This window comes from Spirosoma aureum (assembly GCF_011604685.1).
GTDB classification, from domain to species: domain Bacteria; phylum Bacteroidota; class Bacteroidia; order Cytophagales; family Spirosomataceae; genus Spirosoma; species Spirosoma aureum.
The window spans coordinates 5,717,589-6,050,000 of the sequence record NZ_CP050063.1 but is presented as its reverse complement, the minus strand read 5'-3'; the positions used below and the strand labels follow the sequence as shown (position 1 = coordinate 6,050,000).

Below are 332,412 nucleotides of genomic sequence, written 5' to 3'. Positions count from 1 at the left end.
GATCGGTTGTTTGGCCGCAGGCACGGCCGAGTAGCTACGTTGGGAACAGATAAGCGCTGAAGGCATCTAAGTGCGAAACTGGCCCCGAGATGAGTCATCCGGTATAAAGGGCCGTGGGAGACGACCACGTTGATAGGCGACAGGTGTAGGTGCAGAGATGTATAGAGCTGAGTCGTACTAATGTGCCCGGACGCGTAAGTAGAAGTGCTACTGACTAGTAAATCAAGTGTGTAGATATCGCGGTTTCTCTCTGTGGGAAAAAAGACAAACGATCTTTGGGTGGTGCGTCGTTCAGGCGGGCACTAGTCATAACGAGTCAACAGGTTGGTGCTGGTAAGGCGGGTGGACACCTCTTCCATTTCGAACAGAGCCGTTAAGCCCCGTACTGCCGATGGTACTGCTGTCACAAGTGGGAGAGTAGGAAGGTGCCACCTGATGAAATTGGAGTCTCTGATCGCAAGGTCAGAGACTTTTTTTTGGTAGTTCCCCCTCAACCCAAGGGCTAGCTGCTAAAGCCACTGACCAAACCTTGCTCTACTTGGGTGCGTTCACAGCCAAAGGGGCCTACGAACGGGATTATTAAGATATTCTAATAGCTTCAGGGAACTCCTTAAATAAAGAGTTCCCTTTTTAACTGCTTTTACCCTATCAGAGAGGAGTAGTTTTTGCTTTTTCGTATCTTAGCTTCTCTGAGTCAACCCTGCAAATCAATGGCTATCTTCAAACTACAAGTCAATGGACGGAGTTATCAGGCCGATGTTGATCCCGATACTCCTTTATTATGGGTATTACGCGATTCTCTTGGGCTGGTCGGCACTAAATATGGATGCGGAATTGCCCAATGTGGTGCCTGTACTGTTCATGTGGACGGTGAAGCAACTCGTTCCTGTGTACTCCCTGTTTCTTCTATAGGAAAAGCAAAGGTTACGACGATTGAAGGCTTATCCGCCAATGGTGACCATCCGGTTCAAAAGGCGTGGAATGAAGTAGATGTCGCGCAGTGTGGTTATTGTCAGGCTGGTCAGATTATGACGGCGGCAGCCCTACTCAAGCGTAATCCAAAACCAACGCAAGCCCAGATTGATGATACAATGACCGGTAATCTTTGCCGGTGTGGAACCTATCACCGCATACGCGAAGCGGTGAAATTAGCGGCAGCCTCTACTCCCTCCACTAAACCTGCAAAAACCAAATAGCTATGCAGACTGTATCACAATCAAGCCGTAGAAGCTTTCTGAAAATAGCAACGGCAGCCGGAGGAGGTCTGTTGTTGGGCTTTAATTGGGCCGAGTCTGAAGCTGTAGCATCGGCAGTAGTTGACGCGACGGCTTCAGTACCCACAGCATTCGCTGGGGGAGCTGACTTTAACAGTTACCTGTCTATTAATCCACAAGGTATTATTACCATATTTTCCCCTAATCCTGAAGTCGGACAGGGTATCAAGACGGCTTTCCCAATAATTGTTGCCGAAGAGTTAGATGCTGACTGGAAGAAAGTTGTAGTTGAACAAGCTCCGCTGGATACTAAAAAGTTTGAACGCCAGGTAGCTGGCGGTAGCGGTTCTATTCCGCATTCTTGGCAGCGATTACGGAAAGCTGGTGCTACTGCACGACAAATGCTCGTGCTGGCAGCTTCGAAACGTTGGAATGTTCCGGCCTCAGAATGCTCAACCGAGAATGGATTTGTTTTGCATACGGGTAGTAATCGTAGGCTTAGTTATGGCGATTTGGCCAGCGAAGCCTCCCAAATAACTGTTCCTACTGATGTTAAGCTAAAAGAGATTAAGGATTTTAAACTGATTGGCAGCACCGTAAAGAATGTCGACAATCCAAAAATTATTACAGGAAAGCCCCTTTTTGGATTAGATTTCTATCGCGAAGGAATGTTGTTTGCCATGCTGCAACGTCCGGCGTTTGGCTATAAATTGAAATCCGTAGATTCGAAGGCTGCCAAGTCGATGTCTGGTATTGTGGATGTCGTGACTTTCGATAATAATGTAGCAGTAGTTGGTAAATCGACCTGGCAGGTTAAGAAGGCGAAAGATGCGCTCAAGATCGAGTGGGAAAAAGCGGATGTGCTGGAAAGCACGGCCGACCATAATCGCCTTTTTAAAGAAATGCTGGATAGTTCGAACGCTACCGTTCGGCGTAAAGACGGTGATGTAGAAACAGCGTTTAAGAATGCGGCTAAGGTTGTAAAGGCAGAATACCAATGCCCGTTCTTACCACATAATCCGCTGGAACCGATGAATTTCTTTGCCCATGTTCGTGAAGATGGTGCAGAATTGGTTGGCCCAACACAAACTCCCGAATTAGCCCGTAACGAAACCGCCAAATTACTTGGCATTTCACCCGACAAAGTGAGTGTTGAATTGACGCGCATGGGCGGAGGGTTTGGCCGTCGGTTGAAAGCCGATTATGTAATCGAAGCTGTGCAGGTTTCGAAACTTGTTAAGGCACCCGTTAAAGTTATCTGGACGCGTGAGGACGATATGACGGGTGGAAGTTATCGGCCCGCTGTTCGTTACCGTTTCGAAGCGGCTCTCGATGCGCAGGGAAACATGGTTGGTTACAAACTTCGGGGGGCCAGTATAAATGCAGGAAACGCAACCCGCGAAGATAATTTTCCCTCTGGTGCTGTCGATAACCTGCTGATTGATAGTGTAGACCACAAATCCCCGATTACAACTGGACCGTGGCGGGCACCCATTACGAACTTCCTGGCGTTCGCCGAACAGTCGTTTATTGACGAAGTAGCGCAGGCTGCGGGTAAAGATCCTGTACAGTTCAGGCTGGAATTGCTCGATAAAGCCAAGCAGAAACCAGTTGGTGCTATAAAATACGACATTGACCGAATGAAAGGGGTTATTGAGTTAGCCGCTGAAAAATCGGGCTGGGGCAAGAAGAAGGGAGCTGATGGGAAACCAGTCGCCCAGGGATTCAGCGTTTATTTTTCGCACCGCTCTTATGTGGCTCAAGTCGGTGAAGTCGTGATGCAGAAGGGTAAACCCGTTTTGCAGAAAGTATATTCGGCTGCTGACTGTGGTGTCGTTGTTAACCAGAGCGGTGCACAACAGCAGGTGCGCGGCTGCGTCGTTGATGGTATTGGCCACGCGATGTATGGAAATATTACGTTCAAGGACGGTGTTCCTGAACAGAAAAATTTCAATGAATTTCGGCTTATTCGGCTTAATGAAATTCCAGAGGTAGAAGTGCATTTTGTCCAGAATGAGATTGAGCCGACTGGTCTGGGTGAACCTTCATTGCCGCCAGCGGGGGGCGCTATTGCCAATGCCCTTTATAAAGCTACTGGCAAACGATTGCGGAGCCAGCCGTTTGCGCAGCAGGAAGAATTTAAAGGCGTTTCTTAATTGCAAGTCTTCGTTATAAATCATGCCACGGTTAATATCATACACAAACTGTGGCCTGGTTTGAAGCGAATGGCCTGAACAGCTATAATTTTCCTAAACCTGTATTAGCTTACTCCATAAAACTATGTACGCCCGCGTTATCCAATTCCCATTGAAGGCTGAAAGTATTAGTGAAGCAGTAGATTATTTCCGGGACTCAGTAGGGCCCGCCTTAAAAAATCTTGAGGGCTTTAAAAATAGCCGAATGCTAACGAATTCGGAGACGAATAGAGGACTTATGGTCACGTTATGGGAGTCGGAAGCGCATCGGCAGGCCGCCGAAACAAGTGGATTTCTTCAGGATGTTCTAAAACACATGGGTAGCTATTTTGATGGTAAACCCACGGTCGATTATTATGAAGTAAGTGTGCAGGTCTAGAATGAAACGTATTACAAGCAATAAAGCCCGGTGATTGCCGGGCTTTATTGCTTAGTCAATCGCATTTGTTGTTACTGCATAGCAATAACGCGGGGCGTTTGTTTGACAGGCGCAGTTGAAAGATTCAATTGTTTTAGAATGCTTCCTTCGGCTGATTTAACTTCCAGCTCATATTTGCCGTCGGCCAGCTCATCGACATTCAATTTAACCGCATACTTGGCTTCCTTCTTGCTGATGCTTTGACGGAAAAGCACTTGATTCTCTGAATTACGCAGTAGAACCACAACGGGTACATCGGCGGTCTTGCTTACGGCTACACGGATCTGATTGCTAGCGGTTACAAAGGCACTGGCATCGAATGACAATGCTTTCGGTGTTGTTGGATTGGTCAGTGTTGCAGTACCCATTAAAATAGAAACTGCCAGATTGCTCATTAGTGAATACATGGTAGTAATGTTGTTTAGTGTTTATTAGATTATTTGTTGTGTTCTGTTCTTAACCGTTCAATAGTAGTAAGCCAAAGGTTGTGCCAATAAACAATAGGCACTGATAGTCAATTAGTTATGACTTGAGCCAGTTCTTGATAATGTCCGCAACTGGACAACCTCTGTTCACTTGCGGACAAAATTACAGGGTAGTTGTCCAGTGAGCGAAATAACAAATTATGAGGTGTAGAAAATAGGCTATAAACCGTATAATATTCTGGATAAAGCGGCTTGTTTCCCAGGATTGATATATTAGTGGCATTAGATTTACAAAAATTGAAACTTTAAGAGAAGATTATTCGGACACCTTTATTCGACCAGAACTATGCTTTTCAGATTCGTTATTTTGGGATTGACGCTGACCATATTGGTCGGGTCGATCAGATCAACTGTACGGGCGCAATCTGCATCCCGTAAACCCACCATGGTTATTGTGCATGGGGCCTGGGGTGGCAGTTGGGCGTTTAAAAAAGTTGACTCAATTCTTACTAAGCGTGGCTATACAGTATATCGTCCGTCGCTCACCGGCCAGGGAGAACGAGTGAATCTGGCTTCACCTGACATAGGTCTGACGACGCACATAAACGATGTTGTGAACACGATTTTGTACGAAGATTTGCATGATATTATCCTCGTGGGCCATAGTTATGGGGGTATGGTCATTACGGGCGTTGCCGATCGGGTTGCCGACCGAATCCGAAGTTTGGTTTATCTGGATGCAATTCTGCCCAATGATGGTGAAAGTGTGATGAGTATTCAGGGAGATCGGGGTGATTTTATTAAACCGATGTTGAAAGATGGCTTTATTGTGCCGATGTGGGTGAAAGCCGATCAGAAACCCCCTAAAGATGTTCCGCAATCACTGAAAACTTTTACCGAAACGATTTCCCTGAAAAATCCTGCTGCCCGAAATCTTCCTGCCCGATATATTCTAACCGTAGAAGCAGGTAAAGATCCTAAGACTGATGATTTTGCGTTACACGCCGACCGGGCAAAGCAACGTGGATGGCCCGTTTCGCAGTTAACATCTGATCATAATCCGCAATGGTCGGCAATTCTTCCACTTGTTAATGCGCTGGATCAGTAACAGCACGAATAAAGTCTGGCAATCAATAATCAGCCAATTGATTAAGTGAGATGCAAAACCTCGACTCTACTTTTGAGGTTATGCATCTCAACTGCCATTTATTACTTTCTATGCAAACAGTTGATTATGTACTGCTCACGTACTCCATTGTTGTTACAATCGCTTCCTTTTTAAATCTCATCCGTCTTGATTATTGGTGGATTCGAATTTGGGATTTTCCCCATCTACAGCTCACCTTAATGGCCGCCATTGGTCTATTATGCTGGTTTTTAGTAGGCCATCATCTAGATGGCTATCTGGTCATTGTGCCTGTGGGTTTAATGGCCACGTTACTCTATCAGGGATGGCTGGTTTATCCATTCACACCCCTTCACAAAAAACAGGTGGCCCGGTTCTCTCATAAGATAAGCAGTAATCAATTTGAGGAAAATACGATTCGAATTCTGGTAGCGAACGTGCTTATGGAGAATACGCAGACGCCTGAAGTTCGGGCATTGGCCGATAAACATAAACCGGATGTAGTGCTGGTGCTGGAAGCAAACAGGAAATGGCAACAGGATTTAAGCCCGATAGAAGCTGACTATCCGTATCGGATATTGCATCCGCTTGAAAATACATACGGAATGTTGTTATACTCTCGCTTCCCGATCCGCCATCAGGAACTGCGCTTTTTGATTCAGGATGATATTCCGTCAATATATGCCAGGATTGAGTTGCCATCCCGACAGTTGGTTCATTTCTATGGTGTTCATCCAATGCCACCCAGCCCGACGGAGCATTATCGGTCTACAGAGCGCGACGCCGAATTATTATTGGTTGGCAAGGAAGCCAGAAAAAAGAAAGGACCAATCATTGTAGCCGGTGATCTGAACGATGTAGCCTGGTCGCATACGACCCGTCTGTTCCAGCGGGTAAGCGGTCTGCTTGATCCACGAATTGGCCGGGGTTTATACAATACGTTTCATGCCCACTATTTCTTTCTGCGCTGGCCGTTAGACCACATCTTTGTCACCCCACACTTTCAGCTGCGAAAAATACTACGTTTACCCAATTGCGGATCAGATCATTTTCCCATGTTCATAGCGTTAACCTATGCGCCAGACCCTAAGCAGATGGCTGAAGAGGTTCCGCAGCCGGAGCGTAGTGATCTGGAAGAGGCCAGGGAAAAAATAGAAGAAGCAAAAGGGTAGAAGCCCGAAATAAACAAAGACTATTAATAGCTGTTAGGTGGAGATAATAGACCAGAGCTATGAGTAGAGCTTTTTTGAAAAACGAAAGTGCGGAAGATCCTGTCGTTATACCAGCACGGGCACCTCTTCCGCCAGGGGCTACCAATTATGTTACGTTACGTGGTTTAGCGTTGTTACAGACTGAATTAACCGAGCTGGAAAACGAACGGATGCAGGTACAGCTGATTGAGCGTGAAGATACCGAACGTGCCCGACAACTGGCTTTAATAAACGGGCGTATTGCCAACCTGAATCAACGAATTGCTACTGCTAGGGTAGTCGACGTCCGTGATCACCCGCGTGATGAGGTACGCTTTGGTGCTACAGTCAGTCTACATAACCAGGCAATAGAAGCAAAACAAGCCAACCAGAAATTAACGATTGTAGGCGTTGATGAAGCAGATGCATCCCAGGGTCGAATTGCCTTCACCGCTCCAATTGCGCGAGCCCTGTTGGGAAAGCGGGTTGGTGAAACCATTGAGTTGCCAGCGAAGCATGGAACGAATGTCCTGGAAATTACCGAGATAAACTACGAAGAATAAAGTCGGATTTGGATGTGCCAACGTCTGTTGACGTGCACCCTGGAAGCTTTATAGGTAAACGTTGGGTACAGACAGATGCTTCTCATTTCCAAACAATGTAACCCACATGCGATTGAATTCAGTCTGGTAGGGCGCTGTAATCGTAATTTCTTCTAACGTTTGCGGGTGCTTAAACTGAATACGGCTGGCATGTAACAGCATGGTATTCATGCCAAAAAACTCCAGAAATAGTTTATTCTGTTTATTACAACCATGTGGCCGGTCGCCGATAATCGGATGGAGGATATGGGCCATATGCTTGCGCAGTTGATGCATTCGGCCCGTTGTTGGTGTAAGCTCTACCAACGAATAGCGCGACGTAGCATGTTTGCCGAACGGCAACGGAATCTCCGCACGTTGGCGGGTTTTTAGAAACGTAACCGCATCCTGAAGTACACCATCGTCCCGGCGAAGTGGATAATCGATAACTTGTTCGTCAGCGGTGTAGCCGCGCACGATGGCCAGATACGTTTTACTGATTTCGCCCTCGGCAAACTGTCGCTGCATAACTGAATTCATCGTATCGGATAGGGCAAAAAGGAGTACACCTCCCGTTTTCCGATCTAAACGATGAACCGGATATACCCGTTGGCCCAACTGGTCGCGGAGCATCTGAACCGCAAACTCGCTGGCATCGCTGGCGATGGGTGATCGATGGACCAGCAGACCGTGCGGTTTATTAATCGCGACTAAATCGGCGGATTGATACAACAACGTCAATGGCTGGGGTGCACTGAGCACTGAATTGCTTCCTTGCATACATTACAAAAGTACGACCCAAATGATTAGGTCCGTTGAGAAGAGATCTGACTGTCTATTTCCAGAAATGCTATCTTTGCGGCTCAGCTGATAACTTTGTCGTTTAATAGGTAGTCTGGTAGTCGTCTCGTTCAGGATGCTACTGATTCAATGGGCCTAACACTAACATCCCAGTCAACGTCACTTTCATGTCACTTTCAACTAAATTATTGCGGGTTCTTGTGGTCGGTTGCGGCAACATGGGATCATCGCACGCTATTGCTTATAAAACGCTGGACGGTTTCGAAATCTGCGGGATCGTATCGACTGGAAACAGTAAGGTTGTCCTTAACGAACGACTGGGTGGTGGGTATGCTTTGTTTGACGATTATACCACAGCACTGGCGGAAACCAAACCCGATGCCGTTTGTATCTCGACCTACCCCGATACCCATGAATCATTTGCAATTCAGGCCTTTGAACAGGGTTGCCACGTATTTATCGAAAAACCAATTGCCGATACGGTTGAGGGGGCTAAACGAGTGGTAGCTGCTGCCGAAAAAGCGGGCAAAAAATTGGTTGTGGGTTATATTCTGAGGCATCATCCATCGTGGGAGAAGTTTGTCGAAGTGGCCCGTGAAATGGGTAAACCGCTGGTTATGCGCATGAACCTTAACCAGCAGAGCCACGGTATGATGTGGACCGTTCACCGGAATCTGATGAAAAGCCTAAGCCCGATTGTCGATTGTGGTGTTCATTACATTGATGTGATGTGCCAGATGACGCGTTCGAAACCCATTCAGGTGAACGCGATTGGAGCCCGGCTAACCAATGATATTCCGGCTGGTAATTACAATTATGGGCAGTTGCAGATTCGCTTTGACGATGGCTCCGTAGGCTGGTATGAAGCCGGTTGGGGGCCCATGATGAGCGAAACCGCATTTTTCGTTAAAGACGTAATCGGGCCGAATGGCTGCGTGTCGATTGTTGCTAAAAATGCAGGCGCTTCCGGGAAATCAGATAATGTCGATTCGCATACAAAAACGGAATCGTTGCGGGTGCATCGGGCTGCATTAGATGCCAATGACCAGTTTGTGGAAGCCGATACCTGGATTGATATGCAGGATGAACCCGATCACCAGGAGTTGTGTAACCGGGAGCAACGTTATTTTTTGAAAGCTATTCAGGAGAATCTTGATCTGACTGACCACATGCAGGATGCCGTAAGCAGTCTGCAAATCGCCTTCGCCTGCGATGAATCCGTGCGGACGGGTCAGCCGGTTCTGTTATAATTTGCTTCAGATTATTTCCAAAGGGCTGTGATATCGCACAGCCCTTTTTTGCGTTACAAAAACTGCATCTTATTTTCTGTTCTCAGCAATTATGGAAATATTTCCCACCCAATACTCAACTTTACTGGCATCGGCCTTAATCGATAGCCTTCAAAAAAGCTATGGATTCAGTGGTCTAACCTGTAAGCTATTGTTGCATGGCGTTAGCGATACCTACGTACTGGAAGGTCCGACTGATAAATACATTCTTAAAATCTACCGGAATTCACACCGAAGTCTGGATGAAATAAAAGGCGAAGTAGAGCTACTCAACATCCTGAACGAACAGGGCGCAAAGGTATCTTACCCAGTTCGCGCTATCGATGGTGAACAGATTCAGGCGTTCAATGCTGCGGAAGGAATACGCCACGGTGTGGTTTTTAACTTCGCACCTGGAAAGAACATCTATGATTTTACTGATGAGCAGTTGCGGGTAATCGGTAATGAAATGGCTTTCAATCATAACCTTACCTCTCAGATTAACCTGTCGCATGAACGAAAGAACTATGATATTGAAACGACACTGACACGGCCGCTCAGGCTCACTGAACCCTGGTTTGCTGATGAAAAGGAAAGCTATTCGGAATTAGAAGCTATTGCTGAACGGGTTATCCGAAAAATGGAAACATTTCATACGGCATCCTTTAGTTACGGCTACTGCCATTACGATTATCTGCCAAAAAACTTTCATTTTGATGGCGATACGTTTACGCTTTTCGATTTCGATTTTGCCGGGAAAGGCTTTCTCGCCAATGACCATGCTTCTTTTCTGGTCCATTTTTTCTTCCATACGGCTACGGGTAAACTGACAAAGGAAGAAGGCGATCGTCAATTTAAACGCTTTCTCGATGCGTACAGAGAAGTTAGAGACCTGTCGGATGAGGAAATAGAAGCGATTCCGTGCCTGGGGATTATGTTCTGGATCTTTTATTTGGGTTTTGCGTGCGAAAACTTCGATGACTGGTCCAATAACTTTTTAAGCCCCAGATACCTGAAAGAGCGTGTGTCAGTTATAAAGCGATTTGCCGATATGTATTGCCGATTTTAACAAAACCCGAAACTCCAGACCTTATGCGGTTCGATCAAAAAGTTGTGAGCGCGTTGCTGGCGCTGTTCCTGTACACTTCATTACCAACTTTTGGGCAAAAAGCGAACGAAATACGACGTTTTCAATTGACAGAAGTTCGGCAGGGTGTTGCGGTCGATGAGGGGCATTTTTATGTGATTAACAACCATTCGCTGACGAAACATACGAAATCGGATGGGAAACAGACGGCAGCATGGAATGATACAACGGGCCAGCTTAAACACATGAACAGCGGTGTGGTAATTGGCCGGAAACTGTACTGTACGCATTCGAATTATCCGGATGTGCCAATGGCCAGTTCGATCGAAATCTTCGATGCCGTAACACTTCGGCACATCGGTAGCCATAGTTTTGGCCTGTTTCCTGGCTCAGTAACCTGGGCCGATTTTTACCAGGGGCATTGGTGGGTTGCGTTCGCCAATTACTCCGATAAGGCCTCCGCCGAGGGCCGGGACAACCGCTGGACTACGCTGGTGAAATTCACCGAAAGCTGGCAACAGGTAGAAGCGTGGGCGTTTCCGGCCAATGTATTACAGGCTTTTGCGCCGAAGAGTACGTCGGGTGGAACCTGGGGAAGCAATGGATTAATTTACTGCACTGGCCATGACAAACCCGAATTATACGTCCTGAAATTGCCCGAACGCGGGCATACACTGCAATACCTAAAAACAATTCCGACCCTTAGCGAAGGGCAGGCTTTTTCTATTGACCGAAGTGTAAAAAATAAGCTGGTATTTTATGGCATTACCCGAAATGACAACTATGTAATTGTCTCAGAGATAAACTAATTCGGGTCAGGAGCTATGAAACCGTTGCGAACTACACCGGGCTACATCAGGATTCCAAAAAATAACATCTTCTTGCTGCTCTGAACGATTAGGAATAAAAAGTAAGGTATAGCTGTTGTTGGAGCAAACAGACGTCTTTTTACGATAAAAGCCATTCTCATGAAGACGGAGCAATTTCTTCCTATTGATCGATTAAAGCCATTCATTAAGACGTTTCTGATTATTGAAAGCGAAAATGGCATGGTCAACCGGATATTGCCCGGAACATCAATCGTAATGGCTTTCAAGATTAAGGGCAGCGTGAGCTATGCAGAGAAAGGCATTGAAACGTCTTTGTCTGTGTCAACGATCACAGGATTAAGGAAGTCCCACCGTTTGTTAGACTATTCAAAAGAAACGGCTACGCTACTTGTTATTTTCCAGGAGGGTGGTGCCGCTGTCTTATTTAAGGAACCGCTCCATGAGTTGTTTGGCCTGAGTGTAGCCCTTGACGATCTCATTCCTCGTAGCACTGTCGATGAACTGGAAGAGCGCCTGGCCGAAGCAGTAAGCAATCGACACCGGATTACCATTATTGAACAATTCCTGCTTGCAAGAGTCCAAGAACCAGTAGCCGATAAGCTTGTCGATACGGCCATTAACGAAATTAAACGGGCCCATGGAGTCATACGAATAAAAGACCTCATCACTAACCTGCCCATTAGCCGCGACCCTTTTGAAAAAAGGTTTCGGCGGGTTATAGGTACTTCGCCCAAGCAGTTTTCGTCAATCATTCGGTTGAGGAGCTTAATTGCTGACCATTCAGAGCAGGAAAACCTGACAGAAGCCGCCTATCTGGCCGGTTATTTCGATCAGGCGCATTTTATAAAAGATTTCAAATCCTTTACCGGACAAACTCCACACCATTTCTTTGCCGCTGGCCCGTATTGGTAAATCAATGATTTTTTACAATTCCCCGCTTTTTCAACAACCTAGTTTTGTATCAGTCAAGTGACTAACAAGTTGACAGAGACAAAACTAGAACAACGATGAACGAGTATGTTTTTTTAGTAAGATTTGGTGCAAACGCCACCCTAGCCCCTGAACAGCGACGAATAAATACCGAAAAGTGGGGAAAACTGATTCAGCTCTGGACTGAACAAGGGTATTTTGTAGGGAGCAGCCTTATCACACAGGCAGGATTTGTGCTTTCGGGGTCAGACCGAAAAGTTGATCAGGGATTCATTGCTGATACAGATTTCAGGGTAGTTAGTATTATTCGTATTGCTGTTTCATCCATCGATGAAGCTGTCGAGCTAGCCAGGGCTTGTCCGGTATTGGATTATGGCGGAACGGTTGAGGTAAGAGAAGTTCAGCCCAGGCCTGTTTTGGCAACGACCTAATTGCATCGAGTAATTTTTGGATTTCGCCAACCAAATCAGGCTGTTTAACTAGTCTGGATTGGTTGGCGAAATTGTATAGCTGTATCCCCAATCTAGTTAGAAGTCAATGAGTAACGCTGTGTTGCCCGCAAATAGTAGTAAGCATTATTCAGTATAGATAAGAAGGGAGACAGCAATCTGCCCGGAAAGCCATAAAAATAGAATTTGCTGATGATGAGATAGAATAGTACGCATCTAAGTTGACGTAATTAATTGCTTAAACTTTAATAATTGTTAAGCGTCTGTTTATTAGGTAATTATCTCTGTATTTGGCCCATTTGTTAAAGCAGACTTAAAAATTTATTAAAAATTTTTAATAAGAGATGAGTAGTTAAAATAAAATAAGTATTTCTATCCGCAGAGTCTGCATACCCTGTATTCCTTCTATTGTTTAAACCTAGACAGTCGTTACGGCGGCTAAAACTTTATGCAAAAACTTTTACGCCCGCAAGCCTGGCTTGTGAGGATGTTGAGGCTGTCCTCTACACAATGTTTCCTTTTTCTTTTCTGCTCTACGCTCACTTACGCTGCAACGGTTCCCGCTTCGGGGAAATCAACAAAAAATCATTTAGCAACCAAATTTGTCGACAGAACGATATCGGGTAGAGTAACCGACGAGAATAATGCGTCACTGCCTGGTGTTAGTATTGTCGTGAAAGGAAGTCAGCGGGGTACCGTTACCGATTCTGATGGTCGTTATAAACTCGACGTACCCAATAGCGATGCTACGATCGTATTTTCGTTTGTTGGATACCTGCCTCAGGAAGTTCGCGTGGGGGCTCAGGCGACAATCGATATTTCGCTTAAAGCCGACAGTAAAGTACTCGACGAAATCGTCGTTATTGGTTATGGTACAACCAAAAAATCAGATTTAACAGGGGCTGTCGCTGGTGTCAAAGAAGCCCAGCTGGCTGAGCGTCCTGCGCCTTCGTTAAACCAGGCATTGTCGGGTCGTATGCCCGGTGTGCAGGTTAATACCAACTCGGGACGGCCTGGCGGACGGACTACCATCCGGATTCGGGGTTTCAGTTCGATCAACTCGTCGAACAACCCTTTATATGTGGTAGACGGAGTTATGCTGCCACAGAGTACGGGCGATCAGTTCAGTAACCCAATTGATTACATTAACCCCAGCGACATCGTCTCGGTTGAAGTGTTGAAAGATGCTTCGTCTACCGCGATCTATGGAGCCAGAGGTGCCAATGGTGTTATTCTGGTGCAGACCCGGAAGGGGAAAGCCGGTGAAGGACGTGTTACGTATGATGGCCAGTTCAGCGTGAATACCATTGGTCCGAACAGACCTCAGGTACTGAATGCCAAAGAATATCTGGCAACGGAAGATCTAGCCTATGCCAACATGGCTAAATATGATCCCGTCGGCTGGGCAGCTGGTAAATGGACGTTCCTGGATCCGAAAGTTAGACGGACTGCCTTTAGTGCAGCACATCCGGGCGTTTTTGATGCTAACCTCAATCCATTGTATGATACCGACTGGTTCAAAGAGTCTTCGCAGAACAAGCTTTCACAAAATCACCAGTTAGGGTTTAGTGGCGGTAATGAGCGTACACAGTATGCCGTGTCAGTAGGCTATCGGGATGATGAAGGTCTGATCAAAACCTCTTATTTGAAGCGCTATTCGGGACGGTTTACGATTGACGATCAGGTGAAAACATGGTTGAAAATCGGTGGTACGCTGAGCTATAACAATCAGACAGAGAATCTGGTCGATATCAATGATGCCGTAGCCCGGCAAATCGTGGAAGATTTTCCTTTTCTTCCTGTGAAGTATGCCGATGGTAAGTACGCTGAAAACCGGGATTATCCGTCTGCGGAAGGTACGATGAGTTCAGTTCACCGTCTCATGGATCGTAAATACATCCAGAATACACAAACGAGCATCGGAAGCTTATACACCAATATTACATTGGCGAAAGGGCTGGAAATGAAGACGGTTGTAGGAGCAAATATTCAGACGCAGGAAATTGATCAGTCGCAGACCCGCACCTTGGATATTGGCGCGAATGGTACTGCACAGACCAACAATAACCGTACTACGTTCTGGTCGTTAGAAAACTACCTGACCTATAACAAGCAAATCAATGAGAAGAACGCCATTACTGCCCTGGTGGGTATTTCATGGCAGGCAACAAATCGATTTGGCATGGGGGCCAGTGTTCGGAACTTTGCAACGGATTACTTTACCTTCAATAACTTAGGGGCCGGTAGTACGCAGCCTACTGTAAGCTCGTTTGCTGACCGAAGTGCGTTTAACTCCTACTTCGGACGTATCAACTACAACCTGATGGATAAGTATCTGGTGACTTTTACCGGTCGGGCAGATGGTTCATCTAAGTTTGGGGAAAACCACAAATTCGCGTTCTTCCCATCAGCGGCTGTAGCCTGGCGTGTTTCGGAAGAGAGCTTCCTGAAGGGCAATCCAATAATTTCTAACCTGAAAGTACGTACCAGCTACGGCTTGACGGGTAACTCTGAAATTCCGCCTTACTCGTCTCTCTCGCTGCTCAGTTCTAACTATTCGACTATTTATAACGAGGCTCGAACGGGTGGTACGGGCATCAATCGCCTGGCGAACCCGGATTTGCGCTGGGAAAAAACAGCTCAGACGGATGCTGGGCTTGAAATAGGCTTGTTTAAAGGTCGCCTTAACATTGAAGCCGATTATTACTACCGGCTGACAACCGATATGCTGCTGGATGCACCTGTGCCACGTACAAGCGGCTATGCAACGATCCGTCGGAATGTAGGTTCGATGGAGAACCGGGGTTTCGAGTTTGGTATCAACTCGGTTAATATTGACCGGGGCGGATTCACCTGGAATAGCACGTTCAATATTTCGTTCAACCGAAACAAAGTGCTCTCGCTGGCAACACCATCCGATATTTTCGGTGTAGGTGGCCCCAACTTTATTAACCAGACCAACATCATTCGCATCGGTGAGCCGGTTGGTTCATTCTGGGGACTTACCCGTTTGGGTACCTGGAGCGAAGCCGAACGGGAGGAAGCGGCTAAATTCACGAGCTATCGGAATGGTTTGACGATTCTCCCAGGTGATCTGAAATATCTGGATGTAAATGGTGATAAAGCCATTACCGACGCTGACCGGAGTATCATTGGCAATGGTAGCCCAAAATTCTGGGGCGCCTTTACCAATACCTGGAAATATCGGAATCTTGACCTGACACTCGAACTTCAATTCTCGGGCGGTAACGACGTAATGATGATGAATTTCCACCCCAGCGAAGACCGTGTTTCGATTGCCAACAGCTACAAAAGTGTCCTGAATGCCTGGACACCAACGAATCAGAACACGCCTATTGCTGAAATCCGGGAGACACGGGCAGGATACGTAACCAACGTTGATAGTCACTGGATTTATGATGGTTCGTTTCTGCGAGGTAAAAACCTGTTGTTAGGGTATACATTCCCGGCAGAATTAACCAATCGGATCAAATTAAACCGGCTCAGAATCTATGCGTCGGCACAGAATTTCTTCCTGAAGGTATCGGATAAAATCATCGGTGATCCTGAAGTAACACCTACCAACCAGAATAATGATAATAGCGCCTTCTCACAGGGTGAGATCTGGCACAATTATCCCAAGCCAACTACGTATATGGTAGGCCTGCAGATTGGCCTATAACCCATTTAACCGTATTAAAAGAAATTCGCAATGAAGCATATAGTAGCAAAACAAATAGGCAAAGTGTTACTCGGCGGAGCAATACTACTTGGCCCTGTTGGTTGTAAAGATTTTCTGGTCGAGCAGGCTCCATCGAACCTGACACCAGATAATTTCTATACCATTCCTGACCACGCCGAAGCAGCCCTGGCCGCTGTGTATGATAACCTGCGGTTTATGGGTGACGGTTCCGGTATTTTTTCATCGAACTGGCAAATGCTGGAAGCACCTACGGGGACATCCACAACGGAAACGGCGCAGAACTCCGACTTGAATAATCTGTATGGGTTAGTCTATGATGGCAACACTCAGCACATCGTTAACTATTGGAATGGCTGGTATCGTGTCGTTGCGCAGGCCAATCAGGCGCTTGATAAAGTGCCGGGCATCACGCCAATGGATGCCGCTCTGAAAACCAAAATCCTGGGCGAAGCACGATTCCTGCGGGCAACGGCTTATTTCAACATCGTTCGTCTTTGGGGCGATGCTCCACTGATTGTTAAACCACAATCGGCAACTTCCGAAGACTTTTATCCGAAGCGGTCCCCTCAGGAAGATATCTATAAATTGATTGTAGAGGATCTGACAGCAGCCGAATCGGCAGGTTTAGCCTGGATGGATGTAAGTGGTCGTGCCAACCTGGCCGCGGTAAAGGCTCAACTGGCTCGGGTATACCTGACTATGGCCGGTCAACCCCTGAACAAAGGAGCAGCGTACTACAAACTGGCGGCTGATAAGGCGTTTGAAATCATTACGTATTCGAATGCTAATCCGACGACCATCAACCTGTTTACGAACTACGAGGATGTTCATAAGGAAAGCACCAAAAACCGCGTTGAGCATTTGTTTATGCTTCAATACAACACGCTGGTAGCCGGTAATCCAATGGATAATATGTTTCCGAACTTTAAGCCGGTTACGTATAACGGTCCGTCCGGTACGGGCAGCACAGTTCCTACTTTATCCTTTTATAAATCCTACGAAACGGGCGATTTGAGGGCTAAAGATCAGGGGTATTTCTATACCACTTATTTTACCAATGGTAATGGTGCTCCGTTCGATCTGGGTGGTCCTTACATTTTCAAACACTTCAACCGGACATCTGCCGGTACAGCAGGAGTCGCTGGATCGCGTCTTAACAACCTGAACGTACCGCAGATTCGTTATGCCGAAGTGTTGCTGATGTATGCCGAAGCGCAGAATGAATTGGGCGCACCAACGCAGGCCGCTTACGATGCTTTCAAACGCATTCGGGATCGTGCCGGATTGACAACGCCTGCACTGGGTACCTATTCGCAGGCTACCTTCCGGGATGCCGTTTTGCGGGAACGCTGGCATGAACTGTGCTACGAGCAGATTACCTGGTTCGATATGGTTCGTCTACGGAAAGTGTACAACGAAACCACCAACGGATTCGACGCTTTCGTAGGTCACATTAACCAGAGTTCGAAACAGGCGTTGCAGGAAAAACACCTCCTGTTCCCAATTGGCAAACAGGAGCTGTTGAACAACCCTAACCTCCGGCCACAGAATCCAGGCTACCCAGGAGCATAGGAAAACACACAATCGAAATTCCAGTCAGATCTGGTAGGGAAACAGGGATTTTATACCTGCCAGATCTGACTGGAATCCTTAAACAACCCGAATGAAACTATAAATTCGGGTTATCCAACTAAACAACAGCAGGGCAGACTCTAAATTCCCAACAGTTGTTAGTAGTACAAAGCTCTCTCAGTATTGGGGGAGCTTTTGTATTTTTGGCACTAGTCAAGCGATCGAACTTCACGTCTATAATCGCAATATTTATTCATTTTGTGCTCAAAATCTTATACATTATCTTTGTTCAATACAGGAAATCTGTGCCTCTCTCATGACTAACCCTGTCCGTTCGTCGACAACTTTTGTTTCATCTTTTCTGAGGGGGTACATGTCTTTACTTACAAGACTTTGTGTCATTGCCCTGCTGGGGCAATTAACGGGAGCCTGCACTTCAACCACCAAAGACAAGACTTATCGAATTGGTTTTTCGCAACGAACCGGAGCCGACACCTGGCGTAAAACCATGCTGGAAAGCATGAATCAGGAATTAGCGTTTGATCCCCAGATTTATTTTATCGTGAAAGATGCTGGTGGACAAAGTGCCCGGCAAGTTGAGCAGATTCAGGAACTGATCAATCAACAGGTCGACCTGCTCATCGTTTCGCCGAATGCAGCTTTGCCCATTACGCCGATTGTCGAAAAAGCGTATCAACAGGGAATTCCTGTCATCGTGCTTGACCGTCGAACAGCCTCTGATCAGTACACCGCTTATGTAGGAGCCGACAACGTAGAGGTGGGCCGAACGGCCGGAATACACGCCAATTCGCTCTTGAAAGGGGCGGGGGATGTAGTCGAAATTGGCGAATCACCGGGTTCATCGGCCGATATTGACCGACATCGCGGCTTTATGGAAGCAATCAGTAAGTATTCGGGCATTCGATTGGTCGCCAAGCTGGAAGGCGATTGGGATAAACAGTCGTTCGCCGAAAAATTAACCCATTTACTAAAGTCTCAGCCGTCGATACAACTCATTTTTGCGCAGAATGACCGAACAGCATTGAAAGCCCATCGGGTCTGCCAGCAACTCGGGCTGGCGCAACGCGTTAACGTCATTGGTGTTGATGGGCTACCCGGTAAAAATGAAGGAATTGACCTTGTGGACCGGGGTATTTTGAGTGCTACTGTTCTTTACCCGACCGGCGGCAAGGAGGCCATCCGAACGGCTATGGCTATTCTACAGAAACAACCCTTCAAACGCGAAAACAGATTGCCGATTACACTGATCGATTCGTCGAACGTCAGGATTATGAAACTCCAGAACGAGAAGGTGATTGAACAGCAGCATGATATTGAAAAGCAAAGCCAGCGTATCGATGAACTGACCCAAACCTACTCATCCCAGAAGAACACGCTGTATTTTACCCTGGCCAGCCTGATGGTCGTTATTGTGCTGGGTAGCTGGGCACTCTATTTATTCCGGTCTAAACAGACGGCCTATCAAACGCTTGAAAAGCAGAATCAGGAGATTCTTGACCAGAAAGACAAAATTGAAGCCGTATCGCAGCAGGCTCGGCTGGCTACCGAAGAAAAACTCCGGTTCTACTCGTACATCTCCCACGAATTTAATACGCCACTCAGCCTCATACTGACACCCACAGAGGATTTGTTAGGCAAGAAAAACGTCAGTACGCACGATCTGAAAAGTAATTTATCACTCGTACAGAAAAACGCGTACCGACTTTTGCGGCTGGTTGATCAAATGCTCGATCTGCGCAAAACTGACGCGGGCAAGCAACGACTCCACGCGTCAGAGCAGAATATTATCGCCTTCATTCAGGACATTGTTCAGGATTTTAAACAAAAGGCTGAAAAACAGCGGATCGACCTTCAGTTTATACCATCAAAATCCAGTTTGCCGGTTTGGTTTGATGGCGAAAAACTGGACAAAGTGATTGTTAACTTACTGTCGAATGCGTTCAAATACACACCTAGAGGTGGCTTGATTCACCTGCGTCTGGATGTAGTTGACAATCAGGTAAGAATTCAGGTGGAGGACAACGGTGAAGGAATGACGCCCGATGAGCAGGCCCATGCCTTTGATCTGTTTTTTAGTGGAACCCGACCGTTCAATCTGTCGAAGGGACTTGGCCTGGCTTTATCGATGGAGTTTATTCAACTGCATCAGGGCGATATTGGTGTGCAGTCTGAGCCGGGTAAAGGAACCATATTTACAATTCTTCTGCCATTGGGTAATCAGCATCTGGCCCCCGAAGAAATGGATGGTCCGGTAAGTCGTGGTGTGGAAGTGTCTGGTTCATCGGCCCGGCAACGGACACTGGCCGACATGGAAGACGGAGAAGAAGTTTCAGAACCGATAACCCTTTCGGGGAAACAGGGGGGCACACTGCTGGTTGTTGAGGATAACGATGATCTGCGTACTTTTCTGGCCACCCGCCTGGATAGTGAATTCGACATTATTGCCGAGAGCACAGGTGAAAAAGGGTGGGAGCGTACTCTCGAAACAATTCCAGACCTGATCATCAGCGATATTATGCTTCCCGGAATGGATGGTTTACAACTAACCCAGCGGGTTAAAGCCGACCTGCGCACATCGCATATTCCCGTTATTCTGCTAACAGCGAAAGGACAAATGGAACAACGGATAGAAGGTACCCGGGCCGGAGCCGACGCGTATATCACGAAACCATTCAACACAACCTATCTGCTCGAAACGCTGCGCACCATACTCGCCAACCGCGAAAAATGGCAACGGCGTTATGCCTCTGATTTCCTCTCTAATTCGGGCTCTGGCAATCGTCAGGATAAGAAGTTTCTGAATGAGCTAACGGCCTTAATTGAACAGAATCTAACGGATCCGGCTTTTGGTGTTGAAAAATTAAGCCGTGATATGGGTCTTTCCCGCGTGCAGTTGTACCGGAAAGTGCAGGCTTTGCTCGACATGAACGTTATTGATTACCTGGCTGAAATCCGCCTGCGGAAAGCCAGGTATCTGCTGAAAGAAACAACTAAGCCAATGGCCGAAATTGCCTATGAAACAGGGTTCAGTTCGCCTGCCTATTTTACGACCTTCTTTAAGCAGCATACGCAAAAGACGCCCTCTGAGTACAGAAAAACGTCAGTAAATGCCTGATTAAACGTAAAACGCCGGATATGAAACCCGGCGTTTTACGTTTTACTGAAGCGTTCTTCTCCTTTTATTATTGGAATAAAAGCACCCGATCAATAACGTGCACAACGCCGTTCGAAGCTACCTGATCGGCCTGGGTGATATTGGCGGCCGTTGAGCCGTTGCCCTTGCCTAACAGCGTTACCTTGCCACCGCTGACGTTTACGCGCACACTACTACCCTGAGCCGTTACAATGTCAGCCCCATTCTGGAAGGTTTGTGAAAAAGCGCGATAATTCAGCACATGGTAAAGTAGCAGATCCGCTAGCTTCTTCTGATCGGCAGCCTTAATGGCGGCCTCGTCGGCATAGCCAGCCGCTTTAAACGCATCGTTCGTTGGAGCGAAGAGCGTATATCCATTCTGCGTACTCTTATTAAGTGCATCCTGTACACTCGCACCCGCCCGATCGATTGCCGCGGACAGGAATGACAGATTCGCGTTATTCTTAGCCAGCGCAACAAGATTGACTGAGGCCGGTTTCAACACCTGGTTAATTATATGGACAACACTACCCGTTGTTGGGTTATCACCCTGGATAATTTTAGCCTGGTTAACACTAATATCGCTGGCACTGGATTTATAGACAGAAATCTGATTATCAGCTAATGCTGTCTGATAGGACGTATTGACGGCCGTTGGGATGGCAGACTGGTCAATCCGGGAATTAACAACGTGATAACGCAAAATTCGTTGTAGATCGGCCGCTGGTGCAGCTGTAACAGCCGCTTCATTTGCATAGCCGGCTGCCTTAAAGGCATCGTCTGATGGGGCAAAAATGGTGATATTTTCTTTATTTAATTCGGCAGCAATCCCCGCACGGGCAATGGCTGCTTCCAGGAAGTTCAACTTATCGTTCTGAGCGATAAACGTTACTGAAGAGACAACACTAACGCCCGGAGTAGCGGTTGTACTGGTGCCCGGCGTTGTGGTTGTTCCCGTGCCCGGTGTTGTCGTTGTGCCTGTACCTGGCGTCGTTACCGTACCTGAACCCGGTGGCGTTGTGCTGGTGCCCGGATCAGGAGTTTCGGTTGAGCAACTAAAGAAGAACGGACTTGCTGCTAAGAGTAGCAGGAGCGTACTCTGTCGAAAGTACGCGCAAATTGACTGGTTCATACGTTGAGTAAGTTATAATGAACAGATAGAATAAATTCGTCTCTTACCTATCCCGGCAAGACGGGATACGCACAAGACTTCATATAAAAAAACTCTCTTTTAGGCGCGATGTTGTATGAACGGTAGTTCACGTTTACTGGGACTAGGCAACATGTAACTGCTTAACTACTTGATTTTGTTTAATTTATCTTGGAATTATCTCATTTTTTATGCAGTGTATTTACTGATCAAGCGGTATGTAGGTTGTGAGGTAATCAGTACGGGTGTGATTCCTTTCATGATCGTTTAGAACCAGATTCCCATTGTCACCCCGACTGCGTTTGCCAGGTGAATATATTTTAGATCTGTAATTACCTGTTGAGGCTAATTTGAAGCGATGAAGGCTGAATCAAATCCGAAAATAAGCGTTACAAATTTGAAAGTGGATTCCAGAGAAATTTGGTTAATTGTTTGAAAGACAGGGGTGTAAATAATTTAGAGATTTCGAAAATATTTGATCGAATTCCGAAAGTCTACCCCATACCCATTCGCTAAGTTTGACTCATGAACTGCCAGTAAACCCGGTTCATTCCAGTCAGACATGAGTCAAAAACAACGTATCTTCTTCTGGTCGATTACAGCGGCACTGGGAGGTTTTTTATTCGGATTCGACACGGCAGTCATATCCGGTGTTGAACAATCACTCCAGTTATTGTGGGGACTTAGCGTGTGGGAGCACGGACTTACAGTTTCTATAGCACTTATAGGAACCGTGCTGGGATCAATGTTAGGCGGAATTCCCACGCAGCAGTTAGGTCGTAAAAAAACACTGTTCTGGATCGCAGTTTTATACCTGGCCGCATCTGTCGGTACGGCCTTAGCCGTCGACTGGTCCGTTTTTCTGATCTTCCGATTTCTGGGTGGGCTTGGTGTAGGAGCCTCGTCGGTGGCGGCACCGATGTATATCACCGAAATTTCACCCGCTAAATCGCGTGGTCGGCTAGTGGCTTTGTTTCAGTTTAATGTCGTACTGGGTATCCTGATTGCTTACCTGTCAAATTTTCTCTTGCAGGGAGTCGCTGGGGATTCGTGGCGCTGGATGCTGGGCGTTCAGGCTATTCCCTCGCTGATTTTTCTGATTGCTGTTCTCAATATCCCCGAAAGTCCGCGCTGGTTGCTGCTTCAAAAAGGAAAAGTAGCAGAAGCCCGCGAGGTGCTGAACATGATCGATCCTGCCACCGCAGAGAGCACCTTGTGGGCCTTGCAGCAGCACGCTGTCGATCATCCAAAAACGGCTCGTCTGTTCACTAAACAATATAGCACACCGGTAATGCTGGCCGTATTGTTTGCTGTCTTCAACCAGGTATCGGGCATCAATGCCATTATTTATTACGCCCCCCGGATTTTCGAAATGACGGGCTTGGGAAAAAGTTCAGCCTTACTATCGTCGGCGGGCATTGGTTTAGTGAACCTGATCTTTACCATGATTTCAATGAATCTCATTGACCGCTTTGGTCGCCGAACGCTGATGAAAATTGGTTCGGTAGGACTGATTCTAACGCTTGCACTTGTAGCGCGTGCCTTTTATGTGCACGATTTTAGCGGAATGACGGTACCACTGCTGCTGTTTGGCTACATCGCCTTTTTTGGCTTTTCACAGGGAGCAGTTATCTGGGTATTTATTTCCGAGATTTTTCCGAACGAAGTACGCGCCAGTGGTCAGGCGCTGGGCAGCTTTACGCACTGGCTGATGGCTGCCATCATTACCTTCTCATTTCCGTATCTGTCTGAGCGTTTCGGTGGAGGAAATACTTTCCTCTTCTTCACCATCATGATGGTGTTGCAACTGCTGTTTGTGCTACGGATCATGCCTGAAACCAAAGGCACCAGTCTGGAGCAAATCGAAAAAACATTCGTCGTTCATTAATCCTGCCTAATCATGACACCAACCATCACCTGTTTCGGCGAAATTCTCTGGGACGTACTGCCCACGAGTAAGCAACCCGGCGGAGCACCCATGAATGTAGCCGCTGATCTACGCAATTTCGGATTGAATGCCCAACTCATCAGTCGTGTCGGTAGCGACGAACTTGGGCGAGAACTACTTGACTTTCTGGCGCAGAAGGCTATTCCGCTCGATCTGGTTCAGGTAGGGCAAACACACCTGACGGGTGTTGCCAAAGCCAACATTTCTGATTGCAATGAGGTGACCTATAAGATTGTACAGCCTGTTGCCTGGGACTACATTCAGTTGGTACCTGGGCTCCTCAAAACGGTGCAGCAAAGCGACCTGTTCGTATACGGGAGCCTGGCTGCCCGTAGCCCACAAACCCGCGAAACCCTGCTGGCGCTGCTGGCAGTGGCACCCCGAAAAGTATTCGATGTAAATCTGCGGGCTCCGCATTATGATCGGGTGTCGGTAGAAGAGCTGCTTCATCTGGCACACATCGCCAAACTGAATGAGCATGAGCTAATAGAACTATCGGGCTGGTATGGGGAGGAAAACGATCTGCATGGGGCCATGCATCAACTGCGTGATCGGTATCAGCTCGAAACATTGTGTGTAACGCTGGGCAAGAATGGAGCTGTGTTACTGAACGAAACGGGCCTATATAGTCAGACCGGTTTTTCGATCGATGTTGCTGATACGATCGGGAGTGGCGATGCGTTTCTGGCTGCTTTCCTCTACAAAACACTACAAGGTGAATCGCCCAAGAAAACACTGGAGTTTGCCTGTGCAACGGGTGCTTATGTGGCTACGCAACAGGGCGCTACGCCCGTTTTTTCAGAAGAAACGATTGTCAATGCAATCCTGTGCTCTGCTGAAGCCTAGGCGCTCTGCTGATAATCAGGAGGGTAAATGCTTTGATAATCAATTAATTGGCCTCCTGATTGTCTTTTATTCTACTGTAATTACCCTTCCATTTTCCAATCCTTTTAATTCCTTGATCATGAACAAGAAAAACTACCTGTTTACACTGGTGGCTATGCTGATGACCGTGCAGTTTGCACTGGCGCAGCGCACGATTACGGGGAGTGTGTTTGATGCTAAAACGAAGGAGCCGCTGATCGGAGCCAATATCGTTATTCCCGGAACATCAACCGGCACCGTTGCAGATACGAAAGGAACATTTTCTATTTCAGTACCGGGCAGTGCCAGCTCGGTGCAGGTTTCGTTCATTGGCTATGATGCGCAGGAAGTGTCCGTTAAAGGCATGAGCGTTATCAATGTTGCCCTGGTTGCAGGTGGGCAATTGGCCGAAGTGGTCGTATTGGGTTATACCACGGCCCGCAAAGAAGACTTGACCGGTGCAGTGGCTGTCGTTGAAGTTGCCGCGACCAAAAACACCAGCTCCGGAAATCCCATGCAGGCGCTTCAGGGCCGGGTGCCGGGTCTGTATATCGAAAAGTCAGGGACGCCCTCTGGTGAGGCCAGCCGCATCCTGATTCGTGGCGCCAACACGCTGGGCAACAACGATCCGCTTTATATTATCGACGGTGTACCAACCAAGCGATCGCAGGTTTTCCAGAGCCTGAACCCAACGGCAATCCAGTCCATTCAGGTGCTGAAAGATGCATCGTCAGCCTCTATCTATGGAGCACGGGCCTCAAATGGGGTGATTATCGTGACGACAAAAAACGGCTTCAATACCGATGGCAAGCTGAATGTTCAGTTCAATACCAGCATCTCGGCCCAGACCGAAAAGCCGGAGCGTTTCAAGATGCTGAACGCTGTTGACCGGGGGCGTGCCTTATGGCAGGCATCCGTCAATGATGGTGTTGAACCGGCATCGGGGTACGGCGATATATATGCATTCGACTGGAATAAGGATTTTAAAAATCCAATGCTGAACAGCGTTTCGGTGAAACCATTTGTGGGTGGTGACCAGAATGTACCGGTTGGTGATACCGACTGGCAGAAAGAAATGTATAAAACCGGCTATGTTACCAATAATGACCTGACTATTTCGGGTGGTACAAAAAGCTCGTCGATACTGGTCAATCTGAGCTACCTCAACAATTCCGGTATGCTGCGTTACACAGGATACAACCGGTTGACGGGTCGGATCAATGGCATGACCAGCAAATTTGACGGACGGTTCAAATTTGGCATAAATCTGCAAATGACCTCATCCCGCGAAACACCGGTCGCTACGGACCTGGGTGGTGCGCCAACGCCGGGACTGGCCGTTACGCTGGCTCCAACTATTCCGGTGTATACCAAAACGGGCGATTTCGCCGGGCCAATCGGGTCGGGTTATTCGGACCGGAACAACCCGTTGTTTATGCAGTACATCAACCGTTGGGATAAAATCAACCGGACTTTTCTATTTGGGAATGTCTTCACGGAAATCGAGCCAATTCAGGGGCTGATTTTCCGGTCGTCATTGGGGATGGACAATGCCGGGTATTCCAACAAAAACATTGAACAGTCGTTCCAGAACGGCTTTATCGCCCGCTCCCTGAATAGCCTGACGCTCAATACGAACAAGTTCTTAAGCCTGACCTGGACCAATACGCTGCGCTACAATTTTGGCATTGGCGATCACAATTTCAAACTGCTTGCCGGTATTGAAGCCATCCGCGACAATCTGGATGATGTAACGTCGTATCGGGAGAATTTTGCGGTACAGACCGAAGATTTCTTCGTACTAAGTGCCGCTTCGGGAAATGCCAGTAGCAATGGCACATCGACTGGAAGTCGCTTGATGTCGCAGTTTGCCCGGATCGACTACGGTTTTTCGGACCGGTATCTGGCCGCACTGACGTTGCGCCGGGATGGGTCCTCGCGCTTTGGCGAACAGAACCGATACGGCTTTTTTCCGGCGGCCTCGGTTGGCTGGCGGATTGACAAGGAAGCCTTTATGAGCAATATGAAACTGATCAGTAGCCTGAAATTGCGGGCTGGTGTTGGTCGTATCGGTAATCAAGATATTGGCGACCTGGCCCGGTTCGGTTTGTTTGAACCGCGTTATGGAACCCTGGCATCACAGGTGCCCAATGGCCATAATTCATTCTTCGATCAATACTGGAACGTCGGTACAGCCTATGACCTGAATGGCTCAAATACCGGAACACTGCCTTCTGGATTCGTGCAAACCCAGGGCGAGAATACAGCCCTGAAATGGGAGACAACCGATGAACTGAACGTAGGACTGGATTTCTCTTTCCTGAACGGCAGTTTGGCGGGTTCGTTCGATTACTTCACACGGGAAACCAAAGACATTCTGATTAAGCCGCCCGTAGCGTCGGCAGTGGGTGAAGGCCAGCTGAAATTCGTGAATGGGGCCACCAAAACCAACAAAGGGTTTGAACTCTCGCTGGCATATTTCGGTAAACCCATCGGTGATTTTACGTACAGTATCTCGACCAATTTTGCCCGATTCCGGGATAAAATAACGGTGCTGCCAGAAGAAGTGCGGTCGGCTTTTGCTGGCAATGCGATCACGACAATCATTGGCCATTCGCAACTGGATCTGTTCGGTTACCGGACCGACGGAATTTTCCAGAATCAGGAAGAGGTTACCAAACACGCCCAGCAGGTTGGTGCCGCTCCGGGCCGAATCCGGTATCGCGATCTTAATGGCGACGGTAAAATTGATGCACTGGATCAGGAATTTTTCGGAACGACACTGCCCACTCTTGAATACGGTACCCGCATTGAGTTAGGCTACAAAAACTTTGATTTTTCCATCTTTGGCTCGGGTATTGCGGGCCGGACAGGTTTCGATCCCTACACGTTTTACAACAATTTCATCCGCGGACGTGAAAATGTCGGACCGGGCGTATTCAATGCCTGGACTCCCCAGAACACTGCTTCGCGGATTCCGGCGCTGACCCTGTCGGATGGTAATAATGAAACCCGCACATCGGATTATTTCAACGTAAACACGTCGTATTTCAAGATTCGGAACGTACAACTGGGCTACACATTTCATAAGGATGTGATTGGTAAACTAGGCTTAACGAGCCTTCGTCTCTATGGCATGGTAGAGAATGTGTTCTGGATAAAGAGTAAAAGCTTCCTGGGGCCAGATCCTGAGCGGATTGACGTCAATACGATTCCGGTGCCTCGCACATTCACGTTCGGTTTAAATGTTTCTTTCTAACCCTGAGCTCTTCAAGATCATGAAAAATAAAATTCTTCTATCGTTTATCCTGATTACGGCAGGGAGCTTGTTTACTTCGTGTACCGATTTTCTGGAATACCAGCCTCAGGGAACCCTGTCGTCCGATAACGTAAAAAGTGCTGAAAACGCCGATGCGCTCGTAACGGCAGCTTATGCATCGATTGGAAATGGGGAAATGATCGGTCCTATTGCCAGCATGTGGGCCTATGGTAGCGTCCGGTCAGACGATGCCTACAAAGGGGGCGGTGGGGTGTCTGATGTTCAGGATGTTAACTTTTATGAGCAATATAACCTGACACAGCCGCAACAGGGCGATGGGTTCATGCATCCCTACACCTGGGAGAACTATTACAAAGCCATTTCACGGGCCAACGTAGCCATCCGCTCGATCAGCAACCTGAGTGAAACCAGTTTTCCGCTGAAGAAAACCCGACTGGGTGAACTTCGTTTTCTGCGGGGACATGCTCATTTCATGTTGAAAATGTTGTTTAAATATGTTCCATACGTTGACGAAACACTGACGAACGATCAGATTCTGGCCACCTCGAACCGGGCCATGACCAATGATCAGCTGTGGGATAAAATTGGAACAGATTTTCAGTTCGCGGTCGATAATTTACCCAATACGCAGACCCAGGTGGGCCGGGCCAGCAAGCTATCGGCGGCTGCGTATCTTGCCAAACTACGCCTGTATCAGGCATATGAGCAGGATGATAACAACAAAGTTGTTTCGATCAATAAAACCAAATTACAGGAGGTCGTTAAACTGACCGAACTGGTGATCAGTTCGGGAAAATATAACCTGCAACCCGATTTTGCCGAAAACTTCCTGCCCGAATACGACAATGGTGTGGAGTCTGTCTTTGCCGTACAGTATTCGATCAATGATGGAACGACGGTGGGGCGGCTCAACTTCGAAACGGGGCTCAACTACCCACACGGGGCTCCGCAATATGGCTGCTGCGGTTTCCATCAGCCCAGCCAGAACCTGGCCAATGCTTTCGGAACGGACGCAAACGGACTACCTAAATTCGATACGTTCAATGACGGGATCATTGACTTCAAAACGGCAACGGTCGATCCACGCGTCGATCACACGATTGGCATCGACGGGCACCCTTACAAATACAATGCAGCTCTGCCCTTCAGCAACAGCTGGGTGCGTGATCCGGGCGTGTATGGGTTCTTCCAGAGCATGAAAGAACAGCAGCTGGCCACCAGCTCGTCGTATAAGAAACAAGGGCCATTTATGGGTACATCGAAGAATATCGACATCATTCGGTATGCCGATGTACTGCTATGGCAGGCAGAAGCATACATCGAACTCGGGCAGCAGGCATCGGCGCTACCGCTGATCAATAAAATTCGGGTCAGAGCAGCCGCCAGTACCGGCCGCACGAAAAAAGCAGATGGCACCGATCCCTCGAAGTACCTGATCAAACCTTACGATGCCACAAACTGGACGCAGGCTTATGCCCGTAAAGCATTGCAATGGGAACGGCGGCTGGAGTTTGCAGCCGAAAGTCCTCGCTTCTTCGATCTCGTTCGCTGGGGAATTGCCGCTGAAACGCTGAACGCCTATCTCGATAAAGAGAAAACGAGAAGGGGTTTCCTGAGCGGGGCGAAGTTTACGGCTGGCCGGGATGAATATTTGCCGATACCACAGCGGGAGATCAATTTTACGAAGGGACTCTACAAACAAAACATCGGATTTTAATGGTCGGCCTTTCGCTTTGGGCATAGAGCTGTGCCACGGTTAACAGGAGAAACATCAATAACCGTGGCACAGCTCTATGCCCGAAGTGGAAGGCCTAAATAGGCAGCATTTTAATTAACCCACCTACTAAAATCTATTAGGTTGGTACTATAGTTTAGTGTGGGGAGCGTCAAATTATTGTATATCTCCCCATTTTATCTTTTCTCTACCGGAATTAACGAACACGTGTTCTTATGCGAAAACTACTAATAGCCGTTGCCGTTCTGGCCACTATAGGACATTACTCCTTCGGCCAGGCGGATACGAAATCGGAACGCTATCGGCCACAATACCATTTTTCGCCCAAAGCCCACTGGATGAATGACCCAAATGGAATGGTTTATTTTAATGGGACATACCATCTTTTTTTTCAATATTACCCCGACGGTACTGTCTGGGGGCCGATGCATTGGGGACACACAACCAGCAAGGATATGGTGCATTGGCAGGAACAACCCATTGCGCTTTTCCCGGATAGCCTGGGCTATATTTTTTCGGGAAGTGCGGTTGTCGATGTCAATAACACCAGCGGTTTTGGCAAGAACGGTCAGCCGCCAATGGTTGCTATTTTTACGCATCATAATCCCAAATTAGAGAAACAGAAGCCGGATCAGGTCGAATCACAGAGCCTGGCATACAGCCTCGACGAAGGTAAAACTTGGACTAAATATGCTGGAAATCCTGTGTTGCCCAACCCCGGAATTACTGATTTTCGTGATCCGAAAGTGCGGTGGTATGAGGCTCAGAAAAAATGGATCATGACCCTGGCAACCAAAGACCGAATTACGTTCTTCTCATCGCCTGATCTCAAGTCCTGGAAAAAGGAAAGTGATTTCGGTAGCGATGCGGGCGCCCACGGCGGTGTTTGGGAGTGCCCGGATCTGGTGCCGCTGAACCATAACGGAAAGACCGTCTGGGTGCTGATCGTGAATATCAATCCCGGTGGGCCAAATGGCGGTTCGGCGGGGCAGTATTTCGTAGGTGATTTTGATGGCACGACGTTCAAACCCTATTCCAAAGAAACCAAATGGATGGATTTCGGGGCCGATAACTATGCCGGTGTAACGTTTGCCAACACAGGTGAGCGGACTATCCTGATGGGATGGATGAGTAACTGGCAATATGCCGACAAAGTGCCCACCATCAACTGGCGTAGCGCGACTACCGTGCCACGGGAGCTTGGGTTGAAGGAAGTCAATAAAGGACTCTTCCTTACGTCAAAACCGGTAAAAGAACTGGATGCGCTGAATGCTCAGGGCTTTACGTTGAAGAACCTGACGGTGAACGATCAGTATGATTTAACGACAAAGACTAAAAACGATACGGGCCTATTCAGGCTAGAACTGGCTACTCAGGCCACGAATGACTTTTCTATTGTGCTGGCTAACGAACAGGGGAATGAATTGGTAATTGGCTTCGATAAAGGGGCCAACACGTATTACATTGACCGGACGCATTCGGGTAAAACAGACTTTGAAAAAGGGTTTGGAAAACGGCATACCGCGCCCCGTTTGTCGACGGCGAACAAAATCGCGCTAACACTCCTGGCCGATGCCGCTTCGGTAGAACTGTTTGCCGATGATGGCCTTACCGTTATGACGGACATATTTTTTCCGAATGGGGCGATGACCAAACTATTTATTAAGTCAGCGAAAGGGATCTCAATCAGTAATTTGACCTATTCGAAGCTGAACCCGTCTATACAGGCGGGCCTCTAAGTGAAAGGTTAGCCAATCGAATTGCATAAGTAATGTGGATAGGAACCCCTGAAGTTTCAGGCTAAATTGTAACTATACGTTTTAGCCTAAGACGTCAAGGGTTCCTGTTCCCACTACTTAAATGGTCTCCCAGAACGTACACATTGCTTGCCGGAGCGAAAAAGCTACACCATAAATCGCGATTTGCTTTCTGTATAACTTGTAGGCAGCCGCAAAATGAGGAATTGTCCGCAAGCCTGCCGAAGCCAGTGGCGACGTATCTAAAAAAGCCAACTCATCCGTGTCTCTGATTTTCAGCCAGTCAACTTCCGATAGGAACGGTTCATCGACTGTGTAGGATGTTCCTTTGTCATCAGCTTTGGCCCGTAAATAATGCCCGTAAGCGGCAATCAGAAATGCTATACAGTAAGTCGGCTTATTCTGTGCGGCCAGATCTTTCAGGGTAGGCAACAGGAATGTAGGCAGTTTAGAGGCTCCATCAAAACACAATCGTGCTAACTGATCGCTTACCGCAGCGTTCGACAGCCGACTCACCAATTTGTTTTTATAGTCGGTCAGATCAACGGGGTCTGGGGGCGTAACCAGTGGCGTGACTATATGATTGATGAAGACGCTGATGTAGTTACTGAACACGCTGTCGTTCATAGCCTCATGAACCGTTCGATAGCCTGCCAGAAAAGCCGGATAGGCCAGCATACTGTGTGACGCGTTCAGAAAACGCAGTTTGAGTGCTTCATAGGGAGCAACATCATCGACAAACGTAACGCCTGCCAGTTCCCAGTCTGGCCGACCTGCGCAGAAATTATCTTCGATCACCCACTCCGTAAAATCCTCACAATAGACCGGCATGGCATCATTGATACCACTTTCGGCATTGAGCCGAAGCCGGTCTAGATCGTCTACTGTTGGGGTTATACGATCGACCATCGAATTCGGGAAGGTTACCTGATCTGCGATCCAGTTTGCGAGTTCAGGATCTCTGGCATATGCAAATGAAAGAAATGCTTTTTTCGCTACATGACCGTTGTGTTGCAGGTTGTCGCACGATAAAACCGTGAATGGGCCTGAGCCGCGTTCCCGTCTGCGGGCTAATGCTTCGGTTACATAACCAAACGCGGTTTCGGGCTTGCCAGGGTTCGCTAAATCATGGCAAATGGCTGGTGTATCGAGCCTGAAATTACCATTCTCGTCCATATTATAACCACCTTCAGTTATCGTAAGCGATACAATTTTGATGGCGGGATTGGCTAAATACTCAATCGCTTTTTCCGAATCGTCGCTGGCAGCTACGTAATCCATAATGGCTCCAACCACCGATACGTTGGATGATCCATTGGGCAAATATTCGGTGAGTGTATAGAGGCTATCCTGATTGGCGAATTTCGTTGCCATCGACTTACCCGAAGCCGTTATACCAATACCACGAATCCCCCAGTTTGTCTGTTTGGTTAGGTTTAGGTAGTTATTGGTATAGTAGGCTTGGTGTGCCCGGTGAAAATTCCCGACACCAATATGGGCAATACCAGCGGTTAATTCGGTCGGGTTATATTTTGGCAGATGGATAGCGGATGAATCTTTTGCCAGCGTGTTCTGAATAAGGGTCAACATAGTCAATGCGTTTATAGCGTTATTGATGGACGTGACAACCGGGCATCCCGGTGTTTTTTATCATCTAGACCTTGTTTATACTGAGAAGCTGAGAAATGGAATTACTCTGGGAGCGCCATTCATCACCACGTTGGCGCAGTCGCTGTGCAATCCCGATAATCTGGTCGCCCAGCTTTCCCTGTTCTTCAATACCTGCTTCATTGTAGCGGCTTTGCCGGGTAGGCTCCCAATAAAAAAGTTCGGTTTTAGCATCGTAGATACCAATAGGCGTGCGTCCTTTCTGAGTTGACAACTGTCGTAAAACAGCTTCAGCTTCGATATAAGTGGCACTGTAAATATGGTGATACTGCTTTCTGAGCAGGTAAATAACTGAAAAACGATTCATGACAATGGGGTTAATTCAAGACGGAGACCACTACATAGCAGACATACGAATGACAGGTAGATTCATGATCACTTTGTCAATGAGTTGCTTGTCGGGTGTTCTTTGTCTCGTTGTTAGCGTGATAGCAAAGGCCATCCTCTGGCAGAGAATGTTCCCTAAGCTGCTCTGACAATGGCCATTACTATAGCCAGGTCAGGCGGAGCCATGCGCAGCTGTTAGCCTGGTTGATTTTGTGAGCTGGGTCATTAACCCGTTTACAAACCAGGAATTAAGCATTCCCCGACGGAACTGGGTCGAGTGCGCAGAAAAGTCTGAGAAGTATCCGGACAGCTTGCCCGGTATAGAAGCAAAAAGCGTTTATCGGGTTCTGGATAGCAAGTTGCCGCCGAACGGTGTCATGATGCGGGTTAGTCCCTCAAAAACGACTGCGTTCCGATGAATAAAGCCAACTATGAATAAACGTGAAAAAGTACAAATCGATATCCATATAGCCTTCGCTTTATTTCCTTGCTTTAGTGTGTATGATGAATTCATAATTTAGATAATTTCTTAATAATCAATAGAAGAGAAAAAGGACGTTGCACCTTCTTCACTCACATACTTAACTAGTTGCGATGTAAGAATAGTTTGCTATTCTTGATAAAGTACAATAAGTGCCTTTGATTTTTCATTGAAAAGACAAATTGTACAACCGAATCTTTATCAAGTAATATGGTCAACGCAGGTGAAAATTGGTGAATTCGACCAATTTTCGTCGACTAAGTGGCGGGAACATATACTACTGATCCTTTTATTAGGCAATTCCAATCAAGCTCTATCGTGACTGCCGGGCGAAATTAAATTGCTAAAAAGGCTGATTTTTTAACAAAGACTACCTATAATAAATTGACAATGAATGATGTATGTCAATAATGGCTGAAAAAAGATAAGCTGTTCAGGATTGTAATAATCCTAAACAGCTTACATAAAATGGCTTCGTATGGCTAGTTGAGCAAATAGAATGGAGCAGACCAATTATACCCAGAACTGCTTAAGAATAAGCCTTCAATTGACCAGATTGGCTACTTCCCGGTCTCGCGCATACTTTTCCCGAATAGCTGCTTCGACATAGGCCGTGCTGTTGAGTTGCTGACTAACAATTTCAGCTACGTCAAGGGCAACGCCATGAATCGGTAAGGTGATCTTTTCATCGGTTTGTTCGTCTACCGCATGGTTCGGTACCAGCGATCGAATAGGATGGCCAATTAATCGTCCCGTTTCGTCATACTCACCCCAAAATTCCCAGTACTTGGAGTGGAACAGATTGCCACCCACTGATTTGACCAGAATCTGTTTGTTATCAACTAAAAGACGAATTCCGTATTTTTTAGCAGTTAACATGGTATTAATTTTTTTGTTTTACACAAGGATGCCAATTGAGATGGAATCGTTGCTTAAACCATTAAGCTTTTTTTGAAAAACGTTTTCTACGTACAGTGCCAGGCCCGGCATGTAAGATTTACTAACTAATCGTTGTATAACGCTGAATGTATATCCGGTTCAAAATTGACGATCATATTTCGTATGATGAAACGAATATGTACCAATGCCCGATTTAGCTGGTTAAATCGGGCATTTCGGCGGTTGAACACAGATCGTGCCTAACCCGTTTATGGGCTTATCAGAGTGGATGCGAGCTAACGATTTTACAGTCGCAGCGTTTCGTTTCGGCAGGTAGCGTAACGGGTTTGTCGAAACTACTGTTCGGAGAAAGGTTTCGTGAAAATGTAGTGTATTTCTCTTTGAGCAATTTGCCTGATTCGTCAAATGCCGTAATTTTTACGGAAATATCGTTGTGAGATCGGGACGATAAATTCTCAACGACAACGTTGACTGTTGATGTAACCAGCACATTATCAACCTCCGAACAATCAACTGTCAGGTCAATTGTCTGTGGTGTAAATGACGTATGGTTATACTGCGACATAAAATAGAGCGCAATACCACCAATGACTACCACAATCAGGAGAAGTCTTATCAACGCTTTCATTATGAATCGCTTTATGGATTATTATTTTCTAACTCCTTTTGAGCTTCCTTCTCCCTACGTTTGCGTTCGCGTCGTTCCTGGCGAAGTTGCTTGCGGGTCTTTACGGTGTCAGTCGCAACGGGTTCGTTGGGAAGAACATCAGGACGATCAGCAGGCCGACGGTCGGGTTGAACCGAAGGCACCTCATCGGTCGTGTTCTTCTCGTCACTTTTCTTGCCTTTAAACAACCGCCGGAAGAAGTTTCCAATGCCGGTTCCTTCGTCATTGTCCTCATCTATTCCGTCAACCGGTTCAGTCATCAGGCTGTCGCTCTGGAACAGGGAGTCGACCGGTGCAATCTGGCGCCGAAGTCCTTCGCGCAATCGAACATCATAGAACCCAAAAGCACCTGAATCGGGCGCGGTTAATCCGCGCCGAGCCATGATCTTTCCAATGAGCCGGAAATAACCGCGTACATTCCGGGCCTGTAGCGAACCGTCGGGTAAAAACCAGTCGAGGGCGCGTTTAGGGCGTGGAACGACAAACGCCAGGAAAATACTTTCGCCTAAATTGAGATCGGCGGGTCTTTTCCCGAAATAATACCGGGCTGCTTCGCCGATACCATAAATATTGCGCCCCCACTCGATGATATTTAGATAGACCTCATACATCCTGCTTTTCGGAACGATGTGTTCGTTTTCGATCAACCAGACAATCAGAATTTCTTCGACTTTACGGGAGAGCGTTTTATTGCGATTCAGAAAGGCGTTTTTAACCAGCTGCATCGAAATGGTACTTGCCCCGCGTTTAAAGGATTTCTCCTTGAAATTGGTGGCAATAGATACCCGAAACGCTTTTTCATTGAACCCTTTGTGGGTGAAAAAATTATAATCTTCTGAGGTTAATAACGCATTGCGCAGATCGGGTGAAATCTGATTTAGTGGCGTATAGTCCGGATTTTCGGGGCCAATCATGATATCCCGAACGGGTTTTCCTTTCTCGTATGGGGTATAAATGAATGGGTGATTGATGGCGGCAAAATCGGTGCGGCCCATTTTCAAAACCCGAAACCCCTCGGGGGTCAGCCCCGAATTAAACTGTACGGAGTCGGGTAGGGAGGTATCCAGATGGAATGAAGCGTCGTATTTTAGCTTTCCAGCTACCTGCATACCTTCCAGCGATTCAAACAGACCCTGTGGAAATGAGTTGAAAAGTGCCTGTGCATCTAGTAGATCGGTATGCAACTGCACATCATAAATCTTGATTGGCTTTAGCTGGTATTTTATAAACGGTCGTGCACTGACTTCACCTAAACGAACCACTGATGAGCTATCTACACCCACATAATCTTCGCCTACAAACAGATTCGCATTCATCGACGCTTGTGGCACAAGCACATCCGTCCGGGCAATGGCTGGGTGGTTAATGCGCAGATTTCGCACGGAGCCTACCCCTTCGAGTCGAAACTCATCACCCGCCCGATCTACATCGCGAAGCTGGGCCCGAACCGTATCCGCCTGTAATTTCAGGTTGAATCGCTTCTGAATATACGATAATTCGAGTGGTTTAGGCCGTCCACCCCGACCCTCGGCATAGAGCGCCAGATCATATTCGCGGTCAGCAGGATCGGCCGTACCGGTAACGTGCCAGATGGCCTGATTGCCATTCAGTTTGAGCGTCGAAAGGACTGCTTCATCCTTGATGGTAGCTGTTTGCGTAAGCAGACTGATCGTATCCTTATTGTCCATGCCCCGAAACTCCAGATTACTAATGTTCAGGTCTTCGGGGATTTTAGAAAGAATATTGTCGATCAGATTCTCGGCCACATTCGATAAATCGGTATGCCTGCGGCTTTCATTAGGACTATCTGTTTCGGTCGAATCGCGCTTTCGGCGGAGCAGAAAATCAATATTAGTGAGCGAATCACGTTTAATGACCTGAATAAGCCCATTTTCGAGGGTCATACCCGATAAGCCAACTTTACCAGCCAGCAATGGCCAGAACCGAACGGCTAATTCTACCCGCTTGATACGAGCCAGACTGTCGCGTTTTTCGGGAACGACCGAAATATCAGTAAAGGCCAGGGAGCTTAGACCTGTAAATTTGGCAGAGCCGATCCGAACGTCAAGATTATAGTCTCGCTTTGCTTTTCGGATGGCTCGCTCAAGGGCAGTTTGGAGCAGGCTTTCGCGCTTGGAATAAGCAATACCGGCGCCTACACAGCCCAATAAAAATATACTTAGAAATACCCAGCCAGCGATTCGGATGGCTTTACGTTGACGATACGTCATGCTTTGTCACTATTCTCGAACCGCAAAGATAGGGTTTTTGCGCATGGGGCAGGGTGCACAAAGCAGGGAGATTTTAGGAAACGGGTCTTTCTCCCTGCTCCGGGCATCCTGTCCCCTGTTCAAAAATCCAGATGACAGTTCGTCCAGCCGTCGTCGAAACGGGTACCAAATTGCTGATAGAAGCCAATAGCAGGCTTATTCCAGTCAAGTACCTGCCACATCATGCCCGTGCAATGGGTCTCATGAGCCATCTCAATCGTGGCGTCTAAAAGTAATTTTCCGATACCATAACCGCGAAAATCTTCGGTAACGATAATATCTTCCAGGTAAAGACGCTTGCCTTTCCAGGTCGAATACCGGAAATAATACAAGGCCATGCCAACAATTTTCTGACTTTCAGAATCTTCAGCGACAAGCATCCCGAAAAGCGGATTGGCTCCGAAACCATCATCGGCCATCTGCTCGGCGGAGTTGGAAACCTGATCAGCTGCTAATTCGTAAACGGCAAGTTCAGTTACAAGAGCAAAAGCTTGTGGAATGTCGGTACGGGTGCCAGGACGAATTGAAATCATGGGTATAATGTAGTAGAGGATCTATAAAATGAAGGATGGGCTTATAGGAACGATGAGCAGACTGATTGCAACGTGTTCATTGTGCATTGGCAATTAAATTCTTCCATTTACTCAGGGTAGCCTGAAAATCGTCGGGGAGGTCAGAGTCGAACTGGAGCCACTGGCGACTGCGTGGATGGATAAAACCTAATGATTTTGCGTGTAATGCCTGCCGGGGTAATAGCTTAAAGGCGTTTTCGACAAAGGCTTTATAGCTTCCGACCGGATTACCCCGCAGAATGCGATCACCGCCATACATGGCATCGTTGAATAAGGGATGTCCAATATGCTTCATGTGTGCCCGGATCTGATGCGTACGGCCAGTTTCCAGATTACACTGAACCAGTGTGACGTAACGCAGGGCTTCCAGCGTTTTATAATGCGTAACAGACCATTTGCCTTTGGCCTCGTCATCATAGATCACCTGCACTTTTCGATCCCTCACGCTTCGACCGATATAACCCGTGATGGTACCGTCGGCTGGCTCCGGCTGTCCCCAGACAAGCGCATTGTAGGTTCGCTCGATACTGTGGTCAAAAAACTGCCTTGCCAGGTGCGTCATGGCGTATTCCGTCTTGGCAATAACCATCAAACCCGATGTATCTTTATCGATCCGGTGTACCAGGCCAGGCCTGATATCACCATTTCGGGAGGTGGGCAGATTCTGGAAGTGATAAACCAGTGCGTTGACCAGCGTACCATCCCAGTTGCCGTGGGCGGGATGCACGACCATACCGGCTGGTTTGTTAAGCACCAGCAGATCGTCATCTTCAAATACGATGGTCAGCGGAATGTTTTCCGGCTTGATATCGGTGTCGCGGGGCGGGTGAGGCAGCGAAACGGTTATAACATCTGCCGGTTTGATTTTGTAGCTGGCTTTGGTGATTTTACCGTTTACCTGTACGGACTCCACATCAATAGCAGCCTGAATTTTGGTGCGCGTGGCATTCTGGAGCCGGTCCATCAGGAACCGGTCGATGCGTAGCAGGCTCTGGCCTTTATCGACCACAATGCGGTGATGTTCGTATAATTCGTCGTCTTCGGGTAATTCGTCTTCCGTTTCCGCTACCATTTTCTCAGATTTGCAGATGTAGCATAGCCGAGGGTGTTGCGCAGCTTCAGGCTAGTTTCGATGCCTGTATGCTGATAGCCTCCCGGCGAGCTATTAAAATCGTATAAACAGCAAAAATAAGGATTATGGACGAACTTGCCCGGCAACTGTCTGAATTAGCTGGTAACTCGCCGGTCCAACTGCTCAATGATCCATTTCCTGAACCAGTCGGTATTCGGCTTTTCCTGAAACGGGACGACTTGCTGCATCCCCTGGTATCTGGCAACAAATGGCGAAAGTTGACTTATAACCTGCTGGAAGCTCAGAGGCAGCACCTGAACACATTGCTGACTTTTGGTGGAGCCTATTCTAACCATCTATATGCGACGGCTGCAGCGGGGCAGGTATTTGGTTTTAAAACCATCGGCATCGTACGAGGAGAGGAACTGGCCAATTCGTCGCGTAATCCGACGCTGGCCTTTTGCGAATCGTGCGGAATGACCCTGTATTTTATAAGCCGGGCCGAGTATCGACAGAAAGATGATCCGGACTTCCAGGCCGACCTGATAAACCGATTCGGACCCTGTTACCTGATTCCCGAAGGGGGGACCAACGAACTGGCGATACACGGTACGGCCGAAATCATTCCCGAATTAATTTCCCAGTTGGGCCGTATTCCCGACTATGTGTGTTGCCCGGTCGGAACGGGTGGTACGGTTGCCGGTCTGGCGCGATCGGCCCCGAAAGAAACAGTGGTGTTGGGGTTTGTGGTGTTAAAAGGGCTTGACCTGACTACATTATATTCTGAACCGATAGAAGCAGGTCTGGCTCTTGCCCGGCCCAGACAAGTTGACTATCCTTTTGGCGGATATGCTAAAACTACGCCCGAACTGATTGATTTTATTAGGGCATTCGAGCGGAAAACAGAAGTTAAGCTTGAACAGATCTATACCGGAAAAATGCTCTACGGTATTTATGATCTGGCCCGTCAGGGCTACTTTCCCAACGAGGCTACGGTCGTAGCTGTTCATACCGGTGGCTTGCAGGGGCGCAGTAAAGAACTGGAAGCTGACTAATTTTTTCAGGGTTTCAGTCTTGTGCCGATGCCCGTTTCAAACGGTCGTTGATTGCCCAGCCCAGCCCCTGATTGGGAAGCTGTTCTGCGTAGATAACCTTAACGGGAAGCGCATCAAGCGTTCTTAAGTGTGCAAACAGATTTTTAGCCGCTTCGTTCAGGTCACCGGTAGGGGATAGTACCCGCTGATTATCAGGTGATATGCCTCCAAAAAGCTCTCGGAAAGCCAGTGCTCCGGCATGTTTGTCGGGCTGAGGACTTTCGCCCGGTTTAAGCAAAACAAGTGGTTTACGCGGAGCATAATGGCTGCTTAGCATGCCAGGAGCATTGGGGTTCGAGGTCGAATGAGTTCGTACATCAACTGGCCCGATGATCCGTTCGATTTGCTCAAGGGCCATGCCACCCAGCCGGAAAACAGTAGCCTTTCTGTTCTCAAATCCAATAATTGTCGATTCCAGACCAATGCTGGCCGGGCCGCCGTCCAGAATGTATGGAATCTGATCGCCCAACTGATCGGCCACGTGTTGGGCCGTAGTTGGGCTAATGTAGCCAAATGGATTTGCACTAGGAGCCGCTAATGGGAAATCAATCGAGCGCAACAGGTCTAGCGTGAGCGGATGGTTGGGGATGCGTACGGCAACGGTAGGCAAACCCGATGTAACGAGATCCGAAATATGGTCGTGCTTCGGTAAAAGCAGTGTCAATGGCCCAGGCCAGAACAGCTGGGCTAGTTTTTGGGCCGGTTCGGGAACTGAAGTGACAAACTGTTCGACCTTGGTCAATGAATCGGTATGAATAATCAGCGGGTCGAATGCCGGGCGGTTTTTGACCCGAAAAATAGTCAGCACTGCATCCGGATTAAAGGCATTGCCAGCCAGTCCATATACCGTTTCGGTCGGAATTCCGACAACATTACCTGCTTGTAAAAACTCGGCTGCTACACGAACATCCGTGCCAATCTGCGTCATGGGCGCAAAGGTACGAAGTTTTCCGGTGGTCTACGTGGGAGCGTGCTTTCAGGTAGTGTATCAGTTTGAATTTAGTCAGATATATCCAGTCAGGTAAGCTTGTGTCGAATCGTTTGGTTGCGGCACAATAGGGCAGGCTAATAATTAGTAATAAAACCACAATCAGAGGTTTTAGGCTATACCTTTGCATTATGACTTTCGTACAGAAACGTGCCACGGTTTCTGATAATGTTCTAAATAACCACCGTCCGCGGTTGCGGTGGCATGCTTCTAAGCGAAAGTCCTACTGCTTTTTTCTCGAACAAAAGGCCCAAATCATTACGATTCGGGCTTTGGCTTTATATCCGGAAACAGGTCGGGTTGATTTGATTAGTCAGTCTTCAACACCCGCACCACTTCCGTTTGGCCTGGGATACTCACCTGAAGCAGATGCACTCCTGGTGAATGGCCAAGCCTTACATCAAGTCGCTCAGTAGCAGCCGCCTGCATAATATGTCCCTCGCTCACGGGGTGTCCCTGTTGGTTGAGTAAGGCTACGAACAGGGGCTGGCCTTCAGCCCCACTCACCTCTATGTGTACCATCTCGCCTAAGACTGGGTTGCCCAGTACCTTCACAATCAATCTATGGTCTGGATCAGTCGCACTAAGTCGAGCCCGACCACAGGCTGTTTTCAGGTTCCACAAATAGGTCACGGTCGTGCCGTTCTGCGTGGCCTGGAGCAGAATCGGTTGGGTATCGTTGGCCGTGCGCAGTTCTGTATCTACGAACTGATCCGGATTAGTCGTTGATCCCGTAATGCCAATAGCGAAGAAGGTGACGGGGCTGCCATCCCCTCCGCTGCTGTTGAACCGAAATGCCCCTGTTGCACAGTTGTAAGTTGGCGCTAACAGCGTCAAAGTGCTGCTTGGGGGAGTGGACGTGACCGGGCACTGAGCGCGGATGTCCCACAGGTAGGTCACGGTTATCCCGTTCTGGGTAGCGTGGAGCAGAATTGGCGGTGCATCGCTGGCAGTGCGCTGATCCGTATCGACAAACTGGTCAGGTGAAGTGGTTGGCCCAGTGATACCAATGGCGAAGAAGGTGATGGGGCTGCCATCTCCCCCGTTGGTATTGAATTGAAACGAGCCTGTTACACAGTTATAAGTTGGCGCTAGTAATGTCAGTCCTCCTCCTGGTTTGTTGACCGGGCACTGAGCGCGGATGTCCCACAGGTAGGTTACGGTTATCCCGTTCTGGGTAGCGTGGAGCAGAATTAGCGGTGCATCGCTGGCAGTGCGCTGATCCGTATCGACAAACTGGTCAGGATTAGTCGTTGATCCTGTTATGCCAATGGCGAAGAAAGTGATGGGGCTGCCATCTCCTCCGCTGGTGTTGAACCGAAAAGCTCCCGTTGCACAGTTATAAGTGGGTGGCATTAGCATCAGTGCCCCTCCAGTTACGGTGAGTGTGATGGCTTTCCAGGCGGATAGGCCGCTGGGTGTTTGGGAATTGACCAGGGTTAGATTCATCACTCCTGAAGTGAGGGGCGTCCCCTTAATGGCTGACCCAAAGCCAGAACCTTGTTGAACGCTCAGTCCATTGGCAGGCAGCCCCGTCACATTGACAGTGGTCGTAACATTAAGGGGGATCAGAAAGGGCAGATCGAAGCTGAAAGGCACCCCTACGGTGGCCGTCGCGCTGAGGGGAGGGAGCGGAGGGTCAATCGTCAGTGTGATGGCTTTCCAGGCGGATAGGCCACTGGGTGTTTGGGAGTTGACCAGGGTTAGATTCATCACTCCTGCGATGAGGGGCGTCCCTTTAATGGCTGATCCAAAAACGGAGCCTTGTTGAACGCTCAGTCCATTAGCAGGCAGCCCCGTCACATTGACAGTGGTCGTACCGTTGAGGGGGATCAGAAAGGGCAGATCGAAGCTGAAAGGCACCCCTACGGTAGCTGTCACGCTGAGGGGAGGGAGCGGAGGGTCAATCGTCAGTGTGATGGCTTTCCAGGCGGATAGGCCACTGGGTGTTTGGGAGTTGACCAGGGTTAGATTCATCACTCCTGCGATGAGGGGCGTCCCTTTAATGGCTGATCCAAAAACGGAGCCTTGTTGAACGCTCAGTCCATTGGCAGGCAGCCCCGTCACATTGACAGTGGTCGTACCGTTGAGGGGGATCAGAAAGGGCAGATCAAAGCTGAAAGGCACCCCTACGGTGGCCGTCGCGCTGAGGGGAGGGAGCGGAGGGTTGACGGTGAGTGTGATGGCTTGCCAGGCAGATAGACCGCTGGGTGTTTGGGAGTTGACCAGGGTTAGATTCATCACCCCTGCGGTGAGGGGCGTCCCCTTAATAACTGACCCAAAGCCAGAACCTTGTTGAACGCTTAGTCCGTTGGCGGGTAGGCCCGTCACATTTACAGTGGTCGTACCATTAAGGGGGATCAGAAAGGGCAGGTCGAAGCTGAAAGGCACCCCTACGGTAGCTGTTGCGCTGAGGGGAGGGAGATCAGCGGCCGGAGTTAGTAGCCTGAAGATCTCACTGGAATGAACCAGATGGCCAGGCTCGATTCGGCCTGGGTTGTCTTCCGCCCGTAAGTTCCAGGAAAAGAACAGGATCAACCCAATTAACCAACTAATTGACCGAGTTGTAGACGTATTATTCATAACCGGTGTATTTAGTATTAGGATGTCTATAAGAGAAGTGAGTAATTCTACTTAATTCTGGGTAATAACAAGCTTACTTGTGTACCAACGGTAAATAACTTATTGAATCATCGGAAATTATACCTACCTGTATACCAATAAGTTATATAGGTGCTTTAAGGGAAGGTGCATCTTATCGTTACATTATAGACTGATGCTGCTTCCTGCTATTACTTACAGAGGCTTTATCATCTGGTTAGCTTTATGTCAAACTGAAGCATTACCGACTGTTAAGTCAGTCTCCTCATCGGTGGTTAATAGTTGGATTAGTCGAGTCAGGAAGCCGGATTAAAAAAATTTCAAAAAAATAATTCAGTTGTCCGGATTTAGAACATCCGTTCGTCTTAGAGGTGAAAAACAAATTCAATATCTTTCAATCCTTAAACAGACAAATAGAATGGACAAATTCATGCTTATCTTCCACTCGCCATTTTCTCAGGAGCAGAACTTTATGGATCAGTCGCCGGAAGCGATGCAGGCCGAAATGGAAAAATGGAATAAATGGATTGGTGGTATTGCGGCTCAGGGCAAACTACTTGGAACGGAGGCCCTTATGCCTACAGGTAAGCTTATGACCAAAGGCGGTCAGCTGGTTACGGATGGCCCTTACACAGAAGGAAAAGAAATCATTGGGGGATACATGCTCCTCAATGTAGCCAGCATTGAAGAGGCTACTGAGTTAGCCCACGGCTGTCCTCTTTTCGAAAGTGAAGGATCGTCGGTAGAAGTACGCCCTATTGTTAACTTTGGCTAAGTCAGTATAAGCCCCTCCTCCAAAAGGGGAGGGGCCATTTTAGTATCAATGCCAGATTCTGCTACCGTGTCGCCCTCGACGACGCCAAATCAGTTGGTTGACCATCTGTTTCGCCATGAGGCTGGACGGATGGCCTCGGTATTGACGTGTATGCTCGGTTTCGATCGACTTGATCTGGCCCAGGATATTGTGCAGGAAGCGATGATGCAGGCTTTGCAAAGCTGGCCCTTTCAAGGTATTCCTGACAATCCAAGAGCATGGCTATACCGGGTAGCTAAACATAAAGCTCTGGATGTGGTCCGTCGGGAGAAGCGATTTCATCAGATCAGTTTGGAGGTTGATTACCTGAGCAATCAGGAAACGGCCGAAGCTATGGTCAATCACTATTTTTTTGATGACGAAATTACCGATAGCCAGCTCCGAATGCTGTTTGCTATCTGCCATCCAGCTATTGCCGTAGAATCACAGATGGCCATGTGTCTGAAGATTTTATGCGGACTGAGCGTTCATGAAATTGCCGTTGCCTTTCTAACCAACGATGAAACCATTACGAAGCGACTCTACCGGGCGAAAGAAAAAATTCGTCAGGATGGAATCCGACTGGAGGTGCCAACGGGCACGCAGCTTACTTCTCGGCTGGATACGGTGCTGAAGAGCATTTACCTGCTTTTTAATGAAGGGTATAACTCATCACATCCAGATTTACTTATTCGCAGGGATTTGTGTGAAGAGGCTATGCGGTTGTGTCTGTTACTGGCCCAGACGCCAAAAACACAGTTTCCTGCCGTCCACGCGCTGCTTTCGCTAATGTGTTTTCAGGCGGCCCGGTTCGATGCCCGGACAGACGAAACCGGCGCAATTGTGCTACTTCCCGATCAGGATCGCAGCCGCTGGAGTCAGCCTTTAATTCAGAAGGGGCACGAGTATCTCGACCGGTCGGCTGAAGGCGATGGGCCGGGCGAATATCATCTGGAGGCTGGTATTGCCATGATTCATTGCGTGGCTCCAACCTATGAAGCGACGGACTGGTCGACTATTCTGCTGTATTATGACCTGTTATTGGCTCGAAAGCCGTCGCCAGTTGTTGCGTTGCATCGGGCAGTTGCGCTGGCAAAGGTCGACGGGCCGATGACGGCCATTCTGGAAGTTTTGGCGTTAAATGGATTGGAGAAGAGCCATCACTACCACGCTATTCTGGGTGATCTTTATGAACAAAGTGGTCAATTAGAATCAGCCCGGCAGGCTTATTGTCGAGCCCGCTCGTTGACGACTTCCGTTAATGAACAAGCGTTACTGGACCGCAAACTGGCTCGTCTCTAACAATCCGCAACAACGGTGTTTCCTGCACCGCATTCGTGGTTATCTTTGCCCGAAAAACGACAGCCATGAACGAGCGGTTCAAAATATGGCTCAAGCGCGTAGGTTGGCTGGGCTTCTTATTTTTTTTGATCAAAGGCCTGCTCTGGCTATTGATTCCATACCTGATTGCCAAAGGAGTCTTTTCGAAATAGTCGCCTGATTTAATCCTGATAACGAGGTAGTTCGAAATTGTATACCTTTCGGGCGGACGTTTTCAACGAATCATTTTGACAATTCTGCCAACTCCTGCCACGAAATCAAGCTAATCGCCAATACGGCCAGTGCCAGCCCGATTTTGTTGGCGATAGACAATTGCTCCCGGAAAAAGACGGCGGCCATGAGGGCAGCTATCAGAATGACGCCAATGTTATAGAGAGGATACACGAACGCACCGTTACCGCCAAACTGCGACAAGGCCAGCAACAGGGTATAGAAACTCAGAAAATTCGGCACGCCAAGCGTAACAGCACCAATCAGATTACGGCCCTGAATAACCTCTTTCCCCTGCATTACCCGAACGATCAGCATGACCAAACCCGCTACTACTGCACCCAGAACCATTGTCAGCATGACAACAATGGTTTTATCGGCCGAAGAAATGTAGCGAATGTTCATGTAATTGATCATCGTATTTGTGGCCCCGTAAAATAAAAACACCGCTACTGGCAACAGCACGTTTGCACCTAACCGACGTGGTGTAATGGGCGAAGGAATTGGTTGGCCTTCCAGCACGGGTGTCTCTACAGATAATTCGTTGGATTCTTTTTTGTACGTACTCAGGCCAACGGCTACCAGGGCCAGTACTAGCCCAAGGTAATTCAGGGCGTCAAAAACTTTACCCCCCACCTGAAAGACAAAAAGGCTAAAACAGACCGGAATGACCAATGACAGGTTATTCGCTAATGACGTTACTGTGATTCCCATACGCTGGGTAGATGCACCCGATAGCATAAACGTCAGGATAAAGCCGACGCCTAAACCCAGGGCAAGCCATGTCCAGGTTTGCGGAAAATCAATCGTGAACGATTGTCCGGCGGGCAACAGCAGATAGCCGGTCAGAAAACAGATGGGATAATTAAAAACAATGGCCTGAAATGTATTGACGTCGTACTTTGGAAACAACCGGAAGTTTAGCAGTAGCACTACTGAAAGCAGAACACTTAAAAACAAAAAAAGCATACGAAAGGACTGGTTATCAGGTAGGAGAATGCGGCCAAGTGGCCCATAAAATAACTCACTGCACACAGTCTAAACAATACGGCTCAGGGGAAGTTTTATTTAAAGTTCTGTATATCAACGTTATAAAAACAACAAGACCATGAAAAAGACTATTCTTCTGGCCATGCTCATTGCCAGCGGGCTTACACTGCAATCATGCGGTACTAGCGAAAAGAAAGACAGTGAAGAGCGCGCTGAACAGGCGAACGAAGATAAAAATACATCTGACGATGATGATTCGGAGTTTGCCGTAAAAGCCGCAAGTGGTGGAATGCTTGAAGTTGAACTAGGCCGTATGGCACAGGAAAAGGCACAAAGTCAGCAGGTTAAAGACTTTGGTGCTATGATGGTGAAGGACCATTCGCAGGCCAACGACGAACTGAAAGCGCTTGCTGCCAGTAAGAACATTACTTTGCCAACAACGCTGGGCGAAGAGCACCAGAAACATGTTGATGAGCTGGCCAAACTGTCGGGCAAGGATTTCGATAAGAAATATGTGAGCATGATGGTAGATGATCACAAAGAAGATGTCGACGAATTTGAGGAAGCCAGTAAGGATGGTAAAGATCCTGATATTAAGGCTTTTGCTTCGAAAACAATACCAACCCTAAAAGAGCATCTGGATAAGATCAAAGCCATCAATGATGCCATGAAGTAAGAGACCTGAACCTCAAAAAAGGGCACTGCCAGTTGGTCGGTGCCCTTTTTTGTTTTATTTCACCCCCAAATGATCGTGTACTACGCTTATGACCAAACTGTTCTGTTCATTTCTATGCCTGCTACTACTACAGGCTGTACCTTCGTTTGGTCAGGAAAAATTATCCATTTCGGCGACAGTAACTCCTTTATACGTTCATACTGCCTATAATCGGCTTTATCTATTCCCCGACAGTGATGGGCAGGTTGTTGAACCTGTTTATCTGCCTGGCCCAATTGGTACAGTGGGTTATTCAGCTGGTCTGACGGGTTATTATACATATGCTCCCGGCTGGTCGGTGTCCGCCGGAATCTGGTATCGATACCTGCCGACACGTGTCGCCCGGCTGCCCATTGCGGGTGAGGGCAACACGGTCATTCGGAACCGGGGCATTCGGATTCCGCTCATGATCAATTGTCGATCATCTACAAAACAGTTATCACCTTATTATACGCTGGCCCTGCTTGTAGATATTCCGTTCTCGTCGCGGGTAATTGCCGAGCGTGAAGATCTGCCAACGCAAAAGCTCCGGCTCAACCCAGATCCCGGCCCGATCTTCAATGCGATGATTGGCGCTGGTGCCGTTTATCAGATCGACGCAAATCTGGCACTGACAGCACAGCCTACCTTGACTTATCGATTAGGGCGATTTGGCGGTTCACACACCGATAAGCGCACGTATGAACTAGGTTTGCAGACACAATTGATCTATACATTCTGAAGCAAACAGTTGACTGTTGCCAGAAAAACGCTCTACTGCATCAGATCAACATCATACATTCCTCGGGGAACGCTCCAGTAAAACTGGTAGTTTTTTCCCGCCACCAAGGAATACGTTAAAGGTAGTTTCCCCGTATTGGCCATATACAGATTCAGGTATGACCCTCTTACGGGAACAGCTTTCCGCTCACCGGCCGATAGCTGATAGGTAGCCCATTGTGCTCCCGGCGTATCATACCGCAGTTGAAATTTCAGTAGATCTTTTGTGTTGTTCAGCAACGTAACGACCGATTGCTGACTATAAATTTTTGGTGGCACTGCTCGTTGTGGTCGCTGTACTACCTGTGGATAAACCGCCGTAACCATCATAACCATATTTACCAGCATCATAATCGTTTTCATTTTGTATTCAGCGTTTGACTTCGTCCGTTGGCCCACCTTTTGTTAAGCCACTTCGAGCGAGCATGTACCCGGCTATGGTACCCAGCAAGCCAGTGGCAGCCGCCGTTCTTGTATTATCATTGGTCCCCATTGACACAAAAAGAGCCCCGACAATAATGAGTGTAACGGTCAATAGCCGGAGCGCATCGAAGGCATCCATCTTTAACGCATCGCCCATACTCTGAATAAAAAAGATCTCGCCAATAATGGCCAGTAGACCAAAGCCAAGAATACACAGCGCCAGAATACTCTGCTCGCTCATGTGGTCTGGGGCATCCGTCTTGTGCTCTGGCGAATTCACCTGGTTCAGGGGAATAAAAGCGGGCACATCCGCAGCGACAGAAGCGGGATTCTGCACCGAATCGACCGTTGGCTGCCCACACGTAAACGAACTGATCAACAACAGACAAATTCCCAGTAGGTAGGTTTTCATGGTAGGACGCAGTTAGCTATTATGGTGTATCTTTAGTCGAAAATCAACTCATAAAAGGAAACAACAGAAACTTATCCAGGAACCTTAAACTAAATGGCTACTGAATAGCAATGCAACGAAGGCCCGCTATTCACTATCTTTCCGAAAATCGTTGCCAATGAACTCATCTACACTACGTTTGGGCAATTTATGCTACTGGGTTTTCCTCTTTCTGGTCGTGATTCAACAGGCTTTTGGCCAATCGGCACCAACCAATACAGAGTTTTCCCGGTTGGATCAGCGCATAACCCAATTAATGGATAGCGCCCACGTACCCGGTCTCTCCATTGTGCTGATTCGAGCGAATAAACGTGTTTATAGTAAAGGATATGGCTTAACGAAAGCTGATTCGACCCAGTTGATTACCCCTACTACCGTGTTCGAAGCTGCGTCGCTCAGCAAACCAGTATTTGCCTATGTGGTATTGCAACTGATTGAAGAAGGCAAGCTGGATTTAGATAAGCCTTTGTATGAATACATGCCTTATCCAGATGCTGCGGCCGACGAACGCTACCAAAAAATAACGGCTCGTTTAGTATTGAGCCACCGATCAGGTTTCCCGAACTGGCGCAAAAAAAGAGAATCGAACCAGCTTTCGATGGTTTTTTCACCGGGTGATCGATTTGGCTACTCTGGCGAAGGCTTCGTTTTTTTACAAAAAGTGGTCGAGAAAATTACGGGCAAACCCATCAATGAACTAATGGAAGAGCGGGTGCTGAAACCACTGGGCATGACCAACAGTGGGTTTGTCTGGAAGTCGACCTTCAACAGCAATTATGCGCTGCCGCACAACGAATCGAGCGAAACGGAGACCAAATACAAACCTTCGCAGGCAAACATGGCCTATTCCCTTCACACTACCGCTGTTGATTACTCCCAATTCATTCTGGCTCTTCTAAAGCCTTCGGGTTTAAAAAAGACGACCATAGAAGAAATGTTTCGTCCACAGAGTCAATTACCGAAGCGGTTTTCTGGCTCAGATACACTGGCTCCGGGCTTATTCTGGGGATTAGGTATTGGCCTTGAACAAACACCAACCGGAAGCTATTTCTGGCATTGGGGCGATAATGGTGCATTTAAATGCTATGTCATGGCAGAGCATAACCGCAATGATGCGGTGGTTTATTTTGCCAATGGATCGAACGGTTTAGATTTTGCTGACGAAATTCTAAAACAAACGATTGGTGGTCAGCACCCGGCGTTCGGGTTTTTAGGCATTAACTGGCGGGAAGAAGTGCGCAAACAGGCCAATAAACGGGCGGAAAAGTAGGTTAGGTCAACAGGGATTCGTTTTCTGCCGCCCACCGCATTCGATACGCATTCATAGCCGTACGCCCAAGCTGGCTAACAAGCTGATAGTTGGCCACAATGCCCACCGCAGCGCCAATGCCCGGAACCAGTTGTGCCATTTTAACCAGATCGATATAATCGCGGTATTCCTGCTGAAAGGTTAGCCAGTCGAACTGATTGATATCATCGGGAAGCTGGCGGCTATGTTCGGGCCAGTCAGCAAGGTAACGGTAAACGACCTGCCTGCGCTCCTGACTCGAAAAAGCCAGTTGAAAAATGTAGAGTATATAAACCCGTTCGCGGTAATCGCTAACCGAATGGCCGTAAAGAGCAGCAATTTCAAACAGCAATTTCATTTTTAGCCCCAGCAACAACGGAAAGTCGGCTAGTCCCAGCAATAATCCTCCTGCCCCGGTAACTCCTCCTTCGGCGGCTCCGGCCTTTCGGTAAAAGTTGATTCGGTCAACGACAGCTGCTTCACGCTGGGGTAAAGTCAGACCTGTTTCGGGTAGCCGATTCAGAAATTCAGCTCCGAACAGTACCGCCCGCGTCATTTGCTTAATGGTTGCTGTAATCAACTGATGAATACGCCTGGGAATGATGCGATTGATCCGTCGTTGAACCGCAGTAGAAAGCCGCCCAAAGGTCGATGGGGGCTTTTGCATGGCCCGTTGCCAGCGGGTCAGTTCTGTTTGAACAGCTTCTTCGTAGGGAGTCATAAGAAGAATTTCTGGTAAAAAGATAGTAGTTTAGCGAATTAAAATGATCCGAACCGGGTTTTATTAGTACATTTCCTATCACAAATCCCAACAACGCCCGCTAGTGCTTATGAAGAAAGTCGTTTGGCTTCTGGCAGTTCTTGCGTTAGCTTATTTTGCAAGCACCGGACTCAAATCTACTCGTAGTGTTGTAGCCGCGTCTACCACAATCAAAGCTGCTCCCAAAGTCAGGAGTTTTGCAAAGCTTGACGTATATGATCAACTCAATCTGGCCCAATCTGGTTTACAGAAGAGCGTTTTTGAGTATGCAATACGGGGGTGGCAGAAAATTGACACGACAAAATCTGTTATTTCAATTGTCGATCTGAGTCAGCCATCCAACAAAAAACGGCTCTATGTGGTTGATTTGGCAAACAAAAAACTCCTCTTCAATACATATGTGTCGCATGGTCGTAATTCCGGTGATTTGATTCCCAATCAGTTCTCGAATACGAATTCTTCCTTTCAAAGTAGTCTGGGCTTTTATCAGACACTCAATACCTATATGGGAAAACATGGTCTGTCACTTCAGTTGAAAGGATTGGAAAAAGGCTTTAACGACAATGTCTATAATCGTAACATTGTGCTGCACGGAGCCGACTATGTTTGTGAAGATTTTATTCGTAAAAACGGCCGTCTGGGCCGCAGTCAGGGTTGTCCCGCAGTACCTTATTCTCTGTCAAAGCCGATCATTGAAGCCGTAAAGGGAGGAACCTGTCTGTTCGTTTATTCGCCTGATCCGAATTATTTGCAGCAGTCCACGTTTCTGACCGACGCGTTTGCTACCCTGTAAACTTTCGTTATCATGCCCCATATCCCGCTTGAAGCCCACTTGCCGGGTATAACCGGCTTGCTAGAATACCGCCAGGATTCTGCTCAACCTATCCGCGAACTGACTCAACTGTTGTTACGTGGCGAATCGACGCTGACCGAGGGCGAACGGGAACTGATTGCTACCCTGGTATCGTCCCGCAACGAATGTCGATTTTGTACCACAGCCCATACGGCCGCTGCCGACCGCCTGCTGGGCGAATCAGAGACGTGTGAATTAGTAAAGCAGGATTACGAAACCGCACCGGTTTCAGATAAAATGAAGGCTTTACTACACGTGGCCGCTCTGGTGCAGAAAAATGGCAAGGAAGTAACACCAGAAGCCGTTGAACGGGCAAAAACCGCGGGTGCTACCGACCGTGAACTCCATGATACGGTTTTGATTGCTGCGTTGTTTTGCCTCTACAATAAATATGTAGACGGACTCTCTACAGTAACGCCAACCGAACCGGCATTCTATGCGCAACTTGGTGAACGAATCACAACGCATGGCTATAACCGTTTAAAGCACGGCTACGATCATCTGAAGGAAAAAGCCTGAATTGTTAGAAGTCAAAGGAGCGAACCTGGAATACTGCGCCAATTCATTATAGGATCTTCGGCAGTAGAGAGTGGGTCAGCCTATCATTTCTGCAAATCCTTCTACCACTCCTGGCTCGATTTTACTGTTAAAATGGGCCCTCTGAGGATATACGGTCACGCTGGCTCCTAAACGATCGACCCATAACTTCTGGTTTTCTGCATAATTTGACGTATAGGGATCGTTATCTGACAAGACTACCTTTGTAAACTTCACCCGCTCGGCAAGTGCACGATAATTAAAACCTTTATTGGCCATCCACGGTTCAATGGTTTCCCAAGGTTTGTCAACCATAAACCAGGCTGCAACCAACAGAATACCTCCAATTTCAAACGATTTATCCTGCTCCAGTCTCGCCATAAGATACTGTATTACAGCCTGACAGCCTACACTGTGGCCAATAAAATAGGTCAATTTATCTACGTAAGAAATCTGATTTAGCAAATGCTGAATTGTTGCATCCACATCGGGCTGATTCCAGTTCGGCATGTCCAGTACGATGACCGAGAAGCCATATCGTTCCATGATTTCGGCACCAAACCAATCATACCAATCTGAATGAATTTTGCCACCCCAGCGTGGAATCAAATAAATGGTTGGTTGCATGGATGTTTCTATTTCGAAATGGTTTAGATAAACCCATCGTTATATAGGACAAAGATCACATAGATCAGCCAAACCCAGGACCTATTATCCCCTGGTTCGGCTGCTGATTTTCAGTTGAAGCTAACCAATAACTATGGATACTTTTGCCTTTTGGTGAGCGCTACTAAGTACTACTTGTGAGCGTATTGGCAGTTAAAGAAAAATATGTCCCCACCCGCAGAGCAGGCGGGGAATACGGTTAACTTAACCTATGAGTTATTGATTGTTTGTATCGTTGCGATCAACTAGTTAGCGGGTGGCTGTGTTGCTGGCAAGACGTAACCATGTTGGGCTAGCCGCTCTCCCATGGGTTCGTAGACCGCCGAGTCAGTGGGCGACAGAGTGGCAAGGCCATCAACATAGCGATTGAACATACAGAACGTGGCCGCAATCAGTACGGTATCATGGATGTCACGGTCACTCGCTCCTTGCTGACGGGCGATCGCTATGTCCGTATCACTGACGGTTCGGGCATCGGCCTGAACGTGCCCGGCAATGGTAAGCAGGGCTTTTAGTTTATCTGAAATCGGAGCAGTTTTGTATTCGTCCAGAACAAAATCCACTACCTCCCGGTCTGGTCCAAATAGAGCCCGGGCCGCTGCGGCATGACTCTGTGTACAGAAATTACAGTTGTTACGAGCCGATACATAGGTCGCAATCAGCTCGCGTTCAGCCTGACTCAGGGGCGAATCGCCCCGTAATAAAGTTTGAGCAAGCTCATAAAGTGATTTTCCCGTGTCGGGTCTATACATAACCAGACTACGAATACCGGGAATACCTTCTGGAAGTTGAATATGAGGCATTTGATTTATTTTTTTGCGTAGAAATCAAACAGATGTTGCTCGGCGGCTAAACCAGGTCACGGTAAATGCCAGTGCAAACGTTAATGAGAAGAAAAGCAAGGCGTTCCCCAGGCCGCCAAAAACGGCAACCAGCGAACCAACAAAAAATACACCAGTTGCTGTCAGTACCCGACCAACGTTAAAACTGAAGCCTGAGGCAGTTGCCCGAATGGCAATTGGAAACAGGAGAGGCACAAAGCTTGATAATGTACCCTGGCTCACGCCAAAACAGAGCGAGAGGAGCGCCGTTTCTGCATAAATTAGGGGCGAAAACGTCTGATTCGTGCCAAATAACAACCAGCAGGCAAACAGGCAACAGGCAAATGTACCCAGCAATGTAGTTCGCATCCCTAGTTTATTGACTAAGAGCCCGGAGACAGCACCTCCCAGAATTCCCCCTATACCAAACAGCATCATGGTTATGCCACGAGCCTGTCGCGCATCGGCATCAGTCACAAAAAGGGTTTGTATCCAGGATGGAGTCCACGAAAAAACCGCCCATAAACCAATCAGTACAGCGCTGAAAATAAGCGAACCCTGTACTAAATTAAGGCGATATTGAGGTTGCCAGAGCGATTGCGTACTCGATTTTCCGGTACTTCTGGTTGCTTGCCAATGACGGGATTCTGGCAAAAGTTGTGCCACTAGCAGAGCTAACACGAGTGGAATCACACCCAGCCAGAAGGCCGTTCGCCACTGGGCAAACAGCAAATTCATACTGCCCGCCAGAACGATACCAACCGGAAACGACATCGCCAATAACCCAAGTATTACTGCACGACCACGTTCTGGCCAGATTTCTGACAGATAGATTGTCGTTATTACCAATACGCCACCCACACCCATACCAGCCATAAACCGGAAGGCAGCCATCATTGGCCAGCTACTTGCCCATACACACAGTAGCGTAAAAAAACCGACTAAAGCAGTGGCTATCGTTAAGGACCGAACCCGCCCTATACGGTCGGCAACCAGGCCAAAACCCAATCCACCACCTACCCATCCATATAGAAAAGCAGCATTAAGCACTGCACCCGACGAGGCATTAGCCCCAAATTCGGGCAGAATAACTGGCAGAAACACCGATAACAGTGTTGAAACGGTACCACCCATCACGTAACATCCGAAGCAAAGCCCAAACGCAAACCAGTTGGTCTGGTCGGTAATAGTTTGGCGGGAAGATGTAAGTACTTCATCCATGAGGTTTCTAATTTTCGGTATATGGTATTTTGTTATGGCTTGCCAATCCGGATTGGCAAGCCATAATTTATTTTATATCAATGCATTAATTCATCGAAAGAGAGCGTCAGGTAGTAGAGTCCGCCCACGGCTGATGAACCATACGCCTGTACAACGTAATTGTTTGCCAGATTACTGGCCCCAAGTTTCAGGGTTGTTTTTAAAGACGGTAGTCGATAGCTAACCTGTGCGTCGAGCAATGAATAGGATGGAATTCGACCCGGTCGATTTTCAGTAAATGTGCCATACCAGTCGAAAGCTTCCTGCCAGTGCCAGGCCACACTGAAACCTACACGATCGGTCAAACGATCATTGCTCAAAACCGCATTGGCTTTGAAACGGGGCGTATTAAAAGCCGGAATATTGTTTGGATTGGCATCCAGAATATTGAATTGCGCCCAGGTCGCATTGATATTCAGAAGATAACCGCGATTTAGCGTGGCTGTCAATCCGGCACTGGCTCCTTCTGTCGAAACGCGGTCGGCCGCATTGGTATAAAGTTGATAAGCCTGCCGGTTCGCTGTGGTCAGTACATCGGAGGCTGCGGCCGGATTGATACTGCCATCGGCCAGAAGTACCGGACTTTTGGGGCTGATAACCACCTGATTTATAAGGAAATTTCGGTATTGACCATGGTAATAACTCAGATCGATCAATAAACGGGGCGTTAGCAATCCTTTATACCCTATTTCAAAAGCCTGCGACTGTTCAGGGCGAATGTAAGGTACGTTCGACTTCACCAGCTTATCTTTATTTTTGGCAACGGCTTGTGGGAAAGGGGTACCTGCGGCCAGATCCTGCCCGAACGCAGCGCCAAAATCACCCACAGATGACGATGTAAATGAGTTTTCATAGGCACCCAGACCTGCCGAGTTTGCCGGGGCCCCGCCCAGAATAATGATCGGACCGACGTTCAATTTAATAAACTGATCAGGTACAGTAGGGTTCCGGAATCCGGTCTGGTAACTGGCCCGAAAATGATGCGCATCGTTCGGTGAGAACACCGCCGACGCTCTTGGGGTAAAGTTTCCGGCGAAATTCTGATTTTTGTCGTAGCGCCCCGATAGCGTAAGTTTCAGTTTATCGTTCAGGATCGTTTTAGCCACCTGTAGAAACGCACCATACTCCGACACCCGCACCTTATTGACTATGTCATCGAAGAGTGTCCCGTTGGTTTCCATTGCGTAATAGCGCAGATTACCACCGCCCTGTAAATTCACAACCCTGACATGTGGGGTGAAGTCATATAGGCCTTCGACATGGTATAATTTGCTCTGACTGAGAACTCCTGCTCCTTGTAATCCGGCAATGTGAATGTATTTGTCTTTTTCCCGGTCAAAATCGGCGGAACCGGGGGTGAATCGTCCCTGATCGGCAAATGTGCGGGCGGCATCGTTACTCTGAGCGGTAACGCCTTCCACTTTTCCACCATAAGCTGCGCCATAACGCTCAAACCAGGTGGCGTCGGCTTTGTCGGGCGAAACCACGTTGCCGCTCAGATCACGCACCCATGCGCGGTTGATGAGTTGGCCCAGTGAACGCGTATTATAGGAGTTATTCGAGTTCTCGGCAGTTGAGTACGCCCGAATGAAAAAGTTTTTGCCACGTAGTTCCAAGCGATGCTGCGTTAACCGGAAATCATTAAGCATAAACCGGCTACTACCCGTATAATTGGCCGTTCCCTGATTCACATTTAGTGCATAAATGGCTTCGACAGTAGGCGTAATCCGGCAATGAAGAGCGCCATTCAATTTCAGACTATAAACATCGTACGTAGTTAAATTGCGCTCTTCATAACCTGTTCGCGAAACGCGACCGATGCCCGGTAGCGTTTGCGCTACTTCATCCCCATAAATATTCAGCGCATTTCGGCCTGGGTTTGTTGGGCCGCGCTTATCGGGACTGGTATTTGGATCGATGTCGGTGTAGTCGGCTGCATACCAGTCGCGACCTTTGAGGTAGGATGCATTCAGTTTAAACGCAAACCTGTTGCCAAATGCTTTGGCATAACGTACCGATGTTTCTGAGAAGAGTTTTGCGCCATCGCCAGTTGGATCGGCTACATGATTGATCCCTGTTTTCTGCTGTACGCTTAGCCCTTGATAATCAAAAGGATTTTTGGTTTTCGTATACAACAGACCATTGAACGCTACCGGGCCATACAGGGCAGAGGCTGCCCCTGGAATCAATTCGGCCGATTCCACATCTAGATCTGACACGCCAAACAGGTTGCCTACCGAGAAGCCCAGCCCCGGTGACTGGTTATCGACTCCATCTACCAGTTGGAGAAACCGGCTATTGCCCGTCGAGTTGAAGCCCCGTGTGTTGATCTGGCGATACGTCAGTCCGCTGGTAACCATATCCACACCCTTCACATTGTTAAGCGCTTCAAAGTAGTTGGCCGAAGGCGACTGCCGGATAGCACGGGAATCGAGTTTTTCGATACTTACCGGCGAGCGCAGGCTACTTTCTTCAACCCGCGATGCTGCTACAACGACCTGGTCGAGCAATTCAGACGAAGAGCGTAGCCGAACCGTCAGCGATTGGTTTGCCGGGATCAAAACTTCCTGCCTTTCGTAACCAATCATCGATACGATAAGAAGCCGCCCGTTCACATCGGAACTGGGCAAACTGAATCGGCCCAGGTCATCCGTAACGGCCCCACGCTTACTGCCTTTAAGGATAATGCTTGCTCCCGCCAGCGGTTTTCCAGTTTCGGCATCGGTAATAGAGCCATGAAGTGCTGCTGTCTGGGCCAGGGCAGATGGTGTCAGCCCACTGAGAAACAGCAAAAACAATAGGTTTATATAAAGAGATTTCATGAAGTATGGGAGTAAGTATTTATGGGCTACAGTGCAACGAACCAATTAGGTATGTCTTTACCAGACCCAGCATACAATCACTGACTAATGCATATGCGTAGCCAATGCGGATTTGATCGGACATTGAGCCCTAATCCGGAGTAGATGTGAAAACGAAAGAGAAGGAAATGACGAACAACCCCGATTGTCCGATTTATCAGAACACGATAAACTGGCAATGGATAGCTGAGTTGTTAACGAACCGGCATGATAGGTACAGCCCATAGCTGGCAAAGAGTCTGTTTGACCAGAAGCCATACAAGCAATAAAGCAAAGTCAGAAAAAGCAGGCATTCGTTGTCGATTTAGATACGTACATGAACATGACTCATCCGCCTAGACAGATTAGCCTACTTATTCATACCTGTAACCGGCCGTCAGGCGGTCAGTTCGGGTGGGGGAGAGTAAATCGGCTCAGAGCGAGTCGAGAAAACTAAAGGCGTATCAGGAATCCGGATTGATTCACGCCAGGATAAAAACAGAAAATGAAGGACCGTACGTGGGCTGGGTGAGTATTCTTTAAGTAAAAGCTTTAAGAGTTGGCTGGCTTTCCCACCGGTAGCGGGCACCGAGGTCAGATGATGATTTACAAACGTCAGCAGATCATCCTGCCAGAACGAACGGCTGGTCGATTCCAAACCAGCAATGTGCAGGGTGTCTCCCTGCACTTCCAGACTCACGACATTGTAATAATGACCACGGTAATTAAAACCATCTTCGGTCGTACGGACAATTACGGTACCGTCGGTTTTGTTAACCAGAGGAATCTGAAATTCGACGATGCTATCCACCGATCGATAAACCTGCAAACGAGTCGATAGGTCATGTTCTTCCTGCCACCATGCGCTCAGGCCCGCAATAACGTGCGCCAGCGTATGACAGAGTAGCAGGAAGAACAACCCAAACGAAACTAATTTTTTCACGTTCAGCGATGCGAAGCAGATTGTAATGCTAAAGTACTATCGAATCCTGAACAAAATCAATGCCTTCCGATAACTCAATGCATAAATTCAGCCAATTCACTTACCAAGCCCATACACATCGTTATAAAAGTGTAATTGCCCCGCTGCATCGACATCCGCAATGTTGTAGGTGATGAAAACCGGAAACCGTTTAGGAATGGCCAGCGTCTGCGGCTTTTGATCGATCAGGCAGCGGTTCATGAAACCGGCATCGAATGTTTGTTTGCCGAGCACGAAGTTGGCTAGCTCGACGGGCTTTTGCACACGTACGCAGCCATGACTCCGCCAGCGATCGGCAGTGAGGGTGAACATGTCGCGGCCATTGGTATCGTGGAGGTAAATGGCCAGCGGATTTTCCAGATCGAATTTAATCAGCCCCAACGAATTCTCGCAACCCGATGCCTGCCGGATCCGGTACGGAAAATTTGTCTCAGACAGGCTTTCCCAGTCAATTTCTTCGGGATCTACTTCACGGTTACGACTGTCGAGTACCTGTAAATTCTGATTGTTCAGGAAGGCCAGGTTTTTCCTGATTTTGGGAAGCATTTCGTTGATCGCAATACTTTTCGGAACATTCCAGTAGGGATAGGCAACGATGTCTTTAATGTACGTTGTCATACAGGGCGTTCGCTTATCTTTTTTGCCCGTAATGACTTTCATGGGTAAAAACCGTTTCCCACTTCGATCAAACACGTTCAGTTCGCCTGCCGGAATATTAACTACCACAAATTTTTCGGGGTCGAACCGATTAATATAGCGGTAAAAATTGAGCGTTTGCCGGATCAACCGAAGCGAATCGGCAACGCCAGGACTTGCTTTTGTCCGATTTCGTAATCGGTTATAATGCTTCACTAACTGATTATACGGAGAAAAGGAAGCTACATCGGTAATGGCTGCGGGCGAGAAGGTCGTACTGATCTTCTCGGACCACGATGAATCAACGGCTTCCGGAAGGCCACTAAATTCTATCCGGGATGGCTTCTTGCCATACCGTGTTTCCATGACTAACTGGGCGATTTTTTCAGTAATATCATCTTTAGAAGTGGTGGTACTGATCGTGAAGCGGCTCGTATCGATGCCCACTGAGTCGGCATATTGGCAAACCTGGTGCAAAGTTTGCTTTGCCTGCTTAAGCTGACGCAAAGCCTGCTCCCGGTTTTGTTTCTCTTCCTGTTTTGTCTTCTGCCAGTTAATCACCTGGCGACCGACAAAGAATACGATCACTAATCCGGCCAGAATGGCCACCCCAATCCATATTTTACGTTTATCCATTTTTCGTTGAGTGTATATTCACAATAAACACCGAAATGCCCGCTTAGGTTGTGTGTATTCGGTCTAAAGCAAAAAACGCTTTTATCGGATGGACCTGATAAAAGCGTTTTTTGAGCGAATTTTGTTGATCCCTCAACCACTAACTATAGGCTGGCTTATCAATGTCAGGCTTAGGATTTGGATTCCGGTTTGGATGCCGAATTCGCAGATTAGATCCCGGTTCGTCACCATCCATATAGTCATCTTCCAACTGATCGGCAGGCAGCTCTTCTGCGTCTATCTGACTGCCGGGTCCACTGGTTCCCTCTGCCGACTGGTTAGCCAGTCCTGCGGGCGAAATAGCTTGTTTTGCACGAATCAGATCTTCTTTTTCTTCACTTTCCATTACGTCCTCCTTTCGTGGTTTGGGGCTCCTATCAACAGCCGTTTTTCAATTAGATAACCGACGATTCTCGATATTGTTCGGTTGGTATAGATAGACAAAATCCGCCAATTCGGTAATCGAACTGGCGGATTTTGTGTGCTACTAAAGATTTTTTGTCTATTTGCCTCCTTCTGCGGGCATCAGCACTGTATCAATTGAATGAACGATTCCGTTTGTGGTTTCAACATCGGCCGCGTTAACGGTCGCGGTGTTACCTGCCCCATCGGTAATGGTAACTGTATCGCCCTGTTTACCAACGGTTAGTGTGCCACCCGTTACTGTTTTGAGCTTCTGACCATCCTGCAACTGATCGGAGGTTAACTTGCCTTTTACAACGTGATACGCTAATAGTTTGACTAGTTTTCCTTTAGCCGCTGGTTGCAGAAGTCCATCTACAGTGCCTTCCGGCAATTTATTGAAAGCCTCATTGGTTGGGGCAAACACCGTGAATGGGCCTTTACTACTAGCCTGTTCGGTCAGGCCCGATACGCGCAATGCCCGAAATAAAATGGTATGGTCGGCCGATTTTGCGGCACTGATCGCCAGATCTTTACCGGTCGAAACCCCCGATTTTAAGTTTGCTCCGGGCATCCCCATCGTACTGGTTGCCGCAGCAGTAGGCTGAGCCGCCGTATTCTGATCCTGAGCTGTAATTGTTGTATTAACCCCAATAAGTAGGGCGAATCCCATCGCCCAGCCGAAACACGATTTCGTTGTCATAGTCGAGTATAAATGGTGAATACAAATCGACTTATTCGATTGAATAAGCCCCGATGCCACACACATCGGTTTCAGGTGAACGACCTTTTCGAAAAAATGTTTCGTAAACGGTATTTAATGGGATAAAAATTGAGGGAAAGCACAGCCCGGCTTTCTGATAAAGAGTTAAAAAGTTGGATGCTGTTGTTCTGATAAGTAAAACAGTTGCCTGTCTAAGTCAAAATCTTTACTGATGAGAAGTACCACTCTGCAGCGCCTATGTCCGTGTAAGGAGAATGGGTATATGTGGATAGACAAATGCATTGATTGACAATTCTTTCCCGATTGTTAATTTATTTTCGATGGGAAAGGCCAACTTTGTGTTTCGATTGTTTCTTACCAAAAACCAATCGAACGCTAATTATTATGCAGATCTCGAAACATAAAGTAGCCGCCATCCACTATACCCTCCGTGATGATGCAGGCAACATCCTGGATTCGAGCCAGGAACGTGACCCGCTCTATTACCTTCATGGCAAGGGTAACCTGATTCCAGGAATGGAAGAAGGGCTGGAAGGAAAAGCCAAAGGCGACAAAGCAAAAATAGATGTAGCTCCTGAAAAGGGCTATGGCAAACGAAATCCCCAACTTATTCAGGAGGTTCCAATCAAAGCGTTTGGTGGCCAGAAAATAGAAGTTGGGATGCAGTTTGAGACCAATCAGGGCGAATTGATCACCGTAACACAGGTAGGACCTGAAACGGTGACCGTTGATGGCAACCACCCATTGGCCGACCAGAATCTGCATTTCGACGTTGAAGTCGTAGAGGTACGCGACGCTACCCCTGACGAACTGGCGCATGGACACGTTCATGGTCCCGGTGGGCATCATTAATCGGTAGAAAGCTGATTGTCTGTGGTTTGTGGTTCGCCTTATTCGTAGGAGTAGGCGACCCACAAACCACTTTTTTTGTAGGAATGTACCTGCTGGTAATCCAGAGAATTCACCCTACTCAAAGCGCTTCATACCGTATTCTGATTATTCGTTTCCCATCTTCGGTAGGCCGATCTATCGAAATCGTTTCAACAGAAATACTTTTATTTTTGAGTACTTCTTTAACGTATTTGACATCGGTTGTTGGCTGATCATTCAGGTAATACGTTACCGTTCCGTCGGGATAATCAAATAAATTCAGGGGAAACCGAGCCGAACTGGTATTGATAATCCGGCTATATATTGTTGACGGACTCGGCGGAGATACCTGATCGATAATCTCCGAATCTTTAGGCTTGATCTGTTGGTAGGTAGGAAAAGAATTTTCCTGTTTTTTTGCCTGCGCATACGAGGTATATCTGCTTGCAAGCGTAAGCATGGCCAGACAAAGTGCAGTCCAATGATAGCCCAACATTGTATAGAGAGTTGTCGTAAGTATACAAAAAGACGCTACCCTTACTGAAAGTTGCCGTTCTATAAAGTCCGTAACAGTCAGCAAGGGTAGATAGTCCGTGCATTTTAGTAACGCACAACTTCGTTATCTAGTACATCTTTAGGGCGTATTCTGTGACATGAAAGCCGGATAGACTGGCCGGACTACGGTTTTGTGGCTGTACTATCTGCTTTACGCTTGGCATCTTCTTTGGCTTGCTTCTTGAAAAAACCACGCAACAGGAAATTATTCTGAGCGGCTTTCAAATCTTCATTGAGCAAAGCGCTACCTCTGTTTAAATTCCGGAGCGTAATCCGAAGGTTATTCGCTGTTTCCTGATCGGTTAGTAACACACCTAGCGGACTGTTGTTGTTATTGAGTTTTTCGGATGCCCGGTTAAAGTTCTCCGTGGATTTTCGCAGGCTGCCAACGGCGACATCGGCCGACGTTGCCGCGCTTTCCAGCCGCCCCGCCGAGCGGCTTAATTGGCGGAAAACCGTTGTGTCAGTCACCAGCTCATTGGCTAACGTTCCTTTTGCATTTAATTTAGCCGCAAATTGCGATACCGCGCCTGTGACCTTTACGGTGTTATCAGACGCCTTTTCCAGGTTTAGCATGGCCCGCTTAAAGTTGTTGGCAACGATCGAATCAGTCAGCACAGCGCCAACTGTGCCTTTGCCCTTTCTAAGGTTCCCGACCAGTTCTTTGAAGTCGTTGGTTACGCGCAGCAGATTGTTATTATTTTCCTGTAGGGTCGCCATAATCTGGTCTGAGCTTAGGGCCGCCTGGGTTTGCAGCCGGTCGCCGTCTTCAACCTCAGGATGATTATTGGTTCCGCCCACAATGACAACAATTTTATTGCCAATCAGCCCATCTGAGCTAATGCTTGCACTGGCGTCTTTCCGGATGAACTGCTTCGAACTCTGTTCGACGTCCATGTCTACTTCTACCTGCGCATTGCTATAGATACTGACTCGCTTAACCGTTCCGACTTTTACGCCTGAAAACCAGACGTTATTGCCTGCTTTGAGGCCTGATACATCTTTGAAAACGGCAATGAGACGGATGCTTTTCGTGAAGCGTTTTTGTTGCCCGCCCAGCACAAACACCCCTGCAACAAAGATGATAATGCCCAGCAGAACAAATATGCCAACAACAACAGAGCGTTTGTTCGATTCTGTACTCATAGTGAATTAGTGAATTGAGTAATTTAGGTAACTCGGTAATGGAGGTAATTGTGTAAAATCGTGTCAGTTCAGCAGCTGAGCCGATATTCGTTTACCGGATTACCTTACATTGGCTAATCGACAAATTTGTAATTGTAAAACTGCTGTATTCGCTCATCGGGGTCGGCAAAAACCTCCTCGAACGGGCCAACTCGCTCGAAGCGCCCATCCAGAAGCATGGCCACACGATCGCCGGTGGTTTTCGCACAGGTCAAATCGTGAGTAATGATAATGGAAGTCGCTTTAAAGCGTTCTTTAACTTCATTAATCAGGTTGTTGATCTCGATACTTGTGATCGGATCGAGCCCGGCCGTTGGTTCGTCGTAGAGCATGATTTCAGGCTTCAGCATTAAGGTTCGGGCAATACCAATTCGTTTGCGCTGACCACCCGAAAGCTCCGAGGGCATCTGGTTGATCGTCTGCGACAAACCAACATCGTCCAGAGCTTCTTCAACGGCGCGGTCAATTTCTCCCTGCGTCAGATCCCGCACATTGCGTATGAGCGGGAATTCCAGATTTTCCCGAATACTCATACTATCATACAATGCACTGCTCTGAAACGAGAAGCCAACTTTCTGACGGAACATATCGAGTTCTTGGTCGCGAAGTTTTTCAACATCCTGTCCCAGCACAACAACACTTCCGGCGTCGGGCTTCAATAAACCAACAATAATTTTAATCAACACTGACTTTCCTGTACCAGAACGACCCAACACGACTACATTTTCGCCCCGGCTAACATCCAGATCGATACCGCGCAGTACGTGTAAGTCGCCAAACGACTTTTTCAGGCCGTGAATACTGATAACTGGATCGGTTGGTTGTGTCATTTATAGTACAGGAATTTGGGTAAAAGAGTCATTAACTAAAATCTTGTTCATTCGTCGGCGTTCATCGCTAGTTGCCTCGAATAGCGGTTATGATCTGAAGCGACAGCAATTCTTCGATGAAGACCAGAAACATGGCTGTTACAACGGATGCATTGGCCGCCTTACCAACGCCCTCAGTCCCTTTTGAGGAATGATAGCCTTTGTAGCAACCGACCATGCCGATCGTAAAACCAAATACAATCGATTTTGTGATGGAAGCGAAAATATCGGTGTACGTAATGGCGCCAAAGACCTCCTGAAAATAGGACACAAAGCTGGTTTGCTCGTTCTGATTCACATTAATGAATGCCCCCAGGAGCCCGACAAAAATGGTATACATTGTCAGAACGGGAATCGTGATCGATGTGGCCAGTACACGACTCACTACCAGGAACTTGAACGGGTTTGTACCCGAAACTTCCATAGCATCGATTTGCTCCGTTACGTTCATGGAACCCAGTTCGGCGCCAATACTCGACCCTACTTTGCCAGATGCAATCAGTGCTGTTACGAGTGGCCCTAACGCCCGCACAATGGCAATGGCAATAAGGGAGGGCAGCCACGAAGTAGCCCCAAACTCAGACAACGACGGTCGCGACTGATTGGTAAACACGATACCGGTAATAAAGCCCGTTGTTGAGATCAGCAACAACGATCGATACCCTACTTCATAACACTGCCGGATAATCTCCTTAAATTCATAGGGAGGAATAAACGCTTCCCGAAAGAAGCGTCCGACAAAGGCCGAAACATCGGCCAGATTTAAGAAGAACTTATCCAGCCGCCGGTTAACGACGGGCTTACTGGATGATTTATTGGCGGAGTTGGTGGTGTCTGACTGCATTAAAGCGCTGACAGTGGTTCTGATCGGATTATTCTAATAACTGATTTGACGGGTTTGGGTTTTAATTTATCCAATACCTTCACAAAGTGTGCAACATTACTATAAACAAAACATGGAGTCAAGTCGCCCATTTGGCCGCCGAATAATCAATTAAGGACCTTGATGTAACCAGCAATCCATAAATTTGCTACCATTCAATTGCACCATGAAGAAAATTTTACCGGCGTTTTTATTGATTCGTTTAGTAAGTTGTTTTGCGTTATGCTGGGTAGTTGGTGGCTGTAAATGGAATCTGGATACCCGATCATTCCCTAAATGCGAAAGCCCCACAGCAAAAATTAATTATCAGGCTAATTTACTGAGTGTTACTTTTTCTCTCTCTGCTTTAACGGGAACTACCGACGACGTGAAGTGGGATTTTGGTGATGGCCAATCAGGAAGTTCGGCCGTGGCGGTTTCAATGCCACATTCATACACGGCTTCGGGAACATATGCCGTTAAAGCCAATCTGACCAATAAATGCGGGGATGCTTACACGGCCAGTACAAGCATAACAATCAGTAATGTTGTTCCGCCAACGGTTACCATTCAGGACCTCGATCCGACTACCATAACCATGAACTCAGCGGCCCTTCGCATGACCGTAACCAGTAATGGCAACGGAGTAATTAGCCGGTACGGTTTATGTTATTCCACAACCAATAATCCGCCTACAATTGCTGATCAGAAGACCGAAAATACATTTAATCCAACGGTAGGAACTGCAAACTCATTTACGATGACTCAATTGCAGCCCGGTACGACTTATTACGTTCGTGCTTTTGCGATCAATAGTGCCGCTCCCAGCTATAGTCAGGAGGTAAGAACGTTTACAACGCCACCTCTGCTCCCCGTTGTAACGACTATTGGAACGAGTTCGCTCGATCGGAGTACGGCTTTGGTGTTATTCAGGCTGGATAATGCCGGCATTCCAGCTGCTATTCGTTATGGTATCTGCTATTCCAGTACGTCAAATGATCCCAAACTACCTGGTGCATCGGCAGTAGATGTTACCGGCCCAGTTGTTGGAGCCAATACGTCCGTAACACTCACTAACCTGTCTATCAACACAAGGTATTACTATCGGTCGTTCGCGGTGTATGGAGATAATCTGGTCGTCTATGGAGACGTTCTGCCCTTTACTACACTCGATTTTGACCTGACAACTGGTTTAGTGGCCAGCTTTCCATTCGATGGAAATGCCAGTGATGTTAGCGGAAACGGCAATCATGCGACATTAAGAAACGGGCCTACGTTTACGGCTAACCGTAAGGGCGGTGATCAGACGGCACTATATTTCGATGGTGTGGACGATTACATTGAAATTGCTGATAATGCCAGCCTACGCCCGGCCAGTATTTCAATTAGTGTCTGGATTAAACCAAGCGCAGCGGCCCGAACATCCAGGATGCAGATTTTTATGAAAAACAACTTCGCCGATGGCGAAAAGGAGCAGTATAGCGCTATTGTCAAAGAGATACCAGTTGGGTCGTCGGCAACGAAACCATACATCAATTTCGACATTAAGCAACAGAGCAACTGTGTTCAGAGTAAAGGTTGGCAGGATCTGGAACTGTCTGATCTGGTTTTGGTGGATACTTGGCAGCATCTGGTTTTTGTTTACTCGGGTAGAACCATGACTGTGTATCAAAATGGGAAAGCGATCCGCTCAAAGACGGATTTGACCCAAACCTTTATCGACGACTGTATTGGTGGTACCTTAAAGTTTGGGGCGCAGTCGAAAAACTTTCCGAATTATTTCCAGGGTGCTATGGACGATATTCGAGTCTATAACATACCCCTAAATCAGGATCAGGTCGATGCGCTTTATAGTCGCCAATAACAATGGAGAGAAATTTAGTTAACTGGCTTATCATCTGGTGCTTCGGCATTGGTTTGAACTATGGCCAATCGCCGGAGAAACCGCCAATGGTATCGAACATTCGGGTTGAGTCGTCTACACAGCAGGTTATTATTCGTTATGACGTAGAAAATCTGACACTGAAAGACTCCGTTTTTATTCAGATTGAAGGACGACTGCGGGGGCTATTGAAAGTGAGAACACTATCGGGCGATGCCGGACTGGGCGTTACGTCGGGTACGAACAAAATCGTTGTCTGGGATTACCTCCGAGACGGCGAAACGCTGGATGAGGAAATCCAGGCAAAAGTAAATATCAAGCCTTTTACTAAGCCTGGTCCAACTGTTAGGAAAGGCAGTGCAGAAAAAGATTCGCCCACAACCACGGAGCAGCAGGTTATTGGCGGTGGTCCGACGAATGCATTGCTATCAGCGCTATTGCCGGGTCTGGGCAACATTATGGTTCAGCCTAAACACAGTATTGGGCTGCGGCCATTGATTTCGGTCGCGTATGTAGGTGCACTAGCCTATGGTTTATTACAGAAAGGCAAGTCAAACGACCAGTATGCGCTGTACCTTCAGCAACCCTATGACCGGCTTGCAGTTCCATATTATAATGAGGCTAACAGCCTGAATCATCGATACGTGCTGGCAGTCAGTGCAGCTGCCGTTATCTGGGTTGCCGATGTTACATACACGCTATTGAAAGGAATAAAGAACGAACAGCGTCGCAAAAATCAAACGATAGGAATGCGACCTACGATGAACGTTGTCGGGAAAACGCCGACATTTGGACTTCGCTATCAGTTCTAGCGGGTAACATGAACCGCTTACTATAAAAAGGATAGCGCTTACAACGGTTTTACGACTTTTGTTGTCTATCTATCCGTAAGGATTACCGGCCCATAACACTAAATGAAAAGAATTGTAATCGTTTTTTGGGGAATCTTACTCTTCGCCAAAACCTTGCTGGCGCAGCAGACGGGCATTATAACCAGCGCCAGTGGTTGGGTAAAAACAGTCAGGCAGGTAGCGCCCGTTATTACCTGGCAAAGTCCGCAACTGACACGGTCGGAGCAAAAAGTGCCAACCGTGCGGATAACCGCGTGCATACAATCGGTGGAGCCACTTACCTACCATTTTTTTCAGAACGGCAAAGAAATCCCAAACAAACGAACGGGTTTTAAGCATATCGAATGTGGGCAGGAACTCACTGAAGAAATTACGCTTGAGCCAGGGGCCAACGAAATACACCTGACTGCAACGAACCCTGCCGGAACGACCACTTCCGACTCGCGTTATGTTACGTATAAAATGGGGCCACAGACTCCGCCATCACCGAATGCCCCCAAGCGTTTAGCTTTGGTGGTTGCCAATGCAAGTTACCCAAAAGCAGCGCTTCGTAATCCAATCAACGACGGACGAACCATTCGGGATTACCTGCAAAAAGTAGGTTTTGAGGTCGTGTTGCGGGAAAATCTGCCACTCCGCGAATTGAAGCGGACAGTAGACACGTTTCTGGTCGATTTAGGGCGTCAGAAACAAAATGTCGGGCTGGTTTTTTACGCTGGTCATGGGCTGATGGTCAATGGGGACAACTACCTGCAACCCGTTGATGCAGACCCGTCAACCGAGCCTGATGTAGAGTTTGAGTGCTATCCATTACGGCGATTGGTTGCTAAAATGGAGCAGGCAAACCCATCGGGGGCTAATCTGGTATTCTGGGATGCCTGCCGCAATAATCCGTACCGATCCTGGAATCGGAGTATGGGCGGCCCTATACACACCACCATTGCGCCACCGGTTGGCACCATGATCGTCTATGCCACGGAACCAGGTAAAGTAGCCTCCGATGGTCTGGAAAAAAATGGCTTGTTTACCAGTGAATTAATTCGGCACATCGAAGAACCCGGTGTTGATATTTACGGGCTCATTGAGCGTATTGATGCTGGTCTGGAAGAACGGGGTATCAAGCAACCACCCTATAGCGAAGGGCGACTGCGCGGTAAATTCTACTTTGTTAAACCAGAATAAGGGTCAGATTTTGGGAGAATGCGCCAGGGCGTGCCACGGTTTTAAACCGTGGCACGCCCTGGCGCATTCTCCCAAAAATTGCCTGCGAACTACAGAATTACTCGTTCAATGAATTAATTTTTTCCCGGACCTGCTCTAGCTGAGGCCTTACTGAGTCGGCTTTGTCGGGCTGGAGCAGCAGAGCCATTTCGTAGTAACGCTGGGCTGCCTGTAAAGCTGTGCCCGCTTTTGCCTTTTGGTCAGCCAGCAGGTAGAGCACAGCCTGATCGTAAGTAGTTCGGGCGATCTGGGTCTGTTCATTAAAACGATACGCCCGTTCACGGTCGATTTCACTCCGCAACGCCTGCTGACGATCTGCATCTGTAATATTGGCAACCTGCTCAGCAGCATGGATCAGATACATCAGCGAATCAGGCTGATTACGGTATTGCTGAAGTAACTGCTCAGCTTCACTAGGCGGGGGGGATTCATTGAGTGGTTGCGCTGACTCTTCGGGGTTTTCAAGAATCGCGGTGCTGTCTTCCGACTCTTCAAAATCTGATCCATTTTCGGAGGTTATAACATACGTTGCGCTATCCTTCGGTTGTTGCGCATGATGTACGGCTCGTTGTTTTGGTCGAATTTTCCACCAATAATAACCACCGCCAATACTCCCTACAACGATCAGCGTTAGCAAAAAAAGCGTTATGGCTTTCCACGGAAATACTGAAACCGGCTCAGGGGTCGGTTCCACAGGAACCGGCGTTTTGGCTGGCGGACGAGGAGTTTGAACACCCATTGGAGCTGGCGTGGGCAGTACTTCGACTGGCACAGGCTCGGGTACGAATTCCTGAATCGGGGGAGCAGCCGGCTTTGTTTCAACCGGCAAAGTGGCTGACGGTTCTGTAGCTACTTCAACGGTGACGAGCATGAAAGGGTCAGCCAGTGAGCCGGTAGCCTGCGTCAGTGAATCCAGACTGGTTACCTTCGCCAGATTTTGTGCAACGGTAGTAGTAATACCAGCTCCTTCGGCATCGCCTATGATGTACTGCCCCGGATTCAGTACAGCCGGTAGATCGGTTCGTCCGGAGCCATTCTGCACTGACGAAAACTGGAAACGTCCCCAGGCAAATGCGTTTACAGTACCGGAAGGCGAAATGATCAACTGCCCGAAGCTCCGCAGAATATCATCGTCACTACCGCTAAAAGGCTGGTGTTTCTGCTGGGCAAATCGCTCGCGGAATGATGCTAATGCCTGCTGTCGTATCGGTTCGAATTGACTGGAATTGAGTAAATTACTGTGCGTGCGGGCCGCTTCGTCGGCAAAGGATCTAAACTTGCCTGCCATACCAACCAGAACGGTCGTTCCATCAGACATAACGTGTCGGGCAAAGTAAGCGGGCCGGAGTTCGTTGGTCGAAAACGTTGAAAGGATAGTAAGCGGCTTCATTCGGCTAATGATTCGGTGCTGCGGAGTAAACTACTGATGATGTCGGTCGGAACCTGTATATAGGTAATGCCCTGTCGTTGCTGAATGGGTAATGAGAAACCATCTCCAGCCGATTCGAGCCGTACCGGGCTATTGGCTGCCTGCGTAAATCGGGTCAGCGCCAGGCCATTGAGCAAATACCGCTCAAGTTGTTTTCGATTGCTGGCCTGAATGTACAGCCGTTCGGTTCCGGAACGAAACGATAAACCATTATCGCCCGTCAACAGATCAAGCCGGTTCTGCAACGAATCGAGCCGGACCCAAACCAGATGCCGATCTGTGTCCATTCGATTCGACTGGAGCGTTTGTGCAGGCATAGGGACCTCGTCGGAAGGTCCATTCAGCCAGACAATAGCTATTATGAGTACCAGAAACGTTGTGATACTGAACACTAAACCGACTGGCTTCGGGCGCGCCGGGGTAGCCAGAGGGGGCGAAGCCAGTGGAGTTACGGCTGGTTGCTCGTTGGGTACGGATCGGCGAAGTTTCATAGGCTGCTGGCAGAGGATTGTGGGCTATCGATTACTTCTTTTATGAGCTTGCGGATTAGCTCTGCGGTGGCCGGATCCCAGGCACCACCCGGCGAATGACTGTAAAAGGACACATAAATGACCCGGAAACGATTGTTTCGTAAATCGGCGGGGCGCAATTGTCGATCGTGCAAAGGTTCCTGGCTGACAACCAGCAGCAGGTGTTTATCGCGTGCGCTCCCGGCTGCCCGATTCCCGCTGATCGTGCCGGTTTTGGCATAAAACGAATATTGGCCATCATAAGCATCACGCAGCGGTCGTAGCCATTGAGCTGTACCTTCCTGAATAGCTTCGTGCATGCCTGCAAAGAGATTCTGGGCGTAAAATGTACTGAGCTGATCCGGCGCTATCCACGACGCATCGACACTAAATCCCGTCTGAGTGGCAGCTGGTTGATCAGCCAGAATATGCGCTTTGTAGGCGTTGTTAAATGAAAAGAGCTTACCCGCCATTTCAGCCATTTTCAGGGGCGTTGTTGTAATAGGATAAGCCCCTGATGCGCACTGGGCAATGGCATTTTGCAGACTTGTTCGACGGTCGATCAAATACAGATGAGAGGGTTCGGGGAAACTCCATAGTTTGAACGAACTACGCGATGCATCAATCAGGGCATCATTGAGCCCAGGGGCAAGGTTGCGGCTATGCTGACCATTTTCGCTGACAACCTGTGCTGAATTAACGGGCAAATCGAAATTCTCCCAAAGTCCGCGCCCCAGCAGTGAGTTTGGATTATCCCAGGCTGGAAACTGACGAATGCGATAGGTTTGTCCATCATAGCTTACTAGCGGGAAGTTTCGCTTTGCATCGTCCGATTCGCCTTTCGCGAAAAAAGGAGTATCTGACGAATTATTGACAAACGCCTGTTTGGTTCGCCTTGCCTGAGCCGCATCCAGTGAGCCAAGAAGTAGTACCAGCGAATTGTAAGTATTTGTCGAATGGCTCAGGTAGTAATGATTGTTATGGCCAATCAGGTTGTTTCGCCCAACTGTGAACCGGAGCCCTTTGCCGCCAAAATAGCGCAGGGTATAATCATCGCCGTTTGGGCGGGCAATCGCTTCCATTGTTTGACTATCTACCCCGCCAAGCTGTAGATTTTCCCAGCCCAGATTAAACTGCGACGTTGTAGCCGCGTATAAAACCGGCTTGAAGGTTGAGGCAGGGCCATTGTCCATCCGCATGAGGCACTTGTTGCCGAACAGCATCCGCTCATCATAGCGTTGCGGATCAAGATATAGGGCGTCGAGAAGTGGTTGAAAATCGGCCATTCGATTAGGGTCGATAGCTGTTGTATTACCGCGTTTATGATCAGCCATCAGGCGAATCTGACCGCGTTCGTCAAGCACCACCATGCTGAAGGCTTTAGCACGTTCGGCTGGGGTTCTGGGTGGGCGTGAACCGTAAAAATCGCGTACTAATTCAGTCACCTTCTCGGTTAACGGACGATCAAGCGTAGTTCGAACAGGCTGATGTTGCCGATCTGCATCCCGGTCGTAGGCTGACTTAACCAGGCTCGTAAAGTGGTATGACCATAAAAAACGGTCACGCATGGGATACACGTACTGCGGGCGACCATTTAGCCAGATATTGCGCGCCAGAAAATGCTTGTCATTTTGACGGACTTCATAGTTAATCAGTCTGCCATTTCCTTCGGGCATAAACTGGAGCAGATCGCCGGGTTTTAGTCTCAGTGCAAAGTCTGACCGCGACGATTCCAGTACACGCCCCCCCTGTTTAACCAGATACCGCGACCGGGTTGTGTGTTCGTCACCCTGGGTAGTGGTCAGTACCAGTAAGGGTAGTGAGTCGGTTGTCCAGCTGGCGGGTATAGTGCTTAACCGCAGGTTCAGATTACTGCTACTAAACGGACTGCCGGGGGCACTGAACCAGTCGGCGACTGGGCTGTTACGTGAAATTCGCAACGACTGGTCGCTGTTGGATCGATTGACCAGTTGAACGCTGGGCAATTCCGATCTCGCCAGTAGATGACCCTGATAGCCATCCTGATCGGCATCAGGACTGCTCACGTTATAATAAAATGGATTGACCGCGAACTCCCACATGCCCTCATTGGAGCGACGGAGGTGAATCAGATTCTGTGATCGATTCCTGGCCGGTTGGGCAAGAAAGGCTGTATACGCACTCCGAAGTAGTGGCTGTCGGGCAAAGAGCGAATCGGCTGCTGCATGGCCAGGCCCTTTCAGATAGGTGTCGAACTGGCGTAGTAGCTGTCGAGTCGAACCTCCTGGGTTATTTTGTTCCTGCTGAAACGTCTGGAAAGGGCCATTAAGCTCACCAAAAGCCGTTTGCAGATCGCTGATGGTTTGCGATAGGTCGAACTGGCGTGTATTTCGGTCGAATGGAAACAGGTAATACGATAAGGTAGCAATCAATACTAATCCGGCCATCAGAACCCCAAACGAGTGCCGGCCAAACCGGCTGAATTCATAGCGTGCCGGTAAGGGCTGCGTTGAGGAAAGTGGTGTGCCCAGTACAATAACGGCCACAAAAATAGACAGTGACAGAAGCAATGTCAGGCGACTATTCAGGCTCAACAACGGAAAGTCCTGCCCCACAAATACCATCCGGTTCGTAGCAGTCATCCAGACGGCAAACGCGATACTGAATAGCAGACATACCAGTTGGGCCCGCATTTTTGAGTCAGGACTGAGTTTTCCGCCACTAACGGTACTGATCAACCAACCCAGAAGCAGTGCCAGAAGCATCCAGATGACCCATTCGCTGTGTTCAGCAATCACATACCGAACGGTGACCAGATCGGCGAGTTGTGTCTGATAGGTAGAACCCGTATTAATGTGCGGAACAAGTCGAGCGTAGTGGGTCAGGCTGAAGTTGCCTTTGTCGTAGAAGTAATTGACCAGCCATTGATTCTGGGCGGCTTCAAGGAGTTTTTGATTGGCTCCGGTGTTGAAACGAGTCTGATCCTGACGTACCAGCTCGTCGGCTGAATGAATCAAGATGCCTGCCCGATAGCGGATACGGGCTTCTTTTTCCAGCATACGGTCGACGGTATTCGGGAAGAGAAACAAGCTCCCAATTAACACGGCCATTAGACCAACTACCAGCGGGAGACCCCACGTGGGACGCTTCTCCTGAGGCCACAGAAACCGAAGAACGATTACACCAAAAGCAAGGATGACAATCGTTAGCAGTGGCCCCGGCGCACGAAAGGTAAGTTCGATAAGCCACGGTAGGGCATATAAGTACAATAAAATGGCGGTTGGCGGTCCAAACCAACTGAACAGATAACGGTATTGCCCAAAGCGTGAAGTGCCGGGTAGCTGATGGTCTTCAAAGGTGAACAACCGCAGCCACATGTAGAGTAAACTGAATAGTCCGAAAATAATGGCAAATCCGGCATCGAGCATCCCTAGGAGGCCAAAGCAGCATAACCAGTTGATGGCGGAAAGTCGCTGGTAGACAGACGAATGTACCGAACTATACCCCGTGCGGTAAATCTGCCGGAGCCAGATGTAATCCACCACCATGTAGACGAGCAACGGCAGGAATACACTGGCAATCCGCTCGAGGAACGCAATCGGCCCGGCGGCCACATTGACGAGTATCGGAAGAAGGTACGCCAATAGTGGTTTTTCGGATAAGGCATCAGGCCATTGGGCCAGTTTCCGATTGATCCATTGGCTGACCACATGGCCCCGGAGTTTCCATCCGAAGATGACCGCGAAAAAGAGCAAAACAGCAAGTATAGTGTCAGTGTAGTAGTGCCAGCTCAAGTTGGCAAAATTGGCAGAGGTATCCGTGGGTGGAAATGTACCCACACGCCAAAGCAAAATACCTCGAACCGTCATGAAAGCCAGCAGGAGTATATACGCAATGAGTTCAGTGTTGATGAAGCGCAGAGGCTGACGGGTTGGCCCATAAAGCGAATACGGCGTTAGCCATACAGAAACTAAACTACCGATTACCAGTAGGGCAACCAGCAGAGCCAGATGCCAGAATTGAAGTGGATTGACTGCTTTTAGATCCGTTACACGGAGGAGCCACCGGTTAGCTGGTGTGTCGGAACGGGTAACTGTTTTTAGAGACAGGGTGTCGCCTGCGCGTTTTTCGTTGATCAGCCCGTTCGTTTGTTCCTGACTGACAACCCGAAATCGCATTGGTTGCCTTGTGGGTCCGGTTACGTAAAACAAACTGGCCGAAAATTGATGCCGATTCTGGCTGTTTCGTAGTTTGCCTAGCTGATAGCCAGCTGGTAGGGCGTTGTTAATGACATCGTCGATAGAGGAGGTCAGAAAAAGAGATTCGCCATTCGGCCCCGTTGGTTTCAGGTACATTCGCTCTGGAGTTTCCAGCCACAGTGCCATTTGACGACCAATGGCACCAACGCGATAGAGTGGCGTCCGGCTGACCTTAAGCCCGGTGAAAAACAGTTGCTTCGGACCGAGGAAGGTCGAAAATTCGGGATGCCGACTTAGTGTAATCGTAACGCCATCGATTTGAAGTGACGTTGCTGACCGCAGCATAGCCGCCGATGGAAACAGAAACAGTGGACTATCCTCGTTCGCTTTTGTACCAAGTTGTGCCCGAATCAGGTAGGCACTATCCAGCATGGCCTGAGCCTGTGCCAAACCCGGTCGGTCGATGGGTGCTTTGCTCAGGAGCGTTCCGAGCAATAGACCTGTTTTGATGCGCCGATTGAACAGCAACGTGTCCCAGGGGCTTGTTGACGTACCATTACTGAGTTGCAGGAGGTAGCGAGTCTGATCATCGTCGATGGAATCAATTTTCAGGGATAAGGATCGATTTTGGCCATAACCAATGGTAAATTGCCTGGATACCTGCTTCTCGAAAACCGGATTTGCCAGGGTATACAAGTCGTTGGTACCGATAAATATCGGCTCGCAAAACCCCCGGCCCACTAGTTTGGTCGTGCCCGATGTATTGGACTGGAGTGTCAGATTTCCGGGTTTAGTATCCCAGAACGCCCGGTTTGGATGCTGTCCATCGGCCAGTGTCAACTGTGTTTGAAACTGAATGCCAATGTGTTCGAGAACATGGTGGCTGGCATTTGTATAAATTTGCTCGGGGGCCGACACATAGCTTCGTATGGTAAGGACCGACACAACGCCCAGTGCTGCCAGAAGTATGTAGGTGGGTGTTTTCTGGAATGGACCGCGCCATAGAATCCCGAGGACAGCCACCACACACAAAAGCAGAAAGGTATTCAGATTGAACAGGAAAGCCAGCACAGTATCCATGAATGGTGGTCAAGAAGACGTTTAAAGCAGACTTTTGGGTACGTGTAAATCCTGAAGCAATACGTTTTCAAGCTCTCCAAGTTGCATTTCCTGCAAAACTGATAGCAGTACCCGATAGCGTTTGGCCGTTTTGTAGGGGTCAGTGGTCAGGTCTGGCGCATCAGGTCGATTAGTCGGTTGGACCAATAAGCGGACATTGGGAACCTCCGTCAGACGTGTTAACGGTAAGTGCTGATACCCCTCCACAAATGCATGGGCGTGCAGCGCCATTTCAACTAACCGGCGACGAATTTGCTGCTTTTCAGCCTCCGATAACTCTGTTGAGAGCGTTTGTAGATCGTCGTAAAATTGTCCGTAGCGTTGGTAGAAAGCCAGCATGTATTGCTTCAGCGCGGTCTGGTCGGCTTGCCAATCAGAAGGGATGGGTGAGTCTGCCGGAGACGGCACTGGTAAACCAGGAGAGACATTAGCTGGAGTTTCAGGTTGTGTGGGCGCTATAATTGCCCTGGTCTGTTCCTGAACAACGGGTGTTTCCTGGCGGGGCACCTGTGCGGGTTCAGTAACCTTATCTCGTTTCATAAATGCCGCAATGCCCCATAATAGTCCGCCCAAAGCCAGCAAACCGATACCTGGCAGCTCGCTCGAAGATGCGCTGGCTGGTATGTCGGTAACTTTTGAAGGAGATAGTTGCAGGGATTGATCGGGCGATAGATTCTGCGTGGTCAGCCTATCCAGAATGAGGTTGTTGTAGAGAATCAGCGTTGTTTGCTGGGTTTTTTGTCGATCAGTGATAAACGTAATAAACCGTTCAAATAAAGCCTGATCAGCCTTATCGCTGGCTGGACCAGGTGTAAGCCCAGCAGAGCAAAATGTTGCCAGCTTTTGCCGGGTTACTTCCCAGCGAGCCGCGTCGGTAGTTGCGCCGACGCCTAGCCTATATCTGAACTGACTCCGCCACAGAGCGAGATCACGGGGCGTTTTCACCGAACGTCCTTTTACGGAGTCGGCCCGAAATAGCAACGGTTCTTTGTTGAGTAGAAGAGCGCTATCGGTTACCGTTAGTCGGGTTATTTGTTCTGGGCCCCGAATCAACAAGGTTGAGCCCGTTGAGTCGGTCAGCAGGTAATTCGTGGTCTTGCTTAGCGTATCGCTGCTGCTTTGTCCTGATTTAGAAATAGCGGCTGGCTGGCGCAGGCATAGCCACAGACCCGCGAGCCACAACAGGGCGGCTACCCAGCGAATCCAGTTGGTGCGTGTTGTCATAGAGTCAGATCGTGTCATCGAGCGTACCGACCGACTGATCAACCACTACCTGGCTGAAATGCGGCTCATCGAGATACGGGAATAAGGTTTCAAAGACGAATTGGTCGTGCTGAAAAAATTCGGGCCGGATGGTCAGACGGGCCGCTTCGGTTGGGGTACGTAACAGAAATTCAGTACCCGTAAAAAACACATTGACCGTTGGCTGCTTGGGCGACAACAGAGCCGGGTGGGCATAGCGTAATCCACTAATGGAAATCCACTGGCTTGACGACTGGTAGTTTCTGAACGTAACGCCCTCATACAACGACGGCAGCGGTCGTCTCGATTGCAAAGTCGTTGGAGCGGTTTGAGTTGTAACGGGCGATGATGCATCGGGCTCGTAGCGAATCTTTTGCAGAAAGCCGTCAACTTTGGACATCATTCCTTTGAGCCGGTGGGCTGCCTCCGTTAGTTTCTCATAAGGGCGGGGCGGCAACACCGCCACCGCACCGGTTTCGTGGCCTGCATCGACCAGCCGAATGCCCGCATCGCCATCGACCTGCCGGGTTGGTTGCCCGACAAGGTTCGCATCGTAGTTGATGGTTTCACTGCTGAACGCACCGGCCAGACAAATTTTCTTCAGCGCTGTTGTATCTCGCCCGTCAGATGCTAAACGAACATTGCCAAACCGATTGCTGACTTCTTCGGCAAAGAGCCGGAACAAAAAAGCCCGGCCAGTCAGAATAACCTGCGGTGGTGAGTCTGGATCATAAAAGCCGGAATAGACGACTTCCTGCGCCAGTTTATCGGTCAGGCGTTTGACTACGTTATTGATGAACCCAAATTCATCCTGCAATGACTCCTGCTGCCCAGCGAGTGTTTCCAGTGCGTCCGTTACCTCTTTCAGCAAACCAGCCGTACCAACACTATTCTGATAGCGGGCGCGAATGTCCTGAATCTGCTGGCCAATCAGGTCACGAATGGGGCGGTAAGCAGTTTGATTCCGGCCTTTATCGAACCCTCGCTTCAGGGTTTCGATGACCTCCCCAAACCGAATTTTGTCGACCAGATCAGTAGTTGGACCGAGGGCAATTCGCCAGATGGCCTGCTGCCTGACTGTAGAGTCGGGACCAAAAATAGCCGCGAAAACCGTTTCCACGAAAGCGTAGGAAATTGCATTGCCTGCCCCGATGAAACCCGATCGAAATACAGATTTGGTTTCATCGTCGCGCTCGATCAGCGAAAAATCAGTGGTACCTTTCCCCGAATCAACGATCAGATATCGACCTTTTAACGGTAAAGGTTGCCGCTGAACAGACCGGCTTTCGCGGTAGCCAAGAAAAGCCGCGTCGCTCTCCGATAACGTTCCTACTTCGGCCCCGCGAAGGGTATAGGGCGAGTCAGGCTGCATGAGGTCATGCAGATTTCGGTACGTACCCTGAACAAGTGTGCTGACTCGCTGTTGCTCAAAAACGTTCGGCACAAGTAATTTGACGGATAAGAAAAACGGCTGATTGGCCGGATGGCTATGATGAAGATGTTCCAGCACCGTTCGGAGCAGGTAATTGACAATGGCCTGCTGCAAACCGCTGATGGTATCGCTGAACCGGCGGATCGAAACACCAAACTCATTGGTGGCTGGCGAGGCAAACGAAACATCGAATCGATAGGCACCCAGGTGAGCGAGCTTGAGATTCGATACCAGAAAATGACTTTGGGCCAGTGAATCTATCCGATCGCGTTCGGTCAGCAGGTTCAGGTATTCAGCGTCGCCGTGTTGGTTGGGCGCATCTGTTGACTGAAATACGGCTCCTGACCGGCGCAGAAAAAATACCGAACGCAGTAAGTCCGGGTCCGGATCACGCTGATGAAGGGCTTTTGCCGTTAGTTTGCCGCTATCGCTAGTGAGCAGGTTCGGATAGAAATACCGCAACAGGTCATCGACAATATTGAGCCGTTCCAGCACGCGCTGCCCGCTTCCCCGATTGGTCAGCACAATCTGACTGGCTTCTGAGCCGAAGTCCATCACAACATCATAAATAGCATGTGGTTCTGCCAGATAGAGCCTGATTTCGCCCAGGTACGGTTGACCATCCAACTGGGTTTGCACGTTTATAGTGAGTGCGTTAGTCCGTGGGATCTGACGATCTTTCGTTCGGGCCAGCAGCGCCAGTCCCGATTCAGTTTCATCGGCCGGTTCGAGCAAAAAGTGAGCGCTCTGGTCCGACAAATCTTCTGCTGGTGCCTGCGTATCTGACACCGTCAGGTGAAGGGTAAGCGAATCCGGACGGTTTTCATGGAGTGTAATGCCATCAATTACCCGGTCGAGGTTTGTTCCACCATGCGCTACGAGTCGCACGTCGCCGTCGAGCGTCAGCAATCGTGTCAGGGCTGTTTGTGGATCGTAGGGAATAATAAATGACGGAACAACATCGTCGGCTGGTTCGTGCGATGAACGCAGGGGCACAATATGAACTTTTTCACCACGCAGGCGAATGGGCAGGTAGTACATGTGGTTTGGGTTAAAACCGCACTGGGCGTGTCGTAATCTGCACCTTATCGGCCACAATAATCCCATTTGCCCGTAAACCCCGTACCGTACGGAGAACAGTATTGGTCAGTTCACCCGTCAAGACATTAAAGCTGTTCTGCTTCTTTGTCTCGAGGGGAGCAAACGTATCAGTTGTGGCGAAGGCTAGTAGAAATTCCTGTCCAAATGGGCTAGAGCATTCAAAGTCACCCGGTACGTCAATGAACTGCCCCACGGCCTGCCCATCAATCCGGTAATTGTCGAATAGTAACGTTTGCGTACCGTCTTCCAGTACATAAATCAGGCGAACGGTAGCGGGTTTACTCACTTTCAGCTTAATAGCCATCCGTTCGCCCTCATGATAGGTAACGCCCTGACGCCCCCGGTTCGTTTGTAATTCAATGGAAAAATCACCGACCGACTGCGGGGCCATAACTGTTTTGACGGCTGCTTCCATGCGTATGCTATTGGGATCCTTCGGGGACTCGTACGCCAATTGGTTTTGCCGCACCCAGCGGACAGGCAGGTCACTGGATACCAGATCGCGCTCGAAAGCCGCTTGTTTGTTAAACAATTTTGCCCGAATCTCCACCTGATCGCCCGACGTTGCGAAACTTCCCCGCACGGTATAATCGGCGGTCTGATTGTCGCGTTTGAGTAGCTCGACAACCGCACCCGTCCGTTGCTGGAGCTGTTGCCGGAGCGTTTGAGTCAGCGCTTCCCCGAATTCAGTGGAGATTCCCCGATTTTCAAACGTAAAATTGTCGATCAGAATATGCTTCGTCTCGGCGGGCAATTGTCGTCGAATTCCTTCGGTCAAACAGTCGACCACGGTATTGAGATCCTGCTCCTGCGCCCGCATTTGAGCCAGGTCTTCGCGGCCGGTCAACAGCCGGGAGGCAGATGGAATAGCGGCAAAACGCCGTATACCACCGATTTTTAGATTATCGAATACACGCTGGCAATTGCTGTTGTCGAATGTAAATTCCAGCCTGAATTCTTTTATCTGTCGTAATTCATGCCGTTTTTTGGGTGCCCGGTTATTGTCGTAAGTACCGGTCAAGGTTTCTGAAACATACAAAGGCATGAAAAGTTTTCCGGCTGCGTTTGCCTGAATCCGGCCATAATGTAGCCCATCGGTCAGGTCATTACCGATGGCAAGATCTCCGGCACGATAAAAGGTCAACACATTAACCAGATACTGTTTGATCGGTAATTCGGAACTCTCCCGCTGATAGGGATCCAGATCATTGACAACCAGCGGGTTACCATTGCCAAAACAACGATCAAGAAGACCAGCCATAATCTGCCGCTTTTCGGCCGCCGATAGATCGCTGGCCGGGCGGCCTAATTCATTCAGCCGGAAGTAGTAGGCGGTTTCCAGAAAACGTCGTGCCTGACGAGCAATGTATACCTCATCCGAAGGTCGAAATGTCGGTGCTTCGATTTTGGGCTGCGCCGGTTGAGGCTGTCCTGAGGTCAGCTCTGTGAGCAATAAAAAATATAATAAAAACCAATATCTGGCCATGAATGATAAAGCTATTAGGTGCTTTCGGGCGAACATTCTACGTATACTGGCTGATCAATGAACCGGATTTAACCGTTTGATTAGGGGCGAATCCGTACAAGGGTTGCCAACTCGGGTGGAAGCCGCGACGGCGACCGATTGCCAAATAAATCGCTGATGAGCCACCCCGCGTTCTCGTTGTCGCGGGGGAATTCGTCAACCCGAACAATCCAGCCAGATTGTGTCAGGATGAACAGAGATACCCGTTCGGTTTCAATTAGACGGAGTTCGCGCTGGCGGACAGCCTCAATAAAGGCCTGCCCAACGCCTGTCTGACCTAGCGAGTCACTCAGGAGTAACCGTAAATCATGACCTTGTTTGATAACCTGGTGGAATTCCAGAAAGCTGGTTTCGTGCGTGTTTGGCGACAGCGTAAGCGGACGGCTTGCCCGTTGCGTTGTGTCGCCGGATAGTGGCGCTTTTGATGTGTCGGTACTAGCAGTTAGAAACGGAGCTGCCAAACCTACCATGCGCCAACCCTGCGCGCGACCTATGTGCGTCATTTGCCAAAAAACGGTCAGTGTTTCAGTTTTACCACGATAGCTGGCTCGAAAGGGTGTTTCAACCAATACGTTTGCATACAGGTCGTCAGGCTTTTCCTCTGCTTCCGAAAGCTCGGTAACGAACGTATCGATAGCCTGTTTGTAGCTGGGCTGCGTTGTTCGACGACTATCTTTGGCATCAAAAAGGCTAAGCAGATACGCCCGTCGCGGATACAGGGCTCTTAACGAGTCGGTTGTGAGTGGGCGCTGGTCGGGAGTCTGATCATAATAAAACCGTTTCAGAAACTCCTCGATCTGTTTCACCGGCTGGGTAGTCTGGATCGGCACGGATTGCGACCAGCTTTTCTGGCCGAAAATTCCAACCCATAGCGCGATAAAGAGAAGTAAACGAGAGCGACGCATAGAGAAGAAGAATAGATTTCGCTGTTGGCCGTTACTGGCTGATTATTAGTTAGCGGGTATAACTTCCAGGCTTCTGGCCTTCACGTTGCCAAGCAACAGCGTCCATTTTTTCTCATTGTATTCATTCAGCCGGGCATCGGCTCGGATACTGACATCTTTCTTGGTACGGTCATGATAAACGGCCTGATCGCCACGGAATCCTTTAAAATCCTGATAATACGTGCCGGTGCTATGGTAGTTACCATCGGTGCCAAGCCGAAAATCGCTCACATAGGCCACATCGTACTGCGTAATGTCGATATGGGTATAATAGCCTGTGCTGATGTCGAGCAGGTTCCGAAAATAGCGTTTAACGGGCATCGTCCGCTTCCCTTTTCGGTCTATTATTTCCATGTTCGCTTCGTTCGTAAATAACAGGAGCGCCTGTTCAACGGCATCTTCGCGTTCGGCCGTCGAACGCTTGGAGTCGGGTATGATGTTGAGGTAATTCTGAAGTTCAGCAATGCGTTGTTTAGTCCGGTTTTTCAAATCGGCTGCTTCTTTTTCCGACAGGTCATCGTCAACATACGATTGTTTGAGCCGATCCTGTGACCAGCTCAGCGATGTGGCGACAATTAATAGCAATAGTGTGGCTATGAATGGTTTCATGGTGGGTTACGGTTTATGGTCGAGGCTAATGAGGACGGGAACTACTTTGCCAATGGGGTCAGTAGCAGTACTGAATGTAATTTGTACCGGATCGTAGTTCATCGTGTGCCAGTCCATCAACTGATCGCCAAGCGTTTGCGTAATTTTATGCGATAAACTGCCACCTATAGCGCTCATTCTGGTCATGAGCGCACTCATATCGAGCGGTTTATCGGCAAACAGAACCAGATAATATTCTTGCCCCGGATTGTTGTCGAGCCGGATGTGTTTGGTTGGGCCTGGTAACACCGCCGACTCCTTCGCATCGATCATGGCACTCAGGCTATCGGCATAAGGGAATAACCGCGTAAGTTTCATGCTCTGATCGGTTCCGATCACGTAGACATAAGCCGCTTTGTCGTTATTGACCGTTAGTTTGAATCGCGTTCCGGACGCGTAGCCATTAACCAGTTTGTAGGCACCAATTTCGTCGTTCGTATCGTCGCCAACGGTCGAACCCCGGCTCATCAACCGCCGGGCAGGCATTTCAGAGCCGTCTACCAGCCGCATTTCCACGCTGGCCTGCATCGTTACCGATTTGTCGGGTTGTGTCGTTGGAACAGGTGATCGTTTTGGAGCAGAAGTAGGTTGTGGCCGGGTATTATTTTTAGCAATGGTTGGTATCACTTTGGTTGGTTTTACCGTGGGTGGTTCCATCGGATACACCCGGAACGCATAGCGCGTAAACAAAACAAAGTCGCGGTACTTTATCCAGCACAAACCATTGTCGGCCCAGCGTGTCCCCCAGCTATTGACAACCCGAAAAGCCTGACGATTATCGTCATAGCCAACAACTGTGAGGGCATGGCCATACAATTTACGGCGTTTAAAGCCGGATCTTATTTCCTGGTATAAATCGTCGACATCAGACGGTGCGGGCGTCCAGGTATCTGTCGAAACAGCCTGAAATGACAAAGGGATCATCATGCCGATAGGGACGGGATAACCACCCGCCAGTGCCCGTTTGATGTTCTGAATGTTCGCATTGACAACCGACTCCAGATTATTGTTCTGTCGAACCACGCGGAACATAGTGGCAAAGTCAAAAACCCGTTCAAAATGACGAATCCGAAACTGTGAGGCTTCAGAATCATAGGGTTTAACATTCTTTATGCATTGCGGATAGGGGAGACTGGACCAGAATGGAGCTCCGTAATTTTTGAGCGCCAATAAGCCTTCATCCATTGTTCCGCCCTGCTGGCAGGTCACGTCGTTCGGTAACTTGAGTCGGGAGTAAAGGTAGGTTGGTGAAAATCGGGTCTGATTGATCTGCGGTTTAGTCGTCAGGTTTCGCTGAATGGCTTCTATTGCCGTTCGGGTATAATAAGCACAGGTAAACGCCACGCAAGTACCATAGTCGCCCTGCCGTTCAATGTCTGGCAAGTATTTTTCGTAGGAAATGGCTCTGGGAAGCGGTGCCTTATAGATCACATTGTCGGGCTTTTGTTCGACACGCAGGTAGGCTTCATCATCGAAACGTAAGCCCGAATTCACCAGGTCGGCTGGAGCCTGTGCCCAAACCCATTGTGCCGAAAGCAAGATCGTAAACCAGAGGAGAGTTTTCATTACGAGGTGCGTTGATGGCTACTGACGGTTTGAGCCAACTTTAGGAATGGTGAGGTATAGAGTAAAAATCTGCCAATAATTCGTCGTAAGCGGTGCCTTTCCCACGGGTGTCATGACGGTAGCAATGTCGGAAGCCTGTGGTTTGTTGCCCGTAAAGGTTGTCGCATTCCGATAGGTGGTTACCATCGTTTGCCAGTCGCCCGCTGCGGTTTTTATTGACTGGCCATAATACACGACTTCGGCACCCTTAAACTGAACCGCTGCCGACCGATTGCCAAACTGTGCAAGGTAATCATTTACCGATAGACGGGCGTCTGGCTGCCCATCCTGATGAACTGAAATATAGCCAGATGGAGCAAAATAAGCGGTTAGTTCGCGGGCGTATCGTTCCTGCTGGTTTGCCGGGATCTGCGAATACGTTCGTATGTGATGCAGAATGCTATCGATTTTTTGAGTCAGCGGTAATTTCAGGAGTCGGACAGCGGGCATGGCTGTCGTCTGGGGTCGACCGGAATTCGTCAGCCGTACCTGGGCCTGGCACGGCTCTGGCAAACCACCCGACAGCCAGAGCCACAGGCAAACAAACAATGTGAGGATATGAACGGAAAGCAACTTCATTACGGCAAGAGGAGCTTACAGACTGGTATATAGTAGGTAATGGAGCTTTGTGAATGAATACAGTACGATTTAATTCGACCATACTTCCTGAATGGCAATCGTTTGGTATAGTTTTCCGTTTGGCGTTCGCTTCGATCGTTTTTCAATAAAATTAACCTGCCCGATTTTTACGGCATTAAGGGTCAGGCGTTTAAGCATGTCATTCAGGGCGTATTCACCGACCGACGTATCGTTTTGGTAGATCGTTACGCGCGCATCTGCGTTGAAATACTGCGTGGCTTTCTGGCGTTGCAGGGCTCGTTCAGCGTAGGTCAGACGCTCGTCTGTCAGCGCATTGAGGTATTGGCTAATCGCCGTAAAATGCGCGTCGGGTGGTAACTGTTGCTTTATAGGCTTCAGATTAATCTCATAAATCGATGTCTGGTGCGAACTATCAGGTCGGGCAAGCCTGTCTACCCGAGCCTGAGCATCAAGTAATAAATCAGTCCAGCTTAGTCGGGAACGAGTTGTTGTCAGCACCGACAGGGCCTGTTCCCATGACCGTGTGTAATGACTTCCCTGATCGCTAAGCATACAGGCTGACTGATGGGGCTGACAGGCCGCAATAAGTACGTCGCCGGTCTGATCCAGAAATAAATTTGCCAGAACCCGGTTGATATCATCTTCTACCGTTCCGCCTTTCAACATAGGGTTTACCATCAGACCGCGTGTTCCGGCGGGTAGTACAATGTTGCAGGCATCGGCCATGGTGATCGTGAGCCGGGCATGTTTTGCCCGTAATGAATCATGAAGCGATCGCAGAGATGGGTCGTTGCCGGGTTCAATACTGAGCAACGGAAATGGATCGGTGCGTCCGGCAAGATTGTGCCCGTGACCTGTGTAATAAAGAAAGGCAACATCCTTTGGGCCAATGGGCAGGTTGTGAAGCCGTTGCTCAATAGTGGGCCGCCTGAAACCGGAATCGCTCAATACAACCAGATTTAACGGATAACCAATTCCGGAGGCAATGGCCTTGAAAGTGGCTGTCATGGCCGCAACATCCTTCTGGCAACCGGAACCAACGTCAGCTGCCTGCGTATCCGCCACGATCAACGCATGGAACGTTTGCGTATAAGCCACCTGGCTAACTAAAGTTATGAGCAGACTAGTGAGAAGTTTGATCATACGATCTGTCGGATTTATCAAGCCGAATGATTAGGGTTGACTCGCTGATAGTTCATGGAGTAACTGCTCAGCCTGTTTGCCAAAATAGGTTGTTTTACGGACTGTGCCGAGCTCTGCTTTTGCCAGATTTACCTGACCCGTTTGCAGATAGCCCAGTGCCAATAAATAACGGGCATTGGCCTGCCAGTCGGGTAGCGGACAGTTGCGGGCTGGTTTCAATAACGCGATGGCCTGAGCAGCTTCGTTTTTCTGCAATAAGGTAAATCCGACTCTGATAGACAACGTATCGCGGGCGATAGCCTGTAAACGACTTACCTGATCTGGACCGGGTGCCGTGAGTAAAGGCTCACCATCGCGGGTGGTCGGGTCAAGGCGCAAGTCTGGCTCCATATACCGTGCTGCCATGTCGGCGGGTGATGGACCAAGGAATCGATCCTGAATGAAAAACCAGCCAAATCCGAGTATCAACAGGACGCTGGCTGCAATGGCCAGATAGTGCCACAGTGGACGTGTGGAGCCAAAAGGCACCACCTTGCCCAGTTCGGTATGAGTAGGTTTGATGTCTCCCCGTAGTATTAATTCAGCATGGCGGGCCGCTATTTCGTCACGATAGTTCATACGAAGAAGGCCACTCTGCATCGCTTTCAAACTGGAAACTTCTCTGGATAATTCGCCGTTGCTGGATAGCTCACGTTCGAACTGTGCCTTCTCACCAGCCGATAGCCGACCTGCGATATAATCTTCAGCCCGTTCGAAATCAGATTGAGAAATTGACATTATAAATACGAGTTTTTTAGTTGGTTAAAGGACTGTCGAAGCCCCATGACGCAATTGCGACGTTGCTGGCGTAGATTAGCTTCGTTGATATTGAGTTGAATGGCGGCTTCGCGGTCGGGAACTTCGTCAATATAAAACAGGCGCAAAATGGTCTGACAGCGATCTTTCAGGCCCGACATGGCGAGTTTGAGTGGCTCCAGTGCCCAGCTATGATCTTCAATATCTGTCTGAAGGAGCCAGTCGACCGCTTCGTCACGAACTGCCGACGAACTTTCTTCTGACTCATCCGCCGATTGCTCCTGAAACGGCGATACTTCCTGCCGACGTTTGTCTTTGTCATACAGATTAAGCAGTGTAAACCGGCAAACGCTATGCGCATAGGTTGTGACTTTGGCCTTTTCGTGCGTAAAGCGACCACTCAAAATATTGTCTTTAACAACAGCCAGCCCTTCGGTATAGGCTGAAATTAACGTATCATAGTCATAATTCTGGCGGGATTGCGGAACAACAAACTGATTGTGCACCTGAATCATAAGATAGTCCCAGGCTTGTTGATCGTTGGCCCGGAGTGCTTCATAAAATGCCTGTTCGTCCTGTTGAAACTGGCTGAATGATGGCTGCACGGCGACCTTATTGACTGAACTACGAAAAAATGCGGCCATAATCTGTGGATTCGGTTAAACGCTTTTGTGTGGTGTGCTAAAAAAGTTAACTAAGTAAACTTAATAAGTCGATTTTCTAACGCGAATACCCATGTAGGCTATCCTGGAGAAAGGCCTGATCTAATTTGCTGGTAAAATCTATTCCTTTCTAATCTGTTAATGGGGAAGACTGAATAATGTGAATAAAAAAAATAAAGTCTACCATCAGCAGACTTTATTAACAAGCAGAACGGTCGTAGAATCTGATTCTACGACCGTTCTGCTTGTATGAATCGTATTTTCAACCTATTTGTATGGCTGACGTCAGAGGCTGAAATCGATAGGCTGTTTGTGGAACAGGCGACAAAAAGGACGAATAATCATTCGGACGAGACATTACTTCTTTGTAGAGCAACACGCGGTAGAGGTAATATTTGGTTTCGCGTGGAAGGCTCATCTGGTAGTAATCGCGGTGTTCGTGGCGTTTTAGTTGATTTTTCATCAGGCCCGGTCCGGCGTTGTACGCTGCGGCTACCAACGACCATGAACCCAACTGATCATATAATTTTCGCAGGTATCGACAGGCGGCATCTGTTGCTTTAAGCACATTGAAACGCTCATCAATTCGTCCCCCAACCCGTAACCCCAACGAACGGGCAGTGCCAGGCATTAATTGCCAGTAACCTGCTGCACCTGCTCGTGAAACCGCTTTTGGACGTAACGCACTTTCGGCAAGGGGAACGTAGCGGAAATCATCTGGAATGTCATATTTCTCCAGAATCGGATCGATGATCGGGAAAAATGCATCAGCCCGTTCACGGAGGTTGCCCAGATCGCTGGCGTGACTACGAAACAGCGTAAATACGTGTTTCCAGCGGTCAACAACATCGATCTTGTCGAGTGGCAGGCACTCTCCGCAGAAATCGACATCGAGCAAAGGAAGCTCAGGGGCGTTAAGTGCCACTGTCAGCAAGGCTGCTTTGGCACTAGCACGGGTCATGTCAGATCGCGTTGCGTCTGATGGCATCAGTCCAGATCGGGTTGCGTCAGACCGGGCTGCGTCTGGCTGCTTTGCCGTACTAATCGTAGATGCGTTGAGATTGGGGACTGTAGGGGCGGTAAACTTCGCAGCAACCGTGACAGCCGGACGAATTACGGCCATCAATAAAGAAAATCCAACTCGCTTTAACAAAACATAATTTCGATGGTACTGAGTCTATAACGCCAGTAGATAAAGTATTAGTTTGTTGATTGTCAATATTTTAGATTAAAACTAATTGGGTTACGGACTACGAGTTGCCAAGTTTCCCGGTAAACCGACTGAAAATCACGACCTTAAAATAACACATGAAAAATGTGGTGAAAGCAATAAATGTATTGAAGCAGATAGGTTGAAGCCAGTTGAACTGAAGGCACAAGTGAGCCAGAGATATGGAGAATGAAAAATTAGTCTGACGAGTAAAAAAACTATAGTTTCGCTGGCGATCTGGTTAGCTTTGTGGGCGAAAAACGTGCATTAAGCGAAAGCCAACGCGAAAATTCGAGGCTATTTTGGCAAATGCCGCACGGTACATCTGCCAAAAGTATAATCGACAATAAGACGACTTTATTGATCACTACATACTGATCATTGACAATGCCCCTACGTTCCCGAGATTGGTTTGGCCGCACCGGAAAAGACGGCTTTATTTATCGTGCCTGGATGAAAAACCAGGGTTTCCCACACCATGAGTTTGAGGGAAAACCCGTTATTGGTATTTGCAATACCTGGTCGGAACTAACGCCCTGCAACGCCCATTTTCGCGAGTTGGCCGAAGCCATCAAACGAGGGGTTTGGGAAGCGGGCGGTTTCCCGCTGGAATTTCCTGTGATGTCGCTGGGCGAATGCCAGATCAAGCCGACAGCCATGTTGTTCCGCAATCTCGCCAGTATGGATGTGGAAGAAAGTATTCGTGGCAACTCGATCGATGCGGTCATTCTGATGTGTGGTTGCGATAAAACCACGCCCTCGCTTGTGATGGGAGCCTGTAGCGTCGACATTCCTACGCTTGTCGTATCGGGCGGACCGATGTTGGCAGGGCGTTTCCAGGGCCGAAAGATTGGAACGAGTGATCTCTGGCGGTTTGCCGAAGCCTTTAAAATGGGCGAGATGAGCCAGGCTGAGTTTGTGGCTGCTGAAGCCAGTATGGCCCGGTCGCAGGGGCACTGTGCCGTAATGGGAACAGCCTCCACAATGGCGGCCATGGTCGAATCGCTGGGGTTAGCACTGCCCGACAATGCAACCATTCCGGCAGCCGATTCGCGTCGGAAAGTACTCGCTCATCTGACCGGTATGCGGGCCGTTGAACTCGCGCGTGAAGGCATAACCCCATCGAAGATTCTGACCCGACAGGCATTTGAAAATGCCATTATGATCAATGCCGCGTTGGGTGGCTCAACCAATTTTATCCTTCACCTGACGGCCATTGCCGGGCGGGTGGGTGTCGATTTGTCGCTCGATGATTTCGATACGCTTTCGGCCAAAATCCCCCTGTTGACCAATCTTCAACCCTCTGGCGAACATTTCGTGGAAGATCTGTTCTATGCCGGAGGACTGCCGGCTGTTATCCGCGAGCTTCGTGACTACCTCAATAACGACGCCCTAACCGTTAACGGTCGAACGATTGGCGAAAACTGCGCTGATGCGCAATGTTATGACCCCGCCGTAATTGCAACGGTCGGGCAACCTTTTAAGCCTGAGTCGGGCGTTGCGGTTTTGCGGGGTAATCTCTGCCTGAACGGGGCAGTCATAAAACCCTCGGCGGCATCGCCTGCACTGATGCAGCATACGGGTCGGGCAGTAGTTTTTGAAAATATCGATGACTACAAAGCGCGCATTGACGATCCCGATCTGGATGTTGATCCGAGTTGTGTTCTGGTTCTGAAGAATGTTGGCCCGAAAGGGTATCCGGGTATGCCTGAGGTAGGGAACATGCAGCTCCCTGCCAAGATACTGGCACTGGGTGTTCATGATATGGTTCGCATTTCTGATGGGCGGATGAGTGGTACCGGTTTCGGAACGGTTATTCTGCACGTTTCGCCCGAAGCAGCCGTTGGGGGTAATCTGGCACTTGTGCAGAATGGTGATCTGATTACGCTCGATGTTGAAAACCGGAGCCTTCATCTGCATGTGTCGGATGAGGAACTGGCTGGCCGGCTCGTTCATTTCAAACCACTTGACCTGGGTTATGATCGCGGCTATGTAAATCTGTATATTCGCCACGTTACGCAGGCTCATGAAGGAGCCGACTTCGATTTTCTGCGGGGCGGTTCGGGAAGTGAAGTAAAGCGTGATTCACACTAACAATAAAGAACATGAAACGAGTAACTGGAATTGGAGGGCTATTTTTTAAAGCTGAAAAACCCGATGAACTACGGAATTGGTACGGTACTCATCTGGGATTTCAGACTGATCAGTATGGGGCTACATTTGAATGGAGACATGCTGACGACGCTGAGCAAAAAGGCTATACACAATGGTCAACGTTTGCTAAAGACTCGACGTATTTTGCGCCGTCCAGCAAGGATTTCATGGTTAACTTCCAGGTTGAAAATTTGACCGAGCTGCTTGCTGTATTGAAAGCTGAAGGAGTAACGGTTATCGGTGAAATTGAAGAATATGATTACGGTAAATTTGGCTGGATCATGGACCCGGAAGGCAATAAAATCGAACTTTGGGAGCCCAAAGCCGAATAGAAAAAGCTGGTTTCAGGGAAAACGACTTTTTAATGACAGATTTTGTTAACCAAACCGCTATCATTACTGGTGCGGGACAGGGAATTGGCTTTGCTATTGCCCGCGCCCTTGCTAAGCAGGGTGCCAATGTTGTACTCAACGACTATGATGAAGCACTGGCTCATAAAGCTGCTGATACCATACAACAGGATGGCTATCGTTGTGAAGCATACCCTGGCGACGTCTCCGAGGTTTCGTTTATTGAACAGATGGTCGATGCGGCCGTTACCAGATTCGGTTCGGTTGACATCGCTATCGCCAATGCGGGCATCACTATTTTTGGCGATATCTTCACCACAACACCCGATGCGTTTCAGAAAATTGTCAACGTAAACTTACGCGGGAGCTTTTTTCTGGCGCAGGCCGCTGCCCGTCAGATGCGTGAGCAGGGAAAAGGAGGAAGCATGTTGTTTATGTCGTCGGTGGTAGGTCATCAGGCGCACCCCGGCCTGCCCGTCTACAGTATGACCAAAGCAGGGCTGGAAATGCTGGCCAAGCAACTGGTTATCGATTTTTCACCCCTTGGCATTACTGTTAATGCCATTGCGCCGGGCGCTACGCTAACGGAACGTACCTTAGATGATCCAACGTATATCCCGATCTGGTCGCGCATTACACCGATGGGCCGCCCGGCTACCGTCGAGGATATTGCCAATGCGGCTCTGTTTTTGGTTTCGCCATCCTCCCGCCATATAACGGGTCAGAGCCTGGTCGTTGATGGCGGATGGACCAGCGTAAGTCCACCGCCGGTTGAATGAGTGAAAGCTTAAATGAGTGAAAGAGTGAATTATTATGGCTCACTCTTTCACTCATTTAAGCTTTCACTCATTTCCAATAGTCATACTGCATGTATTCGGCTGTTTCGTCGGCAATGTCTTTACCGAGGAGCCTGCCAACAACATACAGTGACATATCGATTCCGGCCGAAATGCCCGCAGAAGTAATGATCTGGCCATTATCGACGTAGCGTTCAGCCGGAAGGACGGTAGTGTTGGGCGCTAGTTGAGAAAGACTGTCGATAGCCATGTAATGCGTAGTCGCGGAGAGGGCTTCAAGCAAACCCGCTTTCGCCAGTATTAAGGCTCCGGTACAAACCGACAGGACCAACTCCGCTGTTTCGGCCGATCGACGAACCCAATTTAGAATGGCAGGATTATCCATTTCGCGCCGTGAGCCAAAAGGTGTTCCGTCGGTATGGTAGCCGCCACCCCCCGGTACAATAATGATGTCGGCTTTTGGGTGATCATTCAACAGATACGTTGGCGTTATACACAGACCATTGCGGGCATAAACGGGACCTCGCTCGGCAACGGTAAAAACCTGAAAATGGGATTTGCCAGCTACTTTACCCGCAATGCCGAAGACCTCAAATGGCCCGCTGAAGTCCAGAACTTCAATTTCGTTGAAAAGCAGAATAGCTACAGTGCGCATGTTTGACGGTAATGTTCAGACGTTAGTTGGCAATTTGCAAATTTTAACTGACGGCTATTTTCTGCCCAATGTGATCAGTACTACCCCGGCCAGGGCAATCATTGCTCCGATGAGTGACTGACTTGAGAACACTTCACCGGCAAAAAACGTACCCAGTAACATGGCTACTACCGGATTCACAAATGCATAGGTCGACAGGAGTTGTGGTGGTGCATTGCGAGCCAGCCAGGCGTAGGATGAAAATCCGACGATACTGCCAAAGATGACCAGATAGAACATGGACCAGATGGCTTTGGGTGGAGCCACAAGGATGCTCCAGGGAGTAACCGGTTCCATCACTAAACTGATGACCAGCAGAACGAATCCACCAATAATCATCTGAATTCCGCTGGAAATCGTACCGGATGGGAGCGATACACGGGGCGCCAGTAACGTACCGATTGCCCAAGCAAAATTGCCGAATATGACCAGACTGGAACCAAGGACATTCGCATGTAGCCCCCCGGTTCCCTGTAGCTTGTCCGGTTTAATGAGGAAAAAAATACCGATTAAACCAACCAGTAAACCGGCCAGTGCCAGATTGGTCGGCCGTTGGCGTCCAAACGATACCCAGTTAAGTGTCAGCAGAAAAACAGGTAGCATTCCGCCCAGCAGAGCGGCCATGCCCGTTGGAATGTATTGAATACCAAGGGTTAGACAGCCATTGGAAACAGTCAGCAGTAAAACACCTACAATCCCTGCCGATTGCCATTCAATCCGTGTAGCGCGGGGCGTACCAGTCAGTCGGGCGTACGTATACAGAATCGCTCCCGCTACAATATACCGCATGGCAGCCATGTAGAGGGGGGGCATCTGCTCCGTCATGAAGTGTATGAACAGATACGTCGAACCCCACAGAATATAGACAGAGACTAAAGCTGACCAGAGAGTGACACGATTGGGAGTTGGAGAAACTGAGGAAGAAATGGCTTGCATAACTCGATTACTACTTGCTGCTGATGTAACACACACCCACTGGCTTTTTCTCCTTCACGAACTCTTTTTTTTGTGTTATCTATGATTGATTATGAAGATTCTAAGCAAAATTTTATTTGGTATTGACAAATCGCTGATCATATAGGCTTACCACATCGGAAAAACAGACAGACTGCAAGAAGTGTAATCGATATCTATTCTGATTTTCAATGAGAGCTACTGGTTTATCTCGTCCGATAGAGCGCTGATCAATAGAGAGTTGATTTTGGGCGTAGCGCATTACCATTGGATTCTTTCTAAATTAGACCTGCCTGATCAGGTGTTGAAACTTTCAGTCGATCCATGCGTTTAGGAAGTGAAGCCGCGAAGCTATGAGGTCAGTTGTTGCCATCCTATTGTCTTGTTTACTACTGGGGAGCAGTTTGCTGCCAGGCTTCAGTATTGACCAGTCGGCGAAGTGGAATGAATTGATGCAGCATTATCAGCAGCACAAAAAAGAAGTCAGTAATCTGAGTTTTCTGGATTTTCTGGCCATGCATTATGGCGCTAATTCCGAACACCAGAAGCATCCTACGCACAGTCATCATAATTTGCCTTCTGCCGGTCACTCGGGCCCGGTTTTTACGCCGAATGCAATTCGCCTTGTCGTTTCGTCAAGTGTACAGGTGATCATGCACTATAAGGCCGACTTTATTCGGAAAGCAGATCTGTACTCATTTTTGGCGGTTTTCTCGCTGATCAATCCTCCCCGAGCTTAATTTTTGCATTTTATGGGTGAGGTGTGTCTTATTGGCAAGCCATACACTTGTTGGATGAATGCAACTGGTACGTTTAGCATTTGCTGAACAGCCGCCATCGATGTGCTTTATCCCGAGGGTATAGCCGAAAGACCGAGTCGGTTTATCCCAATCATCAAAACTATTCTGTCGTGAACCAGAGTATCAACGCTTGTATTTGCGTTGCCCATCTGGCGTACTGATTCCCTTCGTAATAAAGAATTGCATAGTTCTATGCTGAACGCTATCATTAATTTCTCGATCCATAATAAACTCATTATTGGGCTATTAACGCTTGCGTTAGTAATCTGGGGCGGCTGGTCGGTAACGCAATTACCCATTGATGCCGTGCCCGATATTACCAATAATCAGGTACAGGTAATTACCAGCAGCCCCTCATTGGCTGCCGAAGACATCGAACGACTCGTTACGTTTCCGATTGAAGTCAGTTTGTCAAATATTCCCGATCTAACCGAAATTCGTTCGTTTTCGCGATTTGGACTTTCCATTGTTACCGTCGTGTTTACGGATGCTACGGATGTATACTGGGCCAGGCAGCAAATAGCCGAACGGCTTCAAAATATAGCCGGACAGATTCCACCTGGCGTGGGTACACCTGGTATGAGCCCTGTCACAACCGGACTGGGCGAGATTTTCCAGTACACGGTTGTTCCGAAAAAAGGGTACGAAGGGCGGTATTCACTAACCGACCTCCGCACGATTCAGGATTGGACCATTCGGCGGGGGTTGTTGGGAACGCCCGGCGTCGCTGATGTAAGTGGTTTCGGCGGTTTGCTTAAACAGTATGAAATTTCGGTTGATCCAGACCGGCTCCGTAGCGTAGGAATCACCATCAATGACGTCTTTACTGCCCTCCAGCTAAACAACCAGAATACAGGCGGTGCTTACATCGACAAAAAGCCAAATGCCTACTTCATTCGGTCGGATGGGTTAATTGGATCAACTGATGACATTGCCAATATCTCCGTACGTCTCAATAATCAGGGTTTTCCTGTTCGTATTCGTGATGTGGCTCAGGTACGCATTGGCGCGGCAGTGCGCTACGGGGCCGTTACCCGAAATGGCCAGGGTGAAACAGTTGGCGCTGTTGTGATGATGATTAAAGGAGAAAACTCCTCCGCAGTAATCAAACGGGTAAAGGAAAAGATCACTGAGATCCAGAAAACACTGCCTGAAGGTGTAACCATTGTACCGTTTCTGGATCGGACCAAAATGGTGAATAGTGCCATTGGTACCGTAGAGCGCAACCTGCTGGAAGGAGCCATCATCGTCATTTTTGTGCTGGTATTGCTGCTCGGGAATTTTCGGGCTGGTTTTGTGGTGGCATCGATCATTCCACTGGCCTTGCTTTTTGCCATTGCCATGATGAATCTGTTCGGTGTTTCGGGAAATCTGATGAGTCTGGGTGCCATTGATTTCGGCTTGATTGTGGATGGGGCTGTGATTATCGTCGAAGCGACTCTTCACCACATCATGCTGCGCAACAAAGACCAGACACTTACCCAGGAGCAAATGGACGATGAAGTGTTTGGGGCGGCCAGCCGGATTCGTTCGTCGGCAGCTTTTGGCGAGATTATTATCCTGATTGTTTACCTGCCGATACTGGCTTTATCGGGTATTGAAGGAAAAATGTTCAGACCGATGGCCTTAACAGTGGCTTTTGCGATTCTGGGCGCTTTTATTCTCTCGCTGACCTATGTTCCCATGATTTCGGCCCTGATCCTGAACAAAACGGTCGTGCATAAAGAAACCTTTTCTGATAAGCTTATGAAGCGGATTCAGCGCGTCTATGAGCCAGTTCTGCTAGGGTCCCTGCGGCATCGGTTCATTATTTTAACCTGCGCTCTGGCGTTATTGGCTGTTGCCGGATTTCTCTTCAGCCGAATGGGGGGAGAATTTATTCCGCAACTCGATGAGGGCGATTTTGCCGTCGATACACGAACCCTGACCGGAAGTTCATTATCAGAAACAGTTGATGCTACATTAAAAGCAGAGCGTATACTGCTGAAGAAATTTCCGGAAGTAGAACAGGTGGTGGCTAAAGTTGGCTCCGGCGAAATTCCGACTGATCCCATGCCAATCGAAGCCTCCGATCTGATGGTCATCCTAAAACCCCGCGAGCAGTGGACAAGTGCCTCCACTCGCGATGAACTGGCTAATAAAATGGCCGAAGCGCTTTCGGTGGTTCCGGGTGTAACGTTTGGCTTTCAGCAACCCGTGCAAATGCGATTTAATGAACTTATGACCGGCGCCCGGCAGGATGTTGTTTTGAAAATATACGGCGACGATCTGGAGCAACTCGAGAAACTGGCTAATCAGGTAGGAAGTAGTATTCGTACTATTAGCGGGGCTAAAGACCTCTATATTGAACAAGTGGCTGGTTTGTCGCAGATTCTGATCAAACTGGACCGGGCCCAGATTGCTAAATTCGGCCTGAATGTCAGTGACGTGAATCGTACGATCAATACGGCTTTTGCAGGCCAGTCGGCGGGTCTGGTATTCGAAGGCGAAAAACGCTTCGATCTGGTTGTCAGGCTGGCTTCCGACAAGCGCCAGAACATCGACGATGTTCGAAATCTATACGTGGCCACACCTGCCGGACAGCAGCTACCGCTGGCGCAGATTGCTCAGGTTAGTATACGGCAGGTACCAAACCAGATTCAGCGCGACAACACACATCGACGCATTACGCTGGGGTTCAACGTTCGGGGCCGCGATGTAGAAAGTATCGTGGCCGAAGTACAGCAAAAAGTGAACCGGCAAATTAAGTTTCCAAGCGGCTATTACGTTACCTATGGAGGACAGTTTCAGAACCTTATCGATGCCAAAAAACGCCTGTCTATTGCTGTTCCGATCGCGCTGGGGCTAATTTTCTCATTATTGTTCTTCACATTCGGGTCCATTCGGCAGAGCCTGCTCATCTTTATGGCCATTCCCTTATCTGCCATTGGGGGTGTATTTGCCTTGATCCTTCGTGATATGCCGTTTAGTATTTCGGCAGGCGTTGGATTCATTGCCCTGTTTGGCGTGTCGGTGCTCAACGGTATTGTCCTGATCGCCGAATTTAACCGACTACGACACGAAGAGGGTCTGACCGATATGATTGAGATTATTCGAAAAGGGGCAGAGGTACGTCTTCGGCCCGTTGTCATGACAGCATTGGTCGCTTCATTCGGATTTATTCCGATGGCCATTTCGAACTCGGCAGGGGCAGAGGTTCAGAAACCACTGGCAACGGTCGTTATTGGTGGACTGCTAACGGCTACCTTGCTGACGCTGATCGTCCTGCCGATTCTGTATTCGCTGGTAGAAAAGAAAAATCTGGACAAAGAGGCAAAAGCCCGCCAGAAAACAGCCGCACCAGCTAAAACAGTGGCTTCGATTGTTGCTTTGCTGCTGCTGAGTTCGGGAAGTGGCTGGGCGCAGGCCATTAGTCCTGCCGTCCAAACCATTACGCTCGATCAGGCCCTGCAAGTAGCATCTGCCCGCAATGCCCAGGTACAGATTGCCGGGCTGGGCGTTAGCCAGCAGCAGGCTCTGCGCCGGACTGCCTATGATGCTGGACGTCTGTCGGTTACGGCCATGTTGGGGCAATACAACAGCCGCCGGTTCGACAACAACCTGACCGTTACGCAGACCATTCCGAATCCGACACTGATGCGCCGAATGGCGGAGCTGAACGATCTGACCGTTGCCAATCGGGAAGCCGGTGTGCTGGTAACGCGCAATGATGTGCAGTATCAGGTGAAATCGGCCTATTATGATCTGAATTATCTGTACCAGAAACGGCACTTGTTTCAGCAACAGGATACGCTGTTGACTGAATTCGTTAAGGCTGCGGCAGTGCGGCTTCGGGTGGGCGAAACAAGTATGCTGGAAAAGGCAACTGCCGAAAGCCAGCTGGCCGATCAGCGCGTCCGACTGGCGCAGAATGAAGCCAACGCTACGGCTGCCCGAACGCGTTTACAGGAGCTTCTGTATAGTCGCGAACCGATCGATGTACCTATGCTGGGATTGCCTAAATTAACCCTAACACTCTCCGCTGATACGGCGGCTCTGGTTCGGAATCCTTTACTTCGGCAGCTACAACAGCAAATTCAGGTAGCTCAGCAAACCCGGCTCGTTGAACAGGCCCGGCTGAAACCTGACTTCCTGGTTGGCCTGTTCAGTCAGACGCTTGTGGGAAATCAGCTTATTAATGGTCAGGAGTTGTATTTTGGACCCGGTTATCGGTTCAATGGGGGACAGGTAGGTATTACATTTCCGTTGCTGGGACAGGCCCAGAAAGCACGCATCAATGCAGCCCGTATTGGCGAACAGATCGCACAGACCGATTTACAGAATCAGCAGTTTTCGCTCAATAAACAGCTTGAGCAGGCCGTCAGACAGTATACGCAGTACCGGGATGCGCTGGCTTATTACGAAGAAACGGGACTTGTTCAGGCCGATGTGATTCAGAATCACGCCCGACGGGCTTTTGGTGGTGGCGATATTGGCTACGTGGAGTTTTCGCTAGCTTTACAGCAATCCCTTACCATCCGGTCAAACTATCTCGACTTGTTGAATCAATACAATCAATCGGTACTTTACATCAATTACCTGCTTGGTAATCCATAACGACATCCATCACTGTTCAATGATCGACTTTATGAAATCAATTGGTTCACATGTATATTTTTTTTTGAGTGCTGCGCTTATCGGTAGTGTTTTGGCTGGCTTATGGTCCTGCCAGTCGAGTGATACGACTACGGCGGAATCCCAAACTTCAGTTCAGGATTCAACCCAGCAGGCCGATTCTGGTAAATCAGCCGGACCCGTTCGTATTTCGCTGACGCAGGCACAATATAACGTGGCTGAGATTCAGTTGGGGCAACCTACTTTCCAGACGCTGAGTACAACCCTCAAAGTAAATGGCGTGATCGACGTGCCTGCTCAAAATCAGGTGTCGGTATCAGTGCCAGTAGGTGGGTATATCCGGAAGATTAACCTCGAACCGGGTATGCGGGTAAAGAAAGGAGAAACGCTGGTGGTTCTCGAAAATCCAGATTATGTTCAACTTCAACAGGATTACCTGGACACAAAAGCTAAACTCGACTATGCCGATCTGGAGTTTGCCCGACAGCAGGAATTAAGCCGCGAAAATGTCAATGCCCTAAAAGTCTTTCAGCAGACCCGTTCGACTCGCCAGAGCTTGCAGGCACAACTGGCCGGGCTAACTCAGCGACTGACCATGCTACGGATTAATCCGCAGCAAATAACACCCGCTAACCTGAAGCGTACGATCGCTGTGCCATCGCCGGTGTCAGGATTCATTACCGAGGTTCCGGTCAACAATGGCCGCTTTGTGAATCCCGCCGATATACTAGTACAAATCACGAATGTCGATCACTTACATGTTCAGGTGAATATTTTCGAGAAAGACATCAGCCTTATTCACGCTGGGCAGGTGGTGCGCTTCAGGATGGGGGGCGATGTGGCCGGAGCGGAGACGCAACTGAACCACCGGGCTACCATTTTTCTGATCGGCAAATCGATTGCCGCTGACCGAACGATTCAGGTGCTGGCCCATGCCGATGGTAAAGACAGTGATTATACCCCCGGTGGCTATGTGACCGGGCAAGTGGACATTAAAACCCAGCCCTTGTTGTCGTTACCGGAAACTGCGGTACTAAGTTATGGCGGTAAATCACTGATTTACATTCTGGAAGACAGACAGCGAAAACCCACTACGTATCAATTCCGGCAGGTAGAGATTAAAACGGGTATTCGCGAAAATGGTTATATCGCAATTACATTGCCAACTGATATCGACCCGAAACAAACACCAATCGTCGTGAACGGGGCTTATAGTTTACTGTCAAAACTGAACAATAGCGAAGAGGAATAAAATGACGGACATTGGCTATATCCACCACGAAGAACACATGCGAAGTTCGGATCTTATTTCCGACATCGTTATTGGTATGTCCGATGGTTTGACCGTTCCCTTTGCGTTGGCGGCTGGCCTGAGCGGAGCTGTTGCCAGTTCATCGCTTGTCGTGACAGCGGGCATTGCCGAAATCGTAGCTGGTTCAATTGCTATGGGGTTAGGTGGGTATCTGGCCGGACGCACCGAGGCTGACCATTACGAATCAGAACGACGCCGGGAAATTGCCGAAGTGGAATCGGTGCCCGAACGCGAAAAGGCGGAAGTACGTGAGGTGTTTGCCGGGATGGGCATCAGTCCGGCTTTGCAGACGGCCATTGCCGACGAACTGGCTAAAGACAAAGTAAAATGGGTAGACTTTATGATGAAGTATGAACTTGGCCTGGATGAACCCGATCCGAATAGGGCAACAAAGAGTGCATTGACAATCGGTTTGTCTTATGTTTTCGGTGGCCTGATTCCGCTTTCACCCTATCTACTCGTTTCTCATCCACATGAAGCACTTCTGTACTCATGCATTGTGACACTGATCTGCCTGTTCGTTTTTGGGTATTTTAAAAGTCAGGTTACGGGCCAGCCGCCTGTCAGCGGTGCGTTTAAGGTAATGTTCATTGGAGCACTGGCGGCTTCGGCTGCCTTTGGTGTAGCCAGATTGTTTGGGTAAATGACTTTTAGGTTTCGTCAAGTGCTTCTCGTGGTTCGAACCTGAAAATCCGAACCACGAGAATGGAGACTGTAAGCCAGGACGGAATGTTTTACAGCATAAGCTTTAGTAGAATACTTCGGTTTTATTGGCTTCCAATTGCTGAATGATCGGTGCATACGGACCCGATTTAGCATTAGTACCAGAAAGCGGATTTGATCGTAAATACAATTTCTTCAATCGTTTCGACTCGCCCAATGAGCGAGGTAATTCCTGTAAATTATTATTGCTCAGGTCAAGTTCTTCCAGAGAAGGTAGTGCGGCCAGCACCTCAGGAGCCACCGAAAACCAATTGTAGCCGAGATCAAGGATCGTTAAATAAGTCATTTTCTGATACGAATCAGGTAATTGGCTAATCCGGTTGTGGTGTGCGTATAAAACCTGTAATCGGCGAAGTTTGGTCAGCGATGGGGGTAATTCCTTCAGATCATTATGAGCAACGGCCAACTGCTCGAGCCGTTTCATTCGGCCGATCTGACGGGGGAGTTCGGTTAATTTGTTGTAATACAAATCCATAACCCGAACATGCTTGAGCTTTCCGATGGTTTTGGGAAGTTGAGTCAGCCCAGCGTTATATAGATTCAGGTCGTTGAGCTGGTGAAGCCTACGTAGCGTTTTGCCATCCAGTTCCTTCAGTTTATTATTTCCCAGCCATAAACTTTCCAGACGGCGGTTCTTTCGGATAGACGTTGGCACCTGGGTCAATCGATTGCCCTGCAAGTTTAGCGCCTGGAGATGCTTGTTGCGGGTAATGAATACACTATCGTCGGGAATGACGTTGTATAGCAGACTCAACCGTTTAAGGGTTGGAATGTCGGCAGTTAGCCGGGCGGGTAATTCATGTAGTGCGTTTTTCGATAAATCCAGTTCTTCCAGCTTTGGAAACCGATAGACGATTTCGGGTACGGCTCCCAAATCCAGTTGATTGAACGCGAGCATTTTTACGGTATCGGGCCGGGTTGTTTTTTCGGCCGCTTCCAGCGTACTGATAATACCTGCTCCCCGCCGAACGGTGCGGGGAGCAATAAATGACTTCCCATATAGCATAACCGACATCGTCCGGAACGGTACGTTTCCGCTAGCTGGATAGGATGTTGTCGAGTAAAATTCTTCCAGGGCCTTTATGGCCTTTGCCATTATTGAATCGGGTTGAGGTCGATCTGTATTAACCAATACCCATTGAGCTTTACCATCAGATTGGTAATATTCGTGAAGATGTAGATAGAAACCTTTCTGGGGTATGTCATTCCGTTTTTTTACAAACTCATCCAATTGTTTGGCTTGTTTCTGCATCACCGTGAAAGCGCCCTGAGGCTTTGCTTTAAGTAACTCAGACAGGGCTGGATATTTTTTAGCAAGAGTAGCCTGACTTACCTGATAAGTAGTGGTATCGCGTAATAAAATTACTTTAACCTGCGCCCGGCCCGATAGCGCAAACCCGCTAAACAGCAGAAAGAGAAGTAGATTTTTCATGAGAAAACGATAGGTTTAGGAGTATGACTATATTTATAGTTAAATTCCATAAAAAGAACCGGGATTTTTTTAGATTTATGGATTTTCAGGATTTTGCTTTCGTTGAGAAACAGAATAACAAAATCAGAATAATCCTAAAATCGGCTAAATCCCGGTTCAGAAACCAGTTAATTTTTCGATCCACCGCTCACTGATGAAGCGGGCTGCTTTTCAGAAAGTTTCTTGGCGGCTTTGGCAAAATCGCCAGCCTGGATGATCGAAATCTTGGCGGGGTCGATATGTTTTTTCATGGCCGCATTTATCTGCTCAGCAGTCAGTGAATTGATTTTCTTTTCAAAATCGGCATCCCACGTCATCGTACGATTCAGATACAGGTAGTTGTTGAGCGTACCGGCCAGCCCTGGGTCCTGGGCCCGTCCAACCATCCTCGATTGCAGATAACCCGACTTGGCAGAAGCCAGTTCTTCGGCCGTAAAGCCATCTTTTACCACTTTATCCAATTCCTCCCGGAATGCTTTGGTCAGACGCTCGGCATTTTCGGGATTGTAGATAGCATAGGTCATAAACATTCCCGTTTTATCGAGTGGGTTGGCCTGAAGCTGTGAGCCAACGCCATAGCTAATACCTTCTTTCTGACGGATACGAACGGCCAGTCGGGAGTTGAGAAAGCCACCACCCAGAATATAATTACCCATCACCAGTGCCGGATAGTCGGGATCATCGTCGCGCAGGGGAATGTTGACGCCTGCTACGAGAAACGCGTTCGCTTTGTCTGGTGCTTCGATGGATTGCGGAGTCGGCTTGATATCGTTGAACGGTGTCACCAGCCGGCTAAACGGCTTTTTCGCTTTCCAGGAGCCTAATTCATCCATAACAACTTTGCGGATCGGCGTTTCATCAAAATCGCCAACTATAGCTACTGTCGAGTTCTGAGCGCCGTAAAAATCCTTGTGAAACTGCTTCAGATCATCGAGTTTCATGGCTTTTACGTCGGCTACATCTTCATCGGGCGTTGAGGTGTACCGGATATCTTCTTTGGGATAGGGATTCATCTGGCGCTGAAAGGCGGTAAACGCCAGTGCCTGAGGCTCTGAACGTTGCGCTTCAATTTGTGCCAGTTGTTCCTGTTTCAGCTTTTCGAACTCGTTGGGATCGAAGGCAGGGTGTTTCAGCATATCGCTAACGAGTCGCAACACGGCCGGTAGGTTTTCCTTCGTGGTTTTTATGGTTGCATTGACCTGGTTACCACCACCAAACAGAGAAACCTGAGCCTTCAGTTTATCGAGTTCATCCTTGATTTGCTGACGCGTGCGGGTCGTGGTACCTTTATCGAGCATAGATGCTGTGAAAACCGAAATAGCACTTTTGTTCATCAGGCTTTTCTGATCGCCATACCGAAGGGTTAACCGGGCGTTAACTTCATTGCCACGCGTTGATTTGGGCAATAGGGCTAGTTCAATGGTATTGGGTTGCTCTACGCGACGGGTCCGACCGTCGATGTTAGCCGGTGACGGGTCGAACGCTTCACCGCTGGCAATAGCCGCCCGGCCTTTGTAATTTTTGACTAAAGCATCGACATCCGGCGCATCTGGTACATCTACGCGATCAGGTTTGGGCTCCGGAGTAAACTCGCCTACCGTACGGTTCGATGGTTTGAAGTAGAAGCCAGCAACACGCTGAACATCGGCAGGCGTTACTTTTTCGAGGGCATCGCGGTAGAGGAAGCCTAACCGCCAATCGCCAGTTGCAATGTATTCACTCAACGTACGACCTAACCGTTCAACGTCTTTAAAGCTTACTTCAAGGTCTTTCAGAAGCTTGGCTTTAGCGCGATCGACTTCATCTTTCGTTGGGGCCTTGATCGATACCGAATCGAGGGTACCGAGAAGCGCTTTCCGGGCGTCGCCAAGCGAGCTTTCCTTGAGTAGCTCAGCCGCGAAATACACGTACCCCGGATCTTTGGTCATGAACGAATAGCCGTATTCCTGCGACGCTTTTTTGGTCTCAATCAGGGCTTTGTAGAGCCGTCCGCTGGGTTCATTGGTCAGCACTTCGGTCAGAACATCCATAGTTGGATAATCTGGATGCGAGCTTGGCATGATGTGATATAGTGCCGATACAACTTTCGTATCACCTACGCGCCGAAGCGTTACTTCCCGCTCGCCATCCTGCGTTGGTTCAACGCTATAGGTTGGCTGAAGAATACGCGTGGGTTTGGGAATGGCACTGAAATACTCATTGACGAGTTGCAGGGTTTTGCCTTCATCGATCTTCCCGGCTACAACCAGTACGGCATTATCGGGCTGGTAATATTTCTTGTAGAAAGCCTGAAGGTTCTCAATGGGTACTTTCTCCAGATCTGAGCGGTTACCAATGGTCGATTTTCCGTAGTTATGCCACAAAAACGCGGATGATACAACGCGCTCATTCAGCACATTCTGGGGGGAGTTTTCGCGCATTTCGAACTCATTACGCACTACTGAAAACTCAGTTTCGAGATCGCTTTTTTTGATAAACGAGTTCACCATCCGGTCGGCCTCGAGGTCGAGGGCCCACTTCAGGTTTTCGTCGGTTGCTGCAAACGTCTCGAAGTAATTCGTGCGATCGAGCCAGGTCGTACCATTTGGTCTCGCACCGTGCGAAGTCAGTTCCTGAGGAATATTGGTGTGTTTGGTGGAACCTTTAAATACCATGTGCTCCAGCAAGTGGGCCATGCCGGTTTCGCCCAATCCTTCGTGACGTGACCCCACCAGATAGGTGATATTGACCGTTACGGTTGGCTTCGATGCGTCGGGGAATAACAGTACTTTCAGGCCATTTTTGAACTGATATTCCGTGATGCCTTCAACAGAAGCACCTTTTGTTACACCTTCGGGAAGGGTAATCGCTGCCGGTTTATCCTGCGCGGAAGATAAGGTCAGGCTACCGACCAGCAAGGCCGTCGCCAGAGTTCCCTTTCTCGTCCATACAGACAGTTTTCCTCCAGATGGTGTCTGTCCGGAGCGTAAAGTGTTGTTTTGCATAAAAATACAGTTAGTTGGGTAATGCTAAACTTAGTGTGTAGGTAAGATTAAATAGATAAACTATCAATAATTTTTACAGCTACTTGCCAAAAAAAAGGATGAACGGTAGGTATTTTTCCTAGTACAGGCAGGGGAGAGTCTCTATTACCTGCCTGTACCACGCTAGCTCAGTAAACCACAATTAATCGTTCTTACCGCCACCTACCACCGAAGCGGGTTGCGTTTTTGCTTTTTCGGTTGCCTTTTTAGCCGCTTTTTCAAAATCGCCGGCTTTTATAATGGTCAATTTGTTATAGTCGATGTATTTTTTGACAACCGAATTGACCTGTTCGGGCGTCAATAACTGAATACGTTTTTCCAGTTCGGTATCATAGGCAAATGTGCGGCCTTCTGCTTTCGTGAGGTATTGCGCCAATTTACGGGTCAACGATCCATCCTGCGAACGTTCGACCTGATTGTTCTGTAAAACGGCAGTTTTGGCCGCTTTCAGTTCTTCGGCTGTAATCCCATCCTTAACAAGTTTCTCGACTTCTTCTTTGTAGGCTTTTTCGAGCCGTTCCGAATTTTCAGGATTATAGATGGCGTATGATCCGAAATTGGCTACTTTATCATTATCATCGGCGTAGACATAGGAGCCGACTCCATAACTAACCCCTTCTTTTTGCCGAATCCGGGTTGCCAGCCGGGAATTCAGAAAGCCATCGCCCAGAATGTAGTTGGCCATGTAAAGAGCCGGGTAGTCGGGGTCGTCGTCGCGCATCGGGAACTTCATCCCGGTCACCAGCATGGCGTTGGCCTTGTCATTCGTCTGAATCGACTCGGTTTTGTTTTTCAGATCCGCAAAGAGCTGTAATGGAACTCGGGTAAAGGGTTTCGCTGCTTTCCATTTACCCAGATCATTTTTCAGGATAGTTCGTATCGTCGCTTCGTCGAACGCACCAACAGCAGATACAACGGCGTTCTGGGTGCCATAATAATCCTTGTAAAATTGACGTATATCGTTGATGGTCAGTTTTTTGATATCGTCAATTTCTTCGTCGAAAGTCTTTGTATACCAGACATGACCTTTAGGATATGGGTTCATTGTCCGCTCTGCCACGTTGAACGCAATAGACTGTGGCTCTTGTTTCTGCGACTCAATCTGAGCAAGCCGTTCTTCTTTCAGCTTATTGAATTCGGCTTCCGGGAAAGTCGGATTACGCAGATAGTCGGTCACGATCTTCATCACAGCGGGCAAGTTTTCTTTCGACGTTTCGATGCTGACAATGGCGCTTTGACCGGATGAATAAACATACGCCCTTGTTTTTAACTTATCCAGTTCATCTTTAATCTGCTGATAGCTTCTGGTTTTTGTACCTCGTTCAAGCATGGACGCGGTAAATCCAGCCGCGGTCATTTTATTGGCCAAACTCGTTTCGTCGCCCATTCGGAGTTGAATCTGCATGTTTACCGAATTGCCGCGTGTGCTTTTAGGGAGTAATGCATACTTCAACCCGTTCGCTTCCTGCCCACGTTTCGTGCGGGTATCGATGTTGGCGGGCGAGGCATCGAAGGCTTCTCCAGCGGCTACCATCTGCTCCCCTTTGTAGTCTTTGACCAGCGCCATAATGTCGGGGGCCGCCGTAATTTCAGCTCTGTCGGGTTTCTGATCGGGTAAAAACAGACCAACCGTTCGATTTGAGGGTTTCAGATAGGCCTGCGCCACGCGTTGAACATCGGCCGGTGTGACTTTGCGAATGGCATCCCGGTATAGAAACACCAGCCGCCAGTCGCCTGCTGCCATGTATTCGCTGAGTTGAAGTCCTACGCGGTCTACCTGCTTGAACATTAGTTCAATACCACTCAGAATCTTGGTTTTGGCACGTTCTACTTCTTCGGGCGTGGGCGCCTGGCGAGTCACTTCATCGAGCGTACTCATCATGACATTGCGGGCAGAATCCAGCGAGTTCTCCTTTCGTACTTCGGCGTAGAAGTAAGCAAAGCCGGGATCATGCAGGGCTGGTGTCCAGCCATACTGGAAGGCTGCTTTCTTGTTTTCAATCAGCGCTTTATAGAGTCGGCCGGAGGGTTCATTCGTCAGAACATCCATCAGCACATCCAGGACCGGATAGTCGGGATGCGTACCGGCTGGCGTATGATAGGCAGCCGCTACGCCCTGCGTGTCGCCTACGCGTTTGAGGGTAACGATCCGTTCGCCATCCTGAGTTGGCTCAACCGTATAGGGCTGATTGAGTAAACGAGTCGGTTTGGGAATCGGGCTGAAATATTGATCAATCAATGCCATGGTTTTCGGCTCGTCGAATTTCCCGGCTACCAGCAGAATGGCGTTGTCGGGCTGGTAATATTTCTGGTAAAATGCTTTCAGGTTCTCAATGGGTACCCGTTCGATATCTTCTTTAGAACCGATGGTCGATTTGCCATAATTGTGCCATAGATAAGCCGACGACAGAACGCGTTCCATAAGCACGTACTGGGGCGAATTTTCGCCCATTTCGAATTCGTTACGCACGACTGTAAATTCGGTTTCCAGGTCCTCTTTTTTGATGAAACTGTTAACCATTCGATCCGATTCAAGATCCAGTGCCCACTTCAGGTTTTCGTCGGTTGCTGAAAATGTCTCGAAATAATTCGTGCGGTCATACCAGGTCGTACCATTGGGCCATGAGCCGTGTTCGGTCAACTCCTGCGGAACATTCTTGTGCCTCGTTGAGCCTTTAAAGACCATATGTTCGAGCAGGTGAGCCATGCCGGTTTCGCCCAGACCCTCATGCCGTGACCCCACCAGATAGGTAATATTGACCGTGATGGTTGCTTTGGATGGGTCGGGGAAGAGTAGAACCCGCAGGCCATTTTTTAGCTGATACTCCGTAATGCCCTCAACGGTTGCTACTTTCGTGATGCCTTCCGGCAAGGTTGTCGAGTTGTTCTGCGCAAGGGTTGTTGATCCGTTACCAAGGAGTAAAGCGATTGTCAATAAGCCTGTTAGCAAACAGACGGACAGACGCTGTCCAGAAGGGAGAAGGGAGGTTTGCATAAGAATACGATTCGTTTGGGGTGGAAACTACTCGTATAGTTACACAGTATTAATCACTAAGTCACAGCTAAGGCTGAACTTTTAACAAAATTTAGTGTAAACGGTATCGTCTCTAATTGCCTAGCCTTCAAACCATTGCCGGAACAGGGCGGATTTCTCTTTGCTGACCATTAAGTCCAGTGTATCATTCGGTGTATTGAGATGCAACTGAAGCTTGCCACTGTAATGGGAACGATAGCCCGAAACGGCATTCAGACTGAGGAGACACTGCCGACTGGCCCGAAAAAAACAGCCTGGATCGACGAGTTCTTCCAGCTCATCAAGCGTTTTATAATCTGTAATCAATTTCTGACCGGCCATATTGACCAGATAAATTACCTCGTCGCGGAGAAAATAGGCTACCTGCTCCTGCGGAACGGATACGATCTGGCGGAGGTAATGTCCTGTAAAGCGACGTTTATAAAGCGGAGATGATTGTTTTTCGGTAATGTGAGCCAGAAATTGCCTGAACTGATCGCCCAACTCGGCACTGCTCGCTACCCATCGATGATACTTTGCCAATGCAGCTTTCAGCTCATCGGGGTCGATGGGTTTGAGCAGATAATCGATACTGTTTAGTTTGAAAGCGCGAATGGCATATTCATCGTAGGCCGTTGTGAAAATAACCGGTGCGTTTAAATCGGCTTGCCGGAATGCCTCGAAACTCACACCATCGGAGAGCTGTATATCGGCAATGACCAGGTCTGGTGATTTATGGTTGCTCAGAAAATCACAAATGCTTTGCACGCTGGCCAGTGGCCCTTCAATGGTTGCGCCAGGTTCCAACTGACGAACCAGCTTCTGAAGCTGCCTGGCAATGAGGGGTTCGTCTTCAATCAGCAGGATCGTCATTTGCGTTTTTGGTTTTCCAGGTTTGGATTTATGGCGGATGCTCTCGAAGTGCCCTGGCGTCAGCCTGAACGTCTATTCTACTGACAGCAGCGGCACACGTACGCAAAAAAATGTGCTGTCGCTGTTTATTTCAACCGGGCGGGGGCTCAGGTAACTGTACAGCAATTTCAGGTTTTCGAGCCCCTGTCCATTGGACGTTTCGACCTGCCGTTTGCGCTGAATTGGGTTTGAAATAGCAAGGTAACCATCCTTTGTTGTGATTGTAATAACAAGCGGATGGGATTCACTTATACTGTTGTGTTTGATTGCATTTTCGATTAGAATCTGAAGCGTAACGGGTACAATCTGTTGATCCAGCGAATCTTTGTTTATCTGACTATGAACGATAAAGGCACCGTCAAATCGGGTCTGCAATAAAGACGTGTAGTTTTTGATGAACGTCAACTCGGTTTCCAGCGGCACCAGAGCTTTATCTTTATGCTGGATAACATACCGGAACACTTTTGATAGTTGTTGCAGAAATTGCCGGGCCAGTACCGGGTTATCGTCAATCAGGCTGTCCAGCGATGAGAGGCTGTTGAATAGAAAATGGGGACTGATCTGGTTTTTCAGACTGTCTAACTGAACCTGCACTTTTTCCTTCTCCAATTGAGCCGTTCGCACCGTGTTTTCCTGCCAGCGTTTTAGCAAATGACTGGCCATAAACCCTAAACAGATAACCGTATTGACCAGAAAGATCATGAGACCAATGATAATGAACGTGAACTTGTTCATCATGGACAGTACGGGGGTGAGCAATTGTGTCGTTACCACATACCCGACGATAATAACAATCGTCTTTACAATGCTCCAGCCGCCCAATACCTGGACTATTATTCGCCAGCGAATGTTTTTCTCAAAAGGTAAGCGCCTGTTCAGCCACTCATTAAAGACGTAGTGGAAAATCCAGATCGAATTGAAAAGAAGGTAGGAGGCTAGAAAAAGTATGAGCTGAAGCTGCCAGGTAATGTTGGGAATCATCCATTGCCGAGCTATAACTCCCCCCAGAGAAGTCCACAGCAATAGGAGCTCCACATATAGATTAAACTTTATTTTCATGGCTTGCGATGATCATTCCGTCTGACATTTCGATGACGCGATCGGTTCCAGCAGCAAAGTCGGGGTCATGCGTAACCGCAATAATAGTCTGGCCTTTCCCGGCAAGGTCACGAAAAATCTCAAAGACATTATCGGTATTGGCCTTATCTAAATTACCCGTTGGTTCGTCGCCCATAATAATAGTTGGGTCGTTGATCAGGGCACGGGCAATGGCCACTCGCTGTTGTTGTCCACCGGAGAGTTTACTAGCGGGTTTGCGGGCGAAATCGGCCATGCCAATCAGTCTCAGCTTTTCCATAGCAAGCTCTTCCACTTGTTTTTCCGGATAACGGCCGAGCTTCAATCCGGGCAACATCACATTCTGCAAGGCCGAGAATTCGGGCAGCAGAAAATGAAACTGGAACACGAACCCCAGGTGTTCATTGCGAAAATGGGCTAAATAATCCTGACTGCGACCTTTTAGCGACGTTCCTGCCATTTCGATGTTGCCTTCATAGTCCGTATCCATCGTTGAGAGCAAATAGAGTAGTGTCGATTTGCCGCAACCCGATTTGCCGACTATTGACAGAAATTCACCTTTCTGTACCTCAAACGTAACATCGTTCAGCACCTGAAATTTCTCAGGATCGTAGAAGTATTTGTTGAGATGCTGGGCAGAAAGAACCGTATTCATGTAGGATGGATGCTCTAGGATGGATGATACTGGTGTGTTGTTATCATCCCTGAAAATTTAACCTCTCAAAATAGCAACGGGGTCTACCTGTGCGGCCTTGCGCGAGGGGAAAAATCCCGCCAGCACGGTAGTTATGACGCCGAACAACATACCCATGATGTAATATTTAGCCGCAAAAATGACGGGAAACGTTTTCAGACTTAAAAAGTCGCCCGCATCGAAAGGCGTAATGGACAACAGATAACTTAAACCAAACCCAATGCCGAGCCCCAGTAAACCACCCGAAAGACCAATAAAAGCGGCCTGCAGCAGAAAAATGGCAATAATGTCGCGCCCATCGAAACCCGTGGCTTTCAGGATGGCGATGTCCTTGATTTTGTTGATTACCGTCATGTTCATAATGTTGTAAATGCCAAACCCGGCCACAACAAGCAGGGTAATCGAAACGACATACGTTAACATATTACGGATTTTTTCGCCCGCCAGAATTGCGGTGTTAGCTGTCGCCCAATCTTCGGTGTAGTAGCCGTAAACAACCCGGAGCCGCTTGCCGAACGGAATAGCCTGCAATGGATCGATCATTTTGATGTGAATGTCGGTGATGTAGCTGGGGTCTCTTTGGAGAATTTCCTGCACCGTCGACAGGTTTCCATAGCTCTTGGTATTGTCGACTGTACCGACCCCAAATCCAAACGTGCCGACTACGCGCAGGATACGCGTACCGCCTTTGGGTGTCGTTACCGTTACTTTGTCGCCCACGCGAACGTTGAGTTTTCTGGCCAGAACCGTTCCCATAATCAGGCCATCGGGGTTCGTTTTTAACGTGCTCAGGCTTCCTGATTTGAGCCGTGTTTTTAAATTGTAGAGCCTGTTCTCACGCTCAATATCGACACCGGCAATCGTGCCCGAGAGCTGAATGGGGCCATTGTTATAAAACACCTGCGTGGCTACCTGTGGCGAAACGCCAAGTACGCCGGGCTCGCGTTCGATGCGTTCGGCAATGGTGAGACCATTCTTGATTCGGGCCTGTTCATCTTTGGGTTTCTGGTGGTAAATAACATTGAACTGGCCCGGCCAAAGTTGCTCGATCAGGCCCGGCCGCTGGGTGTTCACTTCGTTATAGAGCCGAATATGGGGGCTGGCATCCAGCGCGGAATCTTCCAGAAACTGATTTACCCCCTGCATAAACGAAATCATGGTGATGAACATTGCAATGCCGAACGTTACGCCAAGCATGGCAACGAGCGTCTGGCGTTTTTTTGCCATCAGGTGCGTCCGGGCAATCTGCGATGCGATGTGAAGATCCATGATGCTAAATGAGTGAAATTTCGAATGAGCGATAGAGCGATATACAACCCGGCGAACACGTTCGCTCAGTTACTCATTCGAAATTAGTTTCGAGGTCGCAGTCAGGCCGCTTTTTACTTCGACGAGGTCAAAGTTTTCGGCTCCTTTCTGGAATTTTACTTTCTGTTTTTTGCCGTCCTGCTCAATCCAGACACTATCATTGCCAATGACATAGGATTTTGGGATCGTCAGAACGTGCGGATTCTGGCTGATAATGATGTTAGCTTCTACGGTCAGTCCATAATAGGACGCGGGTCGTTCGCCAACAAATTCGGCATCAGCCCGGAACGATTGGTCGGTGCGGTTGAGTTTCGGAAAAATCTTGCTAATACGAGCCTTGAAAACCTTATTGGGATAAACGTCAGCTTTCAGTACAACCTCCTGACCGATCCGGAGCCGACCGAAATCGCTTTCGTCGACCGCCAACTGCGCGTATATCTGATTGCCGCTACCCACTAGGGCAAGCTGCTCGCCGGGCCGGACAACCTCACCCGGATCTTTGTACACTTCGTAGACTTTCCCATTCACGAAACTGCGAATGCGCGTGTTGCGTCCGGCTACTTCAGAACTAACCAATTGACTGCGGTTATTGGCAACATCGAGTGCAATCTGATCGCGGCTGCGTTGTAAGGTGTTGACCTGAGCCCGCAGGTTGTTGCGTGACAGCGTATAGTTCAGTTCGGCTCGTTCCAGTTCGGCCCTTGACGTTGCGTTCTTGCCATACAGATCGCGGAAGCGGTTGTAATTGATCGAGTCGTTATTGAGCCGTATTCGGGCATTACGAACCTGCGCTTCGAGTTCAGCCAGAATGGGGGAGTTGTTCCCCAAATTCGCACGTGCCTGCCGATAGGCGTTGGCCGCTGCCTGCTGACGGGCATCTTCGGTGTCGCTTTCCAGCACAAATAGAAGTTGATTCCGGCGAATGGAGTCACCTTCATTCACCAATCGCTGCTGTAAAACGCCTGTAGCATCGGCCGTAACGATATACTCATTGCGTGGATATATGTTGCCCGAGGCATAAACGGCTTCGGTGAGTTCGCGATAAGTAGGCGAAAGGCCATCGCTACCCTGATGACAGGCGGCAACGAGCAACACAATCGCGGATAGGTAAAATGCGGTTTTCATTAGGTTATGCAATGGGTCGATTCTAAATGATCAATCAGTTTTCTTGATGATTACCTCAACGTGTTCGGTTACTGACCACTTCGGATTTGCAAAATCGTCTGATTGATAAATACGTTCGACAGATTATTCAGGTACCGATTTTGCGCCGTCAGGGCTTCATTGAAAACGTTCAGATACTGATCGTAAGCAAACAGGCCGGATCGATATTTGATCAACGCAATCTCGACATTCTGATTACTGAGTTCATAATTCTGGCGGTTTAAGTCCAGCGATCGAATAGCCTGATTATACGTATTCCGAACATCTTCATGATCGGTTTGCTGCCGTTTTCGCTCATAGTCCAGTTCAGACTCGGCTACTTTTAGTTGCAGCCGGGCGCGGATAATGTTGCTGGTACGCAGCCCGCCCGTAAAAATCGGCCAGTTGAATTGCAGACCTGCTACGCCAATTGTATACCACGGCTGGTTTGTATTCAGGAAATTGATCTGGCTGCGCTGGGCCTGTTCGGTAAACCGACCATAGGCCGAAAGAGTGGGCCATCGTTGTAGCCGTTCGCGGTTGAATTGCAATCGGGAAAGTTCGATACGAGCCTGCTGGAGCGATATCTGTGGGCGTTCAACGGGGCTAAGTAACGAGGCCGTTACGGCTGTCGTTGCGCTTTGTATGGTAAGATCCTGCGACAAGAGCAGACTATCGGTTGGGGCCAGCCCCAGAATCAGTTTGAGCTGATTCAGATTACGGACATAGGTTAGCTCATTTTGGTAGAGTACATCGGCCGTGGTCAGTTGTACCGACCGAATCCGGTTATATTCCAGTGGTTCAATGAGCCCTTTGTCAAGCCGATCGCGGGCAATTTGAGTGAGCGTGTCGGCGGCCAGTAGATTCCGACGGGTAAGCGCAATGGCCGAACGGGTCAGAAGCGTGGCATGATAAACGCGGGCGGTTTGGGTCGAAATCTCGTCCTGCAAAACCAATGTTTGCATATCGGCGATGCGGAGGTTTTGTTCCACAATGCCAAGATCGGCCCGAGCTGGTCGATTTATAACCGGAACCGTAACTTCGGCACCAGCAGCCAGCACATAAGGCAATCCAAATTGCAGTGAACGAAATTCACCCGGTTTTCCCCCTAAAAATTCAGCCGGAACCAGCTGAACGGGTAGGGCAAAATTGTAGTCGAAGTTCGTGAAAAAGCGAGCCTGTGGGAGCAGATTCGCCTGCGAAGCTGATCGTTGCTGAGCCTGAGCCAGCCGATTTTGCCGGGCATTTATCAGTTCCGGATTATTGCGTCGGGCCAGTGCCAGGGCTTCCTGCACCGTCGTAACCACCGTTTGGGCGTTTACGGTAAGCGAAAAAAACAACAGGCCACAAAGAGCAAACCGATTCATAGGAATAACGAATGGATGCTCAAAGGAAAATCGTTTCTGAACGAAGATTCTATTGATTTTAAACGAAACAGAGAAAACGGCCTACGAAGTTGCCGTTTTTGATCATGAAGGTAAGCATACGGAACCGTCAGCGAGCCTACTTCCTGTCATCGTTATTGATCTTTTTCTTTTCCCGATCTGTCGATGTTTTCATTTTCCCAAAACGCCAGTTCAACGATAGCCGGATGTTCCGGACCACATTATAATTGATGCCATCCGACAGGAAGGTCGTTGTACGCAGGTAATTCTCAACGATATTGTATTCCCGGAACGGGTTTTCGAAATTAGCGGTGACTGAGAAATTTTGCTTTTTGAATTCCTTCCGGGCTGAAAATCCGTAATAATAGAACCCGGATGATTGCCCCTGCAACTGAATACGACGGGACGTATAGGACCCATTGACCTGAATACTGATGTCCTTGGGTAATTGCACCGATGTATTCAGATTGAACTGATAACTCCAGTTTTTATTCGTAATCTGAAGAGACGGGCTGTTTAGTAAGTTGTAGTTCATACCTACCGAACCGCTCAGATTCCACTGTTTCACCGGTTTTACGGCACCGAACCAGTTGAAGCCGTAGGTGGCATTACGGGAAATGTTTCGATAGGTACTGTTTGACACGCCAGTGGAATCGACCGTTGTTATCCGTTCGATTGCGTTGTTGGTCTGGCGACCAAAAATCATCAGATTGATGGTTGTGCCGCCTTTGGTGAACGTACTGTACGACAGTTCGACGGAGTGGGTTAATTCGGGGTCGAGGTACGGATTGCCGGTCTGAATGTTTTTAGGATCGGCATAATTGACGTATGGATTCAAAAAATTAATAGAAGGTCGCTGGATTCGCTGGCTATAATTGACTCGTATCCGCTGCTCGTTGCCCAGGCGTTTCGAGATGCTCAGATTGGGCAGGAAATTCTGATACCGGTCACTGAAACGGGTAGCTGTCGAAATGAAATCGGCGTTGATCGTGGTCATTTCAAATCGCCCACCCACATTAAAATTCCAGCGATTTTCTGTTCGCAAACGAAACGATGCATACGAAGCCCAGACCGATTGTTTATAATTAAACTCATTCGACCGACGTGGGTCTTCCCGAAAGTTCAGTGATCCATCAGGGGCATTTTCCAGTCGATAATCACTCCCCACATTCCGGGCGATCAATTTCGAGCCTACTTCCAGAATACGTCGTTTGGTGGTCGAAAAGGGGTGAGCGTAATCCGTCTGCAGGGTCAGTTCACTTTGCTGGTTTTGATTTTCATTGCGTTCACGATAGGTAACAATGTCTTCAACGGGCAGTGGGAATTGATTCAGTTTATAGCCGCTCTGATTGTCATTTTGGTTATACTGAGCCAGAAAGGTATATTCCTGATCGGGACTTCGCTTGAATGTTTTGGTGTAGTTGAAATTGACATCCATGCTGTTGTTGCGATTCTGACTGTCGTTGTATCGACGAAAAGCCAACACCGTATCGATACTCTGGCGCGTATCCCGAGTGGAGAATGTATTGCGAGAATCCTTCCCGAAATTGGCATCTATGCCAATGCGATTCGTTGAATCCAGATCATAGTCGATGCTGAAGGAGCCGAATTGCGAGTTCCCGCGATTTTTGAACGTATTACTTTGCGTGATGATACTAAATACATTTCCATCCCGTAAGTTTTGCCGAACCGTCGCTGAATTGCCATAATAATTGCTCCAGTTCGTGCCCCCATAGGCCGTAATGCTGAGCTTGTTTCGCTTCAGGTTAAAATTGCCACCAAGATTATTTCTCCGGCTACCAACCGAGCTGGTAAGACCACCAGTAAGTCCCTGTAGCTGATTCTTGGTGATGATATTGATAATGCCTGCTGTGCCTTCAGAGTCGTATTTGGCTGATGGAGCCGTAATGACTTCAACGGATTTGATCAGTTCCGCCGGAATCATTTGCAGGGCCTCGCTAATGCTACGGGCCATTATGCTCGAGGGTTTGTTGTTGATCAGGACTTTTATGCTACTACTGCCTTTTAGCTGAACTGTTCCATCTGGGTCGACGGTCAGGAGCGGGACTTTTTTTAAGACATCGATGGCTGTACCGCCGGTATTGGTCAGATCCTTGTCGGCATTATACACCAGTCGGTCATCTTTGTCTTCAATTAACGCTTTTTCGCCGGTGACGACTACTTCATTGAGCGTCTGACTGTTAGCGCGGAGCGACACAACACCCAGTGCAGTTGCTACCCCAGTTCTGCTAACGGTGACAGTTGGGATCGTTTTATTATCGTAACCCAGAAAACTGATGACTATGCGATAGATGCCTGTCTGCACATTGTTGATCGTGAACTTACCCTGTTCATCGGTAGTCGTGCCGGTTATGGGTTTTTCCGTTTGTGGATTAATAAGTGCAACTGTAGCAAACTCAACGGGTTTATTCTGTGCTTCATCCATCACAGTTCCGCTAATTTTACCAAAGTTAGCCGCACTATTGACCGACTGAGTCAGCGACGATGAACCTGGTGGCGATAGGGGCGTTTGTTGTGCTTTAGTCAGAATAGTTACCCACGTGAACGAGAGAAGTAATAGTGTTTTCATCCGTTGAAATAAGTGTTCAATAATGACCAATAACATAATCAGTAGATTAGGCAATTGGCTTTTCAAATACAGGTTGTGAGGTTGATTCTAGAATTAATGACCGTGTCAGTTCATGCCAATGTAAACCTTAATCTGGCCCAGATTTAGCTGGTTACAGATTAGTCAACCGTAAGGCATTATACGACCGGTAAGTAATTGCATAGTCAGTAAAGACATTTCAAAAAGAATGCTACTGATGATGAATGCCGCAGAATAAGGCCCGGAAGCTGTTTTATACTTGATACTGGCGGAAATATAGCCTGTGGTAGGATGCCCGGATGAGTTCAGCATTGCGCATAAAAAAGCCGAACTCGTTCGAGTTCGGCTTTTTATCAATCGATTGTGGTCTAATTACAGATCGGCAATCGCTTTATTGATTTCGTCTTTTGTTTTCCCTGTTTTTTGCTGGATTTTCCCCCACATTTCGTCTTCCTGACCTTCCTGATAGGTTAGGTCGTCGTCGGTCAGGTCGCCGTAGGCTTGTTTGATTTTACCTTTCAATTCGTTCCAGCCTCCTTTTACGGTTGTCTCGTTCATGATCGTAGTGTTTATAACGTTGAATGATCTTGTAATCATCTTGACTACGTTAATAGAACTATGCCGGGACCGAATTGTTTTCAACGATGTGCTTCACAATCCGATCCGAGTCGATATTCAGGTTGTAAATGACACCTGTCAGGGGCGTTGTATAACCCAGGAAATAGAGACCCTGTAAATCCTTATCATTGAACCACAGCTGTTTAGGGTAGCCACGATCATTAAGGATTTGCGCGGTTATCGTCGTGTCAAGAAAAGCCGTAACGCCCGGCCGATAACCGGTTGCCAGAATAATAGCGTCGAAAGGCAATTCGCGATTATCAGAAAAAGTTACGGTTTTGGCATTTATCCGCTCGATACCCGGAACAACGGTAATGTTGCCGGCTTTAATCTGGTCGAGAGTGCCGATGTCTATCACTGGAATGATACCCCGCCGGGTGTCATAGGAAGGCGGGTGCGCTGGCTTGCCAAGGCCATAGGCCGAAACATCGCCCACATTTATTTTCTGCGCGAGACCCGCCAGAAAATCAGCGAACCAGCGTGGAAATTTGCTCAGGAAAATGGCGATCGGTTGTGCTGGCCGCCCGAATACGTCACGCCGAATGATATTGATTGGTCTTCGTACCGAAATAAACGGTTTGGCTCCATGCTCCAGCAAATCAAGAGCAAGTTCGGCACCCGTATTCCCCATACCGACAATCAGCACATGTTCATCGCGGAAAGGAGCGCCATTCCGATATTCGTAGCTATGCCAGATAATACCCCGAAAATCGCGCTGACCGGGCAGCTCTGGCACATTAGGTATTTGATTATAGCCAGTAGCCACCACAACACGTTCCGCAGTAAATTTATCCGTTTCGGTTTTTACCTGCCACATTCCGTCCTGATCACGATGGATTTTCGTAACTTTTTGGTTGAAAAGCGGCCGTATTTTGAACCGTTCGGCATAACGTTCGAGGTATTCAACAACCTGCAAACGCGAAACGTAGGTTGGGTAATTGGCTGGATAAGGCAGGTGAGGAAGTGCAGAGTGTTCCTTAACCGTATGCAGGTGCAGACGGTCATAATGATTGCGCCAAGAGAAACCGATGTACTCACTGGCTTCCAGCACGGTAAATGGCTGATTTAAATGGGCTAGTTGCCCCGCCATTGCCAGACCTGCCGGTCCGGCACCAATGATGATCGTGTGCATGAGTTTTCGGTTTTCAACTGAATCGGCAAGCAAATCGAAGCGGACTACTGCCAGCCGAACCCTTTATTTAATTCGTGTCCAGGTCTGAGTTTTGCCCAAAAGCGAGATGCCTACATAACCACGCACGTCGAGGGTATTGGGATCTTTGAGGGTCATCTTGCAATTGTATTCTTTGCCATCTTCAGGATTATAGATCTTGCCGTCGCTCCAGACGTTGCCGCCATCAAATTTGAAATTATACATCAATAGCAGATTCTGCAGGGGGCGGTTCCGTTTTGAAGCATCGGTATTGCGGATATCCGTTTTGGGTTTACCCGTAGCCGGATCGTTCGGTTCGCTAATCCAGATAAGTTTACCGAAATAAGTACCGCCCTGCTTATAAATCTGAATGTGCCCTTTTTTTGTGCCATTAAGCCAGGTGCCGACCACCGCATCGGCGTTGTCTTTAGGGGCGAAAGCGGTTTGAATAAGAAGCAGAAAAAAGATTGGCAACAGGTTACGCATGGTTTTCATAAATGCTCAATTAGGAGAATAAAAAAGCCGGATTTGTTGTACTAACGTAAATATCGAAGAAAATTGTCAGAACCTGAATTGGACTGATTTTTCGGATTTCGCAGATTTTCTGTATTTAGCGCAAATTGTCAACCGATCGATAGCGCTGGAAAAAATTGACGAGCCAGCGTAGCTCGAAAAACCTTCGTTCTGCCATGTTTCATCGCGACCCGAACCGCACATACCCCACAGAAACCGAAACACGGGTAATTATCCGTTTTCAGGACTGTGACCCACTTCAACACCTCAATAACTCGAAATATTTCGACTATTATTTCAACGCTCGCGAAGATCAGGTCGCCACACTTTATGACTTCAATCCAGGTCAGATGTTTCGGGAGTTGAAAACGAGTTGGGTTGTCTATCAACATCAGATCGCTTACATCCGCCCCGCCATGGTAAGTGAGTGGATTCGGATTACCTCCCGACTGATTTATTACAACGAGGATACCCTGGTAACGGAGTTCGTAATGACCGACGATGCCAAGACGCACCTCAAAAATGTGCTCTGGATGACCTCAAAATACATCAGCGTATTAACGGGGAAACGAATTCCGCATGATTCAGTTGTGATGGACTACCTGCAGGCAACCTTACTGCCGAATGTTGATTATCCGAACGTCGATTTCAACGACCGTATTAAGGAAATCAAGCAGCAGCTTTTTCCAATGAAGGCCGTTTAAAAAAAAGTTTGTAGTTTGTGGTTTGTTCTTCCCGAATCAAAACTACAAACTACCCCCATCTCTCTGTGCGTCTCCTCAACAACCTCACTGTTCGCGTCCTGATTGCTATTACCCTGGGTATTCTGACGGGGTATCTCTTTCCCGAAACTGCTGCTAAGCTCAAGCCCATTGGCGACCTCTTTATCAACCTGATCAAGATGGTTATTGCGCCAATTATATTCCTGACCATTGTGCTGGGTATCAGTAATATGGGCGATCTGAAAAAAGTAGGACGGGTAGGCGGGAAAGCGCTACTCTATTTCGAGATTGTTACAACGGGCGCGCTGGCTATCGGTCTTTTACTGGCAAATCTTATTCGCCCTGGCGATGGCGTTCAGACCGCTGCTGTTAAAGGCGGAGACATCAGTAAATATACGGAACAGGGGGCCGGAATGGACTGGACAGAGTTCTTTCTCCACATTGTACCAAGCAATGCCATTAAGGCTTTTGCGGAAGGAGATATTTTGCAGGTGCTGGTCTTTTCTATTCTGTTTGGCGTTGGCCTTACTCGCATGGGCGAACTGGGCAAGCCACTCATCCTGACCTTTGAACGGTTATCGAAAGTGTTTTTCAATATTCTGAGTGTCGTCATGATTCTGGCCCCGCTGGGTGCTTTCGGAGGAATGGCCTTCACGATCGGGAAATACGGCTTAAGCACATTACTACCGCTGGCAAAGCTGATGGGCACGGTTTACGCAACCATGTTTTTGTTTGTTTTTGTGGTTCTGAACCTGATTCTACGATACTACAAAATAAGCCTGTGGGCTGTGCTTAAGTTTATAAAAGAGGAACTGTTAATTGTACTGGGAACATCGTCGTCGGAGTCAGCTTTGCCCCAGATTATGGAAAAGCTCGAAACGCTTGGCTGTTCGCGTTCTGTAGTCGGATTAGTGGTTCCAGCGGGTTATTCGTTTAATCTGGATGGGACTACGATCTATCTTGTAATGGCAACCGTTTTTCTGGCCCAGGTTTTTGGGGTCGATCTCACACTGGGTCAGGAGCTGACGATAATAGGGATTCTGATGGTTACTTCCAAAGGGGCTGCGGGTGTAACGGGGAGTGGCTTCATTGTGCTGGCCAGTACCTTGACTGCCATTAAAGTAATTCCGGTAGAAGGGCTGGCATTGCTGCTTGGTGTTGATCGATTCATGTCTGAAGCACGCTCCATAACAAACATTATAGGTAATACTGTGGCTACTATTTTCATCGCTAATAACGAAGGCGAATTTGATCGGATAAAGTATAATCGAGTATTGAATCAGGAGGCCAAAAACGAACTGGCCGACTACAAATACTAGAATTTAGTCGACTGAGTAGTTATGGTAACTGGTTTACTGTTAATAAGTTATCATAATTTTTTACTCCGTGAATATACTTTTTTGGAGAATAAATTAAACCATTTCATGGCCTGTTGTTCAAAGGGACAAATACAACCTGAAAACAACAACCACCATGAAAAAAGTACTGATGACGGCCGCTACGCTGGTCGTTCTGCTCTCGACCAGCGCACTGGCACAACGGTATGGTTACCCTTCATACCCTTCTCCCCAGCCGAACGGCAACTATCCGCAGCAACCGGGCTACAACCAGCCGGGTTACGGGCAGCCCAATTATAATTACGACTATGATGACTACCGTTTCGATCGCCATCTGGAGTGGTGGGACCGTGAACTGAATCTGTCGCGCAGGCAGGAGCGCGAGATTCGCCGGATTCGCAATCGATTCGAACAGCAAACCAATGGTATCGACGCACGTGATCCACGTCAGCGGGATTTTTTCAGGCAGGCTCGGCAACGGCAGTTCTTCGATATGATGGCCGTACTGAATCCTGATCAGCGGAATAGGGTCATTGATCGGATGCGGCCCTATGAGCGTTCGGCCAGCCGGGGGCGTGGTTACGGGAATGATCGGGATTATTACCCAAGAGGTTACTGATTTTTGAGAGGAGAAGTGTGAACAACAGTCGGTCAGTTTGATCGGCTGTTTTTTTCTGCGAGTTTTCAGTGCAATTGGCACAGGTATTGAGAAGATGTACCGTTCAGCCCACTGATATGACCGTATATGCAACGCTGGATTTTGGGAACTGTCTTTATTTCGTATTTTTCCAGGAAACTCATACCCCAAAACTGTATGTTAAGACATCAACAGCTCATAAAAACGAGTGCATTGCTAGCCGTTGTCGCTACGACGACATTCGCCCAGCCATCACCCCAACAACCTAAAATGACCCAGAATCCATTCTTAACGCCCTATTCGACACCTCACCAGGCGGCCCCGTTCGACAAGATAAGAAACGAAGATTATTTGCCTGCCCTTAAAGAAGGACTCACCCAAGGGCGTAAAGATGTTGACGATATCGTCAATAATCCTGCCCAGCCAACATTTGAGAATACCATCGTTGCCCTCGAACGCTCAGGCGATCTGCTGGGAAAGGTATCATCTGTATTGTTTAATCTGAATAGTGCTGAAACCACGCCCGAACTCCAAAAGATCGTCAAGGAAGCATCACCCCTGCTGAGTGAGTATGGCAACGACATCACGCTGAACGAGAAACTCTTTGCCCGGATTAAATCCGTTTATGATCAGCGAGCCAGCCTGAAACTAGATCCAGAAAGTGCAATGCTGCTCGAAAAAGCCTATAAGCGATTCTCCCGCAATGGTGCAAATCTGGATGCAAAGGGGAAAGAGCGTTTACGCACTATCGACAAAGAACTTTCCCAGCTTTCAATTCAATTTGGCGAGAATGTGCTGAACGAAACCAACGAATACTCGATGGTTGTGACGGATGAAAAAGACCTTGCTGGTTTACCCGACTTTACGCGTGAAGCGGCTAAAGCCATAGCGAAGCAGAAAGGGAAAGAAGGTTGGGTATTTACCTTACAGGCGCCAAGTTATGGTCCGTTCATGCAATATGCTGAGAACCGCGAGCTGCGCAAAAAAATGTTTCTGGCCTATAACGGACGCGGCTTCCACGGCGATAAAAACGATAATACGTCGATCATCAACAAAATCGTGAATCTTCGGTACGAACGTGCCAATCTGCTTGGCTATAAAACGCACGCTGATTTTGTACTGGAAGAAAGCATGGCAGGATCAAAAAATAAAGTGCAGAGCTTTCTGAATGAGCTTGTTACCTATGCCCGTCCGGCTGCTGAGCGACAGCTGGCTGAACTGACAACCTATGCTAAAGCCCATGGTTTTACGGACGACAAGTTGCAGAGTTGGGACAATAGTTATTATGCCGAGAAGCTTAAGAAAGAGAAGTATGATCTCGACGACGAGATGCTGAAGCCGTACTTCAAGCTTGAGAATGTACTGAACGGTGTATTCACAGTAGCCAATAAACTATACGGGATCACCTTTAAGGAGCGGACGGATATTCCGGTCTATAACCCTGAAGTGAAAACCTTCGACGTGTATGATAAAGAAGGGAAGTTCGTTGCCGTATTCTATGGCGATTACTTCCCTAGGGCGGGTAAACGCAGTGGTGCATGGATGAATGATATCCAGGGACAGAAAATAGAGAACGGTGAAAACATTCGTCCGCACATCATTAACGTGTGCAACTTTACGCGCCCCACTGATACAAAGCCTTCCTTATTGACCTTCTATGAGGTCACTACGCTCTTCCACGAATTTGGCCATGGGCTACACGGTATGCTGGCGAATGGGAAATACGAAAGTCTGAGTGGAACAAACGTTCCCCGCGATTTTGTGGAACTACCCTCGCAGGTGATGGAGAACTGGTGCTATGATCCGGAAGCGCTCAAACTTTTTGCGAAACATTACCAGACCGGCGAAGTGATTCCAAACGAGCTTATCGAAAAGATTCGGGCGAGCCAGAATTTCCTGGCTGGGCTGGCAAACCTGCGCCAGTTGCGGCTCGGTCTGGTCGATATGTATTATCATGGTCAGAAACCGACTGGAGAAACCATTACCCAGGTTGAGAATAAAGTTGATTCTGTCGCGAACCTGTTTCCACGTGTAGAGGGAGTCGCTTTTAGCCCAGCTTTCTCGCACATATTTTCGGGTGGTTATTCGGCAGGTTATTATAGTTATAAATGGAGTGAAGTGCTGGATGCCGATGCGTTCGAGTTCTTTAAAGAGAACGGCGGTCTGGAAAATAAGGCCGCAGCCGATGGTTTCCGAAAAAACGTACTGGAAAAAGGAGGGAGTGAGAAACCTATGGAACTGTACAAAAAATTTCGAGGTCGCGAGCCTTCCCCCAAAGCCATGTTACGGCGCAGTGGCCTGATTTTGTAGGCTAGTTTAATACTTCAGAAATGCAGAAGGGGGATCGATTCATATCGATCCCCCTTCTGCATTTCTGAAGTAACAATAACGATATATGACGTATGTAGGTTACGGTTATTTAGAGAGATAATAAATAAAAGAGGTATTTATGTGATAAATATATACTAAAACGTTGTTTTTAATAAATTTATAAAAAAAAATTACCATATTCAATCCAAACGGATCAACTTTACGTATGTAGCCAAGTTAGTAAGAGGGTAGAAAACTATTTGTATTATTTTATTTATATGTTGTTTTTTGATATTAGTATGTGGTTGAAAATGGTATAACTTTTGCTGAGTAATGTTAAAAATTAATTGATAACGATAATAAGTGGAATGTAATGGGTTACCCTTATATAAAGAGGTGATCAACCTAGAGCAGTGTAAATTATATATGACTTATGGCAGTGAAGAATTTGCTTAATGATAATTTGACATTAATTGGCAATAATATGTTGATTTTGAGTTAGTTAATGAATATTAGTTTGGTCACTTAACAGATTTGCATACCGAATAATATATTTTTGGTTGGCAGACTGAAATAAGATAATACTTTTAAGCGCTAATAATGTATAAAAAATAGTAAATGCTTTTTTGGGATCTATGTATATAGACAAAAGAGTACTATTTTTACCATTGTTTAGTATGGCATATAATTTGTTGTATTATGGCCGAGAATCTATACACACAGTTTAATCTTATTTGACGTCATGAAAACTTGTTTTTCGTCAGCCCCTCGTGACCTATTCAATATAGGTCTCATTCAAAATCCCCCCTTACAAAGTTCCCTTTTTAGTTCATTTAATCTACTTACCCTTTAATTCAGCTTTTATGAAAAAATTATCTACCTACATGTGTGGGAGATCTAATCTGAATCTCTTAACATGGGTCTTCCTCTGTTTATCGCTGTTAGTATCGACCAAGACACTGGCACAGCTAAGTAGCGCACCATGTAATACGGTCGCGTCGCTAACGAACCCTACGTTTGCCAATCTTACAGCAACTTCGAGCCAGCTTGCTATTGTTGATGAGTTTGCCAATAAAGGAAACCTGATCGATAATGATCCTTCTTTTTCAACGGCAGCTACCTTTTTAGCTGCGCTGGGTACTTCTGCCTGGCTAGAGGTAAGAGACCATAATGCTACGGGAGCGAATGTATATCCCGCAGGTAGCTTTGCTGGCTTTATTATTAGCAGCACCGTTAAAATTGGAGCAACTACAACAATCAGTACTTATTTAAGTACCAGCCCTACTCCTAATACACCTGTAACAACTAAGACATTTACGAACCTGGCGGAAGTTGGGCTTCTAAATGGCAAAACAAGAGTTGGTTTAATTTCAACAGGTAGTTTCGATAGAGTTCGCATTGATTTTGGAGGACTTGCGGCAACCATAAGTGTCTACGCACCCGTCATAGAAAAATTCTGTAATACATCACCTGCTCTGGCGTGCAATACGCCGACTTCATTGACCGCACCTGGCCATTCGGTTTATCTTAATCCAGATCACACTGGAATTACAACTGACGTTGCCTGCCTTGCCTGTACCATTACAGACCCAGATAATATAATTGATGGGGATGCTACCAATTCGTCCAGCATTGTTTTGACTGCTGGAGTCGCAACGACTGCATCAGTTGGTGTGAAAAATGCATTTGTTACGTACCCTGCGAGTACGTCGAGTACATTTGTCGGCTTTGATATCTCCAGTACAGCTTTAGTCGATTTAGGCGTTCTCGATCGGCTAACTATTTCTACCTATAAGACAGGCACCACCGCGGCTATACAATCCTTTACAGGGGCTAATCTTATTTCGACTAACAGTTCTCTATTATCTGGTACAGGCAGAAGAACCATTGGATTCTTAGCTACACAGGATTTTGATGAGGTTCGATTAACGGTTACTAAAGCAGCGGGCGTATCGTTGGCAACGCTTAATATATTTGGTGTTGTTGTTCAGAAATTCTGCGATGGCCCCAGCCTAGACTGTGCCGATAATGTAATTCCGAAAAATACACTAACTCCGCTTACCAGCCCAACTCACCCGGTGTATGTCGATGGCGCTAACACGGGAATTATAGGATTAGCCTGTGTGGGTTGTAGTATTAATAATTCGGAAAATGTAGTCGATGTCTCAACAACAAACTCGGCTACGATCGTACTGACTGCAGGGGTATCGACCAGTGCAACGTTTGCAGTGGCCAATGCCCTCCAAACCTATCCGGTCAATAGCTTTGCCGGATTTGATATTGAAACGAATTCGTTGTTGTCGGCTAACGTCTTAAGTACCGCCATCATTACATTATTCAACAATGGAACTGCGGTTCAAACCAGCACGACTAATGGACTAATAGTAGGTGCCGGCAGTAGCCCACTGTTGAATGGCAGAAGCCGTCAGTACATTGGTGTCGTAGCCAAAGTGCCTTATGATGAAGTGAAGATTACATTCGCCAATCTGGTCGCTGCCGACCTCGGATCGATTGTTATTTATAATGCTGTATTCGAGAAAACGTGTGCCAATATACTGGCATGTAATACAATCTATAGTTTAAGTAATCCATTGTTCCCTGTTGTCATTGATAACGCGAACACGGGAGTTACGGGCGTCGTTTCGGCGGCAACGACTGTTGAGAATCCATGGAATGTAGTTTCGGCAAGTACATCGGACTTTGCCAAAATCAACACGACTGCTTCTGTAGGTACGGTAGCGTCGATCGCTGTACTCGATGCGGTTAACACGTATCCTGCTGGTACGACTGCCGGTTTCATCGTCAAGAAAGTTTCCGGTATTCTGGCCCTCGATTTGTTTGCTCAGTTAACGGTTAGTACCTATAAGAGTGGAACCCTCGTAGAATCTCGGAGCGCAGGAAGCTTACTTGATGTATCGATAACATTATTTGGTGCAACCAGCGACTATTTCAATGTAGGCTTTGTTACGACCCAGCCTTTCGATGAAATTAAATTAAGTGTTTCGCCCCTGGTAGGTGTAGCTGCATTGTCGGCCCTGGGTGGTAGCCTGGATGTATATGGGGCCTTTGCCGATACACGCACATCGTCGGGTGGTGGTTTGGTTTGTGCTTTAAATACAAATCCTGATTTCGCGGTTACCAATAAGAATGTACCGGCCACGGGCAGCGTCAAGACCAACGACGTTGTGCCAGCCGGAACCACTTATGGCCCCGCACCGTCTCCAGCCAGCCAACCTGGCGGATCAACGCCAAGTCTGACGGTTAACTCCGATGGCACCTATACATTTACCAGCACAACACCTGGCGTCTATGTTTACAATGTTCCTGTTTGTGGCGCTGGTTTATCAGGAACCTCTTGTGCAACGCAAACGCTGACGATTACAGTTCTGGACCCAACGGTAACAACCAATCCACCTGTAGCCAATCCTGACTTTGCCTCTACTACAGGAGCGCCAACTAACCCAACTGCCGTTACCGTAAATATTAAAGCCAACGATGGCGCAGGTAATCCAGGGGGTACATTAGGGCTACCAACTATACCAACCCAACCAGCAAATGGAACTGCAACCATAGATGGAACTGGAAAACTGGTCTATACACCAACTGCAGGTTTCTATGGTACAGATGTGGTAACCTATCAGGTTTGCGAAACTCCTGGAAACTTGTGTGCAACTGCCACCGTGACCATTACCGTTAACGTACCGGGCAGCCCTGCTACTGTATCGATCAATGATGACTACATCTCTACGCCGACTGGTACTACGGCTACAGGCAATGTGCTCACCAATGACCTGGGAAATACGCTGACCGTATCGAGCCCTGGAACAACAGTAACTTCATCCGGTACACTGATTGTGACATCAAGTGGTAGTTATACCTTCACGCCAGCTCCAGGCGTTTCAGGACCTGTTACTTACACATACACGGCCTGTGACAATGCTTCGACTTGCGGAAGTGCTACACTGCACATACTTGTTGGCCCAGGGTTACCTGATTTAACGCCAATCATTAACTTACCCTCGAACAACTTTACGACATCTGGTGCCGATCAAGTTAAAAACTTTACGGTGGGAATCTATGAGTTAGTGGGACAACAGACATCCAGTGGCAATGTAGTCTTTACGATTACAGCTCCATTTGGCTATACCCTGGCCTTTAACAGCAGTATAACGTCTATCGATGTATCTGGAGGTGGCACCGTTGCCGTTAATAATACTAATTGGGCAGTCACTTCTGATAATGGTTTGCAACTGACGCTAACGATTAAGCCTGGGCAATTTATTGCTGCCAGCCCGGGAAATTCGATCATTGGGTTTACTATCACTCGAACCGTAGCTAACTCGAACGGTACAGCTAATATTACGGCGAATGTGACCGATGATGCGTCGAAAACCTACGATAGTAACCCGGTAAATAATATTTACGCCAGAAATATCAACGCTTTATAAACATTTAGGTAGTGCCAAGTACTTTTGTTTAAGTATTTGGCACTATCTTAACCCCCAAATACAGATAAAGTCATTACGTTTGTTGAATTGTTAAACTAAAAGCTCTAAATCATGACCAGAAAACTTTTACTGGCGTTTCTATTGGGTGCAGCAAGTTGGTCTGCCAGTTATGCGCAGGATCCTTCTGTAGGAGGAATCGCTTCAGTGCCAAACTCCATTTCGACAAGTGGCACCGGTACTGTACAGGCAAACTTTGGTAATGGAAGTTCCACTGCTATCCCCCAGGCTAACAATGCTACTTACACCATCAATCTACCCCCGAACATTGGGGTAACCGGTTCAAGCTTCTCGCCATCGGCTCCCGCCAACCTGAGTGTTACGATCGGTACGTATAGCCCGGCAACAGGAACAACGGTTACCATTGTTAGTAGCTTAGGCCCCGTTCCAGGAAATGCCAATTATCTATTTACCTTGAATGTTGTAGGCTTAACTGTAACGGCTGGTGCGCCCATAAGCATCAATGCAGCTAGCTTTCCTCCTGTAGGTACCAACGTTCCTGGTAATGATAATGCCAGTGGCTCTATTATTGTCACTGCTGGCCCATTACCTGTTTCGCTGGTTTCTTTCACTGCAAAAGCACAGGAAAACCGTACGGTGGCTGTATCTTGGATCACCTCGCTTGAAACCAATAATAAAGGGTTTTTAGTAGAGCGCAGTAAGGATCTCAAGCAGTTTGAGCGCGTAGGAGAGGTGAGTGAAGTCGCTGCAAACAGCAGTGCCCAGAAACATTATCAACTCATTGATCAGACGCCTTATTCGGGTACAAGCTACTATCGGCTGACGCAAATTGATCTGAGCGGGAAAAGCACAAGCTTCCCGGCTGTCTCAGTTGTGTTGCGTGAAGGAGAATATGGCGTATCACCCAATCCTATCAGTAGAGATCAAGTCTTTAAGTTGAGTTTAGATGAACCTGAAACAGCGACTATTAAATTCCTGGGTATCGATGGTCGGGTACGATCGTTGCAGAAATCAGGGATCGAGTCGGGTAATCTGCTGCTGAAATCACCGAGCAATCTGTCAGCAGGGATTTACATTATAACGGTCGAAGAGCGTGGTCAAACCCGCCAACACCGGATCGTTGTGGAGTAGTTTCAGTTTCCTTGAGGCTAATCAATCCACAAGTAGCGACCCGAGAGTGGTTATGACTCTTAGAAAAAACTCATTCAAGACTTTAGATCTCATTATAATGAATAAGAACATCAAAAACTCGATAAGTCCTTCCGGCAAAAAAGCCTATAAAACCCCCAAGCTAAAAGTGCTGGGCAATGTTAAGAAACTAACCTTAAAGACAGGTTCTAACACGGATGGTTTTGGAGGCCATTTCTAAGCGAGCCTAGGTCTAGGCCCTCGTTTTAGTTCATGAGTAGCTTGGTTTGTCTCTTATTTGACGAACCAAGCTATTTTTATTAATTTCCAGTCTAGTATATATACTTTATGGCCTTGACACCCAATACACGACTTCAGCGAGTACCAAGTCAATCTTCTTCAGTGCTAGGTAATGAAACCATTGTTTTAAATTATGAAATTGGTAATTACTATGAACTGAATGAATTAGGAGGATTTATCTGGTCACTTTTAGACGCTCAAAACGTAATTTCTGTTGAAGAAATTAAAGAGAAAGTGCTTGACGAATTTGAGGTAGAAGAGTCGGTTTGTGAGCAGGAATTAACTTCGTTTCTAGAATCACTTTTAGATGAAAAACTTATCGAAACAACTAACTAGTTTCACTAGGTTTATCGAGCTAAGTTGGTATAAAAAATTCCTTTTAGGTAAGGCTTTTATTGTACTGGCTGTTTATAAGTGCCTTTTGTTCATTTTTCCGTTCAATTTCTTTTTCAAGAAGTCGATCAATGCAATTCCCTCAAATTCTGCCCCAGTTGAGGAGAATCTTGTAGCCACAGTCTGGGCCATCGGCGTTGTGAGTAATCGAATTCCATTGGGGTTTACGTGTCTGGTGCAGGCACTTAGCGCAAAATGGCTCTTGAAAAAATACCCCGATGTCCACATTTGCATCGGCGTGCATAAAAGTACTAGCCAGGCGTTTTCAGCGCATGCCTGGGTAGTCTATAAAAATAAAGTCATTCTTGGTGAACAGGAGACTCAAGTATTTCAGCCCATTTTAGAATGGAATTAAGTACCTATTATTACACGGCGTACGGGCTATCGATTGGTTCTGAAATTGCGCTTTCTCAGCTTAAAGAAATACAACCAACAGCGGTCGATCTGGTTATTAAACGAGGCAGAATCCCTCAAAGCCCACCGTTGGAACCTACAAAAGTTTATCGTAGTGGCTTAAATGCACAGTTTGCCCAGGCGGGTTTAGGTTGTCTGTGGCTAGATTGGTCTCCTCTTCTGTCGTTTATGGCGATAAACGGAAATGAGTTGATTCTGGATACTGATCAAACTGATGAAGACCTGCTTTCACTGTTTACATTGAGTGAGGCAATTGGGCTAATACTGTTTCAAAAGGGTTATTTTTTGCTTCATGGAAGCGCCATTCAGTTAACTAATAAAGGAGTCGTATTTTTAGGGCAGCCTGGCGCAGGTAAATCGACAACAGTAGCGGCCTTTGCCCAAAAAGGCGTGCCGGTGCTCAGTGATGATATGGTTTGCATTCGGCTCCAGGAAGGGAAAACCCCCATGCTTATTCCTGCTTTTTCTCAGATTAAAATTTGGGAGAATACAGTCAATGGACTCAATCTGAATAGAACAGACTTAACGCCAGTTCGTGAAGGATTAACTAAATTCTCCTGGCATGAATCCGTTTCGTTTGCTCAGGAAGAAGTCCCATTAGCGCAGATTTTTGTATTGGAGAGCCCCAGCGAATCGGAGAATACACTAAAGCCCATATCAAAAAGCCAATTGCCAATTGAATTGCTCAATCATTTTCCTTTACCAGACTCGCTGCTAACCGGCAATAGCCTGAAAGATTATTTTGAAAAAAGCATCCTGATCGCCAACACTACCCCGCTTTACAAAATGAGTCGCCCTTCTGATTTTGTAAAGCTACATCAGTTTGTCGAGTACATTAAATCGACATTGTAAATGATGCCCGGTCGTACTCCTGAAATAGTGCTTCTGCAAATGGCCTGTACGATTGAGCCGTCAATTGAAAAGAAAGACCAAATCAATACGTTTCTGGCTCAAACGAAAATTAACTGGAATCGATTGTATACACTGGCTGAGCGGCATCGGCTCACGCCATTTTTGTACAATACGATCCAATCGCTACCGGAAATTCCTGCTAAATTTCTAGCAGCACTGCGAGCCAGTTATCAGGCTTCGACAACGGATGGCATGCTGAAGATCCATCATTATCGACTTCTGGATAAATTACTGACTGATCATGCGATTGCTCACATTGCCTATAAGGGCATTTATCTGGCCGAACATTGTTATCCAAATGGAAATTTTCGGATTAGTGGGGATCTTGATGTATTGGTCAGCGTAGCAGATGCTTTTAAAACTACGCAACTATTAGAGAAGCATCAATACCGGTTAAATAAAAAACACAAATTGTATTACGAGGATGGAGAGCAGCGCCTGCTCACCGAATTATCAGAAATTAGTCTTTTTAAACTATTCTATAATGATAGCTATTTTGATGTAGATCTTCATTGGAAAATACTGTGTTTCAATAAAGATTTTGCCTCGTTTGATTTAAATTACATTCTGTCTCACAAGGAGTTTCAGAATGAGATTCAGGTTGTTTTGTTAGTGACGCATCATGGCGTAACGAATATCTGGCAACAACTTTACTATATCAATGATCTTTACTTCTTACTAAACAACAGAGCAATTGACTGGGCGTGGCTAATGCAGGAGATGCACCGGTATGGTATGGAGCGGATATTTCTGGTAGGCCTGTACTGGTGTCAGAAAATATGGAATTTGACACTACAGACATCGATTCAACAGTTAGTCGATACGCCTGGTGTTCATAAATTAGCTGATAGTTATGAGAAAAACTGGGAATCCAACGAACCCGTTGCCTTGAGCAGACAAGTGCTTGATCAGTTCATTTTTTTTCTAAAAGCTCAAACTCGATTGAAGGTTCAGGCGAAAATCTGCATAACGTTTCTTACCAGTCGGGTATTTAGAGCAAGCACATTTAAAATAGGTAAAAAACTAATTTACATTCCGAAGGAACTGGGGTTTTTAACCGTATTCATCCGGGCATTACGATCTATGTATAAGTTTCTACCTGCTTCTCATTAAGCTATACAGGCAAGCGAAAAGCGAACTACAATTCGAATTCATTGGACAAATCAACTTTTTCTGAATTCAATTTGGCGTCTTGGAGCGATCCCAGCCAGAGTGACAGGTAAATAATACGACTTAATAGCCAATTGTAGCGGGTCTTTTTAACGACCGGCATTTTTGGGTTGAAAACAAAATCAACAATTTGCGTAAAAATGCCGCGATCGATTACTCCCCAGATCGGATGGTTGGGAGACGAAAACTGATCGTAAGTAGACTGGTAGAGTTGCTTCGCCGAAAGATTGCCATATTCGACAAAATTGGCTTTGGACAGTCGCGATACAATGGCTGGTGGCAGCACATCGTTTAACCCGTTCCGGATCAACCCGCGGCCACGACCATTGTCGAAACCTACACCCAATGGCGTTGCCAGGCCTATTTCCATGACATTCTTATCGAAAAAAGGGAATGAGTATAGATGGCCGTAATAAGCACCAATGTGATTCAACTGTTCATTACAGATAACATTGGTCGTATTTAGAATCTGACGGATCGGTTGATTCAATTCAGCTTCTAAAGTTGTTGTTAGTTCTTTCGTCGATAGTTGTGACCGAAGAGGAACGCGTTGCTTGAATTCGTTGCTAAGGGCATTGTTGATGAGTGATTGATGAGCCAGTTTGTCCTTGATACGTTTGAAACAATAAGCAAGGATAGCGGTAGAAGATATGCCAAAGAATTTTTTTTGAGAGCGAAGCGTGTTGAAAAACGTACTCAGAGACTGAGCTTTAGCTTGTTTTTTTAGTTTGGTGCCGATGAAGTACAGAATAAACTTCTCAAATTTTGTCTGATCGTTGAGTCGGGGCCAGTCGTCACTAACATAGCGCAGATTTCTGTCGCCGGGAGCGATAAATTGTTCGCAGGCTAAAAGCAGATTCTCCCAATCCTGAGCATCAAACAACTCATCGAGAAAATCAAAACAGGTTGTGATGATGCTATCGCCGTCGTGACCGGTTAAGAGAATAGCACACCCCACTTGCTGCGCTTCCAGCGAAACACTCAGGTGAAAACTGGACGGAATAATAAAATGCTCAGGCCGGTCAAAAATTGTATTAATTTTCAGTACGGATTCCAGCACATCCGCAACGGGATGAACGGTATGATGCTGAACTGGATACTGATCAATCACGGCCTGCACGTATTCGCTTTCGTCGGCCGATGGTAACTCGGTATCGATATTGAATGTATGCAGTGGAGAGCGATGTTGCTGAGTCAGTATTGCCTGCGCCATGCAACTTACCGACGAAGAATCCAGGCCACCGCTCAAATGAGATCCGATACTGGATTCGCCCTCGACTCGGCTATCAATAGCAGTTATGAAGTAGTCCCTGAACAGGGTTGAATAATCTTCCGGTCGGCTAAGTCCTTTATACTTCGACAGATTAATTGTCCAGTAGGCGTGTGTTTGTTTGCGCTGGGCAGTTACCTCCAGATAATGGCCGGGCAATACACTATAGATGTTTTCGTAGAATGTCTCTTCTGAATAAGGAACGTAATCGGCAATCCAGGTGAGGTACTCTCTGAATTTATGTTCATTCGGCTTGATAATAACCTCACGAAGGGCTAATAACGCCTTAATTTCTGATGCGAAAGCGATGAAACAAGACGGTTGATACACATAATACAGTGGCTTTACACCTAATGCATCACGCCCACAGAAAAGGGTCTGCTTTTGAACATCCCATAAGGCTACAGCAAAATCGGCATTGGGTTCGTCAAATCCAGCCGGACCACTCTTGCTGTAATTCGTCGTGAAAGGATGACTCGTTGTAACATTGGAAAATAAGTCGGCATCGGCAGTTGCGTAGATTGGTGCTGTTGGATTGACCTCAATTGAGTTGCCGAAATTTAAGAATACCCCATGATCAATCGATTGACTAGTGACTTTGCCCCGATGCCCCAATAATTTTATTACATTGGTTGTGTCAGCAAGTTCTATGGCCTGCTTATCAAATCGGATTATTCCAGCGATTCCGCCCATAATTGAAACTCTGCAGAGAACTCTGATAAACTACTATCTTTCGTATCTTCGCTTCGGCTTAAACACCGTTTATCAAGCCGCCAAAGGTACAATAAGTGATAATGCCATTCTATTTCAATAACTAGTAAGCCGCCTGAGCATGCTTAAAAAATGCAGTCTGTATGTATTTGTTTTACTGATTTTTTGCCTAGGCGAAAGCTGTCAGCGAGAATCATTAGGGCCAGCCAGCGACGATTCTGCCTATTTTCCCCTCCAGATCGGTGATTACTGGATTTATCAGGTGACACAGGATACCTATTCATCCATCAATCCCGTCACAGAACACATTTATCAGGTTCAGGAAAAAATTAGTAGTTCATATAATCAGAACGGCCAGTTATTTTTCCTGATGGAAGAATCCATTAAGCGAACAGCACAGTCAGATTGGCAACTTACGACTATTCGGACGGTCTATAAAAATCTTACGCAAGCCGTCAGTCTGGATAATAATGTGCCGGTAGTAAAGCTGGTTTTCCCGATTGCCCCAACCACTTCCTGGAACACAAATCTGTACAACTCCAACCCGGATACGTTGCTTCGGTATGAAGATCAGTATCGTTCATTTTCGCTCGGAAAACTCAACTTTGAAAACACAGTTTCGGTACTAGGGGCCAACGATTCGACCCTTGTGAATCTGGAAAAATATCGTCGGGTATATGCCCGGAATATTGGCCTGGTTTATCGGGAAAACGTTTCGCTGGTCTATTGTCAAGCCTCAGCCGATTGTGTCGGAAAAGGGATTATCGAATCGGGGACCAAACAGAAATGGGAACTAGTTGCCAGCAATCGACTGCCTTAATGCTGCCACAAAACTTTTCCCGAAAACGTCTGCGTTCGACCATCTTTCCAGATCAGTTGCAAAGAGTAGGGGTAGACCCCAGGTGTGGTCCCCTGCCACAAAATAGAATTTTTACCCGTTTCGACGGGAAACGTATGATCGTATATTAGTGCTCCCAAGAGGTTATAAATCATCAGGCGCGACTCGGTAGGTAACTCCTGCACATTTAACGTCAGGTCAAATTTGGCGTATGATGTAGCCGGGTTTGGATAGGTCTGCAAGGTAATTGGCTCATCGCTGGCCAGCACCTTCATGTCCAGAATGTAAGGTGGCTGTGTACGATTACCACTGGCATCTTTTCCAATCACAATGAGTTGATACGCTCCCCCGGCTTTGAGCGACAGGTTTGTTCGAACCTGTAATTGATTGGCCGAGACCGAAGCAATCGTAAAGGCCGTAGTGGAAAGCTTTTGCTGAGCACAGGTAGCACATTCTTTCAGGTAAAGCTCAACCGCACTCGTGTCTTTGGCAGAAAGTGGATTTTCATCAATTAAATAGACATCGATCTTAGGGTTCGGGTCGACAACAGCCCCATTTTCTTTGACGGCTCCATTAATGAAGACGTTGAGTGTTGGGCTAACTACATCTGGCAGCGCATCGACAGGATAGCTACTGCTCACTTCCGCCTGTGCCCAGTCAATAGTCAGTGTGGCTTTGTTGTTGGCTTTATCTAATTCGGTGATTTGATTCGTGGGGTCAATCAATATGTCAATTGACTTCAATGTTTCATCTTTGGCAATCGTGTACGACAGCGTATCCTGATAGCGAAATGAATTGAAATAAACCGTACTACTGGTGGCATTGTTACCGGTCGTTTTTTTGAGAGACAAACCTATGGACTGACCGGCGACAAATTTGCCTAAGTTGACCAGGGGAATGACTACCCGAATCGAATCGCTGCTTTTGATCGAACTACCGGCCACCGAAGACTGAATATAAATTCCTTTCTGAGCAACCGCGAAGTCAGGATTTGGCAACGGATACAGACTAAGGGCCGGATCGCCCTGTAAAACCATCTCCAGCAAAACAGACTCATCATAAAGATCAATACCTTCTTTCTCAAGGGCAACATTTAATTGCTGCTGGAATTTCCCGAAAGGCATTCCCAGCGAAGAAGGGTCCGTAAATAAGCTGCTATACAGTTTAGTTAGATACTTGGTTGTTGGCTGTTCAAAACTTAAATAGGAGTGGGCTAACACTAAGGCTGATCCTTTTTCGGGAGCCAGCACCCAGTCGGTTGATAGGGTGGTGAAACGGGAAAAAATTTCGCCTACTCCGCAACCATTAAAAATCATGAGCGGATAATTTTTATTCCGGTATCCATTTTCCAAGGGTGAGGCAAATCCGAAGTTCATATCGGTTATAGCTGGACCGGCATGGCCAAAAAACGTGATCAGACTAACGCCATCATTTACCAATGGAGCTATGTTGATCGGCTCAACTTCTTCGTAAGTATTGCTTTTACTGAATGAGCTAACCTGGCCTCCCAATTGCCCATTTTTGAAAACATCGCCCAGTTGACTCATCGTTGAGCGCAGGCTTTGCGCTTCGCCTTTACTTTTCCCCCCACTGATATGAATGATGTGTTTACGCCAGAGCCCGTTCGGCGTAGCATTCTCCAATTGCTTAACTTTCTCCAGATAAGTCAGTACCTGGTCGTTTGTCGTAACATTGAGTCGGCCAGTCGAAATGGCGGGAGAATTTAACGGAAAGCCGTTTAATCCCGCAGTGAGCAGAATATCGGAGCCAGGGTAGCCAATCGTAGGCACCAGATCATCGGTCGCCGTTTTTACATAATACGGATAACTGCACGCTTTACCAACCAGCAGAAGATTTTTTACGGGCGCATTCGCCAGCATAAACGCAGCGAAACGACGGAGTGCCAGCGGCCCTTTTTCGCCATAATTAAACTGATCGAACAGGGAATCTGCCGCTACGATAAATGGTTTGTAGTTGCCGCCCTGAGCTGAAGACCGGTAATTGGCATAGGCCGTGGCAGATTGTCGAAGCGATGAGTGGGTAACGATCAGGTAATCGGCAGTTTGGGAGAATGTACTTTGAAAACGAACTGCACGTATAGCCAGTGGTTTCGCTACCTGGTTGGTAACCAACACAGAACGCTTTCGGGAAGCATCACTGACAACAATGAGTTGTTGGCCACCACTTGCCTGGATTGCGACGTAACGGCAGTTCGCCTTATCGGTAATGTCATAGGCAAACGAGGCCGAAGGAATATCGGTTAAGGCTAACAGTGCAGTCTGGCGCTGATTGGCGGGTATGTTAAACACTTTCGATAACTGACCTCCCATGGCAATGGACTGCGGGTACGTGAGTTTTACATAGGTTATCGAAAAATGATCGATAAAGCCATACACTTCAGCTTTGAAACGCAGTGTAAGCTGGTCGTTCAGAATCGTATTCGGGTTGATCGTTTGCTGGAAGGTCTGGCTAGCGAACCCTGGGAGAAGTAATGACGCTAATGGCGTTGGGGTAGGCCCATCCAGTTGAACATTTACTTTGTGCGTCGAATAGTCTCGCCCGTTTACCATTCCTTCGAGCGTAACTGGCCAATTAGCGGATACTCTACCCGTTAATTTCATGGTAACCAAACCAACGGAATCAATAGTCAGCAGCGGCCCTGACCAGCCTTCTCCTGGCTCGAAATAACTGTGTTGTAAAACGGGTTCGAGACCTTTCAGATTGTTAAATGTATACTCACTGGTGAACGCCTGAACGGTTTCTTCGATATGAAATGGTTCCGGTGTTATTCCCTGCGCTGAATTGCTGAGTTCGGGTACGCGTTTGCCTGCCTGTGTAGGGCTGCTGGTCAGGAAATAAGCGGCCTCATCAGAATATAACGTTTGGTAGGGGTGTAAACGCTTTTGGGGCCTGTATAATAAGGAGTCCTGGCTGCCGTCGTTTCCTTCGCCGTAGAACTCAACATAATCCTGTTCGTTGAAAACACCATCCTGTTGACCCACAATGCGAATAGACATTTCCTGGCCTCTGAAAAACAACTGCCAGTTGGCTGGGTTCGTTTGCAGCAAGGAAGCATCTGCCGTTTTGATGTCCTGATAGCTGATGCGGTAAACAGCCGCTTTATTGATCGTGAACTTGAGGTACTTCTGGCCCGGTCTGATCCATTCATTGCCAAACGGATTCTGAGCGAACAAAGCCAGCGCATTTACGAAGAAATAAGCTAGAAGTACCCCTTTTTTCATACACAATTGAGCTTAGTTGACGCTTCAGATCGGGTTGCTATGGATTTCCTCACAATACATTTCCGTGAAAAGGAAACATCTTGCAGGAAATTGCCGCAGGACTAGCTAGCTACACGTAGAATTCAGGTCAAATTTGTTTTCATCAAAGATAATGAGATCACCTGAATTTAATGATTGCTGTTAGTCGCCAAACAGTACTTGATCAAAATCATTGCCAAATTAAGTTCGTACGGTATAAAAAAAGAGCCCTACAATGATCCAATTCGACAAGAATCGGTCCTTGTAGGGCAATTATGGCATTCAATACGTCAGGAGGGCGAAGAAATAGGGTAAATTAATCCATTATTTGAGCCTTCAGCCGATCAAATAACGTATGGTCTGATTACGCTTGTTTGGTAACCTGAATGTTTAAGACAAGCCGTACATCATCGCTGACAACGACGCCACCAGCTTCTGTAACACCGTCCCAGGTTAAGCCAAATTCTTTACGCTTAATGGTTCCCGTGACTTCAAAACCTGCTTTGGTCTGGCCGTAGAAATCCTGCATCTGACCACCATATTCGGCTTTCAGTTTTACAGTTTTAGTAACACCATGTAAGGTTAGGTCGCCAATGAGATCGTATGTGTCGTCGCCCGTTTGCTTGAACTGAGTTGACGTAAAGGTCAGTTTTGGGAATTGTTCTGCATCGAAAAAGTCAGCTGATTTCAGGTGGCCGTCCCGTTGTTCGTTACCAGTGCTAATGCTATTAATATCGGCTGAGAAGGTAATTTTTGAATCGTCAAAGTCATCGCCAACCATATCTAATTGACCATCAAACTGACTGAACAGGCCAGTTACGGTCGATACCATCAGGTGTTTTACTTTGAATTGTACTTCCGAGTGCATCGGGTCAATAACCCAGGTGGTGGCGGTGGTTGTTTGAGCTTCCATGATTCTTTGAGTTTTTAAATGTTTGATAATGCTTGTAAGTGCATTTAATGTATATACATTTAATTGAGAAAAAATGTTTCATAGCTTTAGATTAATTTTTTGTGAAGCTGCTGAAGTTGTCAGATTGGCGTAGCAGGTAAAGCCTGAGAGAGCTTCGATGCGGGCGCTGAGAAAGCCAGATCAGAATCGAAAAATCTTAGCTTATATCCGTTGTTTTCTATGGTAATTGGGCATTTTTTAGGCACTTTTGCCTCTTGATTTTTGTTTTATTTATGTATTAAATTATTAAAAAATGCCCAACTGGTTCCTCGGAAAAATCCGTTATCAGCAACCCATTGACGACTCGAATGTGGGATCGCGGAACGAAGAATTTATCAAGCAAAAAACGGTTACGGAAGCTTATCTGGTCGATGCCGTCAGCTATACGGATGCCGAAGGTCGGCTCTATCAGGAGATTGCGGCCAACACACCCGACTTTGAGATTACCAATATCTCCCGCATGAAACTCGCTGATGTTTTTCATCACGAAGATGGGGGCGAAACCTGGTACAAAGTGAAGGCGATGTATATCACCGACGACGAAAAAACGGGGAAGCAGAAAAAGACGCCAAGTATCATGCTGGTGAACGCCGAGACGCCGAAGCAGGCCTACGAACGTGTAGAGCTTAGCCTGAAAACCGCTCTTGATCCGTTCGAAATTACGGACGTCAATACAACGAAGATTCTTGAGGTTTTCCCGTATAACGAGGAAGAAAAGCGTAATCTACGACCGCTGAGCGAAGTTATTGAAGCAGCTGAATAATGGCTGAAATCGTAAAAAAGGGAGCTAACCGTTGACGGCTAGCTCCCTTTTTTATTAACGCCCCACCAGGTTGACCTGATTGAGTTCCTGTCGTTTGTGTCCCTGTGAGTCTGTTATTTCAACGACTTTTACCTGAGGGTCGAGCAGGAGTGACCGGGATGACTGGGACAAAAAGGAGTTTCCATAGCTAAATTCAATCTTCTGTTTTTTGCCGTCAGTAAATGTCAGTAAGGCAGAGACATCTGTTGGTCGCAGACGAACGGATGGGACAGATTTCGAATTTCGGAAAACACATAATCTGCCCCGGTTTTGCGTACTCACCAGAAGCTCATGGCCGTCGGCGCCGGCCAGTTGGGCAAGACCTTTAGCGTTTCCGGGAACATAAAATCCGCTTGCTGCTATAGATTGAGCGGTAAACTCACCTTTCCCATCACCTCGAAGCCATAAGCCGTTCAGAGCATCGTAACGACCCATCATGACTTCACCGCTAAAGTCGTTGCCAACAAGCATCACATCCAGATTTCCGTCGCGGTCAACATCATCAGCCACCATGCCAAAAATAGGTGCTAACTGGGCTGGCGTAGGCAGTGCATGTAAGGTGAACGTTCCATCGCCCTTATTTTCAACATAGGCAGATTGTAGGTAATTTGCTTCAAGAACCAGTGCTTTCTCTCGTTCTTCGGGCGTCAAAAGCTTATCGATACTGGCCTGAGTAAAGTCTTTGTAGAGCGGAAAACGCTTCCGCATGGCAATCATCTGTTTAATCAGATCATCGCGTCCGTGGAAGGTGAACTCCCTGCTTTTTCCGTTTTCATCCGGTATAAAAATGGTCGGAATGGCATCATAAAAGCCGTTGTTGTCAAAATCACCGGCATACATACGAACCGGTTCCTGATCACTGGCCCGCATACGAGCGTTCTGACCGAGGTTACCCGCTATGTAATCCATATCGCCATCCTGGTCAAAATCACCCGCTACTAGTGAATTCCACCAGCCTTTTTGATTCTGTAGCTTACAGTCAACAGGTTGCAGTTTCCCCTGTTGGTTTTTAAGCAGCGTGAGCGGCATGAATTCTCCGGCCAGCATCAGGTCGGGCCAGCCGTCGTTGTTGTAATCGGTCCAGAGCGCATCGCAAACCAGGCCCAGATCCTGCAAAGCGGGCGCAACAGTTTTGGTCACGTCAGTAAATTTCGCCTGACCCGGTTTGGAGTCATTGCGGAAGACAAAACTTGAAACCGGTTTGGGGTAGTGATCCGGTTCAACGCGTCCTCCAACAAATAAATCAAGATCGCCATCACGGTCAAAATCAACTGCCTTGACACAGGATTTGCTTACCATACAGCTTGGCAGCGCGTTTCGGTCGAGCGTAAAGGATCCTTTCCCGTCGTTTATGTAGAGCCTATCCTGGAAAGTTGGTGAATTCGCGTTTCCTTCAATGCTGCCACTGGCCACATAAAGATCGAGGTCGCCATCATGGTCGGCATCAAAGAGCAACGTTCCCATGTCTTCTTCCGGTTTGTCTTTGGCATTGGCCATGCCACCAACCGTCTCTACAGCAACGGCTACTTCGGGCAATAGGTCTTTTTCAATGAATGAGCCGGTGGCGGTTTGGAGGAGAAAATGACCTTTGTTCATGCGCGAACCACCAATGAACAGATCGTCTAACCCGTCGCCATTAACATCGCCGACCGATACGGCAGGGGCAAACTGAGAGAGTTTATGAGGCAGTAACTTCTGGACGTTGAAATCGATGTATTCGGGTTCGTAATGCTGATAGGTTATCTTCATTGAATCGGTCACCTCCGTAAACAGACTAGCTGGCTGAGGTTTCGGTTGAACCGGTTCGTGGGCATTGCGCACATCGACGGTCAGAACCTGATTCGTCGCTACATTACGTAAGACCTGCTGCTTTTGCGGAGTACCGTTGAGACCGGGCCAGATGATGTGCACCTCGTCTATCGAGGAAACATCGCCAAGACCAAAATGAGCGACGGCTTCTACAGTAGACAGGTAGCCGCGGTAAGGACTGTGCTCATAAACCTGCTGTTTGAAGCCGATAGACGGTTTTTTGTCATAGTAAATCTCGACAATGGCACCTAATCCATTCCGGTTCTGCGCTTCACCAATGAATTTTATGCGCAGATAATTCGATTTGTCGGCCTTGTTCTCGACGAGGTTATTCCGATACACAAAGGCCGAATCGTTGATGTTGTTAACCACGTAGTCAACATCACCGTCGTTATCCAGGTCGCCATAAGCGGCCCCGTTTGAGAAGGACGGAAGTTTGAGTCCCCACTTTTCCGTTACATCCTCAAAAGTCAGATCGCCTTTATTCCGAAAGGCATAATTGCTGATTTTAATAACCGGAATCTGGGCAAGCATGAACGACTTTGTGGCAACTCGCTCGCTTTGCTCGCGGAATGAGCCGAAATCCCGGTCAGTTACATCTTTAGGGAAACCGTTCGTAATCAAAAGATCCCGATAGCCATCGTGGTCAAAGTCAATCAGGTTGGGCGCCCAGCTCCAGTCCGTTTCAGCGACGTCGCTGAAAAGGCCAATATCACTAAATACGGGATGCTTGCCCGATGCGGTGGGCGCAGTCCCCTGATTCAACTGGAGCGTATTCCGGGTGAATTGATACGTATGTTTAAATTGCTCATTGTTGAGGTAGGTCTGGTAATTATTGGCCCCCATGAGCATTTTCTTGCGGTTGTTATCGCGCGGAAGCATGTCAACCGCTACGATGTCTGCCAGGCCATCATTGTTGATATCGGCCACATCGTTACCCATGGCAGCACCACTGGTATGCTTAAAATACTGTGCCGCCTGATCGGTAAACCCTGTATGGCGGTTGCTGCCATCGTGGTTATTGATATACAGCAGATCGTCGGTCAGGTAATCATTCGTTACGTAAACGTCTTTCCAGCCGTCCCGATTTATATCGGTTATGTTAAGTCCAAGCCCATAGCCTTCGCTTAGAATGCCTTCCTGTTTGGAGACATTCGTGAAAACCGGATGACCCAGCGTCGGGTTAGGGTCATTTCGGTAAAGCCGGTCGGTGGTAGGAGAGGAGCCATCCACGATTCGATCGCGGTAAGCGTTGGGATTGTTTTCGATGGTATTCGTCAGCACGTAAAGGTCGAGGTCGCCGTCGTTATCGTAGTCGAAAAAAGCTGCGTTCGTGGTATGGCCATCGTCGGCAATACCGTATTCTTTTGCCATTTCGCGAAATACGGGAGATTGCCCCGGCTTGGCCCCCTGATTGACGAACAGCATATTTTCGCGTTTGGCGGCTATTTTGCTGACTGTTGCCCCAACGTAGATATCCAGCCAGCCATCATTGTTGATATCGACCAGGGCTGTTCCCGAACACCACTTTCCATTGCCGGTTACACCCGCTTTCTGAGTAATATCCTCAAATTTGAAATCTCCCTTGTTGATGTATAAACGATTTGCTACCTGATTGCCCGTAAAAAACAGATCGGCTAACCCATCATTGTTGAAGTCGCCAATGGCCGTACCTCCTCCGTTATAGACATATTCGAAGTCAATAATATTCATCGTATCGTTTTCGATGATACGATTAGCGAATGTAATACCCGTTTCGCTGGCGGGCAGTAACGAAAAGAGAGGCTTATCACAGGCCGTTAACAAAAACGTAAGGCCAATTACTAGAAAAAGAGAAAGAGTTCTCACTAGGCGGTAAAGACAGTTACTTAATTAGATTCAGGTGGAAACAAAAATACGATTACAGGAAGATATTTCATAAATTATTGGAGGGCCATTGACCGTTAACTAACTCATGGCTTACACAATTCTAAAACGGACTTATATAATTATGAAGTTTTACAAGGCGTGTTTGCTTTTGTAAGTAACCGTTTTTACTTTTGACCCACTTATGAAACGCACTCTGTTCCAGCTACTAAACCTATTTATGGCCTGTGTCATACTGCTCAGCAGTACTGGCTTTGGTTTGGTGGAACATACGTGCCAGATGCGAGGCAAGAAAAAGACAATGGTTGTTGTCTTTAGCGATGCCAAATCGACATCAGGTTGTGCCATCCATAAACAGTCGGGCACGTCGGACAAAACGATTATTAAAAAATCGGAATGCTGCCAGGATGATCAGCGTTACGAGAATGTAGACGTTACTTCATCACTAAGCCAACTCGTCGCCAAATTCGTCAAGAATATAACCGAGTCTATTCTGGCGGGTGTTACAGTGATGCTTGCATGGATTGCCGATTGGGTTTTCGACAGAAGTGCATCTGTTGCGGTTAACGTTACCAATGACCCTCCTTCACCGTCCGGTCGCGACATTCTGACTCGCGCTCATAGTCTCCTTATTTGATTCGTTGATGAATGCACATTTCCGGTGTCTTTCCGACACGGGCGTATCGTGTTTATTCATTAATCAACGAACTCATGAAACTCCTTTTTTTATGGATGGTTATGCTGGCTGCGTCGCCAGTACTGGCGCAATCTGATTCCATTGCAACCAAATTACCTACTGTTCCAGGCCAGGAAGTGGCTGTTCGGGGAATTATCAACGAAACCGTCAATAACAGGCGCATACCACTTGCCGGAGCAACCGTACGTTGGGCAGGCACAACAAATGGTACGGTGACCGACTCGACTGGTCGGTTTCGGCTGACTCAACATCCGACTGTCAGGCAGTTGATTGCCAGTTATGTAGGCTATCAATCCGATACGCTTACAGTGACGAATGTAGCTTCAGAAGTAATTATTACACTACGTTCTGAACGGACGTTGCAGGAGGTGACCGTTTCGGGAGCTCCTGGTCAGATCGATCGAATAAATCCAATTCAGACAGAACTAATTACCCAACGGACACTGGCGAAAGCCGCCTGTTGCAACTTGTCTGAAAGCTTTGAGACCAATGCATCGGTAAGTGTCTCGTATAGTGATGCCGTTACCGGCGCCAAACAGATTCAGTTTCTGGGATTGGGTGGGCAATACGTGCAAACGAATGTTGAGAACATTCCGACTGTGCGTGGACTGTCTACAACTTTCGGGCTTAATTACATCCCAGGCACCTGGATAACAAGCATTGATGTTGGGAAAGGAGCTGGTTCGGTAGTCAATGGTTACGAGTCGATGAGTGGCCAGATGAATGTCGAGTTGCAGAAACCGGATGACAAGCAAACCTTGTTTCTGAATGGCTATGTCAACAGTTTTGGGCGATATGAAGGCAACATCAACTGGTCGAAGCCAATCGGGGCCAATCGAAATAGCCCGAATCAGTTATGGCCGGGTCATAAACAGTCACAACCCACAGAGCCAAAGTGGAGTGTAGGCGTTTTAGGGCATGCCAGCACGCTCCGGACAGAAATTGATCAGAATAACGATGGCTTTCGTGATCTACCCCTCTATACGCAGGTTAATCTCATTAATCGTTATAAGTACAACGGCGACCGGTATATGGCCCAATTTGGGGTTAAAGCACTCTACGAAGACCGCGATGGCGGGCAATTGTCGCGGTTTGAAAGCCAGAGCAGCCCACGTTATAGCTTTTTGAATACAACAAAACGGCTGGAGTTTTTCTCGAAAACGGCTAAACTCTATCCCGACAAACCCTATAAAGGTCTTGGATTGATTCTGAATGGTGTCCATCATGAGCAGACGGCCCGGTTTGGATTTGCACCTTATGACGGTCGGCAGCAGACAATATATGCCAACCTGATTTACCAGACGATCATCGACAATACCAACCATAGTATCAAAACCGGACTCAGCTATCTGCTCGATGATTACCTAGAAAATTACAAAACGATCAAAACGGCCCGAACTGAATCGGTACCTGGGGTATTTGCTGAATACACCTACATCTATCCTGAAAAACTAACCCTGGTGGCTGGTGGTCGGGTCGATTTTCACAATCTCTACGGCACGCAGTTTACGCCCCGGCTTCATCTGAAATATAACCTGACCGACAATCTCAGTCTGCGGGCATCGGCTGGGCGAGGATTCCGGGTGCCAAATCCATTTGCCGAAAACTTCGGCTATCTGGTGAGTTCAAGAGCAGTTTTTTTGAAGGAGCAACTCCGTCCCGAAGTGTCGTGGAATTACGGGCTTAGTCTGACCAACGATTTTTTGATATTTAGCAAAAAAGCCTCCTTGACGGTCGATTATCATCGAACAAATTTCCTAAATCAGTTGATTGTGGACATTGAGCATCCTCGCGAATTGTATTTCTACAACCTTCAGGGAGCTTCTTTTGCCAACAGCTTTCAGGCAGAACTAAATGTACAGCCAGCCAAACGCTTTGAGCTAAAAGCGGCTTACCGGCTGTTCGACGTCAAGCAAAGTATGGGCGGGCCATTTGGCGAAGAGCGGCTGCTCCCCAAAATGATGGTTAGCCGCGATCGGGTTTTGCTGAATGCAGGGTATGCATTGCCGTTCGATAAATGGAAATTTGATGCAACGCTCCAATGGAATGGACCCCGGCGGATTCCTTACCTACGCGAGGGCTATGTTCACACCACCTATCAAAACATGCCGGTTGAATTTGCACCGGGTTTCTACAACCTTAACGCACAGGTAAGTCGGGCATTTCGGAGCGGGTGGGAAATCTATCTGGGTGGCGAAAACCTGACTGGTTTTAGGCAACAGAACCCGATCGTTGCCCCAAATGATCCATTCGGCCCCAGCTTCGATGCTGGAGCTCAGGTGTGGGGGCCAATCACGGGTCAAATGGTATACGCAGGCTTTCGTTTCAAACCTCAGCACTAAAAAGATTATGACACTGACCATCCGAAATATGGTGTGCGATCGCTGTAAACGGGTCGTGCGCGAAGAGCTTGAAAAGCTCGGCCTGACTGTTGGGCGGGTTGAACTTGGCGAAGTAGATGTCACGACTTTCCCGCCAGCTGTTACGCTTGATACCGTTCGACAGGCGCTACAGGCCAACGGGTTTGATCTGGTCGACGACCGGAAGCAACTGCTCGTTGAACACATGAAAGTGCTTCTGATCAATGAAATCCAGCACCTGAAAGGCGATCGACTACCTACAGAAAACTATTCGACTTTTCTGGAACGCAAACTCGGTTACGAATACTCCTACCTCAGCGGCTTGTTCTCAGCGAGTGAAGCTCATACGGTCGAGAAATACATTATTGCGCTGAAAATTGAGAAAGTAAAAGAGTGGCTGCGATACGACGAGTTGACATTGAGCGAAATTGCCTGGCGCTTGGGATACAGTAGTGTACAGCACCTGTCGAATCAGTTTCGGCAGGTAACCGGGCAAACTCCGGGACAGTTTCGGAAGGGAGCACTAGTTGAACGACGAGGCCTGGATACAGTGCTTAAAAGTGAATGAGTGAAAAAGATTTGTACTTAGTGCCAGTTGTAAAACTCGTCCGTAATTATATAAAAACCGAATCCGCTTAAGGTTGTTATTTTGTCAGACCAATGGTGGTCAGAATTAGCCAAACTTAACTACTATCATGGAAAACATGACAATGACCTCTCACGTGGATACCTGTTTCGATTGCGCAAAAGCCTGCGAAGAATGTGCCACTGCCTGCATCGAAGCGGGTGATACCGACAGTAAAGGCCACGATATGACGGCCTGCATTAAACTTTGCCGGGATTGCGCCGATATCTGTACGTTATGTGGTCGTTTAACTGCCCGTGGATCGCAATTTATGAAATCATTCATGGCGGTTTGTGCAGAAGCCTGTGAAGCCTGTGCAGCTGAGTGCGAAAAACATGCCAGCCACTTTGCGCATTGTAAAGCCTGCGCTGAGGCTTGCCGCAAGTGCGCCGAAGAATGTCGACAGATGGCTGCCTAATACTAATTAGGGATGGTACTTTATAAAAATACCATCCCTGATTTTCTCTCAACAACCTGATGAAAAAGTTAATTTTACTTGCCCTGTTTTTTATCAATGGCTTTGCATTTGGCCAACATCAACATCACGAAGGGATGTCCATGCCGGGCATAAAAAAGCAAACTGAAAAGAATCCGAAGGCTGATACAACTAAACCGATGGATCATTCCGGGCATCCGGGGATGAAGATGGATGATTCCATGAAAAGTATGCAGTCGCTGAATCATGGCCTGACAATGGATACGACAATGGGTATGACTCATTCGCTTTCGCGCTACTTGTCGATGAACCGGAACGGATCAGGCACGTCCTGGCATCCCGACAATACGCCCATGTATGCCTACATGAGTCACCCGACATCAAAAGGGTGGAGTTATATGCTGCACTACGCTATTTATTTGCGTTATACGAGTCAAAATGTCAATAATGCCGATAGACGTGGGCATGGGCAACAATTGGGTGCGCCGAACTGGTTTATGGGCATGGCACAACGTAAAGTTGGGCAACGTGGACTGTTTCAGGTGCGGGCCATGCTGTCACTCGATCCGCTCACGGTTGGTAATGGTGGGTATCCATTGCTATTTCAAACGGGTGAGACGTATAAAGGCCAGCCACTAATCGATAAACAGCATCCGCATGACCTCGTTTCGGAACTGTCGGTTAGTTACAGTCATGCGTTTAGCAAAGACATTGATCTGTATGGATACGTTGGTTACCCTGGCGAACCGGCACTCGGTCCACCCGCATTTATGCATCGAATTTCGTCATTCAACAACCCGGATGCACCGTTGAGCCACCATTGGCAGGATGCTTCTCACATTCTGTTTGGTGTTGCCACGGTTGGGTTTCGATACAAGTGGGTAAAAATTGAAGGGTCAACGTTTAAAGGTCGGGAGCCTGACGAAAACCGTTATAATTTCGATAAACCAACCTTTAATAGCTATTCTTATCGATTGTCAATAAATCCATCACCAGCATTGGCATTACAGTTTTCGCAAGGATTTTTGACTGACCCTGAAGAAGCCCATCCCGGAGAAAATGTTACCCGTACTACGGCATCAGTTTTGCATAGTAAAGGACTAGGACCTGGACGTTATGTGTCTTCGGCATTTGTCTGGGGGCGGAATGGTCATGATGGTGTGGGCGAAAATTCGTACCTGGCCGAAAGTAGTTTGCAGATCGACCGGATTGCTTTTTATGGGCGCTACGAAAACGTTCGAAAATCGGCCGAAGAGTTAGGTATTCATAGTGAGGAGGTTAGCCAGGGCGTGAATGCTGGCTCAATCTATACGATAAATAACCTGACGCTTGGCCTAAACTATCGCATTGCCCAGCACTTTAATACGGATCTGGTACTGGGTGCACAAGTAACGGGTAGTATACCCGATCAATATCTGGAAAGCAACATTTACGGCAAAACACCGATTTCCGGACAGATTTATCTACGTCTGACGCCCAGCCTGATGACAATGAATAAAATGCACCGAATGAACGGGCACCATTCTAATTAAATTTTCGTTTTTAAATCACTATAAACCAGCTACTAATATGTTGCGTAACCTGTTTCTGACCGCCCTGACTTTGCTAATGATCGTGGGCAGCCTTTTCGCTGGCGCACCGAACCGCGATGACAAAGAAAAAGAAGTAAAAATCAAAACGTCGGCGATATGCGGTATGTGTAAAGCACGCATCGAGCGCAATCTGGCGTTTGAAAAAGGGGTTAAAGAAGCCGACCTGGACGTTAAAACAAAAGTTGTAACAATCAGATACAATTCGGCTAAAACGGATGTGACTAAATTAAAGGCAAACATAAGTAAAACGGGTTACGATGCCGAAGAAGTACCCGCTGACGAAGTCGGTTATAACAAACTGCCAAGCTGCTGTAAAAAGGGTGGCGGCACAAATCATCAATAAGGTGTTTTTATATTGAAAAAGCCCAACATGACTGCATGTTGGGCTTTTTTATGAATCAATTGTGAAGAATATAGTTGATTTAACTGGTTAAATTCGGTATGGTTTCGACAGCTAATTCGATAGAAACTTGAGTTCCCTGATTTTTGGCCGATTTGTATATACACTGGCCACCAATAAGCTCAACACGCCGAAAAATATTTCGTAGCCCGGCTCCAGATTTTGATAATTCCTGACTCATTATTTCTTCGTAGTCAAACCCTTCGCCGTCGTCATTAAAGGCTAACGTAAATTTTTCAGGAGCGAATAACAAATCAATATGTATCATGTTTGCTCTGGAATGCTTGATGGCATTATTTAAAATCTCTTGGAAAATACGGAATAAGACAATTTCCCGGTCATACCCTAAGCTGTACATCTCACCGTCTAAATGCGTACTAGTTTTAAATCGTTTCGTTTTCTCTATTCGGTGAAGCTCATGGTTTATACTTTCCAGCAATCCAAAATCCTGGACGAAATCACCATCGAGGCTTTTAGTTAATGAGCGTAAATCTTTGATAGACTGACTAATAACATCGGTAGTTTGTTTTATATAATCCAGGCTTTCAACTTCTTGCGGCAGGCTTTCCAATATGCTTAAGTTTATTTTAGCTACGGATAATAATTGCCCTATATTATCGTGCAATTCCTGTCCAACCTCCTGTAAGGTGGAATTTTGTACTTCTAATTGAGATTTTAATATTTCCCGATCGTATCTGGCTTTTAAATCGGCCTTTTCCTGCCTGTATTGAGCTTGTTTTTTATTGAAAAAAAATAGAAAGGAAACTACGAAAGCGGAGAGTCCAAGAAAAATTAACGTGCCAAGAATAATAACCGTTATAATTGGATCAATTTTCGTTTGCATAATATGGCTTTTATAAACATACTATAGGAGAAGATGTTTAAAATCGGATTTATTGAAAACAGAAGTGTGCCTATTTTGGGGTCAATTTTATTAAGTGACGTAACAAGACCCATGATAAAAAAAGTACCTGACCAGAAGAAAAGATTACCAATACTGATCCAGAATATTGGCTCATTTTTTAAATCGATAATTTCATTTCGCTTATATAATTCATTAAAATAAATAAGCAATAAGCTAATTATGAGCGCTCCGCGAAGATTAAATATATAATAATGTGTCTCATATTTTAAGATAAGGCCATAAATTAAACTGCTAATAGCATAGATAAGTATTGATATTGGTATAACTCGCCGAATAAATTTATTTTTTAAATGATAATAGTAAATCGAAGCAACAAGAAAATATTCAATAGGCCCATAAATAATGTATAAATATTGAAATTTCATTCCGATTTGGTACAAATATTCAGAATAGGCATCCATTGCAAAAGTCAGTCCTAAATAGATCCATATACTATTGATCGGAAATTCATGCCGCCGTCTGAAAAAGAAACAGACGGCGGTAGAAAATCCTAGTGAAAAGAAATAAATGGCTAATAAAGCCTTCTCCATTCTTGTTTTATTAACATTAGCAGTAAACTAAATGCCGGTTATCCAAAAAGTGCAGACTTTCCATTGCGTGGACAGCAAGCTATCATACTTTCATTAGCTGCATTAAGCTCTACTGCCGCCAGAAGTGCTACATTATCACCAGCGCCTAACTCCCCTTTGCTGGCTTCCGTTTTCAATATTTCTTCTGAAGCATCATTAATACCAACCAAGGCGGCAGTAATTTTTCCGTTATCGTCAAAACCAGGAAATATCCGTAAAGCTACGCACCTATCCTGATCCAAAATGGACTGGATCAATGCTTTATCAAAATCAAAAAACTTAGTATATGCTTTTTCTGAAAGTAATGGAGAATCAGGCGAATAAAAGGCTTCCTGCCAACTGTTTATTATTCTGGAAAGATGCTCAAAGGCGCTGTCTGCATTGCTTGGATCAGAAAGTATTCCTCCACGCTCTCTTTTTTGACTTGAATTGTCTTCACAAAATGAATTAGTCATAATTGTATTAGGGTTAATTGGCTATATAGTTTTTCTTTTACTCTACGGGTAGATTAGCGATATTTTGAAAATCAATTACGATCCTGTGATTGCTGGTTACTGATTGACTTATTTTTCAAAGTCTTTGAATAGTGCTCGGATCAGGCAAACAAGGATCGATAAAAAAGAAAAGGGGCTATTGTTTTAGGTACTGACAAAATACACACATTCCTCACTAATAATTGCTGAGGTTTTTCCCGTATTTACTGGAGATAATTACCCTTTTTTGTTTAGTGCTTTGCTATAAATGATAAATTTTGTAAGCAGATGCAAAGTTTTGTAGATCTATTATACTTCTTCTACATAATCCAGATCTTTCGTAAACGTTTCGGCGAGGTAGGTGAGAGCGATAAGAGCAACGGCTAGTGTTAGAAGGCCAACGGTTAGTGCGCTGTAAACCGTTCCTAAAGCAGGTTTAAGCTGAATGAAAAGTGCACTTAATGGAATTGTTGCCCCTCGTACAAAATTTGGAACGGTGGTTGCCACAGTAGCTCGAAGGTTGGTTCCAAACAGTTCTGCCGCAATGGTTACAAATAATGTCCAGTAACCATTGGCGAAACCAAGACATACGCACACGGCATAAAACAGTGTTGTATCCCGCACGGGAGCCAGTAAATAAACCAGCATAAACACCAGCGAAAGCAGCATAAACAGACGGATCACTTTTTTTCGACTCTGGGAGTACTGACTCAGGAATCCGCTCACCAAATCGCCGAGTACCTGCCCCGAAAAACTCAGCATAACGGCTTTCCCGGCTACTACGGGCTCGCTGAGACCGAGTGCTTTTCCAAACTCCGGTGAGAACGTGATCAGGATACCCACTACAAACCAAATAGGTAATCCAACCAGAATACACTGAAAATACTTGGCCAATCGCGTAGGAGACGAGAAAAGCATAACGACGTTTCCTCTGGGTAAGACCCGCTGTTTTGTTTTAATGAAAATACCCGATTCAAGCACGTTGACCCGCAAAATAAGGAGCAGTAAACCCATTCCGCCCCCAATGAAGTAAGAAATGCGCCAATCGAACAGGTCAGCAACGAAATAAGCAAGGATTGCCCCCAAAACACCCATTGTGGCAACAAGCGTGGTGCCATAACCACGAATTTCTTTGGGCAGAATTTCGGTCACCAACGTAATTCCGGCTCCTAATTCACCAGCGAGGCCAATGCCGGCCACGAACCGTAATAGAGCATACTGATCCAGCGATGTGACGAAGCCATTGGCAATATTCGCCAGGGAATATAGGAGGATAGAGCCAAAAAGAACTGACAGTCGCCCACGTTTATCACCCAAAATACCCCAGAAAATTCCACCAATCAATAAACCCGCCATTTGAGAGTTCAGCAGTAAAATTCCGTCGCTTAACAATCGGTCACCGTCAACTCCCAATGCTTTCAGGCTGGGAACACGTACAACACTGAACAGAAACAGGTCGTACATATCTACCAGATAGCCCAGAGCAGCCACCAGCACAGGAAGTTGGAGAAGTTGGCTGATCACTGTGCGATTCGTCGTCATGGATTCAGGAGTAGTTATTGGCTTCATTGGTAGGAGTCTTTTCAGGTTTTGCGGTTACCCACAAAGGCAAAGACAGATGTTCGCAGAATTAAACGAATACGTCTGCGAACATCTGGAAAACTAGTAACTCTCAGTTGGTTAAACCTTTTCGGGAACTACAAATGGAGCGCGGTATTTTCGGGTCAGCATCTGATTGGCTTCCTTGTCGTTTACGAACACTTCATTTTTTGGGTCGAAATGCAGGGTACGGCCCAAACGGTAGGCGATATTCCCCAGGTGCGCAATGCCAGACGACAGGTGGGCCGTTTCAACAGGGCCGTTCTGTTTCGATTTATCCCGCGACCGAACAGCTTCGATGAAGTTGGCATAATGATCACCCCCTTCGTTACGGGCTGGGCCAGGGGTTCGCTCTTTACCCAAAAACGTTTTATAGTCCGAATAGCCGTTAATGACCATATAACCTTTGTCGCCATAAAATATATTGCCAATTTCGACGCCATCTTCTTTGTTCGTCATCCAGGGGCGAACCTCAAACTGAATCACTTTCCCTGACGAGGGGTATTTGTAAACCGAGGTAAGCGTTTCGGGGGTTTCTTTGCAATCTTTCCAGAGAAACTTACCACCTGCCGACGTGATTTCTTCGGGTAGTCCTACATCTAATCCCCACATGCAGAGATCCGTTTCGTGGATTCCCTGATTGCCAATGTCGCCATTGCCGTAATCCCAGAACCAATGCCAGTTGTAATGAACATAGTTTTTGCTGAAATCACGCGCCTGAGCCGGGCCTTGCCAGAGATTCCAGTTTAGTTCGGAAGGAACGGGTGACGTTCCTTTATCACCAATGTCGGGACGCCATTTGTAGACAAGTCCCCGCGCCATGTAAACCTTGCCGATCAGTCCGTCGCGCAGGTGTTTGATCGCTTCCTGAATCGCGACCGAGCTCCTTAACTGTACACCATGCTGAACAATACGATTGTAGCGATGAGCCGCTTCGACCAGCTTACGGCCTTCATACAGATTATGGGCACCCGGTTTTTCGACGTAAACGTCCTTGCCTGCCTGACACGCCCAGATAGCCGCCAGTGCGTGCCAGTGGTTGGGCATGGCGATGGTTACGGCGTCGATGTTTTTATCATCGTAGACCTGCCGTAAGTCGCCCATTGTCTGTACTTTTTTATTGTACTTTTTCTCGAATTCAGCAGCGCCGTTTTGTAGCACTGTACTGTCGACATCACATAGGGTAGCTACTTCGACATCTTTCTGTTTCTGAATGCCCTGAATGTGATCTTTACCGCGTCCATTGATGCCAATAACGGCAACACGTATACGGTCGTTGGCCCCAAACGCACTGGCTGGAATAAAAGTGGGCATGCCGATAGCCGCGAGTGAACTGACGGCCCCTGCTTTAAGGACATCTCGTCGGGAAACTTGATTGGTGTTCATGTGCTTCAATTGGTTTAGGAAGTATTATTTGAGTTCTATAGAATTCCTGATAAGCACTATAGCTTTAAATCGGTTGGCCTCAATCCATGATAAGAATAATCTTCTGATAATTAATTGTTTACAGTCTCGGTATGGTTAGCCCGCCATCAACCATGATGACCTGACCAGTCGAGTACGGAAAATCGCCCCTGGCCAATGAGGCAACAGCACGGCCCACGTCGTCGGCAAAGCCCCAGCGTTTCTGGACGCATAGGCCCGATTCGATCAGGGCATCGTATTTGGCGGTAACGCCCGCAGTCATATCCGTTTTGATGACGCCCGGTCGAACTTCATAAACTGGTATGTCAAACTCTCCAAGCCGGACGGCAAATAGTTGCGTTGCCATACTTAACCCCGCTTTCGCCACACAATATTCTCCCCGATTAACCGAAGCAACCGTTGCCGAAATCGAGGACACGTTAATGATACAGGCCCAGAAGGCAGCTTCCTCAGCGCGTTGTGCTATCATCCAGTTGGCGGCTGCCTGTGTCAGAAAGTAAGCGCCCTGTAAGTTCGTTGACAGCACATACTGGAAGCTTTCTTCGGTTGCTTCGAGAATATCGCGCCGTTCTTTTGGAGCTACGCCCGCATTATTGACCAGTATATTAAGCTGCCCGAAATGCGATTGGATCGACTGCATCATGGCTTGTCGTGCCTCCGATGAGGCAATGTCGCCCTGACAATACAAGACGTCGCTCCCCCGGTTGCGTAAGGCATCCAGCGCATCGCGAACGGCGTCTTCGGGCCGAACGCCATTGATGGCCAGATCGAAACCCGCCTTCGCCAGATGTTCAGCAATGCCGTAACCGATTCCCCGGCTTCCACCCGTAATAAAGGCTACGGGGCGTTTCTCCGCGTTTATCATAACTCCGGAACATCAACCCAACAACGCTTAGCCCAACTTTCCAGCCCTTTTTCGGCGAGCTGAACGCCTTTAGCTCCCTCCCGTAAATCCCACGGAAACGGCTCATCATTAACAACGTGTTTTAGGAACAATTCCCATTGGGCCTTGAAGGCATTGTCGTAAATTTCCTGTTCAGGTACTTTTGACCAGCCATCGAAAAATGGAATCGTTTGAGGTATATCAGGATTCCAGACCGGCTTGGGCGTGTTGCCGTAGTGCTGCGTATAGCACTCACGTAATCCGGCTACAGCCGATCCTTTTGTACCATCAACTTGCAGTGTGAGCAGATCGTCACGCCGGACGCGAACTGTCCAGGATGAATTGAAATGAGCAATAACACCGTTTTCGAGCTCAAAAGTGGCATAGGCGGCATCGTCGGCTGTGCAGCTATAGGGGCGTCCCTGCTCGTCGATGCGTTCGGGAATATGCGTAGCGCCGAGGCACGAAACAGATTTTACCTTTCCAAAAATATTGTCGAGCACATAACGCCAGTGGCACAACATATCCACGATAATACCACCGTCATCTTCTTTGCGATAGTTCCAGGACGGACGCTGAGCCGGGATGCTATGGCCTTCGAATACCCAATAGCCAAACTCACCCCGAACGGACAGGATTTTGCCGAAAAAGTCATTCTGGATCAGGCGTTTGAGTTTTAGCAAACCAGGTAACCACAACTTATCCTGTACGACACCGTTTTTTAAGCCAGCTTCCTGACACAACGTATACAGTTCCAGGGCAACCTCGGCACTGACCGCGGTCGGTTTTTCGCAGTAAATGTGTTTACCCGCTTTTACGGCCTTCCGAACGCCCTCGGCGCGTCGGCCGGTGGTTTGGGCATCGAAATAAATACTGTTATTGGGGTCGGCCAGGGCTTCGTCAACATCCGTCGTCATTCGCTGGATACCCGAAAGCTGACACAATTTTTCTAATTTATTCCGGTCGCGGCCAACGAGAATGGGGTCAGGTATGATGGTTTCGCCGGGACCAAGTTTTACACCACCTTGTTTAATGATTTCGACGATTGACCGCATCAGGTGCTGATTTGTACCCATTCGGCCCGTCACGCCGTTCATGATAATACCAATTTTGTGTTCCTTCATACTGAACGAGTGCAAGTGGGAAAGAGTGAATGAGCGAACGATTTACCGGCGCTCCTTATGAATGATGCAGATAACCCTGCTTTATTTTGTCAAGGAAAACCGACTGATCTTCGGACCAGTAGCGGTTTGAAAAGATTTCGACTTCGTTGAAGCCATTAAATCCCGCAGCCTCAACCCAGCCGCGAATTTGCCGGACATTAATACACCCTTCGCCCATTAGTCCCCGATCGTTCAGGAAGTCGGTCGTTGGTGTTTTCCAGTCGCAGATATGAAAAGCGTACAGGTTCTCATTTTTACCGCATCGGGCAATTTCACTTTCCAGCATCGGGTCCCACCAGAGATGATAGACATCGACCGCAACGCCTACCCAGGGTGAATTAATGGCCTCTGCCATATCGTTTGCCTGACTTAATGTGTTGATTGCCGAGCGATTATCAGCATACATTGGGTGCAAAGGCTCGATCGCCAGTTTGACTCCGGCGGCCTCTGCATCGGGGAGAATAGCCATTATCCCATCCTGAATCTGCTTTCGGGATTCGGTTAGTGACTGGCCCGGAACGGCCCCGCACACGAGCACGATTAAGGGTGCGCCCAGCGCATAAGCCTCCTCGATGGCTCGTTTGTTGTCGTCGATCGCTACCTGTCGACCAATGGCTTCAGTATGAGGGAAAAAACCACCCCGACACAGCGAAACGACCGTGAGGTTGAGGTCGCGAAGTAACTGCCCTGTTTGCTTAATGTCTAGTCCTGTCAGTGCATTGCGCCATACCGTAATGCCGCCGATGCCTGCTTCAGAAAAGTTTTTGGCGGCTACCTCGATTGGCCAGGGTTTGGTCGTGATGGTATGGACGCAGAGCTGCGACAAATCGCTTAAGGGTTTCGCACTCATGACAGGCAGTTGAAAAAGGTATAATAAGGTTCGTTACGGATGATTCGCTGGAGATAAAGGGCCACCTCGCGGGCGTGATAGTCACCCCACATGCTCGACTCCCCGTTAGCGATCTTACTGCCCGCTGGTACATAATCCCAACCGTTGGGCTGGTGATAAATCGAATGCAAAATCAACCCCTGATGCGTTGGGTTTGTGCTCAGATAGGATTCGGAAAACAGTGTATCGAGTACAGTTAGCCCTGCTTGCCAATACCGTTGTCCGGCCTCCGTAGATCCAGTCGACAGGAGGTATTTTCCCAGTCGCAACAATCCCTGTGCACCAATGGCCGCTGCCGAACTATCGACGGGCTCCACATCATTATAGGGATCTGCCGGTCGGTTAAGGTAGTCGCCCAGTCGATGGAGGTTGGGGGCTCCAGTATCCCAGTAAGGAATTCCATCCGTGGGAGTATGCTCAATAAAAAAATCACAGGTTGCCGATGCAGCTTTTAGCATAAAAGTCTCAATACTGGCCCTGCCACCGTAAGGTTCCAGTTCGGCACCATCACGGGTGGCGAGCCATTCCAATTCTTCGGCAAAGCCACACATTGCCCAGGCCAGGCCGCGTGTCCAGGTTGTGAAGCCCGAATAACCCTGTTGCGAATTGGGGCACCGGAAATTGCCATCTTTCACGTTGAAAACGCTTTCGTGCGCAGTTCGCCCCCACAAATCATACGAATCACGCCCTTCACCGTAGAATACCGAATAGTCGGCGGTGGCTTTTATATGCTGGAGAGCTCGCTCGAGAAGATTAATTTTAACGTCACCTTCGCCCTGAAAAACATGTCCTAATGCATGACTTAGCACCAGAGCCCGGCACGAACGGATGGTATCGACAAACAGCGAGTGCGGCCCGTTGAAGGAACTGATGAAGCCACCATTTTTTATAGTTGTCCAGCGACTTGCCTGAACCGCTCCGGAAATTTTCAGCGCCAGTTCGTAAAAATTTTGCTCCCAGTCGTTTTGTGGAATACGGCCCTCACGCATTAATCGAAGTAGATTTCCGTAGGTGCTGACATTGTTGAAGCCGTGGTCATGAACGCCGATGTGACTAACATGAGGAGCCATCAGATCGAGTGTTTTCTGGCGACCTATTTCTAGAAACTCAATGTCATCGGTTGCGTCATATTGCAAAATAGCTGAGCCAAACTGAAAACCCTGCGTCCATTCGGTCCAGCCACGGGTGGTATACTGCCCCTGGACAGTGAAAACCGGGGAGCCTTTCGATACGTCGTAGTGCTGCTCGATGAGCTGAATTTTCTGGCCGGAGAGTTCCCAGAACTGGGTAAGCTTGGTTGAGAGGTCAACGGGTTGTAAAGAATTGTTAATCTGCATACTGTGGAGAAAAGCCGCGGGTTTGATTCAGGCGGATATGCCTGTTATTTTTTCTAAAGTGCGGTCTCCTATGCTACTACTATATCAGATCGTAAATTAGTACGTTACGACAGGATGAATCAGGGTTTTTTCTATAATTTGGAAATGATATCCGACTCACAACCCGACTGCCGAGATAATATCCGCCGGTAGTAAGTTAGCGAACAGGAAAGGAGTTTCTTGCCAAGGTGTTAGTTGTGAACATGGGCACCGGGAAACTGATCTTGACTATCTTTGTTTCGCTGACCGAATAGGAGCGAACTGGCGTTCAGAAACGCTTTTGGGCAAGACCTGTGTTAAACAGATTTGGGGAAAGTTAAAGACAAGCCCATTGGGGGTTAAAAGGGAGAAGCTACAACTAGCCCCGAGTCAGGAATGTCTTGACGAAAGAGTACTAATCAACCAATATCTTTTCATGAAAATCCTGGTAGTAGAAGACGAAGAACGGTTGGCTTCTTTTATTCGCAAGGGTATATCGGCCGAAGGTTACGAAGTCGAAGTCGCTTACGATGGACGTACTGGCCTGGCACTGTTTCGCAGGGATGAATATGATATTATTATATTGGATGTCAATTTGCCACACATCAACGGCTTTGATCTGTGCCGGTTGATCCGGTCGGAAAATGAGACCGTACCAGTATTGATGCTAACCGCGCTGGATAGCCTGGCCGATAAGTCGAATGGCTTTAACGCCGGCGCTGACGATTACCTGGCCAAACCGTTTGAGTTTCACGAATTGATATTGCGACTTAGAGCTTTGTCGCGCCGGAACGGCTCCAAACTAAAGCAAGTACTCCGGCTGGCTGATCTGGAACTGAACCTTGATACTAAAGCCGTGACACGCGCTGGCAAACGCATTGACCTGACTACCCGTGAATACTCTTTAATTGAGTATATGATGCTCAACAAAGGAAGGATCATTTCGCGGGTAGACATCAGCGAGCGGGTTTGGAGCCTGAATTTTGACAACAACAGCAATGTTATTGATGTGTATATCAGTTATATACGTAAGAAGATCGACAAAGGCTTTTCACCGAAGCTGTTACACACCATTGTTGGAATGGGGTATGTGCTCCGGGAAGAGTAAGGGACGATAAGACCCATTTGATTAGATCTACAAGGTTTTCAAAACCATATAGATCTAGGCGATCTAGGCCAAACGGGCCTTTCTATTAAATACATTCATGCTCATTCGGAATCGCCTGACGATCATTTTCACATTGCTGGCTACGGCCATCCAAGTCACACTGTCGCTGCTGGTGTGGTATTTTTATTCGCTGTACCGACAGGAGGAATTTTATAGTCGGTTGGAGTCAAAAGCCCGCGTTGCCGGACGGGTACTAATTTCCAGGCGGCATCTGCACGATGACTTTTTTAAAAACATGGTGCGGACCGATCTGCTCACCATTGTCGAGGAGCAAATCAGCATTTATGATCACCAGCACAACCTGGTATTTACCAATCGAACTCTAAAAGAATCTGAATATTATAAAGAAAAAATACCGCTGCTGGCTGCCGAATCAATGTTTGAATTCAAAAGCGGGCATCTTGAGTCGATCGTAGTACGATACAAGGATCGAGGGCAACTCTTTTATATTTTTGCCTCCGGCTATGACCGGATCGGCTTTGCCAAATTGGGTACGTTACAACAAATTCTGTTGCTGGCTAATCTGCTGGGTTTTGCGTTGATTGTGCTGGCAGGCTGGTATTTTTCCGGTGGGGTACTGAAACCCATTGCCGATATTGTGGATGAGGTGGAGCAGATAACCGCCATGGATCTGCACAAACGGGTTAATGAAGGGAATCGCCGGGATGAAATCGCCCAACTCGCCATGACCTTCAATCAGATGCTTTTTCGACTGGAGGACGCGTTTGTCTCTCAGCGTAGTTTTGTTTCCCATGCTTCTCATGAACTACGCACACCGCTCACCAACATTCTGGGCACGCTGGAAACTTCCCTACGTTACGACAAAAATCCAGCCGACTGGTGCGACAGTATGGAAGTATCCGTAGAAGAACTGAAAAAAGTGATTACTCTGACCAATGGTTTGCTTGGTTTAGCCAAAGTCACCGATGGAACCGTTGCCCTGACTTCGGTTCAGGTAGACGATTGCCTGCTTACGGCCATTGGGCTAGTGCAGACCAAGTATCCGGGTCGGAACCTGCCGCTTCGATTTATGACCAATGAGGACGAATCATTCACAGTGAAAGGGAACGCAACGCTGCTGACGACAGCTTTTTTAAACGTACTCGATAATGCCTGTAAATATTCAAACGAAGCGATTTCTGTAGAATTAATCGCCAAAAAAGAACAAATAACGGTAACGGTAGCTGACCAGGGACGAGGTATTACGGAAGCGGATGCAGCTCACATACTTGATCCACTTTACCGGGGGAAAAATGTTGAGGACGTACCAGGCTATGGCATTGGTCTGGCTGTAACGCAGAAAGTCATAGACTTGCATCAGGGGATCATTCAAATCACTTCCAACGTCAACAAAGGGACCTCTGTAACCATTACTTTGCCCAGCCAGGCATAAAATTTTCAATCTAATTTTAATGTCAGGCTGTTAGAGCCATATTTGACTATAATAAATCAAAAGTTGACACACTACACTATTAAATAGTATTATTCGAAGAATGATAGTCCTCTCCAGGAATAGCTCTGTGAGGACGAGAGCCGTAAAAGCCCCATAATAGGTATTTTTAGTATAGAAGTAAGTAGGTAATCCTCCCTAGATCGAAACGGAGATTTAAACTTTTCCAATATCTTTTAATTTCCTTCTCATACCGTTTTAATGTCTTGGTGCTTGATTTGTGTCAAAGCAACACAGACACAAGCAATGCAACGCCGGCATTTTCCCTCGATTTTGCTCTACTGCTTTGGACTGGCCCTGGCTTTTTCACTAGTGTTCAATGGATTTCTTCTGTACGAGCAAACCCGTCTGCGAAGCATTTACGAATACGAATTAGGCAACGCAGTCCACCCGGTGGATCTCGTGGTTTGGCAACAGCAGCTTTCAGACTGCAAACGAGCTAACCAACAGAAAGACAGCCTGATTCTTCAACTGGAGCAGCTACCCAACGCCACTCCAGGTCAGACAGTCAAAGTTGAGCGGAACTCGAATGGGGTAATGAAGAACTAGAAAATGAATTAATCCAGCAGCAAATCAACGTGGCCAATGCCTACTAAAAATTGTCAAACTAGTCCCGTGCAAAACAATATAATTATTATGAATAGAATGCTCATACTCACGAGCTTGTGCGCCTTGTTGGGCTTGGCAAGTTGTGGACATAAAGAAGAAGAAAAGGAAGAGGAAATTAAGTATCAGGTTACCAGTCCATTAAAAAGAGACACAACAATCACCAACGACTACGTCTCTCAAATTCACTCTATCCAGCACATCGAATTAAGAGCACTGGAAAAGGGGTATTTGCAGAAAATTTTCGTGGACGAAGGGCAGTACGTTAGAAAAGGGCAGCTCATGTTTCAAATTCTGCCTATACAGTATCAGGCCGAACTATTGAAAGCCCAGGCCGAAGCCAATTTTGTGGACGTCGAATACAAAAACACAAAGCTACTGGCGGATAGTAATATCGTGTCGAAAAATGAATTAGCCCTGGCCAAAGCCAAACTAGATAAGGCAAAAGCTGAAGTATCCGTAGCGCAGATCCACCTTGGATTTACGGAAGTCAGAGCGCCTTTCGATGGTATTATGGACCACTTCCAGGTACGGTTGGGCAGCCTTGTTAATGAGGGCGATTTGTTGACCACCCTCTCCGACAATAGCAAGATGTGGGTGTATTTCAATGTGCCGGAAGCCGAGTATCTGAACTATAAAACGCACGCTCAGGAGGAAAATCTGAATAGTGTCAATTTGCTGATGGCCAATCAGCGGGTATATGATCATCCGGGTGTGGTTCAAACCATTGAGGCTGACTTCAATAACGAAACGGGGAACATTGCGTTCCGCGCTACGTTCCCCAATCCTAAAGGGCTGTTACGGCATGGCGAAACCGGTAATATACAAATGACTTTACCGATGAAAAACGCCCTGATCATTCCGCAGAAAGCCACCTTCGAAGTTCTGGAAAAGAAGTACGTATATATAGTCGATAAAGACAACAAAATTCGATCGAGGGAAATCACCATTGCCGCCGAAATGCCGCACATTTTTGTTGTTCGAAGCGGTCTGAACAAAGATGATAAGATCCTTCTGGAGGGCTTACGTCAGGTAAAAGAAAACGAAAAGATACAATACACATTCGTGAAACCAGAGTCTGTTATCTCTAACCTAAGTTTATATGCCGAGTAATCAGACATTCTAAAAACCAGACGTTATGTTCAGTAAATTCATTCGCAGACCTGTATTCGCTATCGTGATCTCGATCATGATAGTCTTTATTGGCATACTGGCTATCCAGAAATTGCCTATTTCTCAATTCCCTGATATTGCCCCCACAACCGTAAATATTTTCATTGCTTATCCCGGATCCAGTGCCGATGTATTGGTAAAATCAACGCTGATTACCTTGGAACAGGCCATCAATGGCGTCCAGGATATGCGGTATATTGCGACCGACGCAACCAGCGCTGGTGAGGCTACCCTTCGGATTATTTTTGAACCAGGTACTGACCCCAACGTGGCCGTTATTCGGGTGAAAACAAGGGTGGATCAGGTTATGCCGCTCTTGCCCGAACTGGTTCAGCGTGAAGGGGTTATTATCTCGCCGGTCCAGCCTAGTATGTTGATGTACGTCAATCTCTATTCCAAGGAAAAGAGTATTGACGAAAAATTCTTGTTCAACTACGCTACTGTTAAAATGATCCCCGAAATCCAGCGGACTAAAGGGATCGCCAGGGCACAAATATTGGGTAGCCGGCGGTATGCGATGCGCCTATGGTTAAACCCTGAGCGCATGCGTGCCTATAATATCTCCACCGAAGAAGTCATGAAGGCCGTAGGGGAGCAGAGTATTATCGGTCGGCCCGGCCGGATCGGTCAAAGCTCCGGTATAGCTGCCCAGTCGCTGGAATATGTACTCACCTACAAAGGACGGTATAACAAGCCGGAAGAGTATGAGGGTATCATTATCCGGGCCAATTCAGCCGGAGAAAGCATACACTTACGGGATATAGCCCGGGTTGAACTGGGAAGTGAATTCTTTGACATCTATTCTAACCTGGATGGCCATGCGTCGGCAGCCATAGTATTGCGCCAAAACTATGGTAGTAATGCCAGTGACGTTATTGAAGAAGTAAAAAAGAAGCTTGAAGTAATGAAAGAATCCTTCCCTCCGGGTGTGGATTACAAAATCAGCTATGACGTGTCCAACTTCCTGGATGCTTCTATCGAGCAGGTAATTGATACGTTGCGGGATGCATTTTTACTGGTTGCCTTGGTCGTTTTCATATTCCTGGGCGATTGGCGTTCAACCCTGATACCGATCCTCGCGGTTCCGGTATCGTTGATCGGGGCGTTTTTCGTTATTCAGGCTTTTGGGCTTTCCATCAATTTAATTACGCTCTTTGCCCTGGTGCTGGCCATTGGTATTGTGGTGGATGATGCCATTGTGGTGGTAGAGGCCGTGCATGCCAAGATGGAAGAAGAGCCGAATCTATCCCCCTTTGGTGCGGTTAGAAAAGTACTTGGTGAGATCAGCGGAGCTATTATCGCCATTACCCTGGTGATGGTATCGGTATTCCTGCCCATTTCGTTCATGTCGGGTCCGGTCGGTACATTCTATCGCCAATTCTCGATCACTATGGCCAGTTCCATTGTGATTTCGGCCTTGATCGCCCTGACGCTTACGCCAGTGTTATGTGCCATGTTGTTGAAAAATCACCATGGCCATCCCGAAAAGAAGAAAAACTTCCTGACCAAAGGGATTGATAGTTTTAACCGGGTGTTTGATAGACTTACCGGACGATACGTTGGCTTGTTAAAATTAATCGTCAGCCGTCGAGTCGTTACGTTCATCATATTATTGGGTTTCTGCGCAGGAATATTCTACGAGAATACCGTTCTGCCAGCCGGATTTATTCCGAACGAGGATCAGAGTACGATTTATGCGATTATCCAGACCCCACCGGGTTCTACCCTGGAAAAAACCAACCAGGTTTCCCGAAACCTTCAGAAAATTTGTGAAGAAGTTCCGGGTATAGAATCGGTATCGTCGCTGGCCGGTTACGAGATTATGACCGAAGGACGGGGCTCCAATGCCGGTACGTGTCTGATCAACCTGAAACCCTGGTCGGAGCGCGAGCATAACGTGAAGGAAATCATGGAAGAACTGGAAGGTAAGACGAGAAATCTTGGCGCTGTGGTTGAATTCTTCGAACCACCGGCAATTCCTGGATTTGGTACTTCAGGCGGTTTTTCCATGCGCTTACTGGATAAAACGACCGATACCGACTATCGTGAGTTTGATAAGATCAACAAAGAGTTCATGGCCAATTTGGGCAAGCGTAAAGAGCTAACGGGCCTGTTTACCTTTTTTGCCGCGAACTATCCGCAATACGAACTGGAGATCGACAACAATCTGGCCATGCAGAAAGGCGTGTCTATCGGAAAAGCGATGGATAACCTCAATATCATGATTGGCAGTACCTACGAACAAGGGTTTACCAAGTTTAACCAGTTCTTCAAAGTGTACGTGCAGTCCGATCCTAAGTACAGAAGGCTTCCATCCGATCTTCTCAAGCTTTTTGTCAAAAACGATGCGGGTGATATGGTGCCCTACTCGGCATTCATGCGGCTTAAAAAAGGGCAGGGACCCAATGAAATTACCCGGTTCAATTTGTACAATTCTGCCGCTATTCAGGGCCTTCCGGCGAAGGGATATACTACGGCAGATGCCATACAGGCCATTCGGGAAGTTGCCAAAAAGACCTTGCCAAGAGGATACGATATCGCTTTTGAAGGCCTTTCCTACGACGAATCGATCCGGGGGAATGAGTCTCTGTACGTATTCCTGATTGTATTGGCTTTCGTTTACTTTGTATTGGCAGCCCAATATGAAAGCTTTATCATTCCGTTGGCTGTCGTGTTCTCGCTACCAGTTGGGATATTCGGTTCGTTTTTGCTGCTCAAGTTAATGGGGCTGGAAAACAACATCTATGCCCAGATCGGACTCATCATGCTGGTTGGTCTGTTGGGTAAAAATGCTGTACTGATCGTGGAGTTTGCCGTTCAGAAGCGCCATCAGGGAGAAACAATTCTGAACGCAGCCATTGAAGGGGCCAGGGTCCGTTTCCGCCCGATCTTAATGACCTCATTCGCTTTCGTGGCCGGATTGATACCGCTGATTAGTGCAACCGGTGCCGGTGCTATTGGTAACCGAACCATTGGCGCTTCTGCCATGGGTGGTATGTTATTCGGCACCATTTTCGGGGTCATCATCATTCCTGGATTGTACTACATATTTGGCAGTTTGGCTGATGGCAGAAAGATGATTAAAGATGAAGAAGATGATTCTTTAACCGAAAATCTGGTTCATTCAGTTGACATTTTCCCACAAACAGAAGAAGTTTAATTACATGAGCAATAAAAGACTATTGGCTTGCTTAGGGATAGCTTTCATTGCCCTACTCAATGCCGCCTGTAGTGTTCCGCGCCTGGTTGGAAAAACAGAAAATAAACTGGTACCTGCGAGTTATAACAACTCGCAGGACTCTACCAATTCGGCAAAGAGTACCTGGAAAGAGTATTTTACCGATCCAAACCTGGCCGCCCTGATTGATACGGCATTGTTTAACAATCAGGAACTAAATATCACGCTGCAGGAAATCCAGATGGCTAATAACGAAATATTAGCCAGAAAAGGGGCATATCTACCCTTCGTTACGGTAGGTGGCGGTAGCGGTGTTGACAAAGTGTCGCGCTATACGAGTCAGGGAGCTGCCGACGCCTATTCAGAAATAAAACCGGGTAAAGAAACGCCGGAGGTTTTACCGAATTCGTATATAGGTGCTTTTGCCAGTTGGGAAGTGGATATCTGGCATAAGCTGCGTAACGCCAAAAAAGTGGCCGTAATGAATTACCTGGCTTCTATTGAAGGGAAGAATTTCCAGGTTACGAATCTGGTCTCTGAAATTGCCAATTCGTATTACGAGCTTATGGCGCTCGACAATCAGCTGGAGATCGTACAGAGAAACATTACGGTTCTTACAAATGCGTTGAGTATTATCAAGCAGGAGAAAGAAGCAGCCAAAGTAACCGAACTGGCCGTACGCAGGTTTGAGGCCGAGGTATTTAAAACCCAAAGCCTTCAGTACGAAATTCAGCAAAAGATTGTCATAGCAGAAAACCGGATTAACTTTCTGGTGGGTAGATTTCCGCAACATGTTCAACGGAATTCCCAGAATTTTGGCACTTTAATACCGACCAAAATTTCGGCAGGTATCCCCCCGCAATTGTTAGCCAATCGGCCTGATATCCGACAGGCTGAACTGCAACTGGCGGCAGCCAAGCTGGACGTAACGGTGGCTAAAGCAAATTTTTATCCTTCGTTAAACATTACAGCATCAGTGGGCGTCATGGCCTTTAATCCGATCTATCTTGGAAATCTGCCTCAATCATTAATCGCTTCGCTGGTTGGTGATCTAGCCGGTCCCTGGATCAATAAGAATGCCATTACGGCTACCTATCAAAGTGCCAATGCCAAGCAAATTCAGACCGTTTATAATTACGAGCGCACAATTCTGAATGCCTACATCGAAGTGGTCAACCAGTTGTCGAATATTGATAACCTGGAGAAAAAGTACAACATGAAAAACAACCAGGTGGACGCACTTACCCAGTCGACCGGCATATCGATCAAGTTGTTTACCTCAGCCAGAGCCGATTATATGGAAGTGCTGTTGACTCAACGCGATGTACTGGAAGCTCGAATGGAGCTTATTGAAACCAGAATGCAACAAATGAATGCACTGGTCAATACGTACCGGGCGCTTGGTGGTGGATGGAAATAAATTTCTGATACTAATCAATCTAGGCCTTTAACAAAAACCCGTGCCACGGTTTCGAACCGTGGCACGGGTTTTTGTTAAAGGCCTACTACTTTTTTCTGAATCTCTGCTGGAAAACCTGATCAACAGTCAAAATAATTGAACAAAAACGGCTTAAAATCGTAGCTTGTAGCAGACTTGGTAATACCTCCAGATGACCTACGAAAATTCACGCACTTTTGCTCAACAACTAGATCAGGCTGACCCTCTTCGGCCGTTTCGCGACCGTTTTCATATTCCTCAGCGCGATGGTAAACCCTTAAATTACCTGTGCGGTAATTCGCTTGGCCTGCAACCTAAAACTGCGCGTGAAGCCCTTGGCCGCGAGCTTGAAACCTGGCAGAATCTGGGTGTTGAGGGCTGGTTTGATCATTCTGCCGTTGCAGAGTCGGAAAGTGACAGACAAACCTGGTTAGGTTATCATGCTACCTGTAAAGACTCACTGGCGCAAATCGTAGGGGCCGAAACCTCGGAAGTTTGCCCGATGAACGCGCTGACCGTGAATCTGCATCTATTACTTGCTTCATTTTATCGGCCCGGAACAATTGATTCATTAGGGAAAAAGAAGTACAAAATTCTTACGATTGCTGGTGATTTTTCATCGGATCAATATGCCCTTGAAACGCACGTAAAGCATCATGGGTTAAATCCCTCAGAAGCAATTATCGAAATAGCGCCACGATCCGACGATAGCCTGATCCACACGACGGATATCCAGCATGCCATTGCCGAACATGCCGACTCGCTGGCCTTAATCTGGATGAGTGGCCTGAATTATTACACAGGGCAGGTTTATAACATGGATGCCATCACCCAGACGGCTAAACAGCATTGTGTACTCATTGGTTTTGATCTGGCCCATGCGATCGGAAACGTACCCCTGCGGCTCCACGAATGGGGCGCTGACTTTGCCACCTGGTGCTCGTATAAATACCTCAATGGCGGGCCGGGAGCCGTTTCTGGCGTGTTTGTTCATCAGAAACACCATGATCAGAACGTACCAAGGCTGGCTGGTTGGTGGGGTTATCGCGAAGACCGGCGTTTTGCTATGCAGCCAGGTTTTCTACCAGCTCCCGGAGCCGATGGCTGGCAGGTTAGTACCCCTAACATACTATCACTGGCCTTGCATCGCGCAGCTTTGGCCATTACAGCCGAAGCTGGAATTATTCCCCTCCGACAAAAAAGTGAACTATTGACTGGTTACCTGGAATATGTGTTGGCACCGTTTGATGACGTGCAGCTACTAACGCCCGACGATCCGAACCAGCGCGGTTGCCAGCTATCGTTGCTGGTGCGCAAAAAAGGCCGTGAGTTGTTTGCCTATCTGACCGAACAGGGTATTATCGGCGACTGGCGCGAACCCGACTGCATTCGGCTGGCTCCCACGCCTTTATATAACACTTTTGAGGAAGTATGGCGGGTAGGGGAGGCCATGAGCAGGTATTTTAGCCTACAGGCAGATTAAGCACACCGCTGTACTCAAAACTGCCTGAAATGCTTTCATTAGTCTATTTCGTCTCAGCTTTCAGAAACGGAACCTGGCTTATTGAATGCAATATTACGCTTCAGACCTTCCAGTTTGGTTCGTTTCACGGCCGATCGGCGAAAAACCTCACGAAAAACATCTTCCGTAATTTCCTCCCAGTCGGTCTTTGTAAAAGCGGCTAATTCGGGATTTAGGTTGAATTCAACCGTTTTGTGTGGTTTGGCAAAACGATTCCAGGGGCAGACATCCTGACAGATGTCACAACCGAAGACCCAATTGTCAAATTTTCCCCGAACATCGTCAGGAATTGCCTCTTTTAACTCAATCGTAAAGTAAGAAATACACTTGCTGCCATCAACCACGTATGGCCCAACAATTGCGTCGGTAGGGCAGGCGTCGATGCAACGTGTACAGGTACCGCAATAGTCAGTAATTGGACCATCAGGCTCCAACTCAAGATCGAGGATTAATTCGCCGATAAAGAAAAACGAACCGATCTCGCGATTGATCAGATTGGTGTGTTTGCCCACCCAACCTAATCCCCCTCGATTAGCCCAGGCTTTATCCATGACTGGTGCTGAATCGACAAAAGCCCGCCCGCCAACTTCACCGATTTCTTCCTGAATATAAGCCAGTAAATTTTTTAGTTTGTCTTTTATAACATAGTGATAGTCTGCACCATAAGCATATTTTGAGAGCTTATAATCTGCATCGGATTCGGGAAGTTTCTGCTCTGGATAATAATTGAGCAAGACCGTTATGACCGATTTGGCATCATCGACCAGCAGGCGGGGATCAAGCCGTTTGTCGAAGTGGTTAGCCATGTAATTCATCTGGCCATGCATCCCATTCTTAAGCCAGGTTTCCAGGCGGGGCGCTTCTTCTTCCAGAAAATCAGCTTTCGCCACACCACAAAAATCAAAACCTAAGGCGAGGGCTCTGGCTTTGATCAATTGGGTGTACTGACTTGTTGACGAATGCATAAAAGACGAAGGCGACTGTTTCTGGAAAACAGATTTGCCGGAAAGATAAATCCTGTAAATCAATAAATCAGCCTGACCATTACTGAGAAATCGTGTCAACTTGGCAGTAAATGCGGTTTTGGCCGAGCTTTTGCCCATCTTTGCATATGAATTTCTGGAAGCGAAATAGAAGCTCATCAATGGAAAATAAAGACATTTTGGACGAAGAAGCGTCTACGAATACGCAACAACCTGACAACCTGACAACTGCAACCGCAGCCGGTGAAGAGGCTGTACCCGTCAATGGCGGAGAGTCGGAAGAAACAACTGAAAGCAATTCGGCAGAAGGCTTTGTGGCCGAAACGGAACGGATCGGCAGTGAATTAGCTGAACTTAAAGATAAATACCTCCGTTTGTACGCTGACTTTGAGAACTTTCGTCGGCGAACGGCCAGGGAAAAACTAGACCTGATCAGTAATGCCAATGAAGGCTTATTACAGGCGTTGATACCCGTTGTTGACGATTTTGAGCGCGCTATGCAATCCATCGAAACAACGGATGATATTGCCGCCGTAAAGGAAGGTATATCCCTGATTTACAATAAGTTGTTTAAGACTTTAGAAAATAAAGGCTTAAAACCAATGAGTTCGAAAGGTGAAACCTTTAATGCTGACCTGCACGAGTCTGTAACTCAGTTTCCGGCTCCAAGCGATGATCTCAAAGGAAAAGTCATCGACGAAATTGAAAAAGGGTATTATCTGAATGACAAGGTCATTCGGTTTGCGAAAGTAATTGTAGGAGCATAATTTTTAGGTGTGATGTGGGATATATGATGTTTGGTCCAATGTGCCAGACTAGACATCATATATCCCACATTATATATCCCGACCATGGCAACGAAGCGCGATTATTACGAAATACTGGGCGTTGATAAGAACGTCTCGCCGGAGGAGTTGAAAAAGGCATATCGGAAGATGGCCATCAAGTACCATCCCGATAAAAACCCCGATGACCCCACCGCCGAAGAAAAATTTAAGGAAGCGGCTGAGGCTTACGATGTTCTGAACGACCCTCAGAAGAAGGCTCGCTATGACCAGTTTGGTCATGCCGGTATGGGTGGAGCCGCTGGTGGCTATGGTGCCGGTGGACCAACCATGGAGGATATATTCAGTCAGTTTGGTGACGTTTTTGGCGACGATTCGCCCTTTGGGAGCTTCTTTCGGGGAGCACAGGGGGGAGGAGGACGTCAGCGCGTTCGTCGTGGCTCCGATCTGCGCATTAAACTGAAATTGAATTTACAGGAAGTTGCCAACGGTGTTGAGAAGAAAATTAAAGTTAAGCGCCACGTTACCTGTAACACCTGTGGTGGTAACGGGTCTAAAAATGGTACGGCTGTACAAACCTGTACGACCTGTAGTGGAACTGGGCAAACCCGTAAAGTAGTCAACACCATGCTTGGGCAAATGGTCTCGACCAGCACTTGCCCAACCTGTAATGGTGAAGGTAAACTGGTAACCGACCGGTGCGACGTATGCTTTGGTGAAGGCCGTGTATTGCAGGAAGACGTTATTCCAATTAAGATTCCGGCGGGTGTTGCTGAAGGCATTCAATTATCGGTAGGAGGAAAAGGTAACGTACCCCCGCGTGGTGGTGTTGCTGGTGATTTACTCATTGTCATTGAAGAAGAAGAGGATGCTGACCTCAAGCGTGATGGCAACAACGTCGTGTTTGATCTGTACGTCAACTTTGTGGACGCTGCTGTCGGCACAAACGTAGAGGTGCCAACTATTGACGGAAAGGCCCGTATCACGCTTGATCCGGGTACGCAGAGTGGCAAAATTCTTCGTCTCAAAGGCAAAGGAATCAAAGAATTGAACGGCTATGGCCGTGGTGACCAACTCGTTCATGTAAACGTCTGGACGCCCAAAGCGTTATCGTCGGAAGAGCGGTCGATGCTGGAAAAGCTACGTAACTCACCGAACTTTCAGCCAAAGCCTAATAAAAATGAAAAAGGATTCTTCGATAAAATGAAGGATTTCTTTCATGGATAAGTATTGACGATAAATGGTCAATAAACAAACATATAGAAAAATGCCAGGGAGCCCCATTTAGGGGCTTTTTTGGTTTATAGCTGTTGTATTTTGTATGAGTTCCTTATTGAAATGTGTTTGGGGCCCATAAACTTTGCTTATTTCAAATTCCCCTGCCATGTTAAAAAAATGCCTTTAAAGGTATGCTCCACTTCAATCAATAGTTAACATACTCTTCAATATTCATGACTTGGCCCCCGGTTACTCAATTCGTCGTATTAGAAACATCTATTTATATTATAAAGATTAAAAGGAAAGCTTTCACTTTTTACCTTGAAGACCTATTCATTATTCTATACCAGTTCTACTCTTGATACCATCATGGATTTTAAAGACCAAATCAAACAGCACTGCGACCGTGTTGCTAAGTTAAAAGACTCTATCCAGACCGAAGAAGCGGCAAAAACGGCTCTAATCATGCCATTTCTGAATATGCTAGGATATGATGTATTTAATCCGTTTGAAGTTGTGCCCGAGTTTATTTCTGACATTGGTACCAAGAAGGGTGAAAAGGTCGATTACGCGATTATGCGAGAAGTCAATGGGCAGCCTGAACCCTGTATGCTCATTGAGTGCAAACATTGGAAACAAGCTCTTACCTTGCACGATAATCAGTTACTACGTTATTTCCACGTAACCAAAGCCCGCTTTGGTATCCTGACTAATGGCGTTGTATACCGCTTTTATACGGATCTGGTTGCTCCTAATCGGATGGACGAACAGCCTTTTCTTGAAATTGACTTACTTGATTTACGAGAGAATCAAATTGAAGAGGTTAAGAAATTTAGTAAGCCTTACTTCGATGTTGACCAGATTCTCAATACAGCCAGTGAACTAAAATATACTGGTGCACTGAAGTCTATCATGCACCAAGAGTTTACAAATCCATCGGAGCACTTTGTCAAATACTTTGCCAGAGGTGTGTATGAAGGCCAATTAAACGCCAGGATGGTTGATTACTTCACTGGGTTAGTCAAGAAGTCAATTGCCCAAACGATTTCCGAGCAAGTATCCGGGCGGTTGAAAACCGCCCTAGGGCAAGAAGAATTAGCTATTCCACAAATCACTACCGAACCAATTGCTACTCCAACCAGCGAAGAAAAAACAGGTCCCATTGTGGTTACAACAGCGGAGGAATTAGAGGGCTTTTATATTATTCGTTCCATTCTGCGTCCGCATATCGATTCAAACCGCATTGTTCATCGGGATGCACAAAGCTATTTTGCGATTCTTTTGGATGACAACAACCGTAAGACAATTTGCCGATTGCACCTAAACGGGCAAAAGAAATATATCGGCTTACTTGATGCAGAAAAACGGGAAACGAAATATGAAATCCAATCCCTAGACGACATCTATAACCATGCAGAGGCCTTGAAGCAGTCAGTGGGCAATTTCACAAAATTATCTGTAGCTGCCGAATAGGTATTGCTTCAATCTACACGTTTATGAAGCGATTTATACTTCGAGGATTTACACTGCTACAAATTGGCTGAACTTCTAAAAAAGACGTATTACCAAGCCGGGTATTTTTCGTAAGAGGAAGTACTCTATTTCATATGCAGACAATCAAAATAGCTGGTGGGAATTTACCCCATCCTTGACTGTTATCAATTACAAATATGGTCTATTGGGCCAAATTATTTTTGCCAGAATAGACCATATTTAATCGTTACATAAGCAGGTGTCGCTAATGTATATTCCAGCTTGTTATAGATTAAAGCAGTGATAGGAACAACTGCATTTATATCTAAATACTTATTCGTTTTTATTTTAAACTGAGATCCAACTTGAACGTATGCATATTGGAATAAATTAAATGCCTCATTATACTTCGATACGTTTGTTCTATAGTTCACAAATTGACCTCTATAATACTTTTCAGTAAATGGATTATCATTGTAAAGCAGGTTTGAAAAAAGAGAGTTCTCAGCTCGAATAGCCACATAGTGCCTGAAGAAACCATGTGGATCGACCCGTTTCTTCATTTTTCTTCCTATTGAAAAATAATAACGTACACTAATCGGCAAATCGACGCTATATAACCAAGCTCGATTTCCAAATCCGTAATTCATTTCTAATGCACCCAGCAAGGAAATGTCTGGCTTGATTTTATGTTCAATAGCCGCTTCGACTCCTACGCTTTTCCAGGGTGCAGAAACAGATGATTGCCGAAAGAAAGGCAAGTTCAACCCGGTTTTGATTAGTTGTTTGCTATCGGGAACAGGTTTATAAGCTTGACTAGTTGAATCGTAGGTAATCGTATAATTTTTTTTATCAACAACCTGAGCAGGCGCCAAGTGGGCCATTAGAAAAAAGAAAGTGAATAATCGAATCATAACTAGTTTATTTTCTGCCCCATTTATAGACTAGCCCTACTTGTGCACTCTGATTGTATAAATCAAAAGGGCCTGCTCCGGCAATTTGGGTAACTGCTTGAGCAAACCTTGTAAATCCCTTGAAATAACTTATTTCAGCGCCAACGCGACCAAACATATAATTGAGTCGGAATGTTAGCCCAACCTCAAGCGGGTCAGTATCAGCCCAGGCATTCTGAGTTCGGATTAAGGGGTTGAATTCAATTCCCGTCAGTAGAGTAATATTCCTGGTAAGATGCAGCCCAATTTGTGGGTTGATCCCTAGATAATAATAACCTGCTATTAGATTTATTTGACCGTTGATGTATCTGGATTTTAAGCCTTTTTGCTGAAATGTAGCATCAATTCTCAGCGACAACTGATCTTTGATGATTGGCCTGGTGTAAAAGCCCCCGATATAAAAACCATAACGGGGCAATAGACCTGCCAAAGAAATTGCTATGAGACGAGGTTCTGCACTGGCTATTGGATATGAATAATTCACCCCTGCTCGAAATCCATATCTTCGTTCTGATTCCGAATGGTTTTGATAAAAATCAGTTACTCCCTGACCTAAGGCAGCCCAGGGAGTAAGCATGAGTAGATGGATAAGTATCCTTCTGAAAACAGCCATTGTTATTGAAAATAGTAACCGGGTTCTTATGCTCTTTAGAGGGTGTCAATACACAAAAGGATGGCTTCTCTAACTAAGAAGAAAGCAATCGCAAATAAAGGTGTTATCCTGAACTGACACGTACTAATCATTAGCAAAAGTTGACCGACGAGCCCTTTTTACTTAGGTCAGTAGTAGTAATCAGTGGCCGTCCAGAAGTAAGGCTTGCCCTGATTGTACCACGATTCCTGGTGGTATTCGATTTGCCGTGTCATTCGCCCCTGGGCATCATATTCATTCGTATAGGTGTAGTCATAGATATGGACGCCATCCGTATAGCCGTAATCAAGAATCTTTTTATGAACTAGCGCATTTCGGCTGGTTTCTCCCAGAAAGGTTAACTGGGCCGGCGGAGCAAGATGCGTGTTATCATAGGTCATCTGAGTTACCTGTTCTAGCTTGCCGCTCGCGATTCCATATTGCTCAATACGAACCACGTTACCATTATCAATAGTGAATACCTGCCGGTTATTCAGAAATTGTACTGTTTTTAGAATGCCTTCGGCCGAATACTGTCTCAACGTATCGACATCGATGTAGGAGTAACGCTTTTTAGTCCGGCTCAGCACCCTACGCTGCGAGTCGTCGAGTCGATACTGGAACCGAATGCCGGTACTGCCTTCCAGTTCCTGAAATTGCCCGTTCTGATAAGTGTATTCACTTTTTAGTGTTCCGCTGGTGTAAGGGCCACTAATATTGGCCGAATATTGGGTTCGGTCATAGTTGGTTAGCCTACCCTGTGAGTCGTAGCGAAAGCTCATACTATCTTTAGACGCAATTGCCTTAACTGCCCCATCAATCAGCACGGTATCGAGCATGGGTTCCTGATCCAGAAAGCGGTAATAGCGGATCGTCAGATGGGCTACCCTTTGTCCAGATGAAGGAGATGGAGTCAGCTCTAATGGCGCATCTTTACAGCCAATAACGAGAATACACAGTACCGCGAGAGCAAGCGTTATCCTTTTCATAAAGACTGAAGTATGATGTTGTTGAGTATAAACCAGCGAGTGAACCTATTTGTGCAAACTGGCCCGCTCTAAAGTAGATAATTCAGTTGATTTTTCCGCAGCTTAACCGCTGCACCAGTAAACTGCAAACCACCACCGAACTTTTTTGCTGAGCGGTTCCCAGAGGTAGAGCCTTCACCACTACTGATTTATGGAAATTAATGGGTAAAGCAAATTGCCCGATTCCTTTTGATTAAAAACATTATCTGCTTTATGAAACATTGGACAAAGTACCTCCTGGGCGGGGCAATGGCAGCGTTAAGTATCGTCTCGGCAATAGCTCAGAAAAATCCTGAAGATAAGGCAGGTTGGAAACTGGGAGCCCAGGCATATTCATTTCGGTTATTCCCTTTTGCCGAAGCCCTGCGGAAAATTGATAGCTGTGGCCTCAAATATGTCGAAGCATTTCCGGGGCAGCCAATTGGTGGAGGCATGGAAGGAAAAATGGACTTTAAAATGGATGCTGCAACCCGGCAGGCCGTTAAGAAATTAATTAAAGACAAAGGGCTGACAGTAGTGGCTTATGGTGTGATCAATCCTAAAACGGATGAAGAATGGAGTGCGTTGTTTGAGTTTGCAAAGGATATGGGTATCCTGAATATCAACTCTGAACCTACTCCTGAGCAAATGCCTTTAGTCCGCAAACTAGCTGAGCAGTATAAAATCAACGTAGCCTTACATAACCATCCCAAACCGTCGCGCTACTGGCATCCTGATACGGTTCTGGCTGCTATCGGTGGGAGCAAGTACATCGGCTCCTGCTCCGATATTGGACACTGGGTTCGTTCAGGGCTCGATCCGATTGAGTGCCTGAAAAAGCTGAATGGCCATGTAATCGGTATGCATTTTAAAGATGTGAAGAAAGATACGCCCGATGGTAAATACCACGATGTTGTCTGGAGTACGGGCGATTGCAAAGTAGAAGCCGTCATTGCTGAGTTGAAACGCCAGCACTTTAAAGGCCCGATCTCGGCTGAATACGAATACCACTGGGAAAATAACGGCCCTGAGATAGCGGAAAGCGTGAAAAATTTCCGGGAGATTTTTAACCGGGTGAAGGTGCAGTAGAGGCAAGGGGTGGGGAGACGAGCAAATGCGTAACTGCATTCACTGTCCCTTGCTCCCTGCCCACTCCCTCCTTAACTTCGTAGCCTGTAATTGACTGTATCATGGCTCTCACAACACTTGTTAAAATCTCCAACGTTACGAATCTTAGTGATGCCCGGTATTGTGCTGGTATGGGTGTCGACATGCTTGGCTTTTCAATGGATGCTGAATCAGCAGATTATGTTGATCCTAAAAAGTTTGAAGAAATAAAATCGTGGGTTGCCGGGGTACAGATTGTGGGCGAAACAACGTCGACTGATCCGGAAGTTATTGAGCAACTACTTGAGACCTATCAGCCTGATCTGCTCCAGATTGATGAATCGGCTTTACTGCCGTACCTGGGTTCGTTAGGAAAACCACTCATTCTACGGGTCGATTTGTCGCAGTTGACCCTCAATCAACTTGATACCTTTCTGCAAACAGGGGCGACAGGTGCCGAATACGTTCTGCTCGAAAGCAATGGGCCGCTTCACCTTGATGATGACCTGAAACTGGCGCTCCAACGATTGGCAGGGCGATACCCCGTATTATTAGGCACCGGTGTTTCGGCCGTCAATGTACATGAGCTATTGGCACAGCTTCCTGTTCGGGGAATTGCGCTTAGCGGGGGCGATGAAGAACATCCCGGCAATAAAGAATTCGGTGAATTGATGGATATTCTGGAAGCCATCGAGGAAGAGTAAAAGCGGTTTTCCTTCTTCAGCGGGCAGAAAGGCACACCAACTGCCCGTTGAAGAGGGAAACTGATAAACTCCTGTCTGTCGCCTGCTACTATGTATTACCTACTATCATTGAAAACATACTTCCATCAAACCGCGCGTCCATTCTTCCTATTCTCTTTTCGCAGGTCCTGCTCCGTTACTAGGTTTACATCGGTTTTAGACACAAAAAGCCATGAACAGACGATTAGAACGTATTTCCGACCAGGCCCAAATAGGGGGAGTATGCGCAGGTTTAGCCGATTATTTTGGCATAGATCGTGCCGTAGTCCGGCTCATTTTTGTGATAGGAATTTTTATTCCCCACTTTCCGGCTCTTATCATTTACTGTATCTTGTGGATCGCACTGCCAGAACGTAGGTTCGGTGGATCAACAGCTCAGACAACCGTTTATGCAAACCCCGTTTTTTCTATGAATCCCTACAATCCCAATCAACCCGCATCGCCCGACCGTAGCCTTATCGGCGGGGCAGTTCTGATTCTTCTCGGCGTTCTGTTTCTGCTGGATCGCTATCTCGATATTGACTTTGGCGATCTGTGGCCATTCGTCCTGATTGCGATTGGATTGTGGCTGATTTTCCGGGATCGTATCAAAACGCCATACGATCCTGATAAAAATAACACCAACAACCCTTTATAAAAGATGGCTGATCCCGGATGAATTTTGCAAACGACAACAATCCATCCGGGATCAGCCATAAATAAACTTTGTCATGCAACGAAGAAATGGATTATTCTGGGGCATTTTTCTGCTCACATTTGGTGTGCTGTTCCTGGCTCGGAGAGTCGGATGGCTAGATGTCAATTGGCATTCATTGGTAAATCTATGGCCGGTTCTTCTGATTCTGGCCGGTATTAACCTAATTCTGGAGCGTCGTGGCAATCCGGCGGCCTTTATCACAACCGTGATGCTGGCGGTGGCTGTACCGACAACTTTATTCGGTTTCTTTACGCACGATCGGGATCGAGACGGTTTTGGCATCCATTGGAATAATCATGATGATGATGACGACGATGATGATAATAATAATCGTAATGACGATGATAACGACGATAACGAGGACGACTATCGCTCTGAACGGGATAATCGGGATGCGGGGAAAATTCAGACGAATACGTTTACCGAAGCGATGGATACCGATACCCGTGAAGCTGTACTGAAACTGGCAGGAGGAGCTGGACGCTTTATTATCAGCGATCCAACGACTGAACTCATAAAAGCCGACACCAAACAAAATATCGGTAGCTATTCGATGTCGGTAGACCGGGATGAAACAACACACATTCCGACCATTGAGTTAAAGCCAACGGATGAGAATCAACACATTGACCTTAAAGACGGTAAGTTCGAAAATCGGGTAGACGTTCATCTGAACGATAAGCCAGTCTGGTCAATGGATATTGCACTGGGTGCCGGGCAGGGTGACCTTGATTTAAGTGCTTATACCGTGAAGGATTTAAAACTAGCGGTGGGGGCAGCTGATCTGGATCTTAAATTAGGAGCCAAAGCTGATGTGTCCGATGTGAAACTCGATGTGGGTGCGGCTTCGGTGACAGTGCATGTTCCGAAAGAAGTAGGTTGCCGCATTAAAAAAGATGGCGCTCTGAATTTAGAACGCCTTGATGATTTTACCGATGTAGGTGGTGGCGAATTTGAGAGCCCTGGCTACAGTACTTCCAAAAAGAAAATGACGATTCGCTTCGATGGCGGTATCTCCAGCTTTAAGGTAGTTCGGTATTAATTAAGCGAAAATCATAAGGGCGATCTGATCAGATCGCCCTTATGATTTTCGCTTAATTCTGATTGTTCAACCGATTAAGCAGCATCTTATTAAACGTCTGCTCAGTTTTATACAACTCAGTCAATTGGGCCGGACTGATTACCTTCAGAAACCGGCTCATATACTCTTCATCAAGATCGGCAAGTTTTTGCTTGGTTGAGTTTATCTCGCGCAGGCCATTGACCAACTGATTGTCGTTGAGGCTCGTACGGGAAGGCTCGTTGCTAAGCTGCCGAATCCGGCGGTTCAATTCCTGCTTTTTACCGTTATATTCGTTATAAACCGCCCAGAACTGTGGTGCCTGATCTGTTGTCAGATTGAGCCGATTGGTAATCATGCCAATCTTTGCAGCCTCAATTTTCTGGCGTCCGTTCGGGTCGTTTTGCGCCATTGTGATGTGTGTTGTCATCACTAAAGCTACTATCCAACCAATCCATGCGTGTCTCATCGTGGTATAATTAACCATTCTATAAAGTCAGGAGCCGAGGCCCAGTGATTCTGATACGTTTTGCTCGTCAATGTGCTGCTGAATATCGGCGGGTTTCACATTTAAATATTGAATGGCCGTTGTATCGCTACCCAATGACGAATGAACTTGCTGACCATCGGCTAACTCATACGGATCGATTCCCTGATCATCAAGATAAGCTGCAATTACATCATTACTTACACCCGTCAGTGCTTCTCTGCCAATAGACTCCTGCCGTTGGGGTAAGGTTTTCCAGATCAGCACGGCAATCAGACTGGCACCGGCCAGCGAAGTTACCGTACGTTGCCACGACCAGCTAATGCTAAACGCTGGTTTAGGTTTACGGGTCACGCGAGCCTGCACTCGTGATGGCAGCTGGTCGAAATAGCCATCCGGAGCCCGAAACGGTTGTTGTCGAAGCGGGTGCTCGGGAGGAAGTTCGTCAATCCTGAAGTTGCTCATTTCGTTCATTGTCGTTCAGTGTACAAGTTACACAATTCGTTCTTTATATGCGATTTGACAAGTTACACTGATCGGGGTTTAATCAGACGTATCAGATTTATCCAGATAATCTTCGATTTTTTTTACGGCAAGGTGATAGGATGCTTTCAAGGCTCCAACTGACGTACCGGTAATCTCGGCAATTTCTTCGTACTTCATGTCATCGAAGTATTTCATGTTGAACACCAGCCGTTGTTTATCCGGTAATTTTAGCAGGGCCTTCTGCAACTTCAATTGAATTTCTTCGCCACTTAACTCGTTGCCCGACGTGACAAAATCCGAATTGCTTTCCAGCTTTTCCATCAATTCACCCTCGACGTCGCCAATAGGCAGGAAAAAACGCCTTCGCTTCTTGTTCAGAAAATTGAGACACTCGTTGGTGGCAATCCGGTAAATCCAGGTATATAACTGACTGTCACCCCGAAACTGTTCCAGGCTATTCCAGACTTTAATAAATGTTTCCTGAACCAAATCATCAGCGTCGTCGTGGTCAATGACCATCTTACGGATATGCCAATAAATTTTCTGCTGATACTGACGTACCAGCAGATTAAAGGCATAATTCCGGCTCGACGGGTCGCGGTATTTGGCGAGGAGTTCTGCGTCAGTCATTCTTTTTAGGAGTTGGGAGTGAGGAGCGAGGAATGATAATAGCCGACACGCTATTGTTTTTCGCGGAGCATTCTCACTTCTCGCTCCTCATTCCTAACTACTCTATTTTCTTCCCATTACTTTCTTCACCTGCTCAACAATTTTGTCGGCAGTGAGGCCATATTTTTGCATCAACTGGTCGGGTGTACCACTTTCACCGAAGGTATCGTGAACGCCAACATATTCAAGTGGAGCCGGAAAGTTTTGTGCCAGAACGTGCGCAACGCTATCGCCCAGGCCTCCGCTGATCATGTGCTCTTCTGCCGATACGGCACAGCCCGTTTTCTTCACCGAAGCCAGAATCGCTTCTTCGTCTAACGGTTTAATCGTGTGAATATTGATAATATCGGCTTCAATTCCTTCTGCTGCCAGTATTTCGCCTGCTTTGATGGATTCCCAAACCAGGTGGCCGGTGCAGAAAATCGACACATCGGAGCCTTCATTGACGGTCCATGCCTTCCCGATTTCGAATTTTTGATCGGCAGGCGTAAAGACCGGAATAACGGGCCGTCCGAAGCGTAGGTAAACGGGCCCAACATGGTCGGCGATGGCGATGGTAGCGGCTTTGGTCTGGTTATAATCGCAGGGGTTGATGACGGTCATGTTGGGTAACATTTTCATCATACCCAGATCTTCCAGAATCTGGTGAGTAGCCCCATCTTCGCCAAGCGTAACACCTGCGTGTGATGCGCAGATTTTAACGTTTTTGTTGGAATACGCAACCGACTGGCGAATCTGATCGTAGACCCGACCCGTAGCGAAGTTAGCGAATGTGGTTGCGAAAGGAATATGACCGCCAATGGTCAGGCCAGCCGACACGCCAATCATATTGGCTTCGGCAATACCGCACTGAACAAACCGTTCGGGGTTATCTTTAATGAATGCTTCGAGTTTCAGCGAACCAGCCAGATCGGCGGTCAGCGCTACTACGTTGGGATGGGTTTTGCCAAGTTCAGCTATACCGGCGCCAAAGCCGGAGCGAGTGTCTTTTTTTTCGGTGTACTCGTATTTTTTCATGATTTTTTTCAGGACAGCAATGGGCTTGTGTTTTTAATAATCCGAATAGCCTACAGATAGGGGCAATTGATTCAGGGCCTGGGTAAGTTGCTCAGCATTTGGAGCAACACCGTGCCACTTGTAGCTGCCAACCATGTAATCTACACCGAAGCCCATTTCTGTATGCATCAGAATCAGCGTTGGCACATCCGGATCTTCCTGAGCTTTCTTCAGGGTCTTGATAACATCAGCCATATCGTTCCCCTGCATTTCGTCAACATGCCAGCCAAACGCTCTGTATTTGGCACCAAGATCGCGGTTGTTGTTAACGTAATCAGTTTTACCATCAATCTGAGCGTGGTTGAAGTCGATGACAGCAGTCAGATTGCCTAATTTTTTGTTGGGGGCAAACTGAGCCGCTTCCCAGACCTGGCCTTCCTGCTGCTCGCCATCGCCCATCAACACATAAACATGGTTTGTGTCGCCATTGAGTTTTTTAGAGTAAGCCGCACCAGATGCTACCGACAAACCCTGTCCTAATGAGCCCGAAGCAATGCGAATACCTGGCAGGTGCTCGGCAGTGGTAGGATGCCCCTGTAAGCGACTGTTCAGTTTTCGGAACGTTGACAGTTCGTCCAGAGAAAAATAACCGGCGCGCGCTAGGACCGAGTAAAAAACCGGCGAAATATGCCCATTTGAGAGGAAGAATAGGTCTTCATCGCGACCATCCATGTCGAAAATAGGTGTACCGTCGGCATCTTTTTTCAACTTCATGATATCAAAATAGAGCGCAACCAAAAAGTCAGTACAGCCCAGAGATCCACCGGGGTGACCAGAGTTAACGGCCGCAACCATGCGGACGATGTCGCGCCGAACGGCGGTTGCGATGTGTTCGAGTTGTTCGAGTTCCATGTAGTAATGGCGCGGACGCCCACGTCCGCATCAGGATTTATGGCAAAAGTACAGACGTGGGCATCTGCACCAGGTTATTCTAAAATTTGTTCGGCGTGGTTTTTCGTATCCACTTTGCCAATAATATCGGTAATAATACCATTTTCGTCAATCAGAAACGTAGTCCGGACAGTACCCATATAGGTGCGGCCATACATGGATTTTTCCTGCCATACACCATACGCTTCAACAATGTGTTGGTCGGTATCGGCCACGAGCGTAAAAGGCAGATCATATTTGCTGGCAAATTTCTGGTGCGATTTGACATCATCTACACTGATGCCCAAAACTTCGTAGCCAGCCGCTTTCAGTCGATCGTAATTGTCCCGGAGGCTACACGCCTGAGCAGTACAGCCAGGCGTATCGTCTTTGGGGTAAAAATAAATAACGACTTTTTTGCCCCGATAATCAGACAGTTTAATTGGCTGACCAGTTTGATCAGTGCTTGTAAAGTCGGGGGCCGGATCACCAATATTCAGGCTCATTCAGATGTATGGTTTATGGTTCTCGGTATAAGCTATTCGGGAGTTGTTACTTGCTGAGACTTCTGTTCGGTAAACCAAAACCCATCTATCGAAAATCGTTTTATCGTCTTCGACGTCGTTTGGGCGTGGCTTTTCGTTTGGGTCGGGGCACTTCAATGGTCGTAGTGTCTGAACCGATGTTGCCAGAGCGATCCTTCACTTGTATAAGTACTTCATCACCGGCCTCAAACGGTTCGTCCGGATTAAGCTTGTCCGACCACAACAATGCACGTTTATAGTCGTATTGCATCAACACCCATTCACCGTTAACTAAGGCCCTAAAATCAGCAATACCCGACAGGTCATCCCGAATCCGGGCTGTGATTCCTTTTGGCGTAGCCGACAAAATTTCGACCGTTGGCGGATTGGAATCGGTCATCAGTTGAAACCGACCCAGCGAACGAGTTTTAAATTCAATCCGGCCCTTATTCCACGTTCCGCCCAGAAAACTTTCACGACCACCACTCGTCCAATAGGCTTTCGTACGCATCGTGTCGACTGCAATCGGGTAATTCGGGGTATACTGAATCGTCAGATAATCGTTGAGTGGTATCGTAGGCTGGTTGATTTCCAGACCACCTCCTGGTATTGGTCGCATTGCCAGGTGCAACGTGTCAAATAGCGTTTTGGCCTCAAATTTCAGCCGGGTACTACCATCGACAATTACTTCGTTGCGTCCGGGGATAATGCGTTTTTTGAAATTTGTTCGCACTACGCCCCGGCCAAATTGTATGGAGTCTGGCAATGACTGGCGCAAATCTATAAGATAAACTGCTTGGTTGTTGCGCACATAACTAACTGGCTGCTCAGTTACCGTACGACCACTGTGTAATTTGGCTAACGGGGGATTATTCGCGGCTATGTTCCTGACGGTTATTTTCAGTACATTCTCGTCGGTTGTAATGGTTGCAGCAGACTCTCCACTGGCCTGATCGGGCGTATAGGTAGCGGGCGAAACGGTCAACGAATCTGTGCGGGGTGGGTTAGTTGTCGGTGATTCCGGCAGTATCGTAAAGGTTAGTTGAGCAGCATGGTCGAAAGCATCATAAAGCGTTAGTGTAACTTCATGGGGTTGTCCGTCCAATATGGGTAAGCGTCCCCGATAAGCTGCATTGCTTTGTAACTTATATAAATTCAGAATATTGCCATCAGCAATGTAGCCCCGATGGTATCGCTGGCCGCTCATCTGTTCCACTTCGTAGTTCTCATGGATATTCATGAACCGCGTGTATTCATTCGGAAAACTGTTCATGTTGTAGGCAAATACCTCGCGCCCATCGAGCCGGATTTCGAGGCAACTGATTCCGTTCCGGTAAGGCGACCCGTTAGATTTGTCATAACCCAATACTTCCAGGCCAAGAAGCCCCGATGCCGTGATAGGCTGCGAAAGCGTATAGGTGCCGTCAGCACGACGAACGGGCGCAAAGCTAACGCGCTGGTATTCGCCGTTAATGCGCGAAGTCGCCGTCATTGTTTTCAACGCTATCCGCTCGAAATAAGGAGGTACATCGTCCTTAAGTTCCGGGAAACCGTAGAGCAGCGGGTTGATGAGATTATCCTTGGCGTCACGAACTTCGAAGTGTAGATGAGGTCCGCCAGACCCGCCAGTATTACCTGATGCCGCAATAATGTCTCCTTGCTTGACCGGGAATTGTCCCGGTGCGGGCCGTAAATCAATCTCGAACGTTTTCTTTTCGTATTGCTGTTCGCGAAGGTAAGTGCCAAGGGTATCCTTGAGGGCTTTGAGGTGGCCATAAACCGTTGTCAGACCATTCGGATGTTTGATGAATACCACGTTGCCATAACCACCTGTAAAGACGGCAATGCGCGCAATGTAGCCATCAGCGGCAGCATGAACGTCTAGCCCTTCGCGGCCACCCGTTCGTATGTCAAGCCCGGCATGGAAGTGATTCGCCCGCAAATCACCTAAACCACCCGACAGCGAATTAGCGGCTCCCGGCATAATCGGAAACATAAAATAACCTGCCGGCGCACCGGGCGGCTCGCCCAGCCGATTGGCTGTGGCAGTCGTCTGCTGTGGCGTCTTTGATGAATCCGGACCAGTCTGACCAAAGGCCATTCCAGCCGTAATCAGCGCTGCCAGAAAACTATAAGTTTGTACTCGTTTCAAATCAAAAATATCGAAGACTTTTACCTTTCTTTCGCTCAACCGAAACCGTATTGTCGTCGTTTTGAAGGACACCGGTTCGGTTGTGGCGGATGGCAAAAAGTCGCTTATTTTACATCAATCTCCAGCATTTTCTGATCTTCGATGTAGGCCGTTAGTCGATCACCGATCTGTACCGGGCCAACGCCCTTGGGCGTTCCTGTGAAGATTACATCGCCTTGCTGCAGTAAAAAATACTGCGATACAAACGAGATCAGGTAATCGATCTTGAAGAGCATCAGACTAGTGTTACCCAACTGCCGGGTTTCTCCGTTTATGTCTAGTCTGAAGTTCAGGTTTTGTAAATCCGGGAAATTGGTCTTCGGAACGAACGGAGAAATAGGAGCCGAGCCATTGAATCCTTTGGCTAACTCCCAGGGTAGTCCTTTCGCCTTTAATCGGCTCTGTACGTCACGGGCGGTGAAGTCAATGCCAATACCGATTTCGTCGTAATACTTGTGTGCGAACTTCTCTTCGATATTTTTGCCAACCCGATTGATTTTTACCAGAATCTCAACCTCGTAATGAACGTCCTGCGAGAAGCTGGGATAAAAGAACGGTTCATTTTTGAGGGGAATAGCCGTTTCAGGTTTCAAAAAGATGACCGGATCGTCGGGCTGTTCGTTGTTTAATTCTTTAATATGTTCGGCGTAATTGCGGCCAACGGCAATAATTTTCATAGTAGAACACGGATATCAGCCCGAGTTTGTGTGGATATGACACAAAAGTGTCTATCCGGGTTTTATTAAACTATTCTGAAAGCTACAAATCTAAGGACTAAACAGGGGTAGACCGCACCCATCGGTAAATATTTGAACAAATCTGATCCGTTCCGGGTCATATAACGTCAGAAGACCATTCAGAACAAAAACGCAAAAAGATGAAAAAAGTCATAATAATGATGTTCGCACTAGCTTTCGCTGTTACGGCTTGCGAGAAAGTGCCTTTAACCGGACGAAAGCAACTCATATTGGTGCCAAACAATGACATGCTTACCATGAGCTTTACACAATATAAGCAGTTTTTGGATACAAGTAAAGTGGTTAGCAGTAGTGGCGATGCCGCCATGGTGAGTCGGGTCGGTGATCGAATTCGGGGAGCTGTAGAAAAGTATATGAACGAAAATGGCTACGCCAAACGGCTTGAAGGGTTCAAATGGGAATATCATCTGGTGCAAAGCAATCAGGTCAATGCCTGGTGTATGCCCGGCGGGAAGATTGTGGTTTATTCCGGTATTTTGCCCTATACGCAGAACGAAGCCGGTTTAGCAACGGTACTTGGCCATGAAGTATCGCACGCCATTGCCGAGCATGGTAATGAGCGGATGAGCGAGGGCCTCGTTGCAAACGGATTGTTACAGGCTGGTCAGGCCGCAACGGGCATTGCAACATCGGCCCGAAGTGCTCAGACTCAGGCCATATTTCAACAGGCTTTCGGGGTGGTAGGACCGCTTGCTTATCAATATGGAGTAGGATTACCCCACAGTCGCAAACAGGAATCGGAGGCTGATCACCTTGGCCTGATTTTTATGGCTATGGCCGGTTATGATCCTGCCGAAGCGATTACGTTCTGGCAACGGATGGCTAAAGCGAGTGGCGGAAAAGCTCCCGCTGAGTTTATGTCAGATCACCCATCGGATCAACGCCGGATTGCCGATCTGCAAAAACTACTGCCCGATGCCCAGAAATATTATAACGGGTCCCGTCGGAATAGCTAATGCTTTTAACGAAATGGAAAAAGCCGGAATCTTCGTTCCGGCTTTTTCCATTGTTCTAAATTCGACAGCAGCTTATTGTCGAGGCTATCAAAGCGCTTCGACGACCTGACGAACCTTTTCAGCCGCTTCTTTCAGTAATACGGCCGATTGAACTTTCAGCCCTGATTCGTCAATGATCTTGGCTCCTTCTTCAGCGTTGGTTCCCTGAAGCCGCACGATGATTGGTACCGGAATATCGCCGATAGCTTTGTACGCTTCAACAACACCTGTTGCCACGCGATCGCAACGAACAATCCCACCAAAAATGTTGATCAGAATGGCTTTGACATTCGGGTCTTTCAGAATGATCCGGAAACCTGCTTCAACTGTTTTGGCATTCGCTCCACCCCCAACATCAAGGAAGTTGGCAGGCTCGCCACCCGATAGTTTAATGATATCCATAGTAGCCATAGCCAGACCAGCGCCATTGACCATACAACCGACATTACCGTCGAGTTTAACATAGTTGAGGTCGCTGGCAGACGCTTCTACTTCGAGCGGATCTTCTTCGGCCAGATCGCGCATCGATTTCAGATCAGGATGCCGATAGAGGGCATTGTCGTCCAGATTTACTTTCGCATCAACGGCCAGAATCTTGTTATCCGATGTTTTAAGAACCGGATTGATCTCGAACATGGATGCATCCGTATCAACGTACGCTTTGTAAAGTGCCGTTACGAATTTCACCATTTCCTTGAAGGCTTCGCCTTCCAGCCCTAATCCAAATGCAACTTTACGAGCCTGGAATGGCTGCAAGCCTACAGATGGGTCGATCCACTCTTTTACGATTTTTTCGGGCGTTTTTTCCGCAACTTCTTCAATGTCCATACCGCCTTCTGTGCTGGCCATAATGACATTGCAGGCTTTCGTACGGTCGAGCAGGATGCTGATATACATCTCTTTCGGTTCCGTTGCGCCGGGGTAGAAAACGTCCTGAGCTACAAGTACTTTGTTGACTTTTTTGCCTTCTGGTCCGGTCTGGTGCGTTACAAGCACATTACCGATGAGGTTTTTGGCAATGTCGCGAACCTCGTCAGCCGATTTAGCCAGGGCTACACCACGCTGTTCAGTACCGACAATTTTGCCCTTGCCGCGGCCACCAGCGTGAATCTGCGATTTTACGACAACGAATTTTGATCCGGACTGCGCCATAATCTGTTTGGCGGCTTCAACGGCTTTCTCGGGCGACTCAGCCACGATGCCTTCCTGAATCCGGACACCGTACTTTTTCAGAATTTCTTTACCCTGATACTCGTGTATATTCATGGCAACTGCAACAAGGAGAATTGGAAATCGTATTTTTGTGCGGCAAGTTAGCAGGAAATGAAGAATGAAGAATGATGAGCGATGAATAATTACTCCTGATTCTTCGTTCTTCGTTCTTTACTCTACTTTTTTTCTCTTCATGCAGTCTCTTCTTAAGACCTCTAATATTCGTCGGAACTATGGCAATCTGCCGGTTCTGAAAGGAATCGACGTAAGTATTGAACCCGGCGAAATCGTCTCGATCGTGGGTGCATCCGGTGCTGGTAAAACAACATTGCTCCAGATTCTTGGCACCCTGGATCGGCCGGATGCCGGTGAGCTACATATCGCTGGGCAAAACGTGTTTTCATTAAGCGATCGCCAATTGGCTCAGTTTCGGAATGAGCGAATTGGTTTTGTATTTCAGTTCAATAACCTGTTGCCTGAGTTTACAGCACTTGAAAATGTATGCTTACCGGGCTTTATTTCTGGAAAGGAGGAGGGGGCTGTTCGACAGCGGGCTACTGAATTATTAGAGAAGCTTGGCTTGCGTGACCGGGCTACTCATTTCCCTTCTCAGATGTCGGGAGGTGAACAACAGCGGGTCGCTGTTGCGCGGGCACTGATAAATCAACCGGCCATTGTATTCGCCGACGAACCTAGCGGCAATCTCGATTCGCGCAATGCCGAAGACCTGCACCAGCTATTCTTTCAGCTTCGTGATGATTTCGGGCAGACGTTTGTTATTGTTACTCATAATGAACATCTGGCAGATCTTGCCGACCGAAAACTGGTAATTCGGGATGGGGTTGTGTTTGTCTAATTTTCATAGGGCTAATTCGACTTAGCTAAGTAAGCTAACGACAATCAACGATGGTATTTTTTGCTATTAATGTCGCCAGATGATAAATAACTATTTATTAATGGTGTTGATTCTGGCATCAATAATAGTCCATTTGCTGTTCCATAGGTTATCCGTTAAGCTTAGGCCAACTAGTTTGAAACGGGCATTATAGATGGAATAGGAACTCACTGAACTACTGAAAAAACAATCCTGACTTACCTTATAAAGCACCAAATAAAGCCAGTGATGATGGCGTATTGAAAGCTATTCTGCTGCGAAATTAGTAGAAATAACGAAGTATTTATACCTAAAAAAAGACCGACTGTCCGGGGTAAATCATTGACTACTAAGTACTTAAAATTTGTCTAAAAAATTATTTTATAAAAAAGAATGAATCTTTTTTATTTTTGTTTTATTATTGTGTCGAAAAGAAAAGTTTTTCATAACGTTGAGTAAATCAGAAAGCCAAGAGAGTGTCTCGCTTGGCTTTTTTGTTTATATACCAGTAACATACCTATCGATTAGATTTGAGGATACATAAACCGGTTAGATTTCAGGTTTTTATCTCGTAGCGGCCAGTTTTTATCGGATCGGACTCCCATTAGAAAACTAGATAGATTAACAAAAAAGAAGCGACTCTGATCAATCGATCAGAGTCGCTTCTATATTTAAGGGAATCAGCTGATTCCTTTGGAAGCAAGCAATATTACATCATGCCGCCCATGCCGCCACCGCCGTGCATACCTGCACCGCCACCGGCTGGAGCTTCTTCTGGCTCGTCAGCAATAACGCATTCCGTTGTCAGCAACAGACCTGCAATTGACGCTGCGTTTTCCAGAGCAAGACGGGTTACTTTTTTCGGATCGATGATACCCGCTGCGAACAGATCTTCGAACGTATCGTTCTTCGCGTTGTAGCCGAAGCCACCCTGACCATCTTTCACTTTGTTTACGATCACTGATCCTTCGCCACCGGCATTGGCAACAATCGTACGCAAAGGTGATTCGAGGGCTACACGGATGATATTGATACCCGTTTTTTCGTCTTCGTTGATTGGTTTGATAGCGTCCAGTGACGAGATCGCACGGATCAGGGCAATACCGCCACCCGTTACGATACCTTCTTCAACGGCTGCGCGGGTTGCGTGCAACGCATCGTCAACGCGATCTTTCTTTTCTTTCATTTCTACTTCGGTAGCAGCACCGATGTAGAGGATAGCCACACCACCCGACAGTTTGGCCAGACGCTCCTGCAATTTCTCGCGGTCGTAATCTGATGTCGTGTTTTCAATTTGGGCTTTGATCTGATTGACACGACCGGCGATATCTTCTTTCTGACCGACACCGTTCACGATGGTCGTATTGTCTTTGTCAATCAGAATTTTTTCAGCCTGACCTAAGTAATCGATCGTTGCGTTTTCGAGTTTGAAACCGCGCTCTTCGCTGATAACCTGGCCACCCGTCAGGATAGCAATGTCTTCCAGCATAGCCTTCCGGCGATCGCCAAAGCCTGGAGCTTTCACGGCGGCAACTTTCAGGGCACCCCGAATTTTGTTGACAACCAGTGTCGCCAGAGCTTCACCATCAACATCTTCAGCGATGATCAGCAACGGACGGCCGGTTTGAGCAACCTGCTCCAGAACTGGCAGCAGTTCTTTCATCGACGATACTTTCTTTTCAGAGATCAGGATGAATGGACGATCCAGTTCAGCTTCCATTTTCTCCGTATTCGTCACGAAGTAGGGCGACAGGTAACCACGGTCGAACTGCATACCTTCTACGGTTTTTACTTCCGTTTCTGTTCCGCGAGCTTCTTCAACCGTAATAACGCCTTCTTTGCCAACTTTTTTCATGGCTTCGGCGATCATTTTACCGATCTCTTCGTCATGGTTAGCCGAAATGGTAGCTACTTGTTCGATTTTACCGAAATCGTCACCAACTGTCTGCGCCTGTTCGGTCAGGTTAGCAACAACGGCTAATACCGCCTTTTCGATGCCACGCTTCAGGTCCATTGGGTTAGCCCCCGCTGCAACGTTCTTGGCACCGATCGAGTAGATCGCTTGTGCTAAAACAGTGGCAGTTGTTGTACCGTCACCTGCTGAATCAGCAGTTTTCGAAGCTACTTCTTTCACCAGCTGAGCACCCATGTTTTCCATGGCATCTTTCAGCTCAATTTCTTTGGCAACCGTAACACCATCTTTGGTGATAACAGGAGAGCCGAATTTTTTATCCAGAATAACATTCCGGCCTTTAGGACCGAGGGTAACTTTAACCGCGTCGGCCAGGGTATCAACACCCTTTTTAATACGTTCACGGGCTTCGGTATCGAAGAAAATTTTCTTAGCCATTTTTTTGAAAATGTAGAATGTAAAATGAAAAATGGACAATGTGCAATGCAGAAGCGTTTACTTCATTGTGCATTGTACATTATTCATTGATTTACAGGATTGCGAAAATGTCCGATTCGCGCATGATGAGGTACTCTTTGCCATCAACGGTGATTTCTGTACCAGCATATTTGCCATACAGTACCGTATCGCCCACCTGAACCGTTAGGGGTTCATCTTTCTTGCCCGCACCAACGGCTACGACTGTTCCGCGCTGGGGTTTTTCCTTTGCCGTATCAGGAATAATAATCCCGAACGAGGTTTTTTCTTCGGCCGGGGCTGCTTCTACCAGCACCCGGTCAGCCAGCGGTTTCACGTTCACTTTAACGCTTTCCGTTTCTGCTACCATGATAATGAGTTGATTAAGGTTATTAACTAGTTGTGCAATGCATTACACGTCGTTCACCGACTGCCAATTTTTGTGCCAACCCGACAGACTGTCAAATTTTCAGGCTTAAGACTGACAGACTGCCATTTACTGGTTTCTTTACAATTCCTTCTCATAAAACACGATTCAGGCAAACAGAATTTGGTTTTTTGATACCTATTCGCTATTTTGAGCAACCAATATGCTGACTAAAGTGCGTTAGTAAGTCTATGAAAAAATTGCAGTCTGACTGGTTTACGCAAAATTGGCTTGATGCCGAGTACCAGAAATATGTCTTGATGGCATACTTACAAGCTGTCCGGCAAAACTTCACTGAAAACAAACTTTACCCCGATTTGCCGGATTTACGGAATCATTACGAGGCTGGTGTTCGCTTTTCGAGGGGCAAAGGTACGTTAAATGCTGCGTTTCCCAAGCGTGCAGAAAGAGTTACTGGCCCACCACCCCGAATCGAGTATAAATCTGAGGTAACGGACGACGAATTCATGGCTGAATTAGATACAATTATGAATTTTGCGCTGCCACGATTTCAGTCTATGCTGACAGAAGGTCAGCAGCGATGGGCAGATATAGCCAGGTCAGTAACTCTTGCTCCAGTTGGCTTATTGCCGTTGCGACCCGAAGAAGGCTATCTGCTGATTCAGGCGACGAGCCAGGCCGAAACGCAGGTCTATTACTTTTGCCTGACTTTATATTCGGAACAGGAACCTGGTGGGCGATTAGTTCGGTTGCAGTTTTTGGAGGCTGTCCGTAAAAGTCTTGTGAATACCGTTGAGAATATTAAACTTGACCTGATTCGTCGGCACCGCCATATGCCTAATCCGGCAACGTTCATGTTAGAAAGTCAGGCTGCTTATCCTGTTGAAGAGACTCTCTTACCCATTGCGCAACAATTACTTGTGAAAGCAGTAGCCTAAGACAACAGGCTGTTAAGGCACAGGGTGACCAATATAAAGGCATCAAAAAAAGGCTCCGGTTCGAACCGGAGCCTTTTTTTGATGCCTGATGACATTACTTATTTCTGGGGCGTCAGGGCCGAGGTTGATGCACCTGGCGTTGCAGCTCCCGGAACAGCCTGACTTGGGGCTGCACCAGCCGCAGGTGTTGGCGCAGCAGCACCCGGTAGGGTTTGCGTTTGTGCGCGGTCTACATTAATGCTATTAACACCAGAAACCTGATTGCGGTCGATCATGATGTAAGACGCCAGCGATAAGACCATTACGCCGATGCCAAGACCCCAGGTGATTTGTTCCAACAGGTCGGTTGTTTTCTTGACACCCATAAGTTGATTGGAACCCAGTCCGCCAAATTCGCCGGCTAGGCCACCGCCCTTAGAGTTTTGAATGAGCACAATCAAAATCAACAAGACGGTGAGAATGCACGTGATGACAATAGTTGCCGTTACCATGAATTTTAGTTATCACCGGTACGCCGGTGCGTTTATCAGTAAAGAGTTATTTCAGTAAAGCTGAGTGGTTTCAAGATTCGCTCGATTCGCTGGCCGCACTCGATAGTTCACTGATTTTTGCCGCAAAGTACGCTTTTTTCTCTGGATTTTTCACCATAAGCTTCTCGTAGACTTCGCGAGCCTTTTCGATCTTACCCTGTTTGGTCAGAATTTTAGCTAAACTCTCGGTCACCAGGTTGCCGCCAACGGCTTTATTTCGCTTGGTCAGATCTTCCTGCTCGGTTGGTTCACCGATTTTCGAACGCACGGGCGAAATGCGGGGCTCTTTCTTGATAAAGTCTTCGATCAGATCAAACTGGCGTTTTCGTTCAAGATCAGCCGGAGAGAGAGTCGGCTCTGGCGGTGTAGTTTCTGCAATCTGAGCAAGTTCATTTTGCAGATTCGTTTCGGCCAGCGTAGGGTCTTCGGGCGTTGGTACGGTTTCCTTATGTTCTAACCGCGATGGTTCGGGTAGTCGTAACAATGGCAATTTGGGGAAACCGTTGCTTAAACCAGCCTTCGATTTGAACAAGGCATAACTCTCATGCTGATAGTCATCAGGAATGGGTACATGCTTAGCTGATAACTCATTAAGTTTAGTTAGGAGGTTTTCAGACCATTGAAACTCATTGTCAATTAGTTTGCGCAATGCGTTTCGGCTGAGGGCATGAGCGGCTGCCTGTCTAATGAACGGAACTGTCTGCCCTTTGAGGTGGACAGAAGCGGCCTTGGCCGTCAGAGTATGCAGGGCCTGGCAGTAAGGGTAAGCTTGCAGGCTTTCCTGCAATTGTACGAAGTCAGTTGAGCTTAGATCATCCGGATGGGTGACCCAGTACGAAAATGTTTCTTTATCGAGCGCCAGCATGGGTTGGGGTGTCGCAATTCTGTTGGCCGAAGGTACTGATGAATGGTGAATTATAAATCAAGAATTGTAAATTATGGATGAGTAAAATTTTACATCCTTTACGCATCATAAAGTCTCATTTATGATTTTTTATGCTCATCAACGCTTACCAGTCGGCAGCTGTCTTATTAAAAATGTCCAATACGATCTGATCCAGAATTTTAGGCACAAGGCGGCTTTCATTCTGGCTAAGGGTTTGATTCTGAGGAAAATCCTGGTAAAATGAGAAGGATTGCTCGAAATTTTTACTCTCATCCTTATTGTTATAAAAACGAGCTAGTACGGTGATTTGCAGTCGGTTAACACCCGCCTGATCCTGCGCTGTCGGGGCAACGGCCAGTAGGTCATACCCGGTTATATTGCCCTCAAGCACCATGTCGCCGTTATTGGGAACAACCTTCAGATTGGTGTATCGTTGATAATATTCTTTTAGCTTTTCATTGAACGTCAGTGGCAGGTTGGCTGGTCCCCCCGCCGTAGCAAGCACGAAGTTATTGACCGTTACACTCTTAATATCTGGAGACAACGTAGTTCCCGTAAAGGAATATACCCCGCAAGACTGAATGATTAAGGAACAGGCAAGAACCAATAAGGCGACAGGTAGTGAGCCATTTTGCCGCCATCCATGATTGTGCATCCATCTTATAGGTTTCATGAAAAGCCTATTCTTCATCGATTTCATACTGCTTAATTTTTCGGTATAACGTCCTCTCTGAAATACCTAATGCCTGAGCTGCGTATTTACGCTTGTTGTTATTACGCCGTAAAGCCTTGAGAATCATTTCTTTCTCCTGACGTTCAAGTGAAAGAGAATCATCTTCTTCGGTTTCGTGGGTTACATCCTCCACGGTTACGTCGTTGATGTCCTGATCGACATCATCAAAAATCTGTACGGGCGGATGACTTCCATATGTTTCGGAAGGTGGAGGGGTTTCGGAGCGCCCTGAACCGTTAATGGCTGGCAGAAAGCGGGTTACATTATTATCGCCCTGCGGATAATGATCACTGTCAGGCTGAATCGAATCGAAGAGATCTTTATGATTGTTCAGAATTTGCCGGCCATCCTGTTCGTTACCTAACACATCGCGAACAAGTTTTTTGAGGTCGTTCACATCCCGGCGCATATCGAATAGAACCTTGTAAAGCAGCTCGCGCTCCGAAAAATTTTCGCCATTGGCATTCCCGTGCGATTGGGGAAACAGGGCCAGCGTTCGGTTAGTAGGCTGCTGTTGGGGCAGGTATTTGGCCAGCGTGTCGGCTTCAATGGGTTTATTCAGCTCCGATTCGAGGATAGATACCTGCTCGGCAATGTTCTTCAACTGACGAATATTACCCGGAAATGGATAACTCATCAGCAATTGGCGGGCACTTTCCGTCAATTGAAGCGGTTTGATCCGGTAACGTTCGGCAAAATCAGTTGTGAACTTACGGAATAGTAGTTCGATGTCGGTGCCGCGCTCGCGGAGGGGCGGAACGTAAATCGGAACCGTATTGAGCCGGTAGTACAGATCTTCCCGAAACTTACCTTTGTCGACGGCGTCTAATAGATTTACGTTGGTTGCCGCTACAACCCGAACGTCGGTTTTCTGGGTTTTTGATGAACCTACCCGAATAAACTCCCCATTTTCCAGCACCCGCAGCAAGCGTGCCTGGGTGCCAAGCGGCATTTCGCCAATCTCATCCAGAAAAATAGTTCCACCGTTCGTTGTTTCAAAATAACCCTTCCGCGAATCGACAGCCCCGGTGAATGAGCCTTTTTCGTGACCAAACAACTCCGAATCAATTGTACCTTCTGGAATCGCCCCGCAGTTGATGGCAATGAACTGACCATGTTTTCGGGCGCTCAGACTATGGATAATTTTAGAAAACGATTCCTTACCACTACCACTCTCGCCGGTAATGAGTACAGTCAGGTCAGTAGCGGAAACCTGCATCGCTACGTTGATGGCGTAGTTAAGAGCAGGCGCATTACCGATTATACCGAAGCGTTGTTTAACGCTCTGAATTTCTTGATTGTTCATAAAAAAAGTTTTCAGTTTTCAGTGCGTTTCCTCATCAGAACAGGCACAGAAAACTATAAACTGAAAACTTACACTACTTCACCCCGTAGCGTAGCCGATGTGCATTCGGTTACCAGCACATTGACATACTGGCCTTTCTGGAAATCTCCTTTTGGGAAAACGACCATTTTGTTCTGGTCATTACGGCCGCAAAGGAAATCGTCGGAGCGTTTGGATGTTCCCTCGATTAAAACCCGCTGTATCTGCCCGATATGGCGCTGATTGCGTGCCGCAGAATGTTCCTGTTGCCGGGCTATGATTTCATTCAGCCGCCGTTTTTTTACGTCTTCCGGAATGTCATCGGCATATTTTTTAGCGGCCAGGGTACCCGGACGTTCCGAATAGGCGAACATGTAGGCGTAGTCGTAATGAACATAATCCATCAAAGACAGAGATTCCTGATGTTCTTCTTCCGTTTCGGTGCAGAAGCCCGAAATCATGTCGGTCGAAATGCCGCAATCTTCACCCAGAATCTCACGGATACGGTCAATTTTTCCAATGTACCAGGGGCGGTCATAGGTACGATTCATCAGCTTCAGTACACGGCTGTTACCACTCTGGGCTGGCAGGTGAATGTATTTGCAGATGTTGTCGTACTTCGCTATGGTGTGTAGCACATCATCCGTAATATCTTTGGGGTGCGACGTTGAAAAACGAACACGCAGATCCGGATGAATGCGAGCCACCATTTCGAGAAGGTTGGCAAAGGTTACAACCGGCTCAGGGTTAGGAGCATGGTTCGTAACGCCGAGCTGAACCTGATCAGTGCTCTCTGTTCCCTGCCATTTGTAGCTATCCACGTTTTGGCCAAGCAAGGTCACTTCGCGGTAGCCCTTGTCGAAAAGGTCCTGCGCTTCACGAACAATGCTATATGGGTCACGGCTGCGTTCGCGACCGCGTGTGAACGGTACGACGCAGAAACTGCACATATTGTCGCAGCCCCGCATGATGGAAACGAATGCGGTAACGCCATTGGAGTTTAGGCGAATGGGTGCAATATCGGCATAGGTTTCTTCGCGGGAAAGAAAGACGTTAACCGCTTTCTGGCCCGATTCAGCTTCCTCAACCAGTTTCGGAATATCGCGGTAGGCATCAGGCCCAGCCACAATATCAACGACTTTTTCTTCTTCTAAGAGCTTGGTTTTTAGCCGTTCGGCCATGCAGCCAAGCATACCGACCAGCAGTTCGGGTTTCTGACGCTTGAGCCCCGTTAGGTGTTTGAGCCGATTCCGGACTTTTTGTTCGGCATTTTCCCGAATAGCACAGGTATTCAGAAAAATAACATCGGCATCTTCGGCCGAAGCCGTTGTGGCAAACCCTGCATTCCGCATAACAGCCGCCACAATCTCGCTATCGGCGAAGTTCATCTGGCAGCCGTAGCTTTCGATATACAGGCGTTTTTTGCCTACCGCCAATTCTTCTTCTGAAGTACGGGGCAGGTCGATTGCTTCCTTATCGGCAGGTTGTAATATCGTTAATTCAGGAATGAGCGTCATAATCGTCAATGAATCAAGGTATTGATAAGCCAATTCTTACCAGAACAGGCTATTGGATTCGATCAGGCTTATCAACTGGAACACAAAATTACGAAGAATGGCACAAAGATGCTGTCATTTTGGCAGATTCGGCCGTTAAATTCTCTTAAACCGGTATAGATGGTTATTAGAAGGGGTAACCAATCCCGAAATTGATGACCAGCGGATTTGGGCCACTGGAAAGTTGTTTGAGCGAGAACTTAGGCAGGATGAACCGTTCGTCTACAAATTTCCCTTCGCTCTCCTTGAAATACTGCCTGGCCGGGTCCCAGACTTTAATTCCACCATCTAAACGAATGACAAAAAACGAAAAATCAAACCGGATTCCGACACCTGTTCCGACCGCAATTTGAGGGAAAAATGTATCGAGTCTGAAGTTTTCGCCATTGCGTTTGGGATTATCGCGGAGGGTCCAGACATTACCCGCATCGATAAAAAAAGCGCCGTTTATATCGGCCAGCAAATGAAATAATCGACCTCGTAATTCTGCGGAACCTTCAATAATCATATCGCCAGGCTTCTCGAACGTATATAGAAACTGCTCCGGATAATCTGGATTCAGACCGGGCGCGTTTGAATTCGTTGAAGATCGTTGCGGCCACTCCGAGCCAGGCCCCAATCGACGTGGAAGCCAGGCTCGTACGCTGTTGCTACCCCCCGCAAAAAACAATTTTTCATAGGGAGCTGTACGATTCGACCCATAGCCATATACCAGACCTGTATTGATCCGAAAAGCCAGGCTTGTATGGGTACTTAATGGGATGTAACGCCGGTAGTCGAAATTGAACCGCAGGTACTTGTAATATTGAAGACCAGTCGAATCCGTTGTATTGAAAAACTTACGCAATTGAGTTTCCGGAAAGAAGTTCAATGTAGTTCCTCCTGATTCAACTACTGCACGCAAGAAACTGGCCCGTCGATTCTGGCCAGTTGTATTTGTATTATAGGTATAACCAAAGCTAATGCCAGATGCAAATGATCGTCTGAAACCGAGATAGATCGTACTGCCCTGTTCAATCAATGAATCCAGTTGTTTTTGAAACGAAGTACTAATAGTGGAGTCGGTCCCATTCCCCGCATTGATCAGGTTTATGTCGGCGATGTATAAGTTAAATTGTGTCGTGGGCGAACTCTGCCAGTTGTAAGCGGTAGTTGCCCGTAGGGTAGAACGGCGATAATCGGGTCGAATCGTGTTGGAGAAGCCCAAACTGATCTGTGTACGAGGATTATACGGAGTAAATTTAAATCGTAGGGGGCTAGGAAACAGGATCTGCGGAAACGTAAATGAACTGGATACACCTAGTTCCTGAGCGAAGTAGATGCTTTTGGAACTTGTTTCCGTGGCAAACCCTGTCTGGGCTTCAAATCCGTACCGAAGGCTGGTTTCAAAGGTTTCCAGGCCACCAAACAGATTGCGTACCCGGAATGTGAGGTTGCCAAATCCTCCCGGATAGCTTTGTCCCTGGTAAAGAACCGTGAACCCACTTTCAGCTGTGGCTTCGTACTTATCTAAGGGTGTGGCGGTTATGAGCGTTCGCAACCGCCGATTGGTGGTATCGATGAAATTAAGATTGACGAATTTAAATTGATTCAGTAAAAACAGGGAACGCTGAGTCTCCCGGTAATTCGTCTGACTATACAGGGCACCTGGGCGAGTGCGTATTTTACTGTCCAAAAGCCGGGATGATATATTCCGGCCTCCTAGCAAGTACGTAATACCATTTCGCCTGACTGTATCCAGCCCGGTAGGAATGATGACGGGCTGGAGTTCATCGGGACTGATCCGAACTTCCACCTCACCGATTCGATAGATTGGATGCTCGGATCGACCCGGCGGATTCAGAATCTGTAGGTAAACATCAATGGGGCGGTGTAACGTATCGGCACCAGGAAGCCGTTCGGTACCACGACGGGTCGTATCCAGATCGGTTACGGGAATATACTGTCGCGAGAAAGTGTAATAGCCCTGATCGCGTAACAAGGATTCGATGCGGATTTTTTCGCCCGATATATTGTCGAGATCGAATCGCTCCCCTGCTTTAAGTTTCGATACGATGAGCGAATTGCGAACAAGAGAGTCGACGCGTGCGTCGGCAATTTCGTACTTGATATTCCGTAGATAAAACCCGGCATTTTCGGTAATCTGATAATTTACCCGGATCTGGCGTCGGCGAAGGGTGTCGAGCTTATACGCTGTTCGGGCGTGGAAGAATCCTTTGTCCGACAGATATTTCTGCATCTTTGCCGCATTCGTTTGCGCGTCGCCTTCGGTAAAGTAGGAGGGAGGTTCACCAAGATTACGCATCAGCCAGTTCCCCTCTTCGGCTTCCTGACGTAACTTTTTGGCCTGCTTACTAAATCGCCGGTTAAGTTTCTTCAACGCCTTGGGTTGATTGGCCAGTTGCTGACTTTGCTGTTCAAATTCGTTAGTTTTGGCCTCCAGCTCACGTAATACGGCATCGCGGTTATATTTGCGGAGACCAAGCTGATAAAACCAGAGTGGCGGGGTGATCGGTAACCCAAGTATCCGGCGATTGGGCTTCTGGGGAATCAGACTTTCGAGCTGTTCACTGGTGATCGTGCGATTGCCCTTCACCGTTTGAGCCGTAAGTATGTATTTATCGCCCTGTAATCGTTTGGAACTCAAACAACCAGACAAACTTAGAATTAATGTACAGTGTATAATGAGTAGTGAATAATGAGTCAGGCGACTATTGTGCCTTCTATTATTCAGTACCCATTCCGGAACGCCGGATCGTACATTATTCTTTATAAAAACCATGCTTTCCAGGAATCAGATCAAATATATTCAGTCACTGCATCAGAAAAAGTACCGTCAGCAGCATGGTGCCTTTTTGGTTGAAGGTGCCAAGAGTGTACAGGAAGTTTTTCAATCCGATTTTCAGATCGAAATGCTTGTGGCGACTGAAGCATTCTACAAAGAAAACACTCGGCTAACAGACCGCCAACGAACTCCTGTCGAAATCGCGTCTGTGGCCGACCTGGAGCGGATTGGTACGCTGGAAAGTAACAACGCAGCTCTGGCTGTTGTCAGAACGAAAGAAAACCTGCCGCTATTGGCTGGTCCTGATGAAATAGCCCTGATTTTAGATGATATCCGTGATCCTGGCAATCTGGGTACCATTCTCCGTATTGCAGACTGGTATGGCGTCCGGAAGATATTGTGCTCCGAAACAACTGCCGATGTCTACAATCCCAAAGTAATTTCGGCCAGTAAAGGCTCATTTACGCGGGTAAACTGGTGGTATGGTGATATCGCTCAGTTTTTAAGCCAGTTGGGCGATGGGGTTGCTGTTTATGGTGCCTTTTTAAACGGGGAAAATGTGCATACACTCTCCTTCGGTACGTCTGGTTATCTGGTCATGGGCAATGAATCGAATGGAATAGGCCCAGCTGTAGAACCATTTGTAACGAAGCGCGTAACGATTCCAAGTTATGGAGGAGCAGAATCGCTGAATGTTGGTATTGCTACAGCCGTGTTGCTGGATAACTGGCGTCGAACCGGTGATTTGTCATAATACAGTCTAACGCTAGCAATTGTCCTGATAAAAATGTATAATACCATTTTATGGCGGTATTGTCATAAAATTGGACGATAAATGGCTCGACTGATCCCCCTTCTTGTCTGCCTGATGTTCGCTACTGCCGTGTCGCCCAGGCCAGCTACTCTGGCTGATCAACCGGTTTTTCGCCAGTTTGTTGCTGATAAAAACCGGTTTCAACAGGATTTACAGCAACTGATCGATCTAGTCGCAACAGATGCCCCGGCCGATTCGATCAGGGCCGCTTTTCGGCGAAGCCGCGAAGGGTATAAGCGGGTTGAATGGCTGCTGGAATACTACCAGCCCTATATGGCGATGCGCGTAAATGGTCCACCGGTGGTGGAAGTTGAGGAAGATGAACCTGGGCAACATACAACTCCGCCCACGGGCTTGCAAGTGATCGAGCCTTATTTGTTCCCAGTCACTGATCGTACACAAAAAGCCAATCTACAGCGTGAGTTGAACGTGCTCCTGTCTTATGCAGTTCGATTGGAGCAAAGCATACCCGCCGACCGACTGACGGATGGTGATATTCTGGATGCCATGCGACAGCAACTATTTCGGATAGTGGCGTTGGGTATTACGGGTTACGATGCACCTGAATCCAGGAGCGGTCTAGCCGAATCGGCCGTATCGCTTGGTGCGCTTCACGACGTATTCCTGCCCTATTCCAGACGTTTACCTGAGAGTGTCGGTTCGGCATTGGAGCAACGATGGGCCGATGCGATTCGGTTGCTGAACGAAGCGCCCAGTTTTAATGATTTTGATCGGGTGGCGTTTATCCGTGAACAATTTTATCCGCTTTGTCGGGCGTTAGGTGAGGCCAGGCAGTTACTTTCGATTCCTGTATCGGCCAGCGGTCGCTTTCTGTCACCTCTGATTGCTACGTTATCTGATTCGGGCGCTTTTCGCCCCGATTACCTGACTACCTATAGTGAGTTCATTAGTTCGCCCCGGAAAATAGCCTTAGGGAAAATCTTATTTTTCGACCCCCTTCTGTCAGGTAACAATGCCCGAAGTTGTGCGTCATGTCATCGTCCTGAACGGGCATTTACGGATGGACAAATCAAAAGTCGTGCTTTTGGCAGCCGGAAGCGGGTCGATCGTAACGCACCCACATTGCTTAATGCGGGTTTGCAAAAGGCTCAGTTTTATGATTCCAGAGCCCTTTACCTCGAAGATCAGGTCCATGATGTACTAAAAAATACGCACGAGATGCGCACTTCGCCCGAGGAGGTCATTCAAAAACTCTCGGCGAGTAAACAATATAGAACGTGGTTCAACGATGCTTTTAGTGATGGTCTGACGGCCCAGAATGTTCGTAATTCACTGGCCTGTTATGTCCGGAGTCTGACGAGCCTTAACGCTCGCCCTGATCGTTATCTGAAAGGAGAAAACGTCCTGTTATCGGCTGATGAGCAACTAGGTTTTAACTTATTTTTAGGGAAAGCGCGCTGTGCCACCTGTCATTTCTTCCCGATTTATAATGGATTCGTGCCACCCCATTACGAAAAAGTGGAAAGTGAACTGATTGGTGTACCCCGTCGACGAAAAATTCGAAAAGCAAAGCTTGACCGCGATCCTGGAAAATTTAATGCGTACCAAAAAGATCTGCAACGGTTTGCCTTTAAGACACCTACTGTACGCAATGTTGCGCTTACGGCCCCTTATATGCACAATGGGTCATATCGAACGCTGGCTCAGGTTGTTGATTTCTACAATCGGGGGGGAGGTAGGGGTATCGGCATCCAACTGGAGGGCCAGACACTGCCCAGCACTCCCCTTGACCTGAATCTACAGGAGCAAAACGCATTGGTTACTTTTCTGAACGCTCTGACTGATACAACAGGATATACCCACCGCCCACTACACTTACCAGTGGTTGAAGGCCACCAGGCCTGGAACAGACGCAAACCCGGTGGCCGATATTGACTACAGTACCCTAGGGTGTTGCCAGCCGAAGTTGGGCATTAGCACCGTATTGCAGTTTGATGCCAAGGTCAAGACCAATTCGAAGCGCATAGCCGACGAAGCTGGCCGGTATAAGCACCAGGTGCTTTATTTGCAACACATCGGTACTGACTGGAACCCTATTTGCTGACCATACCGTTGGGTCATTCCAGTTGCCGGTTTTTAACGTAAACATAGATCCCGACCCATTGACCTGAATTTTGAATACATCCTGCAGGCAGTTTTTACTATCCCTTACAACATAGGTTGCGCTGGTAGTGGGTGTAATCACTACCGAACGGGTCGATGCTGTGAAACCACCGTTGTTCGGATTGCTCCATTGATAATCACTGATAAACGATGCCGACAGTGTGGTAGACTGTCCATTAGTGATGGTCAGCGATTGGGTCAGGTCTACATCCTTCATGATTGTAAACTGGTCAGTGATGGAGTAGGAGGAAGGTGATTTGTTTTCCAGAAATTTAGCATCCAGTCGATTATCTTCGACTTCCATGAAAAACGAGCCGCCAATCAGCTTTTGCGTAGAGACCATTACCGGATGGTTACCCCATGTTAAATTATGATCCAGCGCTCCTGCCGATCCTGATACGACATAAACTGTTCCCTGTTTTTTCTTCTCTGATGTATTTTTATACAGGCAGGAGTTCGCCGATCCGTCGTACCGCCCGGAGCTATTGTCTTCTGGATATCGATAAGCAGATGGATTATTTGTGAAATCGCTCATGGGGCCGGTCTGATCATGAATTGGATACGATCGCTCATAGACATGACTATGCCCAAGCATGACCAGATCAACACCGAAGCGTTCGAGTATTGGATTAATCCGTTGCCGAACGGCAATAAGATCCGATTCGGTTTCGGAATTGTGCGACCCCTGCGAATAAGGCGGGAAATGCAGATAGACGATCTTCCATTTTTTTGTCGTGGCAGCCAGGTCCTGCTTTAACCAGATTGACTGCGGGTGATTGATCGTATCTGAATAAAACCGGATGTCCATACCATTTACGTTTCGAGTCCCGTAACCATCCAGCATTACAAAATGAATTGGGCCGTAATCGAACGAATACCATTCTTCGGTACCGGAGGCTACACCACCAGCTTCAGCATTGGCTGGCAAATTGAAGATCGAGAAATAAGGTATGTTATGATTGGCCGCTAATGTTACATTATTATTATAGTCATGGTTACCCGGAATGGCAAAAATCATTGAATTCTTTAATAGCGTAGTTGCTTGGTACGGGTCAAAAAAGTTAGTCTGGTATTGTGAATCGTCACCATCGTAGGAGTTATCACCGGTGAGCATCAACAGGTCGGTGGGTGTTGAACCCCGAAACGACAGAAAACCATCCCGGACCTTCGTCTGGTTATTATCGACAATATTATTCCCGCAATCGCCGAAGGTAGCAATACGGATTTTTCGTTTGGTCGTGCCGGGGGGAGCTGTCAGAAAATAATTGTCAGGTCCATACTGTAGTACAAGCGTAGTGGTACCGATACTATAGAAATATTGAGTATCGGGCGTTAGACCCGTAAGCCTGATTTCGTGTTCCGTCGAACTTACCGTCTCGCTGGTAACCCCTGTTAGGCTTGTCGTCGATAAACCATAGGTAACCCGCCCAATAGTGGCTACATCGGTGCGCCACCGGATGGTAGCGGCTGTTTGAGTGCCAAGCTGGAGGTAGGGGCCGCGCGTAACGACAACGGCACCCTGCACGCGCATTTCGAGGTTGAATGTTATATCGGAACTGGTTAGCCCAATCTGATGGACCTCGACCGCAATGATGTTATCGCCATTCTGCAGTAGGGTCGTGCTGACCGGTTGCCAGGACGACCAGACTTTCTCATTAGCCGCATCAATCGACGAAGCCGCCGGAGTCGTAAAGGAGGCCGGACCAGAGGGCATGTTATTATTGTTGCCGTTGACATCGCGTGGGAGTTCGGTGCCGTTAATGAAAATCACAATGCCGTCGTCGCGCATAAATCGCAGCTCATAACCCGGATTGGCCGCCACGTTAGGAATATTGACTTTTTTGCGAAAATAGGCAGTGATGAATTTGTTGGTCGGGTTAGTCCCGAAACTGACGTAATTCGTATAAGGGTTTGCATTGAACGGATTATTGCTGGCAGGATCGAACGTAGACGTGTTCGGATCGTCGCTTTCTCCATAGCCCATACGCCCTCGGCTTACTGTACCTATATTTGTTTGCTGCCAGTATGAATCATCGAACCCCAGTGCCCGCCAGGTGCTTCCACGATCGATGCCATTATCGGCATATTTCCAATTGCTGGTTGTTGTTGCCGTAATAGGTAATGTCGTGGCAGCCAGCGTATTGGTGTTTGTTTCGGCAATAAGCTCGAGATCGAATGAAATATCGGAACTGGTTAGCCCAATCTGATGAATTTCGGCAGCTATTACATTATTGCCGGATTGGAGGGTTCCGTTGGGCAGGTAAAATTCATAAAAAGTATTGGGCGGATCTTCAACGTTAAGCGTCGACGAAGTTGTATTCGTGATTGTACCTGAAGGCATTCCATCCCGGCGAACTTCGACGCCATTCACGTAAATGATAATACCATCATCCCGTTCGTAGCGAATTTTATAGCGGAAACGCGTCAGGATTGCAGCGTCACTGACGGTCTTCCGGAAGTAGGTGGTGATGAATTTATTCGTAGAACTAGAGCCAAAACTGACGACCGTTGATTCGTCGCCGTCGCCATAACCGAGTTCAGAAGCGCCCACTGACCAGGATGTAGGACTTGAGTCATCATAGCCAAGATCTTTCCAGGTGTAGGTTATTGGCCCGACAGTTTGATTGGGTGGGGTTGACCCTTTGTCGGAATAGCGCCAGGTAGCTCCGGATGCTACCAGTGTTGTGGAGGTTTGGGCTATTGCCGACTGCCAGACCAACACAAATAATCCCCAAACTATAGATGTTTTCATTAGTTAGTAGTGACTATAAGGTGAACTAGCGTAAGTCTATGTTACTATTGATATGGGTCGGATAATCAACTAGCGCATATCCGTCTAGTATGGTATGAATGTACTATAAACTTTCTGATAGTAACTATAATAATATTACTTTTTTTATAAAAAATAGGAATAAATAATCATATAAAACAGGAAATACTCAGTCAATTTTGAGGTGACTGAGTATTTTTATTACTATTGAATCGAAATGATTGATCACATAAATGAACTCATCGCTGACTCGTTTGCCAGTTCTTCGGCGTGTTCTTTCCCGAGGTAACGATCAATAAAATAGTGAGCTACATACAGTAATGGGGTCAGTACGATAGCTGATGTCGCTTTGTAGATGTAATTAATAATCCCCACTGCCAACACCTGCGTTAAAGACCAGTTACCGAAGACGTAGAAAGCGATTCCCAAGACTACAAACGAATCCACTAATTGCGAAACAAGGGTTGAACCAGTCGCCCGGAGCCAGATTTTTTGGCTACCCGTGATCCTGCGTAAGGAGTGGAATACATAGACATCCAGAATCTGGCCTACCAGAAAAGCAGTCAGTGAACCGATGATAATACCCAGCCCCTGGCGGAAGATCATCTGGAACGCATTATCGATATTGATGGAATTACCCGCTGCATCTTTGGCATTTACATCGAGCCAGAACTGCGCCGGAGGCAGGTTTGTGACGGCATAAATAATCAGGAAACTATAACCTACGAAACCAGCCGTTAGAAAGGAAATTCGTCGGACACCTGATTTGCCAAAATATTCATTGATAATATCAGACGTAATAAAAACAAATGGCCAGATAACTGCACCAGCTGTAAGATTGAAATCCAGAATAAAATCCCCGAATAAATGAATCTGCGCTGGTTTAGTGCCAAGCATCGTTTCAACCGAGAAAATTTTGACACCGATTATTTCGGCAACGAGCGCGTTTGTCAGGAAAATGGCACTTAGAAAGATATACAGGTTGGTACGTTTATTTGTAAAGGAGAGGGAAGGCATGTGAATTATGGGTTTACGTTTTTACTATTCGATTTGTAGTTTATGGACAGATTGGGCTGTTACAGATCTGGCTAAGAATGCCCTCGGCTATGAACGCTGAAACATAATCTACAAATTTTTACTCATTTACGCTTATACACGCCTGCTGTAGCTGTTTTTTCATACCAGCCAGCTAAGGCTGGTGCACGCTGAAATAATTTGTCGACCACATTTTCGCGATCAATAATATAATCGGGCGGATCTTTCCGGAAGTGATCAAATACGTTGATAACGGCTTCGTAATTATCCAGATTTTTAAGATCGTATTTCGCTAAATCCCAATTGAGGTAAGGCGTGGCCGGACGATTTAGCCGGTAAGCGCTTAAATCTTCACCAATAATCAGAATGTGCCGATCCCGGATGTTATCAGGAAGGGGAGATGATTGAACCTGTAAGCTACTTAATCGGCCCAGGTCCGAACCCGGAATCAGCCCAAGAAGTCCCTGATAGAATAACAACAGAATCAGTCCGAAGGCGATTGAAAAGCCTAGTTCTGCCAGCCATCCTTTTCGGAAATTTTCAAAATAATACAAGGTAAAATAGGCCATCGGCGGCACGAAGCTCAGAAACGACATGGGAGCCAGAAAAGGACCCAGCGCAATCGTAAGCACGGCAGTAACAAACCAGATCATCATAATCTGCTGAACCCGTTGCTGAAAGTTGACGTATCGACTCGAACTTCTAAATAAACTTAGAAAGCCCAGCACGCCCAGACCCAGCGGTATCAATAAGGACGCAACGAGTGATTGAAAATCAGACAGTGAATATTGGCGTACCCGAAATACAGAGGCCAGTAGATTGCGGTTAAAATCATCCAGACTGTTATTAAGGTAATAAAACAGGACGGTAGCAGCGATCGGAAACAGAAAACCGAATAGTGACAGGGAGTGTTGGCGAAAGCTTGTTCCGGTATAAAAAAGTAGCGATAATGTTGCCCAGATGATAAATAAAGCAGAGGGCAGGTAAAACAAAGCCGCGATGCCGATGTAGAAACCAACCTCAAATACCTCATCAGTAGCACCCCGGCGTTCCATCTGTTTGATGAGCGTTCCGAAAGCCAATAATAGAAAACTCGTGGACATCAACACCGGGGAGAGCGTCAGGCAGTCGAAGGACAGATGCAGAAACAGCATATATATCAAGCCTGGCCAGAACGATCGATCGGGATACACATCGCGGTTGTTGGTCAGGTAATTGAAATAAACGATCTGAAAGACGGAAACGACCGTTGCCGCAATATGTAGTACAAGCGTCGAACGACCGAATAACGTGTGTAAACCCCAGTAAACCACGGCCGATAGAGGGCTGATGCTGTCCCAGATGTCGCGGTAAAGCAGATGACCCTCGCTCATCTGCTCGCCTACCAGCATCCAGTTCAGTTCTGGAATCAACATTGGAAATGGATGCAGTAAGAGTGGCAAACGAATCAACAGCAGCAACCCGAGCAGGCTGGCGTATTGATAGGGATAATAAGAGCGGAAAAAACGTAACAAAACAGTTGGCTATTCAAAATGTTGGTAGGTTAGATAAGTAGACGAGCCCATCATTCATTTTATTTTTGGGCTTATCTACTGACTAACTGCTACTGCGAATTTACAGTCAATTTCGGCAGAACCGAAAAAGGTGCAGATATTTGCAGATGGGTAATTAATTGGAGGTGCCAGATCGTTAGTCAATAAACAGCCATCGGGGCCTCTGGCGAGCGGAATCACCAGTCAATTAACTTTCCAATCAACTTGTTGCCCAGGTAAGATATTATGGAATCGAAACGACAACAAAAAGTAGCCCGGCAGTTGCAGAAAGATTTAAGTGAAATTTTTCAGCGCGAAGTGCCACATTTATTCAACGGGGCTTTTATTACGGTCACCAGCGTGCGTGTGTCGCCCGATCTGAGCGTAGCCCGTGTGTACCTGAGCTTTCTGGCTACCAAGAATAAAGAAATGCTTCTGGAAAGTATTCAGGAGAAAGGAAAAGTACTCCGGCAGCATCTCGGCGACCGGGTTCGGCACCAACTCCGTATCGTTCCTGAGCTCCATTTCTTTCTGGATGACACGGCCGAATATGCCGACAAAATGGACAAGCTCTTCGCAGGTCTCGAAATTCCTCCCGCACCTGAGGAGGATGAAGACGATGCCGAATAAGCGTATCGTGCCTGCGTGATTAACACAGTCAGAGTTATTTACGCAGGCACTCTTTCTTAATTACTTCATGAACCTCCCGACCTGGATTGCCCGACGGTATTTTTTCTCTCGAAAGAAACGCAGTTTTATTAGCTGGCTATCGATTCTGTCTATGCTCGGCGTAGGCGTTGGAACCATGGCTTTGGTGGTTGTCTTGTCAGTCTTCAACGGGATGGATGAACTGAACAGGCAGATTTTTAAAACGTTTGAGGCCGATATGACCGTTTTGCCTAAGCAGGGTAAACGGTTCATGGCATCACCCGAACTGCTCACGCGCCTGCAACAGACCGCTGGTGTAAACCTGTTAACCGCCGTAGTGCAGGATAATGCACTGGCTCGCTATGCAAATGGCGAAACAGTTGTGCGGCTTAAAGGCGTTGATGATAGTTACCTACAACGAAAGCAACTCGACTCGGCCCTGCTCGAAGGTAAATTGCGGCTACGCGATCGGGGCGTAAACTATGCCATTGTTGCCGATGGAGTCCGGAATGACCTGAGCATATCGGCAGTCGATATTCTAACACCACTGGAGATTTTATATCCGCAAAGTGATCAATCGTTCAGTGTACTTAACCCCAATGCGTTCAATCGGGAATCGTTGACAGTTTCAGGCGTGTTTTTTATCGAGTCTAAGTACGATAATTTCGTGCTTGTTCCGTCAATTGTAGCCCGGTCATTATTTGGTTACAGTACCAATGAAGCCACCAGCCTTGAAATTCAACTGAAGCCTGGTACGGATGAGAATGCAGCAAAACAGGCGTTGCAGGATGTTGTGGGGGATAAACTGATCGTCCAGAGCCGGGATGACCTGAATGTTGATCTCTACCGAACTATTCGCATCGAAAAATTGCTGGTCGCTATCACCCTGGCATTTATCATTCTGGTCGCGTCGATCAACATATTCTTTACGTTGTCTATGCTGGTCATCGAAAAGAAAGAAGACATCCGGATTTTGTATGCACTTGGCGCAACAACGGGTTTGGTTCGACGGATTTTCCTGACCGAAGGAGCCATCATCGCTTTAACTGGTGCTTTCACCGGATTGGCAATCGGCGTTTTTATCTGTCTGGCGCAGGAACAATATGGCTTCATCGGCATGGGAACTGTAAGCTCGATAATCGATGCCTATCCGGTTCGTCTTGACAGTAGTGACATCATTATGACTGCCGTTCTGGTGATTGTGGTAACTTTTCTGACGTCGTGGTTCCCGGCTCAACGGGCCGCTAATGTGAAGTAAGCAGGCCGATTTTGGGCATGATCAATAAAGCCATAGCTGTGAACGATAGCCGTTACGGGCTAATCATTGTTCCCCTATCTACTGTAATCACATACGCTTTACCACCTTCGCGCTCAATAGCTTCTGCAACCAGTTCCGGGTTTTCGGGTGCGTAGGCAAACATACAGCCACCTCCACCCGAGCCATTGATTTTACCCCCTAACGCTCCGGCCGTGAGAGCCGCATCGATCATCCGATTAATTTTCGGCGTGCTGATGCGTTGGGCGTCGCGTAAATTGTTCTGATGTTCGGTTAGTAACTTGCCAAAACGGAAGTGATCGATTTCGTCCGTCGTTCCCGATGGTGTATCCAAAACAGCAAGAGCATCGCGTAGAATATCGCGGTTAGCCAGATTGCCTTTTAGGAGAATGTACTCGTCTTTGCTCAGAATATCCTTGAACTCAGTTGCTTCGGTTAGCGGAGAATAATGCAGCGAGAACGTTGAGTTAACGGCGTTAAGTCTTGAAATAATGTCAAGCATGCCAAACTTGACCCGTTTCAGAATTCCAATTGTGTCTTTTGGCTCCTGAGAGTCGCCAAGAACGAACGTGCCGAGTTTTGGATGGAATTTACGAAGTGAAATTGTTGGCGTTGACTCCAGATAGATGACATCGCCAACAGCGGTGGAATAGTGATCCATCATACCCCCAGGTTCCCCAAATTCCAGAACTTCGGCCACATAAGCTAACTCCGCCAATTGTTCCTGAGCTAACTGACGCGGTTCATCGGCAAGCTGAGTCAGCACATTGAGCCAGGTAACCAGCAAGGCCGATGAACTCGATGTACCCGAATTGATTGGGATATTCCCATGAACTTCACCTTCGATACCCGCTGAAAACAGAAAGCCTTCGCGAAGCAGCACATTCACGGCCGATCGAAAATAATCGCGAATGTCTGGGTAAGGCAATGGAAGGCCGTCAAACGGAATATTGACAGCCTTCTTTATATCGGGTAGATTTAGCCGGAAACCCCGCGAGCTAACGCGTTGTGCCCGAACCTGAATACGGCGCGAAATGGCAGCGGCAATGACTGGCAATCCCAGGTAATCCTGGTGTTCGCCGAAGAGGCAGATACGACCAGGCGTTGAAGCAGTTATGGGAGAGGGAGTAAACGACGAAATCAAAGTGATAATACTTCTAACTGGTGCCTGAGGAAAGTTATGTGATTATAAATATGGATGGACAAAGAACACAAAGATTATTTATTTCTCCGTGTTCTTTGTCCATCCATATTTATAAACATTACCAGCTTGTCTTCTTATACCCTATCGTGGCATAGTATAAAATAAAGCCAAAAAGGGGTAATAGCAAAGCATAGGCCATTTTAGGGCTGATCGTATCGGTCAGATAACCATGGAGCAGGGGCAATAAGGCACCACCCGAAATACCCATGATGAGTAGAGCAGACCCAATTTTAGTAAATCGTCCTAGTCGGTTAAGCGCCAGTGGCCACATCGCTGGCCAGATAGGAGCCAGCCCAAAACCCAGCAGAGCCACACACAGGACAGATGTAAACCCACTTGTCAGTAAGGTCGCCGTAGTCAGTACAAGACCGTATATAGCCCCAAACCGTAGAGATGTTTGCTGTGATATATACCGAGGAATTAGAACAATACCCAGCACATAGCCAGCCAGCAAACCATAGAGCGTATAGGTGGTAAAATACTTCGCTTCATCGTTCGTAAAACCGATCGCTTTGCCGTAATTGATGATGGTGTCTCCGGCAATGACCTCAGCCCCAACATAGCAGAAGAGAGCTATAACGCCCAGAACGAGGTTAGGAAACTGCGAGACGCTGGTATGAGAGGTTGCGTCTGCTGGTGCGTCGTCCTGTTCTTCTGAAACTTCGGGGAGGTTCGAAAACCGGATTAATCCGGCCAGAACGACCAGGACACCAGTTAGAATAAGGTAAGGTGTTACGACTTTTTCCAGTGATGCAGCTCCCGAAACAGCATTACCACCTGCTAACAACAGTCCGCCAAAAATAAACTGGCTTATGATCCCGGCCAGTTTATTGGCGATGCCCAGAAAGCTGATCCGCTGAGCCGCACTTTCGCGGGGGCCAAGAATAGTTGCGTATGGGTTAGAGGCTGTTTGTAGCACGGTCAGACCAATTCCGATCAGAAACAAACCAACCAGAAACAGCGGATAGGATACCGACTTCGCTGCCGGAACAAAAATCAGTGTTCCAACGGCCATAACCAATAAACCCAGCGACATGCCATTCTTAAATCCCGTTCTCTTTAACACGGCTGACGACGGAATGGCCATAAGCGTGTAGGAGATGAAAAATGAGAAAGCAACCAGATTGGAGCCGACCGTACTCAGATTAAATGCCTGCTTAAAGAAGGCTATCAGTACACTATTGACCCAGGTAACAAAGCCAAAAATGAAAAATAAAGCACCGACAATCAGCAACGGAATCGTGTAATTCGAACGGACCTGCGAAGGAGGAGCGGTAGGTGTCATAGGTAATAGTCGATAAGAAAATGGTAAGGGGTGGGTTTATATATTTTAAAATTTTTTACAAATTAAGAATAGAAATTTGTTTCTTCGCTCATTGACTACCTAAAATTCGTCGTTAAGGCCAAATATGGGCTTGTTTGTCTTCCATTTACCACGCGTAAAATCCGGTATCTGGATGGGTTTACTGCCGCCCGCAATGCTCTCCTCCGACAAGGGACTAATGGCACTCCATACGGCTGCATCATATACGTCGATGGGTGGTGGTGTTTTGGTTTTGACGGATTCGATGAAAGCGCGCATAACGAAAAAGTCGATACCGCCATGACCGGCATTCTCCGCAGTTTGGACGTGGCGCTTCCAGAGTGGATGGTCATACTTCTCCTGATAAGCCGCAAAGGGTTCCCAGGTGTGGGCTTTGGGACTAACATGGTCGCCGGTTGCGCCTTCCAGGTAAATCATGTCGTTATCGTCCATCCAGATTCCCTGCGTACCCTGCGCCCGGAACCCAAGCGAGTAGGGGCGAGGGGAGTTTGTATCATGAATGATCACGATATTCTCGCCGTTCGCGCACTCAATAACAGTCGTTACAACATCGCCAAGTTTGAAATTAACTTTCGCATTGGGGTGATTAGGACCACCCTTGTCAACAACGTATTTGTGTAGGCCACGGCTTTTGGTGGCTGTACTGGTCAGGTGGAGAAATCGATTTCCGCGATTGATGTTGAGCCAATGAGCAACCGGGCCCAGGCCATGCGTTGGATACACATCGCCATTGCGATCTACAGAATGCTGGGTTCGCCAGTGGGCCTCTGAGTAGCCTTTTGCACCAAATTCCGCCCCAACGCCACCAATCGATTTGCCATCGTTGAATTTGATGTTACGCAGGTCGTGCTGATAGCCGCAATGGGCATAGGTCATTTCGCCAAATAACCCCTGACGTACCATATTTAAAATAGCTAACACGTCGCGCCGGTAGCAGACGTTTTCCATAATCATGCAGGGCATACCCGTCTTTTCTGACGTATCCACCAGGTCCCACGATTCTTTTAGCTTAACCGTTGCTGATACTTCAACGCCAGCATACTTGCCCGCTTTCATCGTGGCTACTGCCATCGGTACATGCCACTCCCAGGGTGTTGCAATAATAACCCCGTCGAGGTCATCGCGTTTGAGCATCTGCAAAAAGGCTTCATCCCCTTTCGTGTAGGCTTCGGGTAAGGGTTTTCCTTTCTTCTTAAAGATGTCATTTGTTCGGGCAATACTGTCTGCATCGATGTCGCAGATTGCCGGAATGACCACATCGTCGCGATAAAGTGCCTGATCAACGTGGCTTCGACCACGCGCTCCAACGCCGATAAAACCCAACCTTACTTTGGCGTCTACAGGTTTTGCACCGGTTAGAATAGACGGGAAAACAGAAGCAGTTGCTCCGGTCAGAGCAGCCGTGCGAATAAACTGGCGTCGAGTGGGCGTAAAGTCCATGCAAAAAAAGCAATTGTTTAGGACTGGAAAGATAAGGATTCTTGCTTAACTCAGCATAGCAGATCTTTCGTTCGATGCCCTCGGCGTCGTAAAAAGGTTACCATTTACGCCCCTGGAAACCGTAGCACGGCGATGGGTTAAAGGACTACACACTTAAAAATTCCACCAAACGGCTCTTGGATAGGATGCATTTAGCAAAACTGGTTCGCCGATGCGGGGCGTAGTAACGTCCATTCCCTGTTCGTCGGTTTTTTTGAGAAGACGTTTAATCGGTTCATTCCAGGCATGAAGGGCCAGCGAAAATTTTGCCCAGTGTACCGGTAAAATGGTTTTAGCGCGCAAATCCTGGGCGGCTGTTGCCACCTCCTCGGGAAACATGTGAATATGCGGCCAGTCTTTGCCATATTGACCACATTCTAATATGGCCAGATCGAATGGGCCATATTTATCGCCAATTTCTCTAAAGTGCTTGCCGTAACCCGAATCACCACCCAAAAACAGGTTGTTTCCGTTCAGGTTAAGCACGAAGGCAGTCCATAGGGTTTTTCCCCGTGTAAAGCTCCGACCCGAAAAGTGCCGGGCTGGTACTGCCGTTAAGACAATGCTATCAGAAACCTGCTGTTTATCCCACCAATCGAACTCAACAATCCGGTCGGTCGGAACGCCCCAGCGTTCGAGGTGAGCACCAACACCAAGAGCTGTATAGAATTTTTTGACTTTTGGAATTAGCTGCGTTATGGTTTTATAATCCAGGTGATCGTAGTGGTCGTGGGACAGGATAAGCAAATCGATGTCGGGCATATCATCAACACTGTATTCATCAGAACCTGGGAATGATTTTCCGAAAAAAGACACGGGCGAGGCATTGCCACTAAAGACCGGATCGACCAGAACCGTAATTCCCTTCGATTTGATCAGATACGACGAATGGCCGAACCAAACAATTGACGGTTTATCATCGGCAAGCGCTTTCAGATCGGTTTTGACGGATGGTAATGGATAGGCGGGGATATTGTTGGGATCTTTGTGTAGAAAATCCTGCATCATCCCCCAATAAGACGCATCTTCGGGCATAACAGGTGTTACTTCCAGATTCTGAAAAGAGCCGTTCTGATAGTTTTTTGAGTGTAAGATCCGTTCCAGCCGATCCGTTGCCGGATTGCTGCCAAAAACGCTTTGCTGCATAAATAAATAGGTTGAGCCGACAGCAACGGCTACTAGAAGCGCAAGTGTTATCATGGTGGTTCGTAATCGTTTCATGGTGCTTGAACGGCGCCAACCGGTGTCAGGTTCCGTAAAATGACGAGTGGAACAATACCTGGTTGACAGGTGTTATCAAAGCATATCAGCGTATTTCTGTTTAATCTTTTGTTAAAAACATTGAACAAAATAGGGAAACTCGCTGTTATTAATTTGTATTAGCACACTGAGGAGCGTATTGGCTACACGTTCCGCCGTCTGCCTGTGTTGTACACAAACTTTGTAACGACAGGTTGATCGAATCCTGGTTTCGATTCTCTTTTTATGGACACAAAATGGGCTAACGCCCCGCGAGTTGCCGTGTTTCGCAAGGAACATTTCAACGCGGCTCATCGTCTTAACAACCCAAACTGGTCGGATGAGAAAAACACCCGCGTTTACGGCAAGTGTAATAATCCCAATTTCCATGGGCATAATTATGACCTTATCGTGCAGGTTACCGGGCCAATCGATCCTGAGACGGGCTATGTCATAGATATGAAACTTCTCGGTGATCTGATTAAAGAACACATTACAGATCGCTTCGACCACAAAAACCTGAACCTCGACACCGAAGAGTTTGCAGACCTGAATCCTTCGGCCGAAAACATTGCCATCGTTATTTATACCATTTTACGTAATCAGCTAAGCGAGGGCTTAGACCTTAAAATCAGACTGTATGAAACTGAACGGAACTTCGTCGAGTACCCCGCTTAATGGTTCAAATGGTAACCACAACAACGGTGTACATACAAACGGCCATAGCCTGAACGGACACTATTCTGCGACGGCGGACCGCGACGAGTTGGTTGATGAACTGGGTGATGCGCATGGTGCTTCGTCGATTGATACACCTATGCGTCCCGATGCTTTTGATTTGGATGACGATCTCAAAATTGACCTGATTGAAGAACATTTTCGGGAAATTATGAACATTCTTGGCCTTGATCTGACCGACGACAGCCTGAAAGGGTCGCCCCGGCGTGTGGCAAAGATGTATGTAAAAGAAATTTTCCGGGGGCTCAATCCCGCCAACAAACCCACGCCAACGCTCTTCGATAATAAATTCCGGTACAATGAAATGCTGGTGGAGAAGGACATAATCGTTCAGACCTATTGCGAGCATCACTTTGTGCCGATTATTGGCAAGGCACATGTGGCTTATATTTCCAGCGGTAAAGTGATCGGCTTGTCGAAGCTGAACCGGATTGTGGAGTATTTCAGCAAACGACCACAGGTGCAGGAGCGTTTGACGGTGCAAATTGCCGATGAACTGAAAAAAGTTCTCGAAACCGAAGATGTTGCGGTTATGATCGATGCGAAGCACCTGTGCGTATCGACGCGGGGAGTGCATGATGTAAACTCATCAACGATTACAGCGGCCTACGGCGGCAAATTTGACGAAGAAGCGACCAAACAGGAATTTCTGCGTTACGTTGCTCAGCCAAGTGTAACGATCTAATTTATAAAGGATTATTGGCCGAAGGGCACAGGGGTTTTTCCTCTGTGCCCTTCGGCGTACCTGGGGGTAGTGTATTTACGGATTCAATCCGTAATTTGTTGGGCTAAAAGTACGCCTGTTATGCCCTCACTGATTACTGTTGTTGAAAACGGCCTCATTGGCAGGAGCATCGACGTTAAGGAACGATCAGGTCTGTCGGCGGATGTAATTGTTTCCGACCCAATTTTTGAGGCTCTTCGACAACTGGCTTTTGATGCAGATGGCATTGATGGTTTATTGACCTTTTCTGTCCAAAAAGGCCATGAATACATTCGGGTTCGAAATTATGTTGGTTTATTAACCCTGTCTGATGGTACCCAATTAGAGATTCTGCCAAAAATTGGGGACGGTTTAACCAGCCGATCGATGTTATTGACCATGCTGCGGCATCTCGAGCATGGACCATTCCGTACGCTTACATCGGCATACACCAATGCCACAAACCTGCCCTTGTGGGAGGTATTTGTTACGGCCTTTCTGGATGCTCTGGAAGCTTTGGTCAGGCAGGGTATCCAACGATCCTATGTGTCGGTAGAAAGCAACGAACAATTCTGGAAAGGCAAGTTTCAGGCCACCCGGCAGCAACGCGAAAATGCGCAGCATGCCGAGCGATTAGCCGTTGTGTATGACGTTCTGACGGCCAATGTGCCTCACAACCGACTCCTAAAAACGACACTACTTTACCTGCGGCAGCGAAACCACAGTCCCGGTGTTCAGCAGCGCATCCGGCAACTTGACTGGGCTATGAATGAAATTCCGGTTTGTGAATCGATCCCGGATGATCTGAAAATGGTCAGGCGAACCACCCGGATATTTGCCCGTTATGAACTGGTTTTGCGTTGGGCTGAGGCTTTACTGGGCAGGCGAGCCTATGGCGTTAAAGCTGGTCAGACAGCCGATCTATCGCTTTTATTCCCAATGGAGCGTGTATTTGAGGATTATGTTTCACACGGTATTCGTCGATATTGGCCGATCGCTGATGCAGTGGCCGTTCAGGAGTCGTCGGCGCACCTGGTCGATGAGCATATCGGGGTGCCAAAATTTAAACTCCGGCCCGACATCCTGATTCGGCATAATGGCCAGACATTTGTGCTGGATATGAAGTGGAAGGAACTGACCAGCCGCGATCATGCCCGGAACTATGGAATCGAGCAATCGGATCTTTATCAACTCTATGCTTATGGTAAAAAGTACGGAGCCAATGAGCTATTTTTGATTTATCCGGCAAACGAAACCTTTCAGCATCCACTACCCGTGTTTGACTACGATGCTGATACTCGTTTGCATGTTGTGCCATTTACTATACTGAACCCACTGGCAAATGAAGTAGAAAAATTGGCCATTTACGCTTTGTCGTTTCGATGATGTGCTTTCTTTGCGTGTAGAAACGCGTCCCCTAACCTGACCGTAACGCCTTATGCCCCTTCTTCTGACCTTAATTGGTATCCTGACCCTTGTTCTATTAGTCGCTTTTGTCCGTTTAGATACGTTTATATCCTTCGTACTTGTCTCACTCGGTATCGGGCTGGCATCGGGTATGAGCGTACAGGATGTTGGAAAATCGATTCAGACCGGTATTGGCGGAACCCTCGGCGATCTGGTGTTGATTATAGGATTTGGTGCTATGCTTGGCCGACTTGTCGCTGAAAGCGGAGCCGCCCGGCGCATTACCGATGTTTTGATCAAACTATTCGGCATTAAAAATATTCGATGGGGGCTGGCATTGGCGGGTTTCGTTGTCGGTATTCCGCTGTTCTACAATGCGGGCTTCATTATTGTTGTACCCCTGATTTTTACCATAGCCGCATCTTCGCGATTACCGTTACTGTCGGTTGCCGTGCCCATGTTGTCGGCCTTGTCGGTTGCCCACGGTTATCTTCCTCCTCACCCGTCGCCTTCAGCCGTGGCTGCTCAGCTCAATGCCAATATTGGCCAGACACTTCTATACGGACTCATTGTCGCGATTCCTGCCATTGTTATTGCCGGACCAATTTTTGGCAAAACGCTGGTCAATATGAAGATCACACCCGATAAAGATCTGTTTGATATCGATGAGGTGCCGGGAGCAAAAGCCGGTGCAAAACCATCTTCTGAAAATCTGCCGAGTACGGGTATCAGCTTTTTCGTTGCGCTCTTGCCCGTATTGCTATTAACTACATTTGGACCGCTAAAAGGGGCGTTACCCGATTCATCTCCCTTAAAAACGATTGTTACGTTACTGGCTGAACCCTATATAGGGATGTTATTATCGGTACTTACTGCCATGTATACACTAGGTATCCGGCGCGGACAATCGATGAAAGCGATTACCAAAGACATGGAAGAAGCCGTTAAGGCTATTGCGCCTATTTTGCTGGTTATTGCCGGTGCCGGTGCGTTGAAGCAGATTTTTACGGATAGCGGCACCAGCAAATACATTGGTAGTTTGCTGGCCGATGCAACAATTCCGCCACTGGTATTGGCATGGGGTATTGCTGCATTTATTCGGGTATGTGTCGGTTCGGCAACGGTGGCTGGCCTGACAACATCCGGAATTATTGCGCCCTTGATTCAAAGTCAGACCATCAAGCCCGAATTAATGGTATTAGCCATTGGTTCGGGAAGTCTTATGTTTTCGCATATCAACGATGGCGGTTTCTGGTTGTTTAAGGAATACTTTAACCTGACTATTGGTCAAACGATTCGAACGTGGTCGCTCATGGAGACAATCGTATCTGTAATAGGGTTGCTGGGCGTATTAGCCTTAAATCTGGTGGTGTGATTACGCCAGCAGCTTCATACTTCATTAACGATTTAACTGTACTGTCTGCTAGTATGGTAATACCCTGGCAGATGCATTTTTGTCTATCACATCGTTTAGCTTTGATGTTTTCTATTAGTGCTTACTTTTTCAAGATAGAGGACAATTGCAATCCCAACTGTATAGGCAACCAAGTCTATGCATTCAAACGAAGTTCCAATAACGGTACTGGCCGTTTTTGAATTTTGAAGACCAAGCCTGTTTACAATATGAAAATATTGCATAACCTCAATGGTATACGAAAAAAGCAAAACACATAAAGCAGTAGGTAAAACAGGCGTAGGTAGGAATGATTTTACAAAGCAATAAATCAGTATCGAAACCAAGACATCACCAACATAGGGGCGAATAATTGGGTCATGAGCAAATTTGGCAATCAGAATTTCAATGCCGAACAGCAGAACGGCGAAAGTGAAATATAACGTATTGAATTTTAGATTAATATATCTTCTTTGTATCACTATTGAAAATAGATACGCATGACAAAATTGTGAATTTTTCAATTACAACGATTTATTGACCAGTAACTTTCTGTGTCAAAACATTGCAAAAATACCCCGAAGATTAAGCACCACATTTGATAAAGCAGTATAGTGCTAACTTAGTTTATCCAATTGTAATTAGATCGCCAAAAGCTTCAATTAAGAAAGAGTTCGAGCACGCTCGTGTCTTGAGGGATTTCGCTATTGAGGGTTATTCAGCTTGTAAATTAAAACGGCAACCCCACATTCAAAACCAGTTGCGTTTTGAAGTAATAGTTTTTGCCGCTCCCCGAGGAGGTCAAAAATTCTCAACCCTTTGTTAATCATGATTGGGTTTACAAAAAAATTAAACTCGTCGATGAGCCCTTCTTTTATGAGTGAAGAAACAAAGCCAGCCCCTCCATAAACGATAATATCTTTACCGGTTTTGCTCTTCATGTTTTTTACGGCTGTAGCCAAATCACCATTTTCAATCGTTACATTTTTACCGGCAATGCTTTTCAATGTTTTACTAAAAACCACTTTAGGTGTATCGACCATTTTTTGAGCAAAAGAAAATTCTGGACTGTCAGGCTGATTATTGACAACATTCTCCCAATAGGTCACAAAGCCATCAGTCATTTTTCTGCCGAGTAGAATAGTGTCTGAACTGTCAGTGAGGGAGTTGATCAATGCCAGAAGTTTTGAATCCTGATCGAAATTCATCCAGTCAAGTTCTCCATTTGGGCCAGCTACATATCCATCGACAGATAGTTGCATTTGTAGTTTCAGCTTTCTCATTGCGCTTTGATTTTTTATCGTACTTAGTTGTTTCTGCTACTCAAATTTATGAAGCCAGTTTGGCATTTGCATTGTTAAAGCGGCTGAATCAATTGATCATTTCCTGGCGTTTTAACCGATGTTCGTCTAAAAATTCATACGGAACATTATCGTTAATGGTACAAGAAAGCGTGTCGGACTTCAATTTGATTAGTTCGCTGAAAGCCTACTTAACGCTTCTGCTGTTGAATTTACAAAATTAATTTGCCGGGTTCTATTACTTTCAATAATAAAGTCTTTGATACTTTTACCCGGATATTTAGCGAAATCGCCAACTACAGCCAAACGAACCCGATAGGTTGAAAACTTTTGAAGCATTTCCCCAGCTATTCCTGATTTTAAATCAAAAAAATCGGGTGTAATATTTTCTTCATGAATAATTATTCTGTCAAAATCCTGGTAATATAAATTGCCTAATAAGTCTAATCCATCATCAGTTGTTTTAACCACAATAGTATCTGAAACTACTTCAGCAATTTTTATGTCATTTATTGTATGCGTTTTAATGTCCATGCCGTTAATTACTTCGATCTGTTATTAGTGTGCTTCGTAAGGAACACAATGATTTAGGGCTTTGCCTATTAAGCAAAGCCCAGATAAATAGATTTCATTCTGCACGGATTGGCTCCCACCGTCCATTATTCTTGGCAATATCGATCATTTTTTGCCCGAATTCTGTCATTAACCCTTCCTGTATCATTCTCCCTACGCGTTCTCTATTCGATTTGCTCCAATTACTTCTAGGTTTACGGGGCGAAAAACGTTGATATCGGCTTTCTATATCTCGTTTATTCGTCAACGAATCGATCCAGCCAAAACATAAGGCTTCTTCAACTGCTTCGCTGTAGTTAACGCTTTTTGTTTCACTGCCTTTATTATACAGAATTAAACATATTTCGGTTTTCGACTGACCATTCTTTTCCAGCCACTGCCGCCATTGTTCTCTTGTTTCTGCGTAGACCGTTTCCATGCCTTTATTCATTTCCATTATAAACCGATTGTTTACTTTGTGTTGGTGGAAGATAAAATATCAAGGTAGTGGCGGTTGTACATGATGCCTAAAATATTGCCAAACGGGTCGATGACTGACGCCGTAATAAAGCCTACACCGCGCTCTGTGATTGGCTCATGCGCTTTGGCTCCCAATGCTAAAAGCCGATCCAGCGCTTTTTGAATATCATCGACATGCCAGTACAATATGGCTCCGCCAGGGCCATTCATAGCGGTTTTGGGCATGTATTTTTTATCGATAATGCCCACCTCATGCTGGTAGTCGCCAACGCGAAACTCAACATAGGCTGGGTTTTCCTCATCGGGCCGCTGGAAATAGGGGTCAATGCCAAAAAGTTCAGTATACCACTTACAGGCTGCTTTCATGTCATCTACCCAGTAACTGACGTTGGCCATTCCGCGAAGCATTGCTTTTGGTTCAGTTTCCATTGTTTAACAGCTATTTGTTTCAACAAAGGTAAAGTGGCGGTGTGACAGCCCTATGTCAGGGGTGATTTTGCTTTTTTGACAGTTCGAAATACTCCTGCAACGTCATTTTGTGAGGTTCAAATTTCTCGTACTGAACATCTAACCGTCGGATACGGTCGAGCCTGAAAATCCTGAAATTTTTTCGTAAACGGCACCAGGCAACCAGCAGCCAATTTTCTTGAGTGCTCAATAAAGCAAAAGGCTCAATAATTCTTGTGCTTGTTTCGTTCGTATCTGGCTTTTGATAATCAATTGTTGTCAGGTTGAAATTCGTTAAAGCTAACTGCAAGCTTGCCAAATAATTACTTGTTTTGTCGTTTGAGTTGTTCTGGCTTACAATAATTCGACTGGAGAGTAATTCAGTATTTTCCTTTGTCTTGTAACGTAATACAGATTTTATTTTTTCGATCGCTGCCGTATACTCATTAACGAACGACGCGTCTTTGTTTTTTGAGACGAATTTTTCCGCAGTAATCAATGCATTTGCTTCACTTTCAGTAAAACTTACCGGTGGAAGCCGGTAACCTTCCATTAAGGAATAGCCTTTTCCTTCTTCCGTTATTATAGGAACACCTGATTGTTCTAAAGCCCTGATATCACGGTATATTGTGCGAATGCTAACATTAAATTTACTCGCAAGTGCTGTTGCTGTAATGAGTCGTTTAGTCTGCAATTGCGTAAGAATTGCCGTTAGTCGCGAAAGCCGTTTTGTATCGTTGTCATTCATTACATGTAGGACAGCCGCTATTAGTTGCTGAGTCTTTTCGCATCGGGTATAAACAATCCTTACACCAGCTTTAACAAACATAGACAACACCAGTATTATACCAAAATTGACCTATTTTAATAACTATATAGCCCTCCTAATGCATACTTTAAATTTTTATCGTGACCGTTGTTTGGCAATTGAACATACAGATTCATACAGCCTAGTTTTAATTTTATTAGTATCATATTTTTGGTGAATGGAGTACTAAGATTCGGATGTCTTATTGATACTTATGAAATGAATAGTAATAGGGCTTGTGGTTACTTATTAATGGTTGTAGAGTTGTCCTTTAGCACATTTACCGGACATGACCTTTCTTGCCTACTAGTTTTTCCTAAACATTAACAATTCAGTTGGGTATGTTTTGGAATCGTGTTTCTTTGCAGATTATGAAAACTTTATTTCGACTTTCGTTCCTGCTGTTCGTTGGCTTGATGGCTATGACTGCAGCCAAACCAACCCGTGTCGTTTTTTTTGGGGATTCCATCACCCAGGCGGGTATCAAACCCGGTGGTTACATTGACCGCCTGAAGACGCTTCTACCAACCGATCAGTTTGAACTGATTGGAGCTGGTATTGGAGGGAATAAAATCTACGATCTATTCCTTCGCATGGACGACGATGTGCTGGCCCAGAAGCCCGATGTTGTCGTCGTTTGGGTAGGTGTTAATGACGTTTGGCATAAAGCGTCCTCCGGAACAGGAACTGACCCCGACAAATTTGTGAAGTTCTACGAAGCCGTTGTGAAAAAGCTACAGGCTGCCAATGCGCGTGTCGTCTTGTGTACACCAGCTGCCATCGGCGAAAAAACGGATATGACAAACCAGCAGGATGGTGATCTGAATCAGTATAGCCAGTTTATTCGTGATATGGCTAAACGGCATAATCTGCCACTGGTTGATTTACGGAAAGCCTTTCTGGATTATAACCTGAAAAACAATCCCGAAAATAAAGAGAAAGGAATTCTGACGACCGATCGCGTTCACCTGAACGATGCAGGTAACCAGTTTGTCGCCGAGCAGATGCAGAAAGTGCTCTCTACCGTAAAATAACTACCTACTTGGATTCGTAGTTAAGTACGAATTCAGGCGGTTGATAGAAAGTTTGGATAACAATCTAAAGGGCATTTAGTTGATTCGTTGTTCGAATAACATTCTGTCCACGACCACTATATGCATACTATTCCCCTCGCCGGTTATCGGCACAGTGCTGTTGACCGCTTTTTGCGGTACGTTCAAATTGATACACAGTCAGACCCTCAATCAGAAACCAATCCGAGTACCGAAAAACAAAAAGATCTCAGTCGAATACTCGTACAGGAATTGACCGAAATGGGTCTGACTGATGTCGAACTCGACGAGTGGGGCTATGTTTACGCTACCATAACGGCAACGACTGAAAAGACTAATGTCCCAACGATTTGCTTTTGTTCGCATGTCGACACATCGCCTGACGTAACGGGAGCTGGTGTAAAACCGATCATCCATTTCAACTGGAATGGTGCCGATATTGTACTTCCAGACGATGCCACGCAGGTAATTCGGGTAGCGGATCATCCCGACCTCAGGCACCAGCTAGGCAATGATATCATTACGGCAAGTGGTACTACCTTGCTTGGTGCTGATAACAAAGCCGGAGTTGCCGAAATTATGGATGCAGCGCAGTATCTACTGACTCATCCTGAAGTGAAACACGGTCGTATCCGACTCCTGTTTACACCCGATGAAGAAGTAGGCCGTGGTACGGAGAAAGTGGATATTCAGAAGCTGGGTGCCGATTTTGGATATACCATTGATGGCGAAGCACTTGGGACCCTTGAAGACGAAACGTTTTCGGCTGATGCAGTCAGGATAACCATTCAGGGTGTCAGCACGCACCCTGGTTTTGCTAAAGGTAAGCTTGAAAATGCGCTGAAAATAGCCGCTGATCTGCTGGCTACGCTCCCTAAAAATGCGCTTTCCCCCGAAACGACCGAAGGAAAAGAAGGCTTTGTTCACCCAACCCGTTTTGAAGGAAATCAGGATCAGGCGGTGCTGGAATTTATTATCCGCGATTTCACCGAAGTTGGTTTGCAGGAGAAAGAAACCTATCTGCAAAACAAACTCAATGATGTTTTGGCGAAGTATCCGGGCTCATCGGCAAAACTGGTCGTAAAAGAGCAGTATCGCAACATGAAAGAAGTGTTGGATCAGCATGTCGCCGTGGTCGACAATGCGCTGGAGGCTATCCGACGGGCTGGACTATCAGCCGAACGGCGTAGTATTCGTGGGGGGACCGATGGATCACGTTTGTCGTTTATGGGCTTGCCTTGCCCCAATATATTCGCTGGCGAGCACGCTTTTCATTCACGTCTGGAGTGGGTATCGGTTCAGGATATGCACAAAGCCGTTGAGGTCATCGTCAATCTGGCTCAGGTGTGGGAGGAGCGAAGTTAACGAATCCGTTGCAGGCTGGTCTGAGTGAATTTTATGCGTATATCTGCTTTAGATTAGCGAGAAAAAGCTCGTTTCAGCAATAAATCAGGCTAACCTTAAACAAGGCAATAAATAGATAGTCATTACTTTTGCGGAAAAGATAGTGATCTATGGCTCAGAAAAAGCCGAAATTTTATGTTGTCTGGCGTGGTCGTGAGACCGGTGTATTCGACAACTGGGACGACTGTCAGAAGCAAACGGCGGGCTTTGATGGAGCGCTGTTTAAAGCGTTTGATACCAAACCGGCAGCACTAAAAGCCTATAAAGACAAACCACACGTGCACATCGGGCAGGGCAAAAACGGATCGGCGAAGCAGACCGGAGCTTCCAGCCTGAAAGTGCCCGGTTTGGTCGGTTCGCCAATTCAGGATAGCCTGGTTGTCGATGCCGCCTGGAATACCGCTACCGGCGATATGGAGTACCAGGGAATTTATCTGGCCACGAAGCAGAAGCTCTTTCTCAAGGGACCCTATTCAGATGGGACAAACAACATTGGCGAATTTCTGGCGATTGTTCACGCACTAGCCCTGCTCCATCAGAAGAATAGTAACATTCCGGTTTATTCCGATTCCCGAACGGCCATTGGCTGGGTCAAAAAGAAGAAAGCCAATACCAAACTGGAAGAAACAGCACGCAATACAGAATTATTCGATTTGCTCGACCGGGCCGAAACCTGGCTTCAAACGCACGTTTATGCTAACCCAGTGTTAAAGTGGGAAACAACCGTGTGGGGTGAAAATCCGGCAGATTTTGGTCGAAAATAAAACGTATGCTATAAACCTGTGTTTTCGTTCAAGCAATTTACTATTCATCAGGAACGCACGGCCATGAAGGTCTGCACCGATGCGTGTGTGCTTGGAGCCTATGCCGATGTAGCCGGTGCACGGATTCTTGATATTGGTACTGGCACGGGTTTATTGGCACTGATGACTGCGCAGCGCAATCCGAATTCGCTCATCGATGCGGTAGAAATTGATGCGGACGCATTTGGTCAGGCTGCTGAAAATATAGCAGCAAGCCCCTTTGCCAAACAGGTTATAACCATACACGAACGCATACAGGACTTTATGGCCAGCGGGCGTAAATACGACCGAATATTAACGAATCCACCCTTTTATACGAACCACCTTCGCTCTCCCGATTCGACCGTTAATCGGGCACTTCATACCGATGAACTGCCTTTTTCAGAACTGATAGAAGCCGTTGTTCGATTATTGGAGCCAGAAGGGCAATGGTGGGTATTGCTGCCGCCCTACGAAACTGGGAAATTAGCTAAACTGGCCAGCGAAGCAGAACTAAGTCCATTCAGACAGCTTGCTTTGCGGCACCATGCGAAAAAGCCTGTATTTCGAATGGTAACTGGCTTTTCGTTCCAGGCCGACAACCGTTCCGACGAAGTATTGGACATCTATGAGCCAGATGGACGAACCTATTCAACTGCATTCCGGAACCTGCTCCGTGATTTTTACCTGATATTCTAAATACCTTTGTGAACTTCGTATCGACGTTGAGCACTTTGTGGCTAAAGTTTCGTTCATGAAGTAAAGAATAAAAGGTTCGAATTAAATGACTGAATTGCTTCAACTAACCGTTTTAATTCCGCTTTTCAACGAAGACGAGTCGCTGCACGAACTGCACGACTGGATCGTGCGGGTTGTAACGGAACAGCACTATACATACGAAATCCTGTTTGTCGACGACGGTAGTACCGATGACTCCTGGGCGGTTATCGAACGACTGGCGGGCGTTAACCCGAATGTTCGCGGGGTTCGCTTTAATCGTAACTACGGCAAAACGGCCGCTCTGCAAACCGGATTCCAGGCGGCTCGGGGCCAGATTGTGATCACTATGGATGCCGATTTGCAGGATAGCCCCGACGAAATTCCAGAGTTGTATCGCATGATCGTTGAGGATAAATACGATCTGGTATCGGGCTGGAAACAAAAACGCTATGACCCGATTACCAAGACTTTACCGACCAAACTGTTCAATGCGGTTTCGCGCTGGATTTCGGGGGTTCAACTCCACGATTTTAATTGTGGCCTGAAAGCTTACAAACAGAAGGTTGTTAAAACAATAGCCCCCACGCTGTATGGCGATATGCACCGGAACCTGCCCATTGTGGCTAACTGGAACGGGTATGGCCGGATTGGAGAGAAGGTTGTCCAGCACCGTGCCCGTAAGTACGGGACAACCAAGTTTGGCCTCGAGCGCTTCGTTAATGGCTTTCTGGATGTGCTGGTTATTGCCTTCGTACACCGGTTTAGTAAGCGGCCGATGCACTTTTTCGGCACATTTGGAACGTTATCGTTTTTTGTCGGAACAGTTCTGGCCGTGTGGCTTATCGTAGAGAAGCTGATCAATATCTCCCAGGGGGTGAAATTTAGAAATGCCACCGATAATCCGTTGTTTTACTTCGGACTGGTCGCCATTATTCTTGGCGTTCAGCTATTCCTGGCGGGCTTCCTGGGTGAAATGCTGGTCCGACAATCGCTGAATAAATCCGGTGAACACCAGGTTGCTGAGCGCGTTGGTTTCGCGGATCGAATAACTGTATAGTATTATTTCCAGCTTAAGTTAGACAGAATTTCTAGGTGAAAATAGGATTTTTTTGAGCAGAGTTTTCGGTTTTGGTCGATTAAACCCATGTTATATAAAACTTATCCTGTATCCGTTTAAAAGGAAAACAACTTAGTATAGTTTTCTCTTTGTATTTTTGTAGCATTAAAGGCATTCCGCCCCCTTTTTGTCAGGCCAAATGGCATTAACTGACGAAAAGTGGGCGGAATGTTTGTTTCAGCGAAACAACAAACATTGATTATTCCAGTTTTTTCTTTAAATCGTATGCAAGCATTTTTTGAGCCGACACAACTTGACCCTATGGCAAAAACACCTTCTAAAGCCCACCCCTGGCACGGTATTTCACCGGGCGAAAAGGCTCCGGATATTATTACCGCTTTCATCGAAATTGTACCGACCGATACGGTTAAGTATGAAATTGATAAAGAGTCGGGTTATCTGAAAATTGACCGCCCGCAGCAGTATTCCAACATTATTCCGGCGTTATACGGATTCGTTCCTCAGACTTACTGTGGCGATGGAATAGCCCAGTTAGCGTCTGATCGGTCTGGCCGTATCGTCGAACTGGGTGATGGTGACCCGCTGGATATCTGCGTACTGACCGAGCGCGAAATCACCCACGGTGATATTCTGTTGCAGGCGATCCCGATCGGTGGTTTCCGGTTGATCGACAAAGGCGAAGCCGACGATAAAATTATTGCCGTTTTGAAAGGGGATTCCATGTATGGTCAATACAATGACCTAAGCGAATTGCCCGTAGCTGTTGTGAAGCGATTACAGCACTACTTCTTAACCTACAAGAATTTACCAGACGAGCCAGCTGTCATGGAACTGGCAAATGTGTACGGTCGCGATGAGGCCCGTGACGTAATCCGGACCGCAATGGAGGATTATGCGAACATGCCTGCCTGATGCAGTAAGGTGATTTCTAAAACAACTGGGTAATTTGGTGAATGACAGGAAGTCGTTCGCTAAATTACCCAGTTGTTTTAGAACCCTGGTTGCTGTCAATACCTCATTTAACCAGTCAACCATTTATCCGCCGATTTGCGCACTCAACATTTTTCTGAAATATTGGCAACTATGACGCGTAATTTTGTTTATTATGTGTATTAACACACAACTCAATTAATAATACATGCGACAGTTTCTTAAGTATGTTTTAGCCACAATCGTTGGCTTACTACTGTTTTCGTTCGTCGGCTTTCTGCTGTTGATCGGACTAAGTGCGGCTTTGTCGTCATCGTCTGACCAGAAAGTTGAGGTGAAGGAAAATTCGGTATTGAAAATTGATTTAGATAAACCTATTGAAGAACGCAGTGCTGATAATCCTTTTAATGGTTTCGGACCTATCAATGCGTCTGGTGATGCCATCGGGCTTATTGAATTAAAGCAGACCTTAAAGGACGCCAAGGAAGACGATAATATTAAAGGAATTTATCTCCAGACAGAAAGTCCGAGCGCAGGCTGGGCCTCCGTTGAAGAGATACGTAATGCCCTGATTGACTTCAAACAGTCGAAGAAGTTCGTTTACGCTTATGCCGAAACGATGAATGAAAAAGGCTACTACATTGCTTCGATAGCCGATAAAATTTACCTGAACCCCGTTGGCGATCTGGAATGGAACGGCCTGGATGCTGAACTGTCGTTCTTTAAGGGAACGCTCGATAAACTGGGGATCAAACCGGAGATTTTTCGGGTAGGGGAGTTCAAAAGTGCCGTTGAACCATTCATCCGGGAGGACATGAGTGAACCCAACAAACGGCAGGTTACCTCTTTCATTAACTCAATCAACGATCACATGCTTGTCAGAGTGGCTCAAAGTCGTGGGTTGCGCGTTGATTCGCTGAAACGGTATGCCGATAAGCTGACCATTCAGAAACCCGCCGACGCACTCCGTACCAAACTGGTTACCAATATTGGTTATCAGGATGAGCTGGAAAGCGTGATTCGTAAAGAACTGGGCCTGGATGAGAAAAAGAAAATCAATTACGTGTCGCTCAGCAAATATGAACGCTCCGAATCAACGGACCCAAGCACGGAAGGAACCGGTAGCAATCGGATTGCCGTGGTTGTGGCTTCGGGAGATATTCATTCTGGTAAGGGCGAAGAAAATAGCATCGGCTCCGAAACCATTGTTGAGGAGCTACGCAAAGCCCGGCTTGACGATAAGGTGAAGGCCATTGTTCTGCGTGTGAATTCAGGCGGGGGTAGTGCGCTGGCGTCAGACGTCATGTATCGGGAAGTTGAGCTTGCCCGTAAAGTGAAGCCGGTTATTGGCTCCATGTCGGACTATGCGGCATCGGGCGGTTATTACATGCTCATGGGATGCGATAAAATTGTCGCTCAACCGAATACCATTACGGGCTCCATCGGCGTATTCTCACTGTTGTTCAATACCGAAACGTTCTTTAAAGACAAACTTGGCGTGACCTATGACCGTGTTAAATCCAATGAGAATGCGGATTTTCCGGCAGTAACGCATGAAATGACACCCTTCCAGAAGCAGACGTTACAACGGGCTACGGAGCGGATCTATGCCGATTTTACCAGTAAAGCGGCTGCCGGACGCAAATTGCCGGTTGATAGCATTCGTGCCATTGCGGGCGGCCGTGTCTGGACGGGGTCGCAGGGTAAAGCGATCGGTCTGGTCGATCAGCTTGGCGGACTGGATGATGCCATTAAACTGGCTGCCCAGTCGGCTAAACTGAAAGAGGGCGATTATAAACTCAAATACCAGCCCCGAAAGAAACCTTTCTTCGAGCAATTGATGAGCTCGTTTGGGGGTGATGAAGAAACCCGTGTTCAAGCTCAGCTCGGTGAATTGGCTCCCTATGTAAAGTACCTGAAAAAACTCAAAACGATGGAAGGCATTCAGATGCGGATGCCGTTTGAGATGACGATTCGATAGCCCGAATTAGCTTGTAAATAGAAAAGGCCCGTACGGTTTTAAGACTGTATGGGCCTTTTTTTGCCTGTCTACTTTGTTTACCTTGCGTATCATAAAGTCGATTCAATGAAGATCCTTCCGATTCATCTCGATCTGTTTGCACTAATTATCTTTCTGGGTGTTGCACAGGGAATTTTCCTGGGGATCTTCTTCCTGACGGGTGAGCGGGCGCGTAGCGTTTCGAATCGGTGTTTGGGCTGGTTTAATCTGGCATTGGCAGCAATTAGTGGCGAAATATTCCTGAATTATACCAATTACACATTCCGGCTACTTTGGACGGGTGATTTTGCCGAACCGTTTAACTTTGTACTGGGACCTTTATTCTACTTCTTCGCTTATAGCCGCTTATGGAAGAAACTGCCTCGACATTGGATCTGGCATATGCTGCCTTTCGCGATCTGGCTTATCAACGCCGTTACCTGGTTTTATCAACCCATCGAATTTAAATACAATTCCTATATCGATTCTCAGCATCCCGAGTTGGCGTACATTCATGCTGACTCGTATTTAGACGAAGATTTTACGGGGTTGCGTCGCTATATAAACCAGATGACCCTGTTCAGCTGTCTCGTTTATGCCATTCTGGCGCTCATAACATTATGGAAATCAGGCCGTAATAAGTCGACTGTGCATCAGGTTTCTGGCCTGACATCCTTACGTTTATTAAGCGGACTTTTTGCGCTGGTCCCCATTCTGATTATTATAGTCAAACCGCAGTTTTATCGGGATGTAGGTGATTACTTGTTGGCAACATACGTCTCCGTTACTATTTATGTAACGAGTTTTCTGGTGATGCGCGGGTCTGATTTTCTGCGGAATGAACCAGCAAAAGAGCCGGTCGTCATGGAGCCGGAATTGCCCGTTGAGCCCAAAAAGAAATATGAAAAATCGGCTTTATCGGAAGAGGTGGAAGAGGCTGTTCTCGCCAAACTCGCCCGCTTGCTCGAAACCGGAAAGCCTTATCTCGAAAGCGATCTGTCGCTACCCAAACTGGCCGAACGATTGAACACGAGCCCACACAATCTGTCGCAATTGCTGAACGATCGGCTTGGGCAAACCTTCTTCGACTGGCTGGCAACCCATCGAATAGCGGAAGCACAGCGATTGCTGAATGACCCGTTAACGACCAATCTTAAAATCGATGAGATTGCTGAGCGGGTTGGCTACAACTCGCCATCTGCTTTTCATACGGCCTTCAAGCGGTTAACCAATCAAACCCCGGCTCAGTATAGAGAATCGGCTGCAATACGCTCGGCCGGGTTGTCGACAACCGAGTCACAGGCTTCATCCCGGTCGGCAAGAACTTCATAAGGATCGGGAAATAGGGCATTATAGGCCTTTGTGGGGGATTTTTGGTACATCAAATCAAAAGACCCCAACATATGCAAGCATTCCCCCAATGTCCAAGAGCCCGATTCTTTTGGTGTATTTCCGTACTAATGCTTTCAGTCATTGACGTCGCCATGGGTCAAGCGGCCAATTCTGTAGAATGGCCTGCTTATGGGAATGATGCCGGTGGGATGCGATTTTCGCCCCTGAAGCAAATAAATCCAACCAATGTAAAGCAGTTAACGATAGCCTGGACATTCCGAACCGGTGAGTTAGAACACTATAAAGGGACGAGTGCCGACGAGAAAGCGGCATTTGAAGCAACCCCGATTATGGTGGATGGTACACTTTACTTCAGCACACCAACATCGCGGGTTTTTGCGGTAGATGCCACTACAGGCCAGAAAAAATGGGACTATAATCCCGATGTTTATCTACGCCAGGATTTATCCGAAATCACGTCGAGAGGAGTTTCATGCTGGCCCGCTCCCGCAGATAAGCGTGCTTCCGTAACAAGTGGCAAACGCATTTTCGTAGCAACGCTGGATGGTCGACTAATTGCCCTGGATGCAGTGACGGGTAAACCAATTTCGACCTTCGGGAAAGAAGGAAGTGTGGATTTACGCAAAGGCGTTGGCAATATCAGTGTGACCTCGCCACCGGCAGTTATTGGCAATACAATCGTGGTTGGCTCATCGATGGGCGATAATCAACGATTCAATTACGAGCGGGGCGTTGTGAGGGCCTACGATGCGCTAACGGGGACATTACGCTGGAGCTGGGACCCTATTCCCCGATCGAAAAATGAGGCAGGCTTTGCGACATGGAAAGGTCCCGAAGCGACACAAACAGGTGCGGCTAATGCCTGGTCGTTGATTTCGGCGGATGCCGAACGTGATTTAGTTTTTATCCCGACAACCAGCCCTAGTCCTGATTATTACGGTGGGGAACGTATCGGTAGTAATCTGTATGCCAGCTCTATTGTTGCCATACGGGCGTCAACCGGTAAAGTTGTCTGGCATTTTCAGACGGTCCATCATGATTTATGGGACTACGATAATGCGTCGCAGCCCCTGCTATTCACCTTCACAAAGAATGGCAAAGCGGTGCCTGCTGTAGCCGTGGGAACCAAAGTAGGCCATGTCTTTATTCTGAACCGGGAAACGGGCGTGCCGCTGTTGCCCGTCGAAGAGCGACCTGTACCCAAATCAACCGTTCCGGGTGAGGAAGCTTTCCCAACCCAACCTTTCCCATCCACTCTACCGTTGCTGGGTTTGCCAAAACTGGAAGCCTGGGGCCTGACTCCAGATGATAAAGCTGCGGCTCAGCGTCGCATCAATAGCCTACACTATGAAGGAATGTTTACTCCTCCTTCGCTACAGGGAAGTCTGGTTGCTCCGGGCAATGTAGGGGGCGTTCATTGGGGCGGTATGTGTTATGATCCCGAATCAGGTTTGCTCATCACTAACATTAATCGATTAGCAGCCTCTATTCGCCTGTTGCCTCGGGAGAAATTGGCCGAATCCGTTAAAAATGATCAGGAGTTGCTTCGGGCCGAAACGGGTATGCAGGCCGGAACGCCTTATGTAATGAAGCGGAGCTATTTATTTACAAGAGATGAACGTGGTGTTATCATGCAGACACCTCCGCCCTGGGGAACGCTGGTGGCGATAAATCTACAAAAGGGCGCGCTGGCCTGGGAAATACCGCTGGGCTATATGATGGACATAACAAAGTATCCGCAGGCAAAACAATGGGGTTCCCTGAATTTTGGCGGAGCTATTGCAACAGCAGGCGGGTTGATATTTGTGGCCGCTAGTCTGGATGGCCATTTGCGTGCCTTCAATACCCAGGATGGTAGCTTATTGTGGGAGGTTGCATTACCGGCAGGCGGGCAGGCTACGCCCATGACGTATCAGATCAATGGGCAGCAATACGTTGTGATTGCCGCTGGTGGCCACGGAAAGCTGGGAACGAAGCTGGGCGATTATGTTGTGGCCTACCGACTTCCCTAGTCGGGTGTTCTGGGGTAAACAGGCTTCGCCCCGGTCGGCGTGAAGTTCAAGATTATCGGAAAATAGCCTGTTAAAACCCTGATAAACGGAATTTTGGCTTATCAATCACAAACGCAGTTTACGCCAATGATCGCTACTAAACAAGTAATGACAGACAGTCCAACACTAGAAAACAAAGCCGTTGATACGGCGGCATTCCGACGCTATGACCTCGACTGGTTGCGTGTCATTGCTATCCTCACGCTCCTGTTTTACCACACGGGCATGATCTATGTTTCCTGGGGCTGGCATGTACAAAGCAAAGCAACGAGTCCCGAATTTGAACTGGTCATGCGCTGGCTGCACCGCTGGCGGATGCCACTACTGTTCTTTATTTCGGGAGCCGGAACTTATTTTGCGCTTCGCAAACGCTCATTTGGCTCCTATGCGGGCGAGCGTGTCCGACGGCTGTTCGTACCGCTGGTATTTGGTATGTTTGTTATCGTGCCTCCGCAGATTTATTTTGAGTGGCTGTTTCGCGGTCGTTTCGCCGGGAGCTATGGCGAGTTTTACCCCGAAGTTTTCCAGTTTCAGCCTTATCAGGACGGTGGGGCTGGTGGCGCTTTTAGCTGGCATCATCTGTGGTTTGTCGCCTACCTTTTTCTGTATTCATTGGTAAGCATTCCGGTATTTCGCTGGTTGAAGAGCAATAGTGGTCAGCAATTTGTCGATCGAATTGGCCGACTGATTGCCCGGCCGGGTGGAGCTCTGTGGCTGGTCGGATTGCTGCTTCTGAACGATGTTTTGCTGGGCGGTTTCTTTCCGAACGAAACGCACGCATTAGTGAACGACTGGGCTTATTTTATGAAAAACCTGATTCTGTTCTGGCTTGGTTATATCCTGATCAGTCGACGCGATTTCTGGCAAGCCATCACCGATCAGCGACACTATTTTCTGATTGGTACGGTACTCTGCACGATTATCCTGTACGGGGCCAGGCCGTTCTTCGGGCTTGATCCTGACGACGATACCGTATTACTTCGAACACTCATTAGTTTCAATGGTCTGGGGCTAACCTGGTTTTCGGTACTAATGACCATTGCCTACGGATACCGCTATCTCAATGTCAATCCGACCTGGCGCGGGCGACCTGTTCTTCCGAAGCTAAACGAGGCTGTTTATCCATTCTACATCCTCCATCAGACCGTTATTGTCATGATTGGCTACTATGTTTTAACCCAAATGAACCTTGGAATTTACGCCGGTTTTTTGACGATAAGCCTTTCATCTTTAGTTGTTTGTATCGCTATTTATGTGCTTGTCGTTCGGCCATTTAAGCTGACGCGTGTATTGTTTGGCCTGAAATAAACGCCTGTACTGTTGATTTACGAGTGCTGGTTTACGATTTTTGATGGTCTGAACTCATCATGATGGGGGTAGAGCGTGCCGTTTCCTGGTTCGTTTCGTCAATTTAAAATCGTACATCTATGCTTCGCACTGACTGGACCCGTGCTGAAATCACCGAAATATATAATTCACCCGTTCTGGACCTCGTTTATCGGGCTGCAACCGTACACCGTCAGCATCACGACCCGCAGGAGGTGCAGGTTTGTACGCTGTTATCGGTTAAGACCGGCGGTTGCCCCGAAGATTGTGCGTACTGTCCGCAGGCAGCCCGTTACCATACGGCCGTGAAGGTTCACAAACTGATGGAGGTCGATGAGGTGCTGACTGCTGCGAAACGTGCCAAAGACACCGGTAGCACGCGCTTTTGTATGGGAGCCGCCTGGCGCGAAGTGCGCGATAACCGCGATTTCGACAAGGTGCTGGAAATGGTTGAGGGCGTCAATGAAATGGGACTGGAAGTGTGCTGCACCCTTGGAATGCTAACCGAAAGCCAGGCGCAGAAACTGAAAGATGCGGGTCTGTACGCCTACAACCATAACCTCGATACGAGCGAGGAATTCTACGGTGACATTATCAGCACCCGTACCTACGACGACCGTTTAGATACGCTGGGTCATGCTCGAAAAGCGGGCATTTCAGTTTGTTCAGGTGGTATTATCGGCATGGGCGAGTCTGATCAGGATCGTATTGGGATGCTGCACACGCTGGCTACACTTCCACAACATCCTGAATCGGTTCCCGTAAATGCGCTTGTACCCGTAGAAGGCACACCACTGGAAGATCAGCCTCGCGTATCGGTTTGGGAAATGATTCGGATGATTGCTACGGCCCGGATAATCATGCCCAAAGCGATGGTACGGCTTTCTGCCGGTCGAGTTCGGATGAATACTGAAGAACAGGCATTGTGTTTTCTGGCCGGTGCCAATTCTATTTTCGCTGGTGATAAACTCCTGACTACGCCAAATCCTGATGAAGATCAGGATCAGCAGTTGTTTCAGACACTGAATATCCGACCCAGAAAAGCATTCAAAAATGGGGACCGGCCATCGGTTGTTTTTGAACAAATTCCACTAGCTGCAATTTAAATGCGGTTGTTATTTTGATTAAGGCGTGCCACGGTTCCAAACCGTGGCACGCCTTAATCAAAATAACAACCGCACCTCATTGATTCTGTGTACTTTGTAGAAGACAAAATCTACCACGTTTATAGCCGTGGCAACAACAAACAACCTATATTTTTTAGACCAGAGAACTATATTTATTTTCTATACAAAGTCCGGCGATATATTAGACCAAACTGTAATTTACTAGCCTACTGTTTAATGCCCAATCATTTTCATTTTCTCCTTCAGGCCACATCAATATCTGTATTTATGAAACAATCGACAGTCGTGACACAAACACAACTGAGCCAGCTCATTGATGCTGATTGGGGTTATTTTAGTGCATTTTCTGAAGCTATCCTTCCCGAAGAATCCATTCGTAATTTGTATTAATCTGTTTTCGGGAATTTGGAAGTTGTAACGCCTTACAACTTCCAAATTCCCGAAAACGGGCATACGATTTCTTCTCACTAAGTCGTTGGTCAGAAAAAGCGTTTATGATGTCGGTACCAACGATTCGTTTTATTGCAGTGCTGCTGATTGGTCAATTAGGATTGAACGCCTGTCAGACAAACACAGATATTGTACTACCTAGCACGGCCATCGGTACTAATCCGAAAGTTACTGTTTCCGACTGGATCGCCATTACGGATGAAACCTGGACAATCAGCGCTAAAGCCCCCCAATTACACATTGCCGGTTTTGTCGATAGTGCCGTTACGAATTCGGTTGTCGAAAATGGATTAGTCGTTGCTTTTTACCGCCACTCCGCCGTAGAAGAGGTGTATCCACTACCGGTAGCGATTGGCAATCAGGCTATTTCATTCACCTATTACGCCATGAATGACAAAGGCATTATCAGCTTTCAACAGAAAGCGGGACAAACGCTCGATGGCGAATACCGTTGGATTGTGGTGCCGAAAGAGGCTGCTAAAAACGTAAACTGGACCGATTACGACGAGGTGAAACAGGCATTACATCTAAAGGAATAAAGAAAGTGCGGCCTTTTTTCTCAAATAGATGCAACTGAGTCGCCTGATCAACGTTTGATTTTATCCCACCATTTTCGAATTGGATCAACCCAGTCCGCTGTGCCAAGCCTGTCTGGGTCCTGGCTGATTTCCAGAACCTGATAAGCGGTTAGCCGGCGTTCCGGCGATACGGTCAGTAGTTTGTTGATTAGCCGAACACTGGTTGCTGATAGGCTTGCATTCAGCTTTATGGGCGAAATATAATCGGCTTTCTGGATCAACCGACCGGTTTCGGATTCGGTGCTGCCACCAAATGGTGAATAACCGGTCAGCATTTCGTAGAGCAATATGCCCAGCGCCCAGCAGTCTGACGCAGAGCTGCTTTCTCCCCTGAATTGTTCAGGAGCCATTGACGAAGCTGTCCCAACAACGTGTCCCTGTCGGGTTAGTCGAGGGGAATTAGCGAGCCGGGCTAACCCAAAATCCAGCAGTTTAATGTTCTGGTGTGGGAGGAGCTTGATGTTACTTGCCTTGAGGTCGCGATGTACGATACCCCGTTCGTGGAGATAAGTAAGGGCCGAAGCAACCTGACCGAGCAGTTTCCAGGCTGTTGCTTCCGGAAGCGGGCCGTTGCGCTGAAGGAATTGCTCGACAGTTGGTCCCTCTACGTACTCCATCACAAGACATGACAGTCCCTCTTCCACGAAAAATTCATACAGTAATGTCATGTGAGGGTGCCTGAGCGATGCCTGAACAGACGCTTCGTTGCGAAACCGTTCGGCCTGTTCCAGCTGACGTAACAACTTGATCGCTACCGTACGATTGGTGGTCGCCTGATGAGCCTGATACACTTCGCCCATTCCGCCCGAACCCAGCCACCGGGTCAATGTGTAGCCACGAATAGTTTGATTCATTTCAGGAACGCTTATAGACGAATGTGATTTGAGATGCAATACGTTAAAGTCTTCAATGGCGGCTGATTAACCCAGTACGGTGGCTGCCAAACGGCTGATGTTAAGTGTCCGGGCATTTGAATCAATGATGTCGCGGTAGAGGCCGCCCGACTGATAGAGCGACTCGTGAGTGCCCTGCCCAATCACTTCGCCCTCCTGCATGACATAAATCTGGTCGGCGTCCATGATCTGACTGATATTATGGGAAATGATTAGTACGGTGCGATTCTGCTTGATGGCGTCCAGGCTTTCCTTAATTTGTTCTGCCGTGATGGCATCCAGGCTGGCGGTAGGCTCGTCGAGCAGTAGTACCGGCGGATTTTTCAGGAATAACCGGGCAATGGCAATGCGTTGCTGTTGCCCACCCGACAGGGTTCGGGCTTCGGTTTGGTAACCTTGAGGCAATTGCAATACCTGTGCGTGGAGACTGGCTTGTCGGGCGGCTTCAATAACGTCGTCGGGAGTAGCTTCCAGGCGTCCGTAGCGAATATTTTCTTCGATCGTTCCGGCAAAAATGTGGTTTTTCTGAAGAACGAGCCCCACGTTTTCCCGGACAAATTCGCTGTCATAGCCTGAAAGGGGTTTCCCGTCGAGTAGAACGCTGCCCTGCGTCGGATTGTAAAAACCGGCCAGCAGATTCAGTGCTGAACTTTTACCCGCCCCTGATAGCCCGACGATGGCTGTTACTTTCCCCGGTTTAAGATCGAGTGTAACATCGCGGAGGGCCTGCTTGCCGTTCGGATAAATAAAATCGACATTTTTGAGGGAGAAGTGCCCCTGCCAGGCAGTTGTTTTGAGTGAACCCTGATGGGGTAAGTAGGTATTGTTCTCGATCATGTCAAAAAATCCTTCGGCATAAACGAGGGCTTCTGAATACTCGTCATAGATGCGATGCAGGTGCCTGACCGGGGCCGACACATTGTTTAAGAGCATAATATGAAGTAGAATGGCTCCAATGGTCATCTGGCGATTCAGAACAAAATAGATGGTCACAACAAAGACGAGAACAATGCCAATTTGTTCAGCAACACTTTTCAGGCCATCGAACAGGTAATTAGTCCGATGATGACGAATTTCGTTGGTGCACAAACTGACGTTCAGGACGTGCTGACGGTCCTGTTCATAACGTTCCCGCACGAAGGATTTTACGACAAAAATGGATTCCAGGAGCCCGAAGAGTGCATTGGCCTTATTTTCCCGTATTTCCTGAATACTTCGGCGTATCTGCGATTGACGCTTGGTTTGCTCCCGACTGATATAGGCATACAGGGGTAGTACCAGTGTTGCCACGATACCAACGCCAACATTTTTGTTGTAAATCAGCACCAGCGCAAAGAGCGCATTGGCCATCATCGGAACAATGTCGACAAAGAGATTCTTTACCGTTTTGGTCAGGCTTTCAATGCCCTTGTCGATTCGTTTTTCGAGCTTGCCCGTCTGATTCTGACCCAGGGCAAAGAAGGACAGGTGGTAGGAAACAATCCGGCTAATGGTAAACTCATAGAGATCGGCTGCCATCCGAAAACGGATGCGGTCACTCAAAAACTTCTGCCCCAGCTGGACCAATAGGCTCAGGAGTTCTTTGGTAAGCAAAATAGCTACCAAACTGCCAACAACCCAGGCCACTTCTGTTTTTTCGATCGGGCGATCCAGTAGTTTCTGGACGGTATTGACCGAGTATTCCATGACCAGGGGTGTAACCTGCGCGAGCAGTGCCCCAATGGTAGTCAGGAGAAGTGCTACTGCCAGACTACCCCGGTAGTTACGAACAAATGGCCAGAGTTTCCGGATAAGAATAAAGGTGTTCATGAGCGTTTGGGTAGGAGTTTGGAAGGCAGTAGGCAGTCTTCAGTGGGCAGTCGGCAGTAAGCATGATAGCTATTCAATGAAAACTACCAGCTGAATACTGCCCACTGCCTGCTGTAACCTGTTTACGTCTAAATCATTTGCCGGATAAACTCCTGCGTATTCAGCTTGCCGTCTGTCTGGTAATCGTAGAATAACTCGGTCATGGAAGCGATAATGTGCGGGTCTTCGGTCAGAAAAGCCGTTAGTTTCGACGCCCTTCCACTGGCACTTGACCCGCTTCCAAGAATACAGACGCACAGGCCCCGGAAAATGCCCGGTTTGTTGTCTCGGGGGGAGCTGATAAACAGCTGTACCGGCAGCGTCTTATTGACCTTTGAGACCCGAATGCCCAGTTCCTGCATCTCGCGAATAGCCTGCGAATGATCTCTGTATAGCTGGCTCACCAACAGCGATTTGGGTTCGGTGTCCTCTTCCGAAGCAGCGGGTACCAGAAAACGATTGTGATGCGGAATGTCATCGCGCTGGGTCAGAATGGCGTTGCTGCCCGGCCGATAGGTTTCAACAGATACGTGCTCATTGACCACTTTTCCGAGGTATTTAAGAAAAGCGTGTGTAGCGCCTTCGTTCTGATCATTAAGCGTTACAAATTCTACGTGGGCGTCAATGCCCATATTCTGGAGGTAAAGGGCAGCCCCTTTCAACTTATTTTCAATATCGGTTCGGTCGCGCTGGAGGGCTTCTGCTTTACGGGCATACTCGAACTGAGTGGCATTCCGTAACTCATGCGGTTTAAGGTCAGCGTGTTTGGCAACGTAATCCATGCGAAAAGGAGAAATTCCCTCCACACGAGCCGTATTTGACAGCACAAGCAGGTCGTTCCCCTGTGACTGGGCCGATTCAATGACCTTGCCGATGCCATCCAGAACTTCATCGGCTCCTTCCATAAGGAGCACTTTTTCGTTAACCTTTCCGCTTACGTCGATCATCAGCGTATTGAGCGACTGGGTCGCCTGAACCAGCAGATTGGTCTGGGTCTTAATGTGATCCATTTCCTGTTGGTTCACTTTCTCCTTCTGCCGGTTCGCTTTTTCGGTCGATACGGTCACGAATAAGCCAATAAAAATACCGACAATGCCCCCAAGCAAACCGGCGATATCAAGTTCGCGAATGTAGCGGTCTATTCCCGGACTGAAATAGCGGCTATGATCAGACCAGGTGCCGGTTTTGGGATCGATCTGGAAATTTGACAGGTAATGGGCCGAATCATTAAAGACATAATACCATTTGAGGCCCATAGAAATCAATAACGCTACAAACGGTAGCATAAAAAGAACTGTGAACAGAAACGGATGCCGCCGGATAATTTCATAGAGAACGCTGAAAAAGCCTTCATCATCGGCAGTGGTAGCGTCGTGACGGATGGTATGAGAAGCGGAGGAAGAAGAAATCGTTTGCATGATTGCGTTTGATTAAAAGGACATGACAAAGGTCTCCTGTAATTGACTGCGGTTCTATCCCCAAAGACCTACATTCTGGCTACAGGAAAACCTATAAATTGGGGAAGCGTGGTGGCGAAGGTCTATTGGTTTTTAGCTACTATTCGCTGGACATAAGCCACTGTGTTACTGGAATAGCAATGCCTAGTCTTACAATTCGCTGAGATACAGGACAATCCCCAGCGAGATTCGATAGGCCGATAGATCCGCTTGATCAGACGTGTCCCGGCCGTTTAATTGAACGGTTGGCTTACCCGCCACCTGAACAGAACCGCCCAGCGTTATGGCTATCGGTAGGGAGACGAAATAGGTAAGGCCAGCACCAATATGGGCTGCCCCACCTTTAAACAGGAGATTGTCACGACCACCGTTCTGATTGAGAACCTGATCTACTTTACCCGTTTGATACGCATAACCCACTTCGGCATATGGGCGAAGGGCGCGCGTTGTGGGCGAAAAGTTGAATCGTATTCCCGGTGTTAAATGCGAGAAATGAAACGATTGGGCGGCTATATTCGAGGCATTCAGCGAGGTATAATTGTATTGAAGAAACACTTCATAGCGTTGGTTCAGGCCAAAACCTGCTCTTCCGCCAAAGCCTATGCCGTTGCCCGACCGTTCATCCAGGAACTGGAAATAATCGGAGGACCAGTTCATGTAATGCCCCTGAAGACTCAAATTGAATCCTTCTGTAGTAGAGCGTTGTCGAATGGTTTGGGCCAAGAGGTTGGTCGACATGAGTAACGTTGCTCCTATAAGCAGGATAGTAAACGGAGAATAGCGCATGAGTTCGTGTAGTTTATGTGAGCTGGAAAGGATCAAATTGAGTCGCTAAAAATTAAGTACATCGTCGCCGGTACGTACTTCAAAGGTTTGTCCGGGCCGAAACAGTACCGGCTGTCCTTTTGCTTCGTCACTGATCGTTGCTGACCGGAGCAGCAGCCGTTTACCGTTGATGGTTTCTACGGAAGTAATCCGGAATTCCAGTAGATTTTTCTTTCGGAAGATGTCACCTTCGGCCCGCTTCACCTGGCTTACTTCTCCGTAAGCTGTGGCACCCGCCTGAATAACAACCTGACCATCGCTCAGAACGGGTTCGGTTACCCGAAAACGAATCGATTGTCCCTCATGAGCCCCATCGGAAGACAGTCCTTCGGTTAGTGTCAGATTAACCTTCAACCGCCGGATCGCAATTGATTTGTGGGCGATCGTTTGGGGTGCCGCCAGTTCTGGAACGGGTTCCGAACGCACTGGAGCGACCGGTTGATTTACGGGTTCTTCAATGGGTTTTTGGGCGGGGGTTTCCTGCGTAATCAGCACGGGCTTCCGGCTGAGGGGTGCTTTACTGACAGGCGGTTTGGGCGTTGATACTTTTGGGATTTTCTCCGTCGGATTCGGTTTCTTTTCGACCGGTACGGTCTTGACCTCGGCAGGTGTCACGGGCGAAGCAGGAGTGAAGGAGGCCTGGGGATTGTCTGAAACTGGCTCATCAACTGAGTGTTTGGGCTGGTTAGCTGCCACTGCCGGATGTTTTATGGCCGGCTGGTTTGGGTTGGTGAGCTTCGTATCAGTGGTTTGATCAAAGAGTATCAAACTGATGAAAAACAAAGCCAAAGCCGTTAAACCACCAGCCAGTACGATTTGCCAGTTTTCGGCTAACCAACCCGATGCAGGAAGGTGCCTGTTGGAAAATGATCGGTTGGTTGATGGTGCCACTTTTGTTTCGGGTGGGCTCTTCCGGCGTGCCGGTTGAAAATCCATGACATCCTTAACCGGTGTAGCAACGATCAACTGAGCGGGATTCAGGGCTGGAGACTGTGAGAAAAAGGGCTGTAATGCTTTCTGGAATTCTCTGGCATCGGCAAATCGTTTAGCCGGATTTTTTTCAAGGGCTTTTTGGACGACAGCTTCCAGTTCTTTCGGTATCTGGGCATTTAATTTGCGTAAACCAATTGGCTTCTCGCGGATGATGGTCTGCATCAACTCATAGTCAGTCCGGCTCGCGAAAGGTAGTTTTCCGGAAAGGAGTTCATAGAGCAGAATGCCCATGGCGTAAAGATCGGAAGCGGGCGACGGAGCTTCCCCCTGAATCAGCTCGGGGGCCATGTATTCGAGCGTGCCTACTACGCGGTTTGCCTGCGTCATTCGCTGTTCACCCACCACACGGGCAATGCCAAAATCCATGAGTTTAATAGCCCCTTCCGGTGTTATCATCAGGTTCGCCGGTTTAATATCCCGGTGCAGAACACCCTTGCGATGAGCGTGGGCAAGTCCTTCAAGGCCCTGCCGGGTTATTTCGGCGGCTACCGCTGCTGGCAATGCGCCGGTTTTACGGATCAGCATTTCCAGACTGTCGCCTTCTACGAACTCCATCGCCATGAAGTAATCGGTACCGTCCTGCAGGAAATTGTAGACTACGGCAATGTTTGGGTGGTTGAGCCGGGCCAGAATGAGCGCTTCATTACGGAATCGCTCCATAAACGAAACCTGACTCACCAGGTGGGAGTGAAGCATTTTTACGGCAACGGGCCGTTCGAGGTGAGTGTCGAGTGCCCGATAGACGGTTCCCATGCCTCCTTCGCCAAGCAGCGACTCAATGCGGTAGTGATGAATGAATCGGCCTTTCATGGATAGTGTTGTCGAAGTCATTGAGGAAGTGTCAGATCACGGGTAAATGGAAGATCAATCTCGCGCGTTTCTCTGGGGGCCGTTTCATCAGGTGTTGCGATCCGCTCGGCCAGCACAACCGTGATGTTATCGTGCCCTCCCCGGCTCTTGGCAATTCTGATGAACTCGTCGGCTATATCGGGCAGATTAGCCTGATTCAGCAACTGCACAAAATCGGCATCGCTGCAATACTCATACAGCCCATCAGAACACAAAAGCAATCGGTCATTGAGATCGAATGGGAGCACGCAACGGCCTAAGTCGACCCGAACGTCGGCTTTCGTACCCATAGCCTGAGTCAGCACATTTCGTTCCGGATGGCTGATTGCAGCTTCAGCAGTAATATCGCCCGCCCGCAGCAATTCCTGCACGTACGTATGGTCTTCAGTGAGCTGGATTAACTGCCCGGCTTTGAACAAATAAGCCCGACTATCGCCCACATGAGCAAAGTATAACTGCTGGTCGTGCACCACAATGGCGGTGCAGGTAGTGCCCATTCCGCGTAGTGTATCGTGTTGTCGTGCTTCGTTGAATATTTCCCGATTGGCGATCTGGAAAGCCCGTAGCAGACTTTTTTCGATGGAGTCCTTGTGCTGGAAATATTCACGGTTTACGATTTCAGCAGCCATCTGACTGGCTACTTCACCGGCCAGATGCCCACCCATTCCGTCGGCTACCAGCAGAAGGTACCCTTTCAACCGGCGAATTCCTTCGTCGGCCAGGCGTACGAATAACCCGGTGTCTTCATTGTTCTGCCGTACATTGCCTACATCTGAGAGCACAACGGCATTGATTTCTCCGGCAGAGGCTGGACTGTCGGATGAATCATTCGTAGTCTGTTCTACTACGGATTCGGCTGTTTCGGGAAGCGCATCCGGCTCCTGTTGCCCAAATAGCCATTTGAGGATTTTTTTCATGAGCGCGGTTGCTATCGATCAAAGTAACACTGATACAATTCTCGTACTTCGGGGGCAATGACGTATTGCTGTTCTGTTCCGCCGTGTCGGATGGTAATTGGCAGCGCTTCACCCGGCAATCGCCTGACCCGAAAAGGCTCTTTGTCCTGAACGGTGCCATCGGGCATGACCAATTCGAGGTCATAGTCAGCATTGAGCACCTCAACCTGTATTTGTTCATACTGGTCGGGCAGGCTTACACTGGTTTCTTCCTGTTTAGGAATTTTTTTCCAACTGCCGTTGAGAACAGAAATCCCAATAATGATCAAAATGGCCAGTAGCCAGGCCAGCCAATTGGTTGTTGGATAGGACTTTAGGTGTAAAGGTTGTTTGCGTTCAGTGGGTGCTTCAGTATACTCAGCGGTTCGTAACTGTTGCCCGATTTCAACTGCCGTGGCGCGTTTTGCCGGGTTCGTTTGCAGGCAATCTTGTATAACCGATAGCAATACGGGCGAAATGTCGGGATTGAGCAGGCGCGGACTGGTAAAGTGGCCTCGTGTAATCTGTTGACGCAACAGCAACGGACTGGCGGCCTCGAAAGGCAGATGGCCGGTAGTCATTTCGTAGAGCAATATGCCCAATGCCCAGCAGTCCGATTTTGCTTCAACCCGCCCGGTAAACTGTTCGGGAGCCATAAACTCGGTCGTGCCAACGGCAAATCCGATTTGGGTTAGTTGTGGCGTATGCTGCCCTTTTGCGATGCCGAAGTCGAGTAGTTTAATCTGACCATCGGGCTGGACCCGCACGTTTGAAGGTTTCAGGTCGCGGTGAACAATGCCGTTCCGATGCAGATAGGTGATGGCGCTGACCATCTGTTCCAGGATACGACAAGCTTCCGTATTGCTGAGCCGCCCTTTCCGACGAATCAATTCATCCAGCGATTCGCCATCTACCCATTCCATCACCAGTGCCGGACGGTTGTCAATGAGCGTGGAATCGTAGAGAGTCGCAATGTTCAGGTGCGAAATCGAGGCATGTACGGACGCTTCGTTCCGAAAGCGGGCGGCAAACTCAGGGCGGTATAATAATTTCACCGCGGCTAAGTTTCCCGTTTCCGGATTCACGGCTTTGAAAACCTCGCCCATCCCACCCGCACCTATGTAGGTGGTTAGGCGATAACCAGCAACAATGCGATTAAGAAAGGGCTGTGAGGGTGACATAGGGAACCGGTTTTAGTAGATGGTTTACGGTAGGCTTATGCAGGACGGGATTGTATTATGTTGTGCATCGGCCACCGTAAACCAGCAATAGCATGCGTATTGGTGGTACTTTTCTTCGTTGAGGATAGGAGCGGAAAGCGGTAGAAGGTACTATTGACGAGTATTGTGTAAAGACAAACGCTGTATTATTCAACAACCTGCCGACGGCCCATCAGTTCCAGACCATATTTGATCGGGACGGCGAAGGTGATTCGGGTGGCATCGTTCCGGCTTGTGCTGGCCGAGAAAATTCCAATGGCGTTTCCATCGATATCGAAGACAGGCCCTCCACTATTGCCCGACCCCGTTGCATTGACTGTAAGCTGGTAGTAGTCACCAAATTCGCTGTAGTAGGCGGCCGCTTTACCCACAGACTGGCCACGCAGAATCTTGCCAACATTGCCGGGGGTGACCGTAACGTCGGGCACTTTAACGATCTGAGGATTACGGTTCGCAAAGTCAGAGGAATATTCGCCGACAAACACATCGGGTGAAATGCCGGGATAGCCCATTACTGTTATAGGTTGGCCAGCGGCAATACCTTTGTCGGCATCGCGAAGTTTTACAGGGCTGAGCGTTTCAGGAAGGTCGATCTTAATGATTGCTACATCATGTTTGTTCGAAACAATGGGCTTGCCCTGAGCCGGGAAACGCTGCTCATTTTTGTTGAACGTTACATCGATGTAGGTGTTCTCGCCCTCAATAACTTTACCCGACATGGGTTTTCTGCCAAAAAACTGCGTTTCAGAAGGTACCCACCGGAATTCCTGCACGAGGTTCGGGCTGACTTCCCATCCTTTTGCGCCTTGCACTAACAATACGCCAGGGAAAGCGTCTTTAGGAAAATCATAGTAAGAGTTCCAGGCCGCAGCCACGTGGCGATTCGTCATAATGTGCCCCTGGGGCGACACAACAAATCCAGTTCCGCTGGCACCAGCCATCGCAATAGGTTTGCCAACGGCTACATTTCGCTTCAAGCCCAGCAGCGGCTCAACCTTACCCGGCGATGTTTCGATATACATGGCCACATTGACAATGCTGCCATCTCTCTGTTTAACAGGCATATACTCGTGGTAGATGTCGTCGCCGGTGGGTGTGTACGTCAGTTTATAGCCAAATTCAATGAAAACCACTTTGCTGGTATTGGCCGAAGCGATCTGTTCAGGGGTTAACCCATTGTCGGTTTTGACCACCGGGATTACGGGTTTGTTGGTGATGACGATGGTTTTGCGTTCGCCAAATTTATCGCGGAAGGCATAGCCTAAGCCAGAGAGAAGTACCAATACAACCGCCACGCTCAGCATCAAGGAGCGCGTTGTTTGCCGACGTTCGGTTACCATCATCCGCTCCACCGTTTGCTTGCCTAAGCCAACTTTATGCGGAGCCATCAGGTCGGTATCGTTCAATCCATTACCTGCTTCGGCCAGACTAAGCTCCGTTGTTGGTTTGCCCGAAACAGCCATGTCCATAATGCGGGTACTCATCATCAATTCGACCGGGCGGGGATTAAGGTCAAACTGAAAAACAGGCCCACCATTTCCCAGTTGAATTTCATCGCCGGGTTGAACAACAGCTGACCCAATGACGCGGCTCTTGTTGACGAAAATTCCATTACGGGAATTGTTGTCTACGATACTGAACGATAACGGCTGTTCGGTGTCACGAATCAGTTTGCCGTGTTCCCGCGATACGGCCGAATCGCGTTCAGGATCAAACCGAACGAGGTTGGTGGCAGCACGGCCAAAGGTGAGTTCTGTGTATTTTTTGTAGTCGAACTCTTCGACCTGATTAGCTTTGGTTCCGGTGAGGTGCCGGATAACGAAACGATCTACTATAGTTGCCATGACGAGTTATGGTAAAGAGTGAAATAGCGAATGTGTGAAATTTTTGGCCAAAACGAGGCTGAAAATGAGTGCCGTTTGACTGATACAAAGTTGACAGGTGAGCCGCTGGCAGGAAATCGGGGAATGCCCTGAATTTAATCCCGGAGAACCTATATTTTGCCTCTATAGGAAAACCTATATTTTGGTGTAGATCTTTGGTTTTGAGTAATTTATCGATCTACTTTTGATGAACTCCAAAAGAGTGAATGAGAGAAAGAGCGAATGAACGCCTGGTATATGACGCGTATTTGGTCTACTCTGAGAGGGATCGTGTTTCACCCATTTGCTCCTTAACCCTTTTGCCCATGCGCTATCTTTTGCTCTTCTTTCTGACCAATACTGTAGCGGTTGCCCAGAATCCAATAATCGATTCATTGCGTCGTGAGCTAACCAAATTGCCAACGGACAGCAATCGGGTGAAAACGTTACACGAACTGGCAACTAATCTTTGGTGGAACGGATACGATTCAATCGCAATCCAGACCCTTCGTCAGGGAATGAAGGTGGCCCGGCAAGTAACGTACCCAACCGGTGAGATCCGTGCCCGGTTGGCGTTGGCCCGCATCGAAGCGGATTACCTATCAGATACGAAATCGGCGCATGCGCAACTAGATACAGCTCAACAAATGGCAATGGCAATCCATGATTTATCCTTACAGGGGCAGGTGTTTCTACGTCGGGCTCAACTGTATGAGAATATCATGGACAAACTTCCCGTAGTCAGAACGTTGCTGGATCAAGCGCTTCAGAAGTTCAAGCAGGCACCAGACCGTAAATGGGAGGCCCAGGCTTATAACGAAATGGCCATCATGAAAATGGGCGAGGGGAATTACGTGGCTGCGATTAATTTCTGGCTCAATGCACAGCGCATTCAGGAATCGATTGGAGACTGGAAAGGATTACGGGCTACGTTGCCCAACCTGGGCGCCGTGTATATTAAACTCAAGCGGTATCCTGAAGCGATGGCCTGTTTTACCGAAGCCGAAAAGGTAGCCGATCGGTTGAACGACACCATGATCCGGACATTTATTCTGAGCCGGAAAGGGGAAATATTCGAAAAAAAAGGGGAGTATGCCGCTGCCCTGTCGTTATACCTACAGCAGGTAAAGGCGTATTCGAACCCATATCTGCCCGGCAATCTGGCCAGAGCCTATGGGGCCGTTGGGCGGATGTATATTCAACTGAACCAATACGATAAAGCGCTTCACTACACGAAATTATCGCAGGACACCTACCGGAATACGGTCGAAAAAACGCAGGAAGCGATGGAACATAATGCGCAGGCCAATTTCGGGAAAATTTATCTGGCACTGAAGCAGTACGATCGCACGGTTTCCTACGCCCGGGAAGGGCTGGCATGGACAGAAAATGTCCGCGAAATGCGCCCGGAACGAACCGAATACCTGCGTCAGTTGTCAGACGCCTACGACCACTTGATGCAGCCCGCCAAAGCACTTTATTATTTTAAGCGCTACAAAGCAGAAGCTGACACCATGCTCAATGAAGAAGCGATGCAAAAGGCAACCGTGGCCAGCATGACGTTTGATTTTGAGAAAAAACAGCAGGTTATCCGGCTACAACAGGCTCGTCAGCAGGCGCGGATTCAATTGCTGGAAAACGATAATCTGGAAAAAACCAGAAATTTCCTGATTGTTTTGCTGCTGCTTAGTGCTGGCATACTGGGTTTTGTATTCTGGAATAACCGGCGATTACAGACCCGAAATGAGGAGTTGTCGCGGAAGAATGCCGAAATCGAAGCAGCTTTGTATAAGGGACAGACGATTGAACGAAAACGGGTCGCGAGCGAATTGCACGACAGCGTGGCTTCTAAAGTATCGGCATTGAAATGGCGGTTCGAAGCCTTCGATACATCGCAGTTTGATACAGATCAGCATCGCGAACACGCTCGTTTGCTGGAGCATATGGGCGAAGTATATGACGATATTCGGGCCATTTCGCACAATCTGATGCCCGAAATTCTGGAGAAACAGGGTCTTCAGGCGGCTCTTATCAAACTCACCGATACGCTTAACGTACAGAACAGAACCCGGTTTTTGATTGAAGTAGAGAAATCGGGAGAAGATGTACGGGGAAAAACCGCTTATGAACTTTATGCGATCACCCTCGAACTGGTCAATAACATACTGAAACATGCCCGAGCGCGGCAGGCCGATATTTCCTTATTTCGGCAAAATGGCTTTCTGGCCCTTACGGTTCAGGACGATGGGCAGGGTTTTAGTCTGGAAAATCAGAAAGACGGTATTGGTCTCCAGAACATTCAGTCCCGGCTGGAGCGGCTGGGCGGAACCTATCTGATCTCCAATCGGGATCAGGGCGGAACGCTGGTCAATGTACAGATTCCGATGGCTTGATTACCTGGTAGCGATAGGATGGGTAATTAAACATATTTGGCGGTTCCTGGCGTGAGTTGGGTCAGGTTCTTAAAGCTGACCTTTGTGGGTTGAGAAACCGTATCCGCCAGAAATGGCGCATCGAATCCGTAGCTGACGAATTCAGAAATCATTTTGGGGATGTGAGTAAATACGTACTAATTGCAGCTTGTAGCCTGTATGACAAGCATCAAACAAAAAGATCTAAAGGGCAGAAATAAATTCCATTTCATGAAAGCCAGCTATTTATTGATTTGTCTCTCCTTATTCCTCTTGTCAAATACCGGTCAGGGGCAGGAACTCGCAACGGCTAAATCGTTAGAAGGCAGATGGGATATTGTGGTTGACATGGCCGGTAAACGATCACCGGCCTGGTTGGAAATAAGGCATTCAGGAAATCACACACTTGTTGGGCGGGTGATGTTCCTGTTTGGCAGTGCCCGGCCCATTGCAAAGATTAACTATACCAATGGGAAGTTTGACTTCTCGATCCCGCCCCAATGGGATAAGGGCGACACCGACCTTCAGTTTGAAGGGGCCGTTCGTGCCGATTCCCTGACCGGAACTGTTAAATACGTCGATAATAAGGTGTATACGTGGACAGGTGGCAGAGCCCCTGCTCTTCGGAGAAATAAAGCACCTCAATGGGGCAGTCCGCTACAGCTAATCAACGGAAAAGATACACAGGGCTGGCATACAACCACTCAAAATCAATGGGTTGTCGAGGTCGGTGTGTTAAAAAGTCCAAAACCGGGTGCCAATCTGATTACCGATAAAGTATTCACTGATTTTAAATTGCATGCCGAGTTTCGATACCCCAAAGGAGGGAATAGCGGGATTTACCTTCGGGGACGCTATGAAGTACAGCTAACTGACAGTAAAGGATTAGAGCCGCTTGATGATCAATTTAGCGGTGTTTATGGCCTTTTGTCTCCCAATGAAATGGTCGCCAAAGATGCTGGCGAATGGCAATCCATCGACATTACCCTCATTGGACGAAGAGTAACCATAGTAGCCAATAGCATTCCCGTAATTACAGACCAGGTAATCCCCGGTATTACGGGCGGTGCACTGGATAGTCGGGAAGGGGAGCCCGGCCCTATCATGCTACAGGGTGACCACGAGCCTATCGAATTTCGAAACATTTCGATAATCCCGGTTAAACCGTAGCCGATAGTGCACTTTTGACCCTTGTCTACATAGTGCATTAATGCTCTCATCCTGCTGGCACCTCGCTGAATCCACTAATTAAACCTAGCCTTCATTCTCCACGTAAACTAGTGGTCGGCCCATTTAAACCGATAAGGTTTTTGTAACCTTATCGGTTTATAATTAAATACCATTATACATAATGGTATGAAAGTAGCTTCATTGCCATGACCTAATCAATTTCTATCTTCAGAAATAGCAAGCAACCTTACAGAAATATGGCATTGGGCTCTTTTGTAAAGCAGAATAAATATATGTAAAAGTAATTTTTATTGTATTATTAAAAGAATTAATTAAAATTTATTGAATTATAGTATGCTATTTTAGTAAATAAAAATAACTAATTGTGCTGATTTTGATCTATGATTAAAAATTCAAGTACACAATAAAATATTTTATGTATACTTGCAATTATACACTATATTAATTTCTATTTTATAGAAAGAAATATATCTGTTTTGTGAGTTTACTTAATTATACTCATTTTTGCGAATAATAAGCCCTACGACAGTTTGACGACCAGACGTAGGGCTTGAAATATGTTCAATGTTTGACCATTAAACAATTTAAAGTTAATGAAAAAATTCTCGTTTAGTTGGCAGATCGCAATCCTGCTTTTTATCATCGCATCATCTTGTCAAAAACCGGACATTGTGAATAACATTGAGACTAATGTAAGCAACAGTACAACTGATGCTGTAGAGATGACAATTGTATTCAATGGTGTCAGAATCCGCAAACCCGCAGGAGTGCCATTGAAAATTTTTCAACTTAACTCGAACAGAGAAGTAAGTCAGTATCTGGACGACCTAAACAATAACTCTAGCGCAAGGGCACAATCAAAAATTCCTTTAGGAATACTGAATAGTACTGTTGGAAGTATTATAAGCAAGTACATTAATGTAAATAAGCCGATTTTTGAACAGGATGACTTAGGTAAGATTTATAAAGATCTTCCAGATTTTAAGTCAAAAGAGGATATAATGAAAAATGCTGAACTAATACTTCAATATTATAATAGGCTTGTTATTAATGATTTAAAGAAAGAAGTTTTAACTATACCCTCAGATGTTAGTGGAGGTCGATATCCATTCTCAAACTTTGGTAATGGGAATGATTATGAGAGACAATTATTTAATGAAGAGCCCATAATGGGTAATTGCGTATACAATGCCAGTCTTGATGCGAGAGATTGGACAAATCAGATGTATAATAGCATTGATGCTGATGATTGGCGAGGTAATGCTTTTAAACATGCATGCTGGAATGCGCAAGCTGCAAGGAAAATAGTAATAACTGGCTACAGCCAATGGACTGCGTATGAGTGGACCAAACGATTCGCAACTGCACATGAATACAATACTACAGTTAGCCCTTGGCAACTTGGGAGCGATCATAAGAACATTATGGATTATCATAACAATTTGAAAGGCCGATCTTATACCAAAGATCATATAAGGACTAATATCTGGGGTAATGTAGTGGGCTGGCCTTCAGAAAGTTCGATTATAAACGATCACTATAATCATGTTAATAACCCTAATGACCTTAAAGTCCCTCCACAATCATTTAGTGATCAAGATAAAGGAAATTACATATTAACTCTAACTAGTTCAACAGGCACTGTAGAAGGTCTATCAAATGCGAACTATACGGACTATCTTTATTTAGCGGCATTAATGTTTGACCCTCTTCCTTAAGTTGCCGAGATAGTGAAATGGTTAAAATGAAGGTTTTATAGATAGTATTTTCACCTTGGCTTAATTCTATGTAGCAATCTTATGTACAATTTCAGTACGAAATTCAAAACGATAGTATTGATGAGCTTTTTTTTTATAGCAAAAAATGCTCAGGCCCAAAGTAGTATTGTTAATAAGCAACATAACTACTGGCTTAGTCTTGGGTTAGGTAAAGCAGAATTTCCAAGTGCTATGGTTGCTTTAGGTTTCGAACCTAAGCACAGAAGTGCTATTATAACAGCTCGATACTCAGTAAGCGGTGAAATAGCACAACCAGTAGAGCCAGGTATTAAGATCAATGAACTGGGAGTACTCTACGGGATAAAACTTGGCAAATTCCGTTTTTCGACCGGTTTAAGTACTGTCTGGGGTAATGAGAGAGGTGTCTATCTATATACAGACCCTGATCCTCTTTGGGGTACTGGAGCGAATTATCAATACCTCGGATATACTACTATTGGGATACCTGGAGAAATTCGATTCATAACATCCGCCAAACATGTGGGAATAGGTATATCTGCTTTTGGAAACCTAAATGAACGCCGATCGTTCATCGGAGTAAACCTGGCATTATATGTTGGAAAAATGAAATCTACTGGTCTGCCCAGTGACTGACTTTAATCGTTGCTTATAAAGCAGGAGACTGCTCGCTAAACTGTGTTACGGTTGGATAAAGGGCTAAAACCATTTTTTTTCGCCTGTGACACAGTTTAGCGAGTTTCACCTTTATATTTCTGTTTTACCCGTTGAAAGTAATCTTCTTCTATCTTATTAAGAACATAGCTTGGAGCCTTTGTGGTACAGGTAGTTATGTCTTTTGTATTATGCCTGAAGCCTATTATTGATCTGATATTTATTCGTAATCCAAAGCAGGAATACTGCTTCAAAAACCAACGTAATAGGAATTACGGATAGATTCTTGAAGAATAATAATATCGTCCATTCTGATGCAGAATTGGACAGAATGCCGCCTTTTTTTAAGGTGAGGTATAAACAGGTTTCGTAGGCCAGTAAATCAATCAAATAATTTAAAGTCCAGGCTATCAGCGAAAAAGCAATAAGATTTAGCAGGATAGAAAACCACTGTTTTCTTACTTTTTGACTGGCAATACGCCAATTCTGTTTACGGTTTTCCTGTTGAGTGAATAAGTGCTTGATGCGCAAAATTCCTTTTTTGACATTCGCCAATCCGAGCACATACAAGAACATAATTACCCGGGCCGTCTCAATAACGACTTCGAGAATGATGTTCAGGAACGACGATATTTCGCCAAATCCACCGAGCTGGATAACCCGACCAAATCCCGCAATGAGGCCAAGACCGGCCAAGACCGCAAAATTCTTTTTAAAGAAGTAGATGGTGCTGTATAGCCAGTTGAATTGGTTGAAAAGAGTAGATGAAGTATTCATAGGAACGTATTTGTTAAGAATGAAGGTTAGTATATGCGTTATAGAAGGCTAAACGGATACCCGACAGAGCTTACTCTACGGAATGAATTCTCCTCATAAAATCCCGTGCTTTAGGGCGTATTTGATGATACCGATTGAGTTTTTGACGCCTAGTTTGCGCAGGATGTTGTGGCGATGGGTCTCTACGGTGCCAGGACTGATAAACAACGTATCGGCAATGGCATTGGTGGAGAGTTCCTGCGCAACGAGCCGGATGATTTCAATTTCGCGGTCGGTGAGCGGGGTTAGTAGGGCAGGGGCTTCGTCGGTTGGGCGAATTGGCTCTACAGGTAAGGCCACCAACTGGGTCATAACCGATTCAGAAAAGTATTTTTCGCCCCTTGCAATCGTACGAAGGGCTTTTTCAAGTTCGGCTTTACCGGCTTTTTTCATGACGTAACCCGAAATGCCAGCCCGAAAAGCCTCCCGAATATTATCCGCATCTTCGGAAACGGTTAACATCAGAATTTTAAGGTTCGGGAAATGTTGCCGAACTTTTAGCGTCAGATTGATGCCATTCAGATCGGGCATATCCATATCGGTTAACAGGATATCAACGTCGTTTACGTGTAAAAAATCAACCACTTTTCGGCTGTCATTCAGCGTGCCCACGACCTCTACGCCCTCGATGCGGCTCAATAAAAGTGATAGGCTATCTAAAATAATTTCGTGATCGTCCGTTAATAGGACACGGATTGAGGATGGCATGGTTAGTAGGAGGTAGGTTGGGGTTCTTAGCCAAATATACTATACGTTTAGACTTGATGGTCAATTATTTGTCATTCAAATGGAATGATAATGTTCAGAAAATAGCCCTTCCCGATCAAGCATAATAAATAACCGATGTGGATAGTTGTTTCAACCAGTTTTCTGCGACGATCGGCTACATCGGAAGGAAATCATCTTACCAGATTACAATGCCATTGAATCAGACCGTTTAAACTTTTATGCCACTTACAAAGTCAATAGAATAAAGCTGCTTACTGCTGATTTTGTAAGTAGCCAACTAAAACGACTCCGTTATGAACTATATAGCAAGGTTATTTCTACTTACGGTTTGGCTTCCAGTCTCAACGTTTGCCCAGCAACCTGGGCTGGCACAAGCCGCTATGGATGCACTCAATTCTGCCATGCTGAGCGATGCTCAGGTAGCTGAACTTTCCCGACAGGCTGTTGTGGAAATGGATGCGAAAAACCCGGTAGCTGCACCTAATGATCCGTATACGCAGCGGCTTAATAGAATTGTTGCCCGCCACCATACGGTTAGTGGGCTACCCATCAATTATAAAGTATATAAGGTGCCCGATGTGAATGCCTTTGCAACTGCCGATGGGAGCGTTCGGGTCTTTAAGGGTTTGATGGATATCATGACCGATAACGAACTGCTGGCCATTATGGGACACGAAATAGGACACGTAATAAACCATGATACTCGCGATGCGATGAAAAGTGCACTCCGTCGCTCAGCGGTTCGTAATGTGGCTGCTTCGCAATCAGGTTTGATTGGAAAGCTGTCCCGCTCCCAGTTGGGTGGGCTGGCCGATTATATGCTGGGTGCGAAATTCAGCCGCCAACAGGAGACCGAAGCTGATGATTATAGTTATGGCTTCCTGAAACGGTATGGCTATAATGTGATGGCACTCGCTACCTCCTTTGAGAAGCTGGCCAAACAGGGCGGTGGCGGTGGTAGCGGTGTTGCCCAGATTGTGTCTACTCACCCCGATAGTAAAGCCAGGGCTCAGCGCGTACGTGACCGTGCCCGTCGCGATGGACTGATTCGTTAGTTTAGTTGAATAATGGTCTGATTATCAGTAAAATGTGACAAATAGTAGAAGCTTATTTTAGTATCTGTCACATTTTTAATATGCACATTTTATCAATTTCCACTGAAGTAGTGATCGGGTAGAATACGTTAATATAAAACAGTTGGTCGTCGGTTCGTTTCTATGAGAAAAATTGCATTTGTTGTCCAGCGTTATGGAATAGAAGTAAATGGTGGAGCGGAGTATTTTTGCCGCATATTGGCTGAAAAACTGGCCGATACCTACAAAGTAGATGTGCTAACCAGTTGTGCATTGGAATACGTCACCTGGGCAAACTGGTATCCGGCTGAATCAACGTCGATAAATGGAGTACAGGTGCACCGCTTCTCTACTCAGTACGAACGGCAGGTGAAGGAATCTTCCCGAGTTGAGCATAAGCTCAAGAAATGGTCTCGACCGGAGGAATGGCAGGGGTTGGGTTTTCTGAAAATGTGGGCTCGTGCGCTGGTTGGCAAGACCGTACGACGCTATGGCCGGTTGTGGGCCAGGTATCAGGGGCCATATACGCCTGAGCTGATCACGTACCTGAAGCGCAACCATCAGCAGTATGACGCGCTGTTTTTCATTACATACCTTTATTATCCAACAACTGCCGGGCTGAACGTTGCTCCGCATAAGTCTATTTTTATCCCGACGGCACACGACGAATTGCCAATCTATCTGCCCCTGTTCGACCCGGTATTTCAAAAACCACGCGCTATTTTATTCCTTACACCGGCCGAACAAAGCTTCGTTCATCAGAAGTTTAAGAACGATGCGATTTATAATGATGTCATAGGGGTAGGAATCGAACCAGCCAGTGCCGGATCGGGAGAAGCCATGACTACTATACCGGACAGCAATACCACATATGTGCTCTACATTGGGCGGATTGATGTGGCTAAAGGATGTGACATGTTGTTCGATCTGTTCTTCCGCTACAAGGAAGCGAATCCTTCGACCTTAAAGCTGGTGCTGGTTGGGCAGGCATTTATGCCCATACCCGAACACCCTGACCTGCTGTCGGCAGGTTTTGTGGACGAACCCACGAAAGCGGCTTTATTGGCGGGCGCAAAAGCGCTGATCATGCCATCGCCTTACGAAAGTCTGTCAATGGTGACTCTGGAAAGCTTCGCTGCCGGCATTCCTGTTATTGCCAATGCCGACTGTGCTGTACTTCGCGACCACATCATTGGGAGTCGGGCTGGGTTTTTATATCGCAACTATGCCGATTTTGAAGAGTCTATTAATCAGGTGCTAACACAGGATATATCAGAAATGGCCAGCAATGCCCGTGCTTATATTCAACAATATTATACCTGGCCAACCGTGCTGGCAAAGATCGACAAAGCCGTGGCTTATGTATCGGAACAGAAGTAAATGAGTTACTGAAGCACTTCGTGCATGGTGTTTAACCGACGGTAAATACTGTCTTTATTGCTGAGGAGGTCGAAATGGTTGCCCCGTTCGATGATTTCACCCCCTTCCATAATCAAGATTTCATCGGCTTCTTTTATGGTACTCAGTCGGTGGGCAATCACCAGGGTTGTCCGGCCTTCCATCAGATTGTCGAGCGCATCCTGTACTGATTTTTCCGATTCGATGTCCAGAGCTGATGTGGCCTCATCCAGAATAAGAATCGAGGGTTTTTTAAATACCGCACGGGCTATACTGAGCCGTTGTCGCTGGCCGCCACTCAGGCGAATGCCCCGGTCGCCGATGTTGGTTTGGTAGCCATCCTCTGTTTCCATAATAAAAGCATGGGCATTCGCTATTTTAGCGGCTTCAATAACATCCTCCATTCGGGCATCCGGTTTACCCAGGGCAATATTATTAAAGATCGTATCATTGAATAGGATGATTTCCTGGGTTACGAAGCTCATCTGCTGGCGTAACGATTCCATAGTAAACTCCCGAACGTCAACCCCGTCGATACTAACGCTGCCCTTTGTGGCTTCATAAAACCGGGGAATCAGATCCGCGATGGTTGATTTGCCAACGCCAGATGGGCCTACCAGCGCTATTTTTTTGCCTTTAGCCAACCGAAAATTAATGTTTTTCAGCACGGGCTTGTCGGCGTACTGGAAGCTTACATTGTTGAAAACAATATCCCGATGAAATCCGTCGAGAAATCGGGCATTCGGCTTGTCCTGGATTTCTACAGGCTTATCAAGGAGTTCAATGATGCGTTCGCCCGCAGCCTGCCCCTGTTGAATGTTGGTCAGTGCCACAACAATGGCTTTGGCCGGACGGATGACCTGCGAGAAAATGGCGATGAAGGCGATAAATGAGCTGGCCTGTAAATTACTCTGGCTATTCAGAACCAGACTGCCTCCATATACCAGAATACAGGCCACAACGAATACGCCGGACGCTTCGGAAAAAGCAGGCGCTAACTCCCGGCGCTTAAAGCCCTCCAGACTGGCCTTTCGGTAAAAGTCGTTTTCTTCACTGAATCGATCTATAACAAAAGGTGTGGCATTGAACGACCGAATTATCCGCATTCCCAGCAGCGTTTCATCCATAAGGGTGAGCATTCGCCCCATGGATGCCTGAACATCTTTAGCTTCTTTTTTGAGTTTTTTGGTAACAGCGGCTATACCCACAGCCGAAATAGGGATGATAACCAGCGTAAAGAGCATCAACTTGGCCGAAATCAGGAACAGAGCCACGAAATAGCCAATCAGCATATACGGTTCTTTGAAAACGACTTCGATGGAACTGGCGGCAACACTCTCAATGGCATAGACATCACCATTGAGACGGGACAGCAAATCGCCTTTATGTTCTTTTGTAAAATAACCCAGGTGTAAGTGATTGATTTTCTCGAACAGTGTCTCCCGAAGCCGTTTGACCAAAAGCGTTCGGGCATTGAGCAGGCAACGCTGCGCCAGAAACCGGAATAGATTGGTCAGCACAACGGCGACCACGATCATGGCCGCCAGAAAATAAAGCGCATGAATAGGGTTCGTGGTCTTGAAATAATAAATCAGGTGGTAAAAGGAATCCTTGAAGTAGTTGGGCGACAGCCGAAAAGCTGGCATCATTTCATACTTGACCGCATCGGCTGTATTGATTGGGTCAAACAGAAAGTTGAGCAGAGGAATGATCAACGCAAACTGGAATACGTTGAAGAACACACTGATGAGTGTAAAAATAAAAAAGGGAATGATAAATTTTCCATAAGGCCTGGCATACACCATCAGCCGCTTATAAATCTTCATTGGTTGGCGTTCATGTATATAAAAGGAAACTTCGGTCTGAAGCAACGACTAACTTAATGATCGATAGACGTCAATGTATTTCCGGGCCGAATCCTCCCAATTAAACTGTGCACTATACGCTTTCATAGCTTCTTTTAGCTGATTGCCAGCCTTATTGTACTGGTACATACCCGCCGTAAAAGCCTCCTGCATGTTATCGAGATCGTGAAAATAGAAGGCCATATCCTTACCGATCTCAGGTAGGGCTGTGCGCTTCGATAAAAAAACGGGCTTGCCGATAGACATCGCTTCGGTTACAGGTAAGCCAAAACCTTCGGCCAGTGAGGGCATTACCACCGCCTGACAATTATGATAATACCAGGATTTTTCACCTTCTGTAATCTCATTTACCAAGTGCATCCGGTCTTCTACATTTAATTCGGAGGCTTGCTGCCGGAGAAAACGGGCATACTCCTTATCCTCGTGCCGGCCTGCTAAAACAAGTTCCAGTTTCGGATTATACTGAAGTAACGGCAGTATCTGGTGCTGGTTTTTTTTAGGAGCAATCACCCCAATATTAAACAAAAAAGGAGTAACCGGCCGGTATGATTTTTCCTCCAATGCAGGCTGCGGTAATCCATTGGTGCCGTTGTAGATGACATGAACCGGTTTGCCATCCGTATTACAATGGGTCAACACATCATTCTGGGTAAACTCAGAAATGCAGACGATGGCATCACACCGATCGATATTCCGTTGCAGATGCGCCAGGCATCGCTCTTTTTTCTGATCGGACTTATCCTCATGCAGGAAATTCAGATCATGAATCGTAAGCAGAACTTTAATTTTTTTATTCCGCACTGGTAAATAGTGTGAGTTCTGGTAGGTGCTATGCCACACATCGAATCCGTTTAACGATGGCATGAAGAATTTCTGGAGCGAATGCTGATTGATGCACGTTAACGAAGCGTCGAAAGTCGATACGGCCTGTTTTGGAATAAATAACGAGAGCTGTTCCTGACTTATGTTTTGCTGGATTGCTTTTCCCAGATTGAGGCAGTAATAATACAGCCCCGTGTTAACGTACTTCATACGCTCACAATCGAACACAATACGGATCATAACGTTCTAGTTTAATAAAGTTGGATAATTGAAATAGAAGTCCTGAAACACACCATCCATAAAAAAAGGCACTTCTATTACAACGGTTCACCGTTTACAGGAACCCTTGTTGGATACTAGGATACTTTATGAAGAGTAAGGGTTGGAGTGATCGATAACTTCTATATAAACAATACTGACTACTTGGGATTAATGTTGCACAAAATCACATAATGCGATTTTAAGGTCCCGAATTCAATCCATGCATAACACTATGCCCCGTATTATTCTTGATTGTGACCTGATGAAGTTTCCTCACTCGGGCTTATACCACTATTGCCAGAACCTGACACAACACATCAATTCGTTGCTTACGGAAGAAAATCAGGCATTGATGCAGATGTATCTACCACCCAGGAAGAAACTAAGGCTTATTGAAGAACCGCATCACCTGATTGAACGCAAATGGCATAAATTCATACAGCCTTTTCTGAAGGATTGTCAGCTGTGGCATGCTCCTTTCCAGTCCGGCCGGATAGTGCCCAACAAACGGAAATTTCCCCATGTGAAGGTTGTGTTGACAATCCATGATTTAAACTTCCTGCACGAGGGGAAACCCGCAAACTACCAGGAAAAAAGCCTCGTCCGCACTCAGACATTAATTGATCAGAGTGATGCCATCATTTGTATTTCTGAGTTTACCCGGAACGATGTGTTGACTCACTGTACCACGAATGGCAAACCGATTCATGTCATCTACAACGGTCTTAATCCCCTGCCGCAGATGGATGATGATGTATCTATCTACAAACCCGGTCGAGAATTTCTGTTGGGGTTAGGCTACCTGAATCGGAAGAAAAATTACCACGTCCTGCTACCGTTACTGCAATCCAATACAGATCTGGAACTGATTATTCTGGGCCATCATGATGACCCGGATTATGTAGTTTCAATGAGAAATTACGCACAGAAGCTAGGCGTCGATGATCGATTAAAGCTGCCAGGAACGGTTTCTGAAGCCGAAAAGATCTGGCATTTACGCCATTGTAAAGCGTTTTTACATCCTTCTTTGGCTGAGGGCTTCGGTTTGCCGGTAATAGAAGCCATGCAATTTGGTAAGCCCGTATTCCTGTCCAGGCTTACTTCATTACCGGAAATAGGTGGAGATTCAGCTTTTTATTTTCCAGACTTTAGTGCGGTTACCGTTCAGGAAGTCTACAGGCAGGGTATGAAAGCCTATGAAACATCATCGATGGCCGCGTCGATTATAGAAAATACGAAACGATTTAATTGGGAAAAGAGCGCCAGACAGTATCTAGCCGTTTACCAGTCACTTATGTCCTGAAATTGGGCTAAACTGTCTCATGAGTTAATAGGTTCATAGCCGAGAATATACGGCAGATTGAGCAGTTGAATGCGATCTGTTTCGCAGATATTGGTATGGGGGCCAGGTTGAAGAACCTGACCCCTGCGATTTCTCAAAAGAAGCAGGGTTTGCCTTAGTGGGTAATGAAAATCGCTGATCGCTGATTCTTTACGTTAAAATTTCCGCACGATATAAGCCCCGGTAATGACCAGCACAACGCCTACCAGCCGTTGCCAGCTAATGGCATGAATGGGCGTGTTGAATAGCCCAAGCTGATCGACTATCATTGCTGCCAATACCTGGCCAAGCAAAACCATGATGGTCACATTCCCAATTCCTAATCTGGGGGCACAAATCACAACCAGTAACGTATATGTTCCGCCTAATATACCACCCAGATAACTCCATTTTGGCGCATTACTGAACTGTTGAAGAGTCGGAAACTCTTGCCGCATAATGAATGTATAGGCCGCCAGTCCAATTACTGCTACCATAAAAACGGTCAGTGCTGAATAATAGGGACTTTGGAGGCTTTTGCCCAACTGAGTGTTTATCGCACTTTGAAACGGAATGACTACGCCGGCAACTATGGCTAATAGTAAATAAAGGAATGAGTTGATCATGGGTAGAAAGAGGAATGGTTGGGGAAGTATATTCGTCAAAGAAGGTGAATATAGCATTTTAAGCGAATCATTTTGCCAGGTTTGAATTAACTGTAAAAATCATCGAATTTGTTAATCGTATACTTCTGATTTTCAGTGCTCTTGTCTGATATTTTTCGTGTTTTTTGGCACAGAATGAGACTTATAATGTCTGGATTTCTAACGCCAATCCTGATAATCCGGGGCACAAAAAAGGAGCCTGATAAAATTGATCAGGCTCCTTTTTTGTCTCGACTTGATCGGTTTTGCTTACAGCCGCTTTATATATTCGTTATCGGCAATTTTTTCGATCAAAACTTCGGCCAGGCTTAAAGCATGTTCTTTACGAACTTCAGCCTTGTCTTTTGTTTCGACAGTTACATTAATGATGTGATTCACATACAGAACGTGCATTTCGCCGGTTGTTGGATTCCATACTGCTTTGTCACCTACACCTGGAACCGCTTCGAATGAGCCTTTGCTAACAACTGGCTCAGTATGAGGGGCCGTAGCAGAGGTGATCCCTGGCGAAGGGTGCGATTGATGAGCCTCGTGTTCGGGGGCTGTGGTGGCTGTTGTCGATGTGGTTTCTGAAGCGGTACCCTCTGTTTCAGGCGCTTCTTCTTTAGGCTCTGCTTCGGCTACGGGTGCAACTGGTTTGCTGGGCTTGTTTTGATACTTTTTATCGAAATCGTAGCTGGCGAAATCGATTGACGAATACGGTTTTGTACCGTTGAACGAGACAATCACTTTATTGCCTGCCCATTCAAACGCGGAACCGTCGTGCTCGTGGACCTCTTCCAGCTCGGTGCTTTCTGGTAAATTAAACGTATGGCGTACATACTCTTCTCCCAAAAGATGACCGGGATTATCGTAAATGGCGTTGCTGGTGAGCGTTAGAACGCCAGAGACACTCTTGGCCAGAATTGATGTGGCATCCGCATTGCTAGCGGGATCAGACGAATCAGATGGGCTACTGCAAGCTAAACACAGTACAGGAAAGGCCAGTATCAGCGATTTGATTTTCATGAGTTATTTGAGAAAAGCCAAAATTAGCGTTTTCTTAAATACCATGTTATCCTTCCAACTGTTTTTGGCTTATCTCATAACTTAATAAACTCCACGCGTCGGTTATTCGCTTTACCTTCTGCGGTGGTATTGGGTCCGGCGGGCTGCGATTCGCCTTTGCCATCAGTTTCCAGGCGTTCATTGCCAATACCGAACATGCTGGCGAGGGCCGATTTTACCGCTTCTGCCCGACGCTTTGACAGAGTCAGGTTGCTGGCATCGTCGCCGTCGGCATCCGTATGACCAATAATTCGGACGCGGACGTCGGCATTTTCGATCAATACATTGGCGATATCTTTCATGGCTCCATACGATTCAGGTTTGATTTTGTCTGAATTTGTATCGAACAGGATACCGTGGGTCACGAACTTTCCTTCAGTGATGAGTTTATTGCGGGTATCGGGCGCACCGACAGCCAGCCGTAGGTTGCTGATATAATAGCGATCGTTTTCGGTATGCATATCGGCCGTAGAAAATACGACTGTATTGTAGGGCACACTAGGTTGAAAGGCGCGGGGAATATCCCAGATTTTCTCTTCATTCACATAAACCCGGAGCCGTTGTTTTTGCCGCCAGAATGAAACGCTTACCAGATTACGCCCTTCTGCGGCATTGAATTGGCGCATGGTGGCTTCATTGTGTAAAAGCCGTTCACCCCCAATAAAGTTTTCAAATAACGTTATACCACCCGTGCTTCCTGCATTTCTGGGGTGTAAGGCAACCCGAACCCCGTCTTTCCCCTGCGTATGGCGACCCCAGGTAATAAAATCTTTCGCCTGTTTTTCCAGCGCTACCAGGTTGACAAACAACTCGCTCGAGTAAAAATTAAACTCCGGATTCGTGGCCAGATCGAACTGAAGGGTGGCGTTTTCGGGCAGATTTGTAATGTATTCGGGGAAATATTCTCCCTTTTTTGATAACATCAGCCAGTGGCCTGTTTTGCCATCAATTGTAACGACTTCACCGGAGCCGCTTGAGTTCCATTTGGCAGGGAAATCACCGATGGCGTCCTGCATAAAATCTTCAACAGCAATAACTTTATCGCCTGGCACAAAATCAAACTTGCTGTATGATTTTAAGGTTGCTGGCTCCTTCGTTACTGTTCCGGGAGCATTGGCGTTGGTTGCCGACGGGTTGCTGCTGCCTGCCTGACTGGAGGGCGCATTCTCCGCTTTGCTATTATCTGGATTCGTGTTCGCTGATTCAGTTGCAGGGGCATTTTCGGGGGTAGTTTTGGTCTGCTTGGATTTATCTTTTTTCTTGAAGATACCCATTACACCTTCTTCTACTTTGTCGAGCCCTTTATTGATTCCCTGATCGATTTTACTATTCGCCCGATATTCGACGTTTCGCTCAACCACGCGACCAGGATCATTGACGCGTACCTGTGCAAAGGAAAATGGAGCTGTAAATAAGCCTGTTATGATGAGAAAGCAGAGGGTTTTCATAAGCGGGATGATCAACGTGTAAGCTGAACAAAGATGTCTATTTTCAGGACATCTGTCGGAGTTCACTGAGTGAACGGTAACGAATGAGTGAGTGAACGGCATTCATTCCGTAGTTTTGTGATCGAATTAACGCACCAATGTCCGCTATCGAAACCATTCCGCTTGCTCTTGGCCGTAAGGTCTATTTTGCTTCCGATTTTCATCTGGGTACACCTACGCCCGAACAGAGCCGCACGCGCGAACGTGCTATTGTGGCCTGGCTCGATGCCATTCGCCCGGATGCCGAGATAATATTTCTGGTTGGCGATGTGTTCGATTTCTGGTTTGAATACAAGCGTAGTATTCCGAAAGGCTTTATTCGCTTACAGGGGAAGCTGGCCGAGCTAACCGATTCGGGCACACGCATCGTATTATTTACCGGCAACCACGACATGTGGATGGATGATTATTTCACGCAGGAAATGGGCATTCCCGTTTACCGTGACCCAAGGGCTTATCTACTTGGCAACAAGCGTTTCTATATTGGTCACGGCGATGGCCTTGGCCCCGGCGACTATACCTACAAAAAACTGAAGCAAGTTTTTGAAAGCAAACTGGCCATGCGCCTGTTTCGATACTTACATCCCGATCTGGGTATCGGAATGGCTCATGCGTGGTCGCGCCGGAGCCGGATCAGTAATCAGGAGAAAGGAGAGGAGCATTTTCTGGGTGAAGACCGCGAATGGCTTATGCAGTATTGCCGAGAGGTTGAAGCCCGCGATCATCACGATTTCTATATTTTTGGCCACCGCCATTTACCACTCGATCTGGCCGTATCACCCACGAGCCGTTACATGAATCTGGGTGAGTGGGTCTCTGCCAAAACGTATGCCGTTTTTGACGGGACAGAATTAACTCTGAAGAAGTGGGAATCGTCAATAATAGATAAAGAATGAATCATGTAGACTCATTCTTTATTCATTTCCAATAATGTCTTCGCAGCGGTAATAGTGGAATGTTTTATCGTCGGACATGACCACAAATAACCCGTGCGGAAACTGTTTGCCAAGAGCGACATTCGTTACATCGGAACCGTCGCTGACCTGGGCTGCAACTTTGACGATCTTAACGAGTTTGTGATCGTTTGGATTCGATGATTCACCTTCGCGTTTGAAGATATGAAATTGATTGGCCCCCTGGTCGGATACGAGAATGAAACCCGTTTTGGGGCCTGTTTTGTAGATAGATATACCTTCGTGATCTTCCGCAAAACCTGTTCTGGCGAACAGGGCTAATTCCTGATTTCCTTTTGCTGGATCGGCATAGTATTTCCTAACGCCAACACCCTCATCAGAATAGTATACGAAGCCAAGTTCATTGTCCACCGCGATGGATTCAATTTCCTTTTTGCCGCTATACGCCCCAAATTTTCTGACCAGTGTAGTCTGAATCTGGCCAGTACCATCGTCTTCAAGCCGGTATTGGCCAATGTATGATCCATCGGTTGGTCCCGTTTTACGTCCAACCATTGCATAGAGAATTCCTGCCGGAGTTTTGTAAAGTGCAATACCCATCAGGTCACGGAAACCGCTGCTGGTATCACCAACGAACATCTCAAGACCGCCTTTATCGACGGACTTCATATCGGGTAGCGAGAAAATGCGAAGCTTGTGGGTGAAACGTTCGGTTGTAACGGCAATGTCGGTAGGTTTGCCACCGAGCATAAGCCCATAGGCAACATCAACATTATCAGGCCGTTTGAGGTCATGAACTTCACGAACAATTTTGCCTTTTAAATCAAACACATACAGGCCACCATCCTGATCTTTATCCGTGCCGATAACCAGACTTTTTGTTGGATCGGCCGGGTTGATCCAGATAGCTGGATCGTCTGTATCGTGTCGTACCGTATCGGTAATATAAATGGGTTGGATAACTGCCGACTGAGCTCCTTCCGGTGTTGTTGTCTGAGCCGAAGGGTGCTGGCAGGCAGCTACTAGAAATAAACCGGTCAGTATGAAATAAAGCGGGAAGTGCAAGCGATGTATGGGGTAATCTGGCTTGTTCATCGGTAAGCGAATGAAAATTGGGTTTTGCCGTGTGGACCTCCGCCCACACGGCAGGTAAATTAATTTGTACCGAAAGCACCGATGGTTGTTGACGGAGCGGGCGATTTGTAAACTGTCCCGTTCGCAAACGAAATACCATCAGCATAAAGCCGGGTAAAACTTATAGTTCCTTTGCCAATAGCTGGCGATCCTGCTTGCAGACGGAAATCCCACGCGGTGTTGAAAATTGCGTTTTTTGGATCGGTAGTAAGCGGGTAATTCACAAACTTGGGATCATTGTCGCCAACAGTTTTGCTGATGATGTCGTTGGTTCCGGCCAGAATTTCCGTTGAAGGCTGGAAGCCTGTAACGCCGTCCTGGGTAGCTCCGTAATAAAGATTGTTGCTTACTTTGGTGCGATTGTCTTCCGGATTTTTAGGATCGCGTTTCACGCCAAACCGATCATTGGCCAGGAGGTTGTTGTAAAGTTCAGCACGAACAGCCACTTCTACCCAGATAGAGCCTCCTTTGATGGTTGGCCGACGCCAGCCCGCGTTTAGAAGCGTGTTGTTATAAGCAACTATATAAGCCTGTGGCGTGCGGTCGCCGGTGTTCGAGAGTTTCAACGCATTGGTGTTTGGGCTATACACCAGATTGAACGCTACGTCGGCCTGTACACCCGATTTCATGTTGATGGCATCGCCACCCGATACGCCCTGCGTATAAATCTTATTGTTGGCAACGATAACCTTACCCCCCTCGATGTAGAAACCGTCTTCATTCTGGTTGTTCAACCGACTGTTAACGATCACCAGCTTACCATTTACATTCGAGTAGTTAACGGCAGGTACGTGATTGCCAGCTTCAGCCTTGTATAAGCCAGCTTTTACGGAAGGAGAACTCTCCGTAGTTACCGCTCCACCATATTCCAGAATGGCGTTATCGATCAGCATTTCGGCACAGGTTGGTGCAGCAATAATACCACCCCACAGGTTGCCCCACTGATTGGCCGTTGTTTTCCAGGCGTCGGGCACGGTGAATTTTACCGGATTCGCCGAAGTACCCATTACATACAGATTGCCCCGAACAATAACTTCGGGTTTTACCGTCGAATCGCTGAAAATTACGTTTACACCTTCTTCAATAACCAGTGATTGACTGGCAGGAATCTGCAAGTGGCCGGTGATTTTGTAGGTGTTTCCTTTCGTCCAGGTGCCCGACACATCGCCCGATACCGCTTCTTTGACAACGGGTGTTGGGTTTACGTTTGGATTGCTGTTGTCGTCGCTCTTTGAGCAGCCTACCAGCACCGCAGCCGACAGGGCGGCTAGAATAATTAATTGTTTCATTGTAATTTATTGGTTATGAATTGTGTAGCACCAACTCTCCAGAGGTGGCGAAAACAGGTAGCACTTAGCCGATTCTGGAGAATCGACAATTGACTATAATTTGTACCGGATACCCAGAAAATAAGAGCGTTGAAAGAAGTCGCGCCGGATAAGTGTTTTGCCCGAAATATCCTGGTCGGGTACGTCTGAGTTTTTGCTGCTGGCGTTTTTTATGAAAATTTCAGTAGGTGTATTCAGCAGGTTATTCGCCTTGGCAAACAGCAGGAAGCCATTGCCTAACCGCTTTTCGGCCGATGCATCCATCTGAATAAAGCCCTTCTGATACAGATCGTTATCGACAAATTGTGAGACGGTATTGATTCGGCCACCAATATAGCTGGCTGCCAACTGGCCATCCCAGCCATGTTCGGAATCTTTGTAGAGCAGCGAGAAGTTCGCTACGTGCGCTGACTGCCCGTATAAGGAGCGTGTCTGATTAACGGTGATGGTTTGTAAATCACCCTGAGCATTGCGAATGCGCTTCGACTTGGGCGTGGTAATGCTGGAGTTGGTGTAGGTGTAATTGGCTTTTACCCCCCAGTGCTGAAAATATTTAATAGCATCAAGCTCCAGCCCGAAGTTGGTCGCGTTACCGAAGTTGCCCGGACCGTAATATAAATCCTGCCCACGAATCGCATCTTTCTGAAGCGTATATTCGATCGGGTCCTGAATGTGTTTGTAGAATACTCCAATCATGAACTGTTCGAGCGGTCGCGGGAAAAATTCATACCGCAGGTCGACATTATCGGCCAGTGCCCGTTTTAAATTCGGATTGCCACGTTCCTGATATTCTTCGTTCACGATGCGATACGGTACAATCTCGAAAAAACCGGGGCGATTCAATGACCGGAAATACGACAGCCGCCAGTTTGTGCGCTCCGTTGGGTGATAGCGAAAATGCAGACTGGGCAGTACATCCGTATAAATCTGGCTTCCGGTTGGATTCTCTTCGCCAATCGGGAACTTCATGGCATAGCCCTGATCGGTGTGTTCGACGCGAACGCCCCCAATTACTTCAAGTGGCTGATCGGTGGTCCGGAATTGCAGATAGCCCGATGAGGTTTTTTCCGTTGCGTCGTAGTTGAGCGCCGAAGCAACCGAACCCAGTGGATTTTGTATCGTCCAGACAATCTGGCTATAGTCTGTAAAATCGACCCCATACTGCGCAAATGGATTGGCAGGGCGAAGGGTATAATTGTTGTAAAAATTTGTGCGCTGTTTGTCGCGGTATAAACCGCCCGCCATCCAGTCAACGGCTATGCCAGCGAGTGTGGTTTTAAGCGTCAGGTTCAGATAACCAGCCAGATCTGTGTCAGAATTGTGTTCCCACCGGCGCTGGCCATCCTGAACAGTTGTCCGCTGTTCGACAAAATTTTTGCGAGTGCCCAGCAACGGCACATACGTTTGATCGGGAACCGTATTATTGGCCAGCGAATACACCGCCGACCAGTTTACGGCCAGATTCGAGGTCAGTTGATGCGTGCCCTGAAGGGTGCTGTTGTAAATCTTTTGTTTCGTCAGCCGGGAGCGGGTTTCATAACCTAATGTCGCATTCCCCAGCACCGGATCGAAACCGCCAATCCCCAGTTCTGTTGATTTTGTTTCGCGAATCTGCTGATTGGTGAGACTGATCAGGGCATTAAACCACTGGATTTTATTATTCTCATTGATTCGGTAGTCCATTTTGGCATGGAGCCCGTAGCGCGTTTGACGTTCCGAATACTGCCGATCACTTAGTTTCGTGAGCGTTATGCCACGCAGTGTATCGACCACATCGCCATTGAAAAACAGGCTATTGCTACCCCGAAATGTATTCTGTAAGCTTCCGGCGAGCATTACCCCAAATCGCTGATTAAAGAAGCGGTTACCGACGGCAAAGCTGCCGAGCAGGTTAGGGGGCGGGTTATGACTGGTATAAGTAGTAGACGCTTTATTGAAATCGGAAAATTTAGCGCTGTACTGGTTGCCAAATTGCTCATAAGGCGATTTGACATTGATGTTTTTCGTATCGAAGCTGGTGAATGGGCGGTCGAAAAATAGTTCGCTATAGCCGGTTGAGAGATTTGTCAGCAAGGTCGGGCGGTCGGGCGCATCTTTCATGACCATGTTGATCGCACCACCTACTGCGTCGCCTTCCATACTGGGCGTAAGCGCTTTATACACTTCTAGACGATCCAGTAATTCAGATGGAAAAATGTCGAGCGGCACATAGCGATACCGGTTGTCGGGACTTGGGATCTTTACGCCGTTGACAAGGGTATAGTTATAACGTTTGTCCATCCCGCGCAGGATGGCATACTGACCATCACCGTTGCTATTTCGCTCAATCGAAATTCCGGATACGCGCTGAATGACGTTTGCTACCGTCAAATCGGGAGATAGTTCAATCGTTCGACCGGACACGATGTTGGTCACTTGCAGGGCATTCCGTTCGAGGTCGCGGGCTGTTCGCTCACTGGAACCATCGCGTTTCCCTTTCACAGTGACTTCGGCAATCTGGCGGTCATTTTCGGTCTCTAACGGCAGATCTAAGGTGATAATCTGGTCTGCACCTGTGATACTAATGTCGAGTGTTTTCGTGCGATACGAAACGTAGCTGACCCGGATTTTATAGGTTCCGGCGGGAACATTCTTAATCGAGTAGGAACCGTCTAATCCCGAGATGCTGTACAGTTTCGTATTTTCCAGGAGCAGTGTTGCACCAATAACGGGCTGACCGGTGACCGCGTCCGTGGCTCGTCCTTTGATGACACCCGCCGAGACCCGCAGGCAACATAAGACAAAAAGTATGTTCAATAGTAGTAGCTTCATGCAGTGTAGAGCCTAGTGTCGGATAGAGGGCGCGATCAACTCCCGGCTCAAAAAGGAGGTTATTTCGATTGGCCGGACAAAGGTGTATGAAGTCGGAGGAATAGGACAAATTTCAGCCGTGAACAAAAAGGCAACAAGGCAATCCTGAGCGTAAACAGGTAGGCAACAACGTTAACAGGATAGGGTTAATGTGTTGTATATCAATGCTATTTGGCGTAGTAAAACAGCCATTATGTTATTGTTATGAAACTGTTTCCTGAATGTGAAGGATTGGGGAAAAGGAGATGCAGGATTGTGAAATGTTTCAGTTTTGAGAAACTGACACCACGGCTGAAACCGACATAACAGGAGAAGACGTAACCGTAGAAACTGACGCAAAGAGTGGTATTGGGGGAGTCAAAGGAGGTGCGGAAGAATCGCGGGAAAATCGTTGAATAAACGCGGAGAGCGATTCGCCTTCCAGTAAGCCAAGCTTTTTGCGTAGTCGGTAACGGGCCACGCGCAGGCTATCGGTCGATATACCCAGTAATGTAGCCACATCGGCCGAACTGATATTCATTTTTAACAGCGCAATCAGGCGCATATCCGTTGAGGTCAAATCAGGGAATTGCTGTGTTAGATCACGGAAGAAATGAGGGTGCACCTGCTCGAAAATAGCTCTGAAATCAGCCCAGTATTTATCCTGACTGAAATTCAGCGTTATTTTCTGAACCAGTTGCTTGAGCAGTTTTTTCTTATCCCGTTTATCATCTTTCAGCACTTTTGTCAGGTCATCTTTTAATTCCTCCAGCACCTGATTTTTCTGGATGATCTGTAAGGTATGGGTGGTTAACTCTTTACTTTTTAATTCCAGCTGGCTTTTCAGGTTTTCTTCTTCCAGTTGTTTATTCTTCAGGGCAACCTGCATAAGCTCGTTTTGTGTTCTGAAAATCTCCTGATTCTGCTGATTTAGGGCTTGCTCATTGCAAATTTTCAGCCGCTGCCGACTGATTATTACGGCGGCCAGAATACCAATCAGCAACAGGACAATGACTGTGGCAGTAATCGCAATAAAATCAACCCGCTTCCGAGCATTTAACTGACTAATTTCACTGTCTTTCCGTTCAACGTCGTAGAGCGTTTGGAGCAAGGCAATCTGGCGGTTGTTTTCAACGGCATAAATCTCATCAACCAGATCGCGGCTTCGTTCCAGATAAGTATACGCGCTATCTGGCTGGTTCATTAACCGGAAGGTTTTGGCAATGTCCCGATAGGCACTACTCAATTGGTAGCGTTCCTTTTTTTGCTGAGCCAACTGCATGGCCTCACGTGATCGTTCAAGGCCGCGCTGGTAGCGGCCAGTCTTCCGGAAAATATCGCCGAGGTTATTAATAATCTCGATCTGACCAATTTCATCATGAGTCTGTTGACTGAGCGACAGCGCATTTTGGTAATAATATTGAGCCGAGTCATACTGCTCTCTATCCTCGAAAATGCTCCCCAGATTTTCGTAAATTGTCGAAAGTCCAGCCCGATCGTTTGTTCGTCCGGCGTTAGAGAGAGCTAATTTTTGATAGCGATAAGCCTGATTTAGATCCAGTCGTTTTTCGTAAAAATGACCAATGTTGGCATAAGTGCGGGCCAATCCCTGGGCATTTCGACTCTGGCTATAGTACGTTAGCGCTTCGGTAAACTGGTTTAGCGCCAGGTCACTTTGTTCATTATAGTAGTAAACCTTTCCAAGTTCATTTCGGTTGCGGGCCAGCCGATTGCTATCGTTTACGCTACGAAAGATTTTTTGCGCCTGAAGCAGGTAGTCAATCGCCTGGGCATAGCTTCCCTGATGATAAAATAGAAGGCCGATCTGTTGCAGACAATCACCTTCCGTACGTCTGTCATTCTGAGTCACCGCCTGATTCAGCAAAACCCTGATGAATCGGTAGGCCGAATCAGGGTATTGGCGGGATAGCTGTTCGGCAACCGTCAGGCTTTGTGCGTTGACGGAGAGCTGCCAGCCCGCAAAAACAAACATCAGGAATAGATGCATCAGGTAACTACGCCGATAATAAGCGGGCGTATTCACTGAGGCACAGGCGTATGTGAGGAGAGAGGACGACATCCGATATGGATTAATCTAACCCATAAAGGTAAGACGATCGAAGCCTGACTGGTGTGAAGTTTTTATTAACACTTACCTTGAGACCAATACGGATCTACATCGTATAAAAAAACGCCCGACCTGTAGCAGGCCGAGCGTTTAATTCAGGTTATACATTGTTTAATTCTGTTGCAGCAGATCCTTTCGGGATACGTTTTCGCGGGGAGCTTTATTCAACTCACTGCGCCATTCCTTATTTTTAAGGTCTCCTCGTTTAACGGATCGAATGAAGTTAGCCCAGGCAAAAGGGTTCGTGAACGAGAAGGTCGGTGTCTGACTTCGGCCAATGACCGATTCTCGCCCAAAGAACTGTTGATTGACAAAGTTCTGGTGATTGGCCAACGCACCCATGGGCATAGTAGCTGCCTGCCGCATAATCGCTTCGGGACTGGTATTTTTTGCCAGATTTTCCCGCTCTTTTTCGTCGGGAAGCTTCAGATTAACGAATGCCTCCTTAAACAATTCCTCGGTAGCGTAGGGGTATACTTTCACCTCCGCCAGTGTTTTAACATCTTCCTGAAGGGCAACAACCGCCGAATAGGTTAGATCGGTAAGTCGCGTAGGAATAATATGATATTGGACTTTAAAGCCGACATAACTAAAAATAATACTATCGCCAGGAAATACGGGCAAGGCAAAATAACCGTTCGGGGCAGACAACACGCCACGTCCGGCTTTCGGAATGTAGATATAAGCTCCGGGGAGCGGCTCATTGTTTTTGCCGCCAGTCAGGAAACCGGTAAACGTTACCTGCCGATCCTGCCCCTGCGCGAATGTAGTTGTGAAAAGGCCCGACATCAGGAGCAGGCTTAATCCTAGAAGTATATGTTTTAGCGATTGCCTCATGCTTTAAAGAAACGCTGGATTATGGCTGGCTAACGAAGAGTTTCTTCACAAACCAGTTGCTGGTCGCCAACATCCAGAGTCGTTTTAACGTAAACTATACAAAATAACGAATGATTTATTAATTGCCGGTATTCAGGCAAATAATTTAAGAAAAGTTAAGCCTTAAACTACTTGTTTGTTCTGGTTTCAGCCAGAGAAAATAAACCATTCTGCTGTTTTTGACCGAATTTATGTAAAGGTAAGCGTATTGCTTTAGAGATAGTCTCCTTACACTCTATTTTAACTTGTAGAGTTGCAAACGTCGGCTAAGGACTGTGTGCTTGTGCATTGCCGAAGTTCATTACGCTAGATCAGCTCGTGGGTTTGCTTGACAATATCCATAACAAAACTGCTTTTCGTTTGCCCGATGCCTTTGATCTCATTAAGGTGATTGACCATAAAATAATGATAACTCTCCATGCTGCTGGCAACAATCTTGAGCATGAAATCAAACTCGCCCGAAATGTTGTAACATTCAATGACCTGATCGAATTGTTGAATGGCGGAAATGAAGGCACCGGCCGTTTGCCGGTCGTGGTCTTTCAGCGTAATATGGCAGAGCACCATAATGCCTTTATTGACTTGCCGGTGATCGAGCAGGGCTGCGTATTGTTTGATGACGCCGTGCTTCTCCAGTCGTTTGATCCGTTCATGGGTGGGCGTAGGGCTCAGGTGAATCTGAGTAGCGATATCCCGAACCGTGAGCTTGGCATTTGCCTGAAGCAATCGTAAGATCTCGATATCCTTGTGATCGAGTGGGAGGGGAGTGCTTGCGTGTTGTTCTGTTGAGCCATCCATTTGTTCATGAAGTTAATTAGTTGTTCTAAAAATTACCAATAATTCGTTTAGTTGTTCTAAAATTATTATACTATTTTCTGAACCTATGCTACCGTTTTAGTTTTGTGCAGGACAAATACTATAAACGTGACTATTTCTCGCAATACACTTATTCTGCTGATTGCCTGTACCGGCGTCTTTGTCGAAGCGCTGGACATTGCTATTCTCAATCTATCTATCCCACTCATACAGAAGCAGTTTAGTGTGAGTACGGGCACAGTTCAATGGCTACAGACCCTTTATGTACTTTTATATGGGAGTTTCCTGATCATTGGCGGTAAACTCTCTGACGTATCGGGCCGAAAGCGGGTGTTTTTAGCGGGCATTGCGCTATTCTTCCTGGCATCAATTGGGGCCGGATTCTCGGACTCTTTTAGTCAATTAGCCGGCTTTCGCGCCTTACAGGGACTTGCAGCCGCGCTGGTCATGCCTTCGGCGCTATCCTTGATTACCAATACCTTCACTGAGCTTACGGCCCGTAGTAAGGCAATCGCTTTATTCAGTTCGTTTGCTGCCATTGGTTCCGGAAGTGGTTTGTCACTAGGGGGAATTATTGCTACTTACGCAGGCTGGCAGTGGGTCTTCTTTATCAACGTACCAGTGCTTTTGCTCATTGGCGGGTTGGCGCTTCGCTATATTCCGGCCGATCCGATTTATCGAACCCGCCAAATACCTGATCTGCTGTCGGGTGCCCTGCTGGCATTTACGCTATTGCTGATTACGTATGTAGTCCACACAATCGGTCAGTCGGCATCGCCATTATGGCATCAATTGGTGTTGATCGGGCTGGTCGTGTTAAGTATCAGGTGGTTACAGTTTCGGACTATCCGGCAAACGGACCCGCTCATTGATATATCCTTACTTCGGGCACCAACCACGCTTACCGGTCTTGGTGTGACGCTTTTACTGGGTGCTTTTTTTACGGGCTTCCTATTCGTGCAATCCATTACGCTACAGCAATACATGGGCTTTAGTGCGGCTCGGGCGGGCATTTTATTATTTCCCTTTAGCCTTCTCTCGGCTGTGGTAGGCAAATTGCTGATTCCTGCTTTGCTCCGCCGGATGCCGGTACTCCAGATGGGTATATTGGGGATGGGCATGATGGCAATTGGTGCAGTAGCACTGATCGGATCGTTACAGCTAGGCTACCCACTATGGCTCCTGTTGATTTCCGTTGCCTGTATCTCGGGCTTCGGCATGGCCATATGCTTCACCAGCCTGACATTGCTAGTCATTGCAGATATAGCGGTTGAGCATCAGGGACTAGCCTCAAGCGTTGGAACAACGGCCTACTTTCTGGGCGGTGGCCTGGGGTTGTCGATTTTAAGCCTGTTGATGCCTTCCGAAACAAACGTGACTAATGGCTTGATCTGGCCAGCGGTAGGATTACTGGTCTATGCAATTGTAGGCGTAGTATGGTTAGGCAGGCATGCCTATGTAAAACGCAGACGGGCATCTACACAGGATAAACACCTGCTCAGAACAATCGATGAGGTTTTATAGCTAGAGGTAAATGCTGTAAATCAGGCAAATAATTTGAGGAACGTGATAATAAACGGAGCCGCCAGCAAAAGTCCATCGAAGCGGTCGAGGAAGCCGCCGTGGCCCGGAATGCTACTCCCCGAATCTTTGATGGCAATACTCCGCTTAAATAAGGATTCGACGAGATCGCCGTACGTTCCCGTTACAACGATAATGCCGCCGACGCAGTACCATTGCCAGGGTCGTAACTCATCGGCATAGATAGCCAGGCCGAGGGCAATTAAGGCTGCGGCAGCCGCACCGCCCAGAGCGCCTTCCCATGATTTCTTGGGCGATACCCGTTCGAACAGCTTTCGACGGCCAAAATGAGTACCGGCAAAGTAAGCTCCAATGTCGCTGGCCCACAGTAATAACAGGCATCCGGTAATAATCATGGGGTGAAAACTACCTCCACGCAAAGCCAGTATAATGAGCAGGGCAAAAGGCATGGCTACGTAGATGATACCCAGAAACGTGAAGCCGATGTTCGTAAACGGTTTCATGTCACGCTTTTTGTACAGCTTGATCAGGAAAATCATGGACGAGGCCGGGCAGATCAGAAAGTAGTTGCCGGTGCCAATCTGGTCGGTTTCAATGAAATAGGCCAATATACAGACCATACACCCAACCACCGTTCCATAAGCCGTTAACGGTTCAAAACCGTCGAGCCCTAACAGGCGGTAAAACTCCCGTTGCGTGAGTGCACTGATAACACAGAAGAGTAGCGCGAACGTCCAGTCGGCATACCAAATCATGAAAATAATAAAAGGAACCCCTAATACAGCGGCAATAACCCGCTGTTGAAGGTTCGACATTTTAGCTAAACGTTGCTTCATTCTCCAGAATTACTTTGGCCAGAACCGCGTCCTTGGCCAATACGTGGACTTCACTTTTTCCTCCTCCGATTGACGGATAACTACTGCTTTGTTTGTTGACCACAACCGCCGGAATATCGTGCTCACTCAACAACGCTTTTGCCAGTTCGGCCCGGTGGGGCAGGGGCGTAGTATAAATAGACTCCCAGTTTTCTGTCATTGTTTAGATTATTAGGTAGCTGGCTAGGGAGAAACACATAATTAGCCCGTCGCCCTATCGCTATTAGCCTGTCTGAAGTAAAATAATAATCCAACGGTAACAACACCTGAAATCAGCGCGCCCAACAGCGGCACTGATTCATTACTTTCAATATCCATCGATACGAGTTTTCGCTGGTACAGGAATACCATCAGGACCGTAAATCCGTTATTGACAAAGTGAGCCAGAATCGGAACCCACAAATTCCCTGACCAGACGTAGAGGTAGCCAAATAAAGCCCCCAATAGCATACGAGGGAAAAAGCCCAGAAACTGTACGTGAATAGCACTGAACAATGCAGCCGCCACCCAAACGCCAAGGTGAACATTGCCGGTCCAGTGGATTAAATTCCGTTGTAGAATACCCCGAAAAAGGGTCTCTTCACCAATGGCCGGAATAATAGCAATAACCAGAAATGCCACCAGCAATTGCGGGATAGTTTTAAACGTAGTCAGGTACTTTGTAACGCCCTCGAGTTCTTTTTCTTTATCGCGAATCCACTGTTCCAGCGGAGACAACGTTTGAGGAAGGTGTATGCCCTGGTTCCATTCAATAATGAGGCTGTCGAAAGGCATGAAGGCAACGACAATCAGCGCGATAAAACTCAGCCCAGCCACTGCCGAAATTGGCCGGGGGTTAAACTGATCCCAGGTTCGGCGCTCTATAGAATACCAGTATAAAAGTGACGGTAATAGAAAGGTACCGAGGTGGTTAACGGCCTGCAACACCATCAGTTCATACCAACCGTTGGGTGCGGCAACCGGATTAGCCGCCAGTTCGGTCAGGTAAGCCTGGGCTTCTGAAGGGCCCATCCCTTTGGTGAGCATTAACAGGCCGAACAATAACAGCGTACTGATAACCCCACCCATCAGCACAAAACCGACCAGCATAATCAATCCACCAAGTGTTGGTGGCCGCGATAAAGAGCGGTTCGACATATAGATTGGTTGCATAGTTCCGGTAAATTTATTCAATAGCAACCTATCTTCTGCTAGAAAGGCACTGACGAATTGGATAATAAAACATGGCGGATAAAATAGCCTGTCAGGCGTATAAGCCGCAAGTTACGACAAAAAACAAACCCTGATGGTACAACCCGTCTCGTGTTGATAATTCGTTTGAAAAAACGTTGGGCCGATCAGTTTTCCCGGTTGAATCGTGACAGCTATACTGCGCAGGGCAGTTGTCCGTGAAAACCTGTTCCGGGGTAGGCAAGAGACGCTTGATTTAGTAAATTGCCGATTGATTCAGAGATCTATCTACATGGGTTTTCTTCCTCTGATTAAATCGTACCTTATTCAGCCCTTTAGTCGCCCCACGGCCGAACGCCGGTACTACCTGTTGGGTATGCCCTTTTTTCTGCTCCTGGGAAATTATTACCTGATTGGGCTTCCCTATTTTCAGAATTTGTCGGTGTTTCTCATTGGTACCGTGTCGTCGGCCGGGTTTTACTGGCTCTTAATTGGCGCACTGAGACTCGTGGTGCGTACGGTAATAGGCCGGTACCCTCATGTACGTCAGGCTGCCTCCCGAACACTGACCTTGTTGCTGCTGGCTGCGGGCATAACAACGGGCATGTCGGTTTTCTACGTCTGGTTCTATAGCCTGATGCCTGTACTGAACGTCTCATTTTCCTGGGATACGGTACTGCCGATCTGGATCGTAAGCTACATTGTCGATGTTTTCCTGTGCACAGGAATCAGCGTCTATTATACCTATTCTCAGTGGGAGACCAATCAGATCGAAAATGATCGGTTGAAGCGGATGGCGCTGCAACACCAGTTCGATGCGTTGAAGGGAGACTTAAACCCCCATTTTCTATTTAATAGCCTGAATTCGCTGTCCGCGCTGATTGGCGAAGATACCACGAAGGCCGAGCGGTTTGTGGATGATCTGGCCAGAGTTTATCGGTATCTGCTACAGGCGGGCAAGCATGAACTGACCTCCTTACAGACCGAGCTGGATTATACCAGTGTATACGCCAATCTCTTAAAAACGCGCTATGGCGATAGTCTGACCATTACATTTCACGTAGCTGACGAGTATCGGCTGCGTAGTCTGCCGCCGTTAACCATTCAGACTCTGATCGATAATGCAATAAAACACAATGTCATGTCGGTTTCGAATCCGTTGATCATACGCATCAATACGCTCCTCGACGGACGTTTGGAGGTTAAAAACGTGCTTCAGCAGAAAATAAACAAAATTGAAACGACCCGCGCCGGTTTAGCCAACCTGACGGTTCGATACGACTTGCTGAGCGACGACAAATTAGTAATTCAACAGGAGAAAGAGTGGTTTATCGTAACTGTACCATTAATCGACCTTGGACACGTATAAATCATTGTTGCAGATAGCAGAGAAGAAGCGTTTTCTCAATTAGGCAGACCGTTTCAGCAGGCCAGCTGCTCAATTTAACAGCTAAACCAGAATGTGATCGGATAGCAAGCGAACGAATTAGTACTTGCAGCCAGTTGACGTTCATTGGCGCAACGGGAATCGTATTATGTTATCATCGTTTAGGGAAAATCTTCGTTTTTGGCTGGCAACAGGACCGCTGGTCAACTACAAACTTGATCGTTTTATACCGTTGTCAGTTTCTGACTCAGAAACCGTGTTGCCTAAACGTCCGGCGTTGCAATGGCATGTTTTGCTAATGCCTTTGTTTTTTATACCACTCCTGACGTATTGGATTATTGGCCCGGCCTACCTCGCTGATGCCAGAACGTTTCTGCTCGGAACGCTGCTGAACTTTAGCTTATCGGGTTGCTGTATTTTAACGCTAAATTTTCTGACCCAGGGAGTGATTCGCCGATACCCCGACCTGAATCAAATTTGGCTTCGGGTTTGGCGAATGTTACTTGTATTTGGAATCGTAACCCCAGCATACATTCTCGGTGGTATCTTTCTCTACGATCACTTTCATCTGTTTGGGTATCATCATGTTCCCAATCTGACCGTGAAGATTCTGTTTTATAATGCTTTAGTGAATATCGTATCAGTCGGTATCGACGAAACGGTTTATTCTCTGACAAAATGGCGGGAAAGTGCGCTGGAACAGGAGAAATTGAAGGAAGTGACTTTGCAAAGTCAATATGAAAGCCTGAAGCATCAGGTTAATCCGCATTTTTTATTCAATAGTCTGAACTCACTTTCCTCGTTGATTGCCGATGAGCCCGAGCAGGCTGATGAGTTCCTGTATGAAATGGCCAATGTGTATCGGTATCTGTTGCAAACGAATAAAGCAAGTATTCTGGATGGTGCCAGTGAGCTTACCACCCTTGAAACGGAACTGAAATTCATCGAGTCGTATTATCACTTGCTCAAAACCCGCTACAGGGCTGGTATTGACCTGAAAATGGCTGTATCACCTGAGTATCTGACGCATAGATTGCCGCCATTAACGTTACAAATGCTGGTTGAAAATGCGGTGAAACATAATATTGTTGCCGCCAGCAAGCCCTTGTTGCTGGAGATTACGACGATACAAATCGCCAACGATTTGAGTAGTAATAAACCAGTTCGCCAGACGATTCGACCAACGAAATCAATGAGTGGAGGAGTGCTGATTGTGCGGAATAATCTGCAACGGAAGAATAATCGTATGACGTCGAATCAAATCGGATTGACCAATATTGCTGCTAAATATCGGCTCCTGGGTCATACTGAACCCATAATTCAGGACGATGATGGCTATTTTACGATTACGTTATCGCTGTTTCCGCCAACTACTTCTCCGTAGACAGTCTGTTGAGAAGGAACCAAACCGGGTCGTAAATCGTAATTTGTACATCATAAATCAAAACTTATTGCCTGCGTGATACACATTGGCAACATACAATTACCCGATTTTCCGCTGCTGCTGGCTCCCATGGAGGATGTCAGCGATCCGCCGTTTCGGGCGGTCTGTAAAGCCAACGGTGCCGATCTGATGTATACCGAATTTATCTCGTCGGAGGGATTAATTCGTGATGCCGCCAAAAGCGTGCAGAAGCTCGATATCTTTGAGTACGAACGACCGATTGGCATTCAATTGTTTGGTTCCGACGTTGAGACGATGGGGGCCTGTGCCGAAATTGCAACCCGTGCCAACCCCGATCTGATCGATATCAACTACGGTTGCCCCGTAAAAAATGTAGCCTGTCGGGGCGCTGGTGCTGCTTTGTTGCAGGATATTCCGAAAATGGTGCGTATGACCGAAGCGGTTGTTAAAGCCACCCATCTTCCGGTGACCGTTAAAACCCGGCTTGGCTGGGACGATAATACCAAAAACGTAGGCGAAGTTGCCGAACGCTTGCAGGATATTGGTATTAAAGCCCTGACCATTCATGGTCGGACCCGTGTTCAGATGTACAAAGGCAATGCAGACTGGACGCTTATTGGCCGTATCAAAGACAATCCGCGCATTCAGATTCCGATTTTCGGAAATGGTGATATCGATTCGCCGGAGAAGGCGCTGGAGTATAAAAATCGGTATGGTGTAGATGGCGTCATGATCGGACGTGCCAGCATTGGCCATCCCTGGATTTTTGACGAAATCAAGCATTATGCCCGAACGGGTGAGCACCGACCTGCCCCGACTGTGGCCGATCGGGTGGCCGTTTGTCGCCAGCATTTAGATTTTTCGATTCGCTGGAAAGGTGAAATCGTAGGACTCTTTGAGATGCGCCGTCACTACGCGAACTATTTCAAAGGGTTGCCCGATTTTAAGCCGTACCGGTCCCGACTGGTAACCACCGATTCATACGCGGAGCTTGGAGCAATTCTGGACGAGATTCAGGAAAATTACATTCCTGAGCTTGTATGAGCTAGCTTCCTGTAAAACGTAGGCCCCACAGATTGAGAGTCATTCAATCTGTGGGGCCAATATATTCTTATTTCTTCAAGAGAAAAGCTAGCGTTTTAAGCCGGATACCTCCCGCTCAGATTCTGCCCAGGCGGTGTTGAGTGCACCCAGAAAGGTTTCGGGTTGTTGAGCCCCCGAAACTGCGTATCGACGGTTAAGCACAAAAAACGGCACACCGCGTGCGCCAACTTGCTGGGCTTCATAAATATCGTGTTGAACCGCTTCTGCATACTGGTCGCTTTGAAGCAACTGCTCCACAGCGGTAGCATCCAGGCCAATATCAGTGCCCAGTTCGAGCAGCGTGTCGTGATCGGCGGTGTTGCGACCTTCGGTAAAATAGGCACGAAATAATCGCTCTTCGGCGGCATCGCCCAGGCCATTTGCTTTGGCCAATTGAATCAAGCGGTGAGCGTCAAACGAATTGGCCACAACCGCTTTATCGAAGTCGTATGATAAGCCAACTTCGCTAGCCATTGCCGTTACACGGTCATTCATCTGCCTGGCCTGCTCAAGGCTCCATCCTTTTGCCTCCGATAAATATTCGTTTATAGTCTTGTCGGGATCAGTTTTCATGGCAGGATTAAGCTGAAAACTCTTCCAGACAATGTTTACCTGATCTTTATGAGGAAACTCGCTCAGTGCGCGCTCGAATTTGCGTTTGCCGATATAACAAAACGGGCACATGACATCACTCCAGATTTCTACTTCCATCTTTTTGAATCATTTAAGCGATTAAGTCGCTATATGTAGCTGTAGAAAATAGAACTACGATGGATTAACTCTTTTTGGCGATCTCAGGTTCGATTTGCTGCCTGGATAGCTGTCACTTATCAATCGGATTTCCGCGCCCAGATCAACCCATAATCCATTTGGGTCGCAATGTTCTCGGTCGTTGGTTCCAGACCTGCTTCTGTAAACCAGTGCCGGTATTCGGCCCGACTGTAGGCCCGACCTTTGGTATTCCAGAATAACTGAGCTGAATAGTCCGTAACGGGAAGCGGTCCATCCAGCGTATCGTTCAGGAAAGCGTCGTGAACCCATAGCTCACCACCGGGTCGAAGGGAAGCTGCAAAGCGGTTAGCCAGCAGTTGGCAGGTTGACGTTGGCCAATCATGGAAAAGGCTGGCTGCCAGCAACAGGTCGGTCTTTGGAAGCTCATCCGTAAGCATATCACCGGGTAAGAACGTTACCCGCTCCCGGAGCGTTTCCACGCCTGATCGATCACTTGCCGTAAGTTCGTCCAGCAGCTCACTGGCTACTGCCAAAACAGCTGGCCGGTCGAGTATCGTGGCCGTTGAAGAAGGGTTATTCAGGAGCCATTCATAGGTATAAAAGCCTGTTCCACCGGCTACGTCCAGCAGATGCCCTTCGCGTCTGGAGAGCTTGGCGGCAACAATAGGCGATAGCCGTCTGGCACGTCCGGCCAGGCCGAGGGTGAGTGTCCGGGCTAGTTCCTGATTGTCCATTGGTGAAGGACCTTCCCCTTCCTTGACGAAGGAAATACCCTGAGGAGCATCCAGTGGACCGTCATTTTTAAGCCGGTTAACCATTTCGATGACACCCGGATCGTCTTTTTCCAGACCCACATAACCGGTCAGGTTCGGGTTATGATCCTGTAGCAGGTAGCGGCCCAGTTCGGTAATGCTTAACTCCCCCGACGCATGACAACGGAGCATATCCATGGCACACAAAGCCGGGAACAGTACCATAGCTGGACGTTCGCTAAGCTGGAGTCGCTCGCTTAACTGGGTTATTGGAAGCGGGCCGTTTCGTAAATGGTCGAAAACGTGCAAATGGCTAACGGCAGCAATGAGTAATCGTGAGCCAAACATGGCCCGTAAGTGACGGGTAATCGGAGCCAGGTCAGGCTGGGAATCGTTGAGCATTGGTATACTGGATTATCTGACCATTCTACAGCCAGCGCGAAGGCCAAATATAACGGCTGTCCGAATTAGATGGCTATAAATAGAGCGCTTATTCATTGCCTGATAACCGAACTTACTGCTAAATCAGGCCGTTCCCTTTACTAAGAAAGATTAATACGTAAAACGCTCCTTGCCGGCTGGGAAGCCACCTGTGCAAATTGAAAACTAACTCTTTATGACGCCAACGTCTACTCAGGAATCAAGTATTACGGCAAAAAAACACCCACTACTCGCCTGGATTCTTCTTTTTGTGCTGGCACTGGTTTGGGGTAGCTCCTTTATTCTGATCAAGCGAAGTCTGGTAGCTTTTCCGCCGGAGCAGGTAGCTGCTGGTCGTATTTTCTTCGCGTTTTTGTTCTTTAGCCCATTTCTGGGAATCCAGGCTCGTAGTATTGACACCCGGCAATCGGTTCGAAATCGGTGGGGCGCTTTATTGGCGGCAGGGTTATTGGGCTATCTGATTCCCGCTTTTTTATTCGCCGAAGCCGGGGCACACCTGAACAGCTCACTCGCTGGCGCATTAAACGCGCTTAGCCCATTGTTTACGCTCCTGATCGGCGTATTGTTTTTTGGTCGTGTTCTTCGTCTCTGGCAGGTTGCCGGGATTTTGCTTGGCCTGGGTGGATCGATCCTGCTAATATTTTATAGTGCGACAGGATCATTTTCGATAAATGGATATGCTCTGTTAATTGTGCTGGCAACGCTTTGTTATGGCACAAACATCAATATCATTGGTCGATACCTGAGCCACATGCCTGCGTTGGTGTCAACTGCCTGGTTATTTGCCTTCGTTGGACCAATGGCTCTGTTAACCCTGCTGACGACTGATTTTTTTATAAGGGTAACGTTACCAGTTTCAACGCTATCGCTGGCCACGCTTATCTGCCTGGGAGTGCTTGGGTCCGGTGTGATGTCGGTAATTTTTAATAGGATTATGCAACTGGCTTCGCCGTTGTTCGCGTCATCGGTGACGTATCTAATGCCGGGCGTGGCACTGATGTGGGGTGTTCTCGATGGCGAAACCATCTATGCGGTGCAATTTGCGGGTATGGGTATTTGCCTGTTGGGAATTTGGTTGATTAATAAGTCTTGAGGAAATGTTTATGGTTTGTGGGATACTGTTTATAGATTAGCCGCTCAGGAAACAGTAATAGGCCCCAATCCAACTACTTTACTTTGTTCCATGTACCAAACTACGCTTAACAACCAAAACGTAACCATTGATTTCACGGCGGCTGGTCCCACACTCAATGGCGAATTTTTTGTCTGGGATTTAGTAAAACTTTCGGATCGGGTCGTTCATATTTTACACCAGAATCGGTCTTATACAGCCGAAATTCTGGACCTGAACCCGGCTGATAAATCCGTTCGATTAAAGATCAATGGTCATATCTACCCGGTTCAGCTAAAGGATCGGTTCGACCTTTTGCTCGAAAAAATGGGTATGGCCAGTGCCGCTGCCACCAAAGTTAATGATCTGAAAGCACCCATGCCCGGACTAATTGTTGGGGTGAATGTTCAACCGGGCGATACGGTCAATAAAGGTGATAGCTTACTGATTCTGGAAGCCATGAAAATGGAAAACATCCTGAAAGCCACTGGTGAAGGAGTCATTAAAACCATTCGGACCAACAAAGGAGACCGGGTTGAAAAGGGGCAGGTCTTGATCGAATTTACCTAAAGCATAGCACAACCTGAAAGAGTCCAATGTGGTGCACAAAGTAAAACCACGCGCAAAACTCCAGGCTTCATGCTCCATGCCCCACGCTTTTTTCTTATCTTTGCCCGCAAAATTTTCCCTCATGACACCTTCGACGAACTATAAACGCATTCTGCTCAAACTGAGTGGAGAGGCATTGGCGGGCCCTAATGGTTACAATATTGACCCGGTTGTGCTGGAAAGATACAGCCGTGAAATTAGGCAGGTAGTAGATTTAGGCGTTCAGGTAGCCATCGTGGTCGGCGGAGGCAACATTTTCCGGGGCGTTTCGGGTGAACGGTCAGGCATCGATCGCGTTCAGGGCGATTACATGGGTATGCTGGCAACGGTTATCAATGCAATGGCTATTCAGAGTTCGCTCGAAAAACATGGTATGTATACCCGTGTGATGTCGGCCATTAAAATGGAGCAGGTCTGTGAACCGTATGTACGTCGGCGGGCTGTGCGTCACCTCGAAAAAGGGCGTGTCGTCATCTTCGGTGCCGGAACCGGCAATCCTTACTTCACAACAGATTCCACGGCAGCTTTACGGGCCATTGAAATCGAAGCCGACGTTGTGCTGAAAGGCACTAAAGTTGATGGCGTCTACACGGCTGATCCGATGAAGGACAAAACAGCCACCCGGTATACGAGCATCACCTTCGATGACGTTTACGAAAAGAAACTGAATGTGATGGACCTGACGGCCTTTACGCTGTGTCAGGAAAACAATCTGCCGATTATTGTCTTTAATATGAATGAGACGGGTAGTTTGCTCCGGCTTGTTCAGGGTGAAGATGTCGGAACGCTTATTACGGCTAAATTACCAGAAGAAACAGTCTAAAATAGTTTACAGTTTACCGTTTATAGGTATAATGGCTATCAACGCCAGTGACTGTAAACGGTAAACTTAAAAAGCTGAAAACTCAGAAAATGGAAGAGATCGAGCTATACCTCGACGATGCAAAAGATACGATGGAAAAGGCGCTTAAGCACCTGGCCATCGAATTGACCAAAATCCGCGCTGGAAAAGCAAATGCCGGTATGCTCGACGGCATTCAGATCGAATATTACGGAATGCTGTCGCCGTTGCATACGGTAGCGTCGATCAATACGCCCGATGCCCGCACGATCGTTATCAAACCTTTTGAGAAAAAGCTCATCGGGGAAGTTGAGAAAGCAATCCGAAATTCAAACCTTGGTTTGAATCCCAACAACGATGGTGAACAGATTCGACTGAGCATTCCACCGCTGACCGAAGACCGGCGTCGCGATCTGGTCAAAAAAGTAAAGCAGGAAGTTGAAACGGCTAAAATCAATGTCCGTAACATCCGCAAAGACACGAACGACGACATTCGCAAACTGGTTAAAGATGGTGTATCTGAAGATGCCGTGAAACAGGGCGAAGAGCGTGTTCAAAAGTTGACCGATGCCTTTATTGCACGGGTTGATGAGGTGTTTGTGGCGAAAGAAAAAGATATTTTGTTAGTATAGATCCGGTTGATTTATCGACAGCAAAAGAGCCGGTCATCTCAATGGGTGATCGGCTTTTGTTTGGAACGAAGTACGGAATTGATTCTTGAATCGGATTCGTTGAGAAGTTTACCAGTCAACCATAAAGTGCTTCCGAATCAACCTATTGACTGAGTTGGTCGGCCGTTTCTCGCGACGACAGGGTACTCAATACCTTTTGCGCCTGTAACACATGCCGCTGTTCGTGGGCAATCAGAAACCGGAACGTATCCCCCAAACTCAGCTTTATCCAACTGGCAATAGAAATCGGGATGCGTAGTTTGCCAATGTCGATATGTTGCGCCCGTTCGAGCAGGTTTTGCAACTGCGCCTGTTGCCGGGAAAATTCGGTCAGAATATCCCGTGGATTCAATTGTGCATCAGGTGTGTGATTTTTGACCGCTTTCATTTTTAATCGAATGGCTCCATCTGCTCCAGGGCGCATTGATTCAGCAAAATAATTGCCCAACCAGCCACTACTGAAAACATCCTTTGCCGTAAGGTTATGCTGCTCGCCGGTCTGGATGGCTTTTTCCATCAAGGGAATATAATAAAGGCCGTAACTATTCAAATGCTCAAGGCATTGTGCGATGCTCCATTGCGCAGGCGTTGGGGCCTGGAGCAACCGGGCATCGGATAAACTATAGAATTCCTGCCCGGCAATCTGACGGAGCTGGCTTACATCTTCCTCCAGATCAAGGAGCAACGTTTTACTAGTGAAGCGTGGCATAGTCGGTTGATTTATAGCACAAACGTAGCTGATCCGAGAACAAAAAATCTTGGCGTAGACCAAGATTTTTGTTAATAAGTGAGTTTTATCATAAGCTAATTAAGAATCAATTCGTCTATTCACAAGTTGCTGGTAGCTAAGTTTAGCTGCCGGATAAATGAATATAAAACCATCGTTGATATTCATAATTTTTGCTTTGCTTCTGTTTTAGTACAGATCATAACCGAACCAATTTCAATAACTTACTGAACGTAGCAGGATCTAATCCAAGGTAAGACGCCAGGTATTTTTGCGGAATAAGCTGCAATATGTGCGGACTCCGGGTCAGCAAAATCCGGAATTTTTCTTCGGCAGTGAACGTCGCCAATTCAATTTGTCGCTCCAGAAGCCCGGCTAAAACCTGAGCCGAAGCCAGTCGTACCCAACGCTCAATTCGTGGGTATTCGTCAAGCAGACGGGTGAAGTCAGGATAAGAAATACGGAGTAGCTCACTGTTCGTCAGCGTTTCGAGGTAATACCGGGAAGGCTGCTGGAGTTGAAACGAATCGACGACACCCGAGAAAGAACCCGTATAGGAAAAGACCAGCGTCGTTTCTTTCGTGTCTTCGCTCAGGTAAAATGCCCGTTGCACACCATCCTCCACAAAATAGAGATAATGCTCAATGTCTCCGGCGCGGGTCAGTACGGTTTTACGCTTATAGCGAACCGGATGCCAGCAATTAGCGAAGGCATCCCACTCGTCGTCGTTTAGAGGGTATGTTCGGAATACGGTTTTTTTGAGGGCGTCTTTTTCCAAGGTTTCGGGAGGTTAGGAAATTGAAATAGGCCTTTCGCCTGGAGCCGTACCACGGTTACTGGTACTACTTGTAATAACCACCGTCCGCAGTTGCGTTGGCACGGCTCCAGGCGAAAGGCCTATGAATATAAGGAAGGTGTGGAAAGTATCCGATAATAAGCCCATTTTTCATTGTTACACGATGCACATACGCCTACGAGTCGATAGGCAGACTGGCAAAATAGTGAGGTCTTTCCGCCGTTTTGGTACAAAGCCTTATCTTTGGGCTACGTACTAGTTTACTTTATGAACCAACCAACCCTATTTCAACGCCTTCGCCCACACCTGATCGCTGTGCTGGCTCTTTTGGTGCTGGCTATAATCTACTTCTCGCCAGTGCTGTCAGGCAAAACCTTATCGATGGGCGACGTTCAGCAAGCGTCTGCGTCGGCTCGCGAAATCCGTGAGATAACGAAAGAAACGGGCGAAAAACCCCTCTGGACCGATGCTGTTTTCAGCGGTATGCCGGGTTATATGATCGATTACAATTACCCGTACATTCTGATCTATAAAGCCGTGATGAGTGTCGTCAATGTGTTGCCAAACACGGCCAGCATTGTGTTCATCGTCATGTTGAGTATGTATATTCTGCTCGTTGTGATGGGCTGCAACGCGTGGCTCTCGGCACTCGGTGCTGCTGCCTATGGCTTTGGTACGTTTGGTATCGTTAGTCTCGAAGCGGGACACGTTTCCAAACTCTTTGCCATGGGTTACGGAGCGGGTATGCTGGCGGGTGTAATTCTGGCTCTGCGCGGACGATACTGGGTTGGAGCCGCTTTGATGGGGCTCTTCCTGAGCATGGAGTTTGGCGCGAACCACATCCAGATTACCTATTATCTGTTCATGACCATTGGGTTGTATGTACTCATCGAAGGAATTGCCCTTATTCGGGCAGGAAAGGGACGCCAACTGGCCCTTGGTCTGGCAACCTTAGCCATTGCAGGTGGGCTGGCTGCGGGTAGTTTTGGAAAACGCTTGCTCATTCTAAATCAATACACGAAAGAAACAATTCGTGGCCAATCGGAACTAACGGCCAAAACAACGAATCCAGATGGCAAAACTCCCAGCAGCGAATCGAAAGGAGGTCTGGATAAAGATTATGCGTTTCTGTATAGCTATGGCAAGGCCGAGACATTGACACTGCTCGTTCCGAATGTTTACGGTGGGGGATCGGCTGGCGGATTGACAACGGATTCGGAATTTTATAAAGCGATGACGAGCCGGGGTGTCGACCCCGCATCGGCTAAACAAATGGCTGAATTGGGCGCGCCAACCTACTGGGGCGATCAGCCAATATTAGGTGGGCCGGCTTATGCAGGAGCCGCTCTGCTCTTTCTGTTTGCGCTGGGCATGTTCGTTATTCCGGGGGCAATTCGCTGGTGGCTGTTGAGTGCGGCTGCGCTGATGATTATGCTGGCCTGGGGTAAAAACCTCCTGTTTTTTAACGAATTGCTATTTGATAACCTGCCTTATCTGAACAAGTTCCGGGCTATGACAATGGCGCTCTGTTTGGCACAGCTATTTCTGGCGGCCGGAGCGGTTTTGGGCATTCAGACCATTGTGAACCAAAAACTGACGCTGGCTCAACTGCGGCAACCGCTCCTGATCAGCCTGGGGCTAACGGCTGGTGTGGCGCTTATTCTGGCTGTGCTGGGCGGTACATTCTTTACGTTCCAGAAACCTAATGACGTCGATATCCTATCCCGTTATTTTGGCGAAGCGGCTAAAGATTTTCAGGCGGCACTCATTAGCGACCGGCAGAGTATGTTGCGTTCTGATGCGTTCCGGTCGGTTATTCTGATCCTGTTGGCTGCCGGAACGTTATGGCTGTTTTTGACCAATAAAATCAAATCAGTCGTATTTTATCCGATCCTGTCGGCAATTGTCATATTCGATTTGTTTTCGGTTGATAAGCGATTCCTGAATAATGCTGATTTTGTGCCCAAAGCACAGGTCGCAACGATCTTTGAACCGACTCCAGCCGATCAGCAGATTCTTCAGGATAAATCCCTCGGTTTCCGGGTCATGGATCAAACCGAATCGTTCATGGAAAGCAACCGGGCTTCCTATTTTCACCGCTCGATTGGTGGTTATAACACAACCCGATTGCGTCGTTATAATGAGTTGATGACGTTCGCGCTCCAGCCTAATTTCCTGAATATCCTGAATATGCTGAATGCGAAGTATGTTATTCGGCCCGGAGAAACGAATCCCGCCAATCCGCAGCAGGCACCAGCCGGACCAATCGCTTTGCCAAATCCAAGTGTATTGGGAGCGGCCTGGTTTGTTAAAACAGTCCAGCAAGTCGGTAATGCCGATGAAGAAATGGCCGTTATGCAAAAGCTCAGCACGCGCGATTCGGCCGTGGTCGATAAGCGATTTGCTGCTGAACTCGGTAATCTGCCCGCCACGATGGATCATACGGGCAGCACGATTGAATTGACAAGTTATCGTCCCGATAAATTGATCTATCAGGCGAATGCCGTTCGCGATGGTTTAGTGGTGTTCTCGGAAGTGTACTATCGGGGCCATGAAGACTGGCAGGCGTTTATCGACGGTAAGCCAGCTCCCCACCTTCGGGCCAACTACGCTCTCCGTGCAATGCGTGTTCCGGCCGGAAAGCATACCATCGAGTTCCGGTTTGAGCCACCACTGGCCAAAACCGGTGATATGATCGACCTGATTTGCAATGTGTTATTGATTGGGTTGATTGGATTCGTTGCGTTCAGGGAAGGGCGTAACCAGCGTACAGAGCCAGCACCTGCGCCTGAACCTACTGTACCACCCACTTCGGAACCAGTGAAACCTGCTTCGAAGGCGAAAACTCGATAATGCATGTAACTGCCTGATTATAAGTTTATTGCTATGGAAATCGGTCGGTCTGGATGATAGAAATCACGCTATCATTCAGACCGACCGATGTTTTGCTAACTGGGGTACTGCATACTAGACGGTTGGCTCTGGTTCCACTTTGGGAGCTGCCGACTTACCAGGTTTCCGAGGGCGGGTCATGCCGTAAGAGCCTCTTGCAATTTTTCCTTTGCGTGACTTTATATCGCCTTTTCCCATAGCTCTAACTGGTTTAGTTTTATTTTTTCTTTGACGGGTAATAGTTAAAGATACGGCAATTTTTTGATCCTTACTAGTTAAGCTATTCACGTCCGTGTATTGGCCCTTCTATATATCGATCGATCTGGATACCGTAGAATAGGCAGATGGCAAAAAAGAAGCGGGTTATTACAACGAGGAACCTTTTAAATGAGTCCCTGAACCTGAACTCATAATCTTTAGTCAATATATGAAGCGAGTATTTTCTTTAGGATTTCTTCTGCTTGTCTTTTTTAGCTGTGATAAGAATACGGTGAAACCAGCTATTGTTGAAATGCAGATTGCCGACCATCAGCAGGACTGCATGGGTGTGGCTCCCCAAAAATGTTTACTCGTTAAAGTAGACAATGATACCAGCTGGCAACTTTTTTACGGGAATATTGAGGGGTTTTCGTATGAAGCTGGATTCGAATATAAATTGCTTGTCAAACGAGAGAAAATCGACAATCCGCCAGCCGATTCGTCAGATCTACGGTATAGTTTGGTCAAAGTGGTTGAAAAAAATAAAACGTAACACCCAAATTTTTAGTTGGATTTCGTACCCTCTGCCTGGGTGAACTCAGGTTGAAACACAACTAAAAATCAGGAAAGAGACATTAATTTAGCCGTCGTGCCTCAACGCCTTCTACTGTAATTTTAACCGGCTTAATGGCCCCTTTCTCATCAAAATAGAGCCGGTCAATACAGGTTTCGCGGTGATTGCCATCGGTTTCCGTTAAGGGTCGGCGGTGATAAACAATATACCACTCGTCGGTGCCGGGCACCTGAATGATCGAATGATGGCCAGCACCGGTGGCAACAGACGGGTCTTGCTGAAGAATTTTCCCTACCCGCTCGAACGGGCCAAACGGCGAGTTTGCCACCGCATAGGCTACGGAATAATTAGGGCCTGTCCAGCCTCCTTCCGACCACATAAAATAATACTTGCCATTACGCACGAACATCGTGGGGCCTTCCACGTAATTTTTCGGCGTAATTTCCCGAAAGAGAGTGCCGTCGGAGAAAGGAAGAAAACCCGTAAAATCGTCTTTTAAGCGAGCAATGTTGCAATGCCCCCAGCCGCCATACAGCATGTAATACTGGCCGTCTTTATCTTTGAAAACAAACTGGTCGATCGGCTGGGCTCCGTTACGGATCTGACCAATGAGGGGTTTGCCCAGGTAATCCTTGAAGGGTCCGGCCGGATTGTCGGCAACGGCAACACCAATGCCACCGATCTCTTTCTGCTCATCGTGAATATCGTTCGCACCAAAGAATAGAAAGTACTTTCCACCCTTTTCAATGATGGCAGGAGCCCACATAGCTCGTTTTGCCCATTTTACGGCAGTTGAATCAAGAATGCGGCTATGTTTTGTCCAGGTCACCAGATCTGGCGAAGAAAACGCATCAAAAAATATCTGTTGGTTATAGGGTGCCGAATAAGTTGGATAAATCCAGTACTGGTTCTTGAAGATAACACCTTCCGGATCAGCATACCAGCCTGGAAAAACGGGATTCCCCGATTTCTTTACAGTTGATTTCTGCGCCTGTAAAGGAATGTAAGAGAGTGTGAACAAGGAGAGAAAGAGGGCGTACTTAAGAATGGACATACAAAGAGCAATTGAGGAACAAGAAAAATCGGAGGACAAAAGTAAACCTAATTCGGAATTACCAGTTCTATTGGCCGGGAGGTTTGAAACATAATCGGTGGTAATTTTAGCGATAGAAGTAGTGAAGGAGGAATCAAGGAAGGGCGTGCCACGGTTCAAAACCGTGGCACGCCCTTCCTTGATTCCTCCTTCACTAATAAGACAAACTGGTTAAATGTAAATCACAGCGTATTTCTTGCCTGGAAGCGATCGCACAAATCCACGAAACTCAAGGTTGAGGAGCAAAGACGCCAGTCGGCCCATCGGAATCTGGCTTTTCCAGCTTAGGTCGTCAATGTGTAAGTCGTTGACCTGACGCAGCAGGGCAATAATCTGACTTTCTTCTTCCGTAATGTCCACAGGCAAAGCAGGTGCAGGTGCCGAGGTTGCCCGTAATCCTGTAGTCGATGAACCGGTTTCCGGGCGATCCCAGTTGAGGGCTTCAATGATGTCTTGGGGACTGGTGTAAATCTGCGCTTTATTTTCGCGAATGAGTTTATTACATCCCGCTGAAAACGTCTGATTCAACTGGCCAGGTACAGCAAATACCTCACGATGGTAGTTATTGGCATATTCGGCTGTTATTAATGCCCCTCCCTTCGCGGCTGCCTCTACCACCACAATGGCATCACTCAAACCGGCAATGATGCGGTTTCGGGCTGGAAACAGGTGAGCATCTGGTTTTGTCCCCGGCTGACTTTCGGTCAGCAAGCCGCCCAACATCTGCATATCCTGCGCCGTTTTCTGATGTACATTCGGGTAGATAATGTCCAGACCACTCGCCATCACACCAATTGTCGGTAAGTTATTGGCCAGACTGGCACGATGGGCCGCAATGTCGATGCCATAGGCCAGCCCGCTAATGATGTAAGCGCCATACGGAGCAACCGCTTCAATGATTTCGCTGGTTATACGTCGGCCGTATTCGGTAGCCTGCCGCGTGCCTACCAGCCCAATTGTTCGGGGAGCGTTTAGATTGCCTGAGCCTTGAAAATACAGGAGGGCAGGAGCGTCGTACAGGTTTTTGAGCCGGACCGGATAGTCTTTATCGGTATAGAACAACACTGTTGCTCCCAGCTTCTCAACGCGTTTCATGAGTTGCTCGGCTTCTTCCAGAGTACCCGCCTTCAGGATAGCACGAGCCGTGACTTCGCCAATGCCGGGAACTTTCATCAGGCGAGCCAATGGAGATCGAAACACCTCAGTAGCTGAACCACAGTAACTTACCAGTTGTCGAATGAGAATACTGCCAACCCCCGGAACGAGGGTGAGGGCTAATTGGGCTTGAGTATCGGTAGGCACGAATGGTAAAAAGCTGAATTTGTATACATGAGTTGAGTCAATGATGACTTCTGCAAGCTTACTGATTTCTGGTGTTAAAAACCAGTTTAGCCGAAAAACAGACTTTCTTCCATGAATAAGTCTTTAATGCCGTTTTAATGATAGCATTCTGATAACACTAGCATCATCTTGGGGTAACGTGCAGACGGTTACTTTGTAGTCGAGAATTTATCCGTTCAATTATCTGATCATGCTTATCCATAAACCCATAGTATCTTCATCGGCTTTGCTCGTACTTTTTGCGCTGGCAGCTTGTAACAACGAAGAAAATCCAAGTGTAACAACGTCTGAAGTTGTCCTGAAAAATCAGTCCGTTACGCCGGTTTTAGCGAAGAAACAGGCTGGTTTTGAGAATCTTGAGGTGTATTCACTTATCAGTAGCGATGATAAATTAGATCAATCACCGGGCTATATCTTTGGTGGTTCTGCCGATGGAACGGGCATCCTGAAAAATACCGACGGAACCTATATGATGTTGGTCAACAATGAGGATAATTTCGCCGTATCCCGCCTGACCCTGGACAAAACCTTCAAACCCATCAAGGGTGAATACCTGCTCAACTCCGATGGGGGCATTTGGCGGCTTTGCTCGGCAACAATGGCTACCCCCGAAATTCATGGTTTCGGGCCAAAATTTTTGACCTGTGGCGAAAGCGGACAGGAGTCAAGAACCCACGCGCTGGATCCATACGGTAGTGTCGGATCGGCCAGTTTATCAAAAGAAGTGGCCGGGCTGGGCCGGTGGAGTGCCGAAAATGCCGTTCCACTTCCCAAAACAGCATTTACCGGCAAAACGGTTATCCTGATTGGTGACGACGATTCGGATACATATGGCGGCCAAGTAGCAATGTATGTGTCAAACACAGTGGGTGATCTGGAAAATGGTACGCTCTATATGATGAAGCGCACCGATGGGAACCAGAAAGAAATGGACATGAAAACCGGTACAAAATACCCGGTTGAGTTTGCCAAGATCGACGACCACAAAACGTTGACGGGCGATCAGATCAATCGTAAAGTAAACGATCTGAAAGCCATCAAGTTTGGTCGGGTTGAGGATGTCGATTATGGGAAAGGGAGTGATGTTGCTAAAGCGCGCGAGGTCTATTTTACCGTGACAGGGCAGGCAACTACGGGCGTAAACGCCGATTACTCGCGCTCGAAATACGGCCGGGTTTATAAATTGACGCTTGATGCCGCTGACCCAACGAAAGGCTCGCTCGAATTACTGCTGGACGGTGACGATCGGAATGGAATAGCCAAAACCTTCCAGGACCCTGACAACATTACGGTTACCGAAAACTATGCGTACATTCAGGAAGACCCGAATGGCTACGGAGACGAAACCCACGATTCGTATCTGTATCAGTATAGCTTCAAGACCGGCGAGTTAAAACCCGTACTGATGATCGACCACCGCCGGACAGAAGCAGATGCTGCCAAATATAATGTGGGTGGAACATCGGCCAAAGGTGCCTGGGAAATCAGTGGAATGATCGATATTTCAGATGTGATTGGCGTTCCGAACACGTTCTCCGTTGGTTTGCAGGCCCATTCCTGGCGGGACGAAAAATACAAGAAAGTAGATGGAGGTTCTAAACGGCCCGACGAAAACCAGGGCAGCCAGCTAGTGATTATTAAAGGTTTAGCACGTTAGCCCTCGTTTTTTAGAAGTACACTGCCTGACTGGTCTTTTGCTGGTCAGGCTTTTTGCTTACCCATCGATATGATCTCGGAAAAAAATCGTCCAGTACCTGCCCATAAAACCGCTGAACCGAATGTGTGGTGGATTGTTGCGCTTACTGCCGGACTCTTATTGCTGATTGGGCTATATGGATTGTTTCGACCCCGGCCGACTCCCCTGCAACGGGTTCAGATGCAATACGTAAGCGACATCGCACTGCTCGATTCGGCGGTACGGAAGCTACAACGGGTTATTGTCGAAAAGCGCCCTGTCGCAGCCTGGAAACAGGCTTTTCTGGAAGCGCGGCTACGCTATAAACGGGTTGAGTTTCTAACTGAATTATACAACCCCGAAACCGCCAAGAGTATCAACGGACCCAACCTCCCTGAGGTAGACGAAGCCGACAAAAGGGTAGAGCAGCCCGAAGGATTACAGGTGCTGGAAGAGTTCGTGTTTCACTATGAGCCAGAACAACATACCGAAGCTGTTGAGCAGGTTGCGTTGTTAGTGTCGAATGTCGGTCGGTTGACTAAAGTGGCTGCTACTAACGAAATGACTGATAGTCACATTTTTGATGCCATGCGGCTGGATGTGTTCCGGCTTATTTCGCTTGGTATTACCGGTTTCGATTCGCCGATTGCGCGCCATTCGTTGCCGGAGGCCGTTCAGGTACTGGAAAGTCTACGGCAGCATTTAAGTTTCTACAAGCTGTCCGACAAAGATGCCAGACTGGCAACTCAACTGGATCATATTTTTGCTGATGCCATTTCCACCTTAAACCGTGGCCCCGATTTTAACCGATTTGACCGGTTGGCGTTTATTACAAATCAAGCTAATGTGCTAAGTGGTTTGTTGCTCGATGCCCAAAGAGCATTGAACATCCCTGTTTTTCAGGAAAGCCGTTTTCTGTCAGCGCAGGCCCGGACACTAACTGATCCTGATGCATTTGACGGCAATTTTTTCGTCAATTCGAACGATGACCGACCTACTGCCGAGCGGGTTGCGCTGGGTAAGTTATTGTTTTATGATCCGATACTGTCGGGTAATTCAAAACGTAGTTGTGCATCGTGCCATCAGCCGGAACGTGCATTTACGGACGGTGAACCAACGAGTTTGGGCATGGCAGGGTCGCGCAGTAAACGAAATGCCCCCACGCTCCTGAATGCGTCGTTGCAGGCCGTGCAGTTTATGGACTCCAGAGTCGTGTTCCTGGAGGATCAGGCCAGCGACGTCATTGCCAATGAGACGGAAATGCACGGTTCACTGCCCGCTGCGGTTCGTGCCCTGCAACAACGCAATGAATACCGCAACCGCTTCATCAACGCCTACAAAGAAGGCGTTACGGAATATACAGTCAAAAACGCCCTTGCCAGCTATATCCGTTCATTAACAAGTCTTGATTCACGGATCGATCGGTTTCTGCGGAACGATGCTGGCCCGAATCAACCGGCCCAACTTACAACAGAAGAAAAGCAGGGTTTCAACCTGTTTATGGGCAAAGGCCAGTGCGCTACCTGCCATTTTTTCCCGCTATTCAACGGAACAGTTCCACCTATGTTCGCCAAAACCGAAAGCGAAGTCTTGGGTACCCCAGCCACTTCGGCTAATGAGCAGCTTGACGCTGATGTAGGTAAATTCAAAACGACGGCTATGGATCTTCAAAAGCATGCCTTCAAAACGCCTACAATTCGGCACGTGGCGAAAACCGCTCCATACATGCACAATGGCGTTTATCAAACCCTCGAACAGGTTGTCGATTTTTATGATCGGGGAGGAGGGAATGGACTGGGTTTCAACCTGCCTAATCAGACCTTACCCGATTCAAAACTGGATCTGACAAAAAAGGAGCAGGCCGCACTGGTCGCATTTATGAAGGCGTTGTGATCCAATACTGACGAATACTAAAAAGTACGTATATTGGAGAGCTAACGTTAGCCCATTCCTTTAAATCAAATGAATCTGATTGAAAGTTTTGTCAAGCAAACCGAGGTTGCCTATGATTGGACGAACAGATTGATTAGTTCAATACCCTATGAAAAATGGGACGATATTCCTGAAGTAATTGAATCATCGGTAAGCTGGCAGGCTGGCCACCTGATTGTTAGCGTTTATTACCATTCAATTATGGTTATTTCTGGTCACCAAATGGATATACTTCAGAAAATTCCGCTAAAAAAATATGATGAACTGTACACCGCTGCACCACCCAAAAATGCAGTTGGGAAAGTAGATCTGAAAGAACTGCAAAGCCAATTGGTGGCAATGCAGAATAAATCAATTGATATAATTAAGTCATTATCTGTCGAAGATCTTGATCTCGAATTAGAGCCTACGCCAATTCCACACCCGATTGCGAGAACCAAATTTGATGCATTGGACTGGAATATAAAGCATACAATGTGGCATTGTGGTCAATTGGGTATTTTAAAGCGAATTCATGGTGAACGGTATGACTTTGGTTTACGAAGAGCGAACTAAAAATCAGACGTTGTGAATGAATTTTTAAACGAACAATGGCTTAATTGTAATCGTTGGCGTGCCCTCGACTGTATTGAAAGTTGGGCGTTGTTGTCTCGATAGTTTTGTTTTAATAGTATAAAAAAGATGAACTATTCAATTAAGGTAATTGACGATATACTAAATGATTTTAAGCCGATTATTGGCGAAGACTATGAAAAATATAGGAACCACGTATATCGTGTTTACTTGAATTGTTTACTAATTGATAACAAAAAAGAAAATAAAGAAAAATATGCAGTTGCTACCGTATTCCATGATATTGGAATCTGGACTAATCATACAATAGATTATCTAGATCCTTCAGTTGAACAGGCCAAAATTTATTTGACAAAAATCCATAAACAGGACTGGATACAAGAAATTTCTTTAATGATTTATTGGCATCATAAAACCACAAAATACCGGGGTGCATTTACTGAAACAGTAGAAAACTTTCGAAAGGCCGATTGGATCGATGTTTCACTGGGGTTGTTAACGTTTGGTTACGATAAGCAAAAAATCGAAGCCAACAGAAAGCAATTGCCGAACTTAGGATTTCATGCTTTTCTCATTCGGGCAACCACAAAAAACTTCTTTCGGCATCCGATGAATCCGCTCCCTATGTTCAGGAAATAAGCAACCAATGAGCTTTACCCGGAATCTAACTTTTTAGTCTGCTACGCTATCAGCCTGTGGCCTGTCTAATCCGGCGCGCATCTGTTCGAGAAACGATTTTATTTTCTGGAGTTTGACAATATGACGGGCATTCTCGCGTCGACGGGCGTCACGCTCTTTCAAAAACTCGCGGGCTCCGGGCAGGGTGAATTTCTGATTGTCAATTAAATCCAGAATTTCTTTCAGGTGATCGATATCAGCTTGTGTGTATACCCGGTCGCCAGATCGGTTTTTCTTGGGCTGGAGCGTCGGAAACTCCTTTTCATAATACCGCAGTTTCGAAGCATTGATCCCAAACATCTCTGCCACTTCCTTAATGCCATAATAAAACTTGCCGGGGCTTTCCATATGACAAACTTGCTGATGTTCGGTTAAACCTGCAAGTTTTGGCGTAATTTTGCGAATCAGTTGTTGGTCAGTAATCGTTAGCCGTTCGTTAGTAGCGTTTTGCGATACTACTGATTGATCGACTGTCGACTAATGACTAACACAATGACTTCCCACGAAATACGTCGGCATTTTCTCGACTTCTTCCGTTCTAAAGAACACCTGATTGTTGCTTCGGCCCCGCTCGTTGCCAAAAACGACCCAACGCTGATGTTCAACAACTCGGGCATGGCTCAGTTTAAAGACTTCTTCCTTGGCAATGGTACGCCCCCGTCGAAACGAGTGGCGGATACCCAAAAATGCCTGCGCGTTTCGGGTAAACACAATGACCTCGAAGATGTTGGTTTCGATACCTATCACCACACCATGTTCGAGATGCTCGGCAACTGGTCGTTTGGGGATTATTTCAAGAAAGAAGCCATTACCTGGGCGTGGGAGCTGCTGACGGAGGTGTATAAATTGCCCAAAGATCGACTTTATGTTTCTGTATTTCAGGGCGATGAGAAAGATAATGTCCCCTTCGATCAGGAAGCGTTTGATCTCTGGCAGCCTATCGTTGGTGAAGATCGGATCATTTATGGCAACAAAAAAGATAATTTCTGGGAAATGGGTGATACCGGTCCATGCGGCCCCTGCTCAGAGATTCACGTCGACCTGCGTTCAGCCGAAGAAATCGCCGAAAAACCGGGTAAGGAACTGGTAAACGCCGATCATCCGCAGGTGGTTGAAATCTGGAACCTCGTGTTTATGCAGTTCAACCGCAAGGCCGACGGTTCGCTGGAGCCGCTGCCCGCCCGCCACGTTGATACAGGCATGGGTTTCGAGCGGTTGTGTATGGCGATTCAGGGTAAAAAATCGAACTACGATACCGACGTTTTTTCGGGAACGATTCGGGTCATCGAAGAACTGTCGGGAAAACAGTACGGTGGCACGATGGACAAATCGGACGTGGCCATGCGCGTCATTGCTGATCACATCCGGGCAGTGTCTTTTGCCATTGCCGATGGACTTGTTCCCTCGAATGCCAAAGCGGGCTACGTAATCCGGCGAATTCTGCGCCGGGCTATTCGGTATGGCTACTCGTATTTGGGAATGAATGAGCCATTTATGACCAAACTTGTGCCGACGCTGGCCATGCAGTTTGCCGACGTGTTCCCCGAACTGAACGCTCAGCGCGATTTCGTGGCAACAGTAATCCGGGAGGAAGAAATTGCCTTCCTTCGTACGCTCGGAACGGGTTTAGGCCGTCTCGATCAGATTATTGGTCAGTTGACAACCGAGGGCAAGTCAGAAATTCCGGGCGAAACGGTCTTTGAACTGAACGATACCTTCGGTTTCCCGGCCGACCTGACGGCCCTGATCGCCCGCGAAAAAGGCCTCACCATCGACGAAGCGGGTTTCCAGAAATCGCTTCAGGAACAAAAAGTACGGTCGAGAAAAGATGCTGTCTCATCGGCTGGTGACTGGATTGAACTGGCCGAAACAGATAAGGTCGAATTTGTGGGATACGATCAGCCTGAAGCCTATGCGCAGCTTGTGAAGTATCGTAAGATCAAGAATAAGCAGGGAACACAGGTGCAGATCGTACTCGATAAAACGCCTTTCTACGCTGAATCAGGCGGACAGATTGGCGATACGGGCGTGCTGGAACTCTTTGCTGGTTCGGATCAGATCGGGACATTGACCGTGCTGGATACGAAGAAAGAAAACGACCTGACCATTCATATCGTTGAGGATGTAACGGGCATTGATGATCTATTGGCCGAAACGGATACGGTGTATGCAGTCATCAACACGGCCCGCCGTGGCCTGACCAGCAGCAATCACTCGGCAACGCACCTGCTCCATTCGGCTTTGCGCGAAGTGTTAGGTCCGCACGTAGCTCAGAAAGGTTCGTATGTTGGCCCTGATGCGCTGCGGTTCGACTTCTCGCACTTTAGCAAAGTGACCGACGAGCAACTGGCTGAAGTGGAACGGATTGTGAATGAGAAAATCCGGGAGGATATTAAACTCGATGAAAAGCGCAACGTGCCGATCGAACAGGCTAAGGGCTTAGGAGCAACCGCCCTGTTCGGTGAAAAATACGGTGATTTCGTTCGCGTCATTACCTTCGATCCCAATTACTCGGTCGAACTCTGTGGGGGCACGCATGTACCGGCAACGGGTCATATTGGTCTGTTCAAATTTACCGGCGAAGGGTCCGTTTCGACGGGTGTTCGTCGGGTAGAGGCCAAAACGTCGGCGGGTGCCGAAGCATTGGTCAACGAGCAAATGGCCGTTGTTTCGGAGTTGAAAGAATTACTGAAAGCGCCGAAAGATGTCGTAAAAGCCGTACAGTCGTTGCTGGAAGAGCGGAGTTCTTTGCAAAAACAGGTCGAAGCCTTACAGAATGAGAAAGTTCAGCAACTGAAAAACCAGCTTCTCGAGAAAGTGGAAACCATAAACGGGCACGCTCGTCTGGTAGAACGGGTGGATGTGCCTTCTGCCGATGCGCTGAAACAACTGGCGTACGATCTGAAAGCAAAGGTTGATAATCTGGCTGTGGTACTCGGCGCTGACATCAACGGGAAACCACAACTGGCTGTTATGCTGCCCGACTCCCTGATTCAGGGCCGTAATCTGAATGCTGGTCAGGTTGTTAAGGAGTTAGCTAAAAATATCAAAGGTGGTGGCGGTGGCCAGCCGTTCTTTGCTACCGCAGGTGGTTCTGATTCGTCGGGTTTGGATGCCGCACTGGCGCAGGGTAAAGAACTGCTGGGGTAGAGAAGCAAAGCGAAAAATTATGGCAACCATACAATTGACGCTTCCTGATCAACAATTGGAGGCTCTGCAGCTTAAAGCTGAATCGGTACACTTGACGGTGGATGAGTTATTGAAACAGACAATTGAATCTTTAGTGCGGCAATCGCCTGTTCCTGAACAGGCGATTGCTTATGTGCTTACGAAAAATAAGGCATTATACGAACGGTTAGCTTGATGAAACGTTTATCCCTTCCTGAGGTATTCCTGTTACATGAACGAATTATTCATCTGTCAGGAGGGAGCTTGGGCATTCGTAATCAGGAAGCGGTTGCATCAGCCCTTATACAGCCTTTTGCCACATTTGATGGAAGTGAGCTATATCCGACTTTGTTTGATAAAGCAGCTCTTACTGGGTATCTGTTGATTTGCAATCATCCGTTTGTGGATGGAAATAAGCGAATTGGCCATGCTGTAATGGAAGTACTCCTGGTGTTGAATGGATATGAAATCGTAGCCAGTATTGATGAACAGGAGAAAATTATCCTACAGGTTGCAGACGGAGCCTTAACGCGGGAGCAATTTACGGATTGGTTAAAAGAACACGTAAAGCTTCTATAGTCAATCATTCATCCTACACACCATGAAAAACCTTCTGCTTGGCTTATCTTTTCTACTTTCAATCTCCAAATTCACGTATGCCCAAAAGCAGAACGTCGATGTACTGATCAAATCCGGTTCGCTGATTGATGTGCGAACGGGCAACATTCTGACAAAGAAACTGATCGCTACCCGTGGGAAAACCATCGTAGGCGTATTCGATGAATCGCAACTGAAGAATTTTCAGGCGAAAACGATTGTCGATGCAACCGGGAAGTTTATCATTCCGGGTCTTTGGGATATGCACGTCCATTTTGGCGGGGGCGATACATTGATTGAGGAGAATAAAAATCTCTTTCCATTGTACATCGCTTACGGAATTACGGGCATACGTGATGCCGCAGCTGATCTGAGCCCGTCCGTTCTAAAATGGCGCGATCAGATTGCAAAAGATGAGCTGGCCGGGCCAACTCTGTTTACATCGGGGCCAAAACTCGAAGGGTACAAATCGAGCTGGGTAGGTGATATTGAAGTCAGCACGAAGCCTGAGGTAGATAAAATGCTCGACTCCCTGCAAGGGCTAAAGGTCGATTTTGTGAAGATTACCGATAATGCCATTAAGCCGGATATCTATCTGTATATTCTTCAGGAAGCCAAAAAGCGCGGCATGAAAACGTCGGGCCACGTACCATTCGCCCTGACAATGGATCAGGTTTCTTCGGCTGGTTTGGGTTCGGTAGAGCATATGAGCTATGTGCTAAAAGCGGGGTCAACGCGCGATAAGGAAGTCGCCGAAAAGGTAATGTCGGGTCAGTTGACAACCCGGTTGGCTTCCCCAATGGTTACGCAGAGTTTTGATGAAGCAACCGCTCTGGCCGTTTACCGACGGATGGCAAAGAATGGTACGTTCGTTGTGCCAACACTCACGATCAGCCGGACAATTGCGTTTCTGGATCAGGATAATCATCAGCAGGATAGCTACTTACAATACATCGGGCAGGGCTTGAAAAACACCTATGCCTGGCGGGTGAGTCGGGTGGCTAAAGATGGTCCCGACGCCATTGCCGAACGGCACGCCCTCTATGAAAAAACCAGTTCACTGCTTCCTCTGTTGCACAAAGCGGGTGTTACGATCATGGCCGGAACCGATGCAGGCTTTTTGAATTCCTATGTTTATCCGGGTGTCGGCCTGCATCACGAACTTGCCTATTTCGTAAAAGCCGGGCTCACACCGCTGCAAGCCCTTCAGTCGGCCATTATTCCAGGGCCTGTTTTCTTGGGAAAAACAGCCACGTTCGGCGCTATTGCTACGGGTAAAAGTGCCGATATCGTGTTGCTCGACAAAAATCCACTAGAGACTATTGAGGCTACCCAGGCCATTCATACGGTTATTTTGCGAGGAACCGTGTATGATCGAAAGGCGTTGGATGGTTTACTGGCCGAAGCGAAGAAGAAAGCCAGCAAGTAACAATGACAGTATCTTCACAACCTATTGGCGTATTTGATTCAGGTTACGGTGGCCTGACCGTTCTGCGCGAAATCGTGCATAAGCTTCCGCAGTACGATTACATCTATCTGGGCGATAACGCCCGGACACCCTACGGCACCCGATCCTTCGATACGGTTTATCACTATACACTCGAATGTGTCAGGCATCTTTTTGACCGGGGTTGCCGACTGGTCGTTCTGGCCTGCAACACAGCTTCGGCCAAAGCTCTGCGCAATATTCAGCAACTTGATTTACCAACACTGGCTCCCGGTCTGGATGGGCCCGGTCTGGACGGGCCCAGCAGGCGTGTATTGGGGGTTATCCGGCCAACAACTGAGGTCATTGGTAATTATTCGCAAACAGGTCATGTTGGTATTCTGGCTACGCGCGGAACCGTGACGTCGGAATCATATCTGGTTGAGATTGACAAGTTTTTTCCGGAGTTACGGGTATTTCAGGAAGCTTGTCCGATGTGGGTGCCGCTGGTTGAGAATGGTGAATATGCCAGTGCCGGAGCCGACTACTTCGTGAAGCAACACATGGATCGCTTAATGGCTCAGTCGTCGACAATTGACACGATTCTACTAGCCTGTACCCATTACCCGCTCTTACTCAATAAGATCCGGCAATATGCACCCGCCAATACCACGGTTTTAAGTCAGGGTGGCATTGTGGCCGATAGTCTGGCCGATTACCTGACTCGCCATCCTGAAATCGAAGCGCAATGCAGCCAGTATGGTCACCGAACGTTCCTGACTACCGACTCAACGGAGGATTTTGACCGTCAGGCTACCGTTTTTTATGGGGAGCCTGTTCGGTCCGAACATTTATCCCTGTAGTGATTAAATACTCCCTTTCACCCCACCGCCCGGTTCAGGAACTGTATGATCGGCTGGAGACCTGCAAATACGTCGAGCGTCTGTTTGGAAAGGCTGGATTTCGTCAATGAATTATCGGACAGAGTATGGCTCGATGTAAAGCTTTTCAACTTAAGGTATTCGATAGCTGGATTATCGGCTGCGTAGCCTTTGGGCGGCCGTTGCAGGGCTTCTCCGCGATTCAAGCCCGTAAAGTATTTTGTGAAGGCCGGTTGCGCAAGAAGGCCTTCAAATTCATCCAGATTGTAGTCAATTTCCTGTCGGATCGTAGCCAGGATGGTTGCATCGGGCATATACAGACCACCAGCAATAAAACTCCGGCCCGGCTCGAGATTGAAGTAATAGCCTGCCGATTCCAGTTTCTTTCCGCCCTTATTGAACCACGCGCCGAAGTTGGTTTTATAGGGCGATTTGTTAGCCGAAAAACGAACATCGCGGTTGATGCGGAAGATACAGCTTTTTGACTGAAGGGGTGTCTCGGAAATAGCCGGATCAATTGTATTTAAGCCGTCTATCAGCGTGGTAACAAATTGAATGAAGTCGCCTTTGGCTGCTTCGTAAGCAGGGCGGTTGGCATCGAACCAGGGTTTGTTGTTGTTGGCTTTCAGGTCGGTCAGAAACGAAAGGGTAGTGGTTTTAAGCATGAGTTTGTCATTGAGTCAATCGGGCAAAACTACGTATTTTAGCCAGATACCAGGCGAAGATTTATGCAGAATCCATTACTCGGGAAGAAGCTTGAAGAGGTTCCCTTTTCCCGCTAAAATTTCGTATCTTTGTCTTTCAATCTGAACAGAAATCAACGCATGGTATCGGTACAAAACGTCTCCCTACGTTATGGGAAGCGAGTGTTATTCGACGACGTCACTATAAAATTTACGTCCGGTAACTGTTATGGTGTAATCGGAGCAAATGGAGCCGGTAAATCAACCTTCCTGAAAATTCTGTCTGGCGAAATCGAACCGCAAACCGGAACCGTGTCGATGACACCCGGCGAACGGATGTCGGTGCTGAACCAGAATCAATCCGCTTACGACGAATTCCCTGTCCTGCAAACCGTTATCATGGGTAATAAACGCCTATATGACATTATGCAGGAGAAAGATATATTGTACGCCAAAGAGGATTTTACGGATGCCGATGGCGAAAGAGCCGCTGAACTCGAATCTGAATTTGCCGAAATGAACGGCTGGGATGCGGAGTCAGATGCCGCTAGCTTGCTGTCGGGTCTGGGCATAAAGGAAGACCTGCACTACGCCCTGATGTCGGATATTAATGGCTCCGAAAAAGTGCGCGTACTGCTAGCTCAGGCCTTATTTGGTAGCCCCGATGTGCTGCTGCTCGATGAGCCGACGAACAACCTCGATGTGGAATCAGTGAGCTGGCTCGAAAACTTCCTGGCTAACTTTAGCAACACTGTCATTGTCGTATCGCACGATCGCCACTTCCTGGATCAGGTCTGCACGCAGATCGTAGACGTGGATTTCAGCAAGGTCAAACTCTTTGCGGGCAACTACTCGTTCTGGTATGAATCGAGTCAACTGGCCCTGAAACAACGCCAGGATCAGAACAAAAAGACCGAAGATAAGCGGAAAGAACTCGAAGAATTTATCCGCCGATTCTCGGCCAATGCCTCGAAGTCGAAGCAGGCAACCAGCCGTGCCAAACTGCTCGAAAAACTCACGATCGAAGATATTCAGCCGTCGTCGCGGAAATATCCATACGTCAATTTCAAGCCTGAACGCGAACCCGGCGACCAGATTCTAACGGTCGAAAACCTGACGTATACGGCCGAAGACGGTACGAAATTGTTTGACAATCTGTCGTTTACGGTCAATAAGCAGGATAAAATATTCCTCTATAGCCGCGACGGACTCGCCGTGTCAGCCCTCCTCGATATTCTGGCGGGCGAACGCAAAGCCGATTCGGGTACCTTCCGCTGGGGCATCACCATTACCATGTCGTATTTCCCGACGGATGCCGAAAAAGAGAAGTTCTTCCAGACAGATTTGAATCTGGTCGACTGGCTGCGGCAATATTCAGTGGAAAAAGACGAAAGCTTTATTCGGGGTTTCTTAGGACGGATGTTATTCTCAGGCGAAGAGTCGTTGAAAAAAGCGACCGTTCTGAGCGGGGGAGAGAAGGTTCGGTGTATGCTGTCGAAAATGATGCTGTCGGGTGCGAACGTTCTGATGCTCGATGAGCCGACCAACCACCTCGATCTCGAATCCATCGAATCACTCAACAATGGGTTGATCGACTTCAAAGGTCCGATTTTATTTACCTCACATGACCACCAGTTTGTGCAGACGATTGCCAGCCGTATCATTGAGATTACACCTGCGGGCATCCTCGACAAGTTGATGACCTACGACGAATACCTCACCGATGATCGCGTGAAGGCCCAACGTGAGGAACTCTACGAAGCAGTAGCATAAGCACTAATAAAGGTAATTCTGAAAACGGGTAATTGGGGCTCTATCCCCAATTACCCGTTTTTGTTTTGCACATCATTCGTCAGAAACCGCGCTACGGCTATTGGCAAATGACTGATTTAGACAATTGCCCGATTTTGCAGTTATACATTAGCAAACTATCATGCACCATTCCTATGCAGTCATTCGATCTTATTGTTATTGGCACTGGGTCTGCCGGAAAAACCGTTGCAGAAACTGTCCGTGAAGCCGGTAAATCTGTTGCTATTATTGATAAATTACCCTTTGGCGGTACCTGCTCGCAGCGCGGATGTGATCCGAAGAAAGTACTGGTGGGCGCGGCAGAAATCGTGGCTCGATCTGCCCAATTGACTGGAAAAGGAATCACCAATACGGCCACTATAAACTGGGCTGACCTGATACAATTCAAAAACACATTTACCGATTCGATTCCCGAAAAGACTGAGAAGAAATTTGCGGATCAGGGTATTCAGCTTTTTCATGGCGCGGCTACATTCCTGTCGGCAACGACAATTCGGGTAGGTGATGAGGAGTTAGCGGCTAACCATATTGTCATTGCCACGGGCCAACGACCGGGTTCACTGAACATTCCGGGCGAAGAGTTTCTCATTGATAGCACCGGGTTTATGGAGCTGGCGGAGTTACCCAAGGAGATCGTTCTGGTGGGCGGGGGTTACATTGCCTTCGAGTTTGCGCATATTGCTGCGCGTGCCGGGGCTAAGGTGACCATCCTTCATCAGGGCAAACAACCACTGGAAGGATTTGATGCTGATTTGGTTGACTTATTGGTCAAAGCTATGCGTGCTATCGGCATTTTTATCGTGCTGGAAGCAAAGGTAACCGCTGTAGAAAAAACGCCAGCTACCTTAATGGTTCATTATGAGCACAGTGGTAAAAGTTATTCGGTAGGGGCCAGGTTGGTCGTTCATGCTGCCGGCAGGGTAGCCGACGTTGCCGAACTAGCCTTAGAAGCTGCCGGTGTTGCGATTGGGAAGAAGGGCGTGATCGTGAATGAATACCTTCAAAGCATATCGAATCCGGCAGTATATGCCTGTGGTGACGTAGCCGACAAAGGACTGCCACTTACGCCATTGGCGTCGTATGAAGGTAGTATTGTAGCGAAGAATATCCTGAATGGCAATCAAAAAACCTATTCAAACGACCCTGTGCCAACAACCGTATTTACGGTACCGCCACTAGCCTCTATCGGCCTGACTGAAGAACAGGCCAGAGAACAGGGGCTTGTGGTAAATGTCCTGTTTCAGGAAACAGCCGATTGGTATGTAAGCCGACGAATCAATGAGCCGATTACGGGCTTTAAAACGTTAGTTGATGCCGAAACGGATCAGATCGTAGGGGCACATTTGCTGGGTTCTGGGAGTGATGACGTAATCAACCTGTTTGCGATGGCTATGAAGCACCAGATTCCGGCTAAAGCATTAGGGGCTATGCTGTTTGCTTACCCGACTCATGGGTCAGACCTAAATTCCATGCTGCCCTTATGAATCTACAAGCCGAAGCTTTGTTTGGATATGCTGCACTAGTTTGCTCTCAAGTTCTGCTTCCATAGAATAGAACTGTTGATCAAGTTCTTGAGATAAAGCATCATATTCACCTTCAGGCCAGTTATCTATTACCTCATTTCGTTCATCTATGTCTGTTGAAGGCTGGCCATCCGGGAACAGGCTATTCATCTGCATGAGCAAGGCTGCAATAGCCGGGAAACCAAGTGAATACAGGTCCTCGATCGTCTGTTTATTATAGTCTGCACCGGAGTTATAATAGTGGCTGATCAGACCACCATTGTCAACATCCCCAATTAATGCTTCAATGTTGAACCAGATTCGTTCGTCTGGTGAAAGTGAGAGGTAATTGGTAAAGGCCTTATCGACCAGTTTTCCCCAATCATCCTGAAAGTCAATTAAGGTTTGGTCCTGTTTTTTCATACCAGTTGAGGCATGGAGTTTAAATGAGAGAAATTAATTGAATAATTTGTGATCAGGAAAGCAGCCGGTACAGCATTTCGATGCCAATACCGGCAGTAAATAAGCGTTCTTTCCGGTTCTGGAGTAATTGCTGAGTCCAGTCAACGAAACCGCCATCACCGATGTCGATGGATTGTCCATTGTGTTCAATCACAATTTTACATTGGAGCCCCTTGTAGTAATTATTTTCGCCGACAACATTCTCTGGAATCTCGATATGAACGTCGGCCTGTTGTTCACGTACATAGTCGACCAGTTTAGTCACGAAGGCAACCGGGTCGGCGTAACCTTTGCGTGGATAGCACCGAAACGTCAGCTTATCGATGTGTAAAGTTTCGCGGAAAAGCGCCTTCATCAGGGCTACATGCTCGGCTAATGCTTCTTTTTCGAACTGATGACCACCTGAATCGCGGCCTGCCAAAACGAAACAGGCAATTTTAAAATGCGACCGCATTCCCGGTATATCGGGCAACGTAGGGGTCCGAAGGTGGCGATGTACTGTACTGAACCGCAGCTTTTCCGGGGCCAAAAGAGCCGACTTGCGAGTGGTCAGCCGGGTATCCGCAACGTGTAATGCGAGTGCGTTGGTCGCATCGGCCACGACCTCCGTTTGCCGGGTAGCCGACAGTACTTTTTTCTGACCAGTAGTAGAAATGACGGAGCAACTTCCTAACGGAGCTACCGGCGCTAACTCCACGGGTGAGAAACCAAACTGGTTAAAAACGGCAAATGCCTGGCTTTCCAGCGAATGGAGGCCAACGACGTCGATATCGGCGGGTTTGACAAACCGATTGCTCTGGTAGGCCCGTAACAGATCAGCCGGTGATAGCTGTTGTGCTTTGCGGTCAAATACAGCCAACAGTAAGGAGGTCAGCTCTGAACTGGTGAGTTCGTTTGCCAGCACGTCGATCAGGTCTGGACGACCAATTCGTTCTGCTATTTTTTGAGCAATCATACGTCCGCTGGATTTACAGAATCGGGGAGTGGCTTACCAGACAGCCGGTTTACCCTACAAACCCAATTTTTAGATGCGTTCCATCGCAATACGGTTTGTTACTACTGGCACCACAACGGCAAAAAGCTGTGACTTTGTTCTTTTGCGTTTCGTAACCGTTGGCGTCTTTCACCCGAAGATTACCGTAAACCAATAACGGACCATTGGGCAATGGTTCTACCAGACTTTCTGCCTGTATCGCTTCAGGCTCGATCGGATTGTCATTGCGGAAATAACTCAATGCTTTTGATGGACAGCGGTCAACCTGCTCGATAATGCGTTGGGTACCGGCTCCTTCGATGTTGACCCAGGGACGTGCACGAGGATTGAATACCTCCGCCAGTTGTGTCCAGCAGAGTTTTGAATGAATGCAAACCGCAGGTTTCCAGACTACGGTAATCTCGCCGTTGCTATAGGTTTTTGTAATTTCCGGGCTTTCGCTCATAGTCGTTATGAATTAGGCTCTTCAGTCAATAACTCAACGCTGGTAGATGGTGGATGATTTGGGCTTAAATCGTCGACGAGCGTTGTCTCAAAGTCAATAGGATCTCCCAGCGCCCGATGGATAGGGCATCGATCCGCTAATTCGAGCAGTCGGACGCGCTGTTCCTGACTCAGGTCACCGTTTAAATTCAGCTTCATCGAAAATAAAGATCGCTTTCCTACTGGATCATACGTGTAACTGACGTGAGCGACAATCGAATCGACGGGCCAGCCTTTACGGTCAGCATACATGCGTAGAGTTATGACCGTACAGGAAGCCAGCGATCCTGCCAGTAATTCTCCCGGCCTCATACCCCGATCCTGACCACCCGCTTCGTGGGGTTCGTCGACAACAATAACTTGCGAACTGGTCGAGAGGTGAGTCTCATAGGGCGACCGTTCGATTCGGGCAGTGATGGTGGCCATGCTACGGTTATGGTTTACGGTTGTTAGTTCATGGGATTCGGTTTGTCATTATTGGGCGTGGCGTGGCACTTTCCGGGCGTTAACCAATCCTGCGAACAACGAACCGAATCCTTTCTCTTATTCTTTTCCCCATTCGGCCGGGTTTTCACGCCAGGTCGAGAGAGAATCCAGCGCATCAACCGGAATGTAGTCGAGCGCCTGTGCTTCAGTCAACAAACTAGAATAATCACTCAGGCAAACTAACGGGACATTTTTATTGGCAAAATTCTGGGCGGCCAACGGGAAACCATAGGTAAAAATGGCCGCCATACCCAGTACATCAGCCCCGGCTGCACGAAGTGCATCGACCACTTTAAGCGAACTGCCGCCCGTTGAAATCAGATCTTCGATCACCACAACACGCTGTCCGGCTTCTAGTCGCCCTTCAATCTGTTTGCCCATACCATGTGCTTTAGGCTCGGGCCGGACGTAACAATAGGGAAGGTTTAAAACATCGGCAACGAGAACGCCTTGTGGAATGCCCGCCGTAGCAACGCCTGCAATCACGTCTACAGTTGGAAACTCCTGACGGATGCGATCGGCCAGCGCATTTTTAATGAATGTACGGACTTCCGGATAAGCCAGTGTAACGCGGTTGTCGCAATAAATGGGTGATTTCCAGCCCGAACTCCAGGTAAAAGGCGAGCCAGGTTGTAAACGAACAGCCTCCACTGTGAGTAAGTGGCGGGCGACGGTTTGTTGGATTGATAATGAGTTCACGAGTAACAAAAAAAGTAGCAGGTTCAAAAGTAGGAAAATGAACGCATACCTCTTCCTTAGTTTTCCTGAGCCAGTCGAAAATTTTCCTGGATTTTCCTGAAATAGACCTTATCCAGAGCATGCGGTAACTGAACTTTATAACCGTATACTCTTATCCCGTAAGGTTCGCCATCATCAGCAAACTGCCTCAGGAAAACGAATGAAACCCTGAACGGACAATAAGTTGAGACCATCAGCAAGAAGCCCGTTTCATGGAAGTTTACGCATCCTATTTAGTGTTTTTTTGCCTGATCGTAGACTTCCCATGAACAGGTTTCCAGAAACATTCGGCCGTCGAGAAGTTTCGTAGTTGAGCCGTCGGAAATTAAAAGCGTAGCTGGCCCTTCAACCGTTCCCCAGACCTGATTGGGGTCAGAAGAGGGGAAACAAATTAATGTTTTAGACGAAGATCCCGAAAGCTTGAGCTGAAACGCCAGTTTTTCATGACGAAAATTAATTTCTCCACCAGTCAGCAGTTTAGCGTGATCGGGGCTACTGAACGTTCGGTTCTGTAACGTATATTGCTGACTGACAGGGTGAAAACCAGACCGTATAATCTCGTCGCCCCGTTGAAGGTAAATGTAACTGCCTGGGGTGCCGAAAATATTCCACCCATTGCCGGCGAAATGATACCAGGTCCAGCTGGCTGCCTGACGCTCCGGAGTATCGTTCAGGCGGCCTTGTTCATGATAGGCCTGACCTTCGATTTTGGCCTGATAGTCATCCCACGAAATCGATCCTGACACCCTGCTGCTCGGAATTTGAGAAACATAACTAAAGCTTGGTGCTCCAAGGTGTACACCGCTAAGAACGGTTTGCAGGACACCCGGCATCACACCCGTTGGATAAGCGGCAAATGGGGGCTGGGTTGGCCTGATGTCAAAAACACCCGTTACTTCGGGGAAATTTACGTTAATCAGGTAGTGGTTATCAGTACTGGAACCAGCGTGTTGAATGAGTAAGCGGCCAGGAATTTCGATACGATCGGCAGCCGTTTTTAGCTCCGACTGGGGCATGATGCTTGTGAATCGTTTAACAACACCATGTCGGGTTTTGAGCGATATGGTAAAAACGGCTTTCTTATCTTTCGTGGCTGCTGGTTGCCACCAATGTTGCGGTATAAAAGTCAATACCATCGAACTGCCGTCCTGAAGAAAAAAGTCAAAATACCACCATTGTAACTGAACTTTGGGTCGGAGAAAGTTATCAACCTGTAGCTGATGGAATCGATCGGTGTTCTGCCAGTTCTGATAGGTGAGGAATTTGCTGATAAGACCACTGGGAAGTAGTTGCGGCAATAAGCGCTTCGTTAATGGCTCATTGGGTAAACTGAAATGGCCGTCTTTTCGGGCTTGAAAACGCTCAACTTTCTTAACGAATCTACGGGGAAGTTCTCCATAATAACGGGGCAAAGACGCTTCGTGTCCAGCCAGTTCGTCCCACTTCAACTGCGGATCTGCCGAGGATAAATTAATTTTAAGTAAGAGCAAGTCCTTCTGCCCCTGAAATAAGGCCTGGGCGGTAAGAATTACCTGTTCAGGCGTCAGGAGTGAAATAAAGCCGTCTCTTGAAAGGGACGGGGGAGCGAAACGGGTTTTATTCGTGTAAGCAAGCCAATCGGCCTGCTTTACAATATAAAAAAGTGTTTCTGAGGCCAGGGCATTACTAACCGACAATGCTGTTGCCAGACCTAACAGGAAGAGCCAGGTAACTCTATTTTTCTTACGCATCCGCTCCACCACAGACAATAATTCGTTGCTGGTTTTACGTCTAATGTAGGTTTGTTTATTCGTAAAATCTATAGCAGGCCGGCAAATTGGCGTTTTGGGGAGAAATTTCGAAGGCTTTTCGAGACGCCTTTATCCACCTTATCTTTAGTGACTAAAATGCGCCACTATCCTGAAAACCAGCTTAGCCACTATTCTGGAACAGTACCTGAAAGCTGGCCACTGGTTTACTTGGTGAGTCCCTTTACCAGTCCCATACTTTATAGCTTATTATTAAATAGATAAATAGTTTAATTATAATAATAATAAAAATTAAAAATATGTTTTCAGGTAATAGTCAATATTATATTCTATAAATTAGGATTCAAATGGAATTTATTGGAATTGGCCTTACCTGCTTCAAATCGGAAGCTAAACACTCTTTTGCTTAACTTATAGGAGAAACAAACAGTGAATCGTCGCGACTTTAATCAACTCATGGCCGTAGGGGCTGCCGGGATTTTACTGCCCACCCTGCCCGCCTATTCCCGAACTGTTACCGCTGAAGAACTAATGGAACCGGGCCTGGATGTTTCCATTAAAAAACGGCTGGCCGATGCTGCTTTGAATGCCGCTACGGCCAAAGGAGCCACCTATGCTGATGTTCGGATTGGGCGTTACCTGAACCAGTACGTCATGACGCGGGAAGACAAAGTGCAGAATATCATCAACACGGAGTCCTTTGGAGTAGGTGTACGCGTTATTGCGAACGGTTGCTGGGGGTTTGCGGCTATTGGCGATACCCAAAGCGAAGAAGCAGTAGCCAGAACGGCCGAGAAAGCTGTCGCTTTTGCTAAAGCCCATGCCAAGCTACTTAAAAAACCAGTACAGCTGGCCCCTCAGAAAGGCTTTGGCGAAGTATCCTGGAAGACACCCGTTCAGAAAAACTCATTTGAGATCCCGGTCAAAGAAAAAACGGATCTACTGCTATCGGTCAATGGCGCAGCACTGGCCAACGGTGCTGATTTTGTTAATTCGGTGCTGTTTATGATCAATGAACAGAAATATTTCGCGTCGACCGACGGCTCGTATATTGATCAGGATGTTCACCGGATCTGGCCAAATTTCACGGTTACCGCCGTTGATAAAGCGAGTGGTCTGATGGCGACCCGGGATTCGCTGAGTGCGCCAATGGGCCGAAGCTACGACTACCTTCAATCCGCTCCTGCCGACCGCCTTACCGGGGTCACTACGCGTTACAACAAAGGCTACGACATGCTCGAAGACGCGACGGCAGCCGCCAAACAGGCCCGTCTGAAATTGAAGGCCAAGACCGTAGAAGCTGGTAAATACGATCTGGTACTGGATCCATCGCATACCTATCTAACTATTCATGAGTCGGTTGGGCACGCTACAGAACTGGATCGTGTATTGGGTTATGAAGCCAACCTGGCCGGTACGTCGTTTGCAACGATCGACAAGTGGCAATCGAAGAATTTTAACTATGGTAGCAAAGAGGTCAACTTCTTTGCCGACAAAACACAACCCGGCTCGCTGGGCGATGTAGGTTGGGATGACGAAGGCGTGAAAACCAAGCAGTGGGATATTATTAAAGATGGTATTCTGGTCAATTATCAGGCCATCCGTGATCAGGTGCATATGTTAGGCGAAACGGAGTCGCAGGGCTGTTGCTATGCCGATAGCTGGAGTACCGTTCAGTTCCAGCGAATGGCGAATATTTCGTTAGCGCCTGGAAAAGAGCGGCTCACCGTCGATGAGATGATCAAGGATGTCAAGAAAGGAATCTACATCATTGGTGATGGGTCGTATTCAATTGATCAGCAACGGTATAATTTTCAATTTGGAGGCCAGTTGTTCTATGAAATCAAGGATGGGCAAATTGCCGGTATGCTTCGTGATGTTGCGTATCAATCCAATACGCAGGAATTCTGGAACTCATGCGTAAAAGTCTGTGATGAGCGGGACTTTCGTCTGGGTGGAACATTCTTCGATGGCAAAGGGCAGCCTGCACAAATCAATTCGGTTTCGCACGGCAGTTCGACGGCCCGCTTCAACGGAGTAAACGTGCTCAATACCTCCCGGAAAATCTAAACCTCAACGCCATGGCTATTATATCCCAAGAAGAAGCAAAGAAAATCCTCGATAAGGTTTTATCCTTTTCCAAAGCCGATGAAATGAGTGCCAGTCTGAACGGAGGCCGGACCAGTAACATCCGGTATGCGCTCAACAGCGTTTCCTCCGGGGGCGAAGCTGATAATATGTCCCTATTGATCAGTGCTGGTATCGGAAAACGATTAGGTTCGGCTACGGTTAATGAGTTTAGTGATCAGGCAATTGAACGAACCGTTCGGCGAGCCGAAGAAATTGCCCGGCTGGCTCCTGAAAATCCGGAATACATGCCCATGATCGGGCCACAGAAGTATCTGGAGACGCCAATGTATTCTGAAAATACAGCCAGAATGGATTCGGAATATCGGGCTCAGGTTGCGTTCGATAGTGTGGAAGCGTGTATCGAAAAGAACTTAAGTGCTGCTGGCTTTTTACAGGATTCAACTGGTTTTTCGGCGATTGCCAACAGCAGGGGCCTGTTTGGTTATAATAAAGCAACCTCGGTCGATTTCTCGGTTACCGTTCGAACGGCCGATGCCAGAGGTTCGGGCTATGTGACCCGCGACTTTAATGATATAGCGAAACTGAATGCCGCGCAGACCACCCAGATTGCGATGCAAAAAGCCATGGCTTCTACCAGTGCCCGAGCCATAGAGCCCGGTAAATATACGGTCATTCTGGAGCCAACGGCCATGAGTACTTTATTGCAGAGCATGATGTCGGGTATGGACACTCGCCTGGCCGATGAAGGAAGAAGTTTTCTGAGTAAAAAAGGAGGGGGAACCCGACTCGGAGAAAAGCTTATTGACGAGCGAGTTACGATCTATTCCGATCCGACGAATCCCGAAGCGCCAAGTGAACCGTTTTCTGGCGATGGGCGGAGAGGGTTCGCAGCGATCAATTTTCTCGGAGGAGGGGGTGTTGGTGATGGTCGGCCGCAGGAAAAAATAACCTGGTTTGAGAAAGGGGTTGTTAAAAACATGAGTTATTCCCGCTTTTGGGCCGATAAAAAAGGCGTGAAAGCCACTCCGCCCGCTGCGGGATTTATCATGCAGGGTGGCAATCAGTCGCTGGCCGATATGATCAAAAGTACCGAAAGGGGTATTCTGGTAACCCGCCTTTGGTATGTTCGGATGGTTGATCCGAAAACGTTATTACAAACAGGATTAACCCGTGACGGAACGTTCTATATTGAAAATGGGCAGATCAAGTTTCCGGTCAAAAATTTCCGTTTTAACGAAAGCGCAGTTATTGTACTGAACAACATAGAAGCTCTGGGTACGCCGGTTCGGATGAATGGCAACCTGATACCACCCGTAAAAGCCAGGGATTTTACGTTTACCAGCCTGTCGGATGCCATCTAGATTTGTTCGGAACGATGCTGAATGAGATTCAATGTTGAGTCGATCACTTCTTTTTCGCAGAGCGAGTACCGGCAGCCTTGTCGGAAGCTAAATTATTGGTGAAAAAAGGGAGCATCTTTTGCTCAATTCGATCGGCAATGTGGTTGATATGGTCTCCTTCATATTCTTCATACGTATGGGCAATGCCATAGCTGGTTAATACGCCGTCTAACAGTTTGTTATTGGCGGCTATACTGGCATCTTTATTACCTGCATCGAAAGCGATTGCTTTTAACTGCCTGATGTTGGAGATATACTGATCGATCGTTACCAGGGGTGCATTGGCAGCCCATTTTGCCATAACCAGAGGCTGGGGCTGTCCATCTTTCAGGGGCAGCTCCAGATGAAATTCTCCCTGGCTGGTACTTGGCGACCAGGCCGCAGCTGATGCAAAAGCGGCTTTTGTTCCAAAATCAGCCTTTTCCAGATCTTGTTGCGTTTTAATACCTTCCATTTTGGCCGCTTGCTGAGGATTTGGTGTAGCCGTCAGGTTGGGTAGCATACAACACGGACTAAGCAGATACAGACTCGAAAAAATCTCAGGATGTTTCTCACCGATTCGGATGGTACCATAACCGCCCATCGAATGCCCGGCTAAACCGCGGCTGGTCGCTCGTGGAATGGTTCGGTAATGATTGTCGACGTAGGCTACAAGCTCTTTGGCCACGTAATCCTCCCAATTGCCGATCGTAACCGAGTTCGAATACATACTCCCGAAATAGCGGTTATAAGCGTTTGGCGTTACAACGATAAACTCAGCTGATTTTCCCTCAGATACGGCTTTATCGATAGTAGATGGCAGGTTGATCCAATGCTTGGTAAAGCCATACCATTTGTCGTCGCTGTCGGTGAACCCGTGCAGAAAATAAATCACCGGGTAATGACGATTCCTGTCGGTCTGGTAGCTGGGCGGTAAGTAAATTGAGACGTCCCGTTCCGGTGAATCGCCAGCCAGATTTCCTTCCAGCCCTTTGCCATGCACTTTAATGCGCTCGACCTTACCCACCTTCGTGGAGTTAGTCTGACCTGATACCGAGAGTGGTCCTGCCAGAGAACAAAGAGCTAGTAACGCAAAAGCCCGATATAAACAGGCGAAGGGAGGAGTACATCGATTCATGGCATTAGAAGCAGGAAAACGAGTTGCTTTACTGCTTCATGTAGGCCGTTATCTGGGTCAGACAATGATTCCATTTGCTCACTAATCGAAAGTCGGGGGCTAAAAGCCGGGGAATCTGCACGCTAAAATGCGCTACGCTTACTAAATATAACTACCGAGTAATTGATTTCGGACAGACAGACTAGGGATTTATGGTCTGTTTTAAGTCTATACAGTATCCTGTTTTTGTTCAATCAGGACTTTCAAGTAGAATGCAGGTCCCCGTTTGGCTACTGGCTGAATGGGGCTTTTTATAAAGATGGCTATGGTTAACGTGCGTTTCATTAGCCTGGCCAGGCATTCAATAGCCGACGGATAATAATAATTTCGCCCACATGATAGGCCGTATGGTCGGCGATCAGTAAAGCTTCACGAAGAAGATTTTGCCCGTCACCATGAGCAAAAGGCTGAAACAAATCCCTCTGCGGGTCCGCCAGCAGAGCTATAAAAGCATCCCGATCCTGCTGAATCTGGTCCAGCGCTTGTTGCCAGGCCGAGTTATCGGAGGGCTCCACCTGTTTGGTCCAGTAGCCTTCGGGCCACGGGGGCGACTGGTAATCGGCATTACGGGAAAATTCAAGAATATCCCACTGTACCACCCGAATATGGTCAATTAGTTGCCAGATGCTATACGGTAGATTCTCCGGCTTTACCCCACGTAAATTAGCGGGTAAATTCTTGATGGCAGCGTCAAGCGGTTGGTGCGCATCACTTTTCTGTAGCAACGTGATTAATTGATTGCGTAAGATCGTGTTTGTATCGGTAGCAGATTTATGGGGTTGAGTCATGAGCGTGATTCGTTCTAGTTCATAGAATTACCAATTAGCAGATGAAGTGTTTAGATTTATCGGGGAGATTAATCAATTTTTTAGTACGATACCCAGATGCCAATTTACAGGAAAGCACCGTTGCTCATACGGTGCTTTCCTATAGTTCGATGACGAATAACTTACTCACTTCGCAGACTCCTGACCGGATTCATCAGTGCTGCCCTGATGCTTTGAAACGATACGGTTGCTAATGTAATTCCAATGGCCGCCAGACCCGATACCGCAAAAATCCACCACGATATGTCAGAGTGGTATGTGTATTGCATGAGCCAGCTACTCATGAAGTAATAGGCTACGGGAGAAGCAAGCAGGAACGAAATCAGAACCAGAACGACAAAATCTGTCGACAGGAGCTGCCACAGATTAAAGACAGATGCTCCCAGCACTTTACGAAGCCCAATTTCTTTCGTACGCTGTTCGGCTACAAAAGAGGCTAGTCCAAACAAACCAAGACAACTAATGAAAATGGCGAGTATAGCGAACAAAGTGGCGAGTTTCCCAATGCGCTCTTCAGCACGGAATTTCTGATCTTGTTCGTCGCTGGCGAATTTATAGTCGAAAGGACTGGCTGGGTTGTATTTTCGAAAAATCGGCTCGATCTCATTCAGAGCTTCACGGGCGCTCATCTTCGGGTTCAGCCGGATCGTAATGAAATTAGTCCATTCGTAATTCAGTCTGAAAGCCGTTTGTTTTACCGGCTCGAAGGGTGAATCCGTCACCAGATCTTTTATGACACCAATAACCGTATAGGTTTCATTCACCCATTTTATCTGCTCGCCAATCGGTTGTTTCAGGCCCATATACTTGATCGCACTTTCGTTCAGGATCAAAGCGGTGGAATCGGTTGAGAAATTCCGTGAAAAGTCACGTCCTTCCTTGATCTGCCAGCCTACGGTTTTGCCAAAATCGTGGGTGCAGGTCACGACGTTAAAATCGACCGGGCGATTCGGGTCCTTGCCTTTCCAGTCCAGTCGGTTGTCGCTCGAAAAAACACCCGTAGTTGGATTATTTGACTCGGCGACACTGACAACCGCCCCGCTTTGCAGCAAGTCATTATGAATAATCCCGTATCGCTCCATCAGTTCCGGCGTATTCATCCGGACACTTACCAAACCATTTCGGTCATAGCCGAGCGGTCGGTTTTTGGCGTACTGGATCTGCCTGAATACAACGATGGTTCCGATGATAAGCGCTAGTGATACGGTAAACTGCGTAACAACCAGTACCTTACGCGGCATCGATGCAAATCGACCGACCCGGAAAGTGCCTTTCAACACGTTCACGGGCTGAAAACCGGATAGATATAATGCCGGATAACTACCCGCAACCAGCCCTGTGATCAAACTAAAGCCGACGCCAATCGCCCAAAACAGCGGATTATTCCACAGGATGCGGGTATTCTTATCGGCAATGTCGTTAAACCAGGGCAGAGCAAGCTGTACCAGTAGCAGCGACAGCGCAAAAGCGAAGAAAACAACCAGAAATGACTCGCTGAAAAACTGCCCGATTAACTGACTGCGAACGGAACCGACGGCCTTTCGTATACCCACCTCTTTGGCACGCTTTTCGGAGCGGGCCGTCGAAAGATTCATGAAATTGATGCAGGCCAGTAAAAGTACAAACAGGCCAATAATACCAAACAGCCAGACAAACTGAATACGCCCCCGGACCGGAACACCGTTTTCCCACTCCGAATAAAGATGCCATCGGCTCATCGGATGCAGAAAAGCTTTGGGATTAAATTTGGCTTCATCCTTAGCGTGCGTGGCCTTAACGGATTCAATTTTGGACGAAACTTTCTCAAAATCAGTGTTGGGCGCGAGCTGAACCAGTAGCTGAAATGCATTTACTCCCCAGTTATCCTCAACCCGTTTTACCCATTCCTGATCAGCCACAAATTGCGCCCAAGGCAGCACATAAGCTACATCGCGAAACTCCGAATTGTTCGGAAAATCAGGGTAAACACCAGACACTTTAACGGCTACTTTATTATTGACCTTTACGAGCTGATTAATCGGATCGGTATCTCCAAACAGGGCGCTGGCCAATGACTCCGATAGCAGAATAGAAGCCGGGTCATTAAGCCCGGATCTTGCTCCCTGTCTTAATTTCAGGGGTAATATTTCCAGAAATTCCGGTTCTGCGTAATACCCTTTTTGCGTGAGTTTAGCCGTACCATTAGCCAGAATCTGCTCCCCGGTCTGGTGAGTCAGAACGATGTGACGGAAATCACTACCATAGTCGTTTTTCAATGCGGTGCTCAATGGAATTGGAACCCATTCGCTCGTAGAGGTATTGCCTTCAACCGTTTGTTGCAGCATAACTTTGGCAATACGGTTGTAGTTGGATTGATCGGTATCGAACGATAACTCGTCATAGATCCACAACCCAATCAGCATAACTACCGTCATTCCTACAGTTAGCCCGCCAATGTTGATAAAGGAATAGATCTTGTTTTTGCCCAGATTACGAAAGGCGATTTTGAGGTAATTTCGGATCATGTCAGGATGGAAGGATGAGTGTTGAGGGTACTCGCCGAAGCGTTGGACTTTTGGTTTGCGTTTAATCACAAAGGGCTTGAGTAAACTCGCTACGTCCCGGATGTAGCGAAGCCGTGCTTTTCGCAGGCCAATGATGCTGACTCGTTGCTGAAACAATTCTTCCAGATCACCTGCCATTTCGTCAACCAGGTGAGGAGCACAAAACAGATGCAGGAGCCGGGTAGCCCAGCGCGGTGGTGGTTGCGGTTCAGTTGGTTTAGTCATGCCCAGGCGGTCGTTGGAATCGCTTCCCACATCTGATTGCGGAGCTGACGAGCCTCCTCCAGGGCACGCCGACCAGCAGCGGTCACTGAGTAGAGCCGTTTTCGGCGTCCACCCCGTTCCTGACTGGCTCCGCCCATCTGGGAGCTGACCAGCCCTTTTTCGTAGAGTCGGTTTAAGGCAGAATGCACCGCTCCCAAATTGACAGCCCGGTTCATTTGCTGCTCGATCTCATTGACAACCGTGGCTCCATAGGCATCGCCTGAACGGATAGCCACAGCCAGTAGGACGACTTCTTCGAACTCGCCTAAGTAAGTTCCTTTCATAACACCAGATTTATTATACATATACAGAACAAATGTCCTGCCAAAGTAGAAATAGCCCCTTCCAGCTCTATTTAGCCTATTTGGTGCATTGTAAATTTCCTGTTTTGTCCAAAAATGGACAGTTTCTGTACGCTTGTGGACGGGATCTGGTGGCGTTGTGAACGTAGTGCTATGGGTGATGGATTGTGCTAAATTACGTACAGGCCTAACCTGTCGTTAAACAACAAAGCCCGACTTCTGCCGGGCTTGTGTGTTCTGATCAGTAGAGCGTGCTGCTACTGTCGGGCATGAAGTCGTTATTGACAATCGGCCAGTGTGAAGGTCATTATCCGTTGCTTCCCGTTATCATCGAAGGTCTGTGAGGTGGCTACATTCGCACTGTTTTTGACCAGATTTGTCGTTTTAACAGTGTAGGCTAACGCGAATTTACCGGCCTTGTCGAGCTCATACCCATCTATTTGCTGACTGGTATTGGCCCGCCAGGGATTGACATTGAAAATATCGTACGGTAGGCCGTGCGCTGCCTGTAACGATTCTGCACTCTTCGTGGCAGGGTCAATTGTAATTGCTTCATATTGAATCAAATCGCCACCTTCATAATAGTTCGATTTAAAGTTGCCCTGTGCATCGTAAACAAATTCTTTTTCAAATGGGTCGCCCCATTCGGGAACTGGCTCTGCTTTAAGCCGAACAATCCGCCCCTGATCGTCATAGCTAACTGTGGTAGTTAAAATTGTTTTAGAACCCAACTGATCCAATACCTGAGTCAGTTTGCCATTGTTCCACTTAAAACTGACTGCATCGCCTACACCCCAGTCGGTTATCTGCGTTGGTTTTTGGCCGTCGACGGTGATGCTGGCCCCCGTAATCTGATTGTCGCTGTTGTAGGTAAATGAATAGACATAAACTTCCTTTTTCCCGGTGCCGGTTGCACCCTGAAAATGAATGGTCATCTGGGAGATATACCCGGCGGCATTATACTCGTAAATATGTTTGTTACCGTTACCGCGGTCTAATTGAGTGAGTTTGCAGCCGGTAACCGTCTGAGCGGGTGCATCGACATCTGTTTTTTTGCAATTAAATAAGCCAAGTGTCAGTACGCTAAACAGGGCTGTAAGCAGAAACTGTTTCATGATCTGGATCTGTTGTTTTTGCCACAAACCTAGTTGTAGCCAGAGCCGGTGACCAGTAAACCAGTGCTGAATTGAGTAAAGCCCTGATTGAATCAGCGAATATCAATTATGGAAAGAGTGGGTAGTTTATGGATTCCTATAATCATCTCCCAGGCAGTCGCTATTTAGTCTTTCAGTTTGACCTCCTTACTCGGCAGATAACCTATTCGCTGAGCAACCACCCGGAGCGAATCGCCGGATTGAAGCATCAGTTTCTCTCCGCTGTATACGTGCCAGCTATTCGCCTGATCAGAGCCGTGTTTAAGAATATAGCCAATCGAGGCTCCGGGTGTGGCGCAACGAATACTGACCGTATTGCCTGATTTAACTACTCTCGGTTCAGCGGTTTGAGGTGGTTCTGATCCGCCGTTCCACATTTGTTTCAGC

The 332,412-nt window shown here is 47.4% G+C and carries 278 protein-coding genes and 2 rRNA genes (2 of these 280 running past the window's edge); 131 read left to right on the top strand and 149 right to left on the bottom strand.

Translation table 11 applies throughout. From position 1 onward, the window contains the following. The 5 genes from G8759_RS24080 to G8759_RS24060 all read left to right on the top strand — a co-directional run. Positions 1 to 202, top strand: a 23S ribosomal RNA gene (locus G8759_RS24080); it begins 2,629 nt to the left of the window's first position. Positions 203 to 323: 121 nt separating this feature from the next. Continuing rightward, positions 324 to 434, top strand: a 5S ribosomal RNA gene (gene rrf / locus G8759_RS24075). A gap of 276 nt (positions 435 to 710) precedes the next feature. Continuing rightward, positions 711 to 1,196 (top strand): (2Fe-2S)-binding protein, encoded by a 486-nt coding sequence (locus G8759_RS24070; protein WP_162385387.1) that lies wholly within the window; start codon positions 711 to 713, stop codon positions 1,194 to 1,196. A 2-nt stretch (positions 1,197 to 1,198) separates the two neighbouring features. After that, positions 1,199 to 3,370: a xanthine dehydrogenase family protein molybdopterin-binding subunit gene (locus G8759_RS24065; protein WP_167213764.1), complete on the top strand. Its 2,172-nt coding sequence runs from the start codon at positions 1,199 to 1,201 to the stop codon at positions 3,368 to 3,370. 124 nt (positions 3,371 to 3,494) lie between these two features. After that, positions 3,495 to 3,788 carry an antibiotic biosynthesis monooxygenase family protein gene (locus G8759_RS24060; RefSeq protein WP_167213761.1) on the top strand — a complete coding sequence of 98 codons (294 nt, stop codon included), beginning with the start codon at positions 3,495 to 3,497 and terminating at the stop codon, positions 3,786 to 3,788. A 71-nt stretch (positions 3,789 to 3,859) separates the two neighbouring features. Here G8759_RS24060 and G8759_RS24055 read toward each other — a convergent pair whose 3' ends face one another. Continuing rightward, the gene (locus tag G8759_RS24055; protein WP_232073925.1) at positions 3,860 to 4,234 is read right to left on the bottom strand and encodes a hypothetical protein; all 375 of its coding nucleotides are present in this window, start codon (positions 4,232 to 4,234) and stop codon (positions 3,860 to 3,862) included. Positions 4,235 to 4,598: 364 nt separating this feature from the next. Between G8759_RS24055 and G8759_RS24050 the strand changes: the two genes are divergently transcribed. The 3 genes from G8759_RS24050 to G8759_RS24040 all read left to right on the top strand — a co-directional run bounded on the left by G8759_RS24050 (position 4,599) and on the right by G8759_RS24040 (position 7,131). After that, a complete protein-coding gene (locus tag G8759_RS24050) occupies positions 4,599 to 5,360 on the top strand; it encodes an alpha/beta hydrolase (protein WP_167213758.1) in 762 nt (253 codons plus the stop codon). 110 nt (positions 5,361 to 5,470) lie between these two features. Beyond that, on the top strand, positions 5,471 to 6,550 hold the full coding sequence (locus G8759_RS24045; RefSeq protein ID WP_167213754.1) for an endonuclease/exonuclease/phosphatase family protein: 1,080 nt from the start codon (positions 5,471 to 5,473) through the stop codon (positions 6,548 to 6,550). Between the two features lie 59 nt (positions 6,551 to 6,609). Continuing rightward, positions 6,610 to 7,131 (top strand): GreA/GreB family elongation factor, encoded by a 522-nt coding sequence (locus G8759_RS24040; protein WP_167213752.1) that lies wholly within the window; start codon positions 6,610 to 6,612, stop codon positions 7,129 to 7,131. 48 nt (positions 7,132 to 7,179) lie between these two features. Here G8759_RS24040 and G8759_RS24035 read toward each other — a convergent pair whose 3' ends face one another. Beyond that, entirely contained in the window at positions 7,180 to 7,929 is a 750-nt protein-coding gene (locus G8759_RS24035; RefSeq protein WP_167213749.1) for a pseudouridine synthase, read from the bottom strand. Positions 7,930 to 8,117: 188 nt separating this feature from the next. Between G8759_RS24035 and G8759_RS24030 the strand changes: the two genes are divergently transcribed. From G8759_RS24030 to G8759_RS23995, 8 genes are all read left to right on the top strand, one after another. Further along, the gene (locus tag G8759_RS24030; RefSeq protein ID WP_167213746.1) at positions 8,118 to 9,200 is read left to right on the top strand and encodes a Gfo/Idh/MocA family protein; all 1,083 of its coding nucleotides are present in this window, start codon (positions 8,118 to 8,120) and stop codon (positions 9,198 to 9,200) included. A 91-nt stretch (positions 9,201 to 9,291) separates the two neighbouring features. Next, entirely contained in the window at positions 9,292 to 10,287 is a 996-nt protein-coding gene (locus tag G8759_RS24025) for a phosphotransferase enzyme family protein (RefSeq protein WP_167213743.1), read from the top strand. Positions 10,288 to 10,310: 23 nt separating this feature from the next. Next, complete coding sequence (locus tag G8759_RS24020; protein ID WP_232073924.1) at positions 10,311 to 11,114, top strand: hypothetical protein; 804 nt, start codon at positions 10,311 to 10,313, stop codon at positions 11,112 to 11,114. Positions 11,115 to 11,273: 159 nt separating this feature from the next. Next, entirely contained in the window at positions 11,274 to 12,047 is a 774-nt protein-coding gene (locus G8759_RS24015) for a helix-turn-helix transcriptional regulator (RefSeq protein ID WP_167213738.1), read from the top strand. 95 nt (positions 12,048 to 12,142) lie between these two features. After that, the gene (locus tag G8759_RS24010; protein WP_167213735.1) at positions 12,143 to 12,496 is read left to right on the top strand and encodes a YciI family protein; all 354 of its coding nucleotides are present in this window, start codon (positions 12,143 to 12,145) and stop codon (positions 12,494 to 12,496) included. A gap of 466 nt (positions 12,497 to 12,962) precedes the next feature. Next, positions 12,963 to 16,196: a SusC/RagA family TonB-linked outer membrane protein gene (locus tag G8759_RS24005; RefSeq protein WP_197933047.1), complete on the top strand. Its 3,234-nt coding sequence runs from the start codon at positions 12,963 to 12,965 to the stop codon at positions 16,194 to 16,196. A 30-nt stretch (positions 16,197 to 16,226) separates the two neighbouring features. Next, a complete protein-coding gene (locus G8759_RS24000; RefSeq protein ID WP_167213732.1) occupies positions 16,227 to 17,789 on the top strand; it encodes a RagB/SusD family nutrient uptake outer membrane protein in 1,563 nt (520 codons plus the stop codon). A 373-nt stretch (positions 17,790 to 18,162) separates the two neighbouring features. After that, a complete protein-coding gene (locus tag G8759_RS23995; RefSeq protein WP_167213730.1) occupies positions 18,163 to 20,925 on the top strand; it encodes a hybrid sensor histidine kinase/response regulator transcription factor in 2,763 nt (920 codons plus the stop codon). Positions 20,926 to 20,992: 67 nt separating this feature from the next. On the opposite strand, the gene G8759_RS23990 is transcribed toward G8759_RS23995, so the two are convergent. After that, positions 20,993 to 22,075: a fasciclin domain-containing protein gene (locus tag G8759_RS23990; RefSeq protein WP_167213727.1), complete on the bottom strand. Its 1,083-nt coding sequence runs from the start codon at positions 22,073 to 22,075 to the stop codon at positions 20,993 to 20,995. A 580-nt stretch (positions 22,076 to 22,655) separates the two neighbouring features. Here G8759_RS23990 and G8759_RS23985 point away from each other — a divergent pair. The 5 genes from G8759_RS23985 to G8759_RS23965 all read left to right on the top strand — a co-directional run bounded on the left by G8759_RS23985 (position 22,656) and on the right by G8759_RS23965 (position 31,659). Further along, positions 22,656 to 23,981, top strand: coding sequence for a sugar porter family MFS transporter (locus tag G8759_RS23985; protein WP_167213724.1), 1,326 nt, complete (start codon positions 22,656 to 22,658; stop codon positions 23,979 to 23,981). A gap of 12 nt (positions 23,982 to 23,993) precedes the next feature. After that, the gene (locus G8759_RS23980; RefSeq protein ID WP_167213719.1) at positions 23,994 to 24,887 is read left to right on the top strand and encodes a carbohydrate kinase family protein; all 894 of its coding nucleotides are present in this window, start codon (positions 23,994 to 23,996) and stop codon (positions 24,885 to 24,887) included. A gap of 118 nt (positions 24,888 to 25,005) precedes the next feature. Further along, complete coding sequence (locus G8759_RS23975) at positions 25,006 to 28,164, top strand: SusC/RagA family TonB-linked outer membrane protein (protein ID WP_232073923.1); 3,159 nt, start codon at positions 25,006 to 25,008, stop codon at positions 28,162 to 28,164. 19 nt (positions 28,165 to 28,183) lie between these two features. Continuing rightward, on the top strand, positions 28,184 to 29,902 hold the full coding sequence (locus G8759_RS23970) for a RagB/SusD family nutrient uptake outer membrane protein (protein WP_167213714.1): 1,719 nt from the start codon (positions 28,184 to 28,186) through the stop codon (positions 29,900 to 29,902). Positions 29,903 to 30,135: 233 nt separating this feature from the next. Beyond that, positions 30,136 to 31,659 (top strand): glycoside hydrolase family 32 protein, encoded by a 1,524-nt coding sequence (locus tag G8759_RS23965; protein WP_167213709.1) that lies wholly within the window; start codon positions 30,136 to 30,138, stop codon positions 31,657 to 31,659. 117 nt (positions 31,660 to 31,776) lie between these two features. Here the strand turns inward: G8759_RS23965 and G8759_RS23960 are convergent, their stop codons facing one another. Beyond that, a complete protein-coding gene (locus G8759_RS23960) occupies positions 31,777 to 33,267 on the bottom strand; it encodes a mannitol dehydrogenase family protein (protein WP_167213706.1) in 1,491 nt (496 codons plus the stop codon). A 64-nt stretch (positions 33,268 to 33,331) separates the two neighbouring features. After that, the gene (locus tag G8759_RS23955) at positions 33,332 to 33,652 is read right to left on the bottom strand and encodes a hypothetical protein (RefSeq protein ID WP_167213703.1); all 321 of its coding nucleotides are present in this window, start codon (positions 33,650 to 33,652) and stop codon (positions 33,332 to 33,334) included. 232 nt (positions 33,653 to 33,884) lie between these two features. On the opposite strand from G8759_RS23955, the gene G8759_RS23950 reads away from it, so the two are divergent. Then, entirely contained in the window at positions 33,885 to 34,091 is a 207-nt protein-coding gene (locus tag G8759_RS23950) for a hypothetical protein (protein ID WP_167213700.1), read from the top strand. 605 nt (positions 34,092 to 34,696) lie between these two features. Here the strand turns inward: G8759_RS23950 and G8759_RS23945 are convergent. The 5 genes from G8759_RS23945 to G8759_RS23925 all read right to left on the bottom strand — a co-directional run bounded on the left by G8759_RS23945 (position 34,697) and on the right by G8759_RS23925 (position 39,634). Continuing rightward, on the bottom strand, positions 34,697 to 35,032 hold the full coding sequence (locus tag G8759_RS23945) for a hypothetical protein (RefSeq protein ID WP_167213697.1): 336 nt from the start codon (positions 35,030 to 35,032) through the stop codon (positions 34,697 to 34,699). 280 nt (positions 35,033 to 35,312) lie between these two features. Then, positions 35,313 to 35,681 (bottom strand): hypothetical protein, encoded by a 369-nt coding sequence (locus G8759_RS23940; protein ID WP_167213695.1) that lies wholly within the window; start codon positions 35,679 to 35,681, stop codon positions 35,313 to 35,315. A gap of 11 nt (positions 35,682 to 35,692) precedes the next feature. Further along, on the bottom strand, positions 35,693 to 37,951 hold the full coding sequence (locus tag G8759_RS23935) for a transglycosylase domain-containing protein (RefSeq protein WP_167213693.1): 2,259 nt from the start codon (positions 37,949 to 37,951) through the stop codon (positions 35,693 to 35,695). Between the two features lie 119 nt (positions 37,952 to 38,070). Beyond that, positions 38,071 to 38,523: a GNAT family N-acetyltransferase gene (locus tag G8759_RS23930; protein ID WP_167213690.1), complete on the bottom strand. Its 453-nt coding sequence runs from the start codon at positions 38,521 to 38,523 to the stop codon at positions 38,071 to 38,073. Positions 38,524 to 38,599: 76 nt separating this feature from the next. After that, the gene (locus G8759_RS23925) at positions 38,600 to 39,634 is read right to left on the bottom strand and encodes an RluA family pseudouridine synthase (RefSeq protein WP_167213687.1); all 1,035 of its coding nucleotides are present in this window, start codon (positions 39,632 to 39,634) and stop codon (positions 38,600 to 38,602) included. Positions 39,635 to 39,759: 125 nt separating this feature from the next. Here G8759_RS23925 and G8759_RS23920 point away from each other — a divergent pair, with 125 nt between their 5' ends. After that, positions 39,760 to 40,689: a 1-aminocyclopropane-1-carboxylate deaminase/D-cysteine desulfhydrase gene (locus G8759_RS23920; RefSeq protein WP_167213684.1), complete on the top strand. Its 930-nt coding sequence runs from the start codon at positions 39,760 to 39,762 to the stop codon at positions 40,687 to 40,689. Positions 40,690 to 40,702: 13 nt separating this feature from the next. Here the strand turns inward: G8759_RS23920 and G8759_RS23915 are convergent, their stop codons facing one another. Together G8759_RS23915 and G8759_RS23910 are read right to left on the bottom strand one after the other, a co-directional pair. Next, entirely contained in the window at positions 40,703 to 41,656 is a 954-nt protein-coding gene (locus G8759_RS23915) for an L-threonylcarbamoyladenylate synthase (protein WP_167213681.1), read from the bottom strand. 369 nt (positions 41,657 to 42,025) lie between these two features. Continuing rightward, a complete protein-coding gene (locus G8759_RS23910; RefSeq protein ID WP_167213678.1) occupies positions 42,026 to 44,299 on the bottom strand; it encodes a hypothetical protein in 2,274 nt (757 codons plus the stop codon). 436 nt (positions 44,300 to 44,735) lie between these two features. On the opposite strand from G8759_RS23910, the gene G8759_RS23905 reads away from it, so the two are divergent. The 3 genes from G8759_RS23905 (at position 44,736) to G8759_RS36215 (ending at position 46,603) form a co-directional block, all read left to right on the top strand. Further along, on the top strand, positions 44,736 to 45,092 hold the full coding sequence (locus tag G8759_RS23905) for a YciI family protein (RefSeq protein WP_167213675.1): 357 nt from the start codon (positions 44,736 to 44,738) through the stop codon (positions 45,090 to 45,092). A gap of 48 nt (positions 45,093 to 45,140) precedes the next feature. Further along, the gene (locus G8759_RS23900; RefSeq protein WP_167213672.1) at positions 45,141 to 46,412 is read left to right on the top strand and encodes an RNA polymerase sigma factor; all 1,272 of its coding nucleotides are present in this window, start codon (positions 45,141 to 45,143) and stop codon (positions 46,410 to 46,412) included. A 65-nt stretch (positions 46,413 to 46,477) separates the two neighbouring features. After that, entirely contained in the window at positions 46,478 to 46,603 is a 126-nt protein-coding gene (locus G8759_RS36215) for a hypothetical protein (protein ID WP_262889773.1), read from the top strand. Between the two features lie 70 nt (positions 46,604 to 46,673). Here G8759_RS36215 and G8759_RS23895 read toward each other — a convergent pair whose 3' ends face one another. Next, a complete protein-coding gene (locus tag G8759_RS23895) occupies positions 46,674 to 47,630 on the bottom strand; it encodes an EamA/RhaT family transporter (RefSeq protein WP_167213669.1) in 957 nt (318 codons plus the stop codon). A 139-nt stretch (positions 47,631 to 47,769) separates the two neighbouring features. On the opposite strand from G8759_RS23895, the gene G8759_RS23890 reads away from it, so the two are divergent. Together G8759_RS23890 and G8759_RS23885 are read left to right on the top strand one after the other, a co-directional pair. Further along, complete coding sequence (locus G8759_RS23890) at positions 47,770 to 48,327, top strand: DUF4142 domain-containing protein (RefSeq protein WP_167213666.1); 558 nt, start codon at positions 47,770 to 47,772, stop codon at positions 48,325 to 48,327. An 88-nt stretch (positions 48,328 to 48,415) separates the two neighbouring features. Continuing rightward, positions 48,416 to 49,087 carry a PorT family protein gene (locus G8759_RS23885; protein WP_167213663.1) on the top strand — a complete coding sequence of 224 codons (672 nt, stop codon included), beginning with the start codon at positions 48,416 to 48,418 and terminating at the stop codon, positions 49,085 to 49,087. Between the two features lie 32 nt (positions 49,088 to 49,119). Here G8759_RS23885 and G8759_RS23880 read toward each other — a convergent pair whose 3' ends face one another. Together G8759_RS23880 and G8759_RS23875 are read right to left on the bottom strand one after the other, a co-directional pair. Next, entirely contained in the window at positions 49,120 to 49,488 is a 369-nt protein-coding gene (locus G8759_RS23880) for a hypothetical protein (RefSeq protein ID WP_167213660.1), read from the bottom strand. 7 nt (positions 49,489 to 49,495) lie between these two features. Continuing rightward, entirely contained in the window at positions 49,496 to 49,960 is a 465-nt protein-coding gene (locus G8759_RS23875) for a hypothetical protein (RefSeq protein WP_167213657.1), read from the bottom strand. Between the two features lie 157 nt (positions 49,961 to 50,117). Here G8759_RS23875 and G8759_RS23870 point away from each other — a divergent pair, with 157 nt between their 5' ends. After that, positions 50,118 to 51,269, top strand: a complete 1,152-nt coding sequence (locus G8759_RS23870) for a serine hydrolase domain-containing protein (protein WP_167213652.1) — start codon at positions 50,118 to 50,120, stop codon at positions 51,267 to 51,269. Position 51,270: 1 nt separating this feature from the next. Here G8759_RS23870 and G8759_RS23865 read toward each other — a convergent pair whose 3' ends face one another. Continuing rightward, complete coding sequence (locus G8759_RS23865) at positions 51,271 to 52,008, bottom strand: EcsC family protein (RefSeq protein WP_167213649.1); 738 nt, start codon at positions 52,006 to 52,008, stop codon at positions 51,271 to 51,273. 109 nt (positions 52,009 to 52,117) lie between these two features. Here G8759_RS23865 and G8759_RS23860 point away from each other — a divergent pair, with 109 nt between their 5' ends. After that, on the top strand, positions 52,118 to 52,840 hold the full coding sequence (locus G8759_RS23860; RefSeq protein ID WP_167213646.1) for a murein L,D-transpeptidase catalytic domain family protein: 723 nt from the start codon (positions 52,118 to 52,120) through the stop codon (positions 52,838 to 52,840). Positions 52,841 to 52,852: 12 nt separating this feature from the next. Beyond that, positions 52,853 to 53,419: a carboxymuconolactone decarboxylase family protein gene (locus G8759_RS23855; protein ID WP_167213642.1), complete on the top strand. Its 567-nt coding sequence runs from the start codon at positions 52,853 to 52,855 to the stop codon at positions 53,417 to 53,419. A gap of 75 nt (positions 53,420 to 53,494) precedes the next feature. Here G8759_RS23855 and G8759_RS23850 read toward each other — a convergent pair whose 3' ends face one another. The 8 genes from G8759_RS23850 to G8759_RS23815 all read right to left on the bottom strand — a co-directional run bounded on the left by G8759_RS23850 (position 53,495) and on the right by G8759_RS23815 (position 62,422). Further along, positions 53,495 to 54,064, bottom strand: a complete 570-nt coding sequence (locus G8759_RS23850) for an RBBP9/YdeN family alpha/beta hydrolase (protein WP_167213639.1) — start codon at positions 54,062 to 54,064, stop codon at positions 53,495 to 53,497. A 284-nt stretch (positions 54,065 to 54,348) separates the two neighbouring features. Next, a complete protein-coding gene (locus tag G8759_RS23845; protein WP_167213635.1) occupies positions 54,349 to 54,906 on the bottom strand; it encodes a carboxymuconolactone decarboxylase family protein in 558 nt (185 codons plus the stop codon). A gap of 24 nt (positions 54,907 to 54,930) precedes the next feature. Continuing rightward, the gene (locus G8759_RS23840; RefSeq protein WP_167213630.1) at positions 54,931 to 56,145 is read right to left on the bottom strand and encodes an MFS transporter; all 1,215 of its coding nucleotides are present in this window, start codon (positions 56,143 to 56,145) and stop codon (positions 54,931 to 54,933) included. A gap of 77 nt (positions 56,146 to 56,222) precedes the next feature. Continuing rightward, entirely contained in the window at positions 56,223 to 59,006 is a 2,784-nt protein-coding gene (locus G8759_RS23835; RefSeq protein WP_167213625.1) for a TonB-dependent receptor, read from the bottom strand. A 415-nt stretch (positions 59,007 to 59,421) separates the two neighbouring features. Continuing rightward, positions 59,422 to 59,967: a hypothetical protein gene (locus tag G8759_RS23830; protein ID WP_167213622.1), complete on the bottom strand. Its 546-nt coding sequence runs from the start codon at positions 59,965 to 59,967 to the stop codon at positions 59,422 to 59,424. Positions 59,968 to 60,063: 96 nt separating this feature from the next. After that, on the bottom strand, positions 60,064 to 61,278 hold the full coding sequence (locus G8759_RS23825) for a L,D-transpeptidase family protein (protein ID WP_167213619.1): 1,215 nt from the start codon (positions 61,276 to 61,278) through the stop codon (positions 60,064 to 60,066). A 139-nt stretch (positions 61,279 to 61,417) separates the two neighbouring features. After that, a complete protein-coding gene (locus G8759_RS23820) occupies positions 61,418 to 61,663 on the bottom strand; it encodes a hypothetical protein (protein ID WP_162385340.1) in 246 nt (81 codons plus the stop codon). Positions 61,664 to 61,819: 156 nt separating this feature from the next. Then, positions 61,820 to 62,422, bottom strand: a complete 603-nt coding sequence (locus G8759_RS23815) for a fasciclin domain-containing protein (protein WP_167213616.1) — start codon at positions 62,420 to 62,422, stop codon at positions 61,820 to 61,822. Positions 62,423 to 62,827: 405 nt separating this feature from the next. On the opposite strand from G8759_RS23815, the gene G8759_RS23810 reads away from it, so the two are divergent. Further along, entirely contained in the window at positions 62,828 to 63,295 is a 468-nt protein-coding gene (locus tag G8759_RS23810; protein WP_167213613.1) for an FKBP-type peptidyl-prolyl cis-trans isomerase, read from the top strand. 118 nt (positions 63,296 to 63,413) lie between these two features. Here the strand turns inward: G8759_RS23810 and G8759_RS23805 are convergent, their stop codons facing one another. The 4 genes from G8759_RS23805 to G8759_RS23790 all read right to left on the bottom strand — a co-directional run bounded on the left by G8759_RS23805 (position 63,414) and on the right by G8759_RS23790 (position 66,766). After that, the gene (locus G8759_RS23805; RefSeq protein WP_167213610.1) at positions 63,414 to 63,809 is read right to left on the bottom strand and encodes a hypothetical protein; all 396 of its coding nucleotides are present in this window, start codon (positions 63,807 to 63,809) and stop codon (positions 63,414 to 63,416) included. Between the two features lie 182 nt (positions 63,810 to 63,991). Continuing rightward, positions 63,992 to 65,014, bottom strand: a complete 1,023-nt coding sequence (locus G8759_RS23800; protein ID WP_167213607.1) for an MlaD family protein — start codon at positions 65,012 to 65,014, stop codon at positions 63,992 to 63,994. A 113-nt stretch (positions 65,015 to 65,127) separates the two neighbouring features. After that, positions 65,128 to 65,883 carry an ABC transporter ATP-binding protein gene (locus tag G8759_RS23795; protein ID WP_167213604.1) on the bottom strand — a complete coding sequence of 252 codons (756 nt, stop codon included), beginning with the start codon at positions 65,881 to 65,883 and terminating at the stop codon, positions 65,128 to 65,130. Positions 65,884 to 65,950: 67 nt separating this feature from the next. After that, on the bottom strand, positions 65,951 to 66,766 hold the full coding sequence (locus tag G8759_RS23790) for an MlaE family ABC transporter permease (protein ID WP_167213601.1): 816 nt from the start codon (positions 66,764 to 66,766) through the stop codon (positions 65,951 to 65,953). Positions 66,767 to 66,971: 205 nt separating this feature from the next. Between G8759_RS23790 and G8759_RS23785 the strand changes: the two genes are divergently transcribed. From G8759_RS23785 to G8759_RS23775, 3 genes are all read left to right on the top strand, one after another. Then, entirely contained in the window at positions 66,972 to 68,648 is a 1,677-nt protein-coding gene (locus G8759_RS23785; RefSeq protein WP_167213597.1) for a LamG-like jellyroll fold domain-containing protein, read from the top strand. A gap of 2 nt (positions 68,649 to 68,650) precedes the next feature. Further along, positions 68,651 to 69,478 (top strand): hypothetical protein, encoded by an 828-nt coding sequence (locus G8759_RS23780; RefSeq protein WP_167213594.1) that lies wholly within the window; start codon positions 68,651 to 68,653, stop codon positions 69,476 to 69,478. 102 nt (positions 69,479 to 69,580) lie between these two features. After that, a complete protein-coding gene (locus G8759_RS23775) occupies positions 69,581 to 70,699 on the top strand; it encodes a caspase family protein (protein ID WP_167213591.1) in 1,119 nt (372 codons plus the stop codon). Between the two features lie 97 nt (positions 70,700 to 70,796). Here the strand turns inward: G8759_RS23775 and G8759_RS23770 are convergent, their stop codons facing one another. The 14 genes from G8759_RS23770 to G8759_RS23705 all read right to left on the bottom strand — a co-directional run bounded on the left by G8759_RS23770 (position 70,797) and on the right by G8759_RS23705 (position 90,631). Then, complete coding sequence (locus G8759_RS23770) at positions 70,797 to 72,128, bottom strand: hypothetical protein (RefSeq protein ID WP_167213588.1); 1,332 nt, start codon at positions 72,126 to 72,128, stop codon at positions 70,797 to 70,799. After that, positions 72,125 to 72,658, bottom strand: coding sequence for a hypothetical protein (locus tag G8759_RS23765; RefSeq protein ID WP_167213585.1), 534 nt, complete (start codon positions 72,656 to 72,658; stop codon positions 72,125 to 72,127). The genes G8759_RS23770 and G8759_RS23765 overlap by 4 nt, the downstream gene beginning before the upstream one ends. Further along, complete coding sequence (locus G8759_RS23760; protein WP_167213576.1) at positions 72,655 to 77,934, bottom strand: hypothetical protein; 5,280 nt, start codon at positions 77,932 to 77,934, stop codon at positions 72,655 to 72,657. Before G8759_RS23760 ends, G8759_RS23765 begins: the two co-directional genes overlap by 4 nt. 21 nt (positions 77,935 to 77,955) lie before the next feature. Further along, complete coding sequence (locus G8759_RS23755) at positions 77,956 to 79,197, bottom strand: hypothetical protein (protein ID WP_167213573.1); 1,242 nt, start codon at positions 79,195 to 79,197, stop codon at positions 77,956 to 77,958. Between the two features lie 4 nt (positions 79,198 to 79,201). Then, positions 79,202 to 81,688: an acetate and sugar kinases/Hsc70/actin family protein gene (locus G8759_RS23750; protein WP_167213571.1), complete on the bottom strand. Its 2,487-nt coding sequence runs from the start codon at positions 81,686 to 81,688 to the stop codon at positions 79,202 to 79,204. A gap of 10 nt (positions 81,689 to 81,698) precedes the next feature. After that, positions 81,699 to 83,234: a DUF4384 domain-containing protein gene (locus G8759_RS23745; RefSeq protein ID WP_167213568.1), complete on the bottom strand. Its 1,536-nt coding sequence runs from the start codon at positions 83,232 to 83,234 to the stop codon at positions 81,699 to 81,701. 80 nt (positions 83,235 to 83,314) lie between these two features. Next, complete coding sequence (locus G8759_RS23740; protein WP_167213565.1) at positions 83,315 to 84,178, bottom strand: hypothetical protein; 864 nt, start codon at positions 84,176 to 84,178, stop codon at positions 83,315 to 83,317. Positions 84,179 to 84,223: 45 nt separating this feature from the next. After that, positions 84,224 to 84,826, bottom strand: a complete 603-nt coding sequence (locus G8759_RS23735; protein ID WP_167213562.1) for a hypothetical protein — start codon at positions 84,824 to 84,826, stop codon at positions 84,224 to 84,226. Between the two features lie 6 nt (positions 84,827 to 84,832). Continuing rightward, positions 84,833 to 86,431, bottom strand: coding sequence for a DUF4384 domain-containing protein (locus tag G8759_RS23730; protein ID WP_167213559.1), 1,599 nt, complete (start codon positions 86,429 to 86,431; stop codon positions 84,833 to 84,835). An 18-nt stretch (positions 86,432 to 86,449) separates the two neighbouring features. Beyond that, positions 86,450 to 87,049, bottom strand: a complete 600-nt coding sequence (locus tag G8759_RS23725) for a hypothetical protein (protein WP_167213557.1) — start codon at positions 87,047 to 87,049, stop codon at positions 86,450 to 86,452. Positions 87,050 to 87,118: 69 nt separating this feature from the next. After that, entirely contained in the window at positions 87,119 to 88,213 is a 1,095-nt protein-coding gene (locus G8759_RS23720; protein WP_167213554.1) for a caspase family protein, read from the bottom strand. A 30-nt stretch (positions 88,214 to 88,243) separates the two neighbouring features. After that, on the bottom strand, positions 88,244 to 88,990 hold the full coding sequence (locus tag G8759_RS23715; protein ID WP_167213551.1) for a hypothetical protein: 747 nt from the start codon (positions 88,988 to 88,990) through the stop codon (positions 88,244 to 88,246). Beyond that, positions 88,990 to 89,652 (bottom strand): RNA polymerase sigma factor, encoded by a 663-nt coding sequence (locus G8759_RS23710; RefSeq protein WP_167213548.1) that lies wholly within the window; start codon positions 89,650 to 89,652, stop codon positions 88,990 to 88,992. The genes G8759_RS23715 and G8759_RS23710 overlap by 1 nt, the downstream gene beginning before the upstream one ends. Before the next feature lie 280 nt (positions 89,653 to 89,932). After that, positions 89,933 to 90,631, bottom strand: a complete 699-nt coding sequence (locus tag G8759_RS23705; protein ID WP_232073922.1) for a lytic transglycosylase domain-containing protein — start codon at positions 90,629 to 90,631, stop codon at positions 89,933 to 89,935. On the opposite strand from G8759_RS23705, the gene G8759_RS35995 reads away from it, so the two are divergent. The 4 genes from G8759_RS35995 to G8759_RS23690 all read left to right on the top strand — a co-directional run bounded on the left by G8759_RS35995 (position 90,630) and on the right by G8759_RS23690 (position 94,163). After that, positions 90,630 to 90,830, top strand: a complete 201-nt coding sequence (locus G8759_RS35995) for a hypothetical protein (protein WP_232073921.1) — start codon at positions 90,630 to 90,632, stop codon at positions 90,828 to 90,830. The two genes, G8759_RS23705 and G8759_RS35995, sit on opposite strands and share 2 nt — an antisense overlap. A gap of 437 nt (positions 90,831 to 91,267) precedes the next feature. Beyond that, positions 91,268 to 92,974: an IlvD/Edd family dehydratase gene (locus G8759_RS23700; protein WP_167213542.1), complete on the top strand. Its 1,707-nt coding sequence runs from the start codon at positions 91,268 to 91,270 to the stop codon at positions 92,972 to 92,974. A gap of 11 nt (positions 92,975 to 92,985) precedes the next feature. After that, the gene (locus G8759_RS23695; RefSeq protein ID WP_167213538.1) at positions 92,986 to 93,366 is read left to right on the top strand and encodes a VOC family protein; all 381 of its coding nucleotides are present in this window, start codon (positions 92,986 to 92,988) and stop codon (positions 93,364 to 93,366) included. A gap of 32 nt (positions 93,367 to 93,398) precedes the next feature. Beyond that, the gene (locus G8759_RS23690) at positions 93,399 to 94,163 is read left to right on the top strand and encodes an SDR family NAD(P)-dependent oxidoreductase (RefSeq protein WP_167213534.1); all 765 of its coding nucleotides are present in this window, start codon (positions 93,399 to 93,401) and stop codon (positions 94,161 to 94,163) included. Positions 94,164 to 94,230: 67 nt separating this feature from the next. Here the strand turns inward: G8759_RS23690 and G8759_RS23685 are convergent, their stop codons facing one another. Together G8759_RS23685 and G8759_RS23680 are read right to left on the bottom strand one after the other, a co-directional pair. Next, on the bottom strand, positions 94,231 to 94,836 hold the full coding sequence (locus tag G8759_RS23685) for a DJ-1/PfpI family protein (RefSeq protein WP_167213531.1): 606 nt from the start codon (positions 94,834 to 94,836) through the stop codon (positions 94,231 to 94,233). 54 nt (positions 94,837 to 94,890) lie between these two features. After that, positions 94,891 to 95,811: an EamA family transporter gene (locus tag G8759_RS23680; protein ID WP_167213528.1), complete on the bottom strand. Its 921-nt coding sequence runs from the start codon at positions 95,809 to 95,811 to the stop codon at positions 94,891 to 94,893. 371 nt (positions 95,812 to 96,182) lie between these two features. Here G8759_RS23680 and G8759_RS23675 point away from each other — a divergent pair, with 371 nt between their 5' ends. The 4 genes from G8759_RS23675 to G8759_RS23660 all read left to right on the top strand — a co-directional run bounded on the left by G8759_RS23675 (position 96,183) and on the right by G8759_RS23660 (position 103,198). Then, on the top strand, positions 96,183 to 96,569 hold the full coding sequence (locus G8759_RS23675; protein WP_167213523.1) for a hypothetical protein: 387 nt from the start codon (positions 96,183 to 96,185) through the stop codon (positions 96,567 to 96,569). 252 nt (positions 96,570 to 96,821) lie between these two features. Next, positions 96,822 to 101,225 carry a CusA/CzcA family heavy metal efflux RND transporter gene (locus tag G8759_RS23670; RefSeq protein WP_167213520.1) on the top strand — a complete coding sequence of 1,468 codons (4,404 nt, stop codon included), beginning with the start codon at positions 96,822 to 96,824 and terminating at the stop codon, positions 101,223 to 101,225. 31 nt (positions 101,226 to 101,256) lie between these two features. Continuing rightward, the gene (locus G8759_RS23665) at positions 101,257 to 102,495 is read left to right on the top strand and encodes an efflux RND transporter periplasmic adaptor subunit (RefSeq protein ID WP_167213517.1); all 1,239 of its coding nucleotides are present in this window, start codon (positions 101,257 to 101,259) and stop codon (positions 102,493 to 102,495) included. A gap of 1 nt (position 102,496) precedes the next feature. Then, positions 102,497 to 103,198, top strand: a complete 702-nt coding sequence (locus G8759_RS23660; protein WP_167213513.1) for a VIT1/CCC1 transporter family protein — start codon at positions 102,497 to 102,499, stop codon at positions 103,196 to 103,198. A gap of 105 nt (positions 103,199 to 103,303) precedes the next feature. On the opposite strand, the gene G8759_RS23655 is transcribed toward G8759_RS23660, so the two are convergent. The 13 genes from G8759_RS23655 to G8759_RS23595 form a co-directional block, all read right to left on the bottom strand. After that, positions 103,304 to 104,710: a leucine-rich repeat domain-containing protein gene (locus G8759_RS23655; protein WP_167213510.1), complete on the bottom strand. Its 1,407-nt coding sequence runs from the start codon at positions 104,708 to 104,710 to the stop codon at positions 103,304 to 103,306. A gap of 167 nt (positions 104,711 to 104,877) precedes the next feature. After that, positions 104,878 to 107,733, bottom strand: a complete 2,856-nt coding sequence (locus tag G8759_RS23650; RefSeq protein ID WP_167213507.1) for a M16 family metallopeptidase — start codon at positions 107,731 to 107,733, stop codon at positions 104,878 to 104,880. Between the two features lie 181 nt (positions 107,734 to 107,914). Continuing rightward, entirely contained in the window at positions 107,915 to 110,767 is a 2,853-nt protein-coding gene (locus tag G8759_RS23645) for a M16 family metallopeptidase (protein WP_167213503.1), read from the bottom strand. A 120-nt stretch (positions 110,768 to 110,887) separates the two neighbouring features. Continuing rightward, entirely contained in the window at positions 110,888 to 111,658 is a 771-nt protein-coding gene (locus tag G8759_RS23640) for a LytR/AlgR family response regulator transcription factor (protein ID WP_167213497.1), read from the bottom strand. 72 nt (positions 111,659 to 111,730) lie between these two features. Further along, entirely contained in the window at positions 111,731 to 112,756 is a 1,026-nt protein-coding gene (locus tag G8759_RS23635) for a sensor histidine kinase (RefSeq protein WP_167213493.1), read from the bottom strand. Then, a complete protein-coding gene (locus G8759_RS23630) occupies positions 112,740 to 113,429 on the bottom strand; it encodes an ABC transporter ATP-binding protein (protein WP_167213489.1) in 690 nt (229 codons plus the stop codon). Before G8759_RS23630 ends, G8759_RS23635 begins: the two co-directional genes overlap by 17 nt. A gap of 57 nt (positions 113,430 to 113,486) precedes the next feature. Next, the gene (locus tag G8759_RS23625) at positions 113,487 to 114,737 is read right to left on the bottom strand and encodes an ABC transporter permease (protein ID WP_167213485.1); all 1,251 of its coding nucleotides are present in this window, start codon (positions 114,735 to 114,737) and stop codon (positions 113,487 to 113,489) included. Positions 114,738 to 114,806: 69 nt separating this feature from the next. Beyond that, positions 114,807 to 115,901: an efflux RND transporter periplasmic adaptor subunit gene (locus G8759_RS23620; RefSeq protein ID WP_167213482.1), complete on the bottom strand. Its 1,095-nt coding sequence runs from the start codon at positions 115,899 to 115,901 to the stop codon at positions 114,807 to 114,809. 68 nt (positions 115,902 to 115,969) lie between these two features. Continuing rightward, positions 115,970 to 117,286: a TolC family protein gene (locus G8759_RS23615; RefSeq protein ID WP_167213479.1), complete on the bottom strand. Its 1,317-nt coding sequence runs from the start codon at positions 117,284 to 117,286 to the stop codon at positions 115,970 to 115,972. 136 nt (positions 117,287 to 117,422) lie between these two features. Beyond that, positions 117,423 to 119,894 (bottom strand): TonB-dependent receptor domain-containing protein, encoded by a 2,472-nt coding sequence (locus G8759_RS23610; RefSeq protein WP_167213476.1) that lies wholly within the window; start codon positions 119,892 to 119,894, stop codon positions 117,423 to 117,425. A gap of 390 nt (positions 119,895 to 120,284) precedes the next feature. Next, entirely contained in the window at positions 120,285 to 120,470 is a 186-nt protein-coding gene (locus tag G8759_RS23605; RefSeq protein ID WP_162385299.1) for a CsbD family protein, read from the bottom strand. Positions 120,471 to 120,528: 58 nt separating this feature from the next. Then, positions 120,529 to 121,662, bottom strand: coding sequence for a flavin-containing monooxygenase (locus G8759_RS23600; RefSeq protein WP_167213473.1), 1,134 nt, complete (start codon positions 121,660 to 121,662; stop codon positions 120,529 to 120,531). A 63-nt stretch (positions 121,663 to 121,725) separates the two neighbouring features. Further along, positions 121,726 to 122,175: a DUF2147 domain-containing protein gene (locus tag G8759_RS23595; RefSeq protein ID WP_167213469.1), complete on the bottom strand. Its 450-nt coding sequence runs from the start codon at positions 122,173 to 122,175 to the stop codon at positions 121,726 to 121,728. 194 nt (positions 122,176 to 122,369) lie between these two features. On the opposite strand from G8759_RS23595, the gene G8759_RS23590 reads away from it, so the two are divergent. The 11 genes from G8759_RS23590 (at position 122,370) to G8759_RS23540 (ending at position 135,925) form a co-directional block, all read left to right on the top strand. Beyond that, entirely contained in the window at positions 122,370 to 122,897 is a 528-nt protein-coding gene (locus G8759_RS23590) for an acyl-CoA thioesterase (RefSeq protein ID WP_167213466.1), read from the top strand. A gap of 65 nt (positions 122,898 to 122,962) precedes the next feature. Next, the gene (locus tag G8759_RS23585) at positions 122,963 to 124,234 is read left to right on the top strand and encodes a dicarboxylate/amino acid:cation symporter (protein ID WP_167213463.1); all 1,272 of its coding nucleotides are present in this window, start codon (positions 122,963 to 122,965) and stop codon (positions 124,232 to 124,234) included. 154 nt (positions 124,235 to 124,388) lie between these two features. Then, on the top strand, positions 124,389 to 124,871 hold the full coding sequence (locus tag G8759_RS23580; protein ID WP_162385294.1) for a hypothetical protein: 483 nt from the start codon (positions 124,389 to 124,391) through the stop codon (positions 124,869 to 124,871). 195 nt (positions 124,872 to 125,066) lie between these two features. After that, the gene (locus G8759_RS23575) at positions 125,067 to 127,199 is read left to right on the top strand and encodes a M3 family metallopeptidase (RefSeq protein ID WP_197933046.1); all 2,133 of its coding nucleotides are present in this window, start codon (positions 125,067 to 125,069) and stop codon (positions 127,197 to 127,199) included. 863 nt (positions 127,200 to 128,062) lie between these two features. Further along, positions 128,063 to 131,647: a beta strand repeat-containing protein gene (locus G8759_RS23570; RefSeq protein WP_167213459.1), complete on the top strand. Its 3,585-nt coding sequence runs from the start codon at positions 128,063 to 128,065 to the stop codon at positions 131,645 to 131,647. A gap of 111 nt (positions 131,648 to 131,758) precedes the next feature. Continuing rightward, on the top strand, positions 131,759 to 132,796 hold the full coding sequence (locus G8759_RS23565) for a T9SS type A sorting domain-containing protein (RefSeq protein ID WP_167213456.1): 1,038 nt from the start codon (positions 131,759 to 131,761) through the stop codon (positions 132,794 to 132,796). A gap of 97 nt (positions 132,797 to 132,893) precedes the next feature. Next, the gene (locus G8759_RS23560) at positions 132,894 to 133,034 is read left to right on the top strand and encodes a hypothetical protein (protein ID WP_167213453.1); all 141 of its coding nucleotides are present in this window, start codon (positions 132,894 to 132,896) and stop codon (positions 133,032 to 133,034) included. Positions 133,035 to 133,141: 107 nt separating this feature from the next. Next, entirely contained in the window at positions 133,142 to 133,429 is a 288-nt protein-coding gene (locus tag G8759_RS23555; RefSeq protein ID WP_167213450.1) for a PqqD family peptide modification chaperone, read from the top strand. Then, a complete protein-coding gene (locus G8759_RS23550) occupies positions 133,401 to 133,841 on the top strand; it encodes a lasso peptide biosynthesis B2 protein (RefSeq protein WP_167213447.1) in 441 nt (146 codons plus the stop codon). The genes G8759_RS23555 and G8759_RS23550 overlap by 29 nt, the downstream gene beginning before the upstream one ends. Continuing rightward, positions 133,832 to 134,752, top strand: a complete 921-nt coding sequence (locus G8759_RS23545; RefSeq protein ID WP_167213443.1) for a phosphoenolpyruvate carboxykinase (ATP) — start codon at positions 133,832 to 133,834, stop codon at positions 134,750 to 134,752. Before G8759_RS23550 ends, G8759_RS23545 begins: the two co-directional genes overlap by 10 nt. Then, positions 134,753 to 135,925: a nucleotidyltransferase family protein gene (locus tag G8759_RS23540; RefSeq protein WP_167213440.1), complete on the top strand. Its 1,173-nt coding sequence runs from the start codon at positions 134,753 to 134,755 to the stop codon at positions 135,923 to 135,925. It begins immediately after the preceding gene. Positions 135,926 to 135,950: 25 nt separating this feature from the next. On the opposite strand, the gene G8759_RS23535 is transcribed toward G8759_RS23540, so the two are convergent. Continuing rightward, entirely contained in the window at positions 135,951 to 137,945 is a 1,995-nt protein-coding gene (locus G8759_RS23535; protein WP_167213437.1) for an asparagine synthetase B family protein, read from the bottom strand. A 139-nt stretch (positions 137,946 to 138,084) separates the two neighbouring features. On the opposite strand from G8759_RS23535, the gene G8759_RS23530 reads away from it, so the two are divergent. Further along, positions 138,085 to 138,783, top strand: coding sequence for a hypothetical protein (locus G8759_RS23530; RefSeq protein WP_167213433.1), 699 nt, complete (start codon positions 138,085 to 138,087; stop codon positions 138,781 to 138,783). Here G8759_RS23530 and porU2 read toward each other — a convergent pair. Together porU2 and G8759_RS23520 are read right to left on the bottom strand one after the other, a co-directional pair. Further along, the gene (porU2, locus tag G8759_RS23525) at positions 138,780 to 142,043 is read right to left on the bottom strand and encodes a putative type IX secretion system sortase PorU2 (protein ID WP_167213430.1); all 3,264 of its coding nucleotides are present in this window, start codon (positions 142,041 to 142,043) and stop codon (positions 138,780 to 138,782) included. The two genes, G8759_RS23530 and porU2, sit on opposite strands and share 4 nt — an antisense overlap. A gap of 382 nt (positions 142,044 to 142,425) precedes the next feature. Continuing rightward, positions 142,426 to 142,974: a YceI family protein gene (locus tag G8759_RS23520; RefSeq protein ID WP_167213425.1), complete on the bottom strand. Its 549-nt coding sequence runs from the start codon at positions 142,972 to 142,974 to the stop codon at positions 142,426 to 142,428. Positions 142,975 to 143,266: 292 nt separating this feature from the next. Between G8759_RS23520 and G8759_RS23515 the strand changes: the two genes are divergently transcribed. After that, positions 143,267 to 143,776, top strand: a complete 510-nt coding sequence (locus tag G8759_RS23515) for a DUF4494 domain-containing protein (protein WP_167213422.1) — start codon at positions 143,267 to 143,269, stop codon at positions 143,774 to 143,776. Between the two features lie 54 nt (positions 143,777 to 143,830). Here the strand turns inward: G8759_RS23515 and G8759_RS23510 are convergent, their stop codons facing one another. After that, entirely contained in the window at positions 143,831 to 147,472 is a 3,642-nt protein-coding gene (locus G8759_RS23510) for a VCBS repeat-containing protein (protein WP_167213419.1), read from the bottom strand. 202 nt (positions 147,473 to 147,674) lie between these two features. On the opposite strand from G8759_RS23510, the gene G8759_RS23505 reads away from it, so the two are divergent. The 6 genes from G8759_RS23505 to G8759_RS23480 all read left to right on the top strand — a co-directional run bounded on the left by G8759_RS23505 (position 147,675) and on the right by G8759_RS23480 (position 153,543). Next, positions 147,675 to 148,127, top strand: coding sequence for an HYC_CC_PP family protein (locus tag G8759_RS23505; protein ID WP_167213416.1), 453 nt, complete (start codon positions 147,675 to 147,677; stop codon positions 148,125 to 148,127). 74 nt (positions 148,128 to 148,201) lie between these two features. Beyond that, positions 148,202 to 150,529: a TonB-dependent receptor gene (locus tag G8759_RS23500; RefSeq protein WP_167213414.1), complete on the top strand. Its 2,328-nt coding sequence runs from the start codon at positions 148,202 to 148,204 to the stop codon at positions 150,527 to 150,529. A gap of 7 nt (positions 150,530 to 150,536) precedes the next feature. Continuing rightward, positions 150,537 to 151,115 carry an AraC family transcriptional regulator gene (locus G8759_RS23495; RefSeq protein ID WP_167213411.1) on the top strand — a complete coding sequence of 193 codons (579 nt, stop codon included), beginning with the start codon at positions 150,537 to 150,539 and terminating at the stop codon, positions 151,113 to 151,115. 127 nt (positions 151,116 to 151,242) lie between these two features. Further along, entirely contained in the window at positions 151,243 to 151,590 is a 348-nt protein-coding gene (locus G8759_RS23490) for a four-helix bundle copper-binding protein (protein ID WP_167213406.1), read from the top strand. Between the two features lie 59 nt (positions 151,591 to 151,649). After that, a complete protein-coding gene (locus G8759_RS23485; protein WP_167213402.1) occupies positions 151,650 to 153,140 on the top strand; it encodes a hypothetical protein in 1,491 nt (496 codons plus the stop codon). A 37-nt stretch (positions 153,141 to 153,177) separates the two neighbouring features. Continuing rightward, positions 153,178 to 153,543 (top strand): heavy-metal-associated domain-containing protein, encoded by a 366-nt coding sequence (locus G8759_RS23480; RefSeq protein WP_167213397.1) that lies wholly within the window; start codon positions 153,178 to 153,180, stop codon positions 153,541 to 153,543. A gap of 79 nt (positions 153,544 to 153,622) precedes the next feature. Here G8759_RS23480 and G8759_RS23475 read toward each other — a convergent pair whose 3' ends face one another. From G8759_RS23475 to G8759_RS23440, 8 genes are all read right to left on the bottom strand, one after another. Next, entirely contained in the window at positions 153,623 to 154,444 is an 822-nt protein-coding gene (locus G8759_RS23475; protein WP_167213394.1) for a sensor histidine kinase, read from the bottom strand. 649 nt (positions 154,445 to 155,093) lie between these two features. Continuing rightward, positions 155,094 to 155,549 carry a hypothetical protein gene (locus G8759_RS23470; protein ID WP_167213391.1) on the bottom strand — a complete coding sequence of 152 codons (456 nt, stop codon included), beginning with the start codon at positions 155,547 to 155,549 and terminating at the stop codon, positions 155,094 to 155,096. 327 nt (positions 155,550 to 155,876) lie between these two features. Further along, positions 155,877 to 157,109 (bottom strand): MFS transporter, encoded by a 1,233-nt coding sequence (locus G8759_RS23465; RefSeq protein ID WP_167213388.1) that lies wholly within the window; start codon positions 157,107 to 157,109, stop codon positions 155,877 to 155,879. Positions 157,110 to 157,247: 138 nt separating this feature from the next. Further along, positions 157,248 to 158,552 (bottom strand): Gfo/Idh/MocA family protein, encoded by a 1,305-nt coding sequence (locus G8759_RS23460; protein ID WP_167213385.1) that lies wholly within the window; start codon positions 158,550 to 158,552, stop codon positions 157,248 to 157,250. Positions 158,553 to 158,670: 118 nt separating this feature from the next. After that, positions 158,671 to 159,456, bottom strand: coding sequence for a 3-ketoacyl-ACP reductase (locus G8759_RS23455; protein WP_167213381.1), 786 nt, complete (start codon positions 159,454 to 159,456; stop codon positions 158,671 to 158,673). Next, positions 159,453 to 160,598: a Gfo/Idh/MocA family protein gene (locus G8759_RS23450; protein WP_167213377.1), complete on the bottom strand. Its 1,146-nt coding sequence runs from the start codon at positions 160,596 to 160,598 to the stop codon at positions 159,453 to 159,455. Before G8759_RS23450 ends, G8759_RS23455 begins: the two co-directional genes overlap by 4 nt. Before the next feature lie 55 nt (positions 160,599 to 160,653). Next, on the bottom strand, positions 160,654 to 161,487 hold the full coding sequence (locus tag G8759_RS23445) for a sugar phosphate isomerase/epimerase family protein (RefSeq protein ID WP_167213373.1): 834 nt from the start codon (positions 161,485 to 161,487) through the stop codon (positions 160,654 to 160,656). Continuing rightward, positions 161,484 to 162,863, bottom strand: coding sequence for a glycoside hydrolase family 88 protein (locus tag G8759_RS23440; protein ID WP_167213370.1), 1,380 nt, complete (start codon positions 162,861 to 162,863; stop codon positions 161,484 to 161,486). The genes G8759_RS23445 and G8759_RS23440 overlap by 4 nt, the downstream gene beginning before the upstream one ends. Before the next feature lie 454 nt (positions 162,864 to 163,317). Here G8759_RS23440 and G8759_RS23435 point away from each other — a divergent pair, with 454 nt between their 5' ends. From G8759_RS23435 to kynU, 7 genes are all read left to right on the top strand, one after another. Next, the gene (locus G8759_RS23435) at positions 163,318 to 163,989 is read left to right on the top strand and encodes a response regulator transcription factor (RefSeq protein ID WP_167213367.1); all 672 of its coding nucleotides are present in this window, start codon (positions 163,318 to 163,320) and stop codon (positions 163,987 to 163,989) included. A gap of 97 nt (positions 163,990 to 164,086) precedes the next feature. After that, positions 164,087 to 165,442: a HAMP domain-containing sensor histidine kinase gene (locus G8759_RS23430; protein ID WP_167213364.1), complete on the top strand. Its 1,356-nt coding sequence runs from the start codon at positions 164,087 to 164,089 to the stop codon at positions 165,440 to 165,442. A gap of 303 nt (positions 165,443 to 165,745) precedes the next feature. Then, entirely contained in the window at positions 165,746 to 166,048 is a 303-nt protein-coding gene (locus tag G8759_RS23425) for a hypothetical protein (RefSeq protein WP_167213361.1), read from the top strand. 87 nt (positions 166,049 to 166,135) lie between these two features. Next, positions 166,136 to 167,218, top strand: coding sequence for an efflux RND transporter periplasmic adaptor subunit (locus G8759_RS23420; RefSeq protein ID WP_167213358.1), 1,083 nt, complete (start codon positions 166,136 to 166,138; stop codon positions 167,216 to 167,218). Between the two features lie 25 nt (positions 167,219 to 167,243). Next, on the top strand, positions 167,244 to 170,438 hold the full coding sequence (locus G8759_RS23415; protein ID WP_167213354.1) for an efflux RND transporter permease subunit: 3,195 nt from the start codon (positions 167,244 to 167,246) through the stop codon (positions 170,436 to 170,438). 4 nt (positions 170,439 to 170,442) lie between these two features. Then, complete coding sequence (locus tag G8759_RS23410; protein ID WP_167213351.1) at positions 170,443 to 171,876, top strand: TolC family protein; 1,434 nt, start codon at positions 170,443 to 170,445, stop codon at positions 171,874 to 171,876. Between the two features lie 190 nt (positions 171,877 to 172,066). Beyond that, positions 172,067 to 173,377 (top strand): kynureninase, encoded by a 1,311-nt coding sequence (gene kynU / locus G8759_RS23405; RefSeq protein ID WP_167213346.1) that lies wholly within the window; start codon positions 172,067 to 172,069, stop codon positions 173,375 to 173,377. A gap of 53 nt (positions 173,378 to 173,430) precedes the next feature. Here kynU and queG read toward each other — a convergent pair whose 3' ends face one another. Then, positions 173,431 to 174,381 carry a tRNA epoxyqueuosine(34) reductase QueG gene (gene queG, locus G8759_RS23400; RefSeq protein ID WP_167213343.1) on the bottom strand — a complete coding sequence of 317 codons (951 nt, stop codon included), beginning with the start codon at positions 174,379 to 174,381 and terminating at the stop codon, positions 173,431 to 173,433. A 179-nt stretch (positions 174,382 to 174,560) separates the two neighbouring features. Between queG and G8759_RS23395 the strand changes: the two genes are divergently transcribed. The 3 genes from G8759_RS23395 to G8759_RS23385 all read left to right on the top strand — a co-directional run bounded on the left by G8759_RS23395 (position 174,561) and on the right by G8759_RS23385 (position 177,875). Then, on the top strand, positions 174,561 to 175,166 hold the full coding sequence (locus tag G8759_RS23395; RefSeq protein ID WP_167213340.1) for a nucleotide exchange factor GrpE: 606 nt from the start codon (positions 174,561 to 174,563) through the stop codon (positions 175,164 to 175,166). Positions 175,167 to 175,250: 84 nt separating this feature from the next. Beyond that, a complete protein-coding gene (gene dnaJ / locus G8759_RS23390; protein ID WP_167213336.1) occupies positions 175,251 to 176,411 on the top strand; it encodes a molecular chaperone DnaJ in 1,161 nt (386 codons plus the stop codon). 360 nt (positions 176,412 to 176,771) lie between these two features. Next, on the top strand, positions 176,772 to 177,875 hold the full coding sequence (locus G8759_RS23385; RefSeq protein ID WP_167213332.1) for a type I restriction endonuclease: 1,104 nt from the start codon (positions 176,772 to 176,774) through the stop codon (positions 177,873 to 177,875). Between the two features lie 215 nt (positions 177,876 to 178,090). Here the strand turns inward: G8759_RS23385 and G8759_RS23380 are convergent, their stop codons facing one another. From G8759_RS23380 to G8759_RS23370, 3 genes are all read right to left on the bottom strand, one after another. Continuing rightward, positions 178,091 to 178,789 carry a hypothetical protein gene (locus G8759_RS23380; RefSeq protein WP_167213328.1) on the bottom strand — a complete coding sequence of 233 codons (699 nt, stop codon included), beginning with the start codon at positions 178,787 to 178,789 and terminating at the stop codon, positions 178,091 to 178,093. 7 nt (positions 178,790 to 178,796) lie between these two features. After that, positions 178,797 to 179,405, bottom strand: coding sequence for a hypothetical protein (locus G8759_RS23375; protein WP_167213324.1), 609 nt, complete (start codon positions 179,403 to 179,405; stop codon positions 178,797 to 178,799). A gap of 203 nt (positions 179,406 to 179,608) precedes the next feature. After that, positions 179,609 to 180,448, bottom strand: a complete 840-nt coding sequence (locus G8759_RS23370) for a hypothetical protein (protein WP_167213319.1) — start codon at positions 180,446 to 180,448, stop codon at positions 179,609 to 179,611. Positions 180,449 to 180,700: 252 nt separating this feature from the next. Here G8759_RS23370 and G8759_RS23365 point away from each other — a divergent pair, with 252 nt between their 5' ends. From G8759_RS23365 to G8759_RS23350, 4 genes are all read left to right on the top strand, one after another. Beyond that, a complete protein-coding gene (locus G8759_RS23365) occupies positions 180,701 to 181,555 on the top strand; it encodes a sugar phosphate isomerase/epimerase family protein (protein ID WP_167213316.1) in 855 nt (284 codons plus the stop codon). Positions 181,556 to 181,656: 101 nt separating this feature from the next. Then, positions 181,657 to 182,277 (top strand): phosphoribosylanthranilate isomerase, encoded by a 621-nt coding sequence (gene trpF / locus G8759_RS23360; RefSeq protein ID WP_167213313.1) that lies wholly within the window; start codon positions 181,657 to 181,659, stop codon positions 182,275 to 182,277. 211 nt (positions 182,278 to 182,488) lie between these two features. Next, on the top strand, positions 182,489 to 182,953 hold the full coding sequence (locus G8759_RS23355; RefSeq protein ID WP_167213310.1) for a PspC domain-containing protein: 465 nt from the start codon (positions 182,489 to 182,491) through the stop codon (positions 182,951 to 182,953). A gap of 73 nt (positions 182,954 to 183,026) precedes the next feature. Then, on the top strand, positions 183,027 to 184,055 hold the full coding sequence (locus G8759_RS23350) for a LiaI-LiaF-like domain-containing protein (RefSeq protein WP_167213306.1): 1,029 nt from the start codon (positions 183,027 to 183,029) through the stop codon (positions 184,053 to 184,055). A 52-nt stretch (positions 184,056 to 184,107) separates the two neighbouring features. Here the strand turns inward: G8759_RS23350 and G8759_RS23345 are convergent, their stop codons facing one another. The 8 genes from G8759_RS23345 to G8759_RS23310 form a co-directional block, all read right to left on the bottom strand. After that, positions 184,108 to 184,560 carry a Spy/CpxP family protein refolding chaperone gene (locus G8759_RS23345; protein WP_167213301.1) on the bottom strand — a complete coding sequence of 151 codons (453 nt, stop codon included), beginning with the start codon at positions 184,558 to 184,560 and terminating at the stop codon, positions 184,108 to 184,110. A 9-nt stretch (positions 184,561 to 184,569) separates the two neighbouring features. Then, the gene (locus tag G8759_RS23340) at positions 184,570 to 185,034 is read right to left on the bottom strand and encodes a hypothetical protein (RefSeq protein ID WP_167213298.1); all 465 of its coding nucleotides are present in this window, start codon (positions 185,032 to 185,034) and stop codon (positions 184,570 to 184,572) included. Positions 185,035 to 185,103: 69 nt separating this feature from the next. Continuing rightward, positions 185,104 to 185,676, bottom strand: a complete 573-nt coding sequence (locus G8759_RS23335; RefSeq protein WP_162385251.1) for an RNA polymerase sigma factor — start codon at positions 185,674 to 185,676, stop codon at positions 185,104 to 185,106. A 102-nt stretch (positions 185,677 to 185,778) separates the two neighbouring features. After that, on the bottom strand, positions 185,779 to 186,732 hold the full coding sequence (locus tag G8759_RS23330; protein WP_162385250.1) for a transketolase family protein: 954 nt from the start codon (positions 186,730 to 186,732) through the stop codon (positions 185,779 to 185,781). A gap of 33 nt (positions 186,733 to 186,765) precedes the next feature. Beyond that, complete coding sequence (locus G8759_RS23325) at positions 186,766 to 187,623, bottom strand: transketolase (RefSeq protein ID WP_167213295.1); 858 nt, start codon at positions 187,621 to 187,623, stop codon at positions 186,766 to 186,768. Positions 187,624 to 187,697: 74 nt separating this feature from the next. Further along, complete coding sequence (bcp, locus tag G8759_RS23320) at positions 187,698 to 188,147, bottom strand: thioredoxin-dependent thiol peroxidase (RefSeq protein WP_167213290.1); 450 nt, start codon at positions 188,145 to 188,147, stop codon at positions 187,698 to 187,700. 100 nt (positions 188,148 to 188,247) lie between these two features. Next, the gene (locus tag G8759_RS23315; protein ID WP_394353332.1) at positions 188,248 to 190,161 is read right to left on the bottom strand and encodes a M23 family metallopeptidase; all 1,914 of its coding nucleotides are present in this window, start codon (positions 190,159 to 190,161) and stop codon (positions 188,248 to 188,250) included. 260 nt (positions 190,162 to 190,421) lie between these two features. Continuing rightward, positions 190,422 to 191,033 carry a fumarylacetoacetate hydrolase family protein gene (locus G8759_RS23310; RefSeq protein WP_167213286.1) on the bottom strand — a complete coding sequence of 204 codons (612 nt, stop codon included), beginning with the start codon at positions 191,031 to 191,033 and terminating at the stop codon, positions 190,422 to 190,424. Between the two features lie 200 nt (positions 191,034 to 191,233). Here G8759_RS23310 and G8759_RS23305 point away from each other — a divergent pair, with 200 nt between their 5' ends. Further along, positions 191,234 to 192,070: a M48 family metallopeptidase gene (locus tag G8759_RS23305; protein ID WP_167213283.1), complete on the top strand. Its 837-nt coding sequence runs from the start codon at positions 191,234 to 191,236 to the stop codon at positions 192,068 to 192,070. An 87-nt stretch (positions 192,071 to 192,157) separates the two neighbouring features. Here the strand turns inward: G8759_RS23305 and sucC are convergent, their stop codons facing one another. Beyond that, entirely contained in the window at positions 192,158 to 193,375 is a 1,218-nt protein-coding gene (gene sucC / locus G8759_RS23300) for an ADP-forming succinate--CoA ligase subunit beta (RefSeq protein ID WP_162385245.1), read from the bottom strand. Between the two features lie 139 nt (positions 193,376 to 193,514). Between sucC and G8759_RS23295 the strand changes: the two genes are divergently transcribed. Next, positions 193,515 to 194,177 (top strand): ABC transporter ATP-binding protein, encoded by a 663-nt coding sequence (locus G8759_RS23295; RefSeq protein WP_162385244.1) that lies wholly within the window; start codon positions 193,515 to 193,517, stop codon positions 194,175 to 194,177. Positions 194,178 to 194,904: 727 nt separating this feature from the next. Here the strand turns inward: G8759_RS23295 and groL are convergent. Next, entirely contained in the window at positions 194,905 to 196,545 is a 1,641-nt protein-coding gene (gene groL / locus G8759_RS23290) for a chaperonin GroEL (protein ID WP_162385243.1), read from the bottom strand. A gap of 91 nt (positions 196,546 to 196,636) precedes the next feature. Beyond that, positions 196,637 to 196,933, bottom strand: a complete 297-nt coding sequence (locus G8759_RS23285; protein WP_012925587.1) for a co-chaperone GroES — start codon at positions 196,931 to 196,933, stop codon at positions 196,637 to 196,639. Between the two features lie 248 nt (positions 196,934 to 197,181). On the opposite strand from G8759_RS23285, the gene G8759_RS23280 reads away from it, so the two are divergent. Further along, positions 197,182 to 197,889: a hypothetical protein gene (locus tag G8759_RS23280; protein WP_167213280.1), complete on the top strand. Its 708-nt coding sequence runs from the start codon at positions 197,182 to 197,184 to the stop codon at positions 197,887 to 197,889. A gap of 98 nt (positions 197,890 to 197,987) precedes the next feature. Here the strand turns inward: G8759_RS23280 and secG are convergent, their stop codons facing one another. The 6 genes from secG to tamL all read right to left on the bottom strand — a co-directional run bounded on the left by secG (position 197,988) and on the right by tamL (position 205,565). Then, positions 197,988 to 198,380, bottom strand: coding sequence for a preprotein translocase subunit SecG (secG, locus tag G8759_RS23275; RefSeq protein WP_167213277.1), 393 nt, complete (start codon positions 198,378 to 198,380; stop codon positions 197,988 to 197,990). Between the two features lie 70 nt (positions 198,381 to 198,450). Further along, positions 198,451 to 199,284, bottom strand: a complete 834-nt coding sequence (locus G8759_RS23270) for a hypothetical protein (RefSeq protein WP_167213274.1) — start codon at positions 199,282 to 199,284, stop codon at positions 198,451 to 198,453. A 145-nt stretch (positions 199,285 to 199,429) separates the two neighbouring features. Then, positions 199,430 to 199,978 (bottom strand): LPS assembly lipoprotein LptE, encoded by a 549-nt coding sequence (lptE, locus tag G8759_RS23265; RefSeq protein WP_232073919.1) that lies wholly within the window; start codon positions 199,976 to 199,978, stop codon positions 199,430 to 199,432. Positions 199,979 to 199,985: 7 nt separating this feature from the next. Further along, entirely contained in the window at positions 199,986 to 201,344 is a 1,359-nt protein-coding gene (locus G8759_RS23260; RefSeq protein WP_167213268.1) for a sigma-54 interaction domain-containing protein, read from the bottom strand. A 68-nt stretch (positions 201,345 to 201,412) separates the two neighbouring features. Further along, entirely contained in the window at positions 201,413 to 202,879 is a 1,467-nt protein-coding gene (gene miaB / locus G8759_RS23255) for a tRNA (N6-isopentenyl adenosine(37)-C2)-methylthiotransferase MiaB (protein WP_167213265.1), read from the bottom strand. Positions 202,880 to 203,045: 166 nt separating this feature from the next. Next, a complete protein-coding gene (tamL, locus tag G8759_RS23250; RefSeq protein WP_232073918.1) occupies positions 203,046 to 205,565 on the bottom strand; it encodes a translocation and assembly module lipoprotein TamL in 2,520 nt (839 codons plus the stop codon). A 133-nt stretch (positions 205,566 to 205,698) separates the two neighbouring features. Here tamL and G8759_RS23245 point away from each other — a divergent pair, with 133 nt between their 5' ends. Next, on the top strand, positions 205,699 to 206,457 hold the full coding sequence (locus tag G8759_RS23245; protein WP_167213259.1) for a TrmH family RNA methyltransferase: 759 nt from the start codon (positions 205,699 to 205,701) through the stop codon (positions 206,455 to 206,457). 81 nt (positions 206,458 to 206,538) lie between these two features. Beyond that, complete coding sequence (locus G8759_RS23240) at positions 206,539 to 208,413, top strand: cytochrome-c peroxidase (RefSeq protein ID WP_167213256.1); 1,875 nt, start codon at positions 206,539 to 206,541, stop codon at positions 208,411 to 208,413. Positions 208,414 to 208,423: 10 nt separating this feature from the next. Here the strand turns inward: G8759_RS23240 and G8759_RS23235 are convergent, their stop codons facing one another. From G8759_RS23235 to G8759_RS23225, 3 genes are all read right to left on the bottom strand, one after another. Continuing rightward, positions 208,424 to 211,393, bottom strand: coding sequence for a purple acid phosphatase family protein (locus G8759_RS23235; protein ID WP_167213253.1), 2,970 nt, complete (start codon positions 211,391 to 211,393; stop codon positions 208,424 to 208,426). A 243-nt stretch (positions 211,394 to 211,636) separates the two neighbouring features. Continuing rightward, positions 211,637 to 212,428 carry a queuosine precursor transporter gene (locus G8759_RS23230; protein ID WP_167213250.1) on the bottom strand — a complete coding sequence of 264 codons (792 nt, stop codon included), beginning with the start codon at positions 212,426 to 212,428 and terminating at the stop codon, positions 211,637 to 211,639. 122 nt (positions 212,429 to 212,550) lie between these two features. After that, complete coding sequence (locus G8759_RS23225) at positions 212,551 to 213,960, bottom strand: hypothetical protein (RefSeq protein WP_167213245.1); 1,410 nt, start codon at positions 213,958 to 213,960, stop codon at positions 212,551 to 212,553. Positions 213,961 to 214,224: 264 nt separating this feature from the next. On the opposite strand from G8759_RS23225, the gene rbfA reads away from it, so the two are divergent. Together rbfA and G8759_RS23215 are read left to right on the top strand one after the other, a co-directional pair. Further along, positions 214,225 to 214,608, top strand: coding sequence for a 30S ribosome-binding factor RbfA (gene rbfA / locus G8759_RS23220; RefSeq protein ID WP_167213242.1), 384 nt, complete (start codon positions 214,225 to 214,227; stop codon positions 214,606 to 214,608). A 67-nt stretch (positions 214,609 to 214,675) separates the two neighbouring features. Beyond that, complete coding sequence (locus tag G8759_RS23215; RefSeq protein ID WP_167213239.1) at positions 214,676 to 215,884, top strand: ABC transporter permease; 1,209 nt, start codon at positions 214,676 to 214,678, stop codon at positions 215,882 to 215,884. A 52-nt stretch (positions 215,885 to 215,936) separates the two neighbouring features. Here G8759_RS23215 and G8759_RS23210 read toward each other — a convergent pair whose 3' ends face one another. The 4 genes from G8759_RS23210 to G8759_RS23195 all read right to left on the bottom strand — a co-directional run bounded on the left by G8759_RS23210 (position 215,937) and on the right by G8759_RS23195 (position 221,130). Then, on the bottom strand, positions 215,937 to 217,046 hold the full coding sequence (locus G8759_RS23210) for a mevalonate kinase family protein (RefSeq protein ID WP_232073917.1): 1,110 nt from the start codon (positions 217,044 to 217,046) through the stop codon (positions 215,937 to 215,939). A gap of 118 nt (positions 217,047 to 217,164) precedes the next feature. Next, complete coding sequence (locus G8759_RS23205) at positions 217,165 to 218,391, bottom strand: sugar MFS transporter (protein ID WP_167213236.1); 1,227 nt, start codon at positions 218,389 to 218,391, stop codon at positions 217,165 to 217,167. 99 nt (positions 218,392 to 218,490) lie between these two features. Beyond that, entirely contained in the window at positions 218,491 to 219,870 is a 1,380-nt protein-coding gene (locus tag G8759_RS23200; protein ID WP_167213233.1) for a Gfo/Idh/MocA family protein, read from the bottom strand. Positions 219,871 to 220,023: 153 nt separating this feature from the next. Beyond that, on the bottom strand, positions 220,024 to 221,130 hold the full coding sequence (locus tag G8759_RS23195) for an MBL fold metallo-hydrolase (protein ID WP_167213230.1): 1,107 nt from the start codon (positions 221,128 to 221,130) through the stop codon (positions 220,024 to 220,026). 264 nt (positions 221,131 to 221,394) lie between these two features. Here G8759_RS23195 and G8759_RS23190 point away from each other — a divergent pair, with 264 nt between their 5' ends. The 4 genes from G8759_RS23190 to G8759_RS23175 all read left to right on the top strand — a co-directional run bounded on the left by G8759_RS23190 (position 221,395) and on the right by G8759_RS23175 (position 225,371). Continuing rightward, on the top strand, positions 221,395 to 221,826 hold the full coding sequence (locus G8759_RS23190; protein ID WP_167213227.1) for a 6-pyruvoyl trahydropterin synthase family protein: 432 nt from the start codon (positions 221,395 to 221,397) through the stop codon (positions 221,824 to 221,826). Continuing rightward, positions 221,789 to 222,571, top strand: coding sequence for a GTP cyclohydrolase I FolE (gene folE, locus G8759_RS23185; RefSeq protein WP_167213223.1), 783 nt, complete (start codon positions 221,789 to 221,791; stop codon positions 222,569 to 222,571). Before G8759_RS23190 ends, folE begins: the two co-directional genes overlap by 38 nt. 120 nt (positions 222,572 to 222,691) lie before the next feature. Continuing rightward, a complete protein-coding gene (locus G8759_RS23180) occupies positions 222,692 to 223,975 on the top strand; it encodes an McrC family protein (protein WP_167213220.1) in 1,284 nt (427 codons plus the stop codon). A 52-nt stretch (positions 223,976 to 224,027) separates the two neighbouring features. Continuing rightward, on the top strand, positions 224,028 to 225,371 hold the full coding sequence (locus tag G8759_RS23175; protein ID WP_167213217.1) for a GntT/GntP/DsdX family permease: 1,344 nt from the start codon (positions 224,028 to 224,030) through the stop codon (positions 225,369 to 225,371). Positions 225,372 to 225,466: 95 nt separating this feature from the next. Here G8759_RS23175 and G8759_RS23170 read toward each other — a convergent pair whose 3' ends face one another. The 6 genes from G8759_RS23170 to G8759_RS23145 form a co-directional block, all read right to left on the bottom strand. Beyond that, entirely contained in the window at positions 225,467 to 225,871 is a 405-nt protein-coding gene (locus G8759_RS23170) for a ribosomal maturation YjgA family protein (RefSeq protein ID WP_232073916.1), read from the bottom strand. Between the two features lie 222 nt (positions 225,872 to 226,093). Further along, positions 226,094 to 226,672, bottom strand: coding sequence for a dihydrofolate reductase family protein (locus G8759_RS23165; protein WP_167213214.1), 579 nt, complete (start codon positions 226,670 to 226,672; stop codon positions 226,094 to 226,096). Positions 226,673 to 226,861: 189 nt separating this feature from the next. Further along, a complete protein-coding gene (locus tag G8759_RS23160) occupies positions 226,862 to 227,224 on the bottom strand; it encodes a DUF4180 domain-containing protein (protein ID WP_167213211.1) in 363 nt (120 codons plus the stop codon). A gap of 94 nt (positions 227,225 to 227,318) precedes the next feature. Continuing rightward, positions 227,319 to 227,699 (bottom strand): YdeI/OmpD-associated family protein, encoded by a 381-nt coding sequence (locus tag G8759_RS23155; RefSeq protein ID WP_167213208.1) that lies wholly within the window; start codon positions 227,697 to 227,699, stop codon positions 227,319 to 227,321. 14 nt (positions 227,700 to 227,713) lie between these two features. After that, entirely contained in the window at positions 227,714 to 228,151 is a 438-nt protein-coding gene (locus G8759_RS23150; RefSeq protein ID WP_232073915.1) for a VOC family protein, read from the bottom strand. Positions 228,152 to 228,206: 55 nt separating this feature from the next. Further along, positions 228,207 to 228,917, bottom strand: a complete 711-nt coding sequence (locus G8759_RS23145) for a helix-turn-helix transcriptional regulator (RefSeq protein WP_167213205.1) — start codon at positions 228,915 to 228,917, stop codon at positions 228,207 to 228,209. A gap of 431 nt (positions 228,918 to 229,348) precedes the next feature. Here G8759_RS23145 and G8759_RS23140 point away from each other — a divergent pair, with 431 nt between their 5' ends. From G8759_RS23140 to G8759_RS23080, 13 genes are all read left to right on the top strand, one after another. Next, complete coding sequence (locus tag G8759_RS23140) at positions 229,349 to 230,011, top strand: SGNH/GDSL hydrolase family protein (RefSeq protein WP_167213202.1); 663 nt, start codon at positions 229,349 to 229,351, stop codon at positions 230,009 to 230,011. Positions 230,012 to 230,131: 120 nt separating this feature from the next. Next, entirely contained in the window at positions 230,132 to 231,394 is a 1,263-nt protein-coding gene (gene pepT / locus G8759_RS23135) for a peptidase T (RefSeq protein WP_167213199.1), read from the top strand. A 149-nt stretch (positions 231,395 to 231,543) separates the two neighbouring features. Continuing rightward, a complete protein-coding gene (locus G8759_RS23130; RefSeq protein ID WP_167213196.1) occupies positions 231,544 to 232,197 on the top strand; it encodes a ribonuclease H1 domain-containing protein in 654 nt (217 codons plus the stop codon). A gap of 63 nt (positions 232,198 to 232,260) precedes the next feature. After that, positions 232,261 to 232,914, top strand: coding sequence for a tRNA1(Val) (adenine(37)-N6)-methyltransferase (locus G8759_RS23125; RefSeq protein ID WP_167219203.1), 654 nt, complete (start codon positions 232,261 to 232,263; stop codon positions 232,912 to 232,914). A gap of 85 nt (positions 232,915 to 232,999) precedes the next feature. Further along, entirely contained in the window at positions 233,000 to 233,992 is a 993-nt protein-coding gene (locus G8759_RS23120; RefSeq protein ID WP_167213193.1) for a glycosyltransferase family 2 protein, read from the top strand. 285 nt (positions 233,993 to 234,277) lie between these two features. Further along, a complete protein-coding gene (locus G8759_RS23115; RefSeq protein WP_197933044.1) occupies positions 234,278 to 234,925 on the top strand; it encodes an inorganic pyrophosphatase in 648 nt (215 codons plus the stop codon). 226 nt (positions 234,926 to 235,151) lie between these two features. Then, positions 235,152 to 236,924 (top strand): signal peptide peptidase SppA, encoded by a 1,773-nt coding sequence (gene sppA, locus G8759_RS23110; protein WP_167213190.1) that lies wholly within the window; start codon positions 235,152 to 235,154, stop codon positions 236,922 to 236,924. Positions 236,925 to 237,029: 105 nt separating this feature from the next. Next, on the top strand, positions 237,030 to 238,274 hold the full coding sequence (locus G8759_RS23105; protein WP_167213188.1) for a helix-turn-helix transcriptional regulator: 1,245 nt from the start codon (positions 237,030 to 237,032) through the stop codon (positions 238,272 to 238,274). A 128-nt stretch (positions 238,275 to 238,402) separates the two neighbouring features. Next, entirely contained in the window at positions 238,403 to 240,307 is a 1,905-nt protein-coding gene (locus tag G8759_RS23100; protein WP_232073914.1) for a pyrroloquinoline quinone-dependent dehydrogenase, read from the top strand. Positions 240,308 to 240,433: 126 nt separating this feature from the next. Then, positions 240,434 to 241,654 (top strand): acyltransferase family protein, encoded by a 1,221-nt coding sequence (locus tag G8759_RS23095; protein WP_232073913.1) that lies wholly within the window; start codon positions 240,434 to 240,436, stop codon positions 241,652 to 241,654. Between the two features lie 119 nt (positions 241,655 to 241,773). After that, positions 241,774 to 242,778 carry a biotin synthase BioB gene (bioB, locus tag G8759_RS23090; RefSeq protein WP_162388114.1) on the top strand — a complete coding sequence of 335 codons (1,005 nt, stop codon included), beginning with the start codon at positions 241,774 to 241,776 and terminating at the stop codon, positions 242,776 to 242,778. Positions 242,779 to 243,066: 288 nt separating this feature from the next. Continuing rightward, positions 243,067 to 243,189: a hypothetical protein gene (locus tag G8759_RS36210; RefSeq protein ID WP_262890618.1), complete on the top strand. Its 123-nt coding sequence runs from the start codon at positions 243,067 to 243,069 to the stop codon at positions 243,187 to 243,189. A 104-nt stretch (positions 243,190 to 243,293) separates the two neighbouring features. Further along, positions 243,294 to 243,788: a hypothetical protein gene (locus G8759_RS23080; RefSeq protein WP_167213181.1), complete on the top strand. Its 495-nt coding sequence runs from the start codon at positions 243,294 to 243,296 to the stop codon at positions 243,786 to 243,788. Between the two features lie 47 nt (positions 243,789 to 243,835). Here G8759_RS23080 and G8759_RS23075 read toward each other — a convergent pair whose 3' ends face one another. The 8 genes from G8759_RS23075 to G8759_RS23040 form a co-directional block, all read right to left on the bottom strand. Continuing rightward, positions 243,836 to 244,681 carry a serine/threonine-protein kinase gene (locus G8759_RS23075; protein ID WP_167213178.1) on the bottom strand — a complete coding sequence of 282 codons (846 nt, stop codon included), beginning with the start codon at positions 244,679 to 244,681 and terminating at the stop codon, positions 243,836 to 243,838. A 66-nt stretch (positions 244,682 to 244,747) separates the two neighbouring features. Then, a complete protein-coding gene (locus G8759_RS23070; RefSeq protein ID WP_167213176.1) occupies positions 244,748 to 246,529 on the bottom strand; it encodes an ABC transporter ATP-binding protein in 1,782 nt (593 codons plus the stop codon). Positions 246,530 to 246,657: 128 nt separating this feature from the next. Continuing rightward, positions 246,658 to 247,986, bottom strand: a complete 1,329-nt coding sequence (locus G8759_RS23065) for a hypothetical protein (RefSeq protein WP_167213173.1) — start codon at positions 247,984 to 247,986, stop codon at positions 246,658 to 246,660. A 189-nt stretch (positions 247,987 to 248,175) separates the two neighbouring features. Continuing rightward, positions 248,176 to 248,811 (bottom strand): OmpA family protein, encoded by a 636-nt coding sequence (locus tag G8759_RS23060; RefSeq protein ID WP_167213170.1) that lies wholly within the window; start codon positions 248,809 to 248,811, stop codon positions 248,176 to 248,178. 45 nt (positions 248,812 to 248,856) lie between these two features. Next, a complete protein-coding gene (locus tag G8759_RS23055) occupies positions 248,857 to 250,674 on the bottom strand; it encodes a serine/threonine protein kinase (protein ID WP_167213167.1) in 1,818 nt (605 codons plus the stop codon). Beyond that, complete coding sequence (locus tag G8759_RS23050; RefSeq protein ID WP_167213164.1) at positions 250,671 to 251,609, bottom strand: Stp1/IreP family PP2C-type Ser/Thr phosphatase; 939 nt, start codon at positions 251,607 to 251,609, stop codon at positions 250,671 to 250,673. Before G8759_RS23050 ends, G8759_RS23055 begins: the two co-directional genes overlap by 4 nt. A gap of 11 nt (positions 251,610 to 251,620) precedes the next feature. Further along, positions 251,621 to 252,808 (bottom strand): serine/threonine-protein kinase, encoded by a 1,188-nt coding sequence (locus G8759_RS23045; RefSeq protein ID WP_167213161.1) that lies wholly within the window; start codon positions 252,806 to 252,808, stop codon positions 251,621 to 251,623. A 185-nt stretch (positions 252,809 to 252,993) separates the two neighbouring features. Next, positions 252,994 to 254,691: a trypsin-like peptidase domain-containing protein gene (locus G8759_RS23040; RefSeq protein ID WP_167213157.1), complete on the bottom strand. Its 1,698-nt coding sequence runs from the start codon at positions 254,689 to 254,691 to the stop codon at positions 252,994 to 252,996. 344 nt (positions 254,692 to 255,035) lie between these two features. Here G8759_RS23040 and G8759_RS23035 point away from each other — a divergent pair, with 344 nt between their 5' ends. Further along, a complete protein-coding gene (locus G8759_RS23035; protein WP_167213153.1) occupies positions 255,036 to 257,102 on the top strand; it encodes a tetratricopeptide repeat-containing sensor histidine kinase in 2,067 nt (688 codons plus the stop codon). A 26-nt stretch (positions 257,103 to 257,128) separates the two neighbouring features. On the opposite strand, the gene G8759_RS36205 is transcribed toward G8759_RS23035, so the two are convergent. Further along, a complete protein-coding gene (locus G8759_RS36205) occupies positions 257,129 to 257,254 on the bottom strand; it encodes a hypothetical protein (protein WP_262890617.1) in 126 nt (41 codons plus the stop codon). Between the two features lie 97 nt (positions 257,255 to 257,351). Here G8759_RS36205 and G8759_RS23030 point away from each other — a divergent pair, with 97 nt between their 5' ends. From G8759_RS23030 to G8759_RS23020, 3 genes are all read left to right on the top strand, one after another. After that, positions 257,352 to 258,290, top strand: a complete 939-nt coding sequence (locus G8759_RS23030; protein WP_167213151.1) for a 3-keto-disaccharide hydrolase — start codon at positions 257,352 to 257,354, stop codon at positions 258,288 to 258,290. A gap of 614 nt (positions 258,291 to 258,904) precedes the next feature. Beyond that, complete coding sequence (locus G8759_RS23025) at positions 258,905 to 260,029, top strand: DUF6973 domain-containing protein (RefSeq protein ID WP_167213148.1); 1,125 nt, start codon at positions 258,905 to 258,907, stop codon at positions 260,027 to 260,029. A gap of 120 nt (positions 260,030 to 260,149) precedes the next feature. After that, the gene (locus G8759_RS23020; protein ID WP_167213145.1) at positions 260,150 to 260,683 is read left to right on the top strand and encodes a hypothetical protein; all 534 of its coding nucleotides are present in this window, start codon (positions 260,150 to 260,152) and stop codon (positions 260,681 to 260,683) included. A gap of 207 nt (positions 260,684 to 260,890) precedes the next feature. Here G8759_RS23020 and G8759_RS23015 read toward each other — a convergent pair whose 3' ends face one another. Continuing rightward, complete coding sequence (locus G8759_RS23015; RefSeq protein WP_167213141.1) at positions 260,891 to 261,478, bottom strand: hypothetical protein; 588 nt, start codon at positions 261,476 to 261,478, stop codon at positions 260,891 to 260,893. Positions 261,479 to 261,571: 93 nt separating this feature from the next. Beyond that, positions 261,572 to 262,225: a response regulator gene (locus G8759_RS23010; protein WP_167213138.1), complete on the bottom strand. Its 654-nt coding sequence runs from the start codon at positions 262,223 to 262,225 to the stop codon at positions 261,572 to 261,574. A 314-nt stretch (positions 262,226 to 262,539) separates the two neighbouring features. Between G8759_RS23010 and G8759_RS23005 the strand changes: the two genes are divergently transcribed. Next, entirely contained in the window at positions 262,540 to 263,301 is a 762-nt protein-coding gene (locus tag G8759_RS23005; protein ID WP_167213135.1) for a M48 family metallopeptidase, read from the top strand. Positions 263,302 to 263,463: 162 nt separating this feature from the next. Then, a complete protein-coding gene (locus G8759_RS23000; protein ID WP_167213132.1) occupies positions 263,464 to 264,699 on the top strand; it encodes a glycosyltransferase family 4 protein in 1,236 nt (411 codons plus the stop codon). A gap of 5 nt (positions 264,700 to 264,704) precedes the next feature. Here the strand turns inward: G8759_RS23000 and G8759_RS22995 are convergent, their stop codons facing one another. Continuing rightward, complete coding sequence (locus G8759_RS22995; RefSeq protein WP_167213127.1) at positions 264,705 to 266,543, bottom strand: ABC transporter ATP-binding protein; 1,839 nt, start codon at positions 266,541 to 266,543, stop codon at positions 264,705 to 264,707. 48 nt (positions 266,544 to 266,591) lie between these two features. Next, a complete protein-coding gene (locus G8759_RS22990; protein ID WP_167213122.1) occupies positions 266,592 to 267,644 on the bottom strand; it encodes a glycosyltransferase family 4 protein in 1,053 nt (350 codons plus the stop codon). A gap of 253 nt (positions 267,645 to 267,897) precedes the next feature. On the opposite strand from G8759_RS22990, the gene G8759_RS22985 reads away from it, so the two are divergent. Next, on the top strand, positions 267,898 to 268,968 hold the full coding sequence (locus G8759_RS22985) for a glycosyltransferase family 4 protein (protein ID WP_167213117.1): 1,071 nt from the start codon (positions 267,898 to 267,900) through the stop codon (positions 268,966 to 268,968). 194 nt (positions 268,969 to 269,162) lie between these two features. On the opposite strand, the gene G8759_RS22980 is transcribed toward G8759_RS22985, so the two are convergent. From G8759_RS22980 to G8759_RS22970, 3 genes are all read right to left on the bottom strand, one after another. Beyond that, a complete protein-coding gene (locus tag G8759_RS22980; protein WP_167213114.1) occupies positions 269,163 to 269,612 on the bottom strand; it encodes a DMT family transporter in 450 nt (149 codons plus the stop codon). Between the two features lie 288 nt (positions 269,613 to 269,900). Next, on the bottom strand, positions 269,901 to 270,659 hold the full coding sequence (locus G8759_RS22975; RefSeq protein WP_167213111.1) for a hypothetical protein: 759 nt from the start codon (positions 270,657 to 270,659) through the stop codon (positions 269,901 to 269,903). Between the two features lie 74 nt (positions 270,660 to 270,733). Further along, positions 270,734 to 272,146, bottom strand: a complete 1,413-nt coding sequence (locus G8759_RS22970; RefSeq protein WP_167213108.1) for an OmpA family protein — start codon at positions 272,144 to 272,146, stop codon at positions 270,734 to 270,736. A 137-nt stretch (positions 272,147 to 272,283) separates the two neighbouring features. Between G8759_RS22970 and G8759_RS22965 the strand changes: the two genes are divergently transcribed. After that, entirely contained in the window at positions 272,284 to 273,081 is a 798-nt protein-coding gene (locus tag G8759_RS22965) for a UDP-2,3-diacylglucosamine diphosphatase (protein WP_167213069.1), read from the top strand. 18 nt (positions 273,082 to 273,099) lie between these two features. Here the strand turns inward: G8759_RS22965 and G8759_RS22960 are convergent, their stop codons facing one another. The 6 genes from G8759_RS22960 to G8759_RS22935 all read right to left on the bottom strand — a co-directional run bounded on the left by G8759_RS22960 (position 273,100) and on the right by G8759_RS22935 (position 282,192). After that, positions 273,100 to 274,194, bottom strand: coding sequence for a phytase (locus G8759_RS22960; protein WP_167213064.1), 1,095 nt, complete (start codon positions 274,192 to 274,194; stop codon positions 273,100 to 273,102). Positions 274,195 to 274,253: 59 nt separating this feature from the next. Further along, on the bottom strand, positions 274,254 to 275,522 hold the full coding sequence (locus G8759_RS22955; protein ID WP_167213060.1) for a right-handed parallel beta-helix repeat-containing protein: 1,269 nt from the start codon (positions 275,520 to 275,522) through the stop codon (positions 274,254 to 274,256). Between the two features lie 93 nt (positions 275,523 to 275,615). Next, positions 275,616 to 278,372 (bottom strand): TonB-dependent receptor, encoded by a 2,757-nt coding sequence (locus tag G8759_RS22950; RefSeq protein ID WP_167213056.1) that lies wholly within the window; start codon positions 278,370 to 278,372, stop codon positions 275,616 to 275,618. Positions 278,373 to 278,676: 304 nt separating this feature from the next. Beyond that, positions 278,677 to 280,470, bottom strand: a complete 1,794-nt coding sequence (locus G8759_RS22945) for a tetratricopeptide repeat protein (RefSeq protein WP_232073912.1) — start codon at positions 280,468 to 280,470, stop codon at positions 278,677 to 278,679. 159 nt (positions 280,471 to 280,629) lie between these two features. Further along, positions 280,630 to 281,355, bottom strand: coding sequence for a carboxypeptidase-like regulatory domain-containing protein (locus G8759_RS22940; protein WP_162388142.1), 726 nt, complete (start codon positions 281,353 to 281,355; stop codon positions 280,630 to 280,632). Positions 281,356 to 281,700: 345 nt separating this feature from the next. Beyond that, positions 281,701 to 282,192, bottom strand: coding sequence for an Lrp/AsnC family transcriptional regulator (locus G8759_RS22935; protein ID WP_167213051.1), 492 nt, complete (start codon positions 282,190 to 282,192; stop codon positions 281,701 to 281,703). A gap of 126 nt (positions 282,193 to 282,318) precedes the next feature. Here G8759_RS22935 and G8759_RS22930 point away from each other — a divergent pair, with 126 nt between their 5' ends. Continuing rightward, positions 282,319 to 283,734 (top strand): MFS transporter, encoded by a 1,416-nt coding sequence (locus G8759_RS22930; RefSeq protein ID WP_167213047.1) that lies wholly within the window; start codon positions 282,319 to 282,321, stop codon positions 283,732 to 283,734. A 20-nt stretch (positions 283,735 to 283,754) separates the two neighbouring features. Here the strand turns inward: G8759_RS22930 and G8759_RS22925 are convergent, their stop codons facing one another. Genes G8759_RS22925 through G8759_RS22915 form a run of 3 tightly spaced genes read right to left on the bottom strand, consistent with a single transcriptional unit; the run spans position 283,755 to position 285,716 of the window. Next, positions 283,755 to 284,588, bottom strand: coding sequence for a phosphatidate cytidylyltransferase (locus G8759_RS22925; protein WP_167213043.1), 834 nt, complete (start codon positions 284,586 to 284,588; stop codon positions 283,755 to 283,757). After that, the gene (locus tag G8759_RS22920) at positions 284,569 to 284,787 is read right to left on the bottom strand and encodes a putative signal transducing protein (protein ID WP_162388146.1); all 219 of its coding nucleotides are present in this window, start codon (positions 284,785 to 284,787) and stop codon (positions 284,569 to 284,571) included. The genes G8759_RS22925 and G8759_RS22920 overlap by 20 nt, the downstream gene beginning before the upstream one ends. A 41-nt stretch (positions 284,788 to 284,828) precedes the next feature. Beyond that, positions 284,829 to 285,716 carry a CPBP family intramembrane glutamic endopeptidase gene (locus tag G8759_RS22915; protein WP_167219195.1) on the bottom strand — a complete coding sequence of 296 codons (888 nt, stop codon included), beginning with the start codon at positions 285,714 to 285,716 and terminating at the stop codon, positions 284,829 to 284,831. A gap of 373 nt (positions 285,717 to 286,089) precedes the next feature. Here G8759_RS22915 and G8759_RS22910 point away from each other — a divergent pair, with 373 nt between their 5' ends. From G8759_RS22910 to dusB, 3 genes are all read left to right on the top strand, one after another. Next, entirely contained in the window at positions 286,090 to 287,166 is a 1,077-nt protein-coding gene (locus G8759_RS22910) for a sensor histidine kinase (protein ID WP_167213039.1), read from the top strand. A 166-nt stretch (positions 287,167 to 287,332) separates the two neighbouring features. Continuing rightward, a complete protein-coding gene (locus G8759_RS22905) occupies positions 287,333 to 288,568 on the top strand; it encodes a sensor histidine kinase (protein ID WP_167213034.1) in 1,236 nt (411 codons plus the stop codon). A 75-nt stretch (positions 288,569 to 288,643) separates the two neighbouring features. Continuing rightward, the gene (gene dusB / locus G8759_RS22900) at positions 288,644 to 289,633 is read left to right on the top strand and encodes a tRNA dihydrouridine synthase DusB (RefSeq protein WP_167213031.1); all 990 of its coding nucleotides are present in this window, start codon (positions 288,644 to 288,646) and stop codon (positions 289,631 to 289,633) included. A gap of 87 nt (positions 289,634 to 289,720) precedes the next feature. Here dusB and G8759_RS22895 read toward each other — a convergent pair whose 3' ends face one another. Together G8759_RS22895 and G8759_RS22890 are read right to left on the bottom strand one after the other, a co-directional pair. Beyond that, positions 289,721 to 290,383: a DsbA family oxidoreductase gene (locus tag G8759_RS22895; protein WP_167213027.1), complete on the bottom strand. Its 663-nt coding sequence runs from the start codon at positions 290,381 to 290,383 to the stop codon at positions 289,721 to 289,723. Between the two features lie 119 nt (positions 290,384 to 290,502). Further along, on the bottom strand, positions 290,503 to 291,558 hold the full coding sequence (locus tag G8759_RS22890) for a methyltransferase (protein ID WP_167213024.1): 1,056 nt from the start codon (positions 291,556 to 291,558) through the stop codon (positions 290,503 to 290,505). 214 nt (positions 291,559 to 291,772) lie between these two features. On the opposite strand from G8759_RS22890, the gene G8759_RS22885 reads away from it, so the two are divergent. From G8759_RS22885 to frr, 4 genes are all read left to right on the top strand, one after another. After that, positions 291,773 to 292,690 carry a DMT family transporter gene (locus G8759_RS22885; RefSeq protein ID WP_167213021.1) on the top strand — a complete coding sequence of 306 codons (918 nt, stop codon included), beginning with the start codon at positions 291,773 to 291,775 and terminating at the stop codon, positions 292,688 to 292,690. 90 nt (positions 292,691 to 292,780) lie between these two features. After that, on the top strand, positions 292,781 to 293,278 hold the full coding sequence (locus G8759_RS22880) for an acetyl-CoA carboxylase biotin carboxyl carrier protein subunit (RefSeq protein ID WP_167213017.1): 498 nt from the start codon (positions 292,781 to 292,783) through the stop codon (positions 293,276 to 293,278). 121 nt (positions 293,279 to 293,399) lie between these two features. Continuing rightward, complete coding sequence (gene pyrH / locus G8759_RS22875) at positions 293,400 to 294,140, top strand: UMP kinase (RefSeq protein WP_167213014.1); 741 nt, start codon at positions 293,400 to 293,402, stop codon at positions 294,138 to 294,140. Between the two features lie 89 nt (positions 294,141 to 294,229). Beyond that, entirely contained in the window at positions 294,230 to 294,790 is a 561-nt protein-coding gene (frr, locus tag G8759_RS22870) for a ribosome recycling factor (RefSeq protein WP_162388154.1), read from the top strand. Positions 294,791 to 294,932: 142 nt separating this feature from the next. On the opposite strand, the gene G8759_RS22865 is transcribed toward frr, so the two are convergent. Both G8759_RS22865 and G8759_RS22860 read right to left on the bottom strand, forming a co-directional pair. Next, positions 294,933 to 295,538: a DinB family protein gene (locus G8759_RS22865; protein WP_167213010.1), complete on the bottom strand. Its 606-nt coding sequence runs from the start codon at positions 295,536 to 295,538 to the stop codon at positions 294,933 to 294,935. A gap of 217 nt (positions 295,539 to 295,755) precedes the next feature. Continuing rightward, positions 295,756 to 296,334, bottom strand: a complete 579-nt coding sequence (locus G8759_RS22860) for a Crp/Fnr family transcriptional regulator (RefSeq protein WP_167213007.1) — start codon at positions 296,332 to 296,334, stop codon at positions 295,756 to 295,758. A gap of 285 nt (positions 296,335 to 296,619) precedes the next feature. On the opposite strand from G8759_RS22860, the gene G8759_RS22855 reads away from it, so the two are divergent. Further along, positions 296,620 to 299,205: a hypothetical protein gene (locus tag G8759_RS22855; RefSeq protein ID WP_167213004.1), complete on the top strand. Its 2,586-nt coding sequence runs from the start codon at positions 296,620 to 296,622 to the stop codon at positions 299,203 to 299,205. Positions 299,206 to 299,319: 114 nt separating this feature from the next. On the opposite strand, the gene G8759_RS22850 is transcribed toward G8759_RS22855, so the two are convergent. Beyond that, complete coding sequence (locus G8759_RS22850; protein ID WP_162388161.1) at positions 299,320 to 299,442, bottom strand: 30S ribosomal protein THX; 123 nt, start codon at positions 299,440 to 299,442, stop codon at positions 299,320 to 299,322. Positions 299,443 to 299,671: 229 nt separating this feature from the next. Here G8759_RS22850 and G8759_RS22845 point away from each other — a divergent pair, with 229 nt between their 5' ends. Beyond that, entirely contained in the window at positions 299,672 to 299,995 is a 324-nt protein-coding gene (locus G8759_RS22845) for a DUF4377 domain-containing protein (protein WP_167213001.1), read from the top strand. A gap of 82 nt (positions 299,996 to 300,077) precedes the next feature. On the opposite strand, the gene G8759_RS22840 is transcribed toward G8759_RS22845, so the two are convergent. Next, positions 300,078 to 301,070: a glycoside hydrolase family 43 protein gene (locus tag G8759_RS22840; protein ID WP_167212998.1), complete on the bottom strand. Its 993-nt coding sequence runs from the start codon at positions 301,068 to 301,070 to the stop codon at positions 300,078 to 300,080. Between the two features lie 210 nt (positions 301,071 to 301,280). Then, positions 301,281 to 302,411 (bottom strand): DNA-processing protein DprA, encoded by a 1,131-nt coding sequence (gene dprA, locus G8759_RS22835; protein WP_167212995.1) that lies wholly within the window; start codon positions 302,409 to 302,411, stop codon positions 301,281 to 301,283. 229 nt (positions 302,412 to 302,640) lie between these two features. On the opposite strand from dprA, the gene G8759_RS22830 reads away from it, so the two are divergent. The 4 genes from G8759_RS22830 to G8759_RS22815 all read left to right on the top strand — a co-directional run bounded on the left by G8759_RS22830 (position 302,641) and on the right by G8759_RS22815 (position 307,269). Further along, positions 302,641 to 304,107 carry a hypothetical protein gene (locus G8759_RS22830; RefSeq protein ID WP_167212992.1) on the top strand — a complete coding sequence of 489 codons (1,467 nt, stop codon included), beginning with the start codon at positions 302,641 to 302,643 and terminating at the stop codon, positions 304,105 to 304,107. 69 nt (positions 304,108 to 304,176) lie between these two features. Beyond that, complete coding sequence (locus G8759_RS22825) at positions 304,177 to 306,018, top strand: cytochrome c peroxidase (RefSeq protein ID WP_167212989.1); 1,842 nt, start codon at positions 304,177 to 304,179, stop codon at positions 306,016 to 306,018. A 69-nt stretch (positions 306,019 to 306,087) separates the two neighbouring features. Continuing rightward, on the top strand, positions 306,088 to 306,612 hold the full coding sequence (locus tag G8759_RS22820; protein WP_167212986.1) for a DinB family protein: 525 nt from the start codon (positions 306,088 to 306,090) through the stop codon (positions 306,610 to 306,612). A 126-nt stretch (positions 306,613 to 306,738) separates the two neighbouring features. Continuing rightward, positions 306,739 to 307,269 carry an HD domain-containing protein gene (locus G8759_RS22815; protein WP_167212983.1) on the top strand — a complete coding sequence of 177 codons (531 nt, stop codon included), beginning with the start codon at positions 306,739 to 306,741 and terminating at the stop codon, positions 307,267 to 307,269. Between the two features lie 33 nt (positions 307,270 to 307,302). Here the strand turns inward: G8759_RS22815 and G8759_RS22810 are convergent, their stop codons facing one another. Continuing rightward, complete coding sequence (locus tag G8759_RS22810) at positions 307,303 to 307,656, bottom strand: MerR family transcriptional regulator (RefSeq protein WP_167212980.1); 354 nt, start codon at positions 307,654 to 307,656, stop codon at positions 307,303 to 307,305. Positions 307,657 to 307,800: 144 nt separating this feature from the next. Here G8759_RS22810 and alaS point away from each other — a divergent pair, with 144 nt between their 5' ends. From alaS to G8759_RS22785, 5 genes are read left to right on the top strand one after another with little or no spacing between them, the layout of a single operon-like run. Next, positions 307,801 to 310,458, top strand: a complete 2,658-nt coding sequence (gene alaS, locus G8759_RS22805) for an alanine--tRNA ligase (protein WP_167212977.1) — start codon at positions 307,801 to 307,803, stop codon at positions 310,456 to 310,458. Between the two features lie 19 nt (positions 310,459 to 310,477). Next, on the top strand, positions 310,478 to 310,672 hold the full coding sequence (locus tag G8759_RS22800) for a DNA-binding protein (RefSeq protein ID WP_167212973.1): 195 nt from the start codon (positions 310,478 to 310,480) through the stop codon (positions 310,670 to 310,672). Further along, positions 310,672 to 311,055, top strand: coding sequence for a type II toxin-antitoxin system death-on-curing family toxin (locus G8759_RS22795; RefSeq protein WP_167212970.1), 384 nt, complete (start codon positions 310,672 to 310,674; stop codon positions 311,053 to 311,055). The genes G8759_RS22800 and G8759_RS22795 overlap by 1 nt, the downstream gene beginning before the upstream one ends. A gap of 22 nt (positions 311,056 to 311,077) precedes the next feature. Further along, the gene (locus G8759_RS22790; RefSeq protein ID WP_167212966.1) at positions 311,078 to 312,502 is read left to right on the top strand and encodes an amidohydrolase family protein; all 1,425 of its coding nucleotides are present in this window, start codon (positions 311,078 to 311,080) and stop codon (positions 312,500 to 312,502) included. Positions 312,503 to 312,504: 2 nt separating this feature from the next. Beyond that, the gene (locus tag G8759_RS22785) at positions 312,505 to 313,362 is read left to right on the top strand and encodes a glutamate racemase (RefSeq protein ID WP_167212963.1); all 858 of its coding nucleotides are present in this window, start codon (positions 312,505 to 312,507) and stop codon (positions 313,360 to 313,362) included. 17 nt (positions 313,363 to 313,379) lie between these two features. On the opposite strand, the gene G8759_RS22780 is transcribed toward G8759_RS22785, so the two are convergent. Then, positions 313,380 to 314,045 carry a DUF2461 domain-containing protein gene (locus G8759_RS22780; protein WP_167212960.1) on the bottom strand — a complete coding sequence of 222 codons (666 nt, stop codon included), beginning with the start codon at positions 314,043 to 314,045 and terminating at the stop codon, positions 313,380 to 313,382. 159 nt (positions 314,046 to 314,204) lie between these two features. Here G8759_RS22780 and G8759_RS22775 point away from each other — a divergent pair, with 159 nt between their 5' ends. Together G8759_RS22775 and G8759_RS22770 are read left to right on the top strand one after the other, a co-directional pair. Then, positions 314,205 to 315,836: an ABC-F family ATP-binding cassette domain-containing protein gene (locus G8759_RS22775; RefSeq protein ID WP_167212952.1), complete on the top strand. Its 1,632-nt coding sequence runs from the start codon at positions 314,205 to 314,207 to the stop codon at positions 315,834 to 315,836. 173 nt (positions 315,837 to 316,009) lie between these two features. Then, positions 316,010 to 317,359 (top strand): dihydrolipoyl dehydrogenase family protein, encoded by a 1,350-nt coding sequence (locus G8759_RS22770; RefSeq protein ID WP_167212947.1) that lies wholly within the window; start codon positions 316,010 to 316,012, stop codon positions 317,357 to 317,359. On the opposite strand, the gene G8759_RS22765 is transcribed toward G8759_RS22770, so the two are convergent. The 6 genes from G8759_RS22765 to G8759_RS22740 all read right to left on the bottom strand — a co-directional run bounded on the left by G8759_RS22765 (position 317,354) and on the right by G8759_RS22740 (position 322,270). After that, the gene (locus G8759_RS22765; protein ID WP_167212942.1) at positions 317,354 to 317,800 is read right to left on the bottom strand and encodes a DMP19 family protein; all 447 of its coding nucleotides are present in this window, start codon (positions 317,798 to 317,800) and stop codon (positions 317,354 to 317,356) included. The two genes, G8759_RS22770 and G8759_RS22765, sit on opposite strands and share 6 nt — an antisense overlap. A 52-nt stretch (positions 317,801 to 317,852) precedes the next feature. Continuing rightward, positions 317,853 to 318,794 (bottom strand): hypothetical protein, encoded by a 942-nt coding sequence (locus G8759_RS22760; RefSeq protein WP_167212934.1) that lies wholly within the window; start codon positions 318,792 to 318,794, stop codon positions 317,853 to 317,855. A gap of 49 nt (positions 318,795 to 318,843) precedes the next feature. Then, a complete protein-coding gene (locus G8759_RS22755; RefSeq protein ID WP_167212926.1) occupies positions 318,844 to 319,278 on the bottom strand; it encodes a (4Fe-4S)-binding protein in 435 nt (144 codons plus the stop codon). A gap of 5 nt (positions 319,279 to 319,283) precedes the next feature. Next, positions 319,284 to 319,742, bottom strand: a complete 459-nt coding sequence (locus G8759_RS22750) for an OsmC family protein (RefSeq protein ID WP_162390395.1) — start codon at positions 319,740 to 319,742, stop codon at positions 319,284 to 319,286. A gap of 117 nt (positions 319,743 to 319,859) precedes the next feature. After that, a complete protein-coding gene (gene pyrE / locus G8759_RS22745) occupies positions 319,860 to 320,501 on the bottom strand; it encodes an orotate phosphoribosyltransferase (protein WP_167212923.1) in 642 nt (213 codons plus the stop codon). A gap of 272 nt (positions 320,502 to 320,773) precedes the next feature. After that, complete coding sequence (locus G8759_RS22740; protein WP_167212920.1) at positions 320,774 to 322,270, bottom strand: DUF952 domain-containing protein; 1,497 nt, start codon at positions 322,268 to 322,270, stop codon at positions 320,774 to 320,776. 447 nt (positions 322,271 to 322,717) lie between these two features. On the opposite strand from G8759_RS22740, the gene G8759_RS22735 reads away from it, so the two are divergent. Together G8759_RS22735 and G8759_RS22730 are read left to right on the top strand one after the other, a co-directional pair. Continuing rightward, positions 322,718 to 324,358 (top strand): TldD/PmbA family protein, encoded by a 1,641-nt coding sequence (locus G8759_RS22735; RefSeq protein ID WP_167212914.1) that lies wholly within the window; start codon positions 322,718 to 322,720, stop codon positions 324,356 to 324,358. Between the two features lie 11 nt (positions 324,359 to 324,369). After that, positions 324,370 to 325,740, top strand: a complete 1,371-nt coding sequence (locus G8759_RS22730) for a TldD/PmbA family protein (protein WP_167212912.1) — start codon at positions 324,370 to 324,372, stop codon at positions 325,738 to 325,740. Between the two features lie 43 nt (positions 325,741 to 325,783). On the opposite strand, the gene G8759_RS22725 is transcribed toward G8759_RS22730, so the two are convergent. The 6 genes from G8759_RS22725 to G8759_RS22700 form a co-directional block, all read right to left on the bottom strand. Continuing rightward, on the bottom strand, positions 325,784 to 326,896 hold the full coding sequence (locus G8759_RS22725; protein ID WP_167212909.1) for an alpha/beta hydrolase: 1,113 nt from the start codon (positions 326,894 to 326,896) through the stop codon (positions 325,784 to 325,786). Positions 326,897 to 327,219: 323 nt separating this feature from the next. Further along, positions 327,220 to 327,723, bottom strand: a complete 504-nt coding sequence (locus G8759_RS22720; RefSeq protein ID WP_167212906.1) for a DinB family protein — start codon at positions 327,721 to 327,723, stop codon at positions 327,220 to 327,222. A 161-nt stretch (positions 327,724 to 327,884) separates the two neighbouring features. Beyond that, positions 327,885 to 330,530 (bottom strand): ABC transporter permease, encoded by a 2,646-nt coding sequence (locus G8759_RS22715; protein ID WP_167212903.1) that lies wholly within the window; start codon positions 330,528 to 330,530, stop codon positions 327,885 to 327,887. Further along, a complete protein-coding gene (locus G8759_RS22710; RefSeq protein ID WP_167212900.1) occupies positions 330,527 to 330,853 on the bottom strand; it encodes a PadR family transcriptional regulator in 327 nt (108 codons plus the stop codon). Before G8759_RS22710 ends, G8759_RS22715 begins: the two co-directional genes overlap by 4 nt. 296 nt (positions 330,854 to 331,149) lie before the next feature. Next, positions 331,150 to 331,986: a hypothetical protein gene (locus G8759_RS22705; RefSeq protein WP_167212897.1), complete on the bottom strand. Its 837-nt coding sequence runs from the start codon at positions 331,984 to 331,986 to the stop codon at positions 331,150 to 331,152. A 164-nt stretch (positions 331,987 to 332,150) separates the two neighbouring features. Next, positions 332,151 to 332,412 carry the 3' portion of a sulfatase family protein gene (locus G8759_RS22700; RefSeq protein WP_167212894.1) on the bottom strand. Its footprint extends 1,421 nt past the window's final position, so 262 of the gene's 1,683 nt are visible here — the last part of the coding sequence; its start codon lies off the right edge, out of view; its stop codon occupies positions 332,151 to 332,153.

Excerpts from the sequence above, each read along its gene's own strand:
- G8759_RS24070 (WP_162385387.1), top strand. The coding sequence starts at position 711 with ATGGCTATCTTCAAACTACAAGTCAATGGACGGAGTTATCAGGCCGAT.
- G8759_RS24065 (WP_167213764.1), top strand. The coding sequence starts at position 1,199 with ATGCAGACTGTATCACAATCAAGCCGTAGAAGCTTTCTGAAAATAGCA.
- G8759_RS24060 (WP_167213761.1), top strand. The coding sequence starts at position 3,495 with ATGTACGCCCGCGTTATCCAATTCCCATTGAAGGCTGAAAGTATTAGT.
- G8759_RS24055 (WP_232073925.1), bottom strand. The coding sequence starts at position 4,234 with ATGTATTCACTAATGAGCAATCTGGCAGTTTCTATTTTAATGGGTACT.
- G8759_RS24050 (WP_167213758.1), top strand. The coding sequence starts at position 4,599 with ATGCTTTTCAGATTCGTTATTTTGGGATTGACGCTGACCATATTGGTC.
- G8759_RS24045 (WP_167213754.1), top strand. The coding sequence starts at position 5,471 with ATGCAAACAGTTGATTATGTACTGCTCACGTACTCCATTGTTGTTACA.
- G8759_RS24040 (WP_167213752.1), top strand. The coding sequence starts at position 6,610 with ATGAGTAGAGCTTTTTTGAAAAACGAAAGTGCGGAAGATCCTGTCGTT.
- G8759_RS24035 (WP_167213749.1), bottom strand. The coding sequence starts at position 7,929 with ATGCAAGGAAGCAATTCAGTGCTCAGTGCACCCCAGCCATTGACGTTG.
- G8759_RS24030 (WP_167213746.1), top strand. The coding sequence starts at position 8,118 with ATGTCACTTTCAACTAAATTATTGCGGGTTCTTGTGGTCGGTTGCGGC.
- G8759_RS24025 (WP_167213743.1), top strand. The coding sequence starts at position 9,292 with ATGGAAATATTTCCCACCCAATACTCAACTTTACTGGCATCGGCCTTA.
- G8759_RS24020 (WP_232073924.1), top strand. The coding sequence starts at position 10,311 with ATGCGGTTCGATCAAAAAGTTGTGAGCGCGTTGCTGGCGCTGTTCCTG.
- G8759_RS24015 (WP_167213738.1), top strand. The coding sequence starts at position 11,274 with ATGAAGACGGAGCAATTTCTTCCTATTGATCGATTAAAGCCATTCATT.
- G8759_RS24010 (WP_167213735.1), top strand. The coding sequence starts at position 12,143 with ATGAACGAGTATGTTTTTTTAGTAAGATTTGGTGCAAACGCCACCCTA.
- G8759_RS24005 (WP_197933047.1), top strand. The coding sequence starts at position 12,963 with ATGCAAAAACTTTTACGCCCGCAAGCCTGGCTTGTGAGGATGTTGAGG.
- G8759_RS24000 (WP_167213732.1), top strand. The coding sequence starts at position 16,227 with ATGAAGCATATAGTAGCAAAACAAATAGGCAAAGTGTTACTCGGCGGA.
- G8759_RS23995 (WP_167213730.1), top strand. The coding sequence starts at position 18,163 with ATGTCTTTACTTACAAGACTTTGTGTCATTGCCCTGCTGGGGCAATTA.
- G8759_RS23990 (WP_167213727.1), bottom strand. The coding sequence starts at position 22,075 with ATGAACCAGTCAATTTGCGCGTACTTTCGACAGAGTACGCTCCTGCTA.
- G8759_RS23985 (WP_167213724.1), top strand. The coding sequence starts at position 22,656 with ATGAGTCAAAAACAACGTATCTTCTTCTGGTCGATTACAGCGGCACTG.
- G8759_RS23980 (WP_167213719.1), top strand. The coding sequence starts at position 23,994 with ATGACACCAACCATCACCTGTTTCGGCGAAATTCTCTGGGACGTACTG.
- G8759_RS23975 (WP_232073923.1), top strand. The coding sequence starts at position 25,006 with ATGAACAAGAAAAACTACCTGTTTACACTGGTGGCTATGCTGATGACC.
- G8759_RS23970 (WP_167213714.1), top strand. The coding sequence starts at position 28,184 with ATGAAAAATAAAATTCTTCTATCGTTTATCCTGATTACGGCAGGGAGC.
- G8759_RS23965 (WP_167213709.1), top strand. The coding sequence starts at position 30,136 with ATGCGAAAACTACTAATAGCCGTTGCCGTTCTGGCCACTATAGGACAT.
- G8759_RS23960 (WP_167213706.1), bottom strand. The coding sequence starts at position 33,267 with ATGTTGACCCTTATTCAGAACACGCTGGCAAAAGATTCATCCGCTATC.
- G8759_RS23955 (WP_167213703.1), bottom strand. The coding sequence starts at position 33,652 with ATGAATCGTTTTTCAGTTATTTACCTGCTCAGAAAGCAGTATCACCAT.
- G8759_RS23945 (WP_167213697.1), bottom strand. The coding sequence starts at position 35,032 with ATGTTAACTGCTAAAAAATACGGAATTCGTCTTTTAGTTGATAACAAA.
- G8759_RS23940 (WP_167213695.1), bottom strand. The coding sequence starts at position 35,681 with ATGAAAGCGTTGATAAGACTTCTCCTGATTGTGGTAGTCATTGGTGGT.
- G8759_RS23935 (WP_167213693.1), bottom strand. The coding sequence starts at position 37,951 with ATGACGTATCGTCAACGTAAAGCCATCCGAATCGCTGGCTGGGTATTT.
- G8759_RS23930 (WP_167213690.1), bottom strand. The coding sequence starts at position 38,523 with ATGATTTCAATTCGTCCTGGCACCCGTACCGACATTCCACAAGCTTTT.
- G8759_RS23925 (WP_167213687.1), bottom strand. The coding sequence starts at position 39,634 with ATGGTAGCGGAAACGGAAGACGAATTACCCGAAGACGACGAATTATAC.
- G8759_RS23920 (WP_167213684.1), top strand. The coding sequence starts at position 39,760 with ATGGACGAACTTGCCCGGCAACTGTCTGAATTAGCTGGTAACTCGCCG.
- G8759_RS23915 (WP_167213681.1), bottom strand. The coding sequence starts at position 41,656 with ATGACGCAGATTGGCACGGATGTTCGTGTAGCAGCCGAGTTTTTACAA.
- G8759_RS23910 (WP_167213678.1), bottom strand. The coding sequence starts at position 44,299 with ATGAATAATACGTCTACAACTCGGTCAATTAGTTGGTTAATTGGGTTG.
- G8759_RS23905 (WP_167213675.1), top strand. The coding sequence starts at position 44,736 with ATGGACAAATTCATGCTTATCTTCCACTCGCCATTTTCTCAGGAGCAG.
- G8759_RS23900 (WP_167213672.1), top strand. The coding sequence starts at position 45,141 with ATGCCAGATTCTGCTACCGTGTCGCCCTCGACGACGCCAAATCAGTTG.
- G8759_RS36215 (WP_262889773.1), top strand. The coding sequence starts at position 46,478 with ATGAACGAGCGGTTCAAAATATGGCTCAAGCGCGTAGGTTGGCTGGGC.
- G8759_RS23895 (WP_167213669.1), bottom strand. The coding sequence starts at position 47,630 with ATGCTTTTTTTGTTTTTAAGTGTTCTGCTTTCAGTAGTGCTACTGCTA.
- G8759_RS23890 (WP_167213666.1), top strand. The coding sequence starts at position 47,770 with ATGAAAAAGACTATTCTTCTGGCCATGCTCATTGCCAGCGGGCTTACA.
- G8759_RS23885 (WP_167213663.1), top strand. The coding sequence starts at position 48,416 with ATGACCAAACTGTTCTGTTCATTTCTATGCCTGCTACTACTACAGGCT.
- G8759_RS23880 (WP_167213660.1), bottom strand. The coding sequence starts at position 49,488 with ATGAAAACGATTATGATGCTGGTAAATATGGTTATGATGGTTACGGCG.
- G8759_RS23875 (WP_167213657.1), bottom strand. The coding sequence starts at position 49,960 with ATGAAAACCTACCTACTGGGAATTTGTCTGTTGTTGATCAGTTCGTTT.
- G8759_RS23870 (WP_167213652.1), top strand. The coding sequence starts at position 50,118 with ATGAACTCATCTACACTACGTTTGGGCAATTTATGCTACTGGGTTTTC.
- G8759_RS23865 (WP_167213649.1), bottom strand. The coding sequence starts at position 52,008 with ATGACTCCCTACGAAGAAGCTGTTCAAACAGAACTGACCCGCTGGCAA.
- G8759_RS23860 (WP_167213646.1), top strand. The coding sequence starts at position 52,118 with ATGAAGAAAGTCGTTTGGCTTCTGGCAGTTCTTGCGTTAGCTTATTTT.
- G8759_RS23855 (WP_167213642.1), top strand. The coding sequence starts at position 52,853 with ATGCCCCATATCCCGCTTGAAGCCCACTTGCCGGGTATAACCGGCTTG.
- G8759_RS23850 (WP_167213639.1), bottom strand. The coding sequence starts at position 54,064 with ATGCAACCAACCATTTATTTGATTCCACGCTGGGGTGGCAAAATTCAT.
- G8759_RS23845 (WP_167213635.1), bottom strand. The coding sequence starts at position 54,906 with ATGCCTCATATTCAACTTCCAGAAGGTATTCCCGGTATTCGTAGTCTG.
- G8759_RS23840 (WP_167213630.1), bottom strand. The coding sequence starts at position 56,145 with ATGGATGAAGTACTTACATCTTCCCGCCAAACTATTACCGACCAGACC.
- G8759_RS23835 (WP_167213625.1), bottom strand. The coding sequence starts at position 59,006 with ATGAAATCTCTTTATATAAACCTATTGTTTTTGCTGTTTCTCAGTGGG.
- G8759_RS23825 (WP_167213619.1), bottom strand. The coding sequence starts at position 61,278 with ATGGATAAACGTAAAATATGGATTGGGGTGGCCATTCTGGCCGGATTA.
- G8759_RS23820 (WP_162385340.1), bottom strand. The coding sequence starts at position 61,663 with ATGGAAAGTGAAGAAAAAGAAGATCTGATTCGTGCAAAACAAGCTATT.
- G8759_RS23815 (WP_167213616.1), bottom strand. The coding sequence starts at position 62,422 with ATGACAACGAAATCGTGTTTCGGCTGGGCGATGGGATTCGCCCTACTT.
- G8759_RS23810 (WP_167213613.1), top strand. The coding sequence starts at position 62,828 with ATGCAGATCTCGAAACATAAAGTAGCCGCCATCCACTATACCCTCCGT.
- G8759_RS23805 (WP_167213610.1), bottom strand. The coding sequence starts at position 63,809 with ATGTTGGGCTATCATTGGACTGCACTTTGTCTGGCCATGCTTACGCTT.
- G8759_RS23800 (WP_167213607.1), bottom strand. The coding sequence starts at position 65,014 with ATGAGTACAGAATCGAACAAACGCTCTGTTGTTGTTGGCATATTTGTT.
- G8759_RS23795 (WP_167213604.1), bottom strand. The coding sequence starts at position 65,883 with ATGACACAACCAACCGATCCAGTTATCAGTATTCACGGCCTGAAAAAG.
- G8759_RS23790 (WP_167213601.1), bottom strand. The coding sequence starts at position 66,766 with ATGCAGTCAGACACCACCAACTCCGCCAATAAATCATCCAGTAAGCCC.
- G8759_RS23785 (WP_167213597.1), top strand. The coding sequence starts at position 66,972 with ATGAAGAAAATTTTACCGGCGTTTTTATTGATTCGTTTAGTAAGTTGT.
- G8759_RS23780 (WP_167213594.1), top strand. The coding sequence starts at position 68,651 with ATGGAGAGAAATTTAGTTAACTGGCTTATCATCTGGTGCTTCGGCATT.
- G8759_RS23775 (WP_167213591.1), top strand. The coding sequence starts at position 69,581 with ATGAAAAGAATTGTAATCGTTTTTTGGGGAATCTTACTCTTCGCCAAA.
- G8759_RS23770 (WP_167213588.1), bottom strand. The coding sequence starts at position 72,128 with ATGAAGCCGCTTACTATCCTTTCAACGTTTTCGACCAACGAACTCCGG.
- G8759_RS23765 (WP_167213585.1), bottom strand. The coding sequence starts at position 72,658 with ATGAAACTTCGCCGATCCGTACCCAACGAGCAACCAGCCGTAACTCCA.
- G8759_RS23760 (WP_167213576.1), bottom strand. The coding sequence starts at position 77,934 with ATGGATACTGTGCTGGCTTTCCTGTTCAATCTGAATACCTTTCTGCTT.
- G8759_RS23755 (WP_167213573.1), bottom strand. The coding sequence starts at position 79,197 with ATGACAACACGCACCAACTGGATTCGCTGGGTAGCCGCCCTGTTGTGG.
- G8759_RS23750 (WP_167213571.1), bottom strand. The coding sequence starts at position 81,688 with ATGTACTACCTGCCCATTCGCCTGCGTGGTGAAAAAGTTCATATTGTG.
- G8759_RS23745 (WP_167213568.1), bottom strand. The coding sequence starts at position 83,234 with ATGGCCAGATATTGGTTTTTATTATATTTTTTATTGCTCACAGAGCTG.
- G8759_RS23740 (WP_167213565.1), bottom strand. The coding sequence starts at position 84,178 with ATGCGTCGCTCTCGTTTACTTCTCTTTATCGCGCTATGGGTTGGAATT.
- G8759_RS23735 (WP_167213562.1), bottom strand. The coding sequence starts at position 84,826 with ATGAAACCATTCATAGCCACACTATTGCTATTAATTGTCGCCACATCG.
- G8759_RS23730 (WP_167213559.1), bottom strand. The coding sequence starts at position 86,431 with ATGAAAACTCTCCTCTGGTTTACGATCTTGCTTTCGGCACAATGGGTT.
- G8759_RS23725 (WP_167213557.1), bottom strand. The coding sequence starts at position 87,049 with ATGAAGTTGCTTTCCGTTCATATCCTCACATTGTTTGTTTGCCTGTGG.
- G8759_RS23720 (WP_167213554.1), bottom strand. The coding sequence starts at position 88,213 with ATGATCAAACTTCTCACTAGTCTGCTCATAACTTTAGTTAGCCAGGTG.
- G8759_RS23715 (WP_167213551.1), bottom strand. The coding sequence starts at position 88,990 with ATGTCAATTTCTCAATCTGATTTCGAACGGGCTGAAGATTATATCGCA.
- G8759_RS23710 (WP_167213548.1), bottom strand. The coding sequence starts at position 89,652 with ATGGCCGCATTTTTTCGTAGTTCAGTCAATAAGGTCGCCGTGCAGCCA.
- G8759_RS35995 (WP_232073921.1), top strand. The coding sequence starts at position 90,630 with ATGTCAGATCGCGTTGCGTCTGATGGCATCAGTCCAGATCGGGTTGCG.
- G8759_RS23705 (WP_232073922.1), bottom strand. The coding sequence starts at position 90,631 with ATGACCCGTGCTAGTGCCAAAGCAGCCTTGCTGACAGTGGCACTTAAC.
- G8759_RS23700 (WP_167213542.1), top strand. The coding sequence starts at position 91,268 with ATGCCCCTACGTTCCCGAGATTGGTTTGGCCGCACCGGAAAAGACGGC.
- G8759_RS23695 (WP_167213538.1), top strand. The coding sequence starts at position 92,986 with ATGAAACGAGTAACTGGAATTGGAGGGCTATTTTTTAAAGCTGAAAAA.
- G8759_RS23690 (WP_167213534.1), top strand. The coding sequence starts at position 93,399 with ATGACAGATTTTGTTAACCAAACCGCTATCATTACTGGTGCGGGACAG.
- G8759_RS23685 (WP_167213531.1), bottom strand. The coding sequence starts at position 94,836 with ATGCGCACTGTAGCTATTCTGCTTTTCAACGAAATTGAAGTTCTGGAC.
- G8759_RS23680 (WP_167213528.1), bottom strand. The coding sequence starts at position 95,811 with ATGCAAGCCATTTCTTCCTCAGTTTCTCCAACTCCCAATCGTGTCACT.
- G8759_RS23675 (WP_167213523.1), top strand. The coding sequence starts at position 96,183 with ATGAGGTCAGTTGTTGCCATCCTATTGTCTTGTTTACTACTGGGGAGC.
- G8759_RS23670 (WP_167213520.1), top strand. The coding sequence starts at position 96,822 with ATGCTGAACGCTATCATTAATTTCTCGATCCATAATAAACTCATTATT.
- G8759_RS23665 (WP_167213517.1), top strand. The coding sequence starts at position 101,257 with ATGAAATCAATTGGTTCACATGTATATTTTTTTTTGAGTGCTGCGCTT.
- G8759_RS23660 (WP_167213513.1), top strand. The coding sequence starts at position 102,497 with ATGACGGACATTGGCTATATCCACCACGAAGAACACATGCGAAGTTCG.
- G8759_RS23655 (WP_167213510.1), bottom strand. The coding sequence starts at position 104,710 with ATGAAAAATCTACTTCTCTTTCTGCTGTTTAGCGGGTTTGCGCTATCG.
- G8759_RS23650 (WP_167213507.1), bottom strand. The coding sequence starts at position 107,733 with ATGCAAAACAACACTTTACGCTCCGGACAGACACCATCTGGAGGAAAA.
- G8759_RS23645 (WP_167213503.1), bottom strand. The coding sequence starts at position 110,767 with ATGCAAACCTCCCTTCTCCCTTCTGGACAGCGTCTGTCCGTCTGTTTG.
- G8759_RS23640 (WP_167213497.1), bottom strand. The coding sequence starts at position 111,658 with ATGACGATCCTGCTGATTGAAGACGAACCCCTCATTGCCAGGCAGCTT.
- G8759_RS23635 (WP_167213493.1), bottom strand. The coding sequence starts at position 112,756 with ATGAAAATAAAGTTTAATCTATATGTGGAGCTCCTATTGCTGTGGACT.
- G8759_RS23630 (WP_167213489.1), bottom strand. The coding sequence starts at position 113,429 with ATGAATACGGTTCTTTCTGCCCAGCATCTCAACAAATACTTCTACGAT.
- G8759_RS23625 (WP_167213485.1), bottom strand. The coding sequence starts at position 114,737 with ATGGATCTTCACATCGCATCGCAGATTGCCCGGACGCACCTGATGGCA.
- G8759_RS23620 (WP_167213482.1), bottom strand. The coding sequence starts at position 115,901 with ATGAAAACCGCATTTTACCTATCCGCGATTGTGTTGCTCGTTGCCGCC.
- G8759_RS23615 (WP_167213479.1), bottom strand. The coding sequence starts at position 117,286 with ATGAATCGGTTTGCTCTTTGTGGCCTGTTGTTTTTTTCGCTTACCGTA.
- G8759_RS23610 (WP_167213476.1), bottom strand. The coding sequence starts at position 119,894 with ATGAAAACACTATTACTTCTCTCGTTCACGTGGGTAACTATTCTGACT.
- G8759_RS23605 (WP_162385299.1), bottom strand. The coding sequence starts at position 120,470 with ATGAACGAGACAACCGTAAAAGGAGGCTGGAACGAATTGAAAGGTAAA.
- G8759_RS23600 (WP_167213473.1), bottom strand. The coding sequence starts at position 121,662 with ATGCACACGATCATCATTGGTGCCGGACCGGCAGGTCTGGCAATGGCG.
- G8759_RS23595 (WP_167213469.1), bottom strand. The coding sequence starts at position 122,175 with ATGAAAACCATGCGTAACCTGTTGCCAATCTTTTTTCTGCTTCTTATT.
- G8759_RS23590 (WP_167213466.1), top strand. The coding sequence starts at position 122,370 with ATGTTTCATCGCGACCCGAACCGCACATACCCCACAGAAACCGAAACA.
- G8759_RS23580 (WP_162385294.1), top strand. The coding sequence starts at position 124,389 with ATGAAAAAAGTACTGATGACGGCCGCTACGCTGGTCGTTCTGCTCTCG.
- G8759_RS23575 (WP_197933046.1), top strand. The coding sequence starts at position 125,067 with ATGTTAAGACATCAACAGCTCATAAAAACGAGTGCATTGCTAGCCGTT.
- G8759_RS23570 (WP_167213459.1), top strand. The coding sequence starts at position 128,063 with ATGAAAAAATTATCTACCTACATGTGTGGGAGATCTAATCTGAATCTC.
- G8759_RS23565 (WP_167213456.1), top strand. The coding sequence starts at position 131,759 with ATGACCAGAAAACTTTTACTGGCGTTTCTATTGGGTGCAGCAAGTTGG.
- G8759_RS23560 (WP_167213453.1), top strand. The coding sequence starts at position 132,894 with ATGAATAAGAACATCAAAAACTCGATAAGTCCTTCCGGCAAAAAAGCC.
- G8759_RS23555 (WP_167213450.1), top strand. The coding sequence starts at position 133,142 with ATGGCCTTGACACCCAATACACGACTTCAGCGAGTACCAAGTCAATCT.
- G8759_RS23550 (WP_167213447.1), top strand. The coding sequence starts at position 133,401 with ATGAAAAACTTATCGAAACAACTAACTAGTTTCACTAGGTTTATCGAG.
- G8759_RS23545 (WP_167213443.1), top strand. The coding sequence starts at position 133,832 with ATGGAATTAAGTACCTATTATTACACGGCGTACGGGCTATCGATTGGT.
- G8759_RS23540 (WP_167213440.1), top strand. The coding sequence starts at position 134,753 with ATGATGCCCGGTCGTACTCCTGAAATAGTGCTTCTGCAAATGGCCTGT.
- G8759_RS23535 (WP_167213437.1), bottom strand. The coding sequence starts at position 137,945 with ATGGGCGGAATCGCTGGAATAATCCGATTTGATAAGCAGGCCATAGAA.
- G8759_RS23530 (WP_167213433.1), top strand. The coding sequence starts at position 138,085 with ATGCTTAAAAAATGCAGTCTGTATGTATTTGTTTTACTGATTTTTTGC.
- porU2 (WP_167213430.1), bottom strand. The coding sequence starts at position 142,043 with ATGAAAAAAGGGGTACTTCTAGCTTATTTCTTCGTAAATGCGCTGGCT.
- G8759_RS23520 (WP_167213425.1), bottom strand. The coding sequence starts at position 142,974 with ATGGAAGCTCAAACAACCACCGCCACCACCTGGGTTATTGACCCGATG.
- G8759_RS23515 (WP_167213422.1), top strand. The coding sequence starts at position 143,267 with ATGCCCAACTGGTTCCTCGGAAAAATCCGTTATCAGCAACCCATTGAC.
- G8759_RS23505 (WP_167213416.1), top strand. The coding sequence starts at position 147,675 with ATGAAACGCACTCTGTTCCAGCTACTAAACCTATTTATGGCCTGTGTC.
- G8759_RS23500 (WP_167213414.1), top strand. The coding sequence starts at position 148,202 with ATGAAACTCCTTTTTTTATGGATGGTTATGCTGGCTGCGTCGCCAGTA.
- G8759_RS23495 (WP_167213411.1), top strand. The coding sequence starts at position 150,537 with ATGACACTGACCATCCGAAATATGGTGTGCGATCGCTGTAAACGGGTC.
- G8759_RS23490 (WP_167213406.1), top strand. The coding sequence starts at position 151,243 with ATGGAAAACATGACAATGACCTCTCACGTGGATACCTGTTTCGATTGC.
- G8759_RS23485 (WP_167213402.1), top strand. The coding sequence starts at position 151,650 with ATGAAAAAGTTAATTTTACTTGCCCTGTTTTTTATCAATGGCTTTGCA.
- G8759_RS23480 (WP_167213397.1), top strand. The coding sequence starts at position 153,178 with ATGTTGCGTAACCTGTTTCTGACCGCCCTGACTTTGCTAATGATCGTG.
- G8759_RS23475 (WP_167213394.1), bottom strand. The coding sequence starts at position 154,444 with ATGCAAACGAAAATTGATCCAATTATAACGGTTATTATTCTTGGCACG.
- G8759_RS23470 (WP_167213391.1), bottom strand. The coding sequence starts at position 155,549 with ATGACTAATTCATTTTGTGAAGACAATTCAAGTCAAAAAAGAGAGCGT.
- G8759_RS23465 (WP_167213388.1), bottom strand. The coding sequence starts at position 157,109 with ATGACGACGAATCGCACAGTGATCAGCCAACTTCTCCAACTTCCTGTG.
- G8759_RS23460 (WP_167213385.1), bottom strand. The coding sequence starts at position 158,552 with ATGAACACCAATCAAGTTTCCCGACGAGATGTCCTTAAAGCAGGGGCC.
- G8759_RS23455 (WP_167213381.1), bottom strand. The coding sequence starts at position 159,456 with ATGATAAACGCGGAGAAACGCCCCGTAGCCTTTATTACGGGTGGAAGC.
- G8759_RS23450 (WP_167213377.1), bottom strand. The coding sequence starts at position 160,598 with ATGAAGGAACACAAAATTGGTATTATCATGAACGGCGTGACGGGCCGA.
- G8759_RS23445 (WP_167213373.1), bottom strand. The coding sequence starts at position 161,487 with ATGAGTGCGAAACCCTTAAGCGATTTGTCGCAGCTCTGCGTCCATACC.
- G8759_RS23440 (WP_167213370.1), bottom strand. The coding sequence starts at position 162,863 with ATGCAGATTAACAATTCTTTACAACCCGTTGACCTCTCAACCAAGCTT.
- G8759_RS23435 (WP_167213367.1), top strand. The coding sequence starts at position 163,318 with ATGAAAATCCTGGTAGTAGAAGACGAAGAACGGTTGGCTTCTTTTATT.
- G8759_RS23430 (WP_167213364.1), top strand. The coding sequence starts at position 164,087 with ATGCTCATTCGGAATCGCCTGACGATCATTTTCACATTGCTGGCTACG.
- G8759_RS23425 (WP_167213361.1), top strand. The coding sequence starts at position 165,746 with ATGCAACGCCGGCATTTTCCCTCGATTTTGCTCTACTGCTTTGGACTG.
- G8759_RS23420 (WP_167213358.1), top strand. The coding sequence starts at position 166,136 with ATGAATAGAATGCTCATACTCACGAGCTTGTGCGCCTTGTTGGGCTTG.
- G8759_RS23415 (WP_167213354.1), top strand. The coding sequence starts at position 167,244 with ATGTTCAGTAAATTCATTCGCAGACCTGTATTCGCTATCGTGATCTCG.
- G8759_RS23410 (WP_167213351.1), top strand. The coding sequence starts at position 170,443 with ATGAGCAATAAAAGACTATTGGCTTGCTTAGGGATAGCTTTCATTGCC.
- kynU (WP_167213346.1), top strand. The coding sequence starts at position 172,067 with ATGACCTACGAAAATTCACGCACTTTTGCTCAACAACTAGATCAGGCT.
- queG (WP_167213343.1), bottom strand. The coding sequence starts at position 174,381 with ATGCATTCGTCAACAAGTCAGTACACCCAATTGATCAAAGCCAGAGCC.
- G8759_RS23395 (WP_167213340.1), top strand. The coding sequence starts at position 174,561 with ATGGAAAATAAAGACATTTTGGACGAAGAAGCGTCTACGAATACGCAA.
- dnaJ (WP_167213336.1), top strand. The coding sequence starts at position 175,251 with ATGGCAACGAAGCGCGATTATTACGAAATACTGGGCGTTGATAAGAAC.
- G8759_RS23385 (WP_167213332.1), top strand. The coding sequence starts at position 176,772 with ATGGATTTTAAAGACCAAATCAAACAGCACTGCGACCGTGTTGCTAAG.
- G8759_RS23380 (WP_167213328.1), bottom strand. The coding sequence starts at position 178,789 with ATGATTCGATTATTCACTTTCTTTTTTCTAATGGCCCACTTGGCGCCT.
- G8759_RS23375 (WP_167213324.1), bottom strand. The coding sequence starts at position 179,405 with ATGCTTACTCCCTGGGCTGCCTTAGGTCAGGGAGTAACTGATTTTTAT.
- G8759_RS23370 (WP_167213319.1), bottom strand. The coding sequence starts at position 180,448 with ATGAAAAGGATAACGCTTGCTCTCGCGGTACTGTGTATTCTCGTTATT.
- G8759_RS23365 (WP_167213316.1), top strand. The coding sequence starts at position 180,701 with ATGAAACATTGGACAAAGTACCTCCTGGGCGGGGCAATGGCAGCGTTA.
- trpF (WP_167213313.1), top strand. The coding sequence starts at position 181,657 with ATGGCTCTCACAACACTTGTTAAAATCTCCAACGTTACGAATCTTAGT.
- G8759_RS23355 (WP_167213310.1), top strand. The coding sequence starts at position 182,489 with ATGAACAGACGATTAGAACGTATTTCCGACCAGGCCCAAATAGGGGGA.
- G8759_RS23350 (WP_167213306.1), top strand. The coding sequence starts at position 183,027 with ATGCAACGAAGAAATGGATTATTCTGGGGCATTTTTCTGCTCACATTT.
- G8759_RS23345 (WP_167213301.1), bottom strand. The coding sequence starts at position 184,560 with ATGGTTAATTATACCACGATGAGACACGCATGGATTGGTTGGATAGTA.
- G8759_RS23340 (WP_167213298.1), bottom strand. The coding sequence starts at position 185,034 with ATGAACGAAATGAGCAACTTCAGGATTGACGAACTTCCTCCCGAGCAC.
- G8759_RS23335 (WP_162385251.1), bottom strand. The coding sequence starts at position 185,676 with ATGACTGACGCAGAACTCCTCGCCAAATACCGCGACCCGTCGAGCCGG.
- G8759_RS23330 (WP_162385250.1), bottom strand. The coding sequence starts at position 186,732 with ATGAAAAAATACGAGTACACCGAAAAAAAAGACACTCGCTCCGGCTTT.
- G8759_RS23325 (WP_167213295.1), bottom strand. The coding sequence starts at position 187,623 with ATGGAACTCGAACAACTCGAACACATCGCAACCGCCGTTCGGCGCGAC.
- bcp (WP_167213290.1), bottom strand. The coding sequence starts at position 188,147 with ATGAGCCTGAATATTGGTGATCCGGCCCCCGACTTTACAAGCACTGAT.
- G8759_RS23315 (WP_394353332.1), bottom strand. The coding sequence starts at position 190,161 with ATGTTTCCGATTATGCCGGGAGCCGCTAATTCGCTGTCGGGTGGTTTA.
- G8759_RS23310 (WP_167213286.1), bottom strand. The coding sequence starts at position 191,033 with ATGAAAATTATTGCCGTTGGCCGCAATTACGCCGAACATATTAAAGAA.
- G8759_RS23305 (WP_167213283.1), top strand. The coding sequence starts at position 191,234 with ATGAAAAAAGTCATAATAATGATGTTCGCACTAGCTTTCGCTGTTACG.
- sucC (WP_162385245.1), bottom strand. The coding sequence starts at position 193,375 with ATGAATATACACGAGTATCAGGGTAAAGAAATTCTGAAAAAGTACGGT.
- G8759_RS23295 (WP_162385244.1), top strand. The coding sequence starts at position 193,515 with ATGCAGTCTCTTCTTAAGACCTCTAATATTCGTCGGAACTATGGCAAT.
- groL (WP_162385243.1), bottom strand. The coding sequence starts at position 196,545 with ATGGCTAAGAAAATTTTCTTCGATACCGAAGCCCGTGAACGTATTAAA.
- G8759_RS23285 (WP_012925587.1), bottom strand. The coding sequence starts at position 196,933 with ATGGTAGCAGAAACGGAAAGCGTTAAAGTGAACGTGAAACCGCTGGCT.
- G8759_RS23280 (WP_167213280.1), top strand. The coding sequence starts at position 197,182 with ATGAAAAAATTGCAGTCTGACTGGTTTACGCAAAATTGGCTTGATGCC.
- secG (WP_167213277.1), bottom strand. The coding sequence starts at position 198,380 with ATGGTAACGGCAACTATTGTCATCACGTGCATTCTCACCGTCTTGTTG.
- G8759_RS23270 (WP_167213274.1), bottom strand. The coding sequence starts at position 199,284 with ATGCTGGCGCTCGATAAAGAAACATTTTCGTACTGGGTCACCCATCCG.
- lptE (WP_232073919.1), bottom strand. The coding sequence starts at position 199,978 with ATGAAACCTATAAGATGGATGCACAATCATGGATGGCGGCAAAATGGC.
- G8759_RS23260 (WP_167213268.1), bottom strand. The coding sequence starts at position 201,344 with ATGAACAATCAAGAAATTCAGAGCGTTAAACAACGCTTCGGTATAATC.
- miaB (WP_167213265.1), bottom strand. The coding sequence starts at position 202,879 with ATGACGCTCATTCCTGAATTAACGATATTACAACCTGCCGATAAGGAA.
- G8759_RS23245 (WP_167213259.1), top strand. The coding sequence starts at position 205,699 with ATGCTTTCCAGGAATCAGATCAAATATATTCAGTCACTGCATCAGAAA.
- G8759_RS23240 (WP_167213256.1), top strand. The coding sequence starts at position 206,539 with ATGGCTCGACTGATCCCCCTTCTTGTCTGCCTGATGTTCGCTACTGCC.
- G8759_RS23235 (WP_167213253.1), bottom strand. The coding sequence starts at position 211,393 with ATGAAAACATCTATAGTTTGGGGATTATTTGTGTTGGTCTGGCAGTCG.
- G8759_RS23230 (WP_167213250.1), bottom strand. The coding sequence starts at position 212,428 with ATGCCTTCCCTCTCCTTTACAAATAAACGTACCAACCTGTATATCTTT.
- rbfA (WP_167213242.1), top strand. The coding sequence starts at position 214,225 with ATGGAATCGAAACGACAACAAAAAGTAGCCCGGCAGTTGCAGAAAGAT.
- G8759_RS23215 (WP_167213239.1), top strand. The coding sequence starts at position 214,676 with ATGAACCTCCCGACCTGGATTGCCCGACGGTATTTTTTCTCTCGAAAG.
- G8759_RS23205 (WP_167213236.1), bottom strand. The coding sequence starts at position 218,391 with ATGACACCTACCGCTCCTCCTTCGCAGGTCCGTTCGAATTACACGATT.
- G8759_RS23200 (WP_167213233.1), bottom strand. The coding sequence starts at position 219,870 with ATGGACTTTACGCCCACTCGACGCCAGTTTATTCGCACGGCTGCTCTG.
- G8759_RS23195 (WP_167213230.1), bottom strand. The coding sequence starts at position 221,130 with ATGAAACGATTACGAACCACCATGATAACACTTGCGCTTCTAGTAGCC.
- G8759_RS23190 (WP_167213227.1), top strand. The coding sequence starts at position 221,395 with ATGGACACAAAATGGGCTAACGCCCCGCGAGTTGCCGTGTTTCGCAAG.
- folE (WP_167213223.1), top strand. The coding sequence starts at position 221,789 with ATGAAACTGAACGGAACTTCGTCGAGTACCCCGCTTAATGGTTCAAAT.
- G8759_RS23180 (WP_167213220.1), top strand. The coding sequence starts at position 222,692 with ATGCCCTCACTGATTACTGTTGTTGAAAACGGCCTCATTGGCAGGAGC.
- G8759_RS23175 (WP_167213217.1), top strand. The coding sequence starts at position 224,028 with ATGCCCCTTCTTCTGACCTTAATTGGTATCCTGACCCTTGTTCTATTA.
- G8759_RS23165 (WP_167213214.1), bottom strand. The coding sequence starts at position 226,672 with ATGAGAAAGCTGAAACTACAAATGCAACTATCTGTCGATGGATATGTA.
- G8759_RS23160 (WP_167213211.1), bottom strand. The coding sequence starts at position 227,224 with ATGGACATTAAAACGCATACAATAAATGACATAAAAATTGCTGAAGTA.
- G8759_RS23155 (WP_167213208.1), bottom strand. The coding sequence starts at position 227,699 with ATGGAAATGAATAAAGGCATGGAAACGGTCTACGCAGAAACAAGAGAA.
- G8759_RS23150 (WP_232073915.1), bottom strand. The coding sequence starts at position 228,151 with ATGGAAACTGAACCAAAAGCAATGCTTCGCGGAATGGCCAACGTCAGT.
- G8759_RS23145 (WP_167213205.1), bottom strand. The coding sequence starts at position 228,917 with ATGAATGACAACGATACAAAACGGCTTTCGCGACTAACGGCAATTCTT.
- G8759_RS23140 (WP_167213202.1), top strand. The coding sequence starts at position 229,349 with ATGAAAACTTTATTTCGACTTTCGTTCCTGCTGTTCGTTGGCTTGATG.
- pepT (WP_167213199.1), top strand. The coding sequence starts at position 230,132 with ATGCATACTATTCCCCTCGCCGGTTATCGGCACAGTGCTGTTGACCGC.
- G8759_RS23130 (WP_167213196.1), top strand. The coding sequence starts at position 231,544 with ATGGCTCAGAAAAAGCCGAAATTTTATGTTGTCTGGCGTGGTCGTGAG.
- G8759_RS23125 (WP_167219203.1), top strand. The coding sequence starts at position 232,261 with ATGAAGGTCTGCACCGATGCGTGTGTGCTTGGAGCCTATGCCGATGTA.
- G8759_RS23120 (WP_167213193.1), top strand. The coding sequence starts at position 233,000 with ATGACTGAATTGCTTCAACTAACCGTTTTAATTCCGCTTTTCAACGAA.
- G8759_RS23115 (WP_197933044.1), top strand. The coding sequence starts at position 234,278 with ATGCAAGCATTTTTTGAGCCGACACAACTTGACCCTATGGCAAAAACA.
- sppA (WP_167213190.1), top strand. The coding sequence starts at position 235,152 with ATGCGACAGTTTCTTAAGTATGTTTTAGCCACAATCGTTGGCTTACTA.
- G8759_RS23105 (WP_167213188.1), top strand. The coding sequence starts at position 237,030 with ATGAAGATCCTTCCGATTCATCTCGATCTGTTTGCACTAATTATCTTT.
- G8759_RS23100 (WP_232073914.1), top strand. The coding sequence starts at position 238,403 with ATGCTTTCAGTCATTGACGTCGCCATGGGTCAAGCGGCCAATTCTGTA.
- G8759_RS23095 (WP_232073913.1), top strand. The coding sequence starts at position 240,434 with ATGATCGCTACTAAACAAGTAATGACAGACAGTCCAACACTAGAAAAC.
- bioB (WP_162388114.1), top strand. The coding sequence starts at position 241,774 with ATGCTTCGCACTGACTGGACCCGTGCTGAAATCACCGAAATATATAAT.
- G8759_RS36210 (WP_262890618.1), top strand. The coding sequence starts at position 243,067 with ATGAAACAATCGACAGTCGTGACACAAACACAACTGAGCCAGCTCATT.
- G8759_RS23080 (WP_167213181.1), top strand. The coding sequence starts at position 243,294 with ATGATGTCGGTACCAACGATTCGTTTTATTGCAGTGCTGCTGATTGGT.
- G8759_RS23075 (WP_167213178.1), bottom strand. The coding sequence starts at position 244,681 with ATGAATCAAACTATTCGTGGCTACACATTGACCCGGTGGCTGGGTTCG.
- G8759_RS23070 (WP_167213176.1), bottom strand. The coding sequence starts at position 246,529 with ATGAACACCTTTATTCTTATCCGGAAACTCTGGCCATTTGTTCGTAAC.
- G8759_RS23065 (WP_167213173.1), bottom strand. The coding sequence starts at position 247,986 with ATGCAAACGATTTCTTCTTCCTCCGCTTCTCATACCATCCGTCACGAC.
- G8759_RS23060 (WP_167213170.1), bottom strand. The coding sequence starts at position 248,811 with ATGCGCTATTCTCCGTTTACTATCCTGCTTATAGGAGCAACGTTACTC.
- G8759_RS23055 (WP_167213167.1), bottom strand. The coding sequence starts at position 250,674 with ATGACTTCGACAACACTATCCATGAAAGGCCGATTCATTCATCACTAC.
- G8759_RS23050 (WP_167213164.1), bottom strand. The coding sequence starts at position 251,609 with ATGAAAAAAATCCTCAAATGGCTATTTGGGCAACAGGAGCCGGATGCG.
- G8759_RS23045 (WP_167213161.1), bottom strand. The coding sequence starts at position 252,808 with ATGTCACCCTCACAGCCCTTTCTTAATCGCATTGTTGCTGGTTATCGC.
- G8759_RS23040 (WP_167213157.1), bottom strand. The coding sequence starts at position 254,691 with ATGGCAACTATAGTAGATCGTTTCGTTATCCGGCACCTCACCGGAACC.
- G8759_RS23035 (WP_167213153.1), top strand. The coding sequence starts at position 255,036 with ATGCGCTATCTTTTGCTCTTCTTTCTGACCAATACTGTAGCGGTTGCC.
- G8759_RS36205 (WP_262890617.1), bottom strand. The coding sequence starts at position 257,254 with ATGATTTCTGAATTCGTCAGCTACGGATTCGATGCGCCATTTCTGGCG.
- G8759_RS23030 (WP_167213151.1), top strand. The coding sequence starts at position 257,352 with ATGAAAGCCAGCTATTTATTGATTTGTCTCTCCTTATTCCTCTTGTCA.
- G8759_RS23025 (WP_167213148.1), top strand. The coding sequence starts at position 258,905 with ATGAAAAAATTCTCGTTTAGTTGGCAGATCGCAATCCTGCTTTTTATC.
- G8759_RS23020 (WP_167213145.1), top strand. The coding sequence starts at position 260,150 with ATGAGCTTTTTTTTTATAGCAAAAAATGCTCAGGCCCAAAGTAGTATT.
- G8759_RS23015 (WP_167213141.1), bottom strand. The coding sequence starts at position 261,478 with ATGAATACTTCATCTACTCTTTTCAACCAATTCAACTGGCTATACAGC.
- G8759_RS23010 (WP_167213138.1), bottom strand. The coding sequence starts at position 262,225 with ATGCCATCCTCAATCCGTGTCCTATTAACGGACGATCACGAAATTATT.
- G8759_RS23005 (WP_167213135.1), top strand. The coding sequence starts at position 262,540 with ATGAACTATATAGCAAGGTTATTTCTACTTACGGTTTGGCTTCCAGTC.
- G8759_RS23000 (WP_167213132.1), top strand. The coding sequence starts at position 263,464 with ATGAGAAAAATTGCATTTGTTGTCCAGCGTTATGGAATAGAAGTAAAT.
- G8759_RS22995 (WP_167213127.1), bottom strand. The coding sequence starts at position 266,543 with ATGAAGATTTATAAGCGGCTGATGGTGTATGCCAGGCCTTATGGAAAA.
- G8759_RS22990 (WP_167213122.1), bottom strand. The coding sequence starts at position 267,644 with ATGATCCGTATTGTGTTCGATTGTGAGCGTATGAAGTACGTTAACACG.
- G8759_RS22985 (WP_167213117.1), top strand. The coding sequence starts at position 267,898 with ATGCCCCGTATTATTCTTGATTGTGACCTGATGAAGTTTCCTCACTCG.
- G8759_RS22980 (WP_167213114.1), bottom strand. The coding sequence starts at position 269,612 with ATGATCAACTCATTCCTTTATTTACTATTAGCCATAGTTGCCGGCGTA.
- G8759_RS22975 (WP_167213111.1), bottom strand. The coding sequence starts at position 270,659 with ATGAAAATCAAATCGCTGATACTGGCCTTTCCTGTACTGTGTTTAGCT.
- G8759_RS22970 (WP_167213108.1), bottom strand. The coding sequence starts at position 272,146 with ATGAAAACCCTCTGCTTTCTCATCATAACAGGCTTATTTACAGCTCCA.
- G8759_RS22965 (WP_167213069.1), top strand. The coding sequence starts at position 272,284 with ATGTCCGCTATCGAAACCATTCCGCTTGCTCTTGGCCGTAAGGTCTAT.
- G8759_RS22960 (WP_167213064.1), bottom strand. The coding sequence starts at position 274,194 with ATGAACAAGCCAGATTACCCCATACATCGCTTGCACTTCCCGCTTTAT.
- G8759_RS22955 (WP_167213060.1), bottom strand. The coding sequence starts at position 275,522 with ATGAAACAATTAATTATTCTAGCCGCCCTGTCGGCTGCGGTGCTGGTA.
- G8759_RS22950 (WP_167213056.1), bottom strand. The coding sequence starts at position 278,372 with ATGAAGCTACTACTATTGAACATACTTTTTGTCTTATGTTGCCTGCGG.
- G8759_RS22945 (WP_232073912.1), bottom strand. The coding sequence starts at position 280,470 with ATGTCGTCCTCTCTCCTCACATACGCCTGTGCCTCAGTGAATACGCCC.
- G8759_RS22940 (WP_162388142.1), bottom strand. The coding sequence starts at position 281,355 with ATGAGGCAATCGCTAAAACATATACTTCTAGGATTAAGCCTGCTCCTG.
- G8759_RS22935 (WP_167213051.1), bottom strand. The coding sequence starts at position 282,192 with ATGGATGGCTCAACAGAACAACACGCAAGCACTCCCCTCCCACTCGAT.
- G8759_RS22925 (WP_167213043.1), bottom strand. The coding sequence starts at position 284,588 with ATGAAGCAACGTTTAGCTAAAATGTCGAACCTTCAACAGCGGGTTATT.
- G8759_RS22920 (WP_162388146.1), bottom strand. The coding sequence starts at position 284,787 with ATGACAGAAAACTGGGAGTCTATTTATACTACGCCCCTGCCCCACCGG.
- G8759_RS22915 (WP_167219195.1), bottom strand. The coding sequence starts at position 285,716 with ATGCTGGTCGGTTTTGTGCTGATGGGTGGGGTTATCAGTACGCTGTTA.
- G8759_RS22910 (WP_167213039.1), top strand. The coding sequence starts at position 286,090 with ATGGGTTTTCTTCCTCTGATTAAATCGTACCTTATTCAGCCCTTTAGT.
- G8759_RS22905 (WP_167213034.1), top strand. The coding sequence starts at position 287,333 with ATGTTATCATCGTTTAGGGAAAATCTTCGTTTTTGGCTGGCAACAGGA.
- G8759_RS22895 (WP_167213027.1), bottom strand. The coding sequence starts at position 290,383 with ATGGAAGTAGAAATCTGGAGTGATGTCATGTGCCCGTTTTGTTATATC.
- G8759_RS22890 (WP_167213024.1), bottom strand. The coding sequence starts at position 291,558 with ATGCTCAACGATTCCCAGCCTGACCTGGCTCCGATTACCCGTCACTTA.
- G8759_RS22885 (WP_167213021.1), top strand. The coding sequence starts at position 291,773 with ATGACGCCAACGTCTACTCAGGAATCAAGTATTACGGCAAAAAAACAC.
- G8759_RS22880 (WP_167213017.1), top strand. The coding sequence starts at position 292,781 with ATGTACCAAACTACGCTTAACAACCAAAACGTAACCATTGATTTCACG.
- pyrH (WP_167213014.1), top strand. The coding sequence starts at position 293,400 with ATGACACCTTCGACGAACTATAAACGCATTCTGCTCAAACTGAGTGGA.
- frr (WP_162388154.1), top strand. The coding sequence starts at position 294,230 with ATGGAAGAGATCGAGCTATACCTCGACGATGCAAAAGATACGATGGAA.
- G8759_RS22865 (WP_167213010.1), bottom strand. The coding sequence starts at position 295,538 with ATGCCACGCTTCACTAGTAAAACGTTGCTCCTTGATCTGGAGGAAGAT.
- G8759_RS22855 (WP_167213004.1), top strand. The coding sequence starts at position 296,620 with ATGAACCAACCAACCCTATTTCAACGCCTTCGCCCACACCTGATCGCT.
- G8759_RS22850 (WP_162388161.1), bottom strand. The coding sequence starts at position 299,442 with ATGGGAAAAGGCGATATAAAGTCACGCAAAGGAAAAATTGCAAGAGGC.
- G8759_RS22845 (WP_167213001.1), top strand. The coding sequence starts at position 299,672 with ATGAAGCGAGTATTTTCTTTAGGATTTCTTCTGCTTGTCTTTTTTAGC.
- G8759_RS22840 (WP_167212998.1), bottom strand. The coding sequence starts at position 301,070 with ATGTCCATTCTTAAGTACGCCCTCTTTCTCTCCTTGTTCACACTCTCT.
- G8759_RS22830 (WP_167212992.1), top strand. The coding sequence starts at position 302,641 with ATGCTTATCCATAAACCCATAGTATCTTCATCGGCTTTGCTCGTACTT.
- G8759_RS22825 (WP_167212989.1), top strand. The coding sequence starts at position 304,177 with ATGATCTCGGAAAAAAATCGTCCAGTACCTGCCCATAAAACCGCTGAA.
- G8759_RS22820 (WP_167212986.1), top strand. The coding sequence starts at position 306,088 with ATGAATCTGATTGAAAGTTTTGTCAAGCAAACCGAGGTTGCCTATGAT.
- G8759_RS22815 (WP_167212983.1), top strand. The coding sequence starts at position 306,739 with ATGAACTATTCAATTAAGGTAATTGACGATATACTAAATGATTTTAAG.
- G8759_RS22810 (WP_167212980.1), bottom strand. The coding sequence starts at position 307,656 with ATGGAAAGCCCCGGCAAGTTTTATTATGGCATTAAGGAAGTGGCAGAG.
- alaS (WP_167212977.1), top strand. The coding sequence starts at position 307,801 with ATGACTTCCCACGAAATACGTCGGCATTTTCTCGACTTCTTCCGTTCT.
- G8759_RS22800 (WP_167212973.1), top strand. The coding sequence starts at position 310,478 with ATGGCAACCATACAATTGACGCTTCCTGATCAACAATTGGAGGCTCTG.
- G8759_RS22795 (WP_167212970.1), top strand. The coding sequence starts at position 310,672 with ATGAAACGTTTATCCCTTCCTGAGGTATTCCTGTTACATGAACGAATT.
- G8759_RS22790 (WP_167212966.1), top strand. The coding sequence starts at position 311,078 with ATGAAAAACCTTCTGCTTGGCTTATCTTTTCTACTTTCAATCTCCAAA.
- G8759_RS22785 (WP_167212963.1), top strand. The coding sequence starts at position 312,505 with ATGACAGTATCTTCACAACCTATTGGCGTATTTGATTCAGGTTACGGT.
- G8759_RS22780 (WP_167212960.1), bottom strand. The coding sequence starts at position 314,045 with ATGCTTAAAACCACTACCCTTTCGTTTCTGACCGACCTGAAAGCCAAC.
- G8759_RS22775 (WP_167212952.1), top strand. The coding sequence starts at position 314,205 with ATGGTATCGGTACAAAACGTCTCCCTACGTTATGGGAAGCGAGTGTTA.
- G8759_RS22770 (WP_167212947.1), top strand. The coding sequence starts at position 316,010 with ATGCAGTCATTCGATCTTATTGTTATTGGCACTGGGTCTGCCGGAAAA.
- G8759_RS22765 (WP_167212942.1), bottom strand. The coding sequence starts at position 317,800 with ATGAAAAAACAGGACCAAACCTTAATTGACTTTCAGGATGATTGGGGA.
- G8759_RS22760 (WP_167212934.1), bottom strand. The coding sequence starts at position 318,794 with ATGATTGCTCAAAAAATAGCAGAACGAATTGGTCGTCCAGACCTGATC.
- G8759_RS22755 (WP_167212926.1), bottom strand. The coding sequence starts at position 319,278 with ATGAGCGAAAGCCCGGAAATTACAAAAACCTATAGCAACGGCGAGATT.
- G8759_RS22750 (WP_162390395.1), bottom strand. The coding sequence starts at position 319,742 with ATGGCCACCATCACTGCCCGAATCGAACGGTCGCCCTATGAGACTCAC.
- G8759_RS22740 (WP_167212920.1), bottom strand. The coding sequence starts at position 322,270 with ATGCGTAAGAAAAATAGAGTTACCTGGCTCTTCCTGTTAGGTCTGGCA.
- G8759_RS22730 (WP_167212912.1), top strand. The coding sequence starts at position 324,370 with ATGGCTATTATATCCCAAGAAGAAGCAAAGAAAATCCTCGATAAGGTT.
- G8759_RS22725 (WP_167212909.1), bottom strand. The coding sequence starts at position 326,896 with ATGAATCGATGTACTCCTCCCTTCGCCTGTTTATATCGGGCTTTTGCG.
- G8759_RS22720 (WP_167212906.1), bottom strand. The coding sequence starts at position 327,723 with ATGACTCAACCCCATAAATCTGCTACCGATACAAACACGATCTTACGC.
- G8759_RS22715 (WP_167212903.1), bottom strand. The coding sequence starts at position 330,530 with ATGACTAAACCAACTGAACCGCAACCACCACCGCGCTGGGCTACCCGG.
- G8759_RS22710 (WP_167212900.1), bottom strand. The coding sequence starts at position 330,853 with ATGAAAGGAACTTACTTAGGCGAGTTCGAAGAAGTCGTCCTACTGGCT.
- G8759_RS22705 (WP_167212897.1), bottom strand. The coding sequence starts at position 331,986 with ATGAAACAGTTTCTGCTTACAGCCCTGTTTAGCGTACTGACACTTGGC.